426 protein-coding genes, 9 tRNA genes, 3 rRNA genes and 1 pseudogene (2 of these 439 only partly in view) are annotated in these 445505 nt (G+C 71.1%); 210 read left to right on the top strand and 229 right to left on the bottom strand.

Annotation, left to right across the window (positions count from 1 at the left end; translation table 11 throughout):
• Positions 1 to 524, bottom strand: the 5' portion of a protein-coding gene (locus tag HPS36_RS07290; protein ID WP_173229463.1) for a twin-arginine translocase subunit TatC. The gene continues 739 nt to the left of window position 1, outside the view; 524 of the gene's 1263 nt are visible here — the first part of the coding sequence; it begins with the start codon at positions 522 to 524; its stop codon lies off the left edge, out of view.
• 156 nt (positions 525 to 680) lie between these two features.
• Here HPS36_RS07290 and tatC point away from each other — a divergent pair, with 156 nt between their 5' ends.
• The 3 genes from tatC (at position 681) to HPS36_RS07275 (ending at position 6437) form a co-directional block, all read left to right on the top strand.
• Positions 681 to 2900 carry a twin-arginine translocase subunit TatC gene (gene tatC, locus HPS36_RS07285; protein ID WP_137716845.1) on the top strand — a complete coding sequence of 740 codons (2220 nt, stop codon included), beginning with the start codon at positions 681 to 683 and terminating at the stop codon, positions 2898 to 2900.
• Between the two features lie 97 nt (positions 2901 to 2997).
• Positions 2998 to 5949, top strand: a complete 2952-nt coding sequence (gene uvrA / locus HPS36_RS07280; RefSeq protein WP_173229461.1) for an excinuclease ABC subunit UvrA — start codon at positions 2998 to 3000, stop codon at positions 5947 to 5949.
• A gap of 107 nt (positions 5950 to 6056) precedes the next feature.
• Positions 6057 to 6437 carry a RidA family protein gene (locus HPS36_RS07275; protein WP_137716843.1) on the top strand — a complete coding sequence of 127 codons (381 nt, stop codon included), beginning with the start codon at positions 6057 to 6059 and terminating at the stop codon, positions 6435 to 6437.
• Positions 6438 to 6479: 42 nt separating this feature from the next.
• On the opposite strand, the gene HPS36_RS07270 is transcribed toward HPS36_RS07275, so the two are convergent.
• Positions 6480 to 8495 carry a MutS-related protein gene (locus tag HPS36_RS07270; RefSeq protein WP_173229460.1) on the bottom strand — a complete coding sequence of 672 codons (2016 nt, stop codon included), beginning with the start codon at positions 8493 to 8495 and terminating at the stop codon, positions 6480 to 6482.
• A gap of 132 nt (positions 8496 to 8627) precedes the next feature.
• Between HPS36_RS07270 and larE the strand changes: the two genes are divergently transcribed.
• The 8 genes from larE to HPS36_RS07230 all read left to right on the top strand — a co-directional run bounded on the left by larE (position 8628) and on the right by HPS36_RS07230 (position 13979).
• Positions 8628 to 9611 (top strand): ATP-dependent sacrificial sulfur transferase LarE, encoded by a 984-nt coding sequence (gene larE / locus HPS36_RS07265; RefSeq protein ID WP_137716841.1) that lies wholly within the window; start codon positions 8628 to 8630, stop codon positions 9609 to 9611.
• A 108-nt stretch (positions 9612 to 9719) separates the two neighbouring features.
• Positions 9720 to 9923 (top strand): hypothetical protein, encoded by a 204-nt coding sequence (locus HPS36_RS07260; RefSeq protein WP_053770335.1) that lies wholly within the window; start codon positions 9720 to 9722, stop codon positions 9921 to 9923.
• An 89-nt stretch (positions 9924 to 10012) separates the two neighbouring features.
• Positions 10013 to 10201: a hypothetical protein gene (locus HPS36_RS07255; protein ID WP_121563300.1), complete on the top strand. Its 189-nt coding sequence runs from the start codon at positions 10013 to 10015 to the stop codon at positions 10199 to 10201.
• Positions 10202 to 10283: 82 nt separating this feature from the next.
• Positions 10284 to 10934, top strand: coding sequence for a phosphoserine phosphatase SerB (serB, locus tag HPS36_RS07250; RefSeq protein WP_173229458.1), 651 nt, complete (start codon positions 10284 to 10286; stop codon positions 10932 to 10934).
• 106 nt (positions 10935 to 11040) lie between these two features.
• Complete coding sequence (locus tag HPS36_RS07245; RefSeq protein WP_173229456.1) at positions 11041 to 11874, top strand: lycopene cyclase domain-containing protein; 834 nt, start codon at positions 11041 to 11043, stop codon at positions 11872 to 11874.
• Positions 11867 to 13000, top strand: a complete 1134-nt coding sequence (locus HPS36_RS07240; protein ID WP_173229454.1) for a Brp/Blh family beta-carotene 15,15'-dioxygenase — start codon at positions 11867 to 11869, stop codon at positions 12998 to 13000. Before HPS36_RS07245 ends, HPS36_RS07240 begins: the two co-directional genes overlap by 8 nt.
• 71 nt (positions 13001 to 13071) lie before the next feature.
• A complete protein-coding gene (locus HPS36_RS07235; RefSeq protein ID WP_173229452.1) occupies positions 13072 to 13704 on the top strand; it encodes a GNAT family N-acetyltransferase in 633 nt (210 codons plus the stop codon).
• Positions 13701 to 13979 carry a DUF7861 family protein gene (locus HPS36_RS07230; protein ID WP_121599906.1) on the top strand — a complete coding sequence of 93 codons (279 nt, stop codon included), beginning with the start codon at positions 13701 to 13703 and terminating at the stop codon, positions 13977 to 13979. The genes HPS36_RS07235 and HPS36_RS07230 overlap by 4 nt, the downstream gene beginning before the upstream one ends.
• A 19-nt stretch (positions 13980 to 13998) precedes the next feature.
• Here HPS36_RS07230 and HPS36_RS07225 read toward each other — a convergent pair whose 3' ends face one another.
• From HPS36_RS07225 to HPS36_RS07205, 5 genes are all read right to left on the bottom strand, one after another.
• Positions 13999 to 15783: an L-aspartate oxidase gene (locus tag HPS36_RS07225; RefSeq protein ID WP_173229450.1), complete on the bottom strand. Its 1785-nt coding sequence runs from the start codon at positions 15781 to 15783 to the stop codon at positions 13999 to 14001.
• A gap of 75 nt (positions 15784 to 15858) precedes the next feature.
• On the bottom strand, positions 15859 to 16755 hold the full coding sequence (locus HPS36_RS07220) for a YkgJ family cysteine cluster protein (RefSeq protein ID WP_173229448.1): 897 nt from the start codon (positions 16753 to 16755) through the stop codon (positions 15859 to 15861).
• 82 nt (positions 16756 to 16837) lie between these two features.
• Positions 16838 to 17434, bottom strand: coding sequence for an imidazoleglycerol-phosphate dehydratase HisB (gene hisB, locus HPS36_RS07215; protein ID WP_173229446.1), 597 nt, complete (start codon positions 17432 to 17434; stop codon positions 16838 to 16840).
• Between the two features lie 416 nt (positions 17435 to 17850).
• Positions 17851 to 18591, bottom strand: coding sequence for a 1-(5-phosphoribosyl)-5-[(5-phosphoribosylamino)methylideneamino]imidazole-4-carboxamide isomerase (gene hisA, locus HPS36_RS07210; RefSeq protein ID WP_173229444.1), 741 nt, complete (start codon positions 18589 to 18591; stop codon positions 17851 to 17853).
• Positions 18592 to 19047: 456 nt separating this feature from the next.
• Complete coding sequence (locus tag HPS36_RS07205) at positions 19048 to 19887, bottom strand: hypothetical protein (protein WP_173229442.1); 840 nt, start codon at positions 19885 to 19887, stop codon at positions 19048 to 19050.
• Positions 19888 to 19971: 84 nt separating this feature from the next.
• Between HPS36_RS07205 and HPS36_RS07200 the strand changes: the two genes are divergently transcribed.
• The 4 genes from HPS36_RS07200 (at position 19972) to HPS36_RS07185 (ending at position 24767) form a co-directional block, all read left to right on the top strand.
• A complete protein-coding gene (locus HPS36_RS07200) occupies positions 19972 to 21210 on the top strand; it encodes a thiamine ABC transporter substrate-binding protein (RefSeq protein WP_173229440.1) in 1239 nt (412 codons plus the stop codon).
• A gap of 27 nt (positions 21211 to 21237) precedes the next feature.
• A complete protein-coding gene (locus HPS36_RS07195) occupies positions 21238 to 23046 on the top strand; it encodes an ABC transporter permease (protein WP_173229438.1) in 1809 nt (602 codons plus the stop codon).
• Positions 23036 to 24178: an ABC transporter ATP-binding protein gene (locus HPS36_RS07190; protein WP_173229436.1), complete on the top strand. Its 1143-nt coding sequence runs from the start codon at positions 23036 to 23038 to the stop codon at positions 24176 to 24178. The genes HPS36_RS07195 and HPS36_RS07190 overlap by 11 nt, the downstream gene beginning before the upstream one ends.
• A gap of 331 nt (positions 24179 to 24509) precedes the next feature.
• Positions 24510 to 24767 carry a DUF7561 family protein gene (locus tag HPS36_RS07185; protein ID WP_121563312.1) on the top strand — a complete coding sequence of 86 codons (258 nt, stop codon included), beginning with the start codon at positions 24510 to 24512 and terminating at the stop codon, positions 24765 to 24767.
• Between the two features lie 42 nt (positions 24768 to 24809).
• On the opposite strand, the gene HPS36_RS07180 is transcribed toward HPS36_RS07185, so the two are convergent.
• Complete coding sequence (locus HPS36_RS07180; RefSeq protein ID WP_173229433.1) at positions 24810 to 27188, bottom strand: amino acid permease; 2379 nt, start codon at positions 27186 to 27188, stop codon at positions 24810 to 24812.
• A gap of 196 nt (positions 27189 to 27384) precedes the next feature.
• Here HPS36_RS07180 and HPS36_RS07175 point away from each other — a divergent pair, with 196 nt between their 5' ends.
• Positions 27385 to 28494 carry a pyridoxal-phosphate-dependent aminotransferase family protein gene (locus tag HPS36_RS07175; RefSeq protein ID WP_173229431.1) on the top strand — a complete coding sequence of 370 codons (1110 nt, stop codon included), beginning with the start codon at positions 27385 to 27387 and terminating at the stop codon, positions 28492 to 28494.
• A 33-nt stretch (positions 28495 to 28527) separates the two neighbouring features.
• On the opposite strand, the gene HPS36_RS07170 is transcribed toward HPS36_RS07175, so the two are convergent.
• The 3 genes from HPS36_RS07170 to HPS36_RS07160 all read right to left on the bottom strand — a co-directional run bounded on the left by HPS36_RS07170 (position 28528) and on the right by HPS36_RS07160 (position 30067).
• Positions 28528 to 28818 carry a hypothetical protein gene (locus HPS36_RS07170; protein ID WP_137716825.1) on the bottom strand — a complete coding sequence of 97 codons (291 nt, stop codon included), beginning with the start codon at positions 28816 to 28818 and terminating at the stop codon, positions 28528 to 28530.
• Positions 28819 to 28885: 67 nt separating this feature from the next.
• Positions 28886 to 29185, bottom strand: coding sequence for a DUF424 domain-containing protein (locus HPS36_RS07165; protein WP_137716824.1), 300 nt, complete (start codon positions 29183 to 29185; stop codon positions 28886 to 28888).
• Positions 29186 to 30067 (bottom strand): tetratricopeptide repeat protein, encoded by an 882-nt coding sequence (locus tag HPS36_RS07160; protein ID WP_173229429.1) that lies wholly within the window; start codon positions 30065 to 30067, stop codon positions 29186 to 29188.
• Between the two features lie 108 nt (positions 30068 to 30175).
• Between HPS36_RS07160 and HPS36_RS07155 the strand changes: the two genes are divergently transcribed.
• Positions 30176 to 30874 carry an SdpI family protein gene (locus HPS36_RS07155; protein ID WP_173229427.1) on the top strand — a complete coding sequence of 233 codons (699 nt, stop codon included), beginning with the start codon at positions 30176 to 30178 and terminating at the stop codon, positions 30872 to 30874.
• Between the two features lie 84 nt (positions 30875 to 30958).
• Positions 30959 to 31621, top strand: a complete 663-nt coding sequence (locus HPS36_RS07150) for a DUF7119 family protein (RefSeq protein WP_173229425.1) — start codon at positions 30959 to 30961, stop codon at positions 31619 to 31621.
• A gap of 27 nt (positions 31622 to 31648) precedes the next feature.
• On the opposite strand, the gene HPS36_RS07145 is transcribed toward HPS36_RS07150, so the two are convergent.
• Complete coding sequence (locus HPS36_RS07145) at positions 31649 to 32986, bottom strand: M20/M25/M40 family metallo-hydrolase (RefSeq protein ID WP_173229423.1); 1338 nt, start codon at positions 32984 to 32986, stop codon at positions 31649 to 31651.
• Between the two features lie 105 nt (positions 32987 to 33091).
• Between HPS36_RS07145 and HPS36_RS07140 the strand changes: the two genes are divergently transcribed.
• Positions 33092 to 33165 (top strand) — tRNA-Lys (locus tag HPS36_RS07140).
• Between the two features lie 207 nt (positions 33166 to 33372).
• Here HPS36_RS07140 and HPS36_RS07135 read toward each other — a convergent pair.
• The 7 genes and pseudogenes from HPS36_RS07135 to HPS36_RS07105 all read right to left on the bottom strand — a co-directional run bounded on the left by HPS36_RS07135 (position 33373) and on the right by HPS36_RS07105 (position 39755).
• Complete coding sequence (locus tag HPS36_RS07135; RefSeq protein WP_173229421.1) at positions 33373 to 34029, bottom strand: lactate utilization protein; 657 nt, start codon at positions 34027 to 34029, stop codon at positions 33373 to 33375.
• 310 nt (positions 34030 to 34339) lie between these two features.
• The gene (gene thsA, locus HPS36_RS07130; protein WP_137716864.1) at positions 34340 to 35992 is read right to left on the bottom strand and encodes a thermosome subunit alpha; all 1653 of its coding nucleotides are present in this window, start codon (positions 35990 to 35992) and stop codon (positions 34340 to 34342) included.
• A 525-nt stretch (positions 35993 to 36517) separates the two neighbouring features.
• Positions 36518 to 37060, bottom strand: a complete 543-nt coding sequence (locus HPS36_RS07125) for a KH domain-containing protein (RefSeq protein ID WP_137716818.1) — start codon at positions 37058 to 37060, stop codon at positions 36518 to 36520.
• 103 nt (positions 37061 to 37163) lie between these two features.
• Positions 37164 to 38150, bottom strand: coding sequence for a serine/threonine-protein kinase Rio1 (gene rio1 / locus HPS36_RS07120; protein ID WP_173229419.1), 987 nt, complete (start codon positions 38148 to 38150; stop codon positions 37164 to 37166).
• Positions 38151 to 38216: 66 nt separating this feature from the next.
• A complete protein-coding gene (gene hjc / locus HPS36_RS07115; RefSeq protein ID WP_121563323.1) occupies positions 38217 to 38765 on the bottom strand; it encodes a Holliday junction resolvase Hjc in 549 nt (182 codons plus the stop codon).
• A gap of 83 nt (positions 38766 to 38848) precedes the next feature.
• Positions 38849 to 39190, bottom strand: a pseudogene (locus HPS36_RS07110) (rhodanese-like domain-containing protein); the annotation flags it as partial.
• A 10-nt stretch (positions 39191 to 39200) separates the two neighbouring features.
• The gene (locus tag HPS36_RS07105) at positions 39201 to 39755 is read right to left on the bottom strand and encodes an NADPH-dependent FMN reductase (protein WP_173229417.1); all 555 of its coding nucleotides are present in this window, start codon (positions 39753 to 39755) and stop codon (positions 39201 to 39203) included.
• A 144-nt stretch (positions 39756 to 39899) separates the two neighbouring features.
• On the opposite strand from HPS36_RS07105, the gene HPS36_RS07100 reads away from it, so the two are divergent.
• The 3 genes from HPS36_RS07100 to HPS36_RS07090 all read left to right on the top strand — a co-directional run bounded on the left by HPS36_RS07100 (position 39900) and on the right by HPS36_RS07090 (position 42540).
• Entirely contained in the window at positions 39900 to 41303 is a 1404-nt protein-coding gene (locus tag HPS36_RS07100; protein ID WP_173229415.1) for a phosphoglucomutase/phosphomannomutase family protein, read from the top strand.
• A 126-nt stretch (positions 41304 to 41429) separates the two neighbouring features.
• On the top strand, positions 41430 to 41735 hold the full coding sequence (locus HPS36_RS07095) for a hypothetical protein (RefSeq protein WP_173229413.1): 306 nt from the start codon (positions 41430 to 41432) through the stop codon (positions 41733 to 41735).
• 61 nt (positions 41736 to 41796) lie between these two features.
• Positions 41797 to 42540, top strand: a complete 744-nt coding sequence (locus HPS36_RS07090; protein WP_173229411.1) for a DNA polymerase sliding clamp — start codon at positions 41797 to 41799, stop codon at positions 42538 to 42540.
• A 55-nt stretch (positions 42541 to 42595) separates the two neighbouring features.
• On the opposite strand, the gene HPS36_RS07085 is transcribed toward HPS36_RS07090, so the two are convergent.
• The 3 genes from HPS36_RS07085 to HPS36_RS07075 all read right to left on the bottom strand — a co-directional run bounded on the left by HPS36_RS07085 (position 42596) and on the right by HPS36_RS07075 (position 46503).
• Complete coding sequence (locus tag HPS36_RS07085) at positions 42596 to 44380, bottom strand: histidine kinase N-terminal 7TM domain-containing protein (RefSeq protein WP_173229409.1); 1785 nt, start codon at positions 44378 to 44380, stop codon at positions 42596 to 42598.
• A gap of 81 nt (positions 44381 to 44461) precedes the next feature.
• Entirely contained in the window at positions 44462 to 45874 is a 1413-nt protein-coding gene (locus tag HPS36_RS07080; protein WP_173229407.1) for an MFS transporter, read from the bottom strand.
• A 35-nt stretch (positions 45875 to 45909) separates the two neighbouring features.
• Positions 45910 to 46503 carry a DUF7474 family protein gene (locus tag HPS36_RS07075; protein WP_137716808.1) on the bottom strand — a complete coding sequence of 198 codons (594 nt, stop codon included), beginning with the start codon at positions 46501 to 46503 and terminating at the stop codon, positions 45910 to 45912.
• Between the two features lie 107 nt (positions 46504 to 46610).
• On the opposite strand from HPS36_RS07075, the gene mdh reads away from it, so the two are divergent.
• The 3 genes from mdh (at position 46611) to HPS36_RS07060 (ending at position 48369) form a co-directional block, all read left to right on the top strand.
• On the top strand, positions 46611 to 47525 hold the full coding sequence (gene mdh / locus HPS36_RS07070) for a malate dehydrogenase (RefSeq protein ID WP_137716807.1): 915 nt from the start codon (positions 46611 to 46613) through the stop codon (positions 47523 to 47525).
• Between the two features lie 66 nt (positions 47526 to 47591).
• Positions 47592 to 47780, top strand: a complete 189-nt coding sequence (locus HPS36_RS07065; RefSeq protein ID WP_173229405.1) for a DUF7554 family protein — start codon at positions 47592 to 47594, stop codon at positions 47778 to 47780.
• A 13-nt stretch (positions 47781 to 47793) separates the two neighbouring features.
• Complete coding sequence (locus tag HPS36_RS07060; protein WP_173229404.1) at positions 47794 to 48369, top strand: 2'-5' RNA ligase family protein; 576 nt, start codon at positions 47794 to 47796, stop codon at positions 48367 to 48369.
• Between the two features lie 10 nt (positions 48370 to 48379).
• Here the strand turns inward: HPS36_RS07060 and HPS36_RS07055 are convergent, their stop codons facing one another.
• From HPS36_RS07055 to HPS36_RS07045, 3 genes are all read right to left on the bottom strand, one after another.
• Complete coding sequence (locus tag HPS36_RS07055; RefSeq protein WP_173229402.1) at positions 48380 to 48634, bottom strand: hypothetical protein; 255 nt, start codon at positions 48632 to 48634, stop codon at positions 48380 to 48382.
• Positions 48635 to 48637: 3 nt separating this feature from the next.
• Entirely contained in the window at positions 48638 to 50029 is a 1392-nt protein-coding gene (locus tag HPS36_RS07050; RefSeq protein WP_173229400.1) for a cytochrome P450, read from the bottom strand.
• Between the two features lie 129 nt (positions 50030 to 50158).
• Complete coding sequence (locus tag HPS36_RS07045; RefSeq protein ID WP_173229398.1) at positions 50159 to 51787, bottom strand: methyl-accepting chemotaxis protein; 1629 nt, start codon at positions 51785 to 51787, stop codon at positions 50159 to 50161.
• Between the two features lie 146 nt (positions 51788 to 51933).
• Here HPS36_RS07045 and HPS36_RS07040 point away from each other — a divergent pair, with 146 nt between their 5' ends.
• On the top strand, positions 51934 to 53700 hold the full coding sequence (locus HPS36_RS07040) for an excinuclease ABC subunit C (RefSeq protein ID WP_173229396.1): 1767 nt from the start codon (positions 51934 to 51936) through the stop codon (positions 53698 to 53700).
• A gap of 31 nt (positions 53701 to 53731) precedes the next feature.
• Here HPS36_RS07040 and HPS36_RS07035 read toward each other — a convergent pair whose 3' ends face one another.
• Entirely contained in the window at positions 53732 to 54376 is a 645-nt protein-coding gene (locus HPS36_RS07035; protein WP_173229394.1) for a helix-turn-helix domain-containing protein, read from the bottom strand.
• A gap of 96 nt (positions 54377 to 54472) precedes the next feature.
• Positions 54473 to 55369 (bottom strand): alpha/beta fold hydrolase, encoded by an 897-nt coding sequence (locus HPS36_RS07030; protein WP_173229392.1) that lies wholly within the window; start codon positions 55367 to 55369, stop codon positions 54473 to 54475.
• A 122-nt stretch (positions 55370 to 55491) separates the two neighbouring features.
• Between HPS36_RS07030 and thpR the strand changes: the two genes are divergently transcribed.
• Positions 55492 to 56067 (top strand): RNA 2',3'-cyclic phosphodiesterase, encoded by a 576-nt coding sequence (gene thpR, locus HPS36_RS07025; protein WP_173229390.1) that lies wholly within the window; start codon positions 55492 to 55494, stop codon positions 56065 to 56067.
• Between the two features lie 89 nt (positions 56068 to 56156).
• Positions 56157 to 57557 (top strand): HEAT repeat domain-containing protein, encoded by a 1401-nt coding sequence (locus tag HPS36_RS07020; protein WP_173229388.1) that lies wholly within the window; start codon positions 56157 to 56159, stop codon positions 57555 to 57557.
• A 44-nt stretch (positions 57558 to 57601) separates the two neighbouring features.
• On the opposite strand, the gene HPS36_RS07015 is transcribed toward HPS36_RS07020, so the two are convergent.
• Together HPS36_RS07015 and HPS36_RS07010 are read right to left on the bottom strand one after the other, a co-directional pair.
• Positions 57602 to 58432: a DUF7504 family protein gene (locus tag HPS36_RS07015; RefSeq protein WP_173229386.1), complete on the bottom strand. Its 831-nt coding sequence runs from the start codon at positions 58430 to 58432 to the stop codon at positions 57602 to 57604.
• A gap of 89 nt (positions 58433 to 58521) precedes the next feature.
• The gene (locus tag HPS36_RS07010) at positions 58522 to 59820 is read right to left on the bottom strand and encodes a hemolysin family protein (RefSeq protein WP_173229384.1); all 1299 of its coding nucleotides are present in this window, start codon (positions 59818 to 59820) and stop codon (positions 58522 to 58524) included.
• Between the two features lie 170 nt (positions 59821 to 59990).
• Here HPS36_RS07010 and serA point away from each other — a divergent pair, with 170 nt between their 5' ends.
• The gene (serA, locus tag HPS36_RS07005) at positions 59991 to 61595 is read left to right on the top strand and encodes a phosphoglycerate dehydrogenase (protein WP_173229382.1); all 1605 of its coding nucleotides are present in this window, start codon (positions 59991 to 59993) and stop codon (positions 61593 to 61595) included.
• Positions 61596 to 61646: 51 nt separating this feature from the next.
• On the opposite strand, the gene HPS36_RS16990 is transcribed toward serA, so the two are convergent.
• The 5 genes from HPS36_RS16990 to HPS36_RS06980 all read right to left on the bottom strand — a co-directional run bounded on the left by HPS36_RS16990 (position 61647) and on the right by HPS36_RS06980 (position 66229).
• Positions 61647 to 63398 carry a sensor histidine kinase gene (locus HPS36_RS16990; RefSeq protein WP_268898305.1) on the bottom strand — a complete coding sequence of 584 codons (1752 nt, stop codon included), beginning with the start codon at positions 63396 to 63398 and terminating at the stop codon, positions 61647 to 61649.
• A gap of 122 nt (positions 63399 to 63520) precedes the next feature.
• Complete coding sequence (thrC, locus tag HPS36_RS06995) at positions 63521 to 64804, bottom strand: threonine synthase (protein ID WP_121563345.1); 1284 nt, start codon at positions 64802 to 64804, stop codon at positions 63521 to 63523.
• A 107-nt stretch (positions 64805 to 64911) separates the two neighbouring features.
• Positions 64912 to 65127 (bottom strand): DUF7569 family protein, encoded by a 216-nt coding sequence (locus HPS36_RS06990; RefSeq protein WP_121563346.1) that lies wholly within the window; start codon positions 65125 to 65127, stop codon positions 64912 to 64914.
• 82 nt (positions 65128 to 65209) lie between these two features.
• Positions 65210 to 65884 (bottom strand): uracil phosphoribosyltransferase, encoded by a 675-nt coding sequence (gene upp, locus HPS36_RS06985; protein ID WP_173229378.1) that lies wholly within the window; start codon positions 65882 to 65884, stop codon positions 65210 to 65212.
• A 99-nt stretch (positions 65885 to 65983) separates the two neighbouring features.
• Positions 65984 to 66229 (bottom strand): hypothetical protein, encoded by a 246-nt coding sequence (locus HPS36_RS06980; RefSeq protein WP_173229376.1) that lies wholly within the window; start codon positions 66227 to 66229, stop codon positions 65984 to 65986.
• 58 nt (positions 66230 to 66287) lie between these two features.
• On the opposite strand from HPS36_RS06980, the gene HPS36_RS06975 reads away from it, so the two are divergent.
• The gene (locus tag HPS36_RS06975) at positions 66288 to 66614 is read left to right on the top strand and encodes a hypothetical protein (RefSeq protein ID WP_173229374.1); all 327 of its coding nucleotides are present in this window, start codon (positions 66288 to 66290) and stop codon (positions 66612 to 66614) included.
• 104 nt (positions 66615 to 66718) lie between these two features.
• Positions 66719 to 66958, top strand: coding sequence for a hypothetical protein (locus HPS36_RS06970; protein ID WP_121563350.1), 240 nt, complete (start codon positions 66719 to 66721; stop codon positions 66956 to 66958).
• Between the two features lie 30 nt (positions 66959 to 66988).
• On the opposite strand, the gene HPS36_RS06965 is transcribed toward HPS36_RS06970, so the two are convergent.
• Positions 66989 to 68269: a CobW family GTP-binding protein gene (locus HPS36_RS06965; protein ID WP_173229373.1), complete on the bottom strand. Its 1281-nt coding sequence runs from the start codon at positions 68267 to 68269 to the stop codon at positions 66989 to 66991.
• A gap of 116 nt (positions 68270 to 68385) precedes the next feature.
• On the opposite strand from HPS36_RS06965, the gene HPS36_RS06960 reads away from it, so the two are divergent.
• The 4 genes from HPS36_RS06960 to HPS36_RS06945 all read left to right on the top strand — a co-directional run bounded on the left by HPS36_RS06960 (position 68386) and on the right by HPS36_RS06945 (position 72078).
• Positions 68386 to 68595 (top strand): hypothetical protein, encoded by a 210-nt coding sequence (locus tag HPS36_RS06960; protein ID WP_137716788.1) that lies wholly within the window; start codon positions 68386 to 68388, stop codon positions 68593 to 68595.
• Between the two features lie 91 nt (positions 68596 to 68686).
• On the top strand, positions 68687 to 68983 hold the full coding sequence (locus HPS36_RS06955; RefSeq protein WP_137716787.1) for a hypothetical protein: 297 nt from the start codon (positions 68687 to 68689) through the stop codon (positions 68981 to 68983).
• A 28-nt stretch (positions 68984 to 69011) separates the two neighbouring features.
• On the top strand, positions 69012 to 69965 hold the full coding sequence (locus HPS36_RS06950) for an ArsA family ATPase (RefSeq protein WP_173229370.1): 954 nt from the start codon (positions 69012 to 69014) through the stop codon (positions 69963 to 69965).
• 226 nt (positions 69966 to 70191) lie between these two features.
• On the top strand, positions 70192 to 72078 hold the full coding sequence (locus HPS36_RS06945) for a carbon starvation CstA family protein (protein ID WP_173229368.1): 1887 nt from the start codon (positions 70192 to 70194) through the stop codon (positions 72076 to 72078).
• A gap of 88 nt (positions 72079 to 72166) precedes the next feature.
• Here the strand turns inward: HPS36_RS06945 and HPS36_RS06940 are convergent, their stop codons facing one another.
• A complete protein-coding gene (locus tag HPS36_RS06940; protein WP_173229366.1) occupies positions 72167 to 72799 on the bottom strand; it encodes a hypothetical protein in 633 nt (210 codons plus the stop codon).
• A complete protein-coding gene (locus HPS36_RS06935) occupies positions 72792 to 73175 on the bottom strand; it encodes a cupin domain-containing protein (protein ID WP_173229364.1) in 384 nt (127 codons plus the stop codon). Before HPS36_RS06935 ends, HPS36_RS06940 begins: the two co-directional genes overlap by 8 nt.
• Positions 73176 to 73389: 214 nt before the next feature.
• Between HPS36_RS06935 and HPS36_RS06930 the strand changes: the two genes are divergently transcribed.
• From HPS36_RS06930 to HPS36_RS06915, 4 genes are all read left to right on the top strand, one after another.
• Positions 73390 to 73647, top strand: a complete 258-nt coding sequence (locus tag HPS36_RS06930; protein WP_137716783.1) for a hypothetical protein — start codon at positions 73390 to 73392, stop codon at positions 73645 to 73647.
• Between the two features lie 90 nt (positions 73648 to 73737).
• Complete coding sequence (locus HPS36_RS06925; protein WP_173229362.1) at positions 73738 to 74424, top strand: DUF5828 family protein; 687 nt, start codon at positions 73738 to 73740, stop codon at positions 74422 to 74424.
• Between the two features lie 38 nt (positions 74425 to 74462).
• Positions 74463 to 74702 carry a hypothetical protein gene (locus HPS36_RS06920; protein ID WP_121563358.1) on the top strand — a complete coding sequence of 80 codons (240 nt, stop codon included), beginning with the start codon at positions 74463 to 74465 and terminating at the stop codon, positions 74700 to 74702.
• 55 nt (positions 74703 to 74757) lie between these two features.
• Positions 74758 to 75132, top strand: a complete 375-nt coding sequence (locus HPS36_RS06915) for a helix-turn-helix domain-containing protein (protein WP_121563359.1) — start codon at positions 74758 to 74760, stop codon at positions 75130 to 75132.
• 24 nt (positions 75133 to 75156) lie between these two features.
• Here HPS36_RS06915 and HPS36_RS06910 read toward each other — a convergent pair whose 3' ends face one another.
• The 6 genes from HPS36_RS06910 to HPS36_RS06885 form a co-directional block, all read right to left on the bottom strand.
• Positions 75157 to 77265 carry a S9 family peptidase gene (locus HPS36_RS06910; protein WP_173229360.1) on the bottom strand — a complete coding sequence of 703 codons (2109 nt, stop codon included), beginning with the start codon at positions 77263 to 77265 and terminating at the stop codon, positions 75157 to 75159.
• Between the two features lie 81 nt (positions 77266 to 77346).
• Positions 77347 to 77940 (bottom strand): IMP cyclohydrolase, encoded by a 594-nt coding sequence (locus HPS36_RS06905; RefSeq protein ID WP_173229358.1) that lies wholly within the window; start codon positions 77938 to 77940, stop codon positions 77347 to 77349.
• A gap of 366 nt (positions 77941 to 78306) precedes the next feature.
• On the bottom strand, positions 78307 to 78900 hold the full coding sequence (cgi121, locus tag HPS36_RS06900; protein WP_173229356.1) for a KEOPS complex subunit Cgi121: 594 nt from the start codon (positions 78898 to 78900) through the stop codon (positions 78307 to 78309).
• Positions 78897 to 81362 carry an ATP-dependent DNA helicase gene (locus tag HPS36_RS06895; RefSeq protein WP_173229354.1) on the bottom strand — a complete coding sequence of 822 codons (2466 nt, stop codon included), beginning with the start codon at positions 81360 to 81362 and terminating at the stop codon, positions 78897 to 78899. The genes cgi121 and HPS36_RS06895 overlap by 4 nt, the downstream gene beginning before the upstream one ends.
• A gap of 101 nt (positions 81363 to 81463) precedes the next feature.
• Positions 81464 to 81874 carry a hypothetical protein gene (locus HPS36_RS06890; RefSeq protein ID WP_137716778.1) on the bottom strand — a complete coding sequence of 137 codons (411 nt, stop codon included), beginning with the start codon at positions 81872 to 81874 and terminating at the stop codon, positions 81464 to 81466.
• Between the two features lie 116 nt (positions 81875 to 81990).
• Complete coding sequence (locus HPS36_RS06885) at positions 81991 to 82668, bottom strand: class I SAM-dependent methyltransferase (RefSeq protein WP_137716777.1); 678 nt, start codon at positions 82666 to 82668, stop codon at positions 81991 to 81993.
• A gap of 66 nt (positions 82669 to 82734) precedes the next feature.
• Here HPS36_RS06885 and HPS36_RS06880 point away from each other — a divergent pair, with 66 nt between their 5' ends.
• Positions 82735 to 83178 carry a DUF2391 domain-containing protein gene (locus tag HPS36_RS06880; RefSeq protein ID WP_173229352.1) on the top strand — a complete coding sequence of 148 codons (444 nt, stop codon included), beginning with the start codon at positions 82735 to 82737 and terminating at the stop codon, positions 83176 to 83178.
• Positions 83179 to 83200: 22 nt separating this feature from the next.
• Here the strand turns inward: HPS36_RS06880 and HPS36_RS06875 are convergent, their stop codons facing one another.
• The gene (locus HPS36_RS06875; protein ID WP_173229350.1) at positions 83201 to 83776 is read right to left on the bottom strand and encodes a magnesium transporter; all 576 of its coding nucleotides are present in this window, start codon (positions 83774 to 83776) and stop codon (positions 83201 to 83203) included.
• Positions 83773 to 84345 carry a magnesium transporter gene (locus tag HPS36_RS06870; protein WP_053770267.1) on the bottom strand — a complete coding sequence of 191 codons (573 nt, stop codon included), beginning with the start codon at positions 84343 to 84345 and terminating at the stop codon, positions 83773 to 83775. Before HPS36_RS06870 ends, HPS36_RS06875 begins: the two co-directional genes overlap by 4 nt.
• A gap of 236 nt (positions 84346 to 84581) precedes the next feature.
• Here HPS36_RS06870 and HPS36_RS06865 point away from each other — a divergent pair, with 236 nt between their 5' ends.
• Positions 84582 to 85160 (top strand): DUF7090 family protein, encoded by a 579-nt coding sequence (locus tag HPS36_RS06865; RefSeq protein ID WP_137716773.1) that lies wholly within the window; start codon positions 84582 to 84584, stop codon positions 85158 to 85160.
• A 30-nt stretch (positions 85161 to 85190) separates the two neighbouring features.
• On the opposite strand, the gene HPS36_RS06860 is transcribed toward HPS36_RS06865, so the two are convergent.
• On the bottom strand, positions 85191 to 86072 hold the full coding sequence (locus tag HPS36_RS06860) for a DUF7089 family protein (protein WP_173229348.1): 882 nt from the start codon (positions 86070 to 86072) through the stop codon (positions 85191 to 85193).
• The gene (locus tag HPS36_RS17080; RefSeq protein WP_449405250.1) at positions 86072 to 86161 is read right to left on the bottom strand and encodes a hypothetical protein; all 90 of its coding nucleotides are present in this window, start codon (positions 86159 to 86161) and stop codon (positions 86072 to 86074) included. The genes HPS36_RS06860 and HPS36_RS17080 overlap by 1 nt, the downstream gene beginning before the upstream one ends.
• 89 nt (positions 86162 to 86250) lie before the next feature.
• Here HPS36_RS17080 and HPS36_RS06855 point away from each other — a divergent pair, with 89 nt between their 5' ends.
• The gene (locus tag HPS36_RS06855; RefSeq protein WP_173229346.1) at positions 86251 to 86691 is read left to right on the top strand and encodes a hypothetical protein; all 441 of its coding nucleotides are present in this window, start codon (positions 86251 to 86253) and stop codon (positions 86689 to 86691) included.
• 31 nt (positions 86692 to 86722) lie between these two features.
• Here HPS36_RS06855 and HPS36_RS06850 read toward each other — a convergent pair whose 3' ends face one another.
• The 6 genes from HPS36_RS06850 to HPS36_RS06825 form a co-directional block, all read right to left on the bottom strand.
• A complete protein-coding gene (locus HPS36_RS06850; protein ID WP_173229344.1) occupies positions 86723 to 87904 on the bottom strand; it encodes an aspartate kinase in 1182 nt (393 codons plus the stop codon).
• Between the two features lie 405 nt (positions 87905 to 88309).
• On the bottom strand, positions 88310 to 88948 hold the full coding sequence (locus HPS36_RS06845; protein WP_137716769.1) for an OapC/ArvC family zinc-ribbon domain-containing protein: 639 nt from the start codon (positions 88946 to 88948) through the stop codon (positions 88310 to 88312).
• A complete protein-coding gene (locus HPS36_RS06840; RefSeq protein WP_121563371.1) occupies positions 88949 to 89362 on the bottom strand; it encodes a DUF2073 domain-containing protein in 414 nt (137 codons plus the stop codon).
• Positions 89362 to 90003 carry an Era-like GTP-binding protein gene (locus HPS36_RS06835; protein ID WP_006114713.1) on the bottom strand — a complete coding sequence of 214 codons (642 nt, stop codon included), beginning with the start codon at positions 90001 to 90003 and terminating at the stop codon, positions 89362 to 89364. Before HPS36_RS06835 ends, HPS36_RS06840 begins: the two co-directional genes overlap by 1 nt.
• Positions 90004 to 90209: 206 nt before the next feature.
• A complete protein-coding gene (locus HPS36_RS06830) occupies positions 90210 to 90665 on the bottom strand; it encodes a DoxX family protein (RefSeq protein WP_173229342.1) in 456 nt (151 codons plus the stop codon).
• Positions 90666 to 91727, bottom strand: a complete 1062-nt coding sequence (locus tag HPS36_RS06825) for a WD40/YVTN/BNR-like repeat-containing protein (protein ID WP_173229340.1) — start codon at positions 91725 to 91727, stop codon at positions 90666 to 90668.
• A gap of 79 nt (positions 91728 to 91806) precedes the next feature.
• Between HPS36_RS06825 and HPS36_RS06820 the strand changes: the two genes are divergently transcribed.
• The gene (locus HPS36_RS06820; protein ID WP_173229338.1) at positions 91807 to 92814 is read left to right on the top strand and encodes a TatD family hydrolase; all 1008 of its coding nucleotides are present in this window, start codon (positions 91807 to 91809) and stop codon (positions 92812 to 92814) included.
• A gap of 50 nt (positions 92815 to 92864) precedes the next feature.
• On the opposite strand, the gene HPS36_RS06815 is transcribed toward HPS36_RS06820, so the two are convergent.
• The 3 genes from HPS36_RS06815 to HPS36_RS06805 all read right to left on the bottom strand — a co-directional run bounded on the left by HPS36_RS06815 (position 92865) and on the right by HPS36_RS06805 (position 95738).
• A complete protein-coding gene (locus HPS36_RS06815; RefSeq protein ID WP_173229336.1) occupies positions 92865 to 93323 on the bottom strand; it encodes a hypothetical protein in 459 nt (152 codons plus the stop codon).
• A 134-nt stretch (positions 93324 to 93457) separates the two neighbouring features.
• The gene (locus tag HPS36_RS06810; protein ID WP_173229333.1) at positions 93458 to 94342 is read right to left on the bottom strand and encodes a fumarylacetoacetate hydrolase family protein; all 885 of its coding nucleotides are present in this window, start codon (positions 94340 to 94342) and stop codon (positions 93458 to 93460) included.
• A 40-nt stretch (positions 94343 to 94382) separates the two neighbouring features.
• Positions 94383 to 95738, bottom strand: coding sequence for an amidohydrolase family protein (locus HPS36_RS06805; protein WP_173229332.1), 1356 nt, complete (start codon positions 95736 to 95738; stop codon positions 94383 to 94385).
• Between the two features lie 97 nt (positions 95739 to 95835).
• On the opposite strand from HPS36_RS06805, the gene HPS36_RS06800 reads away from it, so the two are divergent.
• Positions 95836 to 96552: a TetR/AcrR family transcriptional regulator gene (locus HPS36_RS06800; RefSeq protein ID WP_173229330.1), complete on the top strand. Its 717-nt coding sequence runs from the start codon at positions 95836 to 95838 to the stop codon at positions 96550 to 96552.
• A gap of 80 nt (positions 96553 to 96632) precedes the next feature.
• Here HPS36_RS06800 and HPS36_RS06795 read toward each other — a convergent pair whose 3' ends face one another.
• The 3 genes from HPS36_RS06795 to HPS36_RS06785 all read right to left on the bottom strand — a co-directional run bounded on the left by HPS36_RS06795 (position 96633) and on the right by HPS36_RS06785 (position 99617).
• A complete protein-coding gene (locus HPS36_RS06795) occupies positions 96633 to 96971 on the bottom strand; it encodes a Zn-ribbon domain-containing OB-fold protein (protein ID WP_173230800.1) in 339 nt (112 codons plus the stop codon).
• Positions 96972 to 97060: 89 nt separating this feature from the next.
• Positions 97061 to 98317 carry a thiolase C-terminal domain-containing protein gene (locus tag HPS36_RS06790; RefSeq protein WP_173230799.1) on the bottom strand — a complete coding sequence of 419 codons (1257 nt, stop codon included), beginning with the start codon at positions 98315 to 98317 and terminating at the stop codon, positions 97061 to 97063.
• The gene (locus tag HPS36_RS06785) at positions 98307 to 99617 is read right to left on the bottom strand and encodes a CaiB/BaiF CoA transferase family protein (RefSeq protein ID WP_173229328.1); all 1311 of its coding nucleotides are present in this window, start codon (positions 99615 to 99617) and stop codon (positions 98307 to 98309) included. The genes HPS36_RS06790 and HPS36_RS06785 overlap by 11 nt, the downstream gene beginning before the upstream one ends.
• 969 nt (positions 99618 to 100586) lie before the next feature.
• Here HPS36_RS06785 and HPS36_RS06780 point away from each other — a divergent pair.
• Entirely contained in the window at positions 100587 to 102395 is a 1809-nt protein-coding gene (locus HPS36_RS06780; protein ID WP_173229326.1) for a Cdc6/Cdc18 family protein, read from the top strand.
• Between the two features lie 43 nt (positions 102396 to 102438).
• Here the strand turns inward: HPS36_RS06780 and HPS36_RS06775 are convergent, their stop codons facing one another.
• Entirely contained in the window at positions 102439 to 103494 is a 1056-nt protein-coding gene (locus HPS36_RS06775; RefSeq protein WP_173229324.1) for a S26 family signal peptidase, read from the bottom strand.
• A 129-nt stretch (positions 103495 to 103623) separates the two neighbouring features.
• Here HPS36_RS06775 and HPS36_RS06770 point away from each other — a divergent pair, with 129 nt between their 5' ends.
• Positions 103624 to 105252: a DNA-directed DNA polymerase II small subunit gene (locus HPS36_RS06770; protein ID WP_173229322.1), complete on the top strand. Its 1629-nt coding sequence runs from the start codon at positions 103624 to 103626 to the stop codon at positions 105250 to 105252.
• A 16-nt stretch (positions 105253 to 105268) separates the two neighbouring features.
• Here the strand turns inward: HPS36_RS06770 and HPS36_RS06765 are convergent, their stop codons facing one another.
• The 5 genes from HPS36_RS06765 to HPS36_RS06745 all read right to left on the bottom strand — a co-directional run bounded on the left by HPS36_RS06765 (position 105269) and on the right by HPS36_RS06745 (position 109092).
• The gene (locus tag HPS36_RS06765; RefSeq protein WP_173229320.1) at positions 105269 to 105901 is read right to left on the bottom strand and encodes an IMPACT family protein; all 633 of its coding nucleotides are present in this window, start codon (positions 105899 to 105901) and stop codon (positions 105269 to 105271) included.
• A complete protein-coding gene (locus tag HPS36_RS06760; protein ID WP_173229318.1) occupies positions 105898 to 106404 on the bottom strand; it encodes a hypothetical protein in 507 nt (168 codons plus the stop codon). Before HPS36_RS06760 ends, HPS36_RS06765 begins: the two co-directional genes overlap by 4 nt.
• Before the next feature lie 22 nt (positions 106405 to 106426).
• Positions 106427 to 107032 (bottom strand): PspA-associated protein PspAB, encoded by a 606-nt coding sequence (pspAB, locus tag HPS36_RS06755; protein WP_137716755.1) that lies wholly within the window; start codon positions 107030 to 107032, stop codon positions 106427 to 106429.
• A 100-nt stretch (positions 107033 to 107132) separates the two neighbouring features.
• On the bottom strand, positions 107133 to 108047 hold the full coding sequence (locus HPS36_RS06750; protein WP_173229316.1) for an MBL fold metallo-hydrolase: 915 nt from the start codon (positions 108045 to 108047) through the stop codon (positions 107133 to 107135).
• A gap of 88 nt (positions 108048 to 108135) precedes the next feature.
• Positions 108136 to 109092 (bottom strand): Lrp/AsnC family transcriptional regulator, encoded by a 957-nt coding sequence (locus HPS36_RS06745; RefSeq protein ID WP_173229314.1) that lies wholly within the window; start codon positions 109090 to 109092, stop codon positions 108136 to 108138.
• A gap of 39 nt (positions 109093 to 109131) precedes the next feature.
• On the opposite strand from HPS36_RS06745, the gene HPS36_RS06740 reads away from it, so the two are divergent.
• The 3 genes from HPS36_RS06740 to HPS36_RS06730 all read left to right on the top strand — a co-directional run bounded on the left by HPS36_RS06740 (position 109132) and on the right by HPS36_RS06730 (position 111315).
• Positions 109132 to 109629 (top strand): hypothetical protein, encoded by a 498-nt coding sequence (locus tag HPS36_RS06740; RefSeq protein WP_173229312.1) that lies wholly within the window; start codon positions 109132 to 109134, stop codon positions 109627 to 109629.
• A 64-nt stretch (positions 109630 to 109693) separates the two neighbouring features.
• Positions 109694 to 110638 (top strand): NAD(P)H-binding protein, encoded by a 945-nt coding sequence (locus tag HPS36_RS06735; protein WP_173229310.1) that lies wholly within the window; start codon positions 109694 to 109696, stop codon positions 110636 to 110638.
• Entirely contained in the window at positions 110635 to 111315 is a 681-nt protein-coding gene (locus tag HPS36_RS06730; protein WP_173229308.1) for a DUF7530 family protein, read from the top strand. The genes HPS36_RS06735 and HPS36_RS06730 overlap by 4 nt, the downstream gene beginning before the upstream one ends.
• A gap of 86 nt (positions 111316 to 111401) precedes the next feature.
• Here HPS36_RS06730 and HPS36_RS06725 read toward each other — a convergent pair whose 3' ends face one another.
• Positions 111402 to 111569, bottom strand: coding sequence for a DUF5786 family protein (locus HPS36_RS06725; protein ID WP_004599209.1), 168 nt, complete (start codon positions 111567 to 111569; stop codon positions 111402 to 111404).
• 126 nt (positions 111570 to 111695) lie between these two features.
• Between HPS36_RS06725 and HPS36_RS06720 the strand changes: the two genes are divergently transcribed.
• Positions 111696 to 112745 (top strand): DUF5784 family protein, encoded by a 1050-nt coding sequence (locus tag HPS36_RS06720; protein ID WP_173229306.1) that lies wholly within the window; start codon positions 111696 to 111698, stop codon positions 112743 to 112745.
• Between the two features lie 140 nt (positions 112746 to 112885).
• Here the strand turns inward: HPS36_RS06720 and HPS36_RS06715 are convergent, their stop codons facing one another.
• Positions 112886 to 113170, bottom strand: a complete 285-nt coding sequence (locus tag HPS36_RS06715) for a DUF5789 family protein (RefSeq protein ID WP_053770250.1) — start codon at positions 113168 to 113170, stop codon at positions 112886 to 112888.
• 146 nt (positions 113171 to 113316) lie between these two features.
• Between HPS36_RS06715 and HPS36_RS06710 the strand changes: the two genes are divergently transcribed.
• From HPS36_RS06710 to hemB, 3 genes are read left to right on the top strand one after another with little or no spacing between them, the layout of a single operon-like run.
• Positions 113317 to 114225, top strand: a complete 909-nt coding sequence (locus HPS36_RS06710) for a PHP domain-containing protein (RefSeq protein WP_173229304.1) — start codon at positions 113317 to 113319, stop codon at positions 114223 to 114225.
• A 25-nt stretch (positions 114226 to 114250) separates the two neighbouring features.
• The gene (locus tag HPS36_RS06705) at positions 114251 to 114415 is read left to right on the top strand and encodes a DUF6757 family protein (RefSeq protein WP_006114727.1); all 165 of its coding nucleotides are present in this window, start codon (positions 114251 to 114253) and stop codon (positions 114413 to 114415) included.
• 48 nt (positions 114416 to 114463) lie between these two features.
• The gene (hemB, locus tag HPS36_RS06700; RefSeq protein ID WP_173229302.1) at positions 114464 to 115444 is read left to right on the top strand and encodes a porphobilinogen synthase; all 981 of its coding nucleotides are present in this window, start codon (positions 114464 to 114466) and stop codon (positions 115442 to 115444) included.
• Between the two features lie 356 nt (positions 115445 to 115800).
• Here the strand turns inward: hemB and HPS36_RS06695 are convergent, their stop codons facing one another.
• The gene (locus tag HPS36_RS06695) at positions 115801 to 116043 is read right to left on the bottom strand and encodes a ferredoxin (RefSeq protein ID WP_137716747.1); all 243 of its coding nucleotides are present in this window, start codon (positions 116041 to 116043) and stop codon (positions 115801 to 115803) included.
• 347 nt (positions 116044 to 116390) lie between these two features.
• Between HPS36_RS06695 and HPS36_RS06690 the strand changes: the two genes are divergently transcribed.
• Together HPS36_RS06690 and HPS36_RS06685 are read left to right on the top strand one after the other, a co-directional pair.
• On the top strand, positions 116391 to 116645 hold the full coding sequence (locus HPS36_RS06690) for a hypothetical protein (protein ID WP_173229300.1): 255 nt from the start codon (positions 116391 to 116393) through the stop codon (positions 116643 to 116645).
• A gap of 93 nt (positions 116646 to 116738) precedes the next feature.
• On the top strand, positions 116739 to 119384 hold the full coding sequence (locus tag HPS36_RS06685; RefSeq protein ID WP_173229298.1) for a valine--tRNA ligase: 2646 nt from the start codon (positions 116739 to 116741) through the stop codon (positions 119382 to 119384).
• Positions 119385 to 119411: 27 nt separating this feature from the next.
• On the opposite strand, the gene HPS36_RS06680 is transcribed toward HPS36_RS06685, so the two are convergent.
• Together HPS36_RS06680 and HPS36_RS06675 are read right to left on the bottom strand one after the other, a co-directional pair.
• Entirely contained in the window at positions 119412 to 120467 is a 1056-nt protein-coding gene (locus tag HPS36_RS06680; RefSeq protein WP_173229296.1) for a quinone-dependent dihydroorotate dehydrogenase, read from the bottom strand.
• Between the two features lie 97 nt (positions 120468 to 120564).
• A complete protein-coding gene (locus HPS36_RS06675; protein WP_049931938.1) occupies positions 120565 to 120768 on the bottom strand; it encodes a hypothetical protein in 204 nt (67 codons plus the stop codon).
• Positions 120769 to 121109: 341 nt separating this feature from the next.
• On the opposite strand from HPS36_RS06675, the gene HPS36_RS06670 reads away from it, so the two are divergent.
• The 10 genes from HPS36_RS06670 to HPS36_RS06625 all read left to right on the top strand — a co-directional run bounded on the left by HPS36_RS06670 (position 121110) and on the right by HPS36_RS06625 (position 130004).
• A complete protein-coding gene (locus tag HPS36_RS06670; protein WP_173229295.1) occupies positions 121110 to 121439 on the top strand; it encodes a non-histone chromosomal MC1 family protein in 330 nt (109 codons plus the stop codon).
• Positions 121440 to 121949: 510 nt separating this feature from the next.
• Positions 121950 to 123419, top strand: a 16S ribosomal RNA gene (locus HPS36_RS06665).
• Between the two features lie 167 nt (positions 123420 to 123586).
• Positions 123587 to 123658 (top strand) — tRNA-Ala (locus tag HPS36_RS06660).
• Positions 123659 to 123934: 276 nt separating this feature from the next.
• Positions 123935 to 126846 (top strand): 23S ribosomal RNA (locus HPS36_RS06655).
• A 141-nt stretch (positions 126847 to 126987) separates the two neighbouring features.
• Positions 126988 to 127109 (top strand): 5S ribosomal RNA (rrf, locus tag HPS36_RS06650).
• Together the 16S, 23S and 5S rRNA genes with 2 tRNA genes alongside form the textbook arrangement of a ribosomal RNA operon.
• A gap of 130 nt (positions 127110 to 127239) precedes the next feature.
• Positions 127240 to 127315: transfer RNA gene (locus HPS36_RS06645), tRNA-Cys, on the top strand.
• A 94-nt stretch (positions 127316 to 127409) separates the two neighbouring features.
• Positions 127410 to 128249 carry a hypothetical protein gene (locus tag HPS36_RS06640; protein WP_173230798.1) on the top strand — a complete coding sequence of 280 codons (840 nt, stop codon included), beginning with the start codon at positions 127410 to 127412 and terminating at the stop codon, positions 128247 to 128249.
• A 90-nt stretch (positions 128250 to 128339) separates the two neighbouring features.
• On the top strand, positions 128340 to 128546 hold the full coding sequence (locus HPS36_RS06635) for a hypothetical protein (protein ID WP_173229294.1): 207 nt from the start codon (positions 128340 to 128342) through the stop codon (positions 128544 to 128546).
• 149 nt (positions 128547 to 128695) lie between these two features.
• The gene (locus HPS36_RS06630; protein ID WP_137717871.1) at positions 128696 to 129310 is read left to right on the top strand and encodes a VOC family protein; all 615 of its coding nucleotides are present in this window, start codon (positions 128696 to 128698) and stop codon (positions 129308 to 129310) included.
• A 1-nt stretch (position 129311) separates the two neighbouring features.
• The gene (locus tag HPS36_RS06625) at positions 129312 to 130004 is read left to right on the top strand and encodes an alpha/beta hydrolase (protein WP_173229292.1); all 693 of its coding nucleotides are present in this window, start codon (positions 129312 to 129314) and stop codon (positions 130002 to 130004) included.
• Between the two features lie 114 nt (positions 130005 to 130118).
• On the opposite strand, the gene HPS36_RS06620 is transcribed toward HPS36_RS06625, so the two are convergent.
• Genes HPS36_RS06620 through HPS36_RS06605 form a run of 4 tightly spaced genes read right to left on the bottom strand, consistent with a single transcriptional unit; the run spans position 130119 to position 138022 of the window.
• Positions 130119 to 132164 carry a SpoVR family protein gene (locus HPS36_RS06620; protein WP_173229289.1) on the bottom strand — a complete coding sequence of 682 codons (2046 nt, stop codon included), beginning with the start codon at positions 132162 to 132164 and terminating at the stop codon, positions 130119 to 130121.
• On the bottom strand, positions 132161 to 133549 hold the full coding sequence (locus HPS36_RS06615) for a DUF444 family protein (protein ID WP_173229287.1): 1389 nt from the start codon (positions 133547 to 133549) through the stop codon (positions 132161 to 132163). The genes HPS36_RS06620 and HPS36_RS06615 overlap by 4 nt, the downstream gene beginning before the upstream one ends.
• Positions 133540 to 135945 (bottom strand): kinase anchor protein, encoded by a 2406-nt coding sequence (locus HPS36_RS06610; protein WP_173229285.1) that lies wholly within the window; start codon positions 135943 to 135945, stop codon positions 133540 to 133542. Before HPS36_RS06610 ends, HPS36_RS06615 begins: the two co-directional genes overlap by 10 nt.
• A 1-nt stretch (position 135946) precedes the next feature.
• The gene (locus HPS36_RS06605; RefSeq protein ID WP_173229283.1) at positions 135947 to 138022 is read right to left on the bottom strand and encodes a PrkA family serine protein kinase; all 2076 of its coding nucleotides are present in this window, start codon (positions 138020 to 138022) and stop codon (positions 135947 to 135949) included.
• 458 nt (positions 138023 to 138480) lie between these two features.
• On the opposite strand from HPS36_RS06605, the gene HPS36_RS06600 reads away from it, so the two are divergent.
• Positions 138481 to 139224: a DUF1028 domain-containing protein gene (locus HPS36_RS06600; RefSeq protein ID WP_173229281.1), complete on the top strand. Its 744-nt coding sequence runs from the start codon at positions 138481 to 138483 to the stop codon at positions 139222 to 139224.
• 10 nt (positions 139225 to 139234) lie between these two features.
• On the opposite strand, the gene HPS36_RS06595 is transcribed toward HPS36_RS06600, so the two are convergent.
• A complete protein-coding gene (locus HPS36_RS06595; protein WP_173229279.1) occupies positions 139235 to 140071 on the bottom strand; it encodes an endonuclease/exonuclease/phosphatase family protein in 837 nt (278 codons plus the stop codon).
• A 108-nt stretch (positions 140072 to 140179) separates the two neighbouring features.
• Between HPS36_RS06595 and HPS36_RS06590 the strand changes: the two genes are divergently transcribed.
• Complete coding sequence (locus tag HPS36_RS06590) at positions 140180 to 140398, top strand: YgaP-like transmembrane domain (protein WP_137717864.1); 219 nt, start codon at positions 140180 to 140182, stop codon at positions 140396 to 140398.
• 28 nt (positions 140399 to 140426) lie between these two features.
• On the opposite strand, the gene HPS36_RS06585 is transcribed toward HPS36_RS06590, so the two are convergent.
• Entirely contained in the window at positions 140427 to 140909 is a 483-nt protein-coding gene (locus tag HPS36_RS06585; RefSeq protein ID WP_173229277.1) for an RNA-binding protein, read from the bottom strand.
• A 146-nt stretch (positions 140910 to 141055) separates the two neighbouring features.
• On the opposite strand from HPS36_RS06585, the gene HPS36_RS06580 reads away from it, so the two are divergent.
• The 3 genes from HPS36_RS06580 (at position 141056) to HPS36_RS06570 (ending at position 142565) form a co-directional block, all read left to right on the top strand.
• Positions 141056 to 141670, top strand: coding sequence for a 2Fe-2S iron-sulfur cluster-binding protein (locus tag HPS36_RS06580; RefSeq protein ID WP_121563420.1), 615 nt, complete (start codon positions 141056 to 141058; stop codon positions 141668 to 141670).
• Positions 141671 to 141754: 84 nt separating this feature from the next.
• Positions 141755 to 142093 (top strand): hypothetical protein, encoded by a 339-nt coding sequence (locus HPS36_RS06575; RefSeq protein ID WP_173229275.1) that lies wholly within the window; start codon positions 141755 to 141757, stop codon positions 142091 to 142093.
• A gap of 136 nt (positions 142094 to 142229) precedes the next feature.
• Positions 142230 to 142565 (top strand): NifU family protein, encoded by a 336-nt coding sequence (locus tag HPS36_RS06570; RefSeq protein WP_053770229.1) that lies wholly within the window; start codon positions 142230 to 142232, stop codon positions 142563 to 142565.
• A 36-nt stretch (positions 142566 to 142601) separates the two neighbouring features.
• Here the strand turns inward: HPS36_RS06570 and HPS36_RS06565 are convergent, their stop codons facing one another.
• From HPS36_RS06565 to HPS36_RS06555, 3 genes are all read right to left on the bottom strand, one after another.
• The gene (locus HPS36_RS06565) at positions 142602 to 146462 is read right to left on the bottom strand and encodes a glycoside hydrolase family 97 catalytic domain-containing protein (RefSeq protein ID WP_222595383.1); all 3861 of its coding nucleotides are present in this window, start codon (positions 146460 to 146462) and stop codon (positions 142602 to 142604) included.
• Between the two features lie 182 nt (positions 146463 to 146644).
• A complete protein-coding gene (locus HPS36_RS06560) occupies positions 146645 to 148147 on the bottom strand; it encodes a DUF402 domain-containing protein (RefSeq protein WP_173229271.1) in 1503 nt (500 codons plus the stop codon).
• Positions 148148 to 148149: 2 nt separating this feature from the next.
• Positions 148150 to 148542, bottom strand: a complete 393-nt coding sequence (locus tag HPS36_RS06555; RefSeq protein ID WP_173229269.1) for a DUF7532 family protein — start codon at positions 148540 to 148542, stop codon at positions 148150 to 148152.
• Positions 148543 to 148706: 164 nt separating this feature from the next.
• On the opposite strand from HPS36_RS06555, the gene HPS36_RS06550 reads away from it, so the two are divergent.
• Positions 148707 to 149717: a PrsW family intramembrane metalloprotease gene (locus HPS36_RS06550; RefSeq protein WP_173229267.1), complete on the top strand. Its 1011-nt coding sequence runs from the start codon at positions 148707 to 148709 to the stop codon at positions 149715 to 149717.
• Positions 149718 to 149744: 27 nt separating this feature from the next.
• On the opposite strand, the gene HPS36_RS06545 is transcribed toward HPS36_RS06550, so the two are convergent.
• From HPS36_RS06545 to HPS36_RS06530, 4 genes are all read right to left on the bottom strand, one after another.
• Positions 149745 to 150722, bottom strand: a complete 978-nt coding sequence (locus HPS36_RS06545) for an ROK family protein (protein WP_173229266.1) — start codon at positions 150720 to 150722, stop codon at positions 149745 to 149747.
• Between the two features lie 87 nt (positions 150723 to 150809).
• Positions 150810 to 151268: a universal stress protein gene (locus tag HPS36_RS06540; RefSeq protein WP_121563427.1), complete on the bottom strand. Its 459-nt coding sequence runs from the start codon at positions 151266 to 151268 to the stop codon at positions 150810 to 150812.
• A gap of 183 nt (positions 151269 to 151451) precedes the next feature.
• Complete coding sequence (locus tag HPS36_RS06535) at positions 151452 to 151835, bottom strand: DUF5611 family protein (protein ID WP_053770223.1); 384 nt, start codon at positions 151833 to 151835, stop codon at positions 151452 to 151454.
• A 90-nt stretch (positions 151836 to 151925) separates the two neighbouring features.
• Entirely contained in the window at positions 151926 to 152993 is a 1068-nt protein-coding gene (locus HPS36_RS06530) for a DUF7093 family protein (RefSeq protein WP_173229264.1), read from the bottom strand.
• A gap of 160 nt (positions 152994 to 153153) precedes the next feature.
• Here HPS36_RS06530 and HPS36_RS06525 point away from each other — a divergent pair, with 160 nt between their 5' ends.
• Entirely contained in the window at positions 153154 to 153468 is a 315-nt protein-coding gene (locus HPS36_RS06525; RefSeq protein WP_053770221.1) for a 2Fe-2S iron-sulfur cluster-binding protein, read from the top strand.
• Between the two features lie 186 nt (positions 153469 to 153654).
• On the opposite strand, the gene HPS36_RS06520 is transcribed toward HPS36_RS06525, so the two are convergent.
• Entirely contained in the window at positions 153655 to 153849 is a 195-nt protein-coding gene (locus tag HPS36_RS06520; RefSeq protein WP_004599158.1) for a cold-shock protein, read from the bottom strand.
• A 185-nt stretch (positions 153850 to 154034) separates the two neighbouring features.
• Between HPS36_RS06520 and HPS36_RS06515 the strand changes: the two genes are divergently transcribed.
• Positions 154035 to 154625: a hypothetical protein gene (locus HPS36_RS06515; RefSeq protein ID WP_173229262.1), complete on the top strand. Its 591-nt coding sequence runs from the start codon at positions 154035 to 154037 to the stop codon at positions 154623 to 154625.
• A gap of 62 nt (positions 154626 to 154687) precedes the next feature.
• Here HPS36_RS06515 and HPS36_RS06510 read toward each other — a convergent pair whose 3' ends face one another.
• Both HPS36_RS06510 and HPS36_RS06505 read right to left on the bottom strand, forming a co-directional pair.
• Positions 154688 to 155683 (bottom strand): phosphotransferase family protein, encoded by a 996-nt coding sequence (locus HPS36_RS06510; RefSeq protein ID WP_173229260.1) that lies wholly within the window; start codon positions 155681 to 155683, stop codon positions 154688 to 154690.
• The gene (locus HPS36_RS06505) at positions 155680 to 156399 is read right to left on the bottom strand and encodes an HAD family hydrolase (RefSeq protein WP_173229258.1); all 720 of its coding nucleotides are present in this window, start codon (positions 156397 to 156399) and stop codon (positions 155680 to 155682) included. The genes HPS36_RS06510 and HPS36_RS06505 overlap by 4 nt, the downstream gene beginning before the upstream one ends.
• Before the next feature lie 59 nt (positions 156400 to 156458).
• Between HPS36_RS06505 and HPS36_RS06500 the strand changes: the two genes are divergently transcribed.
• From HPS36_RS06500 to HPS36_RS06490, 3 genes are all read left to right on the top strand, one after another.
• Positions 156459 to 156629: a hypothetical protein gene (locus HPS36_RS06500; protein WP_173229256.1), complete on the top strand. Its 171-nt coding sequence runs from the start codon at positions 156459 to 156461 to the stop codon at positions 156627 to 156629.
• A gap of 87 nt (positions 156630 to 156716) precedes the next feature.
• Positions 156717 to 157004, top strand: coding sequence for a zinc ribbon domain-containing protein (locus tag HPS36_RS06495; RefSeq protein WP_137717046.1), 288 nt, complete (start codon positions 156717 to 156719; stop codon positions 157002 to 157004).
• A 296-nt stretch (positions 157005 to 157300) separates the two neighbouring features.
• On the top strand, positions 157301 to 158584 hold the full coding sequence (locus HPS36_RS06490) for a vWA domain-containing protein (RefSeq protein ID WP_173229254.1): 1284 nt from the start codon (positions 157301 to 157303) through the stop codon (positions 158582 to 158584).
• 185 nt (positions 158585 to 158769) lie between these two features.
• Here the strand turns inward: HPS36_RS06490 and HPS36_RS06485 are convergent.
• A tRNA-Phe gene (locus tag HPS36_RS06485) sits at positions 158770 to 158843 on the bottom strand.
• Positions 158844 to 159054: 211 nt separating this feature from the next.
• Here HPS36_RS06485 and HPS36_RS06480 point away from each other — a divergent pair.
• Both HPS36_RS06480 and HPS36_RS06475 read left to right on the top strand, forming a co-directional pair.
• The gene (locus tag HPS36_RS06480; protein ID WP_173229252.1) at positions 159055 to 159669 is read left to right on the top strand and encodes a beta-class carbonic anhydrase; all 615 of its coding nucleotides are present in this window, start codon (positions 159055 to 159057) and stop codon (positions 159667 to 159669) included.
• Between the two features lie 123 nt (positions 159670 to 159792).
• Complete coding sequence (locus HPS36_RS06475) at positions 159793 to 160968, top strand: DNA cytosine methyltransferase (RefSeq protein ID WP_394353798.1); 1176 nt, start codon at positions 159793 to 159795, stop codon at positions 160966 to 160968.
• Positions 160969 to 161368: 400 nt separating this feature from the next.
• Here HPS36_RS06475 and HPS36_RS06470 read toward each other — a convergent pair.
• The 8 genes from HPS36_RS06470 to HPS36_RS06435 form a co-directional block, all read right to left on the bottom strand.
• Positions 161369 to 161439, bottom strand: a tRNA-Pro gene (locus tag HPS36_RS06470).
• Positions 161440 to 161512: 73 nt separating this feature from the next.
• A complete protein-coding gene (locus HPS36_RS06465; protein ID WP_173229248.1) occupies positions 161513 to 163567 on the bottom strand; it encodes a DEAD/DEAH box helicase in 2055 nt (684 codons plus the stop codon).
• A 117-nt stretch (positions 163568 to 163684) separates the two neighbouring features.
• Positions 163685 to 164215 carry a 50S ribosomal protein L16 gene (locus HPS36_RS06460; protein WP_053770214.1) on the bottom strand — a complete coding sequence of 177 codons (531 nt, stop codon included), beginning with the start codon at positions 164213 to 164215 and terminating at the stop codon, positions 163685 to 163687.
• Positions 164216 to 164344: 129 nt separating this feature from the next.
• A complete protein-coding gene (nucS, locus tag HPS36_RS06455) occupies positions 164345 to 165097 on the bottom strand; it encodes an endonuclease NucS (protein ID WP_173229246.1) in 753 nt (250 codons plus the stop codon).
• Positions 165098 to 165151: 54 nt separating this feature from the next.
• Positions 165152 to 165301, bottom strand: coding sequence for a hypothetical protein (locus HPS36_RS06450; protein ID WP_173229244.1), 150 nt, complete (start codon positions 165299 to 165301; stop codon positions 165152 to 165154).
• A 73-nt stretch (positions 165302 to 165374) separates the two neighbouring features.
• Complete coding sequence (locus HPS36_RS06445; RefSeq protein ID WP_173229242.1) at positions 165375 to 166664, bottom strand: adenosylhomocysteinase; 1290 nt, start codon at positions 166662 to 166664, stop codon at positions 165375 to 165377.
• A gap of 140 nt (positions 166665 to 166804) precedes the next feature.
• Complete coding sequence (locus tag HPS36_RS06440; protein ID WP_173229240.1) at positions 166805 to 168127, bottom strand: DNA primase; 1323 nt, start codon at positions 168125 to 168127, stop codon at positions 166805 to 166807.
• A gap of 713 nt (positions 168128 to 168840) precedes the next feature.
• Complete coding sequence (locus HPS36_RS06435) at positions 168841 to 170160, bottom strand: amidohydrolase (RefSeq protein WP_173229238.1); 1320 nt, start codon at positions 170158 to 170160, stop codon at positions 168841 to 168843.
• Positions 170161 to 170273: 113 nt separating this feature from the next.
• Here HPS36_RS06435 and HPS36_RS06430 point away from each other — a divergent pair, with 113 nt between their 5' ends.
• From HPS36_RS06430 to HPS36_RS06420, 3 genes are all read left to right on the top strand, one after another.
• Positions 170274 to 171491 carry an LEA type 2 family protein gene (locus tag HPS36_RS06430; protein WP_173229236.1) on the top strand — a complete coding sequence of 406 codons (1218 nt, stop codon included), beginning with the start codon at positions 170274 to 170276 and terminating at the stop codon, positions 171489 to 171491.
• A gap of 74 nt (positions 171492 to 171565) precedes the next feature.
• Positions 171566 to 171943 carry a dihydroneopterin aldolase family protein gene (locus HPS36_RS06425; RefSeq protein WP_173229234.1) on the top strand — a complete coding sequence of 126 codons (378 nt, stop codon included), beginning with the start codon at positions 171566 to 171568 and terminating at the stop codon, positions 171941 to 171943.
• Between the two features lie 68 nt (positions 171944 to 172011).
• Positions 172012 to 172509 (top strand): hypothetical protein, encoded by a 498-nt coding sequence (locus tag HPS36_RS06420; protein ID WP_173229232.1) that lies wholly within the window; start codon positions 172012 to 172014, stop codon positions 172507 to 172509.
• 64 nt (positions 172510 to 172573) lie between these two features.
• Here the strand turns inward: HPS36_RS06420 and HPS36_RS06415 are convergent, their stop codons facing one another.
• The 6 genes from HPS36_RS06415 to HPS36_RS06390 form a co-directional block, all read right to left on the bottom strand.
• Entirely contained in the window at positions 172574 to 173938 is a 1365-nt protein-coding gene (locus tag HPS36_RS06415) for an ABC transporter ATP-binding protein (protein WP_173229230.1), read from the bottom strand.
• Positions 173935 to 175056 (bottom strand): ABC transporter ATP-binding protein, encoded by a 1122-nt coding sequence (locus HPS36_RS06410; protein WP_137717035.1) that lies wholly within the window; start codon positions 175054 to 175056, stop codon positions 173935 to 173937. The genes HPS36_RS06415 and HPS36_RS06410 overlap by 4 nt, the downstream gene beginning before the upstream one ends.
• 1 nt (position 175057) lies before the next feature.
• Positions 175058 to 176044 (bottom strand): ABC transporter permease, encoded by a 987-nt coding sequence (locus tag HPS36_RS06405; protein WP_173229228.1) that lies wholly within the window; start codon positions 176042 to 176044, stop codon positions 175058 to 175060.
• The gene (locus HPS36_RS06400; protein ID WP_222595379.1) at positions 176044 to 177039 is read right to left on the bottom strand and encodes an ABC transporter permease; all 996 of its coding nucleotides are present in this window, start codon (positions 177037 to 177039) and stop codon (positions 176044 to 176046) included. The genes HPS36_RS06405 and HPS36_RS06400 overlap by 1 nt, the downstream gene beginning before the upstream one ends.
• A 206-nt stretch (positions 177040 to 177245) precedes the next feature.
• Complete coding sequence (locus tag HPS36_RS06395) at positions 177246 to 178898, bottom strand: ABC transporter substrate-binding protein (protein ID WP_173229227.1); 1653 nt, start codon at positions 178896 to 178898, stop codon at positions 177246 to 177248.
• A gap of 221 nt (positions 178899 to 179119) precedes the next feature.
• Complete coding sequence (locus tag HPS36_RS06390) at positions 179120 to 180769, bottom strand: GTPBP1 family GTP-binding protein (protein WP_173229225.1); 1650 nt, start codon at positions 180767 to 180769, stop codon at positions 179120 to 179122.
• A 128-nt stretch (positions 180770 to 180897) separates the two neighbouring features.
• On the opposite strand from HPS36_RS06390, the gene HPS36_RS06385 reads away from it, so the two are divergent.
• Entirely contained in the window at positions 180898 to 181743 is an 846-nt protein-coding gene (locus tag HPS36_RS06385; protein ID WP_173229223.1) for an HFX_2341 family transcriptional regulator domain-containing protein, read from the top strand.
• A 336-nt stretch (positions 181744 to 182079) separates the two neighbouring features.
• Here the strand turns inward: HPS36_RS06385 and HPS36_RS06380 are convergent, their stop codons facing one another.
• A complete protein-coding gene (locus tag HPS36_RS06380; protein WP_137717030.1) occupies positions 182080 to 183084 on the bottom strand; it encodes a transcription initiation factor IIB in 1005 nt (334 codons plus the stop codon).
• A gap of 163 nt (positions 183085 to 183247) precedes the next feature.
• Here HPS36_RS06380 and HPS36_RS06375 point away from each other — a divergent pair, with 163 nt between their 5' ends.
• Positions 183248 to 183769 carry a DUF7858 family protein gene (locus HPS36_RS06375; protein WP_121600400.1) on the top strand — a complete coding sequence of 174 codons (522 nt, stop codon included), beginning with the start codon at positions 183248 to 183250 and terminating at the stop codon, positions 183767 to 183769.
• 24 nt (positions 183770 to 183793) lie between these two features.
• On the opposite strand, the gene HPS36_RS06370 is transcribed toward HPS36_RS06375, so the two are convergent.
• Positions 183794 to 184612 carry a P-loop NTPase family protein gene (locus HPS36_RS06370; protein ID WP_173229221.1) on the bottom strand — a complete coding sequence of 273 codons (819 nt, stop codon included), beginning with the start codon at positions 184610 to 184612 and terminating at the stop codon, positions 183794 to 183796.
• Between the two features lie 80 nt (positions 184613 to 184692).
• Positions 184693 to 185124: an HIT family protein gene (locus tag HPS36_RS06365; RefSeq protein ID WP_173229220.1), complete on the bottom strand. Its 432-nt coding sequence runs from the start codon at positions 185122 to 185124 to the stop codon at positions 184693 to 184695.
• 128 nt (positions 185125 to 185252) lie between these two features.
• Between HPS36_RS06365 and HPS36_RS06360 the strand changes: the two genes are divergently transcribed.
• The 4 genes from HPS36_RS06360 (at position 185253) to HPS36_RS06345 (ending at position 189665) form a co-directional block, all read left to right on the top strand.
• Positions 185253 to 185555, top strand: a complete 303-nt coding sequence (locus HPS36_RS06360) for a DUF7091 family protein (protein ID WP_121563453.1) — start codon at positions 185253 to 185255, stop codon at positions 185553 to 185555.
• Positions 185556 to 185637: 82 nt separating this feature from the next.
• Positions 185638 to 186831 carry a hypothetical protein gene (locus HPS36_RS06355; RefSeq protein ID WP_173229218.1) on the top strand — a complete coding sequence of 398 codons (1194 nt, stop codon included), beginning with the start codon at positions 185638 to 185640 and terminating at the stop codon, positions 186829 to 186831.
• A 108-nt stretch (positions 186832 to 186939) separates the two neighbouring features.
• Positions 186940 to 188808: an ABC transporter substrate-binding protein gene (locus HPS36_RS06350; RefSeq protein ID WP_173229216.1), complete on the top strand. Its 1869-nt coding sequence runs from the start codon at positions 186940 to 186942 to the stop codon at positions 188806 to 188808.
• Complete coding sequence (locus HPS36_RS06345; RefSeq protein WP_173229214.1) at positions 188805 to 189665, top strand: phosphatase PAP2 family protein; 861 nt, start codon at positions 188805 to 188807, stop codon at positions 189663 to 189665. Before HPS36_RS06350 ends, HPS36_RS06345 begins: the two co-directional genes overlap by 4 nt.
• Before the next feature lie 43 nt (positions 189666 to 189708).
• On the opposite strand, the gene HPS36_RS06340 is transcribed toward HPS36_RS06345, so the two are convergent.
• Complete coding sequence (locus HPS36_RS06340; RefSeq protein WP_173229212.1) at positions 189709 to 190368, bottom strand: DsbA family oxidoreductase; 660 nt, start codon at positions 190366 to 190368, stop codon at positions 189709 to 189711.
• A 109-nt stretch (positions 190369 to 190477) separates the two neighbouring features.
• On the opposite strand from HPS36_RS06340, the gene thiD reads away from it, so the two are divergent.
• The gene (gene thiD, locus HPS36_RS06335) at positions 190478 to 191326 is read left to right on the top strand and encodes a bifunctional hydroxymethylpyrimidine kinase/phosphomethylpyrimidine kinase (protein ID WP_173229210.1); all 849 of its coding nucleotides are present in this window, start codon (positions 190478 to 190480) and stop codon (positions 191324 to 191326) included.
• 25 nt (positions 191327 to 191351) lie between these two features.
• Here thiD and HPS36_RS06330 read toward each other — a convergent pair whose 3' ends face one another.
• From HPS36_RS06330 to HPS36_RS06290, 9 genes are all read right to left on the bottom strand, one after another.
• On the bottom strand, positions 191352 to 192149 hold the full coding sequence (locus HPS36_RS06330) for a ZIP family metal transporter (protein WP_173229209.1): 798 nt from the start codon (positions 192147 to 192149) through the stop codon (positions 191352 to 191354).
• Positions 192150 to 192237: 88 nt separating this feature from the next.
• Entirely contained in the window at positions 192238 to 192402 is a 165-nt protein-coding gene (locus HPS36_RS06325; RefSeq protein ID WP_173229207.1) for a hypothetical protein, read from the bottom strand.
• On the bottom strand, positions 192399 to 193112 hold the full coding sequence (locus tag HPS36_RS06320; RefSeq protein ID WP_173229205.1) for a hypothetical protein: 714 nt from the start codon (positions 193110 to 193112) through the stop codon (positions 192399 to 192401). The genes HPS36_RS06325 and HPS36_RS06320 overlap by 4 nt, the downstream gene beginning before the upstream one ends.
• Positions 193109 to 194125, bottom strand: coding sequence for a signal peptidase I (locus tag HPS36_RS06315; protein ID WP_173229203.1), 1017 nt, complete (start codon positions 194123 to 194125; stop codon positions 193109 to 193111). Before HPS36_RS06315 ends, HPS36_RS06320 begins: the two co-directional genes overlap by 4 nt.
• Positions 194125 to 195222 carry a DUF7467 domain-containing protein gene (locus HPS36_RS06310; RefSeq protein ID WP_173229201.1) on the bottom strand — a complete coding sequence of 366 codons (1098 nt, stop codon included), beginning with the start codon at positions 195220 to 195222 and terminating at the stop codon, positions 194125 to 194127. The genes HPS36_RS06315 and HPS36_RS06310 overlap by 1 nt, the downstream gene beginning before the upstream one ends.
• A complete protein-coding gene (locus HPS36_RS06305) occupies positions 195219 to 196001 on the bottom strand; it encodes a hypothetical protein (RefSeq protein ID WP_173229199.1) in 783 nt (260 codons plus the stop codon). Before HPS36_RS06305 ends, HPS36_RS06310 begins: the two co-directional genes overlap by 4 nt.
• 203 nt (positions 196002 to 196204) lie before the next feature.
• Positions 196205 to 197914: a SipW-dependent-type signal peptide-containing protein gene (locus HPS36_RS06300; RefSeq protein WP_173229197.1), complete on the bottom strand. Its 1710-nt coding sequence runs from the start codon at positions 197912 to 197914 to the stop codon at positions 196205 to 196207.
• A gap of 98 nt (positions 197915 to 198012) precedes the next feature.
• The gene (locus tag HPS36_RS06295) at positions 198013 to 199341 is read right to left on the bottom strand and encodes a choice-of-anchor W domain-containing protein (RefSeq protein WP_173229195.1); all 1329 of its coding nucleotides are present in this window, start codon (positions 199339 to 199341) and stop codon (positions 198013 to 198015) included.
• Between the two features lie 121 nt (positions 199342 to 199462).
• Positions 199463 to 200917 carry a vWA domain-containing protein gene (locus HPS36_RS06290; protein ID WP_173229193.1) on the bottom strand — a complete coding sequence of 485 codons (1455 nt, stop codon included), beginning with the start codon at positions 200915 to 200917 and terminating at the stop codon, positions 199463 to 199465.
• A gap of 392 nt (positions 200918 to 201309) precedes the next feature.
• On the opposite strand from HPS36_RS06290, the gene HPS36_RS06285 reads away from it, so the two are divergent.
• The gene (locus HPS36_RS06285; protein WP_173229191.1) at positions 201310 to 201840 is read left to right on the top strand and encodes a DUF7344 domain-containing protein; all 531 of its coding nucleotides are present in this window, start codon (positions 201310 to 201312) and stop codon (positions 201838 to 201840) included.
• Between the two features lie 91 nt (positions 201841 to 201931).
• Here the strand turns inward: HPS36_RS06285 and HPS36_RS06280 are convergent, their stop codons facing one another.
• Entirely contained in the window at positions 201932 to 202807 is an 876-nt protein-coding gene (locus HPS36_RS06280) for a hypothetical protein (RefSeq protein ID WP_173229190.1), read from the bottom strand.
• A gap of 275 nt (positions 202808 to 203082) precedes the next feature.
• On the opposite strand from HPS36_RS06280, the gene HPS36_RS06275 reads away from it, so the two are divergent.
• Positions 203083 to 203661 (top strand): DUF7344 domain-containing protein, encoded by a 579-nt coding sequence (locus tag HPS36_RS06275; protein ID WP_173229189.1) that lies wholly within the window; start codon positions 203083 to 203085, stop codon positions 203659 to 203661.
• 28 nt (positions 203662 to 203689) lie between these two features.
• Here the strand turns inward: HPS36_RS06275 and HPS36_RS06270 are convergent, their stop codons facing one another.
• The gene (locus tag HPS36_RS06270) at positions 203690 to 204583 is read right to left on the bottom strand and encodes a hypothetical protein (RefSeq protein WP_173229188.1); all 894 of its coding nucleotides are present in this window, start codon (positions 204581 to 204583) and stop codon (positions 203690 to 203692) included.
• Between the two features lie 142 nt (positions 204584 to 204725).
• On the opposite strand from HPS36_RS06270, the gene mutS reads away from it, so the two are divergent.
• The 3 genes from mutS to azf all read left to right on the top strand — a co-directional run bounded on the left by mutS (position 204726) and on the right by azf (position 208948).
• On the top strand, positions 204726 to 207524 hold the full coding sequence (mutS, locus tag HPS36_RS06265) for a DNA mismatch repair protein MutS (protein WP_173229186.1): 2799 nt from the start codon (positions 204726 to 204728) through the stop codon (positions 207522 to 207524).
• A 49-nt stretch (positions 207525 to 207573) separates the two neighbouring features.
• Positions 207574 to 207924 carry a cell division protein SepF gene (locus HPS36_RS06260; RefSeq protein WP_121563471.1) on the top strand — a complete coding sequence of 117 codons (351 nt, stop codon included), beginning with the start codon at positions 207574 to 207576 and terminating at the stop codon, positions 207922 to 207924.
• A gap of 121 nt (positions 207925 to 208045) precedes the next feature.
• A complete protein-coding gene (gene azf, locus HPS36_RS06255) occupies positions 208046 to 208948 on the top strand; it encodes an NAD-dependent glucose-6-phosphate dehydrogenase Azf (protein ID WP_173229184.1) in 903 nt (300 codons plus the stop codon).
• 14 nt (positions 208949 to 208962) lie between these two features.
• On the opposite strand, the gene HPS36_RS06250 is transcribed toward azf, so the two are convergent.
• Positions 208963 to 209628 (bottom strand): hypothetical protein, encoded by a 666-nt coding sequence (locus tag HPS36_RS06250; protein ID WP_173229182.1) that lies wholly within the window; start codon positions 209626 to 209628, stop codon positions 208963 to 208965.
• Between the two features lie 141 nt (positions 209629 to 209769).
• A complete protein-coding gene (locus HPS36_RS06245; protein WP_235681745.1) occupies positions 209770 to 210048 on the bottom strand; it encodes a hypothetical protein in 279 nt (92 codons plus the stop codon).
• 450 nt (positions 210049 to 210498) lie between these two features.
• On the opposite strand from HPS36_RS06245, the gene HPS36_RS06240 reads away from it, so the two are divergent.
• Positions 210499 to 212334, top strand: coding sequence for a cation:proton antiporter domain-containing protein (locus HPS36_RS06240; RefSeq protein ID WP_173230797.1), 1836 nt, complete (start codon positions 210499 to 210501; stop codon positions 212332 to 212334).
• A 187-nt stretch (positions 212335 to 212521) separates the two neighbouring features.
• Here HPS36_RS06240 and HPS36_RS06235 read toward each other — a convergent pair.
• Positions 212522 to 212594, bottom strand: a tRNA-Arg gene (locus tag HPS36_RS06235).
• A 248-nt stretch (positions 212595 to 212842) separates the two neighbouring features.
• On the opposite strand from HPS36_RS06235, the gene HPS36_RS06230 reads away from it, so the two are divergent.
• From HPS36_RS06230 to HPS36_RS06220, 3 genes are all read left to right on the top strand, one after another.
• A complete protein-coding gene (locus tag HPS36_RS06230; RefSeq protein WP_173229180.1) occupies positions 212843 to 214306 on the top strand; it encodes a single-stranded DNA binding protein in 1464 nt (487 codons plus the stop codon).
• A gap of 79 nt (positions 214307 to 214385) precedes the next feature.
• Complete coding sequence (locus tag HPS36_RS06225) at positions 214386 to 214817, top strand: histone family protein (RefSeq protein ID WP_173229178.1); 432 nt, start codon at positions 214386 to 214388, stop codon at positions 214815 to 214817.
• Positions 214818 to 215822: a histone deacetylase family protein gene (locus HPS36_RS06220; RefSeq protein ID WP_173229176.1), complete on the top strand. Its 1005-nt coding sequence runs from the start codon at positions 214818 to 214820 to the stop codon at positions 215820 to 215822.
• Between the two features lie 106 nt (positions 215823 to 215928).
• Here HPS36_RS06220 and HPS36_RS06215 read toward each other — a convergent pair.
• Together HPS36_RS06215 and HPS36_RS06210 are read right to left on the bottom strand one after the other, a co-directional pair.
• Positions 215929 to 216001, bottom strand: a tRNA-Asp gene (locus tag HPS36_RS06215).
• A 30-nt stretch (positions 216002 to 216031) separates the two neighbouring features.
• A tRNA-Asp gene (locus HPS36_RS06210) sits at positions 216032 to 216104 on the bottom strand.
• 276 nt (positions 216105 to 216380) lie between these two features.
• Between HPS36_RS06210 and HPS36_RS06205 the strand changes: the two genes are divergently transcribed.
• The 9 genes from HPS36_RS06205 to HPS36_RS06165 all read left to right on the top strand — a co-directional run bounded on the left by HPS36_RS06205 (position 216381) and on the right by HPS36_RS06165 (position 226702).
• The gene (locus HPS36_RS06205) at positions 216381 to 216611 is read left to right on the top strand and encodes a DNA-directed RNA polymerase subunit H (protein WP_004599097.1); all 231 of its coding nucleotides are present in this window, start codon (positions 216381 to 216383) and stop codon (positions 216609 to 216611) included.
• Positions 216608 to 218173: a DNA-directed RNA polymerase subunit B'' gene (locus HPS36_RS06200; protein ID WP_173229174.1), complete on the top strand. Its 1566-nt coding sequence runs from the start codon at positions 216608 to 216610 to the stop codon at positions 218171 to 218173. The genes HPS36_RS06205 and HPS36_RS06200 overlap by 4 nt, the downstream gene beginning before the upstream one ends.
• Positions 218174 to 218175: 2 nt before the next feature.
• Complete coding sequence (gene rpoB / locus HPS36_RS06195) at positions 218176 to 220005, top strand: DNA-directed RNA polymerase subunit B (RefSeq protein WP_053770170.1); 1830 nt, start codon at positions 218176 to 218178, stop codon at positions 220003 to 220005.
• Positions 220006 to 222939 carry a DNA-directed RNA polymerase subunit A' gene (locus tag HPS36_RS06190; RefSeq protein ID WP_173229172.1) on the top strand — a complete coding sequence of 978 codons (2934 nt, stop codon included), beginning with the start codon at positions 220006 to 220008 and terminating at the stop codon, positions 222937 to 222939.
• Entirely contained in the window at positions 222932 to 224146 is a 1215-nt protein-coding gene (gene rpoA2 / locus HPS36_RS06185; protein ID WP_173229170.1) for a DNA-directed RNA polymerase subunit A'', read from the top strand. Before HPS36_RS06190 ends, rpoA2 begins: the two co-directional genes overlap by 8 nt.
• The gene (locus HPS36_RS06180) at positions 224146 to 224565 is read left to right on the top strand and encodes a NusA-like transcription termination signal-binding factor (RefSeq protein WP_173229169.1); all 420 of its coding nucleotides are present in this window, start codon (positions 224146 to 224148) and stop codon (positions 224563 to 224565) included. Before rpoA2 ends, HPS36_RS06180 begins: the two co-directional genes overlap by 1 nt.
• Positions 224566 to 224609: 44 nt before the next feature.
• Positions 224610 to 225422, top strand: coding sequence for a DUF7537 family lipoprotein (locus HPS36_RS06175; protein ID WP_173229167.1), 813 nt, complete (start codon positions 224610 to 224612; stop codon positions 225420 to 225422).
• 201 nt (positions 225423 to 225623) lie between these two features.
• Positions 225624 to 226052: a 30S ribosomal protein S12 gene (locus tag HPS36_RS06170; protein ID WP_006111505.1), complete on the top strand. Its 429-nt coding sequence runs from the start codon at positions 225624 to 225626 to the stop codon at positions 226050 to 226052.
• Positions 226049 to 226702, top strand: coding sequence for a 30S ribosomal protein S7 (locus HPS36_RS06165; protein WP_053770165.1), 654 nt, complete (start codon positions 226049 to 226051; stop codon positions 226700 to 226702). Before HPS36_RS06170 ends, HPS36_RS06165 begins: the two co-directional genes overlap by 4 nt.
• Positions 226703 to 226926: 224 nt before the next feature.
• Here HPS36_RS06165 and HPS36_RS06160 read toward each other — a convergent pair whose 3' ends face one another.
• Positions 226927 to 228912, bottom strand: a complete 1986-nt coding sequence (locus HPS36_RS06160; protein ID WP_121563482.1) for an aconitate hydratase — start codon at positions 228910 to 228912, stop codon at positions 226927 to 226929.
• 275 nt (positions 228913 to 229187) lie between these two features.
• On the opposite strand from HPS36_RS06160, the gene HPS36_RS06155 reads away from it, so the two are divergent.
• Positions 229188 to 229661: a deoxyuridine 5'-triphosphate nucleotidohydrolase gene (locus tag HPS36_RS06155; RefSeq protein WP_173229166.1), complete on the top strand. Its 474-nt coding sequence runs from the start codon at positions 229188 to 229190 to the stop codon at positions 229659 to 229661.
• A 40-nt stretch (positions 229662 to 229701) separates the two neighbouring features.
• Here the strand turns inward: HPS36_RS06155 and HPS36_RS06150 are convergent, their stop codons facing one another.
• The 4 genes from HPS36_RS06150 to HPS36_RS06135 form a co-directional block, all read right to left on the bottom strand.
• Positions 229702 to 230076: a tautomerase family protein gene (locus HPS36_RS06150; RefSeq protein WP_121600374.1), complete on the bottom strand. Its 375-nt coding sequence runs from the start codon at positions 230074 to 230076 to the stop codon at positions 229702 to 229704.
• A gap of 363 nt (positions 230077 to 230439) precedes the next feature.
• Positions 230440 to 231804: an LLM class flavin-dependent oxidoreductase gene (locus HPS36_RS06145; RefSeq protein WP_173229164.1), complete on the bottom strand. Its 1365-nt coding sequence runs from the start codon at positions 231802 to 231804 to the stop codon at positions 230440 to 230442.
• A gap of 115 nt (positions 231805 to 231919) precedes the next feature.
• Positions 231920 to 232327, bottom strand: a complete 408-nt coding sequence (locus HPS36_RS06140; protein WP_121563486.1) for a CBS domain-containing protein — start codon at positions 232325 to 232327, stop codon at positions 231920 to 231922.
• 34 nt (positions 232328 to 232361) lie between these two features.
• Positions 232362 to 233318: a DUF5787 family protein gene (locus tag HPS36_RS06135; RefSeq protein WP_173229162.1), complete on the bottom strand. Its 957-nt coding sequence runs from the start codon at positions 233316 to 233318 to the stop codon at positions 232362 to 232364.
• 130 nt (positions 233319 to 233448) lie between these two features.
• Between HPS36_RS06135 and HPS36_RS06130 the strand changes: the two genes are divergently transcribed.
• From HPS36_RS06130 to HPS36_RS06120, 3 genes are all read left to right on the top strand, one after another.
• Entirely contained in the window at positions 233449 to 233832 is a 384-nt protein-coding gene (locus tag HPS36_RS06130) for a hypothetical protein (protein WP_053770159.1), read from the top strand.
• Positions 233829 to 234467, top strand: coding sequence for an NUDIX hydrolase (locus HPS36_RS06125; protein WP_173229160.1), 639 nt, complete (start codon positions 233829 to 233831; stop codon positions 234465 to 234467). Before HPS36_RS06130 ends, HPS36_RS06125 begins: the two co-directional genes overlap by 4 nt.
• 127 nt (positions 234468 to 234594) lie before the next feature.
• A complete protein-coding gene (locus HPS36_RS06120) occupies positions 234595 to 235428 on the top strand; it encodes an NAD+ synthase (RefSeq protein WP_137716999.1) in 834 nt (277 codons plus the stop codon).
• Positions 235429 to 235503: 75 nt separating this feature from the next.
• On the opposite strand, the gene HPS36_RS06115 is transcribed toward HPS36_RS06120, so the two are convergent.
• Both HPS36_RS06115 and HPS36_RS06110 read right to left on the bottom strand, forming a co-directional pair.
• Positions 235504 to 235653 (bottom strand): DUF7563 family protein, encoded by a 150-nt coding sequence (locus HPS36_RS06115; protein ID WP_173229158.1) that lies wholly within the window; start codon positions 235651 to 235653, stop codon positions 235504 to 235506.
• Between the two features lie 245 nt (positions 235654 to 235898).
• On the bottom strand, positions 235899 to 236996 hold the full coding sequence (locus HPS36_RS06110) for an anthranilate phosphoribosyltransferase (RefSeq protein ID WP_173229156.1): 1098 nt from the start codon (positions 236994 to 236996) through the stop codon (positions 235899 to 235901).
• A 324-nt stretch (positions 236997 to 237320) separates the two neighbouring features.
• On the opposite strand from HPS36_RS06110, the gene HPS36_RS06105 reads away from it, so the two are divergent.
• Together HPS36_RS06105 and ahbB are read left to right on the top strand one after the other, a co-directional pair.
• Complete coding sequence (locus HPS36_RS06105) at positions 237321 to 237479, top strand: DUF7317 family protein (RefSeq protein ID WP_173229154.1); 159 nt, start codon at positions 237321 to 237323, stop codon at positions 237477 to 237479.
• A gap of 110 nt (positions 237480 to 237589) precedes the next feature.
• Positions 237590 to 238648: a siroheme decarboxylase subunit beta gene (gene ahbB / locus HPS36_RS06100; protein WP_173229152.1), complete on the top strand. Its 1059-nt coding sequence runs from the start codon at positions 237590 to 237592 to the stop codon at positions 238646 to 238648.
• Between the two features lie 63 nt (positions 238649 to 238711).
• Here the strand turns inward: ahbB and HPS36_RS06095 are convergent, their stop codons facing one another.
• Positions 238712 to 239476: a bacteriorhodopsin gene (locus HPS36_RS06095; protein WP_173229150.1), complete on the bottom strand. Its 765-nt coding sequence runs from the start codon at positions 239474 to 239476 to the stop codon at positions 238712 to 238714.
• A 1-nt stretch (position 239477) separates the two neighbouring features.
• On the bottom strand, positions 239478 to 241154 hold the full coding sequence (locus HPS36_RS06090; RefSeq protein WP_173229148.1) for a methyl-accepting chemotaxis protein: 1677 nt from the start codon (positions 241152 to 241154) through the stop codon (positions 239478 to 239480).
• Positions 241155 to 241294: 140 nt separating this feature from the next.
• Here HPS36_RS06090 and HPS36_RS06085 point away from each other — a divergent pair, with 140 nt between their 5' ends.
• The 3 genes from HPS36_RS06085 to HPS36_RS06075 all read left to right on the top strand — a co-directional run bounded on the left by HPS36_RS06085 (position 241295) and on the right by HPS36_RS06075 (position 242916).
• Positions 241295 to 242095, top strand: coding sequence for an aldo/keto reductase (locus HPS36_RS06085; protein WP_173229146.1), 801 nt, complete (start codon positions 241295 to 241297; stop codon positions 242093 to 242095).
• A 79-nt stretch (positions 242096 to 242174) separates the two neighbouring features.
• The gene (locus HPS36_RS06080) at positions 242175 to 242390 is read left to right on the top strand and encodes a hypothetical protein (protein WP_173229144.1); all 216 of its coding nucleotides are present in this window, start codon (positions 242175 to 242177) and stop codon (positions 242388 to 242390) included.
• Positions 242391 to 242517: 127 nt separating this feature from the next.
• On the top strand, positions 242518 to 242916 hold the full coding sequence (locus HPS36_RS06075; protein ID WP_121563496.1) for a DUF5790 family protein: 399 nt from the start codon (positions 242518 to 242520) through the stop codon (positions 242914 to 242916).
• A 14-nt stretch (positions 242917 to 242930) separates the two neighbouring features.
• Here HPS36_RS06075 and HPS36_RS06070 read toward each other — a convergent pair whose 3' ends face one another.
• A complete protein-coding gene (locus tag HPS36_RS06070; RefSeq protein ID WP_173229142.1) occupies positions 242931 to 243692 on the bottom strand; it encodes a creatininase family protein in 762 nt (253 codons plus the stop codon).
• 132 nt (positions 243693 to 243824) lie between these two features.
• Between HPS36_RS06070 and HPS36_RS06065 the strand changes: the two genes are divergently transcribed.
• On the top strand, positions 243825 to 244133 hold the full coding sequence (locus tag HPS36_RS06065; RefSeq protein WP_121563498.1) for a DUF5789 family protein: 309 nt from the start codon (positions 243825 to 243827) through the stop codon (positions 244131 to 244133).
• A 39-nt stretch (positions 244134 to 244172) separates the two neighbouring features.
• Here the strand turns inward: HPS36_RS06065 and HPS36_RS06060 are convergent, their stop codons facing one another.
• Together HPS36_RS06060 and HPS36_RS06055 are read right to left on the bottom strand one after the other, a co-directional pair.
• On the bottom strand, positions 244173 to 246116 hold the full coding sequence (locus tag HPS36_RS06060; RefSeq protein ID WP_173229140.1) for an ABC transporter ATP-binding protein: 1944 nt from the start codon (positions 246114 to 246116) through the stop codon (positions 244173 to 244175).
• Between the two features lie 220 nt (positions 246117 to 246336).
• Complete coding sequence (locus tag HPS36_RS06055; RefSeq protein ID WP_121563500.1) at positions 246337 to 246612, bottom strand: DUF7538 family protein; 276 nt, start codon at positions 246610 to 246612, stop codon at positions 246337 to 246339.
• Between the two features lie 137 nt (positions 246613 to 246749).
• Here HPS36_RS06055 and rnz point away from each other — a divergent pair, with 137 nt between their 5' ends.
• From rnz to polC, 13 genes are all read left to right on the top strand, one after another.
• Positions 246750 to 247682 (top strand): ribonuclease Z, encoded by a 933-nt coding sequence (rnz, locus tag HPS36_RS06050; protein WP_173229138.1) that lies wholly within the window; start codon positions 246750 to 246752, stop codon positions 247680 to 247682.
• A gap of 332 nt (positions 247683 to 248014) precedes the next feature.
• Entirely contained in the window at positions 248015 to 248941 is a 927-nt protein-coding gene (locus HPS36_RS06045) for a replication factor A (protein WP_173229137.1), read from the top strand.
• Position 248942: 1 nt separating this feature from the next.
• Complete coding sequence (locus HPS36_RS06040; RefSeq protein WP_137716985.1) at positions 248943 to 249593, top strand: RPA family protein; 651 nt, start codon at positions 248943 to 248945, stop codon at positions 249591 to 249593.
• 91 nt (positions 249594 to 249684) lie between these two features.
• The gene (locus HPS36_RS06035; protein WP_053770142.1) at positions 249685 to 250089 is read left to right on the top strand and encodes a CopG family transcriptional regulator; all 405 of its coding nucleotides are present in this window, start codon (positions 249685 to 249687) and stop codon (positions 250087 to 250089) included.
• 345 nt (positions 250090 to 250434) lie between these two features.
• Positions 250435 to 251538: a pyruvate dehydrogenase (acetyl-transferring) E1 component subunit alpha gene (gene pdhA / locus HPS36_RS06030; protein ID WP_173230796.1), complete on the top strand. Its 1104-nt coding sequence runs from the start codon at positions 250435 to 250437 to the stop codon at positions 251536 to 251538.
• Positions 251539 to 252525, top strand: a complete 987-nt coding sequence (locus tag HPS36_RS06025; protein ID WP_173229134.1) for an alpha-ketoacid dehydrogenase subunit beta — start codon at positions 251539 to 251541, stop codon at positions 252523 to 252525.
• Between the two features lie 45 nt (positions 252526 to 252570).
• A complete protein-coding gene (locus HPS36_RS06020) occupies positions 252571 to 254184 on the top strand; it encodes a 2-oxo acid dehydrogenase subunit E2 (RefSeq protein WP_173229133.1) in 1614 nt (537 codons plus the stop codon).
• Entirely contained in the window at positions 254184 to 255611 is a 1428-nt protein-coding gene (gene lpdA, locus HPS36_RS06015) for a dihydrolipoyl dehydrogenase (RefSeq protein WP_173229131.1), read from the top strand. Before HPS36_RS06020 ends, lpdA begins: the two co-directional genes overlap by 1 nt.
• Positions 255612 to 255961: 350 nt before the next feature.
• Positions 255962 to 258091, top strand: coding sequence for a catalase/peroxidase HPI (katG, locus tag HPS36_RS06010; RefSeq protein ID WP_173229129.1), 2130 nt, complete (start codon positions 255962 to 255964; stop codon positions 258089 to 258091).
• A gap of 293 nt (positions 258092 to 258384) precedes the next feature.
• Positions 258385 to 258714, top strand: coding sequence for a DUF5783 family protein (locus HPS36_RS06005; RefSeq protein ID WP_053770137.1), 330 nt, complete (start codon positions 258385 to 258387; stop codon positions 258712 to 258714).
• Positions 258715 to 258792: 78 nt separating this feature from the next.
• On the top strand, positions 258793 to 259173 hold the full coding sequence (locus tag HPS36_RS06000) for an iron-sulfur cluster biogenesis protein NfuA (RefSeq protein ID WP_053770136.1): 381 nt from the start codon (positions 258793 to 258795) through the stop codon (positions 259171 to 259173).
• 235 nt (positions 259174 to 259408) lie between these two features.
• Positions 259409 to 259828, top strand: a complete 420-nt coding sequence (locus tag HPS36_RS05995) for a PPC domain-containing DNA-binding protein (protein ID WP_137716980.1) — start codon at positions 259409 to 259411, stop codon at positions 259826 to 259828.
• Positions 259829 to 259868: 40 nt separating this feature from the next.
• The gene (gene polC, locus HPS36_RS05990) at positions 259869 to 264974 is read left to right on the top strand and encodes a DNA polymerase II large subunit (protein WP_173229127.1); all 5106 of its coding nucleotides are present in this window, start codon (positions 259869 to 259871) and stop codon (positions 264972 to 264974) included.
• Positions 264975 to 265184: 210 nt separating this feature from the next.
• Here polC and HPS36_RS05985 read toward each other — a convergent pair whose 3' ends face one another.
• Positions 265185 to 265829, bottom strand: coding sequence for a bifunctional 4-hydroxy-2-oxoglutarate aldolase/2-dehydro-3-deoxy-phosphogluconate aldolase (locus tag HPS36_RS05985; RefSeq protein ID WP_173229125.1), 645 nt, complete (start codon positions 265827 to 265829; stop codon positions 265185 to 265187).
• A gap of 215 nt (positions 265830 to 266044) precedes the next feature.
• Between HPS36_RS05985 and HPS36_RS05980 the strand changes: the two genes are divergently transcribed.
• Complete coding sequence (locus HPS36_RS05980) at positions 266045 to 268234, top strand: elongation factor EF-2 (protein WP_137716977.1); 2190 nt, start codon at positions 266045 to 266047, stop codon at positions 268232 to 268234.
• Positions 268235 to 268306: 72 nt separating this feature from the next.
• Here the strand turns inward: HPS36_RS05980 and HPS36_RS05975 are convergent, their stop codons facing one another.
• Positions 268307 to 268798 (bottom strand): DUF3592 domain-containing protein, encoded by a 492-nt coding sequence (locus tag HPS36_RS05975; RefSeq protein WP_173229123.1) that lies wholly within the window; start codon positions 268796 to 268798, stop codon positions 268307 to 268309.
• A 368-nt stretch (positions 268799 to 269166) separates the two neighbouring features.
• Between HPS36_RS05975 and HPS36_RS05970 the strand changes: the two genes are divergently transcribed.
• From HPS36_RS05970 to rpsJ, 4 genes are all read left to right on the top strand, one after another.
• Entirely contained in the window at positions 269167 to 269790 is a 624-nt protein-coding gene (locus tag HPS36_RS05970; protein WP_173229121.1) for an amino acid-binding protein, read from the top strand.
• Complete coding sequence (locus tag HPS36_RS05965) at positions 269787 to 270770, top strand: homoserine dehydrogenase (RefSeq protein WP_173229120.1); 984 nt, start codon at positions 269787 to 269789, stop codon at positions 270768 to 270770. The genes HPS36_RS05970 and HPS36_RS05965 overlap by 4 nt, the downstream gene beginning before the upstream one ends.
• Positions 270771 to 270944: 174 nt before the next feature.
• Positions 270945 to 272210, top strand: a complete 1266-nt coding sequence (gene tuf, locus HPS36_RS05960; RefSeq protein ID WP_053770129.1) for a translation elongation factor EF-1 subunit alpha — start codon at positions 270945 to 270947, stop codon at positions 272208 to 272210.
• 3 nt (positions 272211 to 272213) lie between these two features.
• Positions 272214 to 272522: a 30S ribosomal protein S10 gene (rpsJ, locus tag HPS36_RS05955; RefSeq protein ID WP_004048854.1), complete on the top strand. Its 309-nt coding sequence runs from the start codon at positions 272214 to 272216 to the stop codon at positions 272520 to 272522.
• A 117-nt stretch (positions 272523 to 272639) separates the two neighbouring features.
• Here rpsJ and HPS36_RS05950 read toward each other — a convergent pair whose 3' ends face one another.
• Together HPS36_RS05950 and HPS36_RS05945 are read right to left on the bottom strand one after the other, a co-directional pair.
• Complete coding sequence (locus tag HPS36_RS05950) at positions 272640 to 273200, bottom strand: rhomboid family intramembrane serine protease (protein ID WP_173229117.1); 561 nt, start codon at positions 273198 to 273200, stop codon at positions 272640 to 272642.
• Positions 273201 to 273270: 70 nt separating this feature from the next.
• Positions 273271 to 273573, bottom strand: coding sequence for a hypothetical protein (locus tag HPS36_RS05945; protein WP_173229115.1), 303 nt, complete (start codon positions 273571 to 273573; stop codon positions 273271 to 273273).
• A gap of 111 nt (positions 273574 to 273684) precedes the next feature.
• Here HPS36_RS05945 and HPS36_RS05940 point away from each other — a divergent pair, with 111 nt between their 5' ends.
• The 4 genes from HPS36_RS05940 to HPS36_RS05925 are packed head-to-tail and all read left to right on the top strand — an operon-like array spanning position 273685 to position 279634.
• Positions 273685 to 274818, top strand: a complete 1134-nt coding sequence (locus HPS36_RS05940; protein ID WP_173229113.1) for a lysylphosphatidylglycerol synthase transmembrane domain-containing protein — start codon at positions 273685 to 273687, stop codon at positions 274816 to 274818.
• A 30-nt stretch (positions 274819 to 274848) separates the two neighbouring features.
• A complete protein-coding gene (locus HPS36_RS05935; protein WP_173229111.1) occupies positions 274849 to 276030 on the top strand; it encodes an alpha-1 4-glucan-protein synthase in 1182 nt (393 codons plus the stop codon).
• Positions 276031 to 276069: 39 nt separating this feature from the next.
• Entirely contained in the window at positions 276070 to 277221 is a 1152-nt protein-coding gene (locus tag HPS36_RS05930; RefSeq protein WP_173229108.1) for an extracellular solute-binding protein, read from the top strand.
• Positions 277222 to 277273: 52 nt separating this feature from the next.
• Positions 277274 to 279634, top strand: coding sequence for a DUF7846 domain-containing protein (locus tag HPS36_RS05925; protein WP_394353795.1), 2361 nt, complete (start codon positions 277274 to 277276; stop codon positions 279632 to 279634).
• A 424-nt stretch (positions 279635 to 280058) separates the two neighbouring features.
• On the opposite strand, the gene HPS36_RS05920 is transcribed toward HPS36_RS05925, so the two are convergent.
• From HPS36_RS05920 to HPS36_RS05910, 3 genes are all read right to left on the bottom strand, one after another.
• Positions 280059 to 280712 (bottom strand): dolichyl-phosphate hexose transferase, encoded by a 654-nt coding sequence (locus tag HPS36_RS05920; protein WP_235681749.1) that lies wholly within the window; start codon positions 280710 to 280712, stop codon positions 280059 to 280061.
• A gap of 248 nt (positions 280713 to 280960) precedes the next feature.
• Positions 280961 to 282604 (bottom strand): GMC family oxidoreductase, encoded by a 1644-nt coding sequence (locus HPS36_RS05915; RefSeq protein WP_173229104.1) that lies wholly within the window; start codon positions 282602 to 282604, stop codon positions 280961 to 280963.
• Entirely contained in the window at positions 282601 to 283155 is a 555-nt protein-coding gene (locus tag HPS36_RS05910; RefSeq protein ID WP_173229102.1) for a gluconate 2-dehydrogenase subunit 3 family protein, read from the bottom strand. The genes HPS36_RS05915 and HPS36_RS05910 overlap by 4 nt, the downstream gene beginning before the upstream one ends.
• 117 nt (positions 283156 to 283272) lie before the next feature.
• Between HPS36_RS05910 and HPS36_RS05905 the strand changes: the two genes are divergently transcribed.
• On the top strand, positions 283273 to 284883 hold the full coding sequence (locus tag HPS36_RS05905; RefSeq protein ID WP_121563523.1) for an ABC transporter permease: 1611 nt from the start codon (positions 283273 to 283275) through the stop codon (positions 284881 to 284883).
• 29 nt (positions 284884 to 284912) lie between these two features.
• Here HPS36_RS05905 and HPS36_RS05900 read toward each other — a convergent pair whose 3' ends face one another.
• The 6 genes from HPS36_RS05900 to HPS36_RS05875 form a co-directional block, all read right to left on the bottom strand.
• On the bottom strand, positions 284913 to 285971 hold the full coding sequence (locus HPS36_RS05900) for a sulfite exporter TauE/SafE family protein (protein ID WP_173229100.1): 1059 nt from the start codon (positions 285969 to 285971) through the stop codon (positions 284913 to 284915).
• Positions 285961 to 286125, bottom strand: coding sequence for a DUF7512 family protein (locus tag HPS36_RS05895; protein WP_173229098.1), 165 nt, complete (start codon positions 286123 to 286125; stop codon positions 285961 to 285963). Before HPS36_RS05895 ends, HPS36_RS05900 begins: the two co-directional genes overlap by 11 nt.
• Before the next feature lie 401 nt (positions 286126 to 286526).
• Positions 286527 to 287702, bottom strand: coding sequence for an inorganic phosphate transporter (locus HPS36_RS05890; protein WP_173229096.1), 1176 nt, complete (start codon positions 287700 to 287702; stop codon positions 286527 to 286529).
• A gap of 12 nt (positions 287703 to 287714) precedes the next feature.
• On the bottom strand, positions 287715 to 288173 hold the full coding sequence (locus HPS36_RS05885; RefSeq protein WP_173229094.1) for a YeeE/YedE family protein: 459 nt from the start codon (positions 288171 to 288173) through the stop codon (positions 287715 to 287717).
• A complete protein-coding gene (locus HPS36_RS05880; RefSeq protein ID WP_173229092.1) occupies positions 288174 to 288731 on the bottom strand; it encodes a YeeE/YedE family protein in 558 nt (185 codons plus the stop codon).
• A gap of 8 nt (positions 288732 to 288739) precedes the next feature.
• Positions 288740 to 289933: an MBL fold metallo-hydrolase gene (locus HPS36_RS05875; protein WP_173229090.1), complete on the bottom strand. Its 1194-nt coding sequence runs from the start codon at positions 289931 to 289933 to the stop codon at positions 288740 to 288742.
• A gap of 247 nt (positions 289934 to 290180) precedes the next feature.
• Between HPS36_RS05875 and HPS36_RS05870 the strand changes: the two genes are divergently transcribed.
• Together HPS36_RS05870 and HPS36_RS05865 are read left to right on the top strand one after the other, a co-directional pair.
• Positions 290181 to 290426: a sulfurtransferase TusA family protein gene (locus HPS36_RS05870; RefSeq protein ID WP_121563529.1), complete on the top strand. Its 246-nt coding sequence runs from the start codon at positions 290181 to 290183 to the stop codon at positions 290424 to 290426.
• Between the two features lie 2 nt (positions 290427 to 290428).
• Positions 290429 to 291028 (top strand): DsrE/DsrF/DrsH-like family protein, encoded by a 600-nt coding sequence (locus HPS36_RS05865; protein ID WP_173229088.1) that lies wholly within the window; start codon positions 290429 to 290431, stop codon positions 291026 to 291028.
• A 48-nt stretch (positions 291029 to 291076) separates the two neighbouring features.
• Here HPS36_RS05865 and HPS36_RS05860 read toward each other — a convergent pair whose 3' ends face one another.
• The 7 genes from HPS36_RS05860 to HPS36_RS05835 all read right to left on the bottom strand — a co-directional run bounded on the left by HPS36_RS05860 (position 291077) and on the right by HPS36_RS05835 (position 295814).
• Complete coding sequence (locus HPS36_RS05860; protein ID WP_173229086.1) at positions 291077 to 291718, bottom strand: DUF1641 domain-containing protein; 642 nt, start codon at positions 291716 to 291718, stop codon at positions 291077 to 291079.
• A 2-nt stretch (positions 291719 to 291720) separates the two neighbouring features.
• Positions 291721 to 292866: an NAD(P)/FAD-dependent oxidoreductase gene (locus HPS36_RS05855; protein WP_173229084.1), complete on the bottom strand. Its 1146-nt coding sequence runs from the start codon at positions 292864 to 292866 to the stop codon at positions 291721 to 291723.
• Positions 292863 to 293099 carry a sulfurtransferase TusA family protein gene (locus HPS36_RS05850; protein WP_173229083.1) on the bottom strand — a complete coding sequence of 79 codons (237 nt, stop codon included), beginning with the start codon at positions 293097 to 293099 and terminating at the stop codon, positions 292863 to 292865. Before HPS36_RS05850 ends, HPS36_RS05855 begins: the two co-directional genes overlap by 4 nt.
• A gap of 111 nt (positions 293100 to 293210) precedes the next feature.
• On the bottom strand, positions 293211 to 293804 hold the full coding sequence (locus HPS36_RS05845) for a class I SAM-dependent methyltransferase (RefSeq protein WP_173229081.1): 594 nt from the start codon (positions 293802 to 293804) through the stop codon (positions 293211 to 293213).
• 2 nt (positions 293805 to 293806) lie between these two features.
• Complete coding sequence (locus HPS36_RS16985) at positions 293807 to 293938, bottom strand: hypothetical protein (protein WP_268898304.1); 132 nt, start codon at positions 293936 to 293938, stop codon at positions 293807 to 293809.
• Positions 293939 to 294026: 88 nt separating this feature from the next.
• Positions 294027 to 295310 carry a M20 family metallopeptidase gene (locus tag HPS36_RS05840; RefSeq protein ID WP_173229079.1) on the bottom strand — a complete coding sequence of 428 codons (1284 nt, stop codon included), beginning with the start codon at positions 295308 to 295310 and terminating at the stop codon, positions 294027 to 294029.
• Positions 295311 to 295397: 87 nt separating this feature from the next.
• Positions 295398 to 295814: a helix-turn-helix domain-containing protein gene (locus tag HPS36_RS05835; protein ID WP_173229077.1), complete on the bottom strand. Its 417-nt coding sequence runs from the start codon at positions 295812 to 295814 to the stop codon at positions 295398 to 295400.
• Between the two features lie 162 nt (positions 295815 to 295976).
• Here HPS36_RS05835 and HPS36_RS05830 point away from each other — a divergent pair, with 162 nt between their 5' ends.
• Positions 295977 to 296417, top strand: a complete 441-nt coding sequence (locus tag HPS36_RS05830) for a DUF302 domain-containing protein (protein ID WP_137717580.1) — start codon at positions 295977 to 295979, stop codon at positions 296415 to 296417.
• Positions 296418 to 296498: 81 nt separating this feature from the next.
• Positions 296499 to 297434, top strand: coding sequence for an NAD-dependent epimerase/dehydratase family protein (locus HPS36_RS05825; protein WP_173229075.1), 936 nt, complete (start codon positions 296499 to 296501; stop codon positions 297432 to 297434).
• Positions 297435 to 297507: 73 nt separating this feature from the next.
• On the opposite strand, the gene HPS36_RS05820 is transcribed toward HPS36_RS05825, so the two are convergent.
• Entirely contained in the window at positions 297508 to 298275 is a 768-nt protein-coding gene (locus HPS36_RS05820) for an Lrp/AsnC family transcriptional regulator (protein ID WP_173229073.1), read from the bottom strand.
• 162 nt (positions 298276 to 298437) lie between these two features.
• Between HPS36_RS05820 and HPS36_RS05815 the strand changes: the two genes are divergently transcribed.
• A complete protein-coding gene (locus HPS36_RS05815; protein ID WP_173229071.1) occupies positions 298438 to 298674 on the top strand; it encodes an HVO_0649 family zinc finger protein in 237 nt (78 codons plus the stop codon).
• Positions 298675 to 298711: 37 nt separating this feature from the next.
• On the opposite strand, the gene HPS36_RS05810 is transcribed toward HPS36_RS05815, so the two are convergent.
• Entirely contained in the window at positions 298712 to 301084 is a 2373-nt protein-coding gene (locus HPS36_RS05810; RefSeq protein ID WP_173229069.1) for an amino acid permease, read from the bottom strand.
• Between the two features lie 284 nt (positions 301085 to 301368).
• Here HPS36_RS05810 and argS point away from each other — a divergent pair, with 284 nt between their 5' ends.
• Both argS and prf1 read left to right on the top strand, forming a co-directional pair.
• Positions 301369 to 303177, top strand: coding sequence for an arginine--tRNA ligase (gene argS / locus HPS36_RS05805; protein ID WP_173229067.1), 1809 nt, complete (start codon positions 301369 to 301371; stop codon positions 303175 to 303177).
• Positions 303178 to 303596: 419 nt separating this feature from the next.
• Positions 303597 to 304847: a peptide chain release factor aRF-1 gene (prf1, locus tag HPS36_RS05800; protein ID WP_137717575.1), complete on the top strand. Its 1251-nt coding sequence runs from the start codon at positions 303597 to 303599 to the stop codon at positions 304845 to 304847.
• A gap of 21 nt (positions 304848 to 304868) precedes the next feature.
• On the opposite strand, the gene HPS36_RS05795 is transcribed toward prf1, so the two are convergent.
• The 6 genes from HPS36_RS05795 to HPS36_RS05770 form a co-directional block, all read right to left on the bottom strand.
• Positions 304869 to 305312 (bottom strand): metal-dependent transcriptional regulator, encoded by a 444-nt coding sequence (locus HPS36_RS05795; protein ID WP_137717574.1) that lies wholly within the window; start codon positions 305310 to 305312, stop codon positions 304869 to 304871.
• Between the two features lie 43 nt (positions 305313 to 305355).
• Positions 305356 to 305841 carry a ferritin family protein gene (locus HPS36_RS05790; protein ID WP_173229065.1) on the bottom strand — a complete coding sequence of 162 codons (486 nt, stop codon included), beginning with the start codon at positions 305839 to 305841 and terminating at the stop codon, positions 305356 to 305358.
• Between the two features lie 153 nt (positions 305842 to 305994).
• Positions 305995 to 307209, bottom strand: coding sequence for a Fe-S cluster assembly protein SufD (sufD, locus tag HPS36_RS05785; protein ID WP_121563544.1), 1215 nt, complete (start codon positions 307207 to 307209; stop codon positions 305995 to 305997).
• 1 nt (position 307210) lies between these two features.
• The gene (gene sufB / locus HPS36_RS05780; RefSeq protein ID WP_121563545.1) at positions 307211 to 308641 is read right to left on the bottom strand and encodes a Fe-S cluster assembly protein SufB; all 1431 of its coding nucleotides are present in this window, start codon (positions 308639 to 308641) and stop codon (positions 307211 to 307213) included.
• A gap of 52 nt (positions 308642 to 308693) precedes the next feature.
• Complete coding sequence (locus HPS36_RS05775; protein ID WP_173229063.1) at positions 308694 to 309614, bottom strand: ABC transporter ATP-binding protein; 921 nt, start codon at positions 309612 to 309614, stop codon at positions 308694 to 308696.
• Positions 309615 to 309759: 145 nt separating this feature from the next.
• Positions 309760 to 312582, bottom strand: coding sequence for a DNA-directed DNA polymerase (locus tag HPS36_RS05770; protein ID WP_173229061.1), 2823 nt, complete (start codon positions 312580 to 312582; stop codon positions 309760 to 309762).
• Between the two features lie 102 nt (positions 312583 to 312684).
• Here HPS36_RS05770 and HPS36_RS05765 point away from each other — a divergent pair, with 102 nt between their 5' ends.
• The 3 genes from HPS36_RS05765 to HPS36_RS05755 all read left to right on the top strand — a co-directional run bounded on the left by HPS36_RS05765 (position 312685) and on the right by HPS36_RS05755 (position 313863).
• Positions 312685 to 312858, top strand: a complete 174-nt coding sequence (locus HPS36_RS05765) for a DUF7331 family protein (RefSeq protein ID WP_167551914.1) — start codon at positions 312685 to 312687, stop codon at positions 312856 to 312858.
• A 112-nt stretch (positions 312859 to 312970) separates the two neighbouring features.
• A complete protein-coding gene (locus tag HPS36_RS05760; protein ID WP_173229059.1) occupies positions 312971 to 313396 on the top strand; it encodes a DUF7322 domain-containing protein in 426 nt (141 codons plus the stop codon).
• A gap of 26 nt (positions 313397 to 313422) precedes the next feature.
• Positions 313423 to 313863 carry a DUF7346 family protein gene (locus HPS36_RS05755; RefSeq protein ID WP_173229057.1) on the top strand — a complete coding sequence of 147 codons (441 nt, stop codon included), beginning with the start codon at positions 313423 to 313425 and terminating at the stop codon, positions 313861 to 313863.
• 36 nt (positions 313864 to 313899) lie between these two features.
• Here HPS36_RS05755 and rad50 read toward each other — a convergent pair whose 3' ends face one another.
• The 4 genes from rad50 to HPS36_RS05735 form a co-directional block, all read right to left on the bottom strand.
• Complete coding sequence (rad50, locus tag HPS36_RS05750) at positions 313900 to 316593, bottom strand: DNA double-strand break repair ATPase Rad50 (RefSeq protein ID WP_173229055.1); 2694 nt, start codon at positions 316591 to 316593, stop codon at positions 313900 to 313902.
• A complete protein-coding gene (mre11, locus tag HPS36_RS05745; protein ID WP_173229053.1) occupies positions 316590 to 318008 on the bottom strand; it encodes a DNA double-strand break repair protein Mre11 in 1419 nt (472 codons plus the stop codon). Before mre11 ends, rad50 begins: the two co-directional genes overlap by 4 nt.
• Positions 318005 to 318391: a hypothetical protein gene (locus HPS36_RS05740; protein ID WP_173229051.1), complete on the bottom strand. Its 387-nt coding sequence runs from the start codon at positions 318389 to 318391 to the stop codon at positions 318005 to 318007. Before HPS36_RS05740 ends, mre11 begins: the two co-directional genes overlap by 4 nt.
• 83 nt (positions 318392 to 318474) lie before the next feature.
• Positions 318475 to 318738, bottom strand: a complete 264-nt coding sequence (locus HPS36_RS05735; RefSeq protein WP_121563554.1) for a MarR family transcriptional regulator — start codon at positions 318736 to 318738, stop codon at positions 318475 to 318477.
• Positions 318739 to 318930: 192 nt separating this feature from the next.
• Between HPS36_RS05735 and pan1 the strand changes: the two genes are divergently transcribed.
• On the top strand, positions 318931 to 320148 hold the full coding sequence (gene pan1 / locus HPS36_RS05730) for a proteasome-activating nucleotidase Pan1 (protein WP_137717564.1): 1218 nt from the start codon (positions 318931 to 318933) through the stop codon (positions 320146 to 320148).
• A 55-nt stretch (positions 320149 to 320203) separates the two neighbouring features.
• On the opposite strand, the gene HPS36_RS16980 is transcribed toward pan1, so the two are convergent.
• The 12 genes from HPS36_RS16980 to HPS36_RS05675 all read right to left on the bottom strand — a co-directional run bounded on the left by HPS36_RS16980 (position 320204) and on the right by HPS36_RS05675 (position 332980).
• Positions 320204 to 320335 carry a hypothetical protein gene (locus HPS36_RS16980; RefSeq protein WP_255409713.1) on the bottom strand — a complete coding sequence of 44 codons (132 nt, stop codon included), beginning with the start codon at positions 320333 to 320335 and terminating at the stop codon, positions 320204 to 320206.
• Between the two features lie 83 nt (positions 320336 to 320418).
• On the bottom strand, positions 320419 to 321594 hold the full coding sequence (locus HPS36_RS05725) for a DHH family phosphoesterase (RefSeq protein ID WP_173229049.1): 1176 nt from the start codon (positions 321592 to 321594) through the stop codon (positions 320419 to 320421).
• A gap of 121 nt (positions 321595 to 321715) precedes the next feature.
• The gene (locus HPS36_RS05720) at positions 321716 to 322618 is read right to left on the bottom strand and encodes an NAD-dependent epimerase/dehydratase family protein (RefSeq protein WP_173229047.1); all 903 of its coding nucleotides are present in this window, start codon (positions 322616 to 322618) and stop codon (positions 321716 to 321718) included.
• A complete protein-coding gene (locus HPS36_RS05715; RefSeq protein WP_173229045.1) occupies positions 322615 to 323067 on the bottom strand; it encodes a DUF5791 family protein in 453 nt (150 codons plus the stop codon). Before HPS36_RS05715 ends, HPS36_RS05720 begins: the two co-directional genes overlap by 4 nt.
• 69 nt (positions 323068 to 323136) lie before the next feature.
• Entirely contained in the window at positions 323137 to 326364 is a 3228-nt protein-coding gene (locus HPS36_RS05710; RefSeq protein ID WP_173229043.1) for a DUF7286 family protein, read from the bottom strand.
• Entirely contained in the window at positions 326358 to 327017 is a 660-nt protein-coding gene (locus HPS36_RS05705; RefSeq protein WP_173229041.1) for a DUF7284 family protein, read from the bottom strand. Before HPS36_RS05705 ends, HPS36_RS05710 begins: the two co-directional genes overlap by 7 nt.
• Positions 327008 to 327481: a DUF7285 family protein gene (locus HPS36_RS05700; protein WP_173229039.1), complete on the bottom strand. Its 474-nt coding sequence runs from the start codon at positions 327479 to 327481 to the stop codon at positions 327008 to 327010. Before HPS36_RS05700 ends, HPS36_RS05705 begins: the two co-directional genes overlap by 10 nt.
• 6 nt (positions 327482 to 327487) lie before the next feature.
• Positions 327488 to 327988, bottom strand: a complete 501-nt coding sequence (locus HPS36_RS05695; RefSeq protein WP_173229037.1) for a DUF7283 family protein — start codon at positions 327986 to 327988, stop codon at positions 327488 to 327490.
• A 97-nt stretch (positions 327989 to 328085) separates the two neighbouring features.
• A complete protein-coding gene (locus tag HPS36_RS05690; RefSeq protein WP_173229035.1) occupies positions 328086 to 329912 on the bottom strand; it encodes a type II secretion system protein in 1827 nt (608 codons plus the stop codon).
• Positions 329909 to 331849 (bottom strand): ATPase, T2SS/T4P/T4SS family, encoded by a 1941-nt coding sequence (locus tag HPS36_RS05685; protein ID WP_173229033.1) that lies wholly within the window; start codon positions 331847 to 331849, stop codon positions 329909 to 329911. Before HPS36_RS05685 ends, HPS36_RS05690 begins: the two co-directional genes overlap by 4 nt.
• Positions 331850 to 331923: 74 nt before the next feature.
• Positions 331924 to 332385: a DUF7311 family protein gene (locus HPS36_RS05680; protein WP_173229031.1), complete on the bottom strand. Its 462-nt coding sequence runs from the start codon at positions 332383 to 332385 to the stop codon at positions 331924 to 331926.
• Between the two features lie 7 nt (positions 332386 to 332392).
• Complete coding sequence (locus tag HPS36_RS05675) at positions 332393 to 332980, bottom strand: DUF7310 family coiled-coil domain-containing protein (protein ID WP_173229030.1); 588 nt, start codon at positions 332978 to 332980, stop codon at positions 332393 to 332395.
• A 74-nt stretch (positions 332981 to 333054) separates the two neighbouring features.
• Between HPS36_RS05675 and HPS36_RS05670 the strand changes: the two genes are divergently transcribed.
• A complete protein-coding gene (locus HPS36_RS05670; protein WP_121563567.1) occupies positions 333055 to 334134 on the top strand; it encodes a tubulin/FtsZ family protein in 1080 nt (359 codons plus the stop codon).
• 74 nt (positions 334135 to 334208) lie between these two features.
• Positions 334209 to 334907 carry a phosphoglycerol geranylgeranyltransferase gene (locus HPS36_RS05665; protein ID WP_173229028.1) on the top strand — a complete coding sequence of 233 codons (699 nt, stop codon included), beginning with the start codon at positions 334209 to 334211 and terminating at the stop codon, positions 334905 to 334907.
• 28 nt (positions 334908 to 334935) lie between these two features.
• Here HPS36_RS05665 and HPS36_RS05660 read toward each other — a convergent pair whose 3' ends face one another.
• Positions 334936 to 335583 (bottom strand): riboflavin synthase, encoded by a 648-nt coding sequence (locus HPS36_RS05660; RefSeq protein ID WP_137717551.1) that lies wholly within the window; start codon positions 335581 to 335583, stop codon positions 334936 to 334938.
• A 153-nt stretch (positions 335584 to 335736) separates the two neighbouring features.
• Between HPS36_RS05660 and HPS36_RS05655 the strand changes: the two genes are divergently transcribed.
• Positions 335737 to 336057 carry a DUF7533 family protein gene (locus tag HPS36_RS05655; protein ID WP_173229026.1) on the top strand — a complete coding sequence of 107 codons (321 nt, stop codon included), beginning with the start codon at positions 335737 to 335739 and terminating at the stop codon, positions 336055 to 336057.
• Positions 336058 to 336068: 11 nt separating this feature from the next.
• On the opposite strand, the gene HPS36_RS05650 is transcribed toward HPS36_RS05655, so the two are convergent.
• The 5 genes from HPS36_RS05650 to HPS36_RS05630 all read right to left on the bottom strand — a co-directional run bounded on the left by HPS36_RS05650 (position 336069) and on the right by HPS36_RS05630 (position 340503).
• Complete coding sequence (locus HPS36_RS05650) at positions 336069 to 337433, bottom strand: M24 family metallopeptidase (protein ID WP_173229024.1); 1365 nt, start codon at positions 337431 to 337433, stop codon at positions 336069 to 336071.
• On the bottom strand, positions 337430 to 339274 hold the full coding sequence (locus HPS36_RS05645; RefSeq protein ID WP_173229022.1) for a UvrD-helicase domain-containing protein: 1845 nt from the start codon (positions 339272 to 339274) through the stop codon (positions 337430 to 337432). Before HPS36_RS05645 ends, HPS36_RS05650 begins: the two co-directional genes overlap by 4 nt.
• Positions 339275 to 339380: 106 nt before the next feature.
• Positions 339381 to 339539: a DUF7563 family protein gene (locus HPS36_RS05640; protein ID WP_167551915.1), complete on the bottom strand. Its 159-nt coding sequence runs from the start codon at positions 339537 to 339539 to the stop codon at positions 339381 to 339383.
• A gap of 86 nt (positions 339540 to 339625) precedes the next feature.
• Positions 339626 to 339808, bottom strand: coding sequence for an HVO_0416 family zinc finger protein (locus HPS36_RS05635; protein WP_053772426.1), 183 nt, complete (start codon positions 339806 to 339808; stop codon positions 339626 to 339628).
• A 152-nt stretch (positions 339809 to 339960) separates the two neighbouring features.
• Positions 339961 to 340503 carry a CDP-2,3-bis-(O-geranylgeranyl)-sn-glycerol synthase gene (locus tag HPS36_RS05630; RefSeq protein ID WP_173229020.1) on the bottom strand — a complete coding sequence of 181 codons (543 nt, stop codon included), beginning with the start codon at positions 340501 to 340503 and terminating at the stop codon, positions 339961 to 339963.
• A gap of 104 nt (positions 340504 to 340607) precedes the next feature.
• Between HPS36_RS05630 and HPS36_RS05625 the strand changes: the two genes are divergently transcribed.
• Positions 340608 to 341447, top strand: a complete 840-nt coding sequence (locus tag HPS36_RS05625) for a proline dehydrogenase family protein (RefSeq protein WP_173229018.1) — start codon at positions 340608 to 340610, stop codon at positions 341445 to 341447.
• 81 nt (positions 341448 to 341528) lie between these two features.
• Positions 341529 to 342242, top strand: a complete 714-nt coding sequence (locus tag HPS36_RS05620; RefSeq protein WP_173229016.1) for a DUF502 domain-containing protein — start codon at positions 341529 to 341531, stop codon at positions 342240 to 342242.
• Positions 342243 to 342293: 51 nt separating this feature from the next.
• On the opposite strand, the gene HPS36_RS05615 is transcribed toward HPS36_RS05620, so the two are convergent.
• Positions 342294 to 343223 carry a branched-chain amino acid transaminase gene (locus tag HPS36_RS05615; RefSeq protein ID WP_173229014.1) on the bottom strand — a complete coding sequence of 310 codons (930 nt, stop codon included), beginning with the start codon at positions 343221 to 343223 and terminating at the stop codon, positions 342294 to 342296.
• 112 nt (positions 343224 to 343335) lie between these two features.
• Here HPS36_RS05615 and HPS36_RS05610 point away from each other — a divergent pair, with 112 nt between their 5' ends.
• Positions 343336 to 343794, top strand: a complete 459-nt coding sequence (locus HPS36_RS05610) for a hypothetical protein (protein WP_173229012.1) — start codon at positions 343336 to 343338, stop codon at positions 343792 to 343794.
• A 408-nt stretch (positions 343795 to 344202) separates the two neighbouring features.
• On the opposite strand, the gene ribB is transcribed toward HPS36_RS05610, so the two are convergent.
• Together ribB and HPS36_RS05600 are read right to left on the bottom strand one after the other, a co-directional pair.
• The gene (gene ribB, locus HPS36_RS05605) at positions 344203 to 344931 is read right to left on the bottom strand and encodes a 3,4-dihydroxy-2-butanone-4-phosphate synthase (protein ID WP_173229010.1); all 729 of its coding nucleotides are present in this window, start codon (positions 344929 to 344931) and stop codon (positions 344203 to 344205) included.
• Positions 344931 to 345689 carry a DUF120 domain-containing protein gene (locus tag HPS36_RS05600; protein ID WP_173229008.1) on the bottom strand — a complete coding sequence of 253 codons (759 nt, stop codon included), beginning with the start codon at positions 345687 to 345689 and terminating at the stop codon, positions 344931 to 344933. Before HPS36_RS05600 ends, ribB begins: the two co-directional genes overlap by 1 nt.
• A 258-nt stretch (positions 345690 to 345947) precedes the next feature.
• Here HPS36_RS05600 and HPS36_RS05595 point away from each other — a divergent pair.
• The 6 genes from HPS36_RS05595 to HPS36_RS05575 all read left to right on the top strand — a co-directional run bounded on the left by HPS36_RS05595 (position 345948) and on the right by HPS36_RS05575 (position 352075).
• Positions 345948 to 346019 (top strand) — tRNA-Ala (locus tag HPS36_RS05595).
• 210 nt (positions 346020 to 346229) lie between these two features.
• The gene (locus HPS36_RS16975; protein ID WP_255510283.1) at positions 346230 to 346358 is read left to right on the top strand and encodes a hypothetical protein; all 129 of its coding nucleotides are present in this window, start codon (positions 346230 to 346232) and stop codon (positions 346356 to 346358) included.
• Between the two features lie 91 nt (positions 346359 to 346449).
• Positions 346450 to 347028: a MaoC family dehydratase gene (locus HPS36_RS05590; protein WP_137717849.1), complete on the top strand. Its 579-nt coding sequence runs from the start codon at positions 346450 to 346452 to the stop codon at positions 347026 to 347028.
• Positions 347025 to 348539: an acetyl-CoA hydrolase/transferase C-terminal domain-containing protein gene (locus HPS36_RS05585; RefSeq protein WP_173229006.1), complete on the top strand. Its 1515-nt coding sequence runs from the start codon at positions 347025 to 347027 to the stop codon at positions 348537 to 348539. The genes HPS36_RS05590 and HPS36_RS05585 overlap by 4 nt, the downstream gene beginning before the upstream one ends.
• 190 nt (positions 348540 to 348729) lie before the next feature.
• The gene (locus HPS36_RS05580) at positions 348730 to 349755 is read left to right on the top strand and encodes a TAXI family TRAP transporter solute-binding subunit (protein WP_137717853.1); all 1026 of its coding nucleotides are present in this window, start codon (positions 348730 to 348732) and stop codon (positions 349753 to 349755) included.
• A 52-nt stretch (positions 349756 to 349807) separates the two neighbouring features.
• Positions 349808 to 352075 (top strand): TRAP transporter permease, encoded by a 2268-nt coding sequence (locus tag HPS36_RS05575; RefSeq protein WP_173229004.1) that lies wholly within the window; start codon positions 349808 to 349810, stop codon positions 352073 to 352075.
• Positions 352076 to 352175: 100 nt separating this feature from the next.
• On the opposite strand, the gene HPS36_RS05570 is transcribed toward HPS36_RS05575, so the two are convergent.
• Positions 352176 to 353378, bottom strand: a complete 1203-nt coding sequence (locus tag HPS36_RS05570; protein WP_173229002.1) for an acyl-CoA dehydrogenase family protein — start codon at positions 353376 to 353378, stop codon at positions 352176 to 352178.
• A 164-nt stretch (positions 353379 to 353542) separates the two neighbouring features.
• Between HPS36_RS05570 and HPS36_RS05565 the strand changes: the two genes are divergently transcribed.
• From HPS36_RS05565 to HPS36_RS05555, 3 genes are all read left to right on the top strand, one after another.
• Positions 353543 to 354736, top strand: a complete 1194-nt coding sequence (locus tag HPS36_RS05565) for an MFS transporter (RefSeq protein ID WP_137717845.1) — start codon at positions 353543 to 353545, stop codon at positions 354734 to 354736.
• 100 nt (positions 354737 to 354836) lie between these two features.
• Positions 354837 to 356135, top strand: a complete 1299-nt coding sequence (locus tag HPS36_RS05560; RefSeq protein ID WP_173229000.1) for an MFS transporter — start codon at positions 354837 to 354839, stop codon at positions 356133 to 356135.
• Between the two features lie 107 nt (positions 356136 to 356242).
• Entirely contained in the window at positions 356243 to 356695 is a 453-nt protein-coding gene (locus tag HPS36_RS05555; protein ID WP_121600315.1) for a universal stress protein, read from the top strand.
• 9 nt (positions 356696 to 356704) lie between these two features.
• On the opposite strand, the gene HPS36_RS05550 is transcribed toward HPS36_RS05555, so the two are convergent.
• The 5 genes from HPS36_RS05550 to HPS36_RS05530 form a co-directional block, all read right to left on the bottom strand.
• A complete protein-coding gene (locus tag HPS36_RS05550; RefSeq protein ID WP_173228999.1) occupies positions 356705 to 358093 on the bottom strand; it encodes an MmgE/PrpD family protein in 1389 nt (462 codons plus the stop codon).
• A 62-nt stretch (positions 358094 to 358155) separates the two neighbouring features.
• Entirely contained in the window at positions 358156 to 358599 is a 444-nt protein-coding gene (locus HPS36_RS05545) for a hypothetical protein (RefSeq protein ID WP_173228997.1), read from the bottom strand.
• Between the two features lie 40 nt (positions 358600 to 358639).
• Positions 358640 to 359941, bottom strand: coding sequence for an RNB domain-containing ribonuclease (locus tag HPS36_RS05540; RefSeq protein WP_173228995.1), 1302 nt, complete (start codon positions 359939 to 359941; stop codon positions 358640 to 358642).
• Between the two features lie 97 nt (positions 359942 to 360038).
• On the bottom strand, positions 360039 to 360896 hold the full coding sequence (locus HPS36_RS05535; protein WP_173228993.1) for a hypothetical protein: 858 nt from the start codon (positions 360894 to 360896) through the stop codon (positions 360039 to 360041).
• A 36-nt stretch (positions 360897 to 360932) separates the two neighbouring features.
• Entirely contained in the window at positions 360933 to 361304 is a 372-nt protein-coding gene (locus HPS36_RS05530; protein ID WP_173228991.1) for a DUF7562 family protein, read from the bottom strand.
• Positions 361305 to 361475: 171 nt separating this feature from the next.
• On the opposite strand from HPS36_RS05530, the gene HPS36_RS05525 reads away from it, so the two are divergent.
• Both HPS36_RS05525 and HPS36_RS05520 read left to right on the top strand, forming a co-directional pair.
• A complete protein-coding gene (locus HPS36_RS05525; RefSeq protein ID WP_137717838.1) occupies positions 361476 to 361958 on the top strand; it encodes a cation:proton antiporter regulatory subunit in 483 nt (160 codons plus the stop codon).
• 88 nt (positions 361959 to 362046) lie between these two features.
• Positions 362047 to 363282 (top strand): cation:proton antiporter, encoded by a 1236-nt coding sequence (locus tag HPS36_RS05520; RefSeq protein WP_173228989.1) that lies wholly within the window; start codon positions 362047 to 362049, stop codon positions 363280 to 363282.
• Positions 363283 to 363736: 454 nt separating this feature from the next.
• Here HPS36_RS05520 and HPS36_RS05515 read toward each other — a convergent pair whose 3' ends face one another.
• The gene (locus tag HPS36_RS05515; protein ID WP_053772440.1) at positions 363737 to 364036 is read right to left on the bottom strand and encodes a DUF5789 family protein; all 300 of its coding nucleotides are present in this window, start codon (positions 364034 to 364036) and stop codon (positions 363737 to 363739) included.
• A 303-nt stretch (positions 364037 to 364339) separates the two neighbouring features.
• Complete coding sequence (locus HPS36_RS05510; RefSeq protein ID WP_173228988.1) at positions 364340 to 365500, bottom strand: M24 family metallopeptidase; 1161 nt, start codon at positions 365498 to 365500, stop codon at positions 364340 to 364342.
• A 93-nt stretch (positions 365501 to 365593) separates the two neighbouring features.
• Here HPS36_RS05510 and HPS36_RS05505 point away from each other — a divergent pair, with 93 nt between their 5' ends.
• Together HPS36_RS05505 and HPS36_RS05500 are read left to right on the top strand one after the other, a co-directional pair.
• On the top strand, positions 365594 to 365770 hold the full coding sequence (locus HPS36_RS05505) for a hypothetical protein (RefSeq protein ID WP_173228986.1): 177 nt from the start codon (positions 365594 to 365596) through the stop codon (positions 365768 to 365770).
• Positions 365771 to 365876: 106 nt separating this feature from the next.
• Positions 365877 to 366107, top strand: a complete 231-nt coding sequence (locus HPS36_RS05500) for a DUF7543 family protein (RefSeq protein WP_173228984.1) — start codon at positions 365877 to 365879, stop codon at positions 366105 to 366107.
• 49 nt (positions 366108 to 366156) lie between these two features.
• Here HPS36_RS05500 and HPS36_RS05495 read toward each other — a convergent pair whose 3' ends face one another.
• Complete coding sequence (locus HPS36_RS05495; protein WP_173228982.1) at positions 366157 to 366510, bottom strand: VOC family protein; 354 nt, start codon at positions 366508 to 366510, stop codon at positions 366157 to 366159.
• 67 nt (positions 366511 to 366577) lie between these two features.
• Positions 366578 to 367987 carry a tRNA(Ile)(2)-agmatinylcytidine synthase gene (locus HPS36_RS05490; protein WP_173228980.1) on the bottom strand — a complete coding sequence of 470 codons (1410 nt, stop codon included), beginning with the start codon at positions 367985 to 367987 and terminating at the stop codon, positions 366578 to 366580.
• 212 nt (positions 367988 to 368199) lie between these two features.
• Between HPS36_RS05490 and HPS36_RS05485 the strand changes: the two genes are divergently transcribed.
• On the top strand, positions 368200 to 369171 hold the full coding sequence (locus HPS36_RS05485; protein WP_137717831.1) for a transcriptional regulator: 972 nt from the start codon (positions 368200 to 368202) through the stop codon (positions 369169 to 369171).
• A gap of 59 nt (positions 369172 to 369230) precedes the next feature.
• Here HPS36_RS05485 and minD read toward each other — a convergent pair whose 3' ends face one another.
• Complete coding sequence (gene minD / locus HPS36_RS05480; RefSeq protein ID WP_173228978.1) at positions 369231 to 370913, bottom strand: cell division ATPase MinD; 1683 nt, start codon at positions 370911 to 370913, stop codon at positions 369231 to 369233.
• 177 nt (positions 370914 to 371090) lie between these two features.
• On the opposite strand from minD, the gene ahaH reads away from it, so the two are divergent.
• The 10 genes from ahaH (at position 371091) to HPS36_RS05430 (ending at position 380603) form a co-directional block, all read left to right on the top strand.
• The gene (ahaH, locus tag HPS36_RS05475; protein WP_173228976.1) at positions 371091 to 371447 is read left to right on the top strand and encodes an ATP synthase archaeal subunit H; all 357 of its coding nucleotides are present in this window, start codon (positions 371091 to 371093) and stop codon (positions 371445 to 371447) included.
• A gap of 4 nt (positions 371448 to 371451) precedes the next feature.
• Complete coding sequence (locus HPS36_RS05470) at positions 371452 to 373656, top strand: V-type ATP synthase subunit I (RefSeq protein WP_173230794.1); 2205 nt, start codon at positions 371452 to 371454, stop codon at positions 373654 to 373656.
• Between the two features lie 200 nt (positions 373657 to 373856).
• Entirely contained in the window at positions 373857 to 374111 is a 255-nt protein-coding gene (locus HPS36_RS05465; RefSeq protein WP_004598766.1) for a hypothetical protein, read from the top strand.
• A 21-nt stretch (positions 374112 to 374132) separates the two neighbouring features.
• The gene (locus HPS36_RS05460; protein ID WP_173228974.1) at positions 374133 to 374711 is read left to right on the top strand and encodes a V-type ATP synthase subunit E; all 579 of its coding nucleotides are present in this window, start codon (positions 374133 to 374135) and stop codon (positions 374709 to 374711) included.
• Complete coding sequence (locus HPS36_RS05455; RefSeq protein WP_173228972.1) at positions 374708 to 375754, top strand: V-type ATP synthase subunit C; 1047 nt, start codon at positions 374708 to 374710, stop codon at positions 375752 to 375754. Before HPS36_RS05460 ends, HPS36_RS05455 begins: the two co-directional genes overlap by 4 nt.
• Positions 375751 to 376080 carry a V-type ATP synthase subunit F gene (locus HPS36_RS05450; RefSeq protein WP_173228971.1) on the top strand — a complete coding sequence of 110 codons (330 nt, stop codon included), beginning with the start codon at positions 375751 to 375753 and terminating at the stop codon, positions 376078 to 376080. Before HPS36_RS05455 ends, HPS36_RS05450 begins: the two co-directional genes overlap by 4 nt.
• Position 376081: 1 nt before the next feature.
• The gene (locus tag HPS36_RS05445) at positions 376082 to 377845 is read left to right on the top strand and encodes an ATP synthase subunit A (RefSeq protein ID WP_137717826.1); all 1764 of its coding nucleotides are present in this window, start codon (positions 376082 to 376084) and stop codon (positions 377843 to 377845) included.
• Positions 377846 to 377847: 2 nt separating this feature from the next.
• Positions 377848 to 379269 carry a V-type ATP synthase subunit B gene (locus HPS36_RS05440; RefSeq protein WP_053772453.1) on the top strand — a complete coding sequence of 474 codons (1422 nt, stop codon included), beginning with the start codon at positions 377848 to 377850 and terminating at the stop codon, positions 379267 to 379269.
• Between the two features lie 138 nt (positions 379270 to 379407).
• Positions 379408 to 380109 (top strand): V-type ATP synthase subunit D, encoded by a 702-nt coding sequence (locus HPS36_RS05435; RefSeq protein ID WP_053772454.1) that lies wholly within the window; start codon positions 379408 to 379410, stop codon positions 380107 to 380109.
• A 104-nt stretch (positions 380110 to 380213) separates the two neighbouring features.
• On the top strand, positions 380214 to 380603 hold the full coding sequence (locus HPS36_RS05430) for a DUF6276 family protein (RefSeq protein ID WP_173228969.1): 390 nt from the start codon (positions 380214 to 380216) through the stop codon (positions 380601 to 380603).
• A gap of 10 nt (positions 380604 to 380613) precedes the next feature.
• Here the strand turns inward: HPS36_RS05430 and HPS36_RS05425 are convergent, their stop codons facing one another.
• From HPS36_RS05425 to leuS, 5 genes are all read right to left on the bottom strand, one after another.
• Positions 380614 to 380964 (bottom strand): PLD nuclease N-terminal domain-containing protein, encoded by a 351-nt coding sequence (locus HPS36_RS05425; RefSeq protein ID WP_173228967.1) that lies wholly within the window; start codon positions 380962 to 380964, stop codon positions 380614 to 380616.
• 58 nt (positions 380965 to 381022) lie between these two features.
• Positions 381023 to 382528 (bottom strand): stage II sporulation protein M, encoded by a 1506-nt coding sequence (locus HPS36_RS05420; RefSeq protein WP_173228966.1) that lies wholly within the window; start codon positions 382526 to 382528, stop codon positions 381023 to 381025.
• 45 nt (positions 382529 to 382573) lie between these two features.
• Positions 382574 to 385489 (bottom strand): DEAD/DEAH box helicase, encoded by a 2916-nt coding sequence (locus HPS36_RS05415; protein WP_173228964.1) that lies wholly within the window; start codon positions 385487 to 385489, stop codon positions 382574 to 382576.
• A gap of 384 nt (positions 385490 to 385873) precedes the next feature.
• Positions 385874 to 387301, bottom strand: a complete 1428-nt coding sequence (gene kynU / locus HPS36_RS05410) for a kynureninase (protein ID WP_173228962.1) — start codon at positions 387299 to 387301, stop codon at positions 385874 to 385876.
• A gap of 78 nt (positions 387302 to 387379) precedes the next feature.
• Complete coding sequence (leuS, locus tag HPS36_RS05405) at positions 387380 to 390064, bottom strand: leucine--tRNA ligase (RefSeq protein WP_173228960.1); 2685 nt, start codon at positions 390062 to 390064, stop codon at positions 387380 to 387382.
• A 130-nt stretch (positions 390065 to 390194) separates the two neighbouring features.
• Between leuS and HPS36_RS05400 the strand changes: the two genes are divergently transcribed.
• Positions 390195 to 390974, top strand: a complete 780-nt coding sequence (locus HPS36_RS05400) for a creatininase family protein (RefSeq protein WP_173228958.1) — start codon at positions 390195 to 390197, stop codon at positions 390972 to 390974.
• 22 nt (positions 390975 to 390996) lie between these two features.
• Here HPS36_RS05400 and HPS36_RS05395 read toward each other — a convergent pair whose 3' ends face one another.
• Together HPS36_RS05395 and HPS36_RS05390 are read right to left on the bottom strand one after the other, a co-directional pair.
• A complete protein-coding gene (locus HPS36_RS05395) occupies positions 390997 to 393309 on the bottom strand; it encodes a hypothetical protein (protein ID WP_173228956.1) in 2313 nt (770 codons plus the stop codon).
• A 69-nt stretch (positions 393310 to 393378) separates the two neighbouring features.
• The gene (locus HPS36_RS05390) at positions 393379 to 394311 is read right to left on the bottom strand and encodes a glycerophosphodiester phosphodiesterase (RefSeq protein WP_235681743.1); all 933 of its coding nucleotides are present in this window, start codon (positions 394309 to 394311) and stop codon (positions 393379 to 393381) included.
• A 120-nt stretch (positions 394312 to 394431) separates the two neighbouring features.
• Here HPS36_RS05390 and HPS36_RS05385 point away from each other — a divergent pair, with 120 nt between their 5' ends.
• Positions 394432 to 394830 (top strand): hypothetical protein, encoded by a 399-nt coding sequence (locus tag HPS36_RS05385; protein WP_173230792.1) that lies wholly within the window; start codon positions 394432 to 394434, stop codon positions 394828 to 394830.
• Positions 394831 to 394833: 3 nt separating this feature from the next.
• Here HPS36_RS05385 and hisE read toward each other — a convergent pair whose 3' ends face one another.
• The 3 genes from hisE to HPS36_RS05370 form a co-directional block, all read right to left on the bottom strand.
• Positions 394834 to 395163 carry a phosphoribosyl-ATP diphosphatase gene (gene hisE / locus HPS36_RS05380; RefSeq protein ID WP_303650980.1) on the bottom strand — a complete coding sequence of 110 codons (330 nt, stop codon included), beginning with the start codon at positions 395161 to 395163 and terminating at the stop codon, positions 394834 to 394836.
• The gene (gene pdxT / locus HPS36_RS05375) at positions 395160 to 395753 is read right to left on the bottom strand and encodes a pyridoxal 5'-phosphate synthase glutaminase subunit PdxT (RefSeq protein WP_173228954.1); all 594 of its coding nucleotides are present in this window, start codon (positions 395751 to 395753) and stop codon (positions 395160 to 395162) included. Before pdxT ends, hisE begins: the two co-directional genes overlap by 4 nt.
• Positions 395754 to 395844: 91 nt before the next feature.
• The gene (locus tag HPS36_RS05370) at positions 395845 to 396006 is read right to left on the bottom strand and encodes a preprotein translocase subunit Sec61beta (protein ID WP_077152317.1); all 162 of its coding nucleotides are present in this window, start codon (positions 396004 to 396006) and stop codon (positions 395845 to 395847) included.
• A gap of 169 nt (positions 396007 to 396175) precedes the next feature.
• Here HPS36_RS05370 and HPS36_RS05365 point away from each other — a divergent pair, with 169 nt between their 5' ends.
• Both HPS36_RS05365 and HPS36_RS05360 read left to right on the top strand, forming a co-directional pair.
• Positions 396176 to 396445 carry a thioredoxin family protein gene (locus HPS36_RS05365; protein ID WP_004598787.1) on the top strand — a complete coding sequence of 90 codons (270 nt, stop codon included), beginning with the start codon at positions 396176 to 396178 and terminating at the stop codon, positions 396443 to 396445.
• A 137-nt stretch (positions 396446 to 396582) separates the two neighbouring features.
• Entirely contained in the window at positions 396583 to 396732 is a 150-nt protein-coding gene (locus HPS36_RS05360) for a 50S ribosomal protein L40e (protein WP_006111655.1), read from the top strand.
• 105 nt (positions 396733 to 396837) lie between these two features.
• On the opposite strand, the gene HPS36_RS05355 is transcribed toward HPS36_RS05360, so the two are convergent.
• Positions 396838 to 397479: an MBL fold metallo-hydrolase gene (locus tag HPS36_RS05355; protein WP_173228952.1), complete on the bottom strand. Its 642-nt coding sequence runs from the start codon at positions 397477 to 397479 to the stop codon at positions 396838 to 396840.
• A 111-nt stretch (positions 397480 to 397590) separates the two neighbouring features.
• Between HPS36_RS05355 and HPS36_RS05350 the strand changes: the two genes are divergently transcribed.
• From HPS36_RS05350 to HPS36_RS05340, 3 genes are read left to right on the top strand one after another with little or no spacing between them, the layout of a single operon-like run.
• Complete coding sequence (locus HPS36_RS05350) at positions 397591 to 397773, top strand: DUF5786 family protein (RefSeq protein ID WP_007995123.1); 183 nt, start codon at positions 397591 to 397593, stop codon at positions 397771 to 397773.
• A complete protein-coding gene (locus HPS36_RS05345; protein WP_173228950.1) occupies positions 397774 to 398379 on the top strand; it encodes an endonuclease dU in 606 nt (201 codons plus the stop codon).
• A gap of 24 nt (positions 398380 to 398403) precedes the next feature.
• Entirely contained in the window at positions 398404 to 399027 is a 624-nt protein-coding gene (locus tag HPS36_RS05340) for a uracil-DNA glycosylase (protein ID WP_173228948.1), read from the top strand.
• A gap of 4 nt (positions 399028 to 399031) precedes the next feature.
• Here HPS36_RS05340 and HPS36_RS05335 read toward each other — a convergent pair whose 3' ends face one another.
• From HPS36_RS05335 to phnD, 3 genes are all read right to left on the bottom strand, one after another.
• The gene (locus HPS36_RS05335) at positions 399032 to 400048 is read right to left on the bottom strand and encodes a PhnE/PtxC family ABC transporter permease (protein WP_121563668.1); all 1017 of its coding nucleotides are present in this window, start codon (positions 400046 to 400048) and stop codon (positions 399032 to 399034) included.
• On the bottom strand, positions 400045 to 400863 hold the full coding sequence (gene phnC / locus HPS36_RS05330) for a phosphonate ABC transporter ATP-binding protein (RefSeq protein WP_137717250.1): 819 nt from the start codon (positions 400861 to 400863) through the stop codon (positions 400045 to 400047). The genes HPS36_RS05335 and phnC overlap by 4 nt, the downstream gene beginning before the upstream one ends.
• A 66-nt stretch (positions 400864 to 400929) precedes the next feature.
• Complete coding sequence (phnD, locus tag HPS36_RS05325; RefSeq protein ID WP_121563672.1) at positions 400930 to 402000, bottom strand: phosphate/phosphite/phosphonate ABC transporter substrate-binding protein; 1071 nt, start codon at positions 401998 to 402000, stop codon at positions 400930 to 400932.
• 129 nt (positions 402001 to 402129) lie between these two features.
• Here phnD and hisH point away from each other — a divergent pair, with 129 nt between their 5' ends.
• Positions 402130 to 402831 carry an imidazole glycerol phosphate synthase subunit HisH gene (gene hisH, locus HPS36_RS05320; RefSeq protein WP_121563674.1) on the top strand — a complete coding sequence of 234 codons (702 nt, stop codon included), beginning with the start codon at positions 402130 to 402132 and terminating at the stop codon, positions 402829 to 402831.
• A 22-nt stretch (positions 402832 to 402853) separates the two neighbouring features.
• On the opposite strand, the gene HPS36_RS05315 is transcribed toward hisH, so the two are convergent.
• From HPS36_RS05315 to HPS36_RS05300, 4 genes are all read right to left on the bottom strand, one after another.
• Positions 402854 to 403867: an aldo/keto reductase gene (locus HPS36_RS05315; protein ID WP_137717248.1), complete on the bottom strand. Its 1014-nt coding sequence runs from the start codon at positions 403865 to 403867 to the stop codon at positions 402854 to 402856.
• Positions 403868 to 404020: 153 nt separating this feature from the next.
• Complete coding sequence (locus HPS36_RS05310; RefSeq protein WP_121563677.1) at positions 404021 to 404164, bottom strand: DUF7560 family zinc ribbon protein; 144 nt, start codon at positions 404162 to 404164, stop codon at positions 404021 to 404023.
• Between the two features lie 62 nt (positions 404165 to 404226).
• Positions 404227 to 404982, bottom strand: a complete 756-nt coding sequence (locus HPS36_RS05305) for an ABC transporter permease (RefSeq protein ID WP_173228947.1) — start codon at positions 404980 to 404982, stop codon at positions 404227 to 404229.
• Positions 404979 to 406037: an ABC transporter ATP-binding protein gene (locus HPS36_RS05300; RefSeq protein ID WP_173228945.1), complete on the bottom strand. Its 1059-nt coding sequence runs from the start codon at positions 406035 to 406037 to the stop codon at positions 404979 to 404981. The genes HPS36_RS05305 and HPS36_RS05300 overlap by 4 nt, the downstream gene beginning before the upstream one ends.
• A gap of 97 nt (positions 406038 to 406134) precedes the next feature.
• Here HPS36_RS05300 and folP point away from each other — a divergent pair, with 97 nt between their 5' ends.
• From folP to HPS36_RS05280, 4 genes are all read left to right on the top strand, one after another.
• Positions 406135 to 408744: a dihydropteroate synthase gene (folP, locus tag HPS36_RS05295; protein WP_173228943.1), complete on the top strand. Its 2610-nt coding sequence runs from the start codon at positions 406135 to 406137 to the stop codon at positions 408742 to 408744.
• Between the two features lie 91 nt (positions 408745 to 408835).
• Positions 408836 to 410326 carry a DHH family phosphoesterase gene (locus HPS36_RS05290; protein WP_173228941.1) on the top strand — a complete coding sequence of 497 codons (1491 nt, stop codon included), beginning with the start codon at positions 408836 to 408838 and terminating at the stop codon, positions 410324 to 410326.
• A 76-nt stretch (positions 410327 to 410402) separates the two neighbouring features.
• Positions 410403 to 411137 carry a class I SAM-dependent methyltransferase gene (locus tag HPS36_RS05285; RefSeq protein ID WP_173228939.1) on the top strand — a complete coding sequence of 245 codons (735 nt, stop codon included), beginning with the start codon at positions 410403 to 410405 and terminating at the stop codon, positions 411135 to 411137.
• Positions 411138 to 411289: 152 nt separating this feature from the next.
• Positions 411290 to 412360, top strand: coding sequence for an NAD(P)/FAD-dependent oxidoreductase (locus HPS36_RS05280; RefSeq protein ID WP_173228937.1), 1071 nt, complete (start codon positions 411290 to 411292; stop codon positions 412358 to 412360).
• A gap of 481 nt (positions 412361 to 412841) precedes the next feature.
• Here the strand turns inward: HPS36_RS05280 and ilvA are convergent, their stop codons facing one another.
• Both ilvA and HPS36_RS05270 read right to left on the bottom strand, forming a co-directional pair.
• Complete coding sequence (ilvA, locus tag HPS36_RS05275) at positions 412842 to 414053, bottom strand: threonine ammonia-lyase (protein WP_173228935.1); 1212 nt, start codon at positions 414051 to 414053, stop codon at positions 412842 to 412844.
• Between the two features lie 269 nt (positions 414054 to 414322).
• Positions 414323 to 414730 carry a gamma-glutamylcyclotransferase family protein gene (locus HPS36_RS05270; protein ID WP_173228933.1) on the bottom strand — a complete coding sequence of 136 codons (408 nt, stop codon included), beginning with the start codon at positions 414728 to 414730 and terminating at the stop codon, positions 414323 to 414325.
• 159 nt (positions 414731 to 414889) lie between these two features.
• Between HPS36_RS05270 and HPS36_RS05265 the strand changes: the two genes are divergently transcribed.
• The 3 genes from HPS36_RS05265 (at position 414890) to HPS36_RS05255 (ending at position 417921) form a co-directional block, all read left to right on the top strand.
• Positions 414890 to 416008, top strand: a complete 1119-nt coding sequence (locus tag HPS36_RS05265; protein WP_173228931.1) for an ATP-binding protein — start codon at positions 414890 to 414892, stop codon at positions 416006 to 416008.
• A 29-nt stretch (positions 416009 to 416037) separates the two neighbouring features.
• The gene (locus tag HPS36_RS05260) at positions 416038 to 417474 is read left to right on the top strand and encodes an MATE family efflux transporter (RefSeq protein ID WP_173228929.1); all 1437 of its coding nucleotides are present in this window, start codon (positions 416038 to 416040) and stop codon (positions 417472 to 417474) included.
• Between the two features lie 69 nt (positions 417475 to 417543).
• Entirely contained in the window at positions 417544 to 417921 is a 378-nt protein-coding gene (locus HPS36_RS05255) for a group I truncated hemoglobin (RefSeq protein ID WP_137717239.1), read from the top strand.
• 51 nt (positions 417922 to 417972) lie between these two features.
• Here the strand turns inward: HPS36_RS05255 and HPS36_RS05250 are convergent, their stop codons facing one another.
• Complete coding sequence (locus tag HPS36_RS05250) at positions 417973 to 418284, bottom strand: hypothetical protein (protein ID WP_053772484.1); 312 nt, start codon at positions 418282 to 418284, stop codon at positions 417973 to 417975.
• A gap of 48 nt (positions 418285 to 418332) precedes the next feature.
• On the bottom strand, positions 418333 to 419895 hold the full coding sequence (locus HPS36_RS05245; protein ID WP_173228927.1) for a (R)-citramalate synthase: 1563 nt from the start codon (positions 419893 to 419895) through the stop codon (positions 418333 to 418335).
• Positions 419896 to 420194: 299 nt separating this feature from the next.
• Between HPS36_RS05245 and HPS36_RS05240 the strand changes: the two genes are divergently transcribed.
• Positions 420195 to 420683: a cupin domain-containing protein gene (locus tag HPS36_RS05240; protein ID WP_121563702.1), complete on the top strand. Its 489-nt coding sequence runs from the start codon at positions 420195 to 420197 to the stop codon at positions 420681 to 420683.
• 66 nt (positions 420684 to 420749) lie between these two features.
• Here the strand turns inward: HPS36_RS05240 and HPS36_RS05235 are convergent, their stop codons facing one another.
• From HPS36_RS05235 to HPS36_RS05215, 5 genes are all read right to left on the bottom strand, one after another.
• Positions 420750 to 421442, bottom strand: coding sequence for a CRISPR-associated protein Cas4 (locus HPS36_RS05235; RefSeq protein ID WP_173228925.1), 693 nt, complete (start codon positions 421440 to 421442; stop codon positions 420750 to 420752).
• A 372-nt stretch (positions 421443 to 421814) separates the two neighbouring features.
• Positions 421815 to 422489 (bottom strand): hypothetical protein, encoded by a 675-nt coding sequence (locus HPS36_RS05230; RefSeq protein ID WP_173228923.1) that lies wholly within the window; start codon positions 422487 to 422489, stop codon positions 421815 to 421817.
• Positions 422490 to 422548: 59 nt separating this feature from the next.
• The gene (locus HPS36_RS05225; RefSeq protein WP_173228921.1) at positions 422549 to 423004 is read right to left on the bottom strand and encodes a hypothetical protein; all 456 of its coding nucleotides are present in this window, start codon (positions 423002 to 423004) and stop codon (positions 422549 to 422551) included.
• Between the two features lie 78 nt (positions 423005 to 423082).
• Positions 423083 to 425143: a type II secretion system F family protein gene (locus tag HPS36_RS05220; RefSeq protein ID WP_173228919.1), complete on the bottom strand. Its 2061-nt coding sequence runs from the start codon at positions 425141 to 425143 to the stop codon at positions 423083 to 423085.
• The gene (locus HPS36_RS05215; RefSeq protein WP_173228917.1) at positions 425140 to 427545 is read right to left on the bottom strand and encodes a type II/IV secretion system ATPase subunit; all 2406 of its coding nucleotides are present in this window, start codon (positions 427543 to 427545) and stop codon (positions 425140 to 425142) included. The genes HPS36_RS05220 and HPS36_RS05215 overlap by 4 nt, the downstream gene beginning before the upstream one ends.
• A 338-nt stretch (positions 427546 to 427883) precedes the next feature.
• Between HPS36_RS05215 and HPS36_RS05210 the strand changes: the two genes are divergently transcribed.
• The 5 genes from HPS36_RS05210 to HPS36_RS05190 all read left to right on the top strand — a co-directional run bounded on the left by HPS36_RS05210 (position 427884) and on the right by HPS36_RS05190 (position 432505).
• Positions 427884 to 428969 carry a sulfite exporter TauE/SafE family protein gene (locus HPS36_RS05210; RefSeq protein WP_137717230.1) on the top strand — a complete coding sequence of 362 codons (1086 nt, stop codon included), beginning with the start codon at positions 427884 to 427886 and terminating at the stop codon, positions 428967 to 428969.
• A gap of 119 nt (positions 428970 to 429088) precedes the next feature.
• Positions 429089 to 430075, top strand: coding sequence for a S49 family peptidase (locus HPS36_RS05205; RefSeq protein WP_137717229.1), 987 nt, complete (start codon positions 429089 to 429091; stop codon positions 430073 to 430075).
• Positions 430072 to 431100 (top strand): DUF4350 domain-containing protein, encoded by a 1029-nt coding sequence (locus HPS36_RS05200; protein WP_137717228.1) that lies wholly within the window; start codon positions 430072 to 430074, stop codon positions 431098 to 431100. The genes HPS36_RS05205 and HPS36_RS05200 overlap by 4 nt, the downstream gene beginning before the upstream one ends.
• Positions 431101 to 431206: 106 nt before the next feature.
• Positions 431207 to 432259, top strand: coding sequence for a zinc-dependent alcohol dehydrogenase family protein (locus tag HPS36_RS05195; protein ID WP_137717227.1), 1053 nt, complete (start codon positions 431207 to 431209; stop codon positions 432257 to 432259).
• A gap of 72 nt (positions 432260 to 432331) precedes the next feature.
• Positions 432332 to 432505: a hypothetical protein gene (locus tag HPS36_RS05190; RefSeq protein ID WP_173228915.1), complete on the top strand. Its 174-nt coding sequence runs from the start codon at positions 432332 to 432334 to the stop codon at positions 432503 to 432505.
• A 218-nt stretch (positions 432506 to 432723) separates the two neighbouring features.
• Here HPS36_RS05190 and HPS36_RS05185 read toward each other — a convergent pair whose 3' ends face one another.
• Entirely contained in the window at positions 432724 to 433092 is a 369-nt protein-coding gene (locus tag HPS36_RS05185; protein WP_173228913.1) for a VOC family protein, read from the bottom strand.
• A 151-nt stretch (positions 433093 to 433243) separates the two neighbouring features.
• Here HPS36_RS05185 and HPS36_RS05180 point away from each other — a divergent pair, with 151 nt between their 5' ends.
• From HPS36_RS05180 to HPS36_RS05165, 4 genes are read left to right on the top strand one after another with little or no spacing between them, the layout of a single operon-like run.
• Positions 433244 to 433894 (top strand): class I SAM-dependent methyltransferase, encoded by a 651-nt coding sequence (locus HPS36_RS05180; protein WP_173228911.1) that lies wholly within the window; start codon positions 433244 to 433246, stop codon positions 433892 to 433894.
• A complete protein-coding gene (locus tag HPS36_RS05175) occupies positions 433891 to 434157 on the top strand; it encodes a hypothetical protein (RefSeq protein ID WP_173228909.1) in 267 nt (88 codons plus the stop codon). Before HPS36_RS05180 ends, HPS36_RS05175 begins: the two co-directional genes overlap by 4 nt.
• Positions 434158 to 434214: 57 nt before the next feature.
• The gene (locus tag HPS36_RS05170) at positions 434215 to 434403 is read left to right on the top strand and encodes a hypothetical protein (protein ID WP_173228907.1); all 189 of its coding nucleotides are present in this window, start codon (positions 434215 to 434217) and stop codon (positions 434401 to 434403) included.
• Between the two features lie 48 nt (positions 434404 to 434451).
• On the top strand, positions 434452 to 435393 hold the full coding sequence (locus tag HPS36_RS05165; protein WP_173228905.1) for an ABC transporter substrate-binding protein: 942 nt from the start codon (positions 434452 to 434454) through the stop codon (positions 435391 to 435393).
• Positions 435394 to 435399: 6 nt separating this feature from the next.
• Here HPS36_RS05165 and HPS36_RS05160 read toward each other — a convergent pair whose 3' ends face one another.
• On the bottom strand, positions 435400 to 435858 hold the full coding sequence (locus HPS36_RS05160; RefSeq protein ID WP_173228903.1) for a hypothetical protein: 459 nt from the start codon (positions 435856 to 435858) through the stop codon (positions 435400 to 435402).
• Positions 435859 to 435914: 56 nt separating this feature from the next.
• On the opposite strand from HPS36_RS05160, the gene HPS36_RS05155 reads away from it, so the two are divergent.
• Both HPS36_RS05155 and HPS36_RS05150 read left to right on the top strand, forming a co-directional pair.
• Positions 435915 to 436970: an ABC transporter ATP-binding protein gene (locus tag HPS36_RS05155; RefSeq protein WP_173228901.1), complete on the top strand. Its 1056-nt coding sequence runs from the start codon at positions 435915 to 435917 to the stop codon at positions 436968 to 436970.
• Positions 436967 to 437836 carry an ABC transporter permease gene (locus HPS36_RS05150; protein ID WP_173228899.1) on the top strand — a complete coding sequence of 290 codons (870 nt, stop codon included), beginning with the start codon at positions 436967 to 436969 and terminating at the stop codon, positions 437834 to 437836. The genes HPS36_RS05155 and HPS36_RS05150 overlap by 4 nt, the downstream gene beginning before the upstream one ends.
• Positions 437837 to 437884: 48 nt before the next feature.
• Here HPS36_RS05150 and HPS36_RS05145 read toward each other — a convergent pair whose 3' ends face one another.
• Together HPS36_RS05145 and HPS36_RS05140 are read right to left on the bottom strand one after the other, a co-directional pair.
• Positions 437885 to 438064 (bottom strand): hypothetical protein, encoded by a 180-nt coding sequence (locus HPS36_RS05145; protein ID WP_173228898.1) that lies wholly within the window; start codon positions 438062 to 438064, stop codon positions 437885 to 437887.
• A gap of 65 nt (positions 438065 to 438129) precedes the next feature.
• A complete protein-coding gene (locus HPS36_RS05140; protein WP_173228896.1) occupies positions 438130 to 438579 on the bottom strand; it encodes an acyl-CoA thioesterase in 450 nt (149 codons plus the stop codon).
• Between the two features lie 180 nt (positions 438580 to 438759).
• On the opposite strand from HPS36_RS05140, the gene HPS36_RS05135 reads away from it, so the two are divergent.
• The 3 genes from HPS36_RS05135 (at position 438760) to HPS36_RS05125 (ending at position 444751) form a co-directional block, all read left to right on the top strand.
• Positions 438760 to 440343 carry a methyl-accepting chemotaxis protein gene (locus HPS36_RS05135; RefSeq protein WP_173228894.1) on the top strand — a complete coding sequence of 528 codons (1584 nt, stop codon included), beginning with the start codon at positions 438760 to 438762 and terminating at the stop codon, positions 440341 to 440343.
• Positions 440336 to 441070: a G protein-coupled receptor family protein gene (locus HPS36_RS05130; RefSeq protein WP_173228892.1), complete on the top strand. Its 735-nt coding sequence runs from the start codon at positions 440336 to 440338 to the stop codon at positions 441068 to 441070. Before HPS36_RS05135 ends, HPS36_RS05130 begins: the two co-directional genes overlap by 8 nt.
• 561 nt (positions 441071 to 441631) lie before the next feature.
• Positions 441632 to 444751, top strand: a complete 3120-nt coding sequence (locus tag HPS36_RS05125; protein ID WP_173228890.1) for a BGTF surface domain-containing protein — start codon at positions 441632 to 441634, stop codon at positions 444749 to 444751.
• Between the two features lie 306 nt (positions 444752 to 445057).
• Here HPS36_RS05125 and HPS36_RS05120 read toward each other — a convergent pair whose 3' ends face one another.
• Positions 445058 to 445505 carry the 3' portion of a pyridoxamine 5'-phosphate oxidase family protein gene (locus tag HPS36_RS05120; protein ID WP_173228888.1) on the bottom strand. 8 nt of this gene lie beyond the right edge of the window, so 448 of the gene's 456 nt are visible here — the last part of the coding sequence; its start codon lies off the right edge, out of view; its stop codon occupies positions 445058 to 445060.

Here is a 445505-nt window from a genome sequence, read left to right as displayed (position 1 = left end):
TCGTCGTCCTCGGTCGTGGGCACGCCGGCGGTCGCGGGGTCCGCGGCGTCGGCGGTCGTCGCCGGGGTGCCGCCGTCACCGGCGGCCGCGGCGTCGTCCGCCGTCGCGTCGTCTGTCGTCGCGTCGTCCGCCGACACGTCGCCGTCCGGCGTCCCGTCGTCAGTCGTCTCGTCGTCCGTCGACGCCTCGGCGTCAAGCGGCTCCTCGTCTGCCTCGTCACCGTCGTCGAGCGCGGCCGACCGACCGGCGTCCTCGGCCTCGACGACCTCGTCCGGGTCCGAGAGCGTCTCCGGGGACTCGTCGTCGTCGTCCGTCTCTCCCGCCGGGGAGTCGTCGTCGTCGCCGTCGGTCGACCCGACTTCGGGCTCTACCTCGGCGGTCACCTCGGACTCGACGCCCGCGGACGGCTCCGCGTCGGTCTCGGACCCGTCGTCGACGGCGCCGTCGCTCTCGGGTTCGGCCTCGTCGGTCGACCCGTCAGCGGCGGCCGAGTCGTCGTCGCGCGACCGGTCCGAGTCGTCCATTCAGTTTCCCTACGCGACCGGGCGGTTATCAACCTTTTCGGATAGCGGCGCCGGGCGGGACCGATCGGCGTCGCGCCGCGGGCCGTCCCGGAACGGCGCCGGCGGCGGCGCCCGCGGTCGAAAAGGTTGATAACGGCGACGGCCCTCGCCCTCCGTATGGCGAGCGCCCTCGACGAGGACACCCAACGGTCGATCGCGGAGGGCCAAGAGACGGCGAAGGCGTTCCTTCGGTCGGTCCAGAAGGACCTCCAGAAGGTGTTCGTCGTCTTCCTCATCGGCTTCCTCGCGACGTTCTGGGCGCTCCGCACGTACATCTGGGACCGGCTCCGCGAGGTGACGGAGTCGAACATGAGCGCCGCGGTCGCCGAGGAGGCCGACATCATCGCGACGACCCCGTTCGAGGTGATCCTCCTCCAGGCGAAGATCGGGCTGATCGTGGGCGCGATCACCGCGATCCCGCCGCTGATCTACGTCACCCGCGACGAGCTCCGCACCCGGGGGATGTGGCCGCAGTCGCCGATCGCCCGCTGGAAGCTCGCCGGGATCGGGCTGCTCGGCGCCGTGCTGTTCTCCGCCGGCGTCGCCTACGGCGTCTTCGCCTTCTTCCCGCTGATGTTCGGCTTCCTGGCCGAGTTCGGCCTGGAGGCCGACATCCAGCCCACCTACGGGATCGTGATGTGGACGGAGTTCATCGTCTTCCTCTCGCTGTCCTTCGGGCTCGCCGGACAGATGCCTCTCCTCATCACCGGGCTGTCGTACGCGGAGATCGTCCCGTACGAGACGTTCCGCGACAAGTGGCGCTACGCGGTCGTCGCCATCTTCGTGTTCGGCGCCGTCTTCTCCCCGCCGGACCCGTTCACGCAGCTCCTGTGGGCGTTCCCGCTGGTCGCGCTGTACGGGTTCAGCCTCTACCTCGCGAAGCTCGTCGTCACGGCCAAGCGGAGCTCCGACCGCATCCACGTGCTCGGCGCGGTCCGCGACCACTGGAACGTCGTCGGGGGCGCGACCGTCCTCGGCGGCGCGCTCGTGTACGGCTTCTACGAGTACGGCGGCCGGACCGCGGTCAACGACCTCCTGCGGCTCGCGGGGAGCACCCGCCGCTTCCTCGCGCCGGGCGAGGGGCTCGGCCTCGACCCCGCGACGGCGCTCTGGATCTACGCCGCCCTCTGGGCGCTCGCGTTCGCGGCCGTCGCGACGCTGTGGGCGGTGTACACCGACCTCGACACGACGAGCGCGGGCGCCCAGTACGGCGACCCGACCGCGATAGACGTGGGCGAGCTCGACGCCGCGGGCGTGCGGGCGGCCCCCGCGGACGCGTTCGCCGAGATGGGCGAAGAGGAGTCGCTCGCGCTGGCGCAGGCCGCGATCGACGACGACGACCCCGAGAAGGCGCAGGCGATCCTCGACCGCTACGACGAGGTGAACGAGGGGAGCGACGACGACGGCGAGTCGGACGCGAGCGACGCCGACGCCGCGGGCGACGCCGAGGACGGCGGCGGGAGCGGGCTGGTCGGCTCCGTCCAGAACCGGACCTCGCGCGCCGGCTCGACGTTCCTCGCCGAGCTCACCGACGGCAACGAGGAGGAAGCCGAGGACGACATCGGCGGCTACTACAAGGACCTGAAGTTCATCTTCGACTCGCTGCGCACGCGGTCGTTCCGGATCGTCGCGGTGTTCGGCGCCGTGATGGCGGCCGCGTTCACGTGGCTGTACCTCGGCGGCCTCGGCACCGTCCGCGGCGACCTCGAACGGCGCGTGCCGGCGGAGGTGGAGGGCGGGATCAACATCATCACGCTCCACCCGGTCGAGGCGCTCATCTTCATGGTGAAGTTCTCGGTGATGCTCGGCATCTTCGCCGCGTTCCCCGTCGCGCTCTACTACGCGTGGCCCGCGCTCCGCGAGCGCGGCTTCGTCGCCGGGCGGATCTACCAGGTGTACCTCTGGGCGGGCGCGCTCGGCGCCGGGATGATCGGCGGCTTCGCGCTCGGGTACACGACCATCGCGCCCGGCATCATCGGCTGGCTCGTCACGGACGCGCGCCTCGCCGACATGGTCATCACCTACCAGGTGAGCGACTTCCTCTGGCTCGTCATCTACACCACGATCGGGATCGGCTTCCTCGCGGACATCCCCATCGCGATGGTGCTGCTCAACAACGCGGGCGTCCCGTACCGCGTGTTCCGGGAGCGCTGGCGCGAGGTGACGATCGGGATCATGCTCGTCGCCGCGGTGTTCACCCCCGCCGACGTGATCACGATGTTCCTCGCGACGATCCCGCTGATGCTGGCGTACGGCGTCGGCGTCGGCGTCCTCTTCCTCGTGACCTTCGGCGGGCGCCGCGACCTGTCGCCGCCCGCGGAGTTCATCGGGGAGTGAGGCCCGCGCGCTCGGCGCGGTCGCCGGCGGCGAGGGCCTCGCGGGGCCCCCGCGACCGACGACTATTCCCGCGCGCGCCCGCAACGGCAGCATAGAAATGAGCAAGGACTACATCGAGGTCCGCGGCGCCGAGGAACACAACCTCAAGGACCTCGACGTCCGGATCCCGCGCGAGGAGTTCACCGTCGTCACCGGGCTCTCGGGCTCGGGGAAGTCGTCGCTCGCGTTCGACACCGTCTACGCCGAGGGGCAGCGGCGCTACATCGAGTCGCTGTCGGCGTACGCCCGCAACTTCCTCGGGCAGATGGACAAACCGCAGGTGGAGTCCGTCGAGGGGCTCTCGCCGGCCATCTCCATCGACCAGAAGAACGCCGCGAACAACCCCCGGTCGACGGTGGGGACCGTCACGGAGCTCCACGACTACCTCCGCCTGCTGTACGCCCGGATCGGCACGCAGTACGACCCGGTCACCGGCGAGGAGGTCGGCGAGCAGTCCGCCCAGGACATGGTGAACCAGATCCTCGACCTCCCCGAGGACACCCGCGCGAAGATCGCCGCGCCCGTCGTCCGCGACCAGAAGGGCGCGTTCGAGGACCTGTTCGAGGAGCTCGTCTCGGACGGGTACAGCCGCGTCGAGGTCGACGGCGAGCCGGTCGACCTCACGCTCGACGACCCCGACCTCGACGAGAACTACGACCACACGATCGACGTGATCGTCGACCGCGTCACCGTCTCGCCGGACGCCCGCTCGCGGATCACCGACTCCGTCGAGACCGCCCTCGAGGAGGCCGGGGGCGTCCTCAAGCTGATCGTCCCCGACCCGCCCGAGGACGTGCCGTTCGCGTCGAACGCGCGCTCGACGGGGTCGCTCGCGGCCGACGCCGACGGCGACGACCGGCTCGTCGTGGAGTTCTCCGAGGAGCTGGGCAACCCCAACTCCGACGTCCAGTTCTCCGCGATCGAGACGCGCTCGTTCTCGTTTAACAGCCCGTACGGCGCCTGCCCCGAGTGCGAGGGGATCGGCTCGACGAAGGAGGTCGACGAGGACCTCGTGATCGAGGACCCGTCGAAGCCGCTGAAGCACGTGTTCGAGCCGTGGAGCTACGACCGCACCTACTACTCTCGCCAGCTCGACAACGTCGCCGACCACTTCGGCGTCGACCTCGACGCGCCGTTCGAGGAGCTCGACGAGGAGATTCAGCGGCAGTTCCTCTACGGGACCGACGACCTGGTCCACTTCGAGTGGACGACGAAGAACGGCACCCGCGAGAAGACCGAGCGGTTCGAGGGCGTCATCCCGAACCTAGAGCGCCGCCACGTCGAGACCGACTCCGAGCGCGCCCGCGACCACATCGAGGAGTACATGGCCGTGACGACCTGTCCCGAGTGCGAGGGGACCCGCCTGAAAGAGCAGTCGCGGCACGTCCTCGTCGCGGGCACGTCGATCACCGAGGTCAACGAGCTGTCGATCGCCGAGGCCCGCGAGCACTTCGAGGGGATGGAGGCCGAGCTGACCGAGCGCGAGACCACCATCGCCGAGGAGATCCTGAAGGAGATCCGCGCGCGCCTCGGGTTCATGGAGGAGGTCGGCCTGGAGTACCTCACCCTCGACCGCGAGGCGTCGACGCTGTCGGGCGGCGAGAGCCAGCGCATCCGGCTCGCGACGCAGGTCGGCTCGGGGCTCGTCGGCGTGCTGTACGTCTTAGACGAGCCCTCCATCGGGCTTCACCAGCGCGACAACGACCGGCTGCTCGACACCCTCGAAGGGCTCCGCGACCTGGGCAACACCCTCCTCGTCGTCGAGCACGACGAGGAGACGATGCGGCGCGCCGACGAGATCATCGACATGGGCCCCGGCCCGGGCAAGCGCGGCGGCGAGGTCGTCGCGCAGGGCGACTTCGACGAGGTCGTCGCCGCCGCCGAGTCGGTGACCGCCGACTACCTCGCGGGCCGGAAGTCGATTCCGGTGCCCGACGAGCGGCGCGAGCCCGAGGGCGAGCTCGTGGTGCGGGGCGCCCGCCAGCACAACCTGAAGGACCTCGACGTGCCGATCCCGCTCGGCACGCTGACGACGGTCACCGGCGTCTCCGGGTCCGGGAAGTCGACGCTCGTCAACGACATCCTCTACAAGGGGCTCGCCCGCGAGATGAACGACAACACCTCGGTCGACCCCGGCGCGCACGACGCGATCGAGGGGCTCGACGAGGTCGAGACGGTGCGGCTCATCGACCAGTCGCCGATCGGGCGGACGCCGCGCTCGAACCCCGCCACGTACACCGACGTGTTCGACCACGTCCGCGAGCTGTTCGCGGAGACGAAGCTCTCGAAGCGCCGCGGCTACGAGAAGGGGCGCTTCTCGTTCAACGTGAAGGGCGGGCGCTGCGAGGAGTGCGGCGGGCAGGGCACCGTCAAGATCGAGATGAACTTCCTGTCGGACGTGTACGTCCCCTGCGAGGAGTGCGGCGGCGCCCGCTACAACGACGAGACGCTCGACGTGGAGTACAAGGGGAAGACGATCGCCGACGTGCTCGACATGAGCGTCGCGGAGGCCCACGAGTTCTTCGAGAGCCACCGCGGGCTCGAACGCCGGCTGAAGCTCCTGAAGGACGTGGGGCTCGGCTACATGGAGCTGGGCCAGCCCTCGACCACGCTCTCGGGCGGCGAGGCCCAGCGCGTGAAGCTCGCCGAGGAGCTCGGCAAGCGCGCCACCGGCGACACCCTGTACCTCCTCGACGAGCCGACGACGGGGCTCCACAAGGAGGACGAGCGCAAGCTGATCGACGTGCTCCACCGGCTGGTCGACGCGGGCAACACCGTGGTCGTCATCGAGCACGAGCTCGACCTCGTGAAGAACGCCGACCACGTGATCGACCTCGGCCCCGAGGGCGGCGACGGCGGCGGCGAGCTGGTCGCGAGCGGCACCCCCGAGGAGATCGCCCACGAAGACGCCTCCCACACCGGCCGCTACCTCCGGGACATGCTCCCGAAGGTCGACCTCGACGGCCCGCGCGACGACCGCCGGAAGCCGGCGGTCGCGGACGACGACTGAGGCGGAGCGAGTCGAGACGGAACCAGACCGCCCGTCCGAGCCCGGAGCGGCTGAGGGCGACCTCCGCGACCCGCAGCTTGATACCGCGCCGCGTCGTCCTCCGACCGATGCGAGAGATCACGACGGACGACGTGCCGGAAGCGCTCGGCCCGTACTCACAGGGGATCGTCTCCGGCGACACGGTCCACGTCTCGGGGAAGACCGGCGTGGACCCCGACACCGGCGAGGCGCCCGAGTCGGTCGCCGAACAGACGACGCAGACGCTCGAAAACGTCGCTGCGATCCTGGCGGCGGCCGGGACGAGCCCGGACGCGATCGTGTCGGCGACCGTCTACCTCACGGACATGGACGACTACGACGCGGTGAACGAGGCGTACCGGGCGTTCCTCTCGGAGCCGTATCCGGCGCGGACCTGCGTCGAGGTGTCGCGGCTCCCCGCGCCGCTCGACGTCGAGATCACGGTCGAGGCGGAGCTCGACGGGGACTGAGGCCGACCGACCCGCGATGGAGCGAGGGGGCGACGGCCCCCCTCAGAACTTCTCCAACAGGTCGCCGTAGAACTCGCCGCCGCGGTCGTCCGCGAGCTTCTCGACGATGAGCTCCGGCGTCGACCGCGCGAGGTGGCCCTTCTTCGGCGAGCGGTTCACGCGCAGCTCGCCATCGACGAGCCCAGCGGCCTCGATGCCGTCGACCGCGACCGCGAAGTCGGCGGCGTCGCGGATCTCGCGGGCCAGGTGGGAGACGAAGACCGCGGTGGCGTCCTGGTCGTCGAGCGCCTCCAGGATACCCGCGATGATCTTCGCGGAGGCGCCCGGCTCCGTGATCGACTCCAGCTCGTCGACGAGGACGAGTCGCCCATCGGCGCCGTCGACGAGGTCGCCGAAGTCCCGGAGCGTCGCCTCGAACGCGCCCGCGTCGAGGGTCCCCTGCGACTTCGCGTAGTAGTGGATCTCCTCGAACCGCTCGACGGTGGCCGACTCGGCGGGCACGGGCATGCCCATCTGCGCGAGGACGACGACCAGCGCGACCAGGTCGAGCGTCGAGGTCTTGCCGCCGGAGTTGACCCCGGAGAGCAGCGTCGCGCCCGAGACGGCGTAGTCGACGGGCTCGACGTCTGCGAAGTCCACGTCGAGCAGCGGGGAGCGGCCGCCCTCGATTCGGAAACCGGCGTCCGCGTCGGCCGCCTCCGGCCCGACGACCGCCGGCATGACGCAGTCGAAGTCGTCGGCGAACCGCGCGACCGCCAGCTCCACGTCGAGCTCTAAGGCGTCGCGCACGAGCTCCTCGACCGGCTCCCGGAGGTCGCCGAGGTCGCTCGCGAGGTCGGCCTTCAGCTTCGCCGCCCGGCGGTCGCGGGCCGCCGACAGCTCCGTGCGGAGCCGCGAGACCGCGCTCTCGTCGTGGTCGACCGGGAAGGAGGGGTCGCCGCCGAAGACGCGCTCCGCCAGCTCCGCCTCCTCGGGCTCTAAGCGGAGCGCGTCGGCGAGGTGCTCGCGGGCGGCGTCGACCGCGGCGTCGTACTCGTCGGCCAGCTCGCGGTCCAGCAGCGAGTCGACGCGTGCGCCCTGCTCGACGAGGGAGAGGAAGTCGGTCCCCTCGATGGTGACGTCGCGCTCGCGGATCGCCTCGCGCAGGCGGTCGTCGGCGACCGAGGCCGCCGTCGACACCGCGGCGTCGAGGTCGTCGACGGCGGCCGTCAGCCGGTCCAGCTCCGCGTCGCCGGCGATCGTGCCGTCGTCGTCGAGCCGCGAGAGCGCGTCGCGCAGGCGGTCGAGGTCGACGGGGGGGTCGCCGCCCGAGACGGGGTCGCCGGCCGCCGCGGCGGCCTCGTGGACCGCCGCGGCCGCCTCCAGCCGCTCGCGGTTCTCCGCGAAGAAGGCGAGCAGGCGCTCCGGGACCGTCTCCGCGGGGGTCTCCAGCGCGTCCGGGCGCACGCTCACGTCGCCCTCCACGTCGAGGCCGGCGAACGACTCGTCTAAGACGATCACCGAGGCGTACGACCGGCCGAGCTCGGAGACGTCGCGGGCGTCCTCGACGGTCTCGACGGAGAGCTCGGGCACCTCGGCCTCGGCCCGCGCGAGCGTCTCGGCGTCGGCGCTCGCGAGGCAGCGGTCGCGGACGCGGACGGTCGGCGGGTCGGCGAGCGGCGCGCAGTCGGCGAGCGCCTCGCGGACCGCGGGGTCGGGGTCGCGCTCCGTCGCGGCGGCCGCGAACGACTGCGCCTCGTCGATGCGCGAGGCGGACGCGCTCGGGTAGAACGTCTCCAGTCGCTTCGCGGCGTAGTCGGTGACGGTCCGCTCGCGCAGCAGGTCGATCGCCTCCCGGTACAGCTCGCGGGCCCGGTCGGTGGCCAGCACCCGCCCGTCGTCGCCGTGGCGGCGGCGGATCGCCCCGCGCGCGATGCGGGCCGCGCGGGCCTCGTTGACGCCCGGCGCGCGGGCGATGGCGGCCACGTCGCCGGACTCGACGGTCGCGGCCGGGTCGTCGAGCTCGCGTAAGGCCGCGGCCGTCTTGGCGCCGACGCCGGGGATCGCCTCCAGATCCATCTACCGGCCGGTATCGCGGCTACGGTCTAAAGCGTGCGGGTCGCTCCCGCGGCTCGCCGCTCCCGGGCCCCGGACGGCCGGCGTCGATTCCGCGTGCGACGGGCTTTTTCACGCGGGCCGCGAACGCCGGCCATGAGTCAGAACGCGCGGCCCGTCGGCGACGGGTCGCTCGACCCCGAGACGGCGGCGAAGGCGGCGAGCGCCCGCGACGCGCTCGGCGAGCGCGACGGGGTGCTCGTCGCGTTCTCGGGCGGCGTCGACTCGGCGGTCGTCGCGGCGCTGGCCCGGGACGCGCTCGGCGGGGACGCCGTGGCGTGTACCGCCCGCAGCGAGACGCTCCCCGCGGCGGAGCTCGACGACGCGCGGCGGGTCGCCGGGGAAATCGGGATCGACCACGAGACGGTCACCTTCTCCGAGCTCGACGACCCGAACTTCGTCGCGAACGACGGCGACCGGTGTTACCACTGCCGGACGATGCGGCTCGGGAAGATGTACGAGACGGCGAGAGAGCGGGGGATCGACACGGTCTGTGACGGGACGAACGCGGACGACCCGGGCGAGGGGCACCGACCCGGACTCCGCGCGGTCGAGGAGCTCGACGTGTTCTCCCCCCTCCTGGACGCCGGGATCGCGAAGGAGGAGGTCCGCGCGATCGCCGACGCCTACGACCTCTCCGTGGCCGACAAGCCGTCGATGGCGTGTCTCTCCTCGCGGATCCCGACCGGGCTGGAGGTGACCGAGGAGCGGCTGACCCGCGTCGAGAAGGCCGAGCGCGTGCTCCGCGAGTGGGGCTTCGAGGGGTTCCGCGTCCGCGACCACGACGGGCTCGCCCGCGTCGAGATCGCGCCCGACGAGCTGGAGCGCGCGCTCGATCCCGCCTTCGCCGACGCCGTCCACGAGCACCTGACCGACCTCGGCTTCGAGTACGTCACCCTCGACATGGCCGGCTACCGGACCGGCAGCGTGAGCCCGGGCGGCGAGGGCGAGACCGCGGGCGACGGGGACGGCGCGGACGACGGGGACAGCGCGAGCGGTACGGATGAGACGGGCGGCGCGGCGGACGGAAGCGAGTCGGCGACGACCGGCGTCGACCTCGGACGGCAGTACCCGCGCTGAGAGGCCGGGCAGGGGACGGGCGCGCCGCCGATCGCCGACGCGCTCGTCGTTATCACCCGAGAGAACCCGGCAGGAACGCTTATAAACGGTGTTACTGAATCGACACCTATGCGGGAGGCACAGACGCTGGCGGTGATCGCCGGCGGCGTCGGCGGCGCCGTCGGGGCGTTCGTCGGCGTCGCCGTCGGCGGGTCCGCGCTCTCGGTGACGCTGACCACCCTCGGGGTCGCGACGCTCGTCGGCGTCGGGGTCATCGCGAGCGCGGTCATCGCCGGCGACGTGGAGTTCCTCGCCGACGCGGACGGCGAGTGAGCGAGCGCGGCCGGCGGACGGCCGTAGCGGCGCCGAGCGGGTGGGCTCGGAGTAACATTCAAATGCGAGTTACGCGTAGATCGGACGCGATGGACGCTGCGGCGTCGTTCTGGAAGGAGTGCGAGCGCTACCACGAGCTCGCGGAGCGGTTCCAGCGCGGGATTCGGGTCACCAGCCCCGACCGACTCACCGGCCGGAGCGGCTACTACAGCGAGTGCGGCTGCGCCTGGTGTGCCGAGGCGGTCACGTACTTCGAGTACCGCGGCGAGCGGCTGTGAGCGGCCCGGGCGGCGACCCGCCGGTCGGTTAAATTCGCGGCCGACCGCGCGCTTCAAGGCCCCGCCGCGACGAACGGACGCCATGAGCCTCATCGCGTTCGACTTCGACGGGACGCTCTCCGACTCCGAGATGACGGTCCTGCTCGCCGAGCGGGCGGGCGTCACCGACGAGGTCGCCGAGATCACCGAGCGGGCGATGAACGACAAGATCGGCTACGCCGAGAGTCTCTACCGGCGCGCGGCGCTGCTGGAGGGCCTGTCGGCGGCCGACGCCGAGGACGCCTTCGACGCGGTCCGGATCCGTCCCGGCGCCGCGCGCCTCATCGAGCGCTTACGCGACGAGGGCCACCACGTCGCCGTGCTCACGGGCGGGTTCGAGCGCGGCGTCGAGGCGGCGCTCGACCGCGAGGGCGTCGCCGTCGACACGATCGTCGCCAACCGGCTGCCGACCGACGCGGACGGCGCGCTCACCGGCGAGGCCGAGGGGCCGCTGATCGAGGGGACGAAGGACGACGCGCTCGCCGACCTCGCCGCGGAGGTGGGCGTCCCGATGACCGAGACGGTGGCGGTCGGCGACGGCGCGAACGACCTGCCGATGCTTGAGGCCGCGGGGCTCGCGGTCGGCTTCGTCCCGAAGTCCGCGGTGCGCCCCGTCTGCGACTCGGTCGTCGCCTCCATGTACCGGCTCGGGAAGGTGCTGGAGGCGCACGGCGTCCTCGCGGACGCCGAGTGACGGCCGAACCGGTTCGGTCCGGCGGTACCTGACGACGTTCGGCTGAAGGGTTAAAGAGAAACGAAGCGAAATATACGGGTATGAGTGTCTCTGCTGGGGTGGTTCGATGCTGCCGACGCTAACGTATCTCCAGTTCCACCTCGTCTTCAGTCTCCCCGTGGTCGCGGCGCTGTGGTACCTCGCGCCGCGCTACGACGCGGTCCGGCGGCGTCGCGCGACGGCCGGCATCGCGATCCTCGTCGCCATCGCGTACCTCTACACGACCCCGTGGATCAGCTACATGATCCGGCAGGGCGCGTGGGGGTACGCCGACGGCGCGGTGCTCGTCCGCGCGCTGTCGATCCCGCTCGGCGAGTACCTCTTCTTCACCATCCAGACCGTCGTCACCGCGTTCGCGCTCCACCTGATCGGGTTCGACCCGACGTTCCGCGAGGGCGACTTCGACCGCGAGCCGCGGATCGCCGGCGTCGCGGTCGGCCTCGCGATGGTGCCGATCGGGCTCGGACTCGTCCTCCTCGACCCCTCGTTCCTCTACCTCGGCGGGCTGATCGCGTGGGTCGGTCCCGTCCTCGCGCTCCAGTGGGGGGTCGGCGGCGGGTACCTCGTGCGGACGCCCAGGATGTGGCTGGCGGCCACGCTGATCCCGGCCGCGTACTTCTGGATCGCCGACCGGATCGCGATCGGAATGGGCACGTGGTACCTCTCGCCCGAGCTAACGACGGGCGTCGCCGTTCTCGGGCTCCCGATCGAGGAGATGCTCTTCTTCGCCTCGGCCGGCGTGATGACCGTCAACGGACTCGTCCTCTTCGAGTGGGTGCTCGACTGGAACGACCGGCGGGGCCGGGCGGTCGCGGAGCCGTCCCCGTCGGGCGACGGCGAGCGCGACGTTCCCGGCCCGGAACCGCCCGCCGACCCGGACCCCGACGTGGTCGATGACTGAGGCGGCGTCGACGGGCGCGGCCGAGTCCCGCACCGCGGCGGCGCGCGATCCCGGAGCGGGCGCGGCGGACGCGCCGGAGGCGGCCGACGCCGCGAGCGAACGGGTCGACCGCTGGTTCGCGCGCCGCCCGGCGCTGGCGCTGGCCGCGCTGCTCCCGGTCGGCGCCGTGACCCCCCTGTTTCCGGTCGAAGTCGGCGTCGCGGCGTTCGCGCTCGGCACCCTCGCCGTCGGGATGGCGCACGGCGCGGTCGACCACCTCGTCCCGCTCCGGGCCGATCCGGACGTGTCGCTCCGGCGGTCGATCGCGGTCGTCTCGGTCGTCTACGGGGTCCTCGGCGGCGCGGTCGTCGCCGCGTTCTTCGCGGCGCCCGTCGCCGCGTTCGTCGGGTTCATCGCGCTCACGTGGCTCCACTGGGGGCAGGGCGACGTGGCGACGCTCGCGATAGCCGGCGTCGACCACCTCCCCTCGTCGGCGGAGCGGTGGCTGGCGCTCGTCGTCCGCGGGGGCCTCCCGATGGGCGTCCCCCTCCTCGCGCACCCGGAGGAGTACCGGCTGGTGGCCGAGTGGATCGTCGGGCTGTTCCTCGTCGACGCCGGCGCGGCGGCGGCCGCGGTCGACCCGCTGTTCGCGCCCGCGGTCCGGGCCGGCGTCGGGGTCGGGATGGCGGCCGCGACGCTGGCGTCGGTCGGGCTCGGCTACCGTCGCGTGAAGAACGGCCGCGACGCGGGCGGGTGGCGCCGGGACGTGGGCGAGCTCGCCGTCCTGTGGGCGTGGTTCCTGCTCGCGGCGCCGGTGTTCGCGATCGGGGTGTACTTCGCGCTGTGGCACGCGCTCCGGCACGTCGGGCGGCTGGTCCTCGTCGACCCCGAGGCGGCGAGCGCGGCGTCGGCCGGCGACGCGGTCGGCGCGCTCGCCCGCTTCGGTCGCGACGCCGCGCCGCTCACGCTCGGCGGCTTCCTCGTCGTGGGCGCGGTCGGGGTCTCGGTGCCCGCCGGCGTGGCGGCGCCGGGCGACCTGCTGGCCGTGTCGCTGGTCGCCATCGCGGCCATGACGCTGCCGCACGTCGCCGTCGTCGCGTGGCTCGACCGGCGACAGGGCGTCTGGCGGCCGGACGCCGGCCGGTGACCGCGGGCCGCGGGAACGTCCGGGTTCCGGCACCGCACCGCTCTTACTCCGCGGCGACGTTCCCTCCGTCGATGGACGAGATCGCGATCCGGGACCCGCGGCCGGACGACGCCGAGGCGCTGGAGGCGCTCATCACCTCGCACTTCAGCGAGGGCAGTTCCTACGGCGTCGACCTCGGGCTCGACGACCCGACGTACCACGTGCTGGTCGCGGTCGAGGCCGGCGCGGAAGACGCGGGAGAGGCAGGTCCCGGAGGAGGCCGCGAGGGCGACGAGAGCGGCCGGATCCTCGGGGTGATGGCGCTCCGGGAGCTCGCCGCCCCCGACGCCGTCGCCGACGAGATGTACTTCTTCGACGACCCCGACCTGCTCCCCGACGCCGGGCTGTACGGACACCTGGAGATGGGGTACGTCCGCGACGACGCGACCGGACGCGGGATCGGGAGCCGGCTGCTCGAACGCCTCCACGCGGTCGGCGCGGACCGCGGCGTCGACTGCTTCCTCGCGGACTCGTGGTACCACGGCGGCGACGACTCCCCGGAGAAGCTGTTCGACGCGCACGGCTACGAGACGGTCCACCGCGACCCGATCGAGCGGTCGGCCGACAAGTGTCCGAAGTGCGAGGGCGAGTGCGTCTGCGAGGGAGCGCTCGCGGTGCGACGGGTCGCGGGCGACGAGGTCGACCCGGGAGCGGGCCGGTCGTGAACCACGACCGCGTCCACGCGAGGGAGCCGTCGCACCACGTCGACCGGTGGTCCGTCGGCGTCGTCGAGTCGGTCGGGGAGCGCGACGGCCACTGCGTCGTGACGGTGCGACCGGTCGGGGAAGCCGAATCGGAGGGCGAGGCGGACGGCGACGACGGGCCGGTCGAGCTGGTGATCACGTTCGCCGTCAGGGACCTGTTCGTGAGCCGGCTACCGACCGCGGAGGGGGAGTCGCCGGTCGGCGAGCGCGTCTGGTACCGGAAGCGGGGCGGGTGATCCGGAGCCTTCGACACCGCTACTCCAACTGGTGGTAGTCCAGCTCGTGCCCCTCGTCGAGCGCGGCCTGGACCGCCTCGCTCGGCTCGTCGACCGGCTCGCTCCTGAGCGCCATGCCGCCGACGTCGGGGGCGTCGAAGTAGAGGTTACGCCGCCAGTCGGGGTCGCGGTCGGGGAAGTCGGTCCGGTAGTGAGCGCCGCGGGACTCCTCGCGTTCGAGCGCGCCGCGGAGCACCGCCTCGGCGGCGACGATCATGAATCCGAGGTCGACCGCGAGCTCGAACGACTCGCTCGTCACCGGGCCGACGCGGAGGTCGGCCGCGCGGTCGCGGACGTCGGCGAGGCGGTCGAGTCCCTCGCGGAGCGACGACTCGTCGCGGAGGATCCCGGCGTGGTCCCACATCAGCTCGCGGAGGTCGGCGAGCACCGCGTCAACATCGTTCTCGCCGTCGCTGTCGGCCATCGCCCGCAGGTCGGCGAGGTGCGGATCGACGAGCGTCTCGCGCAGGTCGGTCGGGACCTCGCCCGGTCCGTCGGCGCGGTCGGCGATCCGCTCGCCCGCGACCACGCCGTACGCGACGGTCTCGGCCAGCGAGTTCCCGCCGAGGCGGTTGGCGCCGTGGACCCCCGCCATCGTCTCGCCGATGGCGAACAGCCCGTCCACGTCGGTCTCGCCGTCGTCGTCGACCGCGACGCCGCCCATCCCGTAGTGGGAGGTCGGCGCCACCTCGACCGGTTCCTCCGCCATGTCGACCCCGAGGTCGTCGAACCGCTCGTACATCCGTGGGAGGCGCTCGCGGACGAAGTCGGCGTCGCGGTGGGAGATGTCGAGGTAGACGCCGCCGTTCTCCGTGCCGCGCCCCTCGGCGATCTCCCGCGCGATCGCCCTGGCGACCACGTCGCGGGCGTCGAGTTCCATCTGGTCCGGCGAGTAGCGCTCCATGAAGCGTTCGCCCTCGGCGTTGAACAGGCGGCCCCCCTCGCCGCGGACGGCTTCGGTGACGAGCCGACCGCTCCACGGCGCCCACTCCGGGTCGGTCTCGTCGACCGCCATCCCGGTGGGATGGAACTGCATGAACTCCATGTCCATGAGCGACGCGCCGGCGTCGTACGCCAGCGCCGCGCCGTCGCCGTTGTTCTCGTCGTCGCGCGACGTGTGGCGGTCGTATATCGCCGCGTGGCCGCCGGCCGCGAGGACGACGATACCGGCGTTAAACAGGAGGAACTCGCCCGTGTCCATGTCGAAGCCGACGGCGCCGTGGACCGCGTCGCCGTCGGAGACGAGCTTCGTTATCATCACGTTCTCGCGGTACGGCACCGACAGCTCCTGTGCGCGTTCGACGAGCGTGTCCAACAGCGACTCGCCGGTGTGGTCGCCCGCGAAGGCGGTCCGGCGGAACGACTGCGCGCCGAAGAAGCGCTGGTCGATCTCGCCGCCGTCCGTGCGGGAGTACGCCATCCCCCACTCGTCGAGCTCGCGGAGGCGCTCTGGCATCTGTTCGGTTACCGTCTCCACCTTCGCCGGGTCGTTGACGAAGTGGCCCTCGTTGAGCGTGTCGGCGGCGTGGATCGCCGGCGAGTCCTCGGGGTCGTGGGTGCCGAGGGCGCCGTTGATCCCGCCCCGCGCCCAGGTGGTGTGCGCGTCGCCGTGTCCGCGCTTGCCGAGCACGAGCACGTCCTCGACCCCGCGTTCGGCCAGCTCGATGGCGGTGCGCGCGCCGGCCGCGCCGGCGCCGACGACGAGGACGGACACGTCCTCGCGCGCGTACTCGACCGGCTCGTCAGTCGATGTCAGTTCGGCCATGTGCGAAGGGAGGGGCCGCACACTGGTAAGCCTCACGCGCGTGTGCGCACGCGCAAGCGAGGGCCCGGGCTCCGCCTACCGCTCGGCGTCCCATCCCGGGGTTCCGGGCGCGCCCGCGTCGTCCTCGACCTCGCGGACGAGCCGGTCGCGGGCGTCGCGGCCGAGGCCGACGCGCTCGCCGTCGTCGCCGGCGCGCTCGGTCCACGCGCGGATCGCCGCGCCGACCCACGAGTCGGCCTCGCGAGCCGCCTCGCGCGCGTCGCTCATGCGGTCGCGGGTCACCGACAGCGATCCCGGGCGAGAGCCGACGGCGGCGCCGACGAAGCGCGCGCGGTCGTCGGCGGTCGCCTCCCCGTCGCGGAGTCGGGCGACGACGCCGTCGAGATCCGCGGGGTCGGGGTACGCGAACACGGTCGCGCCGAGCGCCTGCGGGCCGAACGCGGGCGCCGGGAGGTCAGCGGGCGGCTCGTCGTCGAGGAGGCGCTCGCCGCCGCTGGCGGCCGCGACGCGCTCGCACTCCGTCTCGGCGCCGAGTTCGAGGTTGTGACCCGGGTACGTCGAGCAGGTGCGCGGGTAGCGGTCGGTGTCGTGGATCCGGCACTGGAGCGTCGTCGGGTCGAGGAAGGCGCAGGCGCCGAGCCAGCGCGGCTCGTCCGTGCCGATCGGCGCGACCGGCTTCGGGGGCTTTCGGAGGCCGACGACGAAGACCGGACGCCCGTCGACCGCGGCGAGGTCGGTCCCGTCGACGGTGACGGTCTCGTCCCGCTCGGCCGGCTCGAAGAGTCGGGGGGCCAGGGCGTCGCCGAGGCCGTCGTCGACGAACCGCGCGACCTCGTCGCGGGTGAGCGGCGCGAGGGCGTACACGTCGTCGAGCGGGGGGCGCGGGCCGGTGCGGTCGGAGCCCGCCGCGGCCGGGTCGAGCGGGCGCCAGTCGACGCAGCAGCCGGCGCACCCCTCGCAGTCGAGTTCCATGCGTCCGTGGTAACGGTTCGCGCGGTGATAAGCGATCGGCGGCCGCTGTAGGCGCGTCGAGGGGGCCGGTCACGGCGGCGGCCTACAGTTCGCCCTTCGTGCTCGGCGTGTCGCTGCGGCGCTCGTCGAGGCGGGTCGCGTCGTCGAGCGCGCGCGCCAGCGCCTTGAACAGCGCCTCGACCTCGTGGTGGGCGTTGTCACCCTTCTCGACGGTCGCGTGGAGCGTGAGCCCGGCGTTGTGCGCGAGGGAGAGCGCGAAGTGGTCGGCCATGACGCTCGTGAACTCCCCGACCGACTCCTGGGAGAACTCGCCGTCGAACTCGTAGTACGGGCGCCCGGCTACGTCGACGACGACGCTCGCGACCGCCTCGTCGAGCGGGACGCGGCGGTCGGCGTAGCGCCGAATGCCCCGCTTATCGCCGAGCGCCTCGTCGAAGGCCTCGCCGAGGCAGATCGCCACGTCCTCGACGGTGTGGTGGTCGTCGATCTCGGTGTCGCCGTCACAGCGGACCGTGAGGTCGAAGAGGCCGTGCTTGGCGAACGACGCCAGCATGTGGTCGTAGAAGCCGATCCCCGTCGAGACCTCGCTGTCGCCGTCGCCGTCGATCGCGAGGGTGAGTTCGATCGTCGTCTCCGAAGTCTCGCGGGTGACGGCCGCGGTCCGGTCGTGCTCGCTCATACCGGCCCGTCGCGGGGGATTCGTAAGTCGGTTGCGGGTGAAATCGCGGCTCGCGGTGGCGCGTGCCTGCGAGCGGCCGCCAGGCCGCGAGGAGCACGCGCGAGGTCGCCGGCGCTACGCGCCGGCTGCCAGAGGGACCTTCGGTCCCTCGCTGGAGTCGGGCGCCGAGCGAAGCGACGGCGGCCGACGAGGCTGGGGAGGTGTGAGGTGCGGTTGCGGTGCGGTTGGGTGGGACTCAAAGGGGCAGCCGGGAGGCGGGCGCAGGCGACGTAAGCACTGGAAGGAGCGAACGAAGTGAGCGACTGAAGCGCGCAGCGAGCGTGCGCCCGCCTCCCGGCTGGGGCTTTGGCGGTGTTCTCCGGCGATCCGCAGTCAATAATTTATAACCCATCAACGACAACCCCGCGCCCCGGTCCTTAAATCTCGTCGGTCGCGTCCTGCGCCTCTCGCAGCGTGAATTCGCCCTCGTATAACGCGGTGCCGACGACGACCGCAGCGGCGCCGGCCTCTTTCAAATCAACAACGTCCTCGACCGTCGCCACGCCGCCGGACGCGATCACCGGGATATCGACGGCGTCGACGACGCTTTCGACCGCCTCCCGGTCGATCCCCTCCAGTTGGCCCTCCACGTCGACGTTGGTGAACAAGATTGCGCCGGCGCCCAGTTCCTCGTAGCGCGCCGCGGCCTCCGCGGGGTCTAACCCGGTCCCCTCGGTCCACCCCGACACCACGACCTCGCCGTCCTTCGCGTCGAGGCTGACGACGACGCTCCCCGCGTGGGTCTCGTCGATCTCGGCGACGATCTCCGGGGTCTCGACCGCCGCGGTGCCGAGGATGACGCGGTCGAGTCCCAGGTCGAGGAGGTCGCGCGCGCCCTCCGCGGTCCGGATGCCGCCGCCGAGTTGGAGGCCCACGTCGTCCGGGACGCTCTCGACGACCGCCTCGATCGCGGTCGCGTTGACGCGCTCGCCCTCGAAGGCGCCGTCGAGGTCGACGAGGTGGAGCGTCTCGGCGCCCGCCTCGATCCAGCGTTCGGCCGCGTCGACCGGATCGCCGTAGCGCTTGCCCGTCCCGCGCTCGCCGCCGACCAGCTGGACGACCTCGCCGTCCTGGACGTCGACGGCGGGGATCACCTCGAACTCCGGGAAGTCACTCATACCGGACGGAAGCCGGCGACGGCGATTAAACGGGTCGGTTCGAGACAAAACGGAGGGTTACGCGGTGAACGTCTCCGAGGTCACGGCTGCTTGGTTAGAAGCGTCTGATTGTGGATCCACGATGGACACCGCCAAAGCCCCAGGCGCGAGGGCTCGGTGCGCTCGCTGCGGTCCTCGTCACTCGCTTCGCTCGTTCCTGCGGTCCTTCCGTCGCGCGCCTTCGCCCTCGCGACTGCCCCTTTGAGTCCCGCCCCCGACCGCGACCGCAGCCTCACGCCTCCCCAGCCTCGCCGCTCGCTCGGGGCTCCCTGCGGTCGCCCACGTCGCTCGCGGCGTCCCTCGCGCGTGCGTCTCGCGGCCGTCACTTCGCTCCGGCCGCTCGCAGGCACGCGCCACCGCGTCTCTATTCATAAACAATAGCGCTTCAACGGAGCCGAAGATCCGCACCTCTGCCGCTCACGCCACCGAGATGAGCAGCTGCGAGACCTCCACGTCGAACTCCTCGGGGTCGGTCGCGAGCGCTTCGGCGGTCTCCGCGCCCGCGATCTGCCGGATGGCGGTCTCGGCGTCCACGAAGTCGGGGAGCGCCGCGTCGAGGATCTCGATCAGCGACTCGGTCGGGTACGCGCCGCCGGCGACGAGCACGTCGGTCCCGTCGTGCCAGACGCCGAGCCGGGCCCCGATTTCCAGTCGCCGGTCTATCTCCGCCGTCGTGCCGTTCGGGAGGGGAATCGCGCCGTCGATCGCGTACTCGCCCGTCAGCCGCCACGCCGTCGCGGTGTGGCCGGACCGGACGGTGGTGATCCCCTCGTTCGCGACCTGAACGTCCTCGATGCCGGCGCTCCGGAGCTGCGCGCGGAAGGCGTCGACGGCCGCCGTCTCGACCTCGCTCATCACCCGGTCGCGGCCGATCCCGGCCGGGAGCCCGTCGATCGCGGGCCGGAGGTCGATCCGCGTCGCGAAGAAGACGACGGGCGACCTGTCGGCGTCGACCGTCTCGGCGAGCGCGTCCGCGACGGGCGCGTACTCGAAGATCCGAGTGCGTTCGGGCGCCCGGACCGTGACGGGGCCGTACGACTGCTCGAAGGCCGTGCTCTCGGACTCGTCTATCCGCCGCCAGTCCTCGATGCGGTCGCTCGTCACCTCGGGGGCCGGGACCGGGCCGTCGCGGCCGCCGAGACAGCCGGCGAGGCCGGCGGCGCCGACCGCCGCCCCGCCGGCGAGCAGCCGTCGGCGCGTGGTCGGCCCGAACCGCGCCGGGGCCTCTCCGGAGCCGTTCCTCGGTGCCTCATCCATACGAATTCGACGGGCGCGACGGGGAAATTCGTGTCGCCGCCGACACGGATCCCTTATGTAACCACCGAGTACAACAACCGAGTGATGACTACCGACGAGAGCGAGACGCGGCGGCGATCGGCCCGGTCACGCACCCGACGACGCTTCCTGACCGCGGCGGGGGCGGCGGGGGCCGCCGCGCTCGCCGGCTGTACCGCCGAGCGCGTCGACGACGGCGGCGACGAGTCCGGCGGCGACGGCGGCGGGAACGGGACGGACGAGGACGGTAGCGACGGCAGCGACGGCGGCGAGGAGGAGACGCCGACGCTGACGGTCGCCACGTACACGAACTTCATCGACGCGCCCTCGGTGAGTCCGGGCGAGTGGCTCAAAGAGGAGTTCGAGAGCCGGTACGACGCCGAGCTGGAGTGGGCGACACCCGACAACGAGGTGAACTACTACATCGAGCGCGCCGCGTCGGGCGCGGGGATCGGCGCCGACCTCTACGTCGGCCTCACCACCGAGGACCTCGTGCGCGTCGACGGCGAACTGGACGAGGACCTCTTCGCCGAGGCCGGCGACGTCGAGGGCCGCGACGCGGTCAAGGAGGGCCTCCGGTTCGACCCGTTCGACCGGGCGGTCCCGTTCGACACCGGGTACGTCAGCCTCGTGTACGACGGCACCGCGACGGAGGCGCCCGAGACGTTCGAGGGGCTGCTCGACGACGAGCACGCGGGCGCGCTCATCGCGCAGAACCCCGGCGGCTCCTCGACGGGCCGCGCGTTCCTCCTCCACACGATCAACCGCTTCGGCGACGGCGGCGTCGCGAGCGACGGCGACGGGGAGGCGATCGAGGGCGGCGACGGCGACCCCGACTACGACTACCTCGACTACTGGGCGGAGCTCCAGGCCAACGACGTGCGCGTGCTGGGGAGCTGGGACGACGCGTACTCGGCCTGGAGCGAGGGCGAGGCGCCGATCGTCGTCTCCTACTCCACCGACCAGGTGTTCGCCGACATGGAGGGCGCGGACCTCGAGGAACACCAGATCCGCTTCCTGAACGACCAGGCGTACGCGAACCCCGAGGGGATGGCCCTGTTCGCCGACGCCGACGAGCCCGACCTCGCGCGGCGGTTCATGTCGTTCATGCTGGAGCCCGAGGTCCAAGGGGAGATCGCGCAGCGCAACGTCGCGTTCCCCGCGACGGACGGCGCCGAGCTGCCGAGCGACTACGCCGAGCTGGCGAAGGAGCCGAGCGACCCGGTGACGTTCACCTACGACGAGCTCCAGGGCTCCGTCGACGCGTGGGTCGAGGCCTGGGAGCGGCAGTTCGCCGGGAACTAAGCGCGTGGCCGACGTGGGGCCGAGCGCGTGACGGGAGCTGACGGCGGCCGCGCGGGGCGGCTGGCCCGCCTGCGCGAGGGCGTCGAGGCGAACGCGCTGACCGCGCTCGCGGTCCTCACCAGCGCCGCGCTCGTCGTCGCCTTCTACTACCCGGCCGCGACCGTCCTGATCGAGGCGGTCGTCGTCGACGGCGCCGTCACCCTCCGCGTCTTCGCTGACGTGCTCACCGATCCGTTCTACTTCGGCGAGCTGGCCCGGCTGCTGTCCGGCGAGCCGCCGGCCGCCGTCGCCCGGTCGCTGCTCTCGCCCGACCGCCGGCTCGGGGTCGTCGGCTTCACCGCGTACCAGGCGGTCCTCTCGACGGTCGCGAGCGTCGCCCTCGGGCTCCCGGCCGCGTACCTGCTCGCGCGCTACGAGTTCCCCGGCCGGCGGACGCTGCGCTCGCTCACCATCGTCCCGTTCGTCCTGCCGTCGATCATGGTCGCGGTCGGGTTCGTGGCGACGTTCGGCGAGAACGGCACGCTGAACGCCGCCCTGACCGCGCTCGGGCTCCCGCGGGTCGAGCTCATGTTCACCCTCGAAGCGGTGGTGATCGCGCACGCCTTCTACAACGCCCCGCTCGTGGCGCGCGTGACGACCGCGGCGTGGGAGTCGGTCGACGCAAGCGCGGTCGAGACCGCTCGCAGCCTCGGGGCGGGACCGGTCCGGGCGTTCTACGACGTGGTCGCGCCGCAGGTGTACCCCGCGGTCCTCACGGGCGCGGCGCTGACGTTCGTGTTCACCTTCGGCACCTTCCCCATCGTCTTGGCGCTCGGCGGGTTCGAGCTCGTGACCGTCGAGGTCCTCGTCTACCGGCTGGTGCGCGACCTGAGCTACGCCGAGGCCGCGGTGCTCGCGATCGTCGAGCTCGCGGTGTCGCTCGCCGTCCTGCTGGCGTACCTCCGGTACGAGGCCCGGAACGCGACGAACGCGCGCGGCGCGCGCCCGCTGCCCCGGCGCTCGCTGTTGCCGCCCGCGCCCACGCTCCGAGAACTGCTGCCGCGGGCGGGGCTGGCCGTCTACGCCGTCGTCGCCGGGGTCGTCTTCGTCGCGCCGATCGCGTCGATGGTCCTCGCGTCGCTGACGGGCGGCGACGGCGCGCTCACGCTGGAGCACTACCGGTTCCTGGTCGAGCGCCAGCGGACGGGGGCGGCGTTCCAGGTGCGGCCGCTGCCCGCGATCCGCAACTCGCTCGCGTTCGCGACGGCGGCGACCCTGCTCGCGCTCCCGATGGGCGTCGTCGTCGCGGTGCTGACGACGCGACGCTACCGCGGGCGGACGCTGGTCGACGCGGCCGCGATGGCACCGCTCGCGGTGTCGGGGATTATCGTCGGCCTCGGGCTCCTGCGGGGGCTCGTCTTCGGCGTCGAGGTCGCCGGGTGGCGGATCGCCGCCGGCGGCGCGGTCGCCATCGTGGTCGCGCACGCGGTCTCGGGGTACCCGTTCGTCGTGCGCACCGTCTCGCCCGGGCTCGCCGGGCTGGACCGCTCGCTCGTCGAGTCCGCGCGGGCGCTCGGCGCCTCGCGGGCGCGGGTGATCCGCGACGTCGAGATCCCCCTAGTCTGGCCGGCGGTCGTCGCGGGCGCGGCGTTCGCGTTCGCCATCTCGATCGGCGAGTTCACCTCGACGGTCGTACTCTCGACCGGCGCCGACGCGTACACGATGCCCGTCGCGATCGAACGGTTCATCGGGCGGCGGCTCGGACCGGCGACCGCCATGGGCGTCGTCCTGCTGGTCGTCACCGGCCTCAGCTTCGTCGTCATCGAGCGGCTCGGGGGTGACCACCGTGGGCTCTGAGCGCGGCACGGAGTTCGAGAGCGACGGCGAGGTCGCGGTCGAGCTCGACGGCGTGACGAAGCGCTACGGCGGAACGACCGCCGTCGACGACGTGACGCTCCGGGTGCGCGAGGGGGAGTTCTTCACGCTCGTCGGGCCCTCCGGCTGCGGGAAGACGACCACGCTCCGCCTGATCGCGGGGTTCGAGGAGCCGACGAGCGGGACGGTCCGCTTCGCTGGCGCGTCGGTCGCGGGCGTGCCGCCGGAGGACCGCGACGTGGGCGTCGTCTTCCAGAGCTACGCGCTGTTCCCGCACATGACCGTCGGCGAGAACGTCGCGTACGGGCTCAACTTCGCCGACCCGCCCGAGGGGGTCACGCGCGACGAGCGCGTCGCCGAGCTCCTCGAACTGGTCGACCTGCCCGACGCCGCCGACCGCGACCCCGAGAGCCTCTCGGGCGGGCAACAGCAGCGCGTCGCGATGGCGCGGGCGCTCGCGCCCGGCCCCGACGTGCTCCTGCTCGACGAGCCGATGAGCGCGCTCGACGCCCGCCTCCGCGAGCGGCTCCGCGCCCAAGTCAAGCGCATCCAGTCCGAGCTGGGGATCACCACGATATACGTCACCCACGACCAGGAGGAGGCGCTGGCGATCTCCGACCGCGTGGCGGTGATGAACGACGGCGCCCCCGAGCAGGTGGCCGCGCCCCGCACGGTCTACCGTCAGCCCGCGACGCGGTTCGTCGCCGAGTTCGTCGGCGACAACAACGTGTTCGCCGGGACGGTGGTCGACGCGTCCGCCGGAGGCGAACTCGCGGTCGACGTCGACGGCGGCGACGAGACACTCCGCGTGCGGACCGGCGCCGGCCCCGACGCGGCCCCGTCGGTCGGCGACCGGATCGCCTTCTGCGTCCGTCCGGAGAACCTCCGCGTCGCGGGCGCGGACAGAGATTCCGGAGACGACGCGGCCTCCGCGGGCGAGAACGCGCTGCGCGCGACCGTCGCCAGCGCGGAGTTCCTCGGCGAGACGACGCGCGTCACGCTTGACTGGGGTGACCGCGAACTCGTCGTCCGCGTCGTGGACCCCATCGACGGCGCGGTCGCGGTCGGGTTCGACCCCGGAGACGCGCACGTGATCGACGTGGAGCAACGCTGATCCCGCGGTGGCGCGTGCCTGCGAGCGGCCGGAGCGAAGCGGAGGCCGCGAGTGAGCACGCGCGAGGTCGCCGGCGCTATGCGCCGGCTGCCAGAGAATCTTCGATTCTCGCTGGACGCGGTGAGCGCTCGGAGAGCGCGAACCGCGAGGCTGGGGAGGTGTGAGGCGCTGTGCGGTTGCGGTCGGGCGGGAATCAAAGGGGCAGCCGGCGAGGCGGTGTCGTCCGTCGACTCGCTAACGGCCCTCTACCGAACAGTCATATCGAAACCAGCCACATAGTACACGTATCGAGGCGACACGCCTTACCCGGCGGCCCGCATAAGGCGAACATATGGCCTCCGAGGCGTGCGACGTCTGCGAGCGGTCCGTCCGGATCGCCGGCGGGATCGGCGACCTGTGGAACTTCGCGTTCGAGTCGACGCAGGGACTGACGCTCGAACTCACCGACGGCTCGGAGTTCTTCCTCTGTTTCGACTGCATGGAGCGGCTGCCGGACGACCACGAGCCGACCGCCGAGGACGTGGCCGCCCTCCGGGAGCGCACCGAGCCGGTCGAGGACGACGACAACCACTTCTGGCACTGGGGGTGACGCCGGCGCCCGGCGTTCGGCCGAGCGAGAGAGGAACCGCGGTCAGTCCGCGTTCGACTCCTCGCCCGCGCCCTCGTCGATCTCGGGCGTCGAGGGCTCCGGTTCGACGCCGGTGTCCGCCGGCGGCTCCTGAACGTCCGCGACGTCCGGCGACCCCGTTCCGCTCCCGAACAGCCGGTCGAGGATGCCGCGGTCGCTGCGCTTCTCCGCGAGCAGCACGGAGCACTCCACCTCGTTGAGCACGTCTAACACGAGCGAGCCGCGGACCAGCCGCGAGAGCAGCCCCTTCTGCGTCGCGCCGATGATGAGCATCGTCGCGTCGCGAGCGGCGCGCTCGATGCTGTCCTCCACGTCGCCGGTCTCGATCCGCAGCGTGGCGTCCGAGAGGTCGTGCGCGTCGGCCCACTCGGCGAGGAACGCGCGGCCCTCCTCCTCCTCGCCGTCCTCGGCGACGTGGAGCAGGGTGACCTCGCCGTCGAACTCCGCCTGGAGCATCTTCGCGACCGCGCCGGAGAGGTCCGAGGCCGGGCCCCCCGCGGTCGGCACGAGGATGCGCGAGGCGTCGAACCCGCGGTCGCGGAACACGAGGAAGTCCGAGGGGAGCGAGTACGCCAGCTCGTCGACGGCGGACTCGGCGCGACCCGGCGCCCCGTGGGAGTCCTTCCCCCAGCCCATCACGGTCATGTCGGCCCCGTAGGTGCGCGCGGCGTCGAACACCTCCTCGAACACGCGGTGCGATAAGACGACGTGGGTCTCCACGTCGACGCCGAACGTCTCGGCGTCCTCGCGGGCCTGGTCGAGGAGGCCGTGGGCCGCCTCGTGGGCGCCGCGCTCGCGGGCCGCCTCCAGGGAGGTCTGGTCGGGGACGTTCGCGATGTTGACCGCGACGACGGTGCCGTTGCGCTGCTTGGCGATGGCCGAGGCAAGCGTGATCAGGTGCTCCTCGGTCGCGGGGTTCGCGAGCGGGACCATCACGCGGTAGTCGTCGCCGCTCGGCTGGACGGCGGTCGCCGCCGAGACGGCCGGCTCGGGCAGGTCCTCGGAGCGGTCGAGGATCCACGTCCCGAGCACGCCGCGCGACTCCACCTTCCCGCGGGCGTACAGCAGGTACCAGAGCAGCGCGAAGACGACGAGGCCGGCGGACAGCAGGATGATCGTCGGGTCGATGTAGTAGATCAGCGCGAACGACGACACGGCCCCGATGATCGGGACGACGGGGTAGAAGGGGACCTCGAAGTCGGGGTCGTACCCCTCGACCTCCGACTCGCGCATCACGATGAGCGCGAGGTTGAGCAGGCCGTACACCACGAGGTGGAGCACGGAGCCCATCGTCGACAGCGACTCGACGCTCCCGGCGACGAGGAACACGATGATGAGCGCGCCGGTGAGCGCGATCGACTTGTACGGGGTCCCGAACCGCTCGTGGATCTGGTTGAGCTTCGGGGTGACGATCTTCTCGCGGCCCATCGCGAAGTTGATCCGGGACGACGAGAGGATCGACGCGTTCGCGGAGGAGGCGGTCGCGAGCAGCCCGCCGATCAGGAGCATCGCTGCGCCGACGGCGCCGAGCGAGAAGCCGAACACCGAGTACTCGCCGAACAGCAATCGGGCGGCGTCGACGACCGCGGTCTCGTTGTTCGCGACCAATTCGTTCGGCACCGCGGCGAGCAGCACGAGGAGGAACAGCGCGTAGACGACCGTGACGATGATCACCGAGCCGAGGACCGCGAGCGGGAGGTTCCGCCCGGGGTTTTTGATCTCCTCGGCGACCGAGGTGATCTGGACGAAGCCCAGGTACGAGACGAAGATGATCCCGGTGACCGGGAGCACCTCGCTCGTCGTGCCCGGCGGGGCGAGCGGGCGCAGCGACGACATCTCGGCGTTCAGCAGGCCGACGACGGTGAAGACGGCGAGGATGCCCAGAAGCGACATCACGATGACGATCTGGAGCCCGCCGGTCTCCTTCGCGCCGAAGTAGTTGACGGCGATGAAGAGCAGCGCGCCCGCGAGGCCGATCACCTGCGCCGCCTCCAGCGTCACCGGGCCGAGCCCGATCGGCCCGAGGCCGACCAAGGCGTTGACGTACTCGCCGAAGCCGTACATGTAGAACGCCGACGCGAACGCGAGCCCGAGCCAGTTCGCCCAGCCCGCGACGGAGCCGAACATGGGGCCGAGCGCGCGGTTGACGTAGAAGTACGCCCCGCCGGACTTCGGCATCGCGGTCCCGAGCTCGGAGGCGGACAGCGCGGTGAACAAGGCGATCACGCCGCCGAGGACGAAGGTGAACGCCGCGAGCGGGCCGGCGCGCGCGACCGCGGTGCCGGGCAGCACGAAGATCCCGGCGCCGATCATCGTCCCGATCCCGATGGTGAGCGCCGCGAGCGGGCCGAGGTCCTTCGCGAGCTCCTCGTCGCCGCTCACGGCGGCCCACCTCCGGCGGTTGCGACTCTCGGTGCGTGTATCATACCGCATTTCTGTCGTCCGGTCGTATAAACCCGGTTGATCCGGGCGACGGCGCCGTTTCCGTGAGGCGACGGCGACCGCGCGTCGCGCCTTTTGAACGGAACACAAGGACCATACCCTCACGCGTCCCCGTACGATCCAACAGGTGGATCCCGTGACGAAGAAACGCGAATACCGCGACGATTACGACGAGAAGACGCTGTTCATCCCCGGCCCGACGGAGGTCCGCGACGACGTCATCGAGGCGATGGCCGAGCCGATGTTCGGCCACCGGATGGACCGGATGACCGACCTCTACACCACCATCGTCGAGGATACGAAGGAGTTCCTCGGCACTGACAACGAGGTCGTAATCCTCACCGGCTCCGGCACGGAGTTCTGGGAGGCGACGACGCTCAACCTCGTCGACGAGCACGTCCTCGTGCCGACCTGCGGCGCGTTCAGCGAGCGCTACGCCAACGTCGCCGAGCGCCTCGGGAAGACCGTCCACCGCCTGGAGTACGAGTGGGGCGAGGCGGTCAAGCCCGAGGACGTGCGCGACGCGATCGAGTCCGCAGACGTTCACTACGACATGGTCGCGGGCGTGATGAACGAGTCCTCCACGGGCGTCCGGAACCCGATCGAGGAGATCGGTGAGGTCCTCAAGGAGTACCCGGACACCTACTTCGCCGTCGACGCCGTCTCCTCGCTCGGCGGCGACTACGTCGACATCGACGAACACGGGATCGACGTGATCTTCGCGTCCACCCAGAAGGCGTTCGCGATGCCCCCGGGGCTCGCCGTCTGCGTCGTGAGCGACGCCGCCTACGACCGCGAGGTCGAGAAGGGCGACTCCTCGTGGTACGGCGGCTTCCGCCGCACGATCGACTACTACGACCGCAAGGGACAGACGCACTCGACGCCCGCGATCCCGATCATGTTGGCGTACCGCACGCAGATGAAGCGCATGCTCGACGAGGGGCACCGCGCCCGCGACGAGCGCCACCGCGAGATGATGGAGTACGTCCACGACTGGGCCGACGAGCACTTCGCGATGTTCCCCGAAGCGGGCTACGAGTCGCAGACGGTCGCGTGTATCGAGAACACGCGCGGAATCGACGTGGCCGCGACCATCGAGGAGGTGAACGCGGAGTACGACATGGCCTTCTCGAACGGCTACGGCGACCTCGGCGAGGAGACGTTCCGGATCGGGCACATGGGCGAGCACACGGTCGAGAGCGTGAAATCGCTCACCGACGCCATCGAGGACGTGGCGGACCTGTAATCCGGCGCCCGCACCGACCGAAGTCGAGCCGCGTCAGTCCCCGTCGCGGTCGGCGACGAGCTCGATCCGGTAGATCCGGCCGCCCGCCGCCGTCCGCTCGGTGCCGACGACGACGAAGGCGTGGTCGCCGACGTCGACGATGTCGCCCGTGTCGAGCGGCTCCGTCGGCTCGTCGTCCGTTTCCTCCCCCGCCCCGCTCTCGACGGCGTCCGCGCCGACGCCGAGCGCCGCCGCTCCCCGGTCGATCGCGCGTCGCCAGAAGGCGTCCGAGGGCGGCCGCGGCCCCACCCGCGACGCCAGTTCGCTCCGCGTGAGTCGTCTCATCGGATCCGCCTCGTCGCGCGCGCCCTTAGCCGGTTCGGATCCCGGCGAGACGGCGCGGGGGCGGCCGTTACAGCCAGAGCAACTGCGCGTGCCGCGTCCCGTCGAACTCCAGAACGGTCTCCTCGTCGACGAGGCCGGCCTCGACCGCGACCTCGACCGCCTCGGTACCGACGATGTTCGCGACCTGCGCGCGCCGGAGGCCTTCGACCACCTCGTCGGCGGTCGCCTCGACGGCGTCGTCGCCGCCGTAGAACTCCTCGCTCACGGTGAGCGTCGCGCGTCCGTTGTCGTACGTCTCGCCGAGGCAGTCCGGGTCGCAGACGGAGACGAGCCGTCCCTCGGCGGTCTCGCGCTCGCGGAGCAGCATTCAGAAGCCCTCGGGCCCCTCGCCCTGAAGCTCGCGCTCCGGGCCCTCGTCGCCGCCGCGACCGCCGGCACCGGGCTCGCCGCCCGGTCCACCGCGACCGCCCCGCGGAGGCTGGCCGCCCGGCCCGGGCGCCTGCCCGGTCTGTTCCTCGACCATCTGCTCTTCCGCCTCGCGGCGGAGCTCCTCGGCGCGGTCGGCGACCTCCTCGGCCTGCTCGTGGTCGCCGGCCTCCTCGAGGGCGCGGGCCTTCTCCTCTAAGACGCCCGCGTCGCGGTAGCCGAGGCGGATCGCGTTGTCGAAGCACTTGACGGCGTCCTCGGCGAGGCCGCGCTCGACCAGGAGGAACCCCCGGTTGTACCACGCCTCGGCGAATCGGGGGTCGGTCTCGACGGCGCGCTCGGCGTGTTCGAGCGCCTGCTCGCCCCGGCCGGACTCCCAGAGGGCGTACGCGAGGTTGGTCTCGGCGGTCGCGGCGTGCTCGGACTCCTCGTCGATGCGGAGCGCCTCCTGGTAGGCGCCGATCGCCTGGTCGAACTCCTCCAACTGGGCGTGGGCGGCGCCCTTGTTCACCCACGCCTCCTGGGCCTCCAGCGAGCCCTCCTCGGCGAAGTTGGCGGCGCGCTCGAACGTCTCCGTCGCCTCCTCGAAGCGGTTGATCCCCATGTACGAGAGGCCGACGTCGATCAGCTGCTCGACGTCGACGTCCTCGCTGCCGATGTTCCGGCGGTCCAGCTCCTCGGTCAACACCCGGGAGTCGACGGGGTCGACGCGGCTCGGGTCCTCGCCCAGCTCGGGCGGGTCCAGCGTGAACGCGTCGTAGTCGGCGTCGACGCCCTGCCCCGAGGAGAACTCGTGGCCGTCGTCGTCGCGTTCGTCGGTCATACGCCCGGATTGGCGGTCGCGACGCGTAAGGGTTGCGTCGTGCCGGGCCCGCGGGGGCGACTCCCACGGGTGAAGCTTTTCGTCGGTGGGGCCCGTCTCTCCGCGCGTATGCCCTCCGACTCCCGACTCTCCACGCGGCTCCGGTTCGGCGTCGCGGCCCTCCTCGTCGCCGTCGGCGCCGCTGTCAGCCTCGCGGTCGCACCGGACCTGCCCGAGCGGATGGTGACGCAGTGGAACGGCGCCGGCGAGCCGACCGGAACCCTCCCGCGAACGCTCGGGATGTGGTTCGTGCCGGGGCTCGCGGCCGGGCTGATCGGCCTGTTCGCGCTGCTCCCGCGGATCGACCCCCTCGGGGAGAACATCGCCGCGTTCCGCGTCCACTACGACCGGTTCGTCGTCGTGCTCACCGCGTTCCTCGTCGCCGTCCACCTCGCCGTGCTCGCCGTCAACCTCGGCTACGCGGTCGACGTGACGACGCTCGCCGTGGCCGGCGCGGCCGCCCTGTTCTACTACCTCGGGACGCTGCTCCCGCACGTCGAGCCGAACTGGTTCGTCGGGATCCGGACGCCGTGGACGCTCAGCGACGACGCGGTGTGGGACCGGACCCACGCGCTCGGCGCGCGGCTGTTCAAGCTCTCCGCCGCGATAGCGGTCGTCGGCCTCTTCGCCGGCGAGTACGCGGTGTACTTCCTCGTCGGGCCGGCGCTCGCGACCGCCGCGGTCACCGTCGCGTACTCGTACGTCCTGTACGCGAGAGGGCCGAACGAGGGTGACGACGGCGACGCCGCGGCCCGGACGGCGAAGTAGGGCCCGCGCCGAGGGGCGTCCCGCGTTCGGGCGAGTTCCGCCCCGGTGCCCGGCGTTTATACCTGCGGCCCCGAAGGGACGTGTATGACCGAGGAGTCACGCGCTGACCGGCGGTCCCCCGTCGGCGAACCGGTGGTCCGGTCGGACCCGGCGGTGACGGGCGACCGGGCCGCGGACGCGGTGGGGTTCGACCCGAACGACCCCGACAGCGTCGCGGAGGCCGCGGAGACGGTGGCTCGCTTCGCGGCCGGCGACGTGAGCGACGACGACAACGTCCTGATGCTGCGCGGCGCCGCCGCCTGCGCGGCGCTCGTCCGCGGCGTGGGGTCGTACAAGGAGGCGGCCGAGCGCGCGGGCGAGGGCGTCTCCGTCGCGTTCATCCGCAAGTGGGCGCGGGTCCACGACCTCCCGCAGGCGATCCGGCGGCAGGTCGCCAACGGGCGGATCGCGCCAAGCGCCGCGAAACACGTCGCGCGGCTCGGCGGGCGGGACCGCTACCTGCTCGCGTGGGCGGCGATAGACGGGGACCTCACGGTCCGCGAGGTTCGCGCCGTCGCGTCGGCGGTCAACGACGGGGCCGACGTCGAGGCCGCGGTCCGCGACGCGGGCGTCGAACTCGGCCGGCTTCAGCTCCGGCTCCCGGCGGACACCTACGTCGAACTGCGCCGCCGGGCCTCGATGGAGAACGTCGAGCCGGGCGCCATCGTCGCGGACGCGCTCGACGAGTACCTCGGGAACGACCGGTAGACGACCGAGGGGACCGCGCGTCGCCGACTAGGCGGCGTAGTCGGCCGCGAACCGCTCGGCGGCGGCGGCGACGGCGTCCCGCGCCGCGACGACCTCCTCCCACGCGATCGTCTCGTCCGGGTAGTGCGCCTCGTCGATGGTGCCGGGACCGAACAGCACCGCCGGGATCCCGGCGGCGACGAAGTGTCGCGAGTCCGCGCCGTACGTCGCGCCACGCGGCTCGACGTCCGGGTGGCCGGTCGCGGCGAGGCCGGCGCGGACCGCCTCCACGACCGGCTCGTCGACGGCGATCTCGGCCGGCTCGAACTGGACCGAGAACCGCTCGAACCGGGGCGGGTGCTCGCGCAGCCAGGGGTCGTCGGCCGCGACCCGGTCCAGCCGCTCGCGGAACGCCGCCTCCACCTCGGCGACGGTCTCGCCGGGCGCAACGCCGATCCGGAACTCCGCGTCGAGCGTCGCCGGGACCGTCGAGGCCCACGAGCCGGCCTCGACCCGGCCGCAGACGACCGGCCACGGGACCGGGAACGACTCGTACAGCGGGTGCGAGACCGACTCGGCGCGCTCGGCCTCCAGTTCGGCGAACGCCTCCCGCACGGCCTCGAACCGCGGGAGCACGTCCTCGCCGCGCCACCGGGTGGCCGCGTGGGCGCTCCGGCCGTCGATCTCCAGCCGGGCCATGAGCGACCCCTCGCAGGCGACGACGGGGCGCAACTCGGTCGGCTCCGCGACGATCGCCGCGTCGCGCTCGAAGGGGTACGGGCTCGCGAGCGCGGCGGTCGCGGCGCCGTAGCCGCCGTCCTCCTCGCCCGCGACGGCCTCGACGACGAGCCGGAGCCCGGACGGCGGGAGGTCGACCGAGCCGTCCGCGACCCCCTCGCGGACGTCCACCGCGGCGCCGACGCAGGCCGCCAGCCCCGACTTCATGTCGGCGGCGCCGCGGGCGGTGAGCGTCTCGCCGTCGGCGTCGCGACCGGGCGGCGCGTCCCGGGCCGCGGCGTCGCCCCAGACCGGCTCGAACGGTTCGCTCGACCACTCGGCGGGCTCGGCGGGGACGACGTCGAGGTGCCCGTTCAAGACGAGGGTGGGGGCCGGGTCGTCCCCGTCGCCCGCGTCGCTCGCGTCGCTCGCGCCGCCGAGTTCGAGGACGCCCGCGACGCTGCGCCGCCCCTCGACGGCAGCCGCGTCGAGGTCGTCCGGGAAGGAGGGGTGGTCCGCGAGGACGGCGGGGTCGGCGTCCCAGGCGTACGTCTCGAAGCCGAGGTCGGCGAGTCGCTCCGCGACGAACGCGGCCGCGGCCGCCTCCTCGCCGGCGGTCGAGCGGTGCCGACAGAGGTCGGCGGCGAACGCGCGCATGTCGAAGTCCATGGTCGCGGCGACGGCGGGGGCCGGGAAACCGTTTCGGGTGGCGACGCCGACCCCTACCGCGGTTCTAAACGTTTATCCGTCGGCTGACCCTACGACAGTTCGTCTGGGCCGGTAGCTCAGTTAGGGAGAGCGTCCGGCTTTTAACCGGACGGTCGGGGGTTCGAATCCCTCCCGGCCCGTACAGCGAGACGGTGAGCAGCGCGACCCGTCGAGCGAACCGGTCGGGAGGGATTCGAATCAAGGAGCGGGAGGTGAGCGAGCGTAGCGAGCGAACGGGAGCGACCGTGGTTCGAATCCCTCCCGGCCCGTATCCTCGCGGCTCGTAGCATTGCTCGCCGCGAGGCCGTCGAAAGGGGGAAGAAAGCGCGTGGAGCGTCGGCGCGGGCTCAGTACCCGAGCTGCTCGCGCACGAGGACGACCGTCGTGCGGCCCTCCTCGGCCTCGCGGCGGTAGATCAGCTGCTTCGCGATGGCGGACTCGACGCCGTACGCCTCCTGCGCGCGCTCGTTCTCCAGCGGGTACGCGACCGACTCGAGCCGGTCGAGGGCGTCGTCGAGCGTCGGAACGATCTTGTTGATCCCGGTGACGATGACGACGTTGCCCGCCGCGAACGGGTACGCGCCGATCCGGCTGCCGGAGAGGTCGGCGGCGACGAGCTCGCCCGTCTGCGCGACCGCGTTGATGCCGCCGAGAAAGTAGTCCGCGGTCTGAGACTCGCGCCGCGCGGCCTGTCGCTCCGCGTCGTCGTCGATGCCCCAGATCTGGTCGGGGAGGCTCTCCCACTCGTGGTCGCCCTCGCTCAGGAACTCGTCGAACCCGATCTCTTCGAGCGTCGTCGAGTGCCCGTTCATCACGGAGACCCCGGCGGGGATCCGCGACGTCACGGTCTCCAGCGCCTCGTCGGCGTTGTCGACGACGACCACGTCGAAGCCGCGCTCCTCTAGGTTCGCGACCGTCTCCTCGACCGTCTCGTCGTCGGGAAGCTCGTCTAGTTCCGCGTCGATCTCGGCGTCGTCTGCGTAATCGGCCTTCTGCTGTGGCATGGTGAACGTGAAAACCTCGTCGGGCGAACGGAGGGCCGGGAGTCACTTAACCGCTCGCGGACACCGCCGTCCGGTGGTTACGCGGGTGTTACCCTCGTGTCGCGCGAACCGAATGTGGGGGTCGGTAGCGCGGGACTCGGTTGGGAGAAGTAGGGATCCAGACCAGGGAACGAGCGCGTCGCTACGCGGGTCCGGTCGTCGATAAAAGTCGCGTGTCGTCGGGCCCGAAGGGGCGCGCGACGGTCGGTCTGCGGACGGTTCGGCGAAGCGGCTACGGTCAGGCTGGGGGTGTGAAGGCGTTAACCGAACTTCACATCGCGCCGCCCATACCGCCCATGCCGCCCATGCCGCCGCCCATGCCGCCGGGCGCGCCGCCGGGGCCGCCGTCGTCGCCGCCGTCGTCGGTGCTGCCGCCCTTGAGGTCGCCCGCGGCGATGACGTCGTCGATGCGGAGGATCATGACGGCCGCCTCGGTGGCGGACTCGATGGCCTGGGTCTTGACGCGGAGCGGCTCCACGACGCCCTCGGCCTCCATGTCGATCACGTCGCCCGTGTAGGCGTCGAGACCGGCGCCGAACTCGCCGCCGTCGTGGCGGGAGCGGAGGTCGACCAGCGAGTCGATGGGGTCGAGGCCCGCGTTCTCGGCGAGGGTGCGCGGGACGACTTCCAAGGCGTCGGCGAACGCCTCGACGGCGAGCTGCTCGCGGCCGCCGACGGAGTCGGCGAAGTCGCGGAGCTGGAGGGCCAGCTCGGCCTCGGGGGCGCCGCCGCCGGGCAGCACCTTCCCGTCGAGCAGCGTCGTGCGGACGACGCCGAGCGAGTCGTCGATGGCGCGCTCGACCTCGTCGACGACGTGCTCGGTGCCGCCGCGGAGGATGAGGGTGACGGACTTCGCCTCCTCGACGTCCTCGACGAAGATGCGCTCGTCGCCGCCGATGTCCTTCTGGGCGACGGAGCCGGCGAAGCCGAGGTCGTCCGTCTCGATGTCGTCGAGGTTGGAGACGACGCGGCCGCCGGTCGCGCGGGCGAGGCGCTTGAGGTCGTCGGACTTCGCGCGGCGGACGGCGAGGATGCCCTCCTGCGCGAGGTAGTGCTGTGCCATGTCGTCGATGCCGTCACCGACGAAGACGACGTCGGCGCCGATCTCGGTCAGGTGGTCGACCATCTCGCGGAGCTGCTCCTCCTCCTGGTCGAGGAACTGCTGGAGCTGGTCGGGGTCCGTGACGTTGACCTCGGCGTCGATCTCCGTCTCCTTCACTTCGATGGCGCCGTCGAACAGCGCGACGTCGGCGTCCTCGACCGCGAAGGGCATGTTCTCGTCGACGCGCTCCTTGTCGACGATGACGCCCTCGACGAGCTCGGACTCGTCGATGGAGCTGCCGACGACCTTCTCGACGGAGACGTTCTCCGTGTCGATGCCGTCGTCGTCCTGGACCGCGAGGACGGCGTCGACGACGAGCTCGGCGAGGAGGTCCTTGGAGTTCTCCGCGCCCTTGCCCGTCATCGCCGTCTCGGCGATCTGGACGAGCGTGTCGCGGTCGTCGGCGGAGACGTCGATGGCCTCCTCGTCGAGGATCTCCTTGGCCTTCTCGGCGGCCTGACGGTACCCCTGCGCGAGGGTCGTCGCGTGGATGTCCTGGTCGAGGAGCTCCTCGGCCTGGTCGAGGAGCTCACCGGCGACCACGACCGCGGAGGTGGTGCCGTCGCCGACCTCCTCCTCCTGCGTCTCGGAGACCTCGACGATCATGTTGGCCGCCGGGTGGTCGATGTCCATCTCTTTCAGGATGGTGACGCCGTCGTTCGTGACGACGACGGACCCGCCGGAGTCGACGAGCATCTTGTCCATCCCTTTCGGGCCGAGCGTCGTGCGGACGGACTCCGCGACAGCCTTCCCGGCCGTGATGTTCATGTTCTGCGCGTCCTTGCCGGACGTGCGCTGCGACTCCTCGGAAAGTACGATCATGGGCTGGTTGCCCATCCGCTGTCGCTGAGACATAATCAACCTTTGATTGTTTGTGATTCTATATAAACCCTTCGCTCGTATCGTGCGAAACCGCAACACGAAAGGGGATTATCCGCCGGTATGAGGTGCGTTCACACGCCCCTTTATATAGAACTCCAGATCGACTGCTGGCCGGTGGTCATTTATAAACGAACGGCGGTGGCGCGTGCCGGTGAGCGGCCGGCAGGCCGCGAACCGCACGCGCGAGGGAGTCGCTGGCTCCCGGAGCGAAGCGGAGGGTGCCAGCGACGAGGCTGGGGAGGCGTGAGGTGAGGTTGCGGTGGCGGTCGGATGGGACTCAGAGGGGCAGTCGCGAGGCCGGAGTAGGCGACGTAAGCACCGCAGCGAGCGAAGCGAGCGAGGAGCGCAACGAGCGTACTCCGGCCTCGCGACTGGGGCTTTGGCGGTGTTCGTCGTAGTGGCAACGACGATTTATAAACGAACAGCGACGGCGAAACCGACCGCAACGCCGGGAAGTCCGTTCGCTTACTGCGGCGCGTTGAAGCTCACGTCGTCGTCGAGCTCGTTCGACATCCGCTCCAAGTACGAGTACACCGCGCCGTGCGGAGCGCCGTCGAGCAGCATCCCGACCGCCCGTCGGACCACTTCCAGCTCCTCGGGCTGGCCCACGGCGCCCACGGTCGAGCCGTAGACGACGACGTTCGCCCCCGACAGCTCCTCGATCAGTTCGCGCGTGCGCCCGTTCTCGCCGATGATCCGGCCCTTCTTGCGCTGGAGGTCGTTGTCGTTTCGGGTATGCTCAGAGAGGTCGATGAGATCGAGCGTCCGGAGGTCGTGGTCGAGGATCGACAGCGCCGTCTCCGGCTTGAAGCCGCGGCCGATCGCCTTGATCACGTCGGGGGCCACCATCGCCGCGACCGGGTCGTCGCGCTCCTCGATGGCGACGCTCCCCGACTCCGAGTCGATGTCGAGCCGCACGTTCGCCCGCTCTTCGATCTCCCGCATCGTCTCGCCGCCGGCGCCGATGACGACGCCGATACGGTCCTGCGGAACCGTCACGTGTTGCATGCCACGGGATACCCGGCGGAGCCTTTTAAGCGTGTTCCGCCGCGGCCGGTGTGTGGCCGCGTGGCGGTGGTCTTCGGCCGCTTGCGGCGGAGCCGGCGTCGGTCTACTCGGTCGCCCCTTCGCCCGACTCCGGTTCGCCGTCCGGCTCCGGTTCGCCGTCCGCTCCCGGCTCACCCGTCGGGTCCGGCTCGGGCTCCGTCACGTACGCGCGCAGGTCGTCGGGGTCGACGTCGATCCCCTGTCGCGTGAAAAAGGTCGCCACGTTCTCGCAGTCCCGCGTCAGGAACTCGCCGGCGTTGGGGTGGTGGACCGTCACCGCCTGCCCGAGGTCGATGATCACCAGCTCGCCCTCGTGGATGATCATGTTGTACTCCGAGAGGTCGCCGTGGATCAGCCCGGCGCCGTACAGGCGGCGCATGTACTCGCGGACGACCTCGTAGGCGGTCTCGGGGTTCTCCACGTCGACCTCGCTCAGCCGCCGGGCGCGGTCCTCGGCGTGGCCGACCAGCTCCATCACGAGGACGTTCCGCTGGACCGCGATCGGTTCGGGGACCCGGACGCCCGCCTGCCGCGCGCGTTCGAGGTTCGCGAACTCCTTGCGGGTCCACGCGAGCACGACCGCCTTCTTGTCGCTCGCGATCCCCTCGAAGCGCGGGTCGCCCTCCAGGTACTCGCGCATCTGCCGGAAGTTCGAGGAGTTGATCCGGTACACCTTCACCGCGACCTCGCGCTCGGGCGTGACGCCCTCGGGGCCGCCGCCGGCCGCCTCGGACCCCGGCTCCGGCCGCTCGCCGGCCTGCCCACCGAGCGCCTCGAAGACGCTCGCCTCCTTCCCCGTAGACACCGGCCCGCCGAAGGCGTCGACGTAGCCGTCCTGGACCAGCTTGTACACCGCCGCCAGCGTGGCGTCGTCGAAGACCGACTCCTGGAGCTTGAACTGCTCGGTGTCTTTGATCCGCTTGCGGAACTCGTCGAACTCGCGGTCCTGCCGCCGGGCGATCCGGTCGGCCTCGGTGTCGGAGACGTCGAGCTGCTCCCACTCGTCGCCGGGCTGGTCCGCCGGTTCGAGCAGGCCGAAGTCCTCGCTCATTCGTCCCGGAGTTCGACGCGGCGAGGGATAAGCGAGGGGGTCGCGGGGCGGGGGAGGTCCGCCGCGCTACAGCACGTCGAGCGCGTCCTCGACCGGCATGTGGCCGTCGCGGACGGCCTCTAGGATCGCCCGCCGCTCCTCGGTCTCGGGATCGACCTCGTCCGCGTCGCCGTCGCCCCCGCCGACCTCGCCGAGCGTCACCTTCTCCGTCTCGCCGACGAACTCGGGGAAGTCGGTGCCGTCGGCCAGGGCTTTCTCCTTCTTCACCCGGTAGGACCCGGCGTCGGTGGTGTAGAGGTCGCCCGGGTGGAAGAAGTACCAGTCCTCCCGGTCGAACCGGACCGCGATCCGGGCCTTCGCGCCGAAGTTCCGCGCGAAGAAGAGGAGCGCCTCCACTTCCTCGCCGGTGAGGTAGATGGGGTCGCCCGCGCTCGACTTCGCCTCGATGGCGTAGAACGTCTCGCCGTCGCCAGCGAGCACGTCGGGCAGCTCGCGCTCCGTGGCGGAGCCGCTGGCCGGCGCGCGCATCACGGCGAACCCCGCCTCGTCCAAGGCGTTCACCAGCTCGCGCTCGCGGCGGTCCCCCTTCCGGTTAGCGGACACGGTCGTCGTCACCCGGTTCGGTCATGGGCGCCGTAGGCGCGAGGCGGGCAAAAGGGCGGCGGGTTCCGGCGCCCGAGTGCCGCGACCGCGCGCCGTCACCCTCGCAGCCGCCACCACAGCGACCGGAGCCTGTAGCCGAGCGACCCGCGCTGGTACCCGTTCCAGCCGCTCATGCCGCCGGCGAGCGTCGACGCCTCGTAGCCCGCCTCGTCGAGCACGCGAGTCGCGCGCTTGGCGACGATCCCCATCTTACAGACGGTGACCACCTCGCGGTCGTCGGGGATCCCGTCGAGCCGGCCGCGGAGCGCGTCGTCGTCGCCGCGCCGGAGGTCGTCGTACACGGGCACGTTCAGGCTCCCGTCGATCGCGCGACGCCCGTAGTCCGACTCGGGTCGAATGTCCAGCAGGAACGGCTCGTCGTCGGTCCCGAGGCGTTCGGCGCCACTCTCACTCCCGCATGCGCTCGGCGTGTTCGACGACGACCCGTCCGAGCCGCTCGGTGCGCCGGCGGAGGTCTTCGTCGGTGATCCGCGGCCCGCGGTCGGGGGCGGCCGCCGCCGTCTCGACCTTCGAGGAGGCGCCCTGGATCCCGACCTCGTGAGGGACGGTCCACGCGTGGACGTTCCGGAACGTCGACCGGAGGTGTTCCAAGGTCCCGCCGTAGGAGCCGCCGCCGGCGGTCGCGAGCAGCCCCACGGCCGTGTCCGCGTACTCGTCGGAGCCGCAGAAGTCGTGGAAGTTCTTGAACGTCGACGAGTAGGAGCCGCGGTAGACGGGCGTGCCGGCGAGGACGCCGTCGGCCTCGCGGACGCGGCGCTTCAGGGCCTCGCTGTCGCCCTGCGCGTCCTCGTCGGGGTGGTACAGCGGGAGGTCGACGGCCGCGAGGTCGATCAGGTCGGTCTCCGCGCCGGCGTCGGCCGCGGCGTCGAGCGCGACGCGGAGCGCGGCCCGGGTGGTGCTGTCCGCGCTCCGGCTGCCGGAGACGGCGACGATTCGGGTCATACAGCGGGTTCGAGGTCCGGCCACAAAAACGCGGTCGATCGACGGAGCCGCCGGGGCCTCACCGCGCTCCGCCGATCGCCGGGCCCGTCGCAAGCCTCGCGACCGGCACGGGGCATTATTGCCCTCGCCGTCGACGTGGCCGGTATGGACGAGATTGCCTTCGGCACGGACGGCTGGCGCGCGACGCTCGACACCTTCACCGACGAGCGCGTGCGGATCGTCGGGCAGGCGGTCGCCGACCACCTCGAGGCGGCCGGTCGCGACGAACCGGTCGCCGTGGGGTACGACGCCCGCGAGACCTCGGAGGGCTTCGCCGAGAGCCTCGCCGAGGTGCTCGCCGGCAACGGCTTCGACGTAATCCTACCCGAGCGCGACGCGCCGACGCCGGTCATCGCCCACGCCATCGTCTCCCGCGGGCTCGCCGGCGCGTGTATGGTCACCGCCTCGCACAACCCGCCCGAGTACAACGGCGTGAAGTTCATCCCGCACGACGGCGCGCCCGCGCTCCCCGACGTGACCGAGGACGTCGTCGACCGGCTCGCGGAGCCGGTCCTGCTGCCCGAGGCCGAGCGGGGCGACGTCGAGCGCGTCGACCTCGTGAGCGACCACGCCGACGCGGCCCGCGAGGTGGTTGGGAACCTCGCCGGAGCGGGAGGCGGCGTCGACCTCACCGGGCTCACGGTCGCGTACGACGCGATGCACGGGAGCGGGCGGGGCGTCACCGACGCGCTGCTCGAATCCGCGGGCGCGGAGGTCGTGCGCCTGCGCTGCGAGCGCGACGTGACGTTCGGCGGCGACTCCCCCGAGCCCTCGGCCGAGCACCTCGGGGAACTGGCCGACCGCGTCACCGACCCCGACAGCGACGTGGACCTGGGGGTCGCCAACGACGGCGACGCCGACCGGATCGCGGTCGTCACGCCCGACCGCGGCGTCCTCGACGCGAACCTCTTCTACGCCGCCTGCTACGACCGCCTGCTGGAGGCCGACTCCGGGCCCGCGGTCCGCACCGTCTCGACGACGTTCCTCGTCGACCGCATCGCGGAGGCGCACGGCGAGGAAGTGTACGAGACGCCGGTCGGCTTCAAGTGGGTCGCCGAGGCGATGGGCGAGCACGACGCGCTGTTCGGCGGCGAGGAGTCGGGCGGGTTCACCCTCCGCGGCCACGTCCGCGAGAAGGACGGCGTGCTGATGGCGCTGCTCGCGGCCGCGACCCACGCCGCAGAGCCGTTCGACGCGCGCGTCGACCGCCTGCTCGACGAGCACGGCCACATCGCGGCCGGGAAGATGTCCCTCGACTGCCCCGACGACCGGAAGGAGGGCGTCCTCGACGAGCTGGAGGACCACATCCCGGAGTCCGTCTGCGGCTCGCCCGTCGCGAAGGTCGTCACCCTCGACGGGTTCAAGCTCCTCTTGGAGAGCGGCTCGTGGCTGCTCGTCCGCCCTTCGGGCACGGAGCCGAAGCTGCGCGTGTACGCCGAGGCGGACTCCGAGGCCGCCGTCGACGAGCTCCTCGACGAGGGGCGGGACCTCGTCGAGCCGCTGGTCTGAGAACGGGGCGGGCCGACCGATATGCGTCCCGTCCGGACGAGTTTCAGTTCCGCCTTGCGTTCGGCTCGTTTATTTATAAATTAACTCCGTATCGTCGCGTACGGCCCGACGCGGCCGAGACACACCATGCCCGACGAGCCGCTGCCGGCGACCGAACGCACCGACGCCGAACCGATCCCGACCGAGCGCGGCGAGCCGCCGAAGCGCGACTCGGCCGATCGGAGCGCCCGAGCCGAGCCGGACCGAGCGACCGATCCGCCGCCCGACGACCCCGGCGGGGACGCCGGGCCCGAGTGCGACCGCGAAGCGGGCGGCGGGAGCGACGAGTCGGACGACGCCGAACGGCGCGAATACCGGCTCGAACGACTCCGACTGTGGCGGACCGTCGTCACGCTCGCGGTCGTCGTCGCCCGCCTCATCAGGTCGCTCTGAGCCGGCGGTCGCCGCTCCGATCGGGTGCCTTTTTAGGTGATACCGCCCAAGCTGAACGTATATGTTCAAGGCCATCGTGGGCGCGTCGACGTTTCAGGACGCGCTCGATTCGGTGAGCGTGTTGGTCGACGAGTGTAAGATCCGCCTGAACGAGGAGGAGCTCTCCATCCGGGCCGTCGACCCCGCCAACGTCGGCATGGTCGACCTCACGCTGGAGGCGGCCGCGTTCGAGTCGTACGACGCGGACGGCGGCGTCATCGGCGTCAACCTCGCGCGCTTAGAAGACATCGCCGGCATGGCCAACTCCGGCGACCTGATCCACCTCGAACTCGACGAGGAGACCCGCAAGCTCCACATCGAGATCGACGGCCTCTCTTACACCCTCGCGCTCATCGACCCCGACTCGATCCGCCAGGAGCCGGACATCCCGGACCTCGATCTCGCCTCCGAGATCGTCGTCGAGGGCGCCCAGCTCGACCGCGGGATTAAGGCCGCCGACATGGTCTCCGACCACATCCGCCTCCGCGTCGACGAGACCGACGAGGCGTTCTTCATCGAGGCCGAGGGCGACACCGACGACGTGAACCTCGAGCTCGACCGCGAGGACCTCATCGCGCTCACCGCCGGCCCGGCCGACTCGCTGTTCAGCCTCGACTACCTCAAGGACATGAACAAGGCGATCCCCTCCGACGCCGAGGTCACCGTCGAGCTCGGCGAGGAGTTCCCCGTCAAGCTCCACTACGGCTTCGCCGAGGGGCTCGGACAGGCAACGTATATGCTAGCCCCTCGCATTCAGAGCGACTAGCGCGCCCGAATTCTGCCGCTTCGGCAGGAGTAGCGATCTCGTTTTTCGACCCGACTCACTCGCCGTCCACCACCGGGATCGACACCGTCACCCGCGTCCCCCGCGGTTCCCGCTCGGCGTACTCCACCTCGGCGCCGACCGCGGCGGCGCCCCACGCGACGACCCACAGCCCCAGCCCCGACCCGTGTTCGAGGGCGGTCTCCCGCCCGGACTCGACCGCCTCGACCTCGTGGTCGGGGATCCCGGGCCCGTCGTCCGCGACGGTGAGGACGAAGCGGGGGTCGTCGCCCTCGGACTCGCCCGTCGCGCCGCCCGCTCGGCGGAGCGAGACGCGCACCCATGCCCCGCCGTCATCGCGCTCGGTGCCCTCGCCGTCGTGGTGGTCGACGGCGTTCTCCACGGTGTTCTCGACGACCGCGCGGAGCGCGTCGGGCCTGAGATGCGTGAGCCAGTCGCCGTCGCCCTCGGCGACGGCCAGTTCGACCGTCGCCGCGTCGTCGCGGTCGCGGGCGTCGGCGACGACCGCGCGGACGAGGTCGCGGACGTCGGTCGCCGCGGGGTCGCTGTCGGCGAGGAGCCGCTCGACGGTGCCCGCCTTCTCGCCGAGGGCGGCCAGCGCGCCGGCGCGCCGCTCGACGGCGTCCGCCATCCGGACCAGCTCCGGGTCGTCGAGGCTGTCGCGGAGGATCTCGCCGTAGCCGTGGACGACGCCGGCGTCGTTGCGGAGGTTGTGGCGGAGGATCCGGTTCAGCACCTCCAGCTGCTGCCGCCGGCGCTCGCGTTCGGTCACGTCCGAGAGGACGACCGTGTACCCGACGTGCGTCCCGTTCGGGTCCGTCAGCCGGGAGACCGACACCGCGTACGTGCGGCGGCCGGCGGCGCCGTCCGGGTCGACCTCGACGGTCTCGCGGGAGCCGTCGTCCGCCTCGGCGCCGTCCGCCCCGTCGCCGACCCCGACGGGAGGGTCGAGGAAGTCGGCGAGGGGGCGGTCGCGGGCGGTCTCGGCGTCGACGCCCAGCACCGTCTCCGCGGCGGGGTTGAGCCGGACGACGCGGCGGTCGAGCGCGAGCGCGACGATGGGGTCCCGGAGGTCGTCGATCGCCGTGCGCTCGGCGGCGCGGCTCGTCGTCGGGTTCCGGTCGAACATCTCCGCGCGGTCGAACGCGTACGCGTCGAGGACCATGTGCGGGACGAACATCACCGGCGCGAGCTGGAGCTGCGGGACCGGGCCGAGCTGGAGCGTCCACGCGACGAGCGCGAACCCGGGCGGCAGCGAGCTCAGGGCGACCGCCGCGCTTTCGCGGCGGTACAGCGGCCCGTAGCTGAGCAGCGTGTCGACGAGGAGGAAGACCGCGCTGGCGACGAGGACGGTCTCGACGGCGACGGTGAGGTACGCCCACGGACCGAAGGCGTACGAGACGGTCTCGACGCCGAGGACGGGGGCGCGCGAGAGGTCGGTCCAGAAGGCGCCGTGGAGGGGGTTCGTGGCGACGAGCGCGGACGAGAGGAGGCCGAAGCCGGCGATCGCGCCGAACAGGCGGCTCCGGACCACGTCGCTCCGGCCGGTGTACTCCAGGGCGAAGCCGAGGAAGGCGATCCCGGTCCAGATCACGCCCAGCCACATCGTCGCCTCCAGCGCGGCGCGGACGGCCGGGTCAGCGACCAGCAGGCCGACGCCGTAGGAGACGCACCACGTCGCCTGCGCGGCGAAGACGCCGAGGAACCAGTCGACGCCGGGGCGGCCGCGGTGTTCGCGGATCGCCCACGCGAGCGCGACTGCCCCCGCCCCGCCCGCGAGGGATCCGACGGCGGGCCAGGCGGGGACGAGGTCGAGGGCCATGTGCGAGGTACGACGGCGACGGTGGGCGTAAAACTGTCGTGCGGAGGCGGGACGGCCGCTCGCCGCCGCCTCGACGGGCCCTCACCCGGTCCGTCGCCCGAACGCGACCGCCACGGGCGCGAGGAGCAGCGCGCCGATCAGGAACGGCGACGCGACGGCGACCGTGTACAGCACCGCCATCAACGGCGGGCCGACGGTCCGCCCGAGGCTCGACGCGCCCTGCGTCACCCCGAAGGCGGCCCCCTGGTCGGCGTCGTCGGCCGACGCGGAGACGAGCGTCGCCAGCGAGACGTTCACGAGGGCGTTGCCGAGCGAGAGCGCCGCGAGCGCGGCGAGCAGCGCGAGCAGGGGGAGCGTGAGCCACCGCGGGCCGCCGAGAGCGACCCCGCCCGCGGCCCGGTCGACGAGCCCGGTCGCGGGGATCGCGGCGAGCGCGCCGGCGAGGACGACCGCTCCGACGGCGACGAGCGTCCGCGAGGAGACGACCCGCGAGAGCCGGCCGACGACGACGCCCTGGTTCACGGCGCCGAGGACGCCGACGTAGGTGAGCAGGAACGCCGCGGCCGTCGCGTCGTAGCCGAACGCGTCCGCGACGTACGGGATGAACATCACCTGAACGCCCGCGAACGCGACGGCGACGACGAAGTACGCGACCGTCAGCGGCCGGAGCGACGCGGACGCGAGTGCGTCGCGGAACTGGCCGACCGCGGTGGTGCGGGCGCTCGCCGCGTCACCCGCGGGTCGCGTCCGCGCCGGCTCTTCGAGGAGGAGGAACCCGACGGCGACCGCGAGGAGGCTCATCCCCGCCGCCGCGAAGCTCGGCAGGGAGTACGGCGTCGCCGGGACGAACGCGGGGAAGAGCGCGTCGGCGCGGGCCACCACGGCGTCGGCGGCGAGCAGGCCGCCGATCGCCGGCCCGAAGACGAACCCGAGCGCGAACGACGCGCCGACGAGGCCGAGCGCGCCCGCCCGCCGGTCGCGGGGCGTGATGTCGGCGACGTACGCCTGCGCGGCGGCGATGTTGCCGCCCATCGCGCCGGCGAGCGTGCGGGAGGCGAACAGCACCGCCAGCGCGGCGACGGGGCCGAAGCGCGCGCCCGCCGAGCCGGCGTAGCCGAACGTCACCCACGCGACGGCGGCGGCCGCGAGCGACGCGAGGAGGACGGGGCGGCGCCCGACCCGGTCGGAGAGCCGGCCGAGCGTGGGCGCCGCGACGAACTGCGCGAGCGAGTAGGAGGCCGCGAGCAGCCCGATGAAGGCGTCGCTGACGCCGAACGACCGGACGTAGAAGGGGAGGATGGGGATCACGATCCCGAAGCCGACGAGGTCGATGAACACGACGCCGATCACGACGGCGAGCGCGCGGCGGGGATTGGCGACGGCCGGGGGGCGGTCGGCACCGTCGTCGACCCCCGGGTCGGCGGCGTCAGCGTCACTGACGGCGGCTGCGTCGGAGTCCGCGGTCGGCGCGGCGCCGGCTTCCGGGTGTGTCACGGTGGCGAGAGGTCGCGGGGCGACTTAAATCGGCGCTACAGGTGCCGCTCGATGACGCGCTTCGCGGCCTGGCCCTTCTCCTTCCAGCCGTACCCCTCGTCGTACACGTGGCGCTTGGCGTCGACGAGCTCCCCCGGCGTCGACTCCTCGAAGCCGCCGCGGTCCCACGCGCCCGACTCGCGGAGCCACTCGATCACGTTCTCGCGGGTCTCGGGCCACGAGAGGCCGACCATCTCGTACCACGCCACCATCGCGAAGACGGCGTTGTCGTGGCAGCCCGGCACGGAGCCGTGCTCGTAGACGGTGCGCATCGGCTCGCGGGTCGGCTCGGAGACGCGCTCCTTGAACTCCGCGGCGGTGAGCAGCCGGAGCCGGTCGCCGTCCTCGACGACGCGCTGGTCGCGGCGGAGCGCGCCGAGCGCGGCCTTGTGGAGCCCGCCCCAGTCGGCGGGGACCGCGTCCCGCAGCGCCGCCTCCGAGAGGCCGTCGGGCTCGGCGGACAGCACCGAGAGGAGGTCCGTGTAGGCCTTCTCGACGGTCGGCCAGCTCACGCCCTCGAACTCGCAGTCGGCGTCGTGGAGGCTGTTCGTCGTCCGACAGCCCGGACACGGGTAGCGGAACGTCGGCACGGGGCGACGGTTCGACGCCGCGGGAGTTAGGGGTTTCGCGACGGCGCTCGCGGACGTTGGGGGGTTCCGAAACGTTTACTCGCCGCCCGGTCGCGGATCAAGACGGTATGACAAAGGTCAGCGTTATCGGTGCGGCGGGGACCGTCGGAGCCGCGGCGGGCTACAACCTCGCGTTACGCGACGTGGTCGACGAGCTCGTCTTCGTCGACATCCCGGACCAGCGCGAGACGACGATCGGACAGGCCGCCGACGCGAACCACGGCGTCGCCTACGACTCGAACACGACCGTCCGGCAGGGGGAGTACGAGGACACCGCCGGCTCGGACGTCGTCGTCATCACGGCCGGCATCCCGCGGAAGGAGGGGCAGACCCGCATCGACCTGGCCGGCGACAACGCGCCGATCATGGAGGACATCGGGTCGTCGATCGCCGAGCACAACGACGACTTCGTCACCGTCACCACCTCGAACCCCGTCGACCTGCTCAACCGCCACCTCTACGAGGCGGGCGACCGCGACCGCCACAAGGTGGTCGGCTTCGGCGGCCGGCTCGACTCCGCGCGCTTCCGCTACGTCCTCTCCGAGCGCTTCGACGCGCCCGTCAAGAACGTCGAGGCGACGATCCTCGGCGAGCACGGCGACGCGCAGGCCCCGGTCTTCTCGAAGGTGCGCGTCGACGGCCGCGACCCGTCGTTCGACGCCGACGAGAAGGAGGAGATCCTCGCGGACCTCCAGGAGTCCGCGATGGACGTGATCAGCCGGAAGGGCGCCACGCAGTGGGGGCCCGCCACCGGCGTCGCCCACACGGTCGAGGCCATCCTCAACGACACCGGCGAGGTGCTCCCGTGCTCGGTCGTCCTCGACGGCGAGTACGGCTACGACGACACCGCTCTCGGCGTGCCCGCGAAGCTGGGCTCGAACGGCGTCGAGGAGGTCGTCGAGTGGGACCTCGACGAGTACGAGGCCGAGCTGCTCGACGAGGCCGCCGAGAAGCTCTCCGAGCAGTACGAGAAGATCGCGTAGGGCCGTTCGCGGCGATCGGCCGCCGACACCCACCGGATTTTTACCGCTGCCGCGTCGCTTCGGAGCATGAACCGCGCCGAGATCGACACCGACGACCTGCTGAAGGTCGTGTTACTGCTCATCGTCGTGTGGCTTCTCCTGGAGATCGTCGGGACCGTCCTGGAGGTCGCCTTCTGGTTGCTCGACGCGCTCCCGACGCTGATCGGGATCGCGCTCGTCGTCGTGATCGCCTTGCACCTCACCGATCGGATCTGAGGCGCCCGCCGACGTGTTCAGCCTCAACGTCCCGCTGCCGCCCGGCGTCGACCGCCTCGCGGCCGATCTCCACCCGAAACTGAAGGGCTTCGACACCGTCCGGGAGCGCCGCACCCTCGTCTGTAAGCGGTTCGGCGTCGCGGACGTGCGGGACGGAGAGCGCGACGGGGGCGAAGGAGGCGGGCGGGAGAGGAATCGAGAGCCGCCGCCTCGCGAGGAGGCCCTCGACCGTCTGCGCGAGCGGCTTCGCCGGCCGCTCGCCGGCGTCGACCCCTTCGAGGTCGCCGTGACCGGGATCGACGTCTTCGACGCGCCGCGGTCGGGGTCGCGGCCGGTCGTCTACCTGACCGTCGAGAGCGACGGACTGGATCGGCTCCACCGGCGGCTCTGCGCGGCGTTCGGGCCGGTGGAGGGAATCGAGGGCGACGACTACGTGCCGCACGTCACGCTGGCGCGGGGCGGGAACCCGGAGCCGGGCGTCGTCGCCGACCTCGTCGACGCCGCGTTCGACCCGGTCCGGTGGCGGGTCCACGCGCTCGACGTGTGGGACCCGGAGTTCCGAGAGGTCGCGGCGAGCGTGGAGCTGTAGCGTCGCGCAGTCACGCGCGGTCGGTCGGCGTTACGTCGGCGTCGGCCGCCCCGCAGTCGCCCGGTTTCTCGACCGCGTGGTGCGGTCCCACCGGACCGTGGGTGGGGCAGACGCCGGCGATGGGGGTCGCGTTGAGACAGCAGGCGCGCCGTCCGCTCGCGACGAGGCCCCGCGAGAGGGGCTCGCCGCAGCGGGCGCAGTAGGCGTCGGCCTCGCCGTCGGGGGTCGCCTCGCCGTCGGGGGTCGCCTCGTCGGCGCCGGCCATCCCTCAGCGCTCGCGGATCCGCATCGGCACCGGGTGGTTCGGGTGCATCGTCAGCGACCCGCGCAAGGAGAGGTCCGGCCCCTCGTAGTCGAGGTCGAACCGCGAGCAGACCGTCGCGAGGATGATCTTCGCCTCCAGCAGCGAGAACGCCTTCCCGATACAGTGGCGGGGCCCGCCGCCGAACGGGAAGAACGCGAACCGGGGGCGCTCGCTCCGGCGCTCCGGGGTCCAGCGGTCCGGGTCGAACGCCTCGGGGTCGTCGTACCAGCGCCCGGACCGGTGGATCGCCCACTGCGACACCATCAGCGCGGAGCCCTCGGGGATGCGGTACCCCCCGAGCTTCACGTCGAGCTTCGGCTCGCGGAACAGCGTGTACACCGGCGGGTAGAGCCGCATCGACTCGTTGAGGGCGCGCTCGGTGTAGTCCATGTCGCGGACGGCGGCCGCGGTCAGGGGGCCGTCAGCCGTCGCCTCCCGGGCCTCGGCCGCGACGCGGTCGCGGGCCTCGGGGTGGTCCGAGAGGAGGTAGAACGCGTACGTCAACGCGAGCGCGGTGGTGTCGTGGCCGGCGAGCAGCATCGTCACCAGCTCGTCGCGGAGGTTCTCGTCGGTCTGCTCGCCGCGGTCGCGGGCGCGGAGCAGGACGGAGAGCAGGTCCATCGGGAGGTCGGCGTCGGGGTCGCCCGGCGGCCCGCGGACGCCGGTGCCGTCGGGGCCGGCGGGGTCGACGCTCGGGTCGCGCTCCGTGCCGCGGCGGCGGGCGACGATGTCGTCGATCACCGATTCGAGCGTGTCGATGGCGGCGTCGAACTCGCGGTTCTCGCGGGTCGGCAGCCAGTCCGGGATCAGGTACCGGCGGGGGTCCGGCTCGAACCGGGCGCCGAGCGGTTCGAGGTTCTCCTGAACCGTCTTCACCTCCTCGTCGGAGATGTCCGCGCCGAACATCGCCGTGACGATGATCTTCACGGTGAGCCGCGCAAGCTCCAGCTGGATGTCGACGACGTCGCCGTCCTCCCAGTCGGCGACGTGCGACGCGGCGTGGTCGGCCATCACGCCCGCGAGCGCGCCGATCCGGCGGTTGTGGAAGGCGGGGTTCGCGAGCCGGCGCTGGCGCTTCCACGTGTCGCCCTCGCTCAGCAGGAGGCCGTCGCCGAGGAGCGTGTCCATCGCGTCGTCGAACTGCGGCTTGCGGTAGCGCTCGGCGTCCGCGACGAGCACGCGCTCGACGTCGGCGGGGTTCGTGAGCAGGTACGTCTCTCGCGGGCCGAGGTCGAGCCGCACCACGTCGCCGTAGCTGTCGGCGCAGGCGCGCAGGAAGCCGAACGGGTCGTCAGCGAACTGGCGACCGTTCCCGAAGAGGGGGTCGCCGAGCGGTCCGGGCGGCGTAACGGACATACGATTTCTGGGGGTTGAGCGGGGTTAAACGTTCGGCGGCGGGGAGGGAACGCGGAAGAAAGACGCGGGGAACGAGACGCGGAGAATGAAACGCGGAGAGAGCGGGCGGGGCGCGGCGTCGACGGGTCGTTACCGCGCGTCGAGGCGCTCGACGCGGGCGATCAGCTCGTCGACGGCCGCCTCCTGCTCGTCGGTGGCGTCGACGATGCGCTCGGTCGCGTCCTCGGTGCGGTCGGAGCGCTCGCGGACCGCCTCCAGCGAGGAGGTGAGCTCCTCGACGGTCGCGGCCTGGTCGTCGGTGGTCCGCGCGACCTCCGCGACGCCCGCGGCCGCCTCGTCGACGGCGTCGGCGATCTCTTCGAGGGAGTCGAGCACCGTCTCGATCTCGGTGCCCGCGTCCTCGATGCGCTCGTGGGAGCGCTCGACGGCGGTCGTCGTCTCCGCGGACTGCGCCTGGAGCTTGTCGAGGCTCTCCGTGATCTCCTCGGTGTAGCCGCGGGTCTCGTCGGCGAGCTTCTTCACCTCCTCGGCGACGACCGCGAAGCCGTCGCCGCCCTCGCCGGCGCGGGCGGCTTCGATGTTTGCGTTCAGGGCGAGCAGGTTCGTCTGCTCGGCCACGTCGGAGATGACCTCGATGACCTCCTCGATGTCGTCCATGCGCTCGGAGAGCGCGCCGACGCTCTCGACCAACTCGTCGCCGATCTCGACGACGTCCTCGGTCGCCTCGCGGGCGTCCTCGCTGGCGTCGAGCCCCTCGTCGGCCGCCTCGCTCGCGGCGACGGCCGCGGAGTCGACCTGGTCGGCGGTGGCGGCGACCTCCTCCATCCCGGCGGAGAAGGACTGCATCTCCGAGACGCTCTCCTCTAAGAGCTCGTTCTGCTCGTCGACGTTCTCCGCGATGTCGGCGGCCGCGGCGCTCGCCTCCTCGACGGTCGCGTCGAGGTCGCGGGCCTGCTCGTGGACGCTCGACGAGAGCTGGTCGAGGTTGTCGGCCATCCGGTTGACGACGTCGACGACGCGGACCAGGTCGCCGTCGAGGTGATCGAAGGAGTCGCGGTGGCCCGCGCGGGCGTCGAGGTTCCCCTCGCCGATCGCCTCGGCGGTCTCGCGGACCTCCGCGACCAGCTCGCTCGTCGCGTCGCGCTCGTTCACCGTCTCCGTCCGGTCGATGACGACCTCGGTCACGCCGACGAGCTCGCCGTCGTCGTACAGCGCGGTCGCCGTGAACTCGATGTGGCGCTCCTCGCCGTGCCGGTCGACCATCGTGCTGGCGTCGCGGTAGCGGTCGCGCGCGGAGTCGCACGGCTCGACCCCGTACACCTCGTCGGCGTTCGACGGGGCGTCGAGGACCTTGTCCGCGAGCGTGTCGGCCCGGCGGCCGTCCGGGTAGAAGAGCTCGGAGACGTGGCCGTGCCCGACCGCCTCGTCGCGGTCGACGCCGGTGAGCGTCGCGATCGACTCGTTCCACTCGGCGACGTTCCCGTCGCAGTCGAGGATGAACGTCGGGATGCTGGTGGCGTTGAACACCTGCTCGAAGCCGGCGCCGGCGAGCGTCGCCGCGCGGTCGACGCCGTCCTCTTCGGTGACCGAGTGGTCGGCGTCGCCCCCGTCGTCGGCGCCGATCTGACTCCCGTCGGCCCCCGTCTCGTCGGTCGATCCGGCCGGCTCGCCCTCGACGACGACGCCCCCGTCGGGAACCGACCGGGAATCGCTCCTCCACCCGAGTGCGGCCCGCAGGCGCTCGCGAAGTCTACTCATGTCTACGTCACCGTCTCCCAAGCGCCATTATAAAGCGTCCGTCCCGATATTCGATTCTGATAACATCGGGCGGCCGGCGGCGCGGCGGCGAGGACCGCGCCCCGCAGCGTTCAATGGCGTCGGGCGGCTACGTCGGTCCGAGACCGATGGACGCCGACGCGGTGCGCGAGCGGGCCCGAGACCTCCCGACGGAGCCGGGGGTCTACCAGTTCCGGGCGGGCGAGGCAACGCTGTACGTCGGGAAGGCGCTCGACCTCCGCGACCGGGTGCGGTCGTACGCGGACCCGCGCTCGGGGCGGATCCGGGGGATGGTCGAGCGCGCCGACCGGATCGAGTTCGCCGTCACCGACACCGAGACGCAGGCGCTGCTCTTGGAGGCGAACCTGATCAAGCGGCTCCGGCCGCGCTACAACGTCCGGCTGAAGGACGACAAGTCGTACCCGCTGGTCGCCTTCTCCGACCACGAGGTGCCCCGGATCGAGGTGACCCGCGACCCCGAGGCGGGCGCGGTCGCGTACGGCCCCTTCACCGACGTGGGGCGCGTCGAGACCGTCGTGAAGGCGGTCCGCGACGAGTATCGGCTGCGCGGCTGCTCGGACCACAAGTACGAGGGCCGCGACCGGCCCTGCCTCGACTACGAGATGGGCATCTGCTCCGCCCCGTGTACCGGGGAGATATCCCCGGCGGAGTACGCCGAGGACGTGGCCGCCGCGCGGCGCTTCTTCGAGGGCGAGACCGGCGTCCTCGCCGACCCCCTCCGCCGCCGGATGGAGGCGGCCGCCGAGGCGAACGAGTTCGAGCGCGCCGCGAACCTCCGCGACCGGCTGGAGGCCGTCGAGGCGTTCCACGGCGAGGGCGGCGAGGCCGTCAGCGACCGGAGCGACGACCGCACCGTCGACGTGCTCGCGGCCGCCGTCGAGGGCGACACGGCCCGGGTGGCCCGACTCCACAGCGAGCGGGGCCAGCTCGTCGACCGGAGCCGCCACCGGCTGGACGCCGCGGCGGTCGAGGACGCGGACGGCGGCCCCTCGTCCGCCGACGCCAACACCCCGGCCGCCGTCCTCGCGGCGTTCCTCGCGCAGTACTACGCCGAGCGGGAGTTCCCGGACGCGGTCCTCCTCGCCGAGCGGCCCGCCGACCCGGACGTGGTCGACTGGCTGGAGGGCGAGGGGGTCGCGGTCCGCGTGCCGGGCGCCGGCCGCGAGGCGAAGCTGGTCGAGCTCGCGCTGAAGAACGCCCGGAAGCGCGGCGGGCGCGACGACCCCGTCGGCGCGCTCGGCGAGCGGCTCGGGATCGCCCGCCCCGAGCGGATCGAGGGGTTCGACGTGAGCCACGCGCAGGGGACCGCAGTGGTCGGCTCCGACGTGTGCTTCGTCGACGGGAGCGCGGAGACGGCCGACTACCGCCGGAAGAAGCTGACCGAGCGCAACGACGACTACGCGAACATGCGCGAGCTGGTCCGGTGGCGCGCCGAGCGCGCGCTCGACGGCTCGGACGACCGCCCCGACCCGGACCTGCTCCTCATCGACGGCGGCGACGGACAGCTGGGGGCCGCCCGCGACGCGCTCGCGGAGACGGGGTGGGACGTGCCCGTCGTCGCGCTCGCGAAGGCGGAGGAGCTGGTCGTCACCCCGACCGGGACCCGCCGGTGGGACGACGACGCGCCCGAGCTCCACCTCCTCCAGCGCGTGCGCGACGAGGCGCACCGGTTCGCGGTCGCGTACCACCAGACCGTCCGCGACGAGGTGGCGACCGTCCTCGACGACGTGCCCGGCGTCGGCCCCGAGACGCGTCGCCGGCTCCTCCGCCGCTTCGGCTCGGTGGAGAACGTCCGCGAGGCCTCCCGCGAGGACCTCATCGACGTGGACGGCGTCGGCGACGCGACCGCGGACACGCTCCGCGAGCGGCTGTGAACGCGGATTTTCTCCCTCGCGGCGGACTCGATCACTCTGACTCGACGGCGCGCTCGACGACCGCCGCCTCCGCCTTGCGGAGCAGTTCCCCGGCCGTGCTCGTCGAGCAGTCGAGCGCGGCCGCGACGTCCGCGACGGTGCCCTCGCGGGGCACCTCGTAGTAGCCCGCCGAGACCGCCGCCTCCAGCGCCGCGCGCTGTCGGTCGGTCAGCCGGGAGGGGGTCGCCCGGCGCTCGAACTCCTGGACCCGCTCGATGGTGAGGTCGGCGAGGTCGGCGAGGTCGTCGTGGAAGCCGCTGAGCGCCGCCGTCGCGCCCGCCGCCTCGAACCGCACGTCGCCGTCCTCGCGGAAGACGACCGGCGGGAGGAAGATCACCCGCGACGACGCGACGGTGTCGAGGAGCGCCGCCGGGAACTCGTAGTCGTCCTGTCGGAGGAAGGCGTAGGTCCCGCCCGCCCCGCGCACGAGGCTGCGCGCGACCAGCGAGTCGAGCGCCTCGACGGCGGCGGTCGTCGCGTCGCGGTCGCCGTCGAACCAGAGCAGCGTCGTCGCGTCCGCCGTCGGACTCCACATCAGCAGCTCGGCGCGAGCGATCGGCGACTCGCCGACGATCGATCGGTGGAGGGGGTGACGGAGCCGCTCCGGGTAAGCGGCCGAGAACCGGATCCGTTTCATTCGGCGATCGCTCGCCGTTTGGCGCTCCCACACATCAATCCGCATGGTTCGGCACGGGTTCTGGACAGGTTCGAGAAGCGGTGCGGGTGGAAGCGGTCAGCGGGGACGCGCCAGCACCTCGGGGGCGGCCCGGAGGAGGGTTCCGAGGTGGTCCGCGCCGTCGAGGGTGCGGAGGTCGGCCGTCGGGAGCGCCTCGGCCAGTCGCCGGGCCCCGGCTATCGGGACGTTGGCGTCGGCCGTCCCGTGCCACAGGCGCACCGGGATATCGACCGCGCCGAGGTCGATCCCCCAGTCGTCCCCCGCGGCGCGGAACTCGGTGACCGCGCCGCTCCGGTGGCGCTCGAACGCCGCGAGGAAGTCCGCTTTCACCGTCGCCGCGGCGTCGGCGGGGACGGCGTCCGCGTCCGCGGCGTACTGCCCGACCACGAACGACGGGTCGGCCCGGTCCGCGAGCCACGCCTGTCCGCGGAACAGCGCCCCGAGGACCGAGGGCGTCGCGGACGCGAGACCGGTCAAAAACCGCTGTACCGCCGGCGCGTCGTCGGTGAAGGAGGGCGGCGTCGCCCCGGCGACGAGGTCGACGCCGGTGACCCGCTCGCCCAGCGTCGCCGCCGTCGAGAGGGCGTAGGGAGCCCCGCCGGAGAACGCGGCGAGCGGCGCGCAATCGACGCCCGCGTCGTCCAGGACGGGCCGCACGGACGCCGCGGCGTCGGCGATCGTCCGGTCCGGCTTCGGTGATGACCGACCGCAACCGGGCCTGTCGGGCGCGATGACGCGGACGTCGTTCGCCCGCGCCGACGGTTCGAGGAGCGCCCCCAGTCGGCGTGACCCGGGCGTCCCGTGGAGGAAGACGAGCGGGTCGCCGGTCGGCGGGCCGTACGTCGCGTACGCGATCCGGCGGCCGTCGTCGGTCCGGGCGACGCTCGGTGCTCGACGCTCCGAGACCTCAGGCGCCGGGGTCGATTCCAGCCGCGCGGAGCCGGTGGTGGCCATCGGTGTCGGCTACGACCGCGCCGCTGGTGGGACTGGTGCCGGACTGATACGGGAGTATTTACGTGTCGCTCGCCGGCCCGGCCCCAAGCCGTATCCGTCCCTCGGCCGATCCCTCGACCGAGATGCGCGCGTTCTTCGCCGTCGACCTCCCGGACGCCCTCGCGCCCGCCGTCGCGGACGCGCAGGCCCCGTTCGCCGACGCGCCCGGCGTCAACCCGGTCGACCCCGAGCAGGCGCACGTGACGCTGAAGTTCCTCGGCGAAATCGGCGGCCGCGACGGCGGGGGCGACCCCCCGCTCGACGACGTGATCGCGGCCGGCGAGCGCGCCGTCGACCGCGCGGGCGTCGCCCCGTTCGAGGTCGAGGTCGCCGGCCCCGGCGTCTTCCCGAACCGGGAGTACGTCTCCGTCGCCTGGGCCGGGGTCGAGCGCGGCGGCGGCGCCCTCGCCGCGCTCCACGAGGCGCTCGAAGCGGAGGCGACCGCGCTCGGGGTCGACCCGGCCGATCACGACTTCACGCCGCACGTCACGCTGGCGAGGGTGGAAAGCGCGGCCGGCGCCGACGCGGTCCGCGACGCGCTCGACGCGGACGGCCCTGCGATCGGGTCGTTCTCGGTCGGCGAGATCCGGCTGGTGGAGTCGAGGCTGACCGCGTCCGGCCCGGAGTACCGCGTCGTCCGGGAGTTCGAGCTCGGCTGACGCGGACTGCTCGCGGCCCGGCCGCGGATTCTCACTGGTGATAGCCGCGGGCGTACGTTTAACGTACCGGTTCGGGGAACTGTTCGTAGATGGACGACGCGTCGCGAACGGGGGAGCGCTCCGGGGCGGAGGACAGCGGCGGCGCCGGGCGAGACCGCCGCGACGACGGCGGGCCGGCCGCGGTGACGCGGCTCAATCCGCGGCGATTCGACGCGGCCGCGCGGCGGGAGGCGGCCGAGGCGCTCGGGAACCCCTCGGCGTCGATGAGCGCGGACGAGGGGCGGATCGTCGACGCCCTGTTCGAGACCGCCCTCGACGACCCCGACGACGCCGTCCGCGCCGCGGCGATCGAGTCGCTGTACTTCCACGGCGACGACCACGTCGACCGAGTGGCGAGGCGGATCGCCGAGCGCGGGGCCGCGGGCGACGCGGACGGCGAGGGGCGCGAGGCGGGCGCGGTCGCCGCCTTCTCCCGCTGGCTGGACCGCGACCGGGCCGCGTACCGCATGGTCGCCGCGACGGGGCTGGCCGCCGCGGGGGGCGAGGACGCCGCGCCGCGGCTCCGCGAGGCGTTCGACGACGACGACGCGCGGGTCCGCGCCCGGGCCGTGAGCGGGTACGCCCGGGCGGGCGGCGAGGCGGTCGAGGCGGTCCGGCCGCTGGTGACCGAACCGAACGAGCTCGTGCGCGGCGCCGCGGTGGACGCCCTCGTCGCGATGGACACCGACGACGCGGTCGAGCTGCTGGCGCGCGCCGCGCGGCGCGGGAGCGAGCGGCTCCGGCTCGCCGTCGTCGACGGGTTTGCGGACCTCGACCGGCGCGACGCCGCCGGCGTGCTGCTCGGGTCGCTGCGGGACCCCTCGGAGCGGGTGCGCCGGGCGGCCGCGGCGTCGATCGCCGCCGTGATCGCCGAGGCGGGCGCCGTACCCGCGGGCGACATCCGCGACCGGCTCCTGAGCGAGCGCCCCTTCGAGGCCGACGGGCTGCTCGCGTCGTTTCGCGCGGTCGCCGCGGAGCGGACCGCGGCCGACCGAGCGGGAGAAGGCGGGCGGACGGGCGGAGGGCCGCCGGACCGCGTCGGGGCGGACGCGCGCCGGCACGCGGCGTGGCTGTACTGCGAACTCCTCGAGGCCGCGGACCCGGCCGCTGCCGACCGGTCGGCCGCGGTCGAGTGGCTGATCGACGCGCTCGACCACCGCGACCGCCTGGTGGCGGACCTCGCCGCCGCGTACCTGCCCCGGGTCGTCTCGGTGGACGCGGCCGACGCGGGGCGTCCCGAGGGCCCCGCCGAACCGCCGCTCGGCCTCGACGTGGAGCGCGAGCTCCGGGCGCTCGCGAGCGACGGGAGCGCTTCCGAGGCCGCCAGGGAACGCGCACGCGCCGTGCTGCGGCGGTTCAAGCGGTCGGTCGTCGAGACGGCGGCGGACCGCCACGTCGAGTACGTGTACGTCCGCTGGCCCGCGGACTACACGGAGCGCTACGAGGAGTAGAACCGCGCGGCAGACGGCGGCCGGTCGGCGGCCGCCGCCGGCGGTCAGGGCCGCCGGACGAACCGCCCGTCGTCGACGGCGACGGTCAGGTCGATCGTCTCGTCGAGGAGGTTCAGGACGGTGGCGACGTTGCGGTCCGCGTCGGCGTCGACGTACAGCTGTAACACCCCGCCGGCGTCGGCGAGGCGCGCGGCGAGCATCCGGACGAACTCGACCGCGCGCTCGACGTCGAAGGCGGCGACGATCTGGTGGAAGACGCTCACCTCGAGCGACACGCGCTCGCCGGGCTCGTGGTTGGCGTCGAGGATGCGCGAGACGGTCTCGCCGACCTCGTCGGGCGAGAGCCGCGGGTCGAGCTCGACGATCTCGATGTCGACGCCCTCGAAGTCGACGTCGGGCGTCGCCTCGAAGTCGTACTCGCCGGTCGAGACGATCACCGTCCGGCGGGGCCACGAGTCGAGCCGCTCGTCGAGCGCGCGGACCAGCCGCTCCGGCGTGGGAGTCACGGCCACCGCGATCCCGGCCGCGTCGTGGAAGTGCGCCCGGAGCGCGTCGGCCTCGTCGTCGGTCGCCGCCGCGTCGACCCGGACGACGCCGTCCCAGCCGATCCGGTCCGCCACGTGAACCCCGTCTTCGATCCGGTCAACCACGTGGTCGTGGAGGTGCGACTTGAACTCGGCGACGGCCTCGTCGGTGTCGTAAGCGGTCTTGGCCGTGGCGCAGTACGGGCAGTTCCAGCTCACGCGGAAGTCGGACTTCGAGAGCGCGTCGGAGTGGTGCGCGAGCAGGTGCGATCCCGTCACCTCGGCCATCGCCGACCGCTCCCGCGTCCACGCGACGAACCCGCATCGGCCACACGCCCAGCGGCTCACCATGATCGGAAACTACCACCCGAGACCCGTCGGAGACTCATGTATGTTGGGTTACGTGTGCGCGGTTGCCGCGTGGGCTGACGCGGCGACGGTCACGCCGTCTCGGCCGCGCCGCCGTCGGGCGCATCCTGCGCGAACCCGTTCTCGTCCGCGTGTTCCACCCGGATGCGCGTGACCCGCGTCGCGGTCGCCCCGGTGACGGCGAGCGTGACGGCGCCGACGGCGACGCGGTCGCCCTCCCGGGGCAGCCGCCCGAGCTGTCGGGTGACGAGCCCCGCGACGGTCTCGGCGCCCGCGTCCGCGGGGAGCGCGAGCCCGAGCGTCTCGTTGAGGTGCGAGACGGTCGTCCAGCCGCGGACGACCGCCGCGTCGGGCGCGACGACGGCGACGGCGTCGGTCTCCCACCGCCCGACCAGCTCGCCGACGACCTCCTCGAAGAGGTCCTCCAGCGTCGCGATCCCGACGACCGCGCCGTGCTCGTCGACGACGATCACCATCCGCGCCTCGCTGGCGCGCATCTCCGCGAACAGCTCGTCGAGGGGCTTCGTCTCGGGGACGAACGCCGGCTCGCTGAGCGCGCTCGCGAGGTCGGCGCCCGCCGCGTCGGCGCGGATCGCGTCGCGCACGTCGACGACGCCGACCACGTCGTCGCGGTTCTCGCCGTAGACGGGCATCCGGGTGACGCCCTCGCTCGCGGCCGTCGAGAGCGCGTCCGACGGGGTCGCCGTCCGCGGGAGCGAGACCACGTCGGTGCGGGGGACCATCACCGCGGCGACGGTCGTGGTCTCCAGATCGAGGACGCCGCGGATCATCGCGCCCTCGTCGGGGTCGAGCGCGCCCGCGGCCTCGCCGGAGCGCACGAGCGTCGCGATCTCCTCGCGGGTGAGGTACGACTCGATGTCCGACTCGCCGCCCGTGACCCGGTTGACGACGCCCGACAGCGCCTCGAACACGTACAGCACCGGTCGGAGCACGCGCTGGATCGCGACGACGATCCGCGAGACGCGGAGCGCGTGCTTCTCTGCGTTCGCGACCGCGTACGACTTCGGCGCGATCTCGCCGAAGACGATGACGAACACCGAGGTCACGAGCGTCGACCCCGTGGCGGCCTCGCCGCCGGAGAAGCCGAACCGGACGAACACCGCGGTCGCGACCGACGCGGCCGCGATGTTGGCGACGTTGTTGCTCACCAGCGCCGTGACGAGGAAGCGGTGCGAGTCGTCGCGCAGCGCCGACAGCGCCCGGGCGCCCGGGGCGTCCGTCGCGACGAGCGATTCGATCCGGTGGGTGGGGACGGAGAACACCGCGAGCTCGGAACTGGAGAAGAAGGCGCTCACGGCGGTCAACACGAGGATGGCGCCGACGCCGACGAACGCGATCGTGAGGTCCATACGGTCTCATGCGGGCGGGTATAAAAGGGAGTACCGACGCGATCGGTACCCACGAACGCGTATTCTCCACCGGAAACGTAGGGGTCGATGTCCACGTACGCGGATCCGACCGGGCGGCAAAACGGCGCGATTCGGAAAGCGTTAACCCCGCGCCGCGGGTGCGTTTCGACATGAAGGTACTCGTGACCGACCCCATCGCGGACGCGGGGTTGGACCGACTCAGAGACGCCGGCCACGAGGTCGTCACCGACTACGAGGCCGAGGGCGACGAGCTGCTCGACGCCGTCGCCGACGCCAACGCGCTGATCGTCCGGTCCGGGACGGACGTGAGCGAGGCCGTCTTCGAGGCCGCGAGCGACCTCGTCATCGTCGGCCGCGCCGGCATCGGGGTCGACAACATCGACATCGAGGCCGCCACCGACCACGGCGTCATCGTCGCGAACGCGCCCGAGGGCAACGTCCGCGCCGCCGCCGAGCACACCGTCGCGATGACGTTCGCCGTCGCGCGCTCGATCCCGCAGGCGCACGGCCGCCTCGTCGGCGGCGAGTGGGCGAAAGGCGAGTTCCTCGGCACCGAGGTGAACAACAAGACGCTCACCATCGTCGGCCTCGGTCGGGTCGGTCAGGAGGTCGCAAAGCGCCTCGACTCGCTCGGGATGGACCTGGTCGTCTACGACCCGTACATATCCGAGGAGCGCGCCGACCGGATGGGCGCCGAACTCGTCGAGGACCTCCACGACGCGCTCGCCGCGGGCGACTTCGCGACGATCCACACCCCCCTCCTCCCGGAGACCGAAGGGATGATCGGGGAGGCCGAGCTGGCCCAGCTGGAGGGCGGCTACCTCATCAACTGCGCGCGCGGCGGCATCGTCGACGAGGACGCGCTCGCCGCGGCGGTCGACGACGGCGTCCTCGCGGGCGCCGCGCTCGACTCCTTCGCGGAGGAGCCGCTCCCCGAGGACTCGCCGCTGCTCGACGTCGAGGAGATCGTCTTGACGCCCCACCTCGGCGCCTCGACGGAGGCCGCCCAGGAGAACGTCGCGGTCGACACCGCGGAGGCGGTGCTGGCGGCGTTCGACGACGAGCCCGTGCTGACCGCGCTCAACGCGCCCTCCGTCGACGAGAGCGCCTTCCCCCGGATCGAGCCGTACATCGACGTGGCCGAGACCGCCGGGAAGGTCGCCGCCCAGCTGCTCGACGGCCGGATCACCGAGGTCGAGGCCACCTACGAGGGCGACATCGCCGCGGAGGACGTGGACCTCGTCACCGCGAGCGCGCTGAAGGGCGTCTTCGAGCCGCTCGAGTGGCAGGTGAACGCGGTGAACGCGCCGCGGCTCGCCGAGGAGCGCGGTATCGAGGTGACGGAGTCGAAGACGCGACAGACGGACGACTTCCAGAGCCTCGTCCGCGTCACCGTGCGCAACGGCGACGACGAGATCGCGGTCGAGGGAACGCTGTTCGCGGGCGAGGACGCCCGCATCGTCCGGATCGACGGGTTCCGGGTCGACGCCGTCCCGTACGGCCACATGCTCGTCGCGCGCAACACCGACGAGCCCGGCGTCATCGGGCTCATCGGCACCGTCCTCGGCGACCACGGCGTGAACATCGCCGGGATGTTCAACGGCCGCGAGACCCAGGGCGGCGAGGCGCTCACCGTCTACAACCTCGACTCGGCGGTCCCCGACGCCGCGATCGAGGAGCTGCTGGCGGACGACCGCGTCGTGGAGATCACCGAGATCACGCTGGACGGCGCCGACGAGCGCGCCGACGAGTAGAACCGAGCAGACCGACGCGCCGGCGAGCGGGAACCGGCGCGGCCGAGCCGCTCACTCCTCCGCCGCGAGCGCCTCGGACGGCGCGACGAGGTCGTCCGGGTCGGCGACGACCGGCGCCGCGACCTCCTCGACCGGCCGGGCGCCGAACCGGACGACGAACGCCGCGCCGTCGCCGACGGCCGCCGTCTCCCCGTCGAGCGCGGCGTCCGCCTCGCCCCGGCCCCGCCCGGCGACGACGGTCCAGCCGTGCGACGCCGCGAGCGTCGCGACGGACGCGAGCCCGATCCCGGTGCCGTCGTCCGCGGTCGTGTAGCCGCGCTCGAAGACGCGGTCGCGCTCCGCCGGGGGGATCCCGGGGCCGTCGTCGACGACCGCGAAGCCTCCGTCGAGCGCGACGGCGGTCACGGTCGGGTCGGTGCCGGCGTGGACCGCCGCGTTCCGGAAGAGGTTCTCCAAGACGCTCCGGACCGCGGCCTCGTCCGCGGCGTACGACCCGTCGCCCGCGACCGTCAGCGTCGCGGTCCCCGTCTCCGCGGTCCGCCACGCGTCCTCGGCCAGCGCCGCGAACGAGAACGGCTCGGCGTCCGCGTCGGGGTCCGGGTGGTCGACCGCGGCGAGCGTCTCGTCGACGATCTCGAACATCCGGTCGTGGGCGCCCTCGACGCGCTCGATCGCCGCCTCGTCGCCCGCGGTCGCGAGGTCGGTGAACCCGTCCGCGACCGACAGCGGGTTCTTCAGGTCGTGCGCCAGCGCGTGCGTCAGGGTCTGGAGCCGGTCGTTCGCCACTTCGAGGTCACGCCGGTTTCGCTCCGAGTCGGTCACGTCGCGCAACAGGAGCACCGTCCCCTGCGACCGGTTGCCGAGCGTCGGGAGCGGGACGGCCGACAGCGAGACGAACCGCGTCTCCCCGTCGACCTCGACGGAGAGCGGCTCGTCGGGGGCTTCTCCGCGGCGGTACGCGGCGCGGACCTTGGGGGCGCTCGCCAGCGCGTCCGCGACCGCGGCGCCGACCGCGACATCGTCGCCGAGCCACGCGCGCGCCGCCGGGTTCGTGTCCGCGATCCGGCCGCTCCGGTCGACGACGACGATCGGGTCCGGGACGGCCTCCAGGGTCACCCGCCGGGCGACCGGCGTCACGCCGAGCGTCCGGCCCCGCCGGACCGCGACGGTGAACGCGACGCCCGTGAGCACGAAGAGGAGCTCGGGCCGGAACGCGGGGCCGCCGCCGAGGACGACGAACTGCGCGGCCCACGGCGCCCCGGCGCCGACGAGCAGCAGCCCCGCGGAGACGCGGAACGCGGGCGCCGAGTCGTACACGCCGTACGCCAGCGTGGCGAACGTCGCGACGAGCAGCACCTGCGAGTAGAGCCACCCCACCCACCACGCCGGGCCGAGCTCCCGGACCAGCACCGTCTCGGAGCCGTACGCGGCGAGGTCGGTCCCGGTCCGGACCAGTCCGTGGTAGTCGTTCGTCCAGCTCAGCAGCGTCAGCGCGGCGAGCGGGGCGGCCAGCGCGAGGATCCGGCGCCGCGAGACCCACGCGTCGTACCCGAGGTAGGAGGCGACGAACGCGACGGCCGCGACCGGCGTGACGGCGGTCGCGGGGTACTGGACGTTGAGCCAGAACAGCTTCCCCGCCTCCGTCGACGCGACGGCCTCGCCGAACAGCGCCGCGGACCACCACGCGATGGCGCACATGAACGCCGTCGCGGCGAGGCCGCCGGGCTCGTCGCGGTGGTCGAACGCGACCGCGGCGGCGCCGGCCGCCACGGCCGCCGCGAGCGCGGCGACCGGCGCCGTCATCGAAACGTCTACCAATTCGTTTGTTGTACCGCTGCCCAATATTTAATACAAACCGTGTCGGCCGTACGTCCGAGCGGCGGGGCGCCGAGAGGTCGGCGAGGGCGGGGGTCGTCGCGGGGGACTCAGTCGCCGAGGTGCTCGACGACGGCGTCGACGTCGTTCGGGACGGGTTCGGGCTCGCCGCCGGCCTCGTAGGCGGCGTCGGGGTCCTTCAGGAGGTGCCCGGTGGTGAGGCAGACGACCCGCTCGTCGTCGCCGACGACGCCCGAGCGGCGGAGCTTCTTGAGGCCCGCGAGGCTCGCCGCGGAGGCCGGTTCGACGCCGACCCCCTCGGCGGCGAGGTGACGCTGGGCGGCGGTGATCTCCGGGTCGCTGACGGCGACCGCGGTGCCGCCGGTGTTGCGGATCCCCGGGATCGCCTTCGGCGCGTTGACCGGGTTGCCGATGCGGATCGCGGTCGCGCGCGTCTCGACCTCCTCCCAGCGCCGGATCTCGTCGTTCCCCTCCTCGATCGCCTCGACCATCGGGGCAGCTCCCTCCGCCTGGACGCCGGTGAGCTTGGGGACCTCGTCGACGTCGAGCGCGCCCGCCTGGACGAGCTCGCGGAACCCCTTGTACAGCGCCGAGGTGTTGCCCGCGTTGCCGACGGGGAGGACGATCCGGTCCGGGAAGGCGCCGTAGTCGGCGTAGAACTCCTCTAAGATCTCGAAGCCGATCGTCTTCTGTCCCTCCAGGCGGAACGGGTTCAGCGAGTTGAGCAGGTACGCCTCGCCGCGGGCGGCCAGCGCCTGGACGATGTCGAGGCAGGCGTCGAAGTTGCCGTCGACCTCCAGGATGCGCGCGCCGTGGAGGCTCGCCTGCGCCACCTTCCCGGCCGCGACCTTCCCCGCGGGGAGGAGGACGAGCGTCTGCATGTCGCCGCGACCGCCGTACGCGGCGAGCGCGGCCGAGGTGTTGCCGGTGGACGCACAGGCGAGCGCGCCGACGCCCAGCTCCTTCGCGACGCGGACGCCGACCGTCATCCCGCGGTCCTTGAACGAGCCCGTGGGGTTCATCCCCTCGTGTTTGATCCGGAGCGCGTCGACGCCCACCGCCTCCTCGATGCGCGGGACGCGGTGGAGGGGGGTGTCGCCCTCGGGGAGCGTGACGCCGAGGTCGAAGGGGAGCGCCTCGCGGTAGCGCCAGACGCCGCGCTCGGGGCCGTCGGTCGACGCGCCCGACCCGAACTCGTCGAACGTCGGCGGGTCGTCGTACCGCACTTCGAGCAGGCCGTCGCACTCGTCGCAGGTGTACCGGACGTCCTCGAAGGGGGCGAACGTCTCGTCGCAGTCGATACACGCGAGCCACGTCCCGTCGGCGGCGCAGTCGGGCGCCGCCGGGGCCGGGGCGTCGATGGCGAGATCCATTACCACGGGGTCCGTCCCGCCGACGCTTAAGCCGGCCGGTCGGAACGGACGTTGCCGGCCGGAGCGAAGGTGTTCGGCCGTCCGGCTCGGGGCGACCGCCGCGGGGCTCAGTCGACGATGATCTCGGAGGTGTCGTCGCCCTCGTCGCCGCCGGAGCCGAGGCGGTCCTGGTAGCGCTGGATCCAGTCGGCGAAGCAGTCGGGGCAGAGCCGCTGGGTGTCGATGTTCGCCCGGTCGACGCTCAGCCGGACGGTGCGCGCGAGCGCGTCCGTGGTGGGGTCGCCGCAGGCGTCGCAGGGCTCGGTCGTCGGCGCGTCGCTCATGTCGTACCGGTCGCGGCGGCGGCTCTTAAAAGTACGTCGACGGGAGCGGGGGCTCGCGGCGGCGACGCGCCCGCCGCGGGCCTCACACCGTGCGGAACGCCCGGTCGCCGGCGTCGCCGAGGCCGGGGACGATGAACCCGTCGTCGTCGAGGCGGTCGTCGATGGCGACCGTCAGGAGGTCCGCCTCGGGGACGGCCTCGCTCACGCGGACGAGGCCGGCGGGCGCGGAGACCGCCGACAGCACGAACAGGTCCTCGAAGTCGTCCGCCTCGTCGAGGACGTGGTCGAGGACGGCGACCATCGTCGAGCCCGTCGCGAGCATCGGGTCCGCGACGATGACGGTGTCGTCCGGCCGGATCTCGGGGAGCTTCACGTAGTCGACGGTGATCGGGAACTCGCCGTCGGTCATCCCGGCCTCCTCGTCGCGGCCGGCGGAGATGACGCCCTGCTTCGCGCGGGGGAACGCCTTCAGGAGCCCCTCGACGAACGGGGTCGCGGCCCGGAGGACGTTGATGATCACCACGTCGTCGAGGCCCTTCACGCGCTCGCCCGTGGTCTCCTCCAGCGGGGTCTCGACGGGGACGTACTCGGTCTCCATCGCGCCGTCGATGATCTCGTAGCCGCAGATGCGGCCGAGCTTCACCAGCCCCTTGCGGAACGCGACCTGCTCCGTCTCCACGTCGCGCAGCCGCGAGAGGGTGTCCGTCGCCAGCGCGTGCGTGATGAGGTACGCGTCGTCGCGGTCTTCGATCGTCATTGGTCGGAACCGCGGCCGGAACGGTCTTAAAACGTGGCGTGTCGGCCGCTCGACGGGTGACGGTCGACGCCGAGAGCCGCCGGCCGCACCGGCCGACCGCTACCGGAGCACGGCGACGTACGTCACGGCGAAGAGGATCAGCGCCAGCGTCGCGACGTTGCGCGCCGACAGCGTCGCCGCGCCGAGGAAGTCGAGCCCCCAGACGACCATCCACGCGAACCACGCCGAGAGCACGGCGTTCATCGCGAGCAACACCTTCGGGTCCCCCGAGGAGCGCTCGACCCCCTCGCGGATCCCGGGGCTCTCCTCGTCGTCTCCCCCGTCGACGCTCTCCTCGGCGCTCATACGCCGACTGGCGGGTGTGCGCCACTTAGCTCTTGTCCGTCCGGGACGTACGGCGGCCATGGTCGTAGCGCCCCGCCCCCGCAACCGCCGCGGCGAGCCGATAGACCCGGTCCCGTTCCTCGTGACGACCGGGCTCGCGTTCACGCTCGTCTTCTCGTTCGGGCCGCTGTACGGGCTCGCCTACGGGCTGTCGCTCCCCCTCGCGCTCGCGGCCTCGGCGGTCGGGTTCGCCGCGGTCGCGCTGGTCGCGCACCGGCAGCTGGTCCGGTCGGCGCCGCCGGTCGACGCCGGACCGCTCCCCTCCGGACAGCGGTTCGAGCGGCTGCTGTACGCCGGGGTCGGGCTGGGCGTCGCGTTCCTCGCGCTCACGCTGCCGCTTTTGTGACGGGGCGGCGGGGCCGAGCGGGGCGGTTCGGGACCGCGAGGCGGCTGTGCGACCCGAACGCACGACACCGGGAGACTAAGACGATCGATGCGGATAGTTAGCGCATGGGAATCTTCGACACGGTGACCGACGCGCTCGCGGGCTCGACGCAGCGGGCGCCCAGCACCGCGGGCGACGACGGCTCCGAGGGGGCGTACTGGTGCGACGACTGCGGCGTCCGCGTCCGCGACGTCGACGTGGACGACGAGGGGCTCGACCGCGACGCCGAGGGGACGCCGACCTGTCCCGACTGCGGCGACGCGATGCGCTTCGAGCGCGCGACCGGGAGCGGCTGCGCCTGCTGAGCGGCGGGCCGACCTCGGTTCCGACCGATTCTACGGCTCCCGGAGCGCGACCTCGTCACCCTGTTCGGCGGGGAAGGGCGCGGGGTCGACCGCGGCCGGGTCGTCGCCGACGCCTGGGTCGCCGAGCTCCGCGAGTTCGGCGTCGGTCAGCAGCGCGTCGTCGAACCGCGAGACGAGGGCGTCCGCGTCGAACTCGGTGCCGATGACGACGTACTCCGTCCGGCGGTCGCCGCGCTCGTCGTCCCAGTCGAGGTCGGGGCGGTTCGCGCGGAGCATGTCCCGCTCGACCGCCGGGACGCTGGCGATCCACGGGCCGAGCGCGGTGACGCGGACCGAGCGCCCCGCCTGCCCGACCTGCTGGCGCTGGTCGGTGCCCGCGACCCACAGCGTCCCCTTCGAGCGGACCACGCCCGCCGGGAGGTCCCGGAGGACGGCGGCGATCCGGTCGGGGTGGAACGGGCGCCGGCGGCGGTAGGTGAAGGAGGTGACGCCGTACACCTCGTCGGGGTGGCGGTGGTCGTGGCCGTCGTCGTCGTGACCGTGCTCGTCGGTCTCGCCGTGGCCGTGGCCGCCATCGTCCGAGTCGGCCTCTGCCAGCGCGCGCTTCCAGCCGGGGAGGTCGCCGAGCGCGCGCTCGTCGAACAGCCCGACGTCGAGGATCCGGTCCGGGTCGACCGCGGAGAACTCCGTGACGACCGTCTCGGCGTCCGGCTGGAGCGCCCCGACGAGGTCGACCGCCTCGTCGAGCTCCGCCTCGGTACAGAGGTCCGCCTTGTTACACACCACGAGGTTCGACACCTCGACCTGCTCGACGAGGAGGTCGGAGAGCGGCCGGTCGGCGTCCTCGCCGCCGGCGTCCGGGTCGACGCGGCGCTCGGGCGCCTCGTCGCCGGCAAACGCGTCGAGGAACTGGCGGGTGTCGATCACGGTCACCAGCGCGTCGACGCGGTACCGGGCCGCCGCGCGCGACTCGGTCGTGAACAGCCGCGCGACGGGCGCCGGCTCGGAGATGCCCGACGACTCCACGACGAGGGCGTCGAAGGAGCGCTCGTTGGCGAGCCGCACCACGGCGCTCTCGAGGTCGTCCTGGAGCTCGCAGCAGATACAGCCGTTCGACAGCTCCGTGACGCCCTCGACGCCGACCTCGGACTCCTCGGCGATCAGGTCCGCGTCGACGTTCACGTCGCCCATGTCGTTGACGAGGACCGCGACGTCGCGCTCGCCGGCGTTCCGGAGCAGGTGGTTCAACAGCGTCGTCTTGCCCGCGCCGAGTCCCCCCGAGAGCACGGTCACCGGAATGCGGTCGTCCATACGACCGGATCGGCCACGACGCTCTTCAAGCCCCCGGCGGCGTCCGCCGGATCGGGGGCGAGCCGAGCGCGTTCCGAGCCGATACGTTGATAGGCGGTGGTCGTCGAACTCGGGACATGGTCCTGTCCGCCGCTACCGTCTCGCTGGTCAGCATCACGATGACGGTGCTGATGGTCGCCGCGATGCTGTACCTCGTCTGGGGAGCGCTCGACAGCGACATCCACAGTCCGAGCCCCGGCGACGACGACCGACCGGAACTGGACGACGCCGAGGACGGCGAGTCCGACGAGGCGGCGAGCGAGCTCCCGGACGGAAACGCCGCCTGACGCCCGACGCGACGGGGGCCCCGCTCCGGATCCGAGCCTCGCCGCCCCGACCGCGACAGCTTTTAGCACGCGAGGGGTGTCATGACAGACGATGACAGTAGCCGATCGGATCGAACGGTTCCGGGCGGTCCTCGAGGAGTGGGCCCGAGGCCTGTATCACGGGATGATCACGCACCCGGCCTACGAGAAGATCGAGAAGGAGGCCGAGGACACCGAAGACGAGTTCATGCTGGCGTGTTTCCCCGACGCCTTCGGGATCCCGTCGCCGGTGTCGTACTACACCGCCGAGCTGCTCCCGTACCTCGAAGACGAGTTCGAGGCGTGGGAGCGGCGGCTGTGGGACCGCGAGAGCCTCATCGAGCGCAAGGGCCAGCAGTACCACTTCTGATGACGGACCGACGCTCACTCCGCGACTGATGGAGCAGTTCGTCTTCTTCGGCGGCAAAGGCGGGGTCGGGAAGACCACCGTCTCGTGCGCGTACGCCCACCGCTGCGCCCGCGAGGGCCTCCGGACGCTCGTCGTCTCCACCGACCCGGCCCACTCGGTGTCGGACGTGTTCGACCAGCGGTTCGGCGACGAGCCGGAGTCGGTCGCGGGCGTCGACGGGCTCGACGCGATGGAGATAGACCCCGAAGACGAGATGCAGCGGCACTTAGACGAGATCCGCGAGTCGCTCTCGGAGCAGGTGTCGGCGGCGATGGTCTCGGAGATCAACCGCCAGCTGGAGATGTCCCACGGGACGCCCGGCGCGTACGAGTCGGCGCTGTTCGACGCGTTCGTCGACGTGATGCGCACGGAGAGCGAGCCGTACGACCGGGTCATCTTCGACACCGCCCCGACCGGGTCGACGCTTCGGCTGCTCGGACTTCCCGACTTCCTCGGCGACTGGATCGACCGGCTGCTGTACAAGCGCAAGCAGTCGATCGACCTGTTCGAGAAGGCCGCGGTCGGCGACATGGAGCCGCGGCGCCTGCTGGAGGGCGACCCCGTGATCGAGCGGCTCCAACAGCGCAAGGAGTTCTTCGAGTACGCCGGCGAGACGATGCGTAACGAGGCCGCCTTCTTCCTCGTGTTAAACCCCGACCAGCTCTCGGTCAACGAGACGGCGCGGGCGATCGAGGGGTTCACCGACCGCGACCTGCGCGTCCGGGGCCTCGTAGCGAACAAGCTCACGCCGTCGCCCGAGGAGGACGAGACGGGGCGGGGGGCACGCTACCTCCGCGAGAAGGTCGAGACCGAACGCGACCGCCTCGCGCAGGTTCGCGAGGGGTTCGACCCGCCGCTCGTCGCCGAGATCGAGTCGCGCACGACGGAGGTCCGCGGCGACGTGCTCGCCGACGTGGCCGCGTCGCTGGACGTGGAGCCCTGACTCGCGGCGCGGCGGCCGAGTTCCGCCGGACCGCACCGCCGCCCGGAGATCCGCGCGCGAGGTCGATCGGGGCGACGACTGGTCGGATTTTATCGATTAACTGGAGAAATAAATCGAATCCCCGCGGCGAGGCGAGCGCGACCGGCAGATATTGTCGCTGACCATCATGAACGAAAGTAACGTTTAAGTTTGACATAGTGAACCGATACCACGAGGCAGGGAACTTATGACAAGTGTAATTTGGATCGTCGTCGCCGTGCTCAGTACGTTCACCGTGGGATACATGGGGTACTCGCGGTACCTCTCTCGGTTCGTCGAACTCGACGACGACCGGGAGACGCCGGCACACAAGTACGAGGACGGCCAGGAGTACGTACCGGCGAAGAAGCCGGTGCTACTGGGGCATCACTTCTCAAGCATCGCGGGCGGTGCGCCGATCGTCGGCCCGATCACCGCCGGGGCCATCTGGGGATGGGTCCCGGCGCTTCTGTGGGTCGCCATCGGCAACCCGCTGATGGGCGCGGTCCACGACTTCATCTCGCTGTCGGGCTCGATGCGACACGAGGGGAAGTCGATCGGGTACATCATCGGGGAGTACGTCGGGGAGCGCGGCAAGAACATGCTGCTGTGGTTCGCGTTCCTCACCATCATCCTCGTGGTGGCGGTGTTCGCGCTGGTCGTCGGGATCGTGTTGAACGCGTTCCCGTCGGCCGCGACCGCGAGCCTCGTGTACATCGGGCTCGCGTTCGCGTTCGGCGTCTACCTCTACCAGCTCGACGGCCCGTTCCTGCCGGGGACGGTCGTGTTCGTCGCCGGCGTGTTCGCGGGCGTCTGGCTCGGGATCCAGTACCCGCTCGCGCTGTTCCCGGCGGTCGAGACCGGCGCCTACCCCGCGGGGACCATCGTGCTCTTCGAGTTCCTCGGGAACGGCGCCTGGCTGCCGGGCGCCGTGGTGAGCGCCGACGCCATCCTCCAGCCGAACGTCGCCGCGTGGGTGCCGGTCATCCTCATCTACGCGTCGCTCGCGAGCGCGCTCCCGGTGTGGGTGCTGCTCCAGCCGCGCGACTACCTGTCGTCGTTCCTGCTGTACTCGGGCGTCGGCGGGGCGCTCCTGGCGATCATCGTCGGCACGCTGCTCGGCACCTCCGCGCAGCCGCTGACGATCGACCCCTCGATCGGGGCGTACATGGGCTTCTTCGGCAGCGAACTCGCGATCGACACCAGAGGGATCACGCCGCTGTTCCCCCTGCTGTTCGTGACCATCGCCTGCGGGACGATCAGCGGGTTCCACTCGCTGGTGTCGTCGGGGACGACGGCCAAGCAGCTGAACAAGGAGAGCGACGCCCGCCTCATCGGCTACGGCGGCATGCTCGGTGAGGGGCTGCTCGCCTCCGTCGCCATCTCGACGCTCGCGGTGGCCGGCGCCACCTCGGCGGCCGCCGGCGGCGGCATCGGCGGCGCGCTGCCGAACTTCGCGACCGGCGGCGGGATCATCCTCACCAGCCTCGGGATCCCGCAGAGCTTCGGCGCGCCGTTCATGGCGCTCGTGCTGGTGAGCTTCCTCCTCACCTCGACCGACACCGCGGCGCGGCTCGGTCGGTACATGATGGAGGAGATCATCGGAACCCGTGGGAGCGGGACGACCACGGGCTTCTCGACCGACCTCGGCAGCTTCGCGAAGGGGCGGTACACCAACCCCGTCGTCCAGTCGCTCGTCGCGTACCTGCTCGTCATCTCCGGCGAGTGGGTGACGCTGTGGGCGCTGTTCGGCGGCGCGAACCAGCTGCTCGCCGCGCTGGCGCTGCTCGCGGCGACCGTCTGGCTCGCCAACTGGGACGAGTCCAAGCAGCTCGCCTCCACCGGCGTTCCGATGACGATCATGGTGACGATCACCGTCCTCGGGCTGTCGTGGGTGGCGCTGTGGGACAACCTCTACCAGAAGCTCATCCTCGGGAACGTCACCGCGCTCAGCGGACAGATATCGGCGGTGGTCCAGATGGGCCTCGCGTTCGTGCTCATCTACCTCGCGCTGTCGCTCGTGCGCATCGGCTACGGCAACATCACGAGCGTGCGGGGCGGGAGCGAACCCGCGGCCGAACCGAGCGACGACTGACCAGCGGCGCGGTCCCTTTCGGCGCAGAACCGATTTTTTGCCGCACGACGACCCGAACGCGGAGCGGCGGCGTCGCTCGGCCGGCGCCTCAGCGCCAGAAGCGCTTGGCGAACCGCGAGAAGAACCCCTCGTCCGGCGAGTCGACCCGCTCCCACAGGCGGAACGCGGCGGCGGTGTCGGCGTTCTCGCTGGCGACGAGCGCCTCCCGGTCGGGCGCGACGACGACGAGGTTCACCTCGTAGTGGCCGTAGTACCCGAACTTCAGGAGGGTGCGGTCGCGGAACCCGTCGACGAACTCGGCGACGTCGTCGGGGATCCGGTCGGCGACGAGGACGACGGTGACGTCGGTGCCGTAGTGCTCCTCGTGGGCGTCCACCCGCTCGTCGGCGACGCCGTGAGCGAACTCGACGAGCCGCTCCGCCTCGTCGACGCTCGGCGTCGCCACCCGGCGGGCGAAGACGAACTCCCGCATGTCGTGGTCCGCGTAGCTCAGCGCGGGGTGGAGGAACTGCTTCTGGTTGCGCACCCGCATCTCCGCGGTCATGTCGAACCGCTCGCCGTCGACGACGACGTCGCGGTCGAGGTCGTAGCTGTACATCAGCCGGTCGGAGACGCGGTCGAGGTACTCGTCGTCGTAGTCGGGGACCGCCTCGCGGATCTCCGCCGGCAGCTCCTCGGGGTCGCGACGGGGGGCCTCGCCCGGCGCCGCGTTCTCACTCATCGTCGTCGGGGTCGTAGGCGACGGCGTCGCCCGAGGCCGGCGGGGCGCCGATCGCCAGCACCGTCACCGGGTCGTCGGCGTCGGCCGGGTTGTACGCGCGCTGCGGGCTCTCGGGGTCGACGACGAACAGGTCGTCGGCCGGGACCTCGTAGGTCTCGTCCGGCGTCTCGACCGCGAGCGTCCCGTCGAGGACGTAGAACGCCTCCTGTTGGGTCTCGTGGTAGTGGTACGCGAGCGGCAGCTGCTCGCCGGGCGCCGCCCGGAACCGGTTGATCGCCGCGTCGTCGAGCTCTCCGGGGTCGGACAGCTTTCGGCACTCGCAGGGGCGGTCCGGCTCCGGTTCGACGGCGTCGACGTCCACGACGCGATATCCCATGCGAACGCATTCCACGGAGGGGATGAAAAGGGCGTCGGCGGCGGTAGCGGACGAGGGGCGGTTCGGTCGGCGGGTTGCGGGCGGTGATCGGTCCGCGACGGTAGCGGGGGCGGCGGTCGGTCTACAGGGAATCGGCGGCGGGCGCGGACCCGCGTCGTTCGGCGGTGAGCCGCGGATTTAAGACCCGCGACACCGTATCGCACGGTGAACGACCATGACAGACGAGGCCGACCGGACGGACGCCGACGAGCCGATCGAGGCGGAGGCGTGCGGGCGCTGCTCGATGTCGACCGTCGTGGGGGCGGTCGCGAAGGACCAGTCGCCGGAGGAGCGGGCCGACCGCGACCCGTTCCGGGGCGACCGGATCGAGGTCGACGAGTCGGCGATCCGACGCGTCTCGCCCGCGGGGTACCTCGGCGACCTCAAGGAGCGGCTGGACGCGTTCGCGCGCCGGGTCGCGTACGGCGAGTAGCGTCGCCGCGCCCGGTCGCCGAGCCGGGAGCTGTGGGTCCCGTCAGTTCGGAGAGACTTATACGCGTCCGTTCCGTAACGGTGGCAACCGATGGAAGAGAGCATCTCCGGCTTCAAAGTGCGCGGCGACTGGGGCGACGTCGTCGAACACGGCGAGCGGATCGCCCTCGCGCTCCGAGAGGTCGGCGTCGACGGCGACGCCTACTACGAGTTCGACGAGTGGCGTCCCAAGACCCACGAGCGGATCGACGAAGACGTCTCGGAGAAGACCGCGGCGCAGGCGTCCGTCGACGAGGGGGAAGGCGAGCGCGCGGGGCAGTCGCCGGGCGACGACCTCCAGACGGCCGGCGAGAAGCTCACGGAGTCTTACGAGAAGGTCGAAGAGAACGACACGGAGAGCGCCCGCGAGAGCTGGGGCGAGTCGATCGAACACGTCGCCCGCGCGGCCGACTCCGCCAGCCGGAAGGCGCTCCGGAAGGTCGAGGACGCCGTCTACCGCAACGTGATGACCCAGATGGCGCCGTACTACTTCGACAACGAGCTCGTCAGCGCCAACATCCAGGAGGTCGCCCGCGCCGAGGACGGCGAGACGTTCGTCTTCGAGGTGAACGTCAACGACGACGAGCTGAAAGACGAGGTGTCCGGGGTCCTCGACGAGTACGAGGCCGAGATCGACCGCTGGCACGTCGAGGCGGAGAAGCGGACCGAGGACGTCGCGGCCGCCGAGGGCGTCGAGCCGCCCGCCGAGGAGGGCGGCCCGGACTCGACGACAACGTGATCGGTCGCCTTTAACTCGCCGACCGCCGAATCACGCCCATGAGCGAGGTACTCCGAGTCGAGGCGGGCGAGCTGTCCGCCGACGAACTCATCGACGCGCTCAACGACGGCCGGCGGATCCTCGTCGACGTGGAGGTCGCCGGCGCCAACCACGAGGTCGCGCTGCGGTACGACGGGGAGACGTACCACTGCGACACGCCGACGAACCTCCACCGGCACGCGGACGAGTCCGGGATGCGGGGCTGTATCGATCAGATGGGCTACGCGGCCGAGGAGTGACCGCGCCGCGCAGCGATGACGGAGCTTTAACACCGCCCCGCGCGGAACGAGGGACATGAGCGACCCCGAGATCGAGGACCTCGTCGGCGACACCTCTCCGTCGTTCGAACACGTCCTCTCCTGCGTCTTCGGCGTGCGCGACCACGAGAGCCGCGCGTACCTCGCGCTGTTGGAGTACCCGGGCAGCACCGTCTCGGAGCTCGCCGACGCGCTCGACCGCGACCGGTCGAACGTGAACCGGTCGCTGTCGACCTTACGCGAGAAGGGGCTCGTCGAGCGCCGCCGCCGGCTGCTCGACTCCGGCGGCTACGTCTACCAGTACACCGCGATCCCGGTCCCGGAGGCGAAGCGCCGCCTCCACGACGCGCTCGACGAGTGGGTCGCCGACGTTCACGACGCCATCGACGCGTTCGACCCCGACGAGCGCTGACCGGGCGCCGCGGGCGCGCCCCGGTTACGATTCGTCCCCGTTCTCCTCGCCGTCCCCGCCGGCGCTCAGCCCGTCGTCCTCGGGGCGGTCGAGGGCGCGCTCGGCGTCGTGGTGCTCGGAGTAGCCGTCGAACCAGCGGGCGATCCGCTCGATGCGGTCGACGACGTGCGCCGGCTCGCCCGACCGCGAGAGCTCGTGGCCCTCGCGGGGGTACCTGACGAACCGCGTGTCGACGCCGTTCTTGCGGAGGATCCGGTGGTACAGCTCCGCCGTACAGATCGGGGTCCGCGTGTCGTCCTCGGAGTGGATCAGGAGCGTGGGCGTGTCGACCGCGTCGGCGTGGCCGGTCGGCGACTGCTCCCAGAGCCACTGCGGCTCCTCGGAGGGCACCGTGTCGAAGTCGCCCTCGACGAGCTTGTAGGCGGCGTCGGTCGAGCCGTAGAAGCCGGTGAGGTCGTAGACGCCGCGCTGGGCGACGGCCGCGCTGAAGTAGTCGGTCTGCCCGACCGCCCACGAGGCCATGAACCCGCCGAAGGAGCCGCCGGTGACGAAGGCGTTCGAGGCGTCGATCTCGGGGCGATCGGCGACCGTCTCGACGCCCGCCATCACGTCGTCGAGGGTGACCGCGCCCCAGTCGCGCTCGATCGCTTGCATGAATTCCTCGCCGTAGCCGGTCGAGCCGCGCGGGTTCGACCAGAAGACGGCGTAGCCGCGGGCGGCGAGCGTCTGGAACTCGTGCCACATCGTCCCCGAGGTCGACCACATCGCGTGCGGCCCCCCGTGGATCTCGACCGCGAGCGGGTACGGCTCGTCGGCGTCGGCGGGCTCGGGCGGCGTCAGCAGCCACCCCTGGATCTCGACACCGTCGGACTCGAAGCGGACCTCCTCCGGCTCGCCGACCGCCCGCTCGGCGAGGCAGTCGGCGTTCAGCTCCGTCAGCCGCGTCGTCTCGTCCGCGGCGGCGTCGTACGCGAACGCGTCGCCGGGGTGGTCCCACTCGCTGGCGGCGTAGGCGACGGTCACCGACTCGGAGCCGGCGCCCGCGTCGCCGCCGACCGTCGCGCCCGACACGGTGCCGGGCCGGAGCAGGCGCTCGGGCTCGGCGCTCCCGTCGGCGGGGACGTGCCACAGCGCCGTCTTCCCCTCGTCGGGCGTAGCGAAGTACAGCGTCTCGTCGTCCGGGCCCCACTGCGGCGCCGCGTCGCGGGCGAGCCCGCGGTCGATGCCGCCGGTGAGGTCGGTGACGGCACCCGACTCGGCGTCGAGGACGCGGAGGTCGGTCGGCTGCATCGAGACCTGCTCCGGCTCCGCGTGCGTGAAGGCGACGCGGCCGTCGTCGGTCGCCGCGAGGTCGGCGCCCCAGCCGGTCGTCGTGTGGACTACCTCGGACTCGCCGCTCGCGAGGTCGTGGGCGCGGATCGCGATCTCGACGGAGTCGTCGGGGTCGTCGCCGACCGCCTCGGTGTAGTACAGCGTGTCGGCGTCGCCCCACGACGGCGCCGCGAAGTCGGCGTCGCGGTCGGTGACGCGCTCGACGGCGCCCGAGTCGGCCGGGTCCGGGTCGGTGACGCCGCCCACCGAGGCGTCGGCGTCGACGACGTACACGCCGGGGCGTCGGCCGTCGAAGTAGCGCTCCGCGGCCCGGTACACCGTCCGGTCGATGACGCGCGGGTCGGGGTGTTCCTCGGGCTCGTAGTCGTCCGGCACCGCGAGGTCGCGGTCGGCCTCGCGGTCGTCGGCGGTCACGGACTGGACGAACGCGATCCGCTCGCCGTCGGGCGACCACGCGATCTGCGAGACGCCGCCGACGGCGTCGGTGACGCGGCGGGCCTCGCCCCCGTCGAGCGGGAGGACCCACAGCTGCTGGCGGTCGTCGTCGGCGCCGCGGGTGGAGGTGAACGCGATCCGGTCGCCGGAGGGGCTCCAGCGCGGCTCGGCGTCCGATCCCTCCGAGATGGTGAGGCGGCGGGGCTCGCCCTCGCCCGCGGCGTCGACGAGGTACACCGTGGTCTCGTAGCTGTCGTCGCCGTTCGGCTGTCGGCGCACGAAGGCGACGCGGTCGCCGTCCGGCGAGACGCGGGGGTCGGACGGGACCGCGAGGTCGCGGTAGTCGGCGGCGGTGATCGGCTCCATGCCCGTCACTCGGACGGGGGAGGCAAAAGGCGTCGGGAGGCGGAAAGGCGGTCGGCGGTCGATATTCTCGGGCGGGGACGATCAGTCGCCGCCGTTGTCGAACGCGAGCGAGACGCCGTCGCCGTCGACGGTCGCGCCCGCGGCGCAGACCGGGTGTTCGAGGTCGGCGCCGAGGAGTTCGGTCGCGACCGACGCCGCGTCGGTCGCCGTCAGGTCGTACGGCTCGGGCGAGTCCGTCTCGTAGGTGGCGACGACGGTCGGCTCCTCGACCGCCTCGACGATCAGCGCGTCGCGGCGGACGGTGCCGATAGTCGCCGCGTCGGCGCCGACGACGCCGGCGACGCGGGGCGTGTCGTAGTCGTCCTTCTCGTAGTCGAGCGCGAGCAGCGCCGACGCGAGCGCGTCGCGGGCGGGGTAGCCGCGCGCCAGCTTCTCCGCGATCGGGTCGACGTGCGAGCCGTTGCCGAGGGCCGCGAGCGGCTCCCCGGTCGGGGTCTCGACCGCCCGCGCGCAGTTGTACGAGACGTACGGGTTGTCGGTCTCGGGCGCGTCGGGCGTCGGCCCGACGGTGAGCGTCCCGCCGCGGTCGCGGACGCGACGGTTCGGGAACGAGCGGGAGGAGACGCGGTAGCCGCCGATGCCGGGCGCGACGACGACGAATCGTCCGACGTACATACAGGGTCGTGTGGATTCGGCCCTGTAAAGCGCGTCGATATGCCCACGAACGCGATCCGGCGGGAGGAGCTCGGTCCCGACGCGGCTTCTCGCTTCCCACCCGACCGCGCTCCCGCCGGGAAGCCGTCCCGTCAACCGATCGCACGGCGGCCGCAACGCGCAACGCTTACAAAGACGTACTGGCTATCGGTTGGTACGGAGTCCATTGGGGTAGTGGCCAATCCTGTTGCCTTCTGGGGGCAACGACCCTGGTTCGAATCCAGGATGGACTACTTCTCCCGCGTCCCGCTTCGCCTAGAACCGAGCGGCGCCGCAGTCCCGCGGTCTCCACTTGAAACGAAGGGGTGTCGAACGGGGCGTCCGCGGTCACTTCTCGACGTCCAGCAGCGCGACGCGCTCGCGGACGGCGTCGGCGAGGCCGCCGTTCGTCGCGGCGAGCTCGCGGTCGGTGACGCCGTAGAACTCGCGGACGCGGTCCTCGTCGAATCCGGTCGCGAGCGCGTCCCCCTCGGCGGGCTCGGCCGAGTCGAGCGCGAGTCCCCGGACCGCCTCGGCCGCCCAGTCGAGGTCCGCCGGGGGACGGTCCGCGCCGGGCACGTCGCCGAAGTCCGCGACGAGGACGACGGCGGGACGTTCGCCCTCCGCGACGCCGAGGTCGAGGGCGCGGTCGATCTGTCGGCGCCCCGCCGCGTACAGCAGGACCTCGACGCCGGGGTCGCGCGCGACCGCCTCGCCGCGGGCGATCGCCCGGGCGGCGAGCCGCGCCGCCTCGCGGAGCTGCGTCCCGGAGACGACGAGGTCGGCGTCGAACGCCTGGACGACCGCGCCGGTCTCCGCGGCGACCTCGTCGAGGTCGGCGAGGAACGCGTCGAGGTCGGCGACCGCGAACGTCCCGGCGACGAGACGGACCGCGGGGGCCGGCGCCGGTTCCCCGTCGGCATCGACCGCGGGCGCCGTCATCCGAAATCACCTAGGCTCGCCTGCCCGTCGCCGTCGCCGTCGGCGTCCGCGCCCGCGGTCGCCGCGGCCGAGGCCGAGCTGTCGGGGTCGACGCCGTCGAGCGAGGGGTCCTCGCGGCCGGCGTTCTCCAGGATGCGCTCGGCGGTGCGCTCGCGGCCGCGGAGCGCGCCGAGGACGACGGCCTTGTCCGCCTCCCGGAGGTCCGCGCGGCTCTCGATGCCGGCCTCGTAGAGGCGGCGGGCGCGCTTGCGGCCGACGTTGCGGACGCCCGCGAGGTCGAGCAGCTCCTCGCGCACGCCGTACTCCAGCCGCTTGCGGGCCTCGCGAACCCGAACGACCACGTCGCCGTCGATGCCCTCCACGTCGCGCGCCAGGGTCTCGGCGGCGCGCAGGAGCCACTCCGCGGTGTCGACCTTCCCGCGGATGTCGCCCGGCCCGACGCCGTACCGCTCCGCGATCCGGTCCTCGTCGACCTCGTTCGCCCAGTCCTCCAGGAGGCGGCCCGTCTTCAGTGCGGCGAGCCAGTCCTCGAACCGCACGTCCTCGTACTCCGAGGGCGTGTCGCCGAGCAGCTCCGCCTCGCGCTCGTAGCAGACCTCCGTGTACTCCTCGCGGTCGCCGGACTTGAGGTACAGCTGGTAGGTGTCGGGGGTCCGGCTGACGAGGTGATAGAGACCGAGCGGGGTGACCTCGGGGCCGTCGTCGCCGTCCGACGCCGCCGCCTCAGCGGGGTCGTCCGCGTCGCCGTCCGCATCTCCGTCGGCCCGCGTGTAAGTCGTGAACCCGGCATCGTCGGCGTCCGCGTCGGGCCCGGGGGCGGCGCCGTCGGCGGGGACGAAGTCGCCGGCCCCGGCCCCCTCGTCGTCGCCGTCCGCGACGGTGCGGAGCCCGTCGAGTATCTCGGCCGCGCTCATCGGGTCGAGGTAGAGCCGCGAGACGGTGTGGCCGATGCCGGTCGCGGCGAGGCCCTCGCTCCCGCCGTCGCGGTCGCGCTCGACGAAGCCGTTCACTTCGAGGTAGTCGAGGACGGTGTCGGTGACCGAGGCGAGGCGCCCCTCGTCGTCGGTCTGGGTCGCGTAAAGGGTGTTATCGAGGAAGGAGAGCAGCCCGTCTCGGGTGGCGGCGAAGCCGGACGCGACCGTCGCGAGGACGTGCGTCCGGAGCGCGGGCTCGGCCGCGAGCTTCGAGCGGACCGGCTCGGCCTCGGCCCAGACGTAGCGGTCGAACAGCTCCTCGCGGGTGTCGGCACTGTTCGCGAGCAGCACCGCCTCGCCGTAGGGGTCGAGGCCGGGGCGGCCCGCCCGCCCGCACATCTGGTGGACCTCGAGCACGTCGAGCGGCTTCATGCCGCCGAACTCGCCGTCGTAGCGGCGCCAGTCGCGGACGATCACCCGGCGGGCGGGCGTGTTGACGCCGGCGGCGAGCGTCGGCGTCGCGGAGACGCACTTGATCAGGCGGTCGCGGAACGCGTCCTCGACCAGGCTCCGGTGCTCGCTCGCGAGGCCGGCGTGGTGGAACGCGGACCCCCGCTCGACCGCGTCGGCGAGGTCCTCGGAGGTGTCCGTGTCGGAGACCCCGCGGATCTCCTCGGCGAGTTCGCGAAGCCGGTCGCGCTCCTCGCCGGTGAGTCTGGAGCCGGTGACCTCGCCGAGCTTCCGGGCCGCCGACTCGGCGTTGCGCCGGGAGTTGACGAAGACGAGCGAGGAGCCGCCCTGCCCGTCCTCCTCGGTGTCTAAGGCGTCGGCGACGAGCCTCGCGGTCTGGTCCTCGCCGCGCTCGACGGGCACCTCGCGCTGGCTCCCGTCGTCGAAGTTGATCGCGTTACCGAAGTGGACGCCGGTGCGGAGCTCGATGGGCCGCCAGTCGGACTCGACCAGCTCGGCGTCGAGCCAGTCGGCGATGACGTCGGCGTTGCCGACGGTCGCGGAGAGCGCGACCGTCTGGAGGCCCGGGTTCACCTTGCGGAGCTTCGCGAGGGTGACTTCGAGCGTGGGGCCGCGGTGGGAGTCGTCGACGAGGTGGACCTCGTCGCTGACGACGCAGGTGAGGTCGTCGATCCACGGCGCGCCGTTGCGGATCAGCGAGTCGACCTTCTCCGAGGTGGCGACGATGACGTCCCGGCTCGCGAGCCACTCGCCGTCGGAGTCGTAGTTGCCCGTGGAGACGCCGACCGTGACGCCGTGGTCCTCCCAGCGCTCGAACTCCGCCTTCTTCTCGCTGGCGAGCGCGCGCAGCGGGACGATGTACAGCGCCTTCCCGCCGCGCTCGATGGAGGAGAGCATCGCGAGCTCGGCGATCAGGGTCTTCCCGGACGCGGTCGGGACCGCCGCGACGAGGCTCTCGCCGTCGGTGACGCCCGCGTCGACGGCCGCCTCCTGGGGCGGGTACAGCTCCGCGACGCCCTCCGCTTCGAGCGCCTCGCCGACGCCGGCGGGGAGCCCGGAGAGCGAACTCGGTTCCATTATCGGACTCTGGTCTCCGACGCGATTTAAACCGTCGGAAGAGTGCGATGCCGTGTGCCGAGAGCGTGTATGTCGGGAGAAGACCGGAACCCCGACGACCGTTAGTCGCCCTCGGGAACGCCCGTGTTCCCGACAGAACGCTCATCGTCGAACGGGCCGCGCTCCTTCGCTGCGAGCAGTCCGCCCAGGTAAGCGGAGACCCCGACGAAGATGATCAGAAACGAGACCGCAGCGCCGTACCCGTTTGGGAGCGGAAGCCATCGGACGCCGACGAGCGCGGCGAAGTTGGTCACGGCCAACGAAAGGAGAGTCCACCGGTCGTTCCTCCATCCGCTTCCGGTCCACCTGTCGGGAAACTCGCGGTTGGTTCGAAACTGGAACGCGACGCTCACAGCGAGCGCGACCGCGACCGCGCTCGAAAGCAGGACGTCGATTCCGAGCCAGAGCAACGCTCCCCCCGTTCCGACACCGAGGCCGAACGCTGCGAACCGATGGTAGCGGGGCCTTAACATACGAGTCGCTGACGTGCGCTAGCAAAAAACTGTACTGGCCGCCCGGAGACACCGCCACCGTACTCAGCGGACGACGCCCGTCGGTCTCCCGGGGATCGACGCCTCCGAAGTCCGATTCAGGGAGCGACGCCGACCGTCAACAGCGTCCCCCACGTCCGATACCGATCGATCATCGCCTCGCGCGACTCGTACCCCTCCGTCGGGAACTCGGAGGCGTCGGGGATCTCGGTCTCGCGGTCGGGGATCGCGTCCTGCTCGGCGACGTACAGCCCGGCCTCGCGGAACGCCTCGCGGTACTCGTCGCGCGACCACAGCGTCATCTCGACGGAGATGTTCTCCTGCCACGCGTGGGTCGTCTCGCTCTCTTCGAAGTAGTTGACCGCGCAGTAGAAGGTGCCGCCCGGCCGGAGCACGCGCCGGACCTCTTCGAGGGTGTGGACCGGGTCGCTCGCGTAGTAGAACGCCTCCATCGAGAAGACGTGGTCCAGCGAGTCGTCGGCGAAGGGGAGCTCGTCGAAGTCGCCGACGAGGTAGCCGACCGCGCCGTCGTCCGTGTACCCGCGGGCGTTGTTCGCCATCTCGGGGGCGCCGTCGAGGCCGTACCCGCGGCCGATGCCCCGCTCGCGGAGCGCGCGGAGCGCGTAGCCGGAGCCGGTGCCCAGATCGAGGACCGCGTCGCCGTCCTCGACCGGCATCCGCGCCAGGACGTGTTTCGCGGTGTGCCAGTGCCGGTCCTCCATGCCGCGGTCCTTCCCCGCGGCCGCCCACTCGTCGAACTCCTCGCGAACGCTCATACCGGCCGGACGTGGAGAACGGTGAAAAACAGCGGTGTTTTACCGACTCCGGTCCCGGTCGTGGGTATGAAGCGACCGCGAGCGCTCCGCCGACCGCACTTCCGGGTGGCCGACATGGCCCAGCAGTCGGTCGGCGGCTTCCTGCTCGCGGGGCCGTTCGTCGTCACCGCGGAGGTGTGGGAGCTCGCCGCGGGGATGAACTGGATCCAGGCCACCGTGACCGCCGTGCTCGTGGGGCTGATCGGCTACGCCGCGCTGTACCGGGCCGACACCGGCCGCGACGTGGACGAGGAGCCGGATCTCGTCGGGATCCCGACCCGGTTCGTCTCGCTGATGACGGTCGCGTTCGGCTCCGTCCTCCTGCTCGCGCTGATCTTCGACGCGCCCCACACCTTCCTCGTCGAGGGCGGGATCGGCGACGGCGCGGTGGTCGCGACGACCGCGAAGGCCGTCGCCGTCGGCGCCGTGTTCAGCGTCGTCGGCGCCGCGACGGCCGACAGCGTGTTCTGATCGGGTTCGAGCCGGTCGGTCCTCACAGCGCGACCGAGACGACCGCGAAGAGGATCAACACGCCGGCGATGTCACAGAGGTTCGTCACCACCGGAATCGTCGTGTCGTCGGGGTTGAGCCCGATCCGGTAGGACGCCTCGACGGCGGCGACGCTGGCGGCGACGACGAGCGCGGCGAGCGCCATGCCGGAGACCAGCGAGATCAGTAGCACCCGGCCGAGCGCGAGCGACCCCCCGAGCGCGAGCCCGATGGCCCAGGCGGCGACGCCGACGGCGCCGAAGACGGTCGCCGCGAGCGCGAACACCGCGCCCGCGTTCGCTCGGAGCGCGGGGTTCGACGGGCTGAGCTCGTAGGTCCCGAGGTACAGCTGGGTCGTGAGCCGCGAGCAGGTGATCGACGCGAGGTTGCCGGCCGTCCCGATCTGGACCGGGACGAGGACGAGCAGGGCCGGGTACCGGAGGAGGACCGCCTCGTAGGTCTCCAGCACGGTGCCGGAGACGAGCTGGAGCACCGACAGCGCGGCCAAGAGCGGGATCATCGTCCGGACGATCCGCCGGACCGACCACTCGTCGACGGCGGTCGACTGCGGCTCGGTCACGAGACGGCCCCCACGACGGCCACCCCGACGAGGAGGAAGAACACCCCGAACACGTCGCCGAGCGTCGTGACGACCGGCCCGATGACGTTGTCGGGGTCGAGCCCGCGGCGGTAGCCGACGAAGATGACCGCGATGAGCACGGTGATCATGAGGACGGCGGAGAGGAAGCCGGCGACGACCATCACGCCGACCAGCTGGAAGAGGCTCCCGCCGTCGCCGAACAGGACGAGCGTCGCGTAGGTGACGACCGCGATGAACACGGAGACGGTCATCCCGTTGAGGAAGGAGGCGACGACGGCGTTCGTGAGCCGGCGGTCCGGGCGGAACCGCGGCTCGATGATCCCCTGGTGGAGGCCGGTCGAGAGCCGGGCGCCGAGCGAGCCGTACACCCCGCCGCGGGTCGCGAGGAACGCCGGCAAAAGCAGCAGGAGGCCGGGGACCTCCGCGATGTTCGCACGCATGGTCTCGGAGGCGAGTATCGTCCCCGCGAACAGCCCGGCGATCAGGCTGACGGCTATCACCGGGAGCGCCTGCCGGTAGACGTCGCGCGCGGAGTCGTGCCCGGGCATCGACCGCACCGACGGCGGGCGGGGCAAAAAAACCGACCGGCGAGACCGAGGGCGTCGGCTCGCGGGCGGGCGAGTAACCGGTCGGCGCGTTCCTATCAGAACCTCCAAACGAAACGAAGGGGAGAACGTGAGCGACCGCGACGCCGGTCGGACGCGGACCGAGCGACCCGCCGGAGTCGGACGGTCTGAGATGCCCCGGCCCGCACCGTTAAGTCGGTCCGGCGAGTTCCGATCCCATGGACTACTCCCTCGCCATCGAGAATGGGCCGGAGGCGATACCGGGCGGGACCGGACTGCTCCTCGTCCACCCGAGCATCGGCGAGACGGACCGGATCGACACGGACTTCCTGAAGACCGACACCGACGCGTTCCTCGTCGTCTCGACGCGGACCACGGCGCGCGAGGTCGAACAGAAGCTGGAGTACTACGACGTCGACGAGACGAAGGCGACCATCCTCGACACCCTCTCCGTCGAGCGCGGCTACTCGCGCCGCACGTCCGACGACGTCTACTACGTCTCCGCGCCGGACGACCTCGACGGCGTCGTCGACCGCGTCGAGCGGTTCCTCACGGAGAACGAGGGGAAGCGGCGCGTCTCCGTCGACTCGCTCACCGAGATGGCCTACTACGCCGACGACGACGCCGTGTACGAGGCGGCCGCAGAGATCCTCGACCTGCTCGACGAACACGACGCGGTCGGCATCTTCCACCTCTCCGAGGAGGTCCACGAGGTCGCGACCCTCGACCGGTTCCGCGACCTGTTCGACGGCGTCATCGACCTCGACGGCGACGGCAACGTCGTCGTCGACGTCTGAACGGCGGTTTCGCCGCGAGCGCGCGCCCCGTTACTCCTCGTCGTCGACGAGCGCGGCGAACGTCTTCTCCGCCCACGCGACCGCGTAGGGCGCCCCCCGTTCCCGGTAGGCGGTCGTGTCGAGCGCGCCGTACGGCGCCGGCAGGTCGAGGTCGTGTTTGACCGCCGAGCAGGCGTACTCCGTCGCGGCCGGGAAGTCGGTGTCGCCGCGCGCCACCTCGCCGGAGAGGTCACCGAGCCGCCCGGAGAGCCGGTCGCCCGCGTCGACCCACGCGCCGAACAGCCGGGGATACTCGTCGGCCCACGAGGCGAACGCGTCGCGGGTGTGGAGCCCGACCCACGCGTCGAACAGCGCGTTCGCGACCTGGAAGACGTCGGTCGGACCGAACCCGGTCGTCGACTCGCCGGTCTCCGGGTCCGGGCGGCGGATCGCGGCGTCGAGGTCGCGGTAGCGCTCGCCGAAGAAGGGCAGGAACGACTCGGGGAGGCCGGCCGAGTCGCCGCCGTTCGAGGCGTCGCCGCGGACCGCGCCCGGCGCCGGCTCGTGACCGATCTGAACCAGCCGCTCGGCGATCAGGAACGCGAGGAAGTCGTCCGGCGTCCCCTCCGCGCGGCGCTTGACGAGGACGGCCGGCGGGTCGGTCTGGGCCGTCCGGACGACCGTGCCGTCGCCGGGCAGTCCGACGGTGAACGCCGGCCCGGTGTGCTTCCGGAGCAGGTCCGGGACCGAGTCCGGGAGCCACTCGGTCGGGTAGGAGGCGGGGTCGAGCCCGTCGACGAAGAGCCCGAGGTCCTCCGCGGCCGCCGGCGGGAGCGTCTCGAAGTCGGCGTCGACGTCGAGGACGGGCGAGCCGGGCGCGTACCGGTCGCGGACCGCCGCGAGGTCGTCGTCGAGCGACCGGGACGAGAACATCAGGCGAAGACGTACGAGAGGACGATGAGCACCGAGAGGACGGCCGAGACGCCGACCGTACCAACCACGATCTGGGTCGATTTGTTCATGCGTGCCACTGGGCGCGCCGGTCGTTAAAATCATCCGGTCCGCGGCGACCGGGCGGCGATTTTATGTCGCCGGGGGAGAGTGCGGAGGTATGCGAGTTCGCGACGGGGTCGAGGCCGACGCCGCGGCCCTCGCGTCGATGACGGGGCGCCCCGAGGGCGTGGTCCGCGACATGATCCACGACCGGTCGGTCCGCGTCGGGGTGACCGACGGGGCCGACCCGGCCGCCGACGCGGACGCCGGCGACGACACCGCGGTCGACGCGGTCGCGGGGTTCGTCGCGTTCGACGTGCGGGACGGCGTCGTCCACGTGACGAACGTCGAGGGCGCCCCCGACCCGGTCGAGCGCCTGTTCGAGGAGCCGGTGGGGTTCGCGACCCGGGAGGGGATGACCGTCGAGGCCGTCCTGCCCGCCGACGGGACCGCGGCCGACGCGGCGGAGGCGGTCGGGTTCGAGGCGGTCGGCTCGGGACCGCGGATCGACGGCGCGACGACGACGCGGTACCGGTTCGATCCGGAGGAGAGCGGCTGAAGGCCGGGGAGGTCGGGCCGGAGCGCTCCGGTCAGTCGAACCGCTGTTGGACGATTTCGAGCGCCTCCTCGCGGTCGTCCCAGTCGACGAACACCGCGACGGAGGTGGCGCTGGTGATCAGGTCGATGATGTTGATCCCGGCGTCCGCGATGGGCGCGATGATGTCCTGGATGACGCCGGACTGGTTCGGGAGCTCGCCGCCCGTGACGCGGATCACGGCGATGGGGTCGGCGACGGTGACCGAGGAGAGCGCCTCGTCGGTGACGACCGCCTCGTGGAGCAGCGCCTCGGCGGTCTCAGCGACCTCGACGTCGACGTAGAAGGTGACCGAGTCCATGCCGGAGGCGACCGCGTCGATGTTGATCTCCTCGGCGCGGAGCGCGTTCGCCAGCTCCGAGAGGATCCCGGGTCGGTTGCGGATCGCCCGGCCGGCGATGGTGAGACACGCCAGCGGCTCCTCGCGCATGTCGATCAGGCTCTCGAACTCGCCCTCGATCCGGGTGCCCCCGCGGAGGAGGTCGCCGTGCTGGTAGTGGACGACCCGGACGGCGAGGTCCTCGTCCTTGTACGAGAGCGCGGATGGCGCGACGACCTCGGCCCCGCGGAACGAGAGGTTTCGAAGCTCGTCGACGGTGATCTGCCCGACGTTGCGCGCGCCCTCGACGACGCGCGGGTCGCCCGTCATCACGCCCTCCACGTCGGTGACGATCACGACCTCGTCGGCGTCCATGTAGTTGCCGAGCATCACCGCGGTCGTGTCCGACCCGCCGCGCCCGAGCGTGGTGACGTTGCCGTCGTGGTCCTCGGCGAGGAACCCGGTGATGATCGGGACGACGCCGTCCATCTCGGCGGCGACCTTCCGCGCGCGCTTCTTCGTCTCCGCCACGTCGACCTCGCCGAGCTCGTCCGTGATGACCGGCCAGTCAGGATGGCCGGGTTCGAGGAAGACGGCGTCGACGTCGCGGACCGACAGCGCCGCCTTCAGCATCCGGACGCTGGTGCGCTCGCCCATCGAGACGATCTCGGCGCGGTCGGCGTCGTCCGTCTCGAAGGTGATGTCGTCGAGGAGGTCGTCGGTGGTCGACCCCATCGCGCTCGCGACGACCGCGATCTCGTGGCCGGCGGCGACCGCGCTCGCGACCGAGTCGGCCGCGCGTTCGATCCGGTCGCCGCTCCCGAGGCTCGTGCCGCCGAACTTCGCGACTACGCGCATGCGGCTACCTCGTCGGGAGCGCGAGGCGCTCGGTGTCGGGGGTGCGGTCGGCGGCGGGCGAGCGGGACGGCGCGGCCCGAACCGGAGCCGGAGTCCCGGCCCGGTCGGCGGCGATCGGTAAACATGCCACTGCGTAGCGGAGGAAGCCGGATAACAGTATCCTCTTCGACAAGGGTCGCCCGAATCGCAGAACCGCACGAAAGGACGGGGGAGACGCCGGGAAAGCGAAACGAACGATCACCGGAGATCCGGGCGGCGTCGAGCGACGGGGAAGGGGGTCGCGGAACGCGGCGCGGCGACCGCGGAACCGAGGGACCGGGGAGTCGGAGGCGGGGAGTCGGGGGCCGTGGGGTCAGGGTCCGGGACTGCGGGGGCGGGGACTGCGGGGGCGGGGCGGGGAGGTCGCTACTCGTCCTGGATGCCCCACGCGTCGGGCATCTCGATGACGTACCGGCCGTCCTCCTGGAGGGAGATGATGTACTCCTGTCTGTCGTACAGCTCCATCAGGTTGAGCTCGTACTGTCCGGGGCTGACGATGCGGATGCTCTCGAACTGGTCGTTCAGTTCGTCGCGGAGCGCGTCGATACCGGGCTGGGGCTCCTCCGCCGCCGGTGTCTCCGCGGGCTCGACGTCGCGGCTCGCGCGGTCGAGTTCGTCCGGCGACACCACCTCCGAGCGGGCGCTCGCCTGCGCGGTGTCCTCGTCGCTCCGGTCCGCGATCTGTTCGGTGCCGTCGGACTCGCCCGGGGCGTCGGCGCTCGCGGAGGCGTCGCTCGGCGCCGCGTCCGCGGGCTCGGTCGGGCGGCGGTCGGCCGCGGGCTCGTCGGGCGTCGCCGCTGGCGAGTCGTCCGGGCTCGGGGCCGTCCGGTCGGACGGGTCGGGCGCGGACTCGGACGCCCGGCCGCCCTCGTCGGCGCCGGCGTCGGACGCGGCTCCGGCGGGCTTGAACTGGAACTTGTTCCCGCCGCAGTCGGGACAGCCCGACAGCATCTCCTTGGAACCGTCGGGGAACGTCCGCCCGCAGGAGGTACACTGATGGGGCATCTACTTGCGGGAGACGAGCGTGCTGATGAGGTTCTCGTCTTTGTGGAGGGTCTCGATGCGGTTCGCCGGGCCGATGACGGTGAGCTTCTGGGTCGACTCGCGGCCCATCAGCTTGTCGAGGAAGCTCTGGTCGCCCGCCTCGGCCTTCGGGTACGTCTCTATCTCGATGCCGGTGAAGTCGTCGGGGCTGATCTCGGTCATCGTCACCTCGATGAGCTTCGACTCCTCGTCCGGGGAGAGCCCCTCCTCGAGGATGACGATGTTGCCGTCGCGGACGCCGTCGAGGATGAGCCGGATCTTCTCCATCCCGGTGAGCCCCTCCATCCGCGCGCCGCTTATCATGTCGATCCGGACGCCGTCGTCGCCGTCGTCCGGGTCGTCCGCGGCGTCGACGTTGGCTTTCGGACCGGCCATTAGCCGAAGTACTCCGCGATCTTGGTGTACACTTCGTCCATGTTGTCGCCCTCCAGCGCGGACAGCGGAATCGTCTCGTGTTGCGGGAAGGCGTTCGCGATCTGCTGGACGTCCGACCCCTCCAGGTCCGTCTTGTTCGCGAGGATGAGCGCCGGCAGGTCCTGCGACTCGATGATCCCGATCAGCATCGTGTTCACCTGCGTGAACGGGTCGGTGGTGGAGTCGAGCACGTAGATGACGCCGTCGACGTCCTCGCGGAGCCAGTGCATCGCCTCCGCGACGCCCTCGGTCGCCTCGCGCGACCGGCGGACGGCGTCGTCCTTCTCCATGTCGTGGTCGAGGAACTCCTTGTAGTCGACCTTCGTCGTCACCCCGGGAGTGTCGACGATGTCGATGGTGACCTTGCGCCCGTTGCGCTCGATCTCCACGTTCTCCTTCCGGCGGGCCCGGCGAGTCTCGTGGGGGATGTGGCTCTCGGGCCCGACGGCGTCACCCGTCCAGTCGCGTGCGATCCGGTTTGCGAGGGTCGTTTTGCCGGCGTTCGGCGGTCCGTAGATCCCGATCCGCTTGGGCTCGTCGGCCGCGAACAGGCCGTCCGTGACCCGCGATATGCTGTCTCTGAGATTCGTGAGCAGTCCCATCCTGACCTCCAGTCCGTGTGTGGTTGACCCGAACACCGCGGTCGTTTCGCGACGCCGTTCGATCCGTGCGCTCGACGCCCGTTCGGGGAATTACGGTAGGGTCCTCGCCGCTCTCACTTAAGAACTGCGTCAGACATCCCCGATCCGGAGCGTCGACGCCGGACGGACCCGAAATTCGGGGCCGGTTACCCGAAATCCGGGACCGGTCACGTCTCGTCGCGATCGGTCGAGGGGGCGCTCGCCTCGTCGCTCCCGCCCGCGGCGTCGAGGAAGATGAGGGCGCCGCCGAGCAACGCGAGGTTCTTCAGGAAGTTGATCTTGTTGCCCTGCCGCTCTTTGCCCTCCATCGTCCAGAAGTCGTGGATGGCGGGCGTCGTCCCGAGGAAGAAGACGACGAGCGCGCCTGCGGCCGCCCGCGGGAGCCGCCAGAGGACGATGCCGAGGTTGGCGACCAGCAGCATCCCGGTGACGAACGGGACCAGCACGTCGGGCATCGGCACGCCCTTCTCCTCGGCGACGGCGACCCGCTTGTCGTTGTTCCTGAACCCGTCGACGGCCATGTACGCGAGGACGCCGCCGTACAGCGAGCGCCCGAGCAGCGAGGGGGCGTCGCGGCCGGATCCGCCGTCGGCCTCGGACTGGGTTTCAGATTCGTCCGCCATTCAGACCACCTCGATGCGGCTGACGTTCGCGTCGACGCGACCGACCGTCTCGTAGGTCGGTCCCTCGTCGCCCTCGCCGTCGAGGCGCCGCATGATCCGGCCCTCCACGTCATCGCGCTCGTCGGGCACGTCGAAGAGCCCGGAGCCGCAGACCACGTCGCCGTCGTGGACCGCCCACGTCTCGATTATCTCGTGGGGCTCGCCGGGGAAGGAGACGCGCTCGAAGTCGCGGCCGAAGTTGGTCGACTCGAACAGCGCGACCTCGTGGTCGTCGTTCACCCACGCGGGCGGCGCCTCCTCGCCGCCGCAGAAGATCACCCGGCCGTCGTGGACGAACACGCGGCGGATGTACGAGAAGTCGCTGCCGACGTCGAGGCGGTCCCACGACTCGCCGGCGTCGGTCGTCCGCCACAGGCCGCCCTCCCCCACGGCGTGGCCGAGCCCGAGGTTCTCTAAGTCGTGGTCGAGGTAGCCGGTCGCGGCCAGCCACACGTCCTCGGAGATCGGGAGGACCTGGTGGACGTCGTCGACGATGGCGTCCCGGTGGTCCGTCCACGTCCGGCCGCCGTCGCGGCTGACGTGGATCCCACCGGCCTCGACGCCCGCGATCAGGTGCTCGGGGCGGCCGGGGATCGCCTCCAGCGCGCGGAGGCGGGCGTAGTGCGGGTCGATCGGCGACTCCCAGTGCCCGCGGGAGGGCAGCTCGCGGAACCCCTTCTGTTCGGTCCACGTCTCCCCGCCGTCGACCGAGCGGAAGACGTACGGGTCGTTGGTGCCGGCGTACAGCGCGCCGTCCGCGGTCGCGAGGATCGACCACACCTCGCTGGTCCCGGCGTGCCAGAACCGGTCGCCGAGCGGCACTTCGAGGTCGGTCCACGTCTCCCCGCCGTCCAGCGAGCGGTACGCGCCCGTCGAGGAGGCGACGAACACGCCCTCGGTGTGGTCCCACGACTTCACCGCCGTGACGACCCCGCAGTCGAGGACTGGGTCGGGGTCGCCGCGCTCGAAGGGGACCTCGTCGGTCCGGTACAGGCCGGAGTCTGTCCCGATCAACAGTGTCATATCCGTGTGTCCGTCGGAGGGACAATAAAGTTTTACCAACCTGTAAAACGCTAAGTGGCCGGGGGACGACGATGGGGGCATGACCGCGCCACACGCCACCGTTCGCCCGACCGACGCCGACCACCTCGACGAGTCGGCGGCCGACCTCCCGACGGAACTGCTGAACCTCCCGTGGATCGACCCGCACAATCACGCGCACACGCTCTCGTGGGAGGACCGCGAGCGGTACGCGCTCGCCGGCTGTCGCTCGATGGTGATGGTGTCCTCGGGCTACCACTGGACGCCCTACAAGCCCGTGGAGGCGAGCGACATCCGGTTCCTCTGGGACGACGCGATCAACCGCCGCCGCGCCATCGAGCGCAACCACTTCTTCGAGGCGAAGCTGAGCCTCGGCGTCCACACCGGCGTCCGGATCGAGAACCCGGACGAGCTGCTCGACGCGATGGACGACTACTGCGCGCTCGACGAGGTCGTCGCCGTCGGCGAGACCGGCGTGACCCCGAGCCAGCACGTCGAGCGCTGGGACCTCGACGAACAGCAGGCGGTCGTCGAGGCGCAGATGGCGCTGGCCGCCGACCACGACCTGCCCGTGCTGCTCCACACGCCGAACACGACGCCCGACGCGAAACGGGAGTACCGCGACGACCTCGGCGTGACGCCCGGCTACGAGAAGAACGCCGGCCTCGGGACGGAGCCGGTCCTCGACGGCGAGAACCTAGCGCTGGAGGCGGTGAAGCGGGACGTGGCGGCCGCGCGCGACGCCGGCCTCGCAGAGGAGCGCGTCGTCGCCTCGCACGCGGACGCGAACAACACGGAGTACCTCATGACCGAGACGGACTGCTACCTGAGCTACACCATCGGGCACTCGTGGCTCGTCGGCGTCGACGCCGCCGACGTGGCGGACGCCATCGACGAGTACGGGCCCGAGCGGGTCATGATCGACACCGACACCGCGAACGTGCTGCGCACGGACCCGTACGCGGTGAAGCGCGCGATATTCGAGCTGTACCGCTACGGTATCGACATCGACGACATCCGGACCGTCGTGTACGAGAACCCGCGGGACGTGTTCGGGCTGGCGGAGTAAGCCGTTTAGTGTGGGCAGTAGCGATTACTGATACGTAACGCACGAACCGCTCACTGGTCCGACCCGGTTCGGGGGCGGGCAGAGGATAACTTGCCGAGCAGAACGCTTCCGATCGTGACAGCCGCGCAGATCGATCCGGCGACGAGTACGGAACGGGAGATCAGAGGGGTCTCTTCCCGCGGAAAGAAATTGTAGAGGACGTCGGTGACGGGCGAGGCTAAAAACACGAAAGCCGCGCCGCTGACGGCGGCGACCTGGATCGCCCGATCGAACTCACGCAGCGATCTGGGGTCGCGAAAGACCCTCCAGAGGATACTGACGGTGAGGACCAATACCAGAACGTTCCTGCCACCACGTCCGAAGAGTACGGCGAACAGCATTCCGATTCCGAGCGGCGCGTCTCCGGTAGCCGGTTCGAGCAGAGAGAACAGCCACACCGGGTCGACGATCCACAGCAGCCCAGCGAGTATTGCTATCGGGACCGCGCCGGTCGGAAACGAATCTGACACGGTTCAGAAATATATTTTACCGATAAATATTTTCTCGTACCCCAAGCGTTTCCAATGAATATAATTCTGGAACTAAGGCATCAACGGAGCCTCGACAGCAGGAACCGCTCTCAGATTCCGACGGCGCGACGGACCTACTCCGTCTCGAACTCGCTCGTCAGTTCGCCGACGCCCTCGACGCCGATCGTGACGCTGTCGCCGTCGCCGAGCAGCACCGGGGGCTCGCGGTAGACGCCGACGCCGGGCGGCGTGCCGGTGAAGACGAGGTCTCCCGGTTCGAGCGTGAACGCCTGACTACAGAACGAGATCAGCTCGTCGACGCCGAAGATCAGGTGCTCGGTCGAGGACTCCTGGAGGCGCTCGCCGTTGATCTCGGCGAAGATGTCGAGGTCGTGGGGGTCGCCCACCTCGTCGGTCGTGACGAGGTCGGGACCGGTCGGCGCGAACGTGTCGAGGCTCTTGCCGCGGACCCACTGGCCGTCGCCGTGCTGGAGGTCGCGCGCGGACACGTCGTTGCCGACGGTGAAGCCGGCGACGTGGTCGAAGGCGTCCTCGGGGTCGACGCGGCGGGCGCGCTCGCCGATCACGGCGACCAGCTCGGCCTCGTAGTCGACCTTCTCGGTGTACTCGGGGTCCCAGCGGACCGGGTCGTCGGGGCCGACGACCGAGGTGGGGAACTTCGAGAAGAGGACCGGCTCGTCCGGGATCTCGTTGTCGCCCTCCTCGGCGTGGTCGCGGTAGTTCAGCCCGACGCAGACGACCTTCCGCGGGTCGTCGACGGGGGCGGCGCGGTCGAGGTCGGCCGGGTCGCGGACGCCGACGCCCGTCTCCGCGGCGCGTTCGACCGCGAGGTCGACCTTCCGGCGCCACTCCCAGTCGGCGAGGAGGTCGCTGGTCCGGCTCGGTACGTGGACGCCGGCGGCGGCGCCGGCCTCGGCGAGGTCGACGACGCCGTCGTCGGTGGCGACGCCGGCCCACGGTGTCTGTTCGTCCGTCGTGCGGTATTGTCCGATTCGCATGTGAAAGTGAGTGAAGTTGTAAGAGGGGTGAGTCGAGGCGTTACAGGTCGATGCCGGCCTCGTCGAGGAGGCGCTCGCCGGAGGCGACGAAGCGGTCGAACTCCTCGTGGACCTTCGGGTTCGTCAGCTCGCCGTCGCGCTTGACGACCTCGCCGTCGACGAGGACGGTGTCGATATGCGAGGGGTCGGCCTGGAACACGACGGTCTCGATCGGCGAGTGCGACGGCGCGGTGATGAAGTCGTCGGCGTCGAACAGGACGAGGTCGGCGCGCTTGCCGGGCGTGATGGTCCCGATCTCGTCGTCCAGCCCGAGCGCCTTCGCGCCCTCGATCGTGGCCATCTCCAGGGTGTCGCGCGCGGAGATGCTGACCTCGGTGACCTCCTCGTCGCCTTCGAGGACCTTCTGGTTGTCGAACATGCGCTGGAGCTGCATCCCGATCCGCATCTGGCTCCCCATGTCGCCGCTGACGTTCGAGCAGACGTCGACGCCCCACGTCGGGCGGCCGCCGGCTTCGAGCACCTTCCCGGTGACGGGGATGCCGTGGCCCATCTGCATCTCGACCTCCGGCGTCGACGAGAAGGAGACGCCCTGTTCGACGGCGTGGTCGATGTCCTCCTGCGAGAAGTGGTTCCCGTGGGCGACGTTGACGTCGGGGCCGAGCATGTCCTCGATACAGCCGAAGCCCTGGTAGTCGCCGCCGTACTCCGAGGACGGCCACAGCGCCGCGCCCATGTGGATCGTCGAGAGGACGCCGAGGTCGCGGGCGAGTTCGAGGTCGCCGCGGGCGGTCTCGTCGGTACAGAAGTCGGGACCGCGGAGCCCGAGCGCGAGGCTGAGCAGGTCGTCGTCGCGGATCTTCTCCTCGTGGAGGGTGCGGATGTTCTCCTCGGGGAGGCCCACGTCGCTCTCGTACCACCACTTCGCCGAGTCGTCGCCCGGCGGGCCGTAGGTGTACACCGCGCGCAGGCCAGTGTCTTTGAGCGCGTCGACGGCGCGCTCGCCGTGTTCGAGCGTGTTCGGGTACGACCAGTCGAGGGCGGTCGTCGTGCCAGTGTGGAGCTTCTCGAAGGCGCCGAAGAGGCCGCCGAGGTACATGTCCTCGGGCCGGTAGAGCCCGGTGATGTTGCCGAGCATGTGGTCGAAGTACTCGTTCATCAGCGACCAGTCGCCGGCGATGCCGCGGACCTGCGTCTGCGCGAGGTGGATGTGCGAGTCGACGAAGCCGGGGACGACGATCTTCCCGGCGGCGTCGATCTCCTCCGCGTTCGACGCCGACAGCCCGGTGCCGACCTCGACTATCTCCCCGTCTTCGATCAGGACGTCGGCCTCGTCGAACTCCCCCACGTCCGGGTCCAGCGAGACCACGGTCCCGTTTCGCACGATCGTCTGTGTCATGTTCGATAATAGGGTTTGACCAAGAGGTTAAAACTTTACCGGACGGTAAACCAACGAGAGGCAATCGTATTATGTACCTCACCCGTAGAGTGTGAGTATGAGCGAATCACAGGGCGGACCGGCGGGCGACTCCGTCGAGTCCCGGAGCGACGCCGGCGCCGACGGGTCCGATCGGGACCCTCCGGCGGACGATCCCTCGGACGAGTCCGGCGAGGAGACGGTCTCCTCGAAGGACACGAAAGAGGTGATCATGGAGGCGACGTTCCGCGCGCTGAGCAAGCACGGGTACAAGGACCTCCGGATGCGCGACATCGGCGAGGAGATGGACCTCACGCGGCAGGTCATCCACTACCACTTCGACGGGAAGTACGACCTGATGTCCTCGTTCCTCGAACACATCATCGACCAGTACGAGGGGAGCGTGGTCGTCGACGGGGATGCGGACCCGCGGACGGAGCTGCGCGCCCGCGTCGACCAGTGCCTGTTCGGTCCCGAGTTCGAGGAGTTCAGCCACTGGGACCGGATGAAGGTGTACCACGAGCTGTACACGTACGCGCAAAACGACGGCGAGCACCGCGAGGTGTTCAACGAACACTACGATCGCATCCGCGGCAGCATCGTCGAGGTCGTCGAGGAGGGGATAGAGGCGGGCGTCTTCCGCGACGTCGACGCGGAGCGGATGGGCCAGCTGGTGACCGACGTCATCCACGCCGCCCGCGGGCGGCGGATCTCGCTCGGCCACGAGGACGCGCCCGAGGAGGCCCGGAAGGCGATGGACGAGTTCATCTTCGAGTCGCTCGAACGGACCGAGTAAGAAGGGCCGAGTGGGTAACGAGATCGAACGGTCCGAGCGGGCGAAGCGTCGGAAGCGGAATTGGAACCTCTTTGCTGTCGTCAGGGATCGTCGACCGCGACGAGCCGCGGATCGGTCCGGTCGCGGCCCTCGCGGAGCCGGTGAGACCCCTCGAAGCGGACGGCGTCGCCGGGGGCCAGGTCGCCGTCGACGGCCTGCGCGACCAGTCGGACGTCGTCGAACCGCGCCAGCGCGAGGTGGTTCGGCGCGCGGACGTCCGGCGGGGTGGTCTCGACCGTCGTCATCGCGACGACCTCGCCCGTTTCGAGCGGAACCGTTCCGGCCGACTCGGCGCCGTGGCCGCACGCCGGGCAGCGGCGGCGGTCGTAGTACCAGCGGTGGCCGCAGTCGTCACAGGCGAACGCGCGGTCCGCAGGGATATCTCGGTCGGCCGGGTGGTCGGTGACCGGATCCGCTGAGGCACCGGTTCCCGGGCGGTCGGAGCCGGTGTCCGGGGAATCGGAGTCGGTCACGCGCGCAACACCGTACAGACGCTGTTGTTCCCGAACCCGGCGACGTTGATCGCGAACGCCGTCTCCGCGCCGTCGACGCGGCGGCCCGCGTGGAGGTCGCCGCGCAGCTGCCACACGAGTTCGACGATCTGCGAGAGCCCGGTCGCGCCGAGCGGGTGGCCGCGGGCCTTGAGCCCGCCGCCGGGGTTGACCGGGAGCTCGCCGTCGAGCGCGGTGTCGCCGTCGAGTGTCGCCTCCCACGCGGTCCCGGTCTCGTAGAAGCCCAGCTCCTCGAGTTCGATCAGTTCGAGGACCGTGAACGCGTCGTGGATACAGGCCACGTCGACGTCGTCGGGCCGGATTCCGGCGCAGTCGAAGACGCGCTCGCCCGCGGTCCGGACCGACTCGATCGAGAGGGGGTCCGGGCGCTCGGCGACCGCGTGGGTGCCCGTCGCGCTCGCGATGCCGGCGACGCGGGGGGCGACGCGGTCGGCGTCGCTCCCGCCGGCAGCGTCGGTGGCGTCGGCGGTGTCCGTGGCGTCACTGGCGTCGGTGGTGGGGGTGGCGTCGGTGGGGTCCATAGCGTCCGTGGGGTCGTCGTCGGCCGCCCGGGTCAGGACGACGGCGGCGGCGCCGTCGGACATCGGACAGCAGTCGTACAGCCGGAGCGGCGCGGCGACGACCGGGGAGTCGAGCGCGTCGGCGACGTCGATCGACTTCCGGAACTGGGCGACGGGGTTGTCGACCGCGTTCTCGTGGTTCTTGGCCGCGACCGCGGCGAGCGCCTCGCGGGGCGCGTCGTGGCGGTCGAGGTAGGCGCCGGCGGCGAGGCCGCCGAACGAGGGGAGGGTGAGCCCCTGCGCGTACTCGCGCCGGTGGACGAGCCGGCTGATCGCCTCGGTGACGGTCCGCGTGTCGCCCGCGGACATCTTCTCGGCGCCGACGACGAGCGCGACGTCGGCGTCGCCGCTCCGGAGCGTCTCGACGCCGCGGTGAAACGCGCTCGCGCCGGTCGCGCTCGTGTTCTCGATCCGGTCCGCGGACGCGCCGTCGAGGCCGAGCGCGGCCGCGAGGGCGTTCGCGAGCCCCGCGCCCTCGTCGAGCGCCTCGGCGAGCGCGTTGCCGAGGTGGAGCGCGTCGACCGCCGCGGGGTCGACGCCCGCGTCCGTGAGGGCGCGCTCGGCGGCGGTGGCGGCGAGGTCGGTGAGCGAGCGCTCGGCCTCGCTCTCGAAGGGCGTCATGCCGACGCCGCGGACGCGGACCTCAGTCGTCATTCCCGTCGGTGTCCTCGTCATCGGAGTCCTCGGCGGCGTCGCCGAACACGCCCAGCTCCGCGAGGCGGTCGATCTCGGCCTCCGAGTAGCCGTGTTCGCGGAACACCTCGCGGTTGTGCTCGCCGAGCAACGGCGGCGGGAGCTCGAAGCCGCTCTCCGCGTTGCGGAACTTGAGCGGGTGCTCGATCACGGGCACCTCGCCGAGTTCGGGGTGTTCGATCTCGGTGATAGTGCCGCGGGCGTCGATCTGCGGGCTGTTGAGCGCCTCCTCGACGCTGTAGACGGGGCCGGCGGGGACGCCGGCGTCCTCGGCGATGACCTCGATCCACTCGTCGGTCGTCTTGTCGGCGAGGGTGGCCTCGATTTCGGCCTCGAGCTCGTTGAGGTGTTCCACGCGGTCCGCGTTCTGCTCGAAGCGGTCGTCCTCGGGGAGGTCCGGCCGGTCGAGCGCCTCGCAGAGCTCCCCCCAGAGCTTCTCGTTGAGGATACAGATGTTGATGAACCCGTCCTTCGTCTCGAACGTCTGGTACGGGGCGAGGACGGGGTCTTTCGTCCCCATGCGCTTCGTCTCCTCGCCCGCGAACACCATCCCGGCCTGCTTGGTGAGCCACGGGAGGGTGGCCTCCAACATTCCGAGGTCGATGTACTCGCCCTCGCCGGTCCGCTCGCGGCGGTAGAGCGCGGTCGTCGCGCCGAAGGCGGCCCACATCGCCGTGATGAGGTCGGTCATCGGGAGGCCGACTTTGACCGGCTGACGGTCCGCCTCGCCGGTGACGCTCATGATCCCGCTCATCCCCTGGATGAGGAGGTCGTAGCCGGAGCGCTCGCGCCACGGGCCGGTCTGCCCGAACGCGGAGATGGCGAGGTAGATCAGGTCCTCGTTGTGTTCGGTGAGCGTGTCGTAGTCGACGTCGAGCCGCTCGGCGGTGCCCGGGCGGAAGTTCTGGATGAAGATGTCCGCCTCCTCGACCAGCTCGTACAGCGCCTCCTTGGCGTCGTCGTTCTTCAAGTCGAGTTCGAGGCTCTTCTTCCCGTAGCTCAGCGTCCAGTAGTACGGGGACTCGCCCTTGATGAACGGCGGTCCGGAGTGGCGGACGGCGTCGCCGTAGCCGGGCTGTTCGATCTTGACGACCTCCGCGCCCTGGTTCGACAGCATCGCCGAGCAGAAGCCGCCGGTGACGAACGTCGAGAGGTCGAGGACGGTGACGCCGTCCAAGATCCTCCCGCCGCCGGCGGGGCCGCCGGCACCGACGCCGTCGGTGTCGGTGTTGTCGGCACCGGGGGTGTCGCCATCAGTCATCGGACCACCTCGTCCGACGTGCGGAATCGGGTCATGTGTGCGTGTACCGTTTGTTTACCATGTGGTAAAACTATCGCCGCCAACCGTGACGTTCGCCAGCGGCGCGCCGTGGGTGGTGAGCGTCGTCGAGGTGGAGCGTCGTTGAGGGGGTCGTTGTCGGGGAAGGACGTTGTTGGGGAAGGACGTTGTCGAGGAGAGGTGGCGTCGAGACGAAACGTTGCCGGTGAGAGGATGTCACCTGAGAGCAGGTGTCGATCGGTAGCCCCCCACCCCTTCGTTTCAGGTGGAACCCGGAGAGGTGTTGGGGTGGACGGTGGCTGCTCGGGGTCGGTTGGAGCTACACTAGATAAAATCAGCACGAAGATCAAATAAAACAACCACAATACTACAAATATAATCTAGAGAGGATTGTCGAGGGTACTATTATATGGTTTGTGTATTAAAACCACCGCTATCTATAGCCACCCCAACACCCCCACCCCACCCATTCGGCGTTCCACCCGAAACAAAGGGGTGTGGGGGTAACCCCAACCGACGCGGCTCCCCGAGCATGGAACCGCGACCCGAAATCGCCGAGCGTGAGACGGAACGCCGATCCGACTGCGATCAGCTCCGAGACGATTGCCGGAGGGCGAGATGACCCCAACGGCTGTCGATGTCTGCTACACGCCTTGGTTCCGTCGAGTCGCCTCGCGATCCGACCGGCCGTCATTCGAATTGGCTCCGTCTCCCGACCGGTTCGACCGGCGCGTCGTTCGACCCGAACCGACCCCCTATCACCCCGATGCTCCAATCGAGGGGGACGTTTCAACTCCAGAGAGGAACACTTTTGTACCGTCTCTTCATCTGGTTCGACTGTATCAACTGGACGTGGTCGGTCTCGGTTCCGACCGCGAACGCGTGTTTCCGACCGGAGACGGCGTCTGAAGGGACTTCCCTTGCCGTCTCCACCTGAAACGGAGGGGTCACATGGACGAAGGCGATCACACACCGCGGGCCGACGGCGGCATCGACCCGGACGACGGCGACGAATCGGACCATAGCGGCGACTCCGATGACCCGCCGTCGAACCGCTCTTCGACGCCCGACCCCGACGACTTCGCGGCCTCGGGCTCTGGAACCGCCGGGTCCGAGGACGACGGGTCTGAGTCCCCCGATATCGACGACTTCGACCCCGACTCTCCGGCCGGGTCCGGTTCCGGCGCCGACGCGGGATCGGATTTCGGCGTCTCGGACGCCGAGTCGGACCCCGACGCGGCCTCCCTCTCGACCGACGCTCGACCCGAAACGGCGGGGCTCGACAACGGCGGCCGCGACCGGTCGTCGCCGGACGTCGACTTCGACGGGGTCGTCCTCGACGACGACGACGATAACCAGGGACTGTTCGACGACCTCCTCTCCGGCGAACCGATATTCGAGAACAAAGAGGTCCTCCGCCCCTCGTACACGCCGCACGAGCTCCCCCACCGCAACGACCAGATCAACCGGATGGCGACCATCCTCGTCTCCGCGCTCCGCGGCGAGACCCCCTCGAACATCCTCATCTACGGGAAGACGGGGACCGGGAAGACCGCCTCGGCGAAGTTCGTCTCCCAGGAGCTCGAGTCCACCTCCCAGAAGTACGACGTGCCCTGCGAGGTCGAGTACATCAACTGCGAGGTGACCGACACGCAGTACCGCGTCCTCGCTCAGCTCGCGAACACGTTCATCGAGGAGAACCAGGCGGTGATCGCCGACCGGTTAGAGCGACTGGAGGGGCTCCGCGCCGACGCGACAGACGCCGCGGAGACCACCGGGCGCGACCCGGCCGCCGCCCTCGCCGACACCGAGTTCGACTCCGTCGACGAGCTCGACGACCGCATCGACGAGCTCGAAGCTGACGCCGACGAGATGGAGGAAGTGCCGATGACGGGGTGGCCCACCGACCGCGTCTACTCGACGTTCTTCGAGGCGGTCGACTACCACGAGCGCGTGGTCGTGATCATGCTCGACGAGATCGACAAGCTCGTCGAGAAGAGCGGCGACGACACCCTCTATAACCTCTCCCGGATGAACTCCGAGCTCGACCGCTCGCGCATCTCGATCATGGGCATCTCGAACGACCTGAAGTTCACCGACTTCCTCGACCCCCGCGTCAAGTCGAGCCTCGGCGAGGAGGAGATCGTCTTCCCGCCGTACGACGCCAACCAGCTCCGCGACATCCTCCAGCACCGCGCCGACACCGCGTTCAAGCCCGACGCGCTCACCGACGACGTGATCCCCCTCTGTGCCGCCTTCGCCGCACAGGAACACGGCGACGCCCGACGCGCCCTCGACCTCCTCCGGACCGCCGGCGAGCTCGCCGAGCGCTCGCAGGCCGAGATCGTCGCGGAGAAACACGTCCGACAGGCCCAGGACAAGATCGAGCTCGACCGCGTCGTCGAGGTCGTCCGCACCCTCCCGACGCAGAGCAAGATCGTCCTGTTCGCCGTTATCCTCCTCGAAAAGAACGGCGTCCACAACATCAACACGGGCGAGGTGTTCAACATCTACAAGCGCCTCTGCGAGGAGATCGACGCCGACGTCTTAACCCAGCGACGGGTCACCGACCTCATCAGCGAGCTCGACATGCTCGGGATCGTCAACGCCGTCGTCGTCTCGAAGGGCCGCTACGGCCGGACGAAGGAGATGGGCCTCTCCGTCCCCGTTGAGGAGACGGAAGCAGTGCTCCTGTCGGACTCGCGGCTCGGCGACATCGAGAACGCGCAGCCGTTCGTCCAAGCGCGGTTCGACAACTGACCTCGATTCATCGAGGTCCGGTTAATACTGGATTCCCCAGAAGCTACGCCGCCGGCGCAGTCGAAGCGCTCCCCGGTCCGGTCGCCGGGAGGCCGCTTCCCACGGCCCCCGCTATCGCCTCGTTCAGCTCTACCTGTCCCGTCGCGATCAGCCGGATGTAGCCGAGATACGGGACCCGGAGGCGCGCCACCCCGTTCACCCACTCGGCCCTGACCGGCGGCGAGAGGCCGCTGGCCTGGTCGTAGGCGCCGTTGTTGTCGCCGAGGGTGATGTACCCGTCGTGCGGCGCCGGGCAGTTGGCGAGCGACCCGCAGTCGACGGCGTTGTGGTACTCCGCGTCGGCGCGGTCGTACCAGTTCTCGCCCTCGGTGACGTGGAACATCGCCCGGTGGATGATCGGCGCCCCGGTCCGGCCGGGCGGCGTGTATATCATCACCGACCCGTAGGACCCGAACGTCCGATAGTCGACCTCCTGGCCCACCTCATGGGTGACGACGCCGACCCCGTTTTCGGCCGCGTCCGGCGCGAGCCGGCCGGGTTCGGTGACGAACACCAGGTCGCCGACCTGCATGTTCGGCTCCATGCTCCCCGACTCGACGGCGACCATCGGCGGCCACACGCCGCTGACGCCGAACAGCAGCAGTCCGACCAGGAGGACGACGGCGACGCTCGACAGCATCTCTCGGATCCACATCAGCGCGCCCTCCCGGTCGTGCCGGAACCGGTGGACGAGCGACTCGTCCGCCGTCGCCTCTCCCGACTCGATTCCCGATTCCCCTCCTGCTCTCGACGCGCTCCGCTGCCCGGTCGCGGCGTCGCCCTGCCCGAGCGACCCGGGCTCGTCCCGAGGCTGAGCGTCGACCTTGGAATCGGGAGGCACATCGCCCTCGCCGAGGGAGGTCGGACCGGCGGATTCGTCGGGAAGCCGGTCTGCCGACTCGTCAGAAAACCGGTCTGCCGACTCGTCAGAAAACCGGTCGGCCGATTCGTCGGACGCTCCGTCGTCCGATCCCTCGGACGCCGCCGCGGACTCCTCGTCCGTCCGCTCGTCTCGACCGGCCGACTCGTCGGTGTCCGTCGGCCGATCCCCTTCGTCCATTACGTCGGCTTTGGGGGGTTCCGTTCATAAGCTTCCGGGTCCCCGCGTTCCGGGGGCTCGGGCTCCCGCGCACCGACTTCCTTCGACGCCTCCGGAACGGTTTTGCCCGCGACCCCCCTTTCGGATAGCGTGCCGCTGGAGTCGAACGCCCGGATCGCGAAAGCCCTCGCCGAGCGCGGCTACAACGCCGAGCGCGAGGCGGTGACCCTGCTCGCCGGCGCGACCGACCCGGCCGCCGCCGTCGCGGCCGCCGTCGACCGCGCCCCCGACGACGCCCTGCGGATCACCGCCGACCACGTCCGCGACGCGATCGGGGAGACAGACGGATCTCCGGGTTCACCGGGCGAAACGGGACAATCTCCAGTCGAAACGAAGGGGTCTGTGGATCCGGACCCAACGGACGCCGGGAGGGCCTCGCGAGGGACCGCCGACGCACCGACCGCGACCGCGGACGCCGTCGAGCCGGACGCCCCCGTCGAGACCGCCGAGGCTGCCGAGGCTACCGAGGCCGGCGCTCCCCGCGACAACTCGGAACGCCGCCGCGACCCCGACCTGCGCGACTTGGCGGTCGGCAACGACATGACCGGGCGCAGCACGGGAACCGGCGAGTACAAGGACTTCGTCACGACGTTCCGCGACCGCTACGAGCGGCTCTCGAAGATCCTCCGCGGCCGCGTCAACCACCGGCCCGCGGAGGCGATCGCGGACATGCCGGGCGGCAGCGACGCCGCCATGATCGGCCTCGTCAACGACGTGCGCTCCACGAAGTCCGGCCACTGGCTGATCGAGTTGGAGGACACCACCGGGACCTTCCCCGCCCTCGTGATGAAGGACAAGGGCCTCGCCGACGTGGTCGACGAGATCCTCTTAGACGAGTGCGTCGCCGTCGAGGGGTCGCTCGCGGACGACGCCGGCATCCTCTTCGCCGACTCGCTCCACTTCCCGGACGTCCCTCGGACCCACCGCCCGGGCGGCGCGGACCGCCACGTCCAGGCCGCGCTGATCTCCGACGTCCACGTCGGCAGCGACGAGTTCATGGCCGACGCGTGGCACTCGTTCACCGACTGGCTCCACACCCCCGAGGCCGATCCCGTGGAGTACCTCCTCCTCGCGGGCGACATGGTCGAGGGGGTCGGCGTCTACCCCGATCAGGACGAGGAGCTGGACATCGTCGACATCTACGAGCAGTACGAGGCCTTCTCGGAGCACCTCAAGGAGGTGCCCGCCGACACCGAGGTCGTGATGATCCCCGGCAACCACGACGCCGTCCGACTCGCCGAGCCGCAGCCCGGCTTCGACGACGAGATCCGGGACATCCTGGACGTCCACGACGCCCGGATCGTCTCGAACCCGGCCACCGTCTCGGTCGAGGGCGTCGAGGTGCTGATGTACCACGGCGTCTCGCTCGACGAGGTGATCGCTGAGCTGCCGGAGGAGAAGGCGAGCTACGACGAGCCGCACAAGGCGATGTACCACCTGCTGAAGAAGCGCCACGTCGCCCCGCAGTTCGGCGGTCACACCCGCGTCGCGCCCGAGGAGCGCGACTACCTCGTCATCGAGGACGTGCCCGACGTGTTCCACACCGGCCACGTCCACAAGCTCGGCTGGGGGAAGTACCACAACGTGCTCGCGGTCAACTCCGGCTGCTGGCAGGCCCAGACCGACTTCCAGAAGTCCGTTAACATCGACCCCGACGCCGGCTACGCCCCTATCCTCGACCTCGACACCCTCGACATGACGGTCCGGAAGTTCTCGTAACCCGTATTTCGGGGCTTCAGCGGTCGATCTCGACCCGTCCGCTCGTCGCGTCGTTGAGCCGCTCGCGGAGCGCCTCCACCTCGGCGACCGGCACCCGGAGGTCGAACCGGACGCGCTCGCCGTAGTCGGCGTCGAACTCGACGCCCGCCGACTCGATGACGCCCCGGACCGTCCCCGAGTCGTCGTACTCGGTCTCCACGACGAGGGCGCGGTGCGGCCGCTCCTCGACCACGCCGGCGGCGTCGATACCGTCCTTCACCGCGCGCGAGTAGGCGCGCGCGAGCCCCCCGACCCCGAGGTTCGTCCCGCCGTAGTACCGCGTCACCACCGCGGCGGCGTTCCGGACCTCGCGCTGCTGGAGCACGTTCAGCGCGGGCTTGCCCGCCGACCCGGTCGGCTCGCCGTCGTCCGACGAGTACTCCCTGAGCATCGGCTCCGACCCCGGCGTCCGCTCGGACGGCTCGCCCGCGGGCACCCGGTACGCTGGCACGTTGTGGGTCGCGTCCGCGTACCCCTCGCGGACCGCCGCGACGAACGACTCGGCGGCCTCGACCGTGTCGACGGGCGCGACGTGGCCGAGGAACTCCGACCCCTGGACCTCGAACCGCGCGGTCGCGCGCTGGGCGACCGTCAGGTACGTGTCGCTCACGGCGGCCCCTCCCCGCCGTCCTTCGACGCCTCGTCCGGTCCCTCGTCCCGTCGCCGTTCGAGGACGACGCTCGTCGGCGGCGCGAGCCGGTACAGCGCGAGGAAGGCGCCGACCCCGACGACCTCCGCTATCGCCGCGACGACCGCCAGCGGCTCGGCCCCGAGCGCCGCCGGGGCGTCGGTCCCGTGCCACGCGAGGAACCCGCCGAGGAACGCCCCGAGCGTCCCCGCGCCGAGCGCGTAGAGCCGGCGGTACTCGCCCGCCCGGAGCGTCGCGACGGCGACCGCCACCGCGAGCGCGCTCCCGGCGAGGAAGAGGTACGGGCGCGCGTCCGGGGGCGAGCCGAGTCGGGGCCACGCCCACAGCAGGTGGACCGCCGCCGCGACCGCCGCAGCTTGGACGGCGACGCCGCGGAGCAGGCGCTTCTTCGGGGCGTTCCGCCCGGCCGCGTCCGCTCCGTCACCGAGTTCCGGCCCGGCGGTCGGGTCGCGCCCGTCGCTCATCGGACCACCGTCGGCTCGGCGGTCACTCCCACGGGTGGCTCCCGGGCGCGTCGGGCCACAGCGGGTACCAGTACGACTCGTCGTCCTCCAAGCCGAGTTCGCCGTCCAGGACGGACTGGAGCTTGAACTCGACCCGCTGGTTCCGGTCGCTCGTCCCCCGCGGCGCGAACGGGTAGTACGCGCCCCGGCGGAACGAGTAGATCCAGTAGACGGGGCCGTCGTCGTTCTCGAAGCCGAAGACGGCCGCGAGCAGCCGCGACCCGAACCCCTCCTCGATGAACTGGTCGGCCGCGAAGTGGACGCTCGTCACCAGGTCCTCGGGGTCGTCGTCCTCCAGCACGAACCACTGGTAGCCGTGGTCGTCCTCGTACCGGTGGAAGCCGGTGCCGGTGTCGATCTCGCCGGCCTCCAGGATGGCCTCGACGGTCTCGACCGCCTCGTCGAAGCGTGTGCTGTCCATCCCGGAGAAACACAGGGCGGCCTCGCCGCAGTGGTCGTAGCGGAGGTCCGCCTCCATCGTCATGTACGCGGTCGACATCCCGAAGAGGTCCTCGGGGTCCGCCTCGCGGGTCGCGTCGGTCTCGGCGCTCGTCCCGAGCACGGCCCGGATCGTGTCGAAGATGCCCATCTGCCCCGGGATACGGGCGGCGGGGTTTAGGGCGTTTCTCTCGCCGGGGCCGCCTCCGTCGCCGCTCCCCGCCGGGTCGCGCCCCTCCTCTCCCGGCGAGTCACGCCTCGTCGCCGGCGCGGTCGAGGTACGTCAACACGCCTCTCGCGTTCAGGCTCGCGTTCGCCCGCGCGCGCTCGCGGTTCCAGTAGTCGATGTCGCGGCTCGCCGACTCGAAATGCTCGACGACCGCCTCGTCGTCGCCGAGTTCGGCGCGCTTCTCCCTGACGCGCTCGACCCACTCGACGTACGCCCGCTTCGCCTCGCCGATCAGGGCCTCGTCGCAGGTCCGCGGGCCGAAGTGACCGAAGCAGATCGTGTCGGGGTCGAGATCCTCGATCAGCCGGATGTCGTCGAGGCACTGCTCGAAGTCGAACTGCGGCGGCGGCGTCGTCGGGGTCACCGCGTCGACCGCGGGGACGTAGATGCCGGCGGCGTCGGCGACGAACACCACGTCCGCGTCAGGGTCGTGGTAGACCGCGTGGTGGGGTGCGTGGCCGGGCGCCTCGCGGACGACGAGCTCCCGGTCGCCGAGGTCGATCCGGTCGCCCTCGGCGACCCCTGCGATCCGGTCGTCCGGGACCGGCCGCGGCTCGGCGTAGTACTTCCACTGCTCCTCGACCGCCGACTTGGTGCCGGCGACGAGCGCGTCGGGGTCGACGAGGTGGCGGACGCCCTTCTCGGGCACCCGGACCTCGGCGTTCGGGTAGCGCTCCGCCAGGTGGCCGGCGCCGCCCGCGTGATCGAGGTGGGCGTGGGTCGGGAGGATCCACGCGAGCTCCTCGCGGGAGATTCCGATCGCCTCGACGGTCTCGAAGAGGGACTCCCGGTTCGCTCCCGTCCCCGTGTCTATCACGATCGGTCGCTCGGCGTCGTACACGTAGACGGCGCCGTACTCGTCGGTGTCGAACATCCCGGTGTCGTGGACGTACAGGTCCTCGACGCCGCGGACCGGTTCGAACTCGCCTGCGCGCATACCGGACGAGGAACCCGGGGGCACTTCTAGCGATCGGTCCGTGGGCCAGACTGATCACGTCCCGTTTTCGGGCTCCGAGCCGACTCCCTCAACTCGGACTCACGTCTACGGTCCTTTCGTTTTGGAATACCTTCGGAGAGAGCAGCGTTCGCGACTCGCGCGCGTCGAGTCCAACTCGGATTCGGTCGGTGAATTCGTCTAGGTGTTCGATAGACCGACAAACGAACTCGATCCCGATGTCGGCCCAAGTTGCTCCTGTTCCTGAGATGATGTACGGCGCGTAGAGTGGCTCAAGTTCAAGTAGATTGTCCACTACGCCTTCGTAGCTGTTCTCAAGGTTCGACAGTCCCAAGAACCCCCGATACCATCCAAGCGACTTCACGTCCGGGAAGGCCGTGTAGCCGAGAATCACGCCGTCTCTTTCGAGCTCGTTGATGATCTCTGCTACCTCTCCCGTCGCGATATCCGCTCGCTCGGCGACCTTTCCCGGTCTGTTGCGGAGCCTGCCGTTCGCCTGGAGCACGCTGAGCACCTCGCGCCGGTCCTCGTCGAGACCGCAGTTCGTCTGTCCGTACCGATTTGCTTCGAGGTTAGCTCCGTTCCATCGGTATCGCTCGTTGATCCGATAGGTGCTCGTTTCCCGAAGGGACGGGTACTTCGGGTTCGTGATGAGATTCTGCGCGAACCGGTCGAGGCGCTCCTCGTTCCTGCTCACTTTTCGGAATATCATGTCGTAGTTACCGAACCCCACCATCGCGAGCTGCGACCCTCCCCACTCGTTGAACTCTGGCACTCCGTTCCGCAAGGTCTCGTCGTAGTTGTCTATCGCACCGATGAAGTGATACGAGGACTCTCGATGTCCGACCGCGGCCGGGTCAACCACCGCGGCGTACGAATCGACCAACCCTTCGTCGTGAATTTCCTCACGCGCCTCGTCGACCGCCGCCGGACTAAGTTCAGTTCGCTCCGCGATCTCCTCGTCATTTCGGTTCGCGTCCCGCCGGAGCTGTTCCAACACGACTATTGTGTCGTCGCTCACCGCCATAGTGTTTATAATCCGACACCACCAAATGTTAATTATCTTATGCCTGACAGCGATTCGTCTGCGGCGAACTCGACACGCATCTACGGTGAGTTCCCCGATGAGCGGGCGGTGAGAGAGTTCGCAACCGCTGTAGCGAACTGCGAACGGGAACTAATGTCGTACCGGGCCGCAGTCACCGAGGTTCAATCATCCCTGTGCGGACTGCGTACTGTCTGGTCTCTGAACAGGATTGAGTCGGAACACGACCAACTGATCCGGCAGATCGCCGAGCTGAGATCGGCCTGTATCGAGGAGTCACTGGAACCAGTGTCGGAAATCGAAGCCACGAAATCTGCCGACCGAACGTTCCGTTCGTTCGTCCGTGACGGAACGGCAACTGACGCGGTCGAGTCCCTCGACGAGACGGCCGCACGGATCGAACGACAGATCGAGGACAAACGGACGGTTGCGATCGCTCGGCTCAGCCTAACCGTTGCGATTGCCTCACTCTTCGTCTCCACATTGATCCTCCTCTCCGGTGGACTCAGTCTGTTCTGACTCTGTGGAACTGTGAGTCTCCGCGCAGGCCGAGGCTTATGGTCGTTCCGCCCCAGGAGACGGTATGCGAGTGCTCGTCACCGGCGCGACCGGATTCGTCGGGAGCCGGCTCGTCCCGACGCTCCTCTCGCGCGGCCACGACGTGGTCGCGCTCGTCCGCGACGCCGACGGCTACGACGCGCCCGAGGGCGTCTCGGTCGTCGAGGGCGACCTCCTGGAACCGGAGACGCTCCCCCCGGCGTTCGAACTCGACGGCGAGGCGGTCGACGCCGCGTACTACCTCGTCCACTCGATGGACGGCGGCCCGGGGTACGAGGAGCGCGACCGGAACTGCGCGAGGAACTTCGTTGCGGCCGCGTCGGCCGCCGGGATCGACCGGATCGTCTACCTCGGCGGGCTCGGCGAGGACCGCGAGGAGCTCTCCGAGCACCTCCGTTCGCGCCGCGAGGTGGAGCGGATCCTCGCCGAGGGCGACCCGGCGCTCACGACCCTGCGCGCCGCGATCATCATCGGCGCCGGCAGCGCCAGCTTCGAGGTGGTGTCGGGGCTCGCCCGGCGGCTCCCGGTGATGGTCACGCCGAAGTGGGTCGACACGCTGTGCCAGCCGATCGCTATCGCCGACGTGGTCGCGTACCTCGCGGGCGTCCTCGACGCCCCCGAGACCGCCGGCGAGACGTTCGAGATCGGCGGCCCGGAGGTGCTGACCTACGCCGAGATCCTCCGCCGGACCAGGCGGCAGCTCGGCCACTCCCTCCGGATCGTGCGGGTCCCGGTGTTGAGCCCGGAGCTGTCGGCCCGGTGGCTCCGGCTCGTCACCGACGTGAACCCCTACCTCGCCCGGTCGCTGGTCGAGGGGCTCCGAAACACCGTGGTCGTCGAGGACGACCGGATCCGGGAGCTGGTGCCCGTCGAGCGCACGCCCTTCGAGCTCGCGGTCGCCCGCGCGCTGACCGAGTCGCGGAACGCGGAGGCGTCGCCGCTGAGCGCGCTGCCCGGAGTCTCGCCGTGAGCCGCGAATACGGGGAGACGTGGGTGTACGAGAGCCTCGTCGGCGGGATCCCGGGCCTCGACGTCTCGCGCACGCTGGCGGTCGCGCTCCAGTTCGCCGTCTTTGAGGTCGGCGTGGTGGCGCTCGGCTGGTACTACGGGACCTGGGACGCCGTCGTCGCCGGGACGGTCGCGGTCGTCGTCGCCGCCGTCGGCAGCGTCGAGATGCACCGCCTCGGGGCGAAGAACCGACTGCTCGGCACGCCGCCCGAGCACAAGCGGCTGCTGTTCGGGTCGAGCATCGAGATCGTGTTGGGCGTGCTGGCGTTCATCGCGCTGCTCACCTACCTGTTCGCGTGGGACGGGACCGGTGGCCCGACCCTCATCGACCGGCTGTTCGGGGACGACCCCCCGCTCCCCGTCGTCTACCTCACGCTGCTCGTCCTCTGGGACCTGACCTACCGGATCGGAACCTCGTGGTGGAGCGCGGTCGTGGCGCTGTGGCGCGCGGTCCACGTCGATCTGCCGGACGAGGAGCGGGCGGTCGTCCGCCGGCTCGACGCCGAGAACATCGGCTTCTCGCTCGTCCAGCTGGCGCTCGTCCCGTTCCTGCTCACCGAGCCCGTGCTGCTCGGCGCGGTGGTCGGCCACGTCATCGCCGTCGCCGTCGTCTGCTCGCTCGCGATCTGGCTCACCTGAGCCGTCGCTCGCGGCGTCGTCGCTCACGGCGTTCGCGCTCGGCGGCTGAGAACGGAATCAGAAAACGCGGCGTCGCCGCGGCCGCGTCACTTGCCCTGAAGCTCTTCGAACTTGTCGAGGAGTGCCTCCGTCGAGTCGCCCGAGTCGTAGGTCAGGGAACCGGAGTACTCGGGCCGCTCCGCGTCGAAGTCGGCGTCGACTTCGCTGGTCTTCTTCTCGCGACGCTCGTGCTCGGCCTCGTCATAGGCACCCATTGACATGGTACGACTACACTTGGCCGTTTCCTGTAATATACCTGTCGGTAAACGTATCAAAGACCGTGAACGTTCGGGGGCCGGCCACCGGAATCGATTAACCGCGCGGCGTGATACCGAACGGGCGTGGCACAACCGCTCCGCTTCAGGCGCTCGCCCGGTCGGTGGACGGCGGACCGCGTCCGGTCGCAGCTCGCTCGCCCCCTCGACGAGAACCTCGGAGCGACCGCCGGCGACCCGTGGTTCGCCCCGCCGCCGGACTACGAGGCGCGCCGGTTCGACATGGACGACGGGTCGTTCGCGCTGTTCTGCTGGACCGACGACGACGCGGACCCGCCGGCCGGCGCCGACGGCGGCCCGGTCGGGTACTGGCTTGGCAACACGGAGACCCCGAGCGAGCTCTGGCGGACGGACAAGTACGGGTTCGACGAGGCGCCCTACCCCGTCTCGCGGTGGGCGCAGAGGGAGCTCCTCGCCGGGCTCCACGACGACGAGCCGTGGCTGGCCGACTACCCGCACGTCTCGTGGTACTTCCTGCCGGTGTTCTGCTCGAAGGACGGCGCGGAGACGAGCCGGGCGTTCTTCCGCGACCACGCCGCCGGGTTCCCGGACGCGATCCGCGAGGCGGGCACCGGCTTCGTCGAGGAGACCCTCCGACCGGGCACGCTGGACGACTACCGCGAGGTCATGGCCGGGAAGCTCGGCACCTCCGCGTCCCGGGACCTCGTCCGCATGAGCGCGGCGATAGCCGAGTTCGCCGCGGCCCGGATCCTCACCGACGCGGGGTACGAGATCACGCCGGAGATCGAGGTGACAACCGGGCACTCGCTCGACTTCCGCGCGACCGATCCCGAGACCGGCGCCGGTCACCTCGTGGAGGTGACGCGCCCGCAGCCGACCGCCGGTCGCTCCGCGAACGACCCCGTCGCGGCCGTCCGCGACACCGCCGAGACGAAGACCAGCGGCCAGCTCGCGGCCCACGCGGGCGGCGTCACGCTGTTCGTCGACTGCTCGTCGTTCCCCGCCGACGAGTGGGAAGCGGTGCGCGCGGCCGAGCCCGCTGTCCGTCACAAGCCCGCGGTCGTGTACCGCACCGAGCCCGACGGGTCGATCGAGGGGTACCGGAAGGGCTCGGTCCCGCTCGACCTCTCCGGCGTCGTCGACGGCGTGTCGTAGTTGCGTCGCAGTCGCGTCGCTCGCCGTCGACGCCGTGCCGTAGCCGCGTCGCGGGTCGCGGCGTTCCGCCTCCGCGGATCGGCGACGCTCCGCGGTCGGGCTTCGAAAGGAAGGGTATGGACTTCGCGCGGTTCGCCGCGTCAGAACGAGACTGGCGCGGGCCCGTCCTCCGCGTCGGTGGTCGGGTCGCGGTCCGAGTAGAACCGGCGACCGACGCCGCGGTGACAGACGCCGGCTCGGAGCGTGGTGAACACGTCCTCCGCGTCCTCGAACGTCTGGTCGCCGAACCGCTCCAAGACGTCGCCGAGCCGCTCGGACCCGTTCGCGAGCTCTACGGTCGCGTTGCCGTGAGCCGCGATGATCTCCTCAGAGGTGGTCGGGTACTGGTGCCGTTCGAGTCGGTCGTCGACGCCGTTCAAGCGCATCAACAGATGAAAACCGCCGATGGTTCTTAATGATTGTCCATGTACGACCTTAGTCGGAGGGGATACCTTATATCGCCTTATATTCGGACTCCGCGGCCCAGTGCCGGACCGCCGCCGCTTAGTGTCGGGCGGGGCTATTCGCCGCCATGCCCCCCGAATCCGCCGATTCCGTCGATTCCGCGGGATCGGCCGACACCGCCGAACCGATCGTCGCCGACCTCCACGCGCACACGACCGTCTCGGACGGGACCCTGACGCTCGACGAGGTGCCCGCGGCCGCCCGCGAGGCCGGCGTCGACTGGGCCGCCGTCACCGACCACGACCGGATCCACCCCGGGCTCGACGCGCCGGTCGTCGAGCGCGACGGCGTCCGGGTCGTCAGGGGGATCGAGCTCCGAGTCGACGCCGGCTTCGAGCGCCTGGACCTCCTCGGGTACGGCGTCGAACACACCGACGCGCTCGACGCGGAGGTCGAGCGCCTCCAGCGCGACCGCCGCGAGCGCGGCGCCGCCATCCTCGACGCGGTCGAGGACCGGCTCGGCGTCGACCTCGACGTAGAACCCCGAGCGGGGCTGGGGCGACCGCACATCGCGCGGGCGATAGACGAGTCCGACGCGCCCTACGACTACGCCGGCGCGTTCGACGAGCTGATCAGGAACGACGGGCCGTGTTACGTCGCGCGCGAGGTGACCCCGCTCGACGAGGGACTGGACCTGCTCGCCGACGCCTGCGCGCTCGTCGGGCTCGCGCACCCGTTCCGGTACGAGCGCGTCGACGAGGCGCTCGGGGTCGCCCGCGAGCGCGACGAGATCGGCGCGGTCGAGCGCTTCTACCCGTACGGCCGCGCCGTCGACGACGAGCGGATCGACCGCGTCGCCGCCGAGGCCGACCTGCTCAGAACCGGCGGGACGGACGCGCACGAGCGCACCCTCGGCGTCGCCGGGCTGACGGAATCGGCGTTCGAACCCGTCCGCGAACGCCTGCCCGAACCGGTCTCCGTCCAGTCGTTCGCGACCGGATCGTCCCCCGCCGCGGCGCCCGACGAACAGGATTAAGCCCGCGCCCGACGGAGAGACGCGTATGCGGTGTCACTACTGCGACCGAGAGGCCACGTACGAGGCGGAGCAGCGCGGCGTGGTCGTCGGCCTCTGCGAGTCCCACTTCAAACAGCGCGTCGAGGAGCTCGCCGAGTCGGACGAGCTCGCCGAGCTCCGCGACCGGATCGACATCGAGTCCTCGGAGTAGCCGGACCGAGACGAACGGTAAAAGGCGGCGCGGGACCAACCGGTCGGCATGGACCTCACGGACCGGCCGCGCCGCCTCCGGACCGACGGCGTTCGCCCGCTCGTCGCCGAGACCGACCTCTCGGCGTCGGACCTCGTCGCGCCCGTCTTCGTCGACGCCACGACCGACGAGCGCGTGCCAATCGAGACGATGCCCGGCCACGAGCGCGTGCCCGTCGACGAGGCCGTCGACCGCGTCGCCGAGGTACGCGAGACGGGCGTCGAGGCCGTCATCCTCTTCGGCGTCCCCGAGTCAAAGGACGCGTCCGGGAGCCGCGCGTACGCCGACGACGGCGTCGTCCAGCGCGCGATCCGCCGGATCTCGGCCGAGACCGACGCCACCGTGATCGGCGACGTCTGCCTCTGTGAGTACACCGACCACGGCCACTGCGGGGTCATCGAGGAGACCGCCGAGTCGGACCCGACGCTCACCGTCAAGAACGACGAGACGCTCGACCTGCTCGCGCGCACTGCGGTCTCGCAGGCCGACGCGGGCGCGGACGTGGTCGCCCCCTCCGCGATGACCGACGGCCAGGTGGGGGCGATCCGCGAGGCGCTCGACGAGGCGGGCCACGAGGACGTGGCCATCCTGAGCTACGCCGCGAAGTACGAGTCCGCCTTCTACGGCCCCTTCCGCGACGCGGCCGACGGCGCGCCCGCGTTCGGCGACCGCCGGCACTACCAGATGGACCCCGCGAACCGCCGCGAGGCGTTCCGGGAGGCCCGCCTCGACGCCGAGCAGGGCGCCGACGTGCTGATGGTGAAGCCCGGCCTGCCGTACCTCGACATCGTCGGGGACCTCCGGCGGGAGTTCGACCGCCCCATCGCCGCTTACAACGTCTCCGGCGAGTACGCGATGCTCCACGCCGCCGCGGAGAAGGGGTGGCTCGACCTGGAGGCCACCGCGCTGGAGTCGCTCACGGCGCTCAAGCGCGCGGGCGCGGACCTGATCATCACGTACTTCGCCGAGGACGTGGCCGACCATTTATAAATAGAAACGGGCAGGGAACCGACGTGCTTTCTCAAGCATACCACCCCGGCGCGCGCCTGCGAGCGGCCGCCCCCGGCGGCCGCGAGGAGCGCGTGCGAGGGACGCGGTGAGTGAGAGGCGACCGGAGGGAGCCCCGAGCGAACCGCGAGGCTGGGGAGGGTGAGGCTGTGGTAGCTGTGCTGTGCGGGGCGGGACTCAAAGGGGCAGCCGCGAGGGCGAAGCACGGCGACGGAAGCACCGCAGACCGCGAACGGAGTGAGCGGTCGAGGAGCGCACCGAGCCGCGCGAGCCGTCGCGGCTGGGGCTTTGGAGGTGTTCTCCCTCGACACACAGCAACTTCTCGGATCTCGAACCGGCTACACCACCTGTTCGCCGTCGTCGTCGTACACTTCGATTGCGTCGACCGGGCAGACGCGCGCCGCGAACTTCGCGTCAAACTCCTCGCCGTCGGGCACCTCGACGACGAACAGGTCGTCTTCCTCCTCCTCGCTCCCTTCTAAGTCGGCCTTCCCGTCGTTCAGGTTCTTTTCGAAGGCGTCCCACTCGGCGACGCACTGGTACATCCCGACGCAGGTGTCGCGGTCGAACTCGACGTACATGACCACTGGTTCGGCGAGCCGATACAAAGCCGTGGCGACGAGACGAGTGAGAGTCCGGTCGATTCGGACTCGCCGACAGGCCACCGGAGAACCGCCCCAAAGCCCCGGCCGCCCCTTCGGATCCCACCCCGCACCGCGACCGCACCTCACTCCTCCCCAGCCTCGTCGCTGGCACCCTCCGCTACGCTCCGGGAGCCAGCGACTCCCTCGCGCGTGCGACTCACGCCCCGAGGGCGTTCGTCGGCACGCGCCGACCGGATTCGGTCGGTCGATCAAAAAGAGGGTACTACCGATCTCGCCGCGCGCCGACCGTCCTTCTTAAGCCTCGCAGGGACGGATCCCCGCGCATGCCCACCGTCTGGCTCGTCGACCGGCAGTTCGACTCGAAGGGGCTCGTCCGACTCACGTACGCCACCGAAGACGGCGAGCGCGTCCACACGAAGGAGCTGGCCGAACAGCGGCTCGTCACGGGCGACGGGATCACCGCCGGCCGCGAGGTCGACGAGACGGCACTCGGCGAGACGCCGGCCGACGAGGTCGAGCGGTTCGCGACCGAGGCGTCCAAGATGGCGGCCGAACACGACCTCGACGACCGGGTCTGACCCCGCTCTCTGCACCTCGCCGCGGCCGGCCGCGCGACGCCGCCCCACACAACCGAGTCCGTTAAGGGGGAACCGGCGGAACGTGTGACCGAAATGCCCAGTGGTGAGTACGACCCCGACGCCGTCGAGCCGCGCTGGCAGCGGCGCTGGGTCGACGAGGAGACGTACGCCTACTCCGACGACGACCCGGTCGATCCGAACACCGTCTTCTCCATCGACACGCCCCCGCCGACGGTATCGGGGAGCCTCCACATGGGCCACCTGTACGGGTTCACCCTCCAGGACTTCGTCGCGCGCTTCGAGCGCATGAACGGCGGCGAGACGTTCTTCCCGTTCGGCTACGACGACAACGGGATCGCCTCCGAGCGGCTCACCGAGGACGAGCTCGACATCCGCCACCAGGAGTTCGAGCGGCGCGAGTTCCAGGCGAAGTGCCGGGAGGTCTGCGCCGACTACGAGCAGCAGTTCACCGAGAACGTCCAGTCGCTCGGGGTGTCGGTCGACTGGAACCACACGTACCAGACCATCGAGCCGCGCGTCCAGCGCGTCTCCCAGCTCTCGTTCGTCGACCTCTACGAGCAGGGCCGCGAGTACCGCGAGAAGGCGCCCGCGATCTGGTGTCCCGAGTGCGAGACCGCTATCTCGCAGGTCGAGACCGAGGACGACGAGCAGGGCAGCCACTTCAACGACATCGCCTTCCCCGTCGCGGGCGGCGACGGCGAGACCTTCACCATCTCGACGACGCGCCCCGAGCTCCTCCCGGCCTGCGTCGCCGTCTTCGTCCACCCCGACGACGACGAGAACCAGCACCTCGTCGGCGAGTCCGCCGAGGTCCCGCTGTTCGGCCACGAGGTGCCGATCATCGCCGACGAGCGCGTCGACATGGAGACGGGCTCCGGCATCGTGATGTGCTGTACGTTCGGCGACCAGAACGACATCGAGTGGTACCAGGTCCACGACCTGGACCTCCGCGTCGCCATCGACGAGTCCGGGCACATGACGGACGTCGCGGAGGAGTACGAGGGGCTCCACGCCGATGCGGCCGGCGAGGCCATCGTCGAGGACCTCGACGAGGCGGGCGCGCTGCTCGACCGCCGCGACATCACCCACACGGTCAACGTCCACGAGCGCTGCGGGACGAGCGTCGAGTTCCTCGTCACCGAGCAGTGGTACATCGAGATGCTCGACAAGACCGACGAGTACCTCGAGGTCGGCCGGGAGATGGACTGGTCGCCCGAGAAGATGTTCACCCGGTACGAACACTGGGTCGAGGGGCTCCAGTGGGACTGGCTCATCTCCCGCCAGCGCTCGTCGGGCATCCCGTTCCCGGTGTGGTACTGCGCCGACTGCGGCGAGGCGGTCATCGCCGAGAAGGCCGACCTCCCGGTCGACCCGCTCTCCGACGACCCGCCCGTCGACGCCTGTCCCGAGTGCGGGCACGACGAGTTCGAACCCGAAGACGACGTGCTCGACACGTGGGCCACCTCCAGTCTGACCCCGCTCATCAACGCCGGCTGGGACTGGGACGAGGCGGCCGGGGAGTTCACGATGGAGCGCCCGGAGCTGTACCAGTTCGACCTCCGGCCGCAGGGCCACGACATCATCAGCTTCTGGCTGTTCCACACCCTCGTCAAGTGCTACGAGCACACCGGCGAGGTCCCGTTCGAGGAGACGATGATCAACGGGCACGTGCTCGACGAGAACCGCGAGAAGATGTCGAAGTCGGTCGGCAACGTCGTCGAGCCCGAGGCCGTGCTGGAGGAGTTCCCGGTCGACGCCACGCGCTACTGGGCGGCCGGCACCGCCGTCGGCGACGACTTCCCGTTCAAGGAGAAGGACCTCCGCGCGGGCGAGAAGCTGATCCGGAAGCTGTGGAACGCCTCGAAGCTCGTCGAGTCGCTCGCGCCGGAGCCGTTCCCGGCCGAGCCGAACGACGGGCTCCGCGAGCTCGACCGCTGGCTGCTCGCCGAGCTCGACGCCGAGGTCGAGCGGCTCACCGACCTCCTCGACGACCGCGCGTTCTCGAAGGCGCGCGACGAGCTCCGGAGCTTCTTCTGGAACACGTTCTGCGACGACTACCTCGAGATCGCCAAACAGCGCGAGGACGCCGCGGCCGCGTACACGCTCCGCACCGCGCACCGCCGGTTCCTGAAGCTGTTCGCGCCCCTCCTCGCGCACGTCACCGAGGAGCTGTGGCACGACATGTACGCCGGCGACGCGGCGGCGGCCGGGCTCGCGGACGGCGCGAGCGACTCGGTCCACCTCGCCGACTGGCCCGAGCCGCTGGGGATCGAGGCGGACCGCGACGCCGGGACCGCAGCGACCGCGGTCGTCGGCGCGCTCCGCAAGTATAAAAGCGAGAACCAGCTCCCCCTCACCGCCGCGCTCGACGCGGTGGAGGTGTACGCCGACGTGCGCGGGTTCGAGGACGACATCACCGGCGTGATGCACGTCGACGACCTCGCGGTCCACCCGGACGGCGACGCGCCCGTCGAGACGGTGATCACGGGGATCGACCTCGACTACGCCACCGTCGGCCCGAAGTACGGCGACCAGGTCGGCGACATCGAGGCCGCCCTGGCTCAGGAGGAGTACGAACTCGACGGCGACGAGCTTCACGTCGCGGGCGTCACGCTCGTCGGCGACGAGTTCGCGGTCGAGGAAGAGCGGCAGTATCAGGGGGAAGGCGAGCTGCTCCAGGCGGACGACGTGGTCGTCATCGTCCGCAACGACGCGTAAGTCGCCGCCCCGCCGTTTTTCGACCCGTTACAGGTCCGCGCCGACGGCGTCTCCGACCGAGTCGAACCCGTCCCGTTCGAGCAGTTCGAGCAGCCCCTCGTTGATCTCCCGCGCCAGCCCCGGCCCCTCGTAGACGAGGCCCGTGTACAGCTGGACGAGCGAGGCGCCCGCCCGTATCTTCTCGTAGGCGCCCGCGGCGTCCGAGACGCCGCCCACGCCGATCACGGGCACGTCGGTGCGCTCCGCGACGAACCGCACCCGATCCGTCGCGAGCGACTCGATCGGCTTCCCCGAGAGGCCGCCGCGTTCGGCCCGGTTGTGGCTCCGCAGCGAGTCCGGCCGCGACGTGGTCGTGTTGGTCGCGATGACGCCGTCGAGGTCGAGGTCGTCGACGACGCCGAGCGCGTCCTCGACCGCCGGCTCCGGGAGGTCTGGTGAGAGCTTCACGAGGAGCGGGTCCGCGCCGGCGTCGTCGAGGGTCCCGAGGATGCGCTCTAAGGCCTCGCGGTTCTGGAGCTCGCGGAGCCCCGGCGTGTTCGGGCTGGAGACGTTGACGACGAAGTAGTCACCCGCGTCCGCGACGCGCTCGTACGTGTAGCGGTAGTCGTCGGGGGCCTCGGCCAGCGGCGTCGACTTCGACTTCCCGATGTTGATCCCGACCGGCACGTCCGGGAGCGGGTCGCGGTCGAGGCGCTCCCCGACGCGGTCGGCGCCCTCGTTGTTGAACCCCATCCGGTTGACGAGCGCCTCGTCCGCCTTCAGTCGGAACAGTCGCGGTCGCGGATTCCCGGGCTGTCGCTCGGCGGTGACGCCGCCGACCTCGACGTGGCCGAAGCCGAGTGACGCCAGCGCTCGCGGGACGTGCGCGTTCTTGTCGAACCCGGCCGCGACGCCCACCGGGTTCGGGAACGACGACCCGAACGCGTCGACCGCGAGCCGCTCGTCGTCGACCGCGTACCGCTCGGCGAGCGCGGCGGCGACCGGCGTCCCCTGGACGCCGCCGAGCAGTCGATGTACCAGTCCGTGTGCGGTCTCGGGTGGAAGCCGGAACAGCGCCGGCTTCAACAGGTCGTACGCGCCCATCGTCTTGGCCTCGTCACGAGCGACAATCAATCCGCCGACCGCGCTCCGGGTCGCGGTCGCTCGCGAGCATCGATTCGGCGAAACCCCGCGGTCCGTCTCAGAAGTCGTGTTCCAGCTGCTCCGGGTTGGCGTCCGCCTTCTGGATGATTATCTTCCCGTCTCGGACCCGGACGAACACCTCGTCGCCGATCTCCATGCCGGCGACGGCGAGTTCGTCCTCGTGGAGGTTCACGTGGACGTTGTGGTACTCCCCCTCGTCGTCCTTGGCGCCACTGGGACTGAGCTTCTTTTTACGGACCATCGCGGGTGTGTTGTCGCATTTCGCCATAGCAGACACATAAGTGTTGTTTACCCGCAGTCGGCGGGAGTCCCCGACCGCGCGCGTGCGTCGAAGAACGCGGAACGGACATCGAGGCGCGGACGCTCGGCGAGCGGATCCGACCCGTCTCGCGGGCGGCGAACCGACGGCCGAACGCGGCGACTGCCTCGGTGCGAACCGATGTCAGATTCTCGCCTCGCGTCGCAGAGAGCGAAAACCGCAACCAGCGACCGGGATAGTATATAAAAATTGTGGCGTACAGCTTTCATTTCCCCGATATATTTATTACAGACTGTGTGCTGGTGTCACACGGAGGCAAAACCATGGTACGTGAAGACGGTAAGCGAAACTTTGCCCTTCGGGAAGAAGACGGATCGGAACCGAGCGAGTTCTCGGGCAACATGCCGCGTCAGGCGGCGCTCAAGGCAGCTCGGACGCTCGACCCGGCGCCCTCGGAGGAGGAGGCCGAGCGAACGACGCTCAGGCTTCGCGAGAAGGGGACGCAGAAAGTCCACGAGTACGAGGGCTGGGCGTGGAAGGACGGAGCCCCGGAGGTGGACGACGCCGCCGACGACTTCTGGCTCAACGACCTCGACGACATCACCAAAGCCAACGTCTCGAAGCAGGGCATCGAGTACCTCGACGAGGAGTAGTTCCCCGGGCGCTCCGATCCCGATCTCTCGTTTTAGCCGCCGGTGGACCGGAACGCTTCGGGCATGATCACCGTTGCGCCGCAGAGTGACCGCCCCGAACAGTCACGTCGCCGGTTCGATCGGATCCGGTCAATTCCCGTCTCCCGGCATGAAACCGCATGACGTGGCGCCGATGGTTCGACGGGGTTAAGTACAACCCGGGCATTCGAAGAAATGCGAAGAACGCATCGCGGACTCGGGCCGTTCAACCCGGCCCGGTTTCGCTGGACCCGTACCGTTCCGATGGGTTTATGACCCGTCGTCCGGTACGTTCAGGTCCGCGAAGGATGAGGATCACGCCCCCTGCGCTCCGGCGTAAGCGGTGATCTGATGTGAGCCGTGGTCGTTCGGTGCCATCCAAGCCGTTGGCTGGCCCGGACACCACACAGACCAATGCAATGGTGTGTCAACATCATCGTTGACACCCGCCAACACCCCCTTCAGGCCGGGAATCAGGCCTGAAGGACATACATTCCGGTTGATCCTGCCGGAGGCCATTGCTATTGGGATCCGATTTAGCCATGCTAGTCGCACGAGTTCAGACTCGTGGCGAATAGCTCAGTAACACGTGGCCAAACTACCCTTCGGAACACAATACCCTCGGGAAACTGAGGCTAATAGTGTATACCATACCACCACTGGAATGAGTGGTATGCCAAACGCTCCGGCGCCGAAGGATGTGGCTGCGGCCGATTAGGTAGACGGTGGGGTAACGGCCCACCGTGCCAATAATCGGTACGGGTCATGAGAGTGAGAACCCGGAGACGGAATCTGAGACAAGATTCCGGGCCCTACGGGGCGCAGCAGGCGCGAAACCTTTACACTGCACGACAGTGCGATAGGGGGATCCCAAGTGCACAGGCATAGCGCCTGTGCTTTTCGGCACCCTAAGGCGGTGCCAGAATAAGGGCTGGGCAAGACCGGTGCCAGCCGCCGCGGTAATACCGGCAGCCCAAGTGATGGCCGATCTTATTGGGCCTAAAGCGTCCGTAGCTGGCCGCGCAAGTCCATCGGGAAATCCACCTGCTCAACAGGTGGGCGCCCGGTAGAAACTGCGTGGCTTGGGACCGGAAGGCGCGACGGGTACGTCCGGGGTAGGAGTGAAATCCCGTAATCCTGGACGGACCGCCGATGGCGAAAGCACGTCGCGAGAACGGATCCGACAGTGAGGGACGAAAGCCAGGGTCTCGAACCGGATTAGATACCCGGGTAGTCCTGGCCGTAAACAATGTCTGCTAGGTGTGGCTCCCACTACGAGTGGGTGCTGTGCCGTAGGGAAGCCGCTAAGCAGACCGCCTGGGAAGTACGTCCGCAAGGATGAAACTTAAAGGAATTGGCGGGGGAGCACTACAACCGGAGGAGCCTGCGGTTTAATTGGACTCAACGCCGGACATCTCACCAGCATCGACTGTAATAATGACGACCAGGTTGATGACCTTGTCCGAGTTTCAGAGAGGAGGTGCATGGCCGCCGTCAGCTCGTACCGTGAGGCGTCCTGTTAAGTCAGGCAACGAGCGAGACCCGCACCCTTACTTGCCAGCAGTACCGCGAGGTAGCTGGGGACAGTAGGGGGACCGCCGTGGCTAACACGGAGGAAGGAACGGGCAACGGTAGGTCAGTATGCCCCGAATATGCTGGGCAACACGCGGGCTACAATGGTCAGGACAAAGGGTTCCAACTCCGAAAGGAGACGGTAATCTCAGAAACCTGATCGTAGTTCGGATTGTGGGCTGTAACTCGCCCACATGAAGCTGGATTCGGTAGTAATCGCGTGTCACAAGCGCGCGGTGAATACGTCCCTGCTCCTTGCACACACCGCCCGTCAAAGCACCCGAGTGAGGTCCGGATGAGGCGTCCCACGGACGTCGAATCTGGGCTTCGCAAGGGGGCTTAAGTCGTAACAAGGTAGCCGTAGGGGAATCTGCGGCTGGATCACCTCCACCGACCCGAGACTCGCCTTCTGGGCGAGCTCACCTTACGACCGTCTTTCTAAGACGGTCACTACTCATTCGCATTGGACTGTGTAGTCCGCCCACCCACCGGCTTGGACACTTCAGAACGACCACGGCTCACACAACACGCGACATGACCTTCCCTTCGGGGAAGGTGGGCTCATAGCTCAGCGGTAGAGTGCCTCCCTTGCAAGGAGGATGCCCTGGGTTCGAATCCCAGTGAGTCCATGTCCGTCCGAAGCGAATCCGTCCCCTTAAGTGGGAGACGCGACTCGGTTCGGACACGACGACCGATGCACCATCCCGGGAAACCGCGGATGGGAAGGGTTCGACGAACGCCCCGTCACACCCGGGGCGATTCAATGACAACCGTGTATACGTGCGATCCAGACGTCCACTGAACTCATCCGAGTTCGTGGAACGTCAGTGAACCATATACAGTCGGTACACTCTGACGAGTGTTTCTGACACCGTCAACGACTCTCCTTCGAGAGTCCGTTGACACACTACTGGCTACTGTGCCAGCTGGTGAATGGCTCGGCTCGAGAGCCGACGACGGACGTGCCAAGCTGCGAAAAGCTCGTGGGACCCGCATGGAGGGAAAGAACACGAGATCTCCCAATCGGAATCCGTTCAACAATTGCCACGCGCAATAGGGAACGCCCTGAATTGAAACATCTCAGTAAGGGCAGGAAAAGAACGCAAACGCGATGTCGTCAGTAACCGCGAGTAAACGCGACACAGCCCAAACCGAAGGTCTTCGGACCAATGTGGTGTTCGGGTTGACAACCAAATCTCGACAACTCATCTGAAGTCTCCTGGAACGGAGCGTGAAACAGGGTGACAACCCCGTAAGATGAGTCAGTACAGATGGCGTCAAATCCAGAGTAGCAGGGGTCGGATATCCTCTGTGAACACCTCAGGCATCCCCTGAGAAGGCTAAACACTCCTCGAGACCGATAGCGAACAAGTAGCGTGAGCGAACGCTGAAAAGCACCCCGAAAAGGGCGGTGCAATAGGGCCTGAAATCAGCTGGCGATCGAGCGACAGGGCGTACAAGGCGATTCTTGAAACGACCGAGGAGCGATCCTCTAGTAGGAAAAGAATCGAGCCGGCGTCGTGTCGTGCGTTTTGAAAAACGACCCAGGGAGTGCACTTGATTGGCGAGTCTAACCCGTGAACCGGGGAAGGCGCAGGGAAACCGATACGGCCGCAGCATTGCGAGGGCCACCGTGTTCAAGCGCGGGGAGTCAATCGGGTGCGACCCGAAACCAGGCGATCTACGCGCGAGCAAGGTGAAGCGTGGCGAAAGCCACGTGGAGGCCTGTTAGAGTTGGTGTTCTACAATACCCTCTCGTGACTCGTGTGTAGGGGTGAAAGGCCCATCGAGCCTGGCAACAGCTGGTTCCAACCGAAACATGTCGAAGCATGACCTCTTCCGAGGTAGCCCGCGGGGTAGAGCTACCGATTGGATGACCCGCCTCCGAGAGGAGTCGGCCATCCTGTCGAACTCCAAACCCGCAGGCGCTGTAGACGAAGGGAGTCCGGTGCGCGGGGTAAGCCTGTGTACCGTGAGGGGAACAACCCAGAGCCGGGTTAAGGTCCCAAAGTGTAGATTAAGTGCGATTCGAAGGTGGTCTCAAGCCCTAAACAGCCGGGAGGTGAGCTTAGAAGCAGCTACCCGCTAAGAAAAGCGTAACAGCTTACCGGCCGAGGTTTGAGGCGCCCAAAATGATCGGGGCTCAAATCTACCACCGAGACCTGGCCGTATCCGTGAAAGGATAACCGCGTAGGTTGGCGTACTGGTCGGACGGAAGCCCGGGCGAGAGCTCGTGTGGACCGTCCAGTAACGACAATCCTGGTCACAGTAGCAGCGATAGTCGGGTGAGAACCTCGACGGCCTGAAGAGCAAGGGTTCCTCGGCACTGCCGTTCAGCCGAGGGTTAGCCGGTCCTAAGGTGTACCACAACTTGACTACACCGACGGGAAGCTGGTTAATATTCCAGCGCCATCGTGCAGTAAACGCCGACGCCGTGTGGAACGCTGAGCCGGGCACTCGCCCGGTCGAATCGTGGAAACTCGTGGAAGCCGTCACGGCACGAAGCGAGCGAAACGCGAGACAGCGAAAGTCAGCCGTACATAGGGCCCGTGAAAAGGCAAGCATGATGTCCGTACCGAGATCCGACACAGGTGCTCTGCCAGCGCAAGGCAAGGCCTGTCGGGAGAACCGACGTTAGGGAATTCGGCAAGTTAGTCCCGTACCTTCGGAAGAAGGGATGCCTGCTCTCGACGGAGCAGGTCGCAGTGACTCGGGCGCTCCGACTGTCTAGTAACAACACAGGTGACCGCAAATCCGCAAGGACTCGTACGGTCACTGAATCCTGCCCAGTGCGGGTATCTGAACACCTCGTACAAGAGGACGAAGGACCCGTCAACGGCGGGGGTAACTATGACCCTCTTAAGGTAGCGTAGTACCTTGCCGCTTCAGTAGCGGCTTGCATGAATGGATAAACGAGAGCGCCACTGTCCCAACGTTGGACCCGGTGAACTGTACGTTCCAGTGCGGAGTCTGGAGACCCCCAAGGGGAAGCGAAGACCCTATAGAGCTTTACTGCAGGCTGTCGCTGAGACGTGGTCGCCGATGTGCAGCATAGGTAGGAGTCGTTACAGAGGTACGTGCGCTAGCACGCCACCCAGACAGCATTGAAATACTACCCGTCGGTGACTGCGACTCTCACTCCGGGAGGAGTACACCGGTAGCCGGGCAGTTTGACTGGGGCGGTACGCGCTCGAAAAGATATCGAGCGCGCCCGAAGATCATCTCAGCCGGGTCGGGAATCCGGCGAAGAGCGCAAGAGCAAAAGATGGTCTGACAGTGTTCTTCCCAACGAGGAACGCTGACGCGAAAGCGTGGTCTAGCGAACCTACGAGGTTCCGGAATGGGACCCGTAGATGACAGAAAAGCTACCTTAGGGATAACAGAGTCGTCACTCGCAAGAGCACATATCGACCGAGTGGCTTGCTACCTCGATGTCGGTTCCCTCCATCCTGCCCGTGCAGACGCGGGCAAGGGTGAGGTTGTTCGCCTATTAAAGGAGGTCGTGAGCTGGGTTTAGACCGTCGTGAGACAGGTCGGCTGCTATCTATTGGGGGTGTGAGGTACCTGACGTGAACGAACGTATAGTACGAGAGGAACTACGTTTGGTCGCCACTGGTGTATCGGTTGTCCGGAAGGGCAGATGCCGAGTAGCCACGCGACACGGGGTAAGAGCTGAACGCATCTAAGCTCGAAACCCACATGGAAAAGAGGTACCACCGAGGTCACTCGTAGAAGACGAGTTCGATAGACTCGGGGTGTACGCACCGAGGCAACGAGGTGTTAAGCCCACGAGAACTAACAGACCGAGCCACATTCATTGGCGCTGACGCGCCACGAACTCGCATGAGTTCAGGCGGTATCTGGATCGCACGTACACACGGTTGATTTCGAACCACGACCGACACTGGCGTCGCTCTCTGTAGTGAGAGCGTCTCGGTTCGAGTCCGAGAGTCGGCATGAAGGCGGCCACAGCGGTAGGGAAACACCCGTACCCATTCCGAACACGGAAGTTAAGCCTACCAGCGTATCGTGAAGTACTGGAGTGAGCGATCCTCTGGGAACCACGAGTCGCCGCCTCCCCACTCATACGGGAACATTCCCATTACAGCCCACGGACAGCGCGTCCGTGGGCTTTCTTCATATCTAACGAGCCGCAGGCTCGTAGCCGACCGCTAAACTTAAACGCTCGACAGCGGTACGTTCGGACGGCGCCAAGGTGGCAGAGTCCGGTCAGACGCAGCGGCCTGCAGAGCCGCCCAACGCCGGTTCAAATCCGGCCCTTGGCTTCCGTTTCTTCGCCTCCGTCGTTCCCGCAAACTGCCCCGCTTAGTAACCGTTAAACACCGGGTGACCCATGCGTCAACTATGCAACGACGCGCTGTGGCCGTGTTCGTCGCGCTCTTCCTCGGTGTCGCGGGCGTGGCGGGCGCGCTGACTGCGACGGCTGAGAGTCCCGAAATCGCCTTCGAGAACCCCGAGATTGACGCCTCGCAAAACGAGTCGATCGAGGTCGGCGGCGAGACGTGGCTCGTGGCCGACATCTCGGAGACGGAGGAAGGCGGTGGTCACGGCGGCGGAGCGACCACCGTCGTCACGGCGACGCTCGAACGCGAGTACACGGCGGAGACGTCGGAGACGCTGGCGAACGGGTCGACCGTCTCGGTCGACGACCGCGAGTGGCGCGTCGAGATCGCCGGGGAGAACGCGACCGAGTTCACCCTCGTCGAGGTGATCGACCGGCAGGCGATCCTCGGGGCCGACGACGACGCCGAAAACGAGACGGTCACGCTCGATGACGGCGAGTACGTCGCGGTGACCGACGAGAACGGCGATCGGACGCTGGTGCCGGTCGAGGAGTACTTCCCGGCGCCCGAAGAGCGAACGTACGCGACGGGCGAGACGTTCGACTACGGCGGGCAGACGGTGACCGTGGACGACGTGACCGCCGGCGGCGCGGTCGTCGTCTACGAGACCACGCAGACGGAGTCGGTGGAGGTCTCGCAGCACTCGGAGCTGACGCTCAGCGGCACGGACTTCGTCGCGCACTTCCCCGACGCCTCCACGCTTCAGATGACGACCGACATCGAGTCGTACGAGGCGCAAGCCGCCGAGATCGACCGGTTCCACCAGTACAACAGCGGTCTCTCGCGCGTCCTCGTTCTCTCCGTCCTGTCGTCGATCATGCTCGCCGGGATGGCCTTCATCCCGTCGCGGTACTGATCGACGCCGAACGGGCGATTTCGTCCGGCCGCGTTCTGCCGACCGGCGTTTCACCGACAACCACTACTCGGCGGGGCCGCTACGGTGCCTATGACTTCGACAGCGGAGAAGGTACGACAGCTCGCCCCCCACTGGGCGGTGATGTTCATCGTCATGTTCGTCGCGCTGGCGGGCGTCGAGCGCGTCGCCGGCGGGCTCGGGCTCGCGGCGTCGCTGGCGATCGTCTTCGTCATCGCCGTCGCGTATCCGGTCGCCGTTCGGGCGCTCGGCGTCGCGCCGCCCGTCTGGCAGCGGTGACGGCGGGCCGCCGCGGTCGGCGGTCCCGTCCCGCCGGGTGTGCGTCCGCCGGCTGACGCCGCGATGGAGCGCGACAGATAACACCGGTGTCAGCCGGTCACCGTCCCGTCCCTTTCCTTTTTATACGGCTCGGCCGCCTTCGGATCGGTATGAGCGACGAGAACCCGGCGGCGGTCACGTCGGAGCTCCCGGACGCACCGTTCCACACCAGCGGTACCGACCACATCACGGTCTGGGGCAGCAACGAGGAGGACACCCTCGCCTTCTACCGCGACCTGCTCGGGATGCCGCTCGTGTTGCGGCAGCCGAACCTCGACGACCCCTCGCAGACGCACCTCTTCTTCGACACCGGCGACGGGCGGATCCTCACGGTGTTCGTGAGCGACGAGCGCGCGTCCGCGCGCGGCCAGCGCGTCAGCACGGGCGCCGTCCACCACCTGTGTTTCAGCGTCGAACCCGACGAGTACGAGGATATCATGGCGGCGCTCGAGGAGGCCGGCAAGGGGTACAACGTGTTCGACCGCGGCATCTTCCACTCGATTTACACGCAGGACAACAACGGGCTCGTCATCGAGCTGTCGGCCGACAAGTACGAGATCCCGGCCGACCGGAAGGGCGAGGTGCTGGCGACCGCGCAGCGCCTCCGCGAGGAGGACGGCGCCGACTTCGCGCAGGACCGTCACATGGAGGGGGCCTTAGAGGAGCTCGGCCTCCCGGTGAACAAGCACGACCTGCCCGACGCCGACGCCGGCGTGGGGGTCTGAGATGGCCGGCCGCGCCCCGGGTCCGCACGCCGGCGACGACCCGCACGGCGACGAGCCGCTGGTCACGGCCGGCGCGTCGCTCGACGACGCGGCCGCGGCGCTCGTGCTCGTCCACGGCCGCGGCGCGACCGCCCGCAGTGTCGTCGACTTGGGCGAGCAGCTGGCGGGGGACCGAGAGGCGGCGATTCTCGCGCCCGCGGCCGCCGGCAACACCTGGTACCCGAACTCCTTCCTCGCGCCGGTCGCCGACAACGAGCCCGGCCGGAGTTCCGGGCTCCGGGCGGTCGGCGCCGCGGTCGACCGCGCGGTCGACGCCGGGATCGCCCGCGACCGCGTCCTCGTCGGCGGCTTCTCGCAGGGCGCCTGCCTCGCGAGCGAGTTCGTGGCCCGCAACCCGACCCGCTACGGCGGGCTCGCCGTCTTCAGCGGCGGGCTGATCGGCGAGACGGTCGCGGTCGACGACTACCTCGCGGCGGGCGACGAATCGGGCGACAACCCCCTCGCCGGCACCCCGGCGTTCGTCGGGTGTAGCGACGTCGACCCGCACATCCCCGAGGAGCGGGTCCACGAGACGACCGACGTACTGGAGGCGCTCGGCGCCGACGTCGACGAGCGGATCTATGAGGGGATGGGCCACGGGATCAACGACGACGAGGTCGCGGCGGTGTCGGAGCTGGTCGCGTCGCTGGCGTAGCTCCTCCACCTCCGTCACGAAACGTCGCCACCGACGGCCGCAGCGCCGGCAGCGCCGCCGAGAACGGCGCGCCGCCGAGTCCCGATCCGCGGGGGTGCGCGGCGGCTCCCCCGCTCACGCCAGCCAGTCGTCGGGCTTCGTGTCGTAGTCCGCCTCGTCGGCGGCGATCCGCGCCTCGATCGCGTCGTCGAGGTCGTGTTCGGTCACCTCGCCGCCGTCGTACTGGAAGCGGACGCCGACCTCGGTGCCCTCGGGCTCCTCGCCGCGCCGCTTTGCGCGTCGGACCTCGCCGTCGTCGTACTCGACGCGGATCGTCGCGAGGTTCACCGGGCGCCCCCACAGCTCGAAGACGCGCTTCAGGGTCGCCCTCGCGCGCTCCTCGTCGAGCGCGACGCCGTTGTACCGGTGGCCCAAGAGCAGTTCGCCCCGGTTCCGGAAGTTCCCGTCCAGCACGACGATCGTCGGCTTCCCGAAGTTCGTGAACCGGAGGAGAAGCTTCTTGCGCACGTCGTCGGCGTCGACGCTGGCGACGCGGTGCTCCCCGGCGGCCCGGCTGTACTCGTAGGTGAAGTAGTTCCCCTCGCGGACGAACTCGTCGGTGAGGAACGCGTCGATGAACGTCACGTCGTTGTGGCTCTCGCGCACCTCGAACATGCGCTCCCAGCCCGCCCCGCGGTCGACGTCGTCGATCGCGGCGGCCACCGTCTCGTACCGGTCGACGTCGAACAGGTACCGGGCCTGCTCTTCGAGCGCCTCCCGGGAGACGTTGCGGAGCGCGCCCCGGTGTTCCGGCCGCGAGAGGACGTAGTGGCGCTCCGCGAGCCCCTCGCGCGTGAGCAGCTTCCACGGGTACCGCTCGACGTCGATCCCCTCGGGCCCGTCTCCGGCGGACAGCGCCCGGTCGACCGCCTCGGCGTCGACCCGCGGGTCGCCGTCGGCGGCCATCTCGGCGAGCTCGTCCAGCGTCGCCGGGCCGGCGCCCGCGATCGCCGGGTGGGGTTCGAGCAGGTCGGCGACCTCGTCGAGGTCGATCCGGGAGTGGAAGTTCTCCGGGGTCACGCCCTCGACCCGGAGCAGCTTGTCGAGCACCTCGCGGCGCGCGGCCCGCAGCTCGACGTGCGTCCACAGCTCGAACCCGAGCTTGTAGGGGTTGAGGCCGGGCGAGCCGAGCACGCGGGCCATGTGGTCGGCGTACGTCAGGAACTCGTCGGGGCCGGCGAACCCCTCGCCGCCCATCATCACCGACTCCCAGTACGTCGCCCACCCCTCGTTCATCACCTTCGTCTGCTTCTGGCCGGCGAAGTAATACGCCTCCTCGCGGATCGCGTCGATGACGGTCGTCTCCCACGGCTCGCGGTCGACCGCCTTCCCGCTCTCGGGGTCGTACCGCTTTCCGTGGTCGCGCAGGAACGCGAGCACGTCCGGCCGCGGCTCCTCGGGCTCGATCCCCTCGCCCCTCGCTTCGAGCCACTCGTCGTCGAACACGTCGCGGCGCACCTCCTCGGAGAGGTCGAGGTCGTCGATCCGGGCTTCGATCGCCGCGAGCGGGTCTTCGTCGCCGTCGCTCACGTCCGCGGCGACGCCCGGGTCCTCCACGGAGCGGGCGGCGTCGACCGGGCTGTGCTGGTCGATCGTGTCTTCGAGCGCGCTCACGGCGTCGATCAGCCGCTCCACCTCGTCGCGGTCAACGTCCGTCCGCTTCGCGATCGCCGCGATCCGGTCGGCGTTGCGCTCCAACCGCGCCGCCGCGTTCGGCCCGTCCTCGCCGCGGTCGGCGTAGAGGCCGAACCACTCGTTGTTCGCGAAGAAGTCGGCGTGCGCCTCCACGTGGGTGATCACGGCCTTCTGGTCGGCCGCCGAGTTCGACTCCTGGAGGAACGCGTGCGCCGGGTCGTCGTTGTTGACGATCTCGAACGCCTTCCCCAGCCCGTGGCGGTCCTTCTTCCGCTGGCGCTCGTAGTTCATTCCCCACCGCCAGTGCGGGTAGCGCCGCTGGAACCCGCCGTAGGCGATCAGCTCGTTCATCTGGTCGTGGTCGACGATCCAGTACCGGACCGGGTACGGCTTCAAGCCGAGCCGCTCCGCCAGCTCGCGGGCCTCTCGCGCGGGCTCGTCGAGGGCCTCGGCCTCGCGTTTCGCCTCGACGCGGTCGTCCCTCATCGCCGATCACCTCCGTCGGTCCGCCCGCGGGCGGCGGTCCCGCCGCGGACCGCCCCGTCGTCGCCCGACGACTCGGTGCTGAGGATCTCGTAGATGGCGTCCGTCACGTCGTCCGGCTCCGAGACGCGCGCGACGGCCACGTCGTCGGCGTCGGCGAACGCGGCCTCGACCTCGTCGGCGTGGCGGGCGTTCGCGGCGCCGTCGCCGGGCTGGGTCTCGACGTACGCCTGGAGGTTGGCGTCGATCGACTCCATCGCCGGGATCACGTTGTCCGTCGTGTCGCTGCCGGCGTTCTCCGAGTCGCCAGCGGCGAACACGTACCGGTTCCACTCGCTGTACGGGTACTCTTCGAGGAGCTCCTCGACGAGGTCGTACGCGCTGGAGATGCGGGTGCCGCCCCCGGACTGGATCCCGAAGAACTCCTCGCGGTCGACCTCCCACGCCTCCGCGTCGTGGACGACGTACCGGAACTCCGCGGCGTCGTACTTCCCGGTCAGGTACCAGTCCATCGGGGTGAACACCCGCTCGACGAGCTCGCGTTTCGTCTCGCGCATCGAGCCGGACGCGTCGCGGACGTTGATCACGACGACGTTGCGCTCGCGCTTCTCGATCACCTCCGGGTGGCGGAAGCGCTCGTCCTCCCGGCGGAACGGGACGCTGTCGAGCCCCTCGCGCCGGATCCGCTGGCTGACCGGCTCGCGGTCGATCGCGTCGTCGAGCGCGTCGAAGCTCTCCCAGCGGTCGAGCGCCGCGACCGGCTCGCCACGCTCCTCGGCGAGCGTCGCGGCCGCGTCGGCGATCCACGCCCGGGAGACGGGGATCCCCTCGCCGCGCGCCCAGGCGAACACGTCGTCCACGTCGGCGCCGTCGACGAACAGCCCCTCGCGGACGTAGTCGCCGTCGAAGTCGGTCGCGAGGTGCCGCTTCAGCCCGCGCTTGAAGAACTCGTCGACGTCGAGGGTGCCGCGCGGCCCCGAGCGCGCGGTGTCGGTGAAGTCCCCCTCCACCTCCTCGACCACCCGCTTCCCCTTCGGTTCGAGGTCGAGCCCGAGCGCCTCGTCGAGCTCGCGGGCGAACTCCTCGGGGTCCATCTCGTAGTACTCGTGGTCGCCGCCCTCCTCGCCCGGGTCGCCCTCCTCGTCGCCGTCGCCCGGCTCGGGGTCGACCGGCTGGCCCGGCTGCGGCTGACCGTCGCCGCCCTGGCCGACCCCGCCGGCGGAGCGCTGGTCGTACTCGAACGACGGGAGGTCGACCACCTTGATCGGGATCCGGATCCGGTCGGCGTCGGAGCCGCCGAGGTCGCCGTGGCCGATGAACTCCGCGAGGTCCTCCCGGCGCGTCTCGCCGACCTCGCGGAACCGCTCGCGGTCCTCGGTCAGTCCCACGGGTCGCCACCTCCGTTGGAGCCGGCGCCGCCGTCCGGCGCCTCGCCGTCGGCGTCCCCGCCGTCGACGTCGGGCCACTCGTCGCGCACGTCCGCCATCACGGCGCGGCTCGTCAGCTCCGCGGACGCGCGGCTGTAGCCGCGCTCGCACAGGCGGTCGATCGTCTCGGCCTTCACCCGCTCGGTCTCGGTGTCGGCGGGCGGGTCGGGCCACGCCGCGGGGTCGAGGTCCGGGAACCGCCGCTTCACGTCCGCGAGGTCGTTCGCGTCGATCACCGCCTTCAGCTCGGGCACCTCCCCGAGGTCGACCTCGTCGACGCTGAACTCCTCGCCGCGGTTGCGCCACGCGTACCGCGTGAGTCCGCGGATCACCCGCTCGCGCCGGAAGCGCTCGATGTCGCGGCCGGGCTCGGTCCCGCGATAATCGTCCTCGTCGAACCGCCCGAGCGTCTCCGTCTCGAACACCTTCATCGCGAGGGGGTCCGGCGCCGCGTCCTCGCGGTCGCGCGCCGTCGGGTCCGCCTCGTCCCACGCGTACACGTGCTCGACGTACTCCGCGACGGTCTCGGTCGGGACGGTCTCCTCGGCGAGCATCGCGTCGATCACGTCCTCGCGCTGCCGCTCGCGGATCCGCGCCGCGACCGGCCCGCGGCGACCCTCGAACTCCGCGGCCTCGGCCCGCGAGAAGACGGGGGCGTCGTCGAGCCCGTCCGCCATCGCGTCGAGCACGTCCGTCGGGGTGACGACGCGCTCGACCGGCAGGTCGGGGTGGCTCCGGTCGGCGGTCGTCGCGAGCAGGTCGGCGACGGCGTCGCGGGCGTAGGTGACCGGGATCCCGTTCCGGCCGTCGCCCGCGGCGAGGTCGACGTCGTCGACGGTCACCGCGTCGTCGCCGCGCCGGACCTCGCCGGTCTCGTACAGCGTCGCGGTCTCGATCAGGTCGAGGTCGCCGGGGAGGTCGTCGCCGTCGAGGCGCGTGACGACCGCGTACAGCGCCGCGGCCCCGATCGCGTGCGGCGCGATCTCGCGCTCGACCGCGCTCCCGTCTGCCTCCCGGACCTCGATCGACAGCGGCGCCGCCCCGGGGTCTCTGTCCCCCTCGTCGGGGGCGCCCCCGCGACCGACGCCGGACGGCTCGGCGGCGGCGCCGGTCGCCTCCTCGACCGCGGTCGCGCCGGCGATCTCGCGGCGGAGCAGCCGCGCCTCCAGCCGGCGGTTCGTGAGGTACCGGAACTCGTGTTTCGAGAGCCGGCGCTTCAGGGCCTTCAGCGGGTCGGCGTCGCCGCGTTCGGCGTGGCGGTCCAGCTCCGCGTCGAGGTCGGGGTTCGAGATGACGATGAGCTGGGTGTCCAAGTCCATCCCGATCCCCTTGTCGAGCTTCACGCGCCGCTCGTCGGGGACGTTGAGCAGCCGCCGGAGCAGGTCGGCGTGCTGGCTCGCGTCCTCGACGACGGTGGCGACGCCGTTCCCCTGCGAGAGGACGCCGTCGTAGCTGAACGCCTGCGGGTTCTTCCGCCCGCGGGAGTCGAGCTCGCGGAGCATGCCGCCCATCCACGAGCCGACGAGCCGCTCTTTCGCCGTCCCGTCGTCCTCGGCGTGGAGGACGCCGATCCCGCGGCCCACGTCGACGACGTAACTGGTCACGCGGAGGTGGTCGCGGTCGGTGATCGCCGAGAAGAGGTCGCGGCGCCCGCGCTCGCGGTAGGCCGACTCCAGGTGGTCGTACGCCTCGCGGCTGAACGGGTCGAGCTCCACGTCGGCCGCGACGGGGTAGGCGTCGTCGTCGACCGCGTCGGCGATCGACTCCCGGACCGTCTCGGGAAACACCGACAGCGGGTGTGACTGGACCGGGCTGCGGTACCACTCCCCGGGGTCGCCGCCGTCGCCGTACGAGAGCGACGCGGCGCCGCCGCCGCCGACCCCGCCGGCGCCCGAGACGTTCCACTCGACGGTGTACCGCCGGCCGGCGTCCGTCTTCGAGAACGCGCGGAGCCCGTTGACCAGGCACCGCTTGAACTCCGACTTCCCCGTCGCGGTGGGGCCGTCGATCCAGACTATCGTCTCGTCGTTGCCCCGCCCGGTCGCGGCCGCGCGCAGGTCGTCGACGAACCCGTTGAGCGCGCGGGTGTTGCCGAGGACGGCGTGCTCGCCGTCGTTCGCCGGGTCGTCGAAGAACCGGTACCGGTCGAGCGTCTCGCCGCGCTCGCGGACCTCGCGGGTCCCGTACGACTCGACGGCCGCGAGGACGTACCCCGCGCCGGACGCGGCCGCGGTCGGGTGCTCCAACACGCGGTCGACGTAGGACGCGAGGTCCATCGGCGGGTCGTACGCTCCCCGGAGGGCCTCGTCGGCCGCGCTCCGGAACCGCTCGCCGCCGGATCTGGTGCGGTCGCTCATCTCAGTCTCCGTCGTCCGCCATCTCCGAGCGCGCGACCGCCGCGCCCGCGTACTCCAGCACCTCCGCGGCGCCGTCCTCGGAGTAGCCCCGGTCGACCAAGGCGTCGACCCACGCGCTCCGGTCCTCGTCGTCGAGGTCGGTCGCGGACACCAGCGCCGAGAAGTTGATGTTGTGCTTCTTGTCCTCCCACAGCTTCCGTTCGAGGGCCCGGCGGAGCCGGTCGTTCTCCTGCGGGTCGAACCCGCGGCCCTCGCGGGCGCGCCGGGACACCCAGTTCGACACCTCCTGCCGGAAGTCGTCCTTCCGGTCGGACGGCACGTCGAGCTGCTCTTCGACGGCGCGCAGGAACGTCTCGTCCGGCTCCGTCTCCCGGCCCGTCAGCTCGTCGTCGACGGTGTCGTCGTCGATGTACGCCATCACGTGGTCCATGTACTTCTCGCCCTGCCGGCGGAGCTCGTCGACGTCGTACGCCAGCGCGTGGCGCACGTCCTCGATGGCGCGCTCCCGGTACTCCTCGCGGACCAGGTCGAGCAGGCGCTCGTAGCGGTCGAGGTCCTCGGCCGCGATCGACCCGTGGCCGCCGAGGTTCGCCTCGAAGTGGTCGAAGACGGACAGCGGGGAGAGGTGGCTGCGGTCGCGGTGGGTGGCGTCCATGATCGCCTCGGCGATCTCGTCGCCGACGAACCGCGCGGAGATGCCGTCCATCCCCTCGCCGATGTCGGCGGACTCGGCGGCGTCCTCGCGGAGCTTCCGCCGGTCGATCTCCTCGTCCTCCAGCTCGCCGTTGTACGCCTTCGCCTTCTCGACGAGCGTCACCGTCTCGTCGGTCGGCTCCTCAAGGCGAGTGAGCACGCCGAAGAGCCCGGCCATCTCCAAGGCGTGCGGCTCGACGTGGACGTTGGGCACGTCGGCGTTGGCGAGCATCTTCTCGTAGATCTTCGCCTCGCTCTCGTACTCTAACACGTACGGGTAGTCGATCCGCTTGGTCCGGTCGTTGAACGCCTCCATCTTCTCGTCGCCGGTCTTCTCGCGGTACTCCGGCATGTTCGTCCGACCGACGATCACCTGGTCGATGTCGATCCGCGGGTTGTTCTTCGGCTTGATCGTCGACTCCTGAGAGGCGTGGAGGAAGTCGTAGAGGAACTCCCGCTGGAGCTTCAACAGCTCCTCGCCGGAGAACAGCCCGCGGTTCGCGTTACAGAACGCGCCGGCGTAGTCGAACGCGCGCGGGTCGGACTCGCCGTAGACGGCGAGCTTCGCGTAGTTGACGTCGCCGGTGAGCTCGGTCTCGTCCTGGTTCTTCTTGTCTTTCGGCTCGAACGTCTCGATGGACTGCCGGCGATTCTCGTCGGCGACGAGCCGGACGACCTCGACGTGCTCGTCGAGGACGCGCTGGAGGTCGTCGTCGTAGTGCGCGAGCAGCTCGTTCAGGTAGAACTCCGAGGCCGGGTCGGGGTGCTGGTCGTTCCGCAGCGTGTATGGCGCGTCGAGCCGCTCGTTGAGGTCGTCGATCACCGCCTGGCGCTGCGGCTTCGGGAGGAGGACGAGCGGGTCCTGGCTCATCGGCGAGCGGACCACGTCGTCGTCCGGGTCCTGGTCGTCGATCACCGAACAGAGGTCGACCCAGCGGAAGGTGTACATCCGCCCGGCGTCCTCGCGGGTGTACGCCTCGAAGTAGCGGCGCACCAGCCAGTCGAAGTGCGACTTGCCGGAGCCGACCGGGCCCAAGAGGAGCTTGATCCGCTTCTCGGGGCCGAGCCCGCGGGCCCCCGACTTCACCTTGTTGACGAACTCGTGGATCGCCTCGTGGACCTCCCGACCGTAGAAGACGTTCTCGCCGTCGTGGAGCGGGTCCTCGGCGGCGAGCGCGTACTCGACGACGCCGTGTTCCTCGTCGTAGCGCGTCCCGTAGTGGTCGAACATGTCCGCGACGCGCTGATGTGCGTTCCGTGCGATCTCGGGGTCGTCGTACAGCGCGTCGAGGTACCAGTCGAACGAGCGCGCCGCTCTGAGGTCGTCGGGGACCTCCGTCCGGTACTCCTCGCTGAGCCGTTCGAGCGTGTGTCGGTCTGCCATCGTATCACGTTCGCTCGGACCGCGAGGCGGTGTCGCCGGCGTGCGACGCGACGGCCGGAGCAGTGGCTCTCCGTGCGCGTGTCGGCAACTCGTCGAGCCGCGAGCGGCGCGTCGTCGGAGTGCGCGTCGGTGCCGGTGGACGCCTCGCCCGTATCCGAGGCTATATATGTGGGAGGGATTGGCACGGATAAGTATGTCGCCAGTTGACACCCGCCACGATCCGTCCGGCGCCCTCGCCCTCGTCGGATCCGGCCGGTTCGCCGACGGTCCGTCAGTCGGTCTTATCAGCGGCTCGTGAGATCGACGGCGGGGGCGCGTCGCGACCCCCCGCGAAGCCCTCGCGCGCGGTCCGGACGCGGCGCGTCGCGGCTGCGGTCGCCGCTCGCGAGCGCCGGCCGAGAACCGGAACCATCGGCCCCGGAGGGCACCCTTTTGCGAGTCGCCGCCGCAGAACCGGTGTGACGTTCAGCATCTGCGTTCGCGAGCGGTACACCGACGAGGGCGGCGACGACCAGATCCGCTTCGGCGTGGCGGTGACCACCCGCCTGCCGGGCGTCGGCACGCTGTGCCCCTTCGCGTCGTCCGACGGCGCGGTGGCGACCCAGTCGCTCGTCAACGTCGAACTGGGGCGGAAGGGGGTCGAGTACCTCGGCGACGGGCTCGCGGTCGACGACGCCCTGCAGGCGCTCCTGAACGCCGACGACGGGAGCGCCCAGCGCCAGCTCCACGGCGTCGACGCCGACGGGACGTTCGCGTTCTCCGGCGACGAGTGTAACGACTGGTACGGCCACTGCGAGGGCGAGAACTACACCGTCGCGGGCAACCTCCTGACGGGCGAGGACGTGATCGCGGACACCGCGGCCGCCTACGAGTCGGACGCGCACGGCGACGCGCCGCTCGCCGAGCGGCTGATCGACGCCCTCGCGGCGGGCCACGCCGCCGGCGGCGACAAGCGCGAGGACCTCGAGGTCCAGTCCGCGGCGCTGCTCGTACGGAACACCGAGGAGGAGGCGGACGACCCCTACTACAACGACCTCCGGGTCGACGCGAGCGAGACGCCGGTCGCGGACCTCCGCGAGACGTACGAGACCGCCAAGCGCGGCTACGAGACCATCCTGGAGAAGTACGCCGAGGAGGAGGACGGGGCGGACGACGAGAGCGACGACGACGGGGGCGCGGCCGACGGCGCCGCCGACGAGTAGCGGGCCCTCGCTACACCGACAGCCGCGCGAGGATCGGCAGGTGGTCGGAGGGGTACCGGCCGCGGTCGTCCCGGTCCGCGAGCGTCGCGAACGCCTCGACCGACACCTCCGGAGAGACGAGCGCGTGGTCGATCCGACGGCCGTCGATGAGGCGCGCGAAGTCGGTGAGGCTCGTAGTCGGGCCATGCCGGAGGTCCGCCTCGGCCGCGGCGTCCCGGAGCGAGGGGGCGTCGCCCGACGGAGCGCCGTCTTCAACGCCGGACTCATCACCGAGGAGGATCCCGTGCGGGTCGGAGCCCGGCGTGCAGTTGAGGTCGCCGACGAGGACGAGCGGCGCCTTCGCGTCGGCGCCGTCCTCGTCCGCCGTCGCTATCGTCGGCAGCCGCTCGCGGAGCAGGCGCGCGGACTCGCGCCGCGCGCGGGCGCTCACGTGGTCGAAGTGCGTGTTGACGACGCGGAGCGCCGCGTCCCCGTCGACGGCGCGCACCCGGGCCCACGTCGCGATCCGCGGGTGGGAGGCGTCCCACCCGGTCGACGGCTCGTCGGGCGTCTCGGAGAGCCAGAACGTCCCGTCGTCGACGACCTCCCAGCGGTCGCTCCGCACAGCGACGGGGCACCCCTCGCCCTCGCCGTCCGCCTCGCGCCCCCGCCCGACGAACTCGTACCCCGGGAGCCGCTCGCGCAGGTCGCGCCGCTGCTCGGGCAGCGGCTCCTGGAAGGCGGCGACGTCGGGCCGGTGAAACCGAACGAGCCGCCCCACCGCGTCCCGGCGGTCGTGCCAGGCGTCGTGGTGGTCGCCCCGGTTGGCGTAGCGGACGTTGTAGCTTAACACCCGAATCGCGGTCATTACGTCGGGCCTCGCGGGCGAGGCGATTAAAAGGCGGGGAGTGCCCCGCCCGGCGGGCGGCCCGATCGGCGCGGGGGATTTATCGCGGCCGAGGCCCGGGAAACGCGTATGAAGCGCAACGTCGGTCGGATCGACGCCCTCGTCCGCGTCGTCGCGGGGGTCGCCGTCGCGGTCCTCGCTGTCGCCGTCGCCGTCGGGGCGATCAGCGTCCCGGTCTTCTCCGCGGTCGGCCTCGGGGTGATCGGCGTCGTCTTGGTCGTCGAGGGCGCCACCCGCCGGTGTCTGCTGTACCGGGCGCTCGGGATCGACCGCTGTCCGGTCGACTGACGCTCCGACCGACCGCGGGGCGGTCAGGTCAGACCGAGAACTCGTAGAGGTCGTCGCCGACGTGGTGGATCGACCGGACCACCTTCCCGCTGTCGCCGACCATGTCGTCGCCGTCGGCCAGCGCGCGCCCCACGGCCAGCACCTTCCCGTGGGTCTCCTCGGCGATCACGACCAGGTCTCCCTCCCGGATCGTCTGGTCGGCCTCGACGATGCCCGGGCGCATCACGTCGGCGCCGTCGGAGACGAACGAGATCGCGCCGGCGTCGACCGTGACGACGCCGGTCTCCGGGTCGAAGTCGTTCGCGCCCCGAACGGTGAGGAACGGCTCGTCGTCGTCGACGTAGAAGACGGCGGGGTCGCCGTCCATCAAGACGAGTTCGTAGCCGGCGTCGACGAACTCCACGAACTCGAAGGTGTCCCCCTCGATGTCGACCCCGAGGTGGTCGGCGACCGCCTCGCGGATCGCCGTGATCTCGTCGCTCCGGAGGTGGTGCCGGGATTTCACTTCCATGCGCGTCCCGTCGACCGCTCGGCCGATAAATGGACCGCTCCCGGTCGTGGCGGTCGGCGATCGCTCCGCGCTGTCGCCCCTGACGCCGGTCTCGACTCGTTGGACCGATCAAAACGGCCTTAAACCACCTCTCCATATCCCTTCGTATGCTCAACCCACTGGCGATCGTGCTCGTGGCGATCGTGAATCCCCCAGCGATCGTGCTCGCGGCGGTCGCGACGCTGCTCGTGGTCCTCGTCACCTCGGTGAAGGGGACGGGGTGGGAACCCACGACCGACATCTCGGAAGAAGTCCTCGAACACCGCGCGTCCGCGGTCCCCGAGACGGAGTTCCCGGAGCCGGGTAACCGCGCCGTCGGCGGCGGTGGCGGCGGCGGCGCCATCCCGGCCGGCGGCGCCGAGGGCGAGGAGGGCGAGCTCGAAGAGGGCGGCACCGTCAGCTCCGGCCCCGGCGACATCCCCGAAGACGAGGTGGAGTACTTCGAGGTCGAGTTCGTCAAGCAGGGGGAGACGGTCGAGCTCTCCAACGACGAGCCCATCCTCGAACAGGGCGAAGACGAGGGCTGGGACCTCCCGTACGCCTGCCGACAGGGCCAGTGCGTCTCCTGTGCCGGCCGGATCGCCGACGGGCCGAGCGAGGACTTCGTCGAGCACGACAACCAGCAGATGCTCGAAGAGGCCGAGATCGACGACGGCTACACGCTCACCTGCGTCGCCTACCCCCGCGACTCCTTCAGCATCGAGACCGGCGAGGCGCCGTAGCGCCGCGTACTCTCCCTCTCTTCCGTCTTCTCTCACCACGTCCGCTCGCGACACCCTTTTTCGCGTCTCGCTCCAACCGATCGCATGACCGTCACCACGGCGCTCGTCGGCGGCGGCGGGGCCGTCGCCGTCGCGCTGATCGCCGCGGCCGTCTACCGCGACGCCGCCCGCGTCGGCGTCGACCTCGGCTCGCCGGCGGCCTGGGCCGCGCTCGTCGTCCTCACCGGCGGCGCGAGCATCGTCACGTTCGTCCTCGTCCCCGACGCCCCGCTCCCCGGCGTCCTCGTGTTGACCGCGCTCGGCCCGCTCCTCTACCTGCTCGAACGCGACGACTCGATGAACGGCGACGCCGCCGCCGACCCCACGCAACTCCCCAGCCAGTCCGGGGAGTCGGCGGACCCGGGCGACGACCCGGAGCGATAGCGGGCGACGCGGACGCGCCCCGTCACGGTCCCTCTCGGCATCGTTCCGTCTCATCGACGATGACACAGTTCCTTTCGCCGCGTCCGGCCGCTCGTAAACCGCAACTTTCCATACCGTCGGCGATGTACGAGGGGTAATGAGCGACGAGAGCGACGAGAGCCTCGCGGACCGGGTAGAGCAGTGGATGGTCGGACAGATGCCGATCATCCAGATGCACGGCGGCACGAGCGTCGTGCGCGAGGCGGACCCCGAGACCGGCGAGGTCGTCGTCGAACTCGGCGGCACCTGCTCCGGGTGCGGCATCTCGAACATCACCGCCGACAACATCCGTCGCGACCTCATCATGGACTTCGAGGAGGTCGACGACGTCACCGTCCGGACCGCCTCCTCCGGCGACAACGGCGCCTCGACCGTCGAGGGCGGCCGCGGCGGCGAACTCAAACACGAGACCGAGTCCGCGAACCACTTCTGAACGCGACGGGCGCTCCCGTCGCGTCTCTCTTCTCCCCTACAGCGGCGTGAACGGCAGCGAGGCGAGCGTATTGGCGTCGTAGGCGAGCGCGTCGGACTGCGACGTTCCCTCCGGCGTGATCATGTCGATCACGCGCGGCGTGTTCCCGACGGCGTCCTGCTTGGCGCCGCCGAAGACGAACGTGCTCGCCTCGACCGCGATTCCGCGCAGGCTCCCTCGGTCCTCCGACCCGACGATCGGGACCACCTCCCAGTCCGCAATATTGGCGTCGCCGACCGCCGACTTCGGGATCGAGACTACGGCCGTGTTCGACTCGAAGCTAGCGAACACCTCCGGCGTGGCGACGTTCTCCCCGCTCGCGTCCGCGAAGCCCGTACCGAACCCGCTGGCGTCGAGCCGGTACTGCCACGGCTGTGCGAACTCAGCGGTGAGCCCGAGGTCGTCGAGCGCGGTCGTCCGCCCGCCGCTCGCGTCGGGATCGCGGAGGTAGACGAGGAAGTAGTGTGGCGAGAACGTCCCGCCGAACGTGTCGTACAGGTTCTCCACCTCGAAGGCGAACCGGTACTCTTCGTCCGTCTCCAGAACCCGGAACGAGCGCAGGTCGAACGCGCCGTCTTGGAAGTCGCCGCCCGTGGGGTAGGTGTACCCTCCCGGCCCGTCGTCGTCGCCCTGCGGGTCGGTGAACTCGGCGACGAGGTCGCCGGGAGCGATCGTAACGCTCTCTGAGGCCAGTTCGTCGCCGCTGTCGGCTTCGCGGACGACAACATCGAAAGTCCCGATCCGTGCGGTGCTGAAGCCGACATCCACCGTCTCGTCCGTCGTGTTCGGCGGGAGTCTGACGTTACCGACCGCCGCGACCTCGCCATCGAGGACGATCTCTACCGTGGTCCCCCCAACGAAATCGGTGTCGTTGGAACCGGTCGCCGTGATGAACGACTCGTTGAGGTCGGCCTCGTCGGCGATGTCGACCGTCAACTCCTGCTCCGGCCGCTCGTACTCCGGGAGCCGCTTGACCTCGCGGCCCCGCGCCGGGCGCAGTTTCACCGCCGTCCCGCCGCTCGGCGCGAGCGACGCGAGCAGGGTCGCGTCGGGCGTGACGATCGCTTCGTCGATGCGGACCCCGGTCGGGTCGCGGTCGACGCCCGTGCCGACCGCGTCCGAGTAGATCTCCGCGACGTACTTCGGCCCGTTCCGGCCCGTCCCGCGGCCGTTTCCGTTGCCCTTGCCGTTTCCGTTACCGCGGCCCTTGCCCTTCCCCTTGCCGCGCCCCGGCGCGTCGCCGGCGTTGCCGGGGGCGTCGCCGGAGTTCCCCGGCGCGAGGAAGTCGAGCGGCACGTCGACCGCGCGGCCGTCGGCGTCGGTCATGGCGCCGACGTACCACTCGTCGCCGTGCCGGCGGGCGATCGCGAGGTAGTCGCCGATCGCGGAGCCGACGACGCGCGTCTCGTCCCAGCCGGCGGCCGGGACCGACTCGATGAAGCCGAACTCGGGCTCGGCGTCGAAGTTCTCGTTCTCGGGGACGTACCCCTCGTACTCGGCCGGGACCGGCGACGGCTCGCCGGACTCGGTGACGGCGACGGCGTTGAGGTTGAACCCGCCCACGTCGCCGCTGAAGCCGTCGTCGCCGCTCTCGTAGTCGAGCTCGATCGCGACCTCGTTGTCGCCCGCGTCGAGGTCCACCTCGGTCGTGAACACCTGCCAGTCGTCCCAGTAGTCGGTGAAGTCGGGCTCGATGGTCTCGCGCGCGTCGTTGACGCGGAGCGTCGCGCGCGGCGTGCCGGCGTCGATCACGCGGCCCGCGTTCTCCTCGGCGTCGCTCGCGTACCGCAGGTGGAGGTCGTACGTCCCGGCGCTCGGCACGTCCTCGACCGCGAACGAGACCGACGACCCGCTGGGCGCGCGGTTGGGGTCGACGGCGACGAAGTTGGTGCCGAACGCGTCCCGCCACGAGTCGTCGGTGACGAGCCCGTCGAGGTCGCCGGCCGCGGCCTGGAGCGCCTCGCCGACCCCGAACGTCTCGTCGACGTAGCCCTCGATCCGGTCGGCGGCCATCTGGAGGCCGCTGAGGTACGTCGGGTACATCGCGAGCTGCTTCGCCCGCGTCGTCTGGATCTGGTCGCCGCGGTCGTCGCCGAACGTGATGTCGAAGATGCCCGGCTGGTAGCTCACCGGGCCGGCGAGGTTCCGCGTGAACGGCAGCGTGACGTGGTGGTCGCGGCCCACGTTCGAGCCGAGCTGACCGAACCCGTCGTACTCCTGGGCCTTGACGACCTCGCGGTTCGCCACGTTCGGGTAGGTGCGGATCTCGCCGGTCGGCTTGATCCCCTCGTGGATCTCCAGCAGCTGGCGGTTCGCGGCCGCCTCGCGGATCACGAGCCGGTGGTGGTTCACCGCGAGCTGGTTGTGCTGGTTGTGGGTCGGGTCGGCGCCGTCGCCGTCGATTCCGAGCCCGCGGTCGGAGACGTACCCGTTCTTGATCGAGTTGATCCCCTCGGCCTCGTAGCCCGCGAACACGTCCTCGTCGAGGACGGCCGACTCGTACTGCGGAACGTTGCCCGCCGTCTCGTTGTGAATCGTCATCTCCACTGGGTCGGGGAGGTCCGCGCCGTAGCCGGTCACCTCCGGCACGTCGAAGTCGGGGTAGGAGCCGCCGACGCCGAACTCGAAGCCGGTGCCGTCGCCGGGGTAGGTGTCCCAGCCCTGGTTCCACCCCTCGACGAGGACGCTGTCGATGCCGTTCTCGCTGGCGAAGCGCATGTAGCGCTTCATGCGCTCCGTCCGCGCGCCGTGGATGTACGCGGCGGGGTTGTTGCCGTTTCCGGCGATCTCGTCGTCGGTCTTGTACTCCCAGTTCGCCTGCCCCGCGATCATCGTCCACCAGATGCCGACGTACTTGCGGGGCTCGATCCAGTCGGTGTCGGGCGCGCCGCCGGCGGTCGGCAGCGCCTCCTCGTCGAGCGGGTCGGAGAGCAGCGGCACCAGCTGCGACTCGATCAGCTCGCCCGGCCGGTCGACGAGCTGGATCGTCCGCCACGGCGTCGCCGCCGGCAGGTCGAGCGAGGCCCGCGACCCGTCGGGCAGCGGGGTGAGCTCGGTCGTGAACGCCGTCCCGCCGTCGTCGCTCCGCGGCGCGAGCGTCGCGGCCGCGTAGTCGTCGAGGTTCGCCTCGTGGACGCTGAGGTAGGCGTCGCCCGCGTCCACCGTGAGCGGGGTGTGCGCGCCCTCTCGCATCGGCGTGCCGTTCGGTCGCCGGTTCTCGACCCCGCCCGGGATCTCAGACAGCGGCGTCTCGGCGTACTCCTGCTCGAACCGGGGGTTCGTCACCGCGTTCGCGATCCACCAGGCGTCGTAGTCGTCCGCGAAGTCGACCCCGGTGTTCTCCGCGTCGATCACCGCCTTCTCGGAGTTGCTCGCGAACTCCTCGCGCAGCACCGTCCGGAACCCGATCCCGTCGTCGAACACGCGGACCTGGAGGGTGGCGGTGCGGCCGTCCTCGGCGGGGGAGCCGTCGGCGGCCGCGTCCGCGAGCCCGACGCTGAGGGCGTTGTACTCGGCCGAAACCTCGTCGTAGGCGCCCCACACCGGCTCCCACTCCTCGGTCGAGACCGCGCGGAGCGTCCCGGTGACCGCGACCGGGCCGTCCGACCCCTCGGCGCTCGCGCCGAACGCCGACTGGTTCCGGAAGTCGAACCCGAGCCGCGACGGGCCGACGTAGGTCGTCCCGTTCCGCGCGACCTCGTAGGTCGGGACGCCGTCCGAGACGTCGACCGTCACCGCGATCGACCCGTCCGGCGACTCGATCGTCTGAACCGGGTCGTCGGCGTCGTTGGCCACCGGCGCGGCGTCGCCGGCCGACACGTCCCGCGAGTAGGCGGCCGCCGCCACCAGCGCCCCCACGCTCCCGAGGAAGCCGCGGCGCGTCGTCCCGCTCAACGTTTGCTGTGATCGTTTCTCACGCATTCCGTCAGCACCGTGTATACGATGAATAATAATGCTATTGTAACGAATCGAAGTGATTGGATTTCGAAACGACCGAGTAGACGCCCCCGTCGATCGCCGTGCCGTCCGCAGGTCGGTCGCTACAGCGCGTTCTCCAGCGCCGACGCGACGCGCCGCGCCTTCTCGGCCAGCGGCTCCGGCGTGCGCCCGGCGGCGACCGACTCGTCGAGCTCGTCGTCGTCGACGCGCTCGACCGTCCCGTCCGGCCGCTTCACCACGTCCACGTGGAGGTCCACGTAGCGGGCCGCGTCGGGGAACACCTCGACGGGCGTACAGACGTTGACGTACGTCCCGCGGACGCTCCCGTCGCGGCCGCGGTACGTCGTCGGGTACCACCAGCGCCCCTCCTTCAGGCTCGTCTCGGCGACGTCGCCGGCCACGCGGTCGACCCCGAGCCCGTCGTAGGTGCCGCCGCCGCTCATCTCCCGCTCGACGGTGACGGTCCCGTCGGGATCGACCCCCGTGACGGTCGCCTCGCCGAGGGTGATCAGCCGCCCGTCGGGCTTGCCGTGGTCGATCCGGAGCGCGTCGCCCTCCCGTGGCCCGAACGCGTCGCTCACGACCGCGAACGGGAACTCGGCGTCGGGGTCGGGGTCACAGAGCGCCTCCGCGAGGTCGACCCCGGCCGAGGCGTCCGCCGAGCCCGCCTTCACGCGGTGGTGGCCCGGCATCGTCGCGGTCGCGCCCCGGCGCGCGTCGTCCAGCCCGAACCGGCTCTCGCGGCCGAACCAGACCCAGACGCCGGCGTTCGGCGCGGCGACCGACGCGTCGCGGAGCCGCCCTCGGTCGTCGAGCACGCCGAGCCCCGACTCGTCCGCGTCCGCCGGCGCGACCACGTCGCGCAGTTCCTCGGCGGCGTCGACCGCCGCGTCGAGGCCCGCGCTCAGCGCCTCGGTGTCGGCGTCGACCGCGGGGGGTCGCCACACCGCGCGCCACCCGTCCGGCGGGTCGAGGTCGAGCAGGTCGAGCATCCCCGACAGCTCGCGGGCTGCCTCGTCGTCCCGGACGTCGACCCGCGTCCCGGAGCCCGGTTCGAGCGCGACGAGGTCGCCGCCGACCCGAAGCTCCCCGGCGAGCTCCGGGCGGCGGTCGGTCCACGGCGCCGCGGACTCGCGCACCTGGACGCGGACCGCGTCCCCCGTCTCCACCCGGGCGTCGACCGCGCCGTACGGGAGGTACCCCTCGGCGGCGGTGGCGGGCGGGTCGGCCGCCCCGCCGCTGCCGCCGCTCTCTCCCCCCTCGCCGCCGACCCGGAGGTCGACGACGGCGCCGCCGCCGAGCGTCTCCGTCACCTCGCCGTCGAGGACCGCGCCGGGCGGCGTCGGGTCCGCCCACGCGAGCGCGTCGCGGCCGGCGTCGACCAAGAGGTCGCGGACCGCGTCGAGCGCGTCCGGGTCGCCGTGCGCGCCGACGCCCTGCCGGTCGCCGCTCGTCTCGACCCGAACGTCCGGCGAGTCGGTCCCGAACGCGGCGTCGAACCGCCGGCGGATCGGCGGCGAGGCGTCGACCACCTCGTGGCCGGCGTCGAGCAGGCGCGCGGTGAGCGCCGTCGCGTAGATGCCGCGGACGCGGGCCCGCGCCATCGTCACAGCTCCTCGCGCTCGCGCGCGAACCGCACCCGGTCGTTCACCGTGTCGCCGAGCGAGAGCTCGACGACGACCGACTCGCCGCCGTCGTCCTCCCGGAGGACCCGCCCGTCCTCGACCGGAACGCCCCAGCCGTCGAGCGAGAGGTAGCCGCGGAGGTCGCTCCCGTGAGTGAACAGGTCGACCTCGGCGGTCGTGTGCTCCTGGATCGCGTCCGCGCTGTGGGCCATCTCCATGTCCGAGTAGTAGGGGCCCTCCGCGCCGAAGAACGACCGGAGGCGGTCGGCGTCCCGCGCGACGAGTTCGGCGACGCGGTCCGAGGCGTCCGCGACGGCGTCCGCGTCCAGCCCGGCCTCGCGGAGGGCGCGCTGGACCCGAGGATCGAAGTGCATACTCCGCCTTCGGGCGCCGTCGTTTCAATCCTGTCGGCCGCGTCCGCTCCGTCGACCGCTCCGAGGGACCGCCGCCGCGCGGTCCGGGCCGGCGCCGCGTTCGGCTCTCCGCGAGTCTTCCGCCGACACCGACGATTAAGTCACCGCGGGGGTAATCCGCTCGCATGCCATCCGAGGAGGACCCGATCGCGTCCCGGGCCGACGACGACCGCGACCTCTACGACGTCGCGACGTGGGAGGAGCGGACCTCCCTCGACGGGCTGTCGGTCGCCCTGTACTGGCTGCTGACGCGGTCGGCGAAGGCCGGGGTCGTCTTCGTCGCCTTCGTCGGACTGCTGGCGATCCTCGGCTCGTTCGGGCTGGGGCTCATCTTCGATCCGGCCATCGCCATCCTCCTCGGGCTCTCCGCCGTCCCGGCCCTCGGCCTGGCCGCGTACGTGTACCGGTCCGACGTGACGACCGCCGAGCCGCTGTCGCTGCTCGTCGCGACGTTCCTGCTTTCCATCCTCACCGCCACCTTCGCGGCGATACTGAACAGCGTGCTCCAGCCGTACTTCCGGCCGTTCGGCTTCCCCGGGCTCGTCGTGTTCTTCTTCGTCGTCGTCGGCCCGATAGAGGAGACGGTGAAGCTGCTCGCGGTGCGGCTGTACGCCTACACTGACGAGCGCTTCGACGCCGTCATCGACGGGGCCGTCTACGGCGCCCTCGCGGGCCTCGGCTTCGTCGTCATCGAGAACTTCGTCTACATCGCCCAGAACGTCGACATGGCGGAGCTGTCGGTGGGCATCGCGACGCTCGGCGCGGGCGACGGCATCGCCGCGCTCCGGGCGCTCGCGGGCCCGGGTCACGTCGTCTACTCGGCGTTCGCGGGCTACTACCTCGGGCTCGCGAAGTTCAACCCCGAGAACCGCGGCCCGATCATCGTCAAGGGGCTCGTCCTCGCGGCGGCGATCCACGCGCTGTACAACACGCTCGTCGGCCCAGTCACCGGCGTCGCCTCCGGGCTGCTCGGCCTCCCGCAGGTCGTCGCGCTGTTCGGCTTCGTCCTCGTGTTCCAGAGCACCTTCGGGTACGTCCTCCTCCGGAAGATCTGGCGGTACCGCGACGCGTACCTCGACACGCGCGACGCGGTGGGCGAGGACGTGGCGCCGGAGCTCGACGAGTTCGAGCAGTAGCCCCCCGGTCCGAACTGCTCGCCGCCGTCAGGGCGGCGTCTCGACGCGAGAGCGGTCGCCGGTGCCGTCCGTCAGGGCGCTCGCGAGCGCCCCCTTCACCACGACGTCGTCGCCGAGGTCGGTGAGCCGGACCTCCGGGACGTTGATGAACACCATCTCCGGGAGCTTCTCGCGGATGGGGTCGAGGACGCGGTCGGGGTTGTTGAGCGCGACCGCGCCGCCGACGCTCACGACGAGCGGGGCGTACGCGTGGATGACGTTGGCGATCCCCATGGCGTTCCAGTGGGCGACCTGGTCGATCACGTGGTCGGCGAAGGTGTCCTCGCCCGCGGCCTCGAACACGTCGACCGCGGAGAAGTCCGGGTCCTCGATCGGGAGGCTCGTCTCGATCGGGTCCTCCTCGTACAGCTCCCGGGCGTAGTTCGGGATGTTGTTCCCCGAGCAGTACCCCTCCCAGTGGCCGTCGAGCCCGCAGCCGCAGGTCATGAACCCGTGCGGGTCGACGGTCATGTGGCCGACCTCGCCGGCGTTGCCGTCCCACCCGGAGAGCACGTTGCCGTCGACGGCCACCCCGGCGCCGATCCCCGAGGAGATGGTGAGATACACCATGTCGTCGGGGTTGCGCTCGGAGTGGAACCGCTCGCCGATGACGCCCGCGATGGTGTCGTTGTGGAGGTACACCTCGTCGGTGTCGAGCAGCCGGCCCACGGGGCCGACGAGGGGGATGCGCTCGACGGTGTCCGGGAGGTTCGCGGGCCCCTGGACGACCCCCTCGGCCAGGTCGAGCGGGCCGATCGAGCCGATCCCCGCCGCGACCGCCTCGCTCGGCGCGATCCCCGCGTCGGTACAGGCTCCGCGGACCACCTCCAGGACGGCCTCCGTGACGGCGATGCCGTTCGGTCCCCGCGGGGTGCCTCGCGACGCGGCGCCGAGGACGGCCGCGGTCTCGTCGCCGACGACCGCTCGGACGTTCGTCGCCCCGAGATCGACGCCCACGTAGTACATCGGGTGTAACCGCGACCCCGTCTCACTTAACAGGGACGCTTCGGGCGGTCGACCGGGGGTACCGACGACCGCCCCCGCGACGCCGCGTTACGAGGCGGTCTCGCGGACGAACGTCACCGGACACGGGGCCGAGAGCATGACCTCCTGGGCCGCGCTGCCGAAGACGGCCTTCCCGGTCGGCGAGCGTCGGCGCCCGCCGACGACGACGCGGTCGGCCTCGACCCCCTCTGCGGTCTCGACGACCTCGGTCGCGAGGTCGCCGACCGCGCCGCGGATCGAGTGTCGCACGCCGGCCGCCGAGAGGAGGTTCGAGAGCTCCCGGGTGGTCCTGTGTCGCCCCGCGACCGCGTCGGGCGTCGCGTTCTCCGCGTCCGCGTCGAAGCCGAGCCTCGCGCGCGTCTCGTCGAACTCCTCCTCGTCGAACACGTGGGTCAACACGACCTCGGCGTCCGCCGGCCCCGCGAGCGCGATGAGCTCGTTCGCGAGCCGCTCGGTCCGTTTCTCGTCTGCGCTCCCGACCGCCAGCACGACCGTCTCGATGCTCATACAGGCCTTTCGTCCCCGACCGAGTTAAGATTGGCGGAGTTTTAACTCAAATCTGAATAAACATTTAATCGATCGATCCTGACACTCTCCCCGGCGCGCGCCGCCGGTCTCCGACGGTCGACCGAACGCGAAGCCGTCGGCTCTCGGAGCGGGGCGTCGACGAGAAACGGCGGCGGGGTCCGGTCAGTAGTCGGGGGCGTCGTCCTCGACTTCGCGCTTCAGCGAGTCGCGGCGGGACTTCGCGTCGCGGCCGGTCGCCTCCAGGAGGAACTCGTTTTTCGCGTCGACGGCGTCGGCGGCGGCGTCGGCGTTGCCCTCGGCGATGACGTCCTCGGCGGGCCGCTCCTCGAAGTGGACCGCCAGCTTGTCCTTCTTGCTCCCGTACTCGGCGGCGCCCGCGACGATCCGGTCGAAGACGGGGTTGTCGGGGTCCGAGACGACGTACAGCTCGTGGCCCTCCCACTCCTCGGTGCCCGTGACCTCGCCGAAGTACTCCTCGATCGAGCCCTTCAGGTCCGGCATGCGGTCGTCCAGATGCTCGCCGCGTCGCATCTTGTACTCCTTCATGCCGCGACCGTTCGACAGGCCGGCGTAAACCAGTTTCGTCACGGCCGCTCGGCCGGTTCGACCGGCAACGCGGCGCCTTTTAACGCTCGGCTACCGCGGCCGCTCGTCGACGTACCCGCGCTTGCACTCCGGGCAGATGTCGCCCGCGCGCATCGAACTCCCGTCGGCGGCCCGGACCATCCCGCACTCGGGGCAGTAGTACTCCGTCGGCTCGTCGTCCCCCATCGTCTCTAGGTCCGGGCTCTCGCCGCGCGTGATGCCCGTCTCTCCCGCGTCGCCGGCGTCGAACGAGACGGCCTCGCCGTCGTCCGGGGCCTCGACGTACTCCGTCTGCTCCCCGTCTTCGGGCTGGTCCGCGGCCTCCGGGGTGAGCCCGCCGCCGAACTCCACCCCGGCGTCGCCGCCCTCGCCGACCTCCGCGCTGAACCCCTCGTCCTCGCCGCCGTGGTCGGGCCAGGCGGTCGACTCGCCCGCCTCGGCGTCCGCCTCGTCGACGGACGGCCACGCGCCCCGCTCCCTGTCGTCGGCGTCCGCCGCCTCCTCGTCGAGGATCACGCCGTCGTCGCTCTCGGCGTCCGCCTCGTCGGTCGGCCGGCCGTCCGGTTCGGCGTCGGCCGCGGGCGAGGACGCGGCCGCCGACTCCCCGCCGGCGTCCAACAGCTCCGCGTCCTCGTCCGCCGGATCCGACTCCGCCGCCGCGTCCGATGCGCCCGCGGCGCTCGGATCGGCCGGGCCGTCCTCGCCCCGCGGCGGCGCCTCGGCCCCCTCGTCGCCCGCCGCGCCGTCGTCGATGATCACCGCGTCGTCGCTCCCGGCGCCGGGCTCCTCGTCGAGCGTCAGCCCCTCGGCGCCGGCCGCGGCGTCGTCCCCGTCGACGGTCCCCGGCGCCGCCCCGTCGTCGGCGTCCGGCGCGGGGCCGCTCGCCGCCGTCGCGGTCGCGCCCGCGTCGCTCCCGGCGTCCGCGTTCGCGGCGGCCTCGTCCGCCAGTTGCTCCATCGTCGTCACCTCGGTGTTTTCGCTGACGATCTGCGTCTCGCCGCAGCGAGCGCAGGTCTTCACCTCCTTGACGGTCGTGACGACCTCGTCGCCCTCCTCCTCGCGCTCGCGCCGGAGTTCGGGTTCGCCGAAGTCGTGTCCGAGCAGACACCTGAGTCCCATTGTGCCACCCTGCGGTGCCGAGGGTAAAAAACGCCCCGTCGGCGTCCGACGCTCGGCACACGACCGGTATCGCGGGACTACGCGGCCCCGGTCCCTGAGTCCGGCGTCGCGGCCCGCGGACACAGACTCTTTGTGGATCGCTCGCGTACCCTCCGTCGACATGCCTACTGTATCCTACAAGGGCGAGGAAATCGAATGCGAGGAGGGCGCCAACCTCCGCGACGTACTCAAAGAGGCCGGTCTCTCCGTCTACAACGGCAAGATGGAACAGCTCAACTGCCGCGGCGCCGGGTCGTGCGGCTCCTGCGCGGTCCAGGTCGAGGGGGAGGTCAGCGAGCCGAGCAAGAAGGAGCGCGCCCGCCTCTGGCTCCCGCCGCACCACCCGAACCACGATGTCCGCCTCGCCTGTCAGACGAAAGTCGAGGGCGACGTGACCGTGACGAAGGGCCGCGGGCTCTTCGGACAGCACATCTGAGCGCGGACGCGCCGCTCTCACGGACCGTTTTCGCGGTTTCGACGGCGAGCGCGACGAGCGGCGCGCTGGTGGAGGCTAAAATACGGCCGCGGCGGACGTGAGCCCGCGACGCGGACGAAAACGTTTGGTACCGTGTGTCAGAGTCGCGTTCGGCGTCAGCCGGACCGACCCACCCTTCGGATCGGCTTACTGCCGAACGACGTTGGTCGCGCGGGGGCCCTTCTCGGAGGACTCGATGTCGAACTCGAGCTCCTGGCCCTCTTCGAGGTCCGGGCCGCCGACGTCTTCCATGTGGAAGAACACGTCGTCGTCCGCGTCGTCAGTCTCAATAAATCCGTAGCCGCCAGTGTCGTTGAAGAAATCAACCTTTCCGGTCGCCATTGCGAATATAGAGAGGCCCCGCCACGGGATAAGAATTTCGAGTGTACAGTTACCACGACGCTCGCTGAACGTTCGTTTTCGAAAAGCCCCACTTTCCGGGGCGTATCTTGACCGCACGACGGATTCTCGCTCCGACGCCGGTCGATCCGTCGAGTTCTCCGACGGCCCCTCCGACGCGGACGTTTATGCGTCCGGCCGCGAAAGCGCCGCGTGTGTCTCACGCGCACCGAGCGGACGGCCCCGGCCTGCTCCTCCGCGAGAACGGCCCCGCCCTGCTGGTCCCGGCGGCGTGGGGGGTCGCCGCGGGGGCGGTCGTCGGCCTCGTCTCCGCGCACGCGCTGTTCGTCGCGCACGTCATCATGAGCGTCCTGCTCGTCGCCTTCGTCGCCGCCTCGTGGCGCGACATGGCGGCGGGGGTCCTCCGCGCGTGGAAGCTCGTGATCCTCGCCGGCACGCCGGTCACGGTCGCGGGCGTCGCCGGGTTCCTCGCCCGCGACGGCGCCGCGCCGACGCTCGCGGCCGCGGTGCCGGCCGACGCGCTCCTCGCCGTCGCCTTCTACGGCTGGATGCTGCTGCCGGCGCCCGCGTTCGGCTACACGGCCCTGCGCGACCCGGACGGCCGGCGGTCGGCGGTCCACGGCGTCGCCGCCGCCTGTTCGGTCGCGGGCGCCGCCGTCGCCGCCCTCGCGGGCACTCCGGCGGGCGTCGTCGCGGGCATCGCGCTCGTCGGCCTCGGGCAGACCGCGGGGATCCTCGCGGCGACGGCGCTGTACTGACTCCCCGCCCTCTCGGCCTGCCTTCGTCTCTCCGCCCCGACGGCCGCGCCTCCCTTCCCCGCTCAGTCGTCGCTCCCATCGAGCGCCCGACGGAGCGCCGCGCGGTGGAACTCGACGGCCGCGTCGCGGTCGACCGGCGGGTACCGCGGGTTCGTCACCGCGCCCCCGCCGTCGACGACCGCGCTCGCGACGGCGGCCGCGCGGTGCGCGCGCTCGACCGCCGGCAGCGGGGCGACCGACTCGTACCCCTCGCGGAAGGCCCGGCGGAGCGGTCCGGTCTCGCCCGCGGGCACGTACCAGTCGACGACGAGGTGTTCCGCCTTGGCGACCGACACGCCCCGCGGGGCCGCGAGCGGCGCCTCCCAGTCGAGGACGGCCGTCACCGCGCCGTCCGCGACGAGGGCGTTCCCGGGGCGGAAGTCCCACGGGAAGAGGCGCGGGGCGCCGTCGGCCCCGATCGGCCCCCGGAGCGCGTCGCGGATCCGCTCCCGGAGGTCGTCGAAGTCCGCCGGCAGCCGCGCCGCGTGCCGCTCGCCGAACCGCCGCACCCACTCCGCGGCGTCCGCGGGGTCGACGACGGACAGCGACGGGCCGCGCCCGGGGGTCGACTCCGTTCCCGTCGCTTCGTCGGCCGGGGATTCGTCGGCCGTCAGCGCCCCGCATCCGCGGAACCGGAACGCCTCGTGGAGCGTCGCGAGGAACCGACCGAAGGCCCGCGCGACCCCGCGCCGGTCGGCCGGGTCGAGGTCGACGAACGCCTCGTGGAGGTCGCGCCCCTCGATCAGCGGCGTGACCAGCCACCCGGTGCCGTCGACGACGCCGTCGCCGAGCGGTCGGGGGACGGGCACGTCGGTCTGCGCGTCGATCGCCGCCAGCAGCGCCGCCTCGGTCTTGGTCGCCCCCGGCGCCGCCGAGCACTGGACGACGACCGGCGGCTCGGCCGCGAACCGCACCACCTCCGTCCGCTTGCGGTTCCCTCGCCCCAACGGCTCGACGCTCACGGGCGTCGCTCCCGGTCGCGTCGCCGCGAGGGCTCGCTCCCGGACGGCGTCGCTCACCCGTCTCCCTCCGTCCGGGTCGCCGCCTCGTCTCCCGACCTGTCGTCCGCCGTCAGCAGCGCGGCCACCTCGTCCAGCGAGTCGACGACGTAGTCCGGGCGGTACGGGGCCGCCGCGTCGTCGGGGTCCCCCCGGAGCCACGCGGACCGGAGGCCGGCGTTGTGCGCGCCGGCGACGTCGTACGCCAGCGAGTTCCCGACGTACAGCATCTCTCGCCGGTCGACCGACAGCGCCGCCGCCAGCCGCTCGAACGGCTCCGCGTGGGGCTTCCGGCGCGGGAGGTCCCCGGCGTACACGATCGCGTCGACGCGGTCGGCCAGCCCGAGCGCTTCCACCTTCGCCCGCTGGCGCGCCTCGGGCCCGTTCGTGAGCACGCCCACGGGGCCCGCGGCCGCCGCGGCCGCCAGCGCGTCGGCGGCGCCCGGGAGGTACGCCACCCGCGACTCGTCCGCGACCGCCTCGAACGCCGCCGCGAGCGCGACGGGGTCCACGTCCCGGCCGTGCTGGGCCGCCAGCCGCGCGAACCCCGCGCCGAGGTACCCGACCCGGTCGTCGGGGTCCGGCGGCCCGTCGAGGAGAGGCCACAGCTCCGACGGCTCCCCGAACGGCTCGACGCCCGCCCGCTCGAACGCCCGTCGGTAGAGGGCGTCCACGTCGTGGTCGTGGCGGCACAGCGTGTCGTCGAGGTCGAACGCGACCGCCGCGAACCGGCTCATGGGCGGAGGTGGCGCCGCGCGGCGAAGTCGGTTTCGGCGACCGGCCCGTACCCCCGACGATGGCCGACTCCGAGGACACCTACGACTGCGAGACGTGCGGCGCGCGCGTCGCCGCCGCGGACGCCCGCCGCTCCGAACCGTTCGGCGACCTCGACCCCGAGACGTGGCAGACGCTGGACTGCCCGGACTGCGGCGCCCGGCTCGCGACCGTCTTCGTGGGCGACGAGTGAGCCCCGGTCGACGCCGCCCGGGTCTGTGCTCGCCACGCTCCGTGGTGACACCCCACAATATCTACGTCTCCGGTCCGTAGCCGTCCCATGCTCGACGTCGGGACGGTCTACCTCGTCGCGGCCGGCGCGCTGCTGCTCGTCGCGCTCGCCGTCGGCGTCCGCGCCCTCGTCCGGATCTTCCGCGAGGGGCGCGAGCGCCGCCGCAAGCGACGCGAGGGGGAACTCGACCGGTACACCAAGGACCCGGAGTACGACCGCGAGCCCCCCGACCCCGAGGCCGCGTCGCGGTCGACCTGTCCGCAGTGCGGCGCCGAGAACGACGCGTCGTTCGCGTTCTGTCGCGAGTGCGCGGCGCCGCTCGGTCCCGGGGCGTAACTTCGCTCTCGTCGCCGTCCCGGCGCCGTCCGGCACGCGCCGACCGCGCCGGCGGCGACCAAGTAGTACCCTCCTACCGGGCTCGGGTGTCGCTGTTTCGCGACCGGACCGCCGGTGGGCGGGCGAAGCGGGTCGGCGAACCATACTTACGACATCGCGAGACGTACGTACCTGCGACTACCTGGCTCCCGGCCGCGGTGCGACCGAGATCGACCGTTACGCGCCTGTGACTCGATATTTCGCCCGATCTCGCGGTTCGCCCCGATCACGCAGTCCGGACCCGGTACGCACCCATCATGACACCCGAAGCCACAACCGAACCGACCCGGACCGCTCCCATCTCGCGACGCAGCCTCCTCCGCACGACGGGCGCGGTCGGCGCGCTCACCATCGGCGGAGCCGGTCTGCCGTTCGCCACCGGATCCGCCGCCGCGGACGACCACCTTATCGAGACCTGCGGCGGCGAGGTCGACGTCGTCGTCGCGCTCGACTATTCGGGCTCGATACGGTCCGCCGGCACCTGGGGCGACATCCAGAGCGGCGTGGACAGCTTCCTCGGCGTCGTGCCGGACGACGTTCAGCTGGGTCTCGTCACGTTCGGCGACGCGCCCGCAGCGTTCGCGTACGGGCCGGGGACCCTCCTCGCCCCCGCGACCGCGAGCAACGTCTCGGCCGTCCGGGGCGGCGTGCCCGCGAGCGCCCCGCCGCAAGAGAACGCGACGCACATGCCCGGCGCCTTGGACTTCTCGAACGCGATCCTCGACCAGGAGGGCCGCGGCGGGAAAGAGATCGTCGTCCTGATCACCGACGGCGGGCCGAACTACGAGAACGGGGTCGTCGGCGACGGCGCCTCGCCGCCGGCCGACGACACGACGTTCCCCTACGGCACGTTCGCGTACACGGGCGGATCGAGCGGCGGCGAGAACGGCGTCGCCGGCGAACCCGGCGAGCTGGACGAGACCGCCGCCACCGCGACCGCGATCACGGCCGCCGGGCGCCGCATTATCGCCGTCGGCATCGGCGAGAACGTCGCCGGCTTCGACGACTACCTCCGAGACGAGATCGCTAGCACCCCCGACGACTTCGTCGCCGTCCAGGAGGCGTCGAACTTGGGCGCGGAGCTGGAATCGCTCATCAGCGAGGTCTGTGCGGAGTGTACCGACTGTACCGCCGACGGCCGGCTCGCGAAGTACGAGTTCGCCTGCGTCGAGACCGACCCCGACACCGGCGAGTGTATCGCGGCCGACTTCGTCCTGGAATCGGGCTCCGCTGACGACGTCGCGTACGCCGCCGGGTCCTTCACCAGCAAGGCGGGCGAAGCGTTCGAGCCGATGGGCGCCACCTTCGAGACGGAGTACTGCGACCTCTACGCCCTGGTCAAGAGCGGCCGGGAGCTGGAGGTCCAGTCCCTCCAAGCGACCGACGGGAGCGTCACCGTCGGCACCGCCAACGGCGAGAAGTTCGCGATCAGCTTCGTGGCGTTCTACTGTACCGAGGCGGCCGCGACCGAGGCGCTGGAGCGCTTCCCGGGCGGCGGGCGATCCTCCCGCGGTGGGCGGTCCTCGCGCCGTCGCCGCTGAGCCGGTCGGCGCCGTCGCGTGACAGCTCGATCTTCAACCACAGCTAACGAATTCGGATCGCGCTGAAAAGCCACGCCGCCCCCTCGATTTGAACTCGCCGAGACGCTCGCCCTCGCGACTCGTCTGCTCGAATCGGCTCGGCGTCGTTTCTTCACCCGCTCGCTGTCGCTCGCGGGGTCAGAATATGCCGCCTCCCCGATTTGAACGGGGGACAGCTCGATCTTCAGTCGAGTGCTCTCCCAGTCTGAGCTAAGGCGGCTCGCACTCGGACCAACGCCGATTCGAGACAAAAGGATTTCGAAAGGCGGCGCCCCGATCGGCATCCGGTCGCGCGTCCCTCGGTCGGGTCCGACTCGGTCCGGGTCCGCTTCGCGTCTCAGGCGTCGGACGATATCGCCGCCGATCCGGGGCGACGGCGCGGATCGTGGTTTCCGCAATCGCCCCCTTGTTCGCGCCCCTTCGATCGATCGATGACCTCGCACGACCACGACGGTCACGACCACGACGCTCACCACGAGGCGCTCGACGCCGCGGTCGACGCGCGCGACGACTGGGCGCGCCGCCGCCGCAAGGGGATCCCGACCGACGAGAACCTCCTCGTCGTCGCCTGTATGGACGAGCGCATCCCCATCGAGGAGGCGCTCGGCATCGACCTCGGCGACGCGCAGGTGTTCCGCAACGCCGGCGGCAAGGTGACCGACGACGTGATCCGGTCGGCCGCGCTCACGACGAACTTCTTCGACACCGACGAGATCGTCGTGATCAACCACACCGACTGCGGGATGATGAGCGCGCCCGACGAGGCGATCCGCGAGGGGCTCGAAGCGCAGGCCGGCGACCTCGACGACGCCGACCTCGACCCCTCCCTCCCGGAGCTGAACATTGGCGACGCCGACCTCCTCGACTGGGTGAAGATGACCGACGACATCGACGCCGCCTGCGCCGCGCAGGTCGAGTACCTCCGCGAGTCCGAGTTCATCCCCGACGACACGACCGTCTCCGGCTACGTCTACGAGGTCGAGTCCGGCGAGCTCCGCCGCCCCGACGAGCGGATCGCCGAAGCGATCAGCGAGCGACGGGCCTGACCGCCGGACTCCGGCGAGGCTCCGCGTCCCCTCGCCCGAGGTGTGACGTTTTTATGCGACCGCGGCGAATCCCGTCACGAATGGACCGAGCACGCGCGCTCGCGGTCGGCCGAGGTGGTGTCGGTGGGCGCTGACGGCGACGCCGGCTCCGGATCGGACGCCGCGAGCGACGACGCCGACGCGCCGGTCGTCGCCGGCTTCTTCTCCGGCTGCGGCGGCCTCGACCTGGGCTTCGAGCGGGCCGGCTTCGACGTCGCCCTCGGGAGCGACCAGTGGGAGCCGGCCGCGGAGACGTACCGCCGCAACTTCGACGACACCGAGTTCCTCGACGGCGACGTCCGCGAACTCGACGCCCCGGCGATCCGCGAGGCCGTCGCCGGCGCCGGCTACGACCCCGACGGCGTCGACGTGGTGATCGGCGGCCCGCCGTGTCAGGGCTTCAGCCGGCTCAACAACGAGCAGATCGAGCTCGACGAGATGGAGAAGGACCGCCGGAACACCCTCTTCGAGGAGTTCCTCCGGGTCGTCTCCGTCCTCGAACCGCAGCTGGTGTTGATGGAGAACGTCCGCGACCTGATCAACCGGCAGACCAGCGACGACCGGTACGTGAAAGACCTCATCGTCGACGAGTTCGCGGCCCACGGCTACAAGTGCGAGTACCGGGTGCTGGAGGCCGAGCAGTACGGCGTCCCCCAGAAGCGCCGCCGGATCTTCTTCGTCGGCACCGACCGCGACGTGCCGATCCGCTTCCCCGAGCCGACGACGCCCGAGGGCCACTGGCGCACCGCGGGCGAGGCGCTCGCCGACGCGACCGACGACATCCCGAACATGACGTACGCGGACACCGGCGAGAAGACGCTCGAACGCATCCGCCACGTCCCGCCGGGCGGCTACTACCGCGACCTCCCCGACCGCCTGAAGACGAAGAAGTACCGCTGCGACTGCGAGGACACCGACACCTGTCCCCACGAGCCGGAGATCGTCAAGCGCTACGGGACGTACCTCCGGCGGCTCGACCCCGACGAGCCATCCCTGACGGTGAGCACGAACGTCTTTATCCACCCGACCGAGGACCGCTACCTCACGCCCCGCGAGATGGCGCGGCTCCAGACGTTCCCCGACGAGTTCGCCTTCGAGGGGACGAAGACCGACGTGCTGAAACAGATCGGCAACGCGGTCCCGGTCCGGCTCGGCGAGGAGCTGGCGAATCAGCTCTTGGAGTATTTTCCCGAGATCCGGGACGCGCCCCCCGCCGACCCCGACGTGTACGAGCAGCAGTCGCTGACCGACTTGGCCTGAAATCGTTTTTAAACAGTGGTTGGCGGTGGCGTGTAGATTTTCAGAGCTCTCGGCGCGCGCTTGCGCGTCGCTGCTGCTGCCACGGCGACGACGACCAAAGCCCCAGCCGGGACGACTCGCGCGGCTCGCTGCGCTCCTCGGTCGCTCGTTACACTCGCTCCCTGCGGTGCTTACTGCGCCGTGCTTCGTCCTCCCGACTGCCCCTTTGAGTCCCACCCCACAGCACCGCGACCGCACCTCACGCCTCCCCAGCCTCGTCGGTCGCCCTCGCGTCGCTCGGGCGACCGACTCCCTCGCGCGTGCGATTCGCGCCCTCCGGGCGCTCATCGGCACGCGCCACCGCGGTTCTGGTTATAACTACTCATCGCCGTCGCTCGCGGAGTTGCTCGCGCCGCAGGAGTGGGACCGCCCGGATTCGAACCGGGGTCACGGGCACCCAAGGCCCGGAGTATACCACTAACCCACGGTCCCGCGCCTATACCTACCCGCATCGGCCGCTAAAGGGTTTCGTTGCGCTCCGCACCGGGGTCGACCGCGGCCGCCCTCACTCCTCGTCGTCGCGCAGTTCGAGGTCGGCCACGATGTCGTAGGGGTCGGTCCCCTTCCGGACCGAGTCGAGGATGAAGAACGCCTCGTCGGGCGCGAGGAAGTGTCTGGTGACGCCTCGACCCAGCGGCGTGGGCTCGAAGCCGTCGATGAAGTTCCACTCCAACAGCTTGCCGAGCGCGTGCTTGGTGGGGACCTCGCCGATCATGCGGTCGTTGAGGCGCTTGGCCTTCTTGCCGGCGACGACGACGTTCGCGAGCGTCTCCTCGGCCGCGGCGGTCTCGTCGTAGTGGGTCGCCACGTCCTCCATCTCGCCTTTCAGGAGGGTAAAGGCCACCTCGTCCTCGGTGCGGTCCATCGAGCCGTGGTAGACGCCGTCGGGCTCGACGAGGAGGTAGACGCGCCCGCGGTCGTGGTAGTCGGGGCGCCCGGCGCGCCCGAGCATCTGCGAGAACTCCTGGACGGAGAGCCACTCGATCCCCATCGCCAGCGAGTCGAAGATCACCTGCGAGGCGGGGAAGTCGACGCCGGCCGCCAGCGCCGCGGTGGTGACGACCGCGGAGAGGTCCTGGTTCCCGAACTGGCGCTCGACCTTCTTCCGGCGCCCGTAGTCGAGGCCGGCGTGGTACGGCGCGGAGTCGTACCGCAGCTTGCGGCTGATCTCGTGGCAGCGCCGCCGCGAGTTCGTGAAGATGATCGTCTGCCCGCGGTACCCCTTCGAGGACTTCGTGTCGAACTCGTGTTTCACGAGCTTGTCGGCGATCTGCGCCTTCTCGCGGCCGTCCGCGAACGTGACGTGGCGCTCGATGGGGACGGGACGCTCCTCGTACTCGATCAGCGTCGCCCGGAGCTTCTCCGCGAGCCACTCGGGGTTCCCGACGGTCGCCGAGAGGTAGACGAACTGCGTGCCGTCGTACCCCGAGTGCGTCCGCATCCGCTCTTCGCTGTAGTACTTCAGCCGCGAGATGAGCCCGTCGAGCCGGTGGCCGCGCTCGCCCTCCTTCAGCGTGTGGACCTCGTCGATGACGACCGTGCCCACGTCGCCGAGGTCCTTCCCCGTTCGGAGCGCGTGGTCGATCCCCTCGTAGGTGCCGACGATCACGTCCGCGTTCGGGTCGAAGCGGTTGCCGTCGTCGTTCACCCGCGAGGAGCCGACGCGGATCGACACGTCGAGCAGGTCGCCGTAGCGGTCCTCGAAGTCCTCGTGCTTCTGGTTCGCGAGCGCGACGAGCGGCACGAGGAAGAGCAGCTTCCCGTCGCCCTTCAGCGCGCGGTCGATCCCGGTCAGCTCGCCGACGAGGGTCTTCCCCGTCGCGGTCGCGCTCACGACCAGCTGGTCGTCGCCGTCCAAGAGCCCGTTCCGCACCGAGAGGCTCTGGACCGGAAGCAGCTCCTCGAACCGGCCCTGGAGGTGCGCGGAAAGGTCCGGATGGAGGTCCAAGTCCTCGGTCCGCACCGGCGAGATGTCGTCGACGTTCGCGGAGACCTCGTCGTACTTCGTGAGGTCGGGGTCGAGCCCGCCCTGGAGTAGGCTCACGATCCGGTCTAAGTCGCCCGACTCGTACAGCAGCTCTTCGAGGCGCTCTTCGGCCGCGCCGGTGAACTCGCCTTTGTACGACAGCTCCCGCTCTAGCTCCCGGCGGGCGCAGTCCCGGCAGATCAGCTCGCCGTTGTGTTCGATCGCGTCCTCGCTCGTGATCGGTCCGTACCGCCCGTCGCTCGCGCAGCGCCGGCAGGTCCGGACCGCCGTCGCCTCCAGCTGGTAGCCGTCCAGCATCTCCTTCAGCCGCGCCCGGTTCTCGGGCGTCGTCTGCTCGGAGATGCGGATCCGGCCGGCCGCCCGCGCGAGGTCGACGAACTCGTCCGGTTGGCGGGGGTGGTCCTCGCCGTCGCGGATCACTCGGAACTTCCCCGGGCGGGGGCCCGCGGAGGTCTCCTTGAGTTCGAGCCGCCCCCGGAGCACACGCTTGCCGTCGCGGTTCGCGACCACGGTGTAGTCGCTCCGCGACTCGTGGAGGAACAGCGTCTCGACATCGGCCAACTGCTGTGACACTGCCGTGCGGTACGCGAGCGAGGTATTTCAGGAGTTCGGCTCGCCGCGCGGTGCCGCGGCTACGTCACGCGAACGCGCGAAGAAAACCCGCCTCACGGACGGGGCGGTCGGCGGTCGTTACGAGACGAGCAGCTTCTCGCCGCGGTCGACCGTGATCCGGCACGGCGGGGAGAGCTTGTTGTACGCGCGGCGGAACGCCTCCTTCACGACGGGCGCCTGGTCGACGTCGCAGTACGCGGTGAAGATCACGTCGTCCTTGTCGAGCCGCGCGGCGGTGCCGACCGGCTTCCCGAACGCTTGGCGCATGCCGTCGGAGACGCGGTCCGCGCCGGCGCCGGTCGCCTGCTTGTTCTCCCGGATGACCTGGTGGGGGAACTTGCGGAGGGTCATCTTGTAGTTGCCCTCGCCGAGCTCCTTGATCAGGTGGCGGTTCGCCGACAGGCGCGCGCTCTCGAGCGAGCCGTGTCGGACCTGAAGCTCCTCCTCGACGCGGAGGCTGATCTGGACGGGGTAGTCGTCCGGCTCCGCGGAGAGGTCGCCCATGTTGTGCTGGGCGATCTTCGAGCCGGGGATGCCCGTGATGTACTCGCGGCGGGTGTACGACGGCTTGTCGATCGTCCGATACATGGAGGCGGGTTTGTCAGACATGGCTACTTGTCCGATGTAGCCCTCGCTGCGGCGATAAACCCTTCGATAGCGAGGCGTCCTCGTCGGCCTCGCGGCCCTGAGCGCCCGCCGTTCGGCCCGATCGCGTCCCGCGTTGGCATTCCGCTCGGCTCACCCCTCCGGCGTCGGTTCGAGCGCGACGTGGTCGAACCCGCGGTCCGCGAGCCGCTCCGCGGCCCGGTCGGTGACCGACGGCGCGACCAGGATGCCGCGGACCGCGGGGGAGTCGTCGTCGGTCTCGCCCTCGTCGGCGACTCCGAGTTCCTCCCGGAGCGCCCGCACGTACCGCGCCAGCTGTCCCACGGCGTCCGGGCCGACCCGCCGGCGCTTCAGCTCGACGACGACCGGCGTCCCGTCGGCGTCCACGCCGAAGACGTCCATCGGCCCGGCGCTGGAGGGGCGCTCGGTCTCGCGGGGCTCGAACCCGGGTTCGACGAGCTCGGGGCGCTCCAAGATCCGGGTTCGGAGGTCCTCCTCGCTGCCGTGGAGGTCGAGGTCGCGGCCGCCCGTGACGGCCATCGCAGAGAGCTGGTGGACGTCGGAGAAGCGGACCGTCAGGGTCTCGTCCGGGTTGCTCCTGGTCGAGCGCACGCGGAGCCGCCCCTCCCGGACGGCGGCGTGGTGTTCCGACCCCGGCGGCTGCCAGTTGACCGGCTGGCGCCCCTCGTCCGTGTGGACCAGGGCGGCGCCGTCGGGCTTCAACACGAGCAGCCGGTCGCCGGCGCCGAGGTCCGAGGCCGCGCGCCCCTCGTAGGTGACGGTACAGCGGCCGAAGAGGCTGACGAGGTCGCCGCGGCCGAAGGCGTCCTCCAGCTCCCAGAGGGCCTCGCGGTGGCTCGGGTCGTGGACGCTCGTGACTGTCACTGGCGCGTCGTAGGCGGTCGCCGCTGAAAAAGGGCGCGAGCCGGACCGCCTCCCTCAGTCGCCGCGCCGCGACACGGCGATACCGGCGACGAAGAGGACGACGCCGAGCGCGAAGGCGGCGATCCGAAGCGTCGTGTCCGAGACGAGGATTCCGGCCAGCACCGAGACGCCGAATCCGGCGTGTAACACCGCGGTCAGGTTCATGGGATCGGTACGGTCGGGCGGCACAAAAACGGGTCGAAGGCGGCCGGGCGACCGCCGGGAGTCCCGCGCCGTCTCAGGTCCCGTGCTCCCAGCTGCCCATGTACTCGCGCTGCTCGTCGGTGAGGTCGTCGTACTCGACGCCCTCGGCGGCCAGCTTGATGTCCGCGACCTCGCGGTCGAGCTCGTCGGGCACGTCGTGGACGCCGGCGTCGTACGCGTCGCCGTTGGCGGCCAGTTCGCGGACGACGACCGCCTGGACGCCGAAGCTCTGGTCCATCACCTCGACCGGGTGGCCGAGAGCGATGGGCGCGGCGAGGTTGACGAGCCGCCCCTCCGCGATGACGTTCAGGACGCGGCCGTCCTCCATCTCGAACCCCTCGACGCCGTCGCGGACCTCGTAGCGGTCGACGGCGAGGTCGTCGAGGTCGTCGAGGTTTACTTCAACGTCGAAGTGGCCGGCGTTCGCGAGCAGGACGCCGTCGTCCATCGCCTCGAAGTGCTCGCGGGTGATCACGTCGCGGTTGCCCGTGGTCGTGATGAACACGTCGCCCTTCTTCGCGGCCTCCGCCATGGGGAGCACCTCGTACCCCTCCATGTGCGCCTCCAGGGCCTTCCGCGGGTCGACCTCGCAGACGATGACGTTCGCGTTCTGTCCGGCGGCCTTCTTGGCGACGCCCTTCCCGCACTGGCCGTAGCCGCCGACGACGACGTTCTTCCCGGCCCACGAGAGGTTCGTCGTCATCGCGATGGTCGCGAGCGACGACTCGCCCGTGCCGTGGACGTTGTCGAACAGCTGCTTCATCGGCGTGTCGTTCACCGCGAAGACGGGGTAGTGGAGCTCGCCGTCGGCGTCCATCGCGCGCAGGCGGTCGACGCCCGTGGTCGTCTCCTCGGCGCCGCCGACGATGGAGTCGATCAGGTCGGGGTACTCCTCGTGGACGAGCTTCACCATGTCCATCCCGTCGTCGACGGTGATGGTCGGCTCGTGGGCGATGCAGGCGTGCATCGCGTCGTAGTACTCGTCGTCGTCCACGCCGCGCACGGCGTAGGAGGTGATCGACTCGTGGGCGTCGAGCGCGGCCGACACGTCGTCGTGCGTCGAGAGGGGGTTACAGCCGGTGATCGCGACCTCGGCGCCGCCCTCGGCGAGCAGTTCGACGAGGTTCGCCGTCTTCGCCTCGACGTGCATCGCCATCGCGATCGTCTCGCCTTCGAGCGGCTGCTCGTCGACGAACTCCTCGCGGAGGGCGTTCAAGATCGGCATGTGCTGGAGCGCCCAGTCCATCTTCCGGCGCCCCTCCTCTCGGGCCGTATCGACGTCCGAGAGGTGCTGTGACACCGGCGGATACGCGGTCTCGCTCATACCTCTCGGTTCGCTCACGGCGCACTAAACCCTGCCGACACCGATCGCGTCGACGGTCCTCGTCGAGGGGTCGACGAGGAGAAAGAGAGAAACGGGACCGAACCGCTCGCGCCTCGGGGACCGCGTCGCCCGCGCGTCAGTTACGGCGGGCCGTTGCCGTTCCCGTTACCGGGGCCGGCGTCGTCGTCATCCTCGTCGTCTTCTTCTTCGTCGTCCTCCTCGTCGTCGTCGCCGTCATCCTCGTCCTCCTCGGCCTCGTCTTCCTCCGCGTCCTCGTCGTCCGCGCCGTCCTCGTCGTCCGCGTCGTCGCCGTTCCCGGCGTGGTCCGGCGGGCCGCCCTGACCGTTGCCGACGCCCTCGGGCGCGTTGCCGTTGCCGGGCGCGTCGGTCTCGTTGTCGGCCTCGTCGTCGTCAGCCTCGTCCGGGCCGCCGGGGCCGCCCGCGTGGTCCGGCGCGTTGCCGGGGTTGTTCTCCGTCACGAAGTCCGAGACGGCGCCGCCGATGTCGCTGTTCCGGTCCTTGAGCCCCTGGATGAACTCGCGGACCAGCTGGCCGAACGGCGTGCCCGCGTCGGCCTCGTCGTCCTCGTCCTCCTCGCCGACGGTCAGCTCGACCGTCTCCGAGACGGTCTCGTTCTCGTACTCGGCGGTCACGTCGACCGTGACGTTCTCCTCGGCGGCGGGCAGCTCGACGGTGCCGTCCGCGTCCGTCTCGTACTCGCCCGTGCCCGCGTACGAGGCGTTCTCGCCCGCGTCGTCGGCGAGCGCGACGACGACCGTCGCGTTCGCGACCGCCTCGTCGTCGTTCGTCACCGTGACGACGGGCTCCTCGTCGGTGTCCTCGACCTCCAGTTCGAGGCCGTCGGGCGCCTCCAGCTCGACGGTCTCGGAGACCGAGTCGTTCTCGTACCCGGCGGTGACCTCGACGGTCACGTCCTCCTCGGCGGCCGGCAGCGTCACCGTGCCGTTCGCGTCGGTCTCGTAGTCGCCGGCGCCGGCGTAGGTGGCGTTCTCGCCGTCGGCCACCGTCACGTTCACCGAGGCGTTCGCGACCGCCTCGTCGTCGTCCGTCACCGTGACGACGGGCTCGCCGTCCTCGTCGTCGACCTCCAGTTCGAGGCCGTCGGGCGCCTCGAGGTCGACCGTCGCCGAGGCGGTGTCGTTACCGGAGGCGGCCGTCACCTCGACGGTCACGTCCTCCTCGGCGGCGGGGAGCTGGACGCTGCCGTTCGCGTCCGTCTCGTACTCGCCCGCTCCCGCGTACGACTCGTTCTCTTCGTCGACCACCTCGACGAGGACCGTCGCGTTCTCGACCGCGGTGCCGTTCTCTGTCACCGTGACCGTCGGTTCGCCGTCCGCGTCGTCGACCGCCACTTCGAGGTCGCCGTCGGCGGCCGCGACGCCGGTCATCGCGCCGAGCGCGACGACCGCGATCAGTAGGATGGCTGTCGTGCGTTCGCTCATGTCCACTCGGGTCCTGCCCCTGTTCACACATAAAGAGCGAACTCCCTTAACGCGGTTTAATTCGGTTTGTATTCGGGTTAACGGCGCTGAGGCGTTTGTTTTGGGATATCGGGGAGTCGGGACCGGTTTCGGGCGCGATCGGACCCCGTTTCGGTCCCGGACGCGCGTCGGTCGCCGCTCGCGCGCACTACGTCGTTTCCGTATCGTCTGTTCGCGCAGCCTCTGTCAGCGTGGTGACTACCGACGGAGCCTTCACGGCCCATTTATAAGTCACCGACTGACGATCGGCGGAAAACACCTCCAAAGCCCCAGCCGTGAGGGCGGCGCACGCTCGCTGCGGTCCGCAGTCGGTCGCTCACTACGTTCGCTCCCTCGCTGCGGTCCTTGCGTCACCTGCGCCGCCCTCACGGCAGCGTGGCGCGTAGCGCCACGGGCAGCCGGCGGCGAAGCCGCCGGCGACTGCCCCTTTGAGTCCCGCCCCTCCGGAAGACGGTCCTGCTCGCTCACTCCGTTCGCTGCGCGGGCTGCGACTTCCGTGCTCCCGCTCGCTGCGCTCGCGGGAACGCACAGCGACCGCACCTCACGCCTCCCCAGCCTCGTCGCTCACTTCGTTCGCGACTCCCTCGCGCGTGCTGTCTCGCGGCCGCCGTCGGCGGCCGCTCGCAGGCACGCGCCACCGTCTCCGTGTCGTTCTCGCGCGGGTGTCGCCCGTTTCAGTTCCCCTCGACCCGGTCGACGAGGTCGCTCGCGGCGGCCGCGGCGCGCTCTTGGACCGCGTCGGCGTCCAGCGTCAGCACCTCGCGGTCGCGCATGAGGACCTCGCCGTCGCAGACGGTGTGGCGCACGTCGCTCCCGCGGGCCGCGTACGCGAGGTGCGAGACGGGGTCGTGGACCGGCGTCAGGTGCGGGGCGTCGAGGTCGACCACCGCGAGGTCGGCCGCCGCCCCCGCCTCGATCCGGCCGCCCGGGAGGCCCAGGGCGTCCGCGCCGCCGGCCGTCGCCATCTCCACGACCGCCGCCGCGGGGACCGCGCTCGCGTCGTCAGCGGCCAGTTTCCCGAGCATCGCGGCGTCGCGCATCTCGTCGAACACGTCGAGGTCGTTGTTCGAGGCCGCCCCGTCCGTGCCGAGCGCGACCGTCACGCCGGCCTCGCGCAGGCGCCGGACCGGCGCCATCCCGCTGGCGAGCTTCATGTTCGAGGCCGGGCAGTGGACCACCGCGGTCCCCGCCTCGGCGAGCCGGTCGATCTCCGACCCGTCGACGTGGACGCCGTGCGCGAAGAAGTCCTCCGGGCCGAGCGCGTCGAGGTCGTCGGCGTACGCGATCGGTCGCTCGCCGCGCTCGTCGACGATGGGGTCCACCTCGTCTGTCGTCTCGTTCGCGTGGAGGTGGACGGGAACCCCCGCCGCCCTGGCCTCGGCGACCCCCTCGCGGAGGAACTCCTCGCCGACCGTCGTCAGCGAGTGCGGCATGAACGCGGTGCGGATCCGCCCGTCCGCGGCGCCGTCGAGGTCGCGCGCGACCGCGAGGCTCTCCTCGACGTCCGCGCGTGCGTCCGCGTCGTCCTTCCCCACGGTCACGACGCCGTGGCCGAGCCGCGCGCGCAGCCCGGCGCGGTCGACGACGTCGGCGACGCGGTCCATCGCGAAGTACATGTCCGCGAACGCGGTCGTCCCGGACCGGATCATCTCTACGGCGCCCAGCTCGGCGCCCGCCTCGATGTCGTCGGGCGTCAGCTCGGCCTCCGCCGGCCAGATGTCCTCGCGGAGCCACGGGTCGAGCGGCTTGTCGTCCGCGTACCCGCGGAGCAGCGTCATCGCGACGTGCGTGTGCGCGTTGACGAGCCCCGGCATCACCAGCGACCCCGACGCGTCGAGCGTCTCGGCGGCCGCCCCGCCGAGCGCCTCGTCCACCTCGTCCGGCGACCCCACGGCCCGGACCGTTCCCTCGTCGCGGTCGACCGCGACGTCCGCCCGCTCGACTCGGCCGTCGGGCCGGAGCACTCGTCCGCCGCGCACGCGGAGGTAGTTCATGTCCGCCTGTTCCGCCCGCCGCACCAAACGCCTTCGGTTCGACTCCCCGCCCGCCGACCCTCGCCTCCTCCCCCGAGCGACACGCCTTTATCGGCCGATCGAAACGGGCCGGTATGGCTCTGGACCGCGTCGCCTCGGCGCTCACCGCGAGCAAACTTCGGGCCGCGGTCGTCGGCGTGGCGGTCGTCGTCGCCGCCGTCGGCGGGGCGGTCGCGCTCGGCGTCCTCGGCGTCCCGAGCGTCGCCGCCGTGAACAACTCCTTCGGCGACGTGACGAACGAGACGACGGTCGTCGAGACCGACCTCGTCGTCTCGAACCCGAACCCGATCGGCGTCGGCCTCGACGGCGTCTCGATGAACTACACCGTCTCGATGAACGACGTCGAGATGGCGCGCGGCGGCCGCGAGGGGGTCAGCGTCGGCTCCGGCAACTCCTCTATCGCCTTCGAGACCGACCTGGACAACGACGCGATCCCGCCGTGGTGGACCAGCCACGTCCGGAACGGCGAGCGGACGACGGTCGCGATCGACGCGACGGTCACCTCCGACCTCCTCGGCCGGAGCGCGGACCTCACCCGAACCCGCGAGATCGAGACGGACCTCATCGGCGCGTTCACGTCCGACGAGACGCGCCCGGTGAACGCCGACGCGCCGCTCGTGGACGACCCGGTCCTCTACGTCAACGAGACGCGCGGCCGCTGGGGGACGGTGAGCGAGGCCGAGACGCCGATCGAGATGGAGTTCGACGCCTACAACCCCAACCTCGAACCGTACGTCGTCACCGAGATCGGCTACGACGTGACGATGAACGGCGTCGCGATGGGCTCCGGGTCGACCGAGGAGGAGTACGTCATCCCCTCGTACGGCTCCGAGACGATCGAACTCACGGCCGCGCTCCGCAACGAGCGCCTCGACGAGTGGTGGGTCACCCACCTCGACGAGTCCGTCAACGGCCACCAGGTGAGCGACCTCCGGATCGAGTTCTACGCGGTGGTCGAACTCCCCGGTGGCGAGGAGCTCACCGTCCCGCTGGACGCGCTGACGTACGAGGAAACGGTCGAGACCGACATCTTCGACGAGGGGCTCCATCAGGGGAACGGAACGAGCGCCGACGGGACGTCCGGTGACGGCGGCTCGACCGACTCCGAGGGCTCGACCGATTCCGACGACTCAGGCGACGGGGGAACCACGACCGACGACGGCTCCGGGGACGACACGAGCGGCGACGACACGACTGACGGCGGTTCCGGCGACGACACGACCGGAGACAACACCAGCGACGACGGATCCGGGGACGACGACGGCCTGCTCCCGCTGCGCGCCGGCGGATAGCCGCGGTCCGCGGTCCCGACTCCGCCTCCGTCCGCCGTCCGAACCTTCTTGCCCGCCCGCGGCCGCGTTCCGCCATGGCAACCGACGCCCAGCAGGCGTGTTTCGAGGCGGGGATCAAGTTCGGCTCGCTGTACCACCAGTTCGCCGGCACGCCCGTCAGCACGTCGAGCACGCGGAGCCTGGAGGCGGCGATGGCGGAGGCCATCGAGAACCAGCCGCACTGCGCGGCCGTCGACGTGACGGTCCACGACGACCGCGTCGCCGACGCCATCGACCACGAGAACGGCTACACCGAACTCACCGGCTCGCTGATGGACGTCCGGATGCGGATCGAGTACGCAGGCGTCACCGTCCGCACCCGGATGGAGATGGAGGACGGCTACCCTCTAATGAAACTGGTCGAAGTGGTCGACGGCGGCGGGTCGCCGGGAGCCGCCGACCCGAACGCTTAGTACCGCGACGCGCCTATCGCGACCCGAACGCAGCCGGCATCGCCGGGTTCCAGCCTTCAGAGACGCACATGGTCGACAGACGACACGACAGCCAGTCGGACCGAACCGGCTTCGACGAGACGAAGAACTACCTCTCCGAGGCCGTCGGCCGCGTCGTGCCGCGGTCGGTGGCGCGGCGAGCGATCGAGGTGACGGTCAGCACCGACGCCGCCGAGTACGCGCCCGACGAGCCGGTCGCGATCACCGTCGCGATCCGCAACCGCCTCCCGGTCCCGGTCGAGGTCCCCACGTCGACCGGCCGCCTGTGGGGGTGGGCGGTCGACGGCGTCGTCGAGGCCACCGACGAGCGGCGCTACGTCCGCGGCGAGGGCTCGTCGCTGTCGCTCCGGGCCGGCGAGACGAAGCGCGCGACGGCCACGTGGAACGGCCGGTTCCGCCGCACCGACGACGACGGGCTCGACCGGTCCGTCCGGGCCGAGCGCGGGGACCACACGGTCTCCGTGTTCGTGCCGGTCCCGGGCGCCGACGAGCGCCACGAGGACGCCACGCAGATCCGGATCCGATAGCCGGGCGACTCACGCTCCCGGAAGAAGATTCCCTACCGCAGCGGCCTGCGAAAACTGCCGGCGCTCAGTCGTCCGCTTCGGGCGCTTCCGCGCCGCGGCGGGCCGCGGCGTCCGCCGCGGCCTCGTCCACGTCGCTCGCGAGCGCCTCGTCGCGACGCAGGTGACACGCGGCGTAGTGACGGCCGTCGGTGAGGTCGGACGGCACCTCGTAGGCCGGCGTCGTCGTCGCGCAGACGCTCCGGTCCGCGAACCGTTCGACGAGGATCCGCTCGGCCTCGTCGAACTCGTCGCGCTCGATGTGCCCGAGCGCCTCGTCGAGCAGGGTGCCGGCCTCGCCGCTCGGCGCCGCGTCCCCGAAGTACCGCGACCGGAGCGCGTCGGGGTCGGTCTCCTCGAACTCCCGGCGGTCGACCGCCCGCTGGAACGCCACGACGTTCCGCCAGGCGTCGTCGCTCATGTCGTACTCGTCCGGCTGGATCACCTCCGGACACCGCGTCCGGAACCGGCAGCCGGAGGGCGGGTCGATCGGCGACGGCACGTCGCCGGAGAGAAGCGCGGTCCGCCCGCCGCTCCGCGGGTCCGGGACGGGGATGGCGTCCAGCAGCGCCCGGGTGTACGGGTGCTTCGGGTTCTCGAACAGCTCCTCTTTGTCGGCCAGCTCGACGATGTTCCCGAGGTACATCACCGCCACGCGGTCGGAGATGTGGCGGATGACGCTCAGGTCGTGCGCGATGAACAGGTACGTCAGGTCGAACTCCTCTTGGAGCTCCTCCATCGTGTTCAGCACCTGCGCCTGGATCGACACGTCGAGCGCCGACACGGGCTCGTCGCAGACGATGAAGTCCGGATTCACCGACAGCGCCCGCGCGAGGTTCACGCGCTGGCGCTGCCCGCCGGAGAACGCGTGCGGGTACCGGTTGTAGTGTTGCGGGTCGAGCCCGACCTTCTCTAACAGCTCCTTGGCGCGGGCCTCACGGCCCTCCTCGTCGAGCATGTCGTGGGCCTTCATCGGCTCTTCGACGATGGGCCCGACCTTCATCCGGGGGTCGAGCGAGGACTGCGGGTCCTGGAAGATCATCTGCATGTCCTTCCGCATCCGCCGCAGCGGCTCGCCGGACAGCTCGGCGAGGTCCTCGCCCTGGAAGTAGACGCTCCCGCTGGTCGGTTCGAGCAGCCGGAGGACGGTGCGCGCCAGCGTCGACTTCCCGCAGCCGGACTCGCCGACGAGCCCGAGGGTCTCCCCCTCCTTGATGTCGAAGCTCACGCCGTCGACGGCGCGCACGTCGGAGGTCGACCGCGAGACGTACGGGAACTCGTCGTCGAGCTCGACGCCGGCCAGCAGGCCGCTCTCGTTGTCGAAGTACTTACAGAGGTCGCGGACCTGTAACAGCGCCTCGGGGTCCGACTCCGGCGGGCCGACCCGGCTCATTCCGCCTCACCCCCGGTCTCGGTGAGGCCGGCGGAGAACCCGCCGGTGGCCTCCGTCTCGATCGCCGGGCTCTCGTCGTAGCCGACCTCGAACGCGTCGTGTTTCACGCACGCCGCGGTGTGGGGCGGCTCGCCCGCCTCGCTCAGGTCCCGCGGCTCGGGGTGGACCTCCCGGCACACCTCCCTGGCCTCGGGACACCGCGAGTGGAACCGACAGCCCGAGGGCGGGTCGATCGCCTCCGGCATCACCCCCTGGATCGGTCTGAGTTCGTCGACCGTCCGGTCGGGGCGCGGCATCGAGTCGAGCAGCGCCGAGGTGTACGGGTGTTTCGTGTCGTAGAACAGGTCGTCGACCTCCGCCTGCTCGATGATCTCGCCGAGGTACATCACGTTCACCCGGTCGCAGATCTCCGCGACGACGCTCATGTCGTGGGTGACCCAGATGAACGAGGTGTCGTACTTCTCCTGGAGCTCCTTGACCATCTCTAGGATCTCGCCTTCGACCGTCACGTCGAGCGCGGTCGTCGGCTCGTCGGCGATGATCAGGTCGGGCTGGCAGGCCAGCGCCATCGCGATCAGCACGCGCTGTCGCATCCCGCCGGAGAACTGGTGGGGGTACTCGTCGTACCGGGACTCCGGCGCCGGGATCCCCACCTCTCTGAGCATGTCGATCGCCTCTTCCTTCGCCTCCTGGGCCCCCAGGTCGCGGTTGATCTCGATGAACTCCCGGAGCTGTCCCCCGACCGTGAACACGGGGTTCAGCGACTCCATCGGGTCCTGGAAGATGATCGCGATCTCGCGGCCGCGGATCCGCTTCCGCATCTCCTCTTCGGTGAGCATCTCGTCGCGCGGGCGCAACTCGCCGTCGTCGCCCTCTTCGAGGCCGAAGATCGTCTCGCCTTTGAACTCGATCTCGCCGCCGACGATCTCGCCGGGGCTGTCCACGAGCCGGAGGATACTGGAGGTCGCGACGGACTTGCCCGCGCCCGACTCGCCGACGAGCCCGACGATCTCCCCCTCGTTGACGTCGAAGGAGATGCCGTCGACGGCGCGGACCGTCCCGTCCTCGGTGAAGAACTGTGTCTTGAGATCGCGTACGCTGAGTAGTGGTTCGCTCATATCAGTTGTTGATCCGCGGATCGAGGGCGTCCTGGAGGCCGTCGCCGAGAATGTTGAAGCCGATGACGGTGATCAGAATGGCGATGCCGGGGAAGATGCTGAACGTCGGCGCGGGGAGCATGTAGCCGCGCGAGGCGGACAGCATCTGCCCCCACGACGGCGTCGGCGGCTGCGCGCCGAAGCCGAGGAACGAGAGGCCGGCGACGATGAGGATGCTCACGCCGACCTGGAGCGTCGCCTGGACCAGCACCGGCGCGAAGCTGTTGGGGATGATGTGCCGGAAGATGATGTTCCGGTCTTTCACCCCGGCGGCCCGGGCGGCCTCGACGTAGTCCTCCTCGCGGATGGAGACGACGCGAGACCGGATGAGCCGGTTGAACACCGGGACCGCCGTGATCCCGACGCCGATCATCGCGAACGTGAGGTTCCGCCCGAACGCGGTCATGAACGCGATGACCAGCACGAGGAACGGGATCGCGTAGATGGTCTCGGTGACGCGCTGGAGCACGTCGTCGATCCAGCCGCCGTAGTAGCCGGAGACGGCGCCGATGACGGTGCCGCCGCCGAGGCCGATGGCGGTCGCGAGGAACCCGACCGTCATCGCGATCCGCGTCCCGTAGATGGTCCGGGAGAGCAGGTCGCGACCGCGGTGGTCGGTGCCGAGCGGGTGTTCGATGACCCCCTGCCCGAACTGGTTCTCCATGCCGACCGGCGGGAGGAGCCGCCGGACGTTCCCCGGGTCGGTCTCGGGGTTGTACAGGACCGCCTCCGCGATCGCGTAATCGAGGACGTAGTAGTCGAACGCGGCGAAGATCGCGACGAACGTCATGAACCCGACGATGTAGGTCCCGATCCGCGCCGTCGTGTCCTGTCTGACCTGCTTGAGCGTGTACCGCAGGCCGACGCGGGCCTCGACCTCCTCGGGCCCGCCGCTCCCGTCGCCGTCGTCCGGCGTGTCGTCGTCCGAAGTCGCGCTGTTAACAGACATTACTCGTCACCGTAGGTGACCCGCGGGTCGAGGTAGCTGTACGTGATGTCCGTGATGATCACGCCGACCACGTAGACGAACCCGAACACGAGCGTCGTCCCCATGATCAGCTGGTAGTCCTGATTCTGGATCGCCGTGATGATCAGCCTCCCCATCCCCTGGATCCCGAAGACGGTCTCCGTGAGGACGGCGCCGCCGAGCGCGGTCGAGAGCCCGAGCCCGATGATGGTGATCACCGGCAGCTGCGCCACCTGGAACGCGTGCTTGCGGACGATCGTCGACTCGGGCACGCCGTACGCGCGGGCGAGTTTCACGTACTCGCCTTGGAGCGAGTCGACCATCGACGAGCGCTCGATCCTGGTGATCTGGGCCATCTGAAGCGTTCCGAGCCCGATCATCGGCAGGAAGAGGTGGTGCGCCGACTGGCGTATCACCTCCACCTGCGTCGCCGCCCCGCGGACGTTCGCCGGGCTCTCCCACGGGAGGACGAGCCCCCGCGCGGGGAACCACCCGAGGTGGAACGCGAAGACGATGATCAACACCAGCCCGATCCAGAACGACGGGGTCGAGACGCCGATCAGCGAGATGATACGGGAGACGTGGTCGGCCGGCTCGTTCCGCCGCTTCGCCGAGATCACGCCGAGCGGGATGGCGGTGACGATGGCGAACGCGAACGCGGACAGCATGAGCAGCAGCGTGACCGGGAGCCGGAGGATGATCATCTCGAGGACGGGGCGGTCGTAGTAGATACTGAGGCCGAGATCGCCCGTCGCGACGCTGCTGAGGTACGCGAAGTACCGCACGTGTATCGGCCGGTCGAGGCCGTACTGGGCGCGGATCGCCTCGACCTGCTCTTGGGCCGGCGTCGGCCCGAGCATGATGTCGACCGGGTCGCCGGGGATCTGGTTTGCCAGGAAAAAGGTTATCGTCACGATACCTATCAGTACGGGTATCGCCTGTGCGAACCGCCGGAGTGTGTACCGAAGTAAACTCACTGTCGTGGATTCCTCGTTGCTTCGATTCGGTTTTTGCTGTCGCTTATCCGTTTCGCTCCCGCCGACGCACCAATTCGGCGCCGCGAGCGGGCGGCCGGCCCCGTCGCCGACCGCCCGGAAGGGCCGCGTTTACGACTCGATTCCGACCCGAGCACGGACCGCCCGGGGTCGCTCCGTGAATCCGATCTCTCGGTCGGCGCGTCCGATTACCGGGTCACGGTGACGCCGTCCAGCTGGATCTCCGTCGAGATCGGGTGCGAGCTGAAGCCCTCCACGACGTTGCGCACGCCGTAGGAGTTGTTCAGGTTGTACGCCGGGAGGTGGACGCGCCCTTCGAGCAGCGAGGTCGTCGCCTCGATGTAGAGCTGCCGCCGCTCCTCGCGGTCGGCCGACTCGCGGGCCTGCGTCAGCTTCTGCGAGGCCTCCTCGTAGTCGTGGAACGTCCCGTTCGTCACGCCCTCCGTCTCCTTGCTCAGCAGGTTGTACGCGAACGTGTCCGGGTCCGGCGAGCCGGACCAACCGAGGGTGTACATGTTGTAGTCGTCCTCGTTGCCGGTGACGTACGCGTCGAGGAAGGTGCCCCAGTCGAGGCGCTGGACTTCGACGTTCTGGAAGCCAGCGTTCTGGAGCCCGTCGCCGATGGAGATGCCGATCTGTTCGCGCTTGTCGTCCGGCGGCACGATGATCCGCCAGTTGTAGTCCATCGGGACGCCGGCCTCCTCGAACAGCGCCTGCGCCTCCTCGAGGTCCTGCTCGTGCTGGATGTCGGACCACTCGTCGGTCGGGAAGTCCCACTCCTCGGAGATCGAGGACGGGAACGGGCTGTTCTGACGGACGCCGGCCGGCTCGACGAAGTTCTCGACCGCCTGGTCCATCGAGACGCAGTAGTCGACCGCCTCGCGGACGAGCGGGTCGCTCGTCGGTCCCTCGCCGCAGTTGAACGCGAGGTAGAAGTACCCGATGCCCGGCTCCTCGGTCAGCGTCGCGCTCTGGTTCGCCTCGACCGTCTCGTACAGCTGCGGCGGGATCGACTCGATGATGTCGACGTTCCCGGTCTCGAGCTCGGTGACGCGCGTCGTCTGCTCGACGATCGGCTCGAACTCGACCGTACCGATCTCCGGCAGGTTCTCGCTGTCCCAGTAGTCGTCCCACCGTTCGAGCGTCGCGTAGCTCTCCGGCTCCCACTCGCTGAGCTTGAACGGCCCGGAGGTGACCGGGTCCATGTTGTACGCCTCGGTGTCCTCCTGGCGCACGGAGGCGTTGACGACGCTCCGCGCCATGGCGATCGTGAACGCGCCGTACGGGTACTTGAGGTCGAACTGCGCGGTGGTCTCGTCGACGACCTCGCCGGTGTCGATCATGTCCACCTCGGAGGCGTTCTGCGTCTCCTCCTCGATGGGCGCCATCATCGTGTGAACGACGTCCTCGGCGGTGACCGGGTCGCCGTTCTGGAACTGGGCGTCCTCGCGGATCGGGACGATGAACCGCGTGCCGTCGCGCTCGACGGTGGGCATGTCCGCGGCAATCTTCGGCTCCAGGCTGACGCCGTCGCCGTACTCGTAGAGGCCGTCGAAGATCCGCCCGGCGATCTGCGCGGACGGCACGTCGTTCATGACCACGGGGTCCATGTCGAGCGGGCCCTTCGCCTGCGCGAAGTACAGGGTCGGGGCGCTGCCGCCGTCGCCGCCGTCGCCGCCGTCGGACCCGTCGCTGCCGTCGGACCCGTCACTGCCGTCGCCGCCGGACCCGTCGCCGCCGTCTCCGCCGCCGGCACACCCGGCGAGCAGGAGCGAGGTGCCGGCCGCGCTGCCGGCGAGGACCTTTCGTCGCGAAATTCGTTGTGTGCGTTGTCGACGCATACAGCGGTCGTCTTGTTTCACTCTAATAAGTATTTTGGGTCGTCCTGCCCATACGGTCATCTCCGGTCGATTCGTCATCATTTTGTGCGTATTCTTCCCCGCGAACGTCGTCCGAATCAGGAAGAAACGACTGCCGGGATCCGAACCACGCCGGTCGGTCCGCCCGGTCGAACGCCTCGGTCGAGGCGTCCGGCCCTCGCGCGCAGCGCGATCGGCGCCGCTCAGCGCCCGCCCGACGACGGCCCGTCGCCGCCGGTGTCCGTCACGGTCCCGACCCCCTTGCTCGACCCCTCGCGGAAGACGAACCGCTGCCCCTCCTCGATCAGGTACGGGCGGAACTTGAAGCGGACGCGCGCCTCGCCCGTATCGCCCGGGAGCAGGCGGCCCTCCTCCGGGAAGAACGCCGCCGCCTCGGAGACGGTCTCCAGGTGGACCACGGGCTCGTACCCCTCCTGGATCCGGGTCGGGTGGTTGAGCACCATCACCTCGGCGTCGAACTCGCGGACCGGGTCCGGCTCCGCGTCGCGAGGGACCAGGGCCATCCCGCGCTCGATCTCGGCCTCGTCGACGCCCTTCAGCGCGATGCCGACGATCCGCCCGGCGGTCGCCTTGTCGACCCGGTGGTAGTGCATCTCGATCGACCGCGCCTCGACCTCGCGGAAGGAGCCGTCTGGCATGGGACCGAGCAGGAGCTCGTCGCCGGTCTCGACGGTCCCCGAGTTCACCGTGCCCGACGCCACCGCGCCCACGCCCGTCACCTTGTAGCTGCGGTCGACGTACATCCGGAACGTCTCGCGGTCGGGCGTCGCCCGCTTCGGCAGCCGCTCGAACAGGCGGTCGAGCGTCTCGATCCCGTCCTTCGTCACCGCGCTGGTCCGCAGCAGGGGGACGACGCCGTCGCCCACCTCCGCGACCGCGGTGTCGACCCCGTGCCGGCCGACGAGCAGCGGCGTCTGCCCGGCGTCGCGCAGCATCGACTCGACCTCGCGTTCCACCTCGGCGAGCCGGTCTTCGCTCACGGCGTCCGCCTTCGTGACCGCGACGACGGTCGGGAGCTCGGTGGCGAGGAGGATCCCGAGGTGCTCGCGGGTCGTCTTCGTCGGGCCGTCGTCGGCGGCGACGACTAAGAGCCCGTAGTCGAGCTTCTGTCCCACCAGCCCGCGGATCGTCGTCCGGAGCCACGGCTCGTGCCCGACGGTGTCGACGAAGGAGACGAGCCGGTCGGCCGCCTCCACGACGCCCGCGCGGTCGGCCTTCCGGTGCGGGTTGTCCATCCGCACCGGCTCGTCGGCGTCGTCGGCGAACCCGTACACGGCGTACGAGAGGTCCGCCGAGAGGCCGCGCTCGACCTCGTGGGGCTGGACGTCGAGGAAGCCGCGCGTCCCGCCCTCGCCGTCGTCGGCGCGCCCGGTGACCAGCGTGCCGACCAGCGTCGACTTCCCGTGGTCGACGTGGCCCGCGGTGCCGACCACGAGGTGGTCCTCGTCGGCCTCGAACACGCCGCCGTCGCGGAGCGTCGCGAGACCGACGAGCCCCGCCTCGTCGCCGTCGCCGCCGTCGCCGGCGCTCCACGTCTCGGCGTCGGCGATGTGGGCGTCCGCCTCGTCGGCCAGGAGGGAGAGCACGTCCATCGTCTCGGAGAAGGCCTCCGGGGAGATCCCGGCGAGCCCCCCGTCGTCGGTCACGCCGAGGACGTAGGTCGCCTCGCCGTCCCCGGAGAGGACGCGGTGGCGGAGCTGGGCCACGAGCGACTCCATGCGCCCGTCCGCGAGGTGGACCTCCCGCGTAAGCCGCTCCTTGAACTCGATCGCGCCGCCGTCCCGCTCGCCGCGCTCGATGGCCCGCCTGAGGGCGGACCGGTCAGCGCTCATGTCCGCTCGTAGGCGAGGGCCGGGCTTAACGGTTTTCGTGGTACGTGCCCCCACGACACGTGATCGGCCCCAATCGGTCGGGAGCGCTCCGGCGAGCTATTTAACCGACCGCCGCGGACAACGACGGTATGGACACCTCGGTCCCCAGCGTCGCCGAACGCCGCGTCCACGTGGTCCCGCTCGGCTACGAGCGCGACCGGATCGTCGAACCCCTCCGGCGCCACGGCGCCGATGTCGCCTACCTCCTCGTCGACGCCCCCGACCGCGACGGGGACCGCGGCGACGTGGACTTCGACGCGGCCGGCGCCGCCGACCCCGCGGACACCCGCGTCGACCCCGACGGGCTCACCGACTACCAGCGCGAGGCGTGGACGGCCGCCGCCGAGTTCGCCGAGGTCCGGCCGATCCCCGTCGCGCTCGCGGACGTGTACGACGTGCTCGGCGTGACGACGACGGTCGCCGCCCGCCACCGCGCGGGCGCCGAGGACGGCGACCGCCTCTTCGGGAACGTCTCGACCGGGCCGCGGATCGCCGCGGTCGGCGTCGCGCTGGCCTGTATGATCGTCGGCGCGCGCCCGTACAGCGTCGAGCCCGAGCGCCACCGGCACGACCGGCGCGAGGAGCCGCTCACCGAGGGCGTCGCCCGAACCGTCGACCTCCCGATCTACCCGATGGACGCTCCCACCACCGATCAGGTGGCCGTCCTCGGTCGGCTCCACGAGCGCGCCGAGGAGAACGTCACCACCGACAAGTGGAACCTGATCGAGTGGGCGCGCGAGCGCGACCTCACGTTCCTGCGCGAGGCCGGCGAGAGCCGGACCGCGAAGTACCGCGCGCTGGAGACGCACGTGCTCTCGCCGCTGCGCGAGCGCGGCTACGTCGAGTTGGAGGACATCGGCCGGTCGGACACCGTCCGGCTCACCGAGATCGGTCGCCGCGTCTTCTTCGCGTTCAAACACAAGATCGACGGGTGACTGGGCCGCGCTCGCTCCCCGAACGGTGACTTCGACACGCACGACGCGAGCGGTCCGATTCGACCGCGTTGTTCGGTCCATCCGTACTGTCGACGGCTAACGTAGAATTATCCCCCGCACTTCGATTTAGTTGCGTGACGCCCGCCGGGCGGTCGGGGCGCCCTCCCTGCCCTCCACACCGCCTGTCCGCTATCAGCGGTCGGTCGCCGCCCCCAACCGGCGGCGGTCGGTCGCCGCCGGCTTCCGGTCGGCGACGGTCCCCGCTGACGCCGCCGCGGCCGTCCGACGGATCGTCACGAGGCGACGGCGCCGCCGTCGCCGTTCTCCGCCGCGCCCTCACTCCTCCGTCAGGTCGACGTACGTCCGCCGGACGGTCACCGGCGTCACGCCGGCCGCGTCGGCGGCCTCCTGCTGGGTACACTCGGCGTCGAGCTCGCGGGCCGCGGTGTAGAGGCAGGCGGCCGCGACGCCGACCGGGTTGCGGCCGTTCGCGATCCCCTCCTCGACGGCGCGCTCGGCCAGCTCGCCGGCGCGGCGCTCGACGGCCGGGTCGCAGCCGAGGTCGCTGGCGAACCGCGGGAGGTACTCCGCGGGGCCGCTCGGCGCGATGGGGAGGCCGAGCTCGCGGTTCATCGCGTCGAAGGCGGCCCGGTGCTCGGCCTCCGTCGCCTTCGCCTCGGCGCACACCTCGCCGACGGTGCGGGCCACGTCGGCGGTGCGGCAGGCGACGTAGACGCAGGCCGCGGCGAACCCCTCGAGCGAGCGGCCGCGGAGCAGGCTCTCCTCCTGTGCGGAGTCGAACAGCGCGCAGGCGCTGTCGCGGACGCTGTCGGGCAGCTCCAAGACGCCGGTGAGCCGGCGGATCTCGGTGTAGGCGTACACCTTGTTGCGGTCGCGCTTCGTCGAGATCTGCGCGCGGTTGTGCTGGGTCCGCATCCGGGCGAGCCGCCGGCGCTTGCGCCCCTTCACCTTCGTCGACCGACCGATCTCCGTCGAGAGGCCGCGGTCGTGGCGCGACCGCGTCAGCGGGGCGCCGGTGCGTTTCGGGTCCGTGTCCTCGTCGTCGAACGACCGCCACTCGGGGCCGTGGTCGATCCGGTCGGCCTCGACGACCAGCCCGCAGTCGGCGCAGACGCGCTCCGCGTCCTCGACGCGCGTGCGGCCGCCGCACTCCGGGCACGTCTCGCGGTCGCCGGCCTCGTCGGCCGTCCGGCTCTCGTCGCCGGTCGGGCTCCGCTCCGCGACGGCGGCGCGGTCGGCGGTCGCCGCGCGGTCCGTCGTCGCGGCGTCGTCGGTCTCGGTCCGGGGCGAACGAACGCGGGTAGAGCGTGCGTCACTCATCACACGTCGAACTCGGGCCCGATGCCTTACTTAAACCCGGGCGAATCGGCGGTCGATCGGCCGGATCGGCGCCGCCGAACCGACCGGTTACCGGTCGGTGATCGCGCGGCCGACGGCGCCGCAGTACGGTGGTTTTAACCCGCCGCCCGCGCCATCGCCTCGCATGACGCTGTCGGAGATCGCGGCGGGGGTCGAAGTCACCTCCCGCCAGCGCGACCGGGGCGTGGCCCTCGCGGACGACACGGAGACGCCGCTCGTCGACCGCCTGTCGGCCCACGCCGACGCGCTCCCGTGTACGCCCGAGGCGACCGCCACGCTCGTCGACGCCTACACCGCCGGCCGGAGCGTCGGCGACGCGGCCCGCGAGGCGGGCGTCTCCCCGATGACCGCCGCGAAGGCGCTCCACCGGTGCGGCGTCGCCGGGGTCTGCCCGCTCTCGCCGACCGGGCGCGACGTGGTCCGCGACTGGCTCGCCGGCCGGACCTCGCGCAGCGAGGCCGTCGAACTCGCCGGCGGCGACGAGGCGGACTTCGCGCTGGCGACGTACGTCGAGACCCACGACCCCGTCGAGCCCCTCGCGGAGGCGGTCGACGCGCAGGTCGCCGGGTCGGCGCCGCTCGGCGACGGCCTCGGCGCCGACGACCCCCTCGGCGACGCGCTCGGCTCCACCGACGGACTGCGGTGAATCGCGGCTCTTCCTCAACTCGTCTCAGGGCGTGAACCGCTCGACGAGCCCCGGCTCCGGGAACTCCACGCCGAGCGACGCGTCGAACGCCGCCTCGTAGGCGGTCGCGATCGCTCGCGCGTACGCGCCGTCCCCCGTCGCCGCCGTCGGCGCGGCCGCCACGTCCGGGTCGGTCGCCGGCACGCGGACGGCGCCGGACTCGCTCCCGTCGTCCTCGCCGTCCCCGGAGCCCGCCCGTTCGACGGCGAGCGTCGCGTCGAGTCCCCCGCCCACGTCGGCGACGCGCCCGCGGAGCCGCTGGGCCGCGTCGCGCCCGTGGGCCGTCGCCGGCCTGACCGCGACCGCGCGGTCGGCGGTCGTCGCGGCCGCGACGGCCTCGTTCGACCCGACCGGGGCGGCGTCGACGACCACCGCGTCGTACGTCGTCGCCGCCTCGTCGATCCGCCGCTCCAGCTTCCGGGCCGCCTCCGCCGTCTTCGCCCGCGCGACCCGCTCGAAGGGGGCCCGCGCCGGCACCGCGTCGACGCGCCCGGGGAGGTCCGTCGCGTCCCCCTCGTCGTCGCCGGAGTCGCCGACTCCGGGGCGCCCGGCGCCCGAACCGGCGCCGGCGATCGGGTACGCCGCCGCCGACAGCGCCGCGTCCGGGTCGTCGGTGAGGAGCGCGGTGAGGTCGGGGTCGATCCGCCCGGTCACGTACTCTGAGAGCCCCTGCGTGGTGAACGCGGCGTCGACGACCGCGACCTCGGCCCCGTCGCGCGCGCCCATCGCCGCCAGCTCGACAGCGGTCCGCGTCGTCCCCGCGCCGCCGGTCGCCCCGACCAGCGCGAGCGTCGTCGCGTTCATACGCCGGCCTCGCCGGAGGTCGCTTGTAAAAATCGCGAAGCCGCGTCGCGGTTCGTCGGGCCGCGGCCCGGCCCGTCCCCTTACTCCGCTATCGCGGCCGCGACCTCGTCGGCGACGGCGTCGAGCTCGTCGTCCGAGAGGTCGGGCCGGGCGCCGGCGACCGCGTGGATCGGCGCGCCGCCGTCGCCCTCGAACCGCGGGACGACGTGGACGTGGACGTGCGGGACCTCCTGGCCGGCCGCCTCGCCGTCGTTGACGCCGACGTTGGCGCCGTCCGCGTCGACCGCCTCCTCGATCCGGGGCGTGAGCGCCGCGACCGCGTCGAACAGGTCGCTCGCGAGGTCGGCGTCGAGGTCGCCGACGTGCTGGGCGTGCGACTTGGGGATCACCAGCGTGTGGCCGCGAGCGAGCGGGTTCGCGTCGAGGAACGCCAGCACCGAGTCGGTCTCGTGGACGGTCCGCGACGGGATGTCGCCGGCGACGATCGAACAGAAAATACAGTCGTCGGACATGGCCGACCGATCGCTCGGCGCTCTCATCAAGGTTTCCCGCGGCGACGGTCCTCGCCGACCCGGAGCGCGTCGCGACCGCGGCGCGCTCCGCCAACGGACCTATATCCGCCGCGCCCGGTACGGTTGGTATGGACGACCGGCTCGAACGCGTCATCCGCCAGCAGCTCCGGAAGGCGGGCAAGCAGTTCGAGGAGGCCAAACGCGCCTACGCCGAGGGGCGCGACGACCCGGAGGGCAGCGCGGCCGCCGCGGCGCGGTTCGACCTCCCGACCGACGACGCCGGGCGCGCTCGCATCGTCTGCCGCCGCCACGCCGAGCGCCGGACCGTGCCGGTCGACGACGAGGGGCGTCCCGCCTGCTTCGAGTCCGGGCACCCCGACTGCGAGGGCTGCGCGGAGGACGTCCGCGACGGGTTCGTCGAGACGTGGTGAGCGCCGCGGGCCGCGAGGCGCCCGGGCGGTCGCGCCGCGCCCCACCCGAACTGGTTTGTTCTCCGGCGCTGTGGTGCGGCGCATGAACCGGCTCGGCGCGGTCGTCGCGCTCCTCGCCGTCGTCGGGGTCGGGCTCGCCCTCTCCGGGGCCTTCGCGGGCGTCGCCGAGGAGCCGCGGGCGGACGACGTCGCGGACGACCGGCTCATCGAGGTCGACGGCGACTACCGGCTCTGGCCGTACACGAGCCGGAGCCGGACGGTCGAGGGGCGCACCCTCGCGATCAACGTCGTCTTCCACGCCGACGCCGAGGCGACCCGGGCCGCCATCGAGGGCGACCCGGGCACCGACTGGGAGGCGACGCCCCCCGACGAGGCCACGGCGACCGCCGGCGACGACGACCAGCTCCGCGAGGTCGTCGGGCGCGACTGGCGGGACGCCCGCAGCTCGCTCCGCTACTCCTACGTCGAGGGCCCGGACGGCGGCGCGTGGCTCGCCGAGACGTTCGAGCTCCACGACGGGCGGTACCTCGGCGTCCGCGACCACCTCCGCGCGTACGAGTCGCCCGACGGCGCCTACACCGCGATCCAGGCCCACGAGGAGTACTACGACTGGTTCCGGCTCCGCCACACGGTCCCCGACATCGACGCGCCCGCGACGCGGCTGGAGGACGACTTCATCGAGTCGGGCCGCGCGACCGACGTGCGCCGCGAGTACCGCGGCATCGACGGCGGGCGCAGCGACGGCTGGCTCTCCGTGATCGAACTGGCGGCGACCGCGGCGCTCGCCGGGGCGCTGCTCCGCCGGCGCACTCGCGAGGCGGCCGTCGACCTCCTCGGCCGACTGCGGACCGACGCGCGGCGACACGCCGCGGCCGCGACGCTCGGGGTCGCGCTCGGCGCCGTCCTCGTCGGCGTCCGCGTCGCGGGCGTGGCGCTGGAGACGGCGCTCCCGGCCGTGTCGCCGAAGGCCATCGCGGCCCCGCTGTACGTCGTCCTCGCGGCCGGGCTGCCCGCCCTGGTCGCCTGGCGCGCGCCGCGGTCCGACCCGGTGGCCGCCGCCGCGGCCGTCGTCGTCGGCCTCGGCGCCGGCTTCCTCGCCGACTTCGCGGCGCTCGGGGTGACCGTTCCCCCCGACCTCATCGTCCACCGGGTGGCGCTGCTGGCCGCGCTCGCCGTGGTCGCGATCGGGCGGGCGACGGCCGACCGACCCGTCGCCGTCGCCGGGCTGTTGGCGTGGGCCGTCGGCCTGGCGCTCCCGCTGGCGGACCTGATCTGACGGCGGAACGGACGCTCGCGGCGACCAGCGCTCCCGACGCGACCTCTCGGCGCGCCGACAGCACAGAAGAGATATATCCGGTGGCGGAAAACAGGGGGAGACGAACCGATGGCCCGACCGATCAGCCGACGAGCCGCGCTCACCGGACTCGGCCTCGCGGCCGCCAGCGCCGGCTGTCTCGGTCGCACGGAGAACATCGCCGGGCGGGACCCCCACTCCCAGCTGACCCTGGAGATCAACACCACGCCCGCGGACGCGGACCCGAACGGCATCCGCATCGCGAGGCAGCTCGAGGAGCACCTGACCGCCGTCGGCGTCGACGTCCGACTCAACACCGTCGGACAGACCGACCTCTGGCGGAAGGTGCTGATAAACCAGAACTTCGACGTCTACGTCGGGCAGTTCGTGGAGACGGACCCCTTCGACCCGGACGCGCTGTACGGGCTGACCCACTCGCAGTTCGTCGCGGAGCCGGGATGGCAGAACCCCTTCGGGCTCACGGAGATCGCGGTCGACGACCTGTTGGAGCGACAGCGCCGAGCGACCGCCGGCGAACGGACCGACGCCGTCGCCGCGCTCCAGGAGACGGTGTGCGACCTCCAGCCGTTCTCCGTCGTCGCGTTCCCCGACGCCCTCACCGCCGTCCAGGAGAACCGCTTCGAGGGCTGGACGGAGGACCGCCAGCCGGTGTCGGTCTCCGGACTGCTCGGCCTCGACCGCGCGACCCCGGAGGGCGAATCGGCCGACGACGGCGACGCGCCCGGCGGCAACGCGACGGCCGCGGACGCCGACGACGAGTCCGGGCGCGTGCTCAGACTCGTGACGACCGACGACCGGATCACGCAGAACTGGAACCCGATCGCCGCCGAGTTCCGGCGGCACGGCACGTTCACCGGACTCCTGTACGACCCGCTCGTCCGCGCGGACGGGGAGTCGATCGTCCCGTGGCTGGCGGCCGACTGGGAGCGGGTCGACGCGACCGCCGTCGACGTCACGCTCCGCGACGCCCGGTGGCACGACGGCGAGCCCGTGACGGCGGACGACGTCGCGTTCACCTACCGGTTCCTCCGCGACACCTCGCTGGGGAGCGTCGAGACCTCGGTGCCGACGCCGCGGTTCCGCGGGCGGAGCTCCCTCGTCGAGGACGAGCGCGCCCTCGACGACGCGACCGTCCGACTCACGCTGCCCGACGTCAACGACCGGGTCGCCGCCCGGGCGCTCCAGGTGCCGGTCCTCCCGGAACACGTCTGGGCCGACCGGACCGAGGCGGCGACGATCGCCGGCTTCGAGTTCGACTTCGAGACGACGGAGGCGGTGGTCTCGAACAACCCCGACCCGGTCGGGAGCGGCCCGCTCCGCTTCGTCGAGGCGACCGCGGAGGAGTCGGTCGTCTTCGAGCGGAACCCCGACCACTTCCTCGTCCGCCCGGCGCCGGACGCCGACGACGAGACGGCGGACCCCCGCGCGGGGATCCCGCCGCGGTACCACGGGAAGCCGGCCTTCGACCGGCTCCGCGTCGAGGTGCTGCCGTCGGACATCTCGGCCGTGGAGGCGGTCGCCGAGGGGCTCGCGGACGCGACCGCCGCGAACCTCGGCCCGGCCTCCGTCCCGCGGATCGGCCGCTCGGACGCCGCCAGGCTCGTGAGCGGTCGGTCGGCGGCGTTCTACCACGTCGGCTACAACACCCGGCGGAGCCCGCTGTCGAACCCCCGCTTCCGGGCGGTCGTCGCCCGGCTGATCGACAAGGCCGCGCTCGTCGACGAGGCGTTCGACGGGTACGCGAAGGCGGCCGCGTCGCCGCTGGCGGCGTCGCCCGACGCGGTGCCGTCGTCGCTCGCGTGGACCGACGGGCGCGACCCGGTCCACCCGTTCTTCGACGACGACGGGTCGCTGGACGTCGCGGCCGCCCGCGAGGCGTTCCGCGAGATCGGGTATCGCTTCGACGACGAGGGGCGGTTGCTCTCCCGGGGCCGATGACGCCGTTCCTCTCGGTCGTCGCGTCGGTCGTCGCGTGGGTCGGGGCGATGCTCGCCGCCGCGTCGCTCGCGGTGGTCGGTCCCGCCCGGCTCCGGGCGGCGTGGCGCGGGCTCCGCGGCCGGATCTGGGACGCCCGTCGGGCGATCGCGCTCCTCTGCGTGGTGCTGCTCGCCAGCGCCGTCGGTCGGGGCTCGCTCCAGACCGTCTCCAGGCTGTTCGGCGTTCAGGCGACGGCGCTCATCTACGCGCTGGAGGGCGGGTTCGTCGCGTGGGTCCAGGCGACGTTCGCGGCCCCCGCGCTGACCGCGTACTTCTCGTGGGTGTACGTGTACGGCTACGCCTTCCTCCTCTCGTTCCCGGTGATCGCGTACCTCGCGCTCCCGCGGACGACGGCGCTCAGGCGGCTCCTCGTCGCCTACGCGCTCAACTACGGAATCGGGCTGGCGCTGTACACGCTCGTGTTCGCCTACGGCCCGCGGAACGTGATGCCCGACATGGTGACGCCGCTCCTCTTCACCAACCAGCCGGACGTGATGCTCCTCGCGAGCGAGGTGAACGTGAACACGAACGTCTTCCCGTCGCTCCACACCTCGCTGGCGGTCACCGTGGGGACGTTCGCGGTCCTGACCCGCGAGGCGTTCCCGCGGTGGACGCCGCTTGCGGTCCCGCTCTCGCTGTCGGTCGTCGTCGCGACCATGTACCTCGGGATCCACTGGCTCACCGACGTCGTCGCCGGGTTCGCGCTCGCGTTCGGCTGCGTCGCGCTCGCGTACCGGCTCGTGGACCCGCGGAGCGACCCCGTCGGGTCGCGGAGCGACGCGGCCGAGGAGCGGTCCGAGGCCGGCGCGGACGACTGACCGCCGGTCCCGGCGTCCCGTCGGCGCGGCGCTCTCGCCCCGATCAGACGCCCTCGACGAGCCGTCCGAGCTGTTCGGGCGGGACCGCGCCCCGGGCGGCGTGGCCGTCGTACGCGAACGTCGGGACGCCGGTGACGCCCCGCCGCCGCGCGGCGTCGAACATCTCGGTCACGCGCTCGCGGAGGTCGTCGTCGCCGAGCGCCTCGTCGACGACGCCCGCGTCGAGCCCGTCGACCTCCGCCGCGATGTCGGCCAGCACGTCGCGGTCGCCGATGTCCCGGCCCTCCAGCCACAGCGCGTCGAAGACGGCCTCGTCGAACGCGAGCCACGCGTCCGGAGCCGTCTCGCGGACGCGGACCGAGACGACCTGCGCGGGCAGCGAGTCCACGTCGGTCGCGAGTTCGAGCGCCATCTCGTCGGCGCCGTACTCCTCCTGGAGCCGCCGGACGTTCTCGCGGGCCTGCTCGTAGTACTCGTCGTCCTTCCCGGTGTCGGCGTCGTGGTCGATCTCGCCGTCCGGGCCGCGCTGCCCGGCGCGGAGGTCGAACGGGTGCCAGTCGATCGCGAGCGGCTCCTCGCGCGCCTCCTGGTAGTTCGAGAGCGACCGCCGCCCGAGGTAGCAGAACGGACAGACGTAGTCGGAGTAGACGGTGATCGCCTCGCGCTCGTCGGCGCCGGTCGCGGCGTCGGAGTCGGTTGCCATGCCCGCCGGTACGCCGCGGAGCCGAAAAGGTCGTTCGGCGACGGCAGGCGCCGTCCGAGCGCGCGATCGAATCACCACCAATTAATATCACTAAGTTGTACCACCGCGTATGCCCGAGTACGACCCGGTCGACCCGCCGGTCGCGCTGACGGTCGCCGGCAGCGACAGCGGCGGCGGCGCCGGAATCCAGGCCGACCTGACCGCGATGACCGCCCACGGCGTCTTCGGCGCGTCGGTCGTGACGGCGACGACCGCCCAGAACACCCGCGGCGTCGAGGACGTGAACCCGCTCCCGGCCGACCACGTCGCGGCCCAGTACGCGGCGGTCGCCGACGACTTCGACGTGCGCGCGGTCAAGACGGGGATGCTCGCGACCGCCGAGATCGTCGAGACGGTGACCGAGGCGGTCGCGGACGCCGACGCTCCCCTCGTCGTCGACCCCGTAATGGTCGCGGCGACCGGCGACCGCCTGCTCTCGCCCGCGGCCGAGGCGGCCTACGAGGGCCTGGTCGCGGCCGCGACGCTCGTCACGCCGAACGCGGACGAGGCCGCGGTGCTGACCGGCGACCCGGTCGAGACGCCCGCCGACGCCGAGGCGGCCGGGCGCGAGCTGGTCACGCTCGGCGCGGAGGCGGCGCTGGTGAAGGGCGGACACCTGACGGGCGGGAAGGCCGGCGACGACGCCGTCGTCGACACGCTCGTGCGGGCCGAAGAGGCGGGAGACTCCGAGTCCGCCCCCGCGGTCGACCGCTTCGAGACGCCGCGGGTCGACACCGACGCGACGCACGGCTCCGGCTGCGCGCTGTCGAGCGCGATCGCGGCGCGGCTGGCGCGGGGCGAATCGGTTCGCGAGGCGGTCGAGGCCGCGGTCGAGGGGATGACCGAGGCGGTCCGGCGCGGCTACGACGTGGGCGAGGGGCCCGGCGCGGTCAACCCGACCGTGCTGGGTGCTGAGTGAGGGCCGCCCGCTCGGCCCCGGGCGATCACAGGTACGCCAGCGGGACCATCAGCGCGACGCCGAGCGCGATCCCGCCGACGAGGACCGGCTTGCCGCCCCGCGGGAGGTCGGCGCCCGTTTCGAGCGCCTCGGGGACGAACTCGGTGAGCACGAGGTAGATCATCGCGCCCGCCGCGAAGCCGAAGCCGTACGGGAGGACCTCGCGGGCGTACCGCACGAACGCGAACGCCATCACCGCCCCGATCGGCTGCGGGAGGCTGGAGAACACCGACCACCACACCATCTTCCACTTCGAGACGCCCATCGACCGCAGCGGGATCGAGATGGCCGTCCCCTCGGGGACGTTGTGGATCGAGATGGCGACGGTCATGAACACGGCCAACAGCGGGACGGTGAAGCCGAACAGCGTGGTGCCGCCCTCGAGCCCGAGGTCGGCGAAGGAGACGCCGACAGCGATCCCCTCGGGGAAGCTGTGGACCGTCAGCACGCCGAGGATCAGGATCAGCTTCTTGAAGTCCGCCTCGGCGTACTCCCTCGGATCGATGTCGGCGTCCAGCAGCACCTCGTGGGCGATGACGACGAGGACGACCCCCGCCAGCATCCCGACGCCGATCTCGACGACCGTCCCCTCCGCGAGTCCCTCCTGGACGAGGCCGAACAGCGACGCCGCGAGCATGATCCCCGACGCGAAGCCCCACAGCGCCACGTTCCCGCGGTCGCTGATCGTCTCGAAGAAGAAGAACGGGAGCGCGCCGATCCCGGTCGCCAGCGCCGTGATCAGTCCGGCGACGAACACGAACGCGTAGGCGTCGATAGCGACCATTCGTTGGCGAGGCTACGACGCTCCCGGTGATAATTCCGCGGGACGCCCCCACGATCCGGGAATCGGTCGCCATCCGGGCCCGGTCCGATCACCCGAGGCCGCGGATCATGGCGACGAGGAACGCGAGCAGCAGCAGCGCGACGAAGAGCAGCAGCGCGGTGAGCTTGATCCCGAGGGCCGACCGCCGCGCGCACGGACTCCTCCCGCGCCCCTCTCCGGACTGCTGCGAGCCGATCGGCGCGTCCATGATCACGTGCCGTTCGGCCGGTCGGACGCGGGCCGCAGATCGGCGTCGAACGCGTTCGCCGGGGCCGAGACCGCCGTCGAGTTCTCCGCGCCGCTCGACTCGTTCGTCGACGGTTCGCCGGTCTCCGACGGTTCCGTGCCCGTTTCGGTCGGGCTCGACTCGCCGCCGTCCGCGGGCGCCGGGGCGTTACCGCCCGCGGTCGGTGCCGTTTCGGTCGGGCTCGATGTATTGCCGTCGGCGGGCGCCGAAGCGCCGTCACCCTCGGGCGCCGAGGCGTTGCCGTCGGCGGCCGGTGCCGTTTCGCTCGGGCTCGACGTGTTGCCCTCGGTCGGTGCCGAGACGTTGCCGTCTGCGGGCGCCGAGACGTTCTCACCGGCGGGATCCGAGACGTTGCCGTCGGTCGGTGCCGAGGCGTTACCGTCGGGAGGCGCCGAGGCGTTGCCGCCTGCGGGCGCCGAGACGTTCTCGCCCGGTCCGGCGGCGGTCGCCGCCGGCGCGGTTCCGTTCACCTCGGTCGTTCCGTTCGCGACGGCCGCGACGGCGAACCCCTCGCCGGCGGACTCGTCTATCTGCCGGAGTTCGTCCGGCGTCTCGAACGTCGTCGTCACGGTGGCGTTCGCGGTGAGGACCGCGATCGTTGCCCCCCCGGCGAACGCGACGCCCCACACCAACACGGCGAGGGCGACGAGCGCGACGAGCCCGCGGTTCGCGGTCATCTGTCCGCCTCCGCGGCGCCGTCCGCCGGCGCTGGCGTCGTCGCTGGAATCTCCCGATCCGGGTGGTCGACCGCGTCGACCTCGCGCTCGCCGGCGTCGGTCGCCGGCGCGTCAGCGCCCCCGTCGGTCTCGGACACGCCGCCGTCGGCGGCCGCGGCCGGCGCGTCGGTCTCCGCCGCGCTCGGACCGCTCCGGTCGAGGACGCCGCTCGCCGGGATCCACGCCGCGAGCGCGCCCAGCAGGAGCGTCGCGGCCGCGACCGCCACCGCGATGGCGACGGCGGTGCGCAGCTCGAACGCGACGTAGACCGCGTACGGGGTGACCGCGGCCAGCACCGCCGCCGCGCCCCCGACCGCGTCCACCGAGACGCCGCCGGACCCGCCCGCGGCGTCGGCCGTCGAGGCGGGCTCGGCGTCGGTCGCGGCCGCTACCTCGGCGCCCGCTCCGTCGGTCGACTCGACCGGCTCGACGGTCGCCGGGGCCTGTCCTCCGGACTCGCCGCGGTCGCGGACGATCGACCAAACCTCGGTGGCCGCGAGCAGGCCGAAGGGGAGCATGACCAGCGCGACGAACCCGGCGCGCGTGCCCGCGAACTGGATCACGTAGCCGATCCACGGGATCGTCAGCGTCACCACGCCGACGAGGTTCCCGGCCGGGACGAGCCCCGGATCCGGCCCCTCGTTGGCGTCGCCCATCGTCTCGAACGCGAGCGCCGCTCCCTCGCCGCTCACGCCGATCACCCGATGCGTCACCGGCACGTCGCTCGTGCCGCGGACGAACGTGATCACGTCGCCCTCGGCGATCGCGGTCGGGTCGCGCTCGGCGACGATGACCACGTCGCCCGGCGCGATGGCGGGCGTCATGCTCGCCGTGAGCACCACGAAGCTCTCGTCGGCGCCGACGACCTCGGGGACCGCGAACACCGCGAACGGCGCGACGACCGCGATCAGCAGGACGATCCCGAGTACGTTCGCCGCGCGCTTCGTCCGTGGTGATGTGAGTAGTTTGGTCATCAGTTCGCCTCCGAGCCGCACAGCGGCTCGCCGTCCGTGGTCGCGGCCGCGACGATCTCGTACAGCCCGCCGTAGACGTCGCCGACCCGGAGCGGAACCGAACAGCTCGTGTGGATGTCGACGCCCGTGCGGTCCTGACCGCCACCGTTGCCGCCGTTCCCGTTCCCGTTGCTTCCGCCTCCGTTGTCGCCGCCGGCTCCGCTGCCGTCGTCGAGGCGGATGTTCGGGCCGATCCAGTTCGGGTCGCCGTTGGTCGGGGAGGCGCTCCCGTCGACCACGAAGGTCTCGTTCGGCGCCACCTCGGCGTCGAACACCGTCGTCCCGCCCGCGCCCACGCCGCCGCGGCCGCCGCCCGTGGCGACGACGACGACGGTCGCCGGGTCGTCACCGAGGTACCGGAGCGTGAGCGATCCGATCTTGACGCCGTTCTCGTCCTCGCAGGGGACGCACGTCGGCTCGCAGACGACGCCCGCGAAGGGGTTCGCCCCCGGCGCGTTCGCCTGCTCCTCCGAGACGTGGCGGCACTGCTCGGCGTAGAGCCGGAAGGTCAGGTCCGTCGCCTCCCCGCCCACGTCGGGCGAGTCCGCCGGGAGGTACGGGGCGACCTCGACGACGATCGGGCCGCCGTCCGGGTCGAGGCAGCCGTCGTCGATCCGCACCCCGGTCGCGAGGTCGCGCTCGACCGCCGCGAAAGGGCGGTAGCCCCCCGTCACCGACGCGCCGTCGACGACGATCTCGACCTCCAAGGCGTTCCCGAGCCGGTCGCCGTCCGGACACTCCGTCGCGAGCCACACCCGCACGGGGTTCGCCGACGCCCCCACCTCGAACCGCTCGGGGGCGGGGCGGTCGTCGAACGTCGTCCGGTCGACCGCGAGCGGCCCGACGGTGACGGTCCCGCTCGTGGGGTCGCCGTCGACCGTCAGCCCGACCTCGCCGGCGCCGAAGACGTTGCTCGGGAACGTCTCGCGGTCCGAGAGGTACGCGCCCGTGCCGATCCCGCTCGCCATCCCGACCGCGCCGACGCCGCCGATCCCGGCGAGCAGCCGGCGGCGGCTCAGCCCGCTCGGGCGCCGTCCACCGTCGCCTCCGGGGGTCATTGTCCCACCTCGGTGGCGTCGCCGTCGCTCACGTCGCTCATGACGAAGGGGTTCCCCTCGGCCGAGCAGTCGTCGGCGGCGAACCGCACGTCGAAGTCGACGGCGCCGCCCTGTCCGGCGTTGCCGCCCTCGCCGTCGAACTCCCAGGTGAAGGTCAGACAGCGGCGCTCCTCGGTCGTGAGGCAGCCGTTCCCGAGCAGCGTGGGATCGAGTTCGATCCCCGTCGCCACCGGGTCGGCGCTGAGTTCCGCGAGCGTGCCGGCGGCGATCAGCTCGCCGTAGCCGGCGAAGTCGCTCTCGGCGCCCGCGCACGCGCCGACGCCGAGGAGGCCAGTGTCGTACCGGACCTCCAGCCGGATGCGCTCGGCGAGCGCGCGGCTCGCGGCGTCCGCGCCGTCGAGCCCGGGGGCTATCTTCAGCCACACCCGGACGCCGTCGGGCGCCGCGCCCGCGGGGTCCTCTAAGCGGAGCCCCACGCTCGCGGTCCCGGTGTCGTGCGGGAGGGCGTTGTCGACGTCGACGAGACGGATTCCGGCCGCCTCGACGTCGTCTTCGGCGCCGGTCGGGCTCGAATCGACGACCGTCCCGTTCTCCGTGCGCCGCCAGCCGACGAGCAGGTCCCACGGCCGGTCGGTCTGCGCGTAGGTGTAGTCCGTGTACTCACCCCAGCTGTCCGTTCCCGTCGGCCGTCCGGAGGCGGCCCCGAGGGCGGCGAAGCCGACGGCTCCGGCGCCCGCGAGTGCCTCCCGCCGCGTAAGTCCTGATTCCTTCTGTGTCATTATCTGTCGTCGCGGCTCCGAACGGCCGTGTCGTCGATACCCTCCCTACTCTCACTGTGCTCGTATGTATGCGCGTCCTACCCGTGCGGCCGGGGCTCCGTACCCCGACGGTACGGGTACCGTACCCGCCCGCGGTCGCTCGATCTGCTCGCCCGTCGGTCGGTCTCGCTCGACGGCGCCGCGGCGGGGTCCGAACCGCCGGATCAGGCCGCCGCCGACGGCCCGGCGCCGTCGTTGTGGCGCTCCTGCTCGGTGTAGAAGCCCAGGTCGAAGCCGAGCGTGTCGCCCTGGATCTCGTTGCCCACGTCGAAGGGGAGCTCCCACGAGAGCGCGACGCAGTGCATCACGCCGTCGCCGCGGAACGCGTCGCGGTCCGCGTCGTCGGGGGCGTCGTTGAGCTCGTCGTACAGCGTCGAGCGGTTGCCGTCGAGCGGGACGCCGTTCCCGTCCGCCAGCGCGGCGAGGACGTTCGCGAGGGTGTCGTCCATGATGACCTTCTCCTGCGTGGCCTGCGCCGCGAGGTTGCCGAACACCGTCGGGATGTTCAGCGGGTCGTCGAGGTCGTTGAAGAACACCGGGTCGCCGCCCGCGCCGCCGGCGGGGCCGGCCATCGCGAGGAGCGTGCTGGCGCTGCCGTTCACGTTGATCGTGTACAGCTCGGTCGCGGGGCTCGGCGACGCCGCGCGGGCGTCGTTGGCCGCGTCGATGGGCGAGGAGAACTGGGTGCTGCCGGTCCCGTTGAACGACTGGCCGTCCGAGAGGACGATGTTGCGCTTGTCGGCGCTCGCGCGGCCGTTCGCGTCGAGCTCGCCCTGCGCGTCGTCGACGCCCTCACCGATGTAGGTGCCCGTCGCGATGCCGCTCGCGTTCGAGAACGGGTCGGGGTTGCCGTCGCCGTCGCCGGGCGACGAGGGCTCGCCGCCGGTCACCACGTCCGCCAGCTTCTGCCGGAGGTTCGACAGCGCGTTGTCGACGTCCGAGAGGTTGCTGGTCAGGGGCTGGAGGATGCCGGTCCGGGGCTGGGTGTCGTTGCTGCCTTCGCCGTCGAAGTACGCCACGCCCACCTGCGCGTCAGCGCCCGCGTTCTGGAGGAAGTCGATGAACTGCCGGGTGCCGAGCTCGACGAGGTCGATCTTCGTCGTCTCGTTGTAGGTCGTCCCATTGATCGTGATCGGGTCGCTGCTGACCACGCCGCCGTACTGGTTGTACAGCATCGAGCCCGAGAAGTCGAGCGTCAGCATGATGTCGACCGGCCGCGCGGCGTCGTAGACGTTGTCGCAGTCCTCGTCGTACCAGAGCCGCGCGTTGATCGCGTCGCCGAGGTCGCCCATGTTGTCCGGGTCGACGATGAGCTCCGGCTCGGTGCCGGCGCCGCCGGACTCGGAGATGTTGCCCGCCTGCATCCAGATGTAGCCGGGGTTGTCACAGAGGTGGAGCGAGAAGGTGATCTCGCCGGAGTCGCCGGGCTTCACGTCGGTGAGCCGGACCAGCGTGTCCATCTCCTCGCCCGTGACGGGGTCGGTGCCGAAGTCCGCCTCCGAGAGCGGCGGGATGGTCTCGCAGTCCAGCACCGGGATGTTCGCGCCGTTGCTGTCCTCGTCCTCCTCGTCCGGGAAGTCGCTGTACTTGTAGACCGTGCCGTCGATCTCGATCGACTGCTCGCCGTCGCCGTCGTGGTCCGGGTGCGCGCTGACGAACTGGTGGCCCTCGCCGAAGTCGTAGGTCTGTTGCCAGTCGACGAGCAGGTCGAGCTGCCCGGCGGTCAGCTGGTTGCCCTCGAACGACTCGGTGTCGTTGAAGTACGCGGTGGTGCCGAGGCCCGCGCCCGCGGAGGCGATCCCGACCGCGCCGAGGCCGGCCAGGACGGTGCGCCGCGAGAGTCCGATCGTGTCGATGTTTTCCTTGTCGTTCATGATTGTGATTCCCCGAAGGGAGTCCCACCGACGGAGTCGAACCGTCGTCCCGGCCGCCCGCGCGGGTCCGGAGTGGGAGAAGCGCCGCTGTCGCGGCGTTACACGTCGATACGGAAGCCCAGCCCCTCGCGGTTCGGGGGCGACCCGGCGGGCCACGACATGGTGACGGTGCCGGTGATGGTGTCGCCCTCGCCGAAGGCGACGGTGCTCAGGCTCACCTTCTGCTGCTCGCCGACGTTACCGTCGGCGGAGACGGAGTCGGCGCCCGTGGGCGAAGTGCCGTTGAACGCGATGTCGTTGACCTCGATGGTGGAGTCGGCGCTCGACGCCTTCGCCATCACCACGACCGTGTCGCTGGTCGGGAGCGGCGCGGGCGAGACGGTCACCTCGGAGCCGTCGACGGTCCACTTCGCGTCGCCGCCGTCGATGGTGAGTTCGAAGGGGACGGGCTGGCCGTTCGGCCACGCGACGTTCTCGTTCCCGCTGTGGACGGGCGTGTCGTCGGGGAGCCGGATGTCGAGTTCGCGGTTCGCCGCGCCGCCGCCGTTACCGTAGATACCGCGGGCGTGCCAGACGCTGTCCTCGAGCTCGGGGAAGCCCTCGCCCTCGACGCTCTCGACGCAGGGGTTGTGGGTCCCGTCGTTGTGCCGCGACTGGACGGCGTAGAACTCGAAGTCGAACATGACCGAGTCCGTCTGGATCTCGTTTTCGACGCTGGTGGGGACGACCCACTCGAAGCAGACGCACTGCTCCGCGACGTTCGGTGCTCCGTCGACGAACGGCTCGGTGACGCCCTCGAACGCGGGGCGGTCTGCGACCGCCGCGCTCGCGTCACCGTCACCGGACAGGGGCACGCCCTCAATGAGCGCGTCCATGACCTCCGCCAGCGACCCGGAGACGATCTCGTCGCCGACCTCGCCGTCGGACGTACAGTACGAGACGGTGACCTCCATCGCGTCAGCGAGGTCTCCACCGGAAGTCTCGTCGTCGTCCATCTCAGGCTCCGTCATCCCGTTCTCGTCGTTCGCGGTCAGCTCGCCGCACATCCACATGTACGCGGGGTTGTCGACGATCGAGAAGCAGAACTCGCCCTCGCCGGAGTCGCCGGGCTTCAGGTCGGAGACCTGGATGCTCAGGCCCTCTCCCTCCTGCGTGACGACTTCGCCGTCTTCGAGCTGTCCTACGACGTTACCGTTGATGAAGCTCCCCGGGGGCGTCGAGTACTGCGCGTAGCTGCCCTGGTCCTCGGAGTAGTCGACGTGAACGAACAGGTCGAGCGAACCCGCCGTCAGCGTGTTGTTCTCGAACGTCTCCGTGTCGTTGAAATACGCCGTGGTGCCGAGGCCCGCGCCGGCGGAGGCTACGCCCACCGCTCCGAGACCGACCAGCATCTTGCGCCGCGATAGTCCGATAGTGTCGTCGTTCATTGTGTATCATCCCCGAAGGGAACTCCCGGCGGCGGTCGCGAACCGCCGCGTCGGCCGCCCGAAGGCGCCGAACCGGGACCGGACGTGTCTCGTCGTCCGGAGGACAGCGTTGTTTCGCCGCTTACACGCTGGTGCTGTTCGCCTCCGTGCCGTTGAACGTCACCTGGGGGTTGTCGTTGTGGCGCGACTGCTCGGCGTAGAGGCCGATGTCGAACATGACCGAGTCGGTCTGGATCTCGTTTTCGACCTCCGCCGGGAGCGTCCACTCGAAGCCGATACACTGGGTGGTCGCGCCGGGGTACGGCTGGCGGCCCTCCTCCTGGCGGTCGCCGTCGAGCGCCACGCCCTCGGCGAGCGCGTCGAAGACCTCCGCCATCGTGCCCTCGATGATCTTCTGTTCGCCCGCGAGGACGATCTGCGCGATCTCGGCGTAGACGGTGTCGAGGTCGGCCGGATCGGGCGCGACGAACGCGTCGTCGGGGGAGCTGGCGACGCTCTCCAACAGACTGGTGTCGGCGTTCCCGAGCGCGATAGTGAAGATCCGGATCCCGTTGTTCTCGGCGTCGTCCGCGGCGCTGATCGCGGCGGCGCTGTCGGACTGGCCGTCGCTCAGCAGGATCATCACCTTCGACGCGCCCGGCGTGGCGTTGGTGCCGTTGAGGAGCTCGTCTTCGCCCTCGACGATGCCGGCGGCGATCGAGGTGCCGCCGCCCGCGCTGTAGTTGTTGATCGCGTTCTGGACGAGCTGGTAGTTCGTCGTCAGCTCCTGGTCGGTCGTCGCGCCGGAGTTGAACGAGATCGCCGCGGCCTCGTCGGGCGACGAGAGGTTGCCGACGAAGCTGGTCGCGGCCGTCTTCAGCGCGGAGAGCGGTGCGCCGCCCATCGAACCGGAGACGTCGCTCACCAGAGCGACCTCCAGTTCCTGCTGCTGGCCCGTGCCCGTGGGCTCGTACACGTTGTCGCAGTCCTCGTCGTACCAGACGCAGACCTCGATGGCGTCGGCGAGCTCGCCGACGCCGTCGGTGTCCTCGCCCTCGTCTTCCATCTCGGGCTCGCTCTGACCGTTCTCGTTGTTCTCCGTCAGCTCGCCCGCGAGGTAGAGGAACGCAGGGTTGTCACAGATGTGGATGCTGATGGTCACTTCGCCAGAGTCGCCGGGCTTCACGTCGCTGAGCGTGAACACCGGGATCCCGCTGCCGTTGACGAGGTACTGGTCCGCCTCGGGCGAACAGAAGTCGAAGTCGTCCTCCATCACGAGGTCTTCCCACGCCTGCATGTCCGCGGGGCTGGGCGCCTGCCCGAGCAGGTAGCGTCCCTCGCCGAGGTCCTCGGCGTCCGGGTAGCCCATGTCGATAACGTCGTCGAGGCGCCCGGGACCGCCGAGGTACGTCGACTTGTAGTCCAGCTTGAGGTCCAGCTCGCCCGCGGTGAGCGTGTTGCCCTCGAACGACTCGGTGTCGTTGAAGTACGCGGTGGTTCCCAGTCCAGCGCCCGCGGAGGCCACGCCGACGGCACCGAGGCCGGCGAGGACTTTGCGCCGCGAGAGTCCGATTTTGTCGTTTGTGTCTTGGCTCATGCTTTCTCCCCCGACCCGCCCCCGTCCGCGCTGGACAGCCGAATCGGTTACTTCCCCCTCCGAGGGATACCGACGTAGTTACGCGCTCCCATGTCACCGTCGAACGACCGATTCCACGCGATAGAACGTCTCAGTCGCCGAGTCAAACGGAGCGTTCGACCGGCGGTCCGGCGCCCCTACTCCGGGCGATGTTGCCGGTATGATACTCGTACCGCCGCCTCGGAACGCGGCACGGGGACCGTACCCGTCGGGTCGAATCCGACATGGACCTCGTACTTCCGCCGCTCGAAGGGGGATCTCACCGGGTAGCGAGTTCATACATATACCCTCGTCTGACGCAGTAGGCGACAGACCTCGGACGCCGCCGAGCGCGGTCTCCGGATCCCCACCCCATGAAACTCCGAAACGACGTGCTTCCGGCCGAACAGGTGTACGCCATCCTCGCGAACGAGCGCCGACGGCGCGCGATCGAACAGCTCAGGTCCGTCGGCGGGCCCGTCTCGGTCAACGAACTGTCGACGCTCGTCGCCGGCCGCGAGACCGGCGAGAGCCCGCCGCCGAAGCGCTGTCGCGAGAGCGTGTACACGTCGCTCGTCCAGACGCACCTCCCGAAGCTGGCGGACGCGGGCGTCATCACGTACGACCGGGACTCACAGACCATCGAGCTCTCGCGACGCGCGCGAGACGTCCGGCTCTACACGGAGATCCTCGCGCCCGGCGGCGCGACGTGGTCGGAGATCTACCGCGCGCTCGCGGTGGCGTCGCTGCTCGTCGTGCTCGCCGCGCTCCTCGACGCCCCGCTCGTGTCGGCCGTCGACCCGGTCCTCTGGACCAGCCTCGCGCTCGGCGCCTTCGCCGCCGCGAGCGCCGTCCAGCTGTGGGTCAACCGCTTCTCGGTGCTGCGACAGCTACGGCCGCGGTGACTCGGCTCGGAAAAACAGCCCCGCTCGGGGTTCGACCGCTCTCCTTCGGTTCTTGCCGCACTTTCGGTTCTCCGCCGCCCGTTCGCTTTTCCTACTCGCTCGCGGCCGCGAGCGACGGCGGCAGCCGAAGCTCGAACAGCCGCGCGTCACAGCCCGCGCACCGCCCGGCGACGACATCGTAGCTGGAACAGCAGGACTCGACGACCCGCTCTTCGAGCGCCACGTCCCCGGCGCAGGAGGGGCATTCCTCAACGAACAGCCGGAGGGCCCCGAGGACGGTGCTCTGGTCCGCGAGCGGCATGTCGGCCCAGTCGTCGCGGGTCGCCGTCAGCACGCGGTCGGCCGCGGCGTCCGCCCGGAACGCCGCGCGCGACTCCCAGTGGCCGATCTTCTCGTCGCCCGCGTACGCGAAGCCGACGCCCTCGTACCAGTCGATCGCCAGCTCGTCGCGGTCGACCCCGGTGAGCGACGCGAGCGCGTCGAGGTCGTCGTCGGTCGCCCCCTCGGCGTCGGCGTCGACCGCCGCCCGCCACGCCGCGGCGAAGTCGGGCGCGAACGCGAAGTCGTCGCCCCCCGGCGTCTCGACGAGGACGCCGGCGTCGAGGAGGTACGCCTCCGGATCGACATCGCCCGCCCGAGGCTTCCCGCGCCCCACCCCGTTGGGCGCCTTGCCGAACAGCGCGAGGACCCGCTCGGGGAGGTAGCGCTTCGTGAGCTCGGGCGTCCCCGGGACGAGGTAGCCCCGCAGCCAGATCGCCGCGAGCGAGAGTCCGAACCCGGCCGCGCCGAGAAGCGGGGCACCGACCGCGCCCACCGCCGCCGCGCCGACCGCGGCGATCCCGATGTTGACGACCGTACACGGCAGGCAACGGTTCTCGCCGGTGTACTCGGGCTGCCGGAGGCGGTCGACGGCGGTCCGGGCGGGTCGTCCGAGTCTGGCCGACAGCGCGGTGCGTGACGCGTTCATACACACTGAACGGCGCCGAACCGACCTATGTATGCGCCGCCTACCGCGCCGTCGCACCTCGATTTCTCGAATTGTATGTTACAGAAAGGATACATTATTGGGTGTAGAAAAGAGGTTGAATGAATTATTATTTTACTAATCAGTCTTAGCGGTATTTTGAGGGTCTGTAAGAGACGATTTCTGTGATCTATCAGATTGCTATCTGACAGAAGTTTGTTAAGCGAAAATGATAAGTCGTCTCACGTTGATGTGGTCGTCAAGTAATTGAATATGCTATGACACCACAACCCACGGGGCCGGAGGTATCGCTCGCCGACGGTGAGGGCGGCCCACGCGCCGAGGACGACGCCGGGCCCTCGCGCGACGAGGTGTTCACCGCGCTGAGTAACGCGCGGCGGCGGAACGTGATCAAGTACCTGAAGCGGAACGGCTCGGAGGCGCGGGTCCGCGACATCGCGGAACAGCTGGCGGCGTGGGAGAACGACGTCGGGATCAACGAGGTCACGTACAAACAGCGCAAGCGCGTGTACACCGCGCTCCATCAGTCGCACCTGCCGAAGCTTTCCGACAGCGGCTTCATCGATTACGAGGCCGACCGTGGGCTCGTGTCGCTCACCGAAGACAGCCGACAGCTGGAGATGTACCTGGAAGTCGTCTCCGAAAACGACATCCTCTGGAGCGAGTATTACGTCGGACTCGCCGTCGTGTGCGGACTGCTGGCCGCCGCGGCGTGGGCCGGTACGGTTCCGTTCGACGCGGTCTCCGGATACGCGTACGCGGTCCTTTTCGCCGGGATATTCGGCGTGTCCGGACTGCTCCATCGATTGTCGACGAAGCGGAATCGACTGGGGTAGGCGGCGGCTGAGCGTCCGCAGCCTCCCGTCACTCGACTCCGTCGAGCGCGGCGGGCTCCAGCTCGAAGACCCGCGCTTCGCACCCGTCACAGCGCCCGACGACCACGTCCCGAGCGGTACAGCAGGAGGCGACGACCTCCTCGCTAAGCGTCACCTCGGCCCCGCAAGCCGGACACTCCTCGACGAACAGCCGGAGCCCACCGAGCACCTCGCTGCGCGCCGCCTGCGGGAGGTCGGTCCATTCGTCGTCGCTCGCGCGAAGCACGCGGTCGGCGGCGGCGTCCGCGAGGAACGCCGGCCGCGACACCCAGTGGCCGACCCGCTCGCCGTCGACGGCGGCGACCACCGCGTTTCCGCGCTCCTCGACCGACAGCCTCGGCTCGTCGTCGGGGGGCACGTCGGCGAGCCGCGCCACCGCCGGACCGTCGGCCGTCTCCCGGGCGGTTTCGAGTTCGCTCCGCCACGCGGACGCGAACCACGGCGCGTACGTCAGGTCGCTCCCGTCGTCGGTCTCGACGAGCGCGTCCGCGGCGAGCAGGTACGACTGCGGGTCGACGGCGACGCCCTCGGCCGACTCGCCCGACGGGTCGGCCTCGTTCGCCGGCGTCCCGATCGCGGCCGATGCCCCCGATTCCATCCCGGCCGCCGGCGGCGCCTTGCCGAACAGCCGGAGCACCGACTCCGGGAGGTAGCGCTTCGTGAGCTCGGGCGTGCCCGGGACGAGGTAGCCGCGCAGCCAGACCGCCGCGAGCGAGAGCCCCGTCGCGGCCGCGCCGACCACGGGATCGACGGCGACGGCGACCGCCGCGCCGAGCGCGACGCCGATCGTGACGTTGACGGCGGTACAGGGGGTACAGCGATTCTCGCCGGTGTACTCCGGTTGGCGGAGGCGATCAACGACCCCGCTGCCCGACGCGTCCATACCGCGCCTACGCGGGGCGGATGCTTGTAATTACGGACGCTCTTGGTCAGACCAGTCTCGCCGCCCGTCGTGGTCCGGCCGCTCACTACCGCCCGTCTAACACCCGCAGGGTTTTAGCCTCACACGGCGGGAGTACGGACATATGGCAACGGGGATCGTCGGGGAGTTCCTCGATCTCAAGGCGGAGACGGACGCGGACGTCCTCGCGATGCAGTGCGGCGACTTCTACGAGTTCTTCGCGGACGACGCGGAGCTGGTCGCCGACGAGCTGGACCTCTCGATCTCGCAGAAGTCCTCCCACGGCTCGTCGTACCCGATGGCGGGCGTGCCGCTCTCGGAGCTGACGCCGTACGTGAACGCCTTGGTCGAGCGGGGCTACCGGGTCGCCGTCGCCGAACAGTACGAGACGGAGGGCGGCGACCACGCCCGCGAGGTCGTCCGCGTCGTCACGCCCGGGACGGTCCTGGAGACGAGCGACGACGACGCGCGCTACCTCGCGGCGGTCGTTCGGGAGGAAGACGCCGGCGACGAGACGGGCGCGGCCGACGCCGCTGACGGCCCCTACGGGCTCGTCTTCGCCGACGTGACGACGGGGCGGTTCCTCGCGACGACGGTCGAGGACGGCGGCGACCTGCGCGCCGAGCTCTACCGGTTCGACCCCGCGGAGGTGCTGCCCGGCCCGCGCGTCCGCAACGACGACGGCCTGCTCGGCGCGGTCCGGGAGGACCTCTCGGGGCGCGTGACCGCCTTCGACGCGGAGGCGTTCGCGGCGGGCCGCGCGAAGCACGCCGTGCGCGAGCAGTTCGGCCGCGAGACGACCGACAGCGTCGGACTGGACTCGGAGCTGGCGGTCCGCGCGGCGGGCGCGGTCCTCTCGTACGTCGAGGAGACCGGCGCGGGCGTGCTGGCGTCGATGACCCGCCTCACCGCCTACGGCGCCGACGACCGCGTCGACGTGGACGCGACCACCCAGCGCAACCTCGAGATCACGGAGACGATGCGGGGCGACGCCGACGGCTCGCTGTTCGACACCGTCGACCACACCGTCACCGCCGCCGGCGGGCGGCTGCTCCGGGAGTGGCTCACTCGCCCCCGGCGCGACCGCGAGACGCTCGCCGACCGCCTCGACGCCGTGGAGGCGCTGGCGTCCGCGGCGCTCGCCCGCGACCGGATCCGCGAGGTGCTCGGCGACGCCTACGACCTCGAACGGCTCGCGGCGCGGACGACGAGCGGGAGCGCGGGCGCACGCGAACTCCTCTCGGTCCGCGACACGCTCGCGCTCCTGCCGGAGCTGGCCGACGCGGTCGCCGACACCGCCCTCGCCGACTCGCCCGCGGCCGCCGTCCTCGACCGCGTCGACCGCGACCGCGCGGCCGCCCTCCGCGACGAGCTCGCCGAGGCGCTCGCCGAGGACCCGCCGAAGGCGAAGACGGGGGGCGGACTCCTCAAGCGCGGCTACGACGAGGAGCTCGACGAGCTGATCGAGCGCCACGAGTCGGTGAAGTCGTGGCTCGACGGGCTCGCGGAGCGCGAGAAGCGCCGGCACGGGCTCAGCCACGTCACCGTCGACCGCAACAAGACGGACGGCTACTACATCCAGGTCGGGAAGTCGGTGGCGGATCAGGTCCCGGAGGGCTATCGCGAGATCAAGACGTTGAAGAACTCGAAGCGGTTCGTCACCGACGAGCTGGCGGAGAAAGAGCGGGAGGTCCTCCGCTTGGAAGAGGCCCGCGGCGACCTGGAGTACGAGCTGTTCGAGGAGCTGCGCGAGCGCGTCGCCGAGCGCGCCGAGCTGCTCCAGGACGCCGGCCGGGCGGTCGCGGAGCTGGACGCGCTCGCCTCGCTCGCGACCCACGCCGCCCGCAACGACTGGACGCGCCCGGAGCTGACCGCGGAGCGCCGGCTCGACGTGGATGCCGGGCGCCACCCGGTCGTCGAGGGGACGACCGACTTCGTCCCGAACGACCTCCGGCTCGACGAGGAGCGCGGCTTCCTCATCGTCACCGGCCCGAACATGAGCGGCAAGTCGACGTACATGCGACAGGCCGCGCTGATCCAGCTGCTCGCGCAGGCGGGCTCGTTCGTCCCCGCCCGCGCGGCCGAGGTCGGGCTCGTCGACGGCATCTACACCCGCGTCGGCGCGCTCGACGAGCTGGCGCAGGGCCGGTCGACGTTCATGGTCGAGATGCAGGAGCTGTCGAACATCCTCCACTCGGCGACCGACGAGTCGCTCGTCATCTTAGACGAGGTCGGCCGCGGCACCGCCACCTACGACGGCATCTCCATCGCGTGGGCCGCGACCGAGTACCTCCACAACGAGGTGCGCGCGCGGACCCTCTTCGCCACCCACTACCACGAGCTGACGACGCTCGCCGACCACCTCCCGCGCGTCGCGAACGTTCACGTCGCCGTCGACGAGCGCGACGGCGAAGTGACCTTCCTCCGGACCGTCCGCGACGGCCCGACGAACCGCTCGTACGGGGTCCACGTCGCCGACCTCGCCGGCGTGCCGGACCCCGTCGTCTCCCGCGCGGACGAGGTCTTGGACCGGCTCCGCGAGGAGAAGGCCATCGAGGCCCGCGGCTCGCGGAGCGGGGGAGGCGCCGCCGGAGGATCTCCCGGCGGCGACGGCGAGACCCAGCAGGTCGTGTTCGACCTCTCGTCGGGGTCGTTCTCGGGCGGCGGCGACGCCGAGGGAGCGACCGCGGACGCTTCGGTCTCCGAGGCGGGTCGCAACGGCGCGACCGCCGGATCCCAATCGACGGAAGCGGCCGAGTCGGCGGCGACCGGCAGCGCCGAGTCCGAGAGTTCCGCAACCGCCGACGGCCTCGACCCCGAGACCCGCGCCGTGATCGAGGAGCTGAGCGACGTCGACGTCGCGGCGACCGCGCCGGTGGAGCTGCTCTCCCGCGTCCAGGAGTGGCAGGAGCGGCTGGAGTGAGGGTGCGTCTGACGTAAGAACTAATGTCTGACCTCGTCGTGTGGTGTGTATGGGCATCATGAGCAAGATCCTCGGCGGAAGTGGGAGCCGCTCCGTCGATGATTACGTCGAGCTCGACTCGGACGACTTCGCCGACGCGCACGCGGAGACGGGGACGCAGGTACACTTCGCCGAGATCGCCGACCAGAGCGACGTCATCCCGATCAAAGACGCCGTCTACGACGGCGACTTCGTCATCGCGGACATCACCCGCCACTCCACGTCGGACCGGACGATAGAACACGTCTACGACGAGCTCCGCCAGGTGGTCCAGGAGGTCGACGGCGACATCGTCCAGAAGGGCGACGACCAGATCATCGTCACCCCGACCGGCGTCAAGGTCTCGCGGCAGAAGCTGTAAGCGCCGCGTTCCGGCGATTTTCTCCCTCCGATTCTCCCGCAGCCACCCCTTTGCGGCCCGCACTCCACCGTATCGGCCGAACCGTGTCATATATGCCGTTCTCCCGCCCACGTAGAGTCGAATGGACGAGCCGGTCCTCCTGACGGGCGCCGGCGGACGGGTGGGACAGGCCATCCTCCGCGGTCTCGGCGACGAGTACGACTGGCGGCTCCTCGACCGCGAGCCGCTCCCGGCCGCGAAGGTGCCCGACGGGGTCACCGACGCCGACCGGTACGTCGCCGACATCACCGACGAGCGCGCCGTCCGCGAGGCCGTCGCCGACGTCGGCGCGGTGATCCACCTCGCCGGCGACCCGCGGAAGACGGCGCCGTGGGACTCGGTCCTCCGGAACAACATCGACGGGACGCAGGTCGTGATGCGCGCCGCCGCCGAGGCCGGCGTCGAGAAGTTCACGTTCGCCTCCTCGAACCACGCCGTCGGCGGCTACGAGACCGAGGACCGGACTCCGGACCTGTATCGCCCCGAGGACGACTACCGGCTCGACGGGAGCGAACTGCCCCGCCCCGGCAACCTCTACGGGGTCTCGAAGGCGGCCGGCGAGTCGCTCGGTCGCTTCTACCACGACGAGTTCGACATGAGCGTCGTCTGCGTCCGCATCGGGAACCTCACCAAGGACCACCCGCCCCGCGAGTACGAGCGCGGGCAGGCGATGTGGCTCTCGCACCGCGACTGCGCGCACCTGTTCGACCGCTGTCTCCGCGCGGAGTACGGCTACGAGATCGTGTACGGCATCTCGGCCAACGACCGCCGCTACTACTCCATCGAGCGCGCCCGCGAGGCGCTCGGCTACGACCCCGCCGACAACTCCGCCGACTACACCTTCGAGGGCGAGCCGAAGTCCGACCGCGACGCCGAGGCCGACGGCGACCGCTACGCGCCCGAGTCCTTCGCGCCGGACGCCGACCGCCCCGCCAACGAGTCGCCGGCCGAACCGAACTTCCCGGCCGACCCGGACGACGCCTGACCGGCCCGCCGCGCTCAGAACAGCCCGTCGACGTCGCGGCGCTTCCGCTCTTCTCGGTCGACGTGATCGCCGAGCCGCGCGGCCACCTGCGGCCGGGCGTCGGGCGTCCGGAGGTACGCGAACAGCAGCTCGGCGAACTCGGTCCGGCCCGTCCCGCGCTCCTCTCGGGCGAAGGCCGCCGCGGTCGCGAGCGTCTCCGGGTCGCCCGGCTCGCCCGCCGTCGCGAGCGCCGGCGCCGCGACCCCGGCCGCGGCGAGCGACAGCCCGTCGACCATCGGCGCCTCGCCGTCGACGCGGATCCGCGGCGCGCTCGCGGGGTCCGCTCCTCCCGGATCGGCCGCGAGCCGCTCGGCCCACTCCCGGACGGGAGCCAGCGCGACGCACCGCGCGTCGGCGACGCCCCTCAGCGCCGCCGCGGCGTCGTCCGCCTCCGCCGCCGCGCCGGCGCGGTCGCCGTCGGCCGCGCGGTGCGTCGCCGCCGCGGTCGCGGCGAGCGCCCGGAGCAGTCGCTCGTCGTCGTCGCCGCGGTCGTCGCCGGCGGATCGCCGTCCCCGGTTCCAGGCGTCGCGCGCCGCGAGGAAGCGTCGCTCGTTGAACAGCGCGGCGCCGGCTCCGAGCGCGGCTGACGCGCCGGGCGCGTCGCGTCCGCCTCGATCCGGACCGCGGTGGCGGTCGGTCACGCCTCACGGTCGGCGACGGCGAATGATAAATGTCGAGTTCCGCGTCGGGAGGGCGGCGCGTCAGCGGGGGAGTGGAGGGTGGTACGTCAGCGGGGAATTGGAGGGCGGGCGTCAGCGGCGGAATCGGGACCGGCCGCCGGATCAGGCCTCCCGGACGGCGCCGTCGTCGTCGGGCAGGCGGACCGTTCGGTCGACCGCGGCGGGGTAGCGCCGGTGGATCGCCGCGCCGGCGACGGCGCCGCAGAGGGCCGCCAGCGCGACGGCGGCCGCGGTCGGGAACGACAGGGCCGCCACCGTCGCGACCGGCAGCGCCGCGAAGGCGACCATCGCGCCGCGCGACGGGAGCGGTTCGGACGGGTGGGGGCCAACGTACGGGTCGGGGTGGGCGGTGCGTCTGGAGGGGGATCGGTCTGCGTTCATCGTCGGATGTGGTGTGGTGCGAGGCGGACGCCTCGCGGGTCGAGTCGGTTCGGCCGTCGAGAACGGCGGGACGCGCTACGAGTCGAAGCCGTCGCGTCGGGGAAGGGAGCGGCAGGGGGCTCGTCTCGGTGGACGAGCCGGCCGTCCCCGCGTCGGGGTCACGCGGCGACGGCGCCGAGGAGAGCGGCGACCGGCCCGCGGACCTTCCGGACGCTCCGGCGGAGGGCGAACGTCGGGATGGGGTCGCGGACGGTCATGGGTTCGACCCGGCGGTGGGGACCGACCGGGCGTACTCTTACCGAGAGACGGAACCGAATTAATAGTTGCTCGTGTGTGTGACTCAATGCCGCGGCCGGTTGTCGCGGCGGACCGGCCGCCGTCCGGACCACCAGTACACTAAGGAAGGCCGGGAGCGTATCGCCGGTAGCCGTGTCCAGTAGCCTGCTCCCGGTGATCGCGGTCGTCCTCGTCTCGGGGCTCGGGGTCCAGCTCCTCGCGCACCGGCTGCGGGTCCCCAGCGTCATCTTCTACCTCGCGATCGGGGTGCTGTTGGGGCCCGAGCTGCTGGGGCTGGTCACGCTGGAGACGTTCGGCGACGGCCTGGAGATCATCGTCGGGCTCAGCGTCGCGATCATCGTCTTCGAGGGGGCGTTCGCCCTCCGGATCGACCGGATCCGGCGCGCGTCGACGGCGTCGCTCCGGCTGGTGACCGTCAGCGCCCTCGTGATGTTCGTCGGGACCGCGGCCGCGGTCCGCGCGTTCACCGACGGCACGTGGGAGATCGCGCTGCTGATCGGCGCGCTGCTCGTGGCCACCGGCCCGACCGTCATCACGCCGATCCTCGACGTGGTCCGGGTGCGCGACCACGTCGCGACCGCCTTGGAGACCGAGGGGATCGTCAACGACGTGACGGCCGCGATCGTCGCGGTCGTCATCTTCGAGACGCTGCTGCTCGACGACCTCGGCGTCCCCGCGACGGTGGTCTCGTTCCTCCAGCGGTTCGGCGTCGGGGTCGCGGCGGGGCTGCTCGCCACGGTCGTCATCTACGCGCTGCTGGAGAGCGACCTCGTCCCCGAACGCGACGTTCAGGCGTCGCAGTTCCTCGTGCTGGCGGCCGCGATCGGGTCGTTCGCGGCCGCGGAGGCGGTCGCCGCGGAGGCGGGCATCGCGGCGGCCGCGACGAGCGGGATCCTCCTCGGGAACCTCGGGATCGACAACCGCGAGGAGATCGAGCGGTTCGCGCAGAACACCACCACGATCGTCTTATCGTTCGTGTTCATCTCGCTCGCGGCGCTGATCGACGTGGAGGCGATCGCCGGCCTCGGGCTCGGCGTGGTCGCGATCGTGATCGTTGTCATGCTCGTCCTCCGGCCGCTGGGGGCGTTCATCGCGACGGCCGGCGTCGAGCGGTTCACCCGGCCCGAGCGGCTGTTCCTCGCGAGCGTCGGCCCGCGGGGTATCATCCCGGCGAGCGTGGCGACGCTGTTCGCCATCGAGCTGGAGCTCGCGGGCAGCGTCGCCGCCGGCGAACTGCTCGTCGGCACGGTGTTCGCGGTCATCTTCGCGACGGTCCTCGTGGAGGCGGGGCTCGCGCGGCAGATCGGAGAGTTCCTCGGAGTGTCACCAATGCGCACGATAATCATCGGCGGGGGTCGGGTCGGCCAGGCGCTCGCCACGCGACTGGAGAACAGGGGCGAGTACGTCGTGGTCGTCGAGACGGACCCCGACGTCGTCGAGCGCGCGCGCTCGGCCGGGTTCACCGTCTACGAGGGCGACGGCAGCGACACGGAGACGCTGCGCGAGGCGCACATCGAGGACGCCAAGCGGTTCATCACGACGACGGCCGACGACGACATCAACCTCCTCGCCTGTCAGCTCGCGATCACCAAGTTCGACGTCGAGTCCGTCTACTCGCGCGTGAACGACCCGGACAACGTCGACGCCTTCGACAGCATCGGCGTCACCGGCATCGACGCCACGACCGCGACCGCGGTCGCCATCGACGACGAGATCGAGCGGCCCGCGCTCACCCACTGGATGAACGAGCTCGGCGACAGCCACGACGTCCAGGAGGTGGAGGTGACCTCCGAGACGCTCGCGGGGCAGAGCATCCGCGACCTCAATGCGCAGATCCCCGACGGCACCTTCGTCGCCGTGGTCAGCCGCGACGGCGACAACCGCGTCCCCTCGGCGGACAGCGTCGTCGAGGTCGGCGACCACCTGACGTTCATCGGCGACACCGACGGGGTCCGCCGCGCGATGGAGCGCTTCCACCCGCACGACTAAGACGCACATTACGGCGTTCGTACCGTTCGCGGTGGGGGAACTGCGGCTGATGACCTGACGCTGAGTCATTTAGAAGCCGTACCAAGGATGCGTCCTGACGGAGTCTCACGCGAGCGAAGCGAGCGTGAGGCAAGTCAGGACGTGAACGCAGCGGCTGCCGAGCGAAGCGAGGCAGCCGCAAAGTGAGCGTCCTGACGGAGATTTGAACTCCGGTCCCTGGCTCCGCAAGCCAAGAGGATAGTCCACTACCCTACCAGGACTCATCTCTACCTATCGCGGTAGAACTTAAGACGGTTACGGTCCGGCGGCCGCGTGCCCCCGGTCCGCACGGACGCTCCGAGCGGGATGAACACCTTTTGTATCGACGGGCACCATGAACCGCTATGCGACGCCTTCGAGCCGCGACCGCGACCCGCGCCGGTCGCCCCGCCGACCGGCCGGGAGCCGGCGCGAACCCCGGGCAACGGCAACGCTTATGCGCGACCTCGCCGACCACGGAGGGACGAGTATGGGAGCCATAGAAGAGGTGTACGAGGACCTCGACACCGAGGTCGAGTTCGAGGAGTTCGAGGCCGCGGTCGAGGACAAGGTCGAGCAGATGGGCGGGCTTGCCGACGAGGAGACCGCCGCGATGCTCATCGCGCACGAGCTGCGCGACGAGGAGGCCGACACCATCGCCGACATCGAACCGGGGATGAACGAGGTGAAATTCCTCGGGAAGGTGACCGCCATCGGCGAGGTCCGGACCTTCGAGCGCGACGACGACGAGGCCGAGGAGGGCCGGGTGTGTAACGTCGACGTCGCGGACGCCTCCGGATCCGTCCGGGTCGCGCTGTGGGACGACATGGCCGCGGCCGCCGAGGAGGAGTTGGAGGTCGGGCAGGTCCTCCGCGTCATGGGCCGCCCCAAGGAGGGGTACAGCGGGCTCGAAGTGAGCGCGGACAAGGTCGAACCGGACGAGGACGCCGAGGTCGACGTCCAGGTGCTCGACACCTACCGCGTGGAGGATCTCACGCTCGGCGCGTCCGACGTCGACCTCGTCGGCCAGGTGCTCGACACCGACTCGATCCGGACGTTCGACCGCGACGACGGCAGCGAGGGGCGCGTGGCGAACCTCACCGTCGGCGACGAGACGGGGCGCGTCCGCGTCACGCTGTGGGACGGGAAGGCCGACCTCGCCGAGGAGTTCGACCCCGGCGAGGTCGTCGAGGTCGGCGACGGCTACGTCCGCGAGCGCGACGGCGACTTAGAGCTCCACGTCGGCGACCGCGGGACCGTCGAGCGCGTCGACGAGGACGTGGAGTACGTGCCCGAGACGACCGACATCGCCGATCTGGAGATCGGACAGACCGTCGACGTCGGCGGCGGCGTCATCGAGACGGACCCGAAGCGGACGTTCGACCGCGACGACGGCAGCGAGGGGCAGGTCCGCAACGTCCGGATCAAAGACGAGACGGGCGAGATCCGCGTCGCGCTGTGGGGCGACAAGGCCGACCGCGAGATCGAACTGGCCGACCGCGTCGTCTTCACCGACGTGGAGATCCAAGACGGCTGGCAGGACGACCTGGAGGCGTCCGCGAACTGGCGCTCGACCGTCTCGGTCCTCGAGGGAGAGAGCGACGCGGCGGATGCCGCCGGGGGCGGACGCTCGGGCGGCGACCGCGACGCCGACGAGACCGGGCTCGGCGCCTTCGCCGAGGACGGACAGAAGGCGGCCGCGGAGGCCGTGGCCGGCGAGGGCGGCGAGGACGAGGCGAGCGGCGCGGGCGGCGCCGCGGCCGCGACGGCGGAGCAGTCGGGCGAGGCGGTGGAGTTCACCGGGACGGTCGTCCAGACGGGCGACCCGGTCGTCCTCGACGACGGCCAGCGGACGAAGACGGTCGAGACCGACGCGAGCCTCCGCCTCGGCGAGGAGATAACCGTCCGGGGGCCGGAGCGGGACGGCACCATCGACGCCGACGACGTCTTCTGACGCGGCCGGTTCCCCTCCGGAACCGGCGGCCACGCGGGTAACGGAAAGCGTTATACGATACACGGACGCGACTGTGTGTATGAGTGTCGAGTTGCCGTTCGCGCCGGTCGACGGGATCATCCGGCGGAACGCGGGGGAACTCCGCGTCAGCGCGGACGCCGCCGAGGAGCTCGCGCGACGGATCCAGTCGCACGGCGCGGAGCTGGCCGTCGACGCGGCCGAGCGGGCGACCGCGGACGGTCGGAAAACGCTGATGGCGGCCGACTTCGGGGTCGAGCAGGTCGTCAGCCGCGAGGACCTCACGCTGCCGGTCGCGCCCATCGACCGGATCGCTCGGCTCCGGATCGACGACCGGTACCGCGTGGGCGTCGACGCGCGGGTCGCGCTGGCCGACATCTTAGAGGACTACGCGGACAACGTCGCAAGCGCGGCCGCGACGCTGGCCCGCCACGCGGACCGACGGACGGTACAGGCCGAGGACATCAAGACGTACTTCGCGCTGTTCGAGTAGATGCGGTTCGGCTACAGCGAGCGGTGCCTCGACCACGACACCGGCGAACGACACCCGGAGAACCCGGACAGGCTCCGCGCGATCCGCCGCGGGCTCGCCAAGCGCCACGGCGTCGAGTACGTCGAGGCCGACCCCGCCGAGAAGGCGGCGGTCACGGCGGTCCACGACGCCGCGTACGTCGACGAGCTCGAGTCGTTCGTGGCGGACGGCGGCGGGAGCTGGGACCCCGACACCGTCGCCAGCGACGGGACGTGGGACGCCGCGCTCACCTCCGCCGGGCTCGCCCAGTGGGCGGCCCGCGCGGCACTCGACGGCTCGACCGGCCGACAGACGCCGTTCGCGCTCGGACGCCCCCCGGGTCACCACGCCGTCACCGACGACGCGATGGGGTTCTGCTTCTTCAACAACGCCGCCGTCGCGGCCCAGACCGCGCTCGACGAGGACCTCGCGGACCGCGTCGCGATCTTCGACTGGGACGTTCACCACGGCAACGGAACGCAGGACATCTTCTACGACCGCGGCGACGTCTTCTACGCGTCGCTCCACGAGGACGGCCTCTACCCGGACACCGGCGACCTCGACGAGACCGGCGAGGGGGGCGGCGAGGGGGCGACCGCGAACCTCCCGCTGGCGGCCGGCGCCGGCGACGCCGACTACCTCTACGCCGTCGACGAGGCGATCGCGCCCGCCGTCGACCGGTTCGACCCCGACCTGCTGATCGTCTCCGCGGGCTTCGACGCGCACCGCCACGACCCCATCTCGCGGATGCGCGTCTCCTCGGAGGGGTACGCGCTGTTAACCGACCGGATCCGGACGCTCGCCGAGAACGTCGGCGCCGCGGACGCGTACGTGCTGGAGGGCGGCTACGGGCTCGACACGCTCGCCGAGGGCGTCTCGATGGTCCACGAGACGTATGACGGGCGGCCGCCCGTCGACACCGACGAGGATCCGGACGCCAAGACGGAGTCGCTCGTCGACGACCTCCGGGCGGAACTGGGTCTGTAGGGCGGGGGGAGTCGCTTCGCTCTCTGGTTCAAATTCCTTCTGGGTACGTCGACGCCGGACTCGCTCGTCGCTACCGCTCCTCGCTCGTAGTCGGCGTCGACAAGAACGCCCGGAGCGGGATTTGAACCCGCGTCACGACCGTGACAGGGTCGTATGATGGGCCACTACACCATCCGGGCAGACAGCGACAGCGCCCCGAAACGTGGGGACGCCCGGAGCGGGATTTGAACCCGCGTCACGACCGTGACAGGGTCGTATGATGGGCCACTACACCATCCGGGCTTGTCGCATCAGTTCGTATCCCTGTCTGGCAAATAAGGCTTGTCATCCCTGACGGGAGTGCGGGTGGGTGACAGGGAATTGCGGCTCGCGGGCCGCGACGTTGCGGGGCCGATCGGGGTCGCGGCCGGTATGCTTTTGTGCCGACCGCGCGTGTGTGGCAGTGTCGCTCGCCCCGCGACCGTGAGCCGTGCGCGGCGCGCTTGGTAAGTCTTATGCCGCTGGCGCATATACGAACCTGTAGTATCTCGTGATAGCTTCTCCCCACCACCAGCACCCATGGTAGACGTAAGCCAACACGAACTCGTCCCGGACCACGTTCTCCTCGACGACCCCGAGGAGGTCGAGGAGGTCCTGGCGGAGTACGACGTGAAGAAAACGAATTTACCGAAAATCAAACGCACAGACCCCGCGCTCCCCGACGAGGCCGAAGTCGGTGACGTGGTGAAGATCGTCCGCGACTCCCGCACGACCGACGAGGCGGTCGTGTACCGACTGGTCGTCTCATGAACAGGCAAGACCGACGCGTGGTTTCACGCGAGTACTTCTCGGACGAACGGCTCGCCGAACACCACTTCCGCTCGTTCAACAACTTCCTGGACCGCGGCATGCAGGAAGTGGTCGACGAGAAGGAGACGATCGAGACGGACATCGGCGACAAGGAGGGCCAGGAACCGGTGTACGTCGAACTCGGCGACGTGCGGATGGTCACCCCGCGCGTCCGCGAGGCCGACGGCTCCGAGGAGCTGCTCTACCCCCAGGAGGCGCGCCTCCGTAACATCACCTACTCGGCGCCCGTGTTCATGGAGATGTCCATCGTGCGCGGCGGCGAGGACGAGCCCGAACAGGTCGTCGACACGACCGAGACCAAGGTCGGCCGGATGCCGATCATGGTCGGCTCGGACAAGTGTAACATGGCGGGCTTCTCCGACGAGGAGCTCATCGACATCGGCGAGGACCCCGTCGACCCCGGCGGCTACTTCATCGTCAACGGCTCCGAGCGCGTGCTGATGACCTCGGAGGACCTGGCGCCGAACAAGATCCTCGCGGAGTACGACTCGAAGTACGGCGACGAGATTCAGGTCGCGAAGACGTTCTCCCAGCGCCGCGGGTACCGCGCGCTGGTCCTCTGTGAGCGCAACCGCGAGGGGCTTCTCGAAGTGTCGTTCCCCTCCGTCTCCGGCTCTATCGACTTCGTGACGCTGGTCCGCGCCCTCGGGCTCGAATCCGACGAGGAGATCGTCCACCGCGTCTCGGACGACCCCGAGATCGTGAAGTTCATGCTGGAGAACTTAGAGGAGGCCGACGTCCAGACGACCGAGGGGGCGATCGAGACCCTCGGCGAGCGCGTCGCGAGCGGCCAGGGGAAGAACTACCAGCTCAAGCGGGCGAACTACGTTATCGACCGCTACCTGCTCCCCCACCTCCACGAGGAGGGCGTCGACGAGGAGGACGTGCGGATCAACAAGGCGTACTACCTCTGCCGGATGGCCGAGGCGTGCTTCGAGCTCGCCTTGGACCGCCGGGAGGCCGACGACAAGGACCACTACGCGAACAAGCGCCTGAAGGTCTCCGGCGACCTCATGCGCGACCTGTTCCGCACCGCGCTGAACAAGCTGGCGCGCGACGTGAAGTACCAGCTCGAACGCGCCAACATGCGGAACCGGCAGCTCACCGTCAACACCGTCGTCCGCTCCGACGTGCTGACCGAGCGGCTCGAACACCCGATCGCGACGGGGAACTGGGTCGGCGGCCGCTCGGGCGTCTCCCAGCTCGTCGACCGGACGGACTACATGGGCGTGCTCTCGCACCTGCGCCGCCTGCGCTCGCCGCTGTCGCGCTCGCAGCCGCACTTCGAGGCGCGGGACCTCCACGCGACCCAGTGGGGTCGCATCTGTCCCTCCGAGACGCCGGAGGGGCCGAACTGCGGGCTCGTGAAGAACTTCGCGCAGGCGATGGAGCTGTCACAGACCGTCGAGGACGAACAGGGGCTGAAACGAGAACTGGCGTCGATGGGTGTCGAGGGGATCCCCGGCATCGAGGGCGTCGAACGACAGACGGCGGACGACTGATCATGGCACAAGCAGAACGCGAAGCGAAGGTGTACGTCAACGGGAGCCTCGTGGGCACCCACGAGAACCCCCACGAGCTCGCGGAACAGATCCGCGAGGCGCGCCGCCGGGGCGACGTCTCGGAGATGGTGAACGTCTCGGTGAAAGACCGGACCCGCGAGGTCATCGTCAACGCCGACGCGGGACGGGCGCGGCGCCCGCTCATCGTCGTCGAGAACGGCGAGCCGCTCCTCGGCGACGAGGAGATCGAGGCCCTCGAGCGCGGCGACGTCGAGTTCGAGGACCTCGTCGAGCGCGGCTACGTCGAGTTCATCGACGCCGAGGAGGAGGAGGACATCCTCGTCGCCGTCGACGAGGAGGACGTGACCGAGGACCACACGCACCTCGAGATCGACCCGCAGCTCGTCTTCGGTATCGGCGCGGGGATGATCCCCTACCCCGAGCACAACGCCTCGCCCCGGATTACGATGGGCGCGGGGATGATGAAGCAGTCGCTCGGGCTCCCCTCGGCGAACTACCGGATCCGGCCGGACACGCGCCAGCACCTCCTCCACTACCCGCAGCTGGCGATGGTGAAGACGCAGACCTCCGACCAGATCAGCTTCGACGAGCGGCCGGCGGCGCAGAACTTCGTCGTCGCCGTGATGTCCTACGAGGGGTTCAACATCGAGGACGCGCTGGTGATGAACCAGGGCTCCGTCGACCGCGCGCTCACCCGCTCGCACTTCTTCCGTACCTACGAGGGCGAGGAGCGCCGCTACCCCGGCGGTCAGGAGGACCGCTTCGAGATCCCGGACCAGGACGTGCGCGGCGCCCGCGGCGAGGACGCCTACACGCACCTCGACGAGGACGGCCTCGTCAACCCGGAGACGAAGGTCGACGAGTCCTCCGTCCTGCTCGGCAAGACCAGCCCGCCGCGCTTCCTCGAGGAGCCCGACGACATGGGCGGGCTCTCCCCGCAGAAGCGTCGCGAGACCTCGGTGACGATGCGCTCGGGCGAGTCGGGCGTCGTCGACACCGTGACGCTGATGGAGGGCGAGGACGGCTCCAAGCTCTCGAAGGTGAAGGTGCGCGACCAGCGCGTCCCCGAGCTCGGGGACAAGTTCGCGTCCCGACACGGACAGAAGGGCGTCGTGGGCCACCTCGCGCCTCAGGAGGACATGCCGTTCACCGAGGAGGGGGTCGTCCCCGACCTCGTGATGAACCCGCACGCGCTGCCGTCGCGGATGACGGTCGGCCACGTGCTGGAGATGCTCGGCGGCAAGGTCGGCTCGCTCCGCGGCTCGCGGGTCGACGGCACGCCGTTCCAGGGCGAAGACGAAGAGGAGCTCCGCGATCAGCTCGAGGAGTACGGCTTCAAGTCCTCCGGCAAGGAGGTCATGTACTCCGGCGTCACCGGCGAGAAGATCGACGCCGAGATCTTCGTCGGGACGATCTTCTACCACAAGCTGTACCACATGGTGTCGAACAAGCTCCACGCCCGCTCGCGCGGGCCGGTCCAGGTGCTCACGCGCCAGCCGACCGAGGGGCGCGCCCGCGAGGGCGGCCTGCGCGTCGGGGAGATGGAGCGCGACACGATCATCGGCCACGGCGCGTCGATGGTGCTCAACGAGCGGCTGCTGGAGTCTTCCGACGCCGAGACGGTCCACGTCTCCGCGGAGACCGGGCTCGTCGCCGTCGAGGACCGAGAGCAGCGCCGCGTGTACGACCCGGTCACGGGCGACGAGGACGACATCCACGAGCTGGAGGTCAGCTACGCGTTCAAGCTCCTGCTCGACGAGATGATCGCCCTCGGCATCCGACCGAAACTCGAACTGGAGGACGCGATTTAGATGTCAACGCAAACACCGAAAGTGCTCGGCGGGATCGACTTCGGCCTCATGGACCCGGAGACGTACCGGGACATGTCCGCGACGAAGGTGATCACGGCCGACACGTACGACGACGACGGCTATCCGATCGACATGGGGCTGATGGACCCGCGACTGGGCGTCATCGACCCCGGCTTAGAGTGCCGCACCTGCGGTTCCCACTCCGGCTCCTGTAACGGCCACTTCGGCCACATCGAGCTGGCCGCCCCCGTCATCCACGTGGGCTTCACGAAGCTCATCCGGCGGCTGCTCCGCTCGACGTGCCGCGAGTGCGGGCGGCTCGCCTTAGACGACGCGCAGCGCGACGAGTTCCGCGACCGCTACGAGCGGGCGAAGGAACTGGGCGACGACGAGCACGACGTGCTGAAGGCCGCCGTCCGGCAGGCCCGGAAGGCGTCGACCTGCCCGTTCTGCGGCGAGCCGCAGGCGGACATCAAACACGAGAAGCCGACCACCTACTACGAGGTCCAGGACGTGCTCTCGGGCGACTACTCCGAGCGCATCGCGGCCGCGATGCAGCCCGACGAGGAGGACGACGACCCGGGCACCTCGCCGCAGGAGCTCGCCGACGCGACCGACATCGCCCTCGACCGGATCAACGAGATCATGGCCGGCGAGTTCCGCCCGCGCAAGGAGGACCGCCGCGCCATCGAGAAGGCGTTAGATGTCGACCTCACCGAGGAGGACATGAACAAGCTGATGCCCTCGGACATCCGCGACTGGTTCGAGGACATCCCGGACGAGGACCTCGAAGTGCTCGGCATCGACGCCGAACACTCCCGGCCGGAGTGGATGATCCTGACGGTGCTGCCGGTGCCGCCGGTGACCACCCGTCCCTCGATCACGCTGGACAACGGCCAGCGCTCCGAGGACGACCTCACCCACAAGCTGGTCGACATCATCCGGATCAACCAGCGGTTCATGGAGAACCGCGAGGCCGGCGCCCCGCAGCTGATCATCGAGGACCTCTGGGAACTCCTCCAGTACCACGTCACGACGTTCGTCGACAACGAGATCAGCGGGACGCCGCCGGCGCGACACCGCTCCGGGCGCCCGCTGAAGACCCTCAGCCAGCGGTTGAAGGGCAAGGAGGGCCGCTTCCGCGGCTCGCTGTCCGGCAAGCGCGTCAACTTCTCCGCCCGGACCGTCATCTCCCCGGACCCGACGCTCTCGCTTAACGAGGTCGGCGTGCCCGACCGCGTGGCCAAGGAGATGACGCAGACGCTCAACGTCACCGAGCGCAACGTCGAGGAGGCGCGGCAGTACGTCCGGAACGGGCCCGAGGCCCACCCCGGCGCGAACTACGTGCGCCGCCCCGACGGCCGCCGCCTGAAGGTGACCGAGAAGAACTGCGAGGAGCTCGCCGAGAAGGTCGAGGCCGACTGGGAGGTGAACCGCCACCTCGTGGACGGCGACATCGTGATCTTCAACCGGCAGCCCTCGCTGCACCGGATGTCCATCATGGCCCACGAGGTCGTGGTGATGCCGTACAAGACGTTCCGACTCAACACCGTCGTCTGTCCGCCGTACAACGCCGACTTCGACGGCGACGAGATGAACATGCACGCGCTGCAAAACGAGGAGGCCCGCGCCGAGGCCCGCGTCCTCATGCGCGTCCAAGAGCAGATCCTCTCGCCCCGCTTCGGCGGGAACATCATCGGCGCCATCCAGGACCACATCTCCGGCACCTACCTGCTCACCCACTCGAACCCCGAGTTCACGGAGACGCAGGCGCTGGACCTGCTTCGCGCCACCCGCGTCGACGAGCTGCCCGAGGCCGACGGCGTCGACGACGACGGCCGCGAGTTCTGGACCGGCCGCACGCTGTTCTCGGAGCTGCTCCCGGACGACTTGGACCTCTCGTTCACCTCCTCGGCCGGCGACGAGGTCGTCATCGAGGGCGGCCAGCTGATCGAGGGCACCATCGACGAGGACGCGGTCGGCGCGTTCGGCGGCGAGGTCGTCGACACGCTCACGAAGGAGTACGGCGAGACCCGCGCCCGCGTGTTCATCAACGAGATCGCGTCGCTGGCGATGCGCGCGATCATGAACTTCGGGTTCTCGATCGGGATCGACGACGAGTCGATCCCGCCGGAGGCCGAAGAGCAGGTCGACGACGCCATCGAGAGCGCCTACGACCGCGTCCAAGAGCTCATCGAGACGTACGAGGCCGGCGAGCTGGAGTCGCTCCCGGGCCGCGGCGTCGACGAGACGCTGGAGATGAAGATCATGCAGACGCTCGGGAAGGCCCGCGACTCGGCCGGCGAGATCGCCGACCAGCACTTCGGCGACGACAACCCGGCGGTCGTGATGGCCCGCTCCGGCGCCCGCGGTTCGATGCTGAACCTGACGCAGATGGCCGGATCGGTCGGCCAGCAGGCGGTCCGCGGCGAGCGTATCAACCGCGGCTACGAGGACCGGACGCTCTCGCATTACCGGCCGAACGACCTCTCCTCGGAGGCCCACGGCTTCGTGGAGAACTCCTACCGCGGCGGGCTCACGCCCCAGGAGTTCTTCTTCCACGCGATGGGCGGCCGCGAGGGGCTCGTCGACACGGCGGTCCGGACCTCCAAGTCCGGGTACCTCCAGCGCCGGCTCATCAACGCGCTCTCCGAGCTGGAGGCGCAGTACGACGGCACGGTCCGGGACACCTCGGGCCGGATCGTCCAGTTCGAGTTCGGCGAGGACGGCACCTCGCCGGTGAAGGTCTCCTCCGGCGAGGAGGACGGCATCGACGTCGAGGGGATCGTCGACCGCGTGGTCGACGCGGAGTTCGCCTCCGACGAGGAGAAAGAGCGGTTCCTCGGCGAGCGCGAGCCGCCGACGAACCTCTCGGAGCACGCCGGGCCGGGGCTGAACAAGGCCGGCGGGCCGGGGGTGGAGTCCGATGACTGAGTACGACCACGTCACCGACGACATGGAGGCGGTCGTGGAGGCGACCGAGCTCCCCCGTCGGCTCAAGACGAAGGTGTACGAGGCCATCGACCGGAAGGCCGAGGAGGCCGGCGAGGTCACCATCGAGCAGGCGACCGCCATCGTCGACGGCGTCGTGAACCGCTACGAGCAGACGCGGGTCGACCCCCTCGACCCCGTCGGGACGGTCTCGGCGCAGTCGATCGGCGAGCCCGGGACGCAGATGACGATGAACACGTTCCACTACGCGGGCGTCGCGGAGATCGACGTCACGCAGGGGCTCCCCCGGCTCATCGAGCTGGTGGACGCCCGGAAGACGCCCGACACGCCGATGATGACGGTCCACCTCGACGGCGAGTACGCGACTGACCGCGAGAAGGCCCACGAGGTCGTCTGGTCGATCGAGGCGACGCGCATCCTCGCGCTCGGCGACGTGTCGACCAACGTCGCCGACATGCTGGTCCGCATCGACCTGAACGACGACACGCTCTTAGAGCGGTGGCCCACCCACTCCGACGCGACGGAGGTCGCGGAGATCATCGCCGAGACGATCGAGGACTCGCTCGGCGTCGAGACCCGCCAGGCCGGCACGGTCATCGAGTTCGGCCCCAACGAGCCGAGCTACCGCGAGCTGCTCCAGCTCGTCGAGCGGCTCCGGGAGATCGTCTTCAAGGGCATCGAGGAGATCAAGCGCGTCGTCATCCGCAAAGAGGAGATCGACGGCGACGAGGAGTTCGTCCTCTACACCGAGGGGTCGGCGTTCGGCGACACCCTCGACATCGAGGGCGTCGACGCCTCGCGGACGACGTGTAACAACATCCACGAGATCTACCGGAACCTCGGGGTCGAGGCGGCCCGCGAGACGATCATCGACGAGACGAAGAACACGCTCGAAGAGCAGGGACTCGACGACGTGAACGTCCGGCACCTCATGCTCGTCGCCGACATCATGACGAACAACGGCGAGATCGAGTCGATCGGCCGGCACGGCATCTCCGGCAACAAGGACTCGGTCCTCGCGCGCGCGGCGTTCGAGGTGACGGTCAACCACCTGCTCGACGCCGCGATCCACGGCGAGTACGACGACCTCGACGGCGTCATCGAGAACGTCATCGCCGGCAAGCCCATCTCGATGGGGACCGGCGACGTCGACCTCCGGATGGGGTCGCGCGTCGTGAGCGACGACTAATGCGCGTCGAGCTCTCCGACGAGGCGCGGCGGTACATCGGTCGGTTCGACGAGCTGACCGGCGTCACGCCGACCGACTGCCTCGTGGAGGGCGACCGGCTCGTGTTCGTGGTCCCGGCCGGCGAGATGGCGGCCGCGATCGGTCAGGGCGGCCAGACCGTCGCGGAGGCCGAACGGCGGCTCGACAAGTCGATCGAACTGGTCGAGGACGCGGACACCGCCGAGGCGTTCGTCGCCAGCACGCTCGCGCCGGCGGCCGTCAACGCCGTCACCATCTCCGAGCAGAACGACCGCGTGGCGTACGTCGAGGTCCCGGAGGCGGACCGCGGCGTCGCCATCGGCGCGGACGGCGCGAACATCGAGACCGCCCGCCGGCTCGCGGAGCGGCACTACGACGTCGACGACGTGCAGCTGACCTGACGGCGAACCCACGCCCTTTTGCCGACGCGCCCGTTCCTCGTCGCATGGACCGGAGACGCTTCCTCGCCGGAGTCGGCGCCGGAGTCTCGGTCGGCGCCGCCGGCTGTCTCGGCGGCGACTCGGCGGAGCGGCCGTTCTCCGACGCAGACTGGCGGAGCGAGGACGGCCTCGACGTCGCGACCCTCGCGGAGCGGCACGCCGCGGCCCTCGTCGACGCCGGGGGGGCCACGCTGTTCTCGACGGCGGCGACGAGCCACGACGGCGATGCGGAGCCGAGCCCGTGGCTCCCGTCACAGGAGTACGAGGCCGCCTACGACCTCGAGAACGGCCGCCAGTACGTGCGACAGGAAGTGACCGAGACCGACGAGCCGGACGTCTCGGAGCTGTACGTCGCCGACGGGGTGGCGCTGATCCGACGCGAGACGGCCGACGGGACGCGGTACAGTCGGCAGTCGACGGACCGCTCGGCGAGCGAGCTCGAATCGGCGATGCGCGCGGAGGTCCTGACGGGGATCCGCGTCGAGAGCGAGACCGCGAGCGGCGAGACGGCGTACGAGGGGCTGAACCTCTGGGCCCCGACGAGCGACGGCGCGGGCGAGGTGCGCGGCGAGCCGACCGCGCGGTTCGCGTCCGACTCCTTCGACGGCGACCGGAACGTCCCCGAGACCGTCGAGACGGCGTCGGCGACGGTCCACGTGTACGAGTCCGGCGTCGTGCCGCGGCTCGAACAGTCGTGGGCGGGCGAACACGACGGGCAGGGGGCGACGGTCGACGTCGACATCGACTACCGCGACCTCGGCGCGACGGTGTCGGAGCCGGCGTGGGTCGCCACGGCGCGCGACGAGACGAGCGGCTGACGCTCGTCCCGTTCCAGGCGAAACGACGGGCGCTCTCGTCCGCTTACCGGCTCAGCGGGAGCGAACGTCCGTCGTTTCCGACAACCGACTCCCCGTGAAACACCCTCAGATCCGTCGAGAGGTACCGCTCGGAGGATCTGAGGCCGTTTCGCGACGGAGAAAGACGACGCTTAAGTAGCTCCGTTCGGAAGTAGGCGTACGATGGCGAACGGCAAGTACGCGGCCCGTAAGCTCAAAAAGGACCGGCAGAAGCGCCGCTGGTCCGACTCCGAGTACGCTCGGCGAGAGCGCGGGCTCAAGACGAAGTCCGACCCGCTGGAGGGTGCCCCGCAGGCGCGCGGCATCGTCCTCGAAAAGGTCGGCATCGAGGCAAAGCAGCCGAACTCGGCGATCCGAAAGTGCGTTCGGGTTCAGCTCATCAAGAACGGGAAGCAGGTCACCGCGTTCTGTCCCGGTGACGGCGCGATCTCCTTCATCGACGAGCACGACGAGGTCACCATCGCCGGGATCGGCGGTGCGAAGGGTCGCGCGATGGGCGACCTCTCCGGCGTCAACTACAAGGTCGAGAAGGTCAACGGTGTGTCGATGATCGAACTGGTTCGCGGGAACGCGGAGAAGCCGGTCAGATGAGCGGCGAGGAGACCGAGGCGCCGTCCGAAGAGGACGTCGCCGCCGACGAGCCGGACCCGGACGCGCCCGCCTCCAGCGAGGCGGCCAACGAGAACGCCCAGCTGTTCGGCGTCTGGGACGTCACCGAGATCGCCTACGAGGACCCCTCGACGAAGCGGTACATGACGGTGACGCCCATCGCCCACACGATGGGTCGCCACGCGTCCAAGCAGTTCAAGAAGTCCGAGATCTCGCTGGTCGAGCGGCTGATCAACCGCCTGATGCAGACCGAGGAGAACACGGGCAAGAAGCAGCAGGCGACGCGGATCGTCCGCGACGCTTTCGACATCGTCCACGAGCGGACCGAGGAGAACCCGGTCCAGATCCTCGTGACGGCCGTCGAGAACGCCGCGCCCCGCGAGGAGACCGTCCGCCTGAAGTACGGCGGCATCTCCGTCCCGAAGGCCGTCGACGTCGCGCCCCAGCGCCGCGTCGACCAGGCGCTGCTGTTCATCTCCGACGCCGTCGCCAGCGCGACGTACAAGTCGTCGACGCCCGCCGCCGAGGCGCTCGCGAACGAACTCGTCGCCGCCGCCGACTACGACGTCGAGGGCTCCTACTCCATCTCGCAGAAGGAGGAGCGCGAGCGCGTCGCCGCCGCGGCCCGCTGAACTCGGCCGCCGGCGCTTTCTCTCTCGTCTCTCTCCCGTCGGACACCCGCGGGTCCGTCTCGATCGGGTCGCCGGTCGTCGATTCCGTCGTCGCGTCCCCACTTCTCGTCGGTCAGTGACTTCGTCGTCGCGTACCGGTCGGGTAGCCGGGCGTCGCGCCGTCGCTGTCGGTGCGTGAAAAAAACGAGAACGTCGGCGTCGAGCGGTCCGCGTCGGCCGTCGGCTCAGTCGTCGGCCGGCGCCGCGCCGGAGCCGCCGTCGGCGTGCTGCTGTTTGACCCACGAGAGCTTGCCGCCGGCCGCGAGGATGTCGCGCTCGCGCTCGGAGGCGTCGAGGTCGGCGGTGAACTCCCACTCGCCGTTGACGCTCACGGTGAACTCCTCCTGCCCGGAGCGGACGCCCGCGGGCACGTCGTCGACGATCTCGAGGTCGTCGCCCTGGTCGATCTTCTCGTACGTCTCCTCGTCGATCGCCAGCGGGACGATCCCGAAGTTGAAGAGGTTCGCCTTGTGGATGCGGGCGAAGCTCTGCGCGAAGACGGCCTCGATGCCGAGGTACATCGGACAGAGCGCGGCGTGTTCACGCGAGGAGCCCTGGCCGTAGTTCTCGCCGGCCACGAGGACGCCGCCGTCGGCGTTGAGCGCGCGCTCGGCGAACGTGTCGTCGACGCGCGAGAGCGTGAACTCGGAGAGCTTCTCGATGTTCGAGCGGAACTTCAGGATGTCCGCCGTCGCCGGGATGATGTGGTCGGTGGTGATGTTGTCCTCCATCTTGAGGAGGGCCTCGCCGCCGTCCACGTCGATCCCGTCTTTCAGCGGCACGTCGCCGATGTTCGGGCCCTTGACGAGCCCATCGTCGATCGCCTCGTCGGGCGAGATGATGTCCGAGTCGTCCTTCCCCATGCCGGGGCCGTACTTCGTCCCCATCTCCAGGCCGGGCGCCTCGAGGTCGCCGAGCTCGTCCGCGAGGTCACGCGGGTCGACGATCTCGCCGGTGATGGCCGCCGCGGTGGCGACCTCGGGCGAACAGAGGAAAACGGAGTCGTCCTCGATGCCGGAGCGACCCTCGAAGTTGCGGTTGAAGGTGCGCAGCGAGACGGAGTCGGAGGCGGGCACGTGGCCGATGCCGATACACGCGCCGCAGGTCGCCTCGGAGAAGTTGACGCCGGCCGCCATCATCTCCGCGGTCCAGCCCTCGCGGGCCAGCATCTCGGAGGCCTGCTTCGAGCCGGGCGCGACGATCATCTCGGTCTGCTTGGCGACCTCGCGGCCCTCCAGCATCTTCGCGCTGGGGAGGATGTCCTCGTAGGCGCCGTTGGTACAGGAGCCGACGATGACCTGCTCGACGTCGGTGCCCTCGTACTCGCTGACGGGGGCGACGTTGTCGGGCATCGAGGGCGCGGCCACGAGCGGTTCGAGCTCGTTTAAGTCGACCTCGATCGTCTCCGCGTACTCCGCGTCGTCGTCGGGCTGGAGGTCGACGTACTCGTCCTCGCGGTCCTGGCGCGCGAGCCAGTCCTTCGTCTTCTCGTCGGTCGCGAAGATCGAGGAGGTGGCGCCGAGCTCGGTGCCGAGGTTCGTGATCGTGGTGCGCTCGGGGATCGTGAGCTTCTCGGCGCCGGGGCCGGTGTACTCGAAGATCTTGCCGACGCCGCCCTTGACGGTCAGCTCGCCGAGCAGGTGGAGCGCGATGTCCTTGGCGGTCGCCCACTCGGGCAGCTCGCCCTCGAGGTGGACGTTGACGACCTCGGGCATCTCGACGTAGTAGGGGCCGCCGCCCATGGCGACGGCGATGTCGAGCCCGCCCGCGCCGATCGCGAGCTGGCCGAGCCCGCCGGGGGTCGGCGTGTGCGAGTCGGAGCCGAGCAGCGTCTTGCCGGGCGCCGCGAAGTTCTCCTTGTGGACCTGGTGGCAGATGCCGTTGCCGGGCCGGGAGAAGTAGGCGCCGTACGTGCCCGCCGCGGAGCGGAGGAAGCGGTGGTCGTCGGTGTTCTTGAAGTCGAACTGGTACGTCTGGTGGTCGCAGTACTGCGCGGCGAGCTCCGTCTGGACCTCGTCCATCTCGAGGGCCTCGAACTGGAGCCACACCATCGTCCCCGTCGTGTCCTGCGTCAGCACCTGGTCGATCTCGATGCCGATCTCCTCGCCGGGCGTCAGCTCGCCCTCGACGAGATGGTCATCGAGGATCTTCTCGGTAATCGTTTGTCCCATAGTACGCGATGATGGCTCTCCCGTGGATATAAAACCCGCGAGTTTCCAGAAGATCGACCGTGTTAGATCCCGCGAGGCGGCAACCTTCGCCCCGATCTCCGCGTGGTACCACACACCGTGAAATACGTAGCCGTCCCGAGTGTTTTAGGACATTAAACGCCTGAAACGGCCGAAATCGGGTGACTCGGAGGTCCCGGTGATTCCGGCCGGTTCCCCCGCCGACGCCGCGACTCGCGGGCGACACCGTTTTGGCTCGCCCGCGGTTCCGGACGCGCATGTTCGACTCGGGAGCCGCGGTCGCGGCGGCGCTGGAGACGGCCGGCGCCGACCTCGACGACGCGCAGCGACAGCCGAACGGCGTCGACCTCACCGTCGACGCGGTGTTCGCACAGACCGAACCGGGCCGCATCGGACGCGACGGGAAGCGCGTGGGCGAGCGGCGGGAGCTGGAGCCTCGGGGCGACTGCTACCGGCTCGAACGCGGGAGCTACGTCGTGCGATACGGCGAGCCGGTGCGGATCCCCGAAGGACGGATCGGCTTCGTCCTCCCGCGCTCGACGCTGCTGCGGAACGCCTGTACCCTCGACACCGCGGTGTGGGACGCGGGCTACGAGGGCGTCGGCGAGGGGCGGCTCGACGTGGGCCACCCCGTCGAGATCGAGCCGGGCGCGCGGATCGCGCAGCTCGTCCTCGCCGAGGCCGACCACGACGGGACGTACGAGGGCGCCTACCAGGAGGAGAACCTCTGAGCGGGCGGTATGGGGCGCCCCGGGAACCCCCCGAGGCCGACTACGCCCCGTCCCAGTCCCCGCCGACGCGGTCGATGCCCATCATGTCCTCGCCCGCGTGTTCGGTGAACACGACCTTACAGTTCGGCTCGGGCACGCCGAACGCCTCGACCGCCCGCTCCATCACCGCCAGCGCGAACGCGCGCTTGTACTCGAACGGGCGGCCCTCGCGAATTTCGGCGTCTAAGAAGAGCAGCGGTCCGTCGACTCCCCGCCCGATCGCCATCGCCGACGGCTCGCGCTCGGCGATCGTCACGGCGACGTGCCCGGCCGTCGTCTCCATCTCCTCGGTGTACCGGTCGGTGACGAACGCGACGAACGACTCCCGCTCCGCGGGCGACAGCGACAGCGTGGTCGAGAACTGTAACAGGGGCATACCCGCGCTTCGACCGGGCGGGACTTCGCGCTATCGGCTCTCGGGCGCGACTTCGCGTGCGGACGCCTCGGCGCGCGCGGCGGCTGCGCGAGCGAGTCGCTCGGTAGGTAAAGGAACGAACGGCACGCCCGTGCCGGGAAAAGATGGCACGAGCGTGTCGTTCTGTAGGTCCCCGCTGACGCTTCGGCCCTCCAAGCGAAGCGTCACCTGAAACAAGCGGTGGTAGACACTTAAGCGTGCCGGGGGCGGCAGCGTTGTCGTATTAGTTAGCGGCAACGCGTTCACAACACGCGGTCAACAGGAACCGGGAATCCGCCCGACTGCGACCCGACGACCGCCGATCAGCCTGTCGATCCGACCCGACTACTGCCGAGCGGGGTGGTCCGCGCGGAGCCGCGTCTGCCCCTCGCCGAGGAGCCGCTCGCGGAGCGTCTCTCCCGGGGGCTCGGCGTCGGCCGGGGGGACGAGGCCGCGCTCGCGCAGCTCCGGGACGACGAGGTCGACGAAGTCGACGAGCGAGTCGGGGCGGACGACCTCCTTGACGTTGAACCCGTGGACGCCGACCTCCTCGTGCCAGCGCTGGAGCTCGTCGGCGACGCGCTCGGGGGTCCCGACGATCTTCGGCGACGTGGTGCCGAGCCCGCAGAACTCAGCGACCTCGCGCACCGTCCACTCGCGGTCGGGCTGGGCCTTCGTGAAGGCGTTCATCGTCCCCTGGATCGCGTCCGTCTCGATGTGTTCGACCTTCTGGTCCGGGTCGAGCTCGGAGAGGTCCATGTCGAGGAAGCCCGAGAGCAGCGCGAGCGTCGCCTCGACGTCGACGTGCCGCTTGTACTCCTCGTACTTCGCCTCCGCGAGCGCCTGCGTCTCGCCGACGACCGGCACCACGCCGATGAAGAAGCGGAGGCTCTCGGGGTCGCGGCCGGCGTCGGCCGCGCGCGACTTCACGTCCTCCATGTACTCGATGACGCCCTCCTCCGTCGGCTGGCTGGCGAAGACGGCCTCGGCGTTGCGCGCGGCGAACGAGCGGCCGTAGTCGGAGGAGCCGGCCTGGTAGACGACTGGGGTGCGCTGGGGTGACGGCTCGCAGCCGTGCGGCCCCGGCACCGAGAAGTGGTCGCCCTCGTGGTCGACCGCGTGGACCTTTTCGGGGTCGGTGTACCGGCCCGCCTCGCGGTCGACCTCGACGGCGTCGTCCTCCCAGGAGTCCTCCCAGAGCTTGTAGCAGACGTCGAGGAACTCGTCGGCGCGGTCGTAGCGCGTCTCCTTGTCCATCCGCTCGTCGAGCCCGAGGTTCTCGGCGGCCGACTCCAGGTAGGAGGTGACCACGTTGATCGCCACCCGCCCGTCGGTGAGGTGGTCGAGCGTCGAGAACTCGCGCGCGAGCTGGTACGGGTGGGTGTACGTCGTCGAGCGCGTCACCGCGAAGCCGAGGTCGTCGGTGACCTCCGCCATCGCGGGCACGACGAGCTGCGGGTCGTTCGCGGGCGTCTGGACGGCCTTCTCGACGGCGGTCTCGCGGTCGTCGCCGTACACGTCGTAGATGCCCCGCACGTCCGCGAAGAACACCGCGTCGAACCCGCCGCGCTCGGCGGTGCGCGCGACCTCGGTCCAGTACTCGCGGTCGGCGTAGTCCGCCGACCGGTCGCCGGGGTACCGCCACGACCCGGGCGAGACGTGCTCGACCGAGGCCATGGTGAAGAGGTTGAGGTGTAGGTGATCGGACACGGCCCTCGGTACGCGCTCCGGGGTAATACGGGCACAGGAAGTGGCGGGACTTGTCGCGGTCGCGGACGGACTCCGGGGGCACCGGCGACCGCTGTCGAGGTCGCCGCGGGGCGCGTTACGCCGAGACGGACTCCGGCGAGGAGACGTACGCGGCGAAGTCGGAGGTGGTGATGATGCCGATGGGCGTGTCGCCGTCGACGACCGGGACGTGGTGGAACCCGTGTTCGAGCATCGTCGCGGCGACGGCCGCCACGTCGTCCTGCGCGCCCGCCGTGATCGGGTCCCGCGTCATGTATCGCTCGACGGTCGTCTCGGCCTTCGGCTGGCTCTTCGCGACGATGTCGACGAAGTCCGTGGAGGTCAGGATTCCGACGAGCCCCCCGTCGTCGTCGACGACCAGCACCGAGCTGATGTCGTTGTCGAGCAGCACGGCGGCCGCGTCCTCGACCAGCGTGTCCGGCGTCACCGTGTGGAGGTCCGTCGACATCAGTCGCGCGACGAACACGTCTTCGATCTCGTCCATACCTGAAACACCCGCCCTCGCCGTATAAGCGTTCTCACAGATACCGTGAGAGCCCGGACTGCCGGCGGGGCCCGGCGCCCTCGGGCTCCGCGACCCACGCCGTCCGCTCGTCCCGCAGGCGGTCGCGGTCCGCCTCGGGCGGGTCGGCCGGCTCGAAGGCGGGACACCCGCTCCCGCACTCGCGGCCCGGGTCGACCACGCGGTCGAAGTGCGCGCAGCGGGGCCGGCCGTCGGCGGTCGCCTCGCCGTGCGCGCACGCCGGCGGCTCGGGGCGCCACCCCTTCCCGTACGCGCGCTCGGCGATCCGCCGCCGCTTGCGCGCCTTCGCCTCGGGGCCGACCAGGGCGACGTCCGTGCGCGAGGGGCGCTCGGCGCGGATCTCGACGCCGGGGGCGTCCGGGTCGAGCGGCGTCGGCTCGCGGACCACCTCGCGCTCGCCCGTCTCCGGGTCGAACCGCCAGACGCCGACCGCCTCCGGGATCCGGTTGAGGTGCGCGCGGGTGACGTAGGAGGCGGTCGCGAGCACGACCTCGTCGAACAGGCCGAGCGCGGCGTCGTAGCGCAGCTGCGCCTCCAGGTCGCCCGGCGTGCCGAGGTCGGGCTTGTTCTCGACGGCGACGAGGCCGCCGACCCAGTCGTCCGGGTAGCGCGCTGTCGCGCGCACGGCGTCCCGCCCGTTCCGCCGCTCGCGTTCGAGGTAGCCGACCTCGACGGCCCGGTCGACGACGGCCGCGGCCCGGTCCGGCGGGAGGTCGAACGCGTCGGCGACGGGCACGGCCTCGCCCGGCCCGACGGCGGCCTCGACGGCGGGATCGGGGATCCGCTCGGCGCTGATCGCGGCCCGGTCGTCGAAGCCGGGCCCCGGCGACAGCAGGCAGACGTCGACGATGCGCGTCCCGGGCGTCTCGACGCCCGCGCCGAGCTGGCGGGCGACGACCCGGTCGGGGGATTCGAGCGCGGCGCACAGCGCCAGCTCGAACCGGTACTCCATGGGCGAGGAAGGGGCGCGGCGGGCTAAAGCGCGTCGGCGACCGCGCCCGGGGCCCCCAGCTTCGCCCGCCCTCTCCCCACGCCCCACCGCCGGTCGAAACCGGTATTCCCCGCGGGCACCTACCCCGACTATGCGCCGGGTCACCCGGAACGTCGTTGTCGCCATCGCGCTGGTCGTCGTCGCGCTGCTCGCGCTCGGCGCGCTCCCCAGCTACCTCGGCAGCGGCGACCCCTACTACCTCACGGTCGAACCGATCGAGACCAACGGCACCGCGGCCGACGTGAACAACGTCTCCGACCGCCGGTACCCGTACCTGATCGGCGCGATAGAGAGCGACGACGGTCGGTCGAAGGGCTACCAGACCGGCCCGTACGGCGTGAAGGAGTGGTTCACGCACACGCCGTTCGACGAGGTGGACGCGCTCACCCAACAGGTGCCCGGCGCCGCGACCGAGGGCGGCGTGCGGGTGCGCCGCGACGGCGAGGTGTACCACGCGGAGGTGGTCCGCCCGTGACGGGCGACCGCGGCGGGGACGCGGGTGACGCCCCCGACGACGCGCCGGCGGCCGACCTTCGCGACCTCCCCGCGTTCTCCGACGGCCGAAGCCACTCGCTGCCGGGCGAGCCGGAGTGGCCCGTCAGAGAGGTCGCGGTCGAGTACGACGAGGGGTGGTTCGTCGGCGGCTACGACTGCGTCGAGCAGCCCGACGGGACGGAGAAGAAGTACTACTGGGCGGAGCTGTCGCCCGCGACCGTCGTCGTCGCCGTCGCCGACGACCGCGTGCTGTTCGTCGAGCAGTACCGCCCCACCGTGCGGAACACGCAGCTGGAGCTCCCGGCGGGGGTCGTCGAGCGCGGCGAGTCGTACACCGAGGCCGGCGCGCGGGAGCTCGCCGAGGAGACCGGATTCGCGCCGTCGTCGACCTCGCTGCTCCAGGAGGTGTGGTGTTCGACGGGCGTGCTGCGCCACCGGCGCGGCTACGTGTTCGCCGAGGGGCTGGAGCCGGTCGACGTCGACCACGACAGCAACGAGTTCCTCGCCCCGCGGTCGGTCCCGGTCGAGGAGGCGCTGGCGACCGCGCGGGACCCGCCGACGAACGACGCGACCCTTGAGGGGCTCCTGCTCGCCGAGCGCGAGGGGCTGCTGTAGGCGCCCGCCGCCGGACCGCGACCCGTCGGTGCCCGACCGTCGCCGCGAACCGACGCAGAACCCGACGCGCGTCCAGTTCCCGGCGTCGACGGAGAGGTATTAGTCGTCTCAGTCCCTGTCCTCTGTCATGAGCCAGACCTCGGAGCAGTCGGTGTTGCTGTCGGACGACCCCCCGCTCGACCTCCGCCTCTCGGACGCGGAGCTGGAGGCGACCCGCGAGCGGATCGTCTCGTTCATCCGCGACGTGGTCGACGACGCGGGCGCGACGGGCGCGGTCCTCGGCCTCTCTGGCGGCATCGACTCGACGCTCACCGCGTACCTCGCGGTCGAGGCGCTCGGCGAGGAGGGCCTCCACGGGCTCACGATGCCCTCGGCGGTCAACGACCCGGACGTGATGAGCGACGCCGAGCGCGTCGCCGCGGACCTCGGCATCGAGTACGACGTGGTCGAGATCCAGCCCATCGCGGAGGCCGTCTTCGACGCCGTCCCCGACGCGGCAGACGACCGCACCGCCGCGGGCAACGTCTACGTCCGCACCCGCGCCGTGGTGAACTACTTCGTCGCCAACGCCGAGGACCGCGTCGTCCTCGGGACCGGGAACCGCGCGGAGGCGATGACCGGTTACTACACGAAGTACGGCGACCAGGCGGTCGACTGCAACCCCATCGGCAACCTCTACAAACAGCAGGTGCGCCAGCTGGCCGCGCACGTCGGGGTCCCCCGCGAACTGGTGATGCAGGAGCCGACCGCGGGGATGTGGGAGGGGCAGACCGACGCAGAGGAGATGGGCCTCGACTACGACACCGTCGACGCGATCCTCGCGGTCCACGTCGACGGCGGGCTCTCGCGGGCGGCGACGGTCCGCGAGCTCGACGTGCCCGAGGCGGCCGTCGACCGCGTGGTCGACCTCCACGAGCGCAGCGCTCACAAGCGGGCGATGCCGCCGGCGCCGGAGCGGTAGGAGGGGTCGGAGCGGCGGCGGGCCTCGGGGTCGGGAGGGCCGATCGGGACGGCGAGCCGGAGCGGTCAGCGGGGGTCAGGCGTCCTGCGCCCGTTCCTTCGCCACCTCGGCGATCCCGGCGTTCGCCGAGCAGTTCGGGCACGCGTGTACCCGCCTCCGGTCGTCCCCGAACACCTGGACGAACCGCTCGGAGACGTGCGCCTCGCAGTGTTCACAGGTCGGCATGGCGGTGAATGGTATCGTGGGTCATCTTCGGTACACGTTCACTTGGTGCCCCGACCTCAAGAGCGCTTTTCAAACTCCGTTCCAAATCAGGCCCAAATTCGGGGACCGAAGCCGGAACACGGGCGAAAAAACGAGCCGAGAGACGGGGATTCGCGGGCGCGACGGCGACGCGGTTCCGTCACGCTGCCGCCCTCCCCAGCGATCCTCGATCGCTCCGCGCGACGCGCCGCCGAGGGGTCCGGCGGTCAGAACTCGCGCAGGGCGTCGAGCACGTCGTGGGCGCTCCCGTCGTCGATGACCTCGCGGGCGGCGTCGAGGCCGTCCTCGATGGAGTCGGCGTCGCCGCCGGCGTAGATCCGGAGCGCGGCGTTGACCGCGACCGCGTCCGCGAAGGCGCCGTCGCGCTCGCCGGCCAGCACCTCCTCGGTGATCGCCGCCGAGTCGGCGGCCACGTCGTCGACCGCGAGATCGTCCTCCTCGAGGTCCATCCCGTACTCCGCGGTCTCGATCTCGAAGTCGTCGAAGGAGGCGCCCTCGCTGCCGGCCTCGTCGCCGTCGTCGCCCGCGGCGTCCCACTCGGCGACCTTCGTGTAGCCGGGGCGCACGTCGTCGTACCCCTCCATGCCCTGGAACATCAGGACGCGGTCGAGGTCGTGGAACTCGCTCTCCACGAACGTGTCGACCACCTTCTTCGCGAACGCGAGGTGGTAGAAGGAGCCGAGGTGGACGGAGGCGCCGGCGGGGTTCGCCAGCGTCTCCACGGTGTTGACGAACGTGCGGACGCCCATCATGTCGCGCCGTTCGAACAGGTCGTCGATGGCGGGGTTGAACGCGGGCTGGTAGTAGAAGCCGAAGCCGGTCTCGTCGACCATGTCGGCGGAGTCCGACGGCGTCAGCTCGGTGTGGACGCCAAGCTCGTCTAAGACGTGCTTGTACGCGTCCTGCTTCTGGGTCGGCACGCGGTCGCCGGAGTGGACGACGACCGGGGTGCCGGCGGCGGCCGCGACGGCGCCCGCGGCGACGCCTAAGATTGCGGTCCGGCCCTTCCCGTCGTAGTTGGCGCCGCAGTCGACGGGGTCGGCCTCGGGCTCGGCGTACTCGACGCGGTCGCACATCACGTCGACGTACGCCCCGAGCTCCTCGGGTGTGTTCCGCTTCCAGCGGTTCGCGAGCCAGAACGCCCCGAGCGTGGTCGGGTCCGGCTCGTCCGCGAGGATGCGCTCGAACGCCTCGGTCGCCTGCGCGCGCGTCAGGTCGTCGGCCGACTTGTGGCCGGAGCCGCAGACCTCGGTCATCAGCCGCTTGAGGGGCCAGTCGCCGAACTCCTGAGTCGCCTGAGCCATACGCGCCGTTCGGGTTCTCGGACGAAAAGTCCCCCGTTCGACTCCCGCGCGTCGGGAACGCGTCGGGCCGGGACCGTCCCTCTAGAACGCGACCGAGGCGACGTGCGCCGGCCCGCCTCGCACCGCGCGCGAGCACCGGACCCGGGCGCCCGGGTCGCTCTCGCCGGAATCGTGGTACTCGTTCGCAAACAATAAACGTATGAACGTCCGATTATGCGGAATAATATGATATAATTCGGTTGTTCTGAACTCTTTTAATTCTGTATCAGGGTTCAAATGGCGTCAGAGTTATATATTCGTCCATCTATTGACTGGCTGTACCCGATGACGTCCAAATCCGTCGCCACCGCGCTCACGCTGTACCGGTCCCGCACGCTGACGCTCGAACAGGCCGCGACCGTCGGCGGCTGCTCGACGGCGCAACTGGAGGAGAGCGCCCGGGCGTTCGCGCCGACGCCCGGCGAGGCCCACGCCGACGACTGACGCGCGCGCTCGTCCGCATTCGACACCCGTCCCGCTGACGCTCGACGCGCTCCCGCTGACGCTCGACGCCCTCCGAAACCCGTAGGTACGCCCGGCCCCTACCCGAGGTAATGAGTCTGGACGCCGACTGGCGGGCCGACGTCGACGCCGTCGACGCGGCCCTCATCGACGAGTACCAGAGCGGCTTCCCCGTCGCGGAGCGCCCGTTCGAGCGGGTCGCCGACGAGATCGCGGCCGAGACGGGCGCCGATGTCGACGCCGACGAGATCCTCCGCCGCGTCCGCGACCTCCGCGAGCGCGGCGTGTTCCGCCGGTTCGGCGCGGTGCTCAACCCGCCCGTGATCGGTTCCTCGACGCTGGCGGCGGTGCGCGCCCCCGAGGACCGTTTTGACGAGGTCGCCGAGGTCATCAACGGCTACCGGCAGGTGAACCACAACTACCGCCGCGACCACGACTGGAACCAGTGGTTCGTCGTCACCGCGGGCTCCCGCGAGCGACGGGACGAGATCCTCGGAGAGATCGAGGAGCGAACCGGCTGCGAGGTGCTCGCCCTGCCGATGCTCACGGACTACTACATCGACCTGGAGTTCCCCGTCGTCAACGCCGACCGGTTCGCGCGGGAGTCCCTCGACGAGACCGACGTGTCCGCCACCCGCATCTCCGAGGACGCGCGCGGCGACCTCTCCGCGCTCGACGCCGACCTCCTCTTGGCGATCCAGGACGGCTTCCCGCTGTCCGCGACCCCCTACGCGGACGTGGCGGCGGAGATCGGCGCCCCGGTCGACGACGTGCTCGCCGCGGTCGAGCGCCTGCTGGCGGACGGCTGTATCAAGCGCGTCGGCTGTATCGTCAACCACGTCGTCACCGGGTTCACGAACAACTGCATGGTTGTCTGGGACGTGCCCGACGACGAACTCGACGAGCGCGGCGAGGCGGTCGGCAGCCTCCCGTACGTCACCCTCTGTTACCACCGCCCGCGCCGCCCCGACCAGGACTGGCCGTACAACATGTTCACCATGATCCACGGCCGCGAGGCCGAGGCGGTCGACGCGAAGATCGACGAGCTGGCGGCCGACCACCTCCCGTTCGCCCACGAGCGGCTCTACTCGACCGAGACGCTGAAACAGACCGGCGCGCGCTACGAGGACCTGGTCGCGGACGGGGACTGACCGGCCGCAGGAAGCGGGAGGGACCGGACGGGCGACGCGAGCCGGACCGGACCGGACCGCGGCTCAGTCGTCGCCGAGGGCGGTCGTCCGCTCGCCGGCGGCGTCTGCCCCGACGCTGTCGCCGACGGCGACGCCGCGGTCGGCGCCGAGGCGGTCGAGCGCGTCTGCGCCCGCGACCGCGACGACGACGAAGCCCACCTTCGAGACGATGTCGAGGTAGACGAACACGAGCATCTCCGTCGCGGGCGTCAGCAGGCCGAACCCGGTCGGCGCGAGCAGCCACACGACCGGGTACAGCGTCCACAGCACCACCGTGATGTTCCGGAGCGTGCCGAAGACGGCGCGCACTCGGTCGCCCGCCGCCGAGGCCGACCGCGGGAGCGAGACGAGGAGCCCGTAGACGAGCGCGAGGTACGCCGCCCCGGCGACGCCGAAGGCGACCCACGAGACCGTCCCGCCGGTGGCGGCGGCGGTGACACCGCCGGCGATGACGACCACGTCGACCCCGATCAGTCCGGCGAGCACGCGCCGCGACGGCCGGGCGAGCAGTCCGAGGTACAGCAGGATGAGCGGCGTCGTCACGAGCCAGTCGACGTACCGGACGACCTCCAGTTCGCCGACGGCCGTCGACAGCGTCCCCACGCCGATCGCCATCGCGAGGTACGCCAGCGCCGCGACGCCCGTGACCCCGGCGAGGGTCCCGTAGTAGACCGCGTGCGACTCGCCGGTCGCCGAGGACCGCGAGTACCACGCCCACAGCGGGGGAACCGTCCCGGCGCCCATCGCGAGGGCGCCGATCCACGCCCAGACGGCGGTGTCGACGAGCATCTCAGTTCACCTCCTCCCCGGCGACCGCGTCGTCGCCGTCGTCGCGGGAGAACTCGAACTCGGTCCCGGCCTCGCCCGCGGTCCCCCCGTCGGAGACCGCGGTGGCGTCGGGCGCCGCGCCGTCCCCCGTCGCGCGGCTCGGGCCGTCCAGGCCCTCGTCGGTCGCGAACTCGAAGTCGCCGACCGCGTCGCGCAGCGCGAGCGCGCGGTCGGAGAGCGACCCGGCCGCGGTCTCGACCGCCCCGAGGGTCCGCTCCTGTTCGTCGACCGCGCCGGTCACGTCGCCGGCCGCGCTGGCCGTCTGCGCGCTGATCGCGGAGACGTCCTCGACGTGGCCGACGACCGCGTCGACCGAGTCCGCCTGCGTCTCGGTGGCGCGGGTGATCTCGGTCATGCTGGCGTCGGTGCGCTCGGAGGCCTCCGCGAGGCGCTCCAAGGCGTCGATGGAGGTCTCGACCGTGTCGACGCCGGCGGAGATCCGCTGTTCGGTGCGCGCCATCGCGTCGGCGCCCGTCTCCGCGCGCTCCTGGACGGCGTGGATCCGGGCCTCGATCTCGCTGGCCGACGCCTGGGTCTCCTCGGCCAGCGACTTCACCTCCTCGGCGACGACCGCGAAGCCGGCGCCCTCTGCGCCGGACCGGGCGGCCTCGATAGAGGCGTTCAGCGCGAGCAGGTTCGTCTGCTCCGCGATCTCAGAGATGGTGTCGACCACCTCGCCGATCTCCTCGACCTCCGCCGCGAGCGCCTCGACCTCCGCGGTGGTCTCCGCGGTGGTCTCCTCGACCGCGTCCATCTCCGCGAGCGCCTCCTCTGCGGCCTCGCGGCCCTCCTCGCCGACCTCGGCCGCGTGCTCCGCGGTCTCCGCGACGTCGGTGACGGTGGAGGCGACCTCCTCGGCGGACGACGCGAGGTTCTCCGCCTCGTCGGTCGCCGCCTGGAGGTCGTCGCGCTGCGTGCGGGCCCCCTCGGCGATCTCCGAGACCGCCTCGCTCACCGTTCCCGTCGTCGCCCGGAGGTCGTCCGTGCGGTCGTCGACGGTCCCGGCCACGTCGGCGGTGTCCTCGGCGACCGTCGCGACGGACGCGACCGTCCCCTCCAGCTCGTCGGCCATCTCGTTGAACGCGGCGCCGACGCGCGCCATCGCCTCGTTGTCGCTCTCCGGGTCGACCCGTCGCGTCAGGTCGCCGTCGGCGAGCGCGCGCATCGCGGTCTCGTACTCGGTCGCCTTCTCCTCGACCGTCTCGGCGCGCGCGTCGGCCTCCCGCCGGGCGCGCTCCGCCTCCTCGCGGGCCGACTCGGCGTCGGCGATCTCCGAGCGCAGCGAGCCGCGCATCTCGTCGAACGCGCCGAACAGCCGCCCGATCTCGTCGGTCCGGCCCGTGTCGAGCCGCACGCCGAGGTCGCCCTCGGCCATCCGCTCGGCCTTGGCTGTGAGCTGCCGCAGGGAGATGACCGTGTTCGATCCGATCGTGACGCCGATGAGCGCGAGCCCGATCACCGTCAACAGCGTCATCCCGACGAGCCCGGACCGCACCGTTTCGCCCGCGGCACCGGCCGCGTCGGCGCGAAGATAGACGATAACTCCGTATGAGACTGAGACCCCCATGACCCCGATCAGCGACAGAGCGAGCTTCGCGCCGTAGCTCGATCGGACGCCCGGGGCCGATCCTGCTTGCATGTGTACTCGACCGCAGGGATCCCCCCGTGATAATATCCCTCCTCCGTATATTAACCGTGATAATCACTCTCGGCGCGGCGCCCGGCGGTCGCGGGGCTTCGACCGGTACGTTGAGGCCGCCGCCGTCCGCAGGGTGAGATATGATGACCGCTTTCGACAGGCTCGGATACGGGACGTACAAGCTGGAGGACGGCGAGGAGTGCGCGGCCGGGGTCGCGCACGCGGTCGAGACCGGCTACCGCCACGTCGACACCGCCCAGGGGTACGACAACGAGGCCTCGGTCGGCGACGGGATCGACCGGAGCGGCGTCGACCGCGACGACCTGTTCGTCGCGACGAAGCTCTCGACGGACAACCTCTCGTACGACGACGCCGTCGAGACCGCCCGCGCCAGCCGGGACCGGCTCGGCGTCGACTCGATCGACCTGCTGTACGTCCACTGGCCGATCAACAGCTACGACCCCGCGGAGACGCTGCCCGCGCTCGACGACCTCGTCGACGACGGCGTGATCGACCGGATCGGGCTCTCGAACTTCGAGCCGGACCAGCTGGACGAGGCGATCGACCGCCTCGACCACGACGTGTTCGCCCACCAGGTCGAGTGTCACCCCCTCCTCCAACAGGAGCGCCTCCGCGAGTACGCGGTCGACGACGGCCACTGGCTCGTCGCCTACTCGCCGATCGCGCGCAACCGCGTCGCCGACGTCGACGCCCTCCGCGAGGTCGCCGCGGCCCACGACGCGACCCCCGCGCAGGTGAGCCTCGCGTGGCTGCTCTCCAAGGAGCGCGTCGCGCCGATCCCGAAGGCGGCCGACCACGGTCACGTCGAGGAGAACTGGGCCGCCCGCGAGATCGACCTGACCGACGACCAGATCGCCCGGATCGACGGGCTCGACCGCGGCGAGCGGGTCGTCGACTTCGCGGAGGCCCCCTGGAACTGACCCCGCGCTCCGGAGCGCTCAATACCGCTATTGTCCCCTCATAGTCGGTTTAACGGTCTTGCCGGTCGATCGGTCTCCCGTGCCGGAGTCGAGCCAACGGTCCGACCGCGGTCCCGCCCCGGAGGTCGACCGCGACGCGGACGGCGAGTCCGGTCCCCGCGACCGCCCGGCCCTCCTCGCCGCCACGCCCGACGCGGCGGCGGTGTCGGACCGGCTCCGGACGCTCGTCGCCCTCGCGGGCCTCCTCGGTCTCCTGTTGACGCTGATCGCGGCGGAACTCCTCGTCCGGCTCTGAGCCGTTCGCCGCCGGACCGAAACTGAACGCCAGATACCCCCGATCCGCCGCCGGATCCGTCCTCGCGGTCGGTTTCACTTCCGCTTTCGGGCGCGTTTTTAAAAGGTGCGGGCACGACGGTCCGGACATGGCTCAGTCCACGTTCGACGACGACGACCTGTTCGGCGAGGCGGCCGAGGAGACCCGCGCGGAGGTCGAAGAGCACCTCGCGGCGGCGCGCGACCAGCTCCCCGATCCGGACGCGGTGTGGGAGACGGACGCGGACAACGTCCTCGGCGCGCTCAACGGGCTGAAGTCCGCGCTCGACGCAGGCGACGCGGTCGACAGCGTGCGCTCGGCGAAGAAGGCGTACGTCCTCGGCGAGCGCGCCGACGCCTTCGAGGACGCCGACGACCTGAAGGCGGAGATAGAGGAGCTGGAGTCGCTCGTCGGCGACATCGAGAGCGCGGCCGACGAGGTGGCCTCCCTCACCGGCACCGTCCCCGCGATCCGCGGCGCGCTCCAGGACGCGGCCGACGAGGAGTAGCGCCCGTCGCTTCCTCAGGTCTCTCGCTCGACCACCGCCGCCGCCAGCTCGGCGAGCGACGCGCTCGCGCGGTCGAGCAGTTCCCGCCCCCGCTCCGCGTCGCCCGCCCGCGGGTCGCCGACGACGCCGTTGTCGGTGAACTCGTCGGAGTCGTGCGCGAGGTTCACCCCGGCGACCCACTCGCCCCACCGGTCGGCGGCGCCCGCGCCCGCCTCGTCGACGCGCTCCTCCCGGACCAGGTCCGGGTTCGTCGCGCGCAGCAGCGCCGTCTCCAGCGGGCCGGCGTGGCCCATGTCGCTCGCGTGGTCGCCGACCGCCTCGAACCAGGTGAACGCGACGCCGTACCCCGCGTGGGCGCCGTCGCGCGAGAACCGCCTGGCGACCTCCGCGAGCGCCTCGACGTTCCCCCCGTGACCGTTGACGAACACGACGCGGTCGACCCCGTGCGAGACCAGCGACTCGGCGGACTCGCGGACGTACGCCCGGAACGTCTCCGGCGAGACCCACATCGTCCCGTCGAACGCGCGGTGTTCCTCGGCGACGCCGACCGGGACCGGCGGCGCGACCGCGACCTCCCCGCGCTCCGCGTCGGCGGATTCGTCCGACCCCGGTCGCTCGTATGCGTCGGCGCCCGCCTCGGCGACCGCGACGGCGTTCAGGGCGTCGGTACCGAGCGGGGCGTGCGGCCCGTGCTGTTCCGTGCTGCCGACCGGGAGGAACGCGACGTCGACGTCGGCGTCGCGGACGTCGGTCCACGTGACCTCGCTGAGGCGCATACCCGCACCTCGGCGCGCGGCGTGGTATAGGCGGCGGTCACCGCCGACGCCGCGTCCGACGGGCGCTCGCGGCGAGACCAGGGACGCGGGCGCTCCCGAGGTATTATAGCCCTCCCCGTGGATCCGGACCGCATGAGCGGTGACAACGCGGACCACGACTCGGAGGCGCACGAGCCGGCCCCCGCCGTGACGTTCGGCCCGCTGAAGCGGGCGCTCCGCGAGCACCGCTACCCGGTGACGGCGGCGGAGCTGATAGAGCAGTACGGCGCCGCGACGCTGGAGGCGGGGACGACGACGGAGCGGCTCGACAGCCTGCTCGAAGGCCGCGAGGAGACGCAGTTCCGCGACCCCGCGGAGGTCCGCGAGGCCGTCCTCGACGCGCTCGGGTACGCCGACGACTCCCCGGCGTCCGCCGACGAGTGGACTCGGCTCCCGCGGTGACGGTCGACCGGTCCGACGGGCCGCCCCGACCGGCCGCGGTCAGTCGTCGTCGCTCTCGGCGTCCTCGACGATCCGGGCGGTGCGCTCCTGCGCCCGGTCGATGAACTCCTGGGGGAGCTCGTCGATCTCGCCGGCCTGAACGCCCCAGAGGTGCGCGTACAGCCCGTCGTTGTCGAGCAGCTCGTCGTGCGTGCCGCGCTCGGCGATCTTCCCGCCCTCCAACACGAGGATGGTGTCCGCGTCCTTGATCGTCGAGAGCCGGTGGGCGATCGCGAACGTCGTCCGGTCCTCCGTGAGGCGGTCGAGCGAGCGCTGGATCAGCATCTCCGTCTCCGTGTCGACGTCGGAGGTCGCCTCGTCGAGGATGAGGATGTCCGGGTCGGTCAACACGGCGCGGGCGATGGTGATCCGCTGGCGCTGGCCGCCGGAGAGCTTCACGCCGCGCTCGCCGACCATCGTGTCGTAGCCGTCGGGGAGGTTCTGGATGAAGTCGTGGGCCTCGGCCGCCTCGGCCGCCTCCCGGACCTCCTCGTCGGTCGCGTCGAACGTGCCGTAGGTGATGTTCTCGCGGACGGTGCCGTAGAACAGGTACGACGACTGCCCGACGTAGCCGATCGCGCGGCGCAGCGACCGCAGCGTCACGTCGCTGACGTTCTGGTCGTCGATCCGGATCTCCCCGTCGTCGACGTCGTACATCCGGAGGAGCAGCTTGAGCACGGTCGACTTGCCGGCCCCGGTCGGGCCGACCAGGGCGAGCGTCTCGCCGCCCTCGACCTCGAAGTCGATGTCCTCGACGATGGTCTCGTCGTCGTAGCCGAAGGAGACGTCGTCGTACACGACGCGGCCGTCGTCGACGACGAGCTCCTGGGCGTCGCGGTCCTCCTCCAGCTTCGAGGGCTCGTCCATCAGCCCGAAGATCCGCGCGGAGGAGGCGCGGGCGCGCTGGTACATGTTGATGATCTGCCCGAACTGCGCCATCGGCCAGATGAACCGCTGGGTGTAGAGGATGAACACGACGAACATCCCCTCGGAGAGCTCGCCCGTGAACGGTCCCGGGGGCCCCTGGAACACCCAGAGCCCGCCGACGATGAACGTGAGGACGAAGCCGATGCCCGCGAGCACGCGGAGGCCGGGGAAGAACTTGATCCGCGTCTCGATGGCGTCCCAGTTGGCGTCGAAGTAGTCGAAGGAGACGTCGTCGACGCGGTCCGACTCGTAGGACTCGGTGTTGGCCGCCTTGATCACCTGGATGCCGCCGAGGTTGTTCTCCAGCCGGGAGTTCATCTTGCCGACCGTCGACCGCACCTCGGCGTACTTCGGCTGGATGATCTTGATGAACACGTAGGTGAACCCGGCGATGACGGGGACGGGCAGCAGCGCGACCAAGGCGAGCTGCCAGTTGATCCAGAACAGGAGCACGCCGATCCCGATCACCATCACGGACAGCCGGAACACGGAGTTCATCCCGTCGTTGAGGAACCGCTCTAACCGGTTCACGTCGTTCGAGAGGATGGACATCATCTCACCGGTCTGCTTGTCCGAGAAGAAGTCCATGTTGAGCCGCTGCATCTGGTCGTACGTGTCGGTCCGGACGTCGTGCTGGATGTTCTGGGCGAAGGCGTTGAACCCCCAGTTCCGGACCCAGTGGAAGCCGGCGCCGAAGGCGAACGCGCCGGCCAGCACCGCGATCGTGAACCAGAACTGCGCCACCTGTTCCGTCGGGAGCCACGCGTCCGGCAGCAACACCAGCGGGATCTGTTCGGCGAACTGGGCCTCGCCGCGGAAGATGGCGTCGAGGGCGATCCCGAGCATTAGCGGCGGGAGCAGGTCGAGCAGCCGCGCGAAGACGCTCGCGAGGATCCCCACCGTCACCTGCGGGACGTAGTCGCGGCCGTACTCGACGAACAGCCGCTTCATCGGATTCTCGATCTTGTCCCGCTGCTCCTCGAAGGGATCGTCTTCCTCCCATTCGACGCCACTCATCACACAATCGTATCAGGTATGCGGGCAAATAGGTTTCCTTCGAACCGAAATACATCGGCAGAAAACGCCGGTAGCGAGCGGCCGTTCGGGCGATTTCGCCCCGCCGACTGCGGTCGCCGCGCGGACGCCTCGGCCGATCCGAGAACGCGACCGTCGCGCGCGCCGGTCCCGGCTCCGACGACCGCGCCGCGGACTCACCCCTCGCGACCCGGGGTCGGCCTCACAGCTCGCGCCGCTCCACGTCGGGGTCGATCCCGGCCTCGTCGAGGTCCTCCCGGATGCGCCGGCGCAGCGGGTCCGGAACCCCGTCGCGGGGGACCGGCGCCGCCGTCTCGCCCTCGTCGTCGGTCGGGACGGACCAGTAGAGGACGCGGGGCGTCTCGGCGTAGAACTCCACCGCGTATCGGTCGCTGCCCCCCTCGTAGTGGACGCGGGCGGCCGCGCCCTCCGCGCGCCACCCCTCCTGTCTGACCAAGGCGGCGATCGGGTCTCGCATGGCCGCGCTCGGGCGCCCGGACACATGTGGGTGTCGGCCGGGGACGCGACCGGGACTACTTGCCGGCGCGCTCGTCGCTGTTTCCCCGCTCCGCCCGCATCGACACCGGTTTACAACCGCCGTCCCGATGAGTCGGCATGTCTCTTCGCGTCACGTTCCTCGGGACGGGCGGCGCCGTCCCGACCGTCGAACGCGCGGCCAGCGCCGTCTTCGTCAACCGCGAGGGCGACCGCTTCCTCTTCGATTGCGGGGAGGGCACCCAGCGCGAGATGATGCGCAGCGGCACGGGGTTCGCCGTCGACCGCGTGTTCGTCTCGCACCTCCACGGCGACCACGTCCTCGGGATCCCCGGCCTCGTCCAGACGCTCGGGTTCAACGACCGCACCGACCCGCTGACGGTCCACTGCCCGCCGGGGACCGACGACCACCTCCGCGACCTCGTCCACGCGGTCGGCCACGACCCGGCGTTCCCGGTCCGGATCGAGCCGGTCGCGCCCGGCGAGGTGGCCCACGAGACCGACGAGTACGCAGTGCGCGCCTTCGAGACGGAACACCGGACCGTCTCGCAGGGGTACGTCTTAGAGGAGGACGACCGCCCCGGCCGGTTCGACCGCCCGAAGGCCGAGGCGCTCGGGGTCCCCGTCGGCCCGAAGTTCGGCCGCCTCCACGAGGGCGAGGCGGTCGAGGCCGAGGACGGCTCGGTCGTTGAGCCGGAGCAGGTCGTCGGCCCGCCGCGCCCGGGTCGCAAACTCGTCTACACCGCGGACACGCGCCCGCGAGAGGCGACCGTCGAGGCCGCCGAGGCCGCCGACCTGCTGATCCACGACGCCACCTTCGCCGACGACATGGCCGACCGCGCCCGCGACACGGCCCACTCGACCGGCCGCGAGGCGGGGTCGATCGCCGACCGCGCGAACGCGGAGCGGCTCGCTTTGGTCCACATCTCCTCGCGCTACGCGGCGGACCCGAGCCCGATCCTCCGGGACGCGCGCGAGGCGTTCGACGGCGAGTGCCTGCTCCCTGACGACGGGGACCTGATCGAGGTGCCGTTCCCCGACGCCGACGACTGAGCCCGCCGCGGACCCCGCTCGCCGTGCTCTACACTCGCCGCACCTCTCGCTTGCCGTGCCACGCACTCGCCGGACCTTTCGCTCGCCCTGCGTGTGACCGCTACCCGTGGGACGGTTCCACTTGAAACGAAGCCCGCGCACGGCTGACGGGCGTCTGACGCGAGCGAGGTCGTCCCGTCGGTCGATCCCCGCGGATCGAAAGAACACTGCGTAGCGCGCCTCAGGCGGGCGTTTAGTTCCACTTTCACCGCGGTCACGTACGTTTTAATACCATCTGGAACCAACCGTCGTACGCCTCCCACTGAAAACAAGACCGGAGGCGGAGACACCCCATGAGCGAACTGCGACAGGAAGCGGAAGCGATAGCGGAACAGTTCTCGGACTACACCGAGGTCGACCCCGACGACGTCGAGGAGCGCCTCGAAACGCTCGTCGACGAGTACCGCGTGCCGCTCGACGAGGCGAGCCGGAGCGTCACCAACAGCTACCTCGAAGACGCCGGCATGGAGCGCGACGAGCTCGGCCGCGGCGGCAGCGAGGAGGTCCTCGTCAACGACATCGACGAGGACGAGCAGTGGGTCGACTTACGCGTGAAACTGGTCGACCTCTGGGAGCCGCGCAGCGACTCCATCTCGCAGGTCGGCCTGCTCGGCGACGAGTCGGGCACGATCAAGTTCGTCGCCTTCGAGACCTCCGACCTCCCCGAGCTGACGGAGGGCCAGTCCTACGAGCTCTCGAACGTCGTCACCGACGAGTACGAGGGGAGCTACTCGGTGAAGCTCAACCGGACGACAGGTATCACCGAGATCGACGACGAGATCGAGGTCGGTGACAACGCCGACACCGTCGAGGGCGCCCTCGTGGACATCCAGTCCGGCTCCGGCCTGATCAAGCGGTGCCCCGAGGAGGACTGTACGCGCGTCCTCCAGAACGGGCGCTGCTCCGAACACGGCCAGGTCGAAGGCGAGTTCGACCTCCGGATCAAGGGCGTCTTGGACGACGGCGAGACCGTCACCGAGGTCATCTTCGACCGCGAGGCCACCGAGGAGCTCACCGGCATGACCCTGGAAGAAGCCAAGGACATGGCGATGGACGCGCTCGACACCACCGTCGTCGCCGAGGAGATGGGCGAGGACGTGCTCGGGCGCTACTACCGGGTCACCGGCCCCACCTTCGGCCGGTACGTTCTGGTCGACGAGATGGAGGATCCCGGCACCGTCGACGTTGAAAGCGCGCTGATCGAAGCGAGGTCGATCTGAAATGAGCCAGTCAGCACCCACCCGAGAGGTCGCCCGGCGCGTGTTCGCGAGCGAGTTCAACGACGCCGGCTACACGTTCACCGAGTCCGACGACGAGCGCGCCCCCGTCTACGCGCTGCTCCCGACCGGCGAGTCCTCGAACCGCGTGTTCTTCGTGGGCACGCTCACGGAGAAGGAGGACGTCGGCGAGGACAGCGAGTACTGGCGCGGCCGCATCGTCGACCCGACGGGCACGTTCTTCGTGTACGCCGGCCAGTACCAGCCGGAAGCCGCTTCCAAACTCCGGGACCTGGAGCCCCCGGCCTACGTCGCAGTCGTGGGGAAGCCCCGGACCTACGAGACCGACGACGGCACGGTCCGGGTCTCCGTCCGCCCCGAGTCGATCACCGAGGTCGACGCCGCCACCCGCGACCGCTGGGTCGCGGAGACCGCCCGCCGCACCGTCGAGCGCGTCGCCGCGTTCGACGACGAGGGCAACGAGTACGCGCGCATGGCGCGCGAGGAGTACGACCTCGACCCCGAGACGTACAAGGCCGCCGCGCTGTCGGCGTTAGAGGACCTCGACGAGAGCGGCGACGAACTCGCCGGCGACGACGCCGCGCTCGGCGACGCCCCCGACGGGTCCGACCCGGCCGGCGCGCCGGAGCCCTGACCGGGACGCCGGCCCGGCGCCCGGACGGCGCCGCTCGCCGTGCGACCGTCTGACAAACTGTTAAGTACGCGCCGGGACCTACGACCCGCTAATGGGCAACAAGAACAAGACGGTCTCGTTCCGCGTCAACGAGGACGCGTTCGAGGCGCTCCGCGACATCGCCGAGGAGCGGGACATCTCGCTGTCGGCGGTCTTCCGGGACTACGTGGACATGCTCGTTGCCCACGACGGTCAGGTCCGGGTCGTCCCGGAACACGAGCTGACCGACGCGGACGGCGACGGCGAGGCCTTCCCGCCCCGGGTCGAGGTCCCGAAGAGCTTCGTCCGGGAGCACGAGCGGTTAGAGCTCGAGGCCGAACACCTCCGCGAGCAGCTCGAAGAGCACAAGCGGTACATCAACCACCTCCGGGAGCAGGTCGAGGGCGACGACGAGGACGTGATCCACTTGGAGGACCTCGACGGCGAGTCGGACGAGCCGTCGTTCCGCCTCGGTTAGGGTCACACGCCGCCCCCTTCCGCTCCGACCGAGACCGCCCGACCCGCCGCTTCTCACGCCGCGCTCGCCCGCCGAGCCGCGGCGCCGCGCCGCCCGGGTTCCGCTCCGACCGGCGACCCCCGGCGCGAAAACCTTCCTGTTCGTCCGTTACTGACCGCCGAACCGCCCATCTTGGCGAAAATATTGCCGAACAGCTCCGAGTTTGTTCAGAAACGTCCGATTCTCTTACAGTGCGATGGACGGTTTCTCAGTGCGAAGGCGCTATTTCTGATTATACTAAATTATTTACGAAAACGATATTACCCGGGCGGTGAACGGATCGGACATGCGAAGGTGGGTTCGACCGTGACCGTGTTCGACAGGGCGTACGACGATACGGTTCGCGTCCTCGACGAGGACGGCGAGGTCGTCGGCGACGTTCCCGACCTCGACGACGAGTCGCTCGTCGAGATGTACAGACACATGCGGCTGGCGCGCCACTTCGACGGCCGCGCGGTGAGCCTCCAGCGACAGGGCCGGATGGGGACGTACCCCCCGCTCTCCGGCCAGGAGGGCGCCCAGATCGGTTCGGCGTACGCGCTCGACGACGACGACTGGATGATCCCGTCGTACCGCGAACACGGCGCCGCCCTGGTCCACGGCCTCCCGCTGAAACAGACGCTGCTCTACTGGATGGGCCACGAAGACGGCAACCGCGCGCCGGACGACGTCAACGTCTTCCCGGTCGCCGTCCCCATCGCGTCGCAGGTGCCCCACGCGACGGGCGCCGCGTGGGCCTCGAAGCTCCGCGGCGAGGACGACGCGTTCATCTGTTACTTCGGGGACGGCGCGACGAGCGAGGGGGACTTCCACGAGGGGGTCAACTTCGCCGGCGTGTTCGACACGCCGACCGTCTTCTTCTGTAACAACAACCAGTGGGCCATCTCCGTCCCCCGCGAGCGGCAGACCCGGAGCGCGACGCTGGCGCAGAAGGCGGAGGCGTACGGCATCGACGGCGTCCAGGTCGACGGCATGGACCCGCTCGCGGTGTACAGCGTCACGGAGGCGGCCTTGGAGAAGGCGCGTGACCCCGACGCCGACCGGCCGCGGCCGACGCTCATCGAGGCGGTCCAGTACCGCTTCGGCGCGCACACGACCGCCGACGACCCGACGGTCTACCGCGACGACGACGAGGTCGAGCGCTGGAAGCGGAAGGACCCGATCGACCGGCTGGAGGCGTACCTCCGGGACGAGGGGGTCCTCGACGACGAGCGCGTCGCCGAGGTCGAGTCGTCGGTCGAGGCGCAGGTCGCGGACGCCATCGACGCGGCGGAGTCGATGGCGCGGCCCGACCCGCGGGAGCTGTTCGAGCACGCCTACGCGGAGCTCCCGCCCGAACTGGAGCGGCAGTACGAGGAGTTCGCCGCGCTGCGCGACGAGCGCGGGGACGAAGCGTTCCTGGAGGACTGAATGAGCGAGACACAGAACCTCACGTTGGTACAGGCGATACGAGACGGACTACACACCGAACTGCGCGAGGACGACGACGTGGTCGTGATGGGCCAGGACGTCGGGAAGAACGGCGGCGTCTTCCGCGCCACAGAGGGGCTGTTCGACGAGTTCGGCGGCGACCGGGTGATCGACACCCCGCTCGCCGAGTCGGGCATCGTCGGGACCGCGGTCGGGATGGCGGCGATGGGGATGCGCCCGGTTCCGGAGATACAGTTCTCCGGGTTCATGTACCCGGGCTTCGACCAGATCGTCTCGCACATGGCGCGGTTCCGCACCCGCAGCCGCGGGCGGTTCACGCTCCCCATGACGCTCCGGGCGCCCTACGGCGGCGGCATCCGCGCGCCGGAACACCACTCCGAGTCGAAGGAGGCGTTCTACGCCCACGAGGCGGGGCTGAAGGTGGTGATTCCCTCGACGCCGTACGAGGCGAAGGGCCTGCTCGCGGCGTCGATCCGCGACCCCGACCCGGTGGTCTTCCTCGAACCGAAGCTGATCTACCGGGCGTTCCGCGAGGAGGTGCCCGAGGAGCCGTACACGGTCCCCATCGGCGAGGCGGCCACGCGCCGCGAGGGCGACGACGTGGCGGTGTTCACCTACGGCGCGATGACCCGTCCCACGCTGGAGGCCGCCGAGACGCTCGGCGAGGAGGGGATCGAGTGCGAGGTCGTCGACCTCCGGACGGTCTCCCCGCTCGACCGCGAGGCGATCGTCGAGGCGTTCGAGAAGACCGGCCGCGCGGTCGTCGTCCACGAGGCGCCCAAGACGGGCGGGCTCGCGGGCGAGATCACGGCGATCCTCCAGGAGGAGGCGCTGCTGTATCAGGAGGCGCCGATCGGCCGCGTCACCGGCTTCGACGTGCCGTACCCGCTGTACGCGCTGGAGGACTACTACCTCCCGTCCGCGGCGCGCATCGAGGACGGCATCCTGGAGGCGGTCGAATTTTAACATGGCCGCCGGAGATACACCCATGAACGCCGAGGTGACCGACGCGTGACGGTCGAGGAGTTCAAGCTGCCCGACGTCGGCGAGGGCGTCGCGGAGGGCGAACTCGTCAGCTGGCTGGTCGCGCCCGGCGACCGCGTCGAGGAGGACCAGCCCGTCGCGGAGGTCGAGACCGACAAGGCGCTCGTCGAGGTGCCGTCGAGCTACGACGGGACCGTCGAGGAGCTGTTCGTCGACGAGGGGGACATGGTCCCGGTCGGCGACGTGATCATCTCGTTCCGGGTCGACGAGGACGGCGACGGCGGGGCGACCGCCGAGGCGGAACCCGAACCGGAGCCCGAGCCCGACGCGGGCGACGAACCGGCGCCGGACGCGAGCGCCGACGCGGCCGACGGGGCGACGAGCGAGCCCGACACGCCCTCGGGCCGCACCTTCGCGCCGCCGTCCGCCCGTCGGCTCGCCCGCGAGCTGGGCGTCGACGTCGCGGCGGTCGACGGGAGCGGCCCCGGCGGTCGCGTGACCGAGGCCGACGTGCGCGCCCACGCCGAGGGCGGCGGATCCGCCGACCCGGGCGGCGCGGACGACGGCCCCGAACCCCGCCCCGCGCCGACCGACACCGGCTCGACCGGCCGGAAGTCCGCGGTCAGCAAGCGCGGCGGCGACGGCTCTTCGGACGGGGCGTCGGCGCCCGCCGCCGGCGCGCCCGAGCCCGCGGGCCGCGAGACGACGCTCGCGACGCCGGCGACCCGGAAGGTCGCGCGCGAGCGCGGCGTCGACCTCGACGACGTGCCGACCGACGAGACCCGCGACGGCGAGGCGTTCGTCACGGCCGACGCCGTGAACGCGTACGCCGACGCGCTGGAGTCGCCGTCCGAGCCGGAGCCGGCGACCGTCGACGCGGACCCCGCGCCGGACGCGGCCGCCGCGACCGACGCCGCCGGCACCGCTTCGGGCGACGAGACGGTCCCCTACCGCGGCGTCAGGCGCACCATCGGGAAGCAGATGGAGCGGTCGAAGTACACGGCGCCGCACGTCACCCACCACGACACCGCCGAAGTGGACGCGCTCGTCGAGGCCCGCGAGCAGCTGAAGCCGACGGCCGAGGCCGAGGGCGTGAAGCTCACCTACATGCCGTTCGTGATGAAGGCCATCGTCGCCGGGCTGAAGGAGTACCCGTACCTCAACAGCGAGCTCCGCGAGGACGACGAGGAGATCGTGTTGAAGCGCGACTACAACCTCGGGATCGCGGTCGCGACCGACGCCGGCCTCATGGTCCCGGTCGTCGAGGACGTCGACGAGAAGGGGCTCTTCGAGCTGGCCGACGAGGTCAACGACCTCGCTTCCCGCGCCCGCGAGCGGAAGCTCAAGCCGGCGGAGATGAAGGGCGGCACCTTCTCTATCACCAACTTCGGCGCCATCGGCGGCGAGTACGCCACGCCGATCATCAACTACCCCGAGACCGCGATCTTAGGGCTCGGCGCCATCGAGGAGCGCCCCGTCGTGCGCGAGGGCGCCGACGGGACGAGCGAGGTCGTCCCGGCGCCGACGCTGCCGCTGTCGCTGTCGATCGACCACCGGGTCGTCGACGGTGCGGTCGCGGCCGAGTTCGCGAACACCGTCATGGAACACTTAGAAACCCCCCTGCTGCTACTCAACGAATAATGGTCGTCGGAGACGTCACCACGGGAACGGAGGTACTGGTCATCGGCGCGGGACCGGGCGGCTACGTCGCCGCCATCCGCGCCGCACAGGAGGGGCTCGACACGACCTTAGTCGAGAAGGACGCCTACGGCGGCGCCTGTCTCAACCGCGGGTGTATCCCCTCGAAGGCGCTGATCACGGGGAGCGGACTGGCCCACGAGGCCGGCAACGCGGAGTTCATGGGCGTCCACGCGGACCCCGCCGTCGACATGGGGAAGATGATCGAGTGGAAGGACGGCGTGGTCGACCGGCTGACGGGCGGCGTCGAGAAGCTCTGTAAGGCGAACGGCGTGAACCTGGTCGAGGGCGTCGCCTCGTTCGTCGGCGAGAACACCGTCCGGGTCGCGCACGGCGGCGACGGGCAGGGCTCGGAGACGCTGGAGTTCGAACACGCGGTGATCGCCACCGGGTCGCGGCCGATCCAGGTCCCCGGCTTCGACTTCGCCGAGGACCACGTCTGGAGCTCCGCCGACGCGCTCGACGCCGACACGGTCCCGGACCGACTCGGGGTCGTCGGCGGCGGCTACATCGGCATGGAGCTGGCGACGACGTACGCCAAGCTCGGCGCCGAGGTCACGGTCGTCGAGATGCTCGACGACATCCTCGACCCCTACGAGGACGACGTGAAGCGCGTCGTCCGCAAGCGCGCCGAGGAGCTCGGCGTCGAGTTCAACTTCGGCGAGGGCGCGAGCGAGTGGACGGAGGCGCCCGACGGGGGCTACCTCCTCCGCACTGAGACCGAGGACGGCGAGGAGTCGACCTACGGCGTCGACAAGATCCTCGTCGCGGTCGGCCGCCAGCCCGTCACCGACGGGCTCGACCTGGAGAACGCCGGGATCGAGACGGACGACCGCGGGTTCGTCGAGACGGACGACCGCACCCGCACGGCGGTCGAGCACGTCCACGCCGTCGGCGACGTGGCCGGCGACCCGATGCTCGCGCACGCGGCCTCCAACGAGGGGATCGTCGCCGCCGAGGTGATCGCCGGTGAGCCGGCCGCGCTCGACCGACAGGCGGTCCCGGCCGCGGTGTTCACGGACCCCGAGATCGGGACGGTCGGAATGACGGAGGCGGAGGCCGCTGAGGCCGGCTTCGAGCCCGCGGTCGGCGAGATGCCGTTCAACGCCTCCGGGCGGGCGATGACGACCGGCCACACCGAGGGGTTCGTCCGGATCGTCGCCGACGAGGAGACCGGATTCGTCCTCGGCGGACAGATCGTCGGCCCGGAGGCGTCGGAGCTGATCGCCGAGGTCGCGCTCGCGGTCGAGATGGGCGCCACCCTCGAAGACGTGGCCGCCACCGTCCACACCCACCCGACGCTCGCGGAGGCGGTGATGGAGGCCGCGGAGAACGCGCGCGGGCAGGCGATCCACACGCTGAACCGCTGATCGCGTTCGACCCCTCCCCGTCACGCGCACTGCGCTCTCCCCGTCCCCGTCGCGAGCGGTCGCCGTCCCGTCCCGCCGAGGTCCCGCGGCGAGGCGAACCGACGGGTCGCCGGCTCCCCGAGTGTGACTCTCATCCACACTCGTCGAACTGTCGAAACTCCGACTCGTCGCCGCCGAAAATAGGTGCTTACCACGCGGTAAACCTCTCGCAGCGCCGCTACGGTCTCCGACGAGGAGTTCGCATATCCCCAAATAGAACTTCATTATTTCGATAGAAACCCTCTGTTATAACGATGTTTACCTCGCCGAATTAGACAATATTATCTGCGAAGAGGAGCGACCATTTTTTGATGGCTAGTAACACCAAAGAGTGGTGGCCGGATCAGCTGGATCTGGAACTACTCGACCAGAACGCCGGCGACATCGGTCCCTACGACGAGGACTTCGACTACGCGGCGGCGTTCGAGGAACTCGACCTCGCCGAGGTCAAGTCCGACCTCGAAGACGTGATGACCGACTCGAAGGAGTGGTGGCCCGCCGACTACGGGCACTACGGCCCGCTGTTCATCCGGATGGCGTGGCACAGCGCCGGCACGTACCGCTCGCTCGACGGGCGCGGCGGCGCCGCCGGCGGACACCAGCGGCTCCCGCCGATCAGCAGCTGGCCGGACAACGTGAACCTCGACAAGGCTCGGCGGCTGTTGGAGCCGGTCAAGACGAAGTACGGCGAGAAGCTCTCGTGGGCCGACCTCATCGTGCTCGCCGGCAACGTCGCGCTGGAGTCGATGGGCTTCGAGACGTTCGGCTTCGCGGGCGGCCGCGCGGACGACTTCCGCGGCGACGACGCCGTCGACTGGGGCCCCGAAAGCGAGTTCGAGACGACCTCTCCCGACCGGTTCGACGAGAACGGCGACCTCAAGGCCCCGCTCGGGAACACCGTGATGGGCCTCATCTACGTCAACCCCGAGGGGCCGAACGGCGAGCCCGACCTCGAGGGCTCGGCGAAGAACATCCGCCAGTCGTTCAGCCGGATGGCGATGAACGACAAAGAGACCGTCGCGCTCATCGCCGGCGGCCACACCTTCGGGAAGGTCCACGGCGCCGACGACGGCGACAACCTCGGCCCCGAGCCCGAGGACGCCCCCATCGACCTCCAGGGCCTCGGCTGGGACAACGAGTTCGGCGAGGGGATGGGCCCCGACACCATCACCAGCGGCATCGAGGGGCCGTGGAACGCCACCCCGACGGTCTGGGACACGAGCTACGTCGACAACCTGCTCGAGCACGAGTGGGAGCCGGAGAAGGGCCCCGGCGGCGCGTGGCAGTGGACCACGAAGGACGACGAGCTCGACGACGCCGCCCCGGGCGTCGCGGACCCCGACGACAAGGAGGACATCATGATGCTCACGACGGACGTCGCCCTGAAGCACGACGACGACTTCCGGGCCGTCCTTGAGGAGTTCAGCGACGACCCCGACGAGTTCCAGGAGACGTTCGCGAAGGCGTGGTACAAGCTCATCCACCGCGACATGGGCCCGCCGGAGCGGTTCCTCGGCCCCGAGGTCCCGGAGGAGACGATGATCTGGCAGGACCCGCTGCCGGACGCCGACTACGAACCGATCGGCGACGCGGAGGTCTCCGACCTCAAGGGCGCGCTCCTCGACTCCGACCTCTCGACCGGCGAACTCGTCAAGACCGCGTGGGCGGCGGCGTCCACCTACCGCGACAGCGACAAGCGCGGCGGCGCCAACGGCGCCCGCATCCGCCTCGAACCGCAGCGGAGCTGGGAGGCCAACGAGCCCGAGCGGCTCGCCGACGTCCTCGCGACGCTCGAAGACGTGCAGGCCGAGTTCAACGAGTCGCGCGCCGACGACGTGCGGGTCTCGCTCGCCGACCTCATCGTGCTGGGCGGGACCGCGGCCGTCGAGCAGGCCGCGGCCGACGCGGGCTACGACGTCGAGGTGCCGTTCGAGCCCGGTCGCGTCGACGCCACCGCCGAGCAGACCGACGAGGAGTCGTTCGAGGCGCTCAAGCCGAAGGCCGACGGGTTCCGTAACTACCTCGGCGACACCGACGAGGACGTCGAGGACCTCATGGTCGACAAGGCCGACCTGTTGAACCTGACCGCCAGTGAGATGACCGTGCTGGCCGGCGGGCTGCGAACGCTCGGCGCGACCTACGGCGACCGCACGGCGTTCACCGACGAGCCCGGGACGCTGACGAACGAGTTCTTCGTGAACCTGCTCGACATGGAGTACGAGTGGGACGAGGTCACCGACGCCGAGGACATCTACGAGGTCCGCGACCGGGACACCGGCGAGGTCGCGTGGGAGGCGACGCGCGCCGACCTCATCTTCGGCTCGAACGCGCGGCTCCGCACCATCGCCGACGTGTACGCCAGCGACGAGGAGAAGTTTGTCGAGGACTTCGTCGCGGTCTGGAGCGAGGTCATGACGCTCGACCGCTTCGACCTCGAGTAACGCCCCCGTCGCAGTCGGATTTTTTCGGTCTCGCAGCGCGGTTCCGGTAGCTCCGGCTCTCCCTCGCCGACGCGGCCCGAATCGCTCTTCTCGCCCGCCGAGCCCTCGGCTTGTAACGGACGGCTGGTTCCCCGGCCATCGCCGTGCGCAACGAATTCTATATCGCGACATGTGATTTATCACGGCGCCGACGGCCGAATCTCCCGTTCGACCGCAGGCCCGGTTTCCCGGGCCGAACCGGCGTCTCGGCGGCGATCGACCGGCTTTTTTCCCGCCAGGCCCTCGCTCGCGACATGGCCGACGAGTTCGACCCGGAGAAGTTCGAAGACAAGTACGCGAACTACTTCCAGGAGCTCCAGCGGGCGTACAAGAACGCGTTCAACCAGATGAACGACCGGCACGACTCGGAGCTGATCCACGGCATCGACCAGACCGTGCTCAACGAGTCGGAGCCGTTCTACGAGGACGGCGAGTTCCGCGTCGAGCTCCCGGAGAACCCCCGCGAGCGCATCCGCGGCGCCGTCGCGGTCGACGACGAGACGTTCGAGGAGACGCTCGACGAGTACGTCGAGCGGATCGAGTCCGAGCTGTACCGGACGCTCGGCGTCGACCGCCCGGAGTGACCGAGTAAGGGGGTCCGCGTCGGCGCCCGGATCCGGCCGAACCAAAGGCATAAGCCCGCCGCCCGCCAACTCGCGGGCATGAGCACGGACACGACTGACGCGGAAAACGAGCTCCGCGAGCGGATCACGAACTTCCTGCGGCGCAACTTCCCGCAGATCCAGATGCACGGCGGCAGCGCCGCCATCGCCCACCTCGACCGCGAGAAGGGCGAGGTGACGGTCCAGCTCGGCGGCGCCTGTTCCGGCTGCGGCATCTCGCCGATGACGATCCAGGCGATCAAGTCCCGGATGGTCAAGGAGATCCCCGAGATCGAGACGGTCCACGCGGACACCGGCGCGGCGGCCGGCGCCGACGGCGACCTCGGCGGGACCAGCAGCGGCGGGATGTCCCCCTCGTTCCCCGGCGAGACGACCGACGACGACGGCGGCGACGACGAAGGCCCGCAGGCCCCGTTCTGAATCGGTCCGACCGACGGTTTCTCTCTTCTTTCTCTCAGACTCCCGAGTCGCATCGCCGTTCGCCGCTTAGTAGTCGATTTCGTACGGAAGCGGCATCCTCGGGCCTGAATCTGTGCGATACGGTTCTCGACCGGATCTTCAAGGTAAATCTCATGCCGCTATATCGAATTCGAACCCCACCTCGATCTCAGTCCGACTGAAGCCTTTTTCTCCCCGGCAGCCGTGGGGAGTTGCTATGTACCATCGCGAGGTCGAACCCACGGCGGAGTACGTCGCGCGGTTCGAGACCGGCGCCGACTGGCGCGAGGAGATAGAGGCCCTCGCCCGCGAGGAGAACGTGGAGGCGGGCTGGTTCACGGCGCTCGGCGCGGTTCAGGACGCGGACGTCTGGTTCTACGACCAGGAGGAGACCGAGTACCGGTCGGTGACGTTCGACGAGCCGCTGGAGGTGGCCGCCTGCGTGGGCAACGTCTCGCTCTTAGAGGGGGACGTGTTCGCCCACACCCACGCGGTGCTCTCGCGCCCGAGCGGGCAGGCCCTCGCGGGGCACCTCGACTCCGCGACCGTCTGGGCGGGCGAGTGCCACCTGCGCGCGTTCGCCGAGCCGCTGGAGCGTTCGCACGACGAGGCCACCGACCTGGACCTGTGGCTGTGACCCGCCGAGCGCACCGCGTCGCCCCCGCGACCGAGCCGCGATGAGACCGGACGACGAGCGCTACTTCGCGAGGATCGAGGAGCGCCTCGACGAGGCGTGGGACGTGGCCGAGACGGCCAAAAAGCAGGGGAGAGACCCCGAACCGGAGATCGAGATCCCGGTCGCCCGCGACATGGCCGACCGCGTCGAGAACATCCTCGGGATCGACGGCGTCGCGGAGCGCGTCCGCGAGCTGGAGGGCGAGATGTCCCGCGAGGAGGCGGCTCTGGAGCTGGTCACCGACTTCGTCGACGGGAACGTCGGCGACTACGACTCCCGCGAGGGGAAGATCGAGGGGGCCGTCCGGACCGCCGTCGCGCTGCTCACCGAGGGCGTCGTCGCCGCGCCGATCGAGGGGATCGACCGCGTGGAGCTGCTGGAGAACGACGACGGCACCGAGTTCGTCAACGTCTACTACGCCGGTCCGATCCGCTCGGCGGGCGGGACCGCCCAGGCGCTGTCGGTGCTCGTCGCCGACTACGCGCGGTCGCTGCTCGATGTCGACGAGTACAAGCCCCGCGACGTGGAGGTGGAGCGCTACGCCGAGGAGATCGCCTTATACGACAAGGAGACCGGGCTCCAGTACACCCCGAAGGACAAGGAGTCGAAGTTCATCGCGAAGCACATCCCCGTCATGCTCGACGGGGAGGCGACGAGCGACGAGGAGGTCTCGGGCTTCCGCGACCTCGAACGGGTCGACACCAACTCCGCGCGCGGCGGGATGTGCCTCGTCGCCGCCGAGGGGATCGCGCTGAAGGCCCCGAAGATCCAGCGGTACACCCGGAACCTCGACGAGGTCGACTGGCCGTGGCTCCAGGACCTGATCGACGGGACGATCGGGAAGGACGGCGCGGGCGACGGCGACGCGCCGGCGTCCGAGGGCGCCGACGGCGACGCGGACGAGGACGGCGACGACGCCGACGGGGAACCCGACGAGCCGGCGGCCGACCCCGCGGCCGACGACTCGCCCGACGGCCCGCCCCGCGCCGACCCCTCCCAGAAGTTCCTCCGGGACCTGATCGCGGGCCGCCCCGTCTTCACGCACCCGAGCGAGGCGGGCGGCTTCCGCCTCCGGTACGGTCGCGCGCGCAACCACGGGTTCGCGACCGGCGGCGTCCACCCGGCGACCATGCACATCGTCGACGACTTCCTCGCGGCGGGCACGCAGATCAAGACCGAGCGGCCCGGGAAGGCCCACGGCGTCGTCCCCGTCGACTCCATCGAGGGGCCGACGGTCCGCCTGGCGAACGGCGAGGTCCGGCGGATCGACGACCCCGAGGAGGCGAAGGCGGTCAGCAACGGGGTCGAGAAGGTGCTCGACTTGGGCGAGTACCTCGTCAACTACGGGGAGTTCGTCGAGAACAACCACCCGCTCGCGCCCGCGTCGTACGCCCCCGAGTGGTGGGTCCAGGAGTTCGAGGCGGCCGGCGCCGACGTCCAGGCCATGGGCGACGACCCGCACGTCGACCTGGAACACCCGGACGTCGACCGGGCGCTCGCGTGGGCGCGCGAGTACGACTGCCCGCTCCACCCCGAGTACACCTACCTCTGGCACGACGTCTCGGTCGACGCGTTCGCGGCGCTGGCCGACGCCGTCGCCGCCGGCGAGGTCGCCGACGGCGTCCTCGCGATCGAGCGCACCGAGCCGGTCCGGGACGCCCTGGAGTCGCTGTTGGTCGAACACGCCGCGACCCCGGACGCGCTCCGGATCCCGACGTGGCGCCCGCTCGCGCGGTCGCTCGGGATCGACGACGGCCTGCGCAGGGAGTGGGACGCGGACGACCTCTCGGCGGCGGCCCGCGAGTACGCCGACGGCGAGAACGCGATCCGCGCGGTCAACGAGGTCGCCCCGTTCGAGGTCCGCGAGCGCGCGCCGACCCGGATCGGCAACCGGATGGGCCGGCCGGAGAAGTCCGAGAGCCGCGACCTCTCGCCCGCGGTCCACACGCTCTTCCCGATCAACGAGGCGGGGGGCCCGCAGCGCGACGTGGCGGAGGCCGCGAACGTGATGGACGACACCGGCCGCCGCGGCCGGCACGAACTGGAGGTCTCCGACCGCGTCTGCCCCGACTGCGGCGAGCACACCTACGCCGCGCTCTGTCCCGACTGCGAGACGCACACCGAGCCGCACTACGAGTGCAACGACTGCGGCACCGTCTGCGAGCCGGACGAGGCCGGCCGCGTCGAGTGCCCGAACTGCGAGTGGGAGGTGACGGCGGCGAGCTACCAAGAGGTCGACGTCAACGACGCGTACCGCTCCGCGCTGGAGCGGGTCGGCGAGCGCGAGTCCGCCTTCGAGATCCTGAAGGGGGTCCAGGGGCTCACCTCGCGGAACAAGACGCCCGAGCCGATCGAGAAGGGGGTCCTCCGCGCGAAGAACGGCGTCACCTCGTTCAAGGACGGCACGGTGCGGTACGACATGACCGACCTCCCGGTCACCGCGGTCCGGCCCGAGGAGTTGGACGTCACCGCGGACCACTTCCGCGAGCTCGGGTACGAGACCGACATCGACGGCGAGCCCCTCCGTCACGACGACCAGGTGGTCGAGCTCCGCGTCCAGGACATCGTCCTCTCGGACGGCGCGGCCGAGCACATGCTGAAGACCGCCGACTTCGTCGACGACCTGCTCGAACAGTTCTACGGGCTCGACCGCTTCTACGAGGTCAACGAGCGCGACGACCTCGTCGGCGAGCTCGTCTTCGGGATGGCCCCGCACACGAGCGCCGCAACTGTCGGGAGAGTGGTAGGTTTCACGTCGGCCGCCGTGGGATACGCTCATCCGTACTTTCACGCCGCCAAGCGTCGCAACTGCTTCCACCCGGAGACGAAACTCTGGTACGAGGACGAGACCGGTCAGCTACGATACGACGAAATCGAAGCGTTCGTCGAGAGGTACCTCGATCGGTCTGAGGTCGAGTTCGACGACTTCGGAACGGCCGTCGGCGAACTGGAACATGTCGACGGCGACCTGCGCGTTCCGTCGCTGACCGCGGACGGAGATCGCGTCTCTCGTCCGGTAGAGGCGGTCAGCAAGCACGACGCACCGGACCACCTCGTCCGAGTCCGGACCGAATCCGGCAGATCGATAACCGTCACTCCTGACCACGGTGTCCACGTGTACGACGGCGAACGGGACGCAGTCGCCGGCAAGGAAGCGCGGGAAATCGACGCGGACGACAGACTCGTAATTCCCGATTCGGTCGGGGTCGACGACGTCGACCGCGACTCACGCCGGTTCGATTTGCTCGCCGAATTTATTCGGTCCGACGCGGTTCCGACCGACCGTCTCATGATCAAAGGGCTGGACAAGGACCGCCTGTACGAGCTCTTCGAGGACACGTTCGCCGATGACTGGGAGGGGCGGTTCTACCCGCTCCAGAGCATGACGGAGGTCTTCGGGACGAACAAGAAGACGCTGAGTAACTACCTGTACAGAGAGAGCTTCCCCGTGTCGTATCTCCAGCGGTGCTTCTCCTCGCTCGACGAGATGCTCGCCTTCGTTCCGGACGACGTCTCGCTCGGAATGAAACGCGATCGCACGGAGATCGATCGGTTCGTCGATCTCAACGAGCGCGTCGCGACGCTGCTCGGGTACTACGCGGCGGAGGGGTTCGCCCGCGAGCAGGAGACGCCGAAGGGCACGATCCACCAGACAACGATCTGCGGGACGGAAACGGAAGCGAGGGAGTTCTTCCTCGACGTTCTGCGGGAGGAGTTCGGGGTCGACCCGTACGAAGAGAACCACGCGAAAGTGACCGTCTCCGGTCGCCTGTTGCGTGCGTTCTTCGACTCGGTGCTCGACTCCGGCGTGTACGCACACACGAAGCGCGTCCCCGATCAAATATTCGACGTATCCGACGAGATCATCGGTGCGTATCTGAGCGGATACTTCAGCGGCGACGGCAGCGTCGACGACGGATCGCTCCGAATCACGGCAACGACGGTCAGCGAAGAGCTTCGCGAAGACTTGCTCGGCCTTCTGCGGCGGCTCGAAGTCCACGCGAGCGTCGACCGACCCGAGCGGGTTCAGCTCCGTGATAAGTTCCCCGAATTCTACGACGACAGCGACACGCGGATGACCGCACAGACGTACGTCCTCAGTGTCTCGTCACACGACGCCGTTCGATTCTCCGAAATCGCCGGATTCCACCTCTCCCGGAAGCAGGACCGATTGACTGAGAACGTCTCGTCCGTCGAACCGTACGCGCGAAAAGCGTCTGACGGCGGGTCCGGCGAGTATCTCGTCGAAGGCGTCGCTGAGGTCGAGGCTGTCGAGAGCGACGTCGACCACGTGTACTGTCTCACCGTTGAGGACACGCATTCACTCGTCGCGAACGATCTGTCGGTCGATCAGTGCGATGGAGACGAGGATTGCGTAATGCTGCTGATGGACGGTCTCCTCAACTTCTCGAAAGAATTTCTGCCGGACCAGCGCGGCGGGCGGATGGACGCGCCGCTCGTCATGTCCTCGCGGATCGACCCCTCGGAGATCGACGACGAGGCGCACAACGTCGACATCGTGCGGGAGTACCCGCTGGAGCTGTACGAGGCGTCGCGCGAACTGGCCGACCCGGGCGAGGTCGAGGAGCTGATCCAGATCGGGGAGGACACCCTCGGGACCGACGACGAGTACCACGGGTTCGACCACACCCACGACACGACGGACATCGCGATGGGCCCGGATCTGTCGGCGTACAAGACGCTCGGCGACATGATGGAGAAGATGGACGCGCAGCTGGAGCTGGCCCGGAAGCTCCGCGCGGTCGACGAGACGGACGTGGCCGAGCGCGTCATCGAGTACCACTTCCTGCCGGACATCATCGGCAACCTCCGGGCGTTCTCGCGGCAGGAGACGCGCTGTCTCGACTGCGGCGAGAAGTACCGCCGCATGCCGCTGACCGGGGACTGCCGCGAGTGCGGCGGCCGCGTGAACCTCACGGTCCACGAGGGGTCGGTGAGCAAGTACGTCGACACCGCCATCGAGGTGGCCGAGCGGTTCGACTGTCGTCCCTACACGAAACAGCGGCTGAAGGTGTTAGAGGGGTCGCTGGAGTCGATATTCGAGGACGACACGAACAAGCAGTCCGGGATCGCGGACTTCATGTGACGACCCCGCCGTCGCGTCCTGTCCCACGACGGCGGGGCCGACCTCCCCGGGCGGGGAGGAAACGGCGAGCGTGGTTGGGTATACCGACAGCGTGCTGCGAGCGACTTCCAGCCCGTGCCTCTCGTCGACCGGCCGGAAGCCGGTCGCGCGTTACGTCTCCACGCTCTTGTATGTGTGGTACGCGGTGGCAGGATAGCGCGGACCGAGCGGTCAGTCGCCGCCGCGCGCCTCCTCGACGACCCGCGTGAACTCGCGGGCGGTCTCGGTGATGGTCTCGTAGTCGCCGCGCTCGGCGGCGTCGTAGTCGACGAGCGCGCCGCCGGCGCCGACCGCGAACGCGCCCGCGTCGATGTACTCCGCCGCGTTGTCGGGGCTCACGCCGCCGGTCGGCATCATCGGGATCTGGCCGAGCGGGCCCTTCATCGCGCCGAGGTGGGCCGGGCCGACGGTCTTCGCCGGGAACACCTTCACGAAGTCCGCGCCGGCCTCGTAGCCTCGGATCGCCTCGGTCGGGGTCATCACGCCCGGCGCGGTGACGGCGCCGTAGCGGTTACACGTCTCGATGACGTCCTCGTGGAGGCTGGGCGAGACGACGAACTCGGCGCCCGCCATCAGCGTGGTCCGGGCGGTCTCGCTGTCGAGGACCGTCCCCGTGCCGACGACGACCTCGTCGTCGAAGGAGCCGGCGACCTCGCCGATGAGGTCGGCGACCTCGGACGTGTCGGCGGTGATCTCGACGGCGGTGACCCCGCCCTCGCGCAGCGCCTCGGCGATCTCGATGAGCTGGTCGGCGGGCACGCCGCGCAGCACCGCGACGACGCCGCTGTCGACGAGCCGTGAGAGCGTCTCGTTCATACTCTCCGTTTCCCGAGTCGGTCCTTAAAACCGCGCCGATGACCGCGGGCGCCGCCGGCGACCGGGCGGCCCGTCCGGTCGCGACGGGCCGTCCTCTCGCGGCCCTCCGTGACACCGGTCGACACGAAATCGGCGGCGATCGGGGGTACTCGGCCGCGAAACGGCCGCGACGAAACACTACCCTTTTGACCCTGCTTTCGGTAACAGTCGGTATAATGGGCCGACGCAAGAAGATCGTTCAGGAATGTGAGCGGCTGATGGACAACCCGGAGCACATCCGGAACATCGCCATCGCCGCCCACGTCGACCACGGGAAGACGACGCTCTCCGACAACCTGCTGGCGGGCGCCGGCATGATCTCCGAGGACACCGCGGGCGAGCAGCTCGCGATGGACACGAAGGAGGACGAGCAGGAGCGCGGCATCACCATCGACGCGGCGAACGTCTCGATGACCCACGAGTACGAGGACACCAACCACCTCATCAACCTCATCGACACCCCGGGCCACGTCGACTTCGGTGGCGACGTGACCCGCGCGATGCGCGCGGTCGACGGCGCGCTGGTGGTCGTCGACGCCGTCGAGGGCGCGATGCCCCAGACGGAGACGGTGCTCCGGCAGGCGCTCCGCGAGGGCGTGAAGCCGACGCTGTTCATCAACAAGGTCGACCGCCTCATCTCCGAGCTCCAGGAGGGCCCCCAGGAGATGCAGGAGCGGCTGATGTCCGTCATCGCCGACGTCAACGAGCTCATCCGCGGGATGGCCGAGAACATGGACGACATCCCCGAGGACTGGACCGTCTCCGTCGAGGACGGCACGGTCGGGTTCGGCTCCGCGCTGTACAAGTGGGGCGTCTCGATGCCCTCGATGCAGCGGACCGGCATGGACTTCGGCGACATCATGGAACTGGAGCAGAACGACAAGCGGCAGGAGCTCCACGAGCGCACGCCGCTGTCGGACGTCGTGCTCGACATGGTCTGCGAGCACTTCCCGAACCCGGTCGACGCCCAGCCCCGCCGCGTTCCGCGCATCTGGCGCGGCGACCCCGACACCGACCTCGCCGAGGGCATGCAGCTCGTCGACGAGGACGGCGAGGTCGTCTTCATGGTCACCGACATCTCGATGGACCCGCACGCCGGCGAGATCGCGACCGGCCGCGTCTTCTCCGGCACGCTGGAGAAGGGCCAGGAGCTGTACGTCTCCGGCACCGCGGGCAAGAACCGCATCCAGAGCGTCGGCCTCTTCATGGGGTCCGAGCGCGAGGAAGTGGAGCGCGTCCCCGCCGGGAACATCGCGTCGGTCACCGGCCTCCGCGACGCCATCGCCGGCTCGACGGTCTCCTCGGTCGAGATGACGCCGTTCGAGTCGATCGAGCACATCTCCGAGCCGGTCATCACGAAGTCCGTCGAGGCCCAGAACATGGACGACCTGCCGAAGCTCATCGAGACGCTCCAGCAGGTCGCCAAGGAGGACCCGACGATCCAGATCGAGATCAACGAGGACACGGGCGAGCACCTCATCAGCGGGCAGGGCGAGCTCCACCTCGAAGTGATCACCCAGCGGATCCAGGACAACCAGGGCATCCCGGTCATCACCGGCGAACCGATCGTCGTGTTCCGCGAGCAGCCCCAGGAGGAGTCCCGCGAGGTCGAGGGGCAGTCGCCGAACCGCCACAACAAGTTCTACATCACCGTCGAGCCGCTCGACCAGGACATCGTCGACGCCATCCAGCTCGGCGAGGTCTCGATGGACATGCCCGAACTGGAGCGCCGCGAGGCGCTGCAGGAGGCCGGCATGGACAAGGACACCTCGCAGAACGTCGAGGACATCCACCGGACAAACATTCTCATCGACGACACGAAGGGGATTCAGCACCTCAACGAGACGATGGAGCTCGTCCTCGAAGGGCTCCAGGAGGCGCTCGACGACGGCCCGCTCGCCGCCGAGCCGGTCCAGGGGTCGCTGTTCCGGCTCCACGACGCGAAGCTCCACGAGGACACCATCCACCGCGGTCCGGCGCAGGTCATCCCGGCGGTCCGCGACGCGGTCCACCGCGCGCTGATCGACGGCGAGGTCCGCCTGCTGGAGCCGATCCAGGACGTCCGGATCGACGTGCCCTCGGAGCACATGGGCGCGGCGTCCGGCGAGATCCAGGGCCGCCGCGGCCGCGTCGACGACATGTACCAGGAGGGCGACCTCATGGTCGTCGAGGGCATCGCGCCCGTCGAGGAGATGATCGGGTTCTCCTCCGACATCCGCTCGGCCACCGAGGGCCGCGCCTCGTGGAACACCGAGAACGCGGGCTTCCGCGTGCTCGTCGACAACCTCCAGCGCGAGAAGATCATGGAGATCCGCGAGCGCAAGGGCATGAAGCTGGAGCTGCCGCAGTCGATCGACTACTTCTGAGTCGACGACGCGGTCCGCGGTAGTCGGTTCTCTATTCTCTCTCCGCGTTCGATTCACCCAGCGGCGCGGCCGTCAGCCGCGGATCCGCTTGACGGCTGACACTCCGCCGCCGAGGGCGAGGAACAGGCCGAGCGCGGCCGCGAACAGCGGCGCGTTCGACGTCTCCGTCTTCAGGAACGCCCCGTCCGGGTCGGCCGGGTCGACGTAGGCGGTGGTCGACTCGTTGACGGCGTACGCCGCGACGACCTCGCGGGCCGCCGACTCGGTGTCGTAGTTCGACGTGATCGCCGAGGGGTAGACGTTGGTGCTCGCGTACTCGGTCCCCTCGTACTCGTAGGTGAACCGGACCGTCGGTCGGTAGTCCGCGCCCGGACTGCTCCCGGTCGCGGTCGACTCGACGCCGACGTCGGTGATCGCGGCGTCGACCGCGACCGCGTCGTCGACCGCGTCGGACTGCTGCGTGTAGTCGTACGCGCCGTAGCCGGTGACCGCGAGCCCGACCACCAACAGGAGCAGCGCGCCCTTCAGCGTCTTCGGGCCGTCTATCGAGAGGCCGCCGCTCATTCGGGGCGCACACCTCGGTTCGGGGTGCGGTGGGTCGAGGGGTGGTGGGTCGGCGCGGCGGACCGCGTTACGACGCTCGGCGGACTGCGTGGAGGGTGTCGCACGCGGAGTCGTCGACTCGCGTCGGTCAAATATGTGGGGGCTCCCCGAACCGTGCGGTACGTTGGCACCCGCTGCGGCGAGGCAACGCCTGCCATCGCCGAAGGCTTATACCCGATCGTCCGACTCCGTTCGGGTATGCAGACGGGTACGACTCCACCCCGGCGCACCGCGACGGAGCCACCGAGCGACCGCTCCGGCCCGGGGACAGGAACGTGCCCGCGAACGCGCGGTCCGGACGGGCGCGCCGCCGCGCCGGGGGTGGCGCCGTGAGCGACCGTCGCGACGGGACGCCGGCGGCCGCGCTCGACGCCGAGGACGCGACCGACGCCGCGGAGGGCGCGGACGGGGCCTCCCCGGACGGCGGCCACGCGGCCGCGGCCCCCTCCACGCACACGGTGCGGCTGGAGCTGGTCGACGAGCCCGGCCAGCTGCTCGCCGCGCTCCACCCGATCGCGGACAACGGCGGGAACCTCCTGTCGATCTACCACGAGCGCGGGAACAAGACGCCCCGCGGGCGGATCCCGGTCGAGGTCGACTTCGAGGCGACCCCCGAGCGGTTCGAGGAGATCGTCGACGCGCTCCGCAGCGAGGGCGTGAACGTGATGCAGGCGGGCACCGAGCGCTACGCCGAGGAGGTGACGCTGCTCCTGTTCGGCCACCTCATCGACACCGACCTCTCCGACACCCTCTCGCGGATCGAGGCCTGCGAGTCGGCGTCGGTCGCCGACGTGTCGCTCGCGGCGCCGCAGGGCACCGAAGAGGTGTCGAGCGCGCGGCTCCGGCTGGAAGCGCGCGCCGGCGAGACGGACGCGGCGCTCGCGGCGGTCCGCGAGCTGGCGGCGGAGAAGGACCTCCGCGTCGTCGAGCCGCTCACGGGGGTGGACGCGTGAGACTCGCCGTCATCGGCGCGGGCGCGGTCGGGCGCTCCGTCGTCGAGCTGGCGGGCGAGTACGGCCACGAGGTCGTCGCGGTCGCGGACTCGTCGAGCGCGACGGTCGCCGACGGGAGCGGCGCCGGGGCCGGCGTCGACCCAGACGCGGTCGTCGCGCGGAAGGCGGAGCGCGGGATCGTCGGCGACGCGGACCCCGAGGACGCCCTCGCGGCGGACTACGACGCGCTCGTGGAGGCGACGCCGACGACGCTGGGCGACGCCGAGCCCGGCTTCTCGCACGTGACCCGCGCGCTGGAGCGCGACCGCCACGCGGTCCTCGCGAACAAGGGCCCGGTCGCGGAGCGGTTCGGCGACCTCCGGGCAGCCGTCGACGACAGCGACGGCGAGATTCGGTTCGAGGCGACCGTCGGCGGCGCGATCCCCGCGGTCTCGACCGTCGAGGACATCGAGCCGGGCCACGTCACCGCCGTCCGGGGCGTGCTCAACGGCACGGCGAACTTCATCCTGACGCGGATGGCCGCCGAGGGGCTCGACTACGACCACGTGCTCGCGGAGGCGCAGGACCTCGGCGTCGCCGAGGCCGACCCGTCCTTCGACGTGGACGGGACGGACGCGGCGCTGAAGTGCGTCATCCTCGCGAACGTGCTGTCTTTCGGCGCGGCCGACGACCCGGCCGACGCCCGGGAGTTCACGCTCGACGACGCGGAGGTCTCCGGGATCCGCGACGTGCCCGGCTCCGCGCTCCGGCTCGCGGCCGAGGACGGGCGGACGGTGCGGCTGATCGGCGAGGCGACCGGCGAGACGGTCCGCGTCGCGCCGCGGCTCGTCCCCGAGAACGGGACGCTCGCGGTCTCCGGCACCCAGAACATCGTCCAGATCGAGACCACCCACGCCGGCCGGCTCAACATCTCCGGCCGCGGCGCGGGCGGCCCCGAGACCGCGAGCGCCGTCCTCGGCGACGTCGGGCGGTTGGAGTAGGCCGCTCTGCCCGCCGGTCCCGTCGCCGCGGCCCGGGGCGTGTGTCGCTCTGTCGTGCCCCGCGTTGTCGAGAATCGCCGGACGGCGGCGCGATACTCTGTGGGCCGTATCGAAACCGTTTTAGTGGAATCTACCGAAACTTACTCACAGAGCGCCTTAGCGCGTGATTACCCCATGAGTGACAAACCGCACCAGAACCTGGCCATCATCGGCCACGTCGACCACGGCAAGAGTACGCTCGTGGGTCGCCTCCTCTTCGAGACGGGGAGCGTCCCCGAGCACGTAATCGAGCAGCACCGCGAGGAAGCCGAAGAGAAGGGCAAGGGCGGCTTCGAGTTCGCCTACGTGATGGACAACCTCGCCGAGGAGCGCGAGCGCGGCGTCACGATCGACATCGCCCACCAGGAGTTCGACACCGACGAGTACTACTTCACCATCGTCGACTGTCCGGGCCACCGTGACTTCGTGAAGAACATGATCACGGGCGCCTCGCAGGCCGACAACGCGGTGCTCGTCGTCGCGGCCGACGACGGCGTCGCGCCCCAGACCCGCGAGCACGTGTTCCTGGCCCGCACGCTCGGGATCAACGAGCTCATCATCGGCGTCAACAAGATGGACCTGGTCGACTACCAGGAGTCCTCCTACAAGGAGGTCATCGGCGAGGTCGAGGACCTGCTCAACCAGGTCCGCTTCGCGACCGACGACACCACGTTCGTGCCGATCTCGGCGTTCGAGGGCGACAACGTCGCCGAGGCGTCCGAGAACACGCCGTGGTACGACGGCCCCACCCTGCTGGAGTCGCTCAACGACCTGCCGGAGGCCGAGCCGCCGACGGACGCGCCGCTCCGCCTGCCGATCCAGGACGTCTACACCATCTCCGGCATCGGGACCGTCCCCGTGGGACGCGTCGAGACCGGGATCCTCAACACCGGCGACAACGTCTCCTTCCAGCCGTCCGACGTGGGCGGCGAGGTGAAGACGGTCGAGATGCACCACGAAGAGGTGCCCAAGGCCGAGCCCGGTGACAACGTCGGGTTCAACGTCCGCGGCATCGGCAAGGACGACATCCGCCGCGGCGACGTCTGTGGCCCGGCCGACGACCCGCCGAGCGTCGCCGAGACGTTCCAGGCCCAGGTCGTCGTCATGCAGCACCCGTCGGTCATCACGGCCGGCTACACCCCGGTCTTCCACGCCCACACGGCGCAGGTCGCCTGTACGATCGAGTCGATCGACCAGAAGATCGACCCGTCGTCCGGCGAGGTCGCCGAGGAGAACCCGGACTTCATCAAGTCCGGCGACGCGGCGGTCGTCACCGTGCGCCCCCAGAAGCCGCTCAGCATCGAGCCGTCCGGCGAGATTCCGGAGCTCGGCAGCTTCGCCATCCGCGACATGGGTCAGACCATCGCGGCCGGCAAGGTGCTGGAAGTCAACGAGCGATAATCGATGCAGCAGGCACGCGTCCGCCTCGCCGGCACGAGCCCCGAGGACCTCGACGACATCTGCGACGACGTCCGCGAGATCGCGGACTCGACGGGGGTCGCCCTGTCGGGCCCGATCCCGCTGCCGACGAAGACGCTCGAGATCCCGTCGCGAAAGTCCCCGGACGGTGAGGGGACGGCGACGTGGGAGCACTGGGAGATGCGCGTCCACAAGCGTCTGATCGACATCGACGCCGACGAACGCGCGCTCCGCCAGCTCATGCGCGTCCAAGTGCCGAACGACGTCAGCATCGAGATCGTTCTCGAAGACTGAGCGCTAGGGCGTTTCTCTTTCACCCCTTTCGTTTTTCACCCCGCCCAGCGACGGCGCCGTCCCTCGCGTCCGGCCGCGGCGGTACCGCGTCTCCGTCTCGCCTCCGCCGCGTCCCGTTTACCGCGCGTCGAGCAGCCCGACGCGACCGGCCGCGAGCCCGCAGAACGCCCCGGTCGCGTGCGCGACGAGCGCGACGCCCGGAGCGGCGGTCGTCGCCGTGAGGGCGACGGCGACGAGCCCGAACAGGAGGAACTGCGCCCGCGGGGAGAGCCGCAGGCGGTCGAACAGCGTCGCGCTCACGACGTTGCCGGCGAGCAGGTAGCCGCCGAGGGCGAACACCGCGCCGCTGATCCCCAGCACGGCGGCCGGCGGACCGAGCAGGCTCCCGAGCGTCACCTGCGCGGCGCCCGCGAGCGCGCCCGTGGCGACCACGAACGCGTGGAAGCGCAGGCGGGTCGTCCGGCGCTCGACGAGCGGGCCGACGAGCAGCAGCGCGACGGCGTTCGCGACGAGGTGACCGACGGAGCCGTGCGCGTACACGCTCGTGACGAGCGTCCACGGGGCGACGGAGAGCGGGGTCGACAGCGCGAAGAGGCCGACGAGGCCGACGAGGCTCAGGAGGGCCTGCGCGGCGCCGACGAGGAGGGTGATCCCGAGCGTTTCGAGTGTGGCGCGCATGGGGCGACGGTTGGGGCCGCGCGGCCAAAAGGGTGGGTGAGCCGCCCGTCGCGGACGCCACGGAGCCGACTCAGATCACGTCGTCGGGGTCGTGGGCGCGCGCCATCCGCGTCGCCTCGGCGGCGTAGCGCTCGCGGTCGTCGGGGTCGTCGACGGTGCCGACGTTCGACGGCGCCGCGTCGACGGCGGCCGTGGTGTCGCGCACGTCCGAGAAGGAGGTGAGCGCGCGCTCCTTGCGGAAGTAGCGCTCGCCGTCCGGGGTCGCGTACGTCAGGATCACCATGTTCTGCTCGTCGTCGGAGTAGGTGCGCTCGACGAGCCACATCCGGACCGCGTCGGCCGTCGGGTCAGGGGTCACTTTCGTCGTGTTCATGCGCGATATTTCGGTTTCCGTGAACAAACGTGTTGCGCCGGCGCGACGCCGGCCCGCGTCGTCACCCCGAACCGCCAGCGTTTTATTCTTTAGGTCTACCTAAACGAACGCATGAAGCCGCGCGTCGCCGCCGCTCGACTCCGCGAGCGCCTCTTCCGGATCCGTGAGCGGCTCCCTCGGGGAGCGCTTCCGGTCGCGGGGACGGTCCTCGTCCTCGCCGTCGGCGGCGCGGTGTTGACGCGGACCCTCGACGTCGAGGCCGTCGTCTCGGCGGCGACCGACGCGGACCCGGCGTTCCTCGCCGCCGCGCTCGCCGTCTACCTCGCGTCGTGGCCGGTCCGCGGCCGCCGATACGGGGACGTGCTCGCGCCGATGGGCCACCGGTGTCGCACGGCGTTCCTCACGGCGGCGGTGTTCGCGAGTCAGACCGCGAACCTGATCGTCCCCGCGCGGGCCGGCGACGGGGTGCGCGCCTACCTGCTGAACGACCGGCGCGAGGTCCCGTACCCGACCGGCGTCGCGTCGCTGGCGGTCGAGCGCGCCTTCGACCTCGTCGCGCTCGGCGCGCTCGGCGGCGCGGCGTTCGCGGTCCTCCTCCTCGACGGACGCACCGTCGCGCCGGACGGGTCGGGGCGGGCCGTCGCGGCCGCCGCCGCGCTCGCGCTCGCGGCCGCGCTGGGCTCGGCCGGCGTCGTCGCGGTCGCCCGGAGCGACCGGCGGTTCGGTCCGCCGCTCCGCGAGCGCGCCGCGGGGTCCCGACTGTCCGGCGCCGTCGACGCCGCCGTCCGGTTCGGCGCCGCGGTCCGCGTCGTCGCCGCCGACGCGGGCGCGCTCGTGCGGGTGTCGCTCGCGAGCGGCGTCGTGTGGGCGGCGGACGTGGCGACCGCGGTCCTCGTCCTCGCGGCGCTCCTCGGCGGGTTCGGAACGGCGGTCGACCCGGTCGCGCTCTGCGTCGTCGGCACCCTCGCGGTCTCGGCCGGGAACCTCGCGAAGGTGCTCCCGCTCTCGCAGGGCGGCATCGGGCTCTACGAGGCGGCGTTCACCGGCATCGTCGTCGCCGCCACGCCGATCCCGGCCGAGACCGCGCTCGCCGCCGCGGCGCTCGACCACGCGCTGAAGAACGGCGTCACCCTCGCGGGCGGCGGCGCCGTCGCGGCCGCGCTCGACCTCTCCGTGACGCGCGCCCCCGACGAGTCCGAGCGGGAGCCCGACGCGGGCGCGACGCGGCCGACGACGGACCGCTAGTCTTTTAGGTCAGCCTAAAAACGATCGGGTATGAGTCCGACAGACCCCGACGGCGACGGTCAGGACATCTGCGTGATCGTCCCGACGATTCGAGAGTACGAGTGTCTCCGCGCGTACGTCGCGAACGCCCGCGAGCACGGGTTCGACGTCTCGCGGCTCCACTTCGTCCTCGTCACCGAGGACTTCTGCGAGACCGACGAGATGCGCGCCATGCTCGACGACCTCGACGTCTCCGGCGAGGTGTTCGACGGTAGCCGCCGCGAGGAGTGGTACGAGGCCAACGACGTCGCGGAGTACGGCCACGTCGTTCCCGCCGCGAGCCACGCCGAGACGAGCTTCGGTCTGCTGTACATGTGGGCCGACGAGTCGTTCGACTACGGCGTCTTCATCGACGACGACACGCTCCCGCACGACGACGTCGACTACTTCGGCCGCCACATGGAGAACCTCGCGTTCGGCGGCGAGATCGAGCGCGTCAGCTCCGACGAGGACTGGGTCAACGTCCTCTACGACAACGCCGACGAGCACGGCCTCTACCCCCGCGGCTACCCGTACTCGGCGATGGACGAGACGGTCGAGACCGACGCCGTCGAGGTCGAGTCCGGCGAGGTCGTCGCCTCGCAGGGGCTGTGGACGAACGTCCCCGACCTCGACGCGGTCCGGATCCTGATGGACGGCGACCTGGAGGGCCAGGCGCAGACGCGGACGACCGCCGACGACTTCGGCGACGACTTCGTCGCCGCGCGCGGCAACTACCTCACCGTCTGCTCGATGAACCTCGCGTTCCGCCGCGAGGTGATCCCGGCGTTCTACCAGCTGCCGATGGACGACAACGAGTGGGACGTGGGGCGGTTCGACGACATCTGGTCGGGGCTGTTCCTGAAGCGCGCCTGCGACGTGCTCGGCAAGCGCATCTACAACGGCGACCCGCTGTGTGAACACAACAAGGCCCCGCGCTCGACGTTCGACGACCTCGCGAACGAGGTCGCCGGGCTGGAGCTGAACGAGCACGTCTGGGAGGTCGTCGACGGGGCGGGCGCCGACGCCGACTCGTACGCCGAGGTCTTCGACGCGATGGCCGACGCGCTCGCCGAGGGCGACTTCGACGAGTGGAACAACGGCGCGTTCCTCAACCACTGCGGCGAGTACATGCGCGACTGGCTCGACTGCCTCGACGCGATCCGGCGGACGCCGGCGCCCGCGGACGACTGAACCGACACGACTAAAACCATTTAGGCACGCCTAAAACACATGACGACTCACGATTCCACACCCGGAGACGGGCACGACGTTCGACGGCGAAAGTTCCTCGCGGCCGCCGGCGCGGTCGGCGCGGCGGGGATCGCGGGCTGTAACGGGACCGGCGACGAGGACGGCGAGGACGACGGCGACGGCGCCGGCGACGCCGTGGGCCAGATCGGCTCCGGCCGCGCGGGCCGGGACGCCCCCGGCGGCACGTCGATGTCGGAGATGCCGGCGCTCGAAGGCGAGCTCACGGTGTACTCCGGCCGCGGCGAGTTCCTCGTCGGCGAGCTCGTCGGCTACATCGACGACCTGTACGACGACCTCGACCTGACGGTCCGGTACGGCGGTTCGACCGACCTCGTGAACCAGATCGCGAACGAGGGCGAGGGGTCGCCCGCCGACGTGTTCTACTCGGTCAACGCCGGGTCGCTCGGCGCCCTCGCCGACGCCGGGCGCACGCAGGCGCTTCCCGACGACGTGGCCGGGAAGGTCCGCGAGGAGTTCCGCACCGAGCAGTGGGTCGGCACCTCGGGGCGCGCCCGGACGATCCCGTACAACACGAACGAGTACTCGGAGAGCGACCTCCCGGACGACATCATGGCGTACCCCGAGGAGTTCGACGGCGACCTCGGCTGGGCGCCGTCGTACGGCTCCGCGCAGGCGTTCATCACCGCGATGCGGATCCTCGAAGGCGAGGAGGCGACCCGCGAGTGGCTGGAGGCGATGGTCGAGCGCGGCGCCGCCACGTACCCGGACGAGTTCCGCACCTGTCAGGAGATCGCCGACGGCGAGATCGACGCCGCGTTCACGAACCACTACTACATCCAGCGCGTGCTCGACGGGAACCCGGAGGCGCCGATCGCCACCACGTTCACCGAGGGCGACGCGGGCGCGGTGTTCAACGTCGCGGGCGCCGCGGTCGTCGACACCGCCTCCGACGCCGACCTGGCGTCGAACTTCGTCCGACACCTGCTGTCGGCGGAGGCGCAGGACTACTTCGCGCGCTCCACCTTCGAGTACCCGCTGATCCCCGAGGTCGAGCCGATCGGCGACCTCCCGTCGATCGACGAGCTGGACGTGCCGGACATCGACCTCTCGCAGCTGTCCAACCTCGAACCGACGATCGACCTGATGCGCGACGCCGGCGTCCAGATCTGATCGGCCGCCACGCGCCGCGCCCGCACCCTCTCACCGCCACATCGTCCCGCCCGTGTCACTCCGTCCACCGTCCGTTCGTCCCCGCCGACTCGCCGCCCGACTCCGCCAGCGGCTCGCCCGCGCCGACCGCGTGACGGTCGCGGCCGGGCTCGTCGCCGTCGCCGCCGGCGCGATGACGTTCGCGATAGCCGCCACCGTCTTCTCGCACCACTCCGCGAACCACGACGAGGGGGTCTACCTCACGCAGGCGGCGCTGCTGCTCGGAGGGCAACTGGAGTTCCACGCCGGCCCGCTCGCCGACGCCGTCCACCCGTGGTTCTTCATCGAGGACGGCGGTCGGCTCTACCCGAAATACAACCCCGTCCCGGCGGCGATGTTCGCGGTCTCGATGGGGCTGTTCGGCGAGCCGCGCGTCACGCTCGCCGCCGTCGCCGCGGGCAACGCCGCGCTCGTCTACCTGCTCGGGTCGCAGGCGGTCGGCCGGCGGGCCGGCCTCGCCGCGGCCGCGCTCTTCGCGGCGTCGCCGATGGCGATCGCGACCTCCTCGGCGTTCCTCCCGTACGCCCCGACGACGTTCTTCAACCTGATCTTCGCGGTCGCGTACCTCCGGAGCGTCCGGGACGGGTCGCTCCCCGCGGCCGGCGTCGCGGGCGTCGCGATCGGGATCGCCTTCTTCGCGCGGCCGTACACCGCGGTGCTGTTCGCCGCGCCGTTCATCTGTCACGCGCTGTGGCGGGTGGGGTCCGCGGTCCGGCGCTTCGGCGCCGAGACGGGACACTCGGCGCCCCGCGCGGTGGCGGCCCTCGCTCGCCGCGCGCTCGCGGTCGGCGGGTCCCGCGGCCTCCCAGACCCGGTCCGGCGCCACGGGCTCACGGCGCTGTTCGGCACCCTGTTCGTCGGCGTCACGCTCGCGTACAACGTCCGGATGACGGGCTCGCCGCTCGTGTTCCCCTACCAGGTGTTCGCGCCGATGGACGGCCCCGGCTTCGGCGAGCGCCGCATCCTCGGCCACTCGGTCGACTACACGCTCGGGCTGGCATTCGAGTCGAACCGCTACGCGCTCCAGGAGATCGCGACCCGGTGGTTCGCGGCCGGCCCGCTCGGGACGGCCGCGGCGCTCGCCGGCGTCGCGGTCGCGGCCCTCGGGTGGCGCGCACGGGGCGACCCGCGCGGCCTCCTCGCCGGCGCGGTCGGCGCCGCCGACGCCCCGACCGCCCCCGACGGCGGATCCGGTCCCGCTGGCTCGCCCGCGTTCCGGCGGACGGCGACGCTGCTCCTCGGCGGCGTCGCGGTCTCGGTCGCCGTCGGGAACCTCTACTTCTGGGGGACTCACAACGCGCTCGCCGACCTCTCGGACCCGACCGACGGGCTCGCGTCGCTGTTCGGGCCGTTCTACCACTTCGACCTGCTCGTCCCGCTGTCGGTGTTCGGCGGCCTCGCCGTCGCCGCCGGCTGGCGGGGCCTCGCCGCGGCCCGCGAGCGGGTCGTCGAGCGCGGCGCCTCGCCGACGGCCGCGCGCGTCGCCGTCGCCGCCGTCGTCGCGCTCGCGGTCACGGGCGGGGGCGTCGCGGCCGTCGACGCGGCCGCGGACCCCATCGAGCGGAACGCCGCGGTCGACGCGAAACACGAGGCCGCGTACGCGCCGTTCGACGAGACGACCTTCGAGGACGGGCTGGTGTTCGTCCCCACGCCGTACGGCGAGTGGCAGAACCACCCGTTCCAGTACCTCCGGAACGGGCCGGGGCTCGACGGCGAGGTCGTGTACGCCCTCGACCGCGACCCCGAGGAGAACTTCGCGGTGCTGGACGCCTACCCGAACCGCACCCTCTACCGCTTCGGGTACCAGGGCGTCTGGACCGCGGACCCGGAGGCCCGCGTCACGCCGAAACTGGAGCCGCTCGACCGGCGGTCGGGCCCCCGGATCGACGCGGAGACGACCGTCGGCGTGCCCGACCGCGTCGCCCGCGCGCAGGTCCGCGTCGACCCGCGCCGGGGCGCCCCGGGCGGCCCGGACCACGTCTCCTACACCGTGAGCGACCCCGGCGACTCGCTGGCGGTCGACTGGGAGGTGACGCCCGAGGGCGTCCGGCTGCCCGGCGCGGCGGCCGCCGGGGCGCCCGAAGCGAGCGAGCCAGTCCCGTTCGACCCCGACGGCGACGTGATCGCCGTGACCGTGACGCTCGTCGACCCGGCAGGCGCGACGTTCACCTACCGGCAGGAGGTGACGGTGCGGGTGACCGAGGGCGGCGAGGCGGGTGCCACCGGTGAGCGCGTCGAGGCTGTCTGGCCGCCCGAGCGCTCGACCTGCCGGCTCGTCACCGAGTGCGGGACCGAGGGCACGTACCTCCCCGACGAGCCCGACTCGCACCCCGACTGGGTCGTCTTCGAGACTGACGCCGACACGAGCGACTGATACGTCGATTTCATTTACATAGTTGTCAGCAGATCGGCGGGGAACACCGCCAAAGCCCCAGTCGCGAGGACGCCGGACGCTCGTTGCGCTCCTCGCTCAGTCACTCCGTTCCTTCGCTGCGGTGCTTACGTCGCCTACGGCGTCCTCGCGACTGCCCCTTTGAGTCCCACCCGACCGCGACCGCACAACACCTCGCACCTCCCCAGCCTCGTCAGTCGCCTCCGCTTCGCTCCGGCGACTGACTCCCTCGCGCGGCGCTGCTCGGCCGCGGGGCGGCCTCGCAGGCGCGCGCCACCGCACCGTTTATTTATAAATAATCGGCGCTGTCGCTCACGAGTGTACAAACGTCGCCGGCGGCGGTCCACTGTGCCCACAGTGTACGTCCGGACCGCCGTCCGACGACGGCGTCGAGGGCGACGCGCCCTCAGAAGCGTCGCAGCTGCTCTTCGAGACAGACGGTGACGATCGACTTCGCGATGGCGGCGCCGCCCCCGATCGGGTCGAGCTTCGTCTCGCCGAGGCGCTCCGCGTAGCGGATCGGGCGCTCGCGAACGTCGTAGCCGCGCATCAGCGGACGGATGAGCAGTTCGGCGGAGAGGCCGGTGTTCTCCGTCCAGCCGATCTCCTGGACGACCTCGCGGCGGTAGGCGCGCATCCCGGTGGTGGTGTCGTGGACGCGCTCGCCCATCAGCAGGCTCGCGATCGCCGCGAACGCGTGGTTGCCGAAGCGGTTGAACGCCGGCATCGCCTCCGCGCCGTGGTAGAGCCGGTCGCCGCTCACCACGTCGGCGCCGTCGTTGATCTCCGCGAGGAACTCCGGCAGCGCCTCCATCGGGTAGGTGTCGTCGCAATCGGTGGTGACCACGACCGGCCGGTCGGGCGTCAGGACCGCCTCGCGGACGGCGACGCCGTACCCCTGCGGCTCCTGCTCGATGACGGTCGCCCCGTGCTCGCGGGCGATCTCCGGCGTCCGGTCCGAGGAGCCGTCGACGCAGACGACCTCGGCCTTGCCGTCGGTGACCTCGTCGATGTCCTCCAGCACCGTCGCGATGGCCTCCTCCTCGTTGTAGGTCCCCATCACGACGCTGAGGTCGTCGAAGGTGTACTCGCCGCTCGCCGCTCGTTCTTCGCTCTCGGCCGCGGCCGCGACCGTCTCGTCGTCCGAGTCCGCCGCGACCGACGCCGCCGACCCGTTCGTCGCGTGTGCTGAGTCGCTCATTACCCGCATCTCAGTCCGGACGCACTTGAGTTTTAGGTTTGCCTAAAGCGTCTGTGAATCGGTCGCACGAACCGGCCACGAGGGGTTCTCTGCCGACCGCGACCCGGTCACTCCCCCGCGAGCCACCCGGCCACGTCGTCGCCGACGCGGAGCGCGAGCGCGGCGATGGTGAGCGTCGGGTTCATCGCGCCGCTCGTGGGGAAGACGGAGCTGGAGGCGATCCAGCAGTTGTCGAGGTCGTGGGTCCGGCAGTCGGCGTCGACCACGCCCCGGTCGGGGTCGTCGCTCATCCGGGTGGTGCCCATGTGGTGGTAGGCGGGCCCGGTCGCGTCCGGCCCGGCGACCCACTCCACGTCGGCGCCGAGCTCCTCGAGGATCGACACCTGGATCTCGTTGGCGCGCTCGATGGTGTCGAGCGCGCGCTCGCCGACCGTCCACTCAATCTGCGGCACCGGGTTGCCGCGGTCGTCGGTCCGGTCGTCCGCGAGGGTGATCCGGCTCTCGGCGTCCGGCAGCTGCTCGACGAGCCCGCCCATCGCCACGTGGTTCCCGTAGCCGTCGCGGAGCCGCTCCGCGAGCGCGTCGCCCCAGTCGTCGCCCGTGAGCGCCATCTCCACCGGCGAGGGGCCGGCGTAGTTGAAGAACTCCAGCTTGAACGGCGCCTGCTCGGCGTCGGCCTCGTCGTAGAACTGGTCGCAGGCGCTGGTGTAGAAGCCGACGTGGTTCTGTCTGGTCGGCTCGTCGAGCGTGCCGCCGGCGCCCGCGAACAGGTGGTCCATGAAGAACTCGCCGACGTGCCCGCTCCCGTTCGCGAGCCCGTCCGGGTAGCGGTCGGACGCGGACAGAAGGAGGAGCCGCGGCGTCTCCACGCCGCCGGCGGCGACGACGAACGCGTCCGCCTCCTGTCGGTGGCGCTCGCCGTCGGGCGTCGCGTAGACGGCGGCGGTCACCCGGTCGTCGCCGTCGTGTTCGAGCCGCTCGACCGGCGCGCGGTCGATGACGGTCGCGCCCCGTTCCTCCGCGCGCTCGACGTGGACCGTCGCGTCGTACTTCGCGCCGCTCGGGCAGACGGGCTGGCAGGTGCCGTAGCCGACGCACGGCGAGCGGTCGTCGTACGGCTCGGAGTTGCGCGCGTTCGGCACCGAGTGCATGTCGATCCCCAGCTCCTCGCAGGCCTCGGCGAACAGCGAGTCGCTGTAGGAGGGCTCGAACGCGGGCATCGGGTGCGGTTCCTCGCGGGGCGGCGCGTAGGGGTTGTCCGACGCGCCCGCGACGCCCAACTCGCGCTCGGCCGCGGCGTAGTAGGGGCGGAGGTCGGCGTAGTCGATCGGCCAGTCGGCGCCGACGCCGCGCTCGCTGGCGGAGTTGAAGTCGTCCTCGTGGAGCCGCATCACCATCCCCTGCCAGTGGAGCGTCGAGCCCCCGACGCCCTTCACGCGGGCGTGGTTGAGCGGGTAGAACCACTCGCCGTCGTTCTCGTGGGCGTCGCGCGCGCCGCCCACGCCCCACACGTCGGGGCGGCCGTACGAGGGCCGGATCGCCCGCTCCTGCCTGGCGAGCCGATCCTCGGGATCGAACCGCGGCCCGGCGTCGAGGACCACGACCTCGCGGTCGCCGGCGAGCCGGTCGGCGACGAGCGCCCCCGCTGGACCGGCGCCGACGACGCAGACGTCGGCGTCGGGGACGGGCGTCCGGTCGACGTCGCGCCCGTCGCTCGCGCGCCCGTCCCCCAGGCTCTCGGCGCCGCTCACGGCGGCCCCCGCTGGTAGCTCTCGGCGCCGCCCGCGTGCCCCTGTGGGTTCTCGATGCCGACGAGCTCGCCTCCGGTCGGGGACGAGTACAGCGCGAGCAGCAGCTCGTTGACGACGTAGTACCGCACCCGCTCCGCGGTCGTCCCGTCCGGGTTCTCCTCGGCCACGTCCGCGCCGAGCTCGCGGAGCAGCGCGTCGCGGTCCGCGGCCGACAGCTCCGCGACCGGCGCGCCGTACCACGAGCGGGCCGCCGACTCAACCTCGGCGACCGCGCTCCGGATCCCCTCGCCGTGCGCCGACCCGTCGAGGCGGCCGTCGAGGAACGCCTCGACGAACGCTTCGACACCCGAGACCGCGTCGGGGTAGACGGTCCGCGCGACCGCCGTCATCGCCGTCCGGACCGCCTCGTTGCTGGGGGTCCCGTCGCCGTCCCACGCGGCCGCTTCCTCGGATCCCCCGTCGTCGGCTGTCCGACGGACGCCCAGCGCGACGCCGCCGGTCGCGCCGATCGCGGCCAGCGCGGCCGCCGCGTCGCGTCGCGTCAGTTCCATGAAAGAGTTTAGGTGGCCCTAAATTCATATATCCGTCGGAGCGCGCTCGCCGCGCGATCGGAACCCCTAACGCCGGGCGCGCCCTCGCCTCGACAACCCGATCCCGCCTCCCGCACAATGACTCTGCGAACCCGGATCCGCGACCGCTTGACAGACGGCGACGGCGACCTCCCGCTGGGGCTCACGCTGCTTTGCGCGGCGATCGCCGCCACCCTCGTCTTCCCGCTGGCGTGGCTCGTCATCGAGGCGGTCGCCGTCGAGCGCGAGCGCGCCGTCGACCTCCTCTTCAGCGCCGGGACCGCCGACGTGCTCGTCAACAGCCTGCTCCTGATGGCGGGCGTCACGGCCGCGTCGATCCTGATCGGCGTCCCGCTCGCGTACCTCACCGCCCGGACCGACCTCCCCTTCCGCCGGTTCTGGACGGTCGCCGCCGCGCTCCCGCTCGTCGTCCCGAGCTACGTGGGCGCCTTCTCGTTCGTCTCCGCGTTCGGGCCGCAGGGCGAGTTCCACGAGGTGCTTGCGCCGCTCGGCGTCGAGCGCGTCCCGGAGATATCCGGGCTCTGGGGGTCGATCCTCGTCATCACGCTGTACACGTACCCGTACGTCTACCTGACGACCCGGGCCGCGCTGCTGTCGTTCGACACGACGCTCTTAGAGGCCGCCCGGACGCTGAACCACGGCCGGCTCGCGGCGTTCCGCCGCGTGACGCTCCCCACGATCCGACCCGCGATCGCCGCCGGCTCGCTGCTCGCCGCGCTGTACGCGGTCTCGGACTTCGGCACCCCCTCCATCATGCGGCTCCCGGTGTTCACCCGGCAGATATACGTCGAGTACAACGCCTTCGGCCGCGACTACGCGGCGCTGCTCTCGCTCCAGCTGCTCGTCGTCGTCGTCTTAGTGCTCGCCCTGGAGTGGGCCGTCCGCTCGGACCGGGAGACGAGCGGCGACGACGCGGGCCGGACCGAGGACCGCGTGTCGCTCGGGCGGCTGCGCTGGCCGGCGACGCTGCTCCCGGCCGGCGTCTCCGCGTTCGCGCTCTTGGTCCCGCTGTGGATCCTCGGCCTGTGGCTGGTCAACTCGGAGGCCGGGCGGCGCCCCTCGCTCGCGTTCGAGCCGATACAGGTGCTCAACTCGGTGTCGGTCTCGGCGGCCGCCGCGGTCGTCGCCGCGCTCGCCGCCATCCCCGTCGCGTACTTCGCCGCGAACCACGACTCGCCGCTCGCGGTCGTCTTCGAGCGCGCGACGTACGTCGGCTTCGCCGTGCCCGGCATCGTGCTGGCGCTCGCGTTGGTGTACTTCGGCTCCGGCTACGTGCCGTGGATCTACCAGACGCTGCCGCTCCTGATCTTCGCGTACGTCGTCCGCTTCCTCCCGCAGGCCGTCGGGTCCGCCCGCACGTCGATCCTTCAGGTCGACCGGCGGCTCGTCGAGGCCGGGCGCACGCTCGGCGAGTCGCCGACCGGCGCGTTCCGCCGCGTGACGTTCCCGCTCACCCGGTCCGGGATCGTCGCCGGGGCGGCGCTCGTGTTCCTCACGACGATGAAGGAGCTGCCCGTCACGCTCGTGCTCCGCCCGTCCGGCTTCGACACGATCGTCACCCAGATCTGGCGGGCGCAGTCGACCGCGCTCTACCAGTACGCGGTCGTGCCCACGCTCATCCTGCTCCTCATCTCCGGGCTCTCGATGGTCGTCATCCTCACGCAGGAGGGCGGCGAAGAAGGGCTGTGAGAACGGCGCCGCGACCGCGGTGACTCGGATCAGTCCGCGGCGGTGGGCCGCTGGTCCCGCGACACGCGGAGCGAGCTTATTGCCGTGTAGAGGACCGCGACCGCGACGACGACCGCCGCGCCGATGACGAGCACCAGCCCGAGCAGTTCGAGCGTCGCGTTACCCAGGTAGGAGCCGACCTCGCCGACGCCCACCGCGACCGCGCCGACCAGCAGCATCCCGCCGAAGTACACCTTGATCCCGTCGGCGTCGACGACGGCGGTCGCGGCGGACCCGACCCGGGCGCCGAGCGCGCTGCCGAACAGCAGCGGCACGACGATCCCGAGGTCGACGCCGCCGCCCTGCCCGTAGAGGTAGCTCCCGAGGCCGCCGGAGAAGACGATCTCGAAGAGGTCGGTGCCGACCGCGACGGGCACCGGGACGCCGATCGCGTAGATCATCGCGGGCATCCGGATGAAGCCGCCGCCCACGCCGAGGAAACCTGACAGGACGCCCGTCGCGAAGGCGACGGCCGTGATGACCCACGCGGAGACGCGGACGTCGCCGCGGAGCGTCACCATCGGCGGGATCCGGACGGTCCGTTGGATCTTCTTCGCGACCTCGGGGATCTCGTACTCGTCGAGGTCCCTGTCGGCGGCCTCGTGGTCGACGCCGCCGCCGCCGTCGCCCTTCAGGGCGTCGCGGGTGACCATCGCGCCGACGCCGCCGAGCAGGACGACGTAGGCGACGCTGATGACGCCGCCGGCGAGCCCCAGCGATTCGAGGTAGTAGACGCTGGCGCGCCCGGCCTCGATGCCGATCGTCGTCCCGGTGATCATGATCACGCCGAGCTTGTAGTCCACCTGCCCGAGGTCGTGGTGTTTCAGCGTCGCGATGACGGCCGTCCCGAAGACGAACGCCATCCCGCTCCCGACCGCGACGGGCGCCGGGTACTCCAACATGAGCAGGGCCGGCGTGACGAGGAACGACCCGCCCATGCCGAAGAACCCGAACAGGACGCCGACGACGAGGCCGAACCCGGCGAACAGAGCGAGCATCTCCGGACTCGTTCCCAGGAACCCGGGCCCGGCGAGGAGGTTACCGAGCACTCGCGTCACCTCCGACGAGGAGCCGCATGAGAGCGGGCCCGACGAGCCGTTCGAGGCCGGCGTAGCCCACGTACAGCACGAACGCCTCCACGAGGATGGCGCCGATGAGCAGGGCCGTCTCCGGGTCCCACGTCGGTATCTCTAGTCCAGCCATCGATTCTCCCTCTCGCTGCTGACCGCGGTATTTCGCTGTTGGCACATTTCTGCTCGGTCTCACCTATCCGCCTCGTGCCTATAACGGTTTTGGGACTATCGTACAATACTATATTCGGGTAACCTCGACCGGAGTACCGATAACTTACGGAGAACGTATCCCCGTCGCGCGGGTCTGCGAGCCCCTACGGCGTGCGGTCGCGGCGCGGTCGCGCGCGGCCCGAACGGTCCCGCCGGTGGTCGGTTCGATCTCCGGGTCGCTCGGCGGTCCCGATCGGTGTCGGCGTCCGAGACCGTCCGGGCCCGGCCGGCGGCCCCGCCGCGGAGGGCGTCGATCCGCTCGGCTACGACTGACGGAAAAGCGAACCGCGGAGTCGCCGCCGGGAGGTTACGACACCGCGATCACAAGACCGCGACCGCGACGGCGTACGCGAGCGCGAACGAGAGGGCGAACGAGCCCGCCCACGCGCCCACCGTCGCGAGGATCTTCCGCGCGTCCACCGCGTCGCGACCCCCCACGGCCGCGCCGCTCCCGATGATCGCGCTCACGACGATCTCGTTGAACGAGACGGGGACCCCGAGCAGCACCGCCACCTGCGCGATCAGGAAGGAGGGGACGAGCGCCGAGATGGAGCGCCGCGGCCCGAGCGAGGAGTAGTCCCGCGCCAGCGACTTGATCATCCGCGGCGCGCCGGTCCACGAGCCGACCAGCATCCCGACCCCGCCGCCGACGAGGACGGCCGTCGTCGAGACCGTCCCGACCCCGTCGAGCAGCGGCAGCAGCGGCCCGACGGCCAGGCCGACCTGACTCCCGCCGGCGGAGAACGCGACGAGCGACCCGAGCGCGAGCAGCACGCGCCGCAGCCCTCCCGACTCGTCGCGGCGCACATCCCACCAGACGACGGCGGCGATGCCCAGCGCCGCGAGGCCGGTGACCGCGACCGCCGACGCGAGTCCGTCGACCGAGAGGGCGCGTTGCGCGAGTCCGCGGACGGTCCCCGGCGCGGCCCCCTCGCCGAGAAAACTGAACCGGACGTTCGCGAGGACGGCGCCGACGAGCCCGGCGAGCGCCGCCACGCTGTACCGCTCGGGGACGCCGGACCGCGGGAGCACGCTGGCGATCCCGAACGCGATCCCGCCGCCGACGAACGGCGTCAGGATCCAGACGGCGCCGATCTGTTGGTACTTCGCCCAGACCGGCGTCCCGCCGAGCGCGAGGCCGACGCCGACGACGGCGCCGGTCACGGTGAACGCGGTCGCGATCGGGATCCCGGTGGTGATGCCGACCGCCATCAGCCCCGCGCCCAGCAGGAGCACGAGGATGACGCCGGCGACGGGCAGGCTGATCCCGCCCACGAGGCCGCTGCCGACGGCCTCCGAGACGTTCCCGCCCTGAGTGACGGCGCCGGCGAAGCCGAAGACGCCGACGAGGAGGGCGGCCCGCATCGTCGAGACGGCGTTCGCGCCCACGGCGGGGGCGAACGGGGTCGCGCCGCTCGACCCGGCGCCGATCACCCACGCCATGAACAGGCTCGCGAGCGCGGCGCCGGCGAAGAGGGCGAGGAAGGCGAGGTCCATGGGGGCGGCGTCTCAGTCCGCGCCCGCCGGGGCGGCGTCGCGCGACTCGCTCCGGCTCCGCCAGTACCCCTGCGCGTACGCGCCGACGAACATGCCGCCGAGCGCCCAGAGGATCGCGACGTTGCCGACCCCGAGGCTCGCGTACGCCGCGCCCGGGCAGATGCCGGAGAGCCCCCAGCCGACGCCGAAGACGGCCCCGCCGACGAGCACGTTCCGGTCGAACGGCTTCAGCCGGCGCTCGTAGGGGCTCCCCGTGAGCGGCGCCGCGTCTCGGATCCGCGGCAGCAGCGCGAACGCGACCCCCGAGACGATCGCGGCCCCGAACATCACGAACGGGAGCCCGAGGTCCTCGAACTGGAGGAAGTTCAACACGACCTCCGGCCGGGCCATGTGGCTGAAGCCGAGCCCGAAGCCGAAGACGAGCCCGCCGACGAACACCAGCGGCTTGAACAGGGGATGCCGGTCCGCCATCTACGGGCTCACCCCCAGCGCGGCGACGACCTGCGCGGTCCCGATCGCCACGGTCAGGAACGTCGCGACGCCGACGAGCGACGTCCGCGACGCCGAGCCGACGCCGCAGACGCCGTGGCCCGAGGTGCACCCCTTGCCGATCCGGGTCCCGATACCGACCAGGATCCCGCCGACGAACAGCCGCCACGGCTGGACGTCGGTCGTCCACAGCGTCACGCCGGCGACCTCGTAGAGCCGGCCGGTCGTTCCGGGCTCGTACAGCGAGGTCGCGATCGCGCCGGACTGGACCGTCGCGGCGAACGCGAGCGCGCCTAGGACGATCCCGGCCGTGAACACGAGCCGCCAGTCGCGCGAGCCGACGTACCGCTGGAACCGCGACCGGTCGGAGACGTACGACAGCGTCGATTCGAGGAACGTGCTCGCCCCGGCCGGGATGCCGGTCCCGGCGTAGATGACGACGGTACCGAGGCCGACGAGCAGCCCCCCGACGGCGTACCGGCTGATCCCGTTCGGGAACAGGTCGGCGACCGCCTGCAGCAGTACTGGGTCAGCGACCATCGGCGTCGTCAGTCACCCGCGAGCGAGTCCTGGCTGGCGGCGCAGTTGTTCGGGCCGAGCTCCAGGGTGAACGCCTCCTCGTCGTCGACGGCGTTCCGCCCGAGGTTCGTCGCGATGATGTCCTCGTAGTTGGCCGGGCGCGGCGGCATGTCCGCGAGGACCAGGTCGACGAAGTCGTCCTCGTCCATCGTGAGCGCGTCCATCTCCTCGACGAGGTCGCCGATGGGCGCCGTGTAGGTGCCGTCGTCGGCCGGGACGGCCGCGTCGCTGAAGTGCGCGCCGCCGACGAGCGTGTCGTCTGGCAGCGTCAGGACGCGCTCCTGGAGCGACTCGTACAGCAGCCGCGCGGCGTCGGGGGCGCCCTCGTCGCCCTCTTCGAGGTCGGGGCGGGCGACGCTCTCGACGAACAGCCCGTCGCCGGTCGCGAGCAGGCTCCCGTCGACGAGGTAGGAGGTCATCCCGGTCGTGTGGCCGGGGGTGTAGACGGCCTCGACGGTGGCGTCGCCGACCGCGAACGCGTCGCCGTCGTCGGCCGTGGTCAGCTCGTCGGCGTACGTGACGCCGCGGTCGACGGCGGCCGCGGGGATGACGCCCTCGACGCCGCGGGCGTCGAGGTCGCGCACGCCCGAGATGTGGTCGGCGTGGACGTGCGTGTCGATCGCGTACTTCAGTTCGACGCCGAGGTCGTCGGCGTCGGCGAGGTAGCGGTCGGTGAAGGCGCGCAGCGGGTCGATGATCGCGGCCTCGCCGCCGTCGTAGAGGAGGTAGCCGAGACAGCCCGAGGAGGGGCGCTGGTACTGGACGAGTGTGCCGGCGCCGTCGTACCGCTCGACCTCGACGGCGTCGTAGATGCTCGCCCAGCCGTTCATCCCGTCCTCGAGGTGGTCGACGTCGTAGCCCCGCTCCGCGAGCGTGCCCGCGACGTACTCGCTGGCGCCGCCCTTCGCACAGAGCACGGTCACCTCGCGGTCGTCGGGGATCCGGTCGAGGACCTCGTCGTCGATCTCGTCGTCGAGGAACTCGAAGTACGGGACGTTGATCGACGTGACGGTCTCGCCGTCGATGCGCCACTCCTCGTAGTCGGACCGCATGCGCGCGTCGAGGATCGTGACGTCCTCGCCGGCGTCGATTCGGCCTTTGAGCGAGTCCGGGTCGACGGAGTCGACGTCGACGTCCGGAGTCGGAAAGTCGTCGGCGTTCATGTTTCGCAGTCGCTCCTACCGGACCGACGCACAAAAGCATTTTCATAGTATTTCCTTTTCTAAGCAATACTACTTGCCCGTAGATTCGGACATATGCGGGTGGGTCCGCCGTTACCGCTCTTGTGAACCGTCTTAACCGGTTCGGCGTTATACAGTAGTTAGTAGAATTCCCAAGAACCGACACAGTTTTACTTCACCGGGGGGTATTGTGCGATAGCTCCAATACAGACTCCGGAGCAGACACACAATGAGTGCCGAATTCGACATCGCGGAGACGCTCGACGTGAAAGGCGCATCGTGCCCCATGCCAGTGGTGAAGACCAAGTCCGCCATCGACGGCCTCGCGGAGGGCGAGGTCCTCGAAGTGCTCGCGACCGACCCCGGCAGCATGAGCGACATCGACGGGTGGGCCGACGGCACCGCGGGGGTCGAGCTCCTCGACCAGACGGAGGGCGACGACGTGTACAAACACTACGTCCGCAAGACGGCGTAACGATGAGCACGGACACATCCGACCCCCCGGGCGACGACGCGTCGGCCGAGGACGCGTCGACCGACGACGCGCCCTCCCGCGCGGAGCTGGCCGCGCGCGTCGACGAGCTCGAGGACGCGCTCGCCGAGGCCACCGACGACGGCGGCAAGAAGATGAGCATCATCGCCACCAAGGGGACGCTCGACATGGCGTACCCGCCGCTCATCCTCGCCAGCACCGCGGCCGCGTTCGGCTACGAGGTGACCGTCTTCCACACGTTCTGGGGGCTCGACATCCTCCACGAGGAGCGGTCGAAGCGCCTCAAGCTCAGCTCCGTCGGCAACCCCAACATGCCCGTTCCCAACGCGGTCGCCGCGCTCCCCGGGATGGACCGCGTCACGACGAAGATGATGGAGCGCCGGATCGCGGACAACGACACCGCCACGATCGAGGAGCTCCTCGAGACGAGCCTCGACATGGGCGTGGAGTTCCAGGCCTGTCAGATGACCATCGACCTGATGGACTACGACGAGGACGACTTCTACGACGGCGTCACCACGGGCGTCGGCGCCGCCACCGCGCTCCAAGACATGGCCGAGGCGGACATCCAGCTGCTCGTCTGACCGCCGCGAAGCGAACGCCCGGTTCCGATTCTCGAAAAGCGTTCCCCGTTACTGCGACCCCCCAGCGGTGCGCTCGCGGTCGGCGCGCTCGCGACCGATCGCGCTCGCCACCGCGAGCAGGTAGCCCAGCCCGTACTGGACCTCCGGGTCGCGCACGCCGCGGAGCAGCCCGACGGCGCCGACCCGTTCCGGCGGCTCGCGCTCCGCCTCGCCGACGCCCTTCAGCAGCGTCTCGACGCCGTCGCGGGTGTCGTCGTCGGCCGCGGTCTGCGCCACCTCGCCGAGCGCGGCGCCGGTGCCGGCCAGCGACGCGACCATCTCGTCGTCGAGGGCCGCGGTCGCCAGCGACCCGACCTCGGCGACTTCCGCCAGCTCGTCGAGGGTCCCACTTCGCTGGAGCTCGAGCAGCGTGTCGAGCGCCGCCCGCAGGTCGTCGCCGTTCTCGCCGACCGCCTCGGCCAGCGCCGCGGTCTCGTCGGTGGCGAGGCCGTCGGCGGACTCCGCGAGCGTCGCCCCCGTGGCCGAGAGCTCGCGGACCATCTCGTCGGAGAGCGCGCCCTCGCCCAACGCGAGCACGTCCAGCAGCTCGTTGACGGCGTCGAGCCGCTCCACGAACGCGGCGACCGCCTCCGGGTTCTCCGCGATCGCCGCCTCGAGGTCGGTCGACTCGGGCGCTTCCGTCTCGGACATGGTCAGAGCAGCCCCCGCGCGGTGAGCCAGTAGGACTCGTTGTACGCCAGCTTCGACCAGTGGAGCTTCTCCGACGGCGGCGCGGGCGACGGCGGGCGCTCGTAGTCGAACTCGACGAACGAGGCGGCGTCCATCCCCGTCTCGATGAAGCACAGGGTCTTCCCGTCGTACGTCGCCGTGGGCGGGCGTCCGCGGACCTCGCTGGCGAGGCGCCGCCCGACGACGCCGGCCTGGTAGTGGGCCACGCTGCCCGCGTTCGGGACGCCGGTGTCCGCGGTGTCGCCGAGCGCGTACACGTTCTCCGCGGCCTCGGCCTCCAAGGTGTGCTTGTCGACGTCGACCCAGCCGTCGTCGCCGAGCCCGGCCGCCTCGATCAGGTCGACGCCGCCGTGGGGCGGGATCGACACGAGGAGGTCGTAGCCGAGCTCGGTCCCCTCCATCGACGTGATCGTCTCCGCCTCGGGGTCGACCGACTCCGCGTTGAAGAACGTCTCCACGGCGATGTCCCGCTCCTCCATGATGGGGCGGGCCCACTCGGCGATGTGGGGGTTCCCGTGGACGCGCTGGATCGGGTACGTGTAGGTGATCCCGACGTCCTCGCGCAGGCCGCGCTCGCGGAACCAGTCGTCGACCATGAAGACGAACTCCAGCGGCGCCGCGGGACACATGTGGGGCGTCCCGACGACGCTCAACACGATCTCGCCCTCGGTGAACTCCAGCAGCTCGTCGCGCAGGGCGGTCGCGCCCGACTCGCTGTAGTAATTGTGCCCGCCCTCGGCGAGCCCGGGGATCCGCTCGGGTCTCAGCGTCGACCCCGTCGCCAGCACGAGGTGGTCGTACTCCGCCGCGGGCGCGGTCCCGTCGAACCGGAGCTCCTGCGCGTCCGTGTCGATCTCGGACACGCGACCGATCCGGAGGTCGACCGCGTCGTCGATCAGGTCGTCGAGCGCGCGGCGACCGTCCGCCGGTTCGCGCTCGCCGAACGGGACGTACAGCCAGACGGGCTTGTAGACGTGGTCGGGGCCGTCGTTGATCAGGGTGACCTCCACGTCGCCGGCGTCGAGCTCCGGGCCGAGCCGGTCGGCGAGGTCGTTGGCGAGCACGGTGCCGCCGGTCCCGCCGCCGAGGATGACGATGCGTTCGGTCATGCCTTCTCCACGTAGAACGCGGCGTGGTCGTCGAGCTCCTCGACGGCGAGTAGCTCGTTGCCGGCCTCCTCGGCCCACTCGGGCACGTCGGTGAGCGACTGCTCGTTGTCGCTCAGGAGCCGGACGACGGCCCCGGGCTCGGCGCCCCGCATCGCGCCGATGAGGTCCATCAGGGGACCGGGGCAGGCTGCGCCTCTGGCGTCGACGGTGTCGTCGGGTTCGATGTCGGTCATGGCTGTCTCACACGCGACGGTTGCGGCGGCAGCCTATTAGACTTGTGCGTAAATTCCATTATTCTAAAATACGCTGTTCGGCACGGACCGGTGGCGGCCGCGGCCGTGCGGCTACCGATCGAACACCAGCGCGTAGTGGTACGGCGGCAGGTCGACCCGCCGGTCGAGTTCGAACGCCGCGGCTCGCCGGACGGCCTCCTCGGTCTCTTCGGGGGACATCCGCAGCGCCGTCGGCGGGCCGCGGGCCTCGCCCCCGACGGTCGTCGCCTCGCGCGGGCGGTCGCGCCAGTTGACGACGATCAGGCTCCCGCCGGGCTCGACCGCGTCGAACGCCTCCCCGAGGAACCCGGTCCGGTCGTCGACGCCGTGGAGGGTGTTCGCCACGACGAGCGCGTCGACCGGCTCCGGGAGGAGCTCGGTCAGGTTCCGGGCGTCGCCGCGGACCGGGACGACGTTCCCGACCGCCTGCCGCTCGGCGAGCGAGGTCAGCTCGGCGAGCAGCGCCTCGTCCACGTCGACCGCGTACACCGGCGCCGGCTCGGCGATCCGGGCGGCCGGGAGCGCGAAGTAGCCGCTCCCGCAGCCGACCTCGGCGACGGACCGCCCGGCCGCGAGCCCGAGTTCCCGGAGCGTCGCGCCCGGCGTCGGCCAGAGCTTCCCCCACCAGTCCCAGTCGGGCTGGCCGGTGTTCCGAAACCGGTCCATCGTCAGCGGGCGGTCGCCGCGTCGGCGTCCGGTGAGCGGTGCGGGCGTCGCGGTCGGTCGGCCCCGGCGGCCGGCGCGTCGAGCGCGCCGCCCCCGCGGAGCCGCCCCCTCGTCGACTCAGTGTTGTACTTCATATCCACAAGTACACTATTCCAGTATCTATGTCTTTCTCACGCGGTCCGGGACCGACAGGTCGGCGGTCACCCCACTCTCCGCCGGCGGCTACCCGTCGATCCGGGCCCGCCACGCCGCCGGGAGCCGGGCGTAGACGACCGCGTTGTCGACGAGCGCGTCGACCGGGACGTGCTCGTCGGGCGCGTGGGCGGTGTCGGTCCCGAGCGCGAACTCGACGGTCGATATCCCGGCGTTCCGGAGCTTCTTGGCGTCGCCGCCGCCCGTCGCGCTCCGCCTGAAGACGCGGTCCCCGGTGACGCCCGCGGCCGTCGACGCGACGGCCTCGACGAGCGGGCCCTCGGGGTCTTCGGCGGTGCCGACGCTCCAGGAGACGTCGGCGATCGTGATCCCCTCACAGCCGGCGACGCACTCCCGGATCCCGGCGAGTACGTCGGGCGTGTGGACGCCCGCGGTGAGCCGCACGTCGACCTCGGCGCGCGCGGAGCCCGGGACGGCGTTCACCGCGTCGCCGCCCTCGAAGACGCCGAGGTTGATCGACGGGTACCGGAACAGCTCCCGGGCGGCCGCCTCGCCCATCGACGGGGCGTAGTACGCGACCGACTCCTCGACGATCGGCTCCACCTCGGCGTCGATCGCCAGCCGCTCGCCGCCGAACCGCTCGCGGATCCGCTCTACGGCGGCGTAGAGCCGGTCGACGGCGTTGACGCCGAGGGCCGGGCGGGAGCCGTGCGCCGCCTCGCCCGCCGCTTCGAGCGTCAGCCAGATGCTGCCCCGGTCGGCGACCGTGACGGAGTGACGCCCCGCCTCGCAGGTCGGCTCGCCGATCACGCACGCGTCCGCGTCGAGCGCTCCCGCGTCGAGCAGCGCCGGCAGCCCGGCGTCGCCGCCCACCTCCTCGTCGCTCACGAGGGCGAACAGGAGGTCGACGGGCGGCTCCGTGTCGGTCGCGGCGAAGGCCCGGAGCGCGAACAGCAGCGACGCCACGGCGCCCTTCATGTCGGTCGCGCCCCGGCCGTAGACCCGGCCGTCGGCGCGCTCGCCGAGCGGGTCGCGCGTCCACGCGTCGGCGTCGAACGGCACCGTGTCGAGGTGCCCGTTGAACAGCAGCGTGCGGTCGGCGTCGCCGGGGACCCGCACGAGCAGGTTCGGCTTCGCCGGGTCGACGGCGACCCGCTCGACCTCGACCGGGAGCGGGTCGAGGAACCGCTCGACGGCGGCGACGACCTCCCGCGTGTCGCCGGGCGGGTTCGACGTGTCGACGGCGAGCAGGTCGAGGGCCAGCGAGACCAGCCCCTCCCGGTTGCCTCGCACGTACTCGGCGGGAGCGTCGCCGGCGGGCGTCGGCCGCGACGCGCCCGTGTCTTCGGCCATACCGTCCCGTTCGGTCCCCGGCGGTTTAGCTGTTTTGTATATATCACACAATATAGTGTGGCGGACGGGGGTTCGTCAGCTCACGCCTCAAGGGTCGGGCGGCGTCGGCCGGTCCTCGCTCCCGTCCGGCTCTCGACCGTACCGGTCCTCGAACTCCTGAACGAGCCGGCCGACGGTCGCGTACCAGCTGTTGAGGAGCCGCCGCATCTCGCGGGCGATCGCCTCCGGCGCCTGCGGGCGGTACACGTAGTAGTAGCCGCCGTGGTCGTAGTTCACCTGTCGCCGGACGACGAGGTCGAACTCGACCAGTCGCGATATCGACCGGTGCGCCGTCGACCGCTCGCAGCCGAGCCGGTCCGCCACGTCGTCGACGGTGAGCCACTCGTCCGCCTGTTGGAGCGCCCGGAAGACCGTCTGGTCTCGGTCGTTGAGCCCGTGGATACACTCCAGGGCGTCCGGCCACTCCATGTCGCGTTCGAGGTCCTCGCGCACTGACGCGGTCATCGTACCGGGCGGTAGGGTGGCGGAGGCGGTTAAAGATGTTCCCGAACAGCACAAGACTATATCGGCCGCGGTGACGCAGACGCGGTTCGGTCGGCGTTTCGCTCGAATTTTCGGGTCGCTATCCAAAGGGTATTTGTTACGTAGGCCCAAGACGATACACGAATGACGCTTCCGATCGACCCGACCCAGATCGACCCGGACGACATCGGCGAGCAACAGACCACCCTCGAGATGGACCACGAGGAGGCGATCGAACACGTCCGCGACGTGTTCACCGACGCCGGCTTCGGCGTCCCAGTCGAGTTCTCGCCGTCCGAGATGCTCAACGAGAAGGTCGACGCGGGTCGCGACCCCTACTACGTGCTGGGCGCGTGCAACCCCGAGGTCGCCGACCGCGCCCTCGACGCGACGGACAACAAGCTCGGCGCGCTGATGGCCTGTAACGTCGTCGTCTGGGAGGAGGAGCCCGGCACGCAGCGCGTCTACCACGTCTCCATCATGCGCATCGCTCGGCTCGTGGGCATGGCGCCGGACGACGACGAGATGGCGGACATCGTCGCCACCACGGGCGAGCTCGTCGACGAGGCGTTCGAGAACCTGTAAGGTCGCGTCGCGCCCGCTCCGCCCTGCCCGTCCTCCGTTCCGATTCCACACCTACTTATTCGCGACCGCCGACGACCCCGTATGAACCTCGCCGATTCGCGCGTCCTCGTCACCGGGGGCGCCGGGCTCGTCGGGAGCCACCTCGCGGCCGCCCTGCTCGACCGCGGCGCGACCGTCCGCGTCGCCGACGACCTCTCGAAGGGGACTCGCGACCGCGTCCCCGACGGCGCCGAGTTCGTCGAGGCGGACGTGACCGATCCCGACGCCGTCGCCCGCGCGGTCACCGCCGACCTCGACGCGGTCTTCCACTTCGCGGCGTACACCGACACGAACTACGACGACGACCGCGCGCTGTTCGAGGAGAACACCGCGATGACGTACAACGTCTTGGAACGGATGCGCGAGGTCGGCGTCGACCGGTTCGCGTTCACCTCCTCGTCGACCGTGTACGGCGAGGCGCCGCGGCCGACGCCCGAGGACTACGCCCCGCTCGAACCGATCTCGATGTACGGCTCCGCGAAGCTCGCGGACGAGGCGCTGATCTCGACGTTCGCGCACTCCTACGGGATCCGGTCGTGGGTGTTCCGCTTCGCGAACATCGTCGGCCCGCGCCAGCGCGGCAACGTGATCCCCGACTTCATCCAGAAGCTCGACGACGACCCGACGGAACTGGAGATCCTCGGCGACGGCCGTCAGGAGAAGTCGTACATGCACGTCACCGAGTGCGTCGACGCGATCCAGCACGTCGTCGAACACGCGGACGACGACCTGAACGTCTACAACCTCGGGACGCGGACGACCACCTCGGTGACCCGGATCGCCGACGTCGTCAGCGAGGAGCTGGGCGTCGACCCCGCGTACAGCTACACGGGCGGCGACCGCGGCTGGACCGGGGACGTGCCGAAGATGCGGCTGTCGATCGAGAAGCTGTCCGCCCTGGGGTGGGAGCCGTCGATCGAGAGCGACGAGGCGGTCCGGCGGAGCGCGCGGGAGCTCATCGACGAGATAGTCGAGTAGAGAGCGGTCGGGCGCTGCGGAGCCGGTCGCGGCTTCGCCCGCCGCCCCGGGGCGACGGGACGGACCCGGCCGATCACGCCCGCTCGTTCGCGGGCCGGGGGTCGCCGTCGAAGGCGTCGACGAGCCGCTCCGGGAGCGCCTCCGGCGAGAACACCGAGACGAGGTCGCCCGGCTTGATCCGCGTGTCGCCGTTCGGCGCGATGTGGTCGCCGTCCCGCTCGATCCCCACGACCAGCACCTCGTCTGACAACAGGTCCCGCTGGTTGGCGGTCTCCAGCGAGAGTCCGGCCACGTCGCTGTTTTCCGAGACGGTGAACTCCACGACCTCCCCGCCGCCGACGACGGTCTGGAAGTCGGTCACCGCCGACGGGGCCCGGTCCTCCTCCGGGGCGAACTCGTGGTACGGCTGGAACGTCTCGTCGAGGACGATGTCCTCGCGCTCGATGGTCACCCCGGCCGACGAGAGCTGCTGCGCGATGCGGTTGATGTCCGTCGTGTCCTCGCCGACGGCGGTGACCACGAGGTTCTCCTGCCCGGCGAGGAGCTCTCGGACCTGGATCACTCCCGGGGTCGACAGCGCCTCGTTGGCGAGCGCCGACCGCTTGCTCACGGGGGCCGTACAGGTGAACTGCGTCGTCACCTTGCCGTTCGAGTTCTCGTAGTCGATGTCGGCGTGGTACCCCCGGATGACTCCCTGCTCCTCCAGTCGGTTGATGCGGTTGCGGACCGTCGCGGGGGTGACGTCCACCTCCTCGGCGATCATCGGCGCGGACGTGTCCCTCGCGTTCATCCCCAAGTAGTAGAGGATCCGACGGTCGATCTCGTCGGGGCGGTACGTCATGGCCCCAGCTACTGGCTATCCGGTCAAAGACGTTTTGCCCCTCACACGACGGCGCCTCGTGGCCGAGGATCGTTTCGAGAAACGCGGATTCGAAACGACTCAAATACGCATACCGCACTAACGCGGGGTAATTTTTTGTGGTTCGAAAACAGAGCGTCGCGTATGGCATCGGATCGCAGCCGCTCCCCGTTCGAACGGCTCAAGGAGCACTACGACCACGAGGAACTCGTCTGCCCGGCGTGCGGGTTCGAGGACGAAGACGGCGCGTGGGACGCCGAGGCCGACGGGGCGGACATCGTGTACACGCACGCCTGCCCCCGGTGCGGCGCGGAACGGGAACACACGCTGGAGCTTCCGGACCGCGAGACCGTCCTGGAACACGTCGAGAAGCGGCAGTGAGTCCCTGCCCGTCACCGGAGGGTCCGCGCCGACGCGGTCAGTTGCCCTCGGTCGACGTCCCGTCGGCGGGCGCCTCGGTCCGCTGTCGACCGGTCAGCGAGCGGTAGACGGGGTAGAGGTAGTCCTCGATCGGCCCCTGGACGCCGCGGTCGCCGGCGTAGACGATGACCGGGACGCCCGCCCCGTCCGCGAGGTCGATCACGCGGTCGGGCGTGCTCCCGAACACCCAGCGCCTGAGCCTGCGGGTCCGGGTCGCGCCGATCACGAGTATCCCGCCGTTCGCGGCGGCCGTCTCGACTAACCCCTCCGCGACGGTCGCCGCCTGGACGTTGTGGATCTGTACCTCCGGGGCGTCGGAGAGGCCGTCGACGGTCGCGTCCGCCGACTCCGCGCGGCCGCCGCCGCCGTTGGGATTGACGCTGACCACGTGGAGTTCCGCGCCGTCGCGCCCGAGCTGCTCGACCATCGGCAGCAGCGCCTTGTGGTGCGGGCCGCCGCCCGCGCCGACGTTGACGACCGAGGTGTCCGTCTCGTCGGTGAACCCCCGCACGAACATCACGCCGCAGGGCGCCTTGTACTCGATCGTCTCGGCCACGTCGGTGTGCTCCTCGGGATACCCCATGAGGATCTGGTCGGCGTCGCCCTCGCGGGCGGTCTGGAGGATGTCGAACGCCACGTCCTGACAGATGTGGCCCTCGACCGTGTAGTCCGCGTCGAGGTCCTCTCCCGCCAGCAGCTCCTGGATCCGGGTCACGCGGCTCTCCGCGGTCTCCCGGACGACCTCCGACGGCGTCTGCTCCGGGATCTGCGTGACGTTCAGCACGTGGATGTGGGGCGTGTCGTGCTGGAGCTTCCCCAGGGTGTCGGCGAGCCTGATGTACCGCGCGGCCCTGTCCGGGCGGGCGACCGCGACGAGCACCCGGTACCGGTCCTCGTCGCTCGCCTCGGCGTCCGCGCCGCCGCCCGTCTCTTCGGCGGCGGCCGGCTCCGGCTCGACCACCTTCTCGAACAGCTCGTCGACGGCCGGCGCCCCGCCCCACGACAGGTACGCGACCAGCAGCGCCCCGACGAGGACGACGCCGACGAGGACGCCCTTCAGCGGGAGGTTGTAGATCAGCCCGAGGTTCGCGAGGACGCCGACGATCGGGACGAGGGGGACCCCGGGCACTCGGAACCCGCGCTCGATGTCCGGGTAGCGCCGCCGCGAGTAGATGAGCGCGAGGTTGACGATCGAGAGCGGCAACAGGAGGTTCAGCGTCGCGAACCCGGTCAGCGTCGTCAGTCCCAGCTCCGTGATCGCGAGGGAGCCGACCACGGGCAGGGGGACGCTGATCTGGAACGGGAGGACGCCGCCCTCCGACGGGAACAGCATGATGAACGTGACGATCAGGAAGACGATGGTGCCGGTCGCGGTGGCGATGCTCCAGAACGGGGTGTTGTACTCCGGGTGAATCCGCGAGAAGGGTCGGGGGGCCTGCCCCTGGCGGCCCATCAGCGAGCCGATCCCGCTGGCGGCGAGTATCGAGGCGTTCGACGCGCTGACCATGCTGAAGATGGCGCCGGCGACGATGAGCGACCGCCCGATGGGGCCGAGGAAGCCGGCGGCGACCTCGCCCATCGCGGTCTCGCCCTCGCGGGCGATGACCTCCGCGGGGACCGGCGAGTTGACCATCGCGACGATCACCAGCGCGTACAGGACGGTGACGGTGATGATCGACGCGGCGATGGCGCGCGGGACGGTCCGCTTCGGCTCGATGATCTCGCCGGCGCTGGCGGCGATGGCGGAGAACCCGAAGAACGTGATGAACGCCAGCGCGGCGATCGACACGATCCCCACTACGTCCGCCGAAAAGTTCGTCGCGAAGGTGCCGACCGCCGTCGACGGGCCGCGGAACGAGAACGCGCCGCCGATGAACGCCAGCAGGACGGCCACCTTCGCCCCCGTCACGAACAGCTGGAACATCCCGCTCTCCTCGGTCCCCCGGGCGTTCAGCGTCCCGAGGAGCAGCGCGGCGAGCACCCCCGTCGTCCCGTGCGGGAGGACGTGGAACGCCTCCGGGAGCACGAACCTGAAGAACCACTCGTCCATCGTCGCGAGGTAGAACGCCGTCGTCCCGGTGTAGCCGAGGAAGAGCATCGCGCCGATGGCGTAGACGAGCGCGTCGTTCTCGAAAGTCCGCGAGGAGAACAGGTACCCTCCGCCGTTCTCGGAGTAGATCGAGGCGAACTCCGAGTACCCGGCGGCGGTGATCCCGGCGATGACGGCCGCGATGACGAACGCGATGACGGCGCTGGAGCCGATCGCCGCGACGGCGGTGCCGGAGAGCGAGAAGATGCCGGCGGCGATCATCGTCCCCAGGCCGATGGCGAACGCGATCTTGAAGTCCAGCGTCCGGGTGTGCTCAACCATCGGTGCGAAGGCGCGTCCCGCGTAACAGTTGTCCGCGTCGACCGATCGCGTCGAGTCGTGGTCTCGCCGCTATCCCGTAGAACATGGTTACCTCCTGGTCTGAACCCCGGAGACAAAATATCTCCCGGTACGATTTGCCCATGAGCCGTCCAGCCGGAGCGGAAATTATCGATTCGAAAACGGGTCGGCGGCGCGCGCCGCGGCGGCCCCGGCGACCCCTCCGTCTGTTCGGGTCCGCGGGCCGCTTCGGAAGGGCCTTTTAACCCGCCCGTCGAACGGACGGTATGTTCAGGCAGCTCCGGTCAGAGGTCGAGGCGGCGCTCGCGGACGCGCTCGCCGAGCTCGACCTCCCGACCGACGACCTCGGCATCGAACGCCCGCCGGACGACATGGACGCGACGCTCGCCTCCAGCGTCGCGTTCCGGCTCGCCGGCGAGGTCGGCGACGCGCCGCCGAACGTCGCGGCGACCGTCGCCGAGGCGGTGTCGGTCGCGGACGCGGACTACGTCGGGCGCGTCGACACCGCGGGGCCGTACGTCAACTTCCACGCGAACGAGCGCTACCTCGCCGACACGCTCGACGCGGCGGCCGTCGACCCGGCGTACGGCGCGCTCCCCGACCGCGACGCCTCGGTCGTCGTCGAGCACACCAGCGCGAACCCGACCGGCCCCGTCCACGTCGGCCGCGCGCGCAACCCCATCGTCGGCGACGCCGTGGCGAACCTCATGGAGTACGCGGGCTACGACGTCGACCGCCACTACTACGTCAACGACGCCGGCCGGCAGATGGCGGTGTTCACGTGGGCGTACGAGCGGTTCGACGAGGACGACCTCGACGCCGAGCCCGCCCGCGACCGCGCGGAATACGACCTCGTGCGCTACTACCGGAAGGGGAACGCCTTCTTAGAGGAGGCCGACCCGGACGCGGTCGAGGCCGCGGAGGCGGAGATCCAGGCGATCCTCCAGGGGCTCGAGGCCGGCGACGAGGCGACCTACGAGCGCGTCGGCGAGGTCGTCGACGCGGTGCTGGGCGGCATGAAGGAGTGTCTCGCCCGCCTGCCGGCCGAGTTCGACGAGTTCGTCAAGGAGACGCGGTTCATGCGCGACGGCTCGACCGACGACGTCGCCGCGCGGCTCAAGGAGACCGACCACGCCGTCTACGAGGAGGACGCCTGGCAGCTGGAGCTCGACGAGTGGGGGATCGACAAGAACCTCGTGTTCCTGCGCTCCGACGACACGAGCCTCTACACGACCCGGGACCTGGCGCACCACGAGTGGAAGTTCGACAACTACGACCGCGCCGTCACCGTCCTCGGCGAGGACCACAAGCTCCAGGCCGACCAGCTCGACGCGACCCTCGAACTCCTCGGCAACGACACCGACCGGCTCGGCCACGTCATCTACTCGTACGTCAACCTCCCCGACGGGAAGATGTCGACGCGGAAGGGCACGGGCGTGATGCTCGACGACCTCCTCGACGAGGCCATCGACCGCGCCCGCGACGCCGTCGAGTCCCGGATGGACGACCGCATCCGCGGCGACGACCTCACCGACGAGGACGTCGAGCGCATCGCCCACCAGGTCGGGATCGGCGCCGTGCGGTACGACATCGTCTCGAAGCAGCCCGCCAAGGCGATCACCTTCGAGTGGGAGGACGCGCTCGACTTCGAGGCGCAGTCGGCCCCGTTCGTCCAGTACGTCCACGCGCGCTGCGCCGGCATCCTCGACGAGGCCGCGGCCGAGGGCGTCGACGTGCCGGGCGTGACCGCGGACGCCGACGGCGCGGTCGACCCCGACGCGCTCGACGTGGACGCGGGCGCCTTGGAGACCGAGGCGGCCCGGGACCTCCTCCGGGAGGTCGCCCGCTTCCCCGCCGCCATCGAGGCGGCGGCCGACGACCTGGAGCCGCACACGATCGCGACGTTCACCCGCGAGTTCGCCGACGCCTACAACGCCTTCTACCGCGAGTGCCCCGTCGTGACCGCCGAGACCGACGAGCTCCGCGACGCCCGCGTCGCCGTCGTCGCGGCCGCGAAGCACACGATGGCGAACGCGCTCGACGTGCTGGGCGTCGAGGCGCCGGAGTCGATGTAGGATCGGTGTTATCGAGTTCGGCCTTCTTCGGGTGCTGACCGAAGATCGACGGCAAACACGTCCAAAGCCCCAGCCGTGAGGACAGCGCAGGCTAGCTGCGGTCTTCGGTCGCTCGCGCTGCTCGCTCCCTGTAGTCCTTGCGTCGCCTGCGCTGTCCTCACGGCTGCCCCTTTGATTCCCGCCCCACACAACACCGCCCTGCGCCTCACACCTCCCCAGCCTCGTCGGCCGCCCGTCGCTCCGCTCGGGCGACCGACTCCCTCGCGCGTGCTGTCTCGCGGCCTCCGGCCGCTCGCAGGCACGCGCCATCGCAGTCCATTTATAAGTAAACGGCCGCTTAGCGACCCGTGCGACCCGGTCTCGACGCGCCGGCCGGGAGGTCAAAGCTTACTTACACGCACGCAACCGTATTTCGGACAATGAGTAGCGACGCACAGGAGGCGAACGAGGACCGCCGGAAGTACGAGTTCCGCAAGGTCATCGAGGAACTCAAAGACTACGAGGGCTCCGGCACCCAGCTCGTCACCATCTACATCCCCGAAGACAGGCAGATCTCCGACGTGGTGGCCCACGTTACCCAGGAGCACAGCGAGGCGTCGAACATCAAGTCCAAGCAGACCCGGACCGCCGTTCAGGACGCGCTCACCTCGATCAAGGACCGACTGCGCTACTACGACACCTTCCCGCCCGAGAACGGGCTGGTGATCTTCTCCGGCGCCATCGACGCGGGCGGCGGACAGACCGACATGGTCACCCGGACGCTGGAGTCGCCGCCCCAGCCCGTCGAGTCGTTCCGGTACCACTGCGACTCGGAGTTCCTCACCGAGCCGCTCGAGCACATGCTCGAAGACTCCGGGCTGTTCGGGCTCATCGTCTTGGACCGCCGCGAGGCGAACGTCGGCTGGCTGAAGGGGAAACGCGTCGAGCCCGTCAAGTCCGCCTCCTCGCTCGTCCCCGGCAAACAGCGGAAGGGGGGTCAGTCCGCACAGCGGTTCGCCCGCCTGCGCTTGGAGGCCATCGACAACTTCTACCAGGAGGTCGCGGGGATGGCCAACGACCTGTTCGTCGACAGGCGCCACGAGCTCGACGGCATCCTCGTCGGCGGCCCCTCGCCGACGAAAGACGAGTTCCTCGACGGCGACTACCTCCACCACGAGCTTCAGGACAAGGTCCTCGGCAAGTTCGACGTGGCCTACACCGACGAGTCCGGGCTGAAGGACCTCGTCGACGCGGGCCAGGAGGCGCTCGCGGACCAGGAGATCGTCCAGGACAAAAACGACATGGAGGAGTTCTTCGAGAAGCTCAACACCGGGCAGGAGGCCACCTACGGGTTCGAACAGACCCGCCGGAACCTGATCATGGGGTCGGTCGACCGCCTGCTCATCTCCGAGGACCTCCGCTCGGACGTCGTCGTCTACGAGTGTCCGAACGGCCACGAGGAGTACGAGATCGTCGACGCCCGCCACTCGACGCCCGACCACGAGTGTAGCGAGTGCGGCGACGAGGCGGCCGTCGAGGAGCGCGAGGACGTCATCGAACACCTGATGGCCATCGCGGAGCAGCGCGGCACCGAGACGCGGTTCATCTCGACGGACTTCGAGAAGGGCGAGCAGCTGCTCGACGCGTTCGGCGGCATCGCGGGTATCCTGCGGTACTCGACCGGCGTCTAAAACGGTCCCCCGCGGCGGTCCTTACTGCTGTTCCGGCTCGACCGGCGCCGCCGCGACCTCTAAGCACGCGCAGGCGTCGGTCTCGGGGTCGAAACAGTCCGGACACTCCGGCTGGCGGTCGATGATCGTGTCGAGCCGCTCGGCCACCGTGTCGTCGATGACCGCCTCAAGCTCGCGGGCCTCCGCCTGGAAGTCCTCGACCGCGAGGACGTTGGCGAGGAAGCGCTCGATGATACAGTACGTCTGGAGGGCGTCCCGCGCGCGGACGATGCCGTCGTCGGTGAGACGCACGCCCTTGTACTTCTCGTGTTCTGCGAGCCCCCGCTCTTCGAGCTTGCCGATCATCTCGTTGGCGCTGGCCGGGCTGACGCCGAGCGCGTCGGCGATCGACCCGGTCGAGGCGGGCCCGTCCTCTTCGTCCTGTACGACGTATATCGTCTTGAGGTACTGATCTGCGGTGTTCACGGCTGTCCTCCGTCGGCGCTCGTCGGCGACTCGTCTGCCCGGTTCATCGGCGCTCCATGACCTCCGTGACCTCGCGCACTCCCTCGGCCTCCTCGTCGCGGATCGCCGTCAGGGTCGCGATCAGCTCATCGCGGTCGATCGAGAACGCCGCGTCGGAGTCCTCGATCGCCTCGATGAGGTCGTCGTAGAACTTGTACGCCGTCTCCTCGTTGCACAGCTGGTCGTACAGCACGTCGTCGAAGTCCTCCGGTCGCGTCCGCCCGTAGCGGGCGTCGACCAGCGACTCGATCTCGTCGAACGGGACGCTGTCGACGCCGAGCCCCTCGATGAGCGCCTCCAAGCGCTCGCGGTGGTCGGCCGACTCCTCGGCGGCGTCCGCGAGCAGCGTCTCCACCTCCTCGTCGAGCTCGGCGTCCAGCTGCTGGTAGTGGCGGTGCGTTCGCGCTTCGACGACCTCCTCGAGCACGATGCCGATCTGGAGCAGCCGCGCGAGCTGGTCGTCGGAGGCGACCCGCTGGCTCACGCTCACCGCGACCACCCGAGACGGCGCGATACGCGGGTTCGCATACCACCGACTCGGGCGTCGTCGGTCTTAAGCGGTTCCCCTCGCGCGCCGGTCGCTCAGTCGGCGCGTCGGGCGTCGAAAAAATCCGTTCGGCGGGCGGGCCGCGAGCGCCGACCGTTACTGGAGGCGCTCGAAGACGAGCTCCTCGACGTCGTCGCGGAACTCGTCGACCGCGATCTCCTCTAAGACGGGCACGAAGAAGCCCTCGACGAGCATGTTCCGGGCCGTCCGCGAGTCGATCGAGCGGCTCTCGAGGTAGAACAGGTCCTCGGCGTCGACCTGCCCGACCGTCGCGGAGTGGGAGGCCTCGGTGTCGTGGTTGTGGATGATCAGCTTCGGCGACGCGTCCGCCTCGGCGTCGTCCGACAGCATCAGCGTGTTCTCGCGCTGGTAGCTGGAGGTGTTCCACGCGTCCTCGCCGACGTCCTGGACGCCCTCGTAGACGGAGCGGGCGACGTCGTCGAGCACGCCGCGGGTGACCAGGTCGGCGGTCGTCTGCTCGGCCTGGTGCCACACGCGGGCGTTGATGTCGAAGTGCTGGTCGTCCGTGCCGAAGAACGTCCCGACGATCTGGCTCTCGGAGCCGTCGCCGTTCAGGTCGGTCTCGATGTCGGACCGGGTGAGCTTCGAGCCGAAGTTGCTCTCGATCCAGTCGATCGTCGCGTAGGTGTCCGTCACGCCGCGCTTCAGCGAGTAGGTGTACGCGTCCGCGTCGAGGTTCTGGAGCGAGCCGAACTGGACGTTCGCGTTCTCGCCCGCGACGACCTCGACGAGGTTCGAGAAGTACCGGTCGTCGTCGACCTCGGCGTCACCGGTCTCGATCGACTCGAGGATCGTCACCGACGACGACTCCTCGGCGACGACGAGCGTCTGGCTGAACAGCGAGCGGGAGTTCATCTCCGCGCGCACCGTCACGTCCTCGACGTCGACGCCCTCGGGGACGTAGACGAACGTCCCGGTGGTGAAGAGCGCGACCGAAAGCGCGGTGAGGTAGTTGTGTTCGGGGTCGAGGACGGAGCCGAAGTTCGCCTCGATCACGTCGCCGTACTCGGCGAGCGCCTCGGTGAACGGCAGGACGACGACCTCGTCGTCGCCCGCGGTCCGCTCGGTCTCGTCGGCCTGGTTCAGCGGGTCGACGAGCGCCTCGAAGTCCAGCGCCTCCAGGTCGGTCCAGCGGCGCCCCGGCGTCTGGATGACGTCGGGCAGCTCCGCGGTCTCCAGCGCGGACAGCGCGTTCAGCCGGGTCTCCAGGAGCCACTCGGGCTCGTCGCGTTCGTCGGCGATGCGTCGTACCGTCTCCTCCGAGAGGCTCTCTAGTTGCTTCGTGCTCATGTTATCCGAGCGAACCCTCCATCTCCAGCTCGACGAGCCGGTTCAGCTCGACGGCGTACTCGATCGGCAGCTCCTCCGTGATCGGCTCGATGAAGCCCGAGACGATCATCTGCTTGGCGTCGTCGTCGTCGAGACCGCGCGACTGGAGGTAGAAGATGTCCTCGTCGCCGATCTTCCCGACGGTCGCCTCGTGGGCGACGTCGACCTTCGACTCGTTGATCTCCATGTACGGCATCGTGTCGGAGGTCGACTCGTTGTCGAACATCAGCGCGTCGCACTCCACGGCCGTCGAGGAGTTCTCCGCGCCGTCCGCGATGTGGACGAGGCCGCGGTAGTTGGTGCGGCCGCCGTCCTTCGCGATCGACTTCGACTCGACGGTGGACTTCGTGTTCGGCGCGTTGTGGTACACCTTCGCGCCGGTGTCGATGTCCTGCCCCTCGCCCGCGAAGGCGATGGTGATGTGGTTGTCGGAGGCGCCGCGGCCCTTCAGGATCGTCGACGGGTACAGCATCGTCGCCTTCGACCCCATCGACCCGGATATCCACTCCATGCGCCCGCCCTTCTCGGCGATGGCGCGCTTCGTGTTCAGGTTGTACGTGTTCTTCGACCAGTTCTGGACGGTCGAGTACTGGACGTGGGCGTCCTCGCCGACGAACACTTCCACGCCGCCCGAGTGGAGGTTGAACGCCGAGTACTTCGGGGCGGAACAGCCCTCGATGTAGTGGACCTCGGAGCCCTCCTCCGCGATGATGAGCGTGTGCTCGAACTGGCCCATCCCCTCGGAGTTCATCCGGAAGTACGCCTGGACCGGCATCTCCACGGTGGTGTTCTCCGGGACGTAGACGAACGAGCCGCCGGACCAGATGGCGCCGTGAAGCGCCGCGAACTTGTTGTCGCTCGGGGGGACGCACTTCGTCATGAAGTGCTCGCGGACGATCTCCTCGTGCTCCTGGACGGCCTTGTCCATGTCACAGAAGATGACGCCCTTCTCCTCCCACCGCTCCTGCATGTTCTGGTAGACGATCTCGGACTCGTACTGCGCGCCGACGCCCGAGAGCGCGTTCTTCTCGGCCTCCGGGATGCCCAGCTTGTCGAAGGTGTCCTGGATCTCCTCGGGGAGGTCCTCCCAGCTGTCCGCGCCGCCGCGGGTCTCGATGTCCGGGCGGATGTAGGGAACGATCTCGTCGATGTCGACCTCCGAGAGGTCCGGCTGCCCGGGCCAGTCGGTCGGCATCGGCATCTCTTGGAACTGCTCGAGCGCACGCAGGCGGCGCTCTAACATCCACTCCGGTTCGTCCTTGTCCTCCGAGATGACGCGGACCGTCTCCTCGGTGAGGCCCTTCTCGCTTTTGAAGGCGGACTTCTCCTCCTTCTTGAACTCGAAGCGGGCCTCGGTGTCTGTCTCCTTGAGGTCGTCCTGTTGTGAACTCATAGTGTATTGTTACGGATTCCCGTGTTTACGTGTGTCGCGTGCCCGCATTCGGTTACGCCGCCTCGAAGGCGTCCTCGCGGACCCAGTCGTACCCCTCGTCCTCCAGCTTCTCGGCGAGCTCCGCGCCGCCGCTCTTGACGACTTCGCCGTCGAGCATGACGTGGACGTGGTCGGGCTCGACGTAGTCGAGGATGCGCTGGTAGTGGGTGATCTGGAGGATGCCCGTGCCCTGCTCGTCGCGGAGCGCGTTGATCCCCTTCGAGACGTCCTTCAGGCGGTCGATGTCGAGCCCGGAGTCGATCTCGTCGAGCACGGCGACCGACGGCTCTAACATCGCGGCCTGGAGGACCTCGTTCTGCTTCTTCTCGCCGCCGGAGAAGCCGGCGTTGAGGTACCGCTGCATGAACTTCTCGTCCATGTCGAGCAGCTCCATCTTCTCGGAGAGGATCTCCTGGAACTCGGCGACGCCGATCTCGCCGTCGTCCGCGGGCCCCTCCATCGGGGAGGTCTCGTACCCCTCGTCGTCCTCGTCGGCCTCGGCCGACTCCTCGTCCTCGTCCTCGAACAGCTCCTCGCGCTCGTCGGCCTTCGCGTTGAGGGCCTGGCGGAGGAAGTTCGTCATGGTGACGCCCTCGATCTCAGCGGGGTACTGGAAGCCGAGGAAGATGCCGAGCGCGGCGCGCTCGTTCGGCTCCAGCTCCAGGAGCTCCCAGTGGTAATCCTCGTCGTCGAGGTCGGCGTCCACGTCGGCGACGTCTTCCTCGTCGAGGTGGAGGGAGATTGACCCGTCGGTCACCTCGTAGGCCGGATGGCCGGCGATCACCTTCGCCAGCGTCGACTTGCCCGAGCCGTTGGGACCCATCAGCGCGTGGATGTCCCCGGACTCGACGGTCAGGTCGACGCCGCGAAGGATCCGTTCACCGCCCTCTTCGGCCACTCGTGCCCGAAGGTCGTTGATTTCGAGAGTTGCCATTGTGTTCTCGTGCCTCGTGTGCGAACAGTGGGTGTTGCGGGGGTTAACGGTTACGCATCTCCGCCTCAAAAATCGCAGATCGACCAAGAAATTTTCTTCCGATCGAAAAGTGCTTTCGACGACCGGCGTTTCGCCTCGCCGTCGGTCACATGAACGAGCCGAGCCCCGTCTGCTCTTGGCCCGTCTTGACCTCCTCCCACGACATGCCGAGCGCCTCTATCACGCGCTCTATCGGTCCTTTGAGGGTCTTGTCGAGCATCTTCTCCCAGTCGACCTCGAACTCGTCGGGGACCTGGTCGGCGTACTCGAAGCAGATCACGTCCGGGTCGCGTTTGAACTCCCCGTAGAGGTGGTCCCGCTGGGGGTCGAGCCCCTCCTCGTCTTCCATCCGCGCCCAGAAGTCCGGGTGGACCTTCTCGATGTAGAGCCGCTTCGGCTTCGACCCGCTGCCGAAGTTCGTCCCGAGCATGAGGTTGGCGTACTTCGCGCCGCGGACCTGCGCGGTCGGCGTGTCGTAGGCGTCGAGCTTCTTGCCGATGCCGCCGGGGATCCCGACCTCGTCGAGGTCCACGTCGCCGTCGAGCACCCGCGCGATGACGTCGACGAGGTACTCCTTGACCTCCTCCATGTCGTCGTCGATGTCGTCGCCCGTGACGATGGTCTCGATGACGTTCTGCTGGACCTCCTTCGTGATGCCGGCGATGTCCGAGCGCTTGTACTCGAAGCCGGTGATGTCGATGTCGTCGACGTCTTTCCCCTCCTTCCAGACGATGTGACCCGCGTACCGCTTCTTCTTGCCCGCCTGGAAGAACCGCCGGTAGAGCTTCTCGAACTCGATCTGGAAGCGGTGTTCGTCGGCGTTGAGCTCTTCGCGCGCGAAGTCGTCGTAGCGCTCGTTGATGTGGTCCTCTATCTCGAAGGAGGTCTCTATCGCCTCCTCCTTCGACATGTCAGAAAGAGACAACATGACCGAATCGGTATCCCCATAAGCAACCTGATAATTAAGCTCTTCTGCGGCCTCCTCGGTAAAGTCGATGACTTCGCGACCGGTCGCTGTGACGGCTGCTGCGCCCTCTTTGTCGTAAAGACGGAACCGATCCCACCCCGTCACGCCGTAGAGTGAGTTCATAATAACCTTGACAGCTCCCTGCTGCCGGTCGTACTGCTCGTACGGCTCGGTCCCGGGGTCGTGGTCGTTCCGGAGCGCCTTCTTCTCCTCGCGCTCGGAGAGCAGCTCGTCGACCATCTCGCGCATGATGCCGTCCGGCTCCTTCCGGAAGTGGGTCCCGTTGGGCGCGACGTACGTCTCGCCGTCGTACGACGCGGGGTCGACCTTCGTCTCCGGGCCGGCGTTGATCGTCACCATGCACATCGGGTAGAGGCTCTTCAGGTCCTGGACCGTCACCATCTCCTTGACGCCGGTGATCGGGTCGAAGACCGCCCCGCCCTCGAACTCCTCCGACTCCTGTTGGCCCTTCGTCGGGAGCGCGAACTTCCCGAACGCCTTGTGGAGGACGTACATGTCGACCGTGTCGCCGGGCGTCGGCGCGTCCTCGATCTTGCAGCCGACGAAGGTCCGCACCTCGTCCCAGAAGGCGATCACGTCCTGCTTCCGGTCGATCTCGACGCACAGCTCCACGTCGCGGATGCTGTACTCCAGCAGGCGCTCCGGGTCCTGCTCCCAGAGGTCGCCGATGTCGCCCGTGTAGCGCTCCTTCCCGACGCCGAGCTCGCGCTCGCCGACCGCGTCGAGCCGGTACGACTCCAGCTCGGTGAACATCGTGCGCTTGTAGGCGTACAGCAGGTCGAAGACGACCCGTCCCTTCACGTCCGGACCGCCCCACCCGGAGCGCCACACCTCGCCGATCCGGGAGAGCCGGTCGACGTCGAGGTCGTACTGGCTCCCGTCGTCGAGCACCTCCATGCGGTCGAACACGTACGGCATGTCGAAGTCCTCGAAGTTCCAGCCGGTCAGGAGGTCCGGGTCCGTCTCGTCGATGTACTCGACGAACGCGTCGAGCATCGCGGCCTCCTCCTCGAAGGTGCGGACCCGGAAGTCCAGCTCCCCGTCGCCGCCGACGATCCCCTCGTAGTCGGGGAGGTCCTCTGGCGGCGGGATGTCGGCCTCGGGCGCGTCGTACAGCCAGACGACGTACTCGTCGTCGTAGGAGTCATGGCTGGTGAGACAGATGATCGGCTCCTCGCCGTCCTCGGGGAAGCCGCGCCGGTCGTCGACCTCGATGTCGAAGGTGTTCACGCGGAGGTCGGCGTCGACCTCGGCGGGTTCGAGGTGGCCCTCGTGGACCTGGATCGTCCCCTCCCCGTCGTCGAGGCGCCGCTCCTCGACGCGGATTCCGCCGTTGATCCCGTTGTCGATCAGGAAGCGGTTCGGGAACAGGATGTCGGCCTCGAAGCTCGTCTCGAAGTCGTCCCGGATGTTCCCCACGTCGCGGGGCGTCCGGGTGACGATCCGGGTGAGCGGCTCGCCGCGGATGCTCTCGAAGGGCTCGCCGTCCGGGCTCTCCTCGCGGGTCCCGATCACCACGTCGTACTCCTCGACGGGGTCGCGGTCGAGGTCGGCGGTGGGCACGTAGAAGTACGGCTCGACGCCCAGGACGCGGAGGTGTTCGACGACGTCGTGGTCCGGGTCGCCGTCGACGCCTTCGGCCTCCCCGTCGACGTCCTCGGCCGGCCGCCGACCGAACACGTGGACGACCGGGTACTCGTCGCTCCCGTACCCCTCGACGGCGTAGTCGATCTGGGTGATCATCAGCTCGACGGTCCCCGTCGACTCCGGGAACTTCGCCTCGTCGACGTCGACCACGTCGCTGACGTGACCGCGGCCGCCGCCGGCGACGACGGCCGCCTCCTGGGCGGCCAGCTCCTCCCGTTCGGTGTCCGTGTCGCCGTCGGCCCCGTCGCCCGCGTCCCCGATCGACGAGAAGTCCGACAGCCCCGACTGAGTCATATCCGCCCTTCGGCGGCACCCGGCTAAAAAACTCGGCTTTCGGGTGCGGCGAGCTATCCCGCCACGGAAAGGCATATAATGTGTGATGACTTACCACGGTCCATGTCTTCGGACCCACGCTCCGAATCCGAGGTGGCTCGCCCGGCCGACTCCGACGCGGTCGACGCCGAGGTGGAGGCGTACGAAGACGACGGGAACGTGGTGCTTTTCGACGCCGCGAACCCCCTCGCGTGGGTCGAGGCGAGCCGAACCGTCCGGCTCGCCGACGCGGTCTGACGCGGCCCTTCTACTGCCGTCCGCCGCCCCGCCGCACCGCACTCGCTCGCCAGCAGCCGCGGCGCCGCGTCCGGACGGAACCCCTTTGCCCCGGCGCGGCGTACGGCCGGGCGTGTTCAGCCTCGACGAGGACGACGAGGGCGAGATCTCGGTCGGCGAGAGCTCCGACGCCGAGCGGGAGATGACGCCCGACATTCCGCGGGCGCCCTCGGTGAAGTCGTTCGACGACGGCGGCGACTTCGAGGGCGCGAGCGACGTGGACCAGGGCACCCTCCGCGCGTTCGTCGTCGCCGTCATCTACGCCAACGCCGCCGTCCTCCTCGTCGCGCTCGGCCCGATGGTGTGGTTCTTCGAGGGCTGGTCGCGGGTCGGTCCGGCCCTGTTCGTCGTCGGGCTCCTGGCCGGCGTCCGCACCTACCAGACGTACCGGTCGTGGAAGCGGTCGCGAGACGAGGCCGACGGGGAGGGCGACGGCGATCCGGGGTCCGAGGCGGACGGCCGCGACCCCGACCCCGACGCGGCGCCCCCGGAAGCGTAATACCCGGCGAGCGCCCTCCTTCGACCATGCAGACGGTCCGCGACGGCGACGGCGAGACGTACCTCCTCGTGAAGCGCTCCGCCGAGTCGAGCCGCGTGCGGGACCCGGCGACCGGCGCGGAGCGGTACGTCGACAACGACGACCTCCGGGTCGTCGACGGCGAGTCGCCGCTCGCGACCGCCGCCTCCGGCGTGCCGGAACCGGTCCGTCGGACGCTCGGCGCTGTCCGCGACGACCGGTCGCTCGGCCTGCTCGCGGTGGTCGTCGACGAGGGGCCGATCGCCGCTATCGACCTCCTCGACGCGGCCGACATGTGCGAGTCCGACCTCCACGGCGCGCTCTCCGAGTTCCGCGCGGCCGGCCTGGTCGACAAGGCCGAGGTCGCCGGGCGCCGCGGCTACGAGGCCACCCCGGTCGCGGTCGAGGCGCTGGCGCTGCTGCGCGGCGAGTCGGCGGACGACGAGTGACGCGCGCGCCGACCCGCCCGGACCGCGGGCCTCGGCTCAGTCGTCGGCGAGCGACGCCGCCTCGATGTCCGCCGCGTCCTCCCGCCGGACGGTCGAGCGGTTCGAGCGCGGGTCCTTCTCGACGGTGACCAGCTCGTCGGCCGCGCCCACCAGCTCGTCGTCGTGGCTCACGATGACGATCTGGCGCACGCCGAAGCCGCGCATCTCCTCGACGAGCCGGACGAGCCGGGAGACGTGGCCGGAGTCGAGGAACACCGTCGGCTCGTCGAGGATGAGCGGCGGGGTCGGCGCCGCCCCCTCGATCCCCTCCGAGAGCAGCCGGTAGATGGCGCAGCGCAGCGAGAGGTTGAACAGGGCGCGCTCGCCGCCGGAGAGCTGCTCGGGGTCGAGCGGCTCGCCGTCCTTCTGGTAGACGGTGAGGACGTACTCGCCGTCGAGCTCGATGTGCGAGTAGGCGTCGTTGCCGTAGACGAGCTCGAACGTCTCGTTGAGGGTGCGCTCCAGCTCGGCCACGTTGCGCTGGCGGAGCTCCGCGCGCAGGTCGCCGTACATCGACTCCAGCTCGCTCGTCTCCTCGTGGAGGCCCTCCAGCGCGGCCACCCGCTCGCCGAGCGCCTCGCGCTCCTCGCGGAGCTCCTCGAGCTCGCGGAGCTCGCCTTTCACCCCGCCGATCGCGTTCTGGAGTTCCTCGCGGCGCTCGCCGAGGCGGTCGAGCTCCTCGGCGACCCGTTCGAGGTACCGCTCGGCCTCCTGTTTCCGTTCCCTCGCCGTCTCGACCGCGGCCTCGTCGACGGCGTCCGCGAGCTCGTCGCGCCGCTCGCGCTTGTCGGTGAGCCGGTCGCGCCGCTCGTCGTTCACCTCTTCGAGGTTCTCCCGCTTCTCGCGCCGGCGCTCGATCTCGTCCTCCGCGTCCGCGACGGCGGACAGGCGCTCCTCGACCGCCGTCACCGCCTCGCGGGCGTCGTCGATCTCCGTGATCTCGGACTCGAGCTCCTCGACGCGCGCCGCGGCCGCCTCCGCCTCCTCGCGCTTCTGGGCCGCGACCTCGCGCGTCTCCTCGGCCGCGTCTCTGAGTTCGGCGGCGCGCTCGCGCTTCTCCTCGGCCGTCTCCCGCTTCCGGTCCGCCGCCTCGCGCTTCTCCTCGACGCGCGCTTCGAGCGTCTCGACCCGCTCGTCGATCTCGTCGAGCCGGTCGGCCGCGCTCGCGAGCCCGTCGAGCTCCGCGATCCGGTCGTCTAAGTCACCCTCGCGGTCGCGGGCGTCCGCGAGCTCGGCCTCCAGCTCCGCGACGCGCTCGCGGTCCTCGTCGATCCCGCTGGCGTGCGGCGAGTCCTCGACCGGCTGGCCGCACTCCGGACACTTCCCCGCCGCGAGCAGCTCCTCGGCCTCCGCGACGCGCTCGCGGGCGTTCTTCAGCTCCGCCGACAGCTCGGCGATCCGCTCGCGGACCTCGCCGCGCTCGTCGCGCAGCGCGTCCCGCTCCTCGGCGACGCCGTCACAGTCGACGTCGGCGTCCGCGGCCGCGAACCGCTCGCGCAGCTCCTCGGCTTCCTCGCGGAGGTCCGCGACCGACGACTCGGCCTCGTCGGCCTCCGCCGCCGTCGCCTCGGCCTCGTCGGCGAGGTCGTCGGCCTCGGCCTCGATCTCTGCGGCGCGCTCGGTCCGGTCGTCGGCCTTCCCGGCGAGGTTCGTCGCCTGATTGCGGAGCCCCTCGGCGTTCACCCGCTCGTCGTCGAGATCCTCGCGGACCGTCGCCTCCCGCTCGTCGAGCGCCGCGCGGCGGTCGGCGATCGCCTCCTCGGTGGCCGCGTCGAGGCCGGCGTCGTCGAGCCGCCCGTCGATCTCCGACTCGATCTCGTCGATCCGCTCGCGCGTCTCGCGGATCGCGTCGCGGTGGTCGTCGCGCTCGCGCTCGGCCTCGCGGATCGCGGCCTCGATCTCGTCGATCTCCGACTCGACCGCCTCCAGCTTCTCTCGCTTCTCCGCGTGCGTCGACAGCGTCTCGGCGGCCGCGTCGCGCGTCTCCTTCGCCTGGTCCCGCTGCGTCTCGTACCGGTTAATGTCGTCGGTGACCTCGCCCAGTTCGCCCTCCAGCTCGTTGAGCCGCGCGTGGAGGTCGCGGTCCTCCTTCGCGGCGATCTGCTCGTCGAGCTGGTCGAGCCGCCCGCGCCGGTTCTCCAGCACGTCCTCGACGCCGAGCCTGGCGTCGCCGGCGCGCTCGCGGTACTCCTCTAACTTCCCGAGCTGGAGCAGGTCGTCGATCGTGTCCTGCCGCTCCCACGGGGTGGCGTTGATCAGCTTGTTCACCTCGCCCTGCCGGACGTACGCGCAGTTGACGAAGGCCTCGGCGTCCATCCGCAGCAGCTCCGTGACGAACTCGCGGACTGCGCGGGCGCCGTCGCGGGTCACGTCGCTCCCGTCGGTCGACTCGAGCGTACACTGGTGGTCGATCCGGCCGTCGTAGGACTTGAGCCGCCGCTCGACCCGGTAGGAGACGCCGTCGTGGGTGAACCACAGCTCCACCTCCGTCTCCTCCTCGCCGTTCGTGATCACGTCATCGAGGGTCCCGTCGAGCGCCTTGGAGCCGTACAGCGCGAAGAAGCAGGCCTCCAGGAGCGACGACTTCCCGCTGCCGTTGAGCCCGTGGATGACGGTGACCCCCTCGGTCAGCCGCAGGTCGGCGTCGCCGTAGGGCTTGAAGTTCGCGAGGCGGACGCGGTCGAACTTCACAGGTAGTCCTCCATGGAGACCTGGCCGTCCGGCGACGCCGCGTCGGCGTCCGTCGCCTCGGCGGGGTCGGCGTCGGACTCATCGGGCTCGGGTTCGTCGCCGTCCGGTTCGTCGTTGTCCGGTGCGCCATCCTCGGCGTCGTCCGATTCGTCGTTGTCCGGTGCGCCATCCTCGGCGTCGTCCGATTCGTCGTTGTCCGGTGCGCCATCCTCGGCGTCGTCCGATTCGGCAGCCGGTTCGCCGCCGTCGTCGTCATCGGCGGTCTCGGCGTCGGGCTCTACGGCCTCGAACGCGCCGAGGTCCCCGTCGCCGTCGAGCCGCTTCTCGACCCGCCGCTTCACCGTCTCGCGGACGTTCGCGTCCGGGACGGTGTCCTCGCGGACCGCGCTTTCCACGTCGCGCGCGGCGGTCGACAGCGACATCTCGTCGAGGCGGTCGCGGACGGCGTCCTCCGGGTCGGCGAAGCTCACGTCCACCTCGCCGTCGGCGTCGACCTCGCGGCGGTCCGTGACGCGGGCGATGAGCGCGCCCTCGTCGGTCGCGAACTCCTCGACGGCCGCGGGCGTCACCGGGTCGCCCTCCCCGGTGACCTCGACGTGGACGACCGCCTCGGCGAGGTCGTGCTCCCGCACGCGCTCGCGGACCCGCGACTCGCCCTCGCCCTCGCGCAGTTCGACGGAGACGAAGACGAACGGGCGGGTGTCGAGCGCGCGGCGCCGGATCTCGACCCGGTCGTCGCCGCCGGCCGCGTCGGCGTCGAAGACGACGACGTTGTAGCCGCGCCCCTCGCGCTCGCTGGCGCTCGCGCGCTCGGTCGAGCCCGGGTACGTCACCCACGTGTCGGCGACCCGCGCGGTGTCGGGCGTGTGGTTGTCGCCGAGGAGCATCGCGTCGAAGTCGACGTCGCTCTCGGTCAGCACGGTCTCCGTGTCCCAGTCGGCGTAGCCGAACGGCTCGAAGAGGCCGTGCGCGACCAGCGCCGCGTACTCGGCGTCGTGGCCGGCGAACGCGTAGTCGAGGTCGTCGCGCCGCGAGACGGGGACGTGATCGAGACCGTAGAAGGCGGTGTCGCCCACGACGACCGGCTCGTCGCCGAGCCGGGTCGCGAGGCCGAGGCGCTCGAAGAGGTCGAGCCACTGGCCGCCCCGCGTCGACTCGTGGTTGCCGACGACCGCGAGGAACGGGATCCCCGCGTCGTCGAGCCGGCGGAGGACGGAGATGGTCCCCATCAGGTCGCCGAGTTCGGGCCGGCGGTCGTGGAAGAGGTCGCCCGCGTGGACGACGGCGTCGACGCCGTCGTCGACCGCGTCGTCGACCACGGCCTCGAACGCGTCGAGGAAGTCCTGGCGTCGGACCGGCGAGTGGTACTGCGAGTACCCGACGTGGGTGTCGCCGGTGTGGATCACCCGTGTCATCTGTCCGCGTCTTGGCCGGTGTCCGGCTTAGGGATTCCGGGGCCGGAGCGGAAGTGGTCGCGCCCGTCGCCGCGCCGCTCGGGGCCGCCGGCGTCGGTGTCACCGTCCCCGCCGGAACCGTCCGCCGCGCGTCGGAACGCCCGGTACGCGGCCAGCGCCTCGCGGCCGCGCTCGGCGGCGGCCTCGTCGCCCGCGCGCTCCGCGGCGTCGACCGCCTCCGCCAGCCGGTCGAGGCCGACGGCGTCGACGAAGCCGGCCGCCCGGCGGAGGTCGGCGCGCGCGGCGTCCGCCTCGTCGATCACGGCGACGTACGGGCGCCTCGCGGTGTCGGTGCGCGTCGCGAGCGCGGCCAGGGCGCGCTTGACGGCGGTAGTCGAGACCACGGGTCGACTGGCGCGGCATCGGGGATAAACCGTCGCGGACACCCCCTCGACCCTGCGGACCGCGGCGCGGTCCGAACCCCGCCTCAGACCGCCAACGAGTACAGCCGTTTGCGCGCGTCGGTGAAGGAGAACCGGGAGTCGACGACGCCCTCCTCTTCGAGCCGCGACAGGGCGTAGCGGACGGTCCGGGGCGGGAGCAGCGTCTCCTCGGCCAGCTCGCTCTGGGTCAGCGTGTCGTTGTAGTCTAACACCTTCGCGACGAGCTTCGCGCTCGGCGGCAGGTCGCGTACGGCCGCCCAGCGGTCCGCGGCCGCGTCGTCGGCGGTGACGGCATCGGTCGTGCTCATGCGTACCTCGATCGATCGCATGCCGGATAATAATATTTACTATCCTAATTCATTACTGTTGGGCATTTATGTGCCCCGAACCGACCAGTCCGTCCGGCCGAACCTCCCGCGCGTCGCCGTCTCGCCGACGATACTGGCGGCATCGTGCCCCCACCCGAAGCCTCTTATCCGCGAGACGCTTTAATAAGCACAATGAGCGACACCGTCGACGACGTCGATATGCCCTACGACGAGGGAGCGGCGTCGAAACAGGAGAAGATCGACTCCTTACAGGAGCGGCTCGACGTCTTAGAGTCCCAGAACGAGGAGATGCGCGACAAGCTCCTCGACGCCAACGCGGAGAACAACAAGTACCAGCAGAAGCTCGAACGGCTCACCCACGAGAACAAGAAGCTGAAGCAGTCCCCGCTGTTCGTGGCGACGGTCCAGGAGATCACGCCCGACGGCGCCGTGATCAAACAGCACGGCAACAACCAGGAGGCGCTCACCGAGATCACCGACGAGATGCGCGAGAAGCTCGACCCCGACGACCGCGTCGCGGTCAACAACTCGCTGTCGGTGGTCAAGAAGTTAGAGAAGGAGACCGATGTCCGCGCCCGCGTCATGCAGGTCGAGCACTCGCCGGACGTCACCTACGCCGACATCGGCGGGCTCGAAGACCAGATGCAGGAGGTCCGCGAGACCGTCGAGATGCCGCTCGAACACCCCGACATGTTCGAGGACGTGGGCATCACGCCCCCGAGCGGCGTCCTGCTGTACGGGCCGCCCGGAACGGGCAAGACGATGCTCGCGAAGGCCGTCGCCAACGAGACGGACGCGACGTTCATCAAGATGGCCGGCTCCGAGCTGGTCCACAAGTTCATCGGCGAGGGCGCGAAGCTGGTCCGGGACCTGTTCGAGGTCGCCCGCGAGAACCAGCCCGCCGTCCTGTTCATCGACGAGATCGACGCCATCGCCTCGAAGCGGACGGACTCGAAGACCTCGGGCGACGCCGAGGTCCAGCGCACGATGATGCAGCTGCTCTCCGAGATGGACGGCTTCGACGAGCGCGGTGAGGTCCGGATCATCGCCGCGACCAACCGCTTCGACATGCTCGACCCCGCGATCCTCCGCCCCGGCCGCTTCGACCGCCTCATCGAGGTGCCCAAGCCGGAGACCGAGGGCCGCGAGATCATCTTCCAGATCCACACCCGCAACATGAACCTCGCCGACGGCGTCGACTTCGCCGAGCTCGCCGAGCTGACCCCCGACGCGTCCGGCGCCGACATCAAGGCGATCTGTACGGAGGCCGGGATGTTCGCCATCCGCGACGACCGCACGGAGGTCACGCTCGACGACTTCCTCGAGGCCCACGAGAAGCTCCGTCAGGACGAGGAGACGAACGCCGACGACTCGCTGGCGTTCGCCTGATCGCGTCGCGGCCGCTCAGCCCTTTCTCGACCGTCCTCTCCCGTCGAAGCGCTCGTTACAGCGCCGCCACGACGAGGTACGGCGCGACGAAGACCAGCAGGAACACCAGTCCGACCGCGATCCCGTAGCCGGCGCCGACGCCGGCGAGCGCGAGCCAGCCGTCGTCGACCGACGCATCGATGTCCATGTCGGACGCACCGCGGCCCGAGACTTAAATCCGCGCGTCGCGCCGCCGGGGGCGTCGCGGCGACCGTCGGCTCGCCGACCCGGTCACACGTCGCCCGCCATCGCGCGGAACAGCCCGTCGGCGAGCGCGTCGCGGTCGACGGTCTCCGGTTCCCCCTCTCCGGTGGGGTCGACCTCCGGTTCGATCGTCCCGCCGCCCATCCGGGAGTGCCCGCCGCCGTTCCCGTTGTCCACGTCGTCTAACACCGCCGCTATCGCGTTGCCCATGTGGACCCGGTCGTCGCGCGACCGTCCCGAGAGGTGGACGGTCTCGTCGCGCTCGCCGATCACCACGACGGCGCTGACTCCCTCCAGCTGGATCAACTCGTCCGCGGCCTGCGGGATCGCGTCGACGTTGTTCACGCCGCCGACGTCGGCGACCGCGAACGACCCCTCGATCCGACGCCCCGCGATCGCCCGGGCCTTCACCTCCAGCACCTCCGCGTCGACCGCGGGGTTCGCGATGCGGTCGAGCCGGTCCTGGTCGACGCCGGGGTAGAGGTAGGCGGCCGCCGCGAAGTCGGGCTCGCTGGCGCCGACGGTGAGGTGTTTCGTGTCCGCCAAGATCCCGTACAGCAGGCCCGTCGCCGTGTCCGTCGACAGCGTGAGGTCGCTCGACGTCTCGCTCGCGTGCTTGTCCGGCGGGACGGGGACCGCGTCGTTGTCCCGGAAGTACTCGGCGACGACCGACGCGGTCGCGCCGTAGTCCGTCCGCACGTCGGTGAACAGCTCGCCGGCGCCGTCCCCGGGATGGTGGTCGACGACCGCCATCGGCAACACGCCGTCGGCCCCGGCGAACCCCCGCGGCTCGTTGTGGTCGACCAGGACGACCGACTCCGCCGCGAGGTCGCTCACGTGCTCGATCGGCTCCAGTTCGAGGTCGAGGACGGTCCGGAACGCCCGGTTCTCCTGGTGGCGGATCTGACCGGGGTACTGGACGGTGGCGTCGACGTCCACCTGGTCGGCGAGCGAGGCGACCCCGACCGCGGCCGACATCGCGTCGGGGTCCGGGTTCGGGTGCATCAACACCGTGATCTCGTCTTCGGCGGCCAGCAGTCGGCGGAACTTCACCCCGGCCGTCCGCCGGGACCGGAGCACGATCAGGCCAACGCCGACCGCGATCAGGACGACGAGCGCCGCGGCGACGGCGAGTTCGGGGTTCTCCCGAGCCATGGTCGCCGCCTGCGAAAACCGGTCGCCGACCGCGCTCATCGCTCGCATGCGTTGTGGCGAGTCGCTCCCGACACATGAAGGTTCGTTACCGTTCCGACCGACCGAAACCGACGGAACGCCCCGCGATCCCGCGGCCGTGCGGCGGCGCGCCGCGATTCGACGGGGCGGTCTACTCGCTCCGCGCGCGGAACGCGCGCACGGCGTCGCGGTACCCCGACCGGAACGTCGGGTGGGCGAACTCGTAGCCCAGTTCGCGGAGCAGCGCGTTCGAACACCGCTTGCTCGTCCGGATCCGGCGCTCCGCCGCCGCGGAGAGGTCGCCCGCCGCGATCCGCTCGTCCTTCGACAGCTTCTCCGGACGCGGGACGCCGCAGGCGTCGGCGAGCCAGTCGGCGAACGCGTGCTTGTCGACCGGCTCGTCGTCGACGACGAGGACGGCGCGGTCGCGCGCCCGGTCTGCCTCCAGCAGGTGCCGGATCGACCCCGCGGCGTCGTCGCGGTGGACCATGTTCAGGTAGCCGGCCGTCACCGGCCCCTCCACGTACCGCTCCAGCCGGTACCGCTCGGGGCCGTACAGCCCCGCGAACCGGACGACCGTTCCGTCGATCCCGGCCTCCGCCGTCCGCTCGGTCGCGATCCGCTCCGCCTCGGCGAGGACGCGGGTCTTCTCGGTGGTCGGCTCGACCGGCGTCTCCTCGTCGACCCACCCGCCGTCGTGGTCGCCGTACACGCCCGTCGAGGAGGTGTACACCAGCCGGTCCGGCGGCGACGCCCGCGAGCCGTACTCGTCGACGACGTTCGCCAGGCCGTCGACGTACACCGTCCGCGCCGCGTCGGCGCCGCGTCCGCCGGAACTGGCCGCGAAGACGACCGCGTCCGCGTCCGGGAGCGCCGAGAGCGACGCCGGATCGGTCGCGTCCGCGCGGACGGCCTCGACGTCGGGGCCGACGGCTTCGACCGCGTCGAGCCCCGCGTCCGACCGCCGGACGCCGGTGACCGCGTGGCCCCGGGCGGCGAGCTGTTCCGCCAGCGCCAGCCCGACGTACCCGCAGCCGACGACGACGACCTTCATGGCTTGCGTCGCTCGATGACCGCGAGGATCTCGGCGAGCTGCCCGAGCGTCATCCTCGTCCGCCCCTCCAACGCCTGCTGGACCTCCTGGCCGGTGAGGTCGGCGTCGATCTTCGCGGCGATCGCGTCGACGTCGAGGACGGCGGTCGCCATCCCCATCAGCAGGTGGTCGCGCACCTCGGCCACCATCGCGTCGGCGTCTCGGTCCGGGTTCGCCGCCGCGAGGACGGCCGCCGCGTCCGCGAGCGAGAGCGACGCGATCTCTCCCTCGCGGAGGGCGCCCGCGTCCGCCTCGCTCAGCCCGGTCTCCCCGACCAGCCGGTCGGGATCGACCGCCGCGGTCGCCTCCGTCACCATCGCCTCGAAGGCGGCGAGCAACTCCGCCGCCGCCGGCTCGTCGGCGTCGACGTCGGGCCCGGCGCCGCGACCGTCGACGACCTCGTGGAACATACCCTCACTCGGTCGCGCCGTCTCAAAACGCCTGCGGTCGGGCGCGTGCCCGTCGGTTCCCGCGGCCGTTCACCCCGCCGTACACTCGTCTCCGTCCTCCGGCGACGCGGTCAGGGGACCCGGACACGGCCAGCCGGCGGACGTCTCCTCGCGCGTCCCGCCGACGTCGCCCACGCCCGGCGGTCCGGCGGGGACGGCGACGACGACGACCGTCCGCGTCTCGAACGCGACCGGCTCCGTGGCGCCGAGCGCGACCGACTCGCCGTCCACCTCGACGCTGACCGCGCCGGACTCCCGGACGTACTCGAACGGGCGCCCGGGCGTTCCGACGTTCGCTCGGAGGGCGAACCGCGGGTACTCCCCGCGCACCTCGACGTGCCACGCGTTGACCGTCGCCACCCAGTACCCGGGCACGGGCGCGACCGGCAGTCCCGCGCCGACGGTCCGAACAGGCTTCGGCACCCGCTCGTCCGGGACCGACGCGACCGCCTTCCTCGCGCGCCCCTCGATCGCCGACTCGACCCGCTTCCGGCGAACCGCGCGGGACGCGGCGGTCGCCTCGTCGACGAACCGGGCCGGCACGCGGACCGCGTCCCGCCCCGCCTCCGCGCGCGCCTCGACGCGGAGGTGCGCCGCGAGCCCGAGCCGCTCGGCCGACGACAGGGACCCGACCCGTGCCGCCTCGCTCGCGACGCGCTCCGGGTACTCGCCGTCGCCGACCGCGACGGCCCGCTCGCCGAGCGAGTCGTAGTCGGCCGCGACGGCGTCCAGGACCGCCTTCCGCTGCGCGCGAGAGAGGTCCGTCCGCTCCGCGAGCCGCGCCGCCAGCGCCTCGTCGACCCGTCGCAGCGAGGCGTCGACCCGTCCGGCGAGCGCGCGGCGGTCGGCGCGAAGGTCGTCGTCGCCGGCGGCCGCCGCGAGCGCCTCGTCGGCCGCGAGGAGCGCCCGCCCGGCGACGCCGATCCGGACCGTGTCGTCGGTGCCGAGGATCCGGTCCGCGATCCCGCCGGAGACGTCCCCGTACGGGAGCGTGACGTATTTCACGTTCCGTGTCGCGAGCGGTCGCGTCGTCGTGCCGTCGACGCCCGCGACGCGCTCGCCGTCGACCGCCGTCCGCGGGAGGTACCCCGGCGACCCCTCCGGCGCGAACGTGACGGCGCCGCCCGGCCCCCCGCCGCCGACGGCGTAGGTCCCCGGGTCGCGGGCGGCCTCGCGGCTGGCGATCACCTCGCCCACGGGCGGCCCGCCGAACGCGTCGTTCACGCGGTCGAGGACGCCCTCGGTCGCCGCCTCCCGGTCTTCGGCCGCCGATTCCAACTCCGCGACCACGGCGTCGAGGTACGCGACGCGGGCGGCGACGCGCGCCCGGTCGACGGCGCCGTCGTACCTCGCCGGGGCGTCCCGGAGGCGCTCCCGGCGGTCGCGCACGGCCGCGGCGAGGTCCCGGTACGGCGTCGACTCGCCGACCGCCGCGTCGGTCATCGACGCCTCGGTCTCCACCCCGCGGACGCGCTCGGACAGTTCCGAGACGTCCCTCGCAATCCGGTCTACGTCCGCGTCGGAGCGGTCGCCGTACACGACCGTCGACCGCGTCTCGTCGCCGAACTCGACGGCCTCGCGCGCCAGTCGGTCGACATCGCGATCGGTCTCGACGCCGAGTTCCGCCCGCGCGGCCGCCGGGGTGTCCGCGAGGTCCGGACCGTCGACGCCGCGGCCCTCGGCGGCCCCGAACGTCGCCGTCGGCCGATCGGGCGCGTCGACGCGCGGCGCGTACGTTCCGGTCACCGACACGCGGACGTGGTAGCGGTCCGTCGCCTCGTCCCGCGTCACGGCGCGGTCGACGCTCACGTTCGCGACCGTCCCGTTCGGCCCGCGCTCGACGACCCGGCGCTCCCACGTCGCGGTCGCGGTGCGCTCGACGACGACCGTCCGGGTCGCGCGCCCGAACGACACCGACTCGCCCGCCGACACGGTCGCGCCGTCGGTCCCCGTCCGGAGCTCGCTCCCGTCGGTCACGCGGACGCGTTCCGTCCGCGACGCGTCGACGCGGCGCCACGGCTCGGCGAGCCGCGAACGCGGTCGGTCCGGCGACACGGGGCCGCCGTCGACGACCCGCGTCGCCTCCGCCTCCAGTGTCGCCTCGACCCGGTGGCTCGCCCGCAGGATCGATTCGAGGTCGTCGTGGACGCGGGTCGCGGCGCGGTCGGCCGCGTGACCGACCTCGACCGTGGCGGTCTCGCCGGTCGCCTCCCCGCCCGGGTCGAAGGCGGCGTCCTCGCTCGCCGCCGCGTCGCCGGTCGAGGCCCCGGACTCTCCCTCCACGCTCCCGGTCGGCGTCGGCGCTCCGAGGACGGCGTCGGTCCAGGCGGCCTCGCGGACGCCCGTCGGCGCCAGCAGGTCGGTCACGCCGGTCCGGGCGGTCGCCCGGGCGACGCCGCCGCGCGCGTCGGGGTCGCTGGTTCCGAACACGTCCCGCTGGACGCGGACGATGCCGGCGTTCGTCGACAGCTCGACGTGCCGGTTCGCGACGACGTTCTCGACGGGGGCGCCGGCGTACTGGCCGTACCCGCGGGCCCACGCCATCGCGTAGAGGCTGGCGGTGATCTGTCGCCCGAGCCCCGGCCCCTCCACGGGCCCGCGGTTGAGCCGGCGCTCGAACCGCTCGGTCCGCTCGTGAGCGGCCAGCGTCGGGACGGCGACCGTGACCGTCCGCGGTCGCGTCCGGTTGACGACTGTCCGACCGTCCCGGGTCGCGGTCGTCGCGACCCCCTCGAAGGTGACCCGGGCCGCGGTGCCGTTGGCGGCCGGTTCGACGCGGACCCGGTCGCGCGCGGCGACGAGGTCATCCGCTGAGTCGACGAACGGAAGCGACACGTTCGCCGTCACGGCGCCGTGGTTGCTCTCGACCGCGCGCAGCGCCTCCGCGCCGGCGATCGCGAGCCGGACTCGGAACGCGTCCTCGAACGCGGACCCCTCGCGGACCGCTTCGCCCCCCGGCCCGGTCCCCTCCGGCGCGCGCGTCACCGGGGACGCCGCCGCGTCGTGGGCGGCCTCGCGGGCGGCACTCCTGAGCGCGGCGGTGGCGTCGGCGTTGACGCGCTCCACGGCGCGCTCGACGCGGCGGTCCTCTCCCACCAGCCCCTGCTCGGCGAGGCCCGCGGCGTACGCCGAACTCGTCACGAGCAGCAGCACGCCGACGAGCGCGAACGGGACCCGCGCCCGCTCGTCGACGGCGAACGTCCGCGCGCGACCGGCGTTCGGGGACCGACCGCGCCTTCGATTCCCCACGCTCACCACCTCCTGACGACGATCCGAACGACGCCCTCCGACGGGCGGCGCTCGTCGCTCGCATCGCCGAACCCGTCCGGGACCGGCTGTCGGACCACGGCGACGGCGACGTCGGCGGTTCGCGGCGGCTCGGGGCCGACGGCGACCGACCCTCCCGCGTCGTCAACGCCGTGCGCTCGGCCCCGTCCGTCGACCCCCCGCGTCGGAACCGCCGCACCGACGATCGAATGCGGTGACGAGGCGGCCTCACTTCGCGCCGGCGGGGCCCCAGAGTGCCGCCGCGCGTCGCTGCCCGGTGATCCTCCGGCGGAGTCGCTCCGGCTCGCTGTATCGTCGCGCCGGACGGTCGCGTCGACGCGCGTCCGCTGGCCGACCCCCGCCCGGACGGACGCGACGGCCTCGCGGTCGAACGCCCCTTCGGCGTCGCGGACGGCGAGCAGCGCGAGCAGCTCCGCCCGCGTCGCGGTGACGCGCCGCGTGCGGTTCGGCGCGTCCCCGTCCGGGTACGCCACGGTCGCGGTCTCGGTGACGAGTCGGTCGGCGGCGTCGGCCGCGATCGGGCCGTCGGGACCGCCGGCGTCGGTCGCGCCGAGCGCGACGACGCTGGCGGAGACGCACAGCAGCAGCACGGTCACGTCGAGGACGGTGCTGGTCACCGCCACACCACCGCCCGGAGCGTCCCCCGGACGTTCCGTCCCGGCGCCACGCGCACCGTCACCCGCCGCTCGGCGACCGCGACCGCCTCCGGCGACCGGACCCCCGGCGGTCCCGGCGCCTCCGGACCGGACGCGGCCGACCACCGCTCACCGTCCGCCTCCAGTTCGATCGCCGTCGCCGTCCCCGGCGCCTCCGCCCGCCGCAGCCGCTCCGGGTCGACCACGCCCCCGACGGTGACCGCGTCCTCGACGCGGTCGAGCGCCGCCGCCGCGCTCGCCCGGTCCCCGTCGGGCGCCGCGTCCGCGAACGCGCCGGCGTACAGTCCCAGCGCGAGTCCGACGACGATCACCGCGACGAGCGCGGCGATCGGTTCGACGGCGGCGCGATTGGCGGCCGAGAACGGCCGAATTGAGTCCGTCGACGCCCCCGGCGCCGTCGAATCCCCCGGCCTCGCGGAGTCCGGTAACACGCGCGATCACCCCACGAGCGTGACGCGGACGTCGCCGTAGTGTACCCGTCGGACCGTGATCCGCTCCGGCGCCGGCGTCCACGTCGCGTCCGCCGCCCGCGCCCGCTCGGCCGCAGCCGCGAACGCCGCCGGGTCGTCGAACGCCGCGTCCGGCGGCGCGCCGTCGAGCACGCGCCGGAGCCGGGCGTCCGTCACCGCGGCCGGCGCCACGCCCGCCGCCGGCCGGACCACCGGCGTGATCCGCGGCGCGTCGAGCGCCGCACGCGCCGTTCCCCGATCGTCGCCGAGCGAGACGGCGCCCGCCGAGAGCCGGATCCGGTCCGCCGCGATCCCGTGCTCGGCGGTCGCCGGATACTCCCCGTCCGCGACCGAGTCGACCGTGCGCGCGACGCCGTCGGCGTCCGGCGGCGGCGAGGCTGGAAACGCGGCCGCCACGCCGACGGCCGCGACGCTCACGACGGCCAGGCCGAGCCACGCGTACGTGGCGTCGAGGTGGGTCTCGAACATGGCGCGGCTGGCCGCGGTTTGGTATATAAACGATCGGAGTCGCGGGCCGGTGGCCCTGGCCGGCGTCGGCCGCCGTCTCGGCCTCCCCCGCCGGGGCTCAGAACAGCAGGCCGGCGCCGGCGAACGCGACGAGGAACGTCGCGGTGGCCGTCGGCAGCGCGATCCCGACCCGATACGCGACCAGCGTCCGGTCGAACCCGCGCTCCAGCCCCGTCGCCAGTCCGGTGAGGAGCGCGGCGAGCAGCAGCACGTACGTCCCCACGATCCGGCCGAGCACCGGCACCGACAGTGTCCCCGCGCCGCCGCTCGCCCCGGACGGACCGCTCCCGCCTGCGGCGCCCCCCGATTCGACGCCCGCGCTGCCACCGGCGCTCAGCCCGCCGCCGAGCGCGTCGGCGCCCGCCGCCGCCCCGGCGCCGAGGCTCCCCACGTCGACCGCGTCGATCCCGGTCGCGAGCGCGACGGTCGCCCCGCCCACGAGCGGCGCGAACACGGCGGCGGTGTTCGAGAGGGTCCCCGTGACGGTCGCCAGCTGGCGGCGCGCGTCGCGTTCGAGGTCGCGCAGGGACTCCAGCTGGTCCGCGAGCTCCAGCAGCACGTCGCCGGCGGGGCGGCCCTCCCGCGCGGCGACGGCGAGCAGCGCGATGGCGCCGCGGAGCCTGGGCGACGGGACGGCGGCCGCCGGGCCGCCCCGCCCGAGGAACGCCTCGCGGACGCCGACCCGCAGCGTGTCGCTGCGGCGCCCGGCGCGCTCGAACACCTCGCCGGTCGCGCCGTCCAGCCGCTCGCCGGCGTTCGCGACGGCGGTCTCGACCGCGATCCCCTCCGCCACGTCGCCGCCGATCACGGTTATCGCGTCGGGGAGCCCCCGCTCCACGTCGCGCACGTCCGACAGCACCGCCCGACGGGGCCGCGCGAGGACGAACAGCGCGCTTCCGACGCCGACGCCGACCCCCGCGACCGGCCAGGCCCACGGCGCCACGGCCCGCGCGGCGACGACGGCGGCCGCCGCGCCGAGCGCGAGGCCCACGAGGAGCGCCGACCCGCCGCGGTCCGGCACGTCGGGGTGATCGCCGTCGATCCGCGGCGGCGGGAACGCGACCGGGCGACGGAAGAGCAGCCACGCCGAGGCGGCCACCAGCCCGCTCGGGAGCGCGACGAGGTACAGGCCGGCGACGAGCCCGGGACCGATCGCGACGCCGGCGGCGGCGCCCGCGGGAAGCAGCGCGATGAGCGCCAGCGGGAGCAGCACGCCGAACGCGTACAGCGCGGAGACCGGGCCCCGAACCGCGCCGACGAACGACGCGAGCCGGTCGGTCGTCCCGGAGAGCGTCGCGTCGAGCGCGCGGTCGAGGCACCGTCCGCGGCGCTCGGGCGGCGCCGTCGCAGCCGTCCGGACCAGCGCCGCGGCGCGGTCGATCGCCGGGAACCACGGGCGCCACTCGCGCGCGAACGCCTGAAGGCCGCTCGTCGGCCCGTCCGCGCTCCCCCGCTCGTGGCGGGAGAGCGCCGCGGCCAGCGGCCCGTCCCCGGTCCGCCCGGCGAACCGCACCGCGCGCTCTGTCGAGGGGTCGAGGCGCATCCGCAACACGAGTCGACCGACGAGCCCCGGCGCCGCGCCGAGCGCCCGCGTCCGCCTGAGCGAGGCGAGCCAGACCGGCGCCCGATGGACCGCGTGGACCCCGCCGACGAAGGCGGCCAGCCCCGCGGGTGCGGCGGCGACCGCGCCGGCGACGAGCGCCGCGACGGCGGTGACGACCCCGCCCGCGACGACTCCGATCCGGTACCCGAGGCTGACGATCCGTTCGGGGGAGCGGTCCCACCCGAGGAACGCGACCGCCCGCCGTAGCTCCTCCGAGGCCCCCTCCCCTTCGTCGCTCGATCTGACCGATCCGTCGGATCGGGGCGACTGGGCTCCCGTCATCGGTCGCCCCCCACGTACCTCGCCGGGGCGGTCCGCCCGGTCCGAACCGCTTCCCGGATCCCGTCGGCCCGCCGATCGACGGCCGATCGCACCGCCGCGTACGATTCGTCCGCGCCCGCGAGGGCCTTGATCAGTCGGCTCTCGCCGCGGTCGACCCGCCCCGTCGCGACGAGTCCGTCCCGGGTGCGCTCGAAGAGCGGCTCGAAGCTCACGCCGTCGCCGCGGTCGACGACCTCGACGATCGATTCGACGCGGTGGGAGTCGAGCACCGCGATCAGGTCGGTCGCGGCGAACGACGAGCGGGGGACGCCGAGGTCGGTGACGACGCGCTCCTCGACGGCCGCCGGGTCCTCGCCGTGGATCGTCCCGAGGACCGTCTCGCCGGCGGCGCCGACGCGCATCGCCTCGTACAGCGCCCGTGCCTCCTCGCCGCGCACCTCGCCCACGCTCAGCGCGCCGCCGCCCATGCGGAGCGCGGTCCGCACGGCGTCCGCCGGCGCGAGCTCGGCGCCGTCCCCGACGCGGAGCCGCTGGGCGTCCCGGCCGGCGTCCGCGAGCGCGTCGACTGGCAGTTCCGGCGTGTCTTCGACGACGACCGTCCGCGTTTCGGCGGGCAGTTCCCACAGCAGCGCTCCGAGCGCGGTCGTCTTCCCCGCGGCCCGTCCCCCGGCGATCAGCCCGGCCACGCCGCGCTCGACGGCGACCGACAACAGCCCGGCGGCCGCGGGCGTGAGCGTGTCGACGGACGCCAGCCGAGCGAGCGTCCACGCCTCCGGGTCGCCGCGGCGGAAGGTGAACGAGAGGCCGTCGCTCGCCGGCGCCGTGGCCGCGGCGACCCTGACGCGCCCGGTCTCGGACTCGATCGTCGCGTCGAGCGTCGGGGTCGCACGCGAGAACGCCCGCCCGCTCTCCCGCCGGAGCCTGGACGCCAGCGTGGCCGCCCCCTCCGGCGGGAGCCGGACGTTCGTCCGGCACCGCTCGCCGTCGAGGACCACGCGGAGCGGGTTCTCCGCCACCGGCGCCGTCACCGTCGCGTCGCTCACGCGCTCGTCGGCGAAGACGTGCTCGAACGCGCCGTAGCCGTGCGTGTGCCGCCGCAGCACCTCGGTCAGGTCCGCGACCGGGTCGCCGTCGTCCGCGGCCGATCGAACCGCTCGTCCGGGCGCTCTGTCGCCCCCGCGGGGATCGCCGAGCAGCCGGTCCCGCGCGTCGGCTAGCGTCGCGACGGCGTCGGCGTCCAAGTCGGCGCTCGGCGGCGTGAGGTGGTACGTCCTGAGGGAGTCGTCGCCCTCGTAGAGCCGGACGGTCGCCCCGGTCGCGACCGTCCAGCGGTCGACCAGCGTCGCGCCCGGCGGCGGCGCGGCCGCGACGCGCGCTGTCGCGGCCGTCGGGCCGACGTGCGCGCGGAGGCACTCGCCGAGCTCGCGGTCGCTCTCGACGCCGTCCGCGCCTCCGGCGAGTTCCTCGGCGGCCGACAGCAGCCCCGTCTCGGTCGCGACGCGCTTCGCGGGGCCCGCGCGGCCGGCCGCCTCCGCCGCCGCGCCGAGCGGGTTGCGGACGACGCGGTCGGCGAGCCGTTCCTCGTGGAACTCGATCCGTTCATGGAACCGTCCCGCGGCGATCAGGAGCTCGGCCGCCCGGTCGGCGTAGGAGCGCTCTCGGCCGCGGTGCCGCGTCCTGATCACGTCGGCGTCGCGGTCGGCGAGCGCCGAGACGACGGTCGCGAGGCAGTCCGGGCTCGCGGCGAGGTCGCCGCGCCCGGGGCAGCCGTCGGCGTCGACGTCGAGCACGACCCGGTCCTCGACGCCCGTCCCCACGGGCTCGCGGAACGTCGGCTCGCACCGACACGCGCCGGGACCGTCGTCGACCCACGGGAGCCGTCCGAGCGTCGTCCCGCCGTCGCCGTCGGCGAGTCGTTCGGTGAGGTCGAGGTTCATGCCGGCCGTGGCCGCGGTTCGGTATATAAACGATCGCCCGCTCACTCGCCCCCGTTCTCCGCCACCGACCAGCTTCAGCCGATGCGACCGATCCGGACCGTCGGTCCCCCGTCGTCGACGTACCGGATCCGGATCCGGTTGGGTCCCGGTCGGAGTTCGATCGGGCCGCCGACGATGTCGACGGCCGTCTCCGCGGGTCCCGTTCCGACGCGGAGCGTGCGCTTCGGTCCGCCGTCGATCCGGTACGCGAGCGCGACGCCGCCCGGCCCCCCCGCCGACCCGACGAGCGCGACGCGGTCCGTCTCGGCCGCGGCGAACCCGGTCGGGACGCGCAGGAGGACCGTCGTCCCCGCCGCCATCGCCGGGTCGCTCACGGGGGTCGACCCGCTCACGACGCCGGCGATCGCTCGCTCCAGCCGGTCCGTCTCGGCGCCGAGCCGCTCCGCCGTCGTCGCGGTCCGGGCCGTCTCGACCGCGGGCATCGACGCCGCCAGCAGCGCGACCGCCACGAGGACCGTGAGGACCACGCGGATCACGGCGCGCTCACAGCGACTCCCGGAGCCGGTCCAGCGCGTCCGTCGCCCACGCGCCGCCGTCGTCGCTCGCGCCGCCGCCGCCCTCGATGCTCCCCTCACCGCCGGTGCGGGGGCCGGAACCCGGCCCGTCGTCCGGCAGGGCGGCGTCGAGGGCGCTCTCCGACGGGACCGCGCCGTCGGCGGGGCCGGCGTCGGTCGCATCTTGGTCGAGTTCGTCGTCACGGTCGGCGTCGCGGTCCGCCCCTCGACTCGCTTCGGTCGCCCGCGCCAGCGCCAGGTCGGCCCGCCGCTCGACCTCGTCGTTGACCGCTCTGACCGCTCCCGCGTAGCCGCGGATGGCCTGCGTCGCGGCCTCCAACTCCGCGACGCGCTCCTCCACGTCGTCGAGCCGCGATTCGAGCCGCTCGCGCTCGGCCGTCGCCCGCGCCTCCGTTGCCGCGTCCGCCGGGCGCGCGTCGCCTCCGGTCACCGCGCGCTCGACGGCGCGGAGCCGGGACTCGATCCGGTCGTTCGGGCCGTTCGCGTCCGTCGGCGTCGCGGCCTCCGACTCCGTCTCCGCTCTCGGCGGTTCGGTCCCGCGTGCGTGATCGGTCATGCGGCCCGTTGCCCGCGGTTCCACTCTTAAACCTCGGGGAAAGGGTATTGTCGCGGGGGGTGGTACGTCCCCGCATGAAAGCAGTCCTCCTCGGCGTCGGACAGGCCGGCGGGAAGCTGGCGACCGCCATCACCGAGTTCGACGCCGACGCCGGCTACGGCGCGGTCCTCGACGCGCTCGCCGTCAACACCGCCGCGGCCGACCTCGACCCCCTCCCGCTCGAAACGGTCCTCGTCGGGCAGTCCCGAGTCAACGGCCACGGCGTCGGCGGCGACAACGAACTGGGCGCCGAAGTGATGGACGAGGACGCCGTCGAGGTGCTCGACGCGCTCGCCCCGAAGGTCACCGCGGAGGCGGAGGCGGTGTTCGTCGTCGCGGGCCTCGGCGGCGGGACCGGCTCCGGCGGCGCGCCGGTCCTCGTCCGCGAACTGAACCGCGTGTACGACGTGCCCGTCTACGCCATCGGCGTCCTCCCCGGCCGCGACGAGGGGACGATGTACCAGGTGAACGCCGGCCGGTCGCTGAAGACGCTGGTTCGCGAGGCGGACGCGACGATCCTGCTGGACAACGACGCGTGGCGCTCCGCGGGGGAGTCCGTCGAGGGCGGCTACGAGGCGATCAACGCCTCGATGGCGAAGCGGATCGGCCTCATCCTCGCCGCCGGCGAGGCGGTCGAGGGCGTCGGCGAGTCGGTCGTCGACACGAGCGAGGTGATAAACACGCTCCGCTCGGGCGGGATGGCCGCTGTCGGCTTCGCGTCGGCGCCGGCGGCCGAGGACCCGCAGGAGAACGTCACCACGGTGACCAGCGCTGTCCGGAGCGCCGTGATGACGGGGCTCTCGCTGCCGAACGCGACCGACGCCGACGCCGCCCTCGTCGCGGTCGCGGGCGACCCGGACCGGATCTCGCGGAAGGGCGCGGAGAAGGCCCGGAAGTGGCTTCAAGAAGAGACGGGATCGATGCAGGTCCGCGGCGGCGACTTCCCGCTCGACTCCGACCGGATCGCCGCCTTGGTCCTCCTCGCGGGCGTCGAGCGCTCCCAGCGCGTCGAGGCGTTCTTAGAGCGCGCCAGGCAGGCGGTCCGCGACGAGCGCGAGGAGAAGCCCGACCCGGCGGCCGCGTTCGAGAACGACGAGATCGACGATCTGCTGTAGGCTCGGCGCTCTCCTCGCCCGCCCGCGAGACAGGTTCCGCACCTTTTTGGTCACGCCCGGTGGAGTTTCGCCCGATGACTAACCCGTGGGACGACTGGGACCACGTGCTGAAGGTCGACCCCGACAAGGACCTCCGCCCGGGCGAGACCTTCGAGGACGTGTGCCGGACCGGGACGGACGCGATCGAGATCGGCGGGACCCTCGACGTCACCGCGGAGAAGATGACGCGCGTCGTCGACGCCGCCGCCGAGTACGACGTGCCGCTGTACCAGGAGCCGTCGAACCCGGGCGTCGTGATCGACTCCCCGTCGCTCGACGGCTACCTGATCCCCACCGTGTTCAACGCGGGCGGTCCCTTCTGGATCACGGGCGCCCACAAGGAGTGGGTGCGCATCGACGACCTCGACTGGAGCCGGACCCACACTGAGGCGTACATCGTCATGAACCCCGAGGCCTCGGTCGCCCAGCTGACGGAGGCCGACTGCGACCTCAGCGCCGACGACGTGGGGGCGTACGCGAAGGTCGCCGAGCGCATGTTCGGCCAGGAGATCGTCTACGTCGAGTACTCGGGCACCTTCGGCGACACGGAGAAGGTCGCGGCCGCCCACGACGCCTTGGACGACGCCACCCTCTTCTACGGCGGCGGCATCCACGACTACGAGTCGGCCAACGAGATGGCCGCCCACAGCGACGTGATCGTCGTCGGCGACCTGCTCCACGACGAGGGCGTCGACGCCGTCCGCGAGACGGTGAAGGGCGCGCAGGACGCCTGAGACCGTCGACAGCGCAGTCAGCTCCCGCTCAGTCCGCTCCCGCGTACCCGTCCAGCATGTTCTCGACGTACTTCGCGATCACGTCCACCTCCAGGTGGACCGGGTCGCCGACCGACTTCTCGGAGAGCGTGGTGAGGTCGTAGGTGGTCGGGATGATCGCGACGTCGAACTCGTCGCCGCGCTTCTCGGCGACCGTCAGCGAGATGCCGTCGAGCGTCACGGAGCCCTTGTCGACGAGGTAGTCGCCGTGCCCCTCGGGGATCGCGAAGGTGAACCGCCAGTCCTCGCCGACGCGCTCGATCCCCCGGACCTCGGCGACCGTGTCGACGTGGCCCTGAACGACGTGGCCGTCGAACCGCCCGTCCGCGGGCATCGCCCGCTCGACGTTGACCGCGTCGCCCTCGCGCACGTCGCCGAGGTACGTCTTCGCGACCGTCTCGCTCGCGAGGAACACCTCGAACCAGTCGGGCTCGTCGCCCGCCTCGCCGCCGTCGCTCGCCTCGACCGCGCCGCCGGTCCCGTACTCCTCGACGGTCAGACAGACGCCGCTCACGCTTATCGACTGCCCGTGATGGAGGTCGTCGAACCCGTCGACGCCGATCCGCAGGCGGAGTCCGTCATCGGTTTCGGTCCGCTCGCGGACCGCGCCGGTGCCCTCGACGATGCCGGTGAACATACCGGAACTGGGGGCGGGCGACGGTTATCGGTTCTGGGTCAGCGCGGTCGACCGGGCGGGCCGGTCGTACGCCGCGGCACGCCCTCGTCCCACGCCGCGCCGCAGCGGGATGCGCCGGGCACCTTTTCTCCCCCGGGGATCAACTGAGGGTCGATGCGACTCGGACTGCTGGACATGATCGGGCTGGCGGCCTCGCTCGTCTTCGCGCTGCCGCTCGCCAACTACGCCATCATCCGGCTGGCCGCCGGCGAGACCGCGCTCGGTGCCGGCCTGCTCGTCGTCGCCGCCGCGATGGTCGTCCTCCCGCAGTACTTCCTCGACCCCGCGCGGATCGCCCGGAAGCTCTTATCCGGGTTGCTGCCACGCCAACTGCGCGGCGATCCCGACGGGACGGCTTCGGGTCGAGCGGGCGACGACGAGTCCGGGTCGACGGACGCCGCCGCGGTCGACGGCGACGAGACGGCGGGACGGTAACTCGCCGGCCTTCAGACGGCGTCCGCGTCCGACCGCTTCTCCGGCACGATACCGAACGGGTACTCGGCCAGGATCTCGTACCCCTCGTCGGTGACGAGGATCAGGTCCTCCAGCCTGACCCCGCCGATCTCGGGGTCGTAGACGCCCGGCTCGACGGTCACGACGTGTCCCGGTCGGAGCTCGCCCGCGCCGGACAGCGACGGCCCCTCGTGGAGGCTCACGCCGACGCCGTGGCCGGTGCCGTGGGTGAAGCCGGCCTCGCCCTCGCCCGCGTTCGGGTCGAAGCCGTACGCGGCCAGCTCCGCGGCCGCCTCGCCGTGGACGGTCTTCGCCGGGACTCCGGGCTCGACCTCGTCGAGCGCCGCCTCGCGGGCGGCCTCGACCGCGACGTACGCGCGGCGCTCCCAGCCGCCGTCGCCGTCGACGACGAACGTCCGGGTCACGTCGCCGTAGTACCCGTCCGGGCCCCGCGGCGAGACGTCGAGCAGCACCGTCTCGCCGGGCCGGATCGGGTCGTCGCCGACGTAGTGGAGGTCGGCCGCGGAGGGGCCGGCGCCGATCACCGTGTTCCCGGCGTCGCGGACCCCGCGCGCGGCGAGGACCGCGTTCACCTCGCGGCGAAGCCGCTCGGTCGTGAGGGGCTCGCCCTTCCAGCGGAGCGGGGGACGGCGGTCCGTCTCCCCTTCCTCGCCGGGGCCGCCCTCGCTCTCGTCGACCTCGCTCTCGGCGAGGATCGCCTCGGCGCGGGCCATCCCGGCGACCGCCGCGCGCTGGACGCGGCGGTGCCGGTCGACTTCGGCCGGCGCCTTGCGCGCCCGGGCGTCGGCGACCGCGTCGGTCGAGGCCAACTCGACCCCCGCGCGTTCGAGGTACACCGCCGCGTCGTGCGGGATCGAGGCGGGCGCGAGGACGGTCGGGTCGGCGTCCTCGGCCGCCGCGCTCGCGCCGTCGACGAGGTCCTCCACGACCGCGGCCGCGCGCTCGCCGGCGTGGTCGCCGACGCCCTCGGTCCGGACCTCGCGAGCGACCCCGTCGTGGAACGCCGGCTCGGCGTCGGCGGTGACCTCCGCGCTCGGTGCGCGAGCGCCCGCGACGAACTCCCGCTCCGCCTGCTCGCGGAACAGCGCGGGGGCACAGAGGACCGCGCGGGCATCGCCACTCGTCGTTCCGCCGCTCGGCGCGACGACCAGCGCGTACGGGCGGTCCGGCCCCGAGAAGCGCGTCAGGTAGCGGAGGTCGTCGGCGGCGCGGTCGCCGACGGCGACGAACGCGGCCGCGTCCGCCTCGCGGACCGCCTCGACGACGGGACGGAGGTCGGTCCGGAGCGGGCGGGGTCCTCCCTCGCCGTCTCCCGGCGTCGCGTCGCCCCCGCTCACGGCTCGGGTTCGGGGACCGCCAGTTCCGCCTGGACCTCGTCGACGAGCTCCTGGGCCGGCTCGTCGCGGAGCTCGTTAAAGAGGAGGACGCTGATCGGCAGCGTTGGCGCGCCGCTGATGAGGCTCTCCATGATCACGAGCCGCTCGCGGGCGCGGGACATCCCGACGTAGAAGACGCGGCGCTCGTTGTCGGTGAGGACCGGCACGGGGCTCGTCGACTTCGTGAACTCCTCGACGCCGTCGACGTCGGTCGGGTCGTCGATGGAGGCCGCCATCTGCTCGACCACCTTCTCCGTGAGGTCGGTGGCGACGAACACGTGGTCGGCCTCGCGGCCCTTCGCCGAGTGGATGGTGCCGACGCGGACGCGGGTCGGGTCTGTGCCCCGGTAGTCGCCGTCGAAGTACGCGCCCATCGACTTGCGCTGGAAGCTCGTCACCTTCCGGACCATGTCGTCCGCGCTCGCGGTGTCCGGCATGAAGGGGATGTACTCGTTCAGCGTGTCGGCGGCGACCTCGATCTCGGCCACATCGTCGGCGTCGGCCGCCTCCTCGCGGTCGTCGAGGAAGTCGTAGAACTCCTCGCGGTCGTGGGTGCCGAACGCGGAGTCCTGGAGCATGTCCGCGAGCCGCCGCGCCTCGAGGCCGGTGACGGGCTCGTCCGCCTCGGCCTTCTCGATGGCGCTGACGTAGTCTTGGACCCGGTCGGTCCACATGCGCCCGTCGGTGAGCATCGTGAACGGGATGCCGTGGTCGATGAACTCGTCGATGAAGTCGAACATCTGGTAGCGCGCCCGGAACAGGCACATGATGTCGCCCTCGTCGTCCTCGACGGTGTACCGGACGTTCCGGACGAGCTCGATCATCGAGGGCGACTCGATCGCCTCGACGGTGCCGCCCTCCTTGCGCGGGTGGAGGTCCTTCTCCTGGCGCTTGTCGATGTGGCGGATCTCGGCGTTGACGACGTTGAGGATCTCCGAGGGGAGCCGGTAGGAGTTCGGCAGGACCACGTCCTCGTCGACCTCGGTGTCGAGGAGGAGGTCGGGGTCGGCGCCCTGCCACGCGTAGACGACCTGGTCGTCGTCGCCGGCGATGAGCACCGTCTCCATGTGCGGGCGCCACTCCTCGAAGACGTTGTACTGGAGGGTCGTGATGTCCTGGAACTCGTCGATGATCAGGTAGTCGACGCTGGGGACGAGCGAGCGCTGCGCGACCCGTTCGAGCATGTCCGCGAAGCCGACGAGGTCGTTGTCGCCCTTGTACGCGCGCCACGCCCGGATCGTCTCCGGGATGTCGATGCGGTCGTCGTCGGAGGGCCACGTCGGCGTGTACTTGTTCCCCTGCTGGGCGTTCGGGTCCTCCTCGGGCGGGAGCCGGACCTCCTCGACGTTCCACTGGAAGGGCACGTCGTACCAGTCGGCCACGTCGCGCTCGGTGCGCTGGAGCCACTGCGAGGTGGCGATGATCTTGTTGCCGATGGTCGTCGACCGCGCGGTGCGGCGGCCGGCGCCGCCGTGCTGGTCCTCGAACTCGATGCCGTACTCCTCGCAGAACGCCTCCTTGTCGTCCTCGCCGACCACGTCGCCGCGCGAGAGGTCCAGCAGCTCGTACGCCTTCGCGTGCATCGTGCTGACGTTCCCCTGGAGGCTGCGCGGGGAGATGCCGAGCCGTTCGGCGAGCCGCTCGCGGATCTCCGCCGCCGCCGCGCGCGTGTACGAGACGACGAGTACGTCGCGCACGTCGGCCCCCTCCTCGTCGAGAATCTCCTCGACGCGGTCCAGGAGCGCGGTCGTCTTCCCGCTCCCGGGACCCCCGAACAGCCGCGTCACCGTGGTATCAGTCATTATTACCCCCAGATTCCGACTCTCCTTAAACGCCGTGGCTCGACGGTCGTCGCCCCAAGTTCCGGTCCGGCCGCGACGGACGGGCGCCTCGCCGCCCGCTCGGCCGTCAGCTGCTCCGCGTGGCGCGGGCCTCGCGGACGTCGGCGCCGTCGCGGACCAGGTCCTCGCAGGCCGGACAGACGCGGGGCCGATCGACCTCGTTCGGAGTGAACACCCGAACGTAATCTGTCGTGACGAACGAACCGCAGTTCTGACAGGTCGGCATGGTAGTCACTATCGAGTAATTCCTCATAATACTACCGGGGAGTACGACGGAAAGAAAATCCCTACACCGCGGCGTCGCCGCCGGGGTCAGTTCGGCCGCCAGTCGCAGACCGAACACCGCGCCGTTCCCTCCTCGTGGAGCGCACCGCACTCGGGACACTGGAGCTTGTTATAGGATCGCTCCCAGCTTACGATCTCTGTCTCGTGGCCGTGATCCGAGAGGAACTCGTCGAACACGTCGTCGTCCGAGCTGGGTGCACTACTGGACATGCGTGCCATGGTATGCCACACCAGCATATATATCTTTCTGCCGTTCTCGTCGCTGCGAATTGCGCGACCGTTCGATCAGTTTTTCACAACAGAAGCGCAACTACGAAACTTCGACGTACGACGACCGCCACGGAAGGAGATCCCCGTCGCGTTCACCACGGCTCGTTCTTGACGCCGAGGAGATAGGCGCCGACGTTCGTGACGACGTGGAGGACGGGCGTCATCACGAGGACGACCGCGAGGACGCGCGGCGTGAACACCGCGAGCGCCCAGTCGGTGTCGACGACGAAGGCGAGGACCAGCGCGCCGACGACGAAGTCCAACTGGTCGAGCCCGGGGAACGCGGCGCCGCGCTCGCGCCCGGACCGGCGCTTGAGGAAGGAGGCGCCGATGTCGCCGCACATCGCGCCGAACGCGAGCGCGAACGCCGCCGGGAGCGCGAACGTCGGCAGGTCGGCGCCGAGCGCGGCGCTCGCCGGGTCGGCGAGGCGGTTGAGTCCGAGCGCGAGCAGCACGCCGACGAGGGTCCCCACCACGGTCCCGCGCCACGTCTTCCCGTCGCCGAGCAGCCGCGCGCCGCGCCACTCGCGGCCGCCGTCGATGGGGCGGCCCCCGCCGGCAAGCACCGCGGCGTTGTTCGGGACGTACGCCGGGAGCATCGCCCAGAACGCGGTCGCAACGAGCGTACCGATCATGTCCTCACTGCCGCCGCGCGGCGTTTTATAAACCCCGGATCGGGCTTGCGGTCGTCGCCGCCGGGTCGACAAAGGTAAAGTTCGCCCCGACCGGAACTGTTCGTATGATTCCCCCCATCGCCAGTCGGTTCGTCGCCGGCGAGAGCGTCCCGTCCGCCCTTGACCACGCTCGGGCGGCGAACGAGGACGGCGTCGCGGTCATCCTGAACCTGCTCGGCGAGCACTACGACGACCCCACGGACGCCCGCGCGGACGCCGACGCCTACCTCCAGCTCCTCGACGACATCGCCGACAGCGGCCTCGACGCCTGCGTCTCGGTGAAGCCCTCCCAGATCGGCATGGACGTGTCGGCGGACCTGTTCGAGGAGCACTACCGCGAGATCGTCGCCCGCGCCGACGAGCTCGGCGCGTTCGTCTGGTGCGACATGGAGGACGCCGACACGACCGACGCCACCCTCGACGCCTTCGAGTCCATCGCGGCCGACTACCCGTGGAGCGTCGGCCAGTGCATCCAGTCGAACCTCAAGCGGACCGCGGACGACCTCGACCGGCTCGTCGATGTCCCCGGCAAGATCCGACTGGTGAAGGGCGCCTACGACGAGCCCTCGTCGATCGCGTACACCGACAAGGCGCGCGTCGACGAGGCGTACCGCGACGACCTCCGGTTCCTCTTCGAGCGCCGCGACCGCGGGATCGCGGTCGGGAGCCACGACCCCGAGATGATCTCGCTCGCCGACCGGCTCGCGCGCGAGGGCGGCGCCGACTACGAGGTCCAGATGCTGATGGGGGTCCGCGAGGACGCCCAGCGCGACCTCGCCGCGCAGGGGGTCGACGTGTACCAGTACGCCCCGTACGGCGGCAAGTGGCTCTCGTACTTCTACCGCCGCGTCCGCGAGCGCAAGGAGAACCTGACGTTCGCGGTGCGGGCGGTGTTGGGACGGTAGGCGGGGCGACCGCCGACCGGCCTCGGGCCGCCGCCGCGTGGAAGCCCTCTTAAGGATTGCCGACACATACCGATCCGATAGATGTCCACGTGGAAACGCGACTTCGCCAGCGGGCTCATCGTGCTGGCGCCGCTCCTCGTCCTCCTCTTGGTCCTCCGCTGGATCTACCAGTACATCGCGTCGATCCCGCTGATCGAGGGGCTCCAGCCCGAGATCATTCCCGCGCCCCTGGAGCCCGTCTCGCGCGTCGTCATCGCGTTCGCGGTGTTCGCGACCGTCGTCCTCGCGGTCGGCTACTTCATGCGGACCACGCTCGGGCGCCTGGCGGAGTCGGCCGTGGACGACGCGATAAACCGGATCCCGGCGCTCCGGGTGGTGTACAACGCCTCGAAGCTCGCGATCGAGACGGCGATCTCCGGCACGGACGAGCTCCAGAGCCCGGTGTACATCGAGACGTGGCCGGGGATCCGGATGACGGCCTTCCGGACGGGCAAGAAGACCCGAGACGGCAAGATCGTCTTGTTCATGCCGACCGCGCCGAACATCACCACCGGCTTCGTCATCGAGGTCGAGCCGGAGCGGATCGAGGAGACCGGCGAGACGGTCGAGGAGGGGATGACGCGCGTCCTCTCGGCCGGGTTCGCGGAGTCGGCCCACCAGGTGCCCGTCCACGAGGAGGCCCCCGCGGAGGGGGACGGGGCGGACGCTCCCGGCGGCTACGGGCACGTCCGGACCGACGGCACCCCGAGCGACGGGGAGGGGTCGGCGGCCGACGGCGGGAGTTCCGGCGAGTAGAGGGTTTGAGTTCCGGCGAGTAACCGCTCTATCGAGACGGGGTCGCGCGGGCTACAGGTACGTGAACCACTCGTCGTGGTCGTCCGTCCGGCGCTCGACCAGGTCGAAGAAGGCGCTCTGGAGCTCCTCGGTCACCGGCCCGCGGGTGCCCGCGCCGATCTCCGTGTCGTCGACCGAGCGGATCGGGGTGACCTCCGCGGCGGAGCCCGTGAAGAACAGTTCGTCGGCGGTGTACAGCTGCCCCCGCGAGATGACGGCCTCGTCGTGGACCTCGTAGCCGCGCTCCTCGGCGAGGGTGATCACGGTGTCGCGGGTGATCCCTTCGAGGATGGACTGGGCGGGCCCGGTGGTGTATATCTCGCCGTCGTTCACCATGAAGATGTTCTCGCCGGGCCCCTCCGCGACGTTGCCCTCCTTGTTGAGCACGATGGCCTCGACGTAGCCGTTCCGGCGCGCCTCCTCGCCCGCCAGCATGGAGTTGACGTACAGGCCGGTCGTCTTCACGTTCGTCGGCACCTGCGAGGACGCGTGTTTCCGCCACGAGGAGACCATCACGTCGACGCCGTCTTCGAGCGCCTCCTCGCCGAGGTAGGCGCCCCACGGCCACGCCGCGAGGACGAGATCGGTCGGGCAGTCCTTCGGCGAGACGCCGAGCGAGTCGTAGCCGTAGTAGGCGATCGGCCGGATGTAACAGGACTCCAGGTCCTGCCGGTCGAGCAGTTCGAGGGTCGCCTCGGTTATCTCCTCGCGGGAGTGCTCGATGTCCATGTCGTACATCTTCGCGGAGTCGAACAGCCGGTCGAGGTGTTCGTCCCACCGGAAGATGGCCGGCCCCCGCTCGGTGTCGTAACAGCGGACGCCCTCGAACACGCCGCTCCCGTAGTGGAGCGCGTGCGTCAGAACGTGGGTCGTCGCGTCCTCCCAGTCGAGGAACTCCCCGTTCTTCCAGATCGTGTCGACGTCCATCTCGTCGAATCCCATGGTTCGTCGTTGCGGTCGGCGGGCTTAAAACTGTGACAACCGGCCTGGGACTGCCGGAACGGTCGCCGTGTGCCCCCGAAGGCCTATCACGCACCACACCCGGGATATCGGCATGGCCGGGTCCCGCACGGCCGTCCGCGACGCCCTCCGCCCCCGGCGCCAGCACCTCCTCCCGCTCCTCGCGGCCGGCTACGTCCTCGGCGTCGCCGGACTCCTCGCGCTCGACCCGTGGCCATTGGTCGTCAAGGCGCTGTTCGTCGCCGCGCTGCCGGCGCTCGCGTACGTCGCCGCCGCGGCCGTCGTCGCGCTCGCGCCCGACCGCGTCCCGACGCCGTCGCGGTCGCGGGCAGTCACGACCGCCGCGCTCGCCGGGGTCACCGCCCTCGGCCTCGTCGTCGCCCTCGCCGACGTGTCGTCGATCGCCGTCGTCGTGATCCCGGCGGCCGCGGTGCTCGCGTGGCCGCTGGTGGGGGGCACCTACCTCGGGATTCGCTTCGGGTGGTCCGGCGCGTCGCCGCTGGTCGTCGCCGCGTCGTTCGCCCTCGGCGCGGCGATACGGGCGGGTCGTTGACCGGGGTGGTGTCGTTCGGAGTGCTCGTTTCGAGCGGGTCAACGGAGCCTGTTTGTTTATCAAAGTGTACTCCCGAAAACGGCGAGGATCGACACCTCCGAAGCCCCAGCCGCGAGGACGGCGCACGCTCGCTGCGCTCCTCAGTCGTTCGCTACGCTCACTCCTTGCGGTGCTTGCGTCGTCATCAGAACGCGGAGCGTTCTGATTGGCTCACGAGAGCTTTGCTCTCGTGAACGCCTGCGCCGTCCTCACGACTGCCCCTTCGAGTCCCACCCAGCACAGCACCTCACGCCTCCCCAGCCTCGTCGCTGGCGCCGCCGGCGCCAGCGACTCCCTCGCGCGTGCTGACTCGCGGCCGCCGGTGGCGGCCGCTCGCAGGCACGCGCCACCGCGAAGCGTGAGAAGGAGTTACTTCAGCGCCTCGACGAGCGCCGCGCCCTCGACGTAGGGGATGTCGCGGCGGGCCGCGTAGGCGGCGGCGTCCGCCGGCGCGAGCGCGTCGCCCGTCTCGTCGTCGAGCATCTCGCAGACCACGGCGGCGGGCGCGGCGCCGACGGCCTCGGCCATCGCGAGGCCGAGTTCGGTGTGACCGGTCCGGCCGTCGAGGCCGTCGCGGTCGCCGCGCAGGACGTGGACGTGGCCGGGCGCGCGGAACTCGGCGGCGAACTCCTCGGGCCCGTAGCCGGTCGGGTCGTCGCGGACCCGCGCGGCCGCGTTCGCCACCTCGACGATGGTCTTCGCGCGGTCGGCGTCCGTGATCCCGGTGAACGTCTCGCGGTGGTTCACGGGGAGCGAGAACGAGGAGCGGTCGTCGTAGTCGGGGTCGTCGTCGACCGCGGGGTGGTCGAGCGCGTCCGCGAGGAACGGCAGGTCGAACGCGTCGCCGACCGCGTCGCTCACGGCCACGCAGATCAGGCCGCCGGCGTCGTTGCGCATGTGCGCGACCGCGGCCTCGTCGACCGCGCCCGCGGGGTAGACGATGTCCGTCTCCCCCTCTCGGTCCGCGAAGTCGTGGACGCAGACCGGGTCGCCGGCGCGGAAGGCGTCGAGCGCGCGCTCGACCGGGTCCGTCCCCTCGGCGGCCTCGCCGGCGTCGGCCCCCGCCGCGTCCGGGTCGGCGTCGACGTCGGCGCGCATCAGGCGACCTCCGTCTCGACCGCACTCGACCCCTGCTCGTCGGCGCGGCTCGCGGGCTCGACGCGGACCTCCACGCTGTCGCCGTCTTCGAGGTCGAGCGCGTCGCGCAGCCGGTCCGGCGCGATCAGTTCGAGCTGGTCGTCGTCGTGGTGGGTCCGGTCGGGGACGATGGCGTGGACCGCCTCGTAGCGCTCGCCGTCCGCGACGAGGGTGACGCCGTAGCAGGTGGCCGCGCCGTAGGTGCGGTCCTCGCCCTCCCACGCCTCGATCGGGACGGCGTCGATACCCGCCATCTCGCCGCGCCGGCGGACGCTCTCCTCGGTGAGGTTCACGTTGAGCGTCCCCGGGAACGGGTCGTAGCCGAGCCGCTCGCGGAACTGCTCGGCGTAGCCCGGCAGCGTGATGTAGTGGCGCCCCTCGCCCATCCCGCCGGTGACCGCGCCGCGGAGCGAGAGCTCGACGTCCGACTCGAACAGCCGGCGGTAGTCGGCGTACTCCGCGCGGAGCGCGGCCTCGCCCGCGTCCGTCACGCGGACCCACTGCCCGTCGCTGACCACGTCGCGCTCGACGTAGCCCGCGGATTCGAGCGTCTGGAGGCGCCGGGAGGCGGTCTGCGTGGAGGCGTCGAGCCGGTCGCCCAGCGCCGCGCACGACACCTTCGTCTCGGAGAGGCCGCCGACCAGCCCGACGTGTTTGAGGGCCGCGAGCGCGGCCGGGTCCACGTCGGCCGCCGCGTCGGTCGCCGTCGCGTCTGACATACCGAACGCTCGGTCGTCCGCGGGCAAAAGGGTAACGAATGTGGAATGCGTCTCAAAAACGTTAATCGACAACCGGCGGCGAGAATCCGCGTTGTATCAGCGAATTCGCGCTCGCGGTACCTAATCCCGTCGGTGCCGGCCGGGTTCGCGGGTGTCGGGGACACCGGCCGAATCGGTTCGGTCGACGAGTGGGAGCCTCTCGCGTACCGGTCGGCGAAAGGTAAGGTACAAATACGAACGGCGATTGCTTCGTCTTGAGGGCTCGTAGATCAGTGGCAGATCGCTTCCTTCGCAAGGAAGAGGCCCGGGGTTCAAATCCCCGCGAGTCCACTCCTTCACTCCTTTCAGTCGTTCAGTCGTTCCCTCGCGTGGTCCCACTCGCTCACTGCGTTCGCTCGCGGGACCCCCGCGAGTCCACGTTTTTGCGCCGCGAGCAACGTCGCGAGTCCACTCCTGCGCTCGCTTCCTTCGCTCGTTAGGCCCGCGAGTCCGCTTCGTCCGTTGGAAGCGATTAAATACTCTCGGCGAATCCATCGGCGTATGGGCGTCTCCGAGATACTCGAGGGCACGAACCTCACGCACCGGCAGATGGGGATCATCATGGTCGGGTGGATCCTGCTCGTCACCGTCATCTCCGTCGGCCTGCTGCTGTACACGTCGTCGCTGTAACGCCGGTGCGGCCGGTTCCGACGGCGTGACCGATCCGGCGGACGGGGCCGCGAGCGCAATCCTCTTTTAGTCGTTCGTTGTCGGGAGCGGTATGGCACGCGACAGCGACGCACACGACGGCGAGGAGACGGATCGCCGGCTCGTCGGCGGCTGGGAGGGGCGCTACTACGAGGACTTCGCGGTGGGTGACGTGTACAAACACCCCTACGGGCGGACGGTGACCGAGACCGACAACGTCTGGTTCACCAACCTCTCGATGAACCTCAACCCGATGCACTTCAACGAGGCGTACGCCGCCGAGACGGAGTTCGGCGAGCGCCTCGTCGACGGCACCTTCGTCATCGCGCTGGCGGTCGGGATGAGTGTCATCGACGTGTCGGCGAACGCGACCGCGAACCTCGGGTACGATAAGATCCGCCACCACGCGCCCGTCTTCCACGGCGACACGCTGTTCGCCGAGTCCGAGGTGATAGCGAAGCGCGAGTCCTCCTCGCGCGACCACGTCGGCATCGTCACCACGGAGCTGCGGACGTACAACCAGGACGACGAGCTGGTGCTCTCCTTGGAGCGCACGCCGATGGTGCTCAAGCGGTCGCACGCGCAGCCGAGCGCGGCGCAGCCGACGGGGTGGCCCGAGGGGATCGGCACCCAGCCGGAGGACTTGGAGTGACGCCCGCGCCCTCCGGCCCCGCGGCGCCGACCCTCGACGACCCGGTCCCGGCGACGCGGCTCGGCGGCGACCTGCCGTTCGCCGCCCCCGAGGAGGCGGCCGCGCTCGTCCCCGAGACCGCGACGCTGCTCGTCTCCGGCTTCGGCGGCGTCGGCTACCCGAAGCTGGTCCCCGAGGCGCTGGCGGCGGCCGACGGCGAGCGCGAGCTGACGGTGGTCTCCGGCGGCGGCGTCGGCGACGAGATCGACCGCGACCTCGTCGAGTCCGGCGACATGGCCCGGCGCTACCCGTTCGTCCCGAACGAGACCGCCCGCGAGGCGGCCAACGAGGGCCGGCTCGCCTTCCACGACCGCCACATCTCGCGGCTCGCCGACGAGGTGCGGTTCGGCGGCCTCCGCGCGGGGATGCGCGGCGAGACGGTAGCGGTCGTCGAGGCGGTCGCGGTCGGGCCCGACTGGCTCGTCCCCTCCACTTCCATCGGCCACACGCCCGCGTACGCGGACGCTGCCGACCGCCTGATCGTCGAGGTGAACCGCGCGCAGCCGATCGACCTGGCTCGCGTCCACGACGTCCACGTCCGCGACGACCCGCCGAACCGGGCGCCGATCCCGCTCGACGACCCCCTCGGCGAGACCGGCGGCCCGGCGGTCGGGTTCGCCCCCGAGAAGCTCGCCGCGGTCGTGGAGACGGACCGCCCGGACGACCCCTACGAGTTCCGCGAGGTCTCCGCCACCGACGAGGCCATCGCGGCGAACCTCGGCGGGTTCCTGGAGGCCGAACTCGACCGCAACCCCCTGCTCGCCGACGCCGTGAACCTCCAGTTCGGCGTCGGCAGCCTCGGGAACGCGCTGATGGGCGCGCTCGCGGACGTGGACTTCGGCGACCGCGACGTGGCGTACGTGGGCGAGGTCGTCCAGGACGGCCTCCTCGACATGCTCGACGCGGGCGACCTCCGCGGCGCGAGCGCCACGTCGCTGGCGCTGTCGAGCGAGGGGCAAGACCGGCTGTTCGCGGACGTCGAGCGCTACGCCGAGGACGTGGTGTTGCGCCCGGCGGACGTGTCGAACGCGCCCGAACTCATCGACCGGTTCGGCGTCGTCGGCGTCAACAGCGCCGTCGAGGTCGACCTGTACGGCAACGTGAACGCCACCCACATCGGCGGCACCCGCGTCGTCAACGGCATCGGCGGCGGCGGCGACTTCGCCCGCAACTGCCGGCTCGGCGTCGTCGCGCTCCCCTCCACGGCGGTCGGCGGCGACGTCTCGCGGGTCGTCCCGCTGACGCCGCACGTCGACCACACCGAGCACGACGCGAGCGTGGTCGTCACCGAGCACGGCGTCGCCGACCTCCGCGGCCTGTCGCCCCGCGAGCGCGCCGAGGAACTGATCGCGGTGGCCGACCCCTCCTTCCGCGAGGACCTGGAGGCGTACCGCGCGCGAGCGGCCGAGGACGGGGGAAACACGCCGCATCACCTTCCATCGGCGTTCTCGTGGGGGTCGACTGACTCGTAACCCCGCGAGATCTGTTTTTCCAACGCGTAAGCAGTGAAAAAACCCGGACTGTTACTCGGACCGTAGTTTCGATTTCCGGCCGATCCCCTCGCTTTCCGTCAATTCTCGGGCGCGACGATACCCTTTTAGCGGTCCACGATGTTGGCGGATCTACATGGTAGATAGTGACAAGACGACTCGACGTGACGTTGTGAAGGGCGCGGCCGCGATGGGCGCCGTCGGACTCGCCGGCTGTTCCGGCGGCGGCGACGGCGGTGACGGCGGCGACGGCGGCGGCGACGTGACGGTCACCATCGGCGGCACGTCCACCGGCAGCTCGACGCAGGCGGCCGGCCAGGCGCTCGCCCGCGCCGCCTCCCAGCACAGCGACTTCCTGAACATCTCCGTTCAGGAGACGCAGGGCTGGACGGCGAACCTGTACGCCTACGACAACGGCGACATCCCGGCGATGGGCGTCGACAACAACTCGCTGGCGAAGGCGCTCAACGAGGAGGGGCCGTTCGCGGAGGACCCCGTCGACACCCTGCCGAACCAGGGCTTCCTGTTCACCTCGCTGCAGATCCACTGGGTCGGCCTCAACGACAGCGTTGAGTCCGTCGCCGACCTCCGCGAGGGCGGTTACACGATCTACCCGATCCAGCCCGGCTTCGGGACGCGACTGCTCACCGAGGAGATCCTCAAGGAGGCCGGCATGTGGGAGCCGAACGAGATCCTCAACCTCGACACGGGCGACATTCCCGGCGCCGTCGAGGAGGGTCGCGTCGACGCGCTCTGTCTGTACGGCGCGAACGGCGTCGCCCTCTCCGGCTGGTGTCAGAACGTCGACGTCCGCTCCGGCGGCGGCCTGAACCTGCTGGAGGTCGACGACGAGTTCCGCTCGGTCATCGAGGAACACCCCGGCGCGATCCTCGAGGAGGTCGAGCCGTACGGGTACGAGCAGGACGTCACCGCCTACACCGACACGATGACGACCTGGTCGCTCGCCGGCCAGTGGGCGTTCAGCCCCGACATCCCGGCCCGCGCGACCGAGGAGATCTGCCGGCTCGCCATCGAGCACGAGGAGACGCTCCGCGAGTCCGACCCGACGACGCTGGAGTACTCGCCCGAAGCGATGACCCAGACCGTGATCCCGGAGATCGACATCCACGCCGGCGTGGCGAACTTCTTCGAGGACAACGACGTCTGGGAGGACTCTTGGAGCCGCGGCGACGAGTAGCCCCGACGACGCGCGCACAACCACCCTGACCACCCCTTTCACCCTTTGACGGATGGCCACCAACCCCGACACACCACCCGACCCGACCGATCCGCCGACTGACCCCGACGTAGCGGAGGACAGCCTGCTCGCCGACGAGGAGTCGCTCGACCTCGCGGACGGCGACCGCGGCAGGAGACAGCTCTGGCTGTACCTCCTCTCGCTGCCGCTCTGGGTGGCCGTCGTCTTCGGCCCCACCGTCGTCGCGCCCGCGCTGCTGGGCACCGAGATTGACGGGTCGACGACGATGGTCGGCATCGCCGGCGTCGGCGGCGTCGCGGTCGTGGCCGCGGCGATCCTCTGGCTCGGCTCCGGCATCGAAGAGCGGCTCCGCATGGCGCTCATCTGCTACTCGATCCCGTTCTGGATGATCGTCATGTGGTACTCGTACACCCAGCAGATGCCCCGCGGGCAGTACGCGGTCGCGTTCCTCGGCGGCATCCTCGGGCTGTACGTCCTCTCGGAGCTCGACGAGCCGCTGATCGAGGGCAACTGGATCGAGACGGCGCTGCTCGTCGTCTCCGGGCTGATAACCCTGGGAACGAGCGGCTACCTCTTCCTGAACTACCAGCAGGTCGCGATCGACACGGTCGGGCGCGCGACGGAGGCGCAGATCATGCTGGCGTTCGCGTTCACGCTCGCGATGATCTACCTCACGTGGCGCTCGTTCGGGATCACCTTCCTCGCCGTCGTGCTGATCGGCATCGGCTACGGGCTGGCGGGCCCGCAGATGCCCGGCGCCCTGAGCCACGGCGGCCTGAGCCCCTCGCGGATCCTCCGGATCCTCGTGGTGAGCGTCGACGGCTTCTTCGGCTTCCTCACCCGGTTGGTGGCCGCGTGGATCGCGTTGTTCCTGCTGTACGCGGGCCTGCTGAAGGCGTACGGCGCGTTCGACCTCATCCTGCGGCTGGCGGTCCGCTCGGCGAAGTACGTCGACTCAGGGATCGCGCAGACGGCCGTCATCGCGAGCGCGGTCATCGGCTCCGTCAACGGGAGCCAGACCGCCAACGCCGGGATGACCGGCTCGTTCACCATCCCGCTGATGAAGGAGAACGGGATCAAACCGGAGACCGCCGGCGGCATCGAGGCGGTCGCCTCGACGGCCGGACAGGTGCTCCCGCCCGTGATGGGCGCGGGAGCGTTCATCATGGCGTCGCTCATCACCGGCGTCACCTACGTCGACGTCATCATCGCGGGGCTGATCCCCGCCGCGGTCCTCGTGGTCTCCATCGCGATGGCCGTCCACTACGTGGCGGCCCCGCAGATCGACGACCCCGAGATGGACGGCCTCATCGGCGATCGGATGGACCGCCGGACGGTGGTCTTGGAGTCCGTGAAGTACGGCGTGCCGCTGGTCATCCTGATCTACGTGCTGGGCGTGCTCCAGTACACGGTGATGACCGCGGCGCTGTACACCGCGCTGTCGATGATCGCCTTCGGGATCGGCGTCCCGCAGATCCAGGCGGCCCTCGACGGCGAGAGCAACCGCGAGGCGTTCGTCGAGACGCTCGAACAGACGATCGACGGCTTCCGCGAGGGGGTCATCGTCGTCGCGCCGGTGACGATCATCCTCGCGGCGATCAACGGCGTCGTCGACATCCTGATGGCGACGGGCGTCCCGACCGCCATCTCGCTCACGCTGCTCGACCTGTCGGGCGGCATCGCCATCGTCGCGTTCATGCTGGCGATGATCATCTGTATCATCCTCGGCCTCGGCATGCCGACGACCGCCGCGTACACGGTCGTGGCGCTGCTCGTCGCGCCGACGCTGATCAACCAGTTCGCGGTGCCCGAGTTCGCGGGCCACTTCTTCGTGTTCTACGCCGCCATCCTGGCGGGGCTGACGCCGCCCATCGCCACCTGCGTCGCGGTCACCTGCGGCATCTCCGGCGGCGGCTTCTGGGGGAGCTGTAAGGAGGCGCTGCGCATCTCCGCGCCGCTTTTCGTCCTCCCGTTCGCCTTCGCTTACCACCCCGAGCTCGTCTCCGGGAGCTTCAACTACGCCTCGCTGTCCGCCGGCGTGCTCGCGATGCTCGGCTCGCTCGCGATCATCCACGGGATCAACTACCAGTTCGTGTTCGGCCGCGGGCAGACGTACGGGCTGCGGATCGCCTTCTTCGTCGCCGGCGTGTTGGCGATGGTCCACCCGATGCAGATGGTCCAGTTCGGCGCCCTGGCGGCCGTCCTCGCGCTGTACGGGCTCCAGACGGTCATCGGCCGCCCGAATCCGCTGGGGACCCTGCGCGGCGCGGCGGGCATGATCTCAGGCCGGAAGCGGTAACCCGGTCGGCGACCCGCTTCCGCGGCCGTCCGTCGTCCTGCTTTCCTTCCGCCCTCTCCGCTCTCTTTTTCACCGTCGTCTCCGCGCCGCGAGCGGTCGCTCAGTACGACCGCGGCAGCCCCAGCACGCGCTCGCCGAGGTAGTTCAGGGCGAGCTGCTGGGTGACGGGGACGAGCCGCGTCAGGCGGGCCTCGCGGAAGTAGCGCTCCACGTCGTACTCGCGGGCGACCCCGAAGCCGCCGTGGGTCTGGACCGCGGCGTCGGCCGCCTCGAACGCGGCCTCGGCGGCGAGGTACTTCGCGACGTTCGCCTCCGCGCCCGCCGCGGTGCGTTCGAGGTCGTCGAGGCGGTCGGCCGCGCTGTAGATCACCTTCTTGGCCGCGAGCAGGTCGGCGTACGCCTCCGCGAGCGGGTGTTGGATCGCCTGGTTGGCGCCGATGGGGCCGCCGAACACCTCGCGCTCGTTCGCGTACTCGATGCCGCGCTCCAGGGCGACCTCGCCGAGCCCGAGGCACTCGGCGGCGATCACCAGCCGCTCCTCGTTGAGCCCGTCGAGGACCTGGTAGAACCCCTCGCCCTCCTCGCCGATCAGGTTCCGCGCGGGGACGCGCAGGTCGTCGAAGTACAGCTGGTAGGAGTGGACCGCGCGGCTCGCGGTCTTCGGGATCCGCTCGATCTCCAGCCCGTTCCCGTAGGCCTCCTCGAGGTCGACGAGGATCATCGAGATGCCGCGGGTGCGCTTGTCCACCTCGTCTCTGGGCGTCGTCCGCGCCATCAGGAGGAGGTAGTCGCTGTCCTCGACCCGCGAGATCCACACCTTCTCGCCGTTGACCACGTACTCGTCGCCGTCCCGCTCGGCTCTGGTCTCCATCGCCGTCGAGTCGGAGCCGGCGTTCGGCTCGGTGAGCCCGAACGCCTGGATGCGCGCCTCGCCGTCGGCGACGCGCGGCAGGAGGTCCGCTTTCAGCCCCTCGTCGGCGTACTTCACGATCGGGACGGAGTTGTAGATCCCGCCGTGGATCGACTGCGGGCCGGCGAAGCCGCCGCCGCTCGCGGCGATCTCCTCCATCATCACCACGGCCTCGCTCGTCGACATGCCGACGCCGCCGTACTCCTCGGGCACGAGCATGCCGAGCCAGCCGTCCGCGGCGAGCGCGTCGACGAACTCCGTGGGGTACGTCGCCGTCCGGTCGCGCTCGCGCCAGTACTCGTTGCCGAACTCGGCGCAGAGGTCCCGGACGCTGCGCCGCACGAGCGACTGCTGCTCGGTGAGTTCGACCGAGTCCCGCCAGTCCTGCGTCATGGGAGCACTTCCCGGCCGCGGCTCATAAGGATTCGTGACCGGGCAGTTCGCGCCGCCGAACGGGCGCTCTGAGGCGCCCGAGGCGGTCGCTCCGCGGGGTCGTCGCACCGTCGGGTTGCCGCGACGGCACCGCTTATGAACCGGGACGTGGTGGCGGGCGGTGAATGGACCGCTCCTACTGGCGCACCGTCTCCCTGGTGACGCTGTGGCAGGTGTCCGCGAGCGTCTGTTACTACACCGTCTTCGCCGCGACGACGTTCTTCCGCGACGAGTTCGGGCTCTCCCGGCTTCAGGTCGGCCTCGTCGTCACGACGCTGACGCTCGGGTACGCGCTGTTCCTGCTGCCGGTGGGGGCGATAACCGACCGCGTCGGCGAGCGGAAGACCCTCTCGCTCGGCCTCGTCGGCCTCGCCGCGGGGATGGTCCTCGTCGCCGGCGCGCCCTCCTACGCCCTCCTCCTCGTCGCCGTCTTCCTGCTCGGCTCCGTCTACAGCGTCGCGATGCCGGGGACGAACAAGGCGATATACGACAGCGTCCAGCCCGGCCGGCAGAACACCGCGATGGGGATCAAGCAGGTCGGCGTCACCGGCGGGAGCGGGATCAGCGCGCTGCTCGTCACCGGGCTCGCGGGGTACCTCTTCTGGCAGGCCGGCTTCCTGATCGCCGCGGGGTTCGGCTTCCTCGTCGCGCTCGTCTTCGGGGTCCTCTACCGCGGCGCGGGCGGCGGGACGGCGAGCCGGCCGGACCTCCGCGGCCTGGCGGGCAACCGGCCGTACGTCCTGCTCGTCGTCGCCGGGCTGTTCCTCGGCGCGGCGCTTTTCACGACCACGGGGTACACCGTCCTCTACGTCGAGGAGTCCGTCGGCGCGTCGGTCGCGTTCGCCGGCACCGTGCTGGCGGTCGTCCAGCTGTTCGGCAGCGGCGGGCGCCTCCTCGGGGGGTGGCTCTCCGACCGCCTCCCCGGCGACCCGCAGGTCCGGATCGGCGGCATCCTGCTCGTCCAGACGCTCGCGAGCGCGGGGCTGTTCCTCGTCGTCGCCCGGACCTCGACGGAGGCGACCGCCGCGGTCGCGTTCGCCGCGCTCGGCTTCTTCGTCCTCGGGTTCACGGGCGTCTACTACTCCGTGATGGCGACGCTCGTCCCGGCCGACCAGATGGGGAGCGCGACCGCCGGCTGTCAGGTCGCCTTGACCTCCGGGGCGCTGTTCGCCCCGCCCGCGTTCGGCTACCTCGCGGACACCGCCACGTACCGCGCGAGCTGGACGCTGCTCGCCGGGATCTGCGTCGTCGCCGCCGTCCTCGTCGTCGCCGTCATCCGCGCCGACCCGCCGGTCGGCGAGACGGCGATGGCGGAGTAGCGACCCCGTCGCCGTCCCCCGGCCGACGCGCGCCCGACTCTCGGCAACCGCGGCGGCTACCCCCGACGTTATCAGCCGACCCGCCGAACCGTCGGCCGACATGGACGCCGCCGAGCGCCGGATCGTCGGATTCACCGCGGGGTCGCACGGGCTCGTCCACACCTACGAGCTGTCGATCCCGATCCTGCTGACGGTGTGGGTCGAGCGGTTCTCGACGACCGCCGCCGCGCTCGGCGTCGTCGTCACGCTCGGCTACGGGCTGTTCGGCGTCGGCGCGCTGCCGGGCGGCATCCTGGTCGACCGCTTCGGCTCGAAGCCGCTCATCCTCGCCTGTCTCGTCGGGATGGCCGGGTCGTTCCTGCTCGTGAGCGTCGCGCCGACGCTCCCAGTCCTCACCGCGGCCATCGCGATCTGGGGGCTCACCGCCAGCGTCTACCACCCCGCGGGGCTGTCGCTGCTCTCGAAGGCGGTCGAGCGGCGCGGGACCGCGCTCGGCTACCACGGGATCGGCGGCAACCTCGGCATCGCCCTCGGCCCCCTGGCGACCGCGCTGTTGCTGTTGGCGTTCGACTGGCGGCTGGTCACGGCGGCGCTCGCGCTGCCCGCGCTCGCCGTCGCGGCGTACGGGGTCACCGTCGACGTGGACGCGGCGCTTCAGTCCGGGGACGTGGAGGATCCGGACGGGGTTGATCCGGACGGGAAAGATCCGAACGGCGAGTCGAGCGACTCGGCCGGCGGGACCAAAGGCGAGGTCTCGCTGTCGTCGCTCGCGACGGACACGCGGGCCCTCGTCGCCGGCGGGTTCCTGATCGTGTTCGCGTTCGTCACGTTCAGCGGGCTCTACTACCGCACGTTCCTCACGTTCCTCCCGGACCTGCTCGGCGACGTGCTGGGCGGCCTCGTCGACCTCCAGATCGTCGACCCCGAGAGCCCCTACGCCGACCAGTTCGACGTGGGCCGGTACCTCTACGTGGCGGTGCTCACGGTCGGGGTGCTCGGCCAGTACCTCGGCGGCCGGATCGCCGACCGCGTCCCGCCGGAGCGGGGCCTCATCGCGCTGATGGCCGTCCTGTCGGCGCTCGCGCTGCTCTTCGTCCCGGCGACCGGCGCGGTCGCCACCTTCGTCGCGGTGTCGCTCGCCTTAGGCGTCGCGCTGTTCACGGTCCAGCCGCTCTCGCAGGCGACGGTGGCGGCCTACTCGCCGAGCGAGGCGCGCGGCCTCTCGTTCGGCTACACGTACGTCGGGATCTTCGGGATCGGCGCGCTCGGCTCCACGCTGGCCGGGACGGTCCTCACCCGCGCCGGGCCCCGCGAGCTGTTCGTCGTCCTGGCGGTCATCGCGGCGCTCGGCGCGCTGGCGGCGACCGCGGTCGCGCGGTTCGCGACGCGCCCGGACTGATCCGGTGTGCCGTCGCCTCATCCCCGACTGACTCGCCGAGGCGCGGCGTTCGCGGGCCCTCGGATCCGGCGGGGGTGTTTAAGAAGGGCGGCGTTCAATCCCGCCGTATGTACCACGTCCTGTTGCCCGTCGACATCGAGACGGACCGCGCGCTCTCGCAGGTCGACATCCTCGAATCGCTCCCGGCCGACGCCGCGGAGATCGAGGTCACGCTGTTACACGTGTACGAGTCCGTCGACGCGCCCGCCGACGAGGCGGGCTCGTCGGTCATCGACGAGATCAACGAGTCGATCGAGGACCTCCGCGGGATCCCCGACTCGCTGGAGGCCGTCGAGGCGCGGCTCGACGAGCTCGGAATCTCCCACGACCGGGAGCTCCACGTCGGCGACGCCGCGGACGCGATCCTCGCGGTCGCGGCCGACCGCGACGTCGACTCGATCGTGCTCGGGATGCGCGAGCGCTCCCCGGTCGGGAAGGCGCTGTTCGGCAGCGTCAGCCAGTCCGTCATCCTCAACGCGGACCGCCCGGTCATCGTCGGGAAGCCGTCCGACGACGACTGAGACTCCCTCTCACTCCGCCGTCGCCGCGTCGACGAGGTCCGCGACGGACCGCCCGGAGAGCGACTCGACGACGGCCGCCAGCCGGTCTACGTCGACGCCGCTGCCCGCGAGCAGGCCCGCCGCCTTCGCCTCCGTCTCCGCGGCCGACATCGGCTTCTCCGGCTCGCCCAGCGGGACGCGCACCGACGCCTCGCGCGTCTCGCCGCCGGCGGTCACGGTCACCCGCGCGCCCCACTCCTCCGGGAACCGCGCCTCGATCGCCGGATCCGTTCCCACGCTCGTCGCGTCCATCAGCCGGCGGATCTCGGGGTCGTCCCACCGCGGCGGCCCGTCGAGGCGCCCGACCGCGCGCAGGAACGCCTCTGCGTCGGCGGTCTCCTCGGTCAGCGTCACGGCGGCGGCGAACGGCGCGGAGAACTGGCAGTCGACGAACCCCTCGGGGCGCCGCTTCGCCGCGATCGGCTCGCCCGTGAGCCGGACGCCCGCGCTCGGGATCGCGATCTCGATCCCCTCGACCGCGTCGGGGTCGACATCGGGGGCGATCTCTCGGAGCCCGTCGACCGCGGCGTGGAGGTAGCGGCAGCACGGGTACGGCTTGCGGCCCGTCTCCGCGACCGCGTCGCGCTCGCCGATCCGGTCGACGGCGGCGGGGTTCGGCTCGTCGGAGTAGCCGGAAAAGAAGCCGTGCTCGCCGTCGAGCGGGTCGGCCGCACCGACGACCCCGGCGGCCGCGAGGTCGGTCGCCTCGATGCCGCGGCGCGCCGCGAGCCCGGGGTGGAGCCGCTTGTTCCACGCCCCGTTCGCGAGGAACTGGAGCGATCCGGCCGCCTGGCTCCCCGCGATCCCGAACGCGTCCCGCAGTTCGTCGGCGTCGAGGCCGCGGACCACGCCCGCCGCCGCGACGGCCCCGAACGTCCCGCAGGTCGCGGTGACGTGGAAGCCGCGGTCGTAGTGGGCGTCCGGCCCGACCGCCTCGCCGACGGTACAGGCCACGTCGTAGCCGGCCGCGACGCCCGCGCGGAACCGGTCCGCGGGCGTCTCCGGGCCCTCGCCCTCGGCCGCCGCGAGCGCGGCCGCGATCACCGGCGCGCCCGGGTGGAGCGAGGAGGCGAGGTGGGTGTCGTCGAAGTCGAGGCTGTGCGCGAGCGCGCCGTTCGCGAGCGCCGCGTCCGCGGGGGTCAGCCGCTCGCCGCTCGGGAGGACCGTCGCGGCGGCGTCGCTCTCGGGGTCCGGCGTCGGGCCCGCGATCTTCCGGACGCCGTCGAGGATCGCCGGGGTGGAGTCGGCGTGCGTCGCGCCGCCGACCGCGACCGCGAACCAGTCGAGGAGGTGCGCCGGGAGGTCCGGCCGCTCGGCGTCGACCGACAGGCAGTGGTCGACGATGCGCTGGGTTACCATGGCGGCGGGTCGTCGCCGCCGGCAATCAAGGTTCGCTCCGCGGCAGCCGCGCGCCGCGGAGGTCAATCGGTGTGTTCGTCGTCGGCCTCGTGGTCGGCGACTTCTTCCTCGTGGTCGTCGTCTTCCTCGTCCTCGTCGCCTTCGTGAGCGTGCGCGCCGGGGTCGCCGTCGGCTTCGCCCTCCGACTCCACGTCGATCGTCACGGGTCCGTCGTCGACTGCGTCCGGTCCGGACTCCGTCGCCTCGTGATCGCCCGCGTCGTCGTCACCGAACTCGTCGCGGTCGGCCGACTCCAGTTCGCTCAGCGCGTAGCCGACCGCGTAGCCGGTCGAGCCGCCGAGGAAGGCGCCGATGCCGGCGCCGATCGGGCCGCCGCGGGCCCCGAGGACGGCCCCGGTGAACCCGCCGACCGTCGCCGCGCGCTCCGCGTCGCGCTCGGGGTCGCCGGTCGGTTCGAGCGGGTCCTTCGCGTGTCGGTCCGCGTCGCCGTGGTCGTGGGCGTCCATACCATGACTTGCGGCCGCACGGGCGTATATCCCTCGCCGCTCAGGCGGTGTGTTTCGCCTCGTCGGGGTCCTCGACGACCTCGACGCCGCGGTTGTTGACCGCGTAGGGGTCGAGCCCCTGCTCCTGGAGGAACTGCTTGTAGAGCCGCTCGGCGGTCTCGCCGTCCTTCTGCTTGTCGCTGGCGTGGTCGCACAGCTCGACGAGCGTCTCGGGCACGTCGTTCTCGTGGACGATCCAGTGGTTGATCGTGTCGGAGAGCCGGCGGATGGGCGAGGTGAAGTGGCCGTAGATGTCGAAGTTGAGCGCGTGGTGACCGCCGAACGGGTCGTTCATATACTTCGCCCGGGGCATCACCTTCAGCACGGCGCGCTGGATCTTGTTGAGCTGGCGCTCCGGGGACTCTTCGAGGGCGGCGTTGACCGCCTTCCGCGGGTCGTCGCCCCACGCGTTCCCGGGGATCGAGACGCCGTCGAGCTCCTGGATCTCCTTCAGCGCCTCGTTCCACTGGTCCGGGGTCGGCTGCGGGTGGACGCGGTACATCGCCTCGACGCCGCGGTCCCACATCAGCGTGTGCGTCACCGCCTTGTTCGCCTTCAGCATCGACTCCTCGATGATGGTGTGCGCGCGGTCGCGCCGGGGGTTGAGGACGAGCGAGCCGTCCTCCTTGCGCTGCTCGTGCATCCGGTCCGCGAGCTCGAAGGCGAGCTGGTTCTCCTCGCTCAGGGGGAGGTCGGGGTCGTCGAGCCGGTTCTCGCACTCCTTGTAGGTGAGCCGCTCGTCGGAGTTGATGACGGACTTGTAGATGTCGATGTCCTCGAACGAGAGGGTCTCCTCGTCGATCTCCATCTCCACGGTGTGGGCGAGCCGGTCCTCGTTCGGGACGAGCGAGCAGACGGTCTCCGCCAGCACCGGCGGAAGCATGTGGATCGTGTAGTCGGGCAGGTAGACGGTGTTCGCCCGCTCGACGGCCTCCTCCCACATCGCGGTGTCAGGCGTGACGTAGTGGGTCACGTCGGCGATGTGGACCCACAGCCGGTAGGCCCCGTCCTCGCGCTCGATGGAGATGGCGTCGTCGAAGTCCTGCGCGTCGACCGGGTCGGTCGTCCACGTGGTGAGGTCGCGGAGGTCCTCGCGCTCGTCGATCTCGGCCTCGATCTCCTCGTAGACGCCCTCGGTCCGGGCCTCGGCCTCGCGGAGGACCTCGCTCGGGAACTCGTCGCGGATCCCGAACTCCTCGAACAGCTCCTCGCGCTTCTCCGCGAGTCGGTCCGCGAGCGCTGGCGTGATCGTCACGGGGCCCTGGTCCTCGGCGGACCCCGGCTTCGGCTCGTCGTCTGACATACCTCCACCAACGCGGGTGCGTTAGAAAGGCCTGTCGGGCGGCGTGACGCGGGCGTCGTCTCTCGGTCGGGCGCACCCGGTCCGTCGGAGCGCGCGGTCAGACGAGCGCGGCGACAGCCGGCGACAGCGCCAGCGCGGCGACGGCGAGCGCGACCGCGCCGAGGACGACCGGGACCGCCGACGCCCCGACCAGTCGGAGCGCGGTCCGGCGCGCGGTCGCGTCCGAGACGACGAACGGCGCGCCGTCCGCGACCCGCGACTTCACCTCGCCGACCGGCGCGTCCGGGAACGCCGCGGCGTCGCCGACGACCGTCACCTCGTCGCCCGGGCGGAGCGCCCGCTGGACGTACCGTCGCCGCGGGTCGTCGCCGATCGTGAGCGGGCCGACCTCGTACCCGGTCTCCGTGTCGTCGACATCGTCGAACGCGTCGATGAACCCCCGGACGCGCTCGGGCGGCTCCTCGCCGGCGTCGAGCTTGACCTTCTCGTCCACGTCGAGCGAGAACGTCGCCGCCGCGGGGTCGACGCGGACGCCGGTCCCGCCGGCGTCGACCCGGAACGGGACGCCGGCCTCCCCCTCGTCGATCGCGACCCACGACTGCCCCTTCCCTTGGCTGCGGAGCTCGGATACGTCGTACTCGACGCAGAGGCACGGGTCGCCGCCGAACGGCGCCGGGAGCGTCTCGTCGTCGACCGCGGCGGCGCGGCCGGTGACCCGTATCCCCCGCTCCGCGCCGTCGAGTCCGGCCGGGTCGGCCGGCGTCGTTCGGAGGACCCGGACCGCGTCGCGGGCGCCGCTCGCGCCGCGCGCGAGGAGGACGATGCCGAGGACCAGCGCGCCGGCGCCGATCGCGGTCGGGACCGGGTCGAGGGCGCTGATCGCGGTCGGAACTGAGCCGAGGGAGTCGACGACGGCCGGAACCGGCGTCGCGGTCGCTGCGTGGAGGGCACACATACCTATCCCCGCGGTACCGACCCGCGCTTGGTAGAACTATCGGTCGCGGTCCGAGCGGTCGCGGTCCGAGCGCGTGCGGTCGGAGCGGCCGCGGTCCGACCGGGCGCCCGCGTCGCCCTCGTCGCTCCGGGCGCCGTCGTCCGCCACCGCGTCGACGTAGCGTTCGAGGAACTCCTCGTCGCTGAGCCCGTCAGCCTCGATCGACCGGAGCAGCGACTCGAGCCCGTCGCGCGGCTGGTGGCAGATCTCGTCGTCGCAGTCGGCACAGAGGTACTCGAACTCCTTGTCGCGCCGGCTCCAGCGGTCGCCTTCCTTGTCGTACTCGCGCGCGTCCTCCCGCAGCACCGATTCGCCGCACGCGATACACACGACCGTCCGCCGGTCCCGACTCCCGCGGGAGCCCCACATACCCGTTCCCTCGGACCCGGCCCACTTAGCGTTTGGTGCGACGACCGACGCGCGTCCGACGCGGGCGCCCGCCGGGACTCGGACGGCCCGCAGCGGGCGACGCGTCGACCTGACTCGTCCCCCTCGCCCGGCGACGTACAGACATATTACGGTGGGCTCTCTGTGCTCCGTATGACGATCACCGAGTCCGACCTCCCCGGGGTCGGGAAGAAGTTCGAGATCGAGCTGGGCGGCGGCGAGGAGATGGTCGTCGTCATCCACAACACGGGCAAACGCGAGGTGTTTCGCCGGTCCGACCCGGACGCCGACTCCGAGAAGGCGTTCGAGTTCTCCGACGACCTCGCGCGGACGATCGGCTCGATCATCGAGGGGGCGTACTTCCAGCCCGTCGAGCCCGATACCCAAGAGACGACGCTGCCGGGCGGCATCCTCTTGGAGTGGTACGAGCTGCCCCCGGGCTCGCCGCTCGTCGGGGAGACGCTGGAGAGCGCCGACATCGGCAACCGCACCGGGCTCGCGGTCGTCGCCATCCAGCGCGACGACGAGGTGCTCGACAGCCCGGGCGCCGGCACCACCCTCCGCGAGGGCGACACGCTGATCGGGGTCGGCACGCCGGAGAACTGCGAGGCGTTCGAGGAGATACTCACCGAATGACCGGCGGACTCGGCGCGTCGCCCCTCGGCGCCGCGGCCGCTCCGGGCGGTCCGGTGACCGCGACCGTCGGCGCTCGGGGTGGGCGGTAGTGGCGCTGCTCGACGTCGGCGTCATGTTCGTCGCGGTCGCGGCCGCCGGCGCGGTCGCGAGCCGCCTCGGCCAGTCCGTGATCCCCGCGTACATCCTCGTCGGGACGCTCCTCGGGCAGTACGTCCTCGGACGGCTCTCGCTCCCGGTCGTCGGGACCGCCTACGTGCCCGAGACGGAGTTCATCTCCCTCGGCGCGGAGCTAGGGATCGTCTTCCTGCTGTTCTTCCTCGGGCTGGAGTTCAACCTCGACCGGCTGCTCGCCCGGCGGGGCCCGATCGGGACGGCCGGGACGATCGACCTCGCGAACTTCGGGGTCGGGCTCGTCCTCGGGTGGCTCGTCTTCGGGGCGTTCCTCCCGGCGTTCCTGATCGCGGGGATCGTCTACATCTCCTCGTCGGCGGTGATCACGAAGTCGCTCATCGACCTCGGCTGGATCGCCAACGACGAGGCGGAGCCGCTGCTCGGCACCCTCGTCTACGAGGACCTGTTCATCGCGGTGTACCTCGCGGTCGCGTCCGCCCTCGTGCTCGGCGGCGGCGACGTCGCCGCGGCCGCCGCGGACGTCGGGATCGCGGTCGGGTTCATCCTCGTGTTACTCGCCGCCGTCCGCTTCGGCACGCCGGCGTTCGACCGGCTGGTGGCGACGGACAACATGGAGTTCGTCGCGCTCCGGGCCGTCGCCGCGGTCGTGTTCGTCGCCGGCGCGGCGCTCGCGCTCGGCGTCAGCGAGGCAGTCGCGGCGTTCTTCGTCGGGATGGCGTTCTCCGCGACCGGACGGGTCCACGACATCGAGACGATCCTGGAGCCGGTCCGCGACGTGTTCGCCGCGGTGTTCTTCTTCTGGATCGGGCTCGTCACCGACCCCGCGCTGTTCGCCGACGTGGCGGCGCTCGTCGCCCTCGCGGTCGTCGTGACCACGCCGACGAAGGCCGTCACCGGCTACTTCGCGGGGCGCGCGTTCGACCTCGACGCCCGGCGCTCGACGCGCGTCGGCCTCGGGATGACCACCCGCGGCGAGTTCTCGCTCATCATCGCGACCGTCGCGGTCTCCGGCGCGGAGGCCGGCTCGTTCGACCCGGCGCTCGCGGCGACGATCAACGCGTTCGCGGTCGCCTACGTCCTCGTGATGGCGGTGCTCGGGACGACGCTGATGAGCTACTCGGCGCCGTTCGAGTCGCTCGCGACCGCGTGGCTGGATCGGGACGGATCGGACAGCGGCGGTGTAAACGGATAGCGTTTCGGCGGTGCCGTAGCGCACGTATAAATAGTCGTCAACGGATCGGCGGCCAACACCGCCAAAGCCCCAGTCGCGAGGACAGCGCACGCTCGTTGCGCTCCTCGTCGCTCGTTTCACTCGCTCCTGCGGTGCTTACGTCGCCTGCGCTGTCCTCGCAACTGCCCCTTTGCGTCCCGCCCCTCCGGAAGACGTTCCTGCTCGCTCACTCCGTTCGCTGCGCGGGCTGCGACTTCCGTGCTCCCGCTCGCTGCGCTCGCGGCAACGCACAGCGACCGCACCTCACGCCTCCCCAGCCTCGTCAGTCGCCGTCGCTTCGCTCCGGCGACTGACTCCCTCGCACCGGCGGTTCGCGGCCCTTCGGGCCGCTCACCGGGGCGCGCCGACCGCCGATTTATAAATGTCTCTCGCCGTCTCGCCGGTTATTTATAAATAGCGTCGCCGCGCTCGTCGCTTACTCGGTCGCGACCGGGCCGCGGCCGACGACGTCCTCGACCGCTTGGAGGAAGTCGCTCCGGCTCTCGAAGAGGGGTACCTCCGAGTCCGCGAGCACGTCGTCGAGCGTCTGCGGGCCGTCGGGCGTCCGGATCTCGGCGTCGCCCTCCTGTTCGCGGACGTCGCTGCGCGTCGCGGGCCACGTGAGCCGCGACGCGACGCGGGCGACCGGCTCGCCGGCCACGTCCGGCCCGTCGCCGAGTTCGACGGCCGGCGCCGCTTCCGCCTCCTCGTCCTCGTCCGCATCGGTGTCGCTCATGCCCCGCGGTTCCGCTCGGGCGACACTAATGGTTTCGATGCCGTCCGGTCGCCCGCGGGGCGAGCCACGTCCCCCGGTCCGACTGGGGGAATACACCCGGAATAATTCGGTAATACTGTTATATCATCCGGCGGCATTTACCGGTTGGGGGCACGGCACACGACTCCCGTATTCGCGTGTCGAACATCGGCACGCCGGTCTCCGCCTCTTCCGTTTCGCGACACCCACGCTGAGCGGCGCGTCGCCCCCCCGACGACGGCCACGGCCACGAGCCGCCGGTCCCGCCGCTCGCCTCGCCGCCGGTCACGCCCACCCGCGGTCGGTCCGGTTCAGGCGCTCGCAGCCGTCCTCGGTGACGACCACGAGGTCCTCGATCCGACAGCCGAACCGCCCGTCGAGGTAGATTCCGGGCTCGACGGAGCAGACCATCCCCGGCTCCAGCGGGCGGTCGTTGCCGGCGACGAGGTACGGCTCCTCGTGGACGTCCAGGCCCACGCCGTGGCCGGTCCGGTGGACGAACGCGTCGCCGTACCCGGCCGCCTCGACGACCTCGCGCGCGGCGCGGTCGACGGCCGACGCGGGGACGCCCGGCCCGACCGCCTCGACGCCGGCCGCCTGCGCCTCGCGCACGACTTCGTGGACCTCGCGGTACGCCTCGCTCGGCTCGCCGCCGAAGGCGAGCGTCCGCGTCTGGTCCGACGGGTACCCGTCGACGCGCGTCCCGAAGTCCAAGACGACCGGCTCGCCAGCCCGGATCTCGCGGTCGCCGTGGCCGTGGTGGGGCTTCGCGCCGTTCTCGCCCGCCCCGACGACCGTCTCGAAGCTGACCCCGCGCCCGCCGCGCTCGGTCAGCCGGTCCGCGATCCACTCCGCGAGCGCCGCCTCCGTCATCCCGACCGCGTCGGCGCCCAGGTCGCGGAGGTCGCCGACGACCGCGTCCGCGACCCCGGCCGCCTCGCGGAGGGCCGTCAGCTCGGCGTCGTCCTTCCGCACCCGGAGGTCGGCGAGCGCCTCGCTCGCGAGCCCCCACTCGGCGTCCGGCGCCGCCGCGCGGAGGTCCTGCGTGAACCGCGCCCACATCGTGTCGTCGACGAGGAGCCGCCCCGAGTCGAGTCCGCGGTCGGCGAGCAGCTCGCGCGTCGCCGCGACCGGGTCGTCGCCGTCGCTCCACGTCCGCACCTCCCCGACGGTCGTCGCCTCTCGGATCTGCGTCTCGTACAGCGCCGGGACGAGCAGCGCCGGCTCCGGGTCGGCCGCGCTCGCCGCCGGCACGACGAGGAAGAAGTGCCGCTCGCCCGGCTCCTCGGCGAAGCCGGTGAGGTACTGGAGGTTGCGGCTCGGGAACGCGACCAGCCCCGCCGCGCCGGCCTCGTCCAGCCGCTGCGCCGCCAGCTCGCGCCGTCGCTCGTGCGCGTCGGCCGGTCGCTCTCCGCCCGACCGGTCCGCGTGTGCGTCGTCTGTCACGGGCCGGGATTCGGCCTCGGTATATAAGTAGGGTGGCCTTGCGGTGACAGCAAGCGGCGCATAACTAGGCCGGATCGGTCGTTACGTGATAGCATGTCGACCGAGAACGCCGCGACCTTCGACTGCCCGGAGTGCGACGTGAGCGCCCCCTCGACGTCGGTGCCGTACGACTCGCTCGGCTACGTCCTCTGCCCGGTGTGCGGGTACGCCGCGTCGCCGAACGCGGAGGGGTCGCCGAGCGCCGGTCGGTCGCCGAGCGCGGGCGACTGACCCGATCGACTCCGGGTGCCCGACCCGGACCGCCGGCCGGCGGACGGTGCGCGCTCGGCCGCCGCGGAACCGCACCGCTTTAGCCGCGGGGCGCGTCCGCCCGGGTATGAGCTGGTCGCTGGAGCGCGACGACGGCACGGTCACCGAGTGGGAGCGATCGGACGGGTACGCGACCGTCAGGCTCCGCGAGCGCTCGGCCGGCGGCTTCGTCGTCCGCCTCGACGTGATGGAACAGGCGACCGACGAGTCGGCCTACGAGCGCGAGCGGTTCGACGACCGGGACGCGGCCGAGGAGCGGGCGACGGCGTGGCGCGAGAAGCGCGACCTCGACGGATAGCGCGGGCCTGCGACGAGTAGGACGGGCCCTCGACGCGCGGCGCGGGCACCTACTCGATGTCGACGCCCTCGTCGAGGAAGACCTGACACTCGACGGTCCGGCCCTCGGGGTCCTCGGCGAAACACTGGTAGATGTCGTACGTCTCGTTCTCTCGCGGTTCCGTCACGACCGCGTCGCCGAGCCGCTCGCTCGCGGCGTCGACCCCGTCGCGGTCCGGGTAGACGAAGGTGAGGATGCCGCAGTCGTCGGCCGCGTCGCGCTCGCAGAACCCGAACAGGAACCCGTCGAACTCTAAGATCGTACAGTCGGGCTGTTCGAGCCGCACGGTCGCGTTCAGCCGCTCGCGGTAGAACTCGACGACCGCGTCGCGCCGCTCCGTCGCGTGGAAGACGATGCCGGTCATAGCGGTCGCTCGCGGCGGAGGCACTTCATCGCTCCGGGCGACGCGGTCGAGGTCGCCGGACGCGATTTCACCGCTCCGGGTGCGCGGGCGCGTCGAACCCGCCGCGGACGAGCGGCTTCGCGACGTGGCGGCGCGCGCTCGGCGGCACCTCGTACCACCCCGGTTCGAGGTCGCGTTCGATCGGTTCCGCGACCTTCCCCGGCGCGCTCGTCCCGCAGTCGCGACACCGGTACCCCTGTCCGCTCCCCGCCGACGACATCGACCGCCCGCAGTCGGGGCAGGTCGGGACCGCTGGCGCAGTCCGGACGAGGTCGCGGACGGCGAACTTCTCCAGTTTCAGGGTGCTCTCGGGCCCCGCCGCGTCCGCCCGTACCTCGTGTTCGCCGCAGAGGGTGACGCGGTCGCCCGGCCGGAGCGCGCGCACCCGGTCGCGGAACCGACCCGTGGGAGCGAACGCGACGGCGCGGAGACGGTCGGCGTCGGTCCCGTCCCCGGCGTCGGCCGCGCCGTCGTCGGCGACCGCGTCGCGGTCGGCCGCCACGTCGACGTGGACGTGTCCCCCCCGTTTCGTCTCCGGCTGGCTCGCGATCCTCCCGGCGACCCGATAGCCGGCGCCGTCGCGGAGGTCGCCGATCCGGCCGGGCGCGAGGTGCGCGTCCGTGCCCTGGTTCGTCAGGAACGTCGCCGCGCGCTCGACCGGCTCGCCCTCGATCCCGTCCGCGACCTCGCGGCACGCGGCCGGGTCGTCGCCGCGGATCCCGTGGAGGATCGGGCCGGGGGCGTTCGGGACGCAGACGGCCGCGCCGGTCTCGCGGTCGACGGTATCCCAGACCGTCGGGTAGCCCTCCGCCGCGGCGTCGAAGACGCTGTCGGCGTCGACCTCGCGCGGCGTCCCGCAGCGGTCCAGCTCGCGGTAGGAGATGCGCTCGAAGGTCCAGTCGTCGAACGCGGCCGGCGCGCCCACCGCCGCGAGCGCGCCGATCCGGCCCCGCCCCGCGACGGCCTCGTCCGCTCTCTCCGCCCCGCCGGCCGAGCCGACCGCGGCGTGTCGGAAGCCGTGTTCCTCCGCGGTCTCGACCGCCTCCACGACGGAGAGCCGCTCGCGGAGCGCGCGCCGCGCGAACGCGGCGACCGCCTCGGGGATCGGCGCGCCGGTCGGGTCGAAGGGGTCGCCGTCGGCGTCGCGGTCGGCGACGACGACGCCGGGGGAGGTCCGCGGGTCCGCCGCGGCGGCGAACTCCTCGACCGCCTCGACCGCGACCGCCGCGGCCCGCTCCGCGTCGACCCCGGAGACGTGGAGCGCGACCGCGGCGTTCCCGCGCGTCTTGTGTTTCACCGCCGGGTTCAGGCGGACGAGGAGGCGCCGCCGGATCCGGGCGCCGCCGTCCGCGAGCCGCGCCGCGATCCGCGTCGCCACGTACGTCGTGCACATCCCGCGCTCGCGGGAGTCGGTGTCGTCGACGGCGACGATCGGCATGTGCCCGCGTTCGCGGCGGCGCGTCAAGCCCCTTTCGAGGCCGGCCTCCCCCGACCGCCGAGGGGAACCCCGCGGTTCGCCGACCGCGTTTCGGGGCCGGTCGAGTATTTAACCGTTTCCCGCCGCGAACGGCCGAAATCGCAGGCGGGCGGCAGTTTCGTCGTTATCCCGACGACACAACGCATATATACGGCGAGACGCTTATTCCGGCTATGTCCCGGACTGCGCTCATCGGGAACGTCACCGCGATGCTGGAGGACGCAGGGTTCCTCGTCAGCGACCGGTGTGCGGTCCGGCCCAAGAGCTTCGACGTGGCGGCCCGCCGCGACGAGGACCTCCTCCTGTTGAAGATCCTCGGCAACGTCGACGCGCTCGACGCGGAGACCGGCGCGGAGATGCGCCGGCTCGGCGAGTACCTCAGAGGGACGCCGATGGTCATCGGGATCCGCACCCGCGACGAGGAGCTGAAGCCCGGCGTCGTCTACTTCCGACACGGCGTGCCGGTGATCAACCCCGACACCGCCTACGACCTGTTCGTCGAGGGGATGCCGCCGCTCATCTACGCCGCCCCCGGCGGCCTGTACGTCAGCCTCGACGGCGACCTGCTGGCCGACGAGCGCGAGGAGCGCGGCTGGTCGCTCGGCCGGCTCGCGAACGAGCTGGGCGTCTCCCGGCGCACCGTCTCGAAGTACGAGGACGGGATGAACGCCTCCATCGAGGTGGCGATCCAGCTGGAGGAGCTGTTCGACCAGCCGTTCTCCAGCCCGGTGGACGTGCTCGACGGCGCGGACGAGGTCCGCGACTCGGAGCCGACCCCCTCCGCGCCCGAGGCTGACCCCGACGACGAGCACGTCCTCCACGTGCTCACGAGCGCGGGCTTCACCGTCCACCCGACCGCTCGCGCCCCGTTCAAGGCCGTCTCGGAGGACGAGGACAGCCCGGCGACGCGCGTGCTCACCGGCCACTCGGCGTTCACCGCCGCGGCCGAGAAGCGCGCCCGGATCATGTCCTCCATCGGCGAGGTGGCCCGGACCCGCTCGGTGTACTTCACGGAGGAGGACGAGAAGCGCGAGTCGGTCGACGGCACCGCCCTCGTCTCCTGCGAGGAGCTCGCCGAGGTCACCGACCCCGAGGAGATCCGCGAGCTGATCCGCGACCGCGCCCGCGCCCCCTCCGAGGCCTGACCGGCTCGCCGCGGCCCACCCGGTTCTCCCGTCTCACTCCCGCCGACGAGCCGCCGCCCTCACCGGCCGAGTAGTCGACTGAAGAAGCCGCCGTCCTTCTCCTCGTCGTCGTCGGCGTCCGCGGTCGGCTCCGACTCGGCGCCCGCGTCCGCCGAGCCTTCCTCGTCGTCCGCGCCCGTCCCGCTCTCGCCGTCCTCCTCGGACAGCACGGTGTTCATCGTCCCGGTGTCGTCGTCGCGGAACGGGATGCTGCCCGCGAGCTCGTCGTCGATGTCGTCGTCGGTCTCCGAATCCGCGCCCGAACCGCCCTCGGGCCCGTCGCCGCCGGCGTCGCGCCCGGCGGTCGCCCCGCGCGCCGTCTCGTCCGCGTCGGGGATCGCGTCCGACTCCTCGTCCGTCGCGGCCTCGGGGCCGGTGGCCTCGAGCTCGGCGGCCGCTCTCCCGCCGCTCACGGACCCGTCGCCGGCGTCGGGTCCGCCGGCCTCGTCGCTCTCGGTCGCCTCTCGGTCGGCGTCGATGCCCTCGCGAGCCGCCCCGTCGCCGTCGTCGACGGACTCCTCCGGCTCGTCGCCGTCGTCGGCTGTTCCCTCGTCGGTCGTCTCGCCTCCGTCATCGTCGGAGGCCTCGCTCCCGCCGTCACCCGCGTCGTCGCCGGCTTCGTCGGTGTCGTCGGCCGCGTCCGGACCCGTCGCCTCGCTCTCGCTCGCGACGATGATGTCGTCGCCGTCGCCGGGCTCCGCCACCCCGGTCGCGTCCGGATCCGCGACGATGATGTCCTCGTCCTCCCCGTCGGCCTCGTCCGGCTCGCCGGTCTCTTCCGCTTCGTCGACCTCGCCCTCGCCGCCGTCGGGCTCGTCGTCGGCCGCCGGCCCGTCGTCGACGATCACCGCGTCGTCGTCGGGCGCGTCCGGCTGTCCGTCCTCGGTCTCGTCGCCCGTCTCGTGCGCTTCCTCGGCCTCGTCATCGATCTCGCCCTCGGCTTCCGCTGCGGGCGCCTCGGTGCCGCCGACCGCCTCGGCCGCGGGCTCGTCGAGCCCGGCCCCGTCGACGGCCGCGCCGGTCAGCGCTCGGGCGAGGTCGCGGTACGCGCGCGTCGCCGGCGCGTCGGGCGCGACGGCCAGCAGCGGGCGGTTCGCCGCCGCGGCCCGAGCCACGTCCTCGTCGTCCGGGATCCGGCCGAGGACGGGGACGTCGAGCAGGGCGGTGACGACCTCGTCGGTGTCGTCGGTCACGCGGGTGATCGCGGCGCCGGCGACGGTCCCGCCGAGCCGCTCGGTCAGCTGCCGCGTCTTCTCGGTGTCGCCGAGGGCGCTCCGCTCCGGCGTCGAGACGAGCAGCGTCTCGTCGGCGATCGCGAGCGGGAGCGTGGAGTCGTGGGACAGCCCGGCGCCCGCGTCGACGAACACGTAGTCCGCGTCGTCGAACGCCTCGACGACCCGGCGGAGCCCCGACGGGTCCGCGGCGGCGTACGCGTCGAGATCGGTCGCCCCCGGGACGACCCGGAGGCCGGACGGCCCCTCGCGGACCGCATCCTCCGGGTCCGCCTCGCCGGCCAGGGCGTCGTGGAGGGTGGTCTCGCCGGGCGTCACCCCGACGGCGCCCGCGAGGTTCGCCATGCCGAGGTCGGCGTCGATCGCGACGACGTCGGCGCCCGAGTCCGCCAGGATCGTCGCCAGCGCGGCCGTCGTGGTGGTCTTCCCGACCCCACCCTTCGCCGACGCGACCGCATACACCGTTGCCATACGGTGAGGGTCCGGCGACTGCTACTTAAATGTAGGCGGCGGCGCCCGGATCTCCCGGCCGTCGCGGCCGGGTCCCGGCCGGAATCCGGGCGAGATCGCCCCGGAATCGGCGCGCAACCCCGCGGGCTTTCGCAAACACCTTATACGTCGCTTGTAGAGTTTCAGGCGATTAGTAGCATGGCGAGACCAGAGGTGCTCAACTCGATCAAGGAGGCCGAACGGGAGGCGGACGAGATCATCGCTGACGCGGAAGCGGACGCCGAGGAGCGCCTCGCCGAAGCTCGAGAGCGCGCGGACGAGATCCGCGCCGAGGCCGAGGAGGAGGCGGAGGCCGAGGCCCAAGAGCGGCTCGAAGCGGCCCGAGAAGAGATCGAGGAGCGGCGCGAGGAGATCCTCGAATCGGGGCGTGCCGACCGCGACGAGCTCGAACGCGAGGCCCGCGACCGTGTGGAATCGGCCGTCGAATACGCCGTAGAACAGTTCGAGGCGGCGGTCCACGACCAGGCCGAGGAGGCGGTGGATGCTCAGGCCTGAGCAGATGAGCCGGGTGTCGGTGACGGGCTCGAAGCGCGTCATCGACGACGTCATCGAGGCGGCGTACGCCCACCACTCCCTGCACGTCACGGACTACGACGACCGGTACGAGGGGTTCGAGCCCGGGACGTCGCTCGACGGCGCGGAGACCGTCAACGAGCGCCTCGTCACGGTCCGGTCGCTCGAGAGCATCCTCGACGTCGACGAGGACGACGCCGAGGTCGCCCGGTCGCTCGACGACGACGAGCTCGTCGCCGAGCTCGAACGGGTCCGCGAGCGGGTCAACGAGCTCAACGACGAGCGCGACGAGCTCCAGGCCGCGATCCGCGACTGCCAGGAGGAGATCGACCGGATGGAGCCGTTCGCCGAGCTCGGGATCGACCTCGAGTACCTGCGCGGCTACGACTCGGTCGAGGTCGTCGTCGGCGAGGCCAAGCCCGACGCGGTCGAGGCCGCGCTCGCCGACGCCGACTCGATCGACGTCTTCGACGTGTTCGTCGGCGGCGACGTGCTCGCCATCGTCGCGCGGCCGACGGACCCCGACGCCGAGGGCGTCGTTCAGGACGCGCTCGTCGGCGTCGACATCGCGCTGCTCGACGTGCCGGACGCCGACGCCAGCCCGGAGGAGTACGTCGCGGAGCTGGAGGCCGAGCAGGCCGACCTCCGCGACGAGCTCGCCGGCGTCGAGCGCCAGCTCGAATCGGTGAAAGAGGAGGCGGCGGGCTTCCTGCTGCGCGCGGAAGAGCAGCTCACCATCGAGGCCGAGAAGAAGGAGGCGCCGCTCTCGTTCGCGACCACCGAGAACGCCTTCGTCGCGGAGGGGTGGGTGCCGACCGAGACGTACCCCGACTTCGAGGCGGCGATCGTCGACGCGGTCGGCGACCACGTCGAGGTCGAGGAGCTCGAACGCGCCTCGTTCACCCCCGACGGCGACCACCACGCCGAGCCGGTCGACGACGAGTCGGGCGGCGCCGAGGGCGCGAGCGCCGCTGACGCGGACCGCGAGACGGAGACGGCGGTCGCCACCGACGGCGGCCACGCGGCGCACGGCTCCGACGACCCGCCGGTCGTCCAAGACAACGGCAGCGCGGCCGGCCCGTTCGAACTCCTCGTTCAGGCGTTCGGGCGGCCGAAGTACTCGGAGTTCGACCCGACGCTCCTCGTCTTCCTCACGTTCCCGGCGATGTTCGGGTTCATGATCGGCGACGTCGGGTACGGAGTCCTCTACGCCGCCATCGGGTTCTTCATGTACTCGAACTACGAGGGGGCGTTCCGCGAGCTCGGCTCCGTCGCGATGTGGGCCGGCGGCTTCACGATACTGTTCGGGATCTACTTCGGGATCGACCTGTTCGGCTACCACGCCTACCAGCTGCTCGGCATCCACTGGCCGGTCGCCGGGAAGGGGCTCTCGCCCGCCGACCTCAACTGGGGGCTGTCCTTCCTCGTCGTGAGCGTGGTGTTCGGGATCGTCCACCTGAACGTCGGTCACGTGCTCTCGTTCGTGAGCACCGCCCAGCAGCACGACCTCAAACACGCCGTGTACGAGGCCGGCTCGTGGCTGCTGATCCTCAACGGCGCGTGGATCTGGATCTTCAGCCAGCACGTGCCCGGTCCGAAGCCCGACTTCCTGTTCGAGGCGGTCTCGATCCTGACGTTCGGCGCGGTCTCGTTCAGCGGGTTCCCGGTCGTCGTCGGCATCGCCGGCGCCGTCGGCGCCCTGCTCGGGATCGTGCTGCTCGGCATCGGCGAGCCGCCGGAGCTCGCGGAGTTCCTCTCGCCGATCGTCAACGTCATCTCGTACGCCCGGATCATGGCCGTCCTGCTCGCGAAGGGCGGGATGGCGCTCGCGGTCAACCTGCTCGCGTTCGGCGCCTACATCGACGACGGCGGCGACGGGAGCTTCCACTTCATCTTCAGCGCGGACTACCTCGCCAAGGTGCAAGAGACCGCGGACTACGAGCTCGTGTTCGCGGGGATCACCACGGCGTTCGACCCGGCCTCGATCGGTCTGGTCGGGATCGTCGCCTTGGTGGGCGGGATCCTCGTGGCCGTCGTCGGCCACGTCGTCGTCCTCCTGCTCGGGGTCACGTCCGCCGGCATTCAGGCGGTCCGCCTCGAGTACGTGGAGTTCTTCGGGAACTTCTACGAGGGCGGCGGCCGCGCGTACCTCCCGTTCGGCCGCGACCGGAAGTACACCCGCGACGACTGACGACGCCCGGTCGTCGGTCGCCGCTCGGTCTCGCCGCTTCGACCGCGGTCGAACCCGGCAATTCCGTCGGGTTCTGACGCGGATAGCACCCGCTTTCCCCGCCGTTCTCCCGGATTCCGTTCGGTCGTTTTGGGAAGCTTTATGACTCCTGTAGGGGCAAATAGCAACCGTTCGGAGACGAGCAACAGCAACTACTACCAATGTTTGAAGCTACCAACGAACTCGGGAACCTCGTACTGTCGACCGGTGGAACGCTGACTGACCCCAACGCCGCGGCGGCGCTCGCCGTCGGGCTCGCGGCGCTGGGCGCAGGCTACGCGGAGCGCGGTATCGGGTCGGCCGCCGTCGGCGCGATGGCCGAGGACGACGACCTCTTCGTCAACGGGCTCATCCTGACGGTCCTTCCCGAGACGATCGTCATCCTCGCGCTCGTCGTCGTCTTCATCGTCGGGTAACTCTCCAGCGTTTTTCAACCAATGAGTTTGGAAACCGTCGTTGAGGACGTTGAAGATGAGGCCCGCGCGCGTGCGGAGGAGATCCGAGAACAGGCCGAGGCGGAGGCCGACGAGGTCATCGACGAGGCGGAGGCCGACGCGGACCGCATCCGCGAGGAGCGGCTCGAAGCGGTCGAGAGCCAGATCGACCAGGAGCGCGAACAGACGCTCTCGTCGGCGAAGCTCGAGGCCAAACAGGAGCGGCTGGGCGCCCGCCGCGACGTCTTGGAGGACGTCCACGACGAGGTCGAGGCGGCGATAGCCGACCTCGACGGCGACGACCGCCGCGACCTCACGGAGGCCTTACTCGACGCGACCCTCGCGGAGTTCGACGACGACGAGGACGTCGCCGTCTACACCCGCGCCGAGGACGTCGAGCTGCTCGAAGAGCTCGTGGCGGACCGCAACGCCGAGGTCGACGGCGAGGTCGACTGCCTCGGCGGCGTCGTCGCGGAGAGCGACACCTCCCGCGTTCGCGTGAACAACACGTTCGACTCGATCCTGGAGTCCGTCTGGGACGACGAGTTGAAGAACATCTCGGAGCGGCTGTTCGACCAATGAGCGCCGCCGGTAGCTCGAACCCCGAGTACGTCGTCGCGCGGGTTCGTGCCCGCCGCGGCAGCCTCTACGGGGACGAGGAGTACCGCAAGCTGACCCGGATGGGGCCGGCCGAGATCGCCCGGTTCATGGAGGAGTCGAGCTACGGCGAGGAGGTCAACGCGCTCGGCAGCCGCCACGGCGGCGTGGACCTGATCGAGTACGCGCTGAACCGGAACCTCGCCGAGCAGTTCGACGCCATCCTCGACTGGAGCGAGGGGCCGCTGTACGACCTCATCGCCCGCTACCTCCGGAAGTTCGACGCCTGGAACGTGAAGACGGTCATCCGCGGCGTCTACACCGACGCGGACCAGTCGGCCGTCGAGGCCGACCTGATCCGCGCCGGCGAGTTCGACGACCGGCGCGTCCGTCGGCTGCTGGAGGCGGACTCGATCGACGGCGTGATCGAGGTCCTCGAAGACACGATCTACGGCGAGCCGCTGCGCGAGGCGTTCGCCGAGTACGAGGAGACGGGCGTGCTGGTGCCCTTGGAGAACGCGGTCGACCGCGCGTTCTACGAGCGGCTCCTCTCCGGGCTCGGCGGCGACGAGCCGACCCGGCAGTACGAGGCGTTCCTCAAGGCGGAGGTCGACTTCCGGAACGCGACGAACGCGCTCCGGCTCGCCCGCTCGGGCGCGGACATCGACCCCGCGGCGTACTTCATCGAGGGCGGCGACCTGTTCACCCGCTCGTCGCTCGCGCGGCTGGCGCAGAACCTCGACGAGCTAGTCGAGTACATCGGCGACAGCCAGTACGGCGACGAGCTCGGGCCCGCGCTGCGCGAGCTCGAGGAGGCGGACAGCCTCATCGCGTTCGAGCACGCCATCGACGGCGCGCTGTTGGCGTACGGCGACCGCCTCGGCACGATCCACCCGGTGTCGGTCACCCCGGTGATCTCCTACATCCTCGCGAAGGAGCGCGAGACGGAGAACATCCGGGCGATCGCCCGCGGGAAGGAGGCCGGCCTCTCGCCCGAGGAGATCGAATCGGAGCTGGTGATAACATGAGCCAGGAGATAGCGGTCGTCGGCAGCCCGGAGTTCACGACCGGATTCCGCCTCGCCGGCGTCCGAGCGTTCGAGAACGTGCCGGACGACGAGAAGGACGAGCGGCTCGACGACGCCGTCGAGCGGACGCTCGACGACGACGACGTCGGCATCATCGTGATGCACGACGACGACCTCGACCACCTCTCGCGGGGGACCCGCGAGGCCGTCGAGGGGAGCATCGAGCCGGTCCTCGTGACGCTCGGCGGCTCCGGCGCCGGCAGCGGCGGGCTGCGCGACCAGATCAAACGCGCCATCGGCATCGACCTGATGGAGGAAGACGACTAATATGAGCAAAGCAGACACAACCGACGCCGAGACAGACAGCGGCGTCATTCAGAGCGTGAGCGGTCCGGTCGTGACCGCCCGCGATCTCAACGCCCGCATGAACGACGTCGTCTACGTCGGCGACGAAGGGCTCATGGGGGAAGTGATCGAGATCGAGGGCGACCTCACGACCGTTCAGGTGTACGAGGAGACCTCCGGCGTCGGCCCCGGCGAACCCGTCGAGAACACGGGCGAGCCGCTGTCGGTCGACCTCGGCCCGGGGATGCTGGACGCCATCTACGACGGCGTTCAGCGCCCCCTGGACGTGCTGGAGGGCAAGATGGGCAGTCCGTACCTCGACCGCGGGGTCGACGCGCCCGGTATCGACCTCGAGGAGGAGTGGGAGTTCGAGCCCGAGGTCGAGGCAGGCGACGTCGTCGAGCCCGGCGACATCGTCGGGATCGTCGAGGAGACGGTCACCATCGACCACAAGGTCATGGTGCCGCCGGACTACGAGGGCGGCGAGGTCGTCGCTGCCGAGTCCGGGAGCTTCGACGTGACCGAGACGGTCGTCGAGCTGGACAACGGCGAGGAGATCTCGATGCACCAGGAGTGGCCGGTGCGCGAGGCCCGCCCCGCCAACGACAAGAAGACGCCTCGGACGCCGCTGGTGTCCGGCCAGCGCATCCTCGACGGCCTGTTCCCCATCGCGAAGGGCGGGACGGCCGCCATCCCCGGGCCGTTCGGCTCCGGGAAGACGGTCACCCAGCACCAGCTCGCGAAGTACGCCGACGCGGACATCATCGTCTACGTCGGCTGCGGCGAGCGCGGCAACGAGATGACCGAAGTCATCGAGGACTTCCCCGAGCTGGAGGACCCGGCCAACGGCAACCCGCTGATGGCCCGCACCTCGCTCATCGCGAACACCTCGAACATGCCCGTCGCGGCGCGTGAGTCCTGTATCTACACGGGGATAACGATCGCCGAGTACTACCGCGACATGGGGTACGACGTGGCGCTGATGGCCGACTCCACCTCGCGGTGGGCGGAGGCCATGCGCGAGATCTCCTCCCGGCTGGAGGAGATGCCCGGCGAGGAGGGGTACCCCGCGTACCTCGCCGCCCGCCTGGCGCAGTTCTACGAGCGCGCCGGCTACTTCGAGAACATCAACGGGACGGAGGGCTCCGTCTCGGCGATCGGCGCGGTGTCGCCGCCCGGCGGCGACTTCTCCGAGCCGGTCACCCAGAACACGCTGCGTATCGTGAAGACGTTCTGGGCGCTCGACGCGGACCTGGCGGAGCGGCGCCACTTCCCGTCGATCAACTGGAACGAGTCCTACTCGCTGTACAAAGACCAGCTCGACCCCTGGTTCGAAGACGAGGTCGCCGACGACTGGGCCGAGCGGCGCCAGTGGGCGGTCGACGTGCTCGACGAGGAGACGGAGCTGCAAGAGATCGTCCAGCTCGTCGGGAAGGACGCCCTGCCCGACGACCAGCAGCTCACTCTGGAGGTCGCGCGCTACCTGCGCGAGGCCTACCTCCAGCAGAACGCGTTCCACCCGGTCGACACGTTCTGTCCGCCGGAGAAGACGTACCTCATGCTGACGACGATCCAGACGTTCAACGACGAGGCGTTCGACGCGCTCGACGCCGGCGTCCCGGTCGAGGAGATCATCGACATCGACTCGGCCCCGCGGATTAACCGTATCGGCGTCCAAGAGGACTACGAGGAGTACGTCGAGGATCTCAAAGCGGAGATCACCGAGGAGCTCCGGAGCCTCTACTGACCATGAAAGAGTATCAAACCATCACCGAGATCAGCGGTCCCCTCGTGTACGCCGAGGTCGACGAGGCGATCGGCTACGACGAGATCGTCGAGATCGAGACGGCACAGGGGGAGACGCTGCGCGGACAGGTGCTCGAATCCTCGGAGGACGTGGTCGCCATCCAGGTCTTCGAGGGCACCTCAGGCATCGACCGAGACGCGTCCGTCCGCTTCCTGGGCGAGACGATGAAGATGCCCGTCACCGAGGACCTCCTCGGGCGGGTGCTCGACGGCTCCGGCCGCCCGATCGACGACGGCCCGGAGATCGTTCCCGAGGAGCGCCAGGACATCGTCGGCGCGGCGATCAACCCGTACTCCCGGGAGTACCCCGAGGAGTTCATCGAGACGGGCGTCTCCGCCATCGACGGCATGAACACCCTGGTCCGGGGGCAGAAGCTCCCGATCTTCTCCAGCTCCGGCCAGCCGCACAGCGAGCTCGCGATGCAGATCGCGCGGCAGGCCAGCGTGCCCGAAGAGGAGGAGGGCGACGACGAGGAGGGCTCCGAGTTCGCCGTCATCTTCGGCGCGATGGGGATCACCCAGGAGGAGGCCAACGAGTTCATGGAGGACTTCGAGCGCACCGGCGCGCTCGAACGCTCCGTCGTGTTCATGAACCTCGCGGACGACCCCGCCGTCGAGCGGACGGTCACGCCGCGGATGGTCCTGACGACGGCCGAGTACCTCGCCTTCGAGAAGGACTACCACGTCCTCGTCATCCTGACGGACATGACCAACTACTGCGAGGCGCTCCGCGAGATCGGGGCGGCCCGCGAGGAGGTGCCCGGCCGCCGCGGGTACCCCGGGTACATGTACACCGACCTGGCGCAGCTGTACGAGCGCGCCGGCCGGATCAAGGGCCGCGAGGGCTCGGTCACGCAGATCCCGATCCTCACGATGCCGGGCGACGACGACACCCACCCGATCCCGGACCTGACCGGGTACATCACGGAGGGGCAGATCTACGTCGACCCGGACCTCAACAGCCAGGGCCTCCAGCCGCCGATCAACGTCCTCCCCAGCCTGTCGCGGCTGATGGACGACGGCATCGGCGAGGGGCTCACCCGCGCCGACCACGCCGACGTGAAAGACCAGATGTTCGCGGCGTACGCGGAGGGCGAGGACCTCCGCGACCTCGTGAACATCGTCGGTCGCGAGGCGCTGTCGGAGCTGGACAACAAGTACCTCGACTTCGCGGACGCCTTCGAGTCCGAGTTCATCGACCAGGGCTTCGACGAGAACCGCGACATCGACGAGACGCTCTCGATCGGCTGGGACCTCCTCTCGATGCTGCCGAAGGACGCCCTCAACCGGATCGACGAGGAGTTCATCGAGGAGCACTACCGCGAGGACGAGTCCGAGCGCGAAGTCCTCGAAGCGGCCGACTGACGGCCCGACTCACTTTTTGACGCCTGCGACGCCGCCGCCGGACAGCGGCGCTGCTCGCCGTCGCTCCCAGTTGTCGTCGGGGGTGACCCGCCGCGTCTGAAAAGAATTAACCGCCTCGGAGCGGAAGCTTCCCCCAAGATGGCCAAGGACGTCAAACCGACGCGGAAGAACCTGATGGCGATCGAGGACCGCATCGAGCTCTCCGAGCGCGGTCACGACACGCTCGAACAGAAGCGCGACGGGCTCATCATGGAGTTCATGGACATCCTCGACCAGGCGCAGGACGTCCGGTCCGAGGTCTCCGAGAACTACGAGACGGCCCAGCGCAAGATCGACATGGCCCGCGCGATGGAGGGCGACGTCGCCGTCCGCGGCGCGGCCGCGGCGCTGAAAGAGCACCCCGAGATCACGACCCAGTCGAAGAACATCATGGGCGTCGTGGTCCCGCAGATCGAGTCCTCGAAGGTTCAGAAGAGCCTCGACGAGCGCGGCTACGGCCTGCTGGGCTCCTCGGCGCGGATCGACGAGGCGGCCGACGCCTACGAGGAGCTGTTAGAGAAGATCATCCTCGCGGCCGAGGTCGAGACGGCGATGAAGAAGATGCTCACCGAGATCGAGACCACGAAGCGCCGCGTGAACGCCTTGGAGTTCACGCTGCTCCCGACGCTCTACGAGAACCAGGAGTACATCGAGCAGAAGCTCGAAGAACAGGAGCGCGAGGAGATCTTCCGCATGAAGAAGATCAAAGCGAAGAAGGAGGAAGAAGAGCGGGCGGAGGCCGAGGAGGCGACCGCGGAGGTCGCGGCCGCGGAGACCGAAGAGCCCGAGCCCGCCGACTGACGCCCTCGCGGCGCCGCTCTCGAATCGCCATCACCGCTTCCGCGCCGGTCGCCGCTCGTTTTCCCGCCGTCGGCTTTTAGCCCGCCCCGCCCGTAGCGACGGGCGTGTCCTGTCCACACTGCGGCGCCGAGGCCGTCGCCTTCGCGGTGCCGCCGGCGCTCCGCGAATACGCTCCCGCCGATCCGGCGGCGATCTGTACGCGGTGTCTCCGCGTTGCCGCGCCCGACGAGGCGGGCGTCGCGGACGCGGCGACCGACGACCCCGACCTCGCCCGCGTCGACCCCGCCTTCCCGTCCGGTGAGGCCGGGATCGCCCTGGCGCTCTGCTGCGGGAAACTGGAGTCGTTCGCCACGAACCGCGCGTCGATCGAGGCCCTTGTCCGCCACGCCGAGGGGGCGGGCGCGGACGTGTTCGCGTTCCTCGGCCGGCTCGACGCCGCCGACGCCGCGTTCGACCTCGACCGGCGCCGGAAGGCCCTGATCGACGCTCTCTGACCCGCCGGGGCTACAGGTCGACCCCGTCCGGGTCGTTCCACTCGTCGTCGTCGCCGTCGTCGTCCGCCTCCGTGCCCGCCGGACCGAGCCGCTCTTCTCCCTGCCGCGACTCGTGGACGGCGAAGCCGCCGGTGCGGCCGTCGTCGCCGCCGGCGTACGGGTCGGTCTCCGGGTCGTAGTCGCGCTCGTCGCGCTCGAACACGTACGCGAAGAAGCCGAACAGCGGGACGAAGAAGGCGATCAGCGCCCACTTCCGCGGGTCCATGCCGTACTTGGGCGCGTCGACGTACGCGTAGGCGGCGAAGCCGACGAGCCACGCGAGCGGGACGCCGACGAGGATGACGGCGACGAACGGCTCCATACCGTCGCTTCGACCGCGCGGTAATAAGGCTGCGGGCGGGCGGCAGCTCGGCCGCGGCCTAGATGAACGGCCGCCAGTAGAACGGGCTGACGAACCCCTCGATCACGGCGGCGACGGCGAACAGGATTCCGAGGCCGACGGTCACCCAGAAGGCGGTCTCCAAGGCGTCGGCGAGCCGCTCGCGGCTCGCGCGGCCGCGGAACGTCCGCCACGAGACCGCGCCGAGGTGGACCCCCAGCGCGCCCGAGGCGACGAGCGCGGGGATCTCGAAGATCCCGTGGGGGACCACGAACGCGACGAGCGCGGGGAGGTTCTCCTCTAAGGCGGCGGTGGCGCCGAGCGCGAGGCCGTTGAACGCGAGCGACGAGAGCGCGGGGAGGACGAACCCCGCCCCGGAGAAGGCGGTCGCGATCGCGACGCCCCAGTTGTTCCCGAAGTACGTCAGCGCCGCCACGGGCGGGATCTGTCCGGCCAGCCGCGACTCGATCGAGGTCGGGACCGTCTCGGCGAACGGCGCGGCGGCCAGCCAGCCGAGCGCGCCGAAGCCGACGGCCACCGCGAGCGCGAGGGCGTGGTGGCCGGGCGTCGACCGGACGAAGCTCCCGAGCGCTCGCCAGCCGCGGCGGGCTCCGCCGACGAACTGCGCCCTGACGCTGGCCTCGGGCGGCGAGACGGGGTCGACCGTGCCGCGGTAGTCGCCGTAGAGGACGGTCTTCAGCAGGTCGAGCGCGGGCGCGACGACGACCGCGCTGGCGAGCGCCACGACGGGGCCGCCGCCGAGGAACGCGATCCCGGAGGCGACCGACGCGACGGCGACCAGCGAGCCGATCGCGACCACGAGGTAGGCGGCGGCGTCGACGGGGTTCGAGCGCACGAAGCCGCCCGCGCCCTCGACCGCGCCGACGACGCCGGCGTCGTCGACGACGACGGCGACCGGCGCGAACGCGAACAGGATCCGGACGAGCGCTAAGGCGACGAACCCGACGAGCAGGGCGGCGACCGCGACCGCGGCGCCGAGGAACGGGTTCGCGAGGAACGCCGCGCCGACCGCGATCGACCCGAGCGCGACGACGGCGATCCACAGGAGGAGCTCGGCGACGTACACCCCGAGGAACGTGAGCCAGCGGGACCGCGCGCCGGCGATCCCGCCGACGAGCCCCCGCTCGTCGCGGAGGCTCGTGATCACCGCGGAGAGCTGCCCCGCCGAGACGACGGCGTACGCGACTATCGCGAGGGCGACCGAGACGAGTACGCCGGCGACGAACAGGGCTCCGACCGTCGGCGTCAACAGGGGCTCGAACGCGGGCGTCAGGCCCTCGGCCCACGCCTGAAGCGCCTCCGGGTCCTGCGTCTCCGGCGGCGGCTCGACCCCGGCGAGGGCGTCGCCGGCGGCCGCGAGCCGCCCGGAGAGTTCGAGGTGGAGGTAGATCCCCGCCAGCGCGGCGAACGTGCCGAGGCGAGCGATCACCGGGACTGCGGTCCCGAGGAGGTAGAAGGGGAGGAGCTGTGCGGGGCGGCGACGGAGGGTCGCTGTCGTTGCCGAGACGGCGGCGGAGAGGTCCATGCCCCCGCTTCGGCCGTGCCACACAAAAAAGAGCGTGTCCGGGAACTAATCCCAGAACGACTGCGTGCGCGCGTACTCCCGCTCCTGGCGGAGCACGTCGCGGTAGAACTCGTCTTCGTCCTCGCGCAGCTTGTTGATGATCCGCGCGGCGTTGTGGGGGCCGACGCCGCGGGCGGCGAGGGCGATCACCGCCCGTTTCCCGTGGGTCTGGACGAGGCTCGCGGCGCGGTGGGCCCGCTCGGTGCGGCGCTCCTGCTCGTCGTCCTTCTCGGGCGCGCGCACCGCGGCGACCGTCTCGTCGTCCCACGGGTTCAGCGCCGCGATCCGCGTCGACCCGCACTCGGGGCACTCGGGCTGGTCGCGGACGCGCCGGACCTTCGTCGTCTGCTTCCAGTCCGCGCAGTGGAGACAAAAGAGGATGACGCGGTCGTCCTGTATGCGCTCCTTGACCGTCTCGATCACGTCGGCGTCGGCGTTGTCGGGGACGAGGAACTCCGTGCCGGCGGACCGGCCCGCGGTGCCGAGCGGCGTCCGCTCGCGGGCGATCGCGAGGTCGAGCGAGCCGTCCTGGACCGCCGCGAGCAGGTCGGCGGTCTCCGGCACGGCGAGGTCGGCGTGGAACACCTCGCGGAGCGCCTCGTCGTAGACGGGCGTGTCCTCCAGGGCGGCGAGCAGGCGGTCGCCGCCGAACTTCCCTCGCCCCTCCTTGTAGCGCTTGACGGCGCCGAACTTCGCGGCGACCTGCGCGAGCGTGAACTTCAGCGCGTCCGACTTCTTCACCGCGAGTTCGAGGTACGCCTCCAGCCGGTCGGGGTCGGTCGTCTCCAGCACCTCGCGGAAGGTCCCGGGGCCGACGCCGCCGGGGACCTCGAACTCGATCCGGTACGGGTCGACGTCCATGCCGACCGACGAGCCGGCGCGCTGGCCGACCAGCGCCGCGAGCAGGCGCGCGAGGGTCTCGTTGACTTCGTGCCCGAAGGCGGCGTTGACCGCGACGGTGCGCGCGCTCCCCTCGATCACGATCCGCTCGTCCGTGGGGACCGGGTGGCCGGCGTCGACGTGGTCAACGACGGACTTCAGCGCGGCCGCGACCGTCTCCGCGTCGGTCGGGTAGCGCTCGGCGAGGTCGGCGGCGACAGCCTCGGGAGTCGACCCGGCCTCCAGCGCGGCCGCGGCCTCGCCGCGGATCCGGCCCACCTCCTCGGCGACGGGCTTCGGGACGGGGATCTCCTGGCCCACCCACGAGGGGACCTCGCCGGTCGGGTCCGGGATCGGCGTCACGTTCACGCGCTCCTCCTCCTCGTCGATCTCCGTGATCCGCCACATCTCACCGCGCTGGACGAACGTCTCGCCCGGCCCGGCGAAGTTGACGACGAACTGCTCGTCTAAGGTTCCGATACCCCGCCGCGAGGACATGTCGTACACCTCGTAGGTGGCCTCGTCGGGGATCATCGAGAGGTTCGCGTAGAAGTACTGCCAGGTGCCGCCCGACTTCTCTACGGTGTCCGTCTCCTCGTCGAGCCACAGCAGTCGGTTGCCGTCGAGCTCGCGGACGACCTCCTGGAACCGCGGCTCGGAGAGGTCCCTGAACGGGTAGGCGTCCGTGATCGTCCGGTACGCCTCGCGGGCGTGGATTTCCCCCTCGTCCATCACGAGGCCGACGACCTGGTTCGCGACCGTGTCGAGGCTGCCGTGGTGGATGTTCGCGGGCTCGACGAGCTCCTCGCCCGCCCGCCGCGCGATGGCCATCGCTTCGAGGGTGTCGTCGCCCCCCTGCGCGACGACGGTCCCCTCGGAGACGAGGTCGCGGCGGTGGCCCGCTCGCCCGACGCGCTGGAGCAGCCGGGCGACCTCGCGCGGGCTCCCGTACTGGACCACGTGGTCGACGCGCCCCACGTCGATCCCGAGCTCCATCGAGGAGGTACAGACGAGCCCGTCGAGGTCGCCCGACTTGAACCGGTCCTCCACGTCGATCCGGACCTCCTTCGAGAGCGACCCGTGGTGGAGCTCGATCTCCGTGGGGTCGTCGACCCCGCGCTCCCGCTCCTTCTCCGCGAGCGTCTTGAACCGCGAGCCGAGCGCCTCCGCGGTCTGTCGCGTGTTGACGAAGATCAGCGTCGACTCGTTGTCCGCGACGATCTCGCGGATCGTCCGCACGTGGCTCGCGGTCGTCTCGTCGACCGCGAGTTCGCCCGCGAGCGTCGTGTCGCGCTCGGTAATCGACGGGTCCAGCACGCGCACGTCGGTCCGCGTCCCGGCCGCGACCTCGACCGTCTCGAAGTCGCGGTCCCCCTCGCGGTCCGGGTCGCGCGTCCCGGTCCCGACGAGGAACCGGCCGACCTCCTCGGGGTCGCCCACCGTCGCGGAGAGCCCGATCCGCTGGAACGGCCCCGCGACGCGGCGGAGCCGCTCCATGCCGACCGTGAGCTGGGCGCCCCGCTTCGCCGAGGCCAGCTCGTGGACCTCGTCGACCACGACGTGCGCCACGTCTTCGAGCGCGGCCCGCATCTTCGAGCCCGTCAGGATCGCTTGGAGGCTCTCCGGCGTCGTGATGAGCACGTCCGGCGGGTCGTCCGCCTGCTTGGACCGCTCGTACTGCGTGGTGTCGCCGTGGCGCACCGCGACCTCGACCCCGAGGGTCTCGCCCCACCACTCCAGCCGGTCCATCATGTCGCGGTTGAGCGCGCGGAGGGGGGTGATGTAGAGGGCGGAGATCCCCTCGCGGGGCGGGTCGCCGGGCGAGTTTCGGGCCTCGGCGAGCGCGTCGAAGACGGGGAGCATCGCGGTCTCCGTCTTCCCGGTGCCGGTGGGGGCTAAGACGAGCGCGTTCCGCCCGGCCGCGAGCGGCGGGATCGCCTCGCGCTGGGGCTCCGTGGGCGTCGTGAACCCCCGGTCCGAGAGCGCCTCGCGGACCTCGCTCCCGAGGTGCGCGAACGCGTCCATGCCCGACGGTTCCGCCATTGTGTGATCGTTCTCGATTGGGCGCTCGGGCGATTAAGCCCGTCGCTATACGTGGTTTGCTTATCAATCTCGTACGGAGCGGTAGCCGTCTGCTCACACACTACCACCGCACCGGTGGCGATCTTCAAAGCCCCAGTCGCGAGGACGGCGCAGGCGACGCGAGTACCGCAGGAGCGAGCAACGCGAGCGACGAGGAGCGCGGCGAGCGTGCGCCGTCCTCGCGACTGCCCCTTTGAGTCCCACCGCACGGCTCCTCACGCCTCCCCAGCCTCGTCGCTCACTTCGTTCGCGACTCCCTCGCGCGTGCTCCTCGCGGCCGCCTTCGGCGGCCACTCGGAGGCACGCGCCACCGCAGTTCGGTTTATAAATAGCCGTTCGCGCCGATCACGTCACGCCGCCCTCGCTCGTCGCGTACTCCTCGTGCGCGCCGCCGTCGAGGATCGACTCGATCTCGTCGACGACCTCCAGCACGTCGGCAAAGGAGGTGTACGGGGCCGCGGGACAGACCCGCACCACGTTCGGCGGCCGGAAGTCGACGACGACGCCGCGGTCCTTGAGCGTCGCGCTCAGCCGCTCCGCCTCGGGGTGTTCGAGGGCGACGTGCCCGCCGCGGGCGTCGCGCTCGCGCGGCGTCCCGACCGAGACCGCGGGGAGCCGGTCGTCGACCAGGGCGATCAGGAAGTCGGTCAGGGCGAGCGACTTCTCGCGGAGGCGCTCGATCCCGGCCTCCCGCAGGAGTTCGACGGCGCCCTCCAGCGGCGCGGCCGCGAGCAGCGGCGGCGTGCCGATCTGCCACGCACCCGCGGAGTCGGCCGGCGTGTAGGTCATGTTCATCTCGAACTGCGTCGCCTTCTCGTGGCCCCACCAGCCGGCCAGCGCGGGCGTGACCCTGTGGTGCCGCTCCGCGACGAACAGCGCGCCGATCGAGCCGGGGCCGGCGTTGAGGTACTTGTACGTGCACCACACCGCGAAGTCGACGCCCGCCGCGTCGAACTCGTGGGGCACGGCGCCCGCGGAGTGGGCCGCGTCGAAGCCGGCGTACGCGCCCGCCTCGTGGGCCGCCTCGGTGATCCGCTCCACGTCGAACAGCTGCCCCGACCGGTACAGCGCGGTCGGCATGAAGACGATCCCCACGTCGTCGTGCGCGTCCAGCGCGGCCTCGACGTCTCCGGGGTCGATCGTCCGCCCGTCGCGGCTCGGCACGACCCGGAGCTTCTCGTCGGGGTCGATCCCCCGCTGGCGGAGTTGGGCGCGGATCGCGTAGTGGTCCGAGGGGAAGTCGAGCTCGTTGACGAGAATCGCGGGGTCGACCTCGGTGTCGCCGCCCGGCGCCCACTCACCGTCGGCGCGCTCGAACCCCTCGCGGTCCGGGCCGTTCCCGGCCAGCAGCTCGTCGAGGAAGGTGCCGACGAGGGTGTGGATGTTCACCGTGATCGAGTTGCCGACGACCACCTCGCTCGGGTCGGCGCCCACCAGCGGCGCGAGCGCGTCGCCCAGCCGCTCGCCCACCTCGAACCACGGCGGGTCGGCGTCGGTCCACCCCGCGATCAGCAGGTCGCGCCACTCGTCGACGACGCGGTCGAGGCTCGCGAGGGCGGCGTCGCTCGCGGGGCCGAGCGAGTTGCCGTCCATGTAGAGCAGGTCGTCGGGGATCCGGTACCGGTCCGCGAACCCGGTGAGCGGGTCCGCGTCGTCGAGCCGGGCGGCGAGGACGGCGGGGTCGGCGCCGTCCGCGTCGCCGTCGTCCGGGCCGCCGCTACCGAGCCCCTCGCCCGCGAGCGCCTCGCGCGCGGGAGCGTACGGGTCGTCCATACGGGAAGGGACCGCGCCGGCGACTAAGCGTTTCCGGGGTCGGCCGCGCCCGCCGGATCCCTCGCCGGGCGTCGGCCGCTACTCGACGATGTCGATGGCGGGGCGGCCGGGCTCCGCCTTGCTGACCACGCCCTCGTCGGCGTCCGCGGCGCGCTCGACGCGCACCGGCGCGTCGAACTCGCGCTCGATCAGCCACGCGGCCGCGCGCAGGGCGTCGTACTCGGCGTCGCCGTCGAGGGTCTCGCGCAGCGCCTCGCGGTTCGCCTGGAGGTCCTGGCCGTACGAGGCGGCGTCGTCGCCCCGCTCGCGGATGTGGCTCTCGGCCATCAGCTCCGAGATCAGGTTGTCGGCGTCGCTGTCGATCGCGATCTGTAGGGCGTCGTACTTCCAGTCGGGGGCGACGACCACGTCGATCCGCTCGGGGTCCTCGATCCCCGCCACGTCGACGATGTCGCGCACGTCCTCGCGGGTGTTCGCCACCAGCCGGCGCCGGCGCTCGACGGTGTCGCGGTCGACGCTCGCGGTCGGCCACTCGGCCTCGGCGACGAACCCGTCGCGGCCGAGCGTCTCCCACAGCTCCTCGGCCAGGTGCGGCGCGACCGGCGCCAGCAGGCGCACGGCCACGTCCAGCCCGCGCTCGAAGACGGCCGGGTGCGGGTCGGCGCCCTCGCGGTAGCTCCGGAGGGTGCGGACCAGCTCCTGGGCCTCCCGCAGCGCGACGTTGAACGTCAGGTCGTCGTACTCAGCGCCCGCGATGGCGACCGCGGCGTCGGTCTCGTCGGCGACGTAGTCGTCGATCTCGTCGCGGTCGGCGGCCTCGGCGTCGCCGTCGCCGGCGAGCGCCACCTCGCCCGTGGCGTACGCCTCGACGAGGTCGCTGAGGCGGGTCAGGAAGCGGTGCGTGGAGCGGACGCCCTCCTCGGACCAGTCGAAGTCGCGCTCGGGCTGGGCGGCCTCCATCATGAACAGCCGCGCGGTGTCGGCGCCGTACTCGTCGACGATCCGCTGGGGCGAGACGACGTTCCCCTTCGACTTGGACATCTTCTCGCCCTCCAGCTGGACCATCCCCTGCGCCAGCAGGTTTGTGAACGGCTCGCGGTGGTCGAGGCCCTCCTCGTCGGCCAGCACCTTCGTGAAGAACCGCGAGTACAGCAGGTGCATCACGGCGTGCTCGATGCCGCCGACGTACTGGTCGACCGGCATCCAGTCGTTCGCGCGGTCGAGGTCGAACGGGGCGTCCGTCAGATCCGGCGAGACGTACCGCAGGAAGTACCACGAGGAGTCGACGAACGTGTCCATCGTGTCCGTCTCGCGGGTCGCGGGCCCGCCGCACTCGGGGCAGGTCGTCGCCTGCCACTCGTCGGCGGCGTCCAGCGGGTTGCCGGTCGTGTTGATGAACTCCGGCAGCTCGACGGGCAGGTCCTCGTCGGGCACCGGGACCGCCCCGCAGTCGTCGCAGTTGACGATCGGGATCGGCGTCCCCCAGTAGCGCTGCCGGGAGATGCCCCAGTCGCGCAGGCGGTACTGGGTCGCCTCGCTCGCGCCGTCGGTGTCTTCCGTAATCCGCTCCCGCGCGGTCTCGCTGTCGAGACCGGTGTACTCGCCGGAGTCGATCACCACACCGTCGTCGGTGAATGCTTCCTCCGTCACGTCGGGCGCGTCGGGGACCGTCTCGCCGTCCCAGTCGTCCGGTTCCGGCGCGATCACGGGCCGGATCTCGACGCCCTTCTTCGTCGCGAACGTGTGGTCGCGCTCGTCGTGGCCGGGGACCGCCATCAGCGCGCCCGTCCCCACGTCCGAGAGGACGAAGTCGGCGACGTAGACGGGGATCTCCTCGCCCGTGACGGGGTTGGTGGCCGTGAGGCCGGTCTCGACGCCGTTCGGCTCGTCGCCGTCGGGGTCGGCCTCCTCCTCGATGAACCGCCGCACGTCGTCGTCCTCCGCGGCCAGCTCCTCGGCGATCGGGTGGTCGGGCGCGACGGCGAAGAACGTCGCGCCGTGGATCGTGTCGATCCGGGTCGTGAACGCGGTGACGGGGCCGTGTCCCTCCACTTCGAAGTCGACCTCGCTCCCGTACTGGCGCCCGATCCAGTTGCGCTGCATCTGCCGGACGGAGTCGGGCCACCCCTCCAGCTCGTCGATGGCCTCCAGCAGCTCGTCGGCGTACTCGGTTATCTTCAGGAACCACTGGTCGAGCTCGCGGGTCTCGACGGGGGTGTCACAGCGCCAGCACAGCTCCGCGTCGCCCTCGACCTGCTCGTCGGCGAGGACGGTCTCGCAGGAGGGACACCAGTTCACCTCGGCGTCGCGGCGCTCCACCAGGCCGGCCTCGTGGAAGCGGCGGAACAGCCACTGGTTCCAGCGGTAGTACTCGGGGGTACAGGTGGTGACCTCGCGGTCCCAGTCGTAGCCGAACCCCATCGACTTCATCTGCCCGCGCATCGTGTCGATGCAGTCGAACGTCCAGTCGCGGGGGTTCGTGTCGCGCTCCTTGGCGGCGTTCTCGGCGGGCAGCCCGAACGCGTCCCACCCCATCGGGTGGAGCACGTCGTCGCCGCGCATCCGTCGGTAGCGGGCGTACGCGTCCGTGATGGTGTAGTTGCGGACGTGCCCCATGTGGAGCTTCCCGGACGGATACGGGTACATCCCGAGGACGTACGTCGGATCGTCGGCGTCGTCCGGGACGTGGTACACGTCTGCGTCCTCCCACGCCTCCTGCCAGCGTTCTTCGACCGTCGCGTGGTCGTATCCCTCCTGAGACATCTGCTTATATACTCGTGGTCGGTTCGGCGTCGTATAGCTTTCCATCCACTGGTGGCCCGTGACACACCGCCCCGCGGGCGGCGAGCGGCCGCACCGCTCGCGTTTTATCTCCGCCGTCCGACGCAGCGGTATGTCCGACACGAAGCCCGGATCGGGACGCGTCGCCGAGATGACGTGGCCGGAGATCGAGGCCGCCTTGGAGGAGACCCGGACGCTGCTGGTGCCGGTGGGCAGCACCGAACAGCACGGGCGCCACATGCCCCTCGGCGTCGACGCGTACATGCCGGAGGCGATCGGCGAGCGCGTGATCGCGCGGAGCTCGGCGCTGCTCGCGCCGCCGGTTTGGTACGGCGTGAGCCCGCACCACACGTTCAAGCCGGGGACGTTCACCGTCTCGACCGAGACGTTCCAGCGGTACCTCTTCGACATCTGCGCCTCCGCGAGCGAGTGGGGGATCGAGAACGTCCTCCTGCTGAACGGCCACTACCTCGCACAAGACCCCGAACTGGAGGTGGTCGTCCGGCGGCTCCGCTCCGAGCGCGACGTGTGGGCGTTCCACGTCCCGCTCGTCAACGTCTTCGCCGACGTCGCCGAGGAGGTCCGAACGGGCGAGGTCTCCTTCCACGCCTCCGAGTTCGAGACCAGCATCATGCTCGCGCTGTTCCCGGAGCTGGTCCACATGGACCGGGCGGAGAACGTCGACCCGCCCGCGGAGTCGCTGCCGCTGACCGACTACGACGCGCTCGGGGAGAACGAGGTCGGCTGGTCGCTGACGGCGAGGGACATGGGGGAACTGACGCCCGCCGGGAACATCGGCGATCCGACCGTCGCGACCGCGGAGAAGGGGGAAGCGCTCGTCGAGTCGGCCGTCTCCGACATCTGCCTCCTCGTCGACGAGCTCGCGGAGTAGCCGGGCGAGCGCCGACGCCGCCTCAGAGCTTGTCGGCGTTCTGCGCCTGCTCGACGCGCTTCGTCGCCTGTTCGACGCGCTTCCCGGTCGCGTTCGCGAGCCCGGGCGGGAGGCCCTCTCGCGCGGCCGCGAGGCGCTCCTCGATCCGAGCGATCCGGTCGGCGACGTTCGCGAGCTGTCGCTCCGTCCCCTCGGCGTCGCCCTCCCGGGCCCGCTCCTCGGCCCGTCTCGCTTGGTCGACCGCCGCGGCGAGCGCCCGTTCGAGCCCGTTGACGGCGTTCGACGGGCCGCCGCCGGAGCCGCCGCCTCCGTTCCCGGAGTCGCCGCCCCCGGAGCCGCTTTCCCCGCCGTCGTCGCCGTCGCTGTCGCCGTCGCCTCCCACCGCCGCGACCGCGGCCCGGGTCTCCTCGGCCACGTCGGCGACGTAGCCGGCCAGCGGGGCCGCGCCCGTCTCCGGCCGCTCGATCCGGATCGGGTCGGGCCCGCCGGCGTCGCCGTCACCGTCGCCGGCCGACACCGCCGGGTCCGGATTGACCCGGTAGGCGCCGACCTCGTCGTCGGCGTCGCGGACCTCGGTCGTGTACGCGCCGCCGGCGTGGACGTAGGCCGCGTCGCTCCCGTCGATCGCGGAGTCGTAGATCCGCCCGGCGAAGTCGTCCTCGATCGCGGTCCGGGTCAGGTCGACGTCGCTGTCGGCGTCCGACAGCTCCACCTTCCGCGCGTCCTCGCGGGCGACGAGCGGGATCTCGCCGTCGACGCCCGCGGTCGTCACGGGCTCGTCCGCCGAGACGGTCAGGGTCTCGCTGTGCGGCGCGCGCCCGGCGCCGTTGACCGTGACGCGGTGGTCGCCCTCGGGGACGCCGTTCGCGACCGCGACGCCGCCGGCGAACGTCGGGACCGCCTCGGGGTCGCTCTCGATCAGGACGAACGACTCGACGCTCGACCCGGTCGTCGTCAGCCCCTCGCCGTCGGGGGCCTCGTCGCTCTCCGTCGCCCGCGTGACCCGGGCGACGACCGAGTCGAGGGCCTCTGCGGCGCCGTCGCCGAACGAGGGGTCGTCGGCGATCGCGTCGTACCGGGCCGCCATCTCCGACCGGTGGTTGCCGGCCGTGATGTCGAGCGCGGGGTTCTCGTAGCGGGGCTGGTCCCACGGGACGCCGGTCGTCGTGATGTGGCTCGCGACGGCGTCCTCGACGGCCTGCGGGACCGCGAACTCGAAGCTGAGCTGCGGGCCGGTGAACGCCGAGATGCCCTCCAGCTCGGCGCTCTCGATGAGGTCGTACTCGACGACCGACTCGGCGGCCTCCTCGGCGAGCGCGGCGTCCTCGCCGTCGGCCGGGCGCTCGGCGTGCCGGAAGGCCACCCCCGTCTCGCGGAGCGGGAGGTCGGTCGGCGGCGAGCGCAGCGCGTCGAGCGAGCGGATCGTCAGGGCGCCGTCGACGAGCGACCCCTCGCTGACGGCGGGGAGGTCTGGGTGGTCGTAGATCGGTTCCCCCTCGTACTCGGGGACGACGAAGGGGAGCCGCGCCCCCTCGTCCCGGGGGAGGCCGTACGCGATCGGGATCCCGAGGAGGTCCTCGACGGTGTCTATCGTCGTGTTCGTGATGTCCGCGAGGAGCCCCTCCTCGCCGACGCGCTGGAAGGTGTCCGCCTCCTCGTTGACCGAGAGCGTGCTGGAGTGCGAGCCGAGCTCGGGGAGGATCCGCGGGACCACGTTCGGGTCCGGGTCGAGGAACTCGTTGTTCGGGACGCTGCGGGAGTGCGAGCTGGCGACGTACAGCTGGGGGTCGCCCGTGTCGAGGTCGACGAACACGTGGAGCACCTCCCAGTCGTGCCAGTGGAAGTTCGCCGTGAACTGGTCGAACGCGGAGTAGAACCAGAACTGGACGACCGCGAGCGGGGAGTCCTCGTACCGCATCCCGTTGTAGAACACCGTCGGGGCCGGCGGCTCGCCCGCCTCGTCGTACCGCTCGTGGTAGCCGTTGAACGCCTCAAACCCGTCGACGACCGTCTCGCCGTCCTCCTCGACCGTGTACGGCCGCGGGTCGGTCGGGAACCACGGCTCCGCGGCGTCGAAGTACAGCGTCGGCGCGAACTGCGCCGCGAGCTCGTCGAGCCGGTCCGACTCCAATTCGATGGTCGCGGCGTCGTCCGGCTGCGAGCCCGAGCAGCCGGCGACCGCGGCGCTCCCGGCGCCCGCGAGCGCGCCGAGGACCGTCCGGCGGTCGACGCCGGTCGCGGTCGTCCCGTCGGACGCTTCGTTCGATTCGCCGCCGAGCGCTCCGCCCCGGTCGCCCCCGGCCGCGCCGTCGCCGGCGTCGGAGTGCCGATCCATTCCGTGGAACCATGAGAGCCGGACGAATAACCTTTCTGTCGCCCCTGCGCCGCTCTTTCGTCTCGGTTGTCACGTCTCGCGGCGGCCGCGGGAGACGTCCGAGACGACGGCGTCGACGCCGGCGGCCGCGACGGCCTCGTACTCCCGGACCGACGCGACGGTCCACGGCAGCACCCGCAGTCCGGCGTCCCGCGCCCGGGGAACCAGGTCGGTCCCGAGACACAGCTCGTACCGCGGCGAGACGGCCGCACACCCCAGATCGGTCGCCGTCTCGATCATCCCTGCCACGTCCTGCGGCGGATACGCCCACTGGGGCGGCGACGCGCCGCCGACCGGTCCCGGAACCAAGGGTCGGAGGGCCCGCGCCGGGACCGACTCGCGGACGCCGTAGACGGTCGGCACCGCCGGGGCGGCCGCGGCCGCCGCCTCGATCACCGCCGGGTCGTCGGCGGCGACGGCGACGCCGTGGTCGCGGTCCGCGCCGGCCGCGACCGCGTCCGCCGCGACGCCCCGCTCCTTCAGGTCGAGCATGACCCACGCGTCCGCCGGGGCGGCGTCGAGCGCGTCCGCGAGCGTCGGCACCGGCTCGCCGGACCCCTCGACCGAGAGGGCCGCGAGCCGCTCGTACGGCGTCTCGCTCACGCGCCCGGTCGCGTCCGTCACCCGGCCGAGCGTCGCGTCGTGGAAGGCGACGAGCTCGCCCGTCCCGCAGCGGCGCACGTCGAGCTCGATCCGGTCGGTCGTCGCCGCGGCCGCCTCGACCGCCGCGACGGTGTTCTCCGGGTTCTCGGCCGCGAAGCCGCGGTGCGCGATCAGGGGCGGGTCGGGGGCGCCGCGGTCGCCGTCGGCCCCGGTCGTCTCGTCGCCGTCGCGCCCGGCGCAGCCCGCGAGGGCGGCGGACCCCGCGGTCGCCGCCCCGCCGACCGCGAGCGACCCCCACCGCCGAAGCACCGCTCTGCGGGACGGGGCGGTCGCCGCGTCGGGGGCGCTGGGGTCGGTCACGGGGCCGTCCTCGTGGGGCAGTTCGGCCCCGCGGACAAAAGTTCGCGGTCGGCGAGGCTCGGCCGGCGACCGCGCTCGCCCGGGAGAAGGTATTTGCGGCCGGCACCCCGATTCCGGGGCATAGACGGGAAGCAGGCCCTCTACTACGCGGCGATCGCGATCGCGGTGCTCGTCGGAGTCAGCGTCGTCGTCAGCGTGGTCTCGGCCCTTTTGGGCCTCGTGTCGGCTATCATCTCCGGAATCGTCACGCTCGCGGTGCTGGCGGGGCTCGCGTACGCCGCGTACAAGGCCGGTTCGTGGCTGCTCGGCGACGGCGACGCGGTCGGCGGCGAAGCCCTCGACTCGATCGGGTCCTCGTCGTCCGCCTCCGCCGACGCCGCGACGAGCCGGCAGGACCGCCTCCGCCAGCAGTACGTCGAGGGACAGATCAGCGAGGCCGAGTTCGAGCGCCGCATCGGCGAGGAGTTAGAGACCGAGGAGGTCGACGACATCGACCGCGAGCTCGAACGCGAGCGCTGAGGATCAGAAACGGTCGCGGAGCTCTCCGCGGAGGTCGTCGACGTCGAGGTCCTTCATCGCGAACAGCACGAGCAGGTGGTAGACGAGGTCGGCGCTCTCCGCGGTGAGCTCGTCGCGGTCGTCGTCCTTCGCCGCGAGGATCGCCTCCGTCGTCTCCTCGCCGATCTTCTCTAAGACGGCGTTCTCGCCCTTCTCGTGGGTGAACAGGGAAGTCGTGTACGACCCCTCCGGCAGCTCCTCCTTCCGCGACTCGATGGTGGCGAACAGCTCGTCGAGGACCGCGTCGGGCGGCGCCGCCGACTCCTCGCCGGATTCCGGACCCTGATCGCTCACGCGACCACCTCCCGCTCGGGGAAGAAGGCGAGGTCGTGGATCCGCGGGTCGTCGGTGAGCTCCGGGTGGAACGCGGTGGCGACGACCGGGCCGTCGCGCACCGCGACCGGGCGGTCGTCGACGGTCGCGAGCACCTCGACGCCGTCGCCCACGTCGTCGATGGCGGGCGCGCGGATGAACACGGCGTGGAAGGGGTCGTCGAGGCCGGCGACCGGCACCTTCGCCTCGAAGGAGTCCTTCTGTCGGCCGAACGCGTTGCGGTCGACGGAGACGTCGACCAGCCCCAGCGGGTCGACCCGGTCGTCCTTCGCGTCGTTCGAGCAGACGATGAGCCCGGCGCAGGTCGCGAGGACGGGCTTCCCGCTCGCGACGTGTTCCTCGATCTCGGCGGCGATCCCCTCGCGGTGGATCAGCCGGGAGATGGTGGTCGACTCCCCGCCCGGCATCAGGAGGACGTCGCAGTCGGGCACGATCCCCGCGTCCCGGACCTCGACGACCTCCGCGGACTCGTCGTGGGCGGCCGCGGCGTTGCGGACCGCGGCGGCGTGTTCGGCCACGTCGCCCTGAACGGCGATGACGCCTGCTTTCATACGCACAGATGGGGCGGGCGCGTGGAAAAAGGGCGCGCTACGCGGGCGAACGGTTCGCGCTCGGTCCGTCGGTGCGAGGAGAAGGGGGAGCCTACGCGACCGTCAGCGAGAGGATCTGGACGAACACGCCGAAGAGGACGCAGAACGCGACGACCGTCTTGGGGTCGATCGAGATGGCGTTCCGGTCCTCGTTCTCGAAGTAGCGGACCAGTCCCGCGCTGGACATCAGCCCGCCGGAGTTGGAACCACTCATGTCCGTTGCTGGACGGCGACGCGGCGTAAACGTTTCGTTCGCCGCCCGAGCCGACGGGTCGCGGCCGCGTCCTCGGGCCGGGTCGCGGCCGCCGATCGCGCCGCGTGGACCGCCGGAGTACACGAGTGGGAAACCCTTATGCGCGGGCCGGCGATAGTTGACGCCGACTATGACCGTTCGACTGCTGGATTTCCACGCCGAGTGGTGCGGCCCGTGTAAGACCCAAGACCCCATCCTGGAGGAGATTCAGGAGGACCTCGGCGACGCGTTCGAGCTCCAGAAGGTCGATGTCGACGAGGAGCAGGACGTCGCGAACCAGTACCAGGTCCGCTCGCTCCCGACGCTCATCGTCGAGAACGACGACGGCGTCGTCGACCGCTTCGTCGGCGTCACGCAGCGCGAGGACATCGAGGCCGCCCTCACGGAAGCGGGCGCCTGACCGTCGGTCCCGTTCGGTAACCGTTCTTCTCGCGGCCGATGGCCGCACCCGAACGCTCTCAGACAGCCGCTTCGGGGACGCGACCCGCCGCCGCGGCGTCTCGCAACCTTTTACAGCACCGCACGCGCAGTGACGGTATGGCCAAATTCGACGCCGCCGAACGCCGCATGCTCGACCGACAGATCTGTATGCGCTGTAACGCCCGGAACGCCTCCGAGGCCGAGCGCTGCCGCAAGTGCGGCTACACCAAGCTCCGCCCGAAGGCGACCGAGCGCCGCGCCGCGTAATCCGGTCTGCCGCCGGGCCGCTCCCGGCCCTTCCTCCGAGCTATTCCCTCTCGACGGCCAGCCGCGCGTCTCCCTCACGACCCCGGTCTCGGTCGCGCCCCGCGCTCACTCGTCGGGGTACTTCGGCTCGCGTCGCTCGGCGCGCTCCGTCGCGCGCTCGATCACCTCGCGGACGGTGTCCGGCCCGTCGGCGGCGCGGTAGACGTCGCCGTGGCCGGGGAACATCGCCGCGGTCGTGTCGGGCAGGCGGTCGAGGATCTCGCGGAGGCTCTCGATCAGGCGCTCGCGGGACTGGCCGGCCATGTCGGTGCGGCCGAACGAGCCGTCGTCGAAGGCGCCGTCGTTGTAGACGACCACGTCGCCGGAGTAGAGCCGCTCCTCGCCGACGAGCGAGACGTGGTCGTCGGCGTGGCCGGGCGTGTGGACGACCTCGCACGCCTCGCTCCCGACGAGCACCTCGTCACCGTCTTCGAGCGCCACGTCGCGGCGCGGGTGGTCCGCGTACGCGAACACCCGGGGGTCGAAGCGGTCGACCACCGCGTCGAGCTCGCCCACGTGGTCGTGGTGCTGGTGGGTGATCACGACGCGGTCGAGCCCGTCGACGCCGGCGTCGTCGAGCGCGTCGGCGATCACGTCGTCGACGCCCGGCATCGTTCCCGCGTCGACGAGCGTCGTCGCGTCCCCGACGGCGAGGTACGCGTTACAGGTGAACTCCTCCGCGTCCGCGGTGACGGTGATCGGCTCCATGTCCGTACTCGCTCGCGGAGCGACAAAAGGGTACAGCCGCGGCCGCGCGGCGTCTCTCCCCCGCGGGCGGCCGTGGATTTATTTGACACCCGCCGTTAACTTTACACACAGATGGGCTTCGGCAGCTACGACGAGTCCGAACAGGAGAATCAGGACCTGGACGCGGACTTCGACGACGACGACGGTGTCCGGGCTGCCCAGGAGACCCACCAGGGGTCCGTCGACTACGAGCCCGGCGCCTCGAACGACGAGCTTCTCGATCGGCTCCAGGAGATCAAGTCCGAGGACGCGTGAGTGACCGCGCCGAGCCGCACGCTCGGCGTCGCGTTCTCCGACGCCCGCGACGTTAGCTACGCGGCCGGCGTCGTCGTCCGCGCCGACGGGACGCCCGACGGCGTCGCGTTCGCGCGGTGTACCGTCGGGGGGACCGACGCGACCGACGCCGTGATCGACTGCTGGCGCGCGCTCGGTCGCGAGGACGTCCGGCACGTCGCTTGCGCGGGGGTCGCGCCGGCGTGGTTCAACCTCCTCGACCTCGACCGACTCCGCGAGACGCTCGACCGGCCGGTGTACGCCGTGAGCTACGAGGCGAGCCCCGGGCTCGAACCGGCCCTGCGCGACGCGTTCGACGGCGACGCGCTCGCCGACCGCCTCGCGACGTACCGCTCGCTGCCGGCCCGCGTTCCGGTCGGCTCCGCGGACGCGGACGGCGAGGCCGACGAGCCCCGGTTCGTCCGCGCGGTCGGCCTCGACCCCGAGCGCGCCGCGGCGGCGGTCAAGGGGCTCACCCGTGATGGGTTCCGTCGCTGCGAGCCGCTCCGGATCGCCGCGCTCGCGGCGAGCGCGCACCGCGAGGCGACGGCGGGCGAGCGATCGCCCGGAGCGACCGACGCACCTTAGACGGCCGCGCCCGGATCCGTGGGTATGAGCGAACACGGCGGCGACGGGCTCGACGAGGACCTCCGCGTGCCCGCCTGCGAGCGGTGCCCGGAACTGGTCGCCTCGCGGAGCCGGATCGTCGACGGCGTCGGCCCGACGGACGCGGACCTGCTGTTCGTCGGCGAGGGGCCGGGCGCCACCGAGGACGAGGAGGGCGAGCCGTTCGTCGGGCGGTCGGGCGACGTGCTCGACGAGGCGCTACGCGACGCGGGGCTCGCCCGCGCCGACGTGCGGATCACGAACTGCGTCCGGTGCCGCCCGCCCGACAACCGGGACCCGACGACCGAGGAGCTGTCGAACTGCCGGGGCCACCTCGAAGCGGAGATCGACCGCCTCGACCCGGCGCTGATCGTGACGCTCGGGAAGGTGCCGAGCGAGCACCTCCTCGACCGGTCGGTGGCGATCACCTCGGCGTCCGGCGACGTGGTTGACGCGCGGCTCGCCGGCGCGTCGCGGCGCGTCCTCCTGTCGGTCCACCCGGCGGCGACGCTGTACGACCGGAGTCAACGCGACGGCTTCTTCGAGACGATCGCTCGTGCGGCGGAGCTGAGCGGCGTCGGAGAGCGCGGCGAAAACGGCGACGGCCAGTCGCGGCTCGGCGAGTTTTAGGCGCTCAGTCCCGCTTGGGACCGTCGCCGATACCGAGCCACTTCTTCGCGTCGAACAGGCCGCGGATCGCTTCGATCAGTCCCTTCCCCTCGTGCTCGCCGGGGCGGAGCCGGGCGCGGATCCGCGAGGAGATGAGCTCGATGCCGAGGACGACGATGAACACCATCACCAGCCCCGCGGCGGTCTGCTGGAACTCGAAGAGGTCCTGACTGTTCCGGATCATCAGCCCGAGGCCGCCGGCGCCGACGACCCCGAGCGAGATGGCGATCCGGGTGTTGATCTCCAAGATGTACAGCGTCCACGCGATGAAGGAGCGCGACACCTGACTCAGCATCCCGAAGCTCACGGTCTGGGTGCCCGAGGCGCCCGTCGACCGGATCGCCTCGATCGGCCCCTCCTCGATCTCTTCGAGGTCGTCGGTGAACAGGCGGCCGAGGTTCCCGATGCTGTCGGTCGCGATCGCGAGCACCGCCGTCACCTGTCCCGGCGGCCCGACGGGGATGTACAGGAAGATCCAGACGATCGCGGGGATGGCGCGGATGCCGCTGAGGGTCCCGCGGAAGATGAAGTTGAACGGGAACGGCGTGACGCGCTCGCTGCCGAGCACGCCGAGGATCAGCGCGAACGGGAAGGCGAACACGGTGCCCATGAAGCCGAGGAGGAGCGTCACGAGGCTCGCCTTCACCAGCGTCTGCCGCGGCGACTGGAAGCTCTCGACGATGCGGGCGCCGCCCTCGCCGAAGCTCGCCGGGATCGCCTGAAGCCCCGTGATCCCCTGGTCTTTGGTGTAGATCGTGAAGTTCTGGAAGTCGGGGGGGAAGAAGCCGGTCGCGATGAACTCGTACATCGCCGGGAGCCGTCCGGCGACGACGTTCGGCTGGAACCCGATGAAGCCGAGCCCCCAGTAGGTGACGCCGAGGACGGCGGCGAGCAGCGCGCTCCACAGCAGGTACTTGAGGCGCCGGAGCCGTTCGAGCGAGCGGAACTGGTCGGCGATCGCGGAGTCGGACGGGGAACTCACGCCTCTCGCCCCCCGTCTGCGGCCGCGTCGGCCTCGGCGTCGGTCTCGCCCAGTTCCTCGCTCGTCGTCCCGGTCGGGACCGTCTTGCCGTCCTGTGCGCTGCCGTAGTAGATCCGGTCCATCTCGTCCATCGTGAGGTCGTCGGCGTCGCCGTCGAAGATCACCTCGCCGTCGCGGATCCCGAGGAACCGATCCCCGAACTCGCGCGCGATGTTCACCTGGTGGAGGCTGGTGATCGTCGTGAGGTCCTGCTCGGTCGCGGCCTTCTTGAGGTAGCGCATCACGTCGCGGGCGGCCTTCGGGTCGAGGCTGGCCACCGGCTCGTCGGCGAGGACGATCTCGGGGTTCTGAACCAGCGCGCGGGCGATCCCGACGCGCTGTTTCTGCCCGCCGCTCATCGACTCGGCGCGCTGTCCCGCCTCGTCGAGGAGGCCGACCGTCTGGAGGGCTTCCAGGGCGGTCCGCTTGTCGTCGTCGTCGTGCATCCCGAGGGCGCTCCGGAGGAGGCCGTTCCGGGAGAGCGCGCCCGACAGCGCGTTGCCGAACGCGGTCTTGCTCTCAATGAGGTAGTGTTCCTGGAACACCATGCCGACGCTGCTGCGGTTACCCTGAATCTCCTCGTCGCCGATGCGGACGGACCCCTCGGTGGGCTGCGTGAGTCCGTTCAACACGCGGAGCATCGTCGACTTGCCGGCGCCGGAGGGACCGAGGAGGATGACGAATTCGCCCTCGGAGATGGTGAACGATACGTCGTCGAGGGCGACGGTGTCCTCGCCGTATCTCTTGGTGACGTTTTCGAATTCGATCGTTGGCATAGCGTGTGACGTTGTCCGAAAGGGGAGGGATCGGGTGAAAAGTGATCCGAAGTTGGAGACGAGGCCTTACTGGTCGAAGATGTCCGTGCCGACGCCGAGCTCGTTGGCGACGTCGATGACGGACTGGTAGTCCTCCTGGCTCGCCTCGCGGACCTTGCTGAACCAGAGGTCGTCGTCGGTGTCGGACTCGCCGTCGGCGCCGTAGTAGATGCTGTCCGGCGCCTCGAGGAACGACTCCTGAATGGCGGACTTCACGTCGTCGCTCAGTTCGGGCGACACCACCATCGGCGCGCGCGGCAGCCCCTCGTCCTCGTGGAGCGTGGTGGCGACCTCCTGCCAGGCGTCCGGCGCGGGGCCGGTGCCGGTGTCGCGGACGAAGCCGCCCATCGCCGCCGCGTCGACCTGCCCCTGCTCGAGGAGGGTGTACGAGCCGACGTGACCGCCGGCGAAGCGGGCGTCGAACTCGGCCTGCGAGCCGTCGCCCTCGGGCAGACTGCCGATGTCGAGGCCGCCCTCGCTCGACATGCTGTACAGCGGGTACAGCGCACCGCTGGTCGACAGGCGGTCGGAGAAGGCGACGGTCTTGCCGGACAGGTCCGACAGCTCCGTGATGTCGCTGTCGTTCGGCGTCGCGATGATGCTCTTGTACGTCCAGCCGCCGTAGCCGAACCGCTGGAGGATGATCTCCGCGTTCCCGGTCTTCACGCCGAGGGCGGCCGCGAACGGCCCCGTCTCCGCGACGTCGGTCGTGCCCTGGCCGAGCGACTGGATGATCGCGCTGTAGTTACTGCCGACGTTCCCCTCGACCGAGAGGCCGTCGGGGACCTCGTAGTTCTCCTTCAGATAGCTCCCCACGTGGTCGAGCAGCGGGGAGTACTGCACCTCGAGGTCCTCCTGCGGGACCGACGGCGAGATGCCGAAGTCGACTTTCCCGTCGCCGCCGAACGACATCTGCGAGTCGCCGCCGTCGGAGCCGTCAGACCCGTCAGACCCGTCGGATCCGTCGGACCCGTCCATCCCGTCGCCGCCGTCGGAGCCGTCGCCGCCGTCGGACCCGTCGCCGCCGCCGCTACAGCCTGCGAGTCCAACGATACTTGCCGCACCCGCGATCTTGAGGAATTTGCGTCGTTGCGCCATGAGGTGTCCATTTGATGCTTTTACTGGCGTTTCAAAAGTGTTGCTGTTAATATATACACACGACTCTATACCGCTATGTAACAGTTCCCGGATGGAAACTGACTTCCACCGCGGTCGCGAACCGGAACCATGGACGAATCACCAACGGACGCCGAGGTGTCCGTCGCGCTCGTGGACTACGGGCTCGGGAACCTCCGGTCCGCGACCCGCGGGCTGGAGCGCGCGGGCGCGTCCGTCGAGATCACCGACGACCCCGAGGCGTTCGCGGCCGCCGACGGCGTCGTCCTCCCCGGCGTCGGCGCGTTCCGTGAAGGGATGGAGAACGCCGGCCCGCTGCGCGAGGCGCTGACCGACCACGCCGAGGCGGGGCGCCCCCTCTTCGGGATCTGCCTCGGGATGCAGATGCTCCTCACGACGAGCGAGGAGGCCGACCACGCGGGCGAAGGCGAGGTGACGGGGCTCGACCTGATCCCCGGCACCAACGTCCGCTTCGAGGTCGACCGGAAGGTGCCGCACATGGGCTGGAACGAGCTCGAAGTCGAGCGCGACCACCCGATCGTCGACGGGGTCGACGGGGCGGGGGAGTCGGGGGCGGCCGCGTCCGCCGGCGGGTCCGTCGACGGCGAGCACGCCTACTTCGTCCACTCCTACTACGCCGCGCCGGACGACGCCGACGCGGTCGTCGCCACCGCCGACTACGGGGTCGACTTCCCGGCGGTCGTCGCCAACGAGGCGGGCAACGTGTTCGGCACGCAGTTCCACCCCGAGAAGAGCGGCGAGACGGGGCTGAAGATCCTGCGGAACTTCGTCGACTACTGCGCGGAGCGGTAGCCGGCGACCGCGCCCACTCGCTTCAGAGCTCGTCGTACGGGCCCGGCTTGGCCGCCGTCAGGCGGTCGACCTGCTCGTCCGAGAGGTCGATCGCCGCGGCCGCGAGGTTCTCTCGCAGCTGGTCGACGGTCCGGGCGCCGACGATCGGCGCCGTGACGCCGTCGCGGTGCGAGAGCCACGCGAGCGCGGTCTGGGCGGGCGAGGCGCCGACCTCGTCGGCGACCGCGTCCAGCTCGTCGTGGACGTCGAAGTTCTCCTCGGTGAGGTACGCCTCCTGGAACCGACTCGACTCCGCCGCCTTCGAGTCGCCGGGCAGGTCGGCGTCGCGGTCGTACTTCCCGGTCAGGAAGCCCTGTCCGAGCGGGCTCCACGGGGAGACGGCGAGGTTCCGCTGGCGCGCGAACTCCAAGTACTCCCCCTCGATCTCGCGGTCGACGAGGTTGTAGCGCGGCTGGAGCACCGTGAACGGCTCCCAGCCCTCGCTGCGGGCGATCTCGTTGGCGCGGGCGACCTTCCAGGCGTTCGGGCGGAGCGTCGAGGCGCCGAGGTAGTGGACCTTCCCGGACTCGACGAGCCCGTTCAGCGTCTTCATCAGCTCGCGGGCGGGGGTCTCGTCGTCCCAGCGGTGGATGTAGAGGACGTCGACGTAGTCGGTGTCGAGCCGGTCGAGCAGGGCGTCGACGCGGTGGCGCACGTTCTTGCGGTTCGTCCCGCGGCTGTTCGGGTCGCCGTCGCGGATCTGCCAGTACACCTTCGAGGCGACGGTGTAGCGCTCGCGGTCGCGCTCGGCGAGCCAGTCGCCGATCCAGCGCTCGCAGTCGCCGCCGCCGTACACGTCGGCGGTGTCGATGTACCGCCCGCCGGCGGTCTCGTAGGCGTCGAGCAGCTCGTGGGCGCGCTCCTCGTCGATCTCAACGTTCCCCGCCTCGGTCACGCGGCCGAACCGCCACGTGCCGAACTGGAGCTCGCTCGTCCGCAGGCCGGTCCGACCCAGCGGCACGGTTCCCAGATCGATCTCGTCGAGTTCGGGCGTCATCGCCGAACGGTTGTCGCGGTCGACGCAAAAAGGCTCAGCAACCGGATGCGATGTGCGAACGCGTGGCGATCGCGGGGACGGAGCGGCGGCGAGCGCGTCGCTCCGGTTTCCGACGGGGTCCGGCGTCGAACCGACGCCATCGGGTCGCGACGGTCACTCGCACGTCACGGCGAAGTCCTCCTCCGCCGCGGCCGCGGTGCACACCGGGCAGCCGGTGTCGAGGATGGTCTCCCGCATCGCGTCGTTGACCTCGATGGTCTGCTCGCAGTCCGGACAGGTGAAGTGAACGGTGGTCAACGCTTACCCTCTCGTTCCCTCCGGACGCGGTCTGCGGACATAAATGGACGGTTCCGACCGGGTCACTCCGTCCGCGGCACCGCGTACGCGCCGACCGCGAGGAAGCCGGCCGCGAGCGCGGTCAACACGAGGAGGTCGCCGGCCCACTGCCCGCCGGTGAAGGTGATCGCCCGGGTCCCGCGCGCGAAGTACGTCAGCGGCGAGGCGGCGACCGCGGGCAGGAACCACTCCGGCAGGAGCGCCGGGGTGACGAACGTCTCGGAGAGGAAGAGCAGGGGGAGCGCGACCGTGTTGCTCGCGGCGATCACGCCGTCCTGCGAGTCGGCGAGCGCGCCGAGGACGGCGCCGAGCCCGCAGAAGAGCGCGACCGCGACCGCGACGAAGACCGGCAGGGCGGCCAGCGCCGGCGAGACGACGAGCGTCGCGTCGGTCACCCCCACCACGAGGCCGAGGATGAGCAGGCTCGCGGCGCCGATGATGCCGACGTTGACGAGCGTGTGCGCGACGAGCCACTCGGCGCGGGAGAGGGGCGTGGTCGCCAGCTTCTCGAACCGCCCGCCGTCGCGGTGGCGCGCGATCTCGGAGCCGACCCGCGACAGCGGCGTGAACAGGACGACGACCGCGAGGTAGCCGGGAATGTAGTAGCCCGCCGGCTCGGCGAAGAGGCCGCCGCCGGTCGGCTGCGTCCGCACCAGCGCGCCGAAGATGACGACGAGGATGACCGGGAAGAAGAACGTGAAGAACACCGCGGTCCGGCGCCGGGTGAACGACCGCGCCGCCGCGACCGCCTCGGTCCCGATCCGCCCGAGCCGGGTCATCGCTCGCCTCCGTCCACTGCCGCGGCCGGCGTCTCCTCTGTATCCCCTCCCCGCCGCGCGTACTCCTCGCCGGTCAGCCGCAGGTACACGTCCTCCAGCGACGGCTCCGACCACGACAGCGAGTCGAAGGCGACCCCGGCGCCGTCGAGCGCGTCGACGGCGGCGCCGATCGCCTCGGGCCGCACGCCGCGCACCCGGAGCCCCCCGTCGGTCGCCTCGACGGAGGGGTCATCGCCGAGTCGCTCGCGGACGCCGGCCGCGACCGCCGCGGCGGTCTCCTCCGTCGCCGGCCCCGCGGTCGCGGCGTCGAGCCGCGGCGCGCCGCCGTGCTCGGCGACCAGCCGGTCCGGCGCCCCGCTCGCGACGACCCGCCCGTCGCGGAGCATGGCCACGCGGTCGGCGAGCCGCTCGACCTCGTCCATCGCGTGGCTCGTGAGGAAGACGGTGGTGCCGTCGGCCGCGAGCCGCTCGATCAGGCGGTGGATCGCCCGCCGGCCGGCGGGGTCGATCCCCGTCGTCGGCTCGTCGAGGAAGAGGAGGTCGGGGTCGTTGACGACCGCGGTCGCGACGCAGGTGCGGCGCTTCTGTCCGCCCGAGAGCGTCTCGTACCAGGCGTCGGCGTCGTCGGCCATCCCCACGTCGTCGAGGACCGCCTCGGTGTCGCGGGCCGCGTCGTAGAGGCCGCCGTAGTAGTCGACCAGCTCGCGGGCCGTGAGCCGCGCGGGCGGGTCGAACGACTGCGGGAGCAGCCCGATCCGGCTCGGGTCGACCTCGCGGGGCGGCGCGCCGAAGACGCGCAGGTCGCCCTCGGCCTCGGTCGTCCCGGTGAGCGCGCGCACCAGCGTCGTCTTCCCGGCGCCGTTGGGGCCGATGAGCCCGAACACCTCGCCGGCGGCCACGTCGAGGTCGACCCCGTCGAGCGCGTCGACGTCGCCGTACGCCTTCCGGACCCCCTCGCCGACGACGACGGGGTCGCCCGCGGGCGCGTCCGAGCCCCCCGCGTCCGCCCCGGCGGTCCCGCTCCCGCCCGCGTCGGCGGTCGCTGTCTCGTCCATGCGACCGAGTCCGGTCGCCGCGCGCGTAAGGGTTGCCTCTCGCCGCCGCGCGTCCCGGTCCGTTACGCCTAAGCGACGCGCCGCCGACCCACGGGACATGCACTACCACGAGGCGGCGGCGTTCCTCTTCGACCTCCGCCGCTTCTCGGTCAAGCCCGGGACGGAGCGGGTGGAGGCGCTGCTCGCGCACCTCGGGGACCCGCACGAGGAGGTCCCGTTCGTCCAGATCGCCGGCTCGAACGGGAAGGGCAGCGCGGCGCGGCTGACGGAGTCGGTCCTCCGCGAGGCGGGGCTGTCGGTCGGCCTCTACACCTCGCCGCACCTCTCGTCGCTCGCCGAGCGCGTCCGCGTCGACGGCCGGCAGACGACCGAGTCGGCGATCGCCGACTTTGTCGCGGAGGTGCGCCCGTGGCTGATCGACCGCGCCGCCGCCGGCGAGCCGCTCACCTTCTTCGAGGTCGTGACGGCGATGGCGGTCCGGGAGTTCGCGCGCCGCGAGGTCGACGTGGCGGTCCTGGAGGTCGGCCTCGGCGGCGAGTACGACGCGACGAGCGCGGTCGACCCCGTCGCGACCGCCGTCACGAACGTCTCCCTCGAACACACCGCGGTCCTCGGCGACACGATCGGGGAGATCGCTCGCACGAAGGCCCGGATCGCCCGCCCCGACGCGCCGTTCGTCACCGCCTGCGAGGGCGAGGCGCTGGACGTGGTCCGCGAGGTCGCCGTCGAGGCCGGCGCGCCGGTGACGCGAGTGACCGGCGACGGCGACGGCAACGAGGGGGGGTCGACTCAGGAGGGCGACGAGACCGACGACTCGCCCGCGCTCGCCGCGACCTACGAGGGCCGCGTCAGCGCCACCGACGCCGCGGTCTCGCTCGCCGGCGAGCGCGAGGGGACCTACCGGATCCCGCTCGTCGGGCGCCATCAGGCCGCGAACGCGGCGGTCGCCGTCGCGCTCGCGGACCGGACCGCGGCGGCGCTGGGGACCGACCTCCCCGACCGCGCCGTGCGCGACGGCCTCGCGCGGGCGACGTGGCCGGGGCGGTTCGAGGTGGTCGACACGGCGCCGCTGACCGTCCTCGACGGCGCGCACAACCCCGCGGCCGCCCGCACGCTCGCCGCGACGCTCGACGAGTACGACTACGACGACCTCCACCTCGTGTACGCCGCGATGCACGACAAGGACCACGCCGAGACGGCGGCCGGGCTCCCGGACGCGGCGACGGCGGTCACCTGTCGCCCCGCCATCGACCGCGCCGAGGACCCCGCGGTCCTCGCGGCCGCGCTCCGGTCGGCGGGCGTCGACGAGGTGACGGCCGGCGACGACGTGGCGGACGCGCTCGCGACCGCGACCGACCGCGCCGCCGACGGCGACTGCGTGCTGCTCGTCGGCTCGCTGTTCGCGGTCGCCGAGGCCCGGGCGGCGACCGTCCGGACGGTCCGCGAGCGGACGGTCCGGGGGCCCGACGACGCGGCGCACGCCCTCGACACGGCCGGCGTCCCGCCCGAGGGCGTCGCGGCCCACCGGAACGGCGTCGACCACCGCGTCCTCACGCTCCGGCTGCGCGGCGACCGGGCCGAGCGCGTCGCGAGCGAGGCCCGAGCGGTCGGCGGCGACGCCGCGCTCGGGGGGCTCGGGGCGGACGAGGACCGCGGGGCCGCCGGCGAGCAGGTCCCGGTCACCGTCGCGGGCACGGTCGCGGAGCTGCGCGCGCTCGTCGCCCGCCTCGACGCGGCCGACGGCGACGGGCTCGGCGGCGTGGCGGCCGACCTCGCCGCGGCGGCCGGGATCGACGCTGACGGAACCGGCGGAACGGAGGGGGAGGGCGACGCGGCCGATCCAGACGCCCCCGGATACCCGTGGACCGACCGCACCGCGGTGATGGGCGTGCTCAACGTCACGCCGGACTCGTTCCACGACGGCGGGCGCCACGCCGACCTCGACGACGCGGTCGCGGGCGTCGAGCGGATGGTCGACGCCGGGGTCGATGTCGTCGACGTCGGCGGGGAGTCGACCCGCCCGGGCGCGGAGCCGGTCCCCGTCGAGGAGGAGATCGAGCGGGTCGTCCCGACGATCGAGGCGATCCAGTCGGTGCCCGCGGTCGGCTCCGGCGAGGTGCTGGTCTCGGTCGACACGCGCAAGCCCGCGGTCGCCGAGGCGGCGCTCGACGCTGGCGCGGACGTCATCAACGACGTGACCGGGCTGGAGGACCCCGAGATGCGCTCGGTCGTCGCCGACGCCGACTGCCCGGTGATCGTGATGCACAGCCTTGACGCGCCGGTCGACCCGGACGCCGACCCCGAGTACGACGACGTGGTCGGCGAGGTCGTCGACGCCCTGCGCGAGCGGCTCGCGCTGGCGGACACGGCCGGCATCGACCGCGACCGTGTCATCGTCGACCCCGGGCTGGGCTTCGGGAAGTCGCCGGCGGAGGACTTCGAACTGCTCGCCCGCTGCGGCGAGTTCGCGGCGCTCGGCTGCCCCGTCCTCGTCGGCCACTCGCACAAGTCGCTGTACGGCGCGGTCGGGCGCGACGCCGACGACCGCGAGCACGCGACGGTCGCCGGCACCGCGCTCGCGGCCGACCGCGGCGCCGACATCGTCCGGGTCCACGACGTGGCCGAGAACCGCGCCGCGGTCGACGTCGCCGCCGCGGTGAACGGGGCGCTCCGCGGCGGGGGCGACCCCGCGGGGGACGGGGAGTGACTCGGGACCGACGCGCGGTCGGGCGCGACGCCGACGGCCGCTCCCGCCGCGGCGACGGCAGCGTTTTGCCTCGCGGTCCCGTCGCGTCCCTATGACCCGGCGCCTGCTGCTCGGCTGTAGCGCGGTCGGGAACGCGCTCGTCGAACACGCCCGCGACGGGCGCGGCGAGCGCGACGACCTGGTGGCGATCACCGACGACACCGGCTGGGTGTCGACGCTGCGCGACCGCAACGTCGCCACCGTCGAGGCCGACCCGACCGACCCCGGGACCTACCCCGACAGCGCCGGCGTCGTGCTGATCGCGAGCGACGACGCCGAGCGCAACGTCGTCGCCGCTCGCGCGGCCCGCGAGCGGTACCCGGAGGCGCTGATCGTCGCGCACCTCGGGACGGCGCCGACGGACGAGCAGCGCGCGGCGGTCGAGGCGGTCGCCGACCGCGTGGTCGACCCGGTCGAGGCGGTCGCCGACCGCGTCTTCGCGGCGGTCGGCCTCGACGACGCCACCGACCCCGACCCGAACGCGGAGTTCGCCCCCGCCGACGGCGGCGAGAAGCCCGCCCGACTGCTCGCGACGCTCCGGCGGCTCCCGGGGCCGCTGCTCGTCGTCGCCCACGACAACCCCGACCCGGACGCCATCGCGAGCGCGCTGGGCCTGGCGCGGATCGCGGCCTCGATCGGCGTCGAGGCCGACGCCTGTTACGGCGGCGAGATCGCGCACCAGGAGAACCGCGCGATGGTGAACCTCCTCGACATCCGGCTCCGCTCGTTCGACGAGATCGACCTCGACGCCTACGGGGGGGTCGCCCTGGTCGACCACTCCCGCTCGGGGATCAACGACAGTCTCCCCGAGGGCCACCCGGTGGACGTCGTCGTCGACCACCACCCGCCGCGGGGGCCGGTCGCGGGGTCGTTCGTCGACATCCGCCCCGCGGTCGGCGCGACGAGCACGCTCATCTCGGAGTACCTCTCGCGGTACGGGATCGCGCCGGAGCGGGACCTCGCCACGGCGCTCCTGTACGGGATCCGGATCGACACGAAGGACTTCACGCGCGCGACCGCCATCGACGACTTCGAGGCGGCGGCCGCGCTGCTCGCACACGCCGACGAGTCGACGCTCGAACGCGTCGAGAGCCCGAGCGTGAGCCCGGAGACGCTGCGCGTCCTCGCGGCTGCCATCGAGAACCGGGACGTGCGGGGGTCGGTGGCGGCCTCCTGCGTCGGCGAGATCGCCGACCGCGACGCGCTCGCGCAGGCCGCCGAGCGGCTCCTCGACCTGGAGGGCGTGACGGTGACGTTCGTCTACGGGTACATGGAGGGAGTCATCTACGGCTCCGCCCGCGCCCGCGGCGCGGACCTCGACGCGGGCGAGCTGCTGCGCGACGCGCTCGACCCCGTCGGCTCCGCCGGGGGCCACGCGGCGATGGCCGGCGCGCAGGTCCCGCTCGGCATCCTGAGCGAGGTCTCGGAGTCCGAGTCGCTGGCGGACGTCGTCGAGGCGTTCGTCGCCGGGCGGTTCTTCGAGGCGCTCGACGACGCGCCGACGCAGCCCACCGGGCTCCCGCCCGAGTTCCCGACGGACTGACCGCACGGGACCGACGGATGGCACGATGTCGCACGGCGCCGTAACGCATTCGGCGCCGGCCCGCGACGCGCCCGACATGCCCGACGGTCTCTACGACGAGCGCCCGCGGCTGTACGACGCGATCCAGTCCGAGTGGGACTACGACCGCGACGTCGCCTTCGTCCGCGACGCGCTCGCCGACCGCGGGGTGGACCCCGAGCGCTTGCTGGAGGTCGGCTGCGGCACCGGCGAGCACACGCACCGGCTCGCCGCCGGCGGGCTCGACGTGACCGCGATAGACGTCCACGAGGGGATGCTCGGCGTCGCGCGCGAGAAGTGCGCCGACCTCGACGGCGACGGCGGCGCCGAGTTCCGCCGGACGGGGCTGCCCGACCCGGATCTGGGCGACGCCGGCCCGTTCGACGCGGCCGTCGCGATCCGCGGCGTCGTGAACCACCTCGCGCCCGCGGACCTCGGCCCCGCGCTGGCCGCGCTCCGCGACCGCCTGCGGCCGGGCGGCGCCCTCGTCTTCGACAACTCCCCGCTGCCGCCGGAGGGGAACCGACCCGGACTCGACGTTGGCCGCGACGCGGACGGCGCGGTCGAGTACGTCCGCGTCGCGCACCACGTCGCGACCGGCGACGGCCGCCTCGACTGGCGGGCGGTGACGTTCACGCCCGACGGCGACCCCTTCGTCGACGCCCGCCGGATGACGCCGTTCGCCGACGAGCAGATCGCCGACGCGCTCGCGGCGGCCGGGTTCGACGAGATCGACACCGTCGACGGCTACGGCCCGGCCGACGACCGGAGCGTGTTCGTCGCGGTGCGGTAGGTGCGGGTCGGGGTACGGTGGTGCGGTCGTCGCGGTTCGAGGGGGCGGTCGTCGCGGTACAGTAGGGCGGTCGTCGCGGTTCGTGAGGACGGTCGTGCGGGAATCGCGCAACGGTCGCAACGTACATACGGCGCGCCGGCGAACCGGATCACATGACCGACGACATCGTCGAACACCGTCGACTCATCATCGCCGGCACCGGTATCTCGGGGCTCTCGGCGGCGATCTACGCCGCCCGCTCGAACAACGACCCGCTGCTCATCGAGGGCGACGAGCCGGGCGGCCAGCTCACGCTGACGACCGACGTGGAGAACTACCCCGGCTTCCCCGAGGGCGTCTCCGGGCCGGGCCTGATCAACGACATGAAAGAGCAGGCCGAGAAGTTCGGCGCCGAGGCCCGCAACGGCGTCATCGAGGACGTCTCGAAGGAGCCCGCGGGCCACTTCCGCGTCGCTCTCACCGACGGCGACGCCTACACCGCCGACGCCGTCATCGCCGCGTCGGGCGCCAGCGCGCGGACGCTCGGCGTCCCCGGCGAGGACGAGCTGATGGGGTACGGGCTCTCGACGTGCGCGACCTGCGACGGCGCGTTCTTCCGCGACGAGGACATGCTCGTCGTCGGCGGCGGCGACGCCGCGATGGAGGAGGCGAACTTCCTGACGAAGTTCGCGGACACGGTGTACGTCGCCCACCGCCGTGAGGAGTTCCGCGCCGAGGACGTGTGGATCGAGCGCACGATGGACGCCGTCGAGGAGGGCGACATCGAACTGCTCCTCAACACCGAGCTCACCGAGATCCACGGCACCCCCGAGGACGGCATCGACCGCGTGACGCTCGTCGAGCACCCCGACGGCCACCCGAAAGAGAAGCTCGACGACCCCGCGACCGCCGACGAGGTCGACGAGTACGACTTCGACGTGGGCGCCGTCTTCTACGCCATCGGCCACACGCCGAACACGGACTTCCTGGAGGGAACCGGTATCGAGACCGACGACGACGGCTACCTGATCACCAAGGGCGGCCGCGGCGGCGGGCAGACCCGGACCGGCGTCGAGGGGTTGTTCGGCGCCGGCGACGTGGTCGACTTCCACTACCAGCAGGCGGCCACCGCGAGCGGTATGGGCGTGAAGGCCGCGCTCGACGCCGACGAGTACCTCTCCGACCGCGAGCGCGCCGGCGAGCTGTACGAGGGCGAGGTCGACGCCGCGGCCGCGGACGACTGATAATCGCGTAGTTCCGCGGTTTCTTACGTATCTCCGCTCGGTCTCGCTTTCGGGGTCCGACGACTGATAGACCGCGGGTCGACCGTTCATTTATAAATAACCGGCTGTGAATCGGCGGCGAACGATTTCAAAGTCCCAGCCGCTCGCTTATACATCGCTGACCGTAGATCGACGGCGAACGGCTTCAAAGCCCCAGCCGCGAGGACTCGCGCGGCTTGCTGTGCTCCTCGCTCAGTCGCTTTGCTCCTTCGCTGCGGTGCTTACTGCGCCGGGCTTCGTCCTCACGGCTGCCCCTTTGAGTCCCACCCGACAGCGACCGCACAGCACCTCACGCCTCCCCAGCCTCGCGGCTCGTTCGGGGCTCCCTGCGGTCGCCCCTCACTCACCGCGTCCCTCGCGCGTGCGGTTCGCGGCCTGTCGGCCGCTCACCGGCACGCGCCACCGCAGTCCTATTTATAAATACTCGCAGTGCTCGCCCGATCTACGACAGGATCTCCACGTCGTATCCCTCGGCTTCGAGCGCGTCGACGATGTCGGCGGCGTGTTCGGCGTCGTCGGTCTCTAATTCGAGTTCGAGCTCGGCGGCGTTGACGGCCACGTCGCGGGAGGTGCGGTCGTGGTGGACCGCGTACACGTTCGCGCCGGTGCGCGCGACGATGCTGGAGACCCGCTCCAGTTCGCCGGGCCGGTCCTTCAGGTCGATCGTGATCTTGAGGTACCGACCCATCTGGACGAGGCCGCGCCGGACCACGGTGCCGAGGCGGTTGAGGTCGATGTTGCCCCCGCAGAGCGCGGCGACGATCGTCTCCCCGTCGTCGTACTCGAAGGTGTCCGAGAGGACGGCGGCGAGCGCGACCGCGCCCGCGCCCTCGACGAGCGTCTTCGCGCGCTCCAAGAGCAGCGTGAGGGCCAAGGCGATCTCGCGGTCGTCGACGGTGACGACCTCGTCGACGTACTCCTCCATGACCGCCAGGGTCTCCTCGCCGATCGACCGCGTCGCGATCCCGTCGGCGATCGTGTCGACGCTGTCGATCTCCGCGACCTCGCCCGCTTCGAGCGACTTCGCGGCCGAGGCGGCGCCCTCCGCCTGAACGCCGACGACGCGCACGTCCGGAATCTGCTCTTTGATCGCGACCGCCACCCCGGAGATCAGGCCGCCGCCCCCGATCGGGACGACGACGGTGTCCAGGTCGGGGCAGTCGTCGACGATCTCCAGGCCGAGCGTCCCCTGGCCGGCCATCACGACGGGGTCGTCGAACGCGTGGACGTAGGTGCGCCCCTCCTCGCGCTCCAACTGGTGGGCGTACGCCTGCGCCTCGTCGTAGTCGACGCCCTCCAGGCGGACGCTCGCGCCGTACCCGCGGGTCGCCTTCACCTTCGAGACGGGCGCGAACTTCGGCATCACGACGGTGGCGTCGACGCCCGCGCGGTTGGCCGCCAGCGCTACGCCCTGCGCGTGGTTGCCGGCGCTCGCGGTGACGACGCCGGCCTCCCGCTCCGCCTCGGAAAGGGTCCGGATCCGGTTCATCGCGCCGCGGATCTTGAACGCGCCGGTCCGCTGGAAGTTCTCCAGTTTGAGGTGGAGGTCGGCGCCGCTCATCTCCGAGAAGGAGCGCGACCGTTCGAGGGGCGTGTGCCGGGCGACGCCCGAGACGCGCTCGCGCGCCTCCCGGATGTCGGCGAGACTGAGCATGCCACCTCGTCGCCGCGCCGACCGCTAATCGGTTCCGGTCGGACGCCAGGGGGAACGCGGCGCGCGACCGCCGCGTCGCGGTCGCCGCGAGGGCCGACGCCGCCGATCCGGGCCGCGGATGCGGGTCGACGGCGCGGTCGCTCGCGGTGGTAAAGGGGGGGGAATGCACGCGTGTGACGTGCGAGTGAAACGAGGCGACGGGAATACAAAAAGGTGAGGCTACCAGAGCGAAAGTGAAACCGCACGACTGCGGCGTCGTCATCCGCCCGTCAGACGGGATCTCGGGGGGTCAGCCGCACCCGCACGTCGCGGTCGTCGAGCACCGTCCGCACCCGGTCCGGAAACGGTCCGGTCCCGGGCCACGCCGCGTCCGCGTCGAGGCGGTCGGGGTCGCCGACGTACACCGCGGCGGTGTCCGGGTAGTCGTCCGGCGCGTCGAGCGGCACGGCCTCGCGGACGTACAGGCCGCCGTCCACGTCCTCGTACGCGTCGAGCGCGTCGACCGCCTCCGTCCGGAGGAGCCGTCCGGCGGTCTCGCCGCCCGGCGCGAGCGTCGGGTACCGCCCCTCCACGAGCCGGAGGCCGTCGAGGGTCGCCGGCCCGACGAAGACGAACGAGTCGACGACCTCGGCGACCCGCTCCGGTTCGGTCAGCGTCCCGTACACGAAGACGTCCATGGGATCGATGGGTCGCTCGCGGGTTTCAACGTTCGGCCGCGCCCGCTGTCGGCGTCCGCCTCGCCGACCCCTCCAGATTCGCCCACCGCGCGGACCGCGTCGCCGCCGGGCGCTCGCCGATCCGGAACGACTTTGCTCGTCACCTCGCTGTTTCCCACAATGTCGACCTTTCGAGGGTCCCACGCCGTCTCCGCGCTCGGCGTCGGGACCCTCGTCGCCGCCGTCATCCACCACGGCACCGAAATCGGCGCCGTGTCGGGGGCCGCGGGGCCGCTGCTGGCGCTGGCGCTCGACGGCGGGATCGCTGTCGCCGTGATCGTCACGGGCCGCCGGATCGCCGCGCGTGACCTCTCCCCGACCGAGGAGTGGCGGGTGGCGCGGTGGGCCGCCGCCGGCACCGTCCTCGCCGTCGGCGCCTTCGCCGCCACGCTCGCGGTCCGCGTCGCCGAGGGGCGGCCGCTCGTCGAGCCGCTGTTCCCGATGCTCGTCGCCGCCGGCGCCGGGAGCCTCGGCGGCGCGACGGCCGGGTACTACGCGGTCCGGCAGGCGGCCGAGGCCCGCCGTGCGCGCGACGCCGTCCGGGCCGTCTCGTTCGTGAACCACCTCCTCCGTCACGACCTCCGCAACGACCTCTCGACGATCCACGGCTACGCGGACCTGCTCGCGGCCGAGTCCGACGGCGACGACCACGCCGCGGTGGTGGCCGCGAAGGCCGACGAGGGGCTCGACCGCATCGAGGCGACGAGCGCGGTCGCGGACGCGATCCTCGGCGACGCGGACTCCAGCCGCGTCGACCTCGCGGAGACGACGCGGGGCGTGCTGGCGAGCGTCGCGGACGGCGAGTCCACGACGGTTGAGGCCGACCTGCCGGAGGCGGCGCCCGTCGCGGCCAACGACGGCGTGCGCTCGGTCGTCCACAACCTCGTCGAGAACGCGATCGAACACGGCGGCCGGGACGTCACCGTCCGCGTCGCGGTCCGGGTCGGCGCCGACGGCGACGCGCTCGCGGACGGCGTCGCCGTCGCAGACGACGAGGTCGCGCTCGTCGTCGAGGACGACGGCTCGGGACTCCCGCCGGAGATTCGAGACGGGTCGTTCTTCGCCGACGATCGGTCGGCTGCGGACCCGGACGGCGGCGTCAGCGGCCTGCGGCTGGTCGCCACGCTCGCCGAGGCGTACGGCGGGTCCCTCGCCCCCGGCGAGTCGCCCCTCGGTGGCGCGCGCTTCGTGGTGACGCTCCCGCACGCACCGGCCGGCTCGACCGGCTCCGACACGTAAAAACCGCGGGCGACCGTCCCGGACGACAGATGGACTTCCCGCGGCTGCGGCGCGTCTGGAGGCGCGTGTTCTCGCTCGCGTGGCCCGTCATGGCCGAACAGACGTTCCGCACCGCGATGCGGACGACGGACGTCCTCGTCACCGCGCTGTTCTCGCCGGCCGCCGTCGTCGCCATCGGGCTCGCCGACCTGTACGCCCGGTTCCCGCTGCGGATCGGCCTCGGCCTCGGCGGCGGCGCCATCGCGCTCTCCTCGCAGGACACCGGCGCGGGCGCGGCGGAGAACCGCGACGAGGCGGTGACGCAGGCGATCCTGCTCGGCGCGCTCGCCGGGATCCCGTTCGTCCTCTTCGGCTTTCTTTTCGGCGAGTTCGCGATCGGCGTGTTCGGCCGGCTCGTCGGCGAGCGCACCTCGCCCGCGGTCGTCGACCTCGGCTCGACGTACCTCGCGATCGTGTTCGCCACCGCGCCGGCGCGGCACGTCGCCCTCGTCGGCGCCCGCGCGCTCCAGGGGACCGGCGATACCCGGACCCCGATGTACGTCAACATCGCCGCCAACTCCGTCAACATCGCGGGGTCGGTGACGCTCGGGCTCGGGCTGTTCGGGCTCCCGCGGCTCGACGTCCTCGGCGTCGGCCTCGCGACCGCGGGCGCGAACGTCCTCACCGCCGGACTGCTCTGTTTCGCCATCTGGGGCTCGTGGACCGACGCGGAGTTCGCGTGGCCGCGCGACCTCACGATCGCGAAACAGCTCCTCGTCGTGAGCGCGCCCCGCGTCCTGGAGGGGTTCGGCTCCGAGATCGCGGAGTTTCCGTTCAACGCGCTCCTCTTAGGCTTCGGCGAGACGGTCAACGCCGGCTTCCAGATCGGCCGCCGCGTCTACCAGCAGGTGACCGGCCCGCTCTCGCGCGGCTACAACGTGGCGGCGTCGGTGCTCGTCGGCCAGGCGCTCGGCGAGGGCGACCCGGAGGCCGCGCGGTTCAACGGGTGGGCCGTCGCGGGCCTCGGCGTGCTCACGGTCGGTTCGATCGGGCTCGGGCTCGTCGTCGCCGCGCCGCGGATCGTGCCGATATTCACCGACGACGCGGCGACGGTCGCGTCCGCGGTCGACTTCGCGCGGGTGTACGGCGTCGCCGGCGCCGCCCTCGCCTGCTTCTCCGCGCTCTCCGGCTCGCTCCAGGGCGCCAGCGAGACGCGGATCCCCCTCGTCGCGCGCGTCTCGGCCATGTTCGGACTGTTCTTGGGCCTCTCGTGGGTTCTCGGCCGCACCGCCGGCCTCGGCCCGACCGGCGCGTACGTCGGGGTGTCCGCCGCGTACGCCTGGATGGCGCTCGTCGTCGCCGCGGGCTTCCGTTACACGGACTGGGCGACCCGCGCCGCGGACATGATGGACGCCCGCGGGTCCGGACCGGGCACCGACCCCGACGCACCCGCCGGCGACGGCGCGCCCACGGACGACTCGCCGTGAGACGGTGCCGCGGGAGAGACGCCCGTCCCGCAGGGGAACAGTGATACGGCCGGCGGCCGTCGCCGACGTATGTCGAACGAGACGCTGTACGAACGCCTCGGCGGCGAACCGGCCATCGGCGCGGTCGTCAACGAGTTCTACGACCGGGTGCTCGACGACGACCGGGTGAACCACTACTTCGACGACGTGGACATGGCCGACCAGCGCTCGCACCAGACCAAGTTCCTGAGCGCCGTCACCGGCGGGCCGATGCAGTACGAGGGCGAGGAGATGGCGACCGCGCACGAGGAGCTGGCGATAACCGACGCGGAGTTCGAGGTCGTCGCGACGCACCTCGACGAGGCGCTGCGGGCCTTCGACGTCGACGACGCCGACCGCGAGGCGGTGATGGAGGCGGTCGCCGGGTTCGAGGACGACGTGGTCGGCGACCCGGGCGGAGACGAGTAGCGGCGAGCGAAGGGGCTAGCGCCGACCCGCCCGCGGGCGAGGGACCGCGGGTCAGGGCTCGCCGCCGAGCGACTCCTGTTCGGAGCCCGGGTCGCCCCTGAGCCGCCGGCGGCGCTTGTCGTACGCCGCCTCCAGCTTCGCGTTCGTGGCCCGGGAGACGAGGTAACAGTCCGCGTCGCCGTCGTCTCGGGGGTGCGCGCTCGCGACCCAGACGTGGCCGTCGCCCGCCGAGAGGTCGTCCGCCCACCGCTCGGCGGCCGCGCGGCTCTCGAAGGCGTGGCGCGGCCCGTCCTCGAAGACGAGCCGGCCCACCTTCGCGTTCCGCTTGCGCGCGGACGGCTTGATCGCGACGACGACGCTCACACCCCGAGATCGGACGCCATCGGGTAAAAACCTCGTCAGACGCCGGCGTCAGTCGTCGGCGACCGCGCCCGGCTCGGCGTCCGCGACGTCGGCCTCGGCCGCGAGCAGGCGGTCGAGCCCGTCGACCATCCCGACGACGCTCGCGCGGGTGATGTCCGCGTCCGACGCCGAGACGCTCACCGAGCGGTCGCCCCGCGAGAGGTCGACCTCGACGGTGACGACCGCGTCCGTGCCGCCCGTGATCGCGTCGACGTGGTAGGAGTCGAGGTCGAAGGCGACGCCGCCGTCCGTCCCCTCCTCGCCGCTCCCGTCGCCCGAAAGCGCCGCGCGGACCGCCTCCAACCCGGCGTCGACGGGACCGGCGCCGGTGCCCGAGGCGACGCGCTCCTCGTCGCCGACGCGGAGCCGCACCGAGGCGGTCGGGAGGTTGCCGCCGGAGGTCGCCGAGAGGTCGACGAGCTCGACGTGGCGCTCGCGCTCGCGCCCCCGCACGTCGTCGGCGATCGCGAGCAGGTCGGCGTCGGTGACGCGCTTGCCGCGCTCGCCCAGCTCCTTGACGCGGGCGACGACCTCGCGCAGCTCGTCGTCGTCGACCGCCACGTCGTGCTCGGCGAGCGCGGCCTTCACCCCGGCGCGGCCCGCGTGCTTGCCGAGGACGAGCCGGCGCTCGCGCCCGACCGTCTCCGGCGGGTACGGCTCGTACATCGTCCCGTCCTTCAGCGTCCCGTCGGTGTGGATCCCGGACTCGTGGGCGAAGGCGTTGGCGCCGCAGACGGCCTTGTTCGGCGGGAGCGCGACACCGGTCGCCTCGGAGACGGTCCGGCAGAGCCGGTAGAGCCGCGAGAGGTCGACGGTGTCGACGCCGTACGACTCGCCGAGCGCGATCGCGACCTCTTCGAGGGCGACGTTGCCGGCGCGCTCGCCCACGCCGAGGACGGTGCCGTGGACGGTGTCGGCGCCCGCCTTCAGCCCCGCGTGGACGTTCGCCAGCCCGAACCCGAGGTCGTCGTGGGTGTGGAGGCTCGTCGGGCCGAGGTCGGCGAGCCGCGAGACGACCCGGGCGGTGCGCTCGGGGTCGGCCGCCCCGACCGTGTCGCAGTAGCAGATCCGGTCGGCGCCGGCGTCGAGGCCGGCGCCGAGCAGGCGTTCGAGGTAGTCGAGGTCGGCCCGCGAGCCGTCCTCGCCGAGCACCTCGACCCACAGCCCGTGGTCCTTCGCGTGCTCGACGAGCTCGACGGTCGTCTCGACGACCTCGTCGCGGGTCGAGCCCACCTTCGTCTCGACGTGCTTGTCGGAGGCGGGGACGACGAGGTTCACGCCGTCGACGCCGCAGCCGAGCGCGTGGTCCACGTCGCGTTTCACCCCGCGGGCGAAGCTCGTCACCGTCGCGTCCAGCCCCTCGTCGGCGACGCGCCGGATCGCCTCGCGCTCGCCTTCCGAGGTACACGCCGAGCCGGCCTCGATCAGGTGGACGCCCGCGGCGTCGAGCTCGCGGGCGACGCGGACCTTCTCACCGGGCGTCAGCGAGACGCCCGGCATCTGTTCGCCGTCGCGCAGGGTGGTGTCTAACAGCTGTACCTCGTCGAGGTCTGTGAGCGGTGTTCGGGTCAAAAGGGAGTCCGTCGGCTCTGCGGTGGTCTCGGGGTCGGTGCCGCCGCGGGGCGGTCGTGCCCCGTCGTCGTTATCGCCGGAGAATTTCGCGGCCAGCCGCCGCGAGGCGACTTCCTCTATCCTCCGAACGATCGCGAGTGTCTCGCGTCATTCGTGCCCATGCGGACGACACACACACGTATAAACTGCCGGGTCGCGTCAGGTTTGACCGAGCGATCGTTACTGCGAGGCGCGCTTCGCCGACGGATCCTCGACGCGACCGCCGACAGCGTTAGGGGCGTCCCTCGCGACCGGCCCGCATGGAGCGAGTCGCGGTCGACGACGTCGACGTCGTCACGAACCCCATGGGCGTCCACGACATCCGGAAGCCGGTCTCGCGCGCGCTCGGGACCGACCACGTCGCGATGAACTACTTCGAACTCGCGCCCGGCGACGCCTTCTCCGGCGGCCTCCACACGCACGACGACCAAGAGGAGGTATTCTACGTCCGCTCGGGCACCGCGACGTTCGAGGTCGGCCGCGACCGCGAGCGCGTGACGGTCGGGCCCGACGAGGCGATCCGCTTCGCCCCCGGCGAGTTCCAGTCCGGGTTCGTGCCCGAGGACGCCGACGAGGAGGTGGTCGCCTGGGCGATCGGCGCGCCGGGCGCGCGCCACGACTGGGACCAGATCCGGTCCGTGGTCGAGTGCCGCGAGTGCGGCGGCGAGCGCGTCCACGACACGGAGCTCACCGACGAGGCGCGGTTCCGGTTCACCTGTACCGACTGCGGCACTTCCTTTTCGCCCTGAGCGCGCCTCGCGGAGCGCGGTGCCGACCGCACGGCTCGACCGCCCGGCACGGCCGCCCGACGCGCCTCACCCCAGTAGCGACCGCAGGCTCCGTCGCCGCGTGCCGCACTCGGCGGCGTAGTCGCAGGCGTCGCAGCGGTCGTCGTCGACGCGCGGCGGCGGGCCGTCGATCGACCGCGCCGCGCGGAGGGCCGTGCGATACGCGGCCTTCTTCCGGGTCGTCAGCCGCACCTCGCGGACGACCCCGACCGCGGGGTACTCGACCAGCGCGCGGTCGACCTCGTGTTCCCGCTCCCACGCCAGCGCCTTCGCGAGCCCGACGGCGCGGACCGCCTGCGGCTCCCAGACGCCGTTCTCCGGGGGCTCCCCCGACGAGACGAGCGTTGGAATCGCGGTTGCGGAGTCCGCGCCGTCCGGATCGCTCCCCTCCTCGCCCAACTCCAGCACCTTGTGAACGGTACCGTGACAGTCCTTGCCCGAGAGGAAGCCGCGCTCGGTCGCGGGGTCGACGAGGGCCTCGTACTCGTCGCGCTCGCGCAGCCGACGCAGATTTCGGCGGTACGCGCCCGCTGATCGGTGAAGCGGGAGTTGTTGGAGCGTTCGGTCGGGCGCGTCGGCCAACTCCTCGTAGCGGAACGCGAGGTCGATCCGCTCGCGCGCCTTCGAGGGCACGCTGCGCTCGTCGTCGCGCCGCACGTAGTAGAGCTGTCGGGGGCAGTACGCCGCGCGCGCCAGGTCGCTGAACGGGACGAGGGTCACGCCGCGTTTCGTCGCGTCATCGCTTATAAATGAACGACGGCGCGTGCCGGCGAGCGGCCGAAGGCCGCGAGTCGCACGCGCGAGGGAGTCGGGCGGCCGGAGCGAAGCGGAGGCCGGCCGACGAGGCTGGGGAGGCGTGAGGTGCGGTCGCTGTGCGGGGCGGGGCGGGATTCAAAAGGGCAGCCGGGAGGGCGAAGCACGGCGATGTAAGGACCGCAGGAGCGAGTGGAACGAGCGACGAGGACCGCATCGAGCCGCGCGAGTCCTCCCGGCTGGGGCTTTGACGGTGTTCGCTGTTGTTCTACCGTCAACTGCGTATCACCGAGCGGCTGGGGCGTTGGCGGTGTCGGTCACCGCTCCGCGGCCGACTACTTATAAGGAAACGTCCGTCTCGATGTCCTCTGTCGCCTCGCGCAGGCCGTCCTCGCGGGCGTCGCTCGCGAGCGACCCCTGGATGTCGGCGTCGGTGAGCAGGTCGCGGAACGCGTCGCGGAACCGGTCGTTCGCCCGCGTGGAGGCGATGTCGGTGCGCGCGACCGCGGCGTACCGGGCGACCGCGTCCGGCTGCGCGTCCAGCTCCTCGGCGCACTCGACGATCGAGTTCCCGGCCGCAGTCAGGCGCTTCAGGTCGGCGTACGCGAACGGGGGATCGCCCCCCCTGTCCCCGCCCGCGTCGACCTCGCGGTCCGACTCGCGCACGAGGTGGAGGTCGAGGCGGGCCTTTCGGACGGTCTCGGCGTCGATTTCGTCGGGATCGACGTCGCCGTCGCCGTCGTCCAGTTCGTCACGCAGGGCTGCGGCGATCGACTCGTCGCCCTCGTCCGCGAACCGGGCGCGGGCGACGAGCGCGTAGGCGGCGTCGCCGAGCGGCGTCGAGAAGCCGTACCGCTCGCGCATCGCGGCGACGAGATTGCGGACCGCCTCGCCGACAGACTCATCGTCGCGGTCGACGAGGGTCCCGCGCTCCGCCTCCTGGCGTTCAGTGACCGTCTCCGAGCCGGTCGCCTCGACGAACAGGTCGCGGAGTTCGGCGGTCTTCTCGTCCATGGGGGTCGACCTACGCGGGCGCGGCAGAAAAGGCTCGTGTCGGCGCGGCGTCGGCGAGGTCAGATCCCCGTCACCGAACGCGGCGGCACCGCCACGCCGAGGACCGGGGGCAGATCGGCGTCGAACTCGCCGAAGCGCTCCCCGTCTGGACCGTCGCCCCAGCCGCTGTACCCCTCGGAGACGACGTGTTTCCCGTCCTGCTCGACGACGTAACACAGCGTGTCCCCGTCGGGAACGTCGCCCCAACTGCTGTACTCCTCGGCGACGACGTGTTTCCCGTCCTGCTCGACGACGTAACACAGCGTGTCGCCGTCGAGAACGCCGCCCCAGCCGCTGTACCCCTCGGAGACGACGTGTTTCCCGTCCTGCTCGACGATGTACGCCACGTCGTCGCGCCCCTTCCGGTCCGTCGCGACGACGTAGTACTCGCCCTCGTCGACGACGTACAGGTCGGAGGTCGCGGCGTGGTAGTAGCCGCCCTCGTCGGTCAGGTCGTCGCTCGAACTCCCGAACATGGTCGCCCTGTCAGACCGCGTCCGGATAAAACCACGCGCCGCGAAACCGGGGGACGCGACGCCGTCGCCGCGAGCGCGTCACACCAGCCCGCCGACCGTGAACACCACGTAACAGCACGCCACCAGCGCGCCCGAGTGGAGCAGCGCGGCGTACCGCCCCCGCGCCGCGGTCCCGGCGAACCACCCCGACGCCAGCACGGTCGCCTGCGTCACGACGTACAGCCGGAAGCGCTCCAACTCCGGATACACGCCCTCCGGCTCCGTCACCGCCTCCGAGGTGGCGGCGATCTCCGCTAGGCGCGCGGCGTCGACCACCTGCGTGTTCACGACCGCGACGACGCCGGCGACGAGGACCGCCGCGGCCCACCCCACCGCGATGTACGGCTGCATCGCCGAGCGGAGCGCGCGCTGCTCGCTGTACAGCCGCCCGACCTCGATCCGGAGCGTCTCGAACACCGCGTCGGCGTCGCTGCCCGCGTCGAGCGCGCCCGTGACGAGCCCGAGCGTCCGCGCCGCGAGCGGGGTGTCGACGCGGTCGACGAACCGGTCGATGGCGGCCGCCCGAACGTCGACCCCGCCCGCCCCGGTGCCGGCGCTCGCTCGGGTCGCCCCGTCGGGGGCGATCGTCGAGCGCAGCGCGAACGCGAGGTCGGCCACGTCGTCGTCGAGGACGCCGAGGTCGGCGTCGCGCGCGACCGCCGCGACCGCGGCTTCGAGCGGGCGCCCCTGCGCGACGTGGCCCGAGACGGCGTGGACGAAGTCGGCCAGCTCGCGGTCCTTCGCGTCGTCGATCCGGGTGCGGCGCGCCGCGACGAGCCCGACCGGCACCGCGAAGGCGGCGTACCCGACGAGGACGACGTTGACGAGCGTGTAGCCCGCGACGGCGAGCCAGATCGCGAGCGCGACCGCCGGCCCCGCGGCGACGACCGCCGTGCTCGCGGGGTTGCGGCCGGCGGTCGCGACGACCGCCCGCGGGTCCGCGGGCGCCTCGTAGCTCGCGCGCTGGCTCGGCGGGCGGAGCGTGCCGACCGCGACCGCGGCCGCGAGGCCGAACGCGACGAGGAACGCGACGGCGCCGTACAGCACCACCGCCCGCGTCGGCACCACGCCGACGGGCGTCTCGACGGGCGGGAGCAGCTCGGGGATCACGACCGACAGCGCGGTCGCGCCGATGACGAGGAGCGCCGGCAACACCAGGACGGCGACGAACAGCTCCGTCAGCAGTTCGAGGAACCGCCGGGCCCGCTTCCGGGCGCGGTCCTGCCGGTGGGACAGCATCCGGCGCTCGGTGGCGAGGAACTCGGAGAGCGCCTCGTCCCCGGTCGCGGCGTGCTTCCGGAACTTCAGCAGGAACGGCGCGAGCAGCTCCCGCGAGGGCGTGTCCCGCGCCACGCGGCGGAGCCCCTCGTCGAGGCTGCCCGCGAGCCGGGCGGCGTTGAGCGCCTTCCGCAGCGAGGTGGCGGTGGCGCCGTACGCCTCGCCGTCGGCCGCCTTCCGGAGCATCGCCCGCGGCGCGTCGCTCCCGGACGAGAGCAGTTCGAGGTACCGCACCGCCCCCGGGAGCGTGCGCTCGATGTCCGTCCGCCGCGTCGCGACCGCCCACCGGAGGCCGACCCCGGCCGCCGCCACCGTCGCGCGCTTCGCGCAGAGCGCGACCGCGACCGCGACGAGCAGCGCGGCGTGGTCCGTCCGGAGCGGCCCCACTGAGTCCGGCGTGGGCGCGGGGACGGCCGTCGATCCCGCCGAGAGCAGCGCCGCGCCGAACCGCGCCTCGACCGCGGCCGCGACCGCGGGCGCCGCGCCCGCCGCGACGACCAGGGCGGGGAAGAAGACGGCGGCCGCGACGACCCACGAGAGGCCGTACGCCCGCGCGAGGTACGTCTCGAAGCCGGTCCCGAGCGCGGTCCCGCGGTACCGCTTCCGGTCGGCGTCGTGTCGGCGGTCGCTCGCGTGGCGCGCGAACAGCGCGTAGCAGACGCGGTCGACGACCGCCAGGCGGCCGCCCGCCGCGAGTGCGTCGGCCGCGTCGGCGTCGCTTGCGCCGGCCTCGACAGTCCTCTCCTCGCCCGCGCCCGACTCTGCGGTTCTCCCCTCGCCCGCGTTCGCTCCGACCGTCCCGGTCGCGCGCCGTCGACTCACGGTCGCCCCCGCTCCGCTGAGCCGTCACGGGTCCCGTCGCCGTCGCGGTCCCCGTCGCCGTCCCGATCCATCGTCCGCGCGGCGCGCTCGACGGTCGCCGCCTCGTCGGTGCGGAGGTCGGCGAGGAACTCGAACAGCTCTTCGGGGTCGTCGACGCCGTCGCGCACGAGGTACTCCACGTAGCGGCGCTTCGACGCGAACTCGGCGGCGACCGCCTCGCGGTCGCGGTCGGTCCGGGTCGCGATCCGGTCGAAGACGCGGAACCGCGGGCCGCCGCGGCCGTCGCTCGGAGCGTCGCCCGCCACGGTCGCGCCCGCGCTCGACCCCTCCGCGTCGCCGCCCGGCGCGCCGGGGAACCGGAACGCCCCGTCGCCGTCGCGCCACGCGACCGTGTTGTAGCGCACGGACTCGCCGCCGGCCTCGACGACGCCCGCGCCGCCCCGCTTCGGGTCGCCGCTCGGACTCCGTTTCGCCGCCGGGTCGAGGTCGTCGTACGCGGCCTCGGAGAGCGGTTCGATCGCCCGGGAGACGTACCGCTCGCCGTCGACCTGTCGGGGGAAGACGACGAGGTCGACCTCGCGGAGCAGGCGGGCTGGCAGGTCCCGCTCGCGCAGGCGGTTGGCGAGCGCCTCGGCGTCTTCGGCGTGCGTCGTCCCGATCACGCCGTGGCCGGTGTTCAGGCTCTCGGCGAAGGTCTCGAAGCTCTCCGGGGTGTTGATCTCGGCGATCACCTCCACGTCGGGGTTGAGGTAGTTCGCCTCGGTCATCAGCTCCGCCATCCCCACCGACTTGTAGGCGTCCTCGTGGTCGCGGGTGGTGAGCGAGACGCCGGTCTCGTGGGGTAAGCGGACCTCGCGGGAGCCCTCGTCGACGGAGACCGGGCGGGCGTCGAAGGGGATGAACGGCGCGTGGGCGTTGAGCAGCGTCGTCTTGCCGACGCCGGTCGGGCCCGCGAAGAGGACGACGCCCCGGTGCTCGTACAGCAGCCACAGAAGCGTCACCAGGTCGACCGACAGGGTGTCGCGCTCGATCAGGTCGACCGGGGTGAGCGCGTCCGCGCGCTGCTTCCGGATCGAGACGTGCGGCCCGCCCTCGGAGATGACCGGCAGCGCGACCGCACACCGGATCGTCTGCGGCACCCCGTCGAGTTCGAGGTTCACCTTCGCCGAGGGCGTCGAGGCGTTGAGCTCCGTGCCGTCGCGGGCGGCGATCCCCGTGACCACGTCGACGAACGTCGACTCGTCCTCGAACGCGAGGTTCGTCGGGACGCGGGCGCCGGCCTCGGCGCCGCCGTCCCCGGAACCGAAGCCGTCGTCGGCCGCCCCCGACAGGACCGAGGCGCGGGGGACGACCTTCACGCGCTCGCCGACGCGGTTCGCCTCCACGTCCTCCAGGTGGGGGTCGCGGATCGGGACCGTCAGGATTCCCTCGCCGACGAAGTCCCGGAGGACGTAGTACGCGAGGTCGTCGAGCCGGTCCCGGGCGTACCGCGAGTCGACCGGCGGCGCGGCGAGCCCCCGGTCCGCGAGCGCGGCCCGCGCCCGGTGAACCGCGGCGTCGAGCCACGCCCGGGTGTTGCGCGCGGTGAGCCGCCGCGAGAGGAACCGTCGGGCTCGGGCGGCGACGAACGACTCGCGGTCCTCGATCACGTCGCTCACGGTCGTCTCCCAGATCCGCGACTTACACTCCTCGATGAGCGCCTCGTCGCCCGGGAGCAGGTCCGGCTCCAGCACGGCGTACTTCGTCTCGAACGCGTCGGAGCCGAGCAGCCGCTCGCGGTAGACGACCACCTCGACCGAGAGCCCGGCGAACTCGACGGCGTACTGCGCGAGCCGCTCGGCGGCCACCCGCTCGACGTAGTCGGCGTCGGCGTCGATCCCGGTCTCCAGCGGCGCGAACGTCTCGGTGTGGACGACCAGCTCGCGGTCGTCGCCCACGTCCGCGACCTCGATCCGGTCGTCGAGCGCGACCGGGGTGAGCTCGCCGAGCAGCCGGAACTCCCGCAGCGCGTGGTAGTCGATCCGGCGCCGCGCGGCCGCGGTCGCGTCGACCAACCGGTCGATCGCGGTCGCGTACTTCGGCTCGAACCCCCGCTCGGCGCGCTCGACGACCCCGACCCGCGTGAGCGGGCGGCGGTGACGCACGGCGGAGAAGCGGTCGCGGACGCGGTCGAGCGCGCGCTCGTCGGCCGGCGACAGCGGCGGCTCGCGGACGTCGTAGCCGAACCGGCCGCCGTCGCGCTCGCGGACGGTCGCGACCACGCCGGGCGCCGCCTCGTACTGCGCCCGGACGTCCGGCGCGTACCACGCCTCCGGGTCGGCCGGCGGCACCGGCGCGGGGACCGCGCCGTCGGGCTCGTCGTCGGGCTCGTCGACGATCCGGAGGGTCGCGCCGTCGTTCACCGCGCCGTCCCCCGCGTTCCTCGATCCGCCGTCGTCGCTCGCTGCCGTGCGGTCGTCGCGCGCGTCGAGCGCGGCGTCGTTCCCGAGCCGCCGCGCGCCGCGGTCCCGAGCTCCCGCGTCATCGTTCGATCCGCGGGTTGACCGACGGCTCCGTTTAACGGTTTCTTTCTGTCACAGAGTATTCATTTACGGTTGCGGAAACGTTCGGACGGCGATCCGTATTTCGCCGGCCTCGCGGCCGCTGTGGCGACCTCCGCGACGTTGACGATCGTTCATCACTATCGTGACGTGTGGAAACGCATTTATAATATCCCACGTAATTCGCGCTCCACGCCTCAATGAGCACGTCACTGTCGAGCGACCTTCAGCGCGCCTTTCTGCGCTACCAACACGTCTTCGTGTTCCTCGCCCCGCTCCTGTTCGTCGCGGGGGTGTACGCCTTCGCGCCGACGCCGGCCGACGCCGGCGTCGACTACTGGACCGAGTACTGGTGGCTGTTCCTGGCGTTCGTCACCGGCGCCACCATCGTCAACACCGTCGGGATCAGCGGGTCGGCGCTGTTCGTGCCGTTCCTCATCTTCGTCTTCCCGCTGGTCGCGTACCCCCTGGAGCCGACGACGCTGGTGAAGATCGGACTCATCAGCGAGTCGTTCGGGCTGTCGAGCTCGTCGCTCGCGTTCATCCAGTACGGGCTCGTCGACCGGCGGCTCTCGCTGTCTCTCGTGCTGGGCGGCGTCCCCTTCGTCGTCGGCGGGGCGCTCCTCTCGTTCGTCATCCCCGAGCCGCTGTTCCACGCCCTGCTCGGGATCGCGCTGCTGGCGGCGTCGTACCTCCTGTTCAAGGCCAACCTGGGTCACGGCGACCCGACCGGGGGCGCGGACGACGAGGAGGTCGCGACCGACGGCGGCCCCTCGCCCGACCTCCCGGACGACGACAACAAGCTGGGCCCGGCGGGCGTCGACACCGACGACTCCGGCACCGTCACGCGCGTCGACCGCGACGGCGACGACTACACCTACTCCCGCGGGGGCTACCTCGAACGGTTCCTCAACTACAGCGTCGGCGGCGTGTTCCAGGGGCTCGCCGGCTTCGGGATCGGCGAGCTCGGGATCATCTCGATGCTCCGCACGCAGGTCCCGGTCCGGGTCGCCATCGGCACGAACCACATCGTCGTCGCGACGACGGCCGTGCTGGCCTCGGTGGTCCACGTGTTCGGCGGCGGGCTGGTCGGCGGCCACACGATGGACCTGGCGACGACGCCGTGGAACATGGTCGTCTGGACGGTCCCGGCGACGACGCTCGGCGGCCAGATCGCGCCGTACGTCTCGACGGCGCTCGACACGGGGACGATCAAGGCCGGCGTCGGCGGGCTGTTCGCGATCATCGCCGTCGCGCTGTTCGCGATGGCGGGCGGCGGGATCTGAGCCGCGTCCCGCGGCGGCGCGGCCCGTAGCGCTTCTCGATTCGTCGGCGACGTACCGCGCTCGGCGCCGGCGCTCCATCGTTGTTTTTTTCACACATTTGCCGCAGTTGTTACACGGCGATGTCAGCAGACAAGCCCTCCACGGCCCTCACGTCGCGACAGCAGGTGGCTGTCGTCGTGTTGGCCGCGGCTCTGGTCGGCGCCGTGCTCGCTCCGAGCGTGTACGCGGCGACCAACGACCCGAACGACACAGTCGCCGTCGTCGAGATCGAGGGACCGATCAACACGGCCCTCGCCGACGACGTCGAGAGCGAACTGGCGGACATCCGCGCCAACGACTCGGTGGGCGCGGTCGTCCTCAAACTGGACACGCCGGGCGGCGCGCCCGTCGCCTCCGAGCGGATGTACAAGGCGGTCCAGCGGACGAGCCAGGACATGACCGTCATCGCGAGCGTCCAATCGATCAGCGCTTCCGGCGGCTACTACGCGATGGCGCCCGCCGACGAGATCTACGTGATGCCGACCTCGACGGTCGGCAGCATCGGACTGAACGCCCCCGCGCCGTCGGCCCGCTCGACGCCCTTCGGTCCGAGCGGCCCCGACAAGGCCGGCAGCAACCCGACCCAGGCGTGGGCCGAACAGGAGACGCTCGCGGACACGTTCATCGACGCGATGATGGCGGAACGGGGCGAGGAGTTCCAGATGCCCCGCGAAGAGGTCGCGAAGGCCGACACGTACCTCGGCACCGAGGCCGTCAACAACGGCTTCGCCGACGAGATCGGCTCGCTCAACGAGGCGATCCACGCGGCGGCCACCGAGGAGAACCTCGGCGAGTACACGGTCGACACCCGCGAGACCGGACAGGAGTTCGGCATCCCCTTCCTCGTCCGCACCGACTCCGGGCTCGTCGCGATCCACGCGAACGACCCCGGGTACGCCGAGGTGAAGCCGATGCCCTCGACGTACGTCTACACGCCCGCCGTGCCGCACGTGGACACGATCGAGCGCTTCTCCGAGCCCGACCTCCGTGACGCCGGCGCGGCGTCGACGGAGTGGACGGCGACCGGCAACGAGACGGCGCGGCTCAGCGGGGGTGTCGGCGCGTGACCCGCGTCGCCACGCTCGCGGTCGCGTTCGTCGTGACCCTCGCGGCCGTCCTCGGCGGCGCCGCGGCCGTCGGCTTCGCGACCGCCGACGGCGCGGCGCCCGCCCCGGAGATACAGAACGACCACTACCTCGACGACGACGTCGTCGTCGACGACGACCCCGGCCAGGCGACCGTCGAGATGGACGCCTCGGCGGCGTCCCAGACCGTCCTCGTCGACCCCGGCGTCGAGGCGAGCGGTCCCGGTCCGGCCTTCCCCATCAGCCTCCTCGGGCTCGGCGGCGGCGGCGTCGACGACCGGGACATCAGACCGCTCGCGAACGCGCTCATCGAGAACGGCCACGACGTGGACGTGTACGTGCCCGACCCGGACCAGCGCCGACCGCCCGCGCGGCCCGGCGCCGATCGGCCGACGCAGCTCGGCGAGCGGCTCGCCGAGGCCGACGCGTTCGTGACGTTCCGGACGGACTACGAGCCGGAGCAGCTCGACGAGATCGAGTCGTTCGTCGAGTCCGGCGGCCACGTCGTGCTCGCCACCGAGCCCGACGCGGCGTACTCCCAGCCCGGCGCCGCGTCGCTCGATGCGACGCTCGACGTCACGACCCGGCCCGGCTACGTGTACAACATGGCGGAGAACGACCTGAACTACCAGCGCGTGTACGCCGAGGCGACCGGCGACTCGGCGCTGACCGAGGGCGTCGACCGCGCGGTGTTCCCGTCGGCGACCCCGGTCGGCACGGCCGTCGGCGGCAGCGACGTGCTGCGCCCGATCGAGGGCAGCGAGCTCTCCACGACCCGCGAGGCGACCGAGGCGCCGCTCCTCGTGCGCAACGACGAGGTCGTGATGATCGGCGACGGCGACTTCCTGTCGCCGGAGAACGCCCGACGCGCGGACAACGACGCGCTGATCGGGAATCTGGCCGACTTCCTCGTGACGAACGACCGGACGCCGCCCGGCGCGGGCGGCTCGACCGGCCCGACGCCGCCGGGCGGCCAGCAGCCGCCGACGAACGGCACCGCCGCCTGAGCGGTCGCCCGACCCCGGACGGGCCCGGCGATCGGTCGATCGGGTCCCGTCCGCCTCGGCTTCCGACACCCGCTCATTTTTGCCGCGCGCGACGGTAGCGGACGCCATGCGCGCAGCCGTCTTCAACGGACCCGGCGACATCGGCGTCGAAGAGCGACCGCGCCCCGAGATCGAGGCGCCCACGGACGCGATCGTCCGCGTCACCCACACCGCGATCTGCGGCTCGGACCTCTGGTTCTACCGCGGGGACAGCGACCGCGACGCGGGCTCCCCGGTCGGCCACGAGCCGATGGGGATCGTCGAGGAAGTGGGCGACGACGTGACCTCGGTCGCGCCCGGCGACCGCGTGCTCGCCCCCTTCGCGATCTCCTGCGGCGAGTGCGAGTTCTGCCGGAAGGGGCTCCATACCTCCTGCGAGAACGGCGACTCGTGGGGCGGCGACAACGGCGGCGGCCAGGGCGAGTACGTCCGCTCGACCCACGCCGACGGCACGCTCGTCCGCGTGCCCGATCGGTACGCCGACGACGAGGACACCCTCCGGTCGCTGCTCCCGCTCACCGACGTGATGGGCACCGGCCACCACGCGGCCGTCAGCGCGGGCGTCGAGGCGGGGTCGACCGTGGCCGTCATCGGCGACGGCGCGGTCGGGCTCTGCGGCGTCCTCGCCGCGCGCCGGCTCGGCGCGGAGCGGATCGTCGCCGTCGGGCACCACGAGGACCGCCTCGAACTCGCCGAGGAGTTCGGCGCCACCGAGACCGTCTCCGAGCGCGGCGAGGCCGCCGTCGAGCGGATCCGCGAGCTCACCCACGGCGGGCCGAACCACGTGATGGAGTGCGTCGGCGCCGCGAGCGCGATGAACACCGCCATCGACGCGGTCCGTCCCGGCGGCACGATCGGGTACGTCGGCGTCCCCTACGGCGTCGAAGACGAGGGCCTCGACGTGTTCGGCATGTTCGGGCAGAACGTGACGCTCGCGGGCGGGGTCGCTCCCGTCCGCGCCTACGCCGAGGAGCTGATGGCGGACGTGCTCCAGGGGACGCTCGACCCCGCGCCGATCTTCACCGAGACGGTCGGTCTCGACGACGTCGCCGAGGGCTACCGCATGATGGACGAGCGGGAGGCGATCAAGGTGCTCGTCAAACCCCACGCCGACGCGTAGGCGGCTCAGAGGCCCTCTTTCGACAGATTCGGCGTAACTTTTAGAAGCGCCCAGTCCGTGTTGGTAGTTGTCATGTGCCATCATTACGACGAGGCGATGACCTGGGAGGAGGTCCAGGCGCGTCACCGGTCCGAGGAGGCGGACGAACTCGACGACACCCCCGACGTCGACGCGGTCGACGAGCCGGCGGGCGAGACGGAGGAGTCCGAGCCCCCGGCGGAGCCGCGCGTCCCGGCCGACGACTGACGCGGTCGGGCACGACCCCGCCTCGAACCCCGACTTTCTATCGCGCGTCGCCGTCCCGTGAGCGGCGTCGCCGGTCGAAGAGCCGGGGCTGTTCTCGATCCCGACGCTCGGCGCGGTCGCGCTCGCGGTCGCCGTCGCGCTGCTCGTCGTCGTCGCAGTCCGCCGCGCCGACGGCTAACGCGCTCTCACTCTTCTTTCGAACCCCCCGAGACGGCCGTTCAGAGCGGCTCGATCAGCTCGACGACGTGGCCGTCGGGGTCCTTCACGAAGGCGACGCGCGCGCCGGCCTCCGGGTGGTCGGTCGGCGCCTCTACGACGCCGTGGTGGTCGATATCGGCGAACGCCGCGTCCACGTCGTCGACGCCGACGGCGACGTGGTCGTAGCGGTCGCCGTCCGCGCTCGGCTCCTCGCCCGGCGTGTCCGACAGCTGGAACTCGACGCCGTTCCCGTCGGCGACGTACACGTTGCGAGTGTCGCCGTCGGCGACCGTGAACTCCCACGAGCGCTCGAAGCCGAGCGCGTCGACGTACCAGTCGGCGGTCCGGTCCGCGCCCGCCACGTTCAGGCAGGTGTGGAGAATCTCCATGCGTCGCCCTCGCGGCCCGCCGGCATAAATTCCCGACCGCCGGCTCCCCGCTCGGCGCGGCCGTCGCGGCTGTCGTGGCCGGTCGGCCGGCGCGGGCGGCGCGTCGCCAATCCGCCCGAGCAATCATGTCGCTCGCGCCCGTCGCGTCCGTATGGACCGCAACGCGGTGCGCCGCGCGTGGGACACGGTCGCCGAGACGTACGCAGAGCGCCGCGACCCGGACGGCTCGGACGCGGCGCTGATCGACGACCTGCTCGACGCGCTGGCGAGCGACCCGCGGGTCGCGACCGACGGCGACCCGCTCGTCCTCGATGTCGGCTGCGGCGACGGCGCCCGCACCCTGGCGAACCTCCCGCCGGGCAGCGTCGGGCTCGACGTCTCGCGCCGCGGGCTCGACCTCGCCCGCGAGACCGTCCCCGACGCGCGGCTCGTCCACGGCGAGATGTCCGCGCTCCCGTTCGCGGCCGACCGCTTCGACGCAATCACGGCCTACCACGCGGTGTTTCACGTCGAGCGCGAGCGCCACCCGACGGTGTACGACGAGTTTGCCCGCGTCCTCCGGCCGGGCGGCCGGCTCTTGATGACCTTGCCGAGCGGGCGCTTCGAGACGGTCCGGCGCGGCTGGATGGGCGGGGAGATGTTCTTTTCCGCGCCCGGCCGCGAGCGCACGCTCGACCAGCTCCGCGCGGCCGGGTTCGCCGACCTCGAGACGCGGACCGCGACCGACCCGCTGGGGAGCAGCACCGAGTTCGTCCTCGCGAGGCTGGCGGCCGACCCAGACGGAACGCGACCGGAGCCGTGACCGACCCCGACGAGGTTCCCCACGACGTGCGCGCCAGCCTCGAACAGCTGTTGGCGGCGGCCGCGGACGCGGCGGCCGAGGGCGACGCGACGACCGCGCGGGCGACCCTCGACACGGCCGAGACGGTGGCGACGAACAAGCTCCCGGCCGGCGAGCGGCGCGACCGGATCCGGTGGGGCTGCGCGGCGGCGCTCGACGCGCTGCCGAACGGCGACCTCGCGGCCGCGTACGCAACGGCGACCGCGGACGCCGTCACGGGGTAGGCCTCGTCCTCGCCCCGAACCGCCGCCGATTTCACCCGTCCCGTTCCACGCTCGTCCATGGACCGACGCGACGCGCGGTTCGTCCTCCTGAGCACGCTGCTCGCAGTCACGCTCATCAACACGCTCGCTCCGACCCAGACCGCGGAGTGGTTCCGCTCGGCGTCGTTCCTGCTGGCGTTCGGCGCCCTGCTGTACGCCGCGTACGTCGTCGTTCAGCCCGTTCTCGCGTGGCTCCCCGCCAGGTAGCCGCGGCCGGTCCCCTCGTTTTTGCCCGTCGAGCGCGTCCGTACGGCCATGCGCGTCGCCTCGCTGCTCCCCTCCGCCACGGAGACGCTGTTCGCCCTCGGCGTCGAGCCGGTCGGCGTCTCGCACAGCTGCGACCACCCGCCTGCCGCCCGGGACCTGCTGACGCTGACGAGCACGGTCGTCGACCACGCGGACCGCTCGGCGGCCGACATCGACGAACAGATGCGCGAGGTCGACGGCGCGGTCTACGATCTCGACGAGGACCGCCTCGCCGCCCTCGACCCCGACCTCCTCGTCACGCAGGCGACCTGCGACGTCTGCGCCGTCGACGCGAGCGAGGTCCGCGCGGCCGCCGCGCGCCTCGACCCCGCGCCCGAGGTGCTGGCTCTGGACCCGCACTCCTTCCGCGACGCGCTCGACGACGTGGAGCGGGTTGGCACCGCGGTCGGCGAGGCGGCGGCCGCGAGCGACCTCCGGGCCGACCTCCGCGAGCGCGTCGACGCGGTCCGCGAGCGGGCCGAGCGCGCGGTCGCCGAGGAGGGACGCCCCCGCGTCGCCGTCCTCGACTGGACCGACCCGCCGATCCGCGCCGGTCACTGGGTGCGCGACATGGTCGAGATCGCGGGCGGCGACCCCGCGTTCCAGCCCGACGGCCCCTCCGAGCCGGTCGCGTGGGCGGACGTGCGCGAGTTCGACCCCGAGGTGCTCGTCGTCGCGCCCTGCGGCTTCGCCCGCGACCGCGCCGTCGACGCAGTCGGGGACCTCGCCGACCGGCCGGAGTTCGACGACCTCCGAGCGGTCGCGGACGGTCGGGTCTACGCCGTCGACGGCAACGCCCTGTTCAACCGGCCGAGCCACCGGCTCGTCGACTCGCTGGAGGCGCTGTTCGCGTGTCTTCACCCCGAGCACGCCGCCACGGCGCCCGCCGACCGCGATCGGACCGTGCGCGTCGATCCCCCGACGCCTTCCGTCCGCGCCGACGGCGGGTGACTCGGGCTACTCCTCGGCCGCCTCGCGGAGTGTGGAGAGGGTCTCGGCGCGCCGGAGGTCGTCGACTGAACAGTACCACGCGCCGCGCACGCCGTTCAGGTCGTTCTCGACGGGGCTATCGAGCGGCACGAGATCGTCGAACGCGAAGACGACGACCACGCGCTCCTCGGAGAAGGGGTCGATGAGCGCCGCCCAGTCGCCCTCGTCCATCGGTCCGGGGTCGCCGCGCGCCTGTTCGGTGCGGTCGACGACGCGGGCGTAGTGGGTGACCGCAGAGACCGGGGCAGTACGGTAGAAGGCCATGTAGTCGAAGTCGGCGCGGGTGCGGTCGTACGAGCGCGGCGCGGGGTAGAAGCCGTCGCGGCAGCGCTCGAACGTGTCCGGCCGGGTCGCGACGACGCAGACGCGGGCGTCGCCGGGCGCGTCGTCGTCCGGAGCGTCCGCGGCGAAGCGGTCGAGGTCCACACCAGGGGTCGCCGGCGAGCGCGGATATATCCGCCGCCGGCCCGTACCAGAGGGCGATGGCACGGAGCGCGACGAGCGCGCGCGGTGGTCCCCGCGAGCGCGACGAGACGGACGCGGACGGCGGCGCGGAACCGCCAGACGACCAGCCCGGCCCGCCGGCCCTCGCGGTCGAGGGGCTCACGAAGCGGTTCGGCGACGGCGACGACGCGGTCGTCGCGGTCGACGACGTGAGCCTCACCGTCGAGCGCGGGTCGGTGGTCGGCCTGCTCGGCCCGAACGGCGCGGGCAAGACGACGCTGATCAAGTGCGCCCTCGGCATCGTCATCCCCGACGCGGGCTCGGTCCGGGTGTTCGGCGCCGACGTGCGCGACGGGCGCCGGGCGGCCTACGCCGACGTGGACGCGATGCTGGAGGGCGCGCGCAACGACTACTGGCGGCTCACGGTCCGGGAGAACCTCCGCTACTTCGCGACGATCAGCGGGGTCGACCCCGACTCCGTGGCGGCGCGCCACGACCGGCTGCTCGACCGCCTCGACCTGGCGGACAAGGCGGACACGCCGGTTCGAGATCTCTCTCGAGGCATGAAACAGAAGGTGTCGCTCGCGAGCGTGCTGGCGGGCGGCGCCGAACTCGTGTTCCTGGACGAGCCGACGCTCGGGCTCGACGTCGAGAGCGCGCGGACGCTCCGGGCGGAGCTGCGCCGGCTCGCGGCCGAGGAGGGGCTCACCATCGTCGTCAGCAGCCACGACATGACGACGATCGAGGCGGTGTGCGACCGCGTCGTCATGCTGTCGAACGGGCGGATCGTCGCCGACGACACCGTCGAGGCGCTTTTGGGCGCCGCCGCGAGCGACGCGGTGCGCGTGGCGAGCCCGGACCTCACGCCCGAGACCGTCGAGGGCCTGCGCGAGCGGTTCGAGGTCGTCGGCGTCGACCGCGACGCGCAGCCGCCCGCGGTGACGGTCGCGGCCGGGGGCGACCGGCTGTACGACCTGACCGACGCGCTGCGGGCGGCCGGCGTCACCGTCTCGGACATCCGAACGGTCCAGCCCGACCTCGAAGAGGTGTTCCTCGAACGCACGGGGTCGGTGCTCGGAGGCGGGTCCCCGTGAGCGGGGACGCCTCCGCGGGACCGGCGTCGACGGCGGAGCCGACCGGCGACGCCGACGCCGCCGACGGCGCGCGGGCGACCGACGAGCCGCGCCCGGCCACCTACTACCACCTCGCGCGGGCGGTCCTCTACCGGGAGTTCCTCATCTTCGTGCGCTACCCGGCCAACGCGATCGGGGGGATCGTGGTGTCGCTGTTCTTCTTCGCCGCGCTGTTCCTCGGCGGCCAACTGCTCGCCGGGCAGGCGCTCGCGGACTCGATCGAGGGGATCGTCGTCGGCTACTTCCTGTGGACGCTGTCGGTGGGCGCGTACTCGTCGGTGTCGAACGACATCGGCAGCGAGGTGCAGTGGGGCACCCTCGAACGACACATCACCACGCCGTTCGGCTTCGCGCCCGTCGCGCTGCTGAAGGGGGTCGCGAAGGTGGTGCGGACGTTCCTCACGAGCGCCGTGATCCTCGCCGTGATGCTCCTCGCGACCGGGACGCGCCTCAGCCTCGCGCCCGTGACCGTGGTCGTCGTCGCGGGGCTGTCGATCGTCTCGGTGCTCGGCCTCGGCTTCGCCGCGGGCGGGGTGACCGTCCTCTACAAGCGGATCGGCAACTGGCTCAACCTCCTCCAGTTCGGGTTCGTCGCGCTGATCTCCGCGCCCGTCTTCGACCTGCCGTGGACGCGCGTGCTCCCGTTAGCGCACGGCAGCGCCATGCTCCAGCGCGTGATGGTCGACGGCGTGCGGCTGTGGGAGTTCCCGATCGCGGACCTCGCGCTCCTCGCCGCGGTCGCGGTCGGCTACTTGGTCGGCGGGTACCTCGTCTTCCAGCTGGCGACGGGGCGCGCGCGGCGGCTCGGCGTGCTCGGTGACTACTGACCGGATCGTCAGGTGACGCGGCGGGCGGGGCTCGGGGCGCCGAGGACTTCACCCGGACGCGTCGCCTTCGGCCGCCGTCATCACGGCGTAGATCAGCGCCACCGGGATCGCCGCGCCGAGCGCGCCGGTCGGGATCAGCGCCGTCGACGCGCCGACGAGTGTCAACAGTCCGACGGCGACGCCCGCCGCCGCGAGGCCGGCGAGGAGCACCGCTGCGGCTCTCCGCATACCGGATCGGTGACTCCGGACTCACATGGACGTGTCGCTGCGGGACCCGCGAGACCGCGCTTCGCCTACCGGTCCTCGTCCGGCTCTCCGGCCAGCGCCTCCTCGCGGAGCTCGCGGCAGCGCTCGCCCGCGACCTCCAGCTCCGGGACGGGCGTCGGGCTGCCGTCGGCGTCGACGGCGACGAACACGAAGTACGACTCCGTCGTGAGCTCGCGCTCGCCCGTCCGCGGGGACTCGCGGTACGCGCGAATCCGCGTGCGGAGGCTCGTGCGCCCGACCGCGTACACATATGACTCGATGACGCAGGTGTCGCCCTGCGGGACGGGCCGCTTGAAGTCGAGCGCGTTGATCTTGGCCGTGACGCAGGTCTCGCCCGCGGCGCGCATCGCGGACATCGCGCCGATCTCGTCCATCCACTTGACGACGTTGCCCCCGTGCGCGGAGGCGTAGTTGTTCGTGTGAGTGGGCTGGACGCGCTGGCGGTTCTCGATGTACGTCTCGCTGACGCTGGGCATGGGCCCCCGTCGCGCGGCCGCGGGAAAAACACCGCCCCCGGCCTGAGAGGCGTTCGACCCCGGCGTTCCGAGGCGTCGCAGCGGTACCGCTCGGGCGCGTCCGCGAGCATACCGAATTATCGGCTCGTATAATTTGGCCTTTACTCCTAAATAGGGTAGCTTCCTTCGGACGGACAACAGATGTTGAACGCGATCACCGCACGGTACGGGCGGCGCGTCGGGGCGGCGGTCCTCGCGACGCTCGCCGTGACCCTCGGCTTCATCGCCCTCTTCGCGGGGCACGTGGCGACGGTCGGCACCGCGGCGGCGGCGACGGCCGCGCTGGCGTCGGTCGGCGTCGTCGTCACGCTGAACCTCGGCCTGCTGGGTATCGTCCTTATCGGGAACGTCGCGGTCGAACTGCGGCGGCTGACGGAGACCGCGGAGGCGGTCGGGCGCGGCGAGTTCGACGCGAGCGCGACCTCCGACCGCGGCGACGAGATCGGGCGGCTCTTCGAGGCCTTCGACGAGACGCGGCGGTCGCTCCGGGACGCGGTCGCCGAGTCCGAGCGGGCGCAGTCCGAGGCGGAGGCGGCCCGCGAGGAGGCCGAGGAGCTGTCCGACACCCTCTTAGACCGCGCCGAGGAGATCGGCGGCGCCATGGAGGACGCCGCCGAGGGCGACCTCACCCGCCGGCTCGACGCCGACAGCGAGGTCGACGCGATCGAGCGCATCACGGCCGCGTACAACGAGATGACCGGCGGGCTCTCGACGACGGTCGAGGACATCCAGGCGTTCGCAGGCGACGTGGAGGCCACGAGCGAGGAGATGGCCGCGGAGGCCGACGACGTGGCCGCGATGAACCAGGAGGTGGCCGCCGAGATGCGCGAGCTGGCCGACGAGTTGGACGCACAGACCGAGCGGTTACGGGAGACGGCCAACGACACCGACGACTTCTCCGCGACCGTCGAGGAGATCGCCTCCACCACCGACGAGGTGGCCGGCGACGCCACCGCCGCGGCGGAGCTCGGCGCGGAGGGCGAGCGGCGGGCGACCGAGGCGGTCGAGGCGATCACCGCGATCGCCGACCTCCTCGAGGAGCTCGACGAGCTGGTCGCCGGCCTCGACGACCGGATGGACGGTGTCGCGGAGACGACCGACGTGATCGCCGACATCGCGGAGCAGACCAACATCCTCGCGTTAAACGCCTCGATCGAGGCGTCGCGGGCGGGCGGCGACGGCGACGGCTTCGCGGTCGTCGCCGACGAGGTGAAGGGGCTCGCCGAGGAGACCCGCGCGTCCACCACGGAGATCGAGGCGACGATCGGCGACGTGACGGAGGACGTGTCGGCGGTCGCCGGCGAGATGGACCGCACGATGACGGAGCTCGACGAGACGACCGCGGCGGTCGAGGCCGCGGGCGAGGCGATCGAGGAGCTCACCGGCACCGTCGAGGACGTCGACGTCGCGATGGGCGACATCGCGCGGGCGACCGACGAGGGCGCCGAGGGGATCGAGTCGGTCGCGGCCCGCGTCGAGGCCGTCCACGGCTCGGCGACCGACGCCGCCGACCGCGCCCGGACGCTCGCCGAGACCGCCGACCAGACCGCGGAGACGGTGGGCGACCTCGCGGAGACGGCGACCGCGCTCTCCGAGCGCACCGCGTCGCTCACGGAGCGGCTCGCGCAGTTCGAGACGCGAGCGGACGCGGGAGAGGCCGGGGGCGCGGCGAGGGCCGCCGCGAGTCCGACCGCCGGCGACGCGGAGGTGAGCGCCGATGATTGAGCCGTCGACGGTGCGGTTCGCGTCCGCGGGCGTGTACGCGGTCTCGGCCGTGGTGCTGCTCGCGCTGGCGCGGCGCAAGCCCGCCAAGTTGCGGCGGTACTGCTACCCGTTCGTCGCGGTCGTGGCGCTCGCGGGCGTCGGGATCGGCACGTGGGCCGCCGGGATCGGCACGTTTGCGGTCGCGAACGGGACGCTGGAGGCCGGCCAGCTGCTCTCCGACTACGTGGCGTACCCGTTCCTGTTCGGATTCGCGGCGTTCGTCTCGGGGGCGAGCCGGCGGTACGTCGCGGGCGTGGTCGCGCTGATCGTCGCGATGCGGCTCGGCTACGACGTCGCGGCGGTGTTCGACGGCGCGCTCGCGACCGCGGGCACGGCGAGCATCCTCGTCGGCTACGTCGCGCTCGTCGGGCTGTACTTCGGGCCGATCGCGAATGCGGCCGCCCGGCAGCCGCCCGCCCGCGAGCTGTTCTACAAGAAGACGCGAAATCTCGTGCTGTTCGCGTTCGGCGTGCTGATCGCGTGGGCGATGCTCCAGATCGCCGGCCTGTTCGACACGTTCACCGCGGCGGTCACGCTGGAGTACCTCGACCTCCTGCTCCGCGTCGGCTTCGCCGGCTTCGTGTTCGCGAACGTGGAGACGCTGGCGGCGGAGGTAGACGAGGACGCGAGCGACACCGCCGGGTCGCCTGGACGAGAGCAGAGCGGAGCGGCGGCGGGTGCCGACTGAGATACTGGTTGATTACTCTTCGCGCACACACGCGAGACGACTGACTTCCCTCCCGCGACTTCGCCTCGGAGCCGGGCAGGGCGTACCCGCTACCGGTGAGTAGTATCGACCGCACGCGACCGGGCGAAATCCCCTACCGTGCCCGGTCGCTTACGGGAGCGAAAAGCTCCGTCGTCAGATAGGTGCGCGAACAGTTTATGCCGTTCGGTGGCGATCTGCTCCGGCTCTCTGTTCGCTGCGCGCGAAGTGATTCGTTCGGAAGGTCCCACGCTCCTTACCCCCCGAGATTTGGCAGACATCCGAGTTCAGGTCCGAATCCGAAAACGGGCGTCTCACCCGCCTCAAACCTCTGTGATACACGTTCACACACTTCGATGGACCACACAAAGCATTTATACTGAACGCTTCAACAAGCGAACGCAGCCCCTACCCTATAATGCGACAGAACGCAAGTAATCCGAGTCGAGTCCGGTTGCCCTCCGACGAGATAGTTGGCGACGACGAACGGGCGACCCAGACGCGGACAAAGCAGGCTGTCGCGACGCAGAACACAACACAACAATGACAAACGACACAACCACACGCAAGAAGGCCAGTTCGGTCTTCTTCGCGGCGGTCATGGTAGTTTCCATGGTCGCTGTCGGATTTGCGGCCGCTCCCGCTGCTGCGCAAGCCAGTGGCACGAATGAAGGGAGCATTTCGCCCACCACAGCGGATGCAGGCGAACAGTCTTATGACATCCAGATACACTTGGATGGTGTGGATACCAGCAATGGGGACACTGACGCGAATGTAACGTTCAAGTTCCCGGACGCATTCGACTTGTCCTCGGCGAGTCTGACCAACCAGGCCGTTGAGAGCACCGGCGCTGGCACCAACACCACAAACGTCGGCAGCAACCTCGATGACTCAGCGAACGAGATTACCATCGAGTGGGATGACAACAACGGCCTTGCCGGTGACGAGCTTAACGTCTCGTTCACCGCTGACCAGGTCTCTCTCACGGAATCCGGTAGCTTTGACGTCACTGCCGACGTTGACGCCAACGCGGACGGAACCTTTGAGCTGACAGATCAGACCGTTGGTACGGTCACCTCTGATATTGAGGCGCCCACTATCCGTAAGGCGACCCATTACGAGAACGGGACCTCGACGCCCGTTCTTGAGATCGCCTTCTCGGAGGATGTCGATGTCTCCAACGGTGATGCGGAAATCGGTCTCAGCAACGGAACCATCGTCGGTGGAAGTTCCATCGACATCTCCGGTGATGAGGTCGCACCTGGACTGGTTCAGATCAGCACAACTTCAGTCTACAATAATGTCCAAAACGTCTCCGTGACCGGTGTTACGGACACATCTGGTAACGATCTCAGCAGCGACGCTGTTGATGTTACCTTCGCGCCGACCACCGTTGACACAACGGACTCCAGCACGACGTTCGAAGCCTTCAGCGGTGAGAACGTTGCGCTCGAGAACGGCACCATCGGCGCTTCCTTCGACATCGACGGCCCGGGTGTCAGTCGGACCCGTGGTACCGGTACAAACAGTCTTGTCTACGTCCTCGACACCGATGATTTCGAGACCGGTGACTACAACATCACCAACGATGCGGGCACTGTGTCCACCCTCGAAATCCGGAACCTCGGTCTCAACGTTGAGTCCGACGAAGAGGAATTCACGACGAGCGACGCCGTGACCGCGACGGTCACGTCCGACGCGATCAACCGTGACATCACGGCTGACCTGCTCGACTCCGACGGAGATGTCGTCGACACGGTCGAGACCACGATCGACAGTGACGGCGAGGTCGTCGTCGACTTCGGTACCCAGAGCGAGACGGGTACCTACACGGTTGAAGTCACCGATGACAACTCGGCGGTCACCGCCGAGTCTGGTGAGTTCACCGTCGTCGAAGCGCCCGAGGGTGACATCACCTTCGAGGAGAGCTTCGTGACCGAAGAGCGCGGTGACGTTGCGAACATCACGATCAACTTCCAGGGCGACCTGGAGACCGCGTACCTCACCATCGGTGACGACGATGAGGTTGGTTACGAGACCAACGTCACCGTCGAATCCGGCGGCGAGGACAGCGTCACGGTCGGCTTCAACACCTACATCGCTGGCAACACCAGCGCCTCCGGTGTCTCCGGCAGTGATGTCGCGTTCCTCGCTGACTCGGACAGCGACGCGACGGTCACCTTCGAAAACGAGTCCGAGACGGACCTCAACAACATGCTCGCGGCGGGTACGTACCCGATCGAGATGAGTGACACGAGCTTCGTCGCGACCGCCAACGGTAACTCCGACGCGGTCGGTGACCTCGAGCTCAACGAGCGCTCCGTCGAGGGCTTCCAGCTGTGGACCTCCTCGGCTGACGTCTTCGAGGACGTTGAGACCGTTACCGACATCACGAACGGTGTCGAGAACGGCACGGTCGTCGAGACCGACACGCTCACCGAGAGCGACGTTCTCGTCCACGAGCTCACCGCGACCGGCCTCGAGGGTCCCCTCGAGCTGAACGGTGACCTCGAGACGCTGGTCGACAGTGGTGCCATCGACATCCGCATCCGGCAGACGGCCGACACGACCGCGCCGAACTCGCCGCGCAAGACCGCCGACGTCACGTCGATGTTCGACGACGGCGACATCACGGTCATCTCGACTGAGGGCAACTACTTCATCGCCTTCAACGAGAACAACCTCGACCTCAGCAGCGACATCGCTGACGAGGACGCCTTCGAGGTCCGCGTCCAGGTCCGGGACGAGCGCCTGCTCGACCCCGACGAGGACGCGCTTGACGACGCCGACGGTCTCGAGGAGTTCTACGAGACCGCCACGGCGACGTTCACGTACGAGGACGCGACGGGCGAATTCGACACGCCGGTCGAAGTGCAGGCCGCCGAGAACCAGTCCATCACGGGCACGACGAACGTCGCGCCCGGGCAGGAGTTCAACGTGCGCGTGCGCTCCGACTCGGGTGTCTCGCCCGGCTTCGTCCAGACCGCCGAGGGCGTGACCGTCCAGGCCGACGGCACGTTCGAGGCGTCGGGTCTCGACCTGAGCGAGGCCTCGGTGAACGACACGTTCACCGTGACCGCGCAGCAGGCGACCTTCAGCGCTGAGGAAGACGGCACGGTCGTCGAGACGGTCGGCGAGGCCGCCTTCCTCGAAGTCTCCGAGCTGAACCCGCAGGACGTGACCGCGACGGTCGGCGACGCGCTGACCGTGACGGCCACCGTCGAGAACACTGGTGGCCAGGAGGTCACCCAGACTGTCGAGTTCCGCGTCGGCGGTGACGCGGTCGCCAGTCAGGAAGTCACCCTCGCGGGTGGCGAGTCCACCACGGTCGAGTTCGCGGACGTCGACACGTCCGGCCTCGACGCTGGTGAGTACGAGCACGGCGTCTTCACGGACGACGATGAGCAGACCGCCACGCTCACCCTCGAAGAGGGTGGCGACGGCTCCGACGGTAGCGACGGGTCCGACGGCTCCGACGGTAGTGACGGGTCCGACGGGTCCGACGGCTCCGACGGCAGCGACGGTTCGGATGGCTCCGACGGCTCCGACGGTAGTGACGGGTCCGACGGCTCCTCCGACAGCGAGACGCCCGGCTTCGGTGCCATCGTCGCGCTCGTCGCGCTCATCGCCGCTGCGCTGCTCGCGACCCGCCGCAACGAGTAACATCGTTGCCTGACGGTCGCGACTCGTAGCTTCGAACCATCGGCCCTCGCGGGCCGACCCACACGCGGTCTTTCTTTATCGCGCTCACGTTGACCAGCGACGGCACTCGCGCTCGTCAGCATCGTGGCTCGCCACACGGTAGACTCACCGACGGCGTCGCGATGGACAGCCGCCAAGACTCCGTCTAACTGACGAGAAGAACCGTTATCGGCGCTTGCCGGACCGGAACTCAGAGAGAAACGGTGAAACGAGTAATCGCCGTTGCCTACTGAGAACGCAATACCGCAATCGACTACTTGGAGTCCGCTACGCCTCGTCGCGCTCAATGACGACCGTTCGCCCGGTCAGCGTCTCGGGCTCAAAGCGGTAGAGTTCGATGTCCAGGTCCGGCTTGTCGTCGGCCCAGATCTCGAAGAGCGGCCGCCGCGCCTCGCCGTACTGCGCGATCGTCTCGGGGGTGAGCTCGTCGAGGTCGACCCGTTCTAAGGCGCCGACGCCGACGACGCTCGCGTACTCGTCGTGCGCGTCGTCGTAGACGACCACGCGGGCCTGCGGCGTCGACGCGAGGAACTCGCGCTTCTCGCTGTCGGGCGTCGACACGAGCCGGAGGTACAGCGCGCGGTCGTCGGCGTCGTACCCGTAAGAGATCGGGATGGCGTACGGCGCGTCGTCGCGCGCCAGCGCGAGGACCCCCGTCTCGTGGCGGGACAGGTGCGCGTCCACCTCGGCCGGCGACATCTCGACCTCGCTGTTC

Origin of the sequence: Halorubrum salinarum (genome assembly GCF_013267195.1) — an archaeon.
Lineage (GTDB): Archaea > Halobacteriota > Halobacteria > Halobacteriales > Haloferacaceae > Halorubrum > Halorubrum salinarum.
This window is presented reverse-complemented; position numbering and strand designations above follow the sequence as displayed.

Coding starts and splice junctions, on each gene's coding strand:
- tatC (WP_137716845.1), top strand. CDS start 681: ATGGCGAGCGCCCTCGACGAGGACACCCAACGGTCGATCGCGGAGGGC.
- uvrA (WP_173229461.1), top strand. CDS start 2,998: ATGAGCAAGGACTACATCGAGGTCCGCGGCGCCGAGGAACACAACCTC.
- HPS36_RS07275 (WP_137716843.1), top strand. CDS start 6,057: ATGCGAGAGATCACGACGGACGACGTGCCGGAAGCGCTCGGCCCGTAC.
- HPS36_RS07270 (WP_173229460.1), bottom strand. CDS start 8,495: ATGGATCTGGAGGCGATCCCCGGCGTCGGCGCCAAGACGGCCGCGGCC.
- larE (WP_137716841.1), top strand. CDS start 8,628: ATGAGTCAGAACGCGCGGCCCGTCGGCGACGGGTCGCTCGACCCCGAG.
- HPS36_RS07260 (WP_053770335.1), top strand. CDS start 9,720: ATGCGGGAGGCACAGACGCTGGCGGTGATCGCCGGCGGCGTCGGCGGC.
- HPS36_RS07255 (WP_121563300.1), top strand. CDS start 10,013: ATGGACGCTGCGGCGTCGTTCTGGAAGGAGTGCGAGCGCTACCACGAG.
- serB (WP_173229458.1), top strand. CDS start 10,284: ATGAGCCTCATCGCGTTCGACTTCGACGGGACGCTCTCCGACTCCGAG.
- HPS36_RS07245 (WP_173229456.1), top strand. CDS start 11,041: ATGCTGCCGACGCTAACGTATCTCCAGTTCCACCTCGTCTTCAGTCTC.
- HPS36_RS07240 (WP_173229454.1), top strand. CDS start 11,867: ATGACTGAGGCGGCGTCGACGGGCGCGGCCGAGTCCCGCACCGCGGCG.
- HPS36_RS07235 (WP_173229452.1), top strand. CDS start 13,072: ATGGACGAGATCGCGATCCGGGACCCGCGGCCGGACGACGCCGAGGCG.
- HPS36_RS07225 (WP_173229450.1), bottom strand. CDS start 15,783: ATGGCCGAACTGACATCGACTGACGAGCCGGTCGAGTACGCGCGCGAG.
- HPS36_RS07220 (WP_173229448.1), bottom strand. CDS start 16,755: ATGGAACTCGACTGCGAGGGGTGCGCCGGCTGCTGCGTCGACTGGCGC.
- hisB (WP_173229446.1), bottom strand. CDS start 17,434: ATGAGCGAGCACGACCGGACCGCGGCCGTCACCCGCGAGACTTCGGAG.
- hisA (WP_173229444.1), bottom strand. CDS start 18,591: ATGAGTGACTTCCCGGAGTTCGAGGTGATCCCCGCCGTCGACGTCCAG.
- HPS36_RS07205 (WP_173229442.1), bottom strand. CDS start 19,887: ATGGATGAGGCACCGAGGAACGGCTCCGGAGAGGCCCCGGCGCGGTTC.
- HPS36_RS07200 (WP_173229440.1), top strand. CDS start 19,972: ATGACTACCGACGAGAGCGAGACGCGGCGGCGATCGGCCCGGTCACGC.
- HPS36_RS07185 (WP_121563312.1), top strand. CDS start 24,510: ATGGCCTCCGAGGCGTGCGACGTCTGCGAGCGGTCCGTCCGGATCGCC.
- HPS36_RS07170 (WP_137716825.1), bottom strand. CDS start 28,818: ATGAGACGACTCACGCGGAGCGAACTGGCGTCGCGGGTGGGGCCGCGG.
- HPS36_RS07165 (WP_137716824.1), bottom strand. CDS start 29,185: ATGCTGCTCCGCGAGCGCGAGACCGCCGAGGGACGGCTCGTCTCCGTC.
- HPS36_RS07160 (WP_173229429.1), bottom strand. CDS start 30,067: ATGACCGACGAACGCGACGACGACGGCCACGAGTTCTCCTCGGGGCAG.
- HPS36_RS07155 (WP_173229427.1), top strand. CDS start 30,176: ATGCCCTCCGACTCCCGACTCTCCACGCGGCTCCGGTTCGGCGTCGCG.
- HPS36_RS07150 (WP_173229425.1), top strand. CDS start 30,959: ATGACCGAGGAGTCACGCGCTGACCGGCGGTCCCCCGTCGGCGAACCG.
- HPS36_RS07145 (WP_173229423.1), bottom strand. CDS start 32,986: ATGGACTTCGACATGCGCGCGTTCGCCGCCGACCTCTGTCGGCACCGC.
- HPS36_RS07135 (WP_173229421.1), bottom strand. CDS start 34,029: ATGCCACAGCAGAAGGCCGATTACGCAGACGACGCCGAGATCGACGCG.
- thsA (WP_137716864.1), bottom strand. CDS start 35,992: ATGATCGTACTTTCCGAGGAGTCGCAGCGCACGTCCGGCAAGGACGCG.
- HPS36_RS07125 (WP_137716818.1), bottom strand. CDS start 37,060: ATGCAACACGTGACGGTTCCGCAGGACCGTATCGGCGTCGTCATCGGC.
- rio1 (WP_173229419.1), bottom strand. CDS start 38,150: ATGAGCGAGGACTTCGGCCTGCTCGAACCGGCGGACCAGCCCGGCGAC.
- HPS36_RS07105 (WP_173229417.1), bottom strand. CDS start 39,755: ATGACCCGAATCGTCGCCGTCTCCGGCAGCCGGAGCGCGGACAGCACC.
- HPS36_RS07100 (WP_173229415.1), top strand. CDS start 39,900: ATGGACGAGATTGCCTTCGGCACGGACGGCTGGCGCGCGACGCTCGAC.
- HPS36_RS07095 (WP_173229413.1), top strand. CDS start 41,430: ATGCCCGACGAGCCGCTGCCGGCGACCGAACGCACCGACGCCGAACCG.
- HPS36_RS07090 (WP_173229411.1), top strand. CDS start 41,797: ATGTTCAAGGCCATCGTGGGCGCGTCGACGTTTCAGGACGCGCTCGAT.
- HPS36_RS07085 (WP_173229409.1), bottom strand. CDS start 44,380: ATGGCCCTCGACCTCGTCCCCGCCTGGCCCGCCGTCGGATCCCTCGCG.
- mdh (WP_137716807.1), top strand. CDS start 46,611: ATGACAAAGGTCAGCGTTATCGGTGCGGCGGGGACCGTCGGAGCCGCG.
- HPS36_RS07065 (WP_173229405.1), top strand. CDS start 47,592: ATGAACCGCGCCGAGATCGACACCGACGACCTGCTGAAGGTCGTGTTA.
- HPS36_RS07055 (WP_173229402.1), bottom strand. CDS start 48,634: ATGGCCGGCGCCGACGAGGCGACCCCCGACGGCGAGGCGACCCCCGAC.
- HPS36_RS07050 (WP_173229400.1), bottom strand. CDS start 50,029: ATGTCCGTTACGCCGCCCGGACCGCTCGGCGACCCCCTCTTCGGGAAC.
- HPS36_RS07045 (WP_173229398.1), bottom strand. CDS start 51,787: ATGAGTAGACTTCGCGAGCGCCTGCGGGCCGCACTCGGGTGGAGGAGC.
- HPS36_RS07040 (WP_173229396.1), top strand. CDS start 51,934: ATGGACGCCGACGCGGTGCGCGAGCGGGCCCGAGACCTCCCGACGGAG.
- HPS36_RS07035 (WP_173229394.1), bottom strand. CDS start 54,376: ATGAAACGGATCCGGTTCTCGGCCGCTTACCCGGAGCGGCTCCGTCAC.
- HPS36_RS07030 (WP_173229392.1), bottom strand. CDS start 55,369: ATGGCCACCACCGGCTCCGCGCGGCTGGAATCGACCCCGGCGCCTGAG.
- thpR (WP_173229390.1), top strand. CDS start 55,492: ATGCGCGCGTTCTTCGCCGTCGACCTCCCGGACGCCCTCGCGCCCGCC.
- HPS36_RS07020 (WP_173229388.1), top strand. CDS start 56,157: ATGGACGACGCGTCGCGAACGGGGGAGCGCTCCGGGGCGGAGGACAGC.
- HPS36_RS07015 (WP_173229386.1), bottom strand. CDS start 58,432: ATGGTGAGCCGCTGGGCGTGTGGCCGATGCGGGTTCGTCGCGTGGACG.
- HPS36_RS07010 (WP_173229384.1), bottom strand. CDS start 59,820: ATGGACCTCACGATCGCGTTCGTCGGCGTCGGCGCCATCCTCGTGTTG.
- serA (WP_173229382.1), top strand. CDS start 59,991: ATGAAGGTACTCGTGACCGACCCCATCGCGGACGCGGGGTTGGACCGA.
- HPS36_RS16990 (WP_268898305.1), bottom strand. CDS start 63,398: ATGACGGCGCCGGTCGCCGCGCTCGCGGCGGCCGTGGCGGCCGGCGCC.
- thrC (WP_121563345.1), bottom strand. CDS start 64,804: ATGGATCTCGCCATCGACGCCCCGGCCCCGGCGGCGCCCGACTGCGCC.
- HPS36_RS06990 (WP_121563346.1), bottom strand. CDS start 65,127: ATGAGCGACGCGCCGACGACCGAGCCCTGCGACGCCTGCGGCGACCCC.
- upp (WP_173229378.1), bottom strand. CDS start 65,884: ATGACGATCGAAGACCGCGACGACGCGTACCTCATCACGCACGCGCTG.
- HPS36_RS06980 (WP_173229376.1), bottom strand. CDS start 66,229: ATGAGCGCCGAGGAGAGCGTCGACGGGGGAGACGACGAGGAGAGCCCC.
- HPS36_RS06975 (WP_173229374.1), top strand. CDS start 66,288: ATGGTCGTAGCGCCCCGCCCCCGCAACCGCCGCGGCGAGCCGATAGAC.
- HPS36_RS06970 (WP_121563350.1), top strand. CDS start 66,719: ATGGGAATCTTCGACACGGTGACCGACGCGCTCGCGGGCTCGACGCAG.
- HPS36_RS06965 (WP_173229373.1), bottom strand. CDS start 68,269: ATGGACGACCGCATTCCGGTGACCGTGCTCTCGGGGGGACTCGGCGCG.
- HPS36_RS06960 (WP_137716788.1), top strand. CDS start 68,386: ATGGTCCTGTCCGCCGCTACCGTCTCGCTGGTCAGCATCACGATGACG.
- HPS36_RS06955 (WP_137716787.1), top strand. CDS start 68,687: ATGACAGTAGCCGATCGGATCGAACGGTTCCGGGCGGTCCTCGAGGAG.
- HPS36_RS06950 (WP_173229370.1), top strand. CDS start 69,012: ATGGAGCAGTTCGTCTTCTTCGGCGGCAAAGGCGGGGTCGGGAAGACC.
- HPS36_RS06945 (WP_173229368.1), top strand. CDS start 70,192: ATGACAAGTGTAATTTGGATCGTCGTCGCCGTGCTCAGTACGTTCACC.
- HPS36_RS06940 (WP_173229366.1), bottom strand. CDS start 72,799: ATGAGTGAGAACGCGGCGCCGGGCGAGGCCCCCCGTCGCGACCCCGAG.
- HPS36_RS06935 (WP_173229364.1), bottom strand. CDS start 73,175: ATGGGATATCGCGTCGTGGACGTCGACGCCGTCGAACCGGAGCCGGAC.
- HPS36_RS06930 (WP_137716783.1), top strand. CDS start 73,390: ATGACAGACGAGGCCGACCGGACGGACGCCGACGAGCCGATCGAGGCG.
- HPS36_RS06925 (WP_173229362.1), top strand. CDS start 73,738: ATGGAAGAGAGCATCTCCGGCTTCAAAGTGCGCGGCGACTGGGGCGAC.
- HPS36_RS06920 (WP_121563358.1), top strand. CDS start 74,463: ATGAGCGAGGTACTCCGAGTCGAGGCGGGCGAGCTGTCCGCCGACGAA.
- HPS36_RS06915 (WP_121563359.1), top strand. CDS start 74,758: ATGAGCGACCCCGAGATCGAGGACCTCGTCGGCGACACCTCTCCGTCG.
- HPS36_RS06910 (WP_173229360.1), bottom strand. CDS start 77,265: ATGGAGCCGATCACCGCCGCCGACTACCGCGACCTCGCGGTCCCGTCC.
- HPS36_RS06905 (WP_173229358.1), bottom strand. CDS start 77,940: ATGTACGTCGGACGATTCGTCGTCGTCGCGCCCGGCATCGGCGGCTAC.
- cgi121 (WP_173229356.1), bottom strand. CDS start 78,900: ATGACGGCGCCCGCGGTCGATGCCGACGGGGAACCGGCGCCGGCCCCC.
- HPS36_RS06895 (WP_173229354.1), bottom strand. CDS start 81,362: ATGGAACCGAGTTCGCTCTCCGGGCTCCCCGCCGGCGTCGGCGAGGCG.
- HPS36_RS06890 (WP_137716778.1), bottom strand. CDS start 81,874: ATGTTAAGGCCCCGCTACCATCGGTTCGCAGCGTTCGGCCTCGGTGTC.
- HPS36_RS06885 (WP_137716777.1), bottom strand. CDS start 82,668: ATGAGCGTTCGCGAGGAGTTCGACGAGTGGGCGGCCGCGGGGAAGGAC.
- HPS36_RS06880 (WP_173229352.1), top strand. CDS start 82,735: ATGAAGCGACCGCGAGCGCTCCGCCGACCGCACTTCCGGGTGGCCGAC.
- HPS36_RS06870 (WP_053770267.1), bottom strand. CDS start 84,345: ATGCCCGGGCACGACTCCGCGCGCGACGTCTACCGGCAGGCGCTCCCG.
- HPS36_RS06865 (WP_137716773.1), top strand. CDS start 84,582: ATGGACTACTCCCTCGCCATCGAGAATGGGCCGGAGGCGATACCGGGC.
- HPS36_RS06860 (WP_173229348.1), bottom strand. CDS start 86,072: ATGTTCTCGTCCCGGTCGCTCGACGACGACCTCGCGGCGGTCCGCGAC.
- HPS36_RS17080 (WP_449405250.1), bottom strand. CDS start 86,161: ATGAACAAATCGACCCAGATCGTGGTTGGTACGGTCGGCGTCTCGGCC.
- HPS36_RS06855 (WP_173229346.1), top strand. CDS start 86,251: ATGCGAGTTCGCGACGGGGTCGAGGCCGACGCCGCGGCCCTCGCGTCG.
- HPS36_RS06850 (WP_173229344.1), bottom strand. CDS start 87,904: ATGCGCGTAGTCGCGAAGTTCGGCGGCACGAGCCTCGGGAGCGGCGAC.
- HPS36_RS06845 (WP_137716769.1), bottom strand. CDS start 88,948: ATGCCCCATCAGTGTACCTCCTGCGGGCGGACGTTCCCCGACGGTTCC.
- HPS36_RS06840 (WP_121563371.1), bottom strand. CDS start 89,362: ATGGCCGGTCCGAAAGCCAACGTCGACGCCGCGGACGACCCGGACGAC.
- HPS36_RS06835 (WP_006114713.1), bottom strand. CDS start 90,003: ATGGGACTGCTCACGAATCTCAGAGACAGCATATCGCGGGTCACGGAC.
- HPS36_RS06830 (WP_173229342.1), bottom strand. CDS start 90,665: ATGGCGGACGAATCTGAAACCCAGTCCGAGGCCGACGGCGGATCCGGC.
- HPS36_RS06825 (WP_173229340.1), bottom strand. CDS start 91,727: ATGACACTGTTGATCGGGACAGACTCCGGCCTGTACCGGACCGACGAG.
- HPS36_RS06820 (WP_173229338.1), top strand. CDS start 91,807: ATGACCGCGCCACACGCCACCGTTCGCCCGACCGACGCCGACCACCTC.
- HPS36_RS06810 (WP_173229333.1), bottom strand. CDS start 94,342: ATGCGAATCGGACAATACCGCACGACGGACGAACAGACACCGTGGGCC.
- HPS36_RS06805 (WP_173229332.1), bottom strand. CDS start 95,738: ATGACACAGACGATCGTGCGAAACGGGACCGTGGTCTCGCTGGACCCG.
- HPS36_RS06800 (WP_173229330.1), top strand. CDS start 95,836: ATGAGCGAATCACAGGGCGGACCGGCGGGCGACTCCGTCGAGTCCCGG.
- HPS36_RS06790 (WP_173230799.1), bottom strand. CDS start 98,317: ATGACGACTGAGGTCCGCGTCCGCGGCGTCGGCATGACGCCCTTCGAG.
- HPS36_RS06785 (WP_173229328.1), bottom strand. CDS start 99,617: ATGACTGATGGCGACACCCCCGGTGCCGACAACACCGACACCGACGGC.
- HPS36_RS06780 (WP_173229326.1), top strand. CDS start 100,587: ATGGACGAAGGCGATCACACACCGCGGGCCGACGGCGGCATCGACCCG.
- HPS36_RS06775 (WP_173229324.1), bottom strand. CDS start 103,494: ATGGACGAAGGGGATCGGCCGACGGACACCGACGAGTCGGCCGGTCGA.
- HPS36_RS06760 (WP_173229318.1), bottom strand. CDS start 106,404: ATGAGCGACGGGCGCGACCCGACCGCCGGGCCGGAACTCGGTGACGGA.
- pspAB (WP_137716755.1), bottom strand. CDS start 107,032: ATGGGCATCTTCGACACGATCCGGGCCGTGCTCGGGACGAGCGCCGAG.
- HPS36_RS06750 (WP_173229316.1), bottom strand. CDS start 108,047: ATGCGCGCAGGCGAGTTCGAACCGGTCCGCGGCGTCGAGGACCTGTAC.
- HPS36_RS06745 (WP_173229314.1), bottom strand. CDS start 109,092: ATGGCGGTGAGCGACGACACAATAGTCGTGTTGGAACAGCTCCGGCGG.
- HPS36_RS06740 (WP_173229312.1), top strand. CDS start 109,132: ATGCCTGACAGCGATTCGTCTGCGGCGAACTCGACACGCATCTACGGT.
- HPS36_RS06735 (WP_173229310.1), top strand. CDS start 109,694: ATGCGAGTGCTCGTCACCGGCGCGACCGGATTCGTCGGGAGCCGGCTC.
- HPS36_RS06725 (WP_004599209.1), bottom strand. CDS start 111,569: ATGGGTGCCTATGACGAGGCCGAGCACGAGCGTCGCGAGAAGAAGACC.
- HPS36_RS06715 (WP_053770250.1), bottom strand. CDS start 113,170: ATGCGCTTGAACGGCGTCGACGACCGACTCGAACGGCACCAGTACCCG.
- HPS36_RS06710 (WP_173229304.1), top strand. CDS start 113,317: ATGCCCCCCGAATCCGCCGATTCCGTCGATTCCGCGGGATCGGCCGAC.
- HPS36_RS06705 (WP_006114727.1), top strand. CDS start 114,251: ATGCGGTGTCACTACTGCGACCGAGAGGCCACGTACGAGGCGGAGCAG.
- hemB (WP_173229302.1), top strand. CDS start 114,464: ATGGACCTCACGGACCGGCCGCGCCGCCTCCGGACCGACGGCGTTCGC.
- HPS36_RS06695 (WP_137716747.1), bottom strand. CDS start 116,043: ATGTACGTCGAGTTCGACCGCGACACCTGCGTCGGGATGTACCAGTGC.
- HPS36_RS06690 (WP_173229300.1), top strand. CDS start 116,391: ATGCCCACCGTCTGGCTCGTCGACCGGCAGTTCGACTCGAAGGGGCTC.
- HPS36_RS06685 (WP_173229298.1), top strand. CDS start 116,739: ATGCCCAGTGGTGAGTACGACCCCGACGCCGTCGAGCCGCGCTGGCAG.
- HPS36_RS06680 (WP_173229296.1), bottom strand. CDS start 120,467: ATGGGCGCGTACGACCTGTTGAAGCCGGCGCTGTTCCGGCTTCCACCC.
- HPS36_RS06675 (WP_049931938.1), bottom strand. CDS start 120,768: ATGGTCCGTAAAAAGAAGCTCAGTCCCAGTGGCGCCAAGGACGACGAG.
- HPS36_RS06670 (WP_173229295.1), top strand. CDS start 121,110: ATGGTACGTGAAGACGGTAAGCGAAACTTTGCCCTTCGGGAAGAAGAC.
- HPS36_RS06635 (WP_173229294.1), top strand. CDS start 128,340: ATGACTTCGACAGCGGAGAAGGTACGACAGCTCGCCCCCCACTGGGCG.
- HPS36_RS06630 (WP_137717871.1), top strand. CDS start 128,696: ATGAGCGACGAGAACCCGGCGGCGGTCACGTCGGAGCTCCCGGACGCA.
- HPS36_RS06625 (WP_173229292.1), top strand. CDS start 129,312: ATGGCCGGCCGCGCCCCGGGTCCGCACGCCGGCGACGACCCGCACGGC.
- HPS36_RS06620 (WP_173229289.1), bottom strand. CDS start 132,164: ATGAGGGACGACCGCGTCGAGGCGAAACGCGAGGCCGAGGCCCTCGAC.
- HPS36_RS06610 (WP_173229285.1), bottom strand. CDS start 135,945: ATGAGCGACCGCACCAGATCCGGCGGCGAGCGGTTCCGGAGCGCGGCC.
- HPS36_RS06605 (WP_173229283.1), bottom strand. CDS start 138,022: ATGGCAGACCGACACACGCTCGAACGGCTCAGCGAGGAGTACCGGACG.
- HPS36_RS06595 (WP_173229279.1), bottom strand. CDS start 140,071: ATGACCGCGATTCGGGTGTTAAGCTACAACGTCCGCTACGCCAACCGG.
- HPS36_RS06590 (WP_137717864.1), top strand. CDS start 140,180: ATGAAGCGCAACGTCGGTCGGATCGACGCCCTCGTCCGCGTCGTCGCG.
- HPS36_RS06585 (WP_173229277.1), bottom strand. CDS start 140,909: ATGGAAGTGAAATCCCGGCACCACCTCCGGAGCGACGAGATCACGGCG.
- HPS36_RS06580 (WP_121563420.1), top strand. CDS start 141,056: ATGCTCAACCCACTGGCGATCGTGCTCGTGGCGATCGTGAATCCCCCA.
- HPS36_RS06575 (WP_173229275.1), top strand. CDS start 141,755: ATGACCGTCACCACGGCGCTCGTCGGCGGCGGCGGGGCCGTCGCCGTC.
- HPS36_RS06570 (WP_053770229.1), top strand. CDS start 142,230: ATGAGCGACGAGAGCGACGAGAGCCTCGCGGACCGGGTAGAGCAGTGG.
- HPS36_RS06560 (WP_173229271.1), bottom strand. CDS start 148,147: ATGGCGCGGGCCCGCGTCCGCGGCATCTACGCGACGGCGCTCACCGCG.
- HPS36_RS06555 (WP_173229269.1), bottom strand. CDS start 148,542: ATGCACTTCGATCCTCGGGTCCAGCGCGCCCTCCGCGAGGCCGGGCTG.
- HPS36_RS06550 (WP_173229267.1), top strand. CDS start 148,707: ATGCCATCCGAGGAGGACCCGATCGCGTCCCGGGCCGACGACGACCGC.
- HPS36_RS06545 (WP_173229266.1), bottom strand. CDS start 150,722: ATGTACTACGTGGGCGTCGATCTCGGGGCGACGAACGTCCGAGCGGTC.
- HPS36_RS06540 (WP_121563427.1), bottom strand. CDS start 151,268: ATGAGCATCGAGACGGTCGTGCTGGCGGTCGGGAGCGCAGACGAGAAA.
- HPS36_RS06535 (WP_053770223.1), bottom strand. CDS start 151,835: ATGAAGGAGTACAAGATGCGACGCGGCGAGCATCTGGACGACCGCATG.
- HPS36_RS06530 (WP_173229264.1), bottom strand. CDS start 152,993: ATGGGACTCAGGTGTCTGCTCGGACACGACTTCGGCGAACCCGAACTC.
- HPS36_RS06525 (WP_053770221.1), top strand. CDS start 153,154: ATGCCTACTGTATCCTACAAGGGCGAGGAAATCGAATGCGAGGAGGGC.
- HPS36_RS06520 (WP_004599158.1), bottom strand. CDS start 153,849: ATGGCGACCGGAAAGGTTGATTTCTTCAACGACACTGGCGGCTACGGA.
- HPS36_RS06515 (WP_173229262.1), top strand. CDS start 154,035: ATGCGTCCGGCCGCGAAAGCGCCGCGTGTGTCTCACGCGCACCGAGCG.
- HPS36_RS06505 (WP_173229258.1), bottom strand. CDS start 156,399: ATGAGCCGGTTCGCGGCGGTCGCGTTCGACCTCGACGACACGCTGTGC.
- HPS36_RS06500 (WP_173229256.1), top strand. CDS start 156,459: ATGGCCGACTCCGAGGACACCTACGACTGCGAGACGTGCGGCGCGCGC.
- HPS36_RS06495 (WP_137717046.1), top strand. CDS start 156,717: ATGCTCGACGTCGGGACGGTCTACCTCGTCGCGGCCGGCGCGCTGCTG.
- HPS36_RS06490 (WP_173229254.1), top strand. CDS start 157,301: ATGACACCCGAAGCCACAACCGAACCGACCCGGACCGCTCCCATCTCG.
- HPS36_RS06480 (WP_173229252.1), top strand. CDS start 159,055: ATGACCTCGCACGACCACGACGGTCACGACCACGACGCTCACCACGAG.
- HPS36_RS06460 (WP_053770214.1), bottom strand. CDS start 164,215: ATGTCTGACAAACCCGCCTCCATGTATCGGACGATCGACAAGCCGTCG.
- HPS36_RS06450 (WP_173229244.1), bottom strand. CDS start 165,301: ATGAACCTGACCGCGGTGTTACACGCCGGATTCGGCGTCTCGGTGCTG.
- HPS36_RS06445 (WP_173229242.1), bottom strand. CDS start 166,664: ATGAGCGAGACCGCGTATCCGCCGGTGTCACAGCACCTCTCGGACGTC.
- HPS36_RS06440 (WP_173229240.1), bottom strand. CDS start 168,127: ATGAGCGAACGCACGACAGCCATCCTACTGATCGCGGTCGTCGCGCTC.
- HPS36_RS06435 (WP_173229238.1), bottom strand. CDS start 170,160: ATGAACTACCTCCGCGTGCGCGGCGGACGAGTGCTCCGGCCCGACGGC.
- HPS36_RS06430 (WP_173229236.1), top strand. CDS start 170,274: ATGGCTCTGGACCGCGTCGCCTCGGCGCTCACCGCGAGCAAACTTCGG.
- HPS36_RS06425 (WP_173229234.1), top strand. CDS start 171,566: ATGGCAACCGACGCCCAGCAGGCGTGTTTCGAGGCGGGGATCAAGTTC.
- HPS36_RS06420 (WP_173229232.1), top strand. CDS start 172,012: ATGGTCGACAGACGACACGACAGCCAGTCGGACCGAACCGGCTTCGAC.
- HPS36_RS06415 (WP_173229230.1), bottom strand. CDS start 173,938: ATGAGCCGGGTCGGCCCGCCGGAGTCGGACCCCGAGGCGCTGTTACAG.
- HPS36_RS06410 (WP_137717035.1), bottom strand. CDS start 175,056: ATGAGCGAACCACTACTCAGCGTACGCGATCTCAAGACACAGTTCTTC.
- HPS36_RS06405 (WP_173229228.1), bottom strand. CDS start 176,044: ATGTCTGTTAACAGCGCGACTTCGGACGACGACACGCCGGACGACGGC.
- HPS36_RS06395 (WP_173229227.1), bottom strand. CDS start 178,898: ATGCGTCGACAACGCACACAACGAATTTCGCGACGAAAGGTCCTCGCC.
- HPS36_RS06390 (WP_173229225.1), bottom strand. CDS start 180,769: ATGAGCGCTGACCGGTCCGCCCTCAGGCGGGCCATCGAGCGCGGCGAG.
- HPS36_RS06385 (WP_173229223.1), top strand. CDS start 180,898: ATGGACACCTCGGTCCCCAGCGTCGCCGAACGCCGCGTCCACGTGGTC.
- HPS36_RS06380 (WP_137717030.1), bottom strand. CDS start 183,084: ATGAGTGACGCACGCTCTACCCGCGTTCGTTCGCCCCGGACCGAGACC.
- HPS36_RS06375 (WP_121600400.1), top strand. CDS start 183,248: ATGACGCTGTCGGAGATCGCGGCGGGGGTCGAAGTCACCTCCCGCCAG.
- HPS36_RS06370 (WP_173229221.1), bottom strand. CDS start 184,612: ATGAACGCGACGACGCTCGCGCTGGTCGGGGCGACCGGCGGCGCGGGG.
- HPS36_RS06365 (WP_173229220.1), bottom strand. CDS start 185,124: ATGTCCGACGACTGTATTTTCTGTTCGATCGTCGCCGGCGACATCCCG.
- HPS36_RS06360 (WP_121563453.1), top strand. CDS start 185,253: ATGGACGACCGGCTCGAACGCGTCATCCGCCAGCAGCTCCGGAAGGCG.
- HPS36_RS06355 (WP_173229218.1), top strand. CDS start 185,638: ATGAACCGGCTCGGCGCGGTCGTCGCGCTCCTCGCCGTCGTCGGGGTC.
- HPS36_RS06350 (WP_173229216.1), top strand. CDS start 186,940: ATGGCCCGACCGATCAGCCGACGAGCCGCGCTCACCGGACTCGGCCTC.
- HPS36_RS06345 (WP_173229214.1), top strand. CDS start 188,805: ATGACGCCGTTCCTCTCGGTCGTCGCGTCGGTCGTCGCGTGGGTCGGG.
- HPS36_RS06340 (WP_173229212.1), bottom strand. CDS start 190,368: ATGGCAACCGACTCCGACGCCGCGACCGGCGCCGACGAGCGCGAGGCG.
- thiD (WP_173229210.1), top strand. CDS start 190,478: ATGCCCGAGTACGACCCGGTCGACCCGCCGGTCGCGCTGACGGTCGCC.
- HPS36_RS06330 (WP_173229209.1), bottom strand. CDS start 192,149: ATGGTCGCTATCGACGCCTACGCGTTCGTGTTCGTCGCCGGACTGATC.
- HPS36_RS06320 (WP_173229205.1), bottom strand. CDS start 193,112: ATGACCGCGAACCGCGGGCTCGTCGCGCTCGTCGCCCTCGCCGTGTTG.
- HPS36_RS06315 (WP_173229203.1), bottom strand. CDS start 194,125: ATGACCAAACTACTCACATCACCACGGACGAAGCGCGCGGCGAACGTA.
- HPS36_RS06310 (WP_173229201.1), bottom strand. CDS start 195,222: ATGACCCCCGGAGGCGACGGTGGACGGCGCCCGAGCGGGCTGAGCCGC.
- HPS36_RS06305 (WP_173229199.1), bottom strand. CDS start 196,001: ATGACACAGAAGGAATCAGGACTTACGCGGCGGGAGGCACTCGCGGGC.
- HPS36_RS06300 (WP_173229197.1), bottom strand. CDS start 197,914: ATGAACGACAAGGAAAACATCGACACGATCGGACTCTCGCGGCGCACC.
- HPS36_RS06295 (WP_173229195.1), bottom strand. CDS start 199,341: ATGAACGACGACACTATCGGACTATCGCGGCGCAAGATGCTGGTCGGT.
- HPS36_RS06290 (WP_173229193.1), bottom strand. CDS start 200,917: ATGAGCCAAGACACAAACGACAAAATCGGACTCTCGCGGCGCAAAGTC.
- HPS36_RS06285 (WP_173229191.1), top strand. CDS start 201,310: ATGAAACTCCGAAACGACGTGCTTCCGGCCGAACAGGTGTACGCCATC.
- HPS36_RS06280 (WP_173229190.1), bottom strand. CDS start 202,807: ATGAACGCGTCACGCACCGCGCTGTCGGCCAGACTCGGACGACCCGCC.
- HPS36_RS06275 (WP_173229189.1), top strand. CDS start 203,083: ATGACACCACAACCCACGGGGCCGGAGGTATCGCTCGCCGACGGTGAG.
- HPS36_RS06270 (WP_173229188.1), bottom strand. CDS start 204,583: ATGGACGCGTCGGGCAGCGGGGTCGTTGATCGCCTCCGCCAACCGGAG.
- mutS (WP_173229186.1), top strand. CDS start 204,726: ATGGCAACGGGGATCGTCGGGGAGTTCCTCGATCTCAAGGCGGAGACG.
- HPS36_RS06260 (WP_121563471.1), top strand. CDS start 207,574: ATGGGCATCATGAGCAAGATCCTCGGCGGAAGTGGGAGCCGCTCCGTC.
- azf (WP_173229184.1), top strand. CDS start 208,046: ATGGACGAGCCGGTCCTCCTGACGGGCGCCGGCGGACGGGTGGGACAG.
- HPS36_RS06245 (WP_235681745.1), bottom strand. CDS start 210,048: ATGAACGCAGACCGATCCCCCTCCAGACGCACCGCCCACCCCGACCCG.
- HPS36_RS06230 (WP_173229180.1), top strand. CDS start 212,843: ATGGGAGCCATAGAAGAGGTGTACGAGGACCTCGACACCGAGGTCGAG.
- HPS36_RS06225 (WP_173229178.1), top strand. CDS start 214,386: ATGAGTGTCGAGTTGCCGTTCGCGCCGGTCGACGGGATCATCCGGCGG.
- HPS36_RS06220 (WP_173229176.1), top strand. CDS start 214,818: ATGCGGTTCGGCTACAGCGAGCGGTGCCTCGACCACGACACCGGCGAA.
- HPS36_RS06205 (WP_004599097.1), top strand. CDS start 216,381: ATGGTAGACGTAAGCCAACACGAACTCGTCCCGGACCACGTTCTCCTC.
- HPS36_RS06200 (WP_173229174.1), top strand. CDS start 216,608: ATGAACAGGCAAGACCGACGCGTGGTTTCACGCGAGTACTTCTCGGAC.
- rpoB (WP_053770170.1), top strand. CDS start 218,176: ATGGCACAAGCAGAACGCGAAGCGAAGGTGTACGTCAACGGGAGCCTC.
- HPS36_RS06190 (WP_173229172.1), top strand. CDS start 220,006: ATGTCAACGCAAACACCGAAAGTGCTCGGCGGGATCGACTTCGGCCTC.
- rpoA2 (WP_173229170.1), top strand. CDS start 222,932: ATGACTGAGTACGACCACGTCACCGACGACATGGAGGCGGTCGTGGAG.
- HPS36_RS06180 (WP_173229169.1), top strand. CDS start 224,146: ATGCGCGTCGAGCTCTCCGACGAGGCGCGGCGGTACATCGGTCGGTTC.
- HPS36_RS06175 (WP_173229167.1), top strand. CDS start 224,610: ATGGACCGGAGACGCTTCCTCGCCGGAGTCGGCGCCGGAGTCTCGGTC.
- HPS36_RS06170 (WP_006111505.1), top strand. CDS start 225,624: ATGGCGAACGGCAAGTACGCGGCCCGTAAGCTCAAAAAGGACCGGCAG.
- HPS36_RS06165 (WP_053770165.1), top strand. CDS start 226,049: ATGAGCGGCGAGGAGACCGAGGCGCCGTCCGAAGAGGACGTCGCCGCC.
- HPS36_RS06160 (WP_121563482.1), bottom strand. CDS start 228,912: ATGGGACAAACGATTACCGAGAAGATCCTCGATGACCATCTCGTCGAG.
- HPS36_RS06155 (WP_173229166.1), top strand. CDS start 229,188: ATGTTCGACTCGGGAGCCGCGGTCGCGGCGGCGCTGGAGACGGCCGGC.
- HPS36_RS06150 (WP_121600374.1), bottom strand. CDS start 230,076: ATGCCCCTGTTACAGTTCTCGACCACGCTGTCGCTGTCGCCCGCGGAG.
- HPS36_RS06140 (WP_121563486.1), bottom strand. CDS start 232,327: ATGGACGAGATCGAAGACGTGTTCGTCGCGCGACTGATGTCGACGGAC.
- HPS36_RS06135 (WP_173229162.1), bottom strand. CDS start 233,318: ATGGAGTACCGGTTCGAGCTGGCGCTGTGCGCCGCGCTCGAATCCCCC.
- HPS36_RS06130 (WP_053770159.1), top strand. CDS start 233,449: ATGCGCCGGGTCACCCGGAACGTCGTTGTCGCCATCGCGCTGGTCGTC.
- HPS36_RS06120 (WP_137716999.1), top strand. CDS start 234,595: ATGAGCCAGACCTCGGAGCAGTCGGTGTTGCTGTCGGACGACCCCCCG.
- HPS36_RS06115 (WP_173229158.1), bottom strand. CDS start 235,653: ATGCCGACCTGTGAACACTGCGAGGCGCACGTCTCCGAGCGGTTCGTC.
- HPS36_RS06110 (WP_173229156.1), bottom strand. CDS start 236,996: ATGGCTCAGGCGACTCAGGAGTTCGGCGACTGGCCCCTCAAGCGGCTG.
- HPS36_RS06105 (WP_173229154.1), top strand. CDS start 237,321: ATGACGTCCAAATCCGTCGCCACCGCGCTCACGCTGTACCGGTCCCGC.
- ahbB (WP_173229152.1), top strand. CDS start 237,590: ATGAGTCTGGACGCCGACTGGCGGGCCGACGTCGACGCCGTCGACGCG.
- HPS36_RS06095 (WP_173229150.1), bottom strand. CDS start 239,476: ATGCTCGTCGACACCGCCGTCTGGGCGTGGATCGGCGCCCTCGCGATG.
- HPS36_RS06090 (WP_173229148.1), bottom strand. CDS start 241,154: ATGCAAGCAGGATCGGCCCCGGGCGTCCGATCGAGCTACGGCGCGAAG.
- HPS36_RS06085 (WP_173229146.1), top strand. CDS start 241,295: ATGATGACCGCTTTCGACAGGCTCGGATACGGGACGTACAAGCTGGAG.
- HPS36_RS06075 (WP_121563496.1), top strand. CDS start 242,518: ATGGCTCAGTCCACGTTCGACGACGACGACCTGTTCGGCGAGGCGGCC.
- HPS36_RS06070 (WP_173229142.1), bottom strand. CDS start 243,692: ATGCGCCTCAGCGAGGTCACGTGGACCGACGTCCGCGACGCCGACGTC.
- HPS36_RS06065 (WP_121563498.1), top strand. CDS start 243,825: ATGAGCGGTGACAACGCGGACCACGACTCGGAGGCGCACGAGCCGGCC.
- HPS36_RS06060 (WP_173229140.1), bottom strand. CDS start 246,116: ATGAGTGGCGTCGAATGGGAGGAAGACGATCCCTTCGAGGAGCAGCGG.
- HPS36_RS06055 (WP_121563500.1), bottom strand. CDS start 246,612: ATGCGAGACCCGATCGCCGCCTTGGTCAGACAGGAGGGGTGGCGCGCG.
- rnz (WP_173229138.1), top strand. CDS start 246,750: ATGTCTCTTCGCGTCACGTTCCTCGGGACGGGCGGCGCCGTCCCGACC.
- HPS36_RS06045 (WP_173229137.1), top strand. CDS start 248,015: ATGAGCGAACTGCGACAGGAAGCGGAAGCGATAGCGGAACAGTTCTCG.
- HPS36_RS06040 (WP_137716985.1), top strand. CDS start 248,943: ATGAGCCAGTCAGCACCCACCCGAGAGGTCGCCCGGCGCGTGTTCGCG.
- HPS36_RS06035 (WP_053770142.1), top strand. CDS start 249,685: ATGGGCAACAAGAACAAGACGGTCTCGTTCCGCGTCAACGAGGACGCG.
- HPS36_RS06025 (WP_173229134.1), top strand. CDS start 251,539: ATGAGCGAGACACAGAACCTCACGTTGGTACAGGCGATACGAGACGGA.
- lpdA (WP_173229131.1), top strand. CDS start 254,184: ATGGTCGTCGGAGACGTCACCACGGGAACGGAGGTACTGGTCATCGGC.
- katG (WP_173229129.1), top strand. CDS start 255,962: ATGGCTAGTAACACCAAAGAGTGGTGGCCGGATCAGCTGGATCTGGAA.
- HPS36_RS06005 (WP_053770137.1), top strand. CDS start 258,385: ATGGCCGACGAGTTCGACCCGGAGAAGTTCGAAGACAAGTACGCGAAC.
- HPS36_RS06000 (WP_053770136.1), top strand. CDS start 258,793: ATGAGCACGGACACGACTGACGCGGAAAACGAGCTCCGCGAGCGGATC.
- HPS36_RS05995 (WP_137716980.1), top strand. CDS start 259,409: ATGTACCATCGCGAGGTCGAACCCACGGCGGAGTACGTCGCGCGGTTC.
- polC (WP_173229127.1), top strand. CDS start 259,869: ATGAGACCGGACGACGAGCGCTACTTCGCGAGGATCGAGGAGCGCCTC.
- HPS36_RS05985 (WP_173229125.1), bottom strand. CDS start 265,829: ATGAACGAGACGCTCTCACGGCTCGTCGACAGCGGCGTCGTCGCGGTG.
- HPS36_RS05980 (WP_137716977.1), top strand. CDS start 266,045: ATGGGCCGACGCAAGAAGATCGTTCAGGAATGTGAGCGGCTGATGGAC.
- HPS36_RS05975 (WP_173229123.1), bottom strand. CDS start 268,798: ATGAGCGGCGGCCTCTCGATAGACGGCCCGAAGACGCTGAAGGGCGCG.
- tuf (WP_053770129.1), top strand. CDS start 270,945: ATGAGTGACAAACCGCACCAGAACCTGGCCATCATCGGCCACGTCGAC.
- rpsJ (WP_004048854.1), top strand. CDS start 272,214: ATGCAGCAGGCACGCGTCCGCCTCGCCGGCACGAGCCCCGAGGACCTC.
- HPS36_RS05950 (WP_173229117.1), bottom strand. CDS start 273,200: ATGCGCGCCACACTCGAAACGCTCGGGATCACCCTCCTCGTCGGCGCC.
- HPS36_RS05945 (WP_173229115.1), bottom strand. CDS start 273,573: ATGAACACGACGAAAGTGACCCCTGACCCGACGGCCGACGCGGTCCGG.
- HPS36_RS05940 (WP_173229113.1), top strand. CDS start 273,685: ATGAAGCCGCGCGTCGCCGCCGCTCGACTCCGCGAGCGCCTCTTCCGG.
- HPS36_RS05935 (WP_173229111.1), top strand. CDS start 274,849: ATGAGTCCGACAGACCCCGACGGCGACGGTCAGGACATCTGCGTGATC.
- HPS36_RS05930 (WP_173229108.1), top strand. CDS start 276,070: ATGACGACTCACGATTCCACACCCGGAGACGGGCACGACGTTCGACGG.
- HPS36_RS05920 (WP_235681749.1), bottom strand. CDS start 280,712: ATGGGGACCTACAACGAGGAGGAGGCCATCGCGACGGTGCTGGAGGAC.
- HPS36_RS05910 (WP_173229102.1), bottom strand. CDS start 283,155: ATGGAACTGACGCGACGCGACGCGGCGGCCGCGCTGGCCGCGATCGGC.
- HPS36_RS05905 (WP_121563523.1), top strand. CDS start 283,273: ATGACTCTGCGAACCCGGATCCGCGACCGCTTGACAGACGGCGACGGC.
- HPS36_RS05895 (WP_173229098.1), bottom strand. CDS start 286,125: ATGGCTGGACTAGAGATACCGACGTGGGACCCGGAGACGGCCCTGCTC.
- HPS36_RS05890 (WP_173229096.1), bottom strand. CDS start 287,702: ATGGACCTCGCCTTCCTCGCCCTCTTCGCCGGCGCCGCGCTCGCGAGC.
- HPS36_RS05885 (WP_173229094.1), bottom strand. CDS start 288,173: ATGGCGGACCGGCATCCCCTGTTCAAGCCGCTGGTGTTCGTCGGCGGG.
- HPS36_RS05880 (WP_173229092.1), bottom strand. CDS start 288,731: ATGGTCGCTGACCCAGTACTGCTGCAGGCGGTCGCCGACCTGTTCCCG.
- HPS36_RS05875 (WP_173229090.1), bottom strand. CDS start 289,933: ATGAACGCCGACGACTTTCCGACTCCGGACGTCGACGTCGACTCCGTC.
- HPS36_RS05870 (WP_121563529.1), top strand. CDS start 290,181: ATGAGTGCCGAATTCGACATCGCGGAGACGCTCGACGTGAAAGGCGCA.
- HPS36_RS05865 (WP_173229088.1), top strand. CDS start 290,429: ATGAGCACGGACACATCCGACCCCCCGGGCGACGACGCGTCGGCCGAG.
- HPS36_RS05860 (WP_173229086.1), bottom strand. CDS start 291,718: ATGTCCGAGACGGAAGCGCCCGAGTCGACCGACCTCGAGGCGGCGATC.
- HPS36_RS05855 (WP_173229084.1), bottom strand. CDS start 292,866: ATGACCGAACGCATCGTCATCCTCGGCGGCGGGACCGGCGGCACCGTG.
- HPS36_RS05850 (WP_173229083.1), bottom strand. CDS start 293,099: ATGACCGACATCGAACCCGACGACACCGTCGACGCCAGAGGCGCAGCC.
- HPS36_RS05845 (WP_173229081.1), bottom strand. CDS start 293,804: ATGGACCGGTTTCGGAACACCGGCCAGCCCGACTGGGACTGGTGGGGG.
- HPS36_RS16985 (WP_268898304.1), bottom strand. CDS start 293,938: ATGAAGTACAACACTGAGTCGACGAGGGGGCGGCTCCGCGGGGGCGGC.
- HPS36_RS05840 (WP_173229079.1), bottom strand. CDS start 295,310: ATGGCCGAAGACACGGGCGCGTCGCGGCCGACGCCCGCCGGCGACGCT.
- HPS36_RS05835 (WP_173229077.1), bottom strand. CDS start 295,814: ATGACCGCGTCAGTGCGCGAGGACCTCGAACGCGACATGGAGTGGCCG.
- HPS36_RS05830 (WP_137717580.1), top strand. CDS start 295,977: ATGACGCTTCCGATCGACCCGACCCAGATCGACCCGGACGACATCGGC.
- HPS36_RS05825 (WP_173229075.1), top strand. CDS start 296,499: ATGAACCTCGCCGATTCGCGCGTCCTCGTCACCGGGGGCGCCGGGCTC.
- HPS36_RS05820 (WP_173229073.1), bottom strand. CDS start 298,275: ATGACGTACCGCCCCGACGAGATCGACCGTCGGATCCTCTACTACTTG.
- HPS36_RS05815 (WP_173229071.1), top strand. CDS start 298,438: ATGGCATCGGATCGCAGCCGCTCCCCGTTCGAACGGCTCAAGGAGCAC.
- HPS36_RS05810 (WP_173229069.1), bottom strand. CDS start 301,084: ATGGTTGAGCACACCCGGACGCTGGACTTCAAGATCGCGTTCGCCATC.
- argS (WP_173229067.1), top strand. CDS start 301,369: ATGTTCAGGCAGCTCCGGTCAGAGGTCGAGGCGGCGCTCGCGGACGCG.
- prf1 (WP_137717575.1), top strand. CDS start 303,597: ATGAGTAGCGACGCACAGGAGGCGAACGAGGACCGCCGGAAGTACGAG.
- sufD (WP_121563544.1), bottom strand. CDS start 307,209: ATGAGCACGAAGCAACTAGAGAGCCTCTCGGAGGAGACGGTACGACGC.
- sufB (WP_121563545.1), bottom strand. CDS start 308,641: ATGAGTTCACAACAGGACGACCTCAAGGAGACAGACACCGAGGCCCGC.
- HPS36_RS05775 (WP_173229063.1), bottom strand. CDS start 309,614: ATGGCAACTCTCGAAATCAACGACCTTCGGGCACGAGTGGCCGAAGAG.
- HPS36_RS05770 (WP_173229061.1), bottom strand. CDS start 312,582: ATGACTCAGTCGGGGCTGTCGGACTTCTCGTCGATCGGGGACGCGGGC.
- HPS36_RS05765 (WP_167551914.1), top strand. CDS start 312,685: ATGTCTTCGGACCCACGCTCCGAATCCGAGGTGGCTCGCCCGGCCGAC.
- HPS36_RS05755 (WP_173229057.1), top strand. CDS start 313,423: ATGCAGACGGTCCGCGACGGCGACGGCGAGACGTACCTCCTCGTGAAG.
- mre11 (WP_173229053.1), bottom strand. CDS start 318,008: ATGACACGGGTGATCCACACCGGCGACACCCACGTCGGGTACTCGCAG.
- HPS36_RS05735 (WP_121563554.1), bottom strand. CDS start 318,738: ATGAGCACGACCGATGCCGTCACCGCCGACGACGCGGCCGCGGACCGC.
- pan1 (WP_137717564.1), top strand. CDS start 318,931: ATGAGCGACACCGTCGACGACGTCGATATGCCCTACGACGAGGGAGCG.
- HPS36_RS16980 (WP_255409713.1), bottom strand. CDS start 320,335: ATGGACATCGATGCGTCGGTCGACGACGGCTGGCTCGCGCTCGCCGGC.
- HPS36_RS05725 (WP_173229049.1), bottom strand. CDS start 321,594: ATGCGAGCGATGAGCGCGGTCGGCGACCGGTTTTCGCAGGCGGCGACC.
- HPS36_RS05720 (WP_173229047.1), bottom strand. CDS start 322,618: ATGAAGGTCGTCGTCGTCGGCTGCGGGTACGTCGGGCTGGCGCTGGCG.
- HPS36_RS05715 (WP_173229045.1), bottom strand. CDS start 323,067: ATGTTCCACGAGGTCGTCGACGGTCGCGGCGCCGGGCCCGACGTCGAC.
- HPS36_RS05695 (WP_173229037.1), bottom strand. CDS start 327,988: ATGTTCGAGACCCACCTCGACGCCACGTACGCGTGGCTCGGCCTGGCC.
- HPS36_RS05690 (WP_173229035.1), bottom strand. CDS start 329,912: ATGACGGGAGCCCAGTCGCCCCGATCCGACGGATCGGTCAGATCGAGC.
- HPS36_RS05685 (WP_173229033.1), bottom strand. CDS start 331,849: ATGAACCTCGACCTCACCGAACGACTCGCCGACGGCGACGGCGGGACG.
- HPS36_RS05675 (WP_173229030.1), bottom strand. CDS start 332,980: ATGACCGATCACGCACGCGGGACCGAACCGCCGAGAGCGGAGACGGAG.
- HPS36_RS05670 (WP_121563567.1), top strand. CDS start 333,055: ATGAAAGCAGTCCTCCTCGGCGTCGGACAGGCCGGCGGGAAGCTGGCG.
- HPS36_RS05665 (WP_173229028.1), top strand. CDS start 334,209: ATGACTAACCCGTGGGACGACTGGGACCACGTGCTGAAGGTCGACCCC.
- HPS36_RS05660 (WP_137717551.1), bottom strand. CDS start 335,583: ATGTTCACCGGCATCGTCGAGGGCACCGGCGCGGTCCGCGAGCGGACC.
- HPS36_RS05655 (WP_173229026.1), top strand. CDS start 335,737: ATGCGACTCGGACTGCTGGACATGATCGGGCTGGCGGCCTCGCTCGTC.
- HPS36_RS05645 (WP_173229022.1), bottom strand. CDS start 339,274: ATGACTGATACCACGGTGACGCGGCTGTTCGGGGGTCCCGGGAGCGGG.
- HPS36_RS05640 (WP_167551915.1), bottom strand. CDS start 339,539: ATGCCGACCTGTCAGAACTGCGGTTCGTTCGTCACGACAGATTACGTT.
- HPS36_RS05635 (WP_053772426.1), bottom strand. CDS start 339,808: ATGTCCAGTAGTGCACCCAGCTCGGACGACGACGTGTTCGACGAGTTC.
- HPS36_RS05630 (WP_173229020.1), bottom strand. CDS start 340,503: ATGATCGGTACGCTCGTTGCGACCGCGTTCTGGGCGATGCTCCCGGCG.
- HPS36_RS05625 (WP_173229018.1), top strand. CDS start 340,608: ATGATTCCCCCCATCGCCAGTCGGTTCGTCGCCGGCGAGAGCGTCCCG.
- HPS36_RS05620 (WP_173229016.1), top strand. CDS start 341,529: ATGTCCACGTGGAAACGCGACTTCGCCAGCGGGCTCATCGTGCTGGCG.
- HPS36_RS05615 (WP_173229014.1), bottom strand. CDS start 343,223: ATGGGATTCGACGAGATGGACGTCGACACGATCTGGAAGAACGGGGAG.
- HPS36_RS05610 (WP_173229012.1), top strand. CDS start 343,336: ATGGCCGGGTCCCGCACGGCCGTCCGCGACGCCCTCCGCCCCCGGCGC.
- ribB (WP_173229010.1), bottom strand. CDS start 344,931: ATGCGCGCCGACGTCGACGCCGACCCGGACGCGGCGGGGGCCGACGCC.
- HPS36_RS05600 (WP_173229008.1), bottom strand. CDS start 345,689: ATGTCAGACGCGACGGCGACCGACGCGGCGGCCGACGTGGACCCGGCC.
- HPS36_RS16975 (WP_255510283.1), top strand. CDS start 346,230: ATGGGCGTCTCCGAGATACTCGAGGGCACGAACCTCACGCACCGGCAG.
- HPS36_RS05590 (WP_137717849.1), top strand. CDS start 346,450: ATGGCACGCGACAGCGACGCACACGACGGCGAGGAGACGGATCGCCGG.
- HPS36_RS05575 (WP_173229004.1), top strand. CDS start 349,808: ATGGCCACCAACCCCGACACACCACCCGACCCGACCGATCCGCCGACT.
- HPS36_RS05570 (WP_173229002.1), bottom strand. CDS start 353,378: ATGACGCAGGACTGGCGGGACTCGGTCGAACTCACCGAGCAGCAGTCG.
- HPS36_RS05565 (WP_137717845.1), top strand. CDS start 353,543: ATGGACCGCTCCTACTGGCGCACCGTCTCCCTGGTGACGCTGTGGCAG.
- HPS36_RS05560 (WP_173229000.1), top strand. CDS start 354,837: ATGGACGCCGCCGAGCGCCGGATCGTCGGATTCACCGCGGGGTCGCAC.
- HPS36_RS05555 (WP_121600315.1), top strand. CDS start 356,243: ATGTACCACGTCCTGTTGCCCGTCGACATCGAGACGGACCGCGCGCTC.
- HPS36_RS05550 (WP_173228999.1), bottom strand. CDS start 358,093: ATGGTAACCCAGCGCATCGTCGACCACTGCCTGTCGGTCGACGCCGAG.
- HPS36_RS05545 (WP_173228997.1), bottom strand. CDS start 358,599: ATGGACGCCCACGACCACGGCGACGCGGACCGACACGCGAAGGACCCG.
- HPS36_RS05540 (WP_173228995.1), bottom strand. CDS start 359,941: ATGTCAGACGACGAGCCGAAGCCGGGGTCCGCCGAGGACCAGGGCCCC.
- HPS36_RS05535 (WP_173228993.1), bottom strand. CDS start 360,896: ATGTGTGCCCTCCACGCAGCGACCGCGACGCCGGTTCCGGCCGTCGTC.
- HPS36_RS05530 (WP_173228991.1), bottom strand. CDS start 361,304: ATGTGGGGCTCCCGCGGGAGTCGGGACCGGCGGACGGTCGTGTGTATC.
- HPS36_RS05525 (WP_137717838.1), top strand. CDS start 361,476: ATGACGATCACCGAGTCCGACCTCCCCGGGGTCGGGAAGAAGTTCGAG.
- HPS36_RS05515 (WP_053772440.1), bottom strand. CDS start 364,036: ATGAGCGACACCGATGCGGACGAGGACGAGGAGGCGGAAGCGGCGCCG.
- HPS36_RS05505 (WP_173228986.1), top strand. CDS start 365,594: ATGTCGACCGAGAACGCCGCGACCTTCGACTGCCCGGAGTGCGACGTG.
- HPS36_RS05500 (WP_173228984.1), top strand. CDS start 365,877: ATGAGCTGGTCGCTGGAGCGCGACGACGGCACGGTCACCGAGTGGGAG.
- HPS36_RS05495 (WP_173228982.1), bottom strand. CDS start 366,510: ATGACCGGCATCGTCTTCCACGCGACGGAGCGGCGCGACGCGGTCGTC.
- HPS36_RS05490 (WP_173228980.1), bottom strand. CDS start 367,987: ATGCCGATCGTCGCCGTCGACGACACCGACTCCCGCGAGCGCGGGATG.
- HPS36_RS05485 (WP_137717831.1), top strand. CDS start 368,200: ATGTCCCGGACTGCGCTCATCGGGAACGTCACCGCGATGCTGGAGGAC.
- minD (WP_173228978.1), bottom strand. CDS start 370,913: ATGGCAACGGTGTATGCGGTCGCGTCGGCGAAGGGTGGGGTCGGGAAG.
- ahaH (WP_173228976.1), top strand. CDS start 371,091: ATGGCGAGACCAGAGGTGCTCAACTCGATCAAGGAGGCCGAACGGGAG.
- HPS36_RS05470 (WP_173230794.1), top strand. CDS start 371,452: ATGAGCCGGGTGTCGGTGACGGGCTCGAAGCGCGTCATCGACGACGTC.
- HPS36_RS05465 (WP_004598766.1), top strand. CDS start 373,857: ATGTTTGAAGCTACCAACGAACTCGGGAACCTCGTACTGTCGACCGGT.
- HPS36_RS05460 (WP_173228974.1), top strand. CDS start 374,133: ATGAGTTTGGAAACCGTCGTTGAGGACGTTGAAGATGAGGCCCGCGCG.
- HPS36_RS05455 (WP_173228972.1), top strand. CDS start 374,708: ATGAGCGCCGCCGGTAGCTCGAACCCCGAGTACGTCGTCGCGCGGGTT.
- HPS36_RS05450 (WP_173228971.1), top strand. CDS start 375,751: ATGAGCCAGGAGATAGCGGTCGTCGGCAGCCCGGAGTTCACGACCGGA.
- HPS36_RS05445 (WP_137717826.1), top strand. CDS start 376,082: ATGAGCAAAGCAGACACAACCGACGCCGAGACAGACAGCGGCGTCATT.
- HPS36_RS05440 (WP_053772453.1), top strand. CDS start 377,848: ATGAAAGAGTATCAAACCATCACCGAGATCAGCGGTCCCCTCGTGTAC.
- HPS36_RS05435 (WP_053772454.1), top strand. CDS start 379,408: ATGGCCAAGGACGTCAAACCGACGCGGAAGAACCTGATGGCGATCGAG.
- HPS36_RS05425 (WP_173228967.1), bottom strand. CDS start 380,964: ATGGAGCCGTTCGTCGCCGTCATCCTCGTCGGCGTCCCGCTCGCGTGG.
- HPS36_RS05420 (WP_173228966.1), bottom strand. CDS start 382,528: ATGGACCTCTCCGCCGCCGTCTCGGCAACGACAGCGACCCTCCGTCGC.
- HPS36_RS05415 (WP_173228964.1), bottom strand. CDS start 385,489: ATGGCGGAACCGTCGGGCATGGACGCGTTCGCGCACCTCGGGAGCGAG.
- kynU (WP_173228962.1), bottom strand. CDS start 387,301: ATGGACGACCCGTACGCTCCCGCGCGCGAGGCGCTCGCGGGCGAGGGG.
- leuS (WP_173228960.1), bottom strand. CDS start 390,064: ATGTCTCAGGAGGGATACGACCACGCGACGGTCGAAGAACGCTGGCAG.
- HPS36_RS05400 (WP_173228958.1), top strand. CDS start 390,195: ATGTCCGACACGAAGCCCGGATCGGGACGCGTCGCCGAGATGACGTGG.
- HPS36_RS05395 (WP_173228956.1), bottom strand. CDS start 393,309: ATGGATCGGCACTCCGACGCCGGCGACGGCGCGGCCGGGGGCGACCGG.
- pdxT (WP_173228954.1), bottom strand. CDS start 395,753: ATGAAAGCAGGCGTCATCGCCGTTCAGGGCGACGTGGCCGAACACGCC.
- HPS36_RS05370 (WP_077152317.1), bottom strand. CDS start 396,006: ATGAGTGGTTCCAACTCCGGCGGGCTGATGTCCAGCGCGGGACTGGTC.
- HPS36_RS05365 (WP_004598787.1), top strand. CDS start 396,176: ATGACCGTTCGACTGCTGGATTTCCACGCCGAGTGGTGCGGCCCGTGT.
- HPS36_RS05360 (WP_006111655.1), top strand. CDS start 396,583: ATGGCCAAATTCGACGCCGCCGAACGCCGCATGCTCGACCGACAGATC.
- HPS36_RS05355 (WP_173228952.1), bottom strand. CDS start 397,479: ATGGAGCCGATCACCGTCACCGCGGACGCGGAGGAGTTCACCTGTAAC.
- HPS36_RS05350 (WP_007995123.1), top strand. CDS start 397,591: ATGGGCTTCGGCAGCTACGACGAGTCCGAACAGGAGAATCAGGACCTG.
- HPS36_RS05340 (WP_173228948.1), top strand. CDS start 398,404: ATGAGCGAACACGGCGGCGACGGGCTCGACGAGGACCTCCGCGTGCCC.
- phnC (WP_137717250.1), bottom strand. CDS start 400,863: ATGCCAACGATCGAATTCGAAAACGTCACCAAGAGATACGGCGAGGAC.
- phnD (WP_121563672.1), bottom strand. CDS start 402,000: ATGGCGCAACGACGCAAATTCCTCAAGATCGCGGGTGCGGCAAGTATC.
- hisH (WP_121563674.1), top strand. CDS start 402,130: ATGGACGAATCACCAACGGACGCCGAGGTGTCCGTCGCGCTCGTGGAC.
- HPS36_RS05315 (WP_137717248.1), bottom strand. CDS start 403,867: ATGACGCCCGAACTCGACGAGATCGATCTGGGAACCGTGCCGCTGGGT.
- HPS36_RS05305 (WP_173228947.1), bottom strand. CDS start 404,982: ATGACCCGGCTCGGGCGGATCGGGACCGAGGCGGTCGCGGCGGCGCGG.
- HPS36_RS05300 (WP_173228945.1), bottom strand. CDS start 406,037: ATGGACGAGACAGCGACCGCCGACGCGGGCGGGAGCGGGACCGCCGGG.
- folP (WP_173228943.1), top strand. CDS start 406,135: ATGCACTACCACGAGGCGGCGGCGTTCCTCTTCGACCTCCGCCGCTTC.
- HPS36_RS05290 (WP_173228941.1), top strand. CDS start 408,836: ATGACCCGGCGCCTGCTGCTCGGCTGTAGCGCGGTCGGGAACGCGCTC.
- HPS36_RS05285 (WP_173228939.1), top strand. CDS start 410,403: ATGCCCGACGGTCTCTACGACGAGCGCCCGCGGCTGTACGACGCGATC.
- HPS36_RS05280 (WP_173228937.1), top strand. CDS start 411,290: ATGACCGACGACATCGTCGAACACCGTCGACTCATCATCGCCGGCACC.
- ilvA (WP_173228935.1), bottom strand. CDS start 414,053: ATGCTCAGTCTCGCCGACATCCGGGAGGCGCGCGAGCGCGTCTCGGGC.
- HPS36_RS05270 (WP_173228933.1), bottom strand. CDS start 414,730: ATGGACGTCTTCGTGTACGGGACGCTGACCGAACCGGAGCGGGTCGCC.
- HPS36_RS05265 (WP_173228931.1), top strand. CDS start 414,890: ATGTCGACCTTTCGAGGGTCCCACGCCGTCTCCGCGCTCGGCGTCGGG.
- HPS36_RS05260 (WP_173228929.1), top strand. CDS start 416,038: ATGGACTTCCCGCGGCTGCGGCGCGTCTGGAGGCGCGTGTTCTCGCTC.
- HPS36_RS05255 (WP_137717239.1), top strand. CDS start 417,544: ATGTCGAACGAGACGCTGTACGAACGCCTCGGCGGCGAACCGGCCATC.
- HPS36_RS05240 (WP_121563702.1), top strand. CDS start 420,195: ATGGAGCGAGTCGCGGTCGACGACGTCGACGTCGTCACGAACCCCATG.
- HPS36_RS05230 (WP_173228923.1), bottom strand. CDS start 422,489: ATGGACGAGAAGACCGCCGAACTCCGCGACCTGTTCGTCGAGGCGACC.
- HPS36_RS05225 (WP_173228921.1), bottom strand. CDS start 423,004: ATGTTCGGGAGTTCGAGCGACGACCTGACCGACGAGGGCGGCTACTAC.
- HPS36_RS05210 (WP_137717230.1), top strand. CDS start 427,884: ATGAGCACGTCACTGTCGAGCGACCTTCAGCGCGCCTTTCTGCGCTAC.
- HPS36_RS05205 (WP_137717229.1), top strand. CDS start 429,089: ATGTCAGCAGACAAGCCCTCCACGGCCCTCACGTCGCGACAGCAGGTG.
- HPS36_RS05195 (WP_137717227.1), top strand. CDS start 431,207: ATGCGCGCAGCCGTCTTCAACGGACCCGGCGACATCGGCGTCGAAGAG.
- HPS36_RS05190 (WP_173228915.1), top strand. CDS start 432,332: ATGTGCCATCATTACGACGAGGCGATGACCTGGGAGGAGGTCCAGGCG.
- HPS36_RS05185 (WP_173228913.1), bottom strand. CDS start 433,092: ATGGAGATTCTCCACACCTGCCTGAACGTGGCGGGCGCGGACCGGACC.
- HPS36_RS05180 (WP_173228911.1), top strand. CDS start 433,244: ATGGACCGCAACGCGGTGCGCCGCGCGTGGGACACGGTCGCCGAGACG.
- HPS36_RS05170 (WP_173228907.1), top strand. CDS start 434,215: ATGGACCGACGCGACGCGCGGTTCGTCCTCCTGAGCACGCTGCTCGCA.
- HPS36_RS05165 (WP_173228905.1), top strand. CDS start 434,452: ATGCGCGTCGCCTCGCTGCTCCCCTCCGCCACGGAGACGCTGTTCGCC.
- HPS36_RS05155 (WP_173228901.1), top strand. CDS start 435,915: ATGGCACGGAGCGCGACGAGCGCGCGCGGTGGTCCCCGCGAGCGCGAC.
- HPS36_RS05145 (WP_173228898.1), bottom strand. CDS start 438,064: ATGCGGAGAGCCGCAGCGGTGCTCCTCGCCGGCCTCGCGGCGGCGGGC.
- HPS36_RS05140 (WP_173228896.1), bottom strand. CDS start 438,579: ATGCCCAGCGTCAGCGAGACGTACATCGAGAACCGCCAGCGCGTCCAG.
- HPS36_RS05135 (WP_173228894.1), top strand. CDS start 438,760: ATGTTGAACGCGATCACCGCACGGTACGGGCGGCGCGTCGGGGCGGCG.
- HPS36_RS05130 (WP_173228892.1), top strand. CDS start 440,336: ATGATTGAGCCGTCGACGGTGCGGTTCGCGTCCGCGGGCGTGTACGCG.
- HPS36_RS05125 (WP_173228890.1), top strand. CDS start 441,632: ATGACAAACGACACAACCACACGCAAGAAGGCCAGTTCGGTCTTCTTC.